This is a genomic window from Acidithiobacillus sp., from assembly GCF_023229925.1.
Taxonomy (GTDB): domain Bacteria; phylum Pseudomonadota; class Gammaproteobacteria; order Acidithiobacillales; family Acidithiobacillaceae; genus Acidithiobacillus.
Window position 1 is genome coordinate 285,953 of record NZ_JALNYM010000002.1, and the last position, 442,663, is coordinate 728,615.

Annotated in this window: 406 protein-coding genes, 3 tRNA genes, 13 pseudogenes and 1 CRISPR repeat array (1 of these 423 only partly in view); of the genes and pseudogenes, 248 read left to right on the top strand and 174 right to left on the bottom strand. The window is 57.0% G+C overall.

The window, feature by feature from the left end; translation table 11 throughout:
- Positions 1-223, bottom strand: the 5' end (the start) of a protein-coding gene (locus tag M0P56_RS07895; protein WP_291509508.1) for a PrkA family serine protein kinase. The gene continues 1,712 nt to the left of window position 1, outside the view; only the first 223 of its 1,935 coding nucleotides appear in the window; its start codon is at positions 221-223; the stop codon falls past the left edge of the window.
- A gap of 585 nt (positions 224-808) precedes the next feature.
- On the opposite strand from M0P56_RS07895, the gene M0P56_RS07900 reads away from it, so the two are divergent.
- Entirely contained in the window at positions 809-1,753 is a 945-nt protein-coding gene (locus M0P56_RS07900; protein WP_291509509.1) for a PDC sensor domain-containing protein, read from the top strand.
- A 30-nt stretch (positions 1,754-1,783) separates the two neighbouring features.
- Here the strand turns inward: M0P56_RS07900 and M0P56_RS07905 are convergent, their stop codons facing one another.
- From M0P56_RS07905 to M0P56_RS07920, 4 genes are all read right to left on the bottom strand, one after another.
- Entirely contained in the window at positions 1,784-5,146 is a 3,363-nt protein-coding gene (locus tag M0P56_RS07905) for a DUF2126 domain-containing protein (RefSeq protein ID WP_291509510.1), read from the bottom strand.
- Between the two features lie 40 nt (positions 5,147-5,186).
- Positions 5,187-6,173, bottom strand: a complete 987-nt coding sequence (locus M0P56_RS07910; RefSeq protein WP_291509511.1) for an alpha-E domain-containing protein — start codon at positions 6,171-6,173, stop codon at positions 5,187-5,189.
- The gene (locus M0P56_RS07915; RefSeq protein ID WP_291509512.1) at positions 6,158-7,621 is read right to left on the bottom strand and encodes a circularly permuted type 2 ATP-grasp protein; all 1,464 of its coding nucleotides are present in this window, start codon (positions 7,619-7,621) and stop codon (positions 6,158-6,160) included. Before M0P56_RS07915 ends, M0P56_RS07910 begins: the two co-directional genes overlap by 16 nt.
- A 346-nt stretch (positions 7,622-7,967) precedes the next feature.
- Positions 7,968-8,732 carry a peptidase gene (locus M0P56_RS07920; protein WP_291509513.1) on the bottom strand — a complete coding sequence of 255 codons (765 nt, stop codon included), beginning with the start codon at positions 8,730-8,732 and terminating at the stop codon, positions 7,968-7,970.
- A 290-nt stretch (positions 8,733-9,022) separates the two neighbouring features.
- On the opposite strand from M0P56_RS07920, the gene glnL reads away from it, so the two are divergent.
- The 9 genes from glnL to M0P56_RS07965 all read left to right on the top strand — a co-directional run bounded on the left by glnL (position 9,023) and on the right by M0P56_RS07965 (position 18,527).
- The gene (glnL, locus tag M0P56_RS07925) at positions 9,023-10,108 is read left to right on the top strand and encodes a nitrogen regulation protein NR(II) (RefSeq protein WP_291509514.1); all 1,086 of its coding nucleotides are present in this window, start codon (positions 9,023-9,025) and stop codon (positions 10,106-10,108) included.
- Positions 10,105-11,544, top strand: a complete 1,440-nt coding sequence (gene ntrC, locus M0P56_RS07930; protein ID WP_291509515.1) for a nitrogen regulation protein NR(I) — start codon at positions 10,105-10,107, stop codon at positions 11,542-11,544. Before glnL ends, ntrC begins: the two co-directional genes overlap by 4 nt.
- A 63-nt stretch (positions 11,545-11,607) precedes the next feature.
- Complete coding sequence (locus tag M0P56_RS07935) at positions 11,608-12,564, top strand: hypothetical protein (RefSeq protein WP_291509516.1); 957 nt, start codon at positions 11,608-11,610, stop codon at positions 12,562-12,564.
- A 110-nt stretch (positions 12,565-12,674) separates the two neighbouring features.
- Positions 12,675-13,643 carry a polyprenyl synthetase family protein gene (locus M0P56_RS07940; protein WP_291509517.1) on the top strand — a complete coding sequence of 323 codons (969 nt, stop codon included), beginning with the start codon at positions 12,675-12,677 and terminating at the stop codon, positions 13,641-13,643.
- An 11-nt stretch (positions 13,644-13,654) separates the two neighbouring features.
- A tRNA-Pro gene (locus tag M0P56_RS07945) sits at positions 13,655-13,731 on the top strand.
- A 325-nt stretch (positions 13,732-14,056) separates the two neighbouring features.
- Positions 14,057-16,108, top strand: a complete 2,052-nt coding sequence (locus M0P56_RS07950; RefSeq protein WP_291509518.1) for an O-antigen ligase family protein — start codon at positions 14,057-14,059, stop codon at positions 16,106-16,108.
- A gap of 37 nt (positions 16,109-16,145) precedes the next feature.
- Positions 16,146-17,903, top strand: coding sequence for a penicillin-binding protein 2 (locus tag M0P56_RS07955; RefSeq protein WP_291509519.1), 1,758 nt, complete (start codon positions 16,146-16,148; stop codon positions 17,901-17,903).
- A complete protein-coding gene (locus M0P56_RS07960) occupies positions 17,900-18,211 on the top strand; it encodes a hypothetical protein (protein ID WP_291509520.1) in 312 nt (103 codons plus the stop codon). Before M0P56_RS07955 ends, M0P56_RS07960 begins: the two co-directional genes overlap by 4 nt.
- Positions 18,204-18,527, top strand: coding sequence for a hypothetical protein (locus tag M0P56_RS07965; protein WP_291509521.1), 324 nt, complete (start codon positions 18,204-18,206; stop codon positions 18,525-18,527). The genes M0P56_RS07960 and M0P56_RS07965 overlap by 8 nt, the downstream gene beginning before the upstream one ends.
- Here the strand turns inward: M0P56_RS07965 and M0P56_RS07970 are convergent.
- Both M0P56_RS07970 and M0P56_RS07975 read right to left on the bottom strand, forming a co-directional pair.
- On the bottom strand, positions 18,524-20,389 hold the full coding sequence (locus M0P56_RS07970; RefSeq protein WP_291509522.1) for an ATP-binding cassette domain-containing protein: 1,866 nt from the start codon (positions 20,387-20,389) through the stop codon (positions 18,524-18,526). The two genes, M0P56_RS07965 and M0P56_RS07970, sit on opposite strands and share 4 nt — an antisense overlap.
- Positions 20,390-20,486: 97 nt before the next feature.
- Complete coding sequence (locus M0P56_RS07975; RefSeq protein WP_291509523.1) at positions 20,487-20,837, bottom strand: DUF4870 domain-containing protein; 351 nt, start codon at positions 20,835-20,837, stop codon at positions 20,487-20,489.
- Between the two features lie 177 nt (positions 20,838-21,014).
- Between M0P56_RS07975 and M0P56_RS07980 the strand changes: the two genes are divergently transcribed.
- From M0P56_RS07980 to M0P56_RS07995, 4 genes are all read left to right on the top strand, one after another.
- Positions 21,015-21,974, top strand: a complete 960-nt coding sequence (locus tag M0P56_RS07980; RefSeq protein WP_291509524.1) for a uracil-DNA glycosylase family protein — start codon at positions 21,015-21,017, stop codon at positions 21,972-21,974.
- 76 nt (positions 21,975-22,050) lie between these two features.
- A complete protein-coding gene (locus M0P56_RS07985) occupies positions 22,051-22,743 on the top strand; it encodes a GDSL-type esterase/lipase family protein (protein WP_291509525.1) in 693 nt (230 codons plus the stop codon).
- 320 nt (positions 22,744-23,063) lie between these two features.
- Positions 23,064-23,876, top strand: a complete 813-nt coding sequence (locus M0P56_RS07990) for a transcriptional initiation protein Tat (RefSeq protein WP_291509526.1) — start codon at positions 23,064-23,066, stop codon at positions 23,874-23,876.
- A gap of 168 nt (positions 23,877-24,044) precedes the next feature.
- Positions 24,045-25,124 carry a TQO small subunit DoxD gene (locus M0P56_RS07995; protein WP_291509527.1) on the top strand — a complete coding sequence of 360 codons (1,080 nt, stop codon included), beginning with the start codon at positions 24,045-24,047 and terminating at the stop codon, positions 25,122-25,124.
- A 109-nt stretch (positions 25,125-25,233) separates the two neighbouring features.
- Here M0P56_RS07995 and M0P56_RS08000 read toward each other — a convergent pair whose 3' ends face one another.
- From M0P56_RS08000 to M0P56_RS08020, 5 genes are all read right to left on the bottom strand, one after another.
- On the bottom strand, positions 25,234-25,434 hold the full coding sequence (locus tag M0P56_RS08000) for a hypothetical protein (RefSeq protein ID WP_291509528.1): 201 nt from the start codon (positions 25,432-25,434) through the stop codon (positions 25,234-25,236).
- A 10-nt stretch (positions 25,435-25,444) separates the two neighbouring features.
- Positions 25,445-26,815: an NRAMP family divalent metal transporter gene (locus tag M0P56_RS08005; RefSeq protein ID WP_291509529.1), complete on the bottom strand. Its 1,371-nt coding sequence runs from the start codon at positions 26,813-26,815 to the stop codon at positions 25,445-25,447.
- Positions 26,816-27,098: 283 nt separating this feature from the next.
- Positions 27,099-28,682, bottom strand: a complete 1,584-nt coding sequence (locus M0P56_RS08010) for a Fic family protein (protein ID WP_291509530.1) — start codon at positions 28,680-28,682, stop codon at positions 27,099-27,101.
- A gap of 914 nt (positions 28,683-29,596) precedes the next feature.
- Positions 29,597-29,914, bottom strand: coding sequence for a hypothetical protein (locus M0P56_RS08015; protein ID WP_291509531.1), 318 nt, complete (start codon positions 29,912-29,914; stop codon positions 29,597-29,599).
- 290 nt (positions 29,915-30,204) lie between these two features.
- Complete coding sequence (locus M0P56_RS08020) at positions 30,205-31,275, bottom strand: ADP-ribosylglycohydrolase family protein (protein ID WP_291509532.1); 1,071 nt, start codon at positions 31,273-31,275, stop codon at positions 30,205-30,207.
- A gap of 91 nt (positions 31,276-31,366) precedes the next feature.
- Between M0P56_RS08020 and rhuM the strand changes: the two genes are divergently transcribed.
- Positions 31,367-31,924 (top strand): RhuM family protein, encoded by a 558-nt coding sequence (gene rhuM, locus M0P56_RS08025; protein WP_291509533.1) that lies wholly within the window; start codon positions 31,367-31,369, stop codon positions 31,922-31,924.
- A 114-nt stretch (positions 31,925-32,038) separates the two neighbouring features.
- Here the strand turns inward: rhuM and M0P56_RS08030 are convergent, their stop codons facing one another.
- Positions 32,039-32,731: a phosphatase PAP2 family protein gene (locus M0P56_RS08030; RefSeq protein ID WP_291509534.1), complete on the bottom strand. Its 693-nt coding sequence runs from the start codon at positions 32,729-32,731 to the stop codon at positions 32,039-32,041.
- Positions 32,732-32,803: 72 nt separating this feature from the next.
- Positions 32,804-33,310 carry a hypothetical protein gene (locus M0P56_RS08035; RefSeq protein WP_291509535.1) on the bottom strand — a complete coding sequence of 169 codons (507 nt, stop codon included), beginning with the start codon at positions 33,308-33,310 and terminating at the stop codon, positions 32,804-32,806.
- Between the two features lie 173 nt (positions 33,311-33,483).
- Between M0P56_RS08035 and M0P56_RS08040 the strand changes: the two genes are divergently transcribed.
- Together M0P56_RS08040 and M0P56_RS08045 are read left to right on the top strand one after the other, a co-directional pair.
- Positions 33,484-33,708 (top strand): antitoxin MazE family protein, encoded by a 225-nt coding sequence (locus M0P56_RS08040; protein WP_215850316.1) that lies wholly within the window; start codon positions 33,484-33,486, stop codon positions 33,706-33,708.
- The gene (locus tag M0P56_RS08045) at positions 33,705-34,031 is read left to right on the top strand and encodes a type II toxin-antitoxin system PemK/MazF family toxin (RefSeq protein WP_291509536.1); all 327 of its coding nucleotides are present in this window, start codon (positions 33,705-33,707) and stop codon (positions 34,029-34,031) included. The genes M0P56_RS08040 and M0P56_RS08045 overlap by 4 nt, the downstream gene beginning before the upstream one ends.
- A gap of 286 nt (positions 34,032-34,317) precedes the next feature.
- Here M0P56_RS08045 and M0P56_RS08050 read toward each other — a convergent pair whose 3' ends face one another.
- From M0P56_RS08050 to rsmI, 9 genes are all read right to left on the bottom strand, one after another.
- Positions 34,318-34,995 carry an SIMPL domain-containing protein gene (locus tag M0P56_RS08050; RefSeq protein ID WP_291509537.1) on the bottom strand — a complete coding sequence of 226 codons (678 nt, stop codon included), beginning with the start codon at positions 34,993-34,995 and terminating at the stop codon, positions 34,318-34,320.
- Entirely contained in the window at positions 34,992-35,459 is a 468-nt protein-coding gene (locus tag M0P56_RS08055; RefSeq protein WP_291509538.1) for a phospholipase D-like domain-containing protein, read from the bottom strand. Before M0P56_RS08055 ends, M0P56_RS08050 begins: the two co-directional genes overlap by 4 nt.
- A 350-nt stretch (positions 35,460-35,809) precedes the next feature.
- Positions 35,810-36,346: a GNAT family N-acetyltransferase gene (locus M0P56_RS08060; protein ID WP_291509539.1), complete on the bottom strand. Its 537-nt coding sequence runs from the start codon at positions 36,344-36,346 to the stop codon at positions 35,810-35,812.
- Between the two features lie 47 nt (positions 36,347-36,393).
- A complete protein-coding gene (locus M0P56_RS08065) occupies positions 36,394-36,981 on the bottom strand; it encodes an HD family hydrolase (RefSeq protein WP_291509540.1) in 588 nt (195 codons plus the stop codon).
- A gap of 218 nt (positions 36,982-37,199) precedes the next feature.
- Positions 37,200-37,496 (bottom strand): type II toxin-antitoxin system RelE/ParE family toxin, encoded by a 297-nt coding sequence (locus M0P56_RS08070; protein WP_291509541.1) that lies wholly within the window; start codon positions 37,494-37,496, stop codon positions 37,200-37,202.
- A 1-nt stretch (position 37,497) separates the two neighbouring features.
- Positions 37,498-37,692 (bottom strand): antitoxin, encoded by a 195-nt coding sequence (locus tag M0P56_RS08075; protein WP_291509542.1) that lies wholly within the window; start codon positions 37,690-37,692, stop codon positions 37,498-37,500.
- A gap of 37 nt (positions 37,693-37,729) precedes the next feature.
- The gene (locus tag M0P56_RS08080; RefSeq protein WP_291509543.1) at positions 37,730-38,350 is read right to left on the bottom strand and encodes a hypothetical protein; all 621 of its coding nucleotides are present in this window, start codon (positions 38,348-38,350) and stop codon (positions 37,730-37,732) included.
- A 201-nt stretch (positions 38,351-38,551) separates the two neighbouring features.
- Positions 38,552-38,627, bottom strand: a tRNA-Phe gene (locus tag M0P56_RS08085).
- Positions 38,628-38,640: 13 nt separating this feature from the next.
- Positions 38,641-39,516 (bottom strand): 16S rRNA (cytidine(1402)-2'-O)-methyltransferase, encoded by an 876-nt coding sequence (rsmI, locus tag M0P56_RS08090; RefSeq protein ID WP_291509544.1) that lies wholly within the window; start codon positions 39,514-39,516, stop codon positions 38,641-38,643.
- Positions 39,517-39,585: 69 nt separating this feature from the next.
- On the opposite strand from rsmI, the gene M0P56_RS08095 reads away from it, so the two are divergent.
- The 7 genes and pseudogenes from M0P56_RS08095 to waaF all read left to right on the top strand — a co-directional run bounded on the left by M0P56_RS08095 (position 39,586) and on the right by waaF (position 46,154).
- Positions 39,586-41,430 (top strand): penicillin-binding protein activator, encoded by a 1,845-nt coding sequence (locus M0P56_RS08095; protein WP_291509545.1) that lies wholly within the window; start codon positions 39,586-39,588, stop codon positions 41,428-41,430.
- Between the two features lie 3 nt (positions 41,431-41,433).
- Positions 41,434-41,799 carry a YraN family protein gene (locus tag M0P56_RS08100; protein WP_291509546.1) on the top strand — a complete coding sequence of 122 codons (366 nt, stop codon included), beginning with the start codon at positions 41,434-41,436 and terminating at the stop codon, positions 41,797-41,799.
- A 14-nt stretch (positions 41,800-41,813) separates the two neighbouring features.
- A pseudogene (locus M0P56_RS12400) lies at positions 41,814-42,362 on the top strand (SIS domain-containing protein); the annotation flags it as partial.
- Between the two features lie 96 nt (positions 42,363-42,458).
- A pseudogene (gene rfaE2 / locus M0P56_RS12405) lies at positions 42,459-42,872 on the top strand (D-glycero-beta-D-manno-heptose 1-phosphate adenylyltransferase); the annotation flags it as partial.
- Entirely contained in the window at positions 42,869-44,254 is a 1,386-nt protein-coding gene (locus tag M0P56_RS08110) for an FAD-linked oxidase C-terminal domain-containing protein (protein WP_291509548.1), read from the top strand. The pseudogene rfaE2 and the gene M0P56_RS08110, both read left to right, overlap by 4 nt.
- Positions 44,255-44,257: 3 nt before the next feature.
- Positions 44,258-45,022 carry an RMD1 family protein gene (locus tag M0P56_RS08115; protein WP_291509549.1) on the top strand — a complete coding sequence of 255 codons (765 nt, stop codon included), beginning with the start codon at positions 44,258-44,260 and terminating at the stop codon, positions 45,020-45,022.
- A 19-nt stretch (positions 45,023-45,041) separates the two neighbouring features.
- The gene (gene waaF, locus M0P56_RS08120; RefSeq protein ID WP_291509550.1) at positions 45,042-46,154 is read left to right on the top strand and encodes a lipopolysaccharide heptosyltransferase II; all 1,113 of its coding nucleotides are present in this window, start codon (positions 45,042-45,044) and stop codon (positions 46,152-46,154) included.
- 141 nt (positions 46,155-46,295) lie between these two features.
- Here waaF and M0P56_RS08125 read toward each other — a convergent pair whose 3' ends face one another.
- Positions 46,296-47,639, bottom strand: a complete 1,344-nt coding sequence (locus M0P56_RS08125; RefSeq protein ID WP_291509551.1) for an OprD family outer membrane porin — start codon at positions 47,637-47,639, stop codon at positions 46,296-46,298.
- 282 nt (positions 47,640-47,921) lie between these two features.
- Between M0P56_RS08125 and M0P56_RS08130 the strand changes: the two genes are divergently transcribed.
- A complete protein-coding gene (locus tag M0P56_RS08130; protein ID WP_291509552.1) occupies positions 47,922-48,854 on the top strand; it encodes a LysR family transcriptional regulator in 933 nt (310 codons plus the stop codon).
- Between the two features lie 39 nt (positions 48,855-48,893).
- A complete protein-coding gene (gene hemN / locus M0P56_RS08135) occupies positions 48,894-50,285 on the top strand; it encodes an oxygen-independent coproporphyrinogen III oxidase (protein WP_291509553.1) in 1,392 nt (463 codons plus the stop codon).
- Positions 50,286-50,324: 39 nt separating this feature from the next.
- On the opposite strand, the gene M0P56_RS08140 is transcribed toward hemN, so the two are convergent.
- From M0P56_RS08140 to M0P56_RS08160, 5 genes are all read right to left on the bottom strand, one after another.
- The gene (locus M0P56_RS08140) at positions 50,325-58,892 is read right to left on the bottom strand and encodes a glycoside hydrolase family 94 protein (protein ID WP_291509554.1); all 8,568 of its coding nucleotides are present in this window, start codon (positions 58,890-58,892) and stop codon (positions 50,325-50,327) included.
- Between the two features lie 151 nt (positions 58,893-59,043).
- Positions 59,044-59,172 carry a hypothetical protein gene (locus M0P56_RS08145; protein ID WP_291509555.1) on the bottom strand — a complete coding sequence of 43 codons (129 nt, stop codon included), beginning with the start codon at positions 59,170-59,172 and terminating at the stop codon, positions 59,044-59,046.
- Between the two features lie 98 nt (positions 59,173-59,270).
- On the bottom strand, positions 59,271-59,600 hold the full coding sequence (locus M0P56_RS08150; RefSeq protein ID WP_291509556.1) for a hypothetical protein: 330 nt from the start codon (positions 59,598-59,600) through the stop codon (positions 59,271-59,273).
- Between the two features lie 271 nt (positions 59,601-59,871).
- Positions 59,872-60,267: an arsenate reductase gene (locus M0P56_RS08155; protein WP_291509557.1), complete on the bottom strand. Its 396-nt coding sequence runs from the start codon at positions 60,265-60,267 to the stop codon at positions 59,872-59,874.
- Positions 60,264-61,391: an SAM-dependent methyltransferase gene (locus M0P56_RS08160; RefSeq protein WP_291509558.1), complete on the bottom strand. Its 1,128-nt coding sequence runs from the start codon at positions 61,389-61,391 to the stop codon at positions 60,264-60,266. The genes M0P56_RS08155 and M0P56_RS08160 overlap by 4 nt, the downstream gene beginning before the upstream one ends.
- A gap of 9 nt (positions 61,392-61,400) precedes the next feature.
- Here M0P56_RS08160 and M0P56_RS08165 point away from each other — a divergent pair, with 9 nt between their 5' ends.
- Genes M0P56_RS08165 through rimO form a run of 3 tightly spaced genes read left to right on the top strand, consistent with a single transcriptional unit; the run spans position 61,401 to position 63,867 of the window.
- The gene (locus M0P56_RS08165; protein ID WP_291509559.1) at positions 61,401-62,141 is read left to right on the top strand and encodes a pteridine reductase; all 741 of its coding nucleotides are present in this window, start codon (positions 61,401-61,403) and stop codon (positions 62,139-62,141) included.
- A 5-nt stretch (positions 62,142-62,146) separates the two neighbouring features.
- A complete protein-coding gene (locus tag M0P56_RS08170; RefSeq protein WP_291509560.1) occupies positions 62,147-62,530 on the top strand; it encodes a NifU family protein in 384 nt (127 codons plus the stop codon).
- On the top strand, positions 62,527-63,867 hold the full coding sequence (gene rimO / locus M0P56_RS08175) for a 30S ribosomal protein S12 methylthiotransferase RimO (RefSeq protein WP_291509561.1): 1,341 nt from the start codon (positions 62,527-62,529) through the stop codon (positions 63,865-63,867). Before M0P56_RS08170 ends, rimO begins: the two co-directional genes overlap by 4 nt.
- A gap of 16 nt (positions 63,868-63,883) precedes the next feature.
- On the opposite strand, the gene folB is transcribed toward rimO, so the two are convergent.
- A complete protein-coding gene (folB, locus tag M0P56_RS08180; protein WP_291509562.1) occupies positions 63,884-64,243 on the bottom strand; it encodes a dihydroneopterin aldolase in 360 nt (119 codons plus the stop codon).
- Between the two features lie 72 nt (positions 64,244-64,315).
- On the opposite strand from folB, the gene plsY reads away from it, so the two are divergent.
- Positions 64,316-64,912, top strand: coding sequence for a glycerol-3-phosphate 1-O-acyltransferase PlsY (gene plsY, locus M0P56_RS08185; protein ID WP_291509563.1), 597 nt, complete (start codon positions 64,316-64,318; stop codon positions 64,910-64,912).
- Positions 64,913-64,918: 6 nt separating this feature from the next.
- Here the strand turns inward: plsY and M0P56_RS08190 are convergent, their stop codons facing one another.
- Genes M0P56_RS08190 through M0P56_RS08200 form a run of 3 tightly spaced genes read right to left on the bottom strand, consistent with a single transcriptional unit; the run spans position 64,919 to position 67,294 of the window.
- Positions 64,919-65,446 carry a tetratricopeptide repeat protein gene (locus tag M0P56_RS08190; protein WP_291509564.1) on the bottom strand — a complete coding sequence of 176 codons (528 nt, stop codon included), beginning with the start codon at positions 65,444-65,446 and terminating at the stop codon, positions 64,919-64,921.
- Complete coding sequence (tsaD, locus tag M0P56_RS08195) at positions 65,446-66,453, bottom strand: tRNA (adenosine(37)-N6)-threonylcarbamoyltransferase complex transferase subunit TsaD (protein ID WP_291509565.1); 1,008 nt, start codon at positions 66,451-66,453, stop codon at positions 65,446-65,448. Before tsaD ends, M0P56_RS08190 begins: the two co-directional genes overlap by 1 nt.
- A complete protein-coding gene (locus M0P56_RS08200; protein ID WP_291509566.1) occupies positions 66,446-67,294 on the bottom strand; it encodes a ferritin-like domain-containing protein in 849 nt (282 codons plus the stop codon). The genes tsaD and M0P56_RS08200 overlap by 8 nt, the downstream gene beginning before the upstream one ends.
- A 265-nt stretch (positions 67,295-67,559) precedes the next feature.
- On the opposite strand from M0P56_RS08200, the gene M0P56_RS08205 reads away from it, so the two are divergent.
- Positions 67,560-67,811 (top strand): type II toxin-antitoxin system Phd/YefM family antitoxin, encoded by a 252-nt coding sequence (locus M0P56_RS08205; RefSeq protein WP_035191769.1) that lies wholly within the window; start codon positions 67,560-67,562, stop codon positions 67,809-67,811.
- The gene (locus M0P56_RS08210) at positions 67,808-68,062 is read left to right on the top strand and encodes a Txe/YoeB family addiction module toxin (protein ID WP_291509567.1); all 255 of its coding nucleotides are present in this window, start codon (positions 67,808-67,810) and stop codon (positions 68,060-68,062) included. Before M0P56_RS08205 ends, M0P56_RS08210 begins: the two co-directional genes overlap by 4 nt.
- A gap of 162 nt (positions 68,063-68,224) precedes the next feature.
- Here M0P56_RS08210 and M0P56_RS08215 read toward each other — a convergent pair whose 3' ends face one another.
- The 7 genes from M0P56_RS08215 to M0P56_RS08240 all read right to left on the bottom strand — a co-directional run bounded on the left by M0P56_RS08215 (position 68,225) and on the right by M0P56_RS08240 (position 71,867).
- Entirely contained in the window at positions 68,225-68,521 is a 297-nt protein-coding gene (locus M0P56_RS08215) for a hypothetical protein (protein WP_291509568.1), read from the bottom strand.
- Positions 68,521-68,751, bottom strand: coding sequence for an addiction module protein (locus tag M0P56_RS12410; RefSeq protein WP_366110442.1), 231 nt, complete (start codon positions 68,749-68,751; stop codon positions 68,521-68,523). Before M0P56_RS12410 ends, M0P56_RS08215 begins: the two co-directional genes overlap by 1 nt.
- A gap of 133 nt (positions 68,752-68,884) precedes the next feature.
- Complete coding sequence (locus M0P56_RS08220; protein WP_291509569.1) at positions 68,885-69,178, bottom strand: type II toxin-antitoxin system RelE/ParE family toxin; 294 nt, start codon at positions 69,176-69,178, stop codon at positions 68,885-68,887.
- Entirely contained in the window at positions 69,175-69,399 is a 225-nt protein-coding gene (locus tag M0P56_RS08225) for an addiction module protein (RefSeq protein WP_163097870.1), read from the bottom strand. The genes M0P56_RS08220 and M0P56_RS08225 overlap by 4 nt, the downstream gene beginning before the upstream one ends.
- A 172-nt stretch (positions 69,400-69,571) precedes the next feature.
- Positions 69,572-70,915: a group II intron reverse transcriptase/maturase gene (gene ltrA, locus M0P56_RS08230; protein WP_291509570.1), complete on the bottom strand. Its 1,344-nt coding sequence runs from the start codon at positions 70,913-70,915 to the stop codon at positions 69,572-69,574.
- 411 nt (positions 70,916-71,326) lie between these two features.
- Positions 71,327-71,605: a hypothetical protein gene (locus tag M0P56_RS08235; RefSeq protein ID WP_014027558.1), complete on the bottom strand. Its 279-nt coding sequence runs from the start codon at positions 71,603-71,605 to the stop codon at positions 71,327-71,329.
- Entirely contained in the window at positions 71,577-71,867 is a 291-nt protein-coding gene (locus M0P56_RS08240; protein ID WP_163096877.1) for a BrnT family toxin, read from the bottom strand. Before M0P56_RS08240 ends, M0P56_RS08235 begins: the two co-directional genes overlap by 29 nt.
- A gap of 140 nt (positions 71,868-72,007) precedes the next feature.
- Here M0P56_RS08240 and M0P56_RS08245 point away from each other — a divergent pair.
- A pseudogene (locus tag M0P56_RS08245) lies at positions 72,008-72,520 on the top strand (transposase); the annotation flags it as partial.
- A gap of 291 nt (positions 72,521-72,811) precedes the next feature.
- Here the strand turns inward: M0P56_RS08245 and M0P56_RS08250 are convergent.
- The 6 genes from M0P56_RS08250 to M0P56_RS08275 all read right to left on the bottom strand — a co-directional run bounded on the left by M0P56_RS08250 (position 72,812) and on the right by M0P56_RS08275 (position 81,002).
- A complete protein-coding gene (locus M0P56_RS08250) occupies positions 72,812-73,264 on the bottom strand; it encodes a GNAT family acetyltransferase (protein WP_291509571.1) in 453 nt (150 codons plus the stop codon).
- 135 nt (positions 73,265-73,399) lie between these two features.
- On the bottom strand, positions 73,400-74,269 hold the full coding sequence (locus tag M0P56_RS08255) for an alpha/beta fold hydrolase (RefSeq protein ID WP_291509572.1): 870 nt from the start codon (positions 74,267-74,269) through the stop codon (positions 73,400-73,402).
- A gap of 192 nt (positions 74,270-74,461) precedes the next feature.
- A complete protein-coding gene (locus tag M0P56_RS08260; RefSeq protein ID WP_014027562.1) occupies positions 74,462-74,890 on the bottom strand; it encodes an NUDIX domain-containing protein in 429 nt (142 codons plus the stop codon).
- A 378-nt stretch (positions 74,891-75,268) separates the two neighbouring features.
- A complete protein-coding gene (locus M0P56_RS08265; protein WP_291509573.1) occupies positions 75,269-78,355 on the bottom strand; it encodes an efflux RND transporter permease subunit in 3,087 nt (1,028 codons plus the stop codon).
- A gap of 8 nt (positions 78,356-78,363) precedes the next feature.
- Positions 78,364-79,449, bottom strand: coding sequence for an efflux RND transporter periplasmic adaptor subunit (locus tag M0P56_RS08270; protein WP_291509574.1), 1,086 nt, complete (start codon positions 79,447-79,449; stop codon positions 78,364-78,366).
- Complete coding sequence (locus M0P56_RS08275; RefSeq protein ID WP_291509575.1) at positions 79,446-81,002, bottom strand: efflux transporter outer membrane subunit; 1,557 nt, start codon at positions 81,000-81,002, stop codon at positions 79,446-79,448. The genes M0P56_RS08270 and M0P56_RS08275 overlap by 4 nt, the downstream gene beginning before the upstream one ends.
- A gap of 231 nt (positions 81,003-81,233) precedes the next feature.
- Here M0P56_RS08275 and M0P56_RS08280 point away from each other — a divergent pair, with 231 nt between their 5' ends.
- The 5 genes from M0P56_RS08280 (at position 81,234) to M0P56_RS12415 (ending at position 85,937) form a co-directional block, all read left to right on the top strand.
- The gene (locus tag M0P56_RS08280) at positions 81,234-81,938 is read left to right on the top strand and encodes a response regulator (RefSeq protein ID WP_291509576.1); all 705 of its coding nucleotides are present in this window, start codon (positions 81,234-81,236) and stop codon (positions 81,936-81,938) included.
- Between the two features lie 2 nt (positions 81,939-81,940).
- Positions 81,941-83,212, top strand: coding sequence for an ATP-binding protein (locus tag M0P56_RS08285; RefSeq protein ID WP_291509577.1), 1,272 nt, complete (start codon positions 81,941-81,943; stop codon positions 83,210-83,212).
- A 104-nt stretch (positions 83,213-83,316) separates the two neighbouring features.
- Positions 83,317-84,582, top strand: coding sequence for an NRAMP family divalent metal transporter (locus M0P56_RS08290; protein ID WP_291509578.1), 1,266 nt, complete (start codon positions 83,317-83,319; stop codon positions 84,580-84,582).
- Between the two features lie 103 nt (positions 84,583-84,685).
- The gene (locus tag M0P56_RS08295) at positions 84,686-85,393 is read left to right on the top strand and encodes a PspA/IM30 family protein (protein ID WP_291509579.1); all 708 of its coding nucleotides are present in this window, start codon (positions 84,686-84,688) and stop codon (positions 85,391-85,393) included.
- Between the two features lie 55 nt (positions 85,394-85,448).
- Positions 85,449-85,937 (top strand): DUF4124 domain-containing protein, encoded by a 489-nt coding sequence (locus tag M0P56_RS12415; RefSeq protein ID WP_366110447.1) that lies wholly within the window; start codon positions 85,449-85,451, stop codon positions 85,935-85,937.
- Positions 85,938-85,964: 27 nt separating this feature from the next.
- Here M0P56_RS12415 and M0P56_RS08300 read toward each other — a convergent pair whose 3' ends face one another.
- Positions 85,965-86,186 (bottom strand): hypothetical protein, encoded by a 222-nt coding sequence (locus M0P56_RS08300; RefSeq protein ID WP_291509580.1) that lies wholly within the window; start codon positions 86,184-86,186, stop codon positions 85,965-85,967.
- 1,666 nt (positions 86,187-87,852) lie between these two features.
- On the opposite strand from M0P56_RS08300, the gene M0P56_RS08305 reads away from it, so the two are divergent.
- The 7 genes and pseudogenes from M0P56_RS08305 (at position 87,853) to M0P56_RS08330 (ending at position 93,888) form a co-directional block, all read left to right on the top strand.
- A complete protein-coding gene (locus M0P56_RS08305; protein WP_291509581.1) occupies positions 87,853-88,140 on the top strand; it encodes a hypothetical protein in 288 nt (95 codons plus the stop codon).
- 32 nt (positions 88,141-88,172) lie between these two features.
- Positions 88,173-89,174, top strand: a complete 1,002-nt coding sequence (locus M0P56_RS08310) for a hypothetical protein (protein WP_291509582.1) — start codon at positions 88,173-88,175, stop codon at positions 89,172-89,174.
- A pseudogene (locus tag M0P56_RS12420) lies at positions 89,171-89,656 on the top strand (polysaccharide biosynthesis/export family protein); the annotation flags it as partial. The gene M0P56_RS08310 and the pseudogene M0P56_RS12420, both read left to right, overlap by 4 nt.
- Before the next feature lie 156 nt (positions 89,657-89,812).
- A complete protein-coding gene (locus M0P56_RS08315) occupies positions 89,813-90,331 on the top strand; it encodes an SLBB domain-containing protein (RefSeq protein ID WP_291509583.1) in 519 nt (172 codons plus the stop codon).
- An 83-nt stretch (positions 90,332-90,414) separates the two neighbouring features.
- Positions 90,415-92,529, top strand: a complete 2,115-nt coding sequence (gene mdoH, locus M0P56_RS08320) for a glucans biosynthesis glucosyltransferase MdoH (protein WP_291509584.1) — start codon at positions 90,415-90,417, stop codon at positions 92,527-92,529.
- 181 nt (positions 92,530-92,710) lie between these two features.
- On the top strand, positions 92,711-93,118 hold the full coding sequence (locus M0P56_RS08325) for a hypothetical protein (RefSeq protein ID WP_291509585.1): 408 nt from the start codon (positions 92,711-92,713) through the stop codon (positions 93,116-93,118).
- A gap of 8 nt (positions 93,119-93,126) precedes the next feature.
- Entirely contained in the window at positions 93,127-93,888 is a 762-nt protein-coding gene (locus M0P56_RS08330; RefSeq protein ID WP_291509586.1) for a GNAT family N-acetyltransferase, read from the top strand.
- A 276-nt stretch (positions 93,889-94,164) separates the two neighbouring features.
- On the opposite strand, the gene M0P56_RS08335 is transcribed toward M0P56_RS08330, so the two are convergent.
- Positions 94,165-95,061 carry a LysR family transcriptional regulator gene (locus M0P56_RS08335; protein ID WP_291509587.1) on the bottom strand — a complete coding sequence of 299 codons (897 nt, stop codon included), beginning with the start codon at positions 95,059-95,061 and terminating at the stop codon, positions 94,165-94,167.
- Positions 95,062-95,201: 140 nt separating this feature from the next.
- On the opposite strand from M0P56_RS08335, the gene M0P56_RS08340 reads away from it, so the two are divergent.
- Positions 95,202-96,752 carry an MFS transporter gene (locus tag M0P56_RS08340; protein WP_291509588.1) on the top strand — a complete coding sequence of 517 codons (1,551 nt, stop codon included), beginning with the start codon at positions 95,202-95,204 and terminating at the stop codon, positions 96,750-96,752.
- Between the two features lie 365 nt (positions 96,753-97,117).
- Complete coding sequence (iro, locus tag M0P56_RS08345; protein ID WP_291509864.1) at positions 97,118-97,393, top strand: iron oxidase; 276 nt, start codon at positions 97,118-97,120, stop codon at positions 97,391-97,393.
- Positions 97,394-97,601: 208 nt separating this feature from the next.
- Here the strand turns inward: iro (M0P56_RS08345) and M0P56_RS08350 are convergent, their stop codons facing one another.
- The 4 genes from M0P56_RS08350 to M0P56_RS08365 form a co-directional block, all read right to left on the bottom strand.
- Positions 97,602-100,133, bottom strand: coding sequence for a plasma-membrane proton-efflux P-type ATPase (locus M0P56_RS08350; protein WP_291509589.1), 2,532 nt, complete (start codon positions 100,131-100,133; stop codon positions 97,602-97,604).
- Between the two features lie 85 nt (positions 100,134-100,218).
- Complete coding sequence (locus M0P56_RS08355) at positions 100,219-100,392, bottom strand: hypothetical protein (RefSeq protein ID WP_291509590.1); 174 nt, start codon at positions 100,390-100,392, stop codon at positions 100,219-100,221.
- The gene (locus M0P56_RS08360) at positions 100,392-100,712 is read right to left on the bottom strand and encodes a hypothetical protein (RefSeq protein WP_291509591.1); all 321 of its coding nucleotides are present in this window, start codon (positions 100,710-100,712) and stop codon (positions 100,392-100,394) included. The genes M0P56_RS08355 and M0P56_RS08360 overlap by 1 nt, the downstream gene beginning before the upstream one ends.
- A gap of 7 nt (positions 100,713-100,719) precedes the next feature.
- Positions 100,720-103,083 carry a phosphoketolase gene (locus M0P56_RS08365; protein ID WP_291509592.1) on the bottom strand — a complete coding sequence of 788 codons (2,364 nt, stop codon included), beginning with the start codon at positions 103,081-103,083 and terminating at the stop codon, positions 100,720-100,722.
- Positions 103,084-103,513: 430 nt separating this feature from the next.
- Between M0P56_RS08365 and M0P56_RS08370 the strand changes: the two genes are divergently transcribed.
- The 6 genes from M0P56_RS08370 (at position 103,514) to M0P56_RS08395 (ending at position 107,952) form a co-directional block, all read left to right on the top strand.
- A complete protein-coding gene (locus M0P56_RS08370; RefSeq protein WP_014027598.1) occupies positions 103,514-103,717 on the top strand; it encodes a cold-shock protein in 204 nt (67 codons plus the stop codon).
- A gap of 280 nt (positions 103,718-103,997) precedes the next feature.
- Entirely contained in the window at positions 103,998-105,104 is a 1,107-nt protein-coding gene (locus M0P56_RS08375) for a J domain-containing protein (RefSeq protein ID WP_291509593.1), read from the top strand.
- 371 nt (positions 105,105-105,475) lie between these two features.
- Entirely contained in the window at positions 105,476-105,694 is a 219-nt protein-coding gene (locus M0P56_RS08380; protein WP_291509594.1) for a hypothetical protein, read from the top strand.
- Positions 105,695-105,770: 76 nt separating this feature from the next.
- On the top strand, positions 105,771-106,259 hold the full coding sequence (locus M0P56_RS08385; RefSeq protein ID WP_291509595.1) for a hypothetical protein: 489 nt from the start codon (positions 105,771-105,773) through the stop codon (positions 106,257-106,259).
- Positions 106,260-106,508: 249 nt separating this feature from the next.
- On the top strand, positions 106,509-107,165 hold the full coding sequence (locus M0P56_RS08390) for a hypothetical protein (protein ID WP_291509596.1): 657 nt from the start codon (positions 106,509-106,511) through the stop codon (positions 107,163-107,165).
- Positions 107,166-107,262: 97 nt separating this feature from the next.
- A complete protein-coding gene (locus tag M0P56_RS08395; RefSeq protein ID WP_291509597.1) occupies positions 107,263-107,952 on the top strand; it encodes a hypothetical protein in 690 nt (229 codons plus the stop codon).
- 395 nt (positions 107,953-108,347) lie between these two features.
- Here the strand turns inward: M0P56_RS08395 and M0P56_RS08400 are convergent, their stop codons facing one another.
- On the bottom strand, positions 108,348-109,196 hold the full coding sequence (locus M0P56_RS08400) for a hypothetical protein (RefSeq protein WP_291509598.1): 849 nt from the start codon (positions 109,194-109,196) through the stop codon (positions 108,348-108,350).
- A 228-nt stretch (positions 109,197-109,424) separates the two neighbouring features.
- On the opposite strand from M0P56_RS08400, the gene M0P56_RS08405 reads away from it, so the two are divergent.
- The 6 genes from M0P56_RS08405 to rmuC all read left to right on the top strand — a co-directional run bounded on the left by M0P56_RS08405 (position 109,425) and on the right by rmuC (position 117,878).
- Complete coding sequence (locus tag M0P56_RS08405) at positions 109,425-110,855, top strand: TolC family protein (protein ID WP_291509599.1); 1,431 nt, start codon at positions 109,425-109,427, stop codon at positions 110,853-110,855.
- Positions 110,852-111,982, top strand: a complete 1,131-nt coding sequence (locus M0P56_RS08410) for an efflux RND transporter periplasmic adaptor subunit (protein ID WP_291509600.1) — start codon at positions 110,852-110,854, stop codon at positions 111,980-111,982. Before M0P56_RS08405 ends, M0P56_RS08410 begins: the two co-directional genes overlap by 4 nt.
- Positions 111,979-115,053 (top strand): efflux RND transporter permease subunit, encoded by a 3,075-nt coding sequence (locus M0P56_RS08415; protein WP_291509601.1) that lies wholly within the window; start codon positions 111,979-111,981, stop codon positions 115,051-115,053. Before M0P56_RS08410 ends, M0P56_RS08415 begins: the two co-directional genes overlap by 4 nt.
- Positions 115,054-115,094: 41 nt before the next feature.
- A complete protein-coding gene (locus M0P56_RS08420; protein WP_291509602.1) occupies positions 115,095-115,604 on the top strand; it encodes a hypothetical protein in 510 nt (169 codons plus the stop codon).
- 129 nt (positions 115,605-115,733) lie between these two features.
- Entirely contained in the window at positions 115,734-116,189 is a 456-nt protein-coding gene (mscL, locus tag M0P56_RS08425) for a large conductance mechanosensitive channel protein MscL (protein WP_291509603.1), read from the top strand.
- Between the two features lie 144 nt (positions 116,190-116,333).
- On the top strand, positions 116,334-117,878 hold the full coding sequence (rmuC, locus tag M0P56_RS08430; protein ID WP_291509604.1) for a DNA recombination protein RmuC: 1,545 nt from the start codon (positions 116,334-116,336) through the stop codon (positions 117,876-117,878).
- A gap of 40 nt (positions 117,879-117,918) precedes the next feature.
- On the opposite strand, the gene ispH is transcribed toward rmuC, so the two are convergent.
- On the bottom strand, positions 117,919-118,869 hold the full coding sequence (gene ispH, locus M0P56_RS08435) for a 4-hydroxy-3-methylbut-2-enyl diphosphate reductase (RefSeq protein WP_291509605.1): 951 nt from the start codon (positions 118,867-118,869) through the stop codon (positions 117,919-117,921).
- Positions 118,870-118,956: 87 nt separating this feature from the next.
- The gene (locus M0P56_RS08440) at positions 118,957-119,685 is read right to left on the bottom strand and encodes a 16S rRNA (uracil(1498)-N(3))-methyltransferase (RefSeq protein WP_291509606.1); all 729 of its coding nucleotides are present in this window, start codon (positions 119,683-119,685) and stop codon (positions 118,957-118,959) included.
- Positions 119,686-119,752: 67 nt separating this feature from the next.
- On the opposite strand from M0P56_RS08440, the gene M0P56_RS08445 reads away from it, so the two are divergent.
- The 15 genes from M0P56_RS08445 (at position 119,753) to M0P56_RS08515 (ending at position 134,599) form a co-directional block, all read left to right on the top strand.
- On the top strand, positions 119,753-120,196 hold the full coding sequence (locus M0P56_RS08445) for a hypothetical protein (RefSeq protein WP_291509607.1): 444 nt from the start codon (positions 119,753-119,755) through the stop codon (positions 120,194-120,196).
- Positions 120,197-120,345: 149 nt separating this feature from the next.
- Positions 120,346-121,290 (top strand): class II fructose-bisphosphatase, encoded by a 945-nt coding sequence (glpX, locus tag M0P56_RS08450; RefSeq protein WP_291509608.1) that lies wholly within the window; start codon positions 120,346-120,348, stop codon positions 121,288-121,290.
- A 24-nt stretch (positions 121,291-121,314) separates the two neighbouring features.
- A complete protein-coding gene (gene tkt, locus M0P56_RS08455; protein WP_291509609.1) occupies positions 121,315-123,312 on the top strand; it encodes a transketolase in 1,998 nt (665 codons plus the stop codon).
- A gap of 34 nt (positions 123,313-123,346) precedes the next feature.
- The gene (gene gap / locus M0P56_RS08460; RefSeq protein ID WP_291509610.1) at positions 123,347-124,363 is read left to right on the top strand and encodes a type I glyceraldehyde-3-phosphate dehydrogenase; all 1,017 of its coding nucleotides are present in this window, start codon (positions 123,347-123,349) and stop codon (positions 124,361-124,363) included.
- Between the two features lie 14 nt (positions 124,364-124,377).
- Positions 124,378-125,583 carry a phosphoglycerate kinase gene (locus tag M0P56_RS08465; protein ID WP_291509611.1) on the top strand — a complete coding sequence of 402 codons (1,206 nt, stop codon included), beginning with the start codon at positions 124,378-124,380 and terminating at the stop codon, positions 125,581-125,583.
- Entirely contained in the window at positions 125,580-127,019 is a 1,440-nt protein-coding gene (pyk, locus tag M0P56_RS08470; protein ID WP_291509612.1) for a pyruvate kinase, read from the top strand. Before M0P56_RS08465 ends, pyk begins: the two co-directional genes overlap by 4 nt.
- 108 nt (positions 127,020-127,127) lie before the next feature.
- Positions 127,128-128,198: a class II fructose-bisphosphate aldolase gene (gene fba, locus M0P56_RS08475; RefSeq protein ID WP_291509613.1), complete on the top strand. Its 1,071-nt coding sequence runs from the start codon at positions 127,128-127,130 to the stop codon at positions 128,196-128,198.
- A gap of 65 nt (positions 128,199-128,263) precedes the next feature.
- Positions 128,264-128,926: a ribulose-phosphate 3-epimerase gene (rpe, locus tag M0P56_RS08480; RefSeq protein WP_291509614.1), complete on the top strand. Its 663-nt coding sequence runs from the start codon at positions 128,264-128,266 to the stop codon at positions 128,924-128,926.
- A 3-nt stretch (positions 128,927-128,929) separates the two neighbouring features.
- On the top strand, positions 128,930-129,613 hold the full coding sequence (locus M0P56_RS08485) for a phosphoglycolate phosphatase (RefSeq protein ID WP_291509615.1): 684 nt from the start codon (positions 128,930-128,932) through the stop codon (positions 129,611-129,613).
- A 109-nt stretch (positions 129,614-129,722) separates the two neighbouring features.
- Positions 129,723-131,240 carry an anthranilate synthase component I gene (gene trpE / locus M0P56_RS08490; RefSeq protein WP_291509616.1) on the top strand — a complete coding sequence of 506 codons (1,518 nt, stop codon included), beginning with the start codon at positions 129,723-129,725 and terminating at the stop codon, positions 131,238-131,240.
- Complete coding sequence (locus M0P56_RS08495) at positions 131,224-131,796, top strand: aminodeoxychorismate/anthranilate synthase component II (protein WP_291509617.1); 573 nt, start codon at positions 131,224-131,226, stop codon at positions 131,794-131,796. Before trpE ends, M0P56_RS08495 begins: the two co-directional genes overlap by 17 nt.
- A complete protein-coding gene (gene trpD, locus M0P56_RS08500; RefSeq protein WP_291509618.1) occupies positions 131,793-132,809 on the top strand; it encodes an anthranilate phosphoribosyltransferase in 1,017 nt (338 codons plus the stop codon). Before M0P56_RS08495 ends, trpD begins: the two co-directional genes overlap by 4 nt.
- 3 nt (positions 132,810-132,812) lie before the next feature.
- Positions 132,813-133,604, top strand: coding sequence for an indole-3-glycerol phosphate synthase TrpC (trpC, locus tag M0P56_RS08505; protein WP_291509619.1), 792 nt, complete (start codon positions 132,813-132,815; stop codon positions 133,602-133,604).
- A gap of 70 nt (positions 133,605-133,674) precedes the next feature.
- On the top strand, positions 133,675-134,100 hold the full coding sequence (locus M0P56_RS08510) for an OsmC family protein (protein ID WP_291509620.1): 426 nt from the start codon (positions 133,675-133,677) through the stop codon (positions 134,098-134,100).
- Between the two features lie 10 nt (positions 134,101-134,110).
- Positions 134,111-134,599, top strand: a complete 489-nt coding sequence (locus M0P56_RS08515) for an Rrf2 family transcriptional regulator (protein WP_291509865.1) — start codon at positions 134,111-134,113, stop codon at positions 134,597-134,599.
- Positions 134,600-134,603: 4 nt separating this feature from the next.
- Here M0P56_RS08515 and coq7 read toward each other — a convergent pair whose 3' ends face one another.
- The gene (coq7, locus tag M0P56_RS08520) at positions 134,604-135,230 is read right to left on the bottom strand and encodes a 2-polyprenyl-3-methyl-6-methoxy-1,4-benzoquinone monooxygenase (RefSeq protein WP_291509621.1); all 627 of its coding nucleotides are present in this window, start codon (positions 135,228-135,230) and stop codon (positions 134,604-134,606) included.
- Positions 135,231-135,302: 72 nt separating this feature from the next.
- On the opposite strand from coq7, the gene M0P56_RS08525 reads away from it, so the two are divergent.
- The 9 genes from M0P56_RS08525 to M0P56_RS08565 all read left to right on the top strand — a co-directional run bounded on the left by M0P56_RS08525 (position 135,303) and on the right by M0P56_RS08565 (position 144,733).
- Positions 135,303-135,620, top strand: coding sequence for a (2Fe-2S) ferredoxin domain-containing protein (locus M0P56_RS08525; protein WP_291509622.1), 318 nt, complete (start codon positions 135,303-135,305; stop codon positions 135,618-135,620).
- Positions 135,620-136,348 (top strand): CocE/NonD family hydrolase, encoded by a 729-nt coding sequence (locus M0P56_RS08530; protein WP_291509623.1) that lies wholly within the window; start codon positions 135,620-135,622, stop codon positions 136,346-136,348. Before M0P56_RS08525 ends, M0P56_RS08530 begins: the two co-directional genes overlap by 1 nt.
- Entirely contained in the window at positions 136,329-137,258 is a 930-nt protein-coding gene (locus M0P56_RS08535) for an ATP-binding cassette domain-containing protein (protein ID WP_291509624.1), read from the top strand. The genes M0P56_RS08530 and M0P56_RS08535 overlap by 20 nt, the downstream gene beginning before the upstream one ends.
- Complete coding sequence (locus M0P56_RS08540; protein ID WP_291509625.1) at positions 137,258-138,034, top strand: ABC transporter permease; 777 nt, start codon at positions 137,258-137,260, stop codon at positions 138,032-138,034. The genes M0P56_RS08535 and M0P56_RS08540 overlap by 1 nt, the downstream gene beginning before the upstream one ends.
- 70 nt (positions 138,035-138,104) lie before the next feature.
- Positions 138,105-138,181, top strand: a tRNA-Met gene (locus M0P56_RS08545).
- Between the two features lie 215 nt (positions 138,182-138,396).
- Complete coding sequence (locus M0P56_RS08550) at positions 138,397-139,833, top strand: ATP-binding protein (RefSeq protein ID WP_291509626.1); 1,437 nt, start codon at positions 138,397-138,399, stop codon at positions 139,831-139,833.
- A 50-nt stretch (positions 139,834-139,883) separates the two neighbouring features.
- Positions 139,884-141,251 (top strand): sigma-54 dependent transcriptional regulator, encoded by a 1,368-nt coding sequence (locus tag M0P56_RS08555; RefSeq protein ID WP_291509627.1) that lies wholly within the window; start codon positions 139,884-139,886, stop codon positions 141,249-141,251.
- 439 nt (positions 141,252-141,690) lie between these two features.
- Positions 141,691-143,190 (top strand): PQQ-binding-like beta-propeller repeat protein, encoded by a 1,500-nt coding sequence (locus M0P56_RS08560; RefSeq protein ID WP_291509628.1) that lies wholly within the window; start codon positions 141,691-141,693, stop codon positions 143,188-143,190.
- A 184-nt stretch (positions 143,191-143,374) separates the two neighbouring features.
- Positions 143,375-144,733 (top strand): porin, encoded by a 1,359-nt coding sequence (locus M0P56_RS08565; RefSeq protein WP_291509629.1) that lies wholly within the window; start codon positions 143,375-143,377, stop codon positions 144,731-144,733.
- A 110-nt stretch (positions 144,734-144,843) separates the two neighbouring features.
- Here the strand turns inward: M0P56_RS08565 and M0P56_RS08570 are convergent, their stop codons facing one another.
- The 13 genes from M0P56_RS08570 to M0P56_RS08630 form a co-directional block, all read right to left on the bottom strand.
- Positions 144,844-145,923: an HD domain-containing phosphohydrolase gene (locus tag M0P56_RS08570; protein ID WP_291509630.1), complete on the bottom strand. Its 1,080-nt coding sequence runs from the start codon at positions 145,921-145,923 to the stop codon at positions 144,844-144,846.
- Positions 145,916-146,302, bottom strand: a complete 387-nt coding sequence (locus tag M0P56_RS08575) for a response regulator (RefSeq protein ID WP_291509631.1) — start codon at positions 146,300-146,302, stop codon at positions 145,916-145,918. The genes M0P56_RS08570 and M0P56_RS08575 overlap by 8 nt, the downstream gene beginning before the upstream one ends.
- The gene (locus M0P56_RS08580; protein ID WP_291509632.1) at positions 146,295-148,940 is read right to left on the bottom strand and encodes a response regulator; all 2,646 of its coding nucleotides are present in this window, start codon (positions 148,938-148,940) and stop codon (positions 146,295-146,297) included. The genes M0P56_RS08575 and M0P56_RS08580 overlap by 8 nt, the downstream gene beginning before the upstream one ends.
- Positions 148,941-149,123: 183 nt before the next feature.
- Positions 149,124-150,479: a tRNA uridine-5-carboxymethylaminomethyl(34) synthesis GTPase MnmE gene (gene mnmE, locus M0P56_RS08585; RefSeq protein ID WP_291509633.1), complete on the bottom strand. Its 1,356-nt coding sequence runs from the start codon at positions 150,477-150,479 to the stop codon at positions 149,124-149,126.
- Positions 150,480-150,508: 29 nt separating this feature from the next.
- The gene (gene yidC / locus M0P56_RS08590; RefSeq protein ID WP_291509634.1) at positions 150,509-152,104 is read right to left on the bottom strand and encodes a membrane protein insertase YidC; all 1,596 of its coding nucleotides are present in this window, start codon (positions 152,102-152,104) and stop codon (positions 150,509-150,511) included.
- 16 nt (positions 152,105-152,120) lie between these two features.
- Positions 152,121-152,336, bottom strand: a complete 216-nt coding sequence (yidD, locus tag M0P56_RS08595; RefSeq protein ID WP_291509635.1) for a membrane protein insertion efficiency factor YidD — start codon at positions 152,334-152,336, stop codon at positions 152,121-152,123.
- Positions 152,333-152,683, bottom strand: a complete 351-nt coding sequence (gene rnpA / locus M0P56_RS08600; protein WP_366110034.1) for a ribonuclease P protein component — start codon at positions 152,681-152,683, stop codon at positions 152,333-152,335. The genes yidD and rnpA overlap by 4 nt, the downstream gene beginning before the upstream one ends.
- A gap of 4 nt (positions 152,684-152,687) precedes the next feature.
- On the bottom strand, positions 152,688-152,822 hold the full coding sequence (rpmH, locus tag M0P56_RS08605; RefSeq protein WP_009560916.1) for a 50S ribosomal protein L34: 135 nt from the start codon (positions 152,820-152,822) through the stop codon (positions 152,688-152,690).
- Positions 152,823-152,966: 144 nt separating this feature from the next.
- Entirely contained in the window at positions 152,967-154,634 is a 1,668-nt protein-coding gene (ettA, locus tag M0P56_RS08610; protein WP_291509637.1) for an energy-dependent translational throttle protein EttA, read from the bottom strand.
- A gap of 97 nt (positions 154,635-154,731) precedes the next feature.
- A complete protein-coding gene (locus tag M0P56_RS08615) occupies positions 154,732-155,637 on the bottom strand; it encodes a LysR family transcriptional regulator (protein ID WP_291509638.1) in 906 nt (301 codons plus the stop codon).
- A 61-nt stretch (positions 155,638-155,698) separates the two neighbouring features.
- The gene (locus M0P56_RS08620) at positions 155,699-156,811 is read right to left on the bottom strand and encodes an HlyD family efflux transporter periplasmic adaptor subunit (protein ID WP_291509639.1); all 1,113 of its coding nucleotides are present in this window, start codon (positions 156,809-156,811) and stop codon (positions 155,699-155,701) included.
- Positions 156,786-158,231: a TolC family protein gene (locus M0P56_RS08625; RefSeq protein ID WP_291509640.1), complete on the bottom strand. Its 1,446-nt coding sequence runs from the start codon at positions 158,229-158,231 to the stop codon at positions 156,786-156,788. Before M0P56_RS08625 ends, M0P56_RS08620 begins: the two co-directional genes overlap by 26 nt.
- On the bottom strand, positions 158,221-159,834 hold the full coding sequence (locus M0P56_RS08630; protein WP_291509641.1) for an MFS transporter: 1,614 nt from the start codon (positions 159,832-159,834) through the stop codon (positions 158,221-158,223). Before M0P56_RS08630 ends, M0P56_RS08625 begins: the two co-directional genes overlap by 11 nt.
- Positions 159,835-160,334: 500 nt before the next feature.
- On the opposite strand from M0P56_RS08630, the gene M0P56_RS08635 reads away from it, so the two are divergent.
- Positions 160,335-160,733 carry a rhodanese-like domain-containing protein gene (locus M0P56_RS08635; protein ID WP_291509642.1) on the top strand — a complete coding sequence of 133 codons (399 nt, stop codon included), beginning with the start codon at positions 160,335-160,337 and terminating at the stop codon, positions 160,731-160,733.
- A 57-nt stretch (positions 160,734-160,790) separates the two neighbouring features.
- On the opposite strand, the gene M0P56_RS08640 is transcribed toward M0P56_RS08635, so the two are convergent.
- The 7 genes from M0P56_RS08640 to M0P56_RS08670 all read right to left on the bottom strand — a co-directional run bounded on the left by M0P56_RS08640 (position 160,791) and on the right by M0P56_RS08670 (position 166,473).
- The gene (locus tag M0P56_RS08640) at positions 160,791-161,309 is read right to left on the bottom strand and encodes a TlpA disulfide reductase family protein (protein ID WP_291509643.1); all 519 of its coding nucleotides are present in this window, start codon (positions 161,307-161,309) and stop codon (positions 160,791-160,793) included.
- 68 nt (positions 161,310-161,377) lie between these two features.
- Positions 161,378-162,460, bottom strand: coding sequence for a TQO small subunit DoxD (locus tag M0P56_RS08645; protein ID WP_291509644.1), 1,083 nt, complete (start codon positions 162,458-162,460; stop codon positions 161,378-161,380).
- Positions 162,461-162,512: 52 nt separating this feature from the next.
- Complete coding sequence (locus tag M0P56_RS08650) at positions 162,513-163,529, bottom strand: substrate-binding domain-containing protein (RefSeq protein ID WP_291509645.1); 1,017 nt, start codon at positions 163,527-163,529, stop codon at positions 162,513-162,515.
- Positions 163,530-163,547: 18 nt separating this feature from the next.
- Positions 163,548-164,360, bottom strand: coding sequence for a transcriptional initiation protein Tat (locus M0P56_RS08655; RefSeq protein WP_291509646.1), 813 nt, complete (start codon positions 164,358-164,360; stop codon positions 163,548-163,550).
- Between the two features lie 34 nt (positions 164,361-164,394).
- Positions 164,395-164,541, bottom strand: coding sequence for a hypothetical protein (locus tag M0P56_RS08660; RefSeq protein WP_291509647.1), 147 nt, complete (start codon positions 164,539-164,541; stop codon positions 164,395-164,397).
- A 3-nt stretch (positions 164,542-164,544) separates the two neighbouring features.
- Positions 164,545-165,603, bottom strand: a complete 1,059-nt coding sequence (locus M0P56_RS08665) for a YeeE/YedE thiosulfate transporter family protein (protein ID WP_291509648.1) — start codon at positions 165,601-165,603, stop codon at positions 164,545-164,547.
- Between the two features lie 213 nt (positions 165,604-165,816).
- Positions 165,817-166,473 (bottom strand): MarC family protein, encoded by a 657-nt coding sequence (locus M0P56_RS08670; protein ID WP_291509649.1) that lies wholly within the window; start codon positions 166,471-166,473, stop codon positions 165,817-165,819.
- Positions 166,474-166,583: 110 nt separating this feature from the next.
- On the opposite strand from M0P56_RS08670, the gene M0P56_RS08675 reads away from it, so the two are divergent.
- The 16 genes from M0P56_RS08675 to M0P56_RS08750 all read left to right on the top strand — a co-directional run bounded on the left by M0P56_RS08675 (position 166,584) and on the right by M0P56_RS08750 (position 179,836).
- Positions 166,584-166,844: a zinc ribbon domain-containing protein gene (locus tag M0P56_RS08675; RefSeq protein WP_291509650.1), complete on the top strand. Its 261-nt coding sequence runs from the start codon at positions 166,584-166,586 to the stop codon at positions 166,842-166,844.
- A gap of 83 nt (positions 166,845-166,927) precedes the next feature.
- Positions 166,928-168,718 (top strand): aspartate--tRNA ligase, encoded by a 1,791-nt coding sequence (gene aspS, locus M0P56_RS08680; protein WP_291509651.1) that lies wholly within the window; start codon positions 166,928-166,930, stop codon positions 168,716-168,718.
- 104 nt (positions 168,719-168,822) lie between these two features.
- Positions 168,823-169,902, top strand: a complete 1,080-nt coding sequence (gene nadA, locus M0P56_RS08685) for a quinolinate synthase NadA (RefSeq protein WP_291509652.1) — start codon at positions 168,823-168,825, stop codon at positions 169,900-169,902.
- Between the two features lie 8 nt (positions 169,903-169,910).
- Positions 169,911-170,522: a lysophospholipid acyltransferase family protein gene (locus M0P56_RS08690; protein WP_291509653.1), complete on the top strand. Its 612-nt coding sequence runs from the start codon at positions 169,911-169,913 to the stop codon at positions 170,520-170,522.
- Positions 170,523-170,597: 75 nt separating this feature from the next.
- Positions 170,598-171,350 (top strand): YebC/PmpR family DNA-binding transcriptional regulator, encoded by a 753-nt coding sequence (locus M0P56_RS08695; RefSeq protein ID WP_291509654.1) that lies wholly within the window; start codon positions 170,598-170,600, stop codon positions 171,348-171,350.
- Between the two features lie 79 nt (positions 171,351-171,429).
- Positions 171,430-171,933 carry a crossover junction endodeoxyribonuclease RuvC gene (gene ruvC, locus M0P56_RS08700; RefSeq protein ID WP_366110035.1) on the top strand — a complete coding sequence of 168 codons (504 nt, stop codon included), beginning with the start codon at positions 171,430-171,432 and terminating at the stop codon, positions 171,931-171,933.
- 29 nt (positions 171,934-171,962) lie between these two features.
- Positions 171,963-172,544 (top strand): Holliday junction branch migration protein RuvA, encoded by a 582-nt coding sequence (gene ruvA, locus M0P56_RS08705; protein WP_291509656.1) that lies wholly within the window; start codon positions 171,963-171,965, stop codon positions 172,542-172,544.
- A 39-nt stretch (positions 172,545-172,583) separates the two neighbouring features.
- Positions 172,584-173,612, top strand: coding sequence for a Holliday junction branch migration DNA helicase RuvB (ruvB, locus tag M0P56_RS08710; RefSeq protein WP_291509657.1), 1,029 nt, complete (start codon positions 172,584-172,586; stop codon positions 173,610-173,612).
- Positions 173,599-174,021 carry a tol-pal system-associated acyl-CoA thioesterase gene (gene ybgC, locus M0P56_RS08715; RefSeq protein ID WP_291509658.1) on the top strand — a complete coding sequence of 141 codons (423 nt, stop codon included), beginning with the start codon at positions 173,599-173,601 and terminating at the stop codon, positions 174,019-174,021. The genes ruvB and ybgC overlap by 14 nt, the downstream gene beginning before the upstream one ends.
- A 6-nt stretch (positions 174,022-174,027) precedes the next feature.
- Entirely contained in the window at positions 174,028-174,729 is a 702-nt protein-coding gene (gene tolQ, locus M0P56_RS08720; protein WP_291509659.1) for a protein TolQ, read from the top strand.
- The gene (gene tolR, locus M0P56_RS08725) at positions 174,726-175,136 is read left to right on the top strand and encodes a protein TolR (RefSeq protein ID WP_291509660.1); all 411 of its coding nucleotides are present in this window, start codon (positions 174,726-174,728) and stop codon (positions 175,134-175,136) included. The genes tolQ and tolR overlap by 4 nt, the downstream gene beginning before the upstream one ends.
- Positions 175,133-176,080 (top strand): cell envelope integrity protein TolA, encoded by a 948-nt coding sequence (tolA, locus tag M0P56_RS08730; RefSeq protein ID WP_291509661.1) that lies wholly within the window; start codon positions 175,133-175,135, stop codon positions 176,078-176,080. Before tolR ends, tolA begins: the two co-directional genes overlap by 4 nt.
- Positions 176,073-177,344: a Tol-Pal system beta propeller repeat protein TolB gene (gene tolB, locus M0P56_RS08735; RefSeq protein WP_291509662.1), complete on the top strand. Its 1,272-nt coding sequence runs from the start codon at positions 176,073-176,075 to the stop codon at positions 177,342-177,344. Before tolA ends, tolB begins: the two co-directional genes overlap by 8 nt.
- 28 nt (positions 177,345-177,372) lie before the next feature.
- Positions 177,373-177,759 (top strand): DUF1016 N-terminal domain-containing protein, encoded by a 387-nt coding sequence (locus M0P56_RS08740; RefSeq protein WP_291509663.1) that lies wholly within the window; start codon positions 177,373-177,375, stop codon positions 177,757-177,759.
- Between the two features lie 50 nt (positions 177,760-177,809).
- Entirely contained in the window at positions 177,810-178,448 is a 639-nt protein-coding gene (locus M0P56_RS08745; RefSeq protein ID WP_291509664.1) for a DUF4062 domain-containing protein, read from the top strand.
- Positions 178,445-179,836, top strand: coding sequence for an RNA-binding domain-containing protein (locus M0P56_RS08750; RefSeq protein WP_291509665.1), 1,392 nt, complete (start codon positions 178,445-178,447; stop codon positions 179,834-179,836). Before M0P56_RS08745 ends, M0P56_RS08750 begins: the two co-directional genes overlap by 4 nt.
- 227 nt (positions 179,837-180,063) lie before the next feature.
- Here the strand turns inward: M0P56_RS08750 and queC are convergent, their stop codons facing one another.
- From queC to pal, 4 genes are read right to left on the bottom strand one after another with little or no spacing between them, the layout of a single operon-like run.
- Complete coding sequence (gene queC / locus M0P56_RS08755) at positions 180,064-180,753, bottom strand: 7-cyano-7-deazaguanine synthase QueC (RefSeq protein WP_291509666.1); 690 nt, start codon at positions 180,751-180,753, stop codon at positions 180,064-180,066.
- A gap of 2 nt (positions 180,754-180,755) precedes the next feature.
- Entirely contained in the window at positions 180,756-181,400 is a 645-nt protein-coding gene (queE, locus tag M0P56_RS08760) for a 7-carboxy-7-deazaguanine synthase QueE (protein WP_291509667.1), read from the bottom strand.
- Positions 181,400-182,227 carry a tol-pal system protein YbgF gene (ybgF, locus tag M0P56_RS08765; RefSeq protein WP_291509668.1) on the bottom strand — a complete coding sequence of 276 codons (828 nt, stop codon included), beginning with the start codon at positions 182,225-182,227 and terminating at the stop codon, positions 181,400-181,402. Before ybgF ends, queE begins: the two co-directional genes overlap by 1 nt.
- A 20-nt stretch (positions 182,228-182,247) precedes the next feature.
- Entirely contained in the window at positions 182,248-182,826 is a 579-nt protein-coding gene (pal, locus tag M0P56_RS08770) for a peptidoglycan-associated lipoprotein Pal (protein WP_291509669.1), read from the bottom strand.
- 204 nt (positions 182,827-183,030) lie between these two features.
- On the opposite strand from pal, the gene galE reads away from it, so the two are divergent.
- Positions 183,031-184,017 carry a UDP-glucose 4-epimerase GalE gene (gene galE, locus M0P56_RS08775; protein ID WP_291509670.1) on the top strand — a complete coding sequence of 329 codons (987 nt, stop codon included), beginning with the start codon at positions 183,031-183,033 and terminating at the stop codon, positions 184,015-184,017.
- 40 nt (positions 184,018-184,057) lie between these two features.
- On the opposite strand, the gene wbaP is transcribed toward galE, so the two are convergent.
- Complete coding sequence (gene wbaP, locus M0P56_RS08780) at positions 184,058-185,527, bottom strand: undecaprenyl-phosphate galactose phosphotransferase WbaP (RefSeq protein WP_291509866.1); 1,470 nt, start codon at positions 185,525-185,527, stop codon at positions 184,058-184,060.
- A gap of 212 nt (positions 185,528-185,739) precedes the next feature.
- Between wbaP and M0P56_RS08785 the strand changes: the two genes are divergently transcribed.
- The 21 genes from M0P56_RS08785 to M0P56_RS08885 all read left to right on the top strand — a co-directional run bounded on the left by M0P56_RS08785 (position 185,740) and on the right by M0P56_RS08885 (position 211,474).
- Positions 185,740-186,780: a phosphatase PAP2 family protein gene (locus tag M0P56_RS08785; protein WP_291509671.1), complete on the top strand. Its 1,041-nt coding sequence runs from the start codon at positions 185,740-185,742 to the stop codon at positions 186,778-186,780.
- 76 nt (positions 186,781-186,856) lie between these two features.
- Positions 186,857-187,888, top strand: a complete 1,032-nt coding sequence (locus tag M0P56_RS08790) for a polysaccharide biosynthesis/export family protein (protein ID WP_291509672.1) — start codon at positions 186,857-186,859, stop codon at positions 187,886-187,888.
- A gap of 10 nt (positions 187,889-187,898) precedes the next feature.
- Positions 187,899-190,403: a polysaccharide biosynthesis tyrosine autokinase gene (locus M0P56_RS08795; RefSeq protein WP_291509673.1), complete on the top strand. Its 2,505-nt coding sequence runs from the start codon at positions 187,899-187,901 to the stop codon at positions 190,401-190,403.
- The gene (locus tag M0P56_RS08800) at positions 190,403-191,158 is read left to right on the top strand and encodes a CpsB/CapC family capsule biosynthesis tyrosine phosphatase (protein ID WP_291509674.1); all 756 of its coding nucleotides are present in this window, start codon (positions 190,403-190,405) and stop codon (positions 191,156-191,158) included. The genes M0P56_RS08795 and M0P56_RS08800 overlap by 1 nt, the downstream gene beginning before the upstream one ends.
- A 49-nt stretch (positions 191,159-191,207) precedes the next feature.
- Positions 191,208-192,584 (top strand): hypothetical protein, encoded by a 1,377-nt coding sequence (locus M0P56_RS08805; RefSeq protein ID WP_291509675.1) that lies wholly within the window; start codon positions 191,208-191,210, stop codon positions 192,582-192,584.
- Positions 192,574-193,329 (top strand): bifunctional 2-polyprenyl-6-hydroxyphenol methylase/3-demethylubiquinol 3-O-methyltransferase UbiG, encoded by a 756-nt coding sequence (locus tag M0P56_RS08810; RefSeq protein ID WP_291509676.1) that lies wholly within the window; start codon positions 192,574-192,576, stop codon positions 193,327-193,329. The genes M0P56_RS08805 and M0P56_RS08810 overlap by 11 nt, the downstream gene beginning before the upstream one ends.
- Positions 193,330-193,627: 298 nt before the next feature.
- Positions 193,628-195,127 carry a hypothetical protein gene (locus M0P56_RS08815; RefSeq protein WP_291509677.1) on the top strand — a complete coding sequence of 500 codons (1,500 nt, stop codon included), beginning with the start codon at positions 193,628-193,630 and terminating at the stop codon, positions 195,125-195,127.
- Between the two features lie 161 nt (positions 195,128-195,288).
- Complete coding sequence (locus tag M0P56_RS08820; protein ID WP_291509678.1) at positions 195,289-196,362, top strand: glycosyltransferase family 9 protein; 1,074 nt, start codon at positions 195,289-195,291, stop codon at positions 196,360-196,362.
- A gap of 41 nt (positions 196,363-196,403) precedes the next feature.
- Positions 196,404-198,173: an asparagine synthase (glutamine-hydrolyzing) gene (gene asnB / locus M0P56_RS08825; protein ID WP_291509679.1), complete on the top strand. Its 1,770-nt coding sequence runs from the start codon at positions 196,404-196,406 to the stop codon at positions 198,171-198,173.
- An 84-nt stretch (positions 198,174-198,257) separates the two neighbouring features.
- Positions 198,258-199,454: a glycosyltransferase gene (locus M0P56_RS08830; RefSeq protein WP_291509680.1), complete on the top strand. Its 1,197-nt coding sequence runs from the start codon at positions 198,258-198,260 to the stop codon at positions 199,452-199,454.
- A gap of 227 nt (positions 199,455-199,681) precedes the next feature.
- Positions 199,682-200,323, top strand: a complete 642-nt coding sequence (locus tag M0P56_RS08835) for an FkbM family methyltransferase (protein WP_291509867.1) — start codon at positions 199,682-199,684, stop codon at positions 200,321-200,323.
- On the top strand, positions 200,320-201,597 hold the full coding sequence (locus M0P56_RS08840; protein WP_291509681.1) for a WcaI family glycosyltransferase: 1,278 nt from the start codon (positions 200,320-200,322) through the stop codon (positions 201,595-201,597). Before M0P56_RS08835 ends, M0P56_RS08840 begins: the two co-directional genes overlap by 4 nt.
- 2 nt (positions 201,598-201,599) lie before the next feature.
- The gene (gene gmd, locus M0P56_RS08845) at positions 201,600-202,721 is read left to right on the top strand and encodes a GDP-mannose 4,6-dehydratase (RefSeq protein WP_366109997.1); all 1,122 of its coding nucleotides are present in this window, start codon (positions 201,600-201,602) and stop codon (positions 202,719-202,721) included.
- Entirely contained in the window at positions 202,714-203,661 is a 948-nt protein-coding gene (locus M0P56_RS08850; RefSeq protein ID WP_291509682.1) for a GDP-L-fucose synthase, read from the top strand. Before gmd ends, M0P56_RS08850 begins: the two co-directional genes overlap by 8 nt.
- A gap of 23 nt (positions 203,662-203,684) precedes the next feature.
- The gene (locus M0P56_RS08855; protein ID WP_291509683.1) at positions 203,685-205,127 is read left to right on the top strand and encodes a mannose-1-phosphate guanylyltransferase/mannose-6-phosphate isomerase; all 1,443 of its coding nucleotides are present in this window, start codon (positions 203,685-203,687) and stop codon (positions 205,125-205,127) included.
- A gap of 160 nt (positions 205,128-205,287) precedes the next feature.
- Positions 205,288-205,521 (top strand): hypothetical protein, encoded by a 234-nt coding sequence (locus M0P56_RS08860; protein WP_291509684.1) that lies wholly within the window; start codon positions 205,288-205,290, stop codon positions 205,519-205,521.
- Complete coding sequence (locus M0P56_RS08865) at positions 205,518-205,943, top strand: type II toxin-antitoxin system VapC family toxin (RefSeq protein ID WP_291509685.1); 426 nt, start codon at positions 205,518-205,520, stop codon at positions 205,941-205,943. Before M0P56_RS08860 ends, M0P56_RS08865 begins: the two co-directional genes overlap by 4 nt.
- A 75-nt stretch (positions 205,944-206,018) precedes the next feature.
- Complete coding sequence (locus M0P56_RS08870; RefSeq protein ID WP_291509686.1) at positions 206,019-206,648, top strand: hypothetical protein; 630 nt, start codon at positions 206,019-206,021, stop codon at positions 206,646-206,648.
- Between the two features lie 212 nt (positions 206,649-206,860).
- Positions 206,861-207,955, top strand: coding sequence for a Wzz/FepE/Etk N-terminal domain-containing protein (locus tag M0P56_RS08875; RefSeq protein WP_291509687.1), 1,095 nt, complete (start codon positions 206,861-206,863; stop codon positions 207,953-207,955).
- Between the two features lie 126 nt (positions 207,956-208,081).
- Positions 208,082-209,119: a glycosyltransferase family 2 protein gene (locus tag M0P56_RS08880; RefSeq protein ID WP_291509688.1), complete on the top strand. Its 1,038-nt coding sequence runs from the start codon at positions 208,082-208,084 to the stop codon at positions 209,117-209,119.
- 336 nt (positions 209,120-209,455) lie between these two features.
- Positions 209,456-211,474, top strand: a complete 2,019-nt coding sequence (locus M0P56_RS08885; RefSeq protein ID WP_291509689.1) for a hypothetical protein — start codon at positions 209,456-209,458, stop codon at positions 211,472-211,474.
- Positions 211,475-211,671: 197 nt separating this feature from the next.
- On the opposite strand, the gene M0P56_RS08890 is transcribed toward M0P56_RS08885, so the two are convergent.
- The 6 genes from M0P56_RS08890 to M0P56_RS08915 are packed head-to-tail and all read right to left on the bottom strand — an operon-like array spanning position 211,672 to position 216,670.
- Positions 211,672-212,484: a glycosyltransferase family 2 protein gene (locus M0P56_RS08890; protein WP_291509690.1), complete on the bottom strand. Its 813-nt coding sequence runs from the start codon at positions 212,482-212,484 to the stop codon at positions 211,672-211,674.
- 19 nt (positions 212,485-212,503) lie between these two features.
- Positions 212,504-212,860 (bottom strand): EamA family transporter, encoded by a 357-nt coding sequence (locus M0P56_RS08895; RefSeq protein WP_291509691.1) that lies wholly within the window; start codon positions 212,858-212,860, stop codon positions 212,504-212,506.
- Positions 212,857-213,678, bottom strand: a complete 822-nt coding sequence (locus tag M0P56_RS08900) for a sugar phosphate isomerase/epimerase (protein ID WP_291509692.1) — start codon at positions 213,676-213,678, stop codon at positions 212,857-212,859. The genes M0P56_RS08895 and M0P56_RS08900 overlap by 4 nt, the downstream gene beginning before the upstream one ends.
- Before the next feature lie 8 nt (positions 213,679-213,686).
- Entirely contained in the window at positions 213,687-214,481 is a 795-nt protein-coding gene (locus tag M0P56_RS08905; protein WP_291509693.1) for a hypothetical protein, read from the bottom strand.
- Positions 214,482-215,636: an FAD-binding oxidoreductase gene (locus tag M0P56_RS08910; protein WP_291509694.1), complete on the bottom strand. Its 1,155-nt coding sequence runs from the start codon at positions 215,634-215,636 to the stop codon at positions 214,482-214,484.
- 2 nt (positions 215,637-215,638) lie between these two features.
- Positions 215,639-216,670 (bottom strand): glycosyltransferase, encoded by a 1,032-nt coding sequence (locus tag M0P56_RS08915; protein ID WP_291509695.1) that lies wholly within the window; start codon positions 216,668-216,670, stop codon positions 215,639-215,641.
- Positions 216,671-217,009: 339 nt separating this feature from the next.
- Here M0P56_RS08915 and M0P56_RS12425 point away from each other — a divergent pair, with 339 nt between their 5' ends.
- The 8 genes from M0P56_RS12425 to M0P56_RS08950 all read left to right on the top strand — a co-directional run bounded on the left by M0P56_RS12425 (position 217,010) and on the right by M0P56_RS08950 (position 225,253).
- Complete coding sequence (locus M0P56_RS12425) at positions 217,010-217,210, top strand: DUF6444 domain-containing protein (protein ID WP_366110003.1); 201 nt, start codon at positions 217,010-217,012, stop codon at positions 217,208-217,210.
- Positions 217,211-217,331: 121 nt separating this feature from the next.
- Positions 217,332-217,550 carry a hypothetical protein gene (locus M0P56_RS08920; protein WP_291509696.1) on the top strand — a complete coding sequence of 73 codons (219 nt, stop codon included), beginning with the start codon at positions 217,332-217,334 and terminating at the stop codon, positions 217,548-217,550.
- A 192-nt stretch (positions 217,551-217,742) separates the two neighbouring features.
- Positions 217,743-218,984 (top strand): hypothetical protein, encoded by a 1,242-nt coding sequence (locus M0P56_RS08925; RefSeq protein WP_291509697.1) that lies wholly within the window; start codon positions 217,743-217,745, stop codon positions 218,982-218,984.
- Between the two features lie 120 nt (positions 218,985-219,104).
- Positions 219,105-220,031 carry a glycosyltransferase family 2 protein gene (locus M0P56_RS08930; RefSeq protein WP_291509698.1) on the top strand — a complete coding sequence of 309 codons (927 nt, stop codon included), beginning with the start codon at positions 219,105-219,107 and terminating at the stop codon, positions 220,029-220,031.
- 13 nt (positions 220,032-220,044) lie between these two features.
- Complete coding sequence (locus M0P56_RS08935) at positions 220,045-220,974, top strand: glycosyltransferase (RefSeq protein WP_291509699.1); 930 nt, start codon at positions 220,045-220,047, stop codon at positions 220,972-220,974.
- A 103-nt stretch (positions 220,975-221,077) separates the two neighbouring features.
- Positions 221,078-222,274: an L-2-hydroxyglutarate oxidase gene (lhgO, locus tag M0P56_RS08940; protein ID WP_291509700.1), complete on the top strand. Its 1,197-nt coding sequence runs from the start codon at positions 221,078-221,080 to the stop codon at positions 222,272-222,274.
- Between the two features lie 698 nt (positions 222,275-222,972).
- Complete coding sequence (locus M0P56_RS08945; protein WP_291509701.1) at positions 222,973-224,532, top strand: oligosaccharide flippase family protein; 1,560 nt, start codon at positions 222,973-222,975, stop codon at positions 224,530-224,532.
- 91 nt (positions 224,533-224,623) lie between these two features.
- Entirely contained in the window at positions 224,624-225,253 is a 630-nt protein-coding gene (locus M0P56_RS08950; protein WP_291509702.1) for a DapH/DapD/GlmU-related protein, read from the top strand.
- Between the two features lie 32 nt (positions 225,254-225,285).
- On the opposite strand, the gene M0P56_RS08955 is transcribed toward M0P56_RS08950, so the two are convergent.
- From M0P56_RS08955 to rfbF, 5 genes are all read right to left on the bottom strand, one after another.
- Entirely contained in the window at positions 225,286-226,599 is a 1,314-nt protein-coding gene (locus M0P56_RS08955) for a hypothetical protein (RefSeq protein ID WP_291509703.1), read from the bottom strand.
- A 53-nt stretch (positions 226,600-226,652) separates the two neighbouring features.
- Positions 226,653-227,876, bottom strand: a complete 1,224-nt coding sequence (locus M0P56_RS08960; RefSeq protein WP_291509704.1) for a class I SAM-dependent methyltransferase — start codon at positions 227,874-227,876, stop codon at positions 226,653-226,655.
- Positions 227,873-228,424 carry a dTDP-4-dehydrorhamnose 3,5-epimerase gene (rfbC, locus tag M0P56_RS08965; RefSeq protein ID WP_291509705.1) on the bottom strand — a complete coding sequence of 184 codons (552 nt, stop codon included), beginning with the start codon at positions 228,422-228,424 and terminating at the stop codon, positions 227,873-227,875. Before rfbC (M0P56_RS08965) ends, M0P56_RS08960 begins: the two co-directional genes overlap by 4 nt.
- A 106-nt stretch (positions 228,425-228,530) precedes the next feature.
- Positions 228,531-229,598, bottom strand: a complete 1,068-nt coding sequence (locus tag M0P56_RS08970; RefSeq protein WP_291509706.1) for an NAD(P)-dependent oxidoreductase — start codon at positions 229,596-229,598, stop codon at positions 228,531-228,533.
- Between the two features lie 45 nt (positions 229,599-229,643).
- Positions 229,644-230,432, bottom strand: coding sequence for a glucose-1-phosphate cytidylyltransferase (rfbF, locus tag M0P56_RS08975; RefSeq protein WP_291509707.1), 789 nt, complete (start codon positions 230,430-230,432; stop codon positions 229,644-229,646).
- Positions 230,433-231,073: 641 nt separating this feature from the next.
- On the opposite strand from rfbF, the gene M0P56_RS08980 reads away from it, so the two are divergent.
- From M0P56_RS08980 to M0P56_RS09005, 7 genes are all read left to right on the top strand, one after another.
- The gene (locus M0P56_RS08980; protein WP_291509708.1) at positions 231,074-231,289 is read left to right on the top strand and encodes a hypothetical protein; all 216 of its coding nucleotides are present in this window, start codon (positions 231,074-231,076) and stop codon (positions 231,287-231,289) included.
- A gap of 691 nt (positions 231,290-231,980) precedes the next feature.
- Positions 231,981-232,214 (top strand): type II toxin-antitoxin system RelE/ParE family toxin, encoded by a 234-nt coding sequence (locus tag M0P56_RS08985; protein ID WP_291509709.1) that lies wholly within the window; start codon positions 231,981-231,983, stop codon positions 232,212-232,214.
- Position 232,215: 1 nt separating this feature from the next.
- On the top strand, positions 232,216-232,509 hold the full coding sequence (locus M0P56_RS08990; RefSeq protein ID WP_014028562.1) for an addiction module antidote protein: 294 nt from the start codon (positions 232,216-232,218) through the stop codon (positions 232,507-232,509).
- Positions 232,510-232,540: 31 nt separating this feature from the next.
- On the top strand, positions 232,541-232,678 hold the full coding sequence (locus M0P56_RS12430; protein WP_366110007.1) for a type II toxin-antitoxin system RelE/ParE family toxin: 138 nt from the start codon (positions 232,541-232,543) through the stop codon (positions 232,676-232,678).
- A 398-nt stretch (positions 232,679-233,076) separates the two neighbouring features.
- Positions 233,077-233,310, top strand: coding sequence for a type II toxin-antitoxin system Phd/YefM family antitoxin (locus M0P56_RS08995; protein ID WP_291509710.1), 234 nt, complete (start codon positions 233,077-233,079; stop codon positions 233,308-233,310).
- Between the two features lie 5 nt (positions 233,311-233,315).
- Entirely contained in the window at positions 233,316-233,780 is a 465-nt protein-coding gene (locus M0P56_RS09000) for a PIN domain-containing protein (RefSeq protein ID WP_291509711.1), read from the top strand.
- Between the two features lie 185 nt (positions 233,781-233,965).
- Positions 233,966-234,244, top strand: a complete 279-nt coding sequence (locus tag M0P56_RS09005; RefSeq protein WP_291509712.1) for a CopG family ribbon-helix-helix protein — start codon at positions 233,966-233,968, stop codon at positions 234,242-234,244.
- Positions 234,245-234,274: 30 nt separating this feature from the next.
- Here the strand turns inward: M0P56_RS09005 and rfbB are convergent, their stop codons facing one another.
- The 4 genes from rfbB to rfbA are packed head-to-tail and all read right to left on the bottom strand — an operon-like array spanning position 234,275 to position 237,761.
- Positions 234,275-235,417, bottom strand: coding sequence for a dTDP-glucose 4,6-dehydratase (rfbB, locus tag M0P56_RS09010; protein ID WP_291509713.1), 1,143 nt, complete (start codon positions 235,415-235,417; stop codon positions 234,275-234,277).
- Between the two features lie 18 nt (positions 235,418-235,435).
- Positions 235,436-236,335 carry a dTDP-4-dehydrorhamnose reductase gene (rfbD, locus tag M0P56_RS09015; protein WP_291509714.1) on the bottom strand — a complete coding sequence of 300 codons (900 nt, stop codon included), beginning with the start codon at positions 236,333-236,335 and terminating at the stop codon, positions 235,436-235,438.
- Positions 236,332-236,880, bottom strand: coding sequence for a dTDP-4-dehydrorhamnose 3,5-epimerase (gene rfbC, locus M0P56_RS09020; protein WP_291509715.1), 549 nt, complete (start codon positions 236,878-236,880; stop codon positions 236,332-236,334). The genes rfbD and rfbC (M0P56_RS09020) overlap by 4 nt, the downstream gene beginning before the upstream one ends.
- Positions 236,877-237,761 (bottom strand): glucose-1-phosphate thymidylyltransferase RfbA, encoded by an 885-nt coding sequence (gene rfbA / locus M0P56_RS09025; RefSeq protein ID WP_291509716.1) that lies wholly within the window; start codon positions 237,759-237,761, stop codon positions 236,877-236,879. The genes rfbC (M0P56_RS09020) and rfbA overlap by 4 nt, the downstream gene beginning before the upstream one ends.
- A gap of 156 nt (positions 237,762-237,917) precedes the next feature.
- Here rfbA and M0P56_RS09030 point away from each other — a divergent pair, with 156 nt between their 5' ends.
- Positions 237,918-239,294 (top strand): MFS transporter, encoded by a 1,377-nt coding sequence (locus tag M0P56_RS09030; RefSeq protein WP_291509717.1) that lies wholly within the window; start codon positions 237,918-237,920, stop codon positions 239,292-239,294.
- A gap of 12 nt (positions 239,295-239,306) precedes the next feature.
- On the opposite strand, the gene M0P56_RS09035 is transcribed toward M0P56_RS09030, so the two are convergent.
- The 16 genes from M0P56_RS09035 to M0P56_RS09110 form a co-directional block, all read right to left on the bottom strand.
- Positions 239,307-240,017, bottom strand: coding sequence for a TonB C-terminal domain-containing protein (locus M0P56_RS09035; protein WP_291509718.1), 711 nt, complete (start codon positions 240,015-240,017; stop codon positions 239,307-239,309).
- Entirely contained in the window at positions 239,968-240,960 is a 993-nt protein-coding gene (gene hemB, locus M0P56_RS09040; protein ID WP_291509719.1) for a porphobilinogen synthase, read from the bottom strand. Before hemB ends, M0P56_RS09035 begins: the two co-directional genes overlap by 50 nt.
- Positions 240,957-241,745, bottom strand: a complete 789-nt coding sequence (locus tag M0P56_RS09045; RefSeq protein ID WP_291509720.1) for a uroporphyrinogen-III synthase — start codon at positions 241,743-241,745, stop codon at positions 240,957-240,959. The genes hemB and M0P56_RS09045 overlap by 4 nt, the downstream gene beginning before the upstream one ends.
- Positions 241,742-242,662 carry a hydroxymethylbilane synthase gene (gene hemC, locus M0P56_RS09050; protein ID WP_291509721.1) on the bottom strand — a complete coding sequence of 307 codons (921 nt, stop codon included), beginning with the start codon at positions 242,660-242,662 and terminating at the stop codon, positions 241,742-241,744. Before hemC ends, M0P56_RS09045 begins: the two co-directional genes overlap by 4 nt.
- 93 nt (positions 242,663-242,755) lie before the next feature.
- The gene (locus M0P56_RS09055; protein WP_291509722.1) at positions 242,756-242,929 is read right to left on the bottom strand and encodes a helix-hairpin-helix domain-containing protein; all 174 of its coding nucleotides are present in this window, start codon (positions 242,927-242,929) and stop codon (positions 242,756-242,758) included.
- Positions 242,930-243,059: 130 nt separating this feature from the next.
- Complete coding sequence (locus M0P56_RS09060; protein WP_291509723.1) at positions 243,060-243,455, bottom strand: HIT family protein; 396 nt, start codon at positions 243,453-243,455, stop codon at positions 243,060-243,062.
- Positions 243,452-244,744: a glutamate-1-semialdehyde 2,1-aminomutase gene (gene hemL / locus M0P56_RS09065; protein WP_291509724.1), complete on the bottom strand. Its 1,293-nt coding sequence runs from the start codon at positions 244,742-244,744 to the stop codon at positions 243,452-243,454. The genes M0P56_RS09060 and hemL overlap by 4 nt, the downstream gene beginning before the upstream one ends.
- 2 nt (positions 244,745-244,746) lie before the next feature.
- Entirely contained in the window at positions 244,747-245,400 is a 654-nt protein-coding gene (thiE, locus tag M0P56_RS09070) for a thiamine phosphate synthase (RefSeq protein ID WP_291509725.1), read from the bottom strand.
- A gap of 1 nt (position 245,401) precedes the next feature.
- Positions 245,402-246,238: a hydroxymethylpyrimidine/phosphomethylpyrimidine kinase gene (locus M0P56_RS09075; protein WP_291509726.1), complete on the bottom strand. Its 837-nt coding sequence runs from the start codon at positions 246,236-246,238 to the stop codon at positions 245,402-245,404.
- A gap of 46 nt (positions 246,239-246,284) precedes the next feature.
- Positions 246,285-246,884 carry a cytochrome b/b6 domain-containing protein gene (locus M0P56_RS09080; RefSeq protein WP_291509727.1) on the bottom strand — a complete coding sequence of 200 codons (600 nt, stop codon included), beginning with the start codon at positions 246,882-246,884 and terminating at the stop codon, positions 246,285-246,287.
- A 105-nt stretch (positions 246,885-246,989) separates the two neighbouring features.
- On the bottom strand, positions 246,990-247,439 hold the full coding sequence (locus tag M0P56_RS09085; protein WP_291509728.1) for a PH domain-containing protein: 450 nt from the start codon (positions 247,437-247,439) through the stop codon (positions 246,990-246,992).
- Positions 247,440-247,608: 169 nt separating this feature from the next.
- Entirely contained in the window at positions 247,609-248,016 is a 408-nt protein-coding gene (locus M0P56_RS09090; protein ID WP_291509729.1) for a hypothetical protein, read from the bottom strand.
- Positions 248,003-249,178 carry a c-type cytochrome biogenesis protein CcsB gene (ccsB, locus tag M0P56_RS09095; RefSeq protein WP_366110013.1) on the bottom strand — a complete coding sequence of 392 codons (1,176 nt, stop codon included), beginning with the start codon at positions 249,176-249,178 and terminating at the stop codon, positions 248,003-248,005. Before ccsB ends, M0P56_RS09090 begins: the two co-directional genes overlap by 14 nt.
- The gene (locus M0P56_RS09100; RefSeq protein WP_291509730.1) at positions 249,171-250,952 is read right to left on the bottom strand and encodes a cytochrome c biogenesis protein ResB; all 1,782 of its coding nucleotides are present in this window, start codon (positions 250,950-250,952) and stop codon (positions 249,171-249,173) included. The genes ccsB and M0P56_RS09100 overlap by 8 nt, the downstream gene beginning before the upstream one ends.
- 108 nt (positions 250,953-251,060) lie before the next feature.
- A complete protein-coding gene (pdxH, locus tag M0P56_RS09105; protein ID WP_291509731.1) occupies positions 251,061-251,957 on the bottom strand; it encodes a pyridoxamine 5'-phosphate oxidase in 897 nt (298 codons plus the stop codon).
- 183 nt (positions 251,958-252,140) lie between these two features.
- Positions 252,141-252,704, bottom strand: coding sequence for a thioredoxin fold domain-containing protein (locus M0P56_RS09110; protein WP_366110037.1), 564 nt, complete (start codon positions 252,702-252,704; stop codon positions 252,141-252,143).
- Here M0P56_RS09110 and M0P56_RS09115 point away from each other — a divergent pair.
- Complete coding sequence (locus M0P56_RS09115) at positions 252,679-252,897, top strand: hypothetical protein (protein WP_291509876.1); 219 nt, start codon at positions 252,679-252,681, stop codon at positions 252,895-252,897. The two genes, M0P56_RS09110 and M0P56_RS09115, sit on opposite strands and share 26 nt — an antisense overlap.
- A gap of 54 nt (positions 252,898-252,951) precedes the next feature.
- On the opposite strand, the gene M0P56_RS09120 is transcribed toward M0P56_RS09115, so the two are convergent.
- From M0P56_RS09120 to M0P56_RS09165, 10 genes are all read right to left on the bottom strand, one after another.
- Positions 252,952-253,293: a hypothetical protein gene (locus M0P56_RS09120; RefSeq protein WP_291509732.1), complete on the bottom strand. Its 342-nt coding sequence runs from the start codon at positions 253,291-253,293 to the stop codon at positions 252,952-252,954.
- Positions 253,294-253,660: 367 nt separating this feature from the next.
- Positions 253,661-253,981: an iron oxidase gene (gene iro / locus M0P56_RS09125; protein ID WP_291509733.1), complete on the bottom strand. Its 321-nt coding sequence runs from the start codon at positions 253,979-253,981 to the stop codon at positions 253,661-253,663.
- An 87-nt stretch (positions 253,982-254,068) separates the two neighbouring features.
- On the bottom strand, positions 254,069-254,767 hold the full coding sequence (locus M0P56_RS09130; protein WP_291509734.1) for a cytochrome c1: 699 nt from the start codon (positions 254,765-254,767) through the stop codon (positions 254,069-254,071).
- Between the two features lie 22 nt (positions 254,768-254,789).
- Positions 254,790-256,004, bottom strand: a complete 1,215-nt coding sequence (locus M0P56_RS09135; protein WP_291509735.1) for a cytochrome bc complex cytochrome b subunit — start codon at positions 256,002-256,004, stop codon at positions 254,790-254,792.
- Between the two features lie 27 nt (positions 256,005-256,031).
- Positions 256,032-256,652 carry a ubiquinol-cytochrome c reductase iron-sulfur subunit gene (gene petA / locus M0P56_RS09140; RefSeq protein ID WP_291509736.1) on the bottom strand — a complete coding sequence of 207 codons (621 nt, stop codon included), beginning with the start codon at positions 256,650-256,652 and terminating at the stop codon, positions 256,032-256,034.
- Between the two features lie 30 nt (positions 256,653-256,682).
- Positions 256,683-257,492, bottom strand: coding sequence for an SDR family NAD(P)-dependent oxidoreductase (locus tag M0P56_RS09145; protein WP_291509737.1), 810 nt, complete (start codon positions 257,490-257,492; stop codon positions 256,683-256,685).
- A 5-nt stretch (positions 257,493-257,497) separates the two neighbouring features.
- Entirely contained in the window at positions 257,498-258,211 is a 714-nt protein-coding gene (locus M0P56_RS09150; protein WP_291509738.1) for a c-type cytochrome, read from the bottom strand.
- A gap of 283 nt (positions 258,212-258,494) precedes the next feature.
- The gene (locus M0P56_RS09155) at positions 258,495-259,136 is read right to left on the bottom strand and encodes a c-type cytochrome (RefSeq protein ID WP_291509739.1); all 642 of its coding nucleotides are present in this window, start codon (positions 259,134-259,136) and stop codon (positions 258,495-258,497) included.
- 13 nt (positions 259,137-259,149) lie between these two features.
- The gene (locus M0P56_RS09160) at positions 259,150-260,574 is read right to left on the bottom strand and encodes a cytochrome C (protein ID WP_291509740.1); all 1,425 of its coding nucleotides are present in this window, start codon (positions 260,572-260,574) and stop codon (positions 259,150-259,152) included.
- Positions 260,575-260,826: 252 nt separating this feature from the next.
- A complete protein-coding gene (locus M0P56_RS09165) occupies positions 260,827-262,008 on the bottom strand; it encodes a nitronate monooxygenase family protein (protein ID WP_291509741.1) in 1,182 nt (393 codons plus the stop codon).
- Positions 262,009-262,239: 231 nt separating this feature from the next.
- On the opposite strand from M0P56_RS09165, the gene M0P56_RS09170 reads away from it, so the two are divergent.
- The 4 genes from M0P56_RS09170 to M0P56_RS09185 all read left to right on the top strand — a co-directional run bounded on the left by M0P56_RS09170 (position 262,240) and on the right by M0P56_RS09185 (position 266,604).
- Entirely contained in the window at positions 262,240-262,776 is a 537-nt protein-coding gene (locus tag M0P56_RS09170; RefSeq protein ID WP_291509742.1) for an SCP2 sterol-binding domain-containing protein, read from the top strand.
- Positions 262,777-262,974: 198 nt separating this feature from the next.
- Positions 262,975-263,985, top strand: a complete 1,011-nt coding sequence (locus M0P56_RS09175; RefSeq protein WP_291509743.1) for a peptidase U32 family protein — start codon at positions 262,975-262,977, stop codon at positions 263,983-263,985.
- A 197-nt stretch (positions 263,986-264,182) separates the two neighbouring features.
- Positions 264,183-265,061, top strand: a complete 879-nt coding sequence (locus M0P56_RS09180; RefSeq protein ID WP_291509744.1) for a U32 family peptidase — start codon at positions 264,183-264,185, stop codon at positions 265,059-265,061.
- A gap of 13 nt (positions 265,062-265,074) precedes the next feature.
- Positions 265,075-266,604: a DUF116 domain-containing protein gene (locus M0P56_RS09185; RefSeq protein ID WP_291509745.1), complete on the top strand. Its 1,530-nt coding sequence runs from the start codon at positions 265,075-265,077 to the stop codon at positions 266,602-266,604.
- 26 nt (positions 266,605-266,630) lie between these two features.
- Here M0P56_RS09185 and M0P56_RS09190 read toward each other — a convergent pair whose 3' ends face one another.
- Both M0P56_RS09190 and M0P56_RS09200 read right to left on the bottom strand, forming a co-directional pair.
- Positions 266,631-267,365 carry an anaerobic ribonucleoside-triphosphate reductase activating protein gene (locus tag M0P56_RS09190; protein ID WP_291509746.1) on the bottom strand — a complete coding sequence of 245 codons (735 nt, stop codon included), beginning with the start codon at positions 267,363-267,365 and terminating at the stop codon, positions 266,631-266,633.
- Between the two features lie 2 nt (positions 267,366-267,367).
- Positions 267,368-269,677, bottom strand: a pseudogene (locus tag M0P56_RS09200) (ribonucleoside triphosphate reductase).
- A 747-nt stretch (positions 269,678-270,424) separates the two neighbouring features.
- On the opposite strand from M0P56_RS09200, the gene dnaA reads away from it, so the two are divergent.
- The 4 genes from dnaA to gyrB all read left to right on the top strand — a co-directional run bounded on the left by dnaA (position 270,425) and on the right by gyrB (position 276,617).
- The gene (gene dnaA, locus M0P56_RS09205; RefSeq protein WP_291509748.1) at positions 270,425-271,780 is read left to right on the top strand and encodes a chromosomal replication initiator protein DnaA; all 1,356 of its coding nucleotides are present in this window, start codon (positions 270,425-270,427) and stop codon (positions 271,778-271,780) included.
- A gap of 283 nt (positions 271,781-272,063) precedes the next feature.
- The gene (gene dnaN / locus M0P56_RS09210) at positions 272,064-273,161 is read left to right on the top strand and encodes a DNA polymerase III subunit beta (protein ID WP_291509749.1); all 1,098 of its coding nucleotides are present in this window, start codon (positions 272,064-272,066) and stop codon (positions 273,159-273,161) included.
- Between the two features lies 1 nt (position 273,162).
- A complete protein-coding gene (locus M0P56_RS09215) occupies positions 273,163-274,218 on the top strand; it encodes a DNA replication/repair protein RecF (protein WP_291509750.1) in 1,056 nt (351 codons plus the stop codon).
- Positions 274,215-276,617 carry a DNA topoisomerase (ATP-hydrolyzing) subunit B gene (gene gyrB, locus M0P56_RS09220; RefSeq protein WP_291509751.1) on the top strand — a complete coding sequence of 801 codons (2,403 nt, stop codon included), beginning with the start codon at positions 274,215-274,217 and terminating at the stop codon, positions 276,615-276,617. Before M0P56_RS09215 ends, gyrB begins: the two co-directional genes overlap by 4 nt.
- On the opposite strand, the gene M0P56_RS09225 is transcribed toward gyrB, so the two are convergent.
- A complete protein-coding gene (locus M0P56_RS09225) occupies positions 276,618-277,406 on the bottom strand; it encodes a UDP-2,3-diacylglucosamine diphosphatase (protein WP_291509752.1) in 789 nt (262 codons plus the stop codon).
- A gap of 87 nt (positions 277,407-277,493) precedes the next feature.
- On the opposite strand from M0P56_RS09225, the gene M0P56_RS09230 reads away from it, so the two are divergent.
- From M0P56_RS09230 to M0P56_RS09245, 4 genes are all read left to right on the top strand, one after another.
- Positions 277,494-281,006, top strand: a complete 3,513-nt coding sequence (locus M0P56_RS09230) for an FAD-dependent oxidoreductase (RefSeq protein ID WP_366110039.1) — start codon at positions 277,494-277,496, stop codon at positions 281,004-281,006.
- 507 nt (positions 281,007-281,513) lie between these two features.
- Complete coding sequence (hcp, locus tag M0P56_RS09235) at positions 281,514-283,184, top strand: hydroxylamine reductase (protein ID WP_291509754.1); 1,671 nt, start codon at positions 281,514-281,516, stop codon at positions 283,182-283,184.
- A 57-nt stretch (positions 283,185-283,241) separates the two neighbouring features.
- Positions 283,242-284,270, top strand: a complete 1,029-nt coding sequence (locus M0P56_RS09240) for an FAD-binding oxidoreductase (RefSeq protein ID WP_291509755.1) — start codon at positions 283,242-283,244, stop codon at positions 284,268-284,270.
- Positions 284,271-284,465: 195 nt separating this feature from the next.
- Positions 284,466-285,662, top strand: coding sequence for an NnrS family protein (locus M0P56_RS09245; protein ID WP_291509756.1), 1,197 nt, complete (start codon positions 284,466-284,468; stop codon positions 285,660-285,662).
- 150 nt (positions 285,663-285,812) lie between these two features.
- Here the strand turns inward: M0P56_RS09245 and minE are convergent, their stop codons facing one another.
- From minE to M0P56_RS09285, 8 genes are read right to left on the bottom strand one after another with little or no spacing between them, the layout of a single operon-like run.
- On the bottom strand, positions 285,813-286,064 hold the full coding sequence (gene minE / locus M0P56_RS09250) for a cell division topological specificity factor MinE (protein ID WP_291509757.1): 252 nt from the start codon (positions 286,062-286,064) through the stop codon (positions 285,813-285,815).
- 1 nt (position 286,065) lies between these two features.
- The gene (minD, locus tag M0P56_RS09255) at positions 286,066-286,875 is read right to left on the bottom strand and encodes a septum site-determining protein MinD (protein WP_291509758.1); all 810 of its coding nucleotides are present in this window, start codon (positions 286,873-286,875) and stop codon (positions 286,066-286,068) included.
- 18 nt (positions 286,876-286,893) lie between these two features.
- Positions 286,894-287,625 carry a septum site-determining protein MinC gene (minC, locus tag M0P56_RS09260; protein ID WP_291509759.1) on the bottom strand — a complete coding sequence of 244 codons (732 nt, stop codon included), beginning with the start codon at positions 287,623-287,625 and terminating at the stop codon, positions 286,894-286,896.
- Between the two features lie 30 nt (positions 287,626-287,655).
- Entirely contained in the window at positions 287,656-287,982 is a 327-nt protein-coding gene (gene fdxA / locus M0P56_RS09265) for a ferredoxin FdxA (protein ID WP_291509760.1), read from the bottom strand.
- The gene (gene topA, locus M0P56_RS09270) at positions 287,979-290,552 is read right to left on the bottom strand and encodes a type I DNA topoisomerase (RefSeq protein ID WP_291509761.1); all 2,574 of its coding nucleotides are present in this window, start codon (positions 290,550-290,552) and stop codon (positions 287,979-287,981) included. Before topA ends, fdxA begins: the two co-directional genes overlap by 4 nt.
- Positions 290,553-290,555: 3 nt before the next feature.
- Positions 290,556-290,993, bottom strand: coding sequence for a DUF494 domain-containing protein (locus M0P56_RS09275; protein ID WP_291509762.1), 438 nt, complete (start codon positions 290,991-290,993; stop codon positions 290,556-290,558).
- Between the two features lie 9 nt (positions 290,994-291,002).
- Entirely contained in the window at positions 291,003-292,073 is a 1,071-nt protein-coding gene (gene dprA / locus M0P56_RS09280; RefSeq protein WP_291509763.1) for a DNA-processing protein DprA, read from the bottom strand.
- Positions 292,070-293,119: a LysM peptidoglycan-binding domain-containing protein gene (locus tag M0P56_RS09285; protein ID WP_291509764.1), complete on the bottom strand. Its 1,050-nt coding sequence runs from the start codon at positions 293,117-293,119 to the stop codon at positions 292,070-292,072. Before M0P56_RS09285 ends, dprA begins: the two co-directional genes overlap by 4 nt.
- Before the next feature lie 83 nt (positions 293,120-293,202).
- Here M0P56_RS09285 and def point away from each other — a divergent pair, with 83 nt between their 5' ends.
- The 17 genes from def to cas2 all read left to right on the top strand — a co-directional run bounded on the left by def (position 293,203) and on the right by cas2 (position 309,273).
- Positions 293,203-293,706, top strand: a complete 504-nt coding sequence (gene def, locus M0P56_RS09290) for a peptide deformylase (RefSeq protein ID WP_291509765.1) — start codon at positions 293,203-293,205, stop codon at positions 293,704-293,706.
- On the top strand, positions 293,699-294,640 hold the full coding sequence (gene fmt / locus M0P56_RS09295; protein ID WP_291509766.1) for a methionyl-tRNA formyltransferase: 942 nt from the start codon (positions 293,699-293,701) through the stop codon (positions 294,638-294,640). Before def ends, fmt begins: the two co-directional genes overlap by 8 nt.
- Entirely contained in the window at positions 294,637-295,941 is a 1,305-nt protein-coding gene (gene rsmB, locus M0P56_RS09300) for a 16S rRNA (cytosine(967)-C(5))-methyltransferase RsmB (protein ID WP_291509767.1), read from the top strand. The genes fmt and rsmB overlap by 4 nt, the downstream gene beginning before the upstream one ends.
- The gene (locus tag M0P56_RS09305) at positions 295,938-296,540 is read left to right on the top strand and encodes a DUF4390 domain-containing protein (RefSeq protein WP_291509768.1); all 603 of its coding nucleotides are present in this window, start codon (positions 295,938-295,940) and stop codon (positions 296,538-296,540) included. Before rsmB ends, M0P56_RS09305 begins: the two co-directional genes overlap by 4 nt.
- A complete protein-coding gene (locus tag M0P56_RS09310) occupies positions 296,510-298,723 on the top strand; it encodes an ATP-binding protein (protein ID WP_291509769.1) in 2,214 nt (737 codons plus the stop codon). Before M0P56_RS09305 ends, M0P56_RS09310 begins: the two co-directional genes overlap by 31 nt.
- 21 nt (positions 298,724-298,744) lie before the next feature.
- Complete coding sequence (locus tag M0P56_RS09315; protein ID WP_291509770.1) at positions 298,745-300,151, top strand: sigma-54 dependent transcriptional regulator; 1,407 nt, start codon at positions 298,745-298,747, stop codon at positions 300,149-300,151.
- A complete protein-coding gene (locus M0P56_RS09320; RefSeq protein WP_291509771.1) occupies positions 300,135-300,362 on the top strand; it encodes a hypothetical protein in 228 nt (75 codons plus the stop codon). The genes M0P56_RS09315 and M0P56_RS09320 overlap by 17 nt, the downstream gene beginning before the upstream one ends.
- Before the next feature lie 73 nt (positions 300,363-300,435).
- Positions 300,436-300,717 (top strand): hypothetical protein, encoded by a 282-nt coding sequence (locus M0P56_RS09325; RefSeq protein WP_291509772.1) that lies wholly within the window; start codon positions 300,436-300,438, stop codon positions 300,715-300,717.
- A gap of 38 nt (positions 300,718-300,755) precedes the next feature.
- Complete coding sequence (gene cas3, locus M0P56_RS09330; RefSeq protein ID WP_291509773.1) at positions 300,756-303,287, top strand: CRISPR-associated helicase Cas3'; 2,532 nt, start codon at positions 300,756-300,758, stop codon at positions 303,285-303,287.
- The gene (gene cas5c, locus M0P56_RS09335) at positions 303,280-303,993 is read left to right on the top strand and encodes a type I-C CRISPR-associated protein Cas5c (RefSeq protein WP_291509774.1); all 714 of its coding nucleotides are present in this window, start codon (positions 303,280-303,282) and stop codon (positions 303,991-303,993) included. Before cas3 ends, cas5c begins: the two co-directional genes overlap by 8 nt.
- A gap of 1 nt (position 303,994) precedes the next feature.
- Complete coding sequence (gene cas8c / locus M0P56_RS09340) at positions 303,995-305,902, top strand: type I-C CRISPR-associated protein Cas8c/Csd1 (RefSeq protein WP_291509775.1); 1,908 nt, start codon at positions 303,995-303,997, stop codon at positions 305,900-305,902.
- Between the two features lie 18 nt (positions 305,903-305,920).
- The gene (cas7c, locus tag M0P56_RS09345) at positions 305,921-306,808 is read left to right on the top strand and encodes a type I-C CRISPR-associated protein Cas7/Csd2 (RefSeq protein ID WP_291509776.1); all 888 of its coding nucleotides are present in this window, start codon (positions 305,921-305,923) and stop codon (positions 306,806-306,808) included.
- Between the two features lie 10 nt (positions 306,809-306,818).
- Complete coding sequence (locus tag M0P56_RS09350) at positions 306,819-307,025, top strand: hypothetical protein (RefSeq protein WP_215853825.1); 207 nt, start codon at positions 306,819-306,821, stop codon at positions 307,023-307,025.
- Positions 307,022-307,267, top strand: a complete 246-nt coding sequence (locus tag M0P56_RS09355) for a type II toxin-antitoxin system HicA family toxin (RefSeq protein WP_291509777.1) — start codon at positions 307,022-307,024, stop codon at positions 307,265-307,267. The genes M0P56_RS09350 and M0P56_RS09355 overlap by 4 nt, the downstream gene beginning before the upstream one ends.
- A gap of 15 nt (positions 307,268-307,282) precedes the next feature.
- Positions 307,283-307,918: a CRISPR-associated protein Cas4 gene (gene cas4, locus M0P56_RS09360; protein ID WP_291509778.1), complete on the top strand. Its 636-nt coding sequence runs from the start codon at positions 307,283-307,285 to the stop codon at positions 307,916-307,918.
- Positions 307,919-307,935: 17 nt separating this feature from the next.
- Positions 307,936-308,970 carry a type I-C CRISPR-associated endonuclease Cas1c gene (cas1c, locus tag M0P56_RS09365; protein WP_291509779.1) on the top strand — a complete coding sequence of 345 codons (1,035 nt, stop codon included), beginning with the start codon at positions 307,936-307,938 and terminating at the stop codon, positions 308,968-308,970.
- A 12-nt stretch (positions 308,971-308,982) separates the two neighbouring features.
- Positions 308,983-309,273 carry a CRISPR-associated endonuclease Cas2 gene (cas2, locus tag M0P56_RS09370; RefSeq protein WP_071182471.1) on the top strand — a complete coding sequence of 97 codons (291 nt, stop codon included), beginning with the start codon at positions 308,983-308,985 and terminating at the stop codon, positions 309,271-309,273.
- Positions 309,274-309,451: 178 nt separating this feature from the next.
- A CRISPR array of direct repeats spans positions 309,452-311,266; the repeat unit is 37 nt; unit sequence GTATCGCCCGGCTTATAAACCGGGCGTGGATTGAAAC.
- A 134-nt stretch (positions 311,267-311,400) separates the two neighbouring features.
- Here the strand turns inward: cas2 and M0P56_RS09375 are convergent.
- Positions 311,401-312,810: a Fic family protein gene (locus tag M0P56_RS09375; RefSeq protein ID WP_291509780.1), complete on the bottom strand. Its 1,410-nt coding sequence runs from the start codon at positions 312,808-312,810 to the stop codon at positions 311,401-311,403.
- Between the two features lie 281 nt (positions 312,811-313,091).
- On the opposite strand from M0P56_RS09375, the gene mazF reads away from it, so the two are divergent.
- Together mazF and M0P56_RS09385 are read left to right on the top strand one after the other, a co-directional pair.
- Entirely contained in the window at positions 313,092-313,433 is a 342-nt protein-coding gene (mazF, locus tag M0P56_RS09380; RefSeq protein ID WP_291509781.1) for an endoribonuclease MazF, read from the top strand.
- A gap of 215 nt (positions 313,434-313,648) precedes the next feature.
- Positions 313,649-314,455, top strand: a complete 807-nt coding sequence (locus M0P56_RS09385) for a ribonuclease I (RefSeq protein ID WP_291509782.1) — start codon at positions 313,649-313,651, stop codon at positions 314,453-314,455.
- 26 nt (positions 314,456-314,481) lie between these two features.
- On the opposite strand, the gene M0P56_RS09390 is transcribed toward M0P56_RS09385, so the two are convergent.
- Genes M0P56_RS09390 through M0P56_RS09405 form a run of 4 tightly spaced genes read right to left on the bottom strand, consistent with a single transcriptional unit; the run spans position 314,482 to position 318,223 of the window.
- Positions 314,482-315,396 (bottom strand): CorA family divalent cation transporter, encoded by a 915-nt coding sequence (locus M0P56_RS09390; RefSeq protein ID WP_291509783.1) that lies wholly within the window; start codon positions 315,394-315,396, stop codon positions 314,482-314,484.
- Between the two features lie 10 nt (positions 315,397-315,406).
- Positions 315,407-316,306 (bottom strand): CorA family divalent cation transporter, encoded by a 900-nt coding sequence (locus M0P56_RS09395; RefSeq protein ID WP_291509784.1) that lies wholly within the window; start codon positions 316,304-316,306, stop codon positions 315,407-315,409.
- Positions 316,307-316,315: 9 nt separating this feature from the next.
- Positions 316,316-317,257 (bottom strand): magnesium transporter CorA family protein, encoded by a 942-nt coding sequence (locus tag M0P56_RS09400; protein WP_291509785.1) that lies wholly within the window; start codon positions 317,255-317,257, stop codon positions 316,316-316,318.
- A 30-nt stretch (positions 317,258-317,287) separates the two neighbouring features.
- On the bottom strand, positions 317,288-318,223 hold the full coding sequence (locus M0P56_RS09405; RefSeq protein WP_291509786.1) for a magnesium transporter CorA family protein: 936 nt from the start codon (positions 318,221-318,223) through the stop codon (positions 317,288-317,290).
- A 146-nt stretch (positions 318,224-318,369) separates the two neighbouring features.
- On the opposite strand from M0P56_RS09405, the gene moaB reads away from it, so the two are divergent.
- From moaB to M0P56_RS12435, 22 genes and pseudogenes are all read left to right on the top strand, one after another.
- Positions 318,370-318,912, top strand: coding sequence for a molybdenum cofactor biosynthesis protein B (moaB, locus tag M0P56_RS09410; protein ID WP_291509787.1), 543 nt, complete (start codon positions 318,370-318,372; stop codon positions 318,910-318,912).
- Positions 318,913-318,968: 56 nt separating this feature from the next.
- Complete coding sequence (mnmG, locus tag M0P56_RS09415; RefSeq protein ID WP_291509788.1) at positions 318,969-320,843, top strand: tRNA uridine-5-carboxymethylaminomethyl(34) synthesis enzyme MnmG; 1,875 nt, start codon at positions 318,969-318,971, stop codon at positions 320,841-320,843.
- On the top strand, positions 320,836-321,510 hold the full coding sequence (gene rsmG / locus M0P56_RS09420; protein ID WP_291509789.1) for a 16S rRNA (guanine(527)-N(7))-methyltransferase RsmG: 675 nt from the start codon (positions 320,836-320,838) through the stop codon (positions 321,508-321,510). Before mnmG ends, rsmG begins: the two co-directional genes overlap by 8 nt.
- A gap of 46 nt (positions 321,511-321,556) precedes the next feature.
- Entirely contained in the window at positions 321,557-322,339 is a 783-nt protein-coding gene (locus tag M0P56_RS09425; protein WP_291509790.1) for a ParA family protein, read from the top strand.
- Complete coding sequence (locus M0P56_RS09430) at positions 322,336-323,184, top strand: ParB/RepB/Spo0J family partition protein (RefSeq protein WP_291509791.1); 849 nt, start codon at positions 322,336-322,338, stop codon at positions 323,182-323,184. Before M0P56_RS09425 ends, M0P56_RS09430 begins: the two co-directional genes overlap by 4 nt.
- A gap of 63 nt (positions 323,185-323,247) precedes the next feature.
- Positions 323,248-323,646 (top strand): hypothetical protein, encoded by a 399-nt coding sequence (locus tag M0P56_RS09435; protein ID WP_291509792.1) that lies wholly within the window; start codon positions 323,248-323,250, stop codon positions 323,644-323,646.
- A 2-nt stretch (positions 323,647-323,648) separates the two neighbouring features.
- Entirely contained in the window at positions 323,649-324,398 is a 750-nt protein-coding gene (atpB, locus tag M0P56_RS09440; RefSeq protein WP_291509793.1) for a F0F1 ATP synthase subunit A, read from the top strand.
- A 42-nt stretch (positions 324,399-324,440) separates the two neighbouring features.
- A complete protein-coding gene (atpE, locus tag M0P56_RS09445; protein ID WP_009561114.1) occupies positions 324,441-324,695 on the top strand; it encodes a F0F1 ATP synthase subunit C in 255 nt (84 codons plus the stop codon).
- Positions 324,696-324,737: 42 nt separating this feature from the next.
- Positions 324,738-325,217 carry a F0F1 ATP synthase subunit B gene (atpF, locus tag M0P56_RS09450; protein ID WP_291509794.1) on the top strand — a complete coding sequence of 160 codons (480 nt, stop codon included), beginning with the start codon at positions 324,738-324,740 and terminating at the stop codon, positions 325,215-325,217.
- 10 nt (positions 325,218-325,227) lie between these two features.
- Positions 325,228-325,767 carry a F0F1 ATP synthase subunit delta gene (locus M0P56_RS09455; protein ID WP_291509795.1) on the top strand — a complete coding sequence of 180 codons (540 nt, stop codon included), beginning with the start codon at positions 325,228-325,230 and terminating at the stop codon, positions 325,765-325,767.
- 16 nt (positions 325,768-325,783) lie between these two features.
- Positions 325,784-327,328, top strand: a complete 1,545-nt coding sequence (gene atpA, locus M0P56_RS09460) for a F0F1 ATP synthase subunit alpha (protein WP_291509796.1) — start codon at positions 325,784-325,786, stop codon at positions 327,326-327,328.
- Between the two features lie 9 nt (positions 327,329-327,337).
- Positions 327,338-328,204 carry a F0F1 ATP synthase subunit gamma gene (gene atpG, locus M0P56_RS09465; RefSeq protein ID WP_291509797.1) on the top strand — a complete coding sequence of 289 codons (867 nt, stop codon included), beginning with the start codon at positions 327,338-327,340 and terminating at the stop codon, positions 328,202-328,204.
- A gap of 41 nt (positions 328,205-328,245) precedes the next feature.
- A complete protein-coding gene (atpD, locus tag M0P56_RS09470) occupies positions 328,246-329,655 on the top strand; it encodes a F0F1 ATP synthase subunit beta (protein WP_291509798.1) in 1,410 nt (469 codons plus the stop codon).
- 3 nt (positions 329,656-329,658) lie between these two features.
- On the top strand, positions 329,659-330,084 hold the full coding sequence (locus M0P56_RS09475) for a F0F1 ATP synthase subunit epsilon (RefSeq protein ID WP_291509799.1): 426 nt from the start codon (positions 329,659-329,661) through the stop codon (positions 330,082-330,084).
- Between the two features lie 128 nt (positions 330,085-330,212).
- Positions 330,213-331,580, top strand: a complete 1,368-nt coding sequence (gene glmU, locus M0P56_RS09480; RefSeq protein WP_291509800.1) for a bifunctional UDP-N-acetylglucosamine diphosphorylase/glucosamine-1-phosphate N-acetyltransferase GlmU — start codon at positions 330,213-330,215, stop codon at positions 331,578-331,580.
- A gap of 46 nt (positions 331,581-331,626) precedes the next feature.
- Positions 331,627-333,471 (top strand): glutamine--fructose-6-phosphate transaminase (isomerizing), encoded by a 1,845-nt coding sequence (gene glmS, locus M0P56_RS09485; protein WP_291509801.1) that lies wholly within the window; start codon positions 331,627-331,629, stop codon positions 333,469-333,471.
- Between the two features lie 176 nt (positions 333,472-333,647).
- On the top strand, positions 333,648-334,478 hold the full coding sequence (locus M0P56_RS09490; protein WP_291509802.1) for a TnsA endonuclease C-terminal domain-containing protein: 831 nt from the start codon (positions 333,648-333,650) through the stop codon (positions 334,476-334,478).
- Positions 334,475-335,281, top strand: coding sequence for a hypothetical protein (locus M0P56_RS09495; protein ID WP_291509803.1), 807 nt, complete (start codon positions 334,475-334,477; stop codon positions 335,279-335,281). The genes M0P56_RS09490 and M0P56_RS09495 overlap by 4 nt, the downstream gene beginning before the upstream one ends.
- Before the next feature lie 92 nt (positions 335,282-335,373).
- A complete protein-coding gene (locus tag M0P56_RS09500) occupies positions 335,374-336,219 on the top strand; it encodes a TnsA endonuclease N-terminal domain-containing protein (protein ID WP_215851297.1) in 846 nt (281 codons plus the stop codon).
- Positions 336,220-336,222: 3 nt separating this feature from the next.
- Positions 336,223-338,430 carry a Mu transposase C-terminal domain-containing protein gene (locus M0P56_RS09505; RefSeq protein ID WP_291509804.1) on the top strand — a complete coding sequence of 736 codons (2,208 nt, stop codon included), beginning with the start codon at positions 336,223-336,225 and terminating at the stop codon, positions 338,428-338,430.
- A 540-nt stretch (positions 338,431-338,970) separates the two neighbouring features.
- Positions 338,971-340,377, top strand: coding sequence for a glucose-6-phosphate dehydrogenase (gene zwf, locus M0P56_RS09510; RefSeq protein WP_226822972.1), 1,407 nt, complete (start codon positions 338,971-338,973; stop codon positions 340,375-340,377).
- 379 nt (positions 340,378-340,756) lie between these two features.
- Positions 340,757-340,846 (top strand): annotated as a pseudogene (locus M0P56_RS12435) (hypothetical protein); the annotation flags it as partial.
- Here the strand turns inward: M0P56_RS12435 and M0P56_RS09515 are convergent.
- Both M0P56_RS09515 and merR read right to left on the bottom strand, forming a co-directional pair.
- Positions 340,802-341,059: a hypothetical protein gene (locus M0P56_RS09515; protein ID WP_291509805.1), complete on the bottom strand. Its 258-nt coding sequence runs from the start codon at positions 341,057-341,059 to the stop codon at positions 340,802-340,804. The pseudogene M0P56_RS12435 and the gene M0P56_RS09515 sit on opposite strands and share 45 nt — an antisense overlap.
- Before the next feature lie 128 nt (positions 341,060-341,187).
- The gene (gene merR / locus M0P56_RS09520; protein ID WP_163059731.1) at positions 341,188-341,655 is read right to left on the bottom strand and encodes an Hg(II)-responsive transcriptional regulator; all 468 of its coding nucleotides are present in this window, start codon (positions 341,653-341,655) and stop codon (positions 341,188-341,190) included.
- Positions 341,656-341,726: 71 nt separating this feature from the next.
- On the opposite strand from merR, the gene merT reads away from it, so the two are divergent.
- Genes merT through merA form a run of 3 tightly spaced genes read left to right on the top strand, consistent with a single transcriptional unit; the run spans position 341,727 to position 344,058 of the window.
- The gene (gene merT, locus M0P56_RS09525) at positions 341,727-342,077 is read left to right on the top strand and encodes a mercuric ion transporter MerT (RefSeq protein WP_163059733.1); all 351 of its coding nucleotides are present in this window, start codon (positions 341,727-341,729) and stop codon (positions 342,075-342,077) included.
- A 12-nt stretch (positions 342,078-342,089) separates the two neighbouring features.
- A complete protein-coding gene (merP, locus tag M0P56_RS09530) occupies positions 342,090-342,368 on the top strand; it encodes a mercury resistance system periplasmic binding protein MerP (RefSeq protein WP_163059735.1) in 279 nt (92 codons plus the stop codon).
- Positions 342,369-342,378: 10 nt separating this feature from the next.
- Complete coding sequence (gene merA / locus M0P56_RS09535; RefSeq protein ID WP_163059737.1) at positions 342,379-344,058, top strand: mercury(II) reductase; 1,680 nt, start codon at positions 342,379-342,381, stop codon at positions 344,056-344,058.
- 123 nt (positions 344,059-344,181) lie between these two features.
- Here the strand turns inward: merA and M0P56_RS09540 are convergent, their stop codons facing one another.
- The 3 genes and pseudogenes from M0P56_RS09540 to M0P56_RS09550 all read right to left on the bottom strand — a co-directional run.
- A complete protein-coding gene (locus M0P56_RS09540; protein ID WP_291509806.1) occupies positions 344,182-346,206 on the bottom strand; it encodes a heavy metal translocating P-type ATPase in 2,025 nt (674 codons plus the stop codon).
- A gap of 142 nt (positions 346,207-346,348) precedes the next feature.
- Positions 346,349-346,627, bottom strand: a complete 279-nt coding sequence (locus M0P56_RS09545; RefSeq protein WP_291509807.1) for an SHOCT domain-containing protein — start codon at positions 346,625-346,627, stop codon at positions 346,349-346,351.
- Between the two features lie 218 nt (positions 346,628-346,845).
- Positions 346,846-347,103, bottom strand: a pseudogene (locus M0P56_RS09550) (class I SAM-dependent methyltransferase); the annotation flags it as partial.
- Positions 347,104-347,314: 211 nt separating this feature from the next.
- On the opposite strand from M0P56_RS09550, the gene M0P56_RS09555 reads away from it, so the two are divergent.
- The 9 genes from M0P56_RS09555 to M0P56_RS09595 all read left to right on the top strand — a co-directional run bounded on the left by M0P56_RS09555 (position 347,315) and on the right by M0P56_RS09595 (position 356,682).
- Positions 347,315-347,665, top strand: a complete 351-nt coding sequence (locus tag M0P56_RS09555) for a hypothetical protein (protein ID WP_163057214.1) — start codon at positions 347,315-347,317, stop codon at positions 347,663-347,665.
- 94 nt (positions 347,666-347,759) lie between these two features.
- The gene (locus M0P56_RS09560) at positions 347,760-349,070 is read left to right on the top strand and encodes a TolC family protein (protein WP_163057216.1); all 1,311 of its coding nucleotides are present in this window, start codon (positions 347,760-347,762) and stop codon (positions 349,068-349,070) included.
- A complete protein-coding gene (locus M0P56_RS09565; protein WP_163057218.1) occupies positions 349,067-350,383 on the top strand; it encodes an efflux RND transporter periplasmic adaptor subunit in 1,317 nt (438 codons plus the stop codon). The genes M0P56_RS09560 and M0P56_RS09565 overlap by 4 nt, the downstream gene beginning before the upstream one ends.
- Positions 350,376-353,486: a CusA/CzcA family heavy metal efflux RND transporter gene (locus tag M0P56_RS09570; protein WP_163057220.1), complete on the top strand. Its 3,111-nt coding sequence runs from the start codon at positions 350,376-350,378 to the stop codon at positions 353,484-353,486. Before M0P56_RS09565 ends, M0P56_RS09570 begins: the two co-directional genes overlap by 8 nt.
- Positions 353,487-353,508: 22 nt before the next feature.
- Positions 353,509-354,255 carry a cytochrome b/b6 domain-containing protein gene (locus M0P56_RS09575; RefSeq protein WP_291509808.1) on the top strand — a complete coding sequence of 249 codons (747 nt, stop codon included), beginning with the start codon at positions 353,509-353,511 and terminating at the stop codon, positions 354,253-354,255.
- A 127-nt stretch (positions 354,256-354,382) separates the two neighbouring features.
- On the top strand, positions 354,383-354,745 hold the full coding sequence (locus tag M0P56_RS09580; protein WP_163059497.1) for a copper-binding protein: 363 nt from the start codon (positions 354,383-354,385) through the stop codon (positions 354,743-354,745).
- A gap of 124 nt (positions 354,746-354,869) precedes the next feature.
- Complete coding sequence (locus M0P56_RS09585; protein ID WP_163059495.1) at positions 354,870-355,178, top strand: hypothetical protein; 309 nt, start codon at positions 354,870-354,872, stop codon at positions 355,176-355,178.
- A gap of 166 nt (positions 355,179-355,344) precedes the next feature.
- Positions 355,345-355,788 carry a hypothetical protein gene (locus M0P56_RS09590; protein WP_239060495.1) on the top strand — a complete coding sequence of 148 codons (444 nt, stop codon included), beginning with the start codon at positions 355,345-355,347 and terminating at the stop codon, positions 355,786-355,788.
- A gap of 690 nt (positions 355,789-356,478) precedes the next feature.
- Entirely contained in the window at positions 356,479-356,682 is a 204-nt protein-coding gene (locus tag M0P56_RS09595) for a hypothetical protein (RefSeq protein WP_014028272.1), read from the top strand.
- Positions 356,683-357,487: 805 nt separating this feature from the next.
- On the opposite strand, the gene M0P56_RS09600 is transcribed toward M0P56_RS09595, so the two are convergent.
- The 3 genes from M0P56_RS09600 to M0P56_RS09610 all read right to left on the bottom strand — a co-directional run bounded on the left by M0P56_RS09600 (position 357,488) and on the right by M0P56_RS09610 (position 359,904).
- Entirely contained in the window at positions 357,488-358,672 is a 1,185-nt protein-coding gene (locus M0P56_RS09600; RefSeq protein ID WP_163059493.1) for an FAD-dependent oxidoreductase, read from the bottom strand.
- A 161-nt stretch (positions 358,673-358,833) separates the two neighbouring features.
- A complete protein-coding gene (locus M0P56_RS09605; RefSeq protein ID WP_163059491.1) occupies positions 358,834-359,340 on the bottom strand; it encodes a helix-turn-helix domain-containing protein in 507 nt (168 codons plus the stop codon).
- A 126-nt stretch (positions 359,341-359,466) separates the two neighbouring features.
- Complete coding sequence (locus tag M0P56_RS09610) at positions 359,467-359,904, bottom strand: SHOCT domain-containing protein (RefSeq protein WP_239060494.1); 438 nt, start codon at positions 359,902-359,904, stop codon at positions 359,467-359,469.
- A gap of 122 nt (positions 359,905-360,026) precedes the next feature.
- Between M0P56_RS09610 and M0P56_RS09615 the strand changes: the two genes are divergently transcribed.
- Positions 360,027-360,221, top strand: coding sequence for a hypothetical protein (locus tag M0P56_RS09615; RefSeq protein ID WP_163059489.1), 195 nt, complete (start codon positions 360,027-360,029; stop codon positions 360,219-360,221).
- Positions 360,222-360,233: 12 nt separating this feature from the next.
- Here the strand turns inward: M0P56_RS09615 and M0P56_RS09620 are convergent.
- A pseudogene (locus tag M0P56_RS09620) lies at positions 360,234-360,467 on the bottom strand (hypothetical protein); the annotation flags it as partial.
- A gap of 52 nt (positions 360,468-360,519) precedes the next feature.
- On the opposite strand from M0P56_RS09620, the pseudogene M0P56_RS09625 reads away from it, so the two are divergent.
- Positions 360,520-360,783 (top strand): annotated as a pseudogene (locus M0P56_RS09625) (ATP-binding protein); the annotation flags it as partial.
- 198 nt (positions 360,784-360,981) lie between these two features.
- Entirely contained in the window at positions 360,982-361,998 is a 1,017-nt protein-coding gene (locus M0P56_RS09630) for an IS110 family transposase (protein WP_163059603.1), read from the top strand.
- A 373-nt stretch (positions 361,999-362,371) separates the two neighbouring features.
- Here M0P56_RS09630 and M0P56_RS09635 read toward each other — a convergent pair whose 3' ends face one another.
- The 6 genes and pseudogenes from M0P56_RS09635 to M0P56_RS09660 all read right to left on the bottom strand — a co-directional run.
- Complete coding sequence (locus M0P56_RS09635) at positions 362,372-365,467, bottom strand: efflux RND transporter permease subunit (RefSeq protein WP_163059601.1); 3,096 nt, start codon at positions 365,465-365,467, stop codon at positions 362,372-362,374.
- A gap of 41 nt (positions 365,468-365,508) precedes the next feature.
- Positions 365,509-366,639: a hypothetical protein gene (locus tag M0P56_RS09640; RefSeq protein WP_163059600.1), complete on the bottom strand. Its 1,131-nt coding sequence runs from the start codon at positions 366,637-366,639 to the stop codon at positions 365,509-365,511.
- Positions 366,636-368,093: a TolC family protein gene (locus M0P56_RS09645; RefSeq protein WP_163059598.1), complete on the bottom strand. Its 1,458-nt coding sequence runs from the start codon at positions 368,091-368,093 to the stop codon at positions 366,636-366,638. The genes M0P56_RS09640 and M0P56_RS09645 overlap by 4 nt, the downstream gene beginning before the upstream one ends.
- A gap of 6 nt (positions 368,094-368,099) precedes the next feature.
- Positions 368,100-370,037: a cation-translocating P-type ATPase gene (locus M0P56_RS09650; protein WP_291509809.1), complete on the bottom strand. Its 1,938-nt coding sequence runs from the start codon at positions 370,035-370,037 to the stop codon at positions 368,100-368,102.
- Positions 370,038-370,135: 98 nt separating this feature from the next.
- Positions 370,136-370,519, bottom strand: a complete 384-nt coding sequence (locus tag M0P56_RS09655; protein ID WP_163059594.1) for a helix-turn-helix transcriptional regulator — start codon at positions 370,517-370,519, stop codon at positions 370,136-370,138.
- 143 nt (positions 370,520-370,662) lie between these two features.
- A pseudogene (locus M0P56_RS09660) lies at positions 370,663-371,322 on the bottom strand (IS256 family transposase); the annotation flags it as partial.
- Positions 371,323-371,516: 194 nt separating this feature from the next.
- Between M0P56_RS09660 and M0P56_RS09665 the strand changes: the two are divergent.
- The 7 genes from M0P56_RS09665 (at position 371,517) to M0P56_RS09695 (ending at position 383,408) form a co-directional block, all read left to right on the top strand.
- Positions 371,517-373,196 (top strand): ATP-binding protein, encoded by a 1,680-nt coding sequence (locus tag M0P56_RS09665; RefSeq protein ID WP_291509810.1) that lies wholly within the window; start codon positions 371,517-371,519, stop codon positions 373,194-373,196.
- Positions 373,193-374,794: a TnsD family Tn7-like transposition protein gene (locus tag M0P56_RS09670; protein ID WP_291509811.1), complete on the top strand. Its 1,602-nt coding sequence runs from the start codon at positions 373,193-373,195 to the stop codon at positions 374,792-374,794. Before M0P56_RS09665 ends, M0P56_RS09670 begins: the two co-directional genes overlap by 4 nt.
- 25 nt (positions 374,795-374,819) lie before the next feature.
- Positions 374,820-376,460, top strand: a complete 1,641-nt coding sequence (locus M0P56_RS09675; protein ID WP_291509812.1) for a hypothetical protein — start codon at positions 374,820-374,822, stop codon at positions 376,458-376,460.
- Positions 376,461-376,903: 443 nt separating this feature from the next.
- The gene (locus M0P56_RS09680; RefSeq protein ID WP_291509813.1) at positions 376,904-378,277 is read left to right on the top strand and encodes a transposase; all 1,374 of its coding nucleotides are present in this window, start codon (positions 376,904-376,906) and stop codon (positions 378,275-378,277) included.
- The gene (locus tag M0P56_RS09685) at positions 378,258-379,916 is read left to right on the top strand and encodes an ATP-binding protein (RefSeq protein ID WP_291509814.1); all 1,659 of its coding nucleotides are present in this window, start codon (positions 378,258-378,260) and stop codon (positions 379,914-379,916) included. The genes M0P56_RS09680 and M0P56_RS09685 overlap by 20 nt, the downstream gene beginning before the upstream one ends.
- Before the next feature lie 11 nt (positions 379,917-379,927).
- Positions 379,928-381,757, top strand: coding sequence for a TnsD family transposase (locus M0P56_RS09690; RefSeq protein WP_291509815.1), 1,830 nt, complete (start codon positions 379,928-379,930; stop codon positions 381,755-381,757).
- Position 381,758: 1 nt separating this feature from the next.
- Positions 381,759-383,408, top strand: a complete 1,650-nt coding sequence (locus tag M0P56_RS09695) for a hypothetical protein (protein WP_291509816.1) — start codon at positions 381,759-381,761, stop codon at positions 383,406-383,408.
- Between the two features lie 53 nt (positions 383,409-383,461).
- Here M0P56_RS09695 and M0P56_RS12440 read toward each other — a convergent pair.
- Positions 383,462-383,932: pseudogene (locus M0P56_RS12440) on the bottom strand (ORF6N domain-containing protein); the annotation flags it as partial.
- 59 nt (positions 383,933-383,991) lie between these two features.
- On the opposite strand from M0P56_RS12440, the gene M0P56_RS09705 reads away from it, so the two are divergent.
- From M0P56_RS09705 to M0P56_RS09755, 11 genes are all read left to right on the top strand, one after another.
- A complete protein-coding gene (locus M0P56_RS09705) occupies positions 383,992-384,342 on the top strand; it encodes an addiction module antidote protein (RefSeq protein ID WP_291509817.1) in 351 nt (116 codons plus the stop codon).
- A 53-nt stretch (positions 384,343-384,395) separates the two neighbouring features.
- On the top strand, positions 384,396-384,923 hold the full coding sequence (locus tag M0P56_RS09710; protein ID WP_291509818.1) for a hypothetical protein: 528 nt from the start codon (positions 384,396-384,398) through the stop codon (positions 384,921-384,923).
- An 82-nt stretch (positions 384,924-385,005) separates the two neighbouring features.
- Positions 385,006-385,230, top strand: a complete 225-nt coding sequence (locus M0P56_RS09715; protein ID WP_291509819.1) for a hypothetical protein — start codon at positions 385,006-385,008, stop codon at positions 385,228-385,230.
- The gene (locus M0P56_RS09720) at positions 385,230-387,401 is read left to right on the top strand and encodes an ATP-binding protein (protein ID WP_291509820.1); all 2,172 of its coding nucleotides are present in this window, start codon (positions 385,230-385,232) and stop codon (positions 387,399-387,401) included. Before M0P56_RS09715 ends, M0P56_RS09720 begins: the two co-directional genes overlap by 1 nt.
- Positions 387,398-388,756 (top strand): hypothetical protein, encoded by a 1,359-nt coding sequence (locus tag M0P56_RS09725; protein ID WP_291509821.1) that lies wholly within the window; start codon positions 387,398-387,400, stop codon positions 388,754-388,756. The genes M0P56_RS09720 and M0P56_RS09725 overlap by 4 nt, the downstream gene beginning before the upstream one ends.
- A 530-nt stretch (positions 388,757-389,286) precedes the next feature.
- A complete protein-coding gene (locus M0P56_RS09730; RefSeq protein ID WP_291509822.1) occupies positions 389,287-390,249 on the top strand; it encodes an ankyrin repeat domain-containing protein in 963 nt (320 codons plus the stop codon).
- A gap of 34 nt (positions 390,250-390,283) precedes the next feature.
- Positions 390,284-391,741, top strand: coding sequence for an ATP-binding protein (locus M0P56_RS09735; protein ID WP_291509823.1), 1,458 nt, complete (start codon positions 390,284-390,286; stop codon positions 391,739-391,741).
- Positions 391,742-391,762: 21 nt separating this feature from the next.
- The gene (locus M0P56_RS09740) at positions 391,763-394,678 is read left to right on the top strand and encodes a Z1 domain-containing protein (RefSeq protein ID WP_291509824.1); all 2,916 of its coding nucleotides are present in this window, start codon (positions 391,763-391,765) and stop codon (positions 394,676-394,678) included.
- Complete coding sequence (locus M0P56_RS09745; RefSeq protein ID WP_291509825.1) at positions 394,662-395,684, top strand: PD-(D/E)XK motif protein; 1,023 nt, start codon at positions 394,662-394,664, stop codon at positions 395,682-395,684. The genes M0P56_RS09740 and M0P56_RS09745 overlap by 17 nt, the downstream gene beginning before the upstream one ends.
- On the top strand, positions 395,684-397,477 hold the full coding sequence (locus M0P56_RS09750; RefSeq protein ID WP_291509826.1) for an AIPR family protein: 1,794 nt from the start codon (positions 395,684-395,686) through the stop codon (positions 397,475-397,477). The genes M0P56_RS09745 and M0P56_RS09750 overlap by 1 nt, the downstream gene beginning before the upstream one ends.
- A 24-nt stretch (positions 397,478-397,501) precedes the next feature.
- On the top strand, positions 397,502-397,993 hold the full coding sequence (locus M0P56_RS09755) for a very short patch repair endonuclease (protein WP_291509827.1): 492 nt from the start codon (positions 397,502-397,504) through the stop codon (positions 397,991-397,993).
- Here the strand turns inward: M0P56_RS09755 and M0P56_RS09760 are convergent.
- Together M0P56_RS09760 and M0P56_RS09765 are read right to left on the bottom strand one after the other, a co-directional pair.
- Complete coding sequence (locus tag M0P56_RS09760) at positions 397,979-399,163, bottom strand: restriction endonuclease (RefSeq protein ID WP_291509828.1); 1,185 nt, start codon at positions 399,161-399,163, stop codon at positions 397,979-397,981. The genes M0P56_RS09755 and M0P56_RS09760 overlap by 15 nt on opposite strands.
- On the bottom strand, positions 399,164-400,120 hold the full coding sequence (locus M0P56_RS09765) for a DNA cytosine methyltransferase (RefSeq protein WP_291509829.1): 957 nt from the start codon (positions 400,118-400,120) through the stop codon (positions 399,164-399,166). It lies immediately after the preceding gene.
- Between the two features lie 569 nt (positions 400,121-400,689).
- Between M0P56_RS09765 and istA the strand changes: the two genes are divergently transcribed.
- Together istA and istB are read left to right on the top strand one after the other, a co-directional pair.
- On the top strand, positions 400,690-402,192 hold the full coding sequence (gene istA / locus M0P56_RS09770; protein ID WP_291509830.1) for an IS21 family transposase: 1,503 nt from the start codon (positions 400,690-400,692) through the stop codon (positions 402,190-402,192).
- A complete protein-coding gene (istB, locus tag M0P56_RS09775; RefSeq protein WP_291509831.1) occupies positions 402,185-402,922 on the top strand; it encodes an IS21-like element helper ATPase IstB in 738 nt (245 codons plus the stop codon). The genes istA and istB overlap by 8 nt, the downstream gene beginning before the upstream one ends.
- A gap of 216 nt (positions 402,923-403,138) precedes the next feature.
- On the opposite strand, the pseudogene M0P56_RS12445 reads toward istB, so the two are convergent.
- Positions 403,139-403,570, bottom strand: a pseudogene (locus M0P56_RS12445) (autoinducer binding domain-containing protein); the annotation flags it as partial.
- A gap of 172 nt (positions 403,571-403,742) precedes the next feature.
- Here M0P56_RS12445 and M0P56_RS09780 point away from each other — a divergent pair.
- From M0P56_RS09780 to M0P56_RS09795, 4 genes are all read left to right on the top strand, one after another.
- Entirely contained in the window at positions 403,743-404,123 is a 381-nt protein-coding gene (locus M0P56_RS09780; RefSeq protein ID WP_291509832.1) for a DUF4902 domain-containing protein, read from the top strand.
- Positions 404,124-404,210: 87 nt separating this feature from the next.
- Positions 404,211-404,768, top strand: coding sequence for an acyl-homoserine-lactone synthase (locus tag M0P56_RS09785; RefSeq protein ID WP_291509833.1), 558 nt, complete (start codon positions 404,211-404,213; stop codon positions 404,766-404,768).
- A gap of 426 nt (positions 404,769-405,194) precedes the next feature.
- Entirely contained in the window at positions 405,195-405,539 is a 345-nt protein-coding gene (locus M0P56_RS09790; protein ID WP_291509834.1) for a hypothetical protein, read from the top strand.
- A gap of 388 nt (positions 405,540-405,927) precedes the next feature.
- Positions 405,928-406,476: an inclusion body family protein gene (locus tag M0P56_RS09795; protein ID WP_291509835.1), complete on the top strand. Its 549-nt coding sequence runs from the start codon at positions 405,928-405,930 to the stop codon at positions 406,474-406,476.
- Between the two features lie 363 nt (positions 406,477-406,839).
- On the opposite strand, the gene M0P56_RS09800 is transcribed toward M0P56_RS09795, so the two are convergent.
- Both M0P56_RS09800 and M0P56_RS09805 read right to left on the bottom strand, forming a co-directional pair.
- The gene (locus M0P56_RS09800; protein WP_291509836.1) at positions 406,840-406,968 is read right to left on the bottom strand and encodes a hypothetical protein; all 129 of its coding nucleotides are present in this window, start codon (positions 406,966-406,968) and stop codon (positions 406,840-406,842) included.
- A gap of 84 nt (positions 406,969-407,052) precedes the next feature.
- Positions 407,053-407,949, bottom strand: a complete 897-nt coding sequence (locus M0P56_RS09805; RefSeq protein ID WP_291509587.1) for a LysR family transcriptional regulator — start codon at positions 407,947-407,949, stop codon at positions 407,053-407,055.
- Between the two features lie 140 nt (positions 407,950-408,089).
- Here M0P56_RS09805 and M0P56_RS09810 point away from each other — a divergent pair, with 140 nt between their 5' ends.
- The gene (locus M0P56_RS09810) at positions 408,090-409,664 is read left to right on the top strand and encodes an MFS transporter (protein ID WP_291509837.1); all 1,575 of its coding nucleotides are present in this window, start codon (positions 408,090-408,092) and stop codon (positions 409,662-409,664) included.
- Between the two features lie 766 nt (positions 409,665-410,430).
- The gene (locus M0P56_RS09815; RefSeq protein ID WP_226840684.1) at positions 410,431-411,087 is read left to right on the top strand and encodes a peroxiredoxin; all 657 of its coding nucleotides are present in this window, start codon (positions 410,431-410,433) and stop codon (positions 411,085-411,087) included.
- A gap of 1,002 nt (positions 411,088-412,089) precedes the next feature.
- Here M0P56_RS09815 and M0P56_RS09820 read toward each other — a convergent pair.
- On the bottom strand, positions 412,090-412,383 hold the full coding sequence (locus M0P56_RS09820) for a superinfection immunity protein (protein ID WP_291509838.1): 294 nt from the start codon (positions 412,381-412,383) through the stop codon (positions 412,090-412,092).
- 569 nt (positions 412,384-412,952) lie between these two features.
- Between M0P56_RS09820 and M0P56_RS09825 the strand changes: the two genes are divergently transcribed.
- A complete protein-coding gene (locus M0P56_RS09825; protein WP_226840684.1) occupies positions 412,953-413,609 on the top strand; it encodes a peroxiredoxin in 657 nt (218 codons plus the stop codon).
- A 1,100-nt stretch (positions 413,610-414,709) separates the two neighbouring features.
- Here the strand turns inward: M0P56_RS09825 and M0P56_RS09830 are convergent.
- Together M0P56_RS09830 and M0P56_RS09835 are read right to left on the bottom strand one after the other, a co-directional pair.
- Positions 414,710-415,204, bottom strand: a complete 495-nt coding sequence (locus M0P56_RS09830) for a GNAT family N-acetyltransferase (protein WP_291509022.1) — start codon at positions 415,202-415,204, stop codon at positions 414,710-414,712.
- On the bottom strand, positions 415,201-415,473 hold the full coding sequence (locus M0P56_RS09835; RefSeq protein WP_291509021.1) for a DUF1778 domain-containing protein: 273 nt from the start codon (positions 415,471-415,473) through the stop codon (positions 415,201-415,203). The genes M0P56_RS09830 and M0P56_RS09835 overlap by 4 nt, the downstream gene beginning before the upstream one ends.
- Positions 415,474-415,870: 397 nt before the next feature.
- Between M0P56_RS09835 and M0P56_RS09840 the strand changes: the two genes are divergently transcribed.
- The gene (locus M0P56_RS09840; protein WP_291509839.1) at positions 415,871-416,155 is read left to right on the top strand and encodes a hypothetical protein; all 285 of its coding nucleotides are present in this window, start codon (positions 415,871-415,873) and stop codon (positions 416,153-416,155) included.
- On the opposite strand, the gene M0P56_RS09845 is transcribed toward M0P56_RS09840, so the two are convergent.
- Positions 416,136-417,647 (bottom strand): PQQ-binding-like beta-propeller repeat protein, encoded by a 1,512-nt coding sequence (locus tag M0P56_RS09845; RefSeq protein ID WP_291509840.1) that lies wholly within the window; start codon positions 417,645-417,647, stop codon positions 416,136-416,138. The genes M0P56_RS09840 and M0P56_RS09845 overlap by 20 nt on opposite strands.
- A 465-nt stretch (positions 417,648-418,112) precedes the next feature.
- A pseudogene (locus M0P56_RS09850) lies at positions 418,113-418,418 on the bottom strand (ATP-binding protein); the annotation flags it as partial.
- A 519-nt stretch (positions 418,419-418,937) separates the two neighbouring features.
- Between M0P56_RS09850 and M0P56_RS09855 the strand changes: the two are divergent.
- From M0P56_RS09855 to M0P56_RS09865, 3 genes are all read left to right on the top strand, one after another.
- Positions 418,938-419,306: a hypothetical protein gene (locus tag M0P56_RS09855; RefSeq protein WP_291509841.1), complete on the top strand. Its 369-nt coding sequence runs from the start codon at positions 418,938-418,940 to the stop codon at positions 419,304-419,306.
- Positions 419,307-419,488: 182 nt separating this feature from the next.
- The gene (locus M0P56_RS09860; protein ID WP_291509842.1) at positions 419,489-419,950 is read left to right on the top strand and encodes a hypothetical protein; all 462 of its coding nucleotides are present in this window, start codon (positions 419,489-419,491) and stop codon (positions 419,948-419,950) included.
- Between the two features lie 58 nt (positions 419,951-420,008).
- Entirely contained in the window at positions 420,009-420,566 is a 558-nt protein-coding gene (locus M0P56_RS09865) for a hypothetical protein (RefSeq protein ID WP_291509843.1), read from the top strand.
- Positions 420,567-420,704: 138 nt separating this feature from the next.
- Here M0P56_RS09865 and M0P56_RS09870 read toward each other — a convergent pair whose 3' ends face one another.
- Complete coding sequence (locus tag M0P56_RS09870; RefSeq protein ID WP_291509844.1) at positions 420,705-421,196, bottom strand: DsrE family protein; 492 nt, start codon at positions 421,194-421,196, stop codon at positions 420,705-420,707.
- Between the two features lie 626 nt (positions 421,197-421,822).
- Here M0P56_RS09870 and soxY point away from each other — a divergent pair.
- From soxY to dsbG, 5 genes are all read left to right on the top strand, one after another.
- Positions 421,823-422,329, top strand: coding sequence for a thiosulfate oxidation carrier protein SoxY (soxY, locus tag M0P56_RS09875; protein WP_291509845.1), 507 nt, complete (start codon positions 421,823-421,825; stop codon positions 422,327-422,329).
- A 32-nt stretch (positions 422,330-422,361) separates the two neighbouring features.
- A complete protein-coding gene (gene soxZ / locus M0P56_RS09880) occupies positions 422,362-422,694 on the top strand; it encodes a thiosulfate oxidation carrier complex protein SoxZ (protein WP_291509846.1) in 333 nt (110 codons plus the stop codon).
- Positions 422,695-422,776: 82 nt separating this feature from the next.
- Complete coding sequence (locus tag M0P56_RS09885; RefSeq protein WP_291509847.1) at positions 422,777-423,322, top strand: DUF302 domain-containing protein; 546 nt, start codon at positions 422,777-422,779, stop codon at positions 423,320-423,322.
- A 26-nt stretch (positions 423,323-423,348) separates the two neighbouring features.
- Positions 423,349-425,079, top strand: coding sequence for a thiosulfohydrolase SoxB (gene soxB / locus M0P56_RS09890; RefSeq protein ID WP_291509848.1), 1,731 nt, complete (start codon positions 423,349-423,351; stop codon positions 425,077-425,079).
- A 142-nt stretch (positions 425,080-425,221) separates the two neighbouring features.
- Positions 425,222-425,752 carry a thiol:disulfide interchange protein DsbG gene (gene dsbG / locus M0P56_RS09895; RefSeq protein ID WP_291509849.1) on the top strand — a complete coding sequence of 177 codons (531 nt, stop codon included), beginning with the start codon at positions 425,222-425,224 and terminating at the stop codon, positions 425,750-425,752.
- A 74-nt stretch (positions 425,753-425,826) separates the two neighbouring features.
- Here the strand turns inward: dsbG and M0P56_RS09900 are convergent, their stop codons facing one another.
- Together M0P56_RS09900 and M0P56_RS09905 are read right to left on the bottom strand one after the other, a co-directional pair.
- A complete protein-coding gene (locus M0P56_RS09900) occupies positions 425,827-426,123 on the bottom strand; it encodes a chaperone modulator CbpM (protein WP_291509850.1) in 297 nt (98 codons plus the stop codon).
- Positions 426,124-426,147: 24 nt separating this feature from the next.
- Complete coding sequence (locus tag M0P56_RS09905) at positions 426,148-427,128, bottom strand: DnaJ C-terminal domain-containing protein (protein WP_291509851.1); 981 nt, start codon at positions 427,126-427,128, stop codon at positions 426,148-426,150.
- Positions 427,129-427,201: 73 nt separating this feature from the next.
- Between M0P56_RS09905 and M0P56_RS09910 the strand changes: the two genes are divergently transcribed.
- Complete coding sequence (locus M0P56_RS09910) at positions 427,202-429,331, top strand: UvrD-helicase domain-containing protein (protein ID WP_291509852.1); 2,130 nt, start codon at positions 427,202-427,204, stop codon at positions 429,329-429,331.
- Positions 429,332-429,354: 23 nt separating this feature from the next.
- Positions 429,355-429,756, top strand: a complete 402-nt coding sequence (locus M0P56_RS09915; RefSeq protein WP_291509872.1) for a helix-hairpin-helix domain-containing protein — start codon at positions 429,355-429,357, stop codon at positions 429,754-429,756.
- Positions 429,757-429,884: 128 nt separating this feature from the next.
- Here the strand turns inward: M0P56_RS09915 and M0P56_RS09920 are convergent, their stop codons facing one another.
- Genes M0P56_RS09920 through M0P56_RS09930 form a run of 3 tightly spaced genes read right to left on the bottom strand, consistent with a single transcriptional unit; the run spans position 429,885 to position 431,936 of the window.
- Complete coding sequence (locus M0P56_RS09920) at positions 429,885-430,817, bottom strand: homoserine kinase (RefSeq protein WP_291509853.1); 933 nt, start codon at positions 430,815-430,817, stop codon at positions 429,885-429,887.
- A gap of 43 nt (positions 430,818-430,860) precedes the next feature.
- Positions 430,861-431,196, bottom strand: coding sequence for a DUF2782 domain-containing protein (locus M0P56_RS09925; protein ID WP_291509854.1), 336 nt, complete (start codon positions 431,194-431,196; stop codon positions 430,861-430,863).
- 20 nt (positions 431,197-431,216) lie between these two features.
- Complete coding sequence (locus M0P56_RS09930; protein WP_291509855.1) at positions 431,217-431,936, bottom strand: TIGR00730 family Rossman fold protein; 720 nt, start codon at positions 431,934-431,936, stop codon at positions 431,217-431,219.
- 69 nt (positions 431,937-432,005) lie between these two features.
- Between M0P56_RS09930 and polA the strand changes: the two genes are divergently transcribed.
- Positions 432,006-434,705: a DNA polymerase I gene (gene polA, locus M0P56_RS09935; protein ID WP_291509856.1), complete on the top strand. Its 2,700-nt coding sequence runs from the start codon at positions 432,006-432,008 to the stop codon at positions 434,703-434,705.
- A gap of 2 nt (positions 434,706-434,707) precedes the next feature.
- Here the strand turns inward: polA and kch are convergent, their stop codons facing one another.
- The 4 genes from kch to panD form a co-directional block, all read right to left on the bottom strand.
- Positions 434,708-435,970, bottom strand: coding sequence for a voltage-gated potassium channel protein (gene kch / locus M0P56_RS09940; protein WP_291509857.1), 1,263 nt, complete (start codon positions 435,968-435,970; stop codon positions 434,708-434,710).
- A 65-nt stretch (positions 435,971-436,035) separates the two neighbouring features.
- The gene (yihA, locus tag M0P56_RS09945; protein ID WP_367273210.1) at positions 436,036-436,758 is read right to left on the bottom strand and encodes a ribosome biogenesis GTP-binding protein YihA/YsxC; all 723 of its coding nucleotides are present in this window, start codon (positions 436,756-436,758) and stop codon (positions 436,036-436,038) included.
- A gap of 170 nt (positions 436,759-436,928) precedes the next feature.
- Positions 436,929-438,137 carry an MFS transporter gene (locus tag M0P56_RS09950; protein WP_291509858.1) on the bottom strand — a complete coding sequence of 403 codons (1,209 nt, stop codon included), beginning with the start codon at positions 438,135-438,137 and terminating at the stop codon, positions 436,929-436,931.
- A gap of 12 nt (positions 438,138-438,149) precedes the next feature.
- The gene (gene panD, locus M0P56_RS09955; RefSeq protein WP_291509874.1) at positions 438,150-438,530 is read right to left on the bottom strand and encodes an aspartate 1-decarboxylase; all 381 of its coding nucleotides are present in this window, start codon (positions 438,528-438,530) and stop codon (positions 438,150-438,152) included.
- A 243-nt stretch (positions 438,531-438,773) separates the two neighbouring features.
- Between panD and M0P56_RS09960 the strand changes: the two genes are divergently transcribed.
- Both M0P56_RS09960 and tyrS read left to right on the top strand, forming a co-directional pair.
- The gene (locus M0P56_RS09960; RefSeq protein ID WP_291509859.1) at positions 438,774-441,065 is read left to right on the top strand and encodes a plasma-membrane proton-efflux P-type ATPase; all 2,292 of its coding nucleotides are present in this window, start codon (positions 438,774-438,776) and stop codon (positions 441,063-441,065) included.
- Between the two features lie 100 nt (positions 441,066-441,165).
- Positions 441,166-442,389: a tyrosine--tRNA ligase gene (tyrS, locus tag M0P56_RS09965; RefSeq protein WP_291509860.1), complete on the top strand. Its 1,224-nt coding sequence runs from the start codon at positions 441,166-441,168 to the stop codon at positions 442,387-442,389.
- Positions 442,390-442,663 lie beyond the last annotated feature (274 nt).

Genomic DNA, 442,663 nt, shown 5'->3' on the forward strand with positions numbered 1-442,663 from the left:
AGGCGGGGTAAGTGAGCAGCTTGCGGTTCATGAAAATACGTGACAGCCGGGGATCTGCCTGGGTGTCCAGCACTTGCGGCTCGCCAATGGCTGCCAGCATCCGCTCGGCGGCAGTGGCATAAGCCATGGGCTCGCGCGCGCAGAGATCGAGATAGGCATCGATGGAAAGGGTGACTTCCTGCTGTTGCAGGAAACGCTCCTGGTAACGCTCGAATAACGCCATTTGCCACTCCTTGCGGCACTGCCGCGCTTGCAATTACTTGGACCCGCTTCGGTCGTTAGGGTTCGCTCTATGGTGAAGATCCCTGGATGCACCGTAAAACTAGCATTTCCTGTGCCAGTTTGGCATTCGTGGCTCCAGCCGTCTGCCGTTTTGCGATGCGGATGATGAGAGGGATCGCCACAAACCCGAAGCGCTGGAATGGTGCGCACTTTGCACAAGTATGGTGCAGAATTTTAGATGGCGCCAGCGCAACGAAGATGCCCTACCCCTCTAATTTGACGCGTAGCACGGGGATGGCGCTGTTTGGTAATGGACTGTTTTACTTGACGTATAGAAATCAGATCGGCTTGCGGATAAAAAAAGGGCGGGAGGACCGCCCTGGAAGCCACTTGAGGAGGAGTGATCACATGAACATGATCAATATTTATAAAGCATGAATCGTGCCAAGCTCTCCATATACTGCTGCGCCGTCGCGTAGACATTCCCAAAAGACGCTCTTCGGCCCGACGTGGCACACCCTTTGCTCAGTTAGTGGGCGCCCCTTCCCGGCGTATTTCCGGACTTCGACCCGACAGGTGACCACCTATGAATCGCTTCGAGCATTTTCGTGAGGTGCGCAAAGATCTTGCAGCCCTACTAGGGGGAGTGGTCGATGCACTAGCCAGTCCGCTGCTTTTACAGCAGGACTGTGAGGCACAACGACAAAAACTGGCTAGCCTCATTGCCCGGCATCCTTTCCTGGACCTTTGCTATCTGCTCGATGCAGAGGGTTTGCAGCTTGGCAATAACGTCGCCGCCTCTCGGCGGCGGGGCACGCAGGGCGGGGACGGGGTAGATCGCAGCCACCGGCCGTATTACCGGCTGACGTTGGAGGCGAATAGCCCGGTGCTCACCGAACCTTACCTTTCTTCTGCCAATGGCCATATTTGTGTGACTGCCGCCGCACCGATTCGTGATGAAGCTGGCAAACTGCTGGGTATGGTGGTAGCGGATAGTGAGTTGGATCGCGCCCTTGCGCTGTTGGAAGAGGACGATATTCGCCGCGGTTTTGAACCCTATTTTAAGGTTTTTTATATTTTGTTTTCATTGGGATTGCTGGCGGTAAGCATGGCGTTGGGGTTGCACGCGATGCTGTCGCTGGGACCGGTATGGTCCGCAGCCGCTTCTCCGGGAGACTTTGCTGCCCCTTTTCAGGCAACCATTCTCTTTACGCTGGCATTGGCGGTATTCGATTTGGCGAAGACCATTTTTGAAGAGGAGGTGCTGCTCCGCAAAGATATTCGTCGCCACAGCACCACCCGACGCACTCTGACGCGCTTTATCGCCGCCATACTGATTGCGGTGTCTATTGAAGGGTTGATGCTGGTTTTCAAATTCGCCCTGGATGCCCCGCAACATTTGTGGCTGGCGGTGGTGTTGCTGCTTGCCGCAGCCGCTCTGATGGTCGCACTGGGTGTCTATGTATATCTCGGCGCACGGGCAGAAGTTCTGCTCTTACAGCACAAGGATCGGTGCCAGGAAGAAAACTGAGGCACCTGTCCGTGCGGATGGTACCGTCCCTCAGATTGGCGCGGCGGGGCGAGCCAGGCGCAGATCCAGGGTGTGAGGATAATCCGGCTGATCTTCCGCATAGGGTGGTAGCCAGGGGTGTTCACCACTGCCGGTGGGCACGAAGAAACTCTCGCCGGGACCCGGCATAATCGCATCCGGCTGCGGACCCTGGCTGTGCCCAACGGTGGTGAAACGGCTCTGGCGCCGTGCCTCCGCTTCCCAGGCGTTGACCGGAAAGACCTCTGAGTTACGTCCACCGGGATGCATGACATGGTAGGTGCAGCCGCCCATACTACGCCCGTTCCAGGTGTCGATCAGATCAAAGGTCAGTGGCGTATGCACCGGAATGGTGGGGTGCAGCGCGGACGGCGGCTGCCAGGCACGATAGCGTACACCGGCCACCTGCGTATCATGGGCGCGGGTGGCCCGCAGCGGCACCCATCGTCCGTTGCAGGCGAGCACATGGCGCCCCGGGGTCATACCGGCCACCCGCACCTGCAGCCGTTCAATCGAGGAATCCACGTAGCGCGCCGTGCCGCTGCCCGACATTTCTTCGCCGAGAACATGCCAGGGTTCGATGGCGGCACGCAGTTCGATGTCGATCTCGCCAACCCGGACATGACCGTGCTGCGGAAAGCGGAACTCAGAGAAGGGCGCCAGCCATTCCAGATCGAATGCAATGCCGTGTTCTTGCAAATCCGCGCAAACGTCGCGGAGATCCTCCCAGACGTAATGGGGTAGCATGAAACGGTCATGCAGCGTGGTCCCCCAGCGCACCAGTTCATGGCGATAAGGATCTTCCCAGAAACGCAGCAAGAGGCTGCGTACTAGCAGTTGCTGCACCAGACTCATGCGAGCGTGGGGTGGCATCTCGAAGGCGCGCAGTTCCACCAGTCCCTGTCGACCGGCGGGCCCAGTCGGCGAATAGAGCTTGTCGATACAAATTTCAGCGCGGTGGGTGTTACCGGTAATGTCCACCAGCAGATTGCGGAAGAGACGGTCCACCAACCACGGCTGGGGCACGATACCAGGCGGCACTTGAGCAAAAGCGATCTCCAGCTCGTAAAGGGCCTCATGGCGTGCTTCATCCACTCGCGGTGACTGACTGGTGGGGCCAATAAACAGGCCGCTGAAAAAATAAGACAGGGCCGGGTGATGCTGCCAGTAGGTGATCAGGCTCTGCAGCAGATCGGGGCGGCGCAAAAAGGGACTGTCGCCGGGGCTGGCGCCGCCGAGCGTTAGGTGGTTGCCACCGCCAGTGCCGGTATGGCGCCCATCCAACATGAATTTTTCGGCGGTCAGCCGGCAGGCGTGGGCATCGTCATAGATGGCCGTGGTCTTTTCCACCATTTCCTGCCAGTGCGTGGAGGGATGGATATTGACCTCGATGACCCCAGGGTCGGGGGTGACGAGCAGCTTCTCCACCCGTGGATCGCTGGGCGGCGCATAACCCTCGATGACCACCGGCATATTGAGCTCAGTGGCGCTGTGTTCGACCGCACTGAGCAGGTACAGATAGTGTTCCGTCACCTGCAAGGGCGGGAAGAAGCAATACAGGCAGCCTTTGCGGATTTCCAGGGTGACTGCGGTATGGGGGATCTCCTCCCAGAGTTGCCGATCCGCCGTGGGCGATGGTGGTGCTTCGGGGACATGGCTGTAGCGCGCGGCGATCTCCCCGTGGATATCCCGCAATGGCGGCATCGGCGCGAAGGAGTCACTTTCCGGTTGCCATTTTTTATGGGCTTCGACGACCCAGGGCAGACTGTCGAGAGGCAAGCGCATACCCAGCGGGGAATCGCCAGGCAGCAGAACCAGCCGCCCGCCCCGGAAACTCCAAGGCGCTGAATACCAGCGCTGCTGGCGCCATTCCCAAGCGAGGGGGAGCACCCAGCCCACCGGGTGGTCAAGTCCAGCCTGCAATTTGCCGATCAGCGACTGGCGTTCCAGTGGGTCGTCCAAACGATGGGTGCTGAGATCAATATTCACCGGAATGCGGCCTTCCTGATGCAGGATATACCAGGCATCTTCGTAGGCGGGCAACAGGCGGTTGCTGTCGATCTGCAGATGGCGGGTCAGGGCGCAGGCGAAGTTGTGGACATCATCCGCCTGCCAGCCATAGTCGTGCAGTGGATCAGCGAGCAGCCGGGGTTCGTGCCACAAGGGAACACCATCCTTGCGCCAGTAGAGACCGAGCGCCCAGCGCGGCAGGGGTTCGCCGGGGTACCATTTGCCTTCACCGGTATGCCGCAGTGCGCCCGGCGCAAAACGTGCGCCAAGGCGCTGTGCCAGATTCTCGGCGCGTTCCCGCTTGCGGTCGCCGAGGGCTTCCTGATTCCATTCGGGATCATCCACCCCCTCGCTGGCCACGAAGGTGGGCTCGCCGCCCATGGTGAGGCGCATGTCGGTGGCCTGCAGGCGGATATCTACCGCATTGCCCAAGGCCATAACGTGTTCCCATTGCATATCGGTGTAGGGTTTGGTGACGCGCGGGGTCTCCGGCAGACGGGTGACGGAGTTGGCGAAGTGAAACGCCACCTCGCAGGCATCAGTGGCGCCGGTGATGGGAGCGGCGCTTTCATAATGCGGGGTGCAGGCCAACGGGATGTGTCCCTCGCTGGCAAACAGTCCGGAGGTGGGATCGAGACCGATCCAGCCAGCGCCCGGGACATAAACCTCCACCCAGGCGTGGAGATCGGTAAAGTCACTGGTTGGACCTGATGGTCCATCCAGTGGCGCCTGATCAGCCACCAGTTGCACCAGATAGCCGGACACGAAACGGGCAGCGAGACCCGTGTGGCGGAGTACCTGCACCAGCAACCAGGCGGTATCGCGACAGGAACCGCTGGCTTTTCGCAGGGTCTCTTCCGGGGTTTGTACCCCGACCTCCATGCGCAACGTATAACCGATGTGCCTCTGCAATCGCTGGTTAACGGCAACGAGGAAATCCACGGTGCGCTGACGACGACGTTTGATGTCGAGCAGAAAACGCTGCATTAACGGGCCTGCCTCCTCCCGCTCCAGATAGGGTGCCAGCTCTTTGCAGAGGGCAGGACTGTAATGGAAGGGCCAATGTTCTGCCGCAGGCTCTATAAAAAAATCAAAAGGATCTATCACTGTCAGGTCGGCAATGACCTCCACATCCACCTTAAGCGACTTTGCGCGTTCCGGAAAAACGAGGCGCCCTTGATAATTGCCGAAAGGGTCCTGTTGCCAGTTGAGGAAGTGCTTGGCCGGTTCGACATTGAGCGAGTAGGCGAGGATCGGCGTCCGGCAATGGGGGGCCGGGCGCAGGCGCAGCACATGGGGGTGGATCTGCACCAGGCGATCAAAGTCATACTCGGTCTGGTGGCGCAAGACGACATGGATACCCATGATGATTCCCTCTGGAGGTGAAGTGTAGTCGTGTTTTCCGTCAGGCTTGTACAGCGCTCAAGTGCAGTCCCTTGGGCACGCCATTGAAGCCCGAAGCATCACGGGCGAAGTAGGTGCCTTGAATGGTGCGGTGGACCATGGCCAGATCTTTCTGCGCCTGATCGAGGTATTCGTGCAGCAGGTCCGGGCGCAGGTTGGCGAGCTTCAGGACATCCAGGCGCCGCCGCGCCCGGCGCACCGCCTCGGAAGGGACGCCGGCGTTGGGCAGGTGGGCGAGCGCCACCTCCATCTCGCCCAGGCAATATTTCATGCTGCGCGGAAACTTGCCGTCCTTGAGCAGATAGTCCACCACCTGATTGCTGCGCACCTGCACAGAAACATGGCGACGGTACATTTCAAAGGCGCTCAATGCCCGCAATACGCCCAGCCAGAGGCTGGTCCCGCTCGTTTTCTGCAAGCCCTGATCCTGAGGCAGGATCACAGCGCTGGTCACGTCAACGATGCGCGTGGTCATATCGGCGCGTTCCATATTGCGGCCCAGTTTGATGAACTGGTATACGTTGTCCTGGCTCATGCTGCTGATGAGCAGGCCCACCAGGGCATGGCGCCGGGAAATGACCTCGCTGAGAAAGGCATAACGCCCATGACGGCTGTCCGAACTGGTGCCCGCATGTTCGCGGACGAAGAGGAAGAGGGCGTTCAGGCGCTCCCAGAACTCGGCGGGGAGCAGGTCGCGGAAGGTGCGACAGTTCTCCCTGGCCTGATGGATGGCGGCCATCACCGAGTTGGGGTTGCACTCGTCGGCGATGAGAAATCGCATGATACGGCCTTCCTCCGGCGTGTTGTAATGCTCTGTGTAGAGTTCGGCGTCGCCCGTCACCTGCAAGAGGACGTCCCAGCCGAACTCAGCGCCCTGGGGCAGGTCGAGCAGCAGCAGAGTGGTAGCATTGATCAGCCGGGCCATGTCTTCGGTTCGCTCCAGATAGCGGGCCATCCAGTACAAGTTTTCAGCTACTCGCGAAAGCATGGGGCCTCCTCATCGACAATCCAGGTGTCTTTGCTACCGCCGCCCTGGGAGCTGTTCACCACCAGCGAGCCGGGTTGTATGGCCACCCGGGTCAGGCCACCGGTAGTCACATACATTTTGTCGGCCTGCAAAATAAAGGGGCGCAAGTCCAGGTGACGGGGTTCCAGGTGATCGTCGACCAAAGTCGGCGCGGTGGAGAGATTCAGCGTGGGTTGGGCGATATAATTGCGCGGGTTGGCGATAATCCGCTCCGCGAAGCGGGCCCGCTCTTCCGGCGTGGCGCGCGGTCCGATAAGCATGCCGTAACCACCCGATTCATTGGCCGGTTTGACCACCAGTTCGTCCAGGTGACCCAGCACGTAATCACGGTCCGCGTCGCGCATGCACAGGTAGGTCGGCACGTTGGGCAGGATAGGCTCGGCATCCAGATAATAGCGGATAATCTCGGGTACGAAGGCGTACACCACCTTGTCATCGGCGACTCCGGCACCCGGGGCATTGGCGATGGCGACCGTACCGCGTCGCCAAGCGCGCAGCAGCCCGGGAATACCGAGGGCGGAGTCGGCGAGAAAGATTTCGGGATCGAGATAATCATCATCGATGCGCCGGTAGATCACGTCCACCCGCTGTGGCCCAGAGATGGTCTTGAGATAGACGACATCGTCGTTGCCGACGAAAAAGTCCGCACCTTCCGCCAGATAGGCCCCCATCTGCTGCGCCAGATAACTATGCTCGAAGTAGGCCGAGTTATAGATACCAGGGGTAAGCACCGCAACGACGGGCCGCTCCCCCTCGCGCGGAGACAGGGCCGCGAGTGTTTCGTAAAGCCGGTTGGGGTAATCGTCCACCGGCAGGATAGTGGAAGACTTGAAGAGCTCTGGAAAGAGTCGCTTCATGATCTGCCGGTTCTCCAGCATGTAAGAGACGCCAGACGGAACCCGTAGATTGTCTTCCAACACATAGACCGTGCCATCGACATCGCGCACCAAATCGCTGCCGCAGACGTGCGCCCAGACCCCCAAAGGCGGATGCACGCCCCGACAGGCATCCCGGAAATTGCGGGAGCTGGCCAGTACTTCGGCGGGGAAAATGCCGTCGACGACAATACGCTGCGCGTTATACAAGTCGTCGATAAAGAGGTTGAGGGCTTGTAAGCGCTGCTTGAGTCCCTCTTCGATGCGTACCCATTCCCGCCGTGACATGATGCGGGGAATAATGTCGAAGGGCCAGGCGCGATCGATATTGCCAGCCTCGCTATACACAGTAAAGGTAATGCCCATCGCGAGGATGGCGGCATCCGCGGCCTGTCGACGGGCGCGCAGTTCGTTGCTGTCCAAGGTGCTGAGGTAATCAAACAGCGGGGCTGCCGCCAAACGCGGAACGCCGTTCTCGCCTACCAGTTCATCGTAGGTGCTCTGCTGCTGATAATGCTTGCTCAGCCAATCCATAAGCCTTTTCTCCTCCTGCGTGATACACACGCGCACGCTTCTGAATAGGGCGCTGAGACGACGTCTTCGTCCGTATACTGGATCGGGCCGCGCTATAGGGTGTTGCCAGCAAAGCTTGTGCCAACTATTGGGGCAATCTCCGGTTTTTCCTGAACTCTGCAACAACGCCATTCTGATCGGCTAGTCTGGTCACCGGCTCTCAGACATTCTGTCGGCGTTGGTCTATGCCCCTTGGCTACATCCTGAATTCACCGTCTTTGTATCAGATCATATTCGAGCAGCGAGGACAGATTGCACCATTACAGTGCATATTATTCCTGTTTGGTGCATGCGGTGCTTCCCATATTTAGCTACATCTTGGAACTTCCGTCGGCGGAGTGCCAGGAATTTCCCAGACAAAGCGCGGCAGATCATCCAGGGCCCGCAGCAATCCCTGACTCCAGCGCTCGCCGATGCTGCGGTAAAAAGGGTCTTCCTCGGACAGGCTCAGGTAACGCCCGGCCCGCAAGCTGTCGGTATGGTAAATGAGTAGTTCCACCGGCGGACCCACGGTGACGTTGCTGCGCATGGTGGAGTTCATGGAGACCAGTGCACAGCGTGCTGCGGCCTCCAGAGACAGGTCGGGACTGATGACACGATCCAGAATCGGCTTGCCATATTTGATTTCGCCGATCTGCAGGAAGGGGTGATCTGACGACTCATGGATGTAGTTGCCCTGCGGGTAAATCATATAGGTCGCCGGAGTATCTCCCTTGATCTGGCCGCCCAGGATGAAGGTCGCCTCAAAATTGGTGTTGGCGGTGTCGCGGTTGGCCTGGTTACGCTGCACCTCGGCGTTGATGAGGCCGACATAATCCGCCGCCTCCGCCATGCTGGTCAGATTGAGCAGATGGATTTCGGCGTCCTGGTCTATATCTTGCTGTATCCGCTTGACCACGCCCTGAGTGGTCGCCAGATTGCCCGCTGAAAGCAGACAGAAAAAGCGGTCCCCGGGCCAGCAGAAACTATGCATCTTAGAATAGATGCTGACGTTGTCGGTGCCCGCGTTGGTACGCGAGTCGGAGCAGAAAATCAGGCCCTCTGCGACATGAGCGGTGAGGCAATAGGTCATGGAATGTTCCTGCTGAACCCAGCGACATAAGATTTATGATATTCGCTGAAAATGATGCCTTTGGGAAGGTGCGTCGTGCCTATTCCTCCGGCGGAGTTAGACAATCCATCAGGGATGCACTATTGTGGTGCAATCAACGATAAACCTTTGCGCAGCGGTTGCCGATCCGGTTTTTATGTGAAGAACTAACGTATGCCCGTGTGAAGGATGTTACGTCTCTGATGCGTTGGTGCGTTTTTTGCTTGGCTGAGTATAGAGCCTGTTTGATGAGTTACAGAATCGGAGCTTGTATGGTGCGCCGCAAAAGAACAACCGCTCTGCCCACAGAGCATATGGTGCTGGACGCCCTGGAATCAGCGGTACTGGTTCTGGGGGGGGATTACCAAATCTGCTATATGAATCCCGCCGCCGAAAATTTGCTGCGCGTCAGTCAGTATCAGGCGCTGGGACAAACCTTGTCGGCGCTGTGCAGCATTGTCGGCGAAGAACGCTTCGCCGCACTTTTTGCAGATGCCACCACGGCGAACACCGCCGTATTGCGCAGGGCCTTGTCTTTGATGCTGAGTGAGGGTGGGAGCGCGGTAGTGGATTTGGTGGTGACACCCGCACCAACGGACGGTCTCATTATTGAAATGCGGCCAATGGAATTACCAGCGCGCCATGCCGAGGAGGAGATGCAGGACCGCATTTACGGCGCCGCTCAGGAGATGCTGCGCGGCCTCGCCCACGAAATCAAAAACCCCCTCGGCGGCTTGCGCGGGGCCACGCAGCTCCTGGAGCGTGAACTACAGCGCCCCGAACTGAAGGATTACACCCGGGTCATTCTCCATGAGGTGGATCGCCTCCATCATCTGGTGGATCGCCTGCAGGGACCCCGCAGCCGCCCGGTTTTTGCCGAAGTGAATATTCATCAGGTGCTTGAACATGTGCGTCGACTGCTGAACGCGGAATTGCCCACCGGCATTGCCGTGCGTTTCGATTATGACCCCTCTATCCCCGATATTTTGGCTGATCAGGAGCAACTGGTGCAGGTTTTTCTGAACTTGCTACGCAACGCCCAACAGGCGCTGGACCGCCACGGGGCCATCCTGATCCGTACCCGGGTCGAACGCTATGTTACCCTTCTGCATCATAAGCTCCGCCTGGCGCTGCGTGTGGATGTAGTCGACAACGGTCCGGGAATACCGGCAGATTTGCTCCCCCGGATCTTTTTGCCCCTGGTCACCAGTCGTGCCGAAGGTATGGGAATGGGGCTTGCCATCGTACAGGGACTGGTGCGCGGGCATGGCGGGGTGGTCCATTGCCATTCGCAACCGGGAGAAACGGTATTTTCCGTTTCCCTGCCCCTGTTACCGCATCGGGAGGCGTCCGCATGAAACAGGTCTGGATCATCGACGATGACCCTTCCATTCGCTGGGTATTGGAGAAAGCGCTGACCCAAGCCGATATCCCGGTACATAGTTTTGCCGAGGCCGACAGTGCTCTGCGCGCACTGGGGCGCGAACAGCCAGAGGCTATCGTTACCGATCTGCGCATGCCCGGCCTGGATGGGCTGGTGTTTCTGCGCGAAGTGCAATCGCGCTGGCCGAAACTCCCGGTGATCGTGATGACGGCACACTCCGATCTGGACAACGCGGTCGCCGCTTTTCAGAGTGGGGCCTTTGAATATCTGCCCAAACCTTTTGACATGGACGAAGCGGTTGCCCTGGTACGGCGCGCTCTTGGCAGTCAGACAGAACCGAGCGCTGCGGGTGTTGAGGAGAGCGATCCAGCGGAAATGATTGGCGAAGCTCCGGCCATGCAGGAGGTATTTCGTGCCATCGGTCGGTTGTCTCGCTCACAGATCAACGTGCTTATTACCGGCGAGTCAGGGGCAGGCAAGGAACTGGTGGCCAGTGCTCTGCACCGGCACAGCCCCCGCGCGCACGGACCCTTCATTGCCATCAACACGGCGGCCATTCCCGCCGAGTTGCTTGAATCGGAACTTTTCGGCCATGAAAAAGGTGCCTTTACCGGGGCGGTGCAGACCCGGCAGGGTCGCTTTGAGCAGGCCTCCGGGGGCACCCTTTTTCTCGATGAAATTGGCGATATGCCCGCTGCCCTGCAGACGCGGCTGCTGCGGGTACTCTCTGACGGCACCTTCTACCGGGTTGGTGGCCATGCGCCCCAACGGGCGGATGTCCGCGTTCTCGCCGCGACCCACCAGAATCTTGAAGCCAAGGTGCGCGACGGTAGTTTTCGGGAAGATCTTTACCATCGTCTCAACGTCATCCATATCCATCTCCCGCCCATGCGGGAGCGGCGTGAAGACATTCCGCGTCTGGCCCGTCACTTTCTCCGTCGCAGCGCGGAGCAGTTGGATGTCGAACGTAAGGTATTGAGTCCGGCGGCGGAGTCCGCCTTCATGAATTGGCATTGGCCAGGTAATGTTCGCCAATTGGAAAATGTCTGTCGCTGGATTACCGTGATGGCACCTACCAGCGAGGTCCAGGTGACGGATTTGCCGCCGGAAATGGCCGCGCCGTCGCCATCGGTCATGGCACAGGACTTGAACATCCAGGATTGGCGCTTGCTGCTGGGGGCCGTGGTGCGGCAGCGCCTCGCCGGCGGCGAAGAGGCCTTGCTCGACAAGATTCAGCCGCAGTTCGAGCGCTGCCTGCTGGAAGCGGCCTTGCAACATACCCGTGGCCACAAACAGGACGCCGCGCACAAGCTCGGCTGGGGGCGTAATACGCTTACCCGCAAACTGAAAGAACTAGGCATGGAAGATGCGACTGGAAGCGGCCCTGGCGAATCCCAGGCTTTCGACTAAAACTCCCTTGCATGCTGGTAAAATAGAGTGTGCTTGGAGTGTTTGGTCGAGCTTGAGGTGTCTATGCAAGGCGTAATGTTACTGTTGGAAATTGTGGTTGTCCTGCTGCTGCTGGTGGAAGTTTTCATCCGCCTGCGGGCGCGGCGCCGACGTTTACAGATTAAAGGCAGCGTGCCAGTCTCCTCAATAGCACGTTCGGCACCCGCCATAGATGTGCCGCGGATTCAACCTGAAGCATCCAGCGTAGATGCCGTTGCCCCATCCGTAACGACTACCAGTGGCGCCGAACAGCAAGCGCTCAGCATTGACGACCTGCTCAGCGAAGCCAATATCTATCTCGAGTATGGTCACTACGCGCAAGCAGCGACCGTGTTGCGCTGGTATGTAGATCTCAACCCCCACGAAACACGGGTTATCAACCAGCTCCTTGACACCTATTTAGCGATGGCAGATATCGACAACTATGCTGCGTTGCTGGAAGGCCTGGGAGAAAAGCCGGGAGCTGCGCCCATGAATGAGTCCTGGTGGCGGGAACGGATAGATACTGGTCTGAGTCGAGATCCCGGCAATCTCGAACTCCTCGTGCTTGCCGAAAAGGTAGGCATGGCCATTCCGGTACCACAAGCCCAGACTCAAGACGTCACCATGACTGCAGAGATGGCGCTGACCCTGGTTTCCCGTAACCCTGATCCCGCCTATGGCATGGCGATCCTGTGGCGAACCATCGCCCACGAGCCGCAACGCCTGCCGTTGTATGCCGAACTTCTGCGCATTACTCACCAGCAACGCCGTGTTGAGGATTATATCAATACCTTGATATTACTTTTCCTGGCCGTGGGCACTGGTGGCAAAACCCTTCGCGAGCGCATGTTGCGCGTAGGTGAGGATCTCGGTCCCCACCCCCTGTGGGGCACGCTTGCACACTGGAATGGCGACTTGGAAGTATTACGGCAACTAGCGAAATCACGCCACCTGGAGATTCCAGCCAGGTTGTCCGGTCGCGCTGAAGAGGGCCGATGACCGCGCTTGACAAGCTTATGCCGCGCTAACGACAATCGCCTGCGGCCGCGAGCTTAGCACCATCTGGTGTGGAGCAGGTGCTGAAGCAGGCAGAGAGGGAGCAGCAGGGCATGGATTTGGAGGAAGTCAACCGCCTCGTGCGGTCCGATATGATGGCAGTGAACAGCGCCATCCAGGAGCAACTGCGTTCCGGGGTGCCAACTATCCCGGCCATGGGCACTTACCTGATCAATGCTGGCGGTAAAAGGCTGCGCCCCATCGTTCTGCTATTGGCCGCGCGTATGGGCGGTGAACGCGGCCCACGTCCGATCCCTCTGGCTGCCGTCGTGGAGTTCATCCATACAGCCACTTTGCTGCATGATGACGTAGTCGATGGTTCCGAGTTGCGGCGTAGCAACGCGACGGCCAATCAACTCTGGGGCAATGCCGCCGCCGTACTCGTCGGGGATTTTCTATACGCCAGATCCTTCGAAATGATGGTACAAGACGGCGATATGCGTATCCTCGCCACCATGGCGGAGGCCACCAGCGTTATCGCCCAAGGCGAGGTCGCGCAACTGGAGAATGCTAACGACCCTGATCTGAGTCCCGAGGCATACTTCTCAGTCATTGAAGCCAAGACCGCCAAGCTATTTGAGGCGGCCGCGCGTATTGGAGCACTGGTAAACAACCTGGATGTGGCTGCGGAAACTGCGTTGGCGCACTATGGCTCCCTGCTCGGTATGGCCTTCCAGTTGATGGATGACGCCCTGGATTATTCCACCAGTGCCGAAAAAATGGGCAAAAATCGGGGCGATGACCTCGCTGATGGCAAGGCGACCCTACCCTACATTCATGCCATGCAGCATGCTACGGTAGCAGAGCGAGCCATTCTGCGGGAAGCACTTTGCGCTGATACGCCGACGGTCTTTGAGCCGGTCTGGGAAATCATTGCCAGAACAAGGTCAATTGATTACACTTTGCGCGTCGCGGAAGAAAAGGTGGATCAGGCGATTGCTTGTCTGTCCGGGTTCCCCGGCGGGGTGGAGAAAGAAGCCCTGGCCTTTTTAGCGGAATTTGCTGTGCGGCGTGATTTTTAAAGGTATGTTATCGGGGCGTGGCTCAGCCTGGTAGAGCGCCGCCTTCGGGAGGCGGATGTCGGAGGTTCGAATCCTCTCGCCCCGACCAATTGAGGAAAGGCCCGCATCGTCGGGCCTTTTTCATAGTCGTTTGGTGATGGACTTTTTAGCTTTCCTGGTCGATGCGCCTGTATTAGGAAATACGGGCGCCTTGGCATCACGCGGGTGTGTTTGCCGATGCTGAAGTGGCTTATTCTCGCAGCGTTTGCTGTGATCCTATTTTATGGTCGGCGCCAAAAACGCCGCCACCCGCAAGTTTCGGCTGTGGATCGTTTGGTACGATGCACACGCTGCGGCCGACATCTTTCCATTCATGCGGCGGCCTGCCGGGGCGATGGAAATTACCGTTGCCCACAACACGCCGGAGACAACTAGTGAACCCTGCCCTATCGTCTTTCCGGGTCTGGCTCTATGCCACTTTTCCCCTGATTGCCTATTTTTTTTCCTGGTATTACAACGGTCAGTTGATCCCGCTGCTGGTAGCCACCAGTATCGTTCTACTAGTCTGGGGAATTGTGGTTTGGTGGCCGCGCCTGCGAGACGGCTTGCCCTGGCCGCGTGGATTCCTGCCAATTTTTATGCTGCTCTGGTTACTGTGGTTGGGCTTGAGCCTGTTCTGGAGCGGATCGCCTTATACCAGCTGGTTCTACTTTTGGGTATTGGGTTCTCTGCCGCTGGCATTTCTCATCAGCGTGATGATCCCGGCGCCGGTCGCAGAACAGGCCTGGACCTGGTTCTGGCGAGGAGTTTTGCTGAGTGCCTGGATTTTGAGCGGCATGGCGCTCTGGCAGTATTACCACGGCCTGGAGCAAGGCGGGGGGCTGTTTGACCTGCGGCCTTACGGCCCGCTGCTGGATACCAATAGTTTTGCCGCGTGGCTCAACCTGATGTTTTTCCCGATCCTCGCCGCTTACTTCGTCCACGATGAGCAGCGAAATACGCGCTTTGGATCGCTTCAGTTAAGTTTTGTCGGGTTATTTTATCTCGCTACCCTGGCGGTAATACTGCTGGCGTTCTTTTCGACCAATAGCCGGGGAGGCCTGCTGTCCTGGGTCTGTACGATGCCCTTTGTTTTCTGGGGATTCGGCAGACGCCCCAGCGGTAAACGGCGTATTGCGGTGATAATGGCTTTGGCGCTGATCAGCTTTTTGTTGCTGGGTTATCTTCAACGATATGATCTTCTGGGACATCTGGCGCCAGGTTTTATCACGCACAATCTGTCTACGGTCGCCCGTGGCCTGATGTGGGTGGCTACCTGGCATATGTTCCTGAGCCACCCTTGGCTGGGAACGGGTATCGGCAGCTATTTCCTTAACTACCCGGCCTATCGCCTGCCAGGCGAACTGGCGTCGGCGGGCACCTATGATCATAACGACTTTCTGGAATACCTCGCCGAAGGAGGGCTCATCAATCTGGGCTTTCTCCTCGGTTTTGCCGGAACGCTGATGTATGCGCTTTACCGTTTGCTTCATCGGGCAGGCCGGGCTTTGCAGATCAACGATGAAGGTCGCCTGCAGGCATTGGGTTTGGTAATGGGGGTTTTTGCCATGACCGGTCATGCCCTGGGAAATTTTATTTTCTACAATTTGCCCCTGAGTCTGCTAGCTGGCCTCTTTCTGGCAAGGGCCTGGCGTATCTATGGTACGCAGGGAGAGACCGCGCCGCTCCTGCCGCGGATCGGCGGCATCATTGCTCAAACACTGCTGTTGCTGGCTGCGGTCGTGGCGTCGTGGAATCTGGTCGCGGATGGCGCGACTTTCGCCCTGTTAAGCGATAATGGCTGGCTCAACCGAATCACCCCAAACGCTCATCAGCGCGCCGTTTTTCTCCGGAAGGCGGCGGACTGGCTGACTATGGCGCGGCCACTGGCCACCCAACCTCATGTTTATCTCGCTAACACCTATTTGACTCTCGCCGACCGCGATGCTCGGATGAATGTCACGCGCCGCAGTATTCTGGTGAAGAGCGCACTCAGTCAATACCGCCAGAGTCTGGTGGGGATTCCGCAGCAATCGGGCGTGTGGAATTCCATCGGCACGCTCTATCTGGAGCAGGGCACCCTGCTCGGCCTCGATAAAACACAAAAGGATCGGCAGGCGTTGCTGGCTTGGCGTAAGGGGCTGGCGATCAATCCCGAAAGTGTCAGCCTGCGCAACAAAATCGCCCAACTGGCCTACGTGGATCAGGGCCAAGTCAATGAAGGCGTGGCCTTTTTGGTTGCGGGTTTGCAGCGACCGCTCTTTCCCTACCAGCGCAGCGATCTACAGATGGAGATCGCCCTGACCCAATGGCGGGCGGGCGACAAACATGCAGCAGAGGTCACCTTACTGCGGTTGCTGCACGAGAATCAGGCCTACCCCCCGGCTGTTTCCTGGCTGCAATCCATCCATCGCCAGACCGCGAATGGGGCGGTAATATCGCACTGAGTAAGGATGACCGGGGAACAATGCTAAGGAACTGTGCATGCCATCGGAACGACTAAGCCTGCAACATATTTTGCCGCACTGGCGGGCGGCACTGCTCCTCGTCGCGATTCTTCTGGGGCTAGTGGTGGTACTGGTGCGAGATGTAGAACTGCAATGGTGGCGGACCCATGATTTGCGTGCCCAGGGGCGCATGCGTTATTTGCAGACGCGGCCGTTGCCCGCCGGTCGGGGTGTGATCTATGGCAGCAACGGCGATGCGCTGGCGGTAAATGTACCTGCAGCGACTATCTGGACAGATCCTCGCGTTTTTGACAAGTACCATCAAGACTGGAGCAAGGTGGCGCAGGCTCTGGACATCAGCCAGGAAGTTCTGGCAACGCGCGTGCAGTCGGGTGGGCCAGGCTTCGCCTATATCCTGCGGCAGGTACAACCACAACTGGGCACTGCACTGGATGCCCTGCATGTGCCTGGTATCTATGTGCAGAAAACCAGCCGCACCTATTATCCTCTTGGTGCGGTAACCACACCGCTGTTGGGCCTTGTGCATCTGAATCATCAGGGCGCCGCTGGGCTGGAGATGGGTTATAACCAATGGTTGTCGGGTAAGGCGGGCAGTGAAAAGGTGCTGGTGGATGGGCAAGGTGAAGTGCTTCATGTGCTGGGCGCGCGGCAGACGCCCGTGCCCGGCCATGACCTGTACCTGACCATCAACCCGCAGATCCAGTATTGGGCTTATATGACCCTGCTGGCAGCGCAAAAGCATTTTGGGGCTACAGAGGGCTCGGCAGTGGTAATGGATGTTCAGACCGGGCAGATACTCGCCATGGCGAGCGTACCCTCCTGTAATCCCAACGCGCGCGACGGTTGCGGCAACCCTTCTGATTATGTAAATAACGCCGTGCATCAAGCCTTCGAGCCCGGTTCGGTGATGAAACCATTTATGGTGGCCGCAGCCCTCGAAACGGGCAGCATCCAGCCGAACCAAAACTTCAACGTCTCTCACTGCCTGCCCGTGGGCGGTTTTTGTATCCGCGACGACGTGGTGCACCAGAAACTGAACGTCGCGCATATCCTCAAGTACTCCAGCGACATTGGTGCGGCTAAAATTGCCTTGCGAACGCCCGCACAGGCCATTTATGACATGTACCGGGCGGCGGGTTACGGCACGGAGCCAAACCTGGGCTTTGCGGGTGGGACAGGCGGGGTACTCCCCCCGCCCCAGACCTGGGACAAGGCCCGCCATGCCACCATTGCGCTGGGCTACGGCGTGTCAGTGACGACTCTGCAATTGGCGGAAGGTTATGCCGCCATCGCCAATGGCGGCTATCATGTGGCGCCAACACTCATTGCCGGACAACCGGTGCAGCGCACGCGTATCATGCCTGCAGGCATCGCCGCGCACCTGCGGCACTGGTTGGAGGGGGTATGCGCGGCCAATGGTACCGGCATCCTCGCCGCGATTCCTGGCTATGCCGTGGCAGGCAAGACGGGTACCGCCAATATGGCCAACGGTAAGGACGGCTTTATGAAGAACAAAACCAACGCCACCTTCGTGGGCTTTGCGCCGGGCTTTGCGCCGAAGCTGGTCATGGCAGTAACCATGCGTGGGAGCACCCGCTACTGGAACTTTGGCGGCGTGGAGTCGGCACCCGTGTTCCGCGTGACCATGCGCCATGCCCTCGAAGGGCTGAACATTGCACCGCGCTGGTGCGGCGGAAACAACACCTGCGCCTCTAAGGATAATCATATTACGGCCACCCAGGCAGAAATCTGGGCGGAAGGAGGCGGCAATTGAGCAGACTGGATAATTGGATTGCGGGAGTACTGACGGCCGGTATCGCGGCGATCCTGCTGGGGGTGCTGACGGCGGCAGCCTTTACCCGTATCCCTGTGGCGCACATTTATGTCGACGCGGCCGGGGCGCGCGCCATTATTGTCGGAGGGCATCAGGCAGTGGCTGCTCCTGACTGGCCGGGGACTTATCTGGTGACCCCGCGCTTCGCCGATGCGGCCTTCTGGCCCAGTGCGACCCTGGACTTCAAAAGCGGAGCACCGGTGACCCTGCCACGCCAGGATATTGTGCTATGGGTATACCGTGGCTGAGCCGCGCCACTGGTTGCAGTGGCTGCGCGGCCTGATCAAAGGCGGGAGTATGGCGCTGCTCGTGCTACTGGCGGTACTGGTGCTTCTGGCCGTGGATGGTCTACTGCTGATTCCGGGGCTGATTATCGCGTATGACCTGACCGCGATAGCCTGGCAATGGCAGGGTTTCATCCCAGACCCGCAGGTACCACCCGGACCCTGGATGAGTATGGCCGTGGGCCTGATCGCCACCCTGACTCCGGCCATTATTGACGGTGTGGTGCTGCACTTTTTGCTGCGCGACAAGGAACAGGGCACACCGAAGTCTTTTTCCTAGGATTCTGCAGCCTGGACCGCCGCTTTTTCTTCCAGCGCCTCCCAGCGCCCGTAGGCTTTGGTTAAAGACGCACTGACGGCATCGGCGCGGGCCTGCACCTCGCGCAGCCGCTCCGGGTTCTGGTAGGTTTCTGGCAAGGCCAACGTGGCGGCGATTTCACTCTCTTCTTTCTCCAGCACTTCAATTTGCACGGGCAGGGTGGCGAGTTCCTGAGTTTCCTTATAACTCAGGGCCGATTTTTTGTCCTTGCTGCCGTCGCGTTTGCCAGAACCCTTGCCGCCGCCACGCTCTGTCGGCTTTGCCAAGCGCTGAGACTCCGTTTGCCAGCGCAGCCAGTCCTCGTAGCCGCCCGCATTCTGGCTGATCTGCCCGTCCTCCCTGAAGGCGATCACCTGGGTGACCACGTTATCGAGGAAGTCCCGGTCATGGGAGACCAGAAAGAGTGTGCCAGCGTAACTCTGTAAGCGCTCTTCCAGAATCTCCAGTGTCTCCAGATCCAGATCGTTGGTGGGCTCGTCCAGCACCAGAATATTGGCGGGGCGGGCAAAGAGGCGGGCCAACAGCAAACGTGCGCGCTCGCCGCCGGAGAGTGCCTTGATCAGCCCCCGCGCGCGGCTGGGCGGGAAGAGGAAATCCTGCAGATAGCTCAGCACATGACGGCGTTCGCCATTGATTTCGATAAAATCATTCCCGTCCGCGATGGCGTCCAACACCCGGCTCTCGGGGTCGAGCGTGGCGCGCATCTGGTCGAAGTAGGCGATCTCCTGTTTGGTGCCGCGGCGGATGGTACCCTCTTGTGGCTCCAGTTCACCGAGGATCAGGCGCAGCAGTGTCGTCTTGCCCGCCCCATTGGGGCCGATAATGCCAACCCGGTCGCCGCGTTCAATGCGTGTGGAAAAATCGCGGATGACCGGACGCCCTTCATAGGTAAAAGAAACGTGATCCAGTTCAGCGATGAGTGCACCAGAACGATCCGCCGTGCTGATCTGCAAGGTGGCCTGCCCCTGCTGCTGGCGACGGCTGGCACGTTCCTCACGCAGCCCCTCCAGACGACGCAGGCGGCCCTGGTTGCGCTTGGCGCGGGCTTTGACCCCCTGGCGCAACCAGGCCTCCTCTTCCGCCAGTTGCCCTTCCAGACGATTATCGGCGGCCGCCTCAGCGGCGAGAACTTCGGCCTTGCGGCTTTGATAAGCCGCAAAAGTGCCTGGAAAGCTGCGCAGTATCCCGCGATCCAGTTCGATGATGCGGGTCGCCAGCCGGTCGAGAAAACGCCGGTCGTGGGTGACGAAAACCAGTGTGCCGCGATGGCGCAGCAGGGATTGCTCCAGCGCCAGAATCGCGGGCAAATCGAGATGGTTGGTGGGTTCGTCGAGAAAGAGCAGGTCCGGCTCGGCGACGAGGGTGGCGGCAATGGCCACCCGCTTGCGCTGGCCGCCAGAAAGGGCACTGACCATACCTTCAGCGGGCAGCCCCAGGCTGTCGCGCAGAGCCTCTGCCTTATAGTCGATCTGCCAGGCATCGTGATGGTCGGCGAGGGCATGGGCGTGAGCGTCATCCGCATCGGCATTCTGAAGGTGCCGCCAAGCCGGATGCCCGGATTTGATGGCGGTGAGCAGGTCGTGCTCTCCGGCCAGATCTGGCTCCTGCGCCAGATAGGCGCGGCGCACACCGGGTGCCACCCACAGCGTCCCCGCATCCAAGGGACAAAGGCCCGCCAGCACTTGCAATAAGGTAGACTTGCCCTCACCGTTGCGGCCAATCAGGCCGACCCGCTCGCCTGCCTCCAGGTTCAGTTCGGCATGGTCCAGCAACGCCCGGCCACCCCATTCCACTTGCCCTGCCTCCAGCCGCAGAATAGACATTCAGCCGACCCCATCCTTAGTTATGCAAAATAAAGGCGTAGGGTACGGGGCGCGCGGCGGTGGCGCAAGCCGGAAGCGCGTTTTCAGGTTCCGCGCGTCAACTCAGCAAACGCAGGGTGAGTGGGTAGCGGTAGACCTCGCCATTACTGGCTTTGATGGCGGCCAGTACACAGAATATCAAATTCACCATGAAAATCAGCGGAAAAATAAGCAGGCCAATCAACAGGGTACTCAGGATGCTGGCCACCACATAGGCAAGCAGCACGGTGATCTGGAAATTCAGTGCTTCTTTGCTCTGCTGCACCAGCCAGGCGGACCCACTGTCTTTTTTGAGGAGATAGACGATGAGTGCCGGGATAAACCCGAGGATGATGCCGCCCGCATGGGTGAGCGCCGCGATATTGCGATCGTCCTTGCTGGTTACTTCGACGAGATTGCTGGTTTCCATGGTTACGCTCCCGGTAGGGTGATGGATTTCGTACTGGGTCGATCGGGTAATGCTTCACTCTGTGAGGTCAATGACTGCTATCATACTGAATCTTTTCTCAAAGAATAGCTTCTAGCTGAGTTCTTTCCAAGTGGCAGAATGATTGCCACCGATGGACCGGACCTTTAGCATAGACCCATGCCAGATACCTTCACTGACGAACAACGCCAATTCCTGCAACTCCTGCGTCTACCCGTGCCCGGCGAACCGCCGCCGGAGATGGCGCCGGTGAAACCGGCGGTAAAAGCCGTAAGTGCAGTGCCGAATCGGTTTGTATCTGCGCGAACGACGCCTGTCTCTGCCTCGATGCGCCCTGCAGAAACGCCCGTGATGCAGCCGGAGTCACTCCCCAGTCCTGTAGATGAAGGGGTCTCCGTACTGCGCAACGCGGTGCCAGCGACTGCTACCTTATCCGCAGCGGTGACTCCGGTACGCAGTACGTCTCTACTGGCCAAGGCCGAAGCCCTTCAAGCCCCGGTGCTTGCTACTCAGGCAAGCCCCTCTTCTGCGGACCCGCAACGGATAACACGCATCGCCACCCTGGACTGGCGTGACCTCAACAACATGGTCAGCACCTGTCAGGCCTGCCCCCTCGGCGAAACCCGCAAACATGCCGTATTCGGTGCCGGTAACCCGCGCGGGTCCTGGCTGTTTGTCGGCGAGGCGCCGGGTGCGGAAGAAGACCGCCGCGGCGAAGCCTTTGTGGGTCGCGCCGGTCAACTCCTCGACAACATGCTCCGCGCCATGGGCCTAAGCCGCGAGAAAGACGTCTATATTGCCAATATCCTCAAATGTCGCCCCCCCAACAACCGCGATCCGCTGGGTCCGGAGGTGCAGGCGTGCACGCCCTACCTGCAGCGCCAGGTTGCCCTCTTGCAACCCCGCGTGATTGTTGCGCTGGGGCGCTTTGCGGCGCAGGGCTTGCTTCAGGTGGATACGCCGCTCAGCCAATTGCGCGGTACGACCCAGCACTACCAAGGCACGCCGCTGATTGTCACCTACCACCCCGCCTATCTGCTGCGTAACCCGATCGACAAGCGCAAAGTCTGGGAAGATCTGAAGCGGGCATTGGCGGTGTTTGCGGAGTCGCAGAAATGATGGACCATTCCCTCGTTGTCCGACCCGTCGGAAGCCTGGAATGGCCGTATTTCTAACGGTATGGGAGAAGTCTTTTATGGGTCATCACAAATACAGCGCTTGGCGGTTGTTTCCGGTCATCTTGATTGCCGGCTTGTTGTTTCTGCTCACAGACTCCCGGGCGGTGGCGGGGAAAATTCGCGTGGCCTGTGTCGGAGACAGTATTACCTACGGTGCCGGGGTGCCACAGCGACATAAGCAAGGATGGCCGGGGGAATTACAGCAATTGCTGGGAACCGGCTATCAGGTTGCGAACTTCGGTCACAGCGGGGCTACCATGCTGAAGAATGGCGCTCTTCCTTATTGGAAAACACCGGAATATCAAGCCGCCACAAGCTTTGATCCCAATATTGTTATCATCATGTTGGGCACCAATGATGCCAACACCCAAAATTGGCCAAAATTTGGTTCCCAGTTCACCGCTAATGCGGAAGAGATGATTCGGCATTTCGCACAGATCAAGGCACATCCCAAGATTTATATCTGTACGCCACCGCCGATCATTCACTCGAATTACGGCATCAGCGAAGCCATGTTGATCCGTGGCCCCATCCCGGATATTTATACGGCGGGCCACGCCATGAACGTTCCGGTCGTTCCGGTTTATGCAGAGTTGCGACGATTTTTCAAGACCCACCGGGCTGATGTGTATTACCAGGCGGATGGCGTACACCCAAACGCCGCCGGCCAGAAACAGATCGCTCAATTGATATTCCAGTTTCTGCGATAACTCACCACTGGAATATATCGAACGGATCGTAATGCTGCGCCACCATCACCTTCCAGACATTCCCTGGCCCTGTTTCCACCGGGGACCCATGCGGGTGAGAATAGCTCATCAAAACATGAAGTGTGCCAGATTATGCTGTAAAGCTATTCGACAACGTGGGGGGGTAATTGTTGGCTCGCACAAAAAGTCCGCATGGACCACGTTGTTATGATAATATTATTAAGCGGCTAACATCTGATTTGCATTGCTGCAATTTATGCGCTATTTACAAAATCAGTGGCAATAAGCCACGATCTGACCATATCTAAGGAGGATTGAGAATGTCAGGCTTTGACAACCTATTAACCCGCAGGGAAGCAATACAACGTGCGATACTGGGTGCAGGTGTGGTAACGGTGGGTGCTATGGGCGCCAGCGCGAGCGCCATGGCTGCGGGGATGAGCGGGAACCCAGGCAACTTGCTACCGAGCGGATCTGCTAGCCTTCAGGAATTGAGCAACCGACTCGCAACAGCCCCAAGGCGCCGGGATTTTAAGAGTGTCCCGATGATTCTCACTGACCCGGACCAATGGGACAGCGAGGCGTTGAACGAGGTGCTTCACTATGCAGGCGGCCCTAAACAGGTTTGGGATAACACCGCCTTGAAAAGCCCGTGGCTCAATCTCATGCGTAATGCCATGAACTGCCAGATATGGTCTTTCAAACATGCGGATTTCCTCTGCGTGTCTGCCACTCACGGAACGGCGCACTTTGCCCTGTACGATAACTACATCTGGGACAAATATCTCTCTACGCTCACCAAAGGGAAATGGAAAAGCAACGTATGGCTGAAAGAGCCCCCCGCTTCCGCAGCCAACCCGGCTGACTTTGAGGATTCAAAGGGCGCGTTTTCACCGCATGACAATAGCATAGCGGTGCTGCAGCGGCGCGGCGCAGTCTTTCTGGCCTGTCACAACGAAGTCTGGGAGCTCACCATGGGCCTCCTCAAAAAAGGCATCAATCCGGACCATCTCGCCCACGAGCAAATAGCGGCGGAATTCACCAACCACCTCATTCCCGGCGCGATCCTGACACCGGGCATCGTGGGTACCTTGCCGGAGTTGCAGCTGGCTGGATTCCAGTACGCGAAATAAATTCAGTTACTCACGCGGAACGCCACCCACCTCGCCCACTGACCGTCAGCTCACAGATTGATCGTCATAAAGCCCAAGGTGGGTCGGCATGACAGGTGAGGTGGAGGGCTGCGGTCAGGCCGTGTGATGGACCGCGCCTATCCGAATTCAGACTCAACAGGAGGTTTCATGGCAACTACAAGGTCAAACACCGCCCCACAAGACTCGGGCAATCGCAGCTGGCGACTCGCCGCCATCGCCCTGCTCACGATTCGCTTCGTTCAAGGATGGATTTACTGGGGCGGTGGCACCAGACGCTTCATCTATGGCCCGCAAAAACTGGATGTACACGGCCATTGGATGGCCTACAAGTTCCAGACAGCCATGCCCGGCGCATTGCTCGGCACAGACCATCTGGTGGCTTTTCTATTGCATCATTTCACCCTGCTCTACGCCGGAGTGATCCTCTTCAGCGCTGTCGAGATGATTGCCGGTTTCATGCTCATCATCGGCCTCTACACCCGTTTGGCGGCCGTGGCCACCATTGGCCTGTCTTTCGTACTGATGCTGCTCTTCGGCTGGCAGGGCGCCACCTGTATCGACGAATGGACCATGGCGTCCTCCAATTTTGCCATGGGTATCACTCTGGTGTTGGCAGGGTCCGGGGCCTACTCGATAGACAATTGGCTCTTGGCGCGCAATCCGAGCCTGGCCAATAGCGGCCTGTTCCGCTGGCTGGGAGGTAGCCTGCCTCTGCCCTTGAGCGATGGCGCGTTCAAAAAGCTGGCTCTGGGTTTGTTTTGGATCGCGGTGGTCTTCATCGTTGCCACCTACAGTTATTACCGCGGTTCGGTCATTACTCCCTTCCATGGCGGCCCGGTAAGCCCGGCCAAGCACCACTGGAAATTGGATCATGGCGTCCTACAGAACGATGGCAGCATAAAATTCCACGCCTATGTCAACGCTGGCGTGGCTGCAGAACCATCCAATGTGCTCGAAGCTGTGCTGGTGGACAGTAAAACTGGAAAAGTGGTGGAGAGGTGGGATAGCGCTGCTCTATCTTCCTTGCCAAAAAGCGCTTTTGTGAATGATTTTGCTTACCAGCAAATTCACACCGGGAAATTCGGGATCACCGGACCTGTCGGTGCGCAAGCCATGATCCATCTCCCTCCAGCGACTCAGAATATGGCACCATTGCCGCAGAGCTCCTACATCCTGCAACTTGAATCGGTGAATGGGCATATCTGGAAGGTGGACCTGCAGTACTAGCGAGTACCCGACAGAAAAAGCCGGATTTTCTCAAAAATCCGGCGGTAACAATACAATCGCGATAAAAAGTACCCATTACTGAGTGTTCCCCGCGCTTGGTGCCTCCCGCTCAATGTATACCGCGCGTAAAACCGATGGCCACCATGATCAGCATGATCACGATGTAGGTACGCAAACTCCAGAAGGCTATCTGAACACCTCCCCGAATCGGCGCACGAGTCAGTGGCTTGGGTTCCTGATGGATATCCTCTTCTAGAAACGCCAGAAATTCCGGGGTCGCCGCGGAGCGAAAGTCTTCTTTGGGATGCATACAAAGCTCCTCAGACGGATGGGAAGACGACGGTATAGCCATAAACGGCATTGGCCAGAATAAGAAAACCAACAATGGTGAAAGCTGAATAATTCTGCCAGCGCCGATTCACATAGCTCCCCATGATCTCGCGATCATTCAGCAGCATGAGCAGAAACAACATTGCCGCCGGCATGAATATGGATGCAATCACCTGCACGGTGAGGTTCAAAAACCCCAGGGGGATGTGGGGGATCAGGACCACCATGGCCGCCATCCCGGCGCTCAAAATGCCGGACAGATAAAAGGGCAAGGCCCGTTGTGGCTTGAGGTTCAGACTCCGAGGGAGTTTGAGCGCTTCGCCCACCGCCCAGGAAGTGCTTGCCGTAATGGCAATGGCGGCAATCAGCCCGGACTCGACGAGACCCAGAGCGAACAGCGCGGTTCCGATACTGCCCAGATTGCTCTGCCGTAACAGGTGGAGGATCGCCTGTATGTCGAACTGGGCGGTATTGGTGTGCCCATACGCCAGGGTACCCGTCAAGATGACAATGGCAATGGCGATGATCCCCATGGAAAGACTTCCGAAGGCGGTATCGGCCTGGCCGCTGGGGATGTCATTGACCGTCAGGCCCTTATCAACGACCGAGGATTGCTGAAAAAAGAGCATCCACGGCGCGATGGTCGTTCCGAGATTGGCAAGTATGACATAGGTAAAGGCGCCTACTGCGGTCCCCACTGGAATGTGCCAGTTGCCCACCGCAGCAATCACCTGGCCCCAGTCCGGGTGCGCCGCGATAGCCAGGGGCACAAAAACGATATTACCCGCAGCGATCCACAACGCCAGCCGCTCCCAGGTATGGTAATGCAAAAAAATCATGGTCACCGCGACAAATATCCAAGCCAACGTGACCGAAAGGACCGGCGGCACGGAGAACACGCTCATGCCCACACGGATGCCGATAAACTCCGTCACCAGCGTCAGGACATTCGCCACCGTCAAATCCAGCAGGGAAAACACCCCCCAAAAGGCGCCATAACGCCCCCAGATCATCTCGGCATGCCCTCGATGGGTCACAGCGCCAAGTCGTACGGTCATCTCCTGCACCACATAGGCTACCGGGATCATGAGCAACAGGAAGGGAATAAAAAAACCGATACCGTACATCGCCCCAGTCTGGGCGTAGGTGATGACGCCGCCGGCATCGTTATCAGCGATCATCACCAAAATGCCTGGCCCGATCAGACTCATAAACAGCAGTAGTCGTCGCCACCAGGAGGGATGATGGCGGAGCTGATAAATCCGCCAGCGATCCTTGATGCGCTCCCGCACGTCCTCGGGTAATTGCTGCAACACATCCGCCTCGCTGGGCGTTGCGTGATGTTCGGACACATTCGACATCAATCCCCTCCTGAATAACGTGCGAAAGAAGCCACAATCAACCCATCTGATCTTGCCGCAGCAAGATCAGCCTTTAAATAAGTGGCACTTTTGTAAGCTCGCACAGCCGCTCAGGTCAAGCAAAATATCGCCCGCTCTGACGCAACGGACATCCCATGCGAAAGTTCGACGAACTCTCCCAGTTCCATCAACATTTCGCTTTCTGGAAAGCTTCCAGCAACCCGTCCTCAAACGCTTTTTGCACGCTGTTTTACAGAATTTGTCTTAGGGCATTTCTGGCGCGTTACTTATCTGCAACCGAACGAAGATCCAGATTGGCGACGGCCTTTTCCACATTCCAGGCAATGAATCTGGCAAAGTCGCCGATGTTCTGTTGAACGCTCGCACTTTCCAGGTCGGCCATGTAGCGCTCACGCTCCTCGACCTGAAGGATAGTCCACGGATAGCCGCCCGAAGCTAGTAACAGGTTCATGGTAAATCGGGCCATGCGTCCATTGCCGTCGGCATAGGGGTGAATAAATCCAAAAAGCCAGTGGCCCAGGACGGCCCGGACAAAAGCGTCTGTTTCTTCCGCCAGGCTTTCCTGCAGGGCTTCCATGCCATACCGCAGCGACTCAAAGTGTGGTGGCACATGAGACGATCCGCGAAGGAACACCAAGTGTCGACGGTATCCGATGAGATCACTACGCTTGAGGATTCCGGCTGTCACTGATGGACCAAACAGAGCCTGGAACCATTCCTGATGATGGTCGGAAAAAAGGCGGGCAGCCAGGCCTGGAGCGGTGCTTTCTCCGCGAAAGGCCGCAACAGCATCCTGTTTTACCAATTCAAAAGCGTCCAGATAACCCCGTGCAGCCATAGCCTCGGTTTGCTCTCGATCGGCAGGATGACCGTCTGGGTGCCATTGTCCTGCCGCAACTCGCGCAATAAGTTCAGGCGTTACTCGGTACCGCTCTATGGATAAGCTGTGGTAAGCATCCTCCAGCTTTGCCGCTTCCACCTGCTGAAGAAATGCGATTTCGGGCCAGGCCGGAGGAGGCGTAGGTCGCATCGCCAAAACCTCCTCACGATGTTCCTTCCAGAGCAGTTGGACCCGCGCGTATAGCGGCGACTTTCCTATGGCTTGAAGTTGGTAAACGGCATCCGGTTCGAAGGGGTCCTTGACCTGGGGAAGATGAAACCCGGATCCCGCCAGTTCGCGTTCTATACGTTCCGCGAACTCCTTGCGGCCGACTTGTCGAAGCGACGCCACCACGCGGCTTATCCCCAGCCCACTGGTCTCTACCAACACTGCGATGGCCCCTGGATCTGCAAGCGTACCGAGCACAATCTGAATTTCTTTTTGCCAGGTTTGATAAAGCCTGGGTGGGAGCTTGATCAGGCAGTAAGGCAGGGACATACATCGCAGGCCATCGATCAGGACAACCTGTTCTTCAGTGGGCATGGATTTTTGTCCGGGATACATCACCAAGCTATGCCCAAAGACCAGATCCTGAATCTGACTTTGGTTGACACCCAGAAGCACTTGGATCTGCCGTGGGATAACATTGCATTGGGAATGCCGTAGCAAGGAGGATTCCGCTGATAAGCAATATTGAGCGCCAAATCGATCTTCCAGGTAGTACGCCAGATATTCCCAGAAGTTTGCGTAAAACAGCGTGCTGTCGCCCTGGTGAGCACCTGGGTCTGAAACGAAGTACCACCCCTTGAGGATTTCCCGCAGAAAGCCCTTCTCTAGGAGTAAAACTCGCGTGGCATTCTTGATCTGTTGGCCGCGAACGACACCTTGGGTTGGCCCGATCTTGGCGTGCAGCTCTTCCAAGGCTAGGGCCAACTTTGTTGCTTCGCTTCGTTTCGGTCGCGCCATTCGATCATTCCACATGTTTTGGTTAATTTAATGTACATGTTTTATTTAATTTAATAAAGAGTTTTTCAGTTGAAACAGGGGTTAACTCCCATATTCGACCTCGTAGTAACCCCTTCCTGAACGGTCCACAGGGTCATTCACCCCCTGGCGAGTCGGGCATGAGCTGTACTGCTGGGGCACACAGCGGGGTGTACGCTCAATTTATGCTTAATTATCCATCGTTGCGTAATTTATCGGTTTGGCGATAATTGTGCGTAAGTTGGTGCGGACTTCCTGCAGCGATTTAATGCATGATTCTCCAGTTGAAACAACACGGTACTACTCATGCGCAGTCACTTCGCGCAATGTATCGCAAACTGTCCGATAACGCAAAGCAGAGGACACCCGGAGGGACCCCCTGAATCTTGTCCCATCGCCCGCAGTTGGCTGAACAATGTGAACCGCTCCGACCAAAGCGCCCAGCGCTCGCCACGGATAGCCCTCGCCATCTTGATCTTTTTTCACTCAGTTTGCCTGGACCCACCCTAAGAACAGGGTAGGCGGAGAGCACGTCATAAGCGGGGGCTCGCCAAGGGGTCCGTCACTTTGGAGAACATCATCACTCCGGATTCTGGGTTTCCCAAGTTGAACTGGACTAAGCCAGATAATCATGGGCAGAAAACCAACCTCGTTCCCCAGTTGTTGCCAGACCCTGCCCGAGAGCTATGATCGAAAGTGGTGTACAGGCAGATTACAACTGACTTGAGCAAGGTGGCGTACTGTTGCTACAAAGGGTTTGCAGACCAAGTAAGCAACGTAAGGGGGTTTTGCTACGACACGAGGATTTTTTGTCCACCGATCCGGAAGGGTTTTACTGTGCCATCCGTCTGTGCCAATGGTTTTTCTGATGGGTTTTTTCGATGCAACTTACTGTTTTATATGGTGCCCAGGGACGGAATCGAACCGCCGACACGAGGATTTTCAGTTTTGTTATATTTCAAAGAGTTGGATTGTTGCGAATTGGGCGTATTCGGGTACATTTGTTCCATCCTATTATTTCTATTAGATTTATAATGTTTTCCATTGTGTCGCGTTGGCATGACTGCTGTACCGCCAATGTACCCCGCACTTTGGCCATGACCGTTATGGGGTATAGGCTTCGTCACGCCTTCATGAGCGCGCACCTTGCTGCGATCCCCTGGCAAAGTAAAGTAAGCAGCGGCTTTTTTTACAAAATCCCGCTCCATCCACATCTGTGCCCGTTCCTTGCGGAGCTGTTTATTCTCTCCCTCCAGTTCGGCCCCTACGCTCCAGGGATACCTGCAAGCTTCCGACCACGGGCTTTGGCACCCAGTTAGCCGATGTCCCCCTTGGGCACTGAAATCCGCTGTGAAGCCCCGGCAAGGAGAATCCCTGAGCCAATATCGGCTTGACCGCTTCGGCCCGAAACTCAGCCGTATAGCTCTATACTTTCTTCCCCATAAAATCCTCCTCGATCCACTATATCCAATCGAGAATGTTCACAAGATTCAAGATGCCTCAGTTAAGGCGTTTCCTGTCTGACCGCCCATTGCTCCAGTTCCGCCGCCAGCGCCAGATAGTGCTGAGCGTCACGCAGCCCGGCGATAAAACGACGGGGAATTCCCTCCAGACCTACCTGGGCGCCCACGAGCGCACCCGTCAACATCGCACGGGACATGTTTTGTCCGCCCCCGTTGATGGCGTGCAGTACCGCTGATTCATAATCTTCCCGGAAACGACTGGCCAGGTAGTAAGCCGCAGGCAGTTGGTGGTAAATGGCGCAGGGCATGCCGTAAACCAGGCTCACCTTCCAGGCGGGTTCAATGACGATGTCGGGATCCGCGGCGGCCAGCGCGGCGTATCCCGCCGTGAGCAAGGCGTCGGGCGACGTAAACTGACCTGCCTGCATCCTTTCGCCACCCGGCGACGGTGGCTGCAGGTGGCCTTGGGTAACCATGTGGAATGGCAGTGCTCCGCTGCGCACCTGCGCCATGAGCGTGGTGCCAATCTGGGGCGTCAACGCAGCGCCGGAGACCAACTGGGCCAAAACGGCGTTGAAGGCGACGCTCATGGCGACGATGGCCGGATCATGCTGGGTCAGGGCGATGTTGCGACACACCGCCTCCGCCATTTTTTTCGGCTGCAGGGCATAAAAGGCAGCGATGGCAATGGCGCGTTCGGCACCCTCCGTCGTGTCCGCGTCGCCGGCGCATTCTCCCCATGGGCGATGCTCTGGCACGCGCTTACGCCAGGCCTCTCGAATGGATTGATTGGTGTAGCCCCCCGGTCCCTGCATGGGCGTGCCGTCCAACTGCGGGAACAGTTCCGTATCCAGCCGACGGGTGAAATCGTCCTCCTCATAACCCGCGCAGCGCACCAACGACTCCATCAGCATGACCAGCAGCAGTCCGGTTTGCGAGATATCCCCCGCAAGCAGGCCACTGTGATAACGGCCGGGGCGCGGCGTGAGATAGTCGGTAATCCAGGGGCCACATTCCCGCCGCAGTTCGGCAAGGTCGTAGTACCAATGACACCCCAAAGCCAGTGCATCACCAATCAGGGCGCCCATCACGGCACCCGCTACGCGTTGCATGCTTCACCTCCTCCCGCCAGACGGGCTCATGGGATATCCGGCAACACGGCGGCATCACCTTTGTAAAGTCTGTTCCCAGGCCACCCTCTTCATGCCCACACCACAACGGGCATCCCGTGTTTCGGGAAAACGGCAGCCCGTGTCACTATACTGCAGGTTTTATGTCCTCCGTCCCATTATAGCGGCTCACGGCGGGGAGCTGACGCCGGCGGCAACTGTTCGGTTATTCCGAACAGTTCAAGTCGAGGGCGGGCGTGAAGTGGCCCGCGAGGTGGAACACTACAATCTCGACATGATCCTCGCTCTCGGCTTTCGTATGTGCAGCCCGGTGGGTGTGCGCTTTCGCCAGTGGGCCAACGATAAGCTCAAGGAGTATATCATCAAGGGTTTCGTGCTGGATGACGCGCGTCTGAAGAACCCCAGTAAGGGCCGGGATTATTTCGACGAACTGACCCGTCGACTGCAGGACATCCGCACCAGTGAGCGGCGCTTTTATCAGAAAATCACCGACATTTACGCCACCAGCGTGGATTACGACGCGCGCCACCCCCTGACTCAGCAGTTTTTCGCCACGGTGCAAAACAAGGTGCACTACGCCATCCACAGCCAGACCGCCGCCGAGTTGGTTACCAGCCGTGCGGATAGCTGATTGCCGAACATGGGCCTGACGACTTGGGAAGGCGCACGTATCCGTAAATCCGACGGGGGCCACTGAGGGCTCAAAAGCCAAGCGCCGCTTTACCTCCCCTTGAAAAGGTCAGTTTTAGCCCGGTGGCGCATGGATAAAAAAGGCATCGCTGCTCCGCGGCCTCCCCAATAATGAAAGGTAAGCGGCCAATACCCCCAGCACAAGGCCGGCCAACACGTCCACCACCACATGCTGGCGTAAGGCCAGGGTAGAATATGCGATGCCTACACACCAAGCCCAATTGCAGACAATTATCCACAGTGGCGCGCCGAAGCGTCGTAGCAAATAATGCAACCAAATGCCTGAAAATACTGCTGTGGCGACATGCAGCGAAGGGCAGGCATTGCCGGAGGCATCCATGCTTTTAAGAAGGTCCACATCTGGATACCGAGCCCAGTCAATATGGGATGCGGGTACAACTGTGGGCCAGAAGTAAAAAATGGCCAGCCCTACAAGACACATTCCGGCCATGCTCATGCCATAGCCATACAGTTCGCGCCGTGTCGCTAGTAGCGCAGGAGGAAGAGAAACATAGACCCACAGTGATAAGTAGATGGGCAGCGTCAGCGGCTGAAAACCGATCAGGCGATCCAGCAAGATCCTCGGCATCACCGTTGGCGGGTAGGCCGGATCTTTGAGCAAATAAAAGTACGCAACGAAAAATAGGCTAATAAAACCCGTTGTTCCGATACTTTTGAGATACACATGCCGGGGTATTACCGCCATAACCTGACGGTACCATGGTGCCTGTTGGCTGTTTTCGTTCAAGGCTTATTCTCCACGGATGCTGGTTCATTATTAGTCGAGACCACATCGGGCGAGTTTATGTTCACGGTCCGCTTACTTCCATCGTAGCGGATTGTGCTGCCCCATAATGTCACCCTGGCGGGCAAGCCGGAGTGTGCGCAGACAGCGCAGCGATATAGATGGCAAGAGCGAAAAAAGCGATTGAGATTGAACGAAGCGCAACTCGCGGCCCTTGTGGATGCCGCGCAGATGCCAGACGACAACGACAGATGCGCCTATCTCTACCAGTGAGTCCAAGCCAAAGCCCGCAAGTGCCACAGCGTGTGCAGCGATGGCTGCGGCAATGACGATGGCGGTTCCGACGACGTTCCAGCCAAGCGTGATGTATTCGAGGAGCAGCCCTCGGCGTAGCAGGATCGAGGTGTCAGTCATCATGACAGCTATGGATGCCACAGCGGCAATCCGCCAGTTTTTCGCTTGTGCAATATAATCGCCGTACCGCTCCAGCGATTCCCGCCGGGCGACGAGATAATGGGCGACCGTCTCCTTCTCTGGGGCGTCCGGGTCGATGGTGGACGCGGATACTGCTTTCTTTGCCATGGGGTCTCCCTCTCAACAGGCTAATACCAAGTTCCTGCTCTGGTATAGCCAGCCGAAAAGGGGATCGCCCCCCAGGAAGCGGGAACATTAGCTTGTGAAGAGAGTGAATGTTTTACCGAGAGCGCGCCTGACCCACCAGACGTGTTGCATGTAACTTTATTGGAGGCTTTCACATGGGAACCACGCACGTTAATACACGAGTTCAAAAGCACCGCGACGCGCTGCGCATGGCGGGCTTGCGCCCGGTGCAAATCTGGGTGCCTGACACACGCCGCCCAGACTTCGCGGAGGAGTGTCGCCGCCAATCCCTTCTCGTGGCTCAAGCCGACAGCGCCGATACAGCCATGCTGCAGTTCATGGATGAAGTCTTGGCAGATGTGGACGGCTGGACGGAATGATGCGCGGCGATCTTGTGACCATCGCCATGCAGGGCGACTTTGGCAAGCCACGGCCCGCGTTGGTGATTCAAGCCAACCTGTTTGGGGAGCACACGAGCGTAACCGTTCTGCCAATCACCAGCACGCTGGTTGCTGCGCCATTGCTGCGCGTCACGGTTCAACCGAGCGCAGAGAACGGCTTGCAGAAACCATCACAGGTGATGGTAGACAAGGCCATGACGGTGAAGCGCGAAAAGGCAGGGCCAGCATTCGGACGCATCGACGCGGATGCACTGGTGGAGGTCGAGCGTTGCTTGGCTGTGTTTTTGGGGATAGCGAAATGATCCAGACGATTTAATCTTCCGCGCTGGACACAATCGTCGAACGGGCGCTCGCGGATTCCGATGCGGACAGGGTCACTCAGGCCAGGAAATTTGGGAAGGTAGGTTGCTTGGGCGGTTACGCCTGGTCAACAGGCGATGGATCGCAAGAGGGGGCAAGATTTCCAGACGAGTATTGATGCAGGATAGCTCCCAGGCCTTTAGCACCCCCTCAACGGGCCAGGTTATGGACAGAATCTGTGGATGACCCTGTTGAATTTCCAGAATCGAATGGTAACTGTCCCATACCTCACCTCTTGCAAAAAGCATTTCCTTCAACCACTACCCTGCCCCTTTCCGTCCCGCCTTGGCCGACTACGGGCCCAGGGACGACCTTGGCGGCTAACGCCATGGCTGGCATGGGCCGCGCCAATGGGACAACATTCGTATTGATGAATACCTGCCCCGGAAGCGCGCCATGGTAGCCCAGCGCCGTGCAATTCTGCCGTGCTTGTTCCCGGTACCGGCGCAGTCCCCGCAGCTCGGCCGTTCTCAGCGCCTTGTGTACAGCGACGGAACGTGCTGCATACTGCATCCCGACCAAGTGTAACCGGGATTGTAGCGTGCCCAGTAAGGGGAGCAACGCCGCCGGATTCGGGCTTTGCACAGCAAGATCTTCCCGTACCAGCCAGGGTGCACCGGCCTGGCCTGTCGCCTGCGTCTGGTACCCGGCGCTACGCCAGGTAATCCCAGGCACCGATTGCAGCCGGGCTTTTGCCCAGGACACGTCCTGATTGACCATGGCGGCCAACTTCGCCGGGCTTCTCCCCGACGCCTCCGCCTGCAGGTCGGCATGCAATATCGTCCTGGGCACCCGATAATGCGTCACCACCTGGAAATGGACGCTGGTGAGGGCCGGCGTCGGCACCTTCGCCACAGCCAGGCCCGGCAACCCCAAAAGCAGCCATAGAATATGCGTGCGCCTCATGCTGCCCCCGCCGCCTGCCAGTCCCGCGCAAATTGCGCTTGCAACATGGAAATGTCCGTCGGGTTGTTCAGGATCAGGCCCATTTCTCGATTCTCCTCAAGTGACGAAACGCTGTAGTTCTCGCTGCCTACAAAGGCATAATAGCTCGAAATCTCTGCCTTGGCGTGTATGTATACAGGACGTTTCGGCATCAAGCGCACATGAACTGGGGCATTGAAATCCGCTGTGAAGCCCCTGCAAGGAGAACCCCTGAGGCAATACCAGCTTGATCGCTTCGGCCCGAAACCCAGCCGTATAGCTCTGTACTTTCTTCCCCATTCTTCGGGTGTCTGCCGTTCCAGTTCAGCCTCTTTCGTGAGCGCCCAGGCCATGGCTTCGGTATCAAAAGTGGCCGACAGATAAAGGTAGCCCCGCCTGCGGATCTGCACCCGCCAATACTTGCCACGACGATTGATGCTCGCCATTCACCCGCCTTGTTCTGATGGATTTCAGACAAGGTAATATGGGTCTGTGCCAAACTCAAGCGCAGACACATCCGACGGTTACAGGGGTTTTGCTACGACACGAGGATTTTTTGTCCACCGATCCGGAAGGGTTTTACTGTGCCATCCGTCTGTGCCAATGGTTTTTCTGATGGATTTTTTCTATGCAACTTACTGTTTTATATGGTGCCCAGGGACGGAATCGAACCGCCGACACGAGGATTTTCAGTGCCGTCCACCGTCCATGGTCATTTAATTATCAATATGTTAGCTGCCTGCTAAAATTGATAACCGGCCAGAACCGGCAGAGTGCAAACCATGGGCCGGCCTCATCATGGTACATATCTGGCACAATGGTGCCCCCCCATTCTGCAGACGTAGCGCACTTCTTGAAGCTGCCGACCACCGAGCTCGAATTCCTGCGGAGGCAGGGTGTCTGCCTCGAACCCGATAGCCTTGTAGAAGCGGATAGCTGGCTCGTTTTCCGCAAATACCCACAGGCTACACGTGCTGTAGCCCTGCTGAGACAAGAGTGCTCGTGCCCGTAGCCACAACTGACGCCCAACCCCTTTGAACCAGCTGTTCGGTGCCACGTAGATGGCCCACAGTTCCGCTTGAGAGGGTGGTGCATCCTTATCTCGGCAAGCACCGAACGACACCCAGCCAAGAACGGTCTCGCCATCCTTAGCAACGAGAAGCTCTGTTTGCCCAGCTTCGATAATATTCTTCCACATCTCTTCCCGTTTCTCGACTGACAAGGCGGCGAGATAATCCGCAGGAAGGATTCGCGCGTAGGCCGAGCGCCATGCATTGACATGAATCTCGGCGACAGCGCGGGCATCTTCAGGGACGGCGTGGGCTATTTGCATGACGGGAATCGTTCAAGCCCAGCCGTATGGAGTCGCCGAGTTGGGTATCAGCCCTGGTGAGAGAAAAAACCATTTGCTGCGAGCTCTTGCACGCGCGCCTTGATGTGCAGCCAGACTTCAGGGCATGTATCACCAATGACAGAGTTGACTGAAAGTACTTTTTTCAACGGTATGTGATTCTCCTGCCAACTCTGTCCGTTATTGTAGATGTTATGCAATACAGGCATCAGGCGATCCATCGCATAGGCGAAACGAGCTTCGGCGGTTTGCCGGAGCGTGAATTCATTCCAGAGTGATAGTAGCCGCTCGCCCTGCTGTTCTGGCAGTAGGCCGAAAATTCGTTCGGCTGCTGCGCGCTCATTCTCCTGTACTCCATCCGATACGGCGTAGACAATTTGGTCTCCTGCATCGATCTCGGGAATGTCGTGAACCAAAAGCAGCTCAACGACTCGAGCCGGGTCGACGGGCCACACCGAGTGTTCCGTCAGGGTCAAAGCGAGAAGACAAACCTGCCAACTGTGTTCTGCTGTGTTTTCATATCGATCGAGGCCGCTTGGCTTGGTTTTACGAAGAATCGCCTTCAGTCGATCAAGCTCGATGGTGAACTCGAAGATTCTCTCGAAGTCATTTTTCATATGATTATCTTTGCGCCCAACGTAACTTCGACGGCGCGGTCGCTGCCGCGTAACAAGGAAATATGCCGAATAACATGGGATGATCCCCATGTAGGTTGTGGATGAGACAGAATGCACCATTCTGTCTGGTGAGAGCTAGGCTGGCTGGGGCGGATGGCCAGGTTATGCGGGGTTCTCCGGGTGCCGGTAAGAGGCTGTTATGAGACATTACGATGAGGCTACTCATTTTGGGTGGAAACCGGAAACTCACGGCGGGCATGCACCACGTTCACGATCTCGATGCAGGTGGCCGTGACACGATAGAGCACTATGTAGTTTGGGTGCGCGACGATCACGCGCAAGCCCGGCACGCGATCGCTGATGCGGTACAGGTAGGGATGTTCGGCAGTAGGCAAGACAGACTCTTCCAGCAGGCGTTTCATACGCCGCGCCGCTGGCGGATTCTCGTGGGCGATGTAGCGGATGATATTCGCCAAGTCATCGCGGGCCGAGGCCCGCCAGATAATGGGTAACAACTCAGAGTTTCCTTTGAGCGGAGGTTTCCGCTTCCGCGATGATCGCGTCCATCTCGGCCATCACCTCGTCATGCGGAATACTGGGTCGCTTATCAGCCAAGCTCGACGCGACCTTTGTACGCAGCCACGCAGTATAGCTAGCCTCCTGCTCGGCGGTCTCAAACTCGGAGATGATAGAAGGTAAAACGGCATTCATTCTGGACGCTCCTCTGGTATCGATCATCAGCGAGGGGTTAAAGCCCCATGCGGTCCCTGATGTCTATATTAGGTGGTTTTTCCTCTTGCAGGAACTCCATCCATGCGACTAGAAGCCGATCTTCCTCATCTCCGATCAACCGCCTGTCCCGCCCACGGGGTAGCTTGGGCTTGCGAATGAGGGACACGGGATTGATGAGCTCCGGCATTCCCCACTCGGACCGCGCAATCGTGTACAGATGGGAGATGAGCGCGAGGTAAAGCCGGATGGAATGTGCCCCCAGCCCTTTGGGATGGGCGTCGCCGGGCTGCTCCCAATGCTTCACCATCAGGGCCAGTCTCTGGCCGTTGATCTCAGACAGGACCACTTCCCCAAAAGTGTTTTTCAGGTCAGCCATGATGACCAACTCACGACGCTGGGTGGTCGGCCTTTTGTCGGGCAGGACATCCAACTCATAACGCAGTAGGGCATCAGCGAGACGGAAGTGTCGGGTTTCTACGCGCTGGTAGGCTTCTTCGGGTGTCTGCCGTTCCAGTTCAGCCTCTTTCGTGAGCGCCCAGGCCATGGCTTCGGTATCAAAAGTGGCCGACAGATAAAGGTAGCCCCGCCTGCGGATCTGCACCCGCCAATACTTGCCACGACGATTGATGCTCGCCATTCACCCGCCTTGTTCTGATGGATTTCAGACAAGGTAATATGGGTCTGTGCCAAACTCAAGCGCAGACACATCCGACGGTTACAGGGGTTTTGCTACGACACGAGGATTTTTTGTCCACCGATCCGGAAGGGTTTTACTGTGCCATCCGTCTGTGCCAATGGTTTTTCTGATGGGTTTTTCTATGCAACTTGCTGTTTTATATGGTGCCCAGGGACGGAATCGAACCGCCGACACGAGGATTTTCAGTCCTCTGCTCTACCGACTGAGCTACCTGGGCCAAGAGGCCGTATTTAAGCGGGGCATTGACCAGAAGTCAAGACCAACGCGCGCGTATAGAGAAAGCGATGGGCCATGCCACTCTGATTCGCAGCGATACGCACGGCCTGGGCCAGCGGTAATTCAGCGAGCAGCGGGCTGAGCAACTGATCGGCATCGGTTACTTCCTGAGTTTGCTCCGGTGCTCCCGCCACCACCAGCGTCATCTCGCCGCGCACTTTGTCCGGATGCGCCTGCAGCAGCGCCACCAGCCCACCCAGGCTGTCCCGCAAACACTCCTCATACATCTTGGTCAACTCCCGGCACAGCGCTGCCCCGCGATCTGGACCCCATAATTCAGCCATATCCGCCAAGGTCTCACCGATCCGATGCGGCGCCTCATAAAAAATCATACTGCGTGACTCCGACTGCAGGGCCGCCAACCGCGTCCGGCGCGCCCCGGATTTAGCGGGCAGAAAGCCCTCGAAGCTGAAGCGATCACTGGGCAGGCCGGACAGTGCCAACGCGGCCAACGCGGCGTTCGGGCCGGGAATAATCGTCACCGGTAACTGCTGCTCCCGGAGGAGGGCCAGCAACGGAAATCCAGGGTCAGAAATCAGCGGCATCCCCGCATCTGACAGCAGCGCGATATGCTCCCCGGCGGCGATACGCTGGGCAATCTGCGGGGCAAGCGCCCTCTCGTTATGCTCGTGCAGTGCCAGCGTTTTGGGCCGCACACCCAGATGCTGAAAGAGCCGCTGGGCGTGGCGGCGATCTTCCACCAGAATCAGGGCGGCACGGCTAATCGCCCGTTGCGCACGCAATGAAAGATCATCGAGGTTGCCGATGGGGGTGGCGATGATGGTCAATTGCCCGGCGACGCCTGCCGCCGGTTCTGTAAGGCTATTCATCACCCTGCTCCCGGCTGAGGTCGTGTTTCAGTCATTGAATACCTTCTCCTTTCTCCATACACTCTGCTCATGACACCCTGCCCAGCCCTGAAGGCCTCTTTGCGCCTGCTGATGACCCTGGCCCTGGCCACGGGCCTGAGTGCTTGCGCAAGTATGCCACATAAGACGCCACTCTCGTCGAGTCCAGCGCCCGCGCCCGCGGAAACGACGATAAGCGTCCCTGAAACATCAACGGCGCAACGCGCCGACCAGCTTGTGGCCGCAGGGCACGATCTGGAGGCAGCCAAGGACTACATCCATGCGGCCGCCGAGGCACGAGGACAAACCCAACTCAACTACCTGATGGAAGCCGCACAAGCCTCCCTAAAGGGACAAAAACCGCAGGTTGCGATATTACTGGCTAATGAAGTGCTGCGTTTACAGCGTGACAACGCCGAATTGCGCGGGGCGGCGCTTTGGATCCGCGCTCAGGGGCTCATGGATCAAGGGCAAACTCCCAGTGCCAAAGGCAATCTCGAAGAACTGCTGACCATCGCCAGCACGCCTCAGGATGTACGCGCTCAGGCCATGGGTACTTTGGCCACGCTCTACACGCAGGAAGGTCACGAACTCACCGCGCTGAATTTCCTGATCGAACGGGACAACCTCCTGGGTAGCAATGCAGTCGCAGAGAATCATCGCCGCATTCATGCCCTTCTGGACTTGCAGTCGGCCGCGAAACTGCAGAATTGGCAGGGACGTAGCGGCAACCCCCTGGTGCAGGAGTGGATCGCGGTCACCCTGATCACCCGGCAATATCCCGATCCGCAACAGCGACAGGCGGCGATCAGTGCCTGGCTGGTGGCACATCCTGGGCACCCGCCCATAAACTTCTCTGACGACACCGCCACTACCACAGACATTTCTGCTCTCAACCCGGCGCTCGGGAGTATATGCGCATTGTTACCCTCCAGCGGGCCCTATGCACCTCTCTCCCTGGCCATCAACGCCGGCATGGCCACTGCAGCGCAATTACAATCCGGTTCTGCGGTGCGCGTCCTGCGGACCACCGGCAACCCCAGTTACACCGCCGTGCTCTTTGAACGCGGGGTAAAAGAGGGCTGCAAAGTCTTCGTCGGGCCCTGGCTGCCCCAGGATATCAATGCCGTAGCCGCCGTCAGGAAACCCAGCGATCCGCCGGTCATTGCGCTCGGCACGGCGCCCGGTGTGCAGCAGTCGGGGCTTTATACCCTGAGCCTGAGCCGCGACGTCGCCGCCCGGCAAATTGCTGCCCAAAGTTATGGGGCGGGTTATCGTCATGCCTACGTGCTTTATCCCCAGGACTCCAGCGGCGCGGCCATTCAGGCAGACTTCATCGCTGTCTGGAAGCAGCTCGGCGGTACGGTCGATGGTGTCGCCACCTATCTGCCGGGACACTCTCTGGCGGATAACACGCGACAGCTGCTGAGTATAACGCCCGGGCAACGCAGCTTTGTCTTCCTGGTTACCGATGCGAAAAACGCCAGCGCCGCCGTTACCTCTATCCGCCTGATCAATAGCACTGTGCGTATTTTCAGCCCAGCGTTGCTGCACGGCGCAGCCTTGCCCGGCGACGCTCGAAGGCTCTCGGGCATTGAGTCTGTCGATATGCCTTGGCTCATCAACCCTGGGCAAAGCTGGCCGCAAGCGGCGCCCCTACTGCGCACCGCCCTGCCCAACGCCAGTGATGCCCAGTGGCGTATGGCGGCCTTCGGGCTGGATGCCTACCGGATAGCGGAGCGCGTTCTGGATAAAGACATGACGGGTAGCCTGAACGGTACCACGGGCATCCTCCACTTCGCTGCCGATAACCAGATCATGCGTGACATGGAATGGATGGAAGTGGAGAATGGCCAAATCGTGCCTTTGCCGGGAGTGCCCAAGCCGGGCACCTGAATCATGCCGTCACCACGCCAGAATTTAGGTCAGCAGGGTGAAGACAGCGCCGTCGCTCTGCTTGCCAGGCACGGGCTACATCCTCTAACACGCAACTATCGCAGCCGGATGGGAGAAATCGACATCATCACCCTCGATGGTGACACCCTGGTCTTCGTGGAGGTGCGCCAGCGTGCCCATGACCGACAGGGGGGTGCGGCGGCCAGTGTCACCGGCCGCAAGCAAAGACGGCTGATCCGCGCCGCAGAGTACTTTCTTTTGCGTAACCCTCAGCATGGGTTACGGCCCTGCCGCTTTGATGTCATCGCCCTCGACGGTGATGCCCCGGCAGACTGGATCCGTGATGCCTTTAGAGTACCCAGCCCATGACCGTCACTGACTGGATGAATTCCGCCTTTTACGCTGGCATCGCCTGCAAAGAAAAATCGGCGGCGGTATTGGCAGTGCCTTTTGCGCAGGCCAGCCAGCGTCTGATTGCTACCTTGCAAGCTGGTGGGCAGGTGCTCAGTTGCGGCAATGGCGGTTCTTCCGGCGATGCCCAGCACCTCGCCTCGGAACTGATCAACCGCTTTGAGACGACACGCCGCGCCCTGCCTGCTATCGCCCTCAGTACCGACAGCAGCGTGGTCACGGCAATCGCCAATGATGCCTGCTACGAACAGATTTTCGCCCGGCAGATTGAGGCGCTCGGCCGTCCGGGTGATTGTCTGGTCACTTTCAGCACTTCGGGCAACTCCGCCAACGTCCTCGCCGCCGTTCATACCGCCCAGCAGCGCGGCATGTGGGTGCTGGCCCTTACGGGCAAGGAAGGCGGGCAGCTCGCGCCACTGCTACGCCCTGTGGACATTGAACTGCGCGTGCCGGAGCAGAACACAGCGCGCATTCAGGAAGTCCACCTCGTCCTCATTCATGCCCTCTGCAATGGTGTCGACGCCAGTTTTACCGACAACGCGCCAGCACCCGTGTTGCGCACCGGTCAAATGCTCCGCGACTGGGAAGCGTTGCGCGAGGCCTGTGCCTTCCGGCGTCCCCTGGTCTTTACCAACGGTGTCTTCGATGTGTTGCATCGGGGCCATGTGCAGTATCTCGCCGAAGCGCGTGCCAAAGGCGCCTGCCTGGTGGTCGCCGTCAACAGCGACGCGTCGGTGCGCCGTCTCGGCAAAGGTGCTGATCGTCCGGTCAACAGTGAAGAAGACCGCATGGCGGTGCTTGCTGGCTTGCAGGCGGTGGATTTCGTCACCATGTTTGACGACGATACCCCGCTGCAACTGATCCAGCATCTCCAACCCGACGTGCTGATCAAAGGTGGCGACTGGCCGGTAGACCGCATCGTTGGCGCCGATTGGGTGCAGGCCAGAGGCGGCCAGGTGCTCAGTATTCCTTTTCGCCACAAGTGCAGTACCACCGCTCTCTTACAAAAAATCCGGGGGAGCCAACCATGAACGTCAGCACCATCATCCCCGCTCTGCGCGCTGCCCTCGATACGGAGCGGGTGCGCAACGATGCCGATACCATCGCCATTTACAGCCGCGACGAGACGCCGGGGAGCTGTGCACCCGTGATGGTGATCTTCCCGCGCAGCCATGAAGAGGTACAGGCCATTGTCAGCATCGCCCGCCGCCATCATCTGCCTCTTGTCCCGCGCGGGGCTGGCTCTGGTAATGTCGGCGGGGCTCAGCCGGTGCCCGGCAGTGCCGTCATCAGCTTCGAGTGCATGCAAAAAATTTGCGCTTACAGCTTCGTTGATCGCACCATCACCGTCGAGGCTGGATGCATCACGGCCGCCATCAGCGCCCATGTGCAGGCTGACGGGCTTTTCTATCCCCCCGATCCCGGCAGTAACCTTTACTGCCGTATCGGCGGCAATCTGGCGATGAATGCCGGAGGTCCCCACGCCGTAAAATATGGTGTCACCCGCGATTATGTGCTGGGCCTGCGCGCCGTCACCGGCACCGGTGAGACGCTGTGCTGCGGCGTCCGCACCAGCAAGGGCGTGGTCGGCTATGACCTTACCCGCCTGCTGGTGGGCAGCGAAGGGACCCTTGCCCTCATTACCGAGGCCACCTTGCGCCTGCTGCCCATGCCTGCCGCTAACGCCACCCTGCGCGCCGCCTATGGCAACACGGCGAGCGCCTGTGCCGCAGTGCAGCGGGTCATGGCACAGCGAAACATCCCCAGCGCACTTGAACTCATGGATTGCCATGCTCTGGCCGCCGTGCGCGCCATGGGCGCGGCAAGAGACCTGCCCGAAGGCAGCAATGCTCTGCTGATGGTCGAAGTGGATGGCGAGGTGGTCACACTCCCCGAGCAAGTGCAGGCCATCCACGCAGCACTGGCGGGTGAGGGGAGCCTGGAGATTCTGGAAGCTACCGACGCGGTTGCCATTGCGGATCTGTGGGCGGCACGCAAGTCCCTGTCTCCCGCCACCAAAGCCATGGCACCACTCAAGATCAACGAGGATGTGGTCGTGCCGGTCAGCCGTCTGCGCGAGTTGCTAGAAGCTATTGAAGGGATCGCCGCAGATCAATCTCTGCATATCGTCAGCTTCGGACACGCCGGGAACGGCAATCTGCACGTAAACTTTTTGGTTCACCCCCAGGATAAGGACGAGATGCGCCGCACCCAGCACGGCTTGCAAAAACTCTTCCAGACTGTACTGGCACTGGGCGGGACGCTCTCCGGCGAGCACGGCATCGGCAGCAGCAAGCGCGCCTATGTCCCGCTGGAACTCAGTCCGGGGAACCTCGGCATTCAGCGCGCCATCAAACAGGTCTTTGATCCCGATGGCATTCTCAATCCCGGCAAGTTGCTTCCCGAGGCCTGAATCATGAACAGCATCCTCCACGCCATCCAGCCGGTACGCCATATTTCCCTCAAAAGCTGGCGCGAAGATTTTGAGATGGACCTGTTAGAAAACACCCCCGCCCACCGCTTGCTCCGCGATGCTGACACCTGGGTGGTACTCTTCCGCTCCGGCGTCATCTGCTTTTTCGGCGCGGGGCCGGCGTTGCAGGCCAAAGTCATCGCCACCGTACAGGCACAGTTCACCCCCATCGCCAACCCCAAGGTCGAAGAACTGGCGGTCCGGATCGGCGAGCGCGACGGCGTGGGGCGCGACGGCGTCACCCTCAAAAATCTCGACGAAGAACGGATTCTTCTCGTTGCCCTGCGTCTGGCCCAGAGCCTCGCCCTGGAACTGCATGAAGAGGCTGTCGAAAATCTGCTGGAAACTACGCTGAACCTGCTCTCGGAAGTGACTCGTACCGGGCGCCTGCCGGGACGGCGCGGCGGGCACCTGCGCTTTCTCGCCTCGACTTCCGCCACCCGCACCGAAATCCTCTCCCGCCTGGCGGTGCTGGACAACCCCGACATCGTCTGGGAGACCCCGGGCCTGGAACTGCTCTCCCGCGAGCTCTCCGCCGATCTAGAGCTCACCAGTCGCTTTCGCGCCCTCGACGAAAAACTCGACGCCATTCATGAGGGGCTGGAAGTCATGATTGTCGCCAGTCGTCACCATCGGGAGACCATCCTGGAATGGATCATCATCATTCTGATCGCTGTGGAAGCGCTGATCATGCTCCTTGGCAAGTAAAATGGGCGAACGATGGCCCGTGTTGGAGAATGTTCCCTCTGCGCACGATGTTGGCGATGCAGAACCGCCCTACCACGAGCATGAAGCCTTTGTTTCGCATAACACCCGTGTCGCCCACAGCTATGATCCCGCCCGCCTGCTGCTGATCGGACCGGCCTGGGTAGGGGATATGGTCATGGCACAGGTGTTGTTGCAGGTACTGCGCCGCCGCTGGCCGCGCCTGCAGGTGGATGTCCTGGCCCCGCCAGCCAGCGTTCCGCTGGCGGAGCGTATGCTGGAAGTACGGCGGGCCATGCCCTTGAGCATCGACCACGGCCAGCTTGGCCTGAGGCTGCGCCGTCAGGTGGCGAAGGATCTGCAGGGGCAGGATTATGACTGGTCCATTTGTCTGCCGAACAGCTTTAAATCCGCACTGATTCCATATTGGGCACGGATACCGACACGCACCGGTTTCCGCGGCGAAGGCCGCCGTTTACTGCTCAATGATCCCCATGGCCTAGACAAAAGGAAGCTGGTGCGGACCGTGGATCGCTTTGTCGCTCTCGGCCTACCGCCGCGCCTTCCCCAACCCACGCAACTGCCTGCACCACGTTTACAGGTAAGCCAGGCTGCGCTTGCCGCTGCTTTGCAGCGACTGGGTATCGACGTACCCCAACGGCCTCTGGTCGCTTTGGCACCCGGTGCCGAATATGGCCCAGCCAAGCGCTGGCCGGTGCATCACTGGATTACCCTGGCGCAGTCCCTGGTTCAGCGTGGCCATGCTATCTGGCTGTTCGGCAGCCCCAAGGATGCGGAAATCACTCAAGCCATAGCGGCCGCTGTCCCCGAAGCGCTTGATCTGGGCGGCCAAACCAGCCTGCTGGAGGCCGTTGATCTGCTCTCTCTCGCCCCCATCACCGTCAGCAACGACTCCGGTCTGATGCATGTTGCCGGTGCCGTAGGCAGTCGGGTCATCGCTTTATTTGGCCCCACCCCACTGCGCATGACCCCACCGCTGTCCGCCGGCGCCCAGCCCTTGCGTCTGGAGATATCGTGCAGTCCCTGTGGCAAACGCGAGTGCCCCCTCAAGCATCATCGCTGTATGGAAGACCTCAGCCCGGAACACATCATCCGCCAAATTCCCCAGACATAGTCGGAGCGCCAGACACAAAAAAGCCCCGACTGGCGGAGCGAGGAGAGGAGGAGCAATGCCAAGGCATTGCAGGGGTAAAACGGCCTTGCTGGATAGCGTTGCGGGCCGCCGGGCATTTTGCCTCGGCGCCCGCCTCCATCATTAAAATGCGTAGGTCAACATCACCCGGTTATAAATGAAGGAATGGCCCTTATTGAAACCGGCACCATTACCAAATTGCGCGCTCGTTCCGGTACCCAATTCCACCCGGTCACGAATGGAGAATCCCTTCAGCACACCGCCCGGGAAATAAGTCAGATCAAAATAAGGATAGCTGCTACTACCGTTATAATAGGTAGTAAAATGCGCAAAAGCCGCAATGGCCAGGAACTTCTGGCCCGCCAGATCAAGATGTTGTGCTATCTTGATCTTATAACCATGGCCTGGGCCAAGGTTATCCGCGAGGCCGCGAATCATCGCCGTCGTATATAGTGGATCAGTGGCATATCCAACCGTATAGGGTGACACTATTCCACCATTCATAAATCCGCCGGACTGTGGTTCTACCGCGTTATAGGCCACGCTGATTGTCCCATCACCCACGCCCGTTTTATAGTTCACACCACCGATGACGCCCCAAGCTGTGGCATTGGCACCTTGCTTGGATAATAAGGAAGCACCCCACTCACGCATATACTGGGCACCCACAAAGGGATCAACACCTGTGCCGGTTTTCAGCGTGTAATCCACATTTGTATAAAACATCTTGGCGAATTGATAAAAGTCATAGTACCAGGCATCCGCCTTGGCCCCCATCAGGGAATACGAGGCCCCAAAAGCCAGTGTACCACTGGTGGACGGGGCATTAAGCGGCAATTGTGTACTACCACCGTATGCCACATCCCCCTCATAATTGGCTGGATAAAATAAGTTATCATTATAATAACTATTTGAGGTGCGACTCTTCCAGCGAAAAATACGCATGCCATACAGGTGTAAATCATGATAGGGAGAAACTTCGGCAAAGACACCCTGATAAGTAGCTGGCAACATGCGCGAATCAGACCCGTTCAACCAGGGGGTATTCAACTCCTGGTCTCCCGCCCGGATCAATAGCGTTTTTGGAATCTCATATTGGAGATAAGCCTGTCCCAGGGCATCAATAGATTGTGGACCCATCAACGTCGGGTCCAGATGCGGATAGGCCGGAGCGCCGCTGGTATTGTTAGCCCCGAGTGCATGTGCCGTGTAGAAACTAACGCCCACACCAAAGCCGCCCAGGAAAGGTGCGGTCTTGATATTCAGGATACCACCCAGACTAAAGGCATCCTGGTTATAGGTATTGGGGCCGGTGGCGCCATAATTGCGGCTGAAATAGTAAGAACGGAGCTGCCCGTCAATCTTACTCTGCTTGAAGAAATCCGTCAGGGTTTCTGCCTGTGCGGCAGCACTGACTCCGCACAGGGCGGCAACGATAGCAATGGCAACACGGTTCTTGGTAAACACAGCGACCTCCTCTTTAGGCATCCTTGCAACGATGTGTGGCATAATAACGAAGCAATATGACAATATTATGACTCTTTTATGAATTTTTTATGACACTATATCTAGATAAACATAACTGATACCTCCAGATGAAACACTTGAGTGCCAGAATCAAGCCTAGACGCTCACGAAGCGGATGCAACGCAACTATTCAGGCCCACCCTTCAGCAGATGTCAGGCCTTTGCATTGCCGGATGGTCGTGGGACACTGGCAAGGAATACATCCTGACCACCGAGATTTGTATGCCTTTGGAAATACGTCACCTGCGCACTATTGAGGCCGTCGCCCAGTTCGGCAGCCTCGCAGCGGCGGCGCAGCGTCTGCACCTGACCCCGTCGGCGCTCTCCCATCAATTACGCGGGCTGGAAGCGGAATTCGGCATCAGCCTGCTGGACCGGGAACGCGGCACACAGTTGCGCCTGAGCCCCACCGGAGAGGCTTTATTGGCCGCAGCCCGGGAAGTGCTGCCACGCATCCGGCAAATGCAGGAAGATCTGCGGCGACGAGCGGCCGGCAACAGCGGCCGTCTGCGTATTGCCGTCGAATGCCATACCTGCTTTGATTGGCTGACACCTGCCATGAATCACTTTCGCGAGATCTGGCCGGATGTGGAAATGGATTTGGTCTCAGGCTTTCAGCAGGATCCTTTGCCCTTGCTTCAAAGCCATCAGGCCGACCTCACCGTTCTTACGGCACCAGATGCCATGGCGTCCGGTATCCTGCTGCATCCACTCTTTGCCTACGAGGTCGTTGCCCTCGTCAATCCGCGGCACGCCTTAGCTGAACACAGTTTCCTGACCCCTGAGGATTTTCTGGAAGAAACTCTGATCACTTACCCCGTGGAGGATCGTCGCCTCGACCTTTTCCGCGAGTTTCTCCAACCGGCGGGTGTGCAGCCCTGGCGTCGACGACATGCCGAGCTGACGGTCATCATTCTCCAGCTGGTGGCCTCCGGGCAGGGCATCGCCGCGCTACCCGCATGGGCGGTGGGGAGCTACGGGGAGAAAAACTACGTGCGCGCCATTCCTCTGGGACCACAGGGTCTCTGGCAAACTCTGCAGGCCGCGACCACCACCGAGCAGGCGGAGCAACCGCACATGCAGGCTTTTCTCGCCGAAATTCGCGCCAGCGTGGCGGCCAATCTGTTTGGGGTAAAAGATATTCCGGGCGTATGATCGCCTTGCAACAGCGCGCTTAGACGGAGCCGAAAACCGATGACCACAAATCCTACCCAGAGCCTGATTTTTGATCCCGAACTTATCCGCCATTACGACCAGTCGGGGCCGCGCTACACCTCATACCCCACCGCGCCCCATTTCGACGAAGGATTCGATGAAAAGGCACTGCAAAGCGCACTCGACGATTCCAACGCCAGCGGGCGGCCGCTCTCCCTCTACTTTCACATCCCCTTCTGCGAGCATCTGTGTTTTTATTGCGCCTGCACCAAAGTAGTCACCCGCCATCACGAATGGGGGACGCCTTATGTCGCTCACTTAGACCGGGAGATGGTGCTGACGCGTGCCCACGTTGACGGCGACCGTCCCGTGGACCAACTGCATTTCGGCGGCGGCACGCCCACCTTTCTGCGTCGCGACGACATGGCCTTCCTGTTGGACAGCATCGGTAAACACTTTCATCTGCTCCCGGATGATCAGGGCGAATATGGCATCGAAATCGACCCGCGCGCGCTAGAGCCTGGCACGCTGCGCCTCCTCCGCGACTTCGGCTTCAACCGCATCAGCATCGGGGTACAGGATCTGGATGCAGCGGTGCAGAAGGCCGTGCATCGCGAACAGAGTTTCGCACTCACTGCGGCTGTCATTGATGAGGCGCGCCAGCTCGGCTTTCGCTCCGTCAGCCTCGACCTGATCTACGGACTGCCCCTGCAGACCCCGGAAAGCTTTGCCCGGACGCTGGAGGCGGTTCTCGCCTTGCGTCCGGACCGCCTGTCCGTCTTTAATTACGCCCACCTGCCAGAGCGGTTCCCGCCGCAAAAGCGGATTCCCGACGCGGACATTCCCAGCCCGGACACCAAACTGCGTATCCTCGCCGAAAGCATCGCCACCCTGCAGCAGGCCGGTTATCTCTACATCGGCATGGATCACTTCGCCCTGCCTAACGACGAGTTGGCCATCGCCCAGCGGGAAGGCAGTCTGTATCGCAATTTCCAGGGCTACTCCACCCATGCCGGAACGGATCTGCTGGCCTTCGGGATGAGCGCCATCGCCATGGTCGGCCCCACCTACAGCCAGAATATCAAAGACCTGGATACCTGGGGTGCCACACTGGACCGCGGCCACTTACCGGTGGAGCGCGGCCTGCGCCTGAGCGACGAGGATTTACTGCGGCGCCACGTCATCACCCGCCTGATCTGCGACTTCAGTCTGAATTTTGCTGCGCTGAACCGACAGTTTAATCTGGATTTCCAGCAGCATTTCGCGGCTAGCCTGCCTGCTCTGGAGGCCATGGCGGGGGACGGACTCCTGCACCTGGACGCTCATACTCTGACGGTCACTCCGCAGGGACGGCTGTTGATCCGCCACATCTGCATGGCTTTCGACGCCTATCTCGCGCAAAAGCCGGTGCGTTACTCACGGGTGATTTGAGCGACTCGCTATGGGGTCCAGGCGTTACCTGCTCTGCATTTAATCCAAGTAGACATCGACATTGTGCTCGCGGCGATCATCCACGAGCGGAATCCGGTTTTGCGGTAATTCAGCACCGTCCACGATAAGGTGCGGCCCCCGCGCTGACGGGACGCCATCGCAATGGACGGTGATATGGTACAGGGTGTCGCGGTAGCGGTAGTGAACCTTATAGAACTTCCAGTCCGCGGGGACGCAGGGCGTGATACGCAGGTGATCGACTTCAAGGGACAGGCCCAGCAAGGTCTCGGCAATCAATCGGTACATCCAGCCCGCCGCCCCGGTGTACCAGGTCCAGCCGCCACGACCGATGTGCGGTACGGCACCATAAATATCGGCGCACATCACGTAGGGCTCTACCTTATAGCGGGCAATCGCTTCTGGACTGCTCCCGTGATGGACGGGGTTGAGCATGTTGAACAATTCCCAGGCACGTGCCTTGTCGCCCATTTGGGCATAAGCCATGGTGGCCCAGATGGCGGCATGGGTATATTGCCCGCCATTCTCGCGCACTCCGGGTAAATAGCCTTTGATATAGCCGGGTTCAAGTACTGAATGGTCGAAGGGTGGGGTCAGCAACTGGATCAATTGTGCATCGCGACGGACCAGATATTCATCGACAGCCGCCATGGCCTGTCGTGCCCGCAAAGGGTCGCCCGCCCCCGAGAGGATGGCCCAGCTCTGGCTGATGGAATCTATCTGGCATTCGTCATTCGTGGCGGAGCCCAGAGGCGTGCCATCATCAAAATAGGCGCGCCGGTACCAGTCGCCGTCCCAGGCATTTTTTTCTACGTTCTCCTGTAACACCGCCGCTTGTTGCACACACAGATCAACGACGGCGGCATCACCCCGACTCCGCGCGAGTTCCGCAAACTGAAGCAGGTTCTGAATCAGGAACCAGGCCAGCCAGACGCTTTCGCCCCGGCCCTCACGACCGACCAGATTCATCCCGTCATTCCAATCCCCGCAGCCCATCAGCGGCAAGCCATGGACACCAAATCGCAATCCGTTTTTAAGCGCCCGCACGCAGTGATCATAAAGACTGGCCGATTCGGCAGATTGCTGGGGCTGGTCGTAGTAGGACTCCTCCTCCGGGTTCAGCTCGCGGCCCTCAAGAAAATGAATGTTCTCGTCAAGTACGCCCGTATCGCCGGTGGCCATCACAAAACGGCAGGTGGCATAGGGCAACCAGAGATAGTCATCTGAAATATGGGTGCGTACCCCCTGGCCGTGGGGCGGGTGCCACCAATGTTGGACATCGCCCTGATGAAACTGGCGCTCTGCGCAACGGATCAACTGCTCGCGGGCCAGCCAGGGCGCGGCATGAATCAGCGCCATGGTATCTTGCAGCTGATCGCGGAAACCGTAGGCACCGCCCGACTGGTAAGTGCCGCTGCGGCCCCAGAGTCTGCTGGAGATGGTCTGGTAGACCAGCCAGCCGTTCGTCAATACATTCAGCGCCGGGTCTAGTGTTTCCACATAGACGGTACCCAGCGTGCGTTTCCAGAACTCCCACACACCGGCCAGGGCTTGCCGGGCACCCGCTCTTCCGGCAAAGCGGCCCATAGTTTGCTGTGCTTCGTCCGTGTTGATTGCGGTACCAAAAATAAACACGATTTCCCGCTCCATACCTGCGCCCAGCTCAATGGTTGTTTGCATAACCGCACAGGGATCCAGGCAGGCTCCGGTCTTGCCGGATAAACGGCTGCGGTGCAGCGCCGCCGGATCGGCGAGGGTGCCGTTGCGACCGATAAACTCCGTGCGATTGCCCGTGAGCGTACGCTCCCGTTCACTGGTCTGGACAAACACCATCCGGTGCCCGCACGCCTGACCGTAATCATTGTGCGCATACAGCGCGCCGTTATGCAGATCCGTCTCGGTAACGATATGCATCATATTGGCATGACGCCACTCGCCGAGCACCAGTTCCCAGTATCCGGTCAGCGAGAGCCGCCGGGTGCGCTTTGAATCGTTGCGCAGCTTGATCACCACGAACTTCACGGGCGCGTCCATAGCGACATAGGTGGTCATCTCGGAAGATATCCCGCTTTCGTAATGCTCAAAAATCGTGTACCCAAAACCGTGGCGACAGACATATCCAGACTGTCCGCGGGCGGGCAGCGGGGCAGGTGACCAAAATGCCCCCGTGTCTTCGTCGCGGATGTAGAAGGCTTCACCACTGCTGTCGCTCAGGGGATCGTTGTGCCAGGTGGTCAGGCGGAACTCATGCGCGTTTTCGACCCAAGTATAGGCGCCGCCGCTTTCACTGACGACGGTACCCATGTACGGACTGGCCATCACGTTGACCCAGGGAGCGGGTGTGTTTTGTTCCGGCTCCAGACTGATAACATATTCACGTCCATCGGGTGTGAATCCACCCAATCCATTGAAGAAAAGGCGTTCACGGGCAAGCAGCGGCTGGACGGTCTCGACGATGCGCGGCGTTGCCGGGCTCAATTTTTCCGGAAAACGATCCCTAGGCGCCTGCCAATCCGCCCGCTCCAGCAGGGACTCGGCGCCGTCGGTAATAACCATGCGCGCAACGGTTTGGAACAGCACGCGATCTTCTTCAGAAAGCTCTTCAGCACGACGCACAAATACGCCGCCTGGCCTGTCGATAACTTGTGCCTCTGGACCGGCATGAATCAATCCCATGATCTGGTCTTGCAGCGTGGCCCGGTAGCCCGAAAAATCTTCGTTGATGATGACCAGGTCTGCCGCCAGTCCCTTCAGACGCCAATAGGCATGCGTTTGCAGCATCTGTTTCACCAGATCAATACGGTTTAATTGACCGATGCGCAGCAGCACGATCGGCAGGTCACCCGATATGCCGAAGCGCCACAGGCCGGATTGCCCCAACTGATTACGAGCAATCACGCTCGGCGCGGCACGGCGCAGAGCGCTGACATAGACCACAGAATGGGCGAGTCGCCCATACACCTGGGCATCGGCTTCGTTGATGTTCAGGCGACGCAGCACTTCCTGACTCTGAAACCAGGCCATTTCAAAAGCGCGTTCGACAAAGTGACGATCGCCATACTTCTCCAGCAGGGCGATTGCTGCCTCGCGGGTGTCGGCAACCCCCGAGATGATCTGCACCGTTGCCGATTCATCCACGTCCAGAGTCAGGGTACGGCGGATGGCGACGATGGGATCCAGCACGGAACCCTCGGTATTCGATAAAGCCGGGTGCTTCAAACCGTCGAATACACGTGGATGCTCCACCGTGCGACCGCGACCGATAAATTCTGCCCGATCCGTTTCATAGGACGCTTCACTGGCCACGGCTCCGGGAGCCGCAAAAAGATGAAACATCCACGGCACTTGCTCGTCCGGCGAGCGGTGACGGCGGGTGCACAGAATGGCGTTGTGCTCTGCCAGAATTTCGGTCTGGACGAACAGGTTGCTGAACGCACGGTGGGCAAGGTCGCTATTCGGTGGCGCGAGAACCACCTCGGTATAGCTCGTTAACTCGATGTGGCGCACACGCGGGGACATATTGGTAAGTGTCACGCGCCGGATCTCGACATCCTCTTCCGGCGCAACAGCAACTTCCATATAACTTTCTATCATCTGGTCACGGCGACGATATTCCGCTCGCGCCTGGACGAAAATGGCCTCATAGTGATCAGCCTTACACCGGGTGGGTTGATAGGTAGTCGACCAAAAATGACCGGAATCACGGTCGCGCAGATAAATGAAACTACCCCAGGCATCTGCAGCGATATCCTCGCGCCAGCGGCTCACGGCGAGGCCAGCGCAACGGCTGTAACCGCTACCGACATTGTTCACCATGACGTGGTAGCGACCATTGGATAGGAGGTGAACCTCCGGCATGGCGGTATCGGGATACCGGAATATGCGCATGATGGCGGCATTATCCTGGCTGGGCGCGTGTGCGGCCGCACCAACTTCAGCAGCATGCGGATGCAATGTGGCCGCTTGCTTGGGCAAACGCTCCTGCAACAGCAATTCGGTAGCCTGAATGCTGGGGTCCGATAAAAACCGGCGCTGCATCGGTTGATGGAGGAGTACATGGGCAAAAGCCAGAAGACTCATGCCCTGATGATGCGCCATGAAATTGCGGACGACGACATGGCTTTTGCCCAGTGGCACACGTGACGGCGTGTAGTCGATCGCCTCATAAAAACCATAGGTACCGAGAAAGCCTTGGGCAGCAAGAGTCTGCAGGTTACGGCAGGCCTCCGACGGCATTACGGTCAGCGCCAGCGCGCTGGCATAGGGCGCAATGACCAAATCGTCGCCGAGACCACGCTGGAAACCCAGACCGGGGACGCCGAAGGCGCGGTATTGATAGACCTGATGGATGTCGGTGGCGTTATAGCAGGACTCCGATATACCCCAGGGTACGGCGCGTTGGCGGCCATACTCCATTTGGCGGGATACGGCCGCTTTGCAAGTCTGGTTGAGCAGGGTGCCGGGATAATCGGGCATGATCAACTGAGGCATGAGGTATTCGAACATCGAACCGCTCCACGAAATCAAACACAGATCGCCGCCGTAACTCGTCAACAGACGGCCCAGCGAGAACCAATGTTTCTGTGGAGCTTGTCCTTGAGCGATGAGCAGAAAACTGGCGAGGCGTACTTCTGACGCCAGCAGGTCATAACAGGATGGATCGCGGCGGCGTTCCCCGACGTCGTAACCAATCGCCAGCAGGTCACGTGCCTGATCGTAAAGAAATTCAAAGTCCATCACCGCCAGTGCACGACAACGCTCCAGCAAATGATCAATAACGCTTAATCGTTCCGCCGCTGCCGTCCGTGTGCTTGCCGTCCCAAAGGCGTTTTCACCGGCCAGTTCTGCCAGTGTCGGGACATCCTCAAGGGGCCACGGCTCAGGGATGAGGTCTTTGAGATCGGCAACCAGCGCGCGGGACTGCTGATCAAACGCCTGTGCCCAGTACGTTAATTCGCCATCCACCAGGGCCTCGACGGGAAGCCCGTTCACGATATCCCCACTGATACGTTGAATGTCTGTGAGCCGCTTATGGGCATCCGCCAGGGATGGGGGGTGCCCGTTGAATGTCATGGCCTGCAGCGCATCTTGCAGCGAACGGACCTTTTCAGTCAGGTCCGGCGCTGCAGTGCCGTGAATGCACTCTGACAAGATATGCAATGTATCCTGCAAGCCCGCAAAGTCGTTGCTCCGTAGCACGGGATGATTTTTAAGCTCGTTCAGTCCGGCCTGGAGGGTGAGCAGGCAGCCACCGAGATTGCCGCTGTCCACCGCCGAGATGTATTGCGGACTCAGTATTTGCAGGGTGCGTGTGTCGTACCAGTTGTAAAAATGGCCGTGGTGACGTTCTAGCCGTTCCATCGTCGCCACGGTGTTTTCAGTCAGTTGAAGGAGTCCACCGGCAGAAATATAACCAAAATCATAGGCAGCAAGGTTCGCCAGCAGGGACATACCCATGTTGGTGGGTGAAGTACGCGGAGCAATCGCCGTCAAGGGATACTCCTGGAAATTATCGGGGGGTAACCAGTGGTCCGCAGGGCCTACGAAATCATCAAAGAAACGCCAAGTACGCCGTGCCGACATCCGCAAAAACCGCTGCTGTGTATCACTCAGGCCGGTAATGCCGGAAGGCAGGGGCCGACTGATCCGCCATGCGATTACCGGCGACAAGAACCACAACGCTAACATGGGCATACTGAACAGCAACGCCGTGGGCGGACTGATCCCCAGCTTTGTCGCCGCCAACAAGGTCATTCCGAAGAGGATCGCGAGCAGGGGGGCACTCTGGATCTCGCCAAAAAAGTCGCTGAGGGTGTGGCAGGCATTCCGGCTCGCGTAAGAGGGCAACTGCCAGAGTAATAAACCACGGCGCGTGAAGGGCATTCGCAACCCTGAGCGCAAGATAGCATCCAGGCTCAGCACCGCTTCATAGGGCAGAAATGTGACGGTCAGAAGCGCGTATAGCAGCGGGCGGTCTGCGGACGCCATGGTCAGGGAAAGATGTGCTGCCCAGTCGAGGTCTTCCGGCTTACGGCAGAAATCAATGAGGGGCGAGAACAGGGCGGGCAGGAGGAGGATTCCGACGACCAACGTGGTCCATAACCAAGCGAACAGCGGATCGAAAAGCCACCCTCCCACCAGCAGGAGCAACAGAGCCGGTGGCACCAGGCTGCGGCGGAGATTGTCAAAAATCTTCCACCTCGACAAACTGGACAGCGGGTTAACCTGGCGTGGCACCCGCATGCCCGGGGCGCCTGGAGCACCGGGCACCGACGGCAACAGCCAGCCGGCAATCTGCCAGTCGCCGCGAATCCAGCGGTGGCGGCGGGAGGCTTCTGCGGTAAAACTCCCGGGTAATTCCTCGATCAGGACAACCTCCGTCGCCAGTGCCGCGCGGGCGTACCCACCCTCCAGCAAGTCGTGGCTGAGAACGAGATTTTCCGGAAAACGGCTATCGACAGCCTGGCGAAAGGCATCCACGTCGTAAATACCCTTGCCGATGAAAGAGCCCTCTCCGAAAATATCCTGGTAGACGTCGGACACCTCGCGCGTATAGGGATCGATACCGGAGTCACCGGCAATGAGTTTGCTGAATAGGGATTGACCGGCGCTGGTCAGATCAATCGCCACGCGCGGCTGAATGATCGCATAACCGTCGACGATACGGCCCTGATCGGTGTCATACACCGCCCGGTTCAGCGGGTGGGCGATATGGCCGATGAGGGCCCGCGCGGTGTCACGGGGTAATTGGGTGTCGGTATCCAGCGTGATGACATAACGGATGCTGCCGAGGATGGCCATGTCACCGACCCGCTCGGAAAATATCGACACATCAGCGCCTCTCAGCACGGCGTTAAATTGCTCCAGTTTGCCGCGTTTGCGTTCGTAGCCCATCCAGACCTGTTCAAACGGATTCCATAATCGTGGCCGGTGAAACCAATAAAATTGGCAGTGCTGGTCATCGCCATAGCGCGCATTGAGGGCCCGGATAGCGGCACGCACGTAGTCGATTAAAGGCGCATCTTCCGGGCTGGCCTGTTCAGACGCGTCACGAAAATCCGTCAGTAACGCAAAATATATATTGCGATCGCGGTTTCCCAGGTAGCGGATTTCCAGGGCTTCCAGCAACGCGTCAATTTCCTGCGGCGTACTCAGTAGCGTGGGGACGACTACCATGCTGCGATGTGCATCAGGGACACCGTGCGAAAAATCCATCTGTGGCAGGGCAAGGGGCGCCATAATGAGGGTGGCCAGGCGATTTACCAGGGAAACGGCCAAAGCCGAGATACTTACCATGCCGAAGATGCCAAGCCACCAGAAACGCCAGGTCGTCGGGCCGATATCCGCAAGGGGGAGATACAAAACCAGACTGATCGCAACCATCAGTAACAGGATAGTGCTGATATACAGGGAAAGACGGAGACGACCAGTCATGTGCCTGGCCGCTGATTTCCATTCAAAGCGACAGCCCATAGCGCGATCAAGCCGCTGCCGGCCGCGATCCAACAGGTAATATCCGACATGCGCCGATCGATCTCCGATACCCGCTCGCTGCACGGCCGCCTGAGCGAGCACGATCGCCCCCTGGGCCACTGCCAACTCATCACGCCCACTGCTCCGCGCGATATCCTCAATAGCGTGGCGGTAGCGATCACGAGTCGCGAAATCTTGTTCGGCGTGTATCCCCATGGGATCCTGGCGGAGAACCTGTTCGACGACACTGAGCGCTTCGACGTGGTGGCGCCAGTCCACCGTCGCCAGGAAGCGCAAGCTGCTGATGCTGTTGGCCATGGATATCTGGTTGGCGGCGGACCTTCTTGCGGACACCTCGGATAATTGCGTCGCCGTTATCCCCTGTTCGAGCAATTGTTGTTCGACCCAGGTTTGCACAAAAGTCATAGCGGGACCATAGGCTTGCAGTCTGGCGTAAAACTCCTCTACAAAGGGTGCCGTCAACGGCATGTCCGCATTGGCGAATTCCGCGAGTAACGGGATCAGTTGCTTCGGATTTTTTTCCGCTGCCGCGAGCATGCGGTCTGCCCAGCTAATGGCGGCATTGCGCTCTTCCCGTCGGCAAGCAACGTGCAGACCAGCACGGCGCAGGTTTTCCAGCAGCGCCAATTGCAGCATGATCGGGAAAGCCCACAATTCGCCCAGCGTCAGTGGCGTAATAGTCTGGTATGCCTGGATATAGGCGCTGATGTTATCACTGTCGACGCGGGCATCCCGATGGGCAATCAACTCAGAGGCGAGATCGTAGACACGCGGGAATCCCGCCAATTTTCCAAATTGCAGGCGTGGCAGTTGCCTGCCATAACCGCTCGGCAAGTGTCTTCGCGCCAGAATGATCTGTTGTTCGATGAGATAGAAATTGTCAAGCAACCAAAGCTCTGCAGACTGTGTCCGCTGCTCTGCCTGTGTAACCCCCGCAGTGACGACATCATAAGCCGCGCGCAACATCTGTGCATTATCAGCTAGGCGGGGTAATAGCCGATCCGGCCCCGGACTTGGATCGACGGGATGCTGACCGGCCAACATCGCCGCATGTTGTTTGAGTTGTTCGATGCTGAACAACTCCGCCCGTAACAAATCCGTATCCAGGGCATTGTTCAGGGCGTTTTTTACACAGGATGAGAACTCTAATTTTTTTGTAGTTATGACGCCCTCCTCGGAATAACCTGGTAACGCGTCAAGGCATCACGCATTCCTCCACATATTTCCTGACCGGTCGCCGGTGATTTCAGTGGGGAACGATGGTGACATCCATACCGCCTGAGCTTTTCTTGGTCTGTTTGGCCTTTTTCTTCTCTTTGGGCGTCATCGTCGGCTGCTTCTTGGTTTCTTTATTGCTCTGCTGTATTTTGCTCATAACTCTTTCCCCTATGCAGGTGCTTGGGATATGAAATATACAGATAACCGCTGTGTTCGCGGTCAATAGTCAATCTGGAGTGATTGTATCACCAGGCTTTAATGCCTATTGCGCCGGTATCCTTCACCATTGGTCATCGCATCATGCAACTTTCCTCTGAGCCCCTCAATATCGGCCTTCTTGGATCTCAGGCGTTGCTCTGCGCGCATCACGCCCGCCTGGTCATGGTGAGCCTTCAGAGTGACAATCCTTTCTTCCAACTGGTGCTGTGCGATCTCTTCACGGTTGAGCTGCGCTTTCATCTGGTTAATGGTCTGGTTATGCGTGAGCGGATAAGAGGCCGATGCCCCGTCCGTACTCGCCTGGGCTCCGGCAGCAAAGCTGCCAGCAAGCAGTATACCGGCCATAGTGGCCATCCATCTGTTCATATTCACTCTCCTGTATAGCTGTGTGCGATAGGTCCATCGCGCGTCCGCGCTTACGCCGAGGACCCGTCCCCCAAGACATAGAGCAACGAAACGATGGTGTTGGCGGGGAAGAAGGCATGGGGGGGGCGCCCCGTCCGGTAACCGGACATTGTAATTATAGCACATTTTTGGTTATTGCGGGCGCTAGCGCGCATAAGACTGCCACCTAAGGCAGTGGAGGGTATTTCTTGGGCGGGAAAAGTTTCTTTATATGGCTAGGGAAATTGGGAAATTATATCCGATAGGCTACTAACGACGAGTTACACGGGGCATGGGGAATATTCGCAAGTGCCTTTTCCCACACCTCCGCATCAAAACCCAACAAAACCCGATCCCTATCCATCCATATCGGCCGTCGGATCATACTGGGGTGCGCCGCCATCAGTTTTATCGCGGCTTCGGCATCAGCAACTTCGCGCTCGCGCTCAGACAAGCGCCGCCAGGTAGTGCCCTTGCGATTGATGAGGGCCTCCCAACCCCAGCGCTCCACCCAGTGGCGAAGTTCCACCGTTGGCACCCCGGTTTTTTTGTAATCGTGAAAGCTGTACTCCAGCCCATGGCTGTCCAGCCAGGCAAAGGCTTTTTTCATGGTGTCGCAGTGGCGAATGCCGTAAATCTGGATGCTCATACGTTCTCCCGCTTTTTCAGAATCAAAACCTTGAAGCTCTCGCCCATTTCCTGCGGCAGGGTGAGCCGTTTGACCTCATTATTCAGGGCGAAGCGGCCGTCGTCACCCGCCTGCGCGCAGAGGGTGCCATACACCTCGGCCAGCCCGTGTTCCACCAGAAAGCGGGCGAGATGGCCATAAAAGGCCACCACCAGCCCGGCCTCCACCGCAGCGGTCATCAGCGCGGTGAAATCCACATGGGCGGTGAGGTCGCAGAGGCCCGGCAGATAAAAGGGATCATCCAGCCAGTGGTGGCGATAATAGGCGCGCAGGCTGCCCGTCTGCCGCTGCGGATGATAATACTCCGCCGCCTCGTGCCCGTAATCAATCAATAGGATAGCGCCGGAGTCCAGGCGGGCGGCGACCTCGCGCAGCCAGGATTCGGCGGTGAGATTGATTTCCGTCCGATAGGGCCGGGGCCAATGCGTTACATAGGGCGCCAGCCGTGCCACCAGAGGCGCAGCGACCGGTGGAGGCAACATCGCCCAGTCCAGAGCGGCGCCATTCCAGCGCACACCGCATTCGTGCAACTGCCCCGAGGCGCCCAGCTCCAGCACCTGCACTGGCATGGCGTCCAGCACTTCGTGGGCGAGCATCACGCCGCGCCAATGCTCCGGCAGGGTCTGTAGATGCTGAACACCGGCCACGACTGCCCGCTGCCGCGCCTGCAAATCGGGACTGGGTTCGAGCAGGGTGTAGGGGGTGTCCGGCAAAATGTCCCGGATCTGGCCGGCCAGTGCGCCACTCCCACCGCCGAATTCGAGTATGCCGTCCGGCCCCAAATCAGGCCGCAAGGTCCGCGCCAGCACGGCGGCCAGCACCCGTCCCATTTCCGGTGCCGTGACGAAGTCGCCCGCCGCACCGAAGCGGGTCTGCCCCGCCATGTAGTAGCCCAGCCCCGGTGTATAGAGGGCGAGCTCCATATAACGACGAAAGGGGATCATCCCACCTGCGGCATCGATTTCCCGCCGGATATGGGTCAACAGTGCGGCCGAGTGGGCCAGCGCATCGGCGTCCGGGACGGGCAGACTTGTCTTGCGCGCCCCGTGAGAATGGGTTAAAAAATCGGGACGCTCTGCGCGCATGGACACCTCTTGAAAGCTACCGGAAAAGTCGTTCTTATCACTGGCGCCGCCCGCAGGGTAGGCGCCGCCATTGCCCGCCATCTCGCCGCGGAAGGCTGTCAGCTCGCCCTGCATTATAAGCGATCCGCCGCCGAGGCCGAAGCCCTGGCGCAGGAGTTGCGCGCGCGGCATGGAGCTGACCCCCTGTTGATCGCGGGCGACCTGGCTGACCCAGAAACGCCCGCCCACCTGATTGATGCCGCTATCGGGCATTTTGCCCGCCTGGACGGGCTCGTCAACAACGCTTCGCTGTACGCCCCTGCGCCTTTCGGCGAAATCACGCCGGGAGACTGGGCGGTGATGGAGACCGTGCATCTGCGCGCGCCCCTCTTTCTGACCCAGGCGGCCGCACCGCATTTGCGGAAAAGCGGCGGCGCCGTCGTCAACATCGGCGACATCCACGCCGAAATCCCCCTGCGCGGTTATCTGCCCTACAGTGTGACGAAAGCAGGTCTGCTGGCCCTTACCCGCGCCCTCGCCAAAGAACTGGGGCCAGAGATCCGTGTCAACAGCGTCTCGCCCGGCGTGGTGCTCTGGGCCGAGGATAAAGACCCGCCCGACGGCGACCAGCAGGGACTCATCGAACGCAACGCCCTCAAGCGCGTCGGCAACCCGCAGGATATTGCCGACGCCGTCCGCTATCTGCTCTTCGACGCACCCTATGTCACTGGCCACAATCTCGTCGTCGATGGCGGTCGCATGTTATATTGACGGCCATGAGCCCAACCGTAAAATCCCCCATCCGCTTTTACAGCGAAGACGAACTGGACGCCCTGGAGGCGGAAGACCCCCTTGCTGCGGCCAAAATCGCCCACGCCCAGGCCATGGCCGAACGCGGACTCGACCGCCAGAAACGCTACGGACCCGACGATCCTCTGCCCGACCCTGCGGCTGTCACCGAAGCGGTGCAGACGGTACGCCACATTCTCCACCGCGATGGCGGCGATATCGAGCTGGTGGAAATCATCGAACGCGACGTGCGGGTCCGCATGAAAGGCGCCTGCGCCGGTTGCCCCAATGCCGTCATCGATCTCAAACAGGTGGTCGAGCGTATCGTCGGCGCGGTGCCGGGAGTGGTCAGCGTGAGCAATACCTTTTGAAGGCGAGCGCGAATACACCGCCCAAAGTCGGCTTCGTCAGCCTCGGCTGCCCCAAGGCCACGGTGGACAGCGAGCGCATCCTCACCCAGTTGCGCGCCGAGGGCTATCTGCTGGTGGGGGATTACGCCAGCGCCGATGTGGTCGTCGTCAACACCTGCGGCTTTATCGACGCGGCGGTGGAGGAATCCCTGGAAGCCATCGGCGAGGCGCTGGATGAGAACGGCAAGGTGGTGGTCACCGGTTGTCTGGGTGCCCGCGAGGGCGGCGACTTTGTGCGCGGCGCCCATCCCAAGGTGCTCGCCGTCACCGGCCCCAATCAGGCCAGTGCCGTGCTCGACGCGATTCACGAGGCACTCCCTCCGGCCCACGACCCTTACACCGACCTGGTCCCGCCCCAGGGCCTGCGCCTGACGCCGCCCCACTACGCCTATCTGAAAATCTCCGAGGGCTGCAATCAGTCCTGCAGCTTCTGCATCATCCCCAGCATGCGCGGCAAGCTGGTCAGCCGCGCGCCGGACGATATTCTGCGCGAGGCCGAGGCGCTGGTGGCGGGCGGCGTCAAAGAACTGCTGGTGATTTCCCAGGACACCGGCGCTTACGGGGTGGACCGCAAATATCGCACCGCTTTCCACGACGGCCGCCCGCTCAAGACCCGCATCACCGATCTCTGCGCAGCACTGGGCGAGCTCGGCGTCTGGGTGCGTCTGCACTACGTCTACCCCTACCCGCACATTGACGAACTCCTGCCCCTGATGGCGGCCGGTAAAATTCTGCCCTATCTGGATGTACCCCTGCAGCACGGCAGTCCGCGCATCCTCAAGGCCATGCGCCGCCCCGCTGCCGCCGAAAAGACCCTCGACCGAATTCTGGCCTGGCGCCAGGCAGTCCCGAACCTGACTATCCGCAGCACTTTCATCGTCGGCTTCCCCGGCGAGACCGATGCGGACTTTGCGGAGTTACTGGATTTTCTGCGGGCGGCGGAGCTGGATCGGGTCGGTTGTTTCGCGTATTCGGCCGTGGAAGGCGCGCCCGCCAACGCGATCGCCGGAGCGGTGCCGGAGCCGGTCAAAGAAGAACGTCGCGCCACATTCATGGCCGTGCAGGAAGCCATCAGCCAAGGGCGCCTACAACGCCGGGTGGGCCAGCGTCAGCGGGTGCTGGTGGACGCAGTGGGCCGGGGCGGCAAGGTGATCGCCCGCTCCGCCAGCGATGCCCCGGAGATCGATGGTGTGGTGCATCTGGGCAAGGCGGCGGGGTTACAGGTCGGAGACTGGGTGGAGGTGGAGATCACCCGGGCGGATGCCCATGATTTGCATGGGGTGCTGGTGTCCGCCTGATCGGGCCCTTGGTCGCTCAAGGCAGGCGACTGCCCCGTTCGATCCGCACCCCCACATCCCGTGTTCCGCGCACGGCGGCGGGTTTGTGCACCGTCACCTGCACCCAGGCCGCACCGAATTCACTGCGAATGATATCGGCAATCTGCTCGGCCAGGGTTTCCACCAGTTCCACTTCTGACGCGGCGATATGGGCGACCAGGCGCTGGCAGATGGTCTGGTAGTTGATGGTGTTCTCCACCTTGTCGGTCCGTGCCGCAGCCCCCGCATCCGCGGCAATATCCAGATCGACGAGCACCGTCTGTTTGATCTGGCGTTCCCAGTCGTAGATGCCGATGCGGGTGTCCACCTTCAGTTCACGTACAAAAAGAATATCCATGGTCATCCCGAAAAAAGCGGCAATCCGCCGCAGCTCGGCCTATAATAACCAATTTTCCGGCTAAAGCACTGCATGTCACTTCTTCTGGATGTTGCCCTGATCGGCGGAGGATATGCCGTCGGTTCCATTGCCACCGCCATTCTGGTGGCGCGCGCCCTGGGTCTGGGGGACCCGCGCCAGTCCGGATCGGGTAATCCCGGCGCCACCAACATCCTGCGCATTGGCGGCAAAAAGGCCGCCTTGCTGACCTTGCTCGGCGACCTGATCAAGGGCGTCATCCCCATCGTCATCGCCCGCTTGCTCGGGCTGGAAGACTGGGCACTGGCCGCCGTGGCCCTCGCCACCTTTCTCGGCCATCTCTATCCGGTGTTTTTTGGTTTTCGCGGCGGCAAAGGGGTGGCCACGGCGCTGGGTATTCTGCTGGCGCTCCTGCCGGTGCTGGGCTTGTCGATATTGGGACTGTGGATACTGGTGTTTGCGGTGACGCGCGTTTCGTCCATGGCGGCGCTGCTGGCGGCGGTCAGCGCGGTGCCCATCGTCTTTGCGGTATCTTCTGCGACGAGTATGCGGGTGCTCATCCTGGTGCTGGTACTGCTGATCCTCTGGCGGCACCGCAGCAATATCCGCCGTCTGCTGGATGGCAGCGAACGTCCCTTCAAAAAGCGTTAAGGCTCGTCAATCCTTGATGTTCCACTCCTGCATCCGCTCGCTGATCCAGTCCGCCAGTCGCGCCGCCGGGCGAAAACCAGGGACCAACCGCTGGGCCTCCTGCGCCGCAGCCAGGGCACGGCGCATGCTGCCTTTGTATAGGTAATAACGGGCGAGATTCATCTGCGCCAGATGCGGACTGTCGAAGCGTTGGGCCTTGAGGGCGCGACGAATCACGAAGAGGGCTTCATCTTCACGACCGGTATCCATCAAATATTCACCGAGATCATTCCACGCCTGCCCCCACTCCGCATCACAGGCGATGGCGCGGCGGCAGGCAGCAATGGCCCCGTGTGGGTCGCCGGAAGCAGACAGTGCCCAGGCGTAGAAGGTCCAGATCACCGCGCTCTTCGGGCCATGCTCCAGTGCACGCCTGAAGGCGATGGCCGCTTCCTGCGGATGATCCGTCTGCTGCCAGTCCAGGCCCTCCTGAAAGTCGACATCCTGTGCCGCCAGATCGTCGACGATCATATCCAGAGAAAATGGCTCGTTCATCACGCTTCCTCCTCCGTCAGGGACCAGCGCGCCCGCACCGGGAAGTCCGCTGTGGCTGCCTGGGCCCGCTCCGTGTGCAGGGCACCGGTCAGGGCGATCATCGCCGCGTTGTCCGTACAATGCGCGAGATCAGCTATAAAGACTTCGACACCTTCAGACACCAGGCCGTTCAGGGCGGCCCGCAGCGCCCGGTTGGCGCCGACCCCGCCCGCCACGATCAGACGCCTCAGCCCGGTCTGCTGCAGGGCGCGCTGGCATTTCCTGAACAGCGTCTCCACCACCGCGGCCTGAAAACTGGCGGCCAAGTCAGCCCGCTTTTGCCCATCGTCGGGCGCGATGGGCATGGAGGCCAGACGGAAGGCCGTTTTCAGACCGCTGAAGCTGAAGTCCAGTCCCGGCCGGTCCAGCAGCGGCCGCGGCAGGCGAAAAGCCTGGGCATCTCCCCCCTCCGCCAGGGCGGCCAGCGCTGGCCCGCCGGGATAGCCCAGTCCCATCATCTTCGCCGCCTTGTCGAAGGCTTCACCGGCCGCATCGTCCAGCGTCTCCCCTAACAAAATATAGTCGCCGATACCCAGGACTTCCACCAGCATCGTATGCCCACCGGAAACCAGCAAGGCCACCGCAGGGAAGGGGTCCACGTCATTCAGTAGCGGCGCCAGCAGATGACCTTCCAGATGATGCACGGGGATCACAGGAATATCCCAGCCCATGGCGAGACCGCGGGCGAAATTTACCCCCACCAGCAGGGCACCGATGAGCCCCGGCCCGGCAGTGACGGCGATGGCGTCAGGACGCCGCCCGCCGGTCTGCGCCAGCAGCTCGTCGAGCAGCAAGGGCAGACGGCGCACATGGTCCCGCGATGCCAGTTCCGGCACGACGCCGCCGTAGGGCGCATGGATGGCAATCTGGCTGAACAGCACTTCCCCGAGCAGGCCACGCTGGCGGTCATACAAGGCGAGCCCCGTTTCATCGCAAGAGCTTTCAATGCCCAGTATCCGCTCAATCATGACGCCTCGCCTCCGGTTTCGTGGCGACGGGCTGTCCGACGCAACTCTGCAACCAGTCCAGCTCCGGCTCCGAAAAACCCGCCGCGCGCCGCGCCGTCAGTGCCAGCGGCCCCTGAATCCGTCCCCGGTAACGCTGCTGCAAAAGCGTCTTAAAGGTGCTATCCGGCTCCAGGCCACGTTGCGCACAGAGATAGCGAAACCAGCGGCTGCCCACCGCTACATGCCCGCGCTCGTCGCGTTCAATGCGCTCCAGCACGGCGGCCGCTTCTGCATCCCCTGCGGCCAGCAGTCGTTCGCGCATGGCCGGGGTGACATCCAGCCCTCGCGCCTCCAGCACGCGCGGCACCAGCGCCATGCGCTCCAGCGGGTCCGCCGCCGTGTCCAGGGCCATTTCCCAGAGACCATCGTGGGCGGGCAGATCACCATAATCGCCACCGAGGCGTCGCAATTGCTCGCGCAACAGGACGAAATGCTCCGCCTCTTCCTGTGCCACCCGCAACCAGTCGCGGTAGAAATCATCGGGTAGACCGGGGAAGCGACAAATCGCATCCAGCGCGAGGTTGATGGCATTGAATTCAATGTGGGCGAGGGCATGGAGCAAGGCAAATCGACCAGCCACAGTGGTCAGCGCGCGACGCCGCGATAAATTTTTGGGCTCCACGAGCAATGGTTGGGCCGGACGGCCCGGCGTCGTCGAACAGAATGGCGCGCCTGCTGAAGCCGACAGCGGCCAGCGCAAGGCCTGCACCAGAGCCACTTTTTCGTCAGGGTCCATCGCATCAAAGGCCGCACCGGCCCCGCCACAAGCCCCTGCCTGATGCTTTCCGCTTATTTCATCCATACCGCACACACCCGTTTCCGGCCTTTTGCAGGGATGAAAATATAGCACACACCGCTTGATAAGGGCTTCCGGCATCCTCCTGAAACGGGACTGTCCACTATGGCCAGGTAATCTCACATCAGAGGCCAAAGCCAACACGATCGCCGCCGATCCGCTCTTCCGTCGAACTACCGCGCCGTTCTTGTCGCTCAACGGTCTGCACCGTCGCGCTAGACAAGCCGCCTCCAAGCATGTACAGTAAAACGTACATGCTTGGAGGCTTGTTATGGATGCGATTACCTATACCACCGTTCGTGCAAACCTCGCCAGCGCCATGGACCGCGTTTGCGACGACCACGAACCCTTGATCATTACCCGCAATGGAGAACAGTCCGTCGTGATGCTCTCGCTCGAAGACTACAAGGCGCTGGAGGAAACCGCCTACCTCTTGCGTACCCCCGCCAACGCCAAGCGCCTTCTCGCTGCCGTCGCACAACTGAACGCCGGTAAAGGCGTTGAGCGGAAGCTGGCGAAGTGAGGCTGATCTTCTCTGACGATGCATGGGAAGACTACCTATATTGGCAGAAGCAAGACCAGCGCATGGTCGAGCGAATCAATAAGCTGATACGTGAGACACAGCGTGAACCCTTCGCGGGAGTTGGCAAACCCGAAGCACTGAAGCATGCTCTTTCAGGATTTTGGTCACGTCGTATTACAGATGAGCATCGCATGGTGTATCGAATAGAAGGTGATGCATTGATGATTGCTCAGTTGCGTTTCCACTACTGAGACGCCCAATCGGGATAGGTCCACCGCGCTTTTCAGCGCATCTATGAAGTAACGCGCCATGCCCGGCGCACCGTAAAGTTGAGGGGCAGCCCACTTCGGGGCTGTCCCGCTCGAACGAAGGGTTGGGCTGAATGTGTTCGCAAACGTGATGCTCCATGGGTATCAGCTATTAAACCGCTCTATCCAAACACCAGGCTCACGGTGCTGATGAAAGAATGAAACTACCAGCAACTCATCCGGACTTGGTAGATAGATTAGCGTGTAGGGAAATTTGCGGAATAACACACGCCGGAACTCTTCTTCGATGCGCAAATGCCCGAAGGGATTACGAAGCGCAGACGCAACTGCCGCGTCAGCGGCACGGGCGAACTCAAAACCAAGCCCCAGCGCTTTTGATTCATACCAAGTCTGCGCTTCCAGAAGCTCATGCTCTGCCTCTGGACGGAGCATGACCAACATCAGGGTTTACTCGGAAATAATTTGGATCGAACCTGTTCCCATGGGATGGCGGTGGAAGGGTCAGCACGATGCGCAGCAACGCGACGATGCAACTCATCTTTTTGAGCTTGTGACAATTCAACAGTATCAGGTGCCTCTGCAGCAATGCTATCCCATATGTCCTCAACGAGCTGGATGCGCTCGGAAACGGACAACTTCATGTATTCAATAGTGGCAGTGGGAGTAGGCATGGACCTAATATAAATCAAGGCCAACGTTAAGGTAAAGGTGGCAGGCCCAACGTGTTTAAGGGGTACGCCGCTTTTGGCGCGTCCCGCTTGAACGATGGGTTTTGGGCATCGCTGATCGAAGTGACACTGCGTACTACTTCCGTTGCGCCCAGTAGCCGGGACGACGCCTGTGATGCGCCACGGCGAGAATTCGAAGCTCCTCTGCGGTGACCTGATAGATGATGCTATATGGGAATCGACGGAAGATATATCGCCGGCGCTTGCTTCGGAACACAGCACCGAGCAGAGGGTTGTCCAGAACGAGATTGGCCGTTCGTTCAAACTCAGCCACAAGCGCGAGACCAAGCTCGACACCCGCCTTCAGCGTATAGAATGCTGCTGCGTCATGCAGTTCAGCGAGCGCCGGTGGAGCAACGACGAGCTTCACTTCAGCGCTGCACGGACCTGTGCCAGAGCGTCAGCAATCGGAATGACTTGCAACACCCCACTTTCGATGTCAGCAATTCTGCGCTCGGTTTCGGCGGCCCACGCTTCCTCAATCTCGGTATCTTCGTCGAGACTAGCGAGCAATAGCTGAGCGAAAGCTGCGCGTTCCCCTGCAGTTAGTTTCAGGGCTTCGGCTTCGAGCAATTCGAGTTGATTTCCCATGGCCAATGTCTCCGTAAAGATAATATTAAAGTTATACCGCGAGTTTGGTGCCGAGTGAAGGAGAAATGTCCAACGAGATGCCCAATCGGGATAGGAAGAAGCCTCACGGCCCCTCCCTCCCACACCACCGGACGAACGGGTCACGTATCCGGCGGTTCGATGAATTGAATTCTTACCGTGCTGCAAGGCTCGGTACTCCCAGGGTCTCGAAGTAGCGCAAGGGTAACGCCAGAGCCAGGGCGGGTGTCTTCGACAATCGCCACGGCCCATGCGCCGACTTGCTGGTGTTCCACGCTTCGCGCACCGTTACCCCGCGCTTGCGTAGTTCCCTGTAGCCCGCCGGCCCCCATTGTTTCCAGACGTAGCAGCGCAACTTGCGTCGTACCCACTTGTCGATGTCGCGCAGAGGGCTCAGTACCTCGGTAATGCCGAAATACGCTTTCCAACCAAGCAGGCTTTCTCTCAGCTCCGCCGCGATCACTTCTATGCGGTTGCCTCGTGTACGACGGGTCAGTTCCCGCACCCGATCTTTCAGCTTGTCGAGGGCCTTGTCGGCCACTTTCAGCTTCTTGTCGTTGCGGCTGACCGTGAAGCCCAGAAACTTGCGCTTCCAGGGTCGGTCCACCGCGCTTTTCAGCGGATTCACTGTGAGCCTCAGTGTGTCGCTGACGTAGCGTGTCACGCTGCCCATCACCCGCTCGCCCGCGCGTTTGCTCTTCACCAGAATATTGGCGTCGTCGGCATAACGGGCGAAGCGGTGGCCACGCCGGTCCAGTTCCCAATCCAGCTCATCCAACACCACATTGGCCAGCACTGGCGAGAGTGGGCCGCCTTGCGGCACGCCCATCGTCGTCGGCTCGATGTGTCCACCGACGCTCACGCCCGCCTTCAGGAAGCGATTGACCAGGCGCAGTAGGCCGGTATCAGGGCAACGACTCTTCAGTCGCGCCATCAGCCGGTCATGGTTGACCCGGTCAAAAAAGCTTTGCAGGTCCATATCGACCACCCAGCCGTAGCCTTGACGAATCGTGGCTTGCACATGGCGGATCGCCTGGTGCGCCGAGCGGTTGGGGCGGAAGCCGTAACTGTGCGGGTGGAAGTGGGGATCCCATTGCGCGAATAGCACTTGCGCGATGGCTTGCTGGATGAAGCGGTCGAGCACCGTGGGGATGCCAAGGGGTCGCGTCTTGCCGTCGCCCTTGGGGATCTCCACGCGCTTGACCGGTTGCGGGCGGTAGTGCCCCGTTTCCAGTTGCGCGCGGATTTCCAGCCAGTGGTACTTGAGGTATTCCGGTAATTCATCGACCGTCATGCCGTCGATGCCCGGCGTGCCTTGGTTCCGGCGCACTTGCTTCAAGGCGCGTTGCAGGTTGGCCCGGTCCAGCACTTGGGCCAGCAACGCGCGGGGAGGAATCGACTCGGGTTGTCCATCCGATCCAGCCACGGGTTCATCCGGCGGCATGGCCGCCGCCAGCTTGCGCCGGAGGTCTGATGCGTTCCCGTTGCTCTTCGTCATGGTCCTTTGTCTTCCATCGTTCGGGCCTTCGGCGGCGGCTGCCACCTACTATGCCCTCTGCTGACTTCTCCACGGTATTCAGCGCCCGTTTCCAGGCGCCCCGCTTCGATCTCTTGAAGAACCGGGGAGATCTCCCGGGGTAAGACACGTTACCTTCGCGGCGTAAACGCCGGATTTACAAAATGCACCCAATCGCAGATGGAGGACTTCGCGGTCACGCGCCCGATCGTCCCGGATGCATCACGCCTCATATCCGGTTTTTGTTCATCGCCCCGCCGTTTCGGATTGGGCTTCCTTCAGACCCCGCCTCGCGACGACGCCCTTGCCCTTCTCCTTGCCTTCGGCTCTGCAGACCTGGCCATAGGACTTTCACCCATGAAGTAACGCGCCATGCCCGGCGCACACGTGGAGCTAACCGGACGCCCGCTTGTGGGCGGTCCGAGTTGAGCGCGACGTTAGAGGTTTGTCATAGGCATCCACGTAGCTATCGATGAGCCTGCGGATCATGCGCTGATACTGGGTATGGTGTTTCGTGGCCTCAGCTTTGAAGAACTCAACGCTCTTCTTGCTAAGAGCCATGGTCACCTTCACCCCTTCCTCCCGAAAGGCAAGTTCTTCGGGTGGAGGGAGAAAATCTTGAATGACCTTGGCCTCAATGGGCTCATCGGTGTATTTGATTTTCGTGCTCATAAATTGCCTTTCCCTTTCGCCAGTAACCGGCGCCAAATATACGAATCACACTGCCGCGATAGGTAAAGCGGACGGTGAGAATGCCGCCATCGACCTCGCCGAAACAGAAATAGCGTTTTTCAGTTTCACTGTGAGTGAGGTCTTCGGCTATGACACGGCGGTGGTCGGCGAAGGCATACTGTGCCAGAGAAAACGGCATTCCATGTTTTTCCTGGTTTTCAGCATCCTTGTTTTCGTCCCACTCAAACCGAGTTTTCTTCATGAAATTAGCTTAGCAGAATGGCGCATGAGATTCCATATAAAAATATGGTGAATTATCTGCACACTGGCCAACCTCTATCACGTGGAGGTAACCGGCCTGCGCGGCTTTTGCGCAGGTCCGGTTGACCGCCGGGTTGGACGAAGCTGCTGGCGAGCATCGAAGCGGCTGGATTGACCTTGCCAGATCATTACCCCATGACGTGGGTGGTGGATTGCAAATCCGTTGGCACGGGCGAGAAGGCGCTCATCTATCTGGGACGCTATCTTTACCGGGGCGTCATCGCCGAGAAAGACATCCTCGCCTGCACCGCCAGCCAGGTCAGCTTCCGTTATCGCAACGGAAAGACCGTGAAGCTGGAACGGCGCACCGTGTCCGGCGCGCAGTTCCTGTGGCTGGTGTTGCAGCATGTGCTGCCCAAGGGATTCAGGCGTGCACGCAACTTCGGCTTTCTGCACCCCAACTGCAAGCGCTTGATCGACTTGCTGCATGTGCTGCTCAGGTTCGCTCCGGGCCGGGCAGCGGCGTGGGTCAAGCAGCGCGCGCCGATTCTGTGCGCTTGCTGCGGTGCGGTGATGATGATCGTGCGAACGCGGATTCGGTCGGGATGCTCAGGGGGCATGCCAACGCCAATTGCCCCCGAGGGGGCGCATTGACCATGTAAGCGCCACGCCCTTCGGCAGGTATCGGGAGTCAGCACCCGCAAGCTGAGGCGCTGGCTTGCCTTGAATCTGGGCCATTCGCAGCAGCATCGACCGGCCAACGAATAAAACGGGCATCGGCTGCCGCAACGGCAGGCATGAAGCGGGCGGGGTAGCCCACATCCTCCCGGTGAAACTCCAAACCGGGGCACTTCCCAAATACATATTTTCTGTGCGGCTCGGTCGGCGCTCAGAACCGGGCTCGTCCAACAAACGGTTCAGATCGTGGCTTCGCACGATCTAACCTTATTCGTTAGGCCACACTGCTTCCGGGCCATTGACATGCAGCACCTTGCCCATGCTCACTCGAGGTTCAACCGAATAGCCCAGAGACTTGTAGAAGGCCGCAGTGGCCTCATTGGATGCAAGTAGTTGGAGATTGATCTTCATGCAACCGGCTCTCGCAAGTGCCGCTTCCGCAAAGCGGACCAGTTCAGCGCCTAACCCTGTGCGGCGACGCTCAGGATGAACAGCGACGGCGTAGAGCCACCCTCGGTGACCATCGTAGCCGGCCATGATTGTGCCGACGATTGCCGATTGTTCGGCAGCAACGTGGAACAGACCGTCTTTGACGGCAACCTTCTTGTCGATTGCCAACGCCGGATCGTTGTGCGCCGTTTCGTAGCCGAATACCTGGCGCCAAAGTGCGATCACTTCGGCCCGGTCTGTTGAATTGTTGTACTCGCGGATGGTGAGCATTGCTCTGTCTTTGTGGGGCCTAACGCTCAGCATCAGCGGCGGCGCGGAGCGCCGTCAGCTGCATGCTGTTGTTGTGCCGCGCCGGGCATTGCGCCACGAGTCGCAAGCTGGCATCGACAGGCCGTGTGGCGTCACTCACGTCAGATGCCTCGCGGCAAACGCGATCTCGTCGGCCACCATCTGCTCGAACACAGGACCCGTGTATGCGCTGAAGTGGCCGCCGGGATAGTGGAGGAACTCCGTGCGATCGCGATGAGCTACTTCCTCAATGAGTCGCATGGAAGTTGCCGTGTCGCCGTCAGCCACTGCAATCAGAAGCGGGATGCGTACCTGCCGCGCCAGCTTCGCCGGCCTGTACCGAAGCAGCGAGAACAGGGATCGGGCGGCCATCTGGTTCCTCCAGGTAGGGGCCCGGGCTTCCAACTCGCGCATCGACTCGTAGTCCTCTGCCCCAGTAAAGACCGCGAACTGACCCGGTAGACCGAGCATCGGCACCATCACCGGAGCCCGACGGACCAGGCCTCCAACAACATCACCGATGGCTAGGCCGAAGAGCTTCAGGGTCACCCACAAGGGTCGGGGACTCTTGTGTCGCGTGTCCACACCCAGGAACGGTAACTGCGCAATCACGGCCGCTAGAGCCGGATCGGATGCTGACACCGATATAGCGTGTCCGGCACCGAGCGACGTTCCCCATAGGACGATTCGGTCGGCATCTATCTCCGGACGCGACCGGGCGAAGGCGACAGCTGCGCGGACGTCTTCAAGTTGACGTCCCACATCGATGAGCTGCCGAGGCTCACCTTGACTGCTGCCGAAGTGGCGATAGTCAAACACGAGTACCGCGTGCCCTGCGGCCGAGAAGCGCTTTGCGTACGCGGGCAGGCCGAAATCCTTCGTGCCGGTTGTACCATGCGCCATCACCACGCACGAGACCGGTCGCTTCCCCTGCGATGGAAGGTAGAGGCAGCCCGCGCACCGCTCACCTTCAACGACGAACTCCACGTCAGAACGCTCCAGCGGATGCCTCCTCAGATACTCGTTGTGGCGTTCGCGTGATCACGGCAGCCGTAGGTCGACAATCCATCGGCCTTCCGAACATGACATGCCACGTCGGCACAACGTAGAGCTAACCGGCGCTGCGCGGCTTTATCGCGCAGCGTCCAGCGACCGAAGGGAGCGAGGTTGAGCGCCGGGTTAGGCATTTTTCAGCCAATGCGAGACGACTGTGTTGGTTAGCTCAAGGCACCCGAAATCGAACGTAGCGAGTTGGTCATGCGCGACCAGTTGTACCTCTGCGATTTCTTCGTTCAACTTGACGTGCCCATAGGCCTCGACGGCGAAAGCGATAATAAGTTGATTAAATTCTGGGAGAGCGAAATGACCTATGAATTTGCATTCATGGCCCGTAAGACCAAGCTCCTCTTCCGTTTCTCTAAGGATGGCGCTCTCCGGCGACTCGCCATGCTCAAGAAACCCGGTGATCAGGGAAAACATACCTGGCGGCCAGGAGGCATTTCTTGCCAAGACGTACTGACCATTGCACCGAACTAAGCCCGCGACGACAGGAATGGGATTGTTCCAGTGCACGAACTTACACTGCTGCGATGAACAAGCGAGCCGCATGTCTCCCTCCACCGGACGACTGACAAGATCACTTTGACAAAGCGGACAATATTTCATGGGCGAAGAGTAAATGCCTAACGTAATTTAGGCAGCATACATACCACACTACCCACGTCGCCTAAATTTTTCCAGCCCCACCCGCCACCCAGAAAATCAAGCACCCAACACCCTCCTGCAACATTTATAGCAGCCTAAATTTTTCCGGATGAACGCCACACGCAAACGAATCCGCACAGAAATGCAGATCACCACCTATTCTTGTCCACAAACCTACACCAATTCATGATCCTACTCAATCCACCCCATGATTCCCTCCCCTCCAACGAAAAAGCGCCCCGAAAGGCGCCCACCACTACAATCAGCGCACCGATAACAAAACTACACCACTAAATCCCTCTCCGGCTTCCGCACCACCTGCCCGAACCACACATAAAACGCCGGGATCACAAAGAGCGAAACCAGCGACCCGAAGCTCAGACCGCTGACAATGACCAGTCCCATGGAGAACCGCGCATCGGCATTACCGCCACTGGCGAAAAGCAGGGGTACGGCGCCGGCGATCATCGCCGCTACCGTCATGAGGATGGGGCGTAAGCGCAGAGTTGCCGCTTCCACCACCGCATGGCGTCGGTCGAAATGCTTTTCCTCCTGCATGACACGGGCAAATTGCACGATAAGAATGCCCTGTTTGGCGATCAGGCCGATGAGCATGACCATCCCCACCTCGGAGTAGATATTGATACTAGAGACCCCCAGACTGATGGGCAGCAAGGCCCCGAAAAGGGCGACGGGCACGGCGGTGAGCACCACCAGGGCGTCGCGGAAGCTGTTGAATTGCGCCGCCAGCAGCAGCAGGACCATCAACAACGCAAAACCGAAGGTGACCACCAGCGCACTGCCCTGATGCATGTACTGACGAGAGACACCGGCATAGTGGATCTGATCTCCGGCGGGCAGGATTTTCTGGGCATGATCCCGCAGGAATTGCAGGGCTTGGCCCAAAGACACCCCCGGTGCCGGATTCGCCTGAATGAAGACCGCAGGCAACTGCTGGAACTGCGGCAGGAAGGTGGGTGCCGGTCGCGACTGCAGGGAGACAAAGGTGGACAGTGGCACTTGCGCGCCGGATGGCGTCTTGATGGTGTAGGCCTTCAGGAAATCCGGATTGGCGCGTAGCGCGGGCGGTACCTGGGGCACGACGCGGTAGCTGAGGCCGTCCATGTCGAAATAATTGACATAGTTACCACCCAGCAGGGTTTCCAGATTCTGCCCGATATCCGCCATGCTCAGGCCGAAGGAGGCCGCCATCTGCCGGTTGATATGAATTTCCTGGATCTGATTGTTGTACTTCAGATTTTTGCAGACGAAGGAGAACAAACCGCTGGCTCTGGCCTCCTGTACCAGCTTGCCGGAGACCGCATCCAGTGGATGATAACCGCCGCCGGTACTGGTGATCACAAACTGCACCGGCAGCCCTACGGCTGCTCCCGGCAAGGGCGGCAAGCCGAAGGCGGAAAGCTTCATGCCCGGCACCTGCTCGGCCAGTTTCTGCACCTTCTCCTTGACCTGCTGCGTAGTGACATTGCCGCGCTCGGGTTTGAGCACCACCCCCGCCATCACCTCGTTGTTCAGCAACATGCCGCCGATACCCACCCCATTGACCGCGAAGCTGTGGCTGCGACTATCGATTTTATTGAAAACCGTCTTGGTCAGGTAACTATCGTAGGCATTCATGTACTCCAGGGTCGCGGTCGGCTGGGCGACGCCGTTGACATAGACGATGCCCTGATTGGCCGGCGGGGCGAGCTCGCTCTGACTGATGGAGAAGAGGAAATAAATGCCGACGGTGAGGATCAGCGCCAGCGTCACCGTCGCCGGCCAGACCCGTAGGCTCTGAAACAAGGTGCGCCCATACAGGGCCTTGAGCCGCCCGAAAACGTGGTCGACCAGATGCGCCATCCGGCCTTCGTGCCCGGCCTTCAGGACCCGCGAGGCGAGCATGGGGGCGAGGGTCAGGGCGGCCACCATGGATAGCAGCACCGTGGCGACAATGGTAAAGGCGAATTCGCTGAACAAATGCCCCACCAGACCGCCGATGAAGGCCATGGGCGCAAAAACCGCCACCAGCGTCGTCGCCATGACCAGGATGGGGCTGGCCAGTTCACGGGCGCTGGCCAAGGCGGCGTGCAAAGGCGTGGCACCGTTTTCAATATGTCGGTGGACGTTTTCGACCACAATAATGGCGTCATCCACCACCAGCCCGATGGCCAGCACCATGGCCAGCAAGGTAAGCAAATTCAGCGTGTAACCGAGGGCATGGAGGATGGTGATCGCCCCCACCATCGCCACTGGGATGGCGAGCACCGGCACGATCAGCGCTCGCCATGAGCCCATGAAGAAGTAGATCACCAGGATGACCACCAGCAGCGCGAGGGCGATATTGACTTCCACTTCCTGCAAGGAGCTTTTGACGAATTGCGCGCCATTGTAAATGGTGTAGCCCTGCATACCCGGCGGCATAGTCGAGTCCAACTGAGCCATGACTTTTTGAATACCCTGAGACACTTTCAGGGCGTTACTGCCGGGGGCCTGCTGGATGCCGATATTGACCGCAGGCTGGCCGTCCACCATCACCGATGAATCATAGGTCTGGGCGCCCAGGGAAACTTTGGCCACCTGTCCCAGACGAATCGGCACCCCATGTACCGTCGCCACCACCAGATTGCGGAACTCGGCGGCGCTGTGCAAGGCGGTGTTGGCACTCAGGGAAATCGCCGTGTACTGACCGCGCAGACGCCCAACCGCCGCAACAAAATCATTCTGCCTCAGTGCGGCACTGACCTGCGCGGGGGTAATGCCCAGCACGGCCATTTCCTGGGGATTCAGCCAGACGCGCATGGCGTAGGTATTACCGTTGGGACCGGTGCCCGGTGGCAGAATGGAAGTCAGCCCCACCCCTGGCACCGACTGAATGGCGGGCTGCACCACGCGGGTCAGGTAGTCGGTGATCTGCTGCTGATTGAAGCCTTTACCATGGTAGCTCAGCAACATCAGGTAGGCACCGGAACCGGACATTTCCTGCACCACGGGCTGCATCACCCCCTTAGGGAGCTGGTTGAGGACCGTATTGACCTTACTCTGCACCTGGGACAAGGCCGCGTTGGGATCTTCGCCCATGCGCATATAGAGGGTGAGGATGGAAATGCCGTCCTCACTCACCGCCGTCATGTAGTTGATGCCGGGGGCTTGGCCGACGGCTTTCTCCAGCGGCGCCGTAATAAAAGCGTTGACGGTCTTCGGGGTCGCCCCGAAGTAGTGGGTGGTCACTGTGATCATGGAGCTGTGGGTGGGCGGATACTCGGTGATGGGCATCAGGCCGAGGGAGCGCAGCCCGAAGAAAAACAGCACCAGGCTCAGGGAAATGGCGAGGATGGGGCGGCGGATAAAGGGTTCGGTGAAATGCATGGGGATCCTCAGAGATGCACGGCGTTATTGATGCGCACGTGGTCGCCGCTGTGCAGCTTGACCTGTCCCGCGGTGACCACCAGATCCCCAGCCTTCAGGCCGGAGCGGATAACCACTTCGTTGCCACGCTGCATACCCGTTGTCACCGGCTGTTCTTTGGCGATGAGGGTCTTATCCGGGCCACCGGGGGTCAGCACGTAGACAAAATCCCCGTAGGTGTTAAAGCTCACCGCCACCATGGGAATCATCAGGCGCGCCGTGGGGGCTTCTTTTTGCAGGACGATGCGGACGAACATGCCGGGCTTCAGGCCTTGTGCTGCATCAAGGAGGGCGCGGACGCTGACCGCGCGGTTTTGCGCATCGACATGACTGGCGACAGCCTGCACTTTGGCGTGGTAATGACGCAGGGTGCCGCCGTTATGCACGTCAATCCGCACCGGCGCGCCAACCTGTACCGCCTGCACATCCCGCTGGGGTACGGTGAAGTCGGCATAGAGCTGCTGCAGGTTTTCGATGTGCACCACCGGCATACCGGCGTGGATATATTCACCCGGATTAACGGTACGCAAGCCCAGTACCCCGGCGAAGGGCGCACGGATCTGCGTATCCGCCAGCGATTCCTGCAAGGCCGTCACCTGAGCCTGTGCCGCACTCGCACCATAGCGGGCCTTATCCAATGCGGCGGTGGAGATGCCGTGGATGGCGAAGACCTTCTCGGCGCGCTGGTAGTCTACCTGGGCGAGGGCGGCCCGGGCCTGCGCGGCCTGTAACTGGCCGGGCAGAGCGCCAGGGTCCAGGGATAGGAGCAACTGTCCTTTCTGTACCGTGGCACCGGAGTGGAAACCGATACACTGCACCACGCCGCCGGTCTGCGGGCTGAGCACCGCTCCCTGTTGCGGCACGATTTCGCCAACGGCAGTCAGCTCGCCCGCCATCGACTGGCTCTGCACGCGGGTGGCGGAAACGGTGACCGCCGGGTTGGCGGCAGCCGCAAGGCGGGCCTGCAACTGACCCTGACGCCATTGGTACCAGCCATAGACACCGCCGAAGAGCAGCACGACGACGATACCCAGTAAGAAAAAGACCTTCTTCATGCAGGGGCTCCTTGCGCGTTTTGAACGATAGAATGGGTTTTGGCATCAGTAGCCGTGGCATCGGTGGCATCAGGCCGCCAGCCATCGCCCAGGGCGACAAAGAGCGCAACGCTGTCCAGATAACGCTGACTGCGCGCGGTGATGGCGGCGACGGTATCCTGCTGATAGGCGATCTCGGCATCGAGCACCGTGGCATAGTCGGTGGCCCCGTCGCGGTAGCGGGCTTCGGCCAGATGCAGAGCGGCTCCCGCGGCCTTTTGCGCAACCAGATGGTGCTGATAGGCCGCATCGGCGCCCTGCAAAGCACGCAAGGTATCGGCCACTTCGCGGAAGGCATTAAGCACGGTGCCGCGATAGCGATCACTAACCACTTTGTACTGATCGAGGGCCGCGCGGCGTTGAGCGTGCAGCGCGCCGCCGTTATAAATCGGCGCCGCTATCCCCGCCCCCAGCGACCAGAGGGTCGAAATGGGGTTGAAGAACATCCCCCCCGTCATGGCCGCCTTACCGATGTCCGCCGTGATATTAAACTGCGGATAGAGATCGGCGGTGGCCACATCCGCCTGCGCCGCCGCTACCTTCAACTCCGCCGTTGCCGCCTGAATATCCGGGCGCTGCTCGGCCAAAGCCGAAGGCAGGGTGGTGGGCAGGCTGGCAGGTAATCGCAGGCTGGCGAGTGTCGGCATCGACAGGTCTGCATCGGGAGACTGGCCCAGCAAGGCCGCCAGGCCATGGCGCGCCGCCGCCACATCCGCCTGCAAGGGGGCAATGCGCGCCTGCGCCGCTGCGGTAATGGCCTCCTGTTGATCCACACTTTGCAGGTTCTGATAACCCAGTTGATATTCCTGCTGCAGCAGATGCAGCAGATGCGCATCGGCGGCGGCAATCTGTTGGGCGGCATTAAGCTGCGCCTGCGCCGCCGCGCCGCTGATCACCGCCCGGCTCACCGCCGCCGCCAAAAAGACTTCACTCTGATGCAGACTGGCGCGGCTGACCGCCGCCTGGGCCTTGGCGGCATGGACCAGGTCGGCCTGCCGACCAAACACATCGGGGTTGTAGTGGACGTCGATAGTGCCTAGCAGCAGGCTGTAGAGATTACCGGGAATGCGGTAGCTCGCCCCGCCGTTCGCGCCGGTCCGTTGTGCCCGCCCGCGACCGACTCCGGCACCTGCGCCCACGCTGGGCAGCAGTCCGCCCTGGGCCACCGCGATCAAGGACTGCTCGCGCGCCAGGGCCACCCGCGCCGCCTGTACATCCGGGTTGGCCTGCATGGCCTGGCGGATATAGTCATTCAACGGCGTCGAACGAAAGAGCGACCACCAGGCCTGTGCCTCCTGCGTGGTCCACCGGACCTGCTGCTGAGCACTGCGCATATCTATGGGGTGGGCGTTATAGGTCTTGGGCGCCGGCACAGCAGGTGCGCCAAGCTGCGGCCCGACAGCGCAGCCCGCCGCAGCGACAAGCCCGAGCAGGATACCCAGCCGGGCCATACCCGGAGCTGAACGCCCCGCTTTCTGCTGCCCCTGGCCGTGCGGATACCTGGCGTTTTTCATGCAAAACCCTCACTCAGTCGATATACGGGAATAAGCGGTGCTATCCGCAAGCACCGAGAGGGCAACTCCCTGCGCAGCCGTCGCAACAGGGAAAAATGGTAGCGGGAATGCCTGTAACAATCTTTGCTGCAGGCCTGTTAAAACGTAACAGACTGTCACTTTGGCGCCGGTCGGGAGGCTCTGTTACATTTGGCCTTGGCCCACCCGAGAACAACGGGTTAGAGTGTGCGCATGGACACACAGAAACAGATTTTGGTCGTCGACGATGACCTGCGCCTGCGCAGCCTGGTGGAGTCGCACCTGCAGGGTTTTGGCTTTGCGGTGCGTGGCATCAATGACGGTCGGCAGATCGACAGTCTGCTTGCCGAAACTCCGGTTGATCTGATCGTTCTCGATCTCGGGCTGCCCCATGAAGACGGTCTGCAAATCTGCCGACGGCTGCGCCAGCATCACGATGTCCCCATCCTCATGCTCACCGCGCGCGGCGATGAAATAGACCGTATCCTGGGCCTGGAGATGGGCGCCGACGACTATCTCGCCAAGCCCTTTCACCCCCGCGAACTGGTGGCCCGCATCCAGGCGATCCTACGCCGCACCCGCGCTGCCGTCCCCCGCTCCGACGCGGTAACAGCCCCCTTCCAATGCGGCCCATTCACCGTGGACATGGGCCGGCAAGAAATTCAACTTGGCGGACAGAGCTTGTCTCTCACCAGCGCCGAGTTCCAGACCCTGGCGACGCTCATTCAGCATGAAGGCCAGCCGCTGACCCGCGAAAAGCTGATGTGGCTGACCCGCGGCCGCCACCTCGAAAACGACGATCGCAGCATGGATATGCAGATTTCCCGCCTGCGCCGCCTGCTCGACAACATCCCCGGCCGACCTCGGCATATCCGCACGGTCTGGGGTCATGGCTACCTGTTTGTCGCGGAACCCTGAGCATGCGCAGCTTCTGGCCGCGTAGCACCCTGTGGCGGACCGTGCTCCTGCTGGCGGTTCTGCTGCTGGGGACCCAAGGCGCCGTCTATGTCCTATTTCATCAATATGTGCTGAATCCTGCCGCCGAACGCTTCGCGGAGTTTCTCTGGGAGACTGACCACGCCCTGATTGCCGCCGACGCCGATCACACACCAGTCGGTACCCTGCAATGGCGGTCGTCCCATGATTTGCCGGGCGCGCCCGCCAGCAACTATTTTTTGCGCCAAAGCGCCAGTTACCTCGCGCAAATTGCCCCCGGCGCGGCGCTACGCGTCGGCCCCAGTGATGCCGATGCCACCTGGATGTGGATTCGCGGCAGCCACCATCAGCCCTGGCTGGGCATGCGCATCTCCCCCATGAATTTCGGCGGACAGGGCTTCATGTTTATGCGCCTCGGCGTCATCGCCCTCTGTACCCTGCTCGGCGCCTGGCTCATCGTGCGCCAGATCAACCACCCCCTGGCCCGATTAGCGGCAGAAGCAGCGCGCATTGGCCGGGGCGATATGCCGGAGTCTCTGGAGCCCATTGGCGGTCCCCTGGAAGTGCGTCACCTGGAGCAAGCCATTACCAGTATGGCTAACGATCTGCACCGCCTGCACGAAGAACGCACCCTGCTGCTCACCGGCATCTCCCACGAATTGCGCACCCCCCTGTCGCGCCTGCTGCTGACTTTGCACCTTCAGGACCACGATTTGCTGGCTGAAAAAGCCGCCATGCTGGTGGACGTCAGCGAAATGGATGAGACTATCGACAAATTTTTGACCCTGGTGCGTAGCGGAGACCAGGAAAAGGTCATCCAGCTGGAGGTAAGCGACTGGGTGGCTGAGATGGCCGAGACGGCCCAGGAACGCTACGGCCTGGAAATACAGGTAGCGCATCCTGCCGGGGCGGTCGTGCTGCCCCCCCTGAGCTGTCGCCCTTTGGCGCTGGAAAGAGTGTTCCGCAATCTCTTTGACAACGTTCGGCGTTACGGTGGTGGACGCCTGGATATGCAGATCGTCCGCCATCCGGCCGGCACCGAAATCTGTCTGCGCGACCATGGCCCCGGCGTGCCCAAACGAGATATCGGACCGATGAACAACGGCACCTTACCGCGCCAGTCCGGGCATGGTTCCGGCATCGGCCTGCGAATTTGTCAGCATATCATGACGCTGCATGGTGGCATTCTCCGCTTCGCCAATGCCGAAACGGGTGGTTTGATCGCTCACCTGACATTTCCCGACAAAAAGAACTAGCAGCAAATGGTGTTTAGCGGTATCTTCAGATGGCGATGTACTTGACAAAATACAAGCAAACGGGAATCATTCGCGTTTAAGCAAGATAAATACGGATGCTCCCTATGTCGTCAACACCTGCCCCCGGCAAAACCAGCACACCCGCTCATCGTTCTCGCTGGGGAATTTTCCTGGCGGTGCTGGGACCCGGTTTGGTGGTCATGCTCGCCGATACCGATGTCGGCAGCATCATCACCGCCGCGCAGAGTGGCGCACAATGGGGCTTCAAGCTGCTGCTCCTGCAATTCATCCTCATGCCTATCCTCTATATCGTGCAGGAACTGACGGTACGTCTCGGCATTTTTACCGGCAAAGGCCACGGCGAACTGATTAGCGAAACCTTCGGGAAAGGCTGGGCTTACCTCTCCGTCGCGGGTCTTAGCATCGCCACCACCGGTGCCCTGCTGACGGAGTTTTCGGGGGTCGCGGGCGTCAGTCATCTCTATGGCCTGTCGCGCTGGGTCGGGGTCACCCTGGCGGCGGCTACCCTGCTGACCATCGTCTGGACCGGCTCATACCGGCGTGTGGAACGCATCGCCCTGATCATGGGCCTCTTTGAACTGGTCTTTTTTGGTATCGCCTGGGCCAGTCATCCCAGCATCCATGAAATCCTGGATGGCCTGCTGCACGCGCCCATCACCAACGACAATTACATGATGCTGGTCGCCGCCAATATTGGTGCCGTCATTATGCCATGGATGGTGTTCTATCAGCAGTCGGCGGTGGCCGACAAGGGTCTGCACCCCGAACATTACCGTCATGCCCGCTGGGATACAGCCTTTGGTGCGATCGTTACACAGGCCGTCATGGCGGCGGTGCTGATCGCGACGGCAGCCACCATTGGCCGCCTGAACCCCAACGCACCTCTCAATACGGTGCAACAACTCTCGGAGGCCATTATTCCTTACCTCGGTGACACCTGGGGACGGATTGTGTTTTCCCTGGGCATCCTCGGGGCAGGCATGGTGGCGGCCATTGTCGCCTCCCTCGCCGGGGCCTGGGGTTGGGGGGAAGTCACCGGCTTTCGCCACTCACTGGAGCATCACCCCAAAGATGCGCCCTGGTTTTACGGGGTTTACACCGCCATCATCGTGGCTGGCGCCGCGGCGGTGATCATTATCCCCGATCTCGTCAGCCTCGACATCGGCGTCGAAGTGATGAATGCACTGCTCCTGCCCCTGGTGCTGGGTTTTTTGGTCGCCCTGTCCATCAAGGCGCTGCCCGCCGAACACCGCTTGCGCGGCCCTTACCTCTGGCTGGTGCTGTTTGTGGTGATGTTGGCAGGCGGGTTGGGGGTTTATGGAGGGTTGACCAGCATTCCGGGTTGGTGATCGCACAGCGAAAAGTTTACAAAAAGTTGCGGAGAAGTGGCGCTGTGCTATATCTAAACACACGGTTCTGCACCCCGACCACCGCGCCCTACAGGAGCCCAGCATGTCCATTTTCAAGCACGCCGCCAATATTCTGGAAGCCAAAGTCAACAAACTGCTCAGTCGGGCCGAAGACCCCGCCGAAACCCTGGACCTCTCCTACGAAAAGATGCTGACCAGCCTGCAAGAGGCCAAGCGCCACCTGGCCGACGTGGTCACCGAACGGGTATCCCTGGAAAACCAGATCGCGCAGGCGCAAAAGCTGGCCGCCAGGGCGGAAGATGATGCCCGTATGGCCCTCAATGCCAACCGCGAAGACCTGGCACGCAGTGCACTGACGGAAAAGCAGGCTGAAGCGCAGAAAATCACGGCGCTGCAACAGGCCCACGACACCGTCGCCGCCCAGGCCCAAAAGCTTATGGATTATGAGCACGCACTCCAAGAGCGCATTGAGCAGTTCCGCACCCAGAAAGAAGTGATGAAGAGCCAGATGGCGGCGGCGCAGGCGCAGGTGAAAGTCACCGAATCCCTCACCGGGTTGGGTCACGGTTTGGATGGTGCCGGAGATGCGTTGCGCCGGGTGCAGGACCGCACCGCGCATGAGCAGGCCAAGGCCCAGGCCCTGGACGGTCTGCTGGAGTCAGGCATCATGAACGACCCCCTGGACCATCGCACCCAAACGGAGCGAGAAATGGACAAGCTCCGCGCCACCAGCGGTGTCGACGACGACCTCACCCGCCTCAAGGCCGAACGGGCGGCGAAGCAGGACTAACATGCCCGAAGTCGAGAATACCCTCCTCCATCGGATTCTGATTGGAACGACATGGATGATATGGGCCACCCTTGTCGGGAGCCTCACCACTATCCCGATTGCATCGGGAGCCCCTATTTACCGATGGGTCTCGCCTAATGGCGTGGTGAGCTATGGCGACCGACCGCCCCGTGGAGCCCAGAAGATTCAAGCCATTCCCCCGGCACCGCCGCCGATCGCGCCAACAAAGCCTGGTCCGACTGCGAAAGAGGAAGCCCCGTCAGGGGCATCCGAGACACAGGCGGCCATTGCCCGCCTGAACCTGCTGGCTGCCATGAATAACTATCAGAATAGCCTGCAGACCACGCGCACCCCGCCGCCACAGAATGTCTACTTACCTGGTTTTATCGGACCTTATTTTCCTTATGGCCCGCACCGATTCCGCGAAAGACACCCGCCGCATTACCGCCGACAGGCGACTCCTCCATCACGACGGCCGTCCATGGTGCTGCTGCCGCCCCCAGCACCGCCTTCCGCCTACTCTTCGCCGGTGCTTATACCTTAATGGCCATTGCCGTGCATTTTTATTTATTCAAGAAAGCTGACCGACTCTTTCACGGCCTTCATTCAGAATCTTGTTGCCATGTTTCCATAGGAAATAAATCACAATGATCCCCATAGGAATCAACAGGCTGGAAATAAAAGAAACGAATAATGTGATCACTTTCAAGTAACGCCCCCGGCGTGTGCGCGCGGTGGTTATAGCGAGAACAACGTTTCTTATTTCTTTGCCATCCGAATTCTCTACGCCCATTATAAGCTCCCCTACCATTCAAAGGTTGATGTACGCTCCATATATTCGTCTTGGGTAATGACACACCACCAGAGCCGCAACAGACGCTCGCCACTGTCGAACGAATTTCGACGACGGACGGACTAACGGCTTTTATCCATAATGGTGGGGACGGCGGGATTCTGCCCTCGACCCACGGCTTAACAGCCTGATAAAACGGCGTTTCCCAGTGTTTCACCAAGCCCCAAGAGAAAACACAACATACTGTATTATATTGTGTTTTATGCTTCTCGACGCACCATAGAAATCAGCAGTAGCCCACCGCGTATGGACACACATCTGGATATGTGTAAGCAGGTTTGGGGATTATGTCTATGGCAACGATGCCCGTCAAGGACTGGGAGTGGCCAGAGAGATCAAGGCCGTGAAGATAAAAAGGACGAAAACCAACCCTGATCACTTTGCCTTTCTCGCCAATGCGTCGGGTCACCCGCAAGGCCACGAAACTGCTTCCCGTGGCGACATCCAGGACGCGTCCATCTACTTGTGGAGACGCGAGTTCAACCACCGCCACGTTCGTGGCGATGATGCAGTGTACCGCAGGCCAACGATTGCTGCCTTCACCGGCATAGGCGGCTGCGAAGCCTCCTGCAGAGTGAGCCCATGCGCCAGGACCAATTTGAGTGCTTCGGCCCAAAACTCTGCCGTATTGCTCTGCACTGTTTCCTCATGAAATTCTCTTCGATCCATTATATCCGAAGATTCAGATACTTCAGGGAGGATCACCTGATCTTCGCCGTCACCCCCGAAGATGGCTGCCCACTGGACGAGGAAGTCCGACGCGCCTGCTGGCACTGCCCGGCAATGCCATGGGACCGGTGCCGACTGACTCGGGTGCCTACACCTCGAAATCCCCCACTCAACAACGCTTTCCAAGACAATTTGCAAGAAAGTGTAGCCATACTCCCACGAGGCATGTATCGCGTCGGCAAGAACAGGCTATCTCACGAAATCTTGGAGCTTTCCGGAATGTAAGGTATTGCCGACCGTCGTGTTTTAGCGACGATCCGAGGTGGCGTGACGACATATACCCATCGAAACATCGGAGGAAATGTATATTAAATACCGGTTATTTCCTTATATTACATAAATCTGTATCAGATTGGCATGGTTAATGCTACAAATTTGCGCAATCTGGTAGTCCGGCATTATCACAACATGGAATGTCATGATCTTTTGATTATTATGTCGCATCCGTTGTCCTGCAAGCCGCCATATGCTTTATGTGTCGGCAGATAATTGTGTGGCATTGGTGGATCTTACTAACACCGGGGCACTATCCATATCGACCGGGATTTCTGGATATTCCTTCTTCTATTTTTCTGTCCGATAACACAAACAAGTTGGTATTAAAACTGAGGAGGTCAATTACGAAAACAGGGTAAAATGGCATCAAATATCCAGTATAACGACATAGCACCATACCTTGTGTCGGTTAATGTATAGCGTTCTCAGTACCTATGGTCTCCTCATCGAAGACCACTCAAAACCGGATAGCGAGGCCAGCGGAAAGGCCCGACCAATGCAGCCACCCGCGTCAAGAGAAGACCCCAACCGCCCGGCGGTACCTGGCACTATTATGCGATATAGATCTCACCGACCGCAGCCGCGATAAGGAGTAGAAGATATGGCGATAACCCTAGAAACCCGTATGACTTACTGGCGCTCGCTTTTGCCGTACATCCCCAACATGCTGCTGGTTCCATGCTACACCGACGAGCTACGCACAGCGCTACGAGATGCGCTGTGCGCAATCGAAGACCTGTGCGGCCAAATGGAGCGCGATCGACAAAGCTATGCCCAGGTTAAAGCCAACAGTCGTCCTTTATCCCCAGTGAGGTGGAGAATTACAGATGCTGATGTGGCTTTAGTTCTGCGGGCGAAGCAGAAAACCCGGCATGGAGAATTTCGATGAGTTTTTGGGTATCCCATCATAGGCTTTTAATCATGATCGTCATCGTACCGAACCTGATCAATGCGGCCTACTGGGTTGCCCATCCGGATCGGTACACCGCCACCACCAGCTTGCTAGTTTATCGGCGAAGCTCCGGTGCAAGCTTTTCCGGTGTCTTGCAAGGAAACGCGGGCGGAGCCGACAGCGGCGCGGGACGAGTGTTGGCCTCTCTCCTGAAAGCCGGCAGCACCTGGAGGGCCGTGAACAGCAAACTGGATCTGGCGCGGGTCTACCGACGTGGGTTGGTATATGGGTATTGTAGTGCCTCCGACTTCTGGTCGTGCGGCCCGAAAGGTTTGCTATCTACCTATCGGGATCACCTGCCTTCCCGCGTAAACCCCAAGAGCGGGGTGCTGTCCGTGCGCTCGACCGCCTACACCGCCACTGATAGCTTGGCCGTTCTGCAGCGTGCGACCGCCGCTGCAGAACAACGCCTTCTGCGCATGCACCAGAAAGAATCCGTTGCACAGTTGGCTCAGGCACGCCAACTGGCTCAGACCTTGGCCGACAAGCTCAAAATGGCGCAAAAAGCTAGCAATGCCTATCTGAGAGCACAGAAAAGCCTGTTTCCCAGTACGGAGGACGCCGCCGCGCTTCGCCTAATGAATACTCTGGAGGCCGATTCAGCGCGGATCGCCGCTCATCGTCAGTCGTTAGCCAGTGGCGCTCCTCATAGCCCGATGCTTGGAAATCTGGACGCCGAAGCCGCGGCGGTCCAACAGCGTATAGACCATCTGCAACTGCAACTGCCGCAGATGTCCGCGGTTTTCGGCCACTACGCAGTTTTACAGATGCAGGTCGACTCTCTTCGAGAACAGTTGAAACTGGCCAACGGTGCGTATGTGGAAGCCCAGATTGCCTCTGTTCGTCCCTGGTACACCCTTCACATACTGAGTCCGGCGCAAATGCCGCTTGGCCCTTCGGGACCTGACCGCAAGACCTGGATATTCTGGGTTCTGGTCGGCACCCTGCTGCTCTGGAGCATCTTGCGATGAAAAAGAAACTCCTTTCCCTTCCGCTTCTTGCCGCGATTCTCGGTGGATGCGCGGAATTCCCCTCGGGTGGCCCGGGAAGCAGTGTTTTACTGCACCCCATAACCGGTGAACACGTCCAGACCGTAACTCCGAAAAAGGCCGCTACCGAGGCTAAAAACCTGCATAATCAGCAGCAACAGGCCGTAACCCGAGCGATCGTCATCCTACGGAGATACGCCAAAAGACACCCATACTCCGGGGCGCTACTGGCAGGCGATGCTCTTCAAGTTCGGCTCTGGTCTTATTCGGGGCTCAACCTTAACTCTACCCATGGAAATGGATTGGTCGCCACCAATCTGAGTCCGGTCACAGTGGACCCACAGGGCCGGATAAGCCTGCCATACCTGCCGTCTCTGCGGGTTGCGGGAGACACTCCTGCAATGGCTGCACAAGCCATAGTAAATGCCTACACCACGCGGCAGATCATGGAAGCGCCCCAGGCCCAGGTCCGCGTTATACACCACGCCCAAGGAATCTGGGTTTACGGGGCTGGGAACCACCATTTCTTGCCGTGGACACCACGCGGGTGGACACTGGCACAGGCTCTGTCCGGAGTTAGTGGCGGAAACAGTTCTGGATCCAGATGGGCATCAAGCCCCATGCATCACAGTACCCGTGTTCATGTCCTGGCCCATGGACAGATGCTGGCCAGCCTACCCATCGCCCAGGCACTCCACAAACACGTTCCATTGGCCCCAGGAGAGCGGCTGGTGGAGATTAGCGGCGCCCCAGTGCAGATCAGCGTTTTGGGATCAGGAATGCGCAAGCCTGACATATATGGCTTTGACGGAAACGTGCCGGTCAGCGAGGTCCTGGCCAAGGCCGGTGGCCTGAACAGCAATACAGCCGATTATCGCTACGTTCTCCTTTATCATCCCGAGGCCAACGGCCGAACGCAGTTGGTCGTGTTCCATTGGGACACCGGCGCCGGATTCCTGGCGGCTCAATGGTATCTGGTCCAGAACAACAGCGTGCTCTATGTCTCCAGCCAGCCGATTGTCAAGCTGAACAAGGCATTGAACCTGCTGCTGAATGTCGCTCTTCCTGTTCAGGTCTTCAAGGAGGTGTTCACCCAGCAGGCGGCCGCCATTAGTATTCCTGCCCAGACAGCGAATTAGCCATGTTCCGCGAACATAACAGGCACCCGTTATCAACCACCGTTTGGGACCGCTCATGGAAGGGCGCCTTCCGGAGACGTTTCATGCGGCCCCTAGGCAGACCCAAGGCGGAAACAGCGCCGGAGGCGCCATGGATATCTTTACTCCGCCACCGCCGCCGCAGCGTTCTGGCCTTGACTCTGGTGACCGTAGTGGGCCTGCTCCTGCTGGTGGACAACATTCTGAGAGACCAGGCCTTGGCGCCGGTTTGGCGGGTGGTGTACCTATCTTCCTACGGGCTTATGTCTTTCTTCATGATCTACAACTTCTACATGATCCTGATCGGCACCTGGCACGTTTCCCAGGGCATCGTCGGCAACCCCTACCACCCATTGCGGGAACGGGCAGATCCGCCGAAAGGAGAAATCATGGCTCTGCTATTTCCGGTGTACCAGGAGGACGTAGCCCGGGTCCTGGCTGGGCTCGTAGCCACCTGGGATTCCATCCGCACCTATCGTCCAGATCTTGCGCTCCGCGTCCATGCTTTCCTTCTGTCGGACAGTCAGTGTCCGGCTATGGTCGCCCATGAGACAATGGCGGTGCAGCGGCTCAAGCAGGAACGCCCAGACCTCCCGCTCTTCTACCGACACCGGCCCATCAACATCAACCAGAAGATGGGCAACCTTGCAGATTTCTTCCGGCGCTACGGCCGGCATTATGCCTATACGCTCATCATGGATGCTGACTCGATTATGGACGGGGAAGCCTGTATTGAGCTGTGGCGGGCCATGGTTACCCATCCCCGCATCGGGATTCTGCAGACCAATCCTCGTCCAGTATTCAGGGAGAGCTTTTTCGGGCGCATGCTGCAGTTCTCCGCCCATCTTTACGGCTCGGTATTCTCCTATTCATTGATGGTCATGCAAATGGGGCATGCGGGTTATATCGGCCACAACGCCTTGATCCGAACTCAGGCGTTCATGGACCACTGCATCCTGCCAAAGCTCCCTGGGTCGAAGCCCTGGGGCGGAAAACCATTAAGCCACGACTTCGTCGAGGCGGCCATGATGTGCCGGGCGGGGTACGAAGTATGGTTTGTCCCTGAGTTGAAAGGATCGTATGAAGAGGTGCCTGCAAACATAATCGCATTTCTCATCAGGGAACGGCGCTGGATGCAGGGAAACCTTCAGCATCTGCGGCTGCTGTTCATCAATGGCCTACGATGGATGCACAGGGAAATCTTTATCAACGGTGCCATGGGTTATATCACCGCTCCCATATGGTTCGTTTTTCTGCTGGTATCCGCATACACCATGGTACATTTCTTGAGCGCCGCTAAGCTTTCCATTGGATCCATTCGGATGCTGATCGTTCCCATGGGGCTACTTCTGGCCGCATCCGTGGTATTCCTATTCCTACCTCGCATTCTGGCCATTTTTATGCACATGAGGTCGCACAAGGCCCCTATGTATGGGGGACGCATCAAGCTGATTTGGTCAGTACTGTTCGACACGGCACTTTCATTTTTTTATACACCGCTCCTTATGGTAATGATCAGCTATTTTTTGTGGGCGTGGATCAAGCGCCGGACAGTTTTATGGGGGCAGCAGCAACGGGATGACCGTGCTGTTTCATGGAAAGATGCATGGAAATCTTTTCGCGGCGTGATGATCTTGGGAATTGCAGGATGGGCGGCCTTACTGACCTTGGTGCGTGGGGCTATCCAATCCCCGCACGCCATACTGCTGGAGTCCATAACAGACGGTTGGATGCAGCCCAGCAGCATGCTGATGTGGTACGCACCGATCCTGTCCGGCTGGACTCTTAGCGTTTTCTTGGTGCAGTGGACCAGCCGGACTTTTCCTACGATCAATCGCCTGCACTGGTTCGCCATCCCGGAGGAGGTAAATCCACCTAAGTTGCTGCAGGAGGTTCGCGCTCTGGAGCAGCGGTTCCGTTCATGGTGGCAGATCCCAGATACGGACAACCCTAGGGAGTATCTGCCGGCGTTCGCGCGCATCTACAAGGCACAGCAAGAGAATATCGGGGAACTGCCGCATCGGCACGCCAAGACCGAACTGTACCGTCGTCTGCGAGACAAGGCGATGGCCGAGGGCAAACTTTCCCAGCGCGAATGGATACTTCTGATGGGGAGCAGGCAGTTTCAGCAGTATCTGTGTTCGGATCTCGGGTCTGAATTCCTGGCGACGTTGCGCTGACCTCACCTCACCAAGCGTCCCCTGACTTTTGCCATCACTCGTTGCAATTTACAGCTAGAAATCAAAACGGAAAAAAGGCAAAAAAGGTACTGTTGGAATAGGTCTGCGCCATGTTCTCCGCCCATGTCAGCATATCGTTCTTCGCCAGCCCTAACCTCCCGGCTTGGGCCATGCGGTACTGATGGGAGAACCTGTCCTTGAAAATGAACCATTTGCCATACTGCTGGCTAGCGACCCGATGCTGACTGATGAGCCCTTTAATCCAGATGGTCAAACAATACCAGCGCTATCAATAGCGAGACGATTACTTATTCCTACAACTAAATCCGACCCACCTGTACTTTATGGAAAATTACGGATGATTATTTCAACATTTTTAGCAAGTTATGAAAAATTTTATGTATCGGAGGCATGGCTGACTCCAGGATGGCTTCCGGGAAGTCGGTTTGTTGGTGATGGCTGTGAGGCTCCATGGATAACTTGTGATCAGGCCATAGTGGTGCCAGACGAGCGGAGCTCCAACATAAGGGTTGTGACTGCCCATATGTCACCGCTTGTCTCGTGGAAACACAGCACTGGTCAGATTTGAACCCCACCATGGCCGTTTCAGAATTTTTCATCCAACGCCAGGACGATTTCGCTAACATTTCGTCTCGCCCTTCTGCGTCAAAGGCATTTCGAATCCGCCAGTACCAATTATCGGATCGACAGGATATCCGCCGCTTATGCTGCGATACAGGCTTTCTCGGCAAGCCCATCGACCGGATATTTTGCGATCGCGAGCTCTTTGCCGACCTCCACACCACCCCCTATCTTGATTACGAGCCGGAATGGACCTTCGTCGCCGAGGCGGACGGTCACTTAGTAGGTTACCTGCTTGGTTCAGTGCGCCGCGTCTTTCCCTGGCTGCTCGTCTATGAAGGCTCCCTTACCGCCCTAAGGATGTGGTCCCGCAGCCTGAAGGGCACTTACGACCATCATCGCAGCCGAATTTATGTACATTGGCTCCTGACCAGAAGCTTCCGGGAATGCCCCAGACACCCTTCGGGGGCCGCTCACATGCACTTTAACGTGGTAACTTCCTACCGGGGCCAAGGTGTTGGCCTAGCCCTCTGGCGTGCCTTTGAAACAGCCTTGCAGGCAGCCGGTATCACCCATTATTTCGGCGAGTTCTTTTCCTACCCAGGGAGGCGGCCCGAACTGGTCTACCGGCGCTTTGGGCTTCGCGTTTATGATGCGGTGGACACCACTATCTACGCCCCCGAGATACCCCAACCCGTCCGCCTTACCTGTGTACACAAAGTCCTCAACGGGCAGGTCCCGACATGCTGGGCGCCGCGTTCTTCATCCCGACAGTGATTGTGCCGGCGCTGCTCATCACACACTGCCTGACATTCTGGCCACAGCGACACACTGAGCAGATTCTGTGGAAAAATAGCGCCTCAGAACGCCAAAATGACTGTATTGTATGGGGTCGATCTGAAACGTTCTTAACCGTAGAATGAAAAATGACTGCAGGCGTGGCGATAGTCACATCGAAGCCATAGAGCATACAGCCATTACTACATAGCGGTGGGGCGTCGTGGTCCATCGACCGTCACCGAGGACTCCCGGCGGGTTAGCCTACCACGAGTTTCATTCTCCCAGCACCCGCTTCTCGACAAGAAAGTCCACGAATACCCTCAGCTTGGGCAGCATGTACCGATTGCCGGGCCACAGAATCGAGAACTTGCCGCTCTCCGCGACGAATTCGTCGAGGACGAACACCAATGTGCCGGTGCCAATGGCCTCACGCACCGCGAAGTTGGGCAGGTAGGCGATTCCCAGACCAGCCATGGAGGCGGAGATCAGTGCTTCCACACTGTTGAATGTGTGGGTGCCCGGGACGGGAATGCGGGCTGCTCCAGTCCGCTCGGCATCGAACTTCCACTCCTGCAACTGCCCCGTCGTAGGGAACTTGTATCGCAGGCATGCGTGGTTCGCTAGATCAGTTGGAACTCGCGGCACGCCGCAACTGGCAAAGTAGTGGGGCGCTCCCACCAAAACGAAGTGGAATGTTCCCAAGCAGCGAGCCTTGAGCTGGGAGTTGCCCATGTCTCCACTGCGGATGGCGGCGTCTACGCCTTCGGCGATCATATCGATCAATCTGTCGTTGAAGTCAAGATCGAGCTCGATGTTGGGATACCGAGTCACGAACTCGCGGAGGACGGGCATCAGCATGCGGTAGCCGATCGCCGGAACGCTGACCCTCAGCTTCCCGCGGGGCATACCGACCAATCGGGAAAGCTCATATTCCGCCTCCTCAATCTCCTCGACGATTCGTCGGCAGCGCTCGAAAAAAAGTGCCCCCTCTTCGGTCAGTCTGAGTCGACGCGTACTGCGATTGAACAAGCGGACACCGAGTTCATCCTCAAGCCGCGCCACGCTCTTGCTGATCGCCGACGCAGAGACGCCAAGCCGCTCACTGGCGGCGACAAAGCTATTCATTTCCGCAGAGCGGACAAACGCCATGATCCCGCTCAAGCTGTCCATCGCCAACCTATTGAGGATATTTTATCAATTGTAAAAGGAATTATAGCCGATTTCTCATACATTAACGACTTTATATCATTCACTTATCTGATCGTTACTGCGGCAGGTGCAGCCCACGCGCCGCATAGGAGAGACTACCTATGGAAACCACTTTAAAAGCCTCCTTGCCGCCACCTTCCCATACCGCGTCCAGCCGAGGCCAGGCTTGGGTGCTCGCGGCCGTATGTTTGGCCGCGCTGATCCTGCCTCTCAGCTTTACTGGCGGTGTCGTTGCAACACCGACGATCAGCCGGGATCTTGGTGGCAGCTCGCTGGCGTTGAACTGGATCACCAATGCCTTCATGCTGAGCTTTGGAAGTCTCTTGATGCCTGCGGGCGCGTTAGCAGATGCGTTCGGCCGCAAGCGGCTCTTCGCGAGCGGGGTATTGGCCTTTTCGATTGCGTCCGTAATCATCGCATGGGCGCCGAACATCGCTTGGCTCGATGTACTGCGCGCCGTTCAAGGAATCGCTGCTGCAACGGCACTGGCGGGCGGGTCGGCAGCGCTCGCTCAAGAGTTCGACGGCATCGCGCGCACCCGGGCATTCAGCCTGCTGGGCACCAGCTTCGGCGCAGGACTGGCGTTTGGCCCAGTGCTGGCGGGACTGCTCATCGAGCACGAGGGATGGCGTTCGATGTTTCTTTCCAGCGCCTTTGTTGGGACATTTGCTCTGTTACTGGGCGTGCCCAGGATGCGGGAATCACGTGATCCTGACGCGATGCGTTTTGATTGGCTAGGCGCAGTAAGCTTCACCGGCACGCTCGGTCTGTTCACCTGGGGGGTGTTGCAATTGCCCACTAGTGGCTGGTCAAGCTTTCAAGCATGGGGACTGATCGGCGGATCCTTGTTGGCGTTCGCCGTCTTTCTCCGCGTCGAAAGGCGAACACACCGACCCATGCTAGACCTGTCGCTGTTTCGGTATCCGCGTTTCGTTGGCGTGCAGATGCTACCGGTGGCGACCAGCTATTGCTATGTGGTCCTCCTGGTTTTGTTGCCCTTGCGACTTATCGGCATTGAGGGTCGAAACGAAGTCAGCGCGGGGTTGACCATGATCGCGCTGTCGATTCCGATGCTGGTGATGCCCAGTATCGCCGCCGTCCTGACCCGATGGGCTTCGGCAGGCAAGATATCTGCCGCCGGGCTGTTGATCGCCGCGCTCGGATTGTTCTGGCTTAGCTGCATTGATCCGTCAAATCGTCAGGCATCCCTCTTGGGGCCGTTGTTGGTCATCGGCGTCGGAACGGGGCTTCCGTGGGGACTCATGGATGGCCTGGCGGTAAGCGTAGTGCCCAAGGAGCGCGCTGGCATGGCCACCGGCATCTTCAGCACCACCCGAGTGGCGGGCGAAGGCATGGCCATCGCCATCGTGAGCGCGCTGCTGACCTTGTTCATTCAATTCCATCTGCCAGAGAACATCTCAACGTGGCGTGTCGCAACAGCACAGCATCTCGCCATGGGCGACATGGCTGCCGTAGAAAGTCATGTCCTCGATACTGTCAACACCAACGCTCTGGTTACCGTATATGGCGCGGCCTTTCAGTGGCTCATCTACTTCCTGATTCTTATCACCGTTTTCTCAGCCATGGTGGTAGGCTGGTTGCTGGGAGACCAAGATCGTCAACATACTGACGGCTACCACATCTCCTCGTGACAATGGCACAGGTAGAATGAGTATCCAATGTGCCGTCATACAGACAATTGCTCTGGATCAGATAATGATCCTTGAGTCTCCGCTGCTGAACGGCCATTTTCAGACTGAATGCGGATATTGGATTTCCCAAGCACACGCTCAACAGATATTCAGGAACCAATCATGTAGTGGATGACTTGACACGCTGAATTGCACTATGATTTTTTCATCATGGCATAGCAGTAGGAGAGGCGACGACACGGCAGGCCAAACAATTGGCAGCGGCGGGAATTGATCTAAAGATGCGCAATTGTAACACCGATGATGGCGGAGTAACCCCGATGTGTGACGAACAGAATGGAAGCAATAAATTGAAGCCTGAAGGTATGCGTCGGCGTGATCTGTTGAAGGGTATTGCGATTACGGCCGGCGCTGTGGTGGCAGGATCCATTACAGGCATGAATCCTATTGGCGTAGCCCATGCGGCAGAGAAATGTCCGGGAATGACACCGAAAGCTACGTTGCAGTATCAGCCACATCCCAAGGGCAAGGATCAATGTTCCGTGTGCGCATATTTTATTGCGCCACACTGCTGCACAGTCGTGGCTGGCTCCATCGCGCCAGCCGGTTGGTGTATGGCATTTATACCGAAACCAGCGTAGTGATGATACAAGCGCAAACCGCCGAAAATTCTGCCGGCAAACCTCGACGGCACGGTTTCTGGCCACAACGCCCGTCCGACACGATTTTCCGTATACGGTCTGCTCAATTTTGAGCGGCGTTGGTCCAGTTGTCGGCGGTGCCGGAAAACATTGGTTTGGCGAGAGCCAGCCAATGCTGACTCTGCGCCCACGCCGGGAAGATCGGCGATTATGGCTTACACCCAATTAATGAGTTTTTGGAACCAGGCTTGGTTCCCGCTTTGACTGGATCAAGAATCCGATAGGCGAGCAGCTTCACAGGGTCGGTCACGAGGAACCACGCCAGCGCATAACCCCAGACGAACGCCGCCCAACCCCAGCCTAGGGGCGTCATGAACAGCCCATAAACCGCTATCAGCGTCGCCACGATTTGCGTGCCGAGCACGGCCCCCCACAAAATCCGCGCCGGGCGTATCGACCAGAAGGGGCCGCGCGTGCGCGTCTGGAAAATCGTCAGATGCCCGGCTACCGACAGCATCAGATACATCATTGTCTGGAGATGCGCATGGTTGAGGTGATAGACCCGATCGCCAAGGAAAAACAGGCCAAACGCGGCGATGGGGCCGACAAGGCCCAGCACTGTGGCAATCCCCAGCACCATGCGCATGTTCCAGGCCTCGGGCTGGTCCCTGTAATGCACGTTGTCATAGGCGATGGACAGGATGGCGCCGTCGTTGAGCAAGGCGAGCATCACGATCATTACCGCCGTCACCGGATAGAAATTGAAGATCAGGATCGAGAGCGTCATGAACAGCAGCACGCGCAGCGTTTCGGCAATGCGGTAGATCGCGTAGCTGTTCATCCTCTGGAAAATCTTCCGGCTTTCCTTGATCGCATCGATGATCACCGACAGGCCCGGCGTCATCAGCACGATGGCCGCTGCCGCGCGCGCCGCGTCGGTCGCGTCCGATACGGCGATGCCGCAGTCGGCTTTCTTCAGCGCGGGGGCATCATTCACCCCGTCGCCGGTCATGCCGACGATATGGCCGCGTTTTTGCAGGACATCCACGATGTGGAACTTGTGTTCGGGAAACACCTGGGCGAAACCATCGGCCTTTTCGATGGACTCGGCCACCTCTGCGGTTTCTTCCTTTTTGGAGTCGCCGAGGCTGGAGGCATCGAGGATATTGGCGCCCATGTCCAGCTTCTTGGCGGTTTCCTTGGCGATAGCCAGTGCGTCCCCCGTCACCATCTTGACCTGCACGCCCATCGCCAGCGCGGTGGCAATGGTTGCCTTGGCATCTTCCCGCGGCGGATCGAACAAGGGCAGCACGCCGACAAACTGCCATGGGCCATCTCCCTCGGACCGCGCCACGCCCAGCGAACGAAAACCGCTCGCCGCGAAGTCGTTGACCGCTTTGTCGACTGCGGACTTGACTTCACCGGCATTGGCCGCCAGCGCCAGGATCACCTGCGGAGCGCCCTTGGTCACCTTGAATGGTTTTCCATCCGCGCCCTTGATGGTCGCTTCGGTGCGCTTGTGCACCGGGTCGAACGCCTGGAAATGTGTTACCTGGTAGCCCTTCAGGGCCTTGTCGTCTTTCAGTCCGCCCAGCACGGCCAGATCGATGGTGTCCTTGTCGTCCGCGCGCGACGCCAGCGCGGCGTCGAGGATGACTTGCTCGGTAGGGATACCGTTCACGCAGAACGGATCGCCCAGCGTCAGCTGGTTCTGGGTCAGGGTGCCGGTCTTGTCCGCGCACAATATGTCCACGCCAGCCAGTTCCTCAATGGCCACCAACCGGCTGACGATCGCCTGCTTCTTGGCGAGCTGACGCGCGCCGACCGCCATCGTGACCGACAATACCGTGGGCATCGCCACCGGAATCGCGGCCACGGTCAGGACCAGGGCGAATTGCAAGGTGGTGAGGATCGGATCGCCGCGGAAAATCGCGACACCAATAATCACAGCCACCAGCACCACCGCGAGAATGATCAGGTAGTTGCCGATTTTTAACACCGCCTTTTGAAAATGACTGACGGTGTGGGCGTCTTGCACCAGTTCTGCGGTCTTGCCGAAGTAGGTGTTCGCGCCCGTGGCATAGACCAGCGCGCTACTCTCACCGCGGCGGATGATGGAACCGGAAAACACCGCGTCGCCCAGCTTGCGCGACGCGGGCAAGGACTCTCCGGTCAGCGCGGACTGGTCGACCGACATGGGGTCGCCGTCGAGCAGCCGCACATCCGCCGGCACGATGTCGCCCAGGCGCATGCGAATGACATCGCCCGGCACCAGCTCGCGCGCCGCCGGGTTGACCCACTTCCCGTCACGTATCACCCGGGCCTTGACTGCCAGCTTGGCCTTGAGGGCCTCGATGGCATTGCCCGCTGCGTGTTCCTCCCAGAATCCGACCACGGCGTTGGCCAAGAGCAGAACCAGGATGATGAAAAAGTCCGGCCAATGCCGGGCTACGGCCGAAAGAATCACGGCTGCTTCGATCATCCACGGGATCGGGCCCCAAAAATAGGTGAGGAATTTGAGGAAGGCATTGGCCCTCTTTTCTTCGATCTCGTTCGGTCCGTATTGGGTCAGCCGCTTTTCCGCCTCGGCTTGGGTGAGCCCGTCCGGCGACGACGCCAATTTCTTCTCCACCTCCGCCAGCGGCAGGGATTTCAGATCGTCCTTCGCATCGGACTTCGATTTAGGCTTCGGAACTGACTTCGCTTCGGGCGCCTTGGACTGGTCGGTATCTGGTTTCATGAGGGGTATTCCTTCTGTCTTTGCGGGCCCCAAGATTTCGTGAGTTGCAGGAAATTTGTTGTCATACCCCGGAAAAGAAGTTCATTTAGCCCTTTTGCCACAGCACGATGGCGATGCGCGTGGATTTTACGGCGCGATCTTTTTCCCACCAGGTGGCCGGGCGAATGCCCTGCACCAGAAACGTCGTCACCCCAGCCAGGTTAACGCAGATCAGGTTCATCAGAAACAGCGACGACGCACCCATTGCCAGCGCCACCATCACCCCTCAATCAAGGTCGTCGACACACCTGTGGTGAACGCCAGCGCGCCCGATGCCAAGGCCACTGTCGGCACGCGGCAGTGTCGCTTCGACGGGCAGAACCACAACCCGGTTGCCCGCCTCGCCGGTATACCGATTCTCCAGCAAATCCAGCACCGCTTCGTTCCGTTCCGTTCCGCATCCAACAAGATCCGCACCAGCACTTCTCCGTCAGGCAAGCGGAGTTGCTGGTGTTCGAGCACCTGATGCTCCTTGAGAAGGTCACGGAGTTCCGCGCCATCCTTCTCCTGCAACACCATCTCGATCAGTCGCAGCGCCATCGCGGTATCATCCTTTCCATTTCCAATCGCGGATTTCCGGCATGTCCTGGCCGTGCTTGTTGATGTACTGCTTGTGCTCGATCAGCTTGTCCTTGAACTGCTGCTTCAGGTAGATACCCTGGTCACCGGTCTGCGGCAGGCGGTCGATGGTGTCCATCACGAGGTGGAAGCGATCCAGGTCGTTCAGCACCGTCATATCGAAGGGCGTGGTGATGGTGCCCTCTTCCTTGTAGCCGCGGACGTGAAAGTTGCCGTGGTTGGTGCGGCGGTAGGTGAGCCGGTGGATCAACCACGGGTAGCCATGGAAGGCAAAGATCACCGGCCTGTTCTTGGTGAAAAGCGCGTCGAAGTCCATGTCGCTCAAGCCATGGGGATGCTCGATTTGCGGCTGCAGCTTCATCAGGTCGACGACGTTCACCACGCGGATTTTCAGGTCAGGCAGATGCTCGCGCAGGATGGAGACGGCGGCGAGCGTCTCCAGCGTGGGCACGTCGCCACAGCAGGCCATGACCACGTCGGGCGCCACGGCCTGGTCGTTGCTGGCCCACTGCCAGATGCCGATACCCTCGGTGCAATGCTTGACGGCGGCCTCCATCGACAGCCATTGCGGCGCTTGATATTTGCCGGCGATCACCACGTTGACGTAGTGGCGACTGCGCAGGCAGTGGTCCCAGACCGAGAGCAGGCAGTTGGCATCCGGCGGCAGATAAACGCGCACGACATCGGCCTTCTTGTTCACCACGTGGTCGATGAAACCAGGGTCCTGATGGGTAAAGCCGTTATGCATCTGCTGCCAGACATGCGAGGCCAGCAGATAATTCAGCGACGCGATTTTCCGCCGCCAGGGCAGATCCGCCGTGACCTTCAGCCACTTGGCGTGCTGATTGAACATCGAGTCGATGATATGAATGAACGACTCGTAGCTATTGAACAACCCATGCCGGCCGGTGAGCAGATAACCTTCGAGCCAGCCTTCGCACTGATGCTCGCTCAACATCTCCATGACCCGTCCATCGCGGGCGAGGAATTCATCGTTGGCCTGTGTGCGTGCGTCCCACTGCCGGTTGGTGACCTCAAACACGGTGTTCAAGCGGTTGGATAGCGTTTCGTCAGGGCCAAAGATTCTGAAATTGCGTTGCGCCCAATTGAGCTTGGCGACATCGCGCAGGAAGACACCGAGCTGGTGCGTGTCGGCCGCCGTCACGGCCCCCGGTGACGGCACATTCACCGCGTAGTCCCGGAAGTCCGGCATGATCAGGTCGCGCAGCAGCATGCCGCCGTTGGCGTGGGGATTGGCGCCCATGCGTCGCTCGCCTCTGGGCGCAAGTTCGGCCAGTTCCGGTTTGAGGCGGCCCGACTCGTCGAACAGTTCCTCCGGCCGGTAGCTCTTCAGCCAGTCTTCCAGCAGCTTGAGGTGTTCGGGATGGTCCGCATCCACCGCGATGGGCACTTGATGCGCGCGGAAGGTACCTTCGATTTGCTGGCCATCCACCCATCCGGGACCGGTCCAGCCTTTGGGCGACTTGAGCACGATCATCGGCCAGCGCGGACGCATGGTATTACCGTTGACGCGGGCATTGTGCTGAATCTCCTTGATCTGCTCCACCGCTGTATCGAGGACCGCGGCCATGGTCTCGTGCATCAGCGCCGGATCATCGCCTTCGACGTAAAAAGGCGTCCAGCCGCAGCCGCGGAAGAACTGATCCAGTTCCTCCGGCTCGATGCGGGCGAAAACCGTCGGATTGGCGATCTTGTAGCCATTGAGATGCAGGATCGGCAGCACCGCGCCATCGGCGACCGGATCGAGAAACTTGTTGGAATGCCAAGCGGTGGCCAGGGGGCCGGTTTCCGCCTCGCCATCGCCGACGACACACGCCACGATCAACTCGGGATTGTCAAACACCGCCCCGAACGAATGGCTGAGCGAGTAGCCCAGCTCACCGCCCTCGTGGATCGAGCCCGGGCATTCCGGCGAGGCGTGGCTGGGAATGCCACCGGGAAACGAGAACTGTTTGAAGAGCTTCTGCAGCCCGGCCTCATCCTGGCCGATATTGGGATAGATCTCGCTATAGGTGCCCTCGAGGTAGGTGTTGCTCACCACGGCCGGCCCGCCGTGCCCGGGGCCGGAGACGTAAATCATGTCGAGGTCGTATTTCTTGATGATCCGGTTCAGGTGCACGTAGATGAAATTCTGCCCCGGCGTCGTGCCCCAGTGCCCCAGCAGCATATGCTTCACGTCCGCCAGCGTTAGCCGACGTTTCAGCAACGGATTGTCATAGAGATAAATCTGGCCGACCGACAGATAGTTGGCGGCACGCCAGTAGGCATCCATCTTGTGGAGCCGTTCCGGTGTGAGGACGTTTGTTGTCATGGTTGATGTTTCCTTATCTGGCATTTTGATATCCCAGTTTCACCACGTTCTAGAAAATCCAAATGGATCGGCCGCTTGCCAAATTTCCACTTTCATCAGATCAACCGAAAATGTCCGATCAGTTGATCTTGCTCGATTAACGTTGGGACACTACTGTCAGCATAGACGGAAAAAGTCGCATCAGCGCTCTGGTGCGGGTTCGAAGGGCGGGTGGAAATGCGCCGGGGTCGATACGGTTAGTCGCTTGAAACAGGACTGTCCACTTATTGTCAGGACACCTCAGTCTGGGTTGCCGCCACGACCATGAACACCAGGATTTTTAGAACCACAAAAAAATCCTTAAAAAAATCCTTGCATGCTTCCATAAATATCATTATGGTGATCTGCGGACAAGTGGTCCGAATTTAACGCAAGTAGGAAGTTCCTAAACATGGCAACTGGCACAGTAAAATGGTTCAACGACAGCAAAGGATTTGGTTTTATCACACCCGAGGATGGCAAGGAGGATGTGTTTGTGCATCATTCTGCTATTCAAGGCAGCGGCTTTAAGACCTTGGCAGAAGGCGCACGTGTAACGTTTAACAGCGTTCGCGGCCCGAAAGGCATGCAGGCTGAGGACGTGCGCGAGGCATAATCCTTTACCGGATGGTTGCCACAGGACGCCGCTCTTTTGCGGCGTTTTTTTGTGGTGCGCACAGCGGGGCGCACCCACTTGGGAGGACGAAGTCCTCTACTCGCCCGGCAAGAGGAAGCGTTAGCCGAACGGCAAGGGTATTACCGATCGGGTGAATGCGCGTTTTGGCAGCGGAACACCGCGTGCCCATAAATGCGTTTGCGGCCTGAAAGAGCGACGGCGTAAACTATCTTGTGCTTCACGGCACACCTTTTCATGTTCACTATTTCTGGACATCGACATGCCCCAATTACGATTTCCTGCGCTGGTAACGACGCCACCGGCACGGACCGACAGCCCTTTGTCGCCGGAACAAAAGACATTTAACCGTCTCAGCCAGCAGATTGCCAAAGTCCGCCAGCAGATGAGCGATTGGGAAACCGCTATGGCGGCAACGCGAAAGCGTGTGCTCAAGGACCTTCTGCCTTTGCGTAACCAACATCTGCAACTGCGCATTCAGTTGCTGGCGCAGCTGGACACCATCAGCCTGACCCAGAAACTGGGGAAAGCGGATGGCGAGACCCTATCCCAAGTGATTGCCCGTTTGGCCGAGAACCTCATGGCGGAATCCGCCGATCCTCAGCTGCAAGAAATATATGATCGGCACGGCGGTCCTGACGCAGAGGAGCAGGCCATCTTCGCCGAGATGAAAGCGTCCATGGAGGATTTTTTCAACCTAAACTCTGAAGCTGCGGGTACAGGAGAAGGGTCTTCAGAAAACCCAAAGGCATGGGCGGAAGAGGAAACGCGCCAAACGCAGTCACAGCGAGCAAGCCAACGCGGCCGACCCAAAACGGCCCGGCAAAAGGCGCAAGAAGCGCATCCCGCAGAACAGGCGGGGCAGATTCACCAGTCCCTGCAGGGCATCTATCGACGTCTGGTCAGTGCGGTGCATCCCGACCGGGAGGCGGATCCGGTCATACGTGCCCACAAAACGGCACTGATGCAACGGATCAATCAGGCCTATGGGGAAAATGATCTCTTGCAACTGCTGGCCCTCCAGCACGAGTTGGGCCTGATGGACGCGCAAGCCATTCATAAGTTGGGCGATGCGCATTTGAAAAAGTACAACCAGGCCCTCAAAGAACAACTGGCCAAATTAAAACGTAAAATCCAGGAACTCCAACAGCACCTGGCCAACAATATCGGGATGTCCCCTTTTGGGATGCAGTCACCGCATGTCCTGGCGCGGGATCTTCAGGAAACCATTCAGGCAACCCGACAGGCCATTAGCGGATTACGACAGGAGATGAAACAACTTTCGCAACCCGCCTACCTCAAACGCTGGATAAAGACTGCACGACGCGAATTGGCCTCGGAAGACTACATTTACGATGATTTTTACTGAAGCGATGCGAACATCTGCTAAAAATATCGACCGTATAAATGAGTGAATGGACGATATGCAGCGTTTGCGGTCATTCCCATCGAGGTTCGGAACAGGTAATATCGGCCAAAAGCTGCCGTCCACACACTTTCCATATCAGGTTGTTCAAAGACCGGATTAGCGCGAAAACCTGTCGTTAAGCTAATTCCGTGCCGGCGCTAGCGCCGTGTTTCTGTTTTTAATACATTCATATAGTGACGGCGGGCATGATAGTGACACAGAATAAAATAGTTGCAATCAGTTCAGGTACGTCACTATATTAAAGAATGTCCAGACCCAACGGTCTTTATATTTACTGTTAGGCGTGTCGGCCGCATAGCAATAGGTGAAATATGGAACTCAATGACCTGCATCTGATAACTAAAGAAATAATTCCGCCCTTACCCGGTGGTCTTAAATATGCCGCCAAAGTCCATGCTTTATTTGTGATGCTAGGTGGTGAAAGAAAGAGAGTTTCGCATGAGTTTGGTGAGGAATGGGGGCAAACAGATTCCGAGGCAAGAGCAAAGATGACTGCTCTTGTAGAAAAATGGGTTACATCGCAACAATAAAAATGTCCAACCTGTCGTTCGAGAGCGCCTGCGCAAAATCTCACAGCCCTCAACTTTACGTTAGATTGCCAAGAACGTGACGCTAGAACATTTTCGTACGATCAAAGAGCAAGGCCGCTGGGGTGCGTACGCTAATTCCCTGCTTAATGAGCCGGAACTGACACCATCGGCGATTGCTCAGTTCGGAACATACTGGATAGAGGCAGGGCACCGTATACGTGAACAGATCGGAGATGACCAGTTGCTAATACGGCTTCTTCGTCGTCTCCTCCCACCCTATGAAGGGGGATCAATCGAGCTATTCCGAGGCGAGAACAGAACCAGATGGGAGAGCAAGATTATCGGTTTAGCCTGGACTTCAAAAGCCAATATCGCGAGGATGTTCGGAAGTGGGTTAAATGCACTAGATACAGGTGGTGTGTTATTGAAGGCGCATTTCGCTCCTGTGGCAATCATAAGCGGGCCGAACGCGCACAGTAATTATTTGGGTGAGGAGCAATTCACCGTCGATCCATTCGCGGGAACTGCGATTTCAGTGATTGAGTATTACCCTGCTATCACGTGATGAAAATCGAAGTTGTACCCGGGAGGCTGATTCCAACCATGGCACTGAACCGGATTGAACTTCGAAATCTCTGCTATCCTACCTCAAATTGCAAATAGTCCTATATTTACTGTGGGCGTCTGAATAGCGTCCGAAGGATACCGAATGCAATCGATCCACTTTCTCGGGAGAGTCCTCCCTCCAAGCGCACAGGTAAGTGTTTCATTCGCTCCAAACATCAAGTGGGGGGCCCCAGAGATCGGTCTTGACATGGAATTCACATGCCGAATTGAGAACTCGAACATTGATGTCGAATGTCAAGTAAAAGAATATCGGTCTGAGTATCTCCCTGAGTTCTATAGGCGTGCGCTGGATATATGTCGAGCTCAAGTTGATTTGGTTGCATTCAAGATGGGTTGGGGGCTAACAGTCGTCTTGGAAAGTTTCATAGACTCAAATGGCATCGCCTCTCAGATAGTCCCAAAAGACGATAGTCTTGCTCAGCTGTGCACTGCGTTTTCACTGGATCAAGGTCTTGATGAATTATGTATAAAAGTTATTCAAAGCGTCCCGCTATTCATGGCATTGCGCGATCTAATCGCGGCGATATCCTTGCCTAATGTCGCGCCCGTTGACTGTGCTCGCGCTATGGACCGTTTAAAGCATCTCGTTGCTTCACCAGGAATGACTGACAAACAGGCGTGGCTACAGCTTCGGCAGGCTCTTCAAATTGATGAGGCCTACTTAAAATACATTACCGATTATTCCGCGAACCCTCGGCACGGAAAGCCTGGACACATCCCCGGAACAGTCACGACAGAAATAACTCGCCGTGCTTGGATCATCATGAACAGATTTTTTGAGTATCTAAAGCGTGGCAATGTCGTACTTGATCCGTCTGAGTTTCCGCTGTTGACTAGTCTTTGACCCCAAACATGACTTAAAGTAGGCGCCCAACCCATCATTCCACCAGACTTGGGTGAAAAGCCGCGCAGGCTAGTGAATTCGGAGGTTAGTGTTCTCAATGAATGCCATTGATCTGCAACGACCAGAATTGTTACCTGAAGCTCTCAGGGCGCGTCTTCAATCTATTGAATCGCTTTGCCGTAATGAGGAGTTTTCCGAGAATCTGGTGCAACACCCAAAGGTTCGAAATATCGTCATTGAACTTGATAGCTATTGCATGGATAGGCGAGTTCTAGGTATTCACTACACACGAGCCATTCGCACCGATATTGAACGTAAGGGCTTACTCGTTCGTACAGGTGCTGAGATACGCGATGAGTTTGTCCAACGTTTTGGTGAAGAATTTGGAGCAGATGAATTGGGACAGCTTCAAAGATTGTGGTCTTCGCACCAAGAGAAGCAAGCTAATATCAGAGATTCAATGCTTTGGTTTAACTTCACGCTAAGCGCATACGGAAGCTCGGGCTCCGCATACCTAGTAGGCATGTACGGAGGGGAACAGATCCACATGGGCATTGCAATGGATACTCCAGTCGGGAAAAAATTGGCGGGTATTGGGGAACCACTTTTGGTTAAATGTGCCCTTGATCCTCACAAAGTCAAAACGTGCATTGAACACCCTTGGGGAAAGATACTGGTGTCTTCTTTCCACATGAAAGTAGAGCCAGAGGCGTTCCGCATTGACCAAGACGGAAAGGTTACAGAATCAATATCACCTGAGGATTTGGTCGTTGAGTCAGCACACTAGCAATGGGCTAAGCCCAATCGTTTGCGAGTAGAAAAGCGGCTGCTTTGCGCCGCATACCCGTCGCTGAACTTGTGATGACCCGACTGGCAACTATGGGTCGGATGATGTCATTTTATCGCCGCCAATGAACGTCCGCAAACAGTCTGTTACTGCCGTTCGCTCTGCAAGGTACTAGGCACCCCGTCGCCTGTAGACAAAGCCTGTTGCAAGAAGCCAAAGACGGTTGCCGCCACGCGCTTCGCGCATACACTCCCCGCGACTACTCTCACGCCGTCCATAGCTGAGGCCGACCCTGTTCTACAAACATACTCGGTCGCCGTTGGATTCAGATGGGCTGGATGATGCTACCTTGTCCGTTAACAGCGCATGCGTGCCCTGCTAGCGGACAATCCGGATTAATAACTATAGGCAAGCCCGAGATTCATACCGAGCAGATTGGTCGATGATGGGGGCTCCTTACCAATATACGCATTGGCACCTTGATAAAACGTTACAATGCCCGTCCCAGTGTAGGTAAAGTGGGTGAAATTCAAGCCACCATAAACATGCCATCCACCAGAAATTTTATAGTCTGCGTGAATCCCTACGGTTTCTTCTCCGCTGGTACCAAACCCGGAGGACCATTGGGATGTTTTGATACCTCCGCCAACAAGCGCGAGTACGCGCATGTCAGCACCGAGGACCAACCTGGCTGTCGGTGCGTACTGATACATGAGGCCGGCGCCAACAAGCCCAGAATGGTAACGCTCATGCGTACCTGGGAGCTGTCTGTTCCACAACTGAAATCCACCCGCTACATAAGGTGTGAGCATCATGTTATTACTAATAGAAAAACCTTTACCCAATTTTCCCAGAAAGTTCTGCGTGGTCGCCTGATCTGTCGAATGGAGCGGGACATAGGAACCTATGTATGATCCTTTATAAGCTATCCCGGCCGAAGAATAATTGTAATTCAGCGATAAATACAGATTTTCTGTAAGGTTGTTATTCATCCCAGAGAGATTCACCGAAAATCCCGGCAGCCAACCCGATTCTGTATCATCAATTGGAGAACTGAGAACGCCCGTTGTAGCGAAGTGCTCTTGGTAATTCATCAAGGTCCCTGTAGCGGCAATGCCGACCTCATTATTTGCCGCAACAATAGGATTCTGGCTGGCATTCCAGGCGCTGTCGGCCATGGCAGAAACGGAAAACAGGGTCAGGCTTGCTGCAGTCAGGGTTGCGATAGCGTTCTTGTTGATCATGCGGACGTCCTTTTGTTTATCCGTTAAGACAGTGTTCACACGCTGAATCAACCTGTAACTGATTGTAAAAACAACACGTCGCAGAGTCAGCAAAGACTTATATAGAACAGGACCTCGCAATCGCAAGGTCAACCCGTAACATTTCGCAACAATTTCATCCGGGACCACATCTTCCTTATCATTCCGCTTTCCGAGAGAATGACGGCTCCACTGCCGAGGAACCTGAGTGTGCCCCCCAAAGCGCTATTGCTGGCTGTCTGTACCGTTTTCTGTGTGGCTCAAGGCGGACTGGCGCAAGCGGGCGTCGGTGCATGGCTGGCCGACCCGCTGGATACAGAGAGCGGCTTGAGTGCCAGTCCGGCCCAGCCTTGGACCACCCAAGCCGCCCTGCCCGATTTACCTAAGCTCCAGGGTCTTTCTGAGGCGGAGCAGGCGCAAATCTGGACGCTCCCGCAACTCACTGCGTATGCCCTCGCCCACAACCCGCAGACCGCCGCCGCATGGGATGGTTTGCGCGCCCAGGCCGCAAGCCTGGGAATGGCGGAAAGCGCCTGGCTGCCCAGCCTGACCCTCAATACCGGTTTTAGTCGTCGGCAGGCGGTCTCCACCGTCGGCTTTACGGTGCCGGCACGCAACAGCGCCAACCCCAATCTGACCCTGAATTACACCCTGTGGGACTTTGGTCTGCGCGCCGCCAAGGTGGATGCTGCCCGCGCCCAGAAATGGGTGGCGGGCTTCACCCAGAACCAGAGCATCCAGACCGTGGCCTTCAGCGTCGCACAGGCCTATTACCAGCTCCTCGGCAATCAATCCCTATTGCTGGCCGATGAAAAGACCGTTGCGGAAAACCAGAAAAACCTGGAAGCCGCCGAGGTACTGCATCGTGCCGGGCAAGCCACCATCGGCGCCCTCTATCAGGCCCGGGCCGCCATGGCGCAGGCGCAGTCCACCCTCGCCGAGCAACGCCAGACCGTGCATAGCAGCGAGGGGTCGCTAGCCAGCACCCTGGGCCTCAGTCCTCAGACCCACCTGAAGATTGCGCATCTCAAGCTGTATCAGGAACCGCCCCAACTCCACGGCGCCGCTGAGACGCTGATGCACGCCGCCCTCACCGCCAATCCCGCTTTGCAGCAGGCGCGGGCCCAGGTCGCCATAGCCCAGGCCAATGTCCGCAGCGCCGCGGCCAGCGGGCTGCCCAGTCTGGGGGTCAGCAGTTCCTACGGTTACGCTTTTCAGAACGGCTATCGGCCCGGCGACACCTGGACGGTGGGTTTTACCCTGACCGTACCCCTCTTCACCGGCTTCAACACCCATTATCAGATACGCCAGACGCAGGCCCTGAGGGACCAGGCCCAATCCAACCTCGCGGCCAGCCGCAGCAGCACCGAAACCACGGTCTGGCAGGATTTTCACAACTTCCAGGGCGCGGTTGCGGCCTACCCCGGCGCACAGAGCGGTCTGGAAAATGCCGGGAAGGCGCTGGAAGTGGTACAGGCCCAGTACCGGGTCGGCCAGGCTACCATTCAGGATGTCCTCCTTGCCGAATCCACCCTGGCGCAGGCGCGCTACACCCTGATTCAGAATCTGGTTAACAGTTACGTCGCCCTGGCGCAGCTCAGTCAGGCCGTCGGCATGCCTTTGGGAGAGAATGCACCGTGACCCGTCCCCCTATTGTCCTCTTGCTGCCGCTGGCAGCTCTCGCCCTGCTGTTGAGTGGTTGTCAGAGCAAAACCAAGCATGAAATGCCGCCCCTGCAGGTCAGCCTCGTTAGCGCCAGCACCCGCCCCATGACCCATTATGAAGGTTTTCTGGGCATGGTGACGCCCCTGCAAACAGCGACACTCGTGCCGCAGACTTCCGGCATCCTGCAGAACGTGCAGTTTACCGAGGGGAGTATCGTCGAGAAGGGACAAATCCTGTTCACCATCGACCCGGCACAGATGCAGGCAGCGCTCGCCCAAGCCCAGGCCAAACTGGTGGCGGATCAGGCCACAGCGCGCTACAACCGTAACATAGTGGAGCAGGACCGTCCGCTGGCAGAAAAGGATTTCATCACCCGGCAGAGTTTCGATCAGACAGTCTCCCAGGCACAGGCGGCAACAGCGCAGGTGCAGGCGGATCAGGCCGCTTTAAGGCAGGCGCGCCTCAATCTCTCTTACACCCGCATCACCGCCCCCATCAGCGGTCGCATCGGCCTGACTCAGGTCAAGGCCGGCAACCTGGTCATTGCCAACCAGACGCAACTGGCGACCATCAATCAGATCGCACCCATTACCGTGAATTTCAGCATTCCCCAGGGCTTGCTGACTGCGGCGCGGCGGGCGCAACAGCAAGCAACCCCCCTGCCGATTCACGATGAGAAGGGCGGTACCGTACTCGCTCAGGGCAAGCTCACTTTCATTGATAACAGCGTCAGTGCGGGGACCGCCACCATCAGCCTGCAGGCTACCGTACCTAACGCCAACCTCGGCCTCTGGCCGGGACAATATGTGCAAGTGCAGATGCCGGTAGAGCAGGTGGCCCAGGCGACGGTGCTGCCGGTGGGAGCAATCCAGCAAGGCAGTAGCGGGCCTTTTGTCTATGTGGTGCAAGACGGCAAAGCGGTGGACAAGCCGGTGCAGGTGCTCTGGGAATCAGGCACGGATGCCGTGGTACAGGGCGTAGACCAGCGTATTCGGGTGATCTTTCCGCTTCCTGCCCGCCTCTACCCGGGGGTGAAGGTGCAACTCACCGGCGCCCACGCAGCCACCGGTCCACATGAGGGCCAGCAGAGGAAGCCCGCATGAATTTCTCCGCCCTCTTCATCCGCCGCCCGGTGATGACGGTCGTCTTTATTCTCGGATTGGTGCTGTACGGAATTTTTGCCTTTATGAAACTGCCGGTAGCCTTGCTGCCCAGTGTGGACTTTCCGACGGTCATGGTCGCGGCGACTCTGCCGGGAGCGAGCCCACAGACCATGGCCAGCGCCGTCGCTACGCCTTTGGAGAAACAGTTTTCCGCCATTCCCGGCTTGTCCTCCATGAGCTCGGTGAACAATCAGGGCGCGACGCGGGTCATCCTGCAGTTTGACCTCAGCCAGAACATAGATGTCGCTACCCAGAATGTCGAAAACGCGGTCACCCAGGCCGCTCACCTGCTACCGCCAGGCATGCCCAACCTACCCTTCGTCAAGCAGCTTAACCCGTCGGCGGCACCTATCGAGTTTATTGCTTTAGCCGCACCCAATATGCCTATCTACCAACTCAACCAATACGCGGTAGACAAGGTTGTGCCCGCCATTTCCGGTATCCCCGGCGTCGCACAAGTGCAGATATTTGGCGAACAGAATTACGCGGTCCGCATCCACGCCAACCCCTTTTCCATGCAAGCGCACGGGATATCGCTGCAGGCCCTTACCCAGGCCATTTCCAGTCATAACGTCAACCTGCCGCAGGGCACCGTGCTGGGTGCAGTGCGCAATTATGCGGTGAATGTGCATGGCCAGCTCCACGATGCCCAGGCTTTCGCTGGCATGCCCATCACCTACGCCAACGGCGCGGTGGTGCCACTGGCCGATATCGCCGAGGTCCGCAACGGGGTGGACAATGACCAGATCGCCAGTTGGATCGGTGGCCAGCGCGCCCTGATTCTCGCCGTGGTGCGCCAACCCAATGCCGACACAGTGGCCATCTCTGACGCTATCCAGAAACGCTTGCCCCTGCTGAGCGCCAGCCTACCCGGCGGCGCCCACCTGACGGTGGTGTACGATAAGGCCGACTACATCCGTGCGGCGGTGGAAGAAGTCGAAGTCACCCTGTTGCTCGCCTCTATATTGGTGGCTGCGGTGCTCTGGCTCTTCTTGCGCCGCGGCAGCCCGACCCTGATCGGCGCTCTGGCGATTCCCGCTTCCATTCTCGGCACCTTCGCCGTCACTTACGCGCTGGGTTACACGCTCAATACGCTGACGCTCCTGGCGCTGACCCTGGCGGTGGGCTTTGTGGTGGATGATGCCGTGGTCATGCTGGAAAACATCGCTCGCCATGAGGAAAACGGCGAAGAACCCTATCAGGCGGCGATCGTGGGCAGCCGCGAGATCGGCTTTACCGTGATTTCCATGACCCTGTCGCTGGCCGTCGTCTTTTTGCCGTTTCTGGTGATGGGCGGCATCATCGGTCGTTTATTTCGCGAGTTCGGCGTCACTATCGCGGTGGTCATCCTATTGTCCGGACTGGTATCCCTTACGCTAACTCCCATGCTTTGCGCCCGCTATCTACGGATGAAACATCAAGGACAGAGCCGCTTCGAGTCTGGTTTTGTGCGCCTGCGCGACTGGTACGGGCGTAGTCTGCGGGTGGCGCTCAGCCATCGCGGCTGGGTGTATGGCGGGGCCTTGCTGAGTCTGCTGGCCATGATCGGACTCTTTATCCTGCTGCCCAAGGGCTTCATCCCTACCGAAGACGGCGGCATGATCATGGGCAATCTGGAGTATCCCCAAGGCATTTCCTTTGCCCAACTCGAAACCACCCAGAAGGCTATCGCCGCCGCCGTCGGCCACAATCAAGCAGTGCAGTCCGTCATGTCCAGCGCCGGACAGGGAGCAGGTGCCTTTAGCTCTGCCAATACCGGGCGTCTGATCATCCGCCTCAAGCCCCTGGGGGAGCGGGCATCAGGTACGCAGGTCATCGCTGAACTGCGCCGTGCCGTCAGCCATTTTGCCGGAGTGGAAGCGAGTTTCCAGTTGCCGCCGGCTATTCAGATGGGGCCGGTCTCGTCGCAATCTCATTACCAATACATTCTGCAGAGCGAGGATCAGAATAGCCTGAATGTGACCGTGCCCAAACTGGTAGCCGCCCTGCGCAAAGTACCTGGACTACAGGCGGTCAACAGTGATCTGCAATTAGCCAACCCGGAAATTGAGGTGCACATCCTGCACCAGCGCGCCCAGGCCCTGGGTGTTACCCCTGAAGCCATCGAGCAAGCACTGAACTTCGCTTTCGGCGGCACCCAGGTGGGCACCATCTACGCCTCCACCAATCAATATGAGGTCATTCTCGACCTGGCGCGGCAGTTTCAGAAGAATCTCGGGGCGCTTTCGGCGATCACTGTGCCCGGCAGCACCGGCCTGGTGCCCCTGGCCGCATTGGCGCGCTTCGCTTACGGCGTGGGGCCACTGAGTATCAGTCACTACAACGGACTGCCCAGCGTGACCATATCTTTCAACCTGGCGCCGGGGGTATCTTTGGGAGCGGCAACCCAGGCGGTGCAAAAGGCCGCGTCGGAGGTGTTACCCGCCAATGTGCAGGGTGAGTTCGGTGGATCGGCGGCGGCCTTTGCCCAGTCCACGGGCAGCCTGCCGTTGCTACTGCTGGCCACGGTAGCACTGATCTATGCCATTCTCGCTATCCTCTATGAGGATTTCATCCACCCTCTGACCATCCTCACCGCCCTGCCGCTGGCGGGTTTCGGCGCCTTGTTGGCGCTGTGGATATTTCATCAGGAGCTAGATCTCTTCAGCTTTGTCGGCATCATCATGCTGGTGGGGCTGGTCAAAAAGAATGGCATCATTATGGTGGACTTTGCCGTTCATCGCCGCCGCGAGGGCGCCACGGCAGTGGACGCCATGGTCGACGCCTGCATCACCCGGTTTCGGCCTATCATGATGACGAATCTTGCCGCGGTACTGGGTATTCTGCCTATCGCCATTGGTATCGGGGCGGGTGCCGCATCGCGGGTACCGCTGGGCGTGGCCGTGGCTGGCGGCATCATCGTCTCGCAGTTTCTGACCCTCTATGTGACACCGGCATTCTATGTACTCTTTGAAGGGTGGAAGGGGCGTTGGCGGGGCAAGGTGCCAGTTTCAGAGCCTGCATCCTTGTGATATATAGCGGGCGAAGACCAACTACCTGAGAGTCTCAAATCATGCCCGCAAAAATACTTTTTCTCTGGCTCGCGCTTACCCTGTCGGGTTGCGCTTCCCTGCCATCTTCTTCAACCGCTACGGTGGGAGCCGCCGCGCGGAGTGCCGCCATGGCCAAGCGCAATGCCGAATCCGCACAGCAACACCTCGCCGCTGTCACCGCCCAACGCGCCGAGGCTAGACAGCAATTCTGCCCCAACTGGCGGCAGGCGCTGGATCATGCACGCAGCAATGCGATTGGTTGCGCGCGAATGCCCGCAAACGAACAAGTCACCTGCTGGCAAGCCGTTTCCCAATGGGCGCAGGAAGAAAGCCATTATTTTCATGCCTTGGCTCCTCTTCTCCAGGGCAGTGCTTATGCGTCCCCAGCAGCCCGGGCTGCGCATTTTTTTGATCTGACTCGGGGTTGGGCCATTACCTGTCAGAATGGCCAAAAGGCCTGCACCGCTGCGTCTGGACACCAGCAAATGGACCATAGTAAAAACGCCGTCAATCAATTCTGCAGACGTTAATCAAGAATCTTGTAACGACGTTTCATAAGAGGTACTTTTTTCATCTTTAGGGGAACGGGTTATCCTACGAGCAATGCGGTTTTGCGCAAGCAACCCACAAATAGCCGACTATCACCAAGGGGGATCATCATGCTCAAAACGTTCGCCAAAGATTTCAAAATATTTTTGCAACGCGGCAATGTCATCGATCTGGCCGTAGCCTTTGTTATTGGCACAGCATTTTCTGCCATTGTGACCTCATTGGTCAGTAACCTGATCATGCCGCCTATCGGTATGTTGCTCAACAAGGTCGACTTTTCCAATCTCTATATCGTGTTGAAGGAAGGTACCGTTCCCGGTCCCTACCTGACTCTGGAGGCAGCCAGAAAGGCGGGCGCCGTGACCGTGAATTACGGTCTCTTTATCACGTCACTGATCAGCTTTTTCATCATTGCGCTGGTTATTTTTTCTATTGTGCGGGTCATCAACAAGCTCTACCCCAAACCTGCTGCCGCCGTGACCACCAAAACTTGCCCCTTCTGTGCCTCTGCCATTCCCTTGGCCGCGACACGCTGTCCCAACTGCACCTCACAACTGGAATCCTGAAATGGCGGCGCAGGGGTACCCGGCATAGGCGCCCGCCTGCCGGGCATCCCGCTCCCATTTTGTTCTCAGCGGTGAGCATGTCGTCGCTTTGATGCCGCGCTTCGCGTATTCTCAAGCAGTTCTCCCTACTTTCAGGACCGCCCTTTGATCTGGGAAAATCTGATGTATCTCACCGTCGGCATAATGCTCGGGCTGGTTGTGGCCGGACTGGTAGCGCGCAGCATGATCCAGCGCCAGCAGGATATCAGCGCAGCCCTCCGGGAAGGAAAGCAAGTCAGTACCGATCAGATGGATAACCTGCAGCGTGAAATAACTGCGCTGCGGCAACAGGCCCAGGGACAGCAGGAAATCCTTCGCCATGAGAGTGAAAACAGGGCCAGCGCAGAAGCGGAAAGCCGCCGTGTCCCCATCCTTGAAAACGCCTTGGTGGCGGAACGCAACAATACCGCTCGCCTGCAAACAGCGTTGGCCGCACTCCAGGGCCAATTGGCGGAGCTCGGTGAACGGCTGGAGCAGGAACGCCTGCGTGGCAACGAAAAACTGGCCCTCCTGGAAGATGCCCGCCAACGCCTCGGCGATGCCTTCCAGTCCCTTTCCGCCGAAGCGTTGCGCCGTAACAATCAGTCCTTTCTGGAACTAGCACGAGAGAATCTGGAGCGTTTCCAGGAAAGCGCGAAGACCGATTGGGAGGGCCGCCAGAAGGCCGTGGGGCAACTGGTGGAACCTATCCGTGAGTCTCTGGAGAAAGTCGGCACCCGCATCGACGCCATGGAAAAGACCCGCGTCGATGCCTACAGCGCCCTCAACGAGCAGATCCGCGGCCTCGTCCAGGACCACCTGCCGCGCCTGCATCAGGAAACCGCAGCGCTGGTGAAGGCGCTACGCCAGCCTGCCGCCCGGGGTCGCTGGGGTGAAATGCAGCTCAAGCGCGTCGTCGAAATGGCCGGCATGCTGACTTATTGCGACTTCACCGAGCAGGAGAGCGTTACCACCGATAATGGCCAGCAGCGCCCCGATCTCGTGGTACGACTACCCGGCGGCAAGCGCATCGTCGTCGATGCCAAGGCGCCTCTGAACGCCTACCTGGAGGCCATGGAAACGGAAGATGAACAAAAGCGTGCCCATTTTCTGCACAAGCATGCCAGCGAATTACGCACCCACATGACCCAGCTCAGCAAAAAATCCTACTGGGAACAGTTCCAGCCGACCCCGGAGTTCGTCGTCCTTTTTGTACCCGGCGAAGTGTTTTTCAGCGCCGCCCTCCAGGAAGATCCGTCACTCATCGAATACGGGGTGGAGCAGAAGGTGATCGTCGCCAGCCCCACCACGCTCATCGCCCTGCTGCGGGCGGTGGCCTATGGCTGGCGGCAGGAGTCGTTGGCCGAGAACGCCCAGGCGATCAGCGACCTCGGGAAAGAGCTCTATGACCGCCTGAGCACGCTGGCAGGTCACTGGACGCGGGTAGGCAAGGGGCTGGGCCAAGCGGTGGAAGCTTACAACAAAGCGACCGGGTCGCTGGAAGGTCGCGTACTGATCTCGGCGCGAAAATTCCGCGAACTCAAGGCCGCACCAGAAGCAAAAGAACTGCCCGGTCTGGAACCCGTAGAGCTGGCCCCGCGCCTCCTCCAGGCGGAGGAACTCACCGGACCAGCAGACACACTACCCGACCACCTCGAGAATCGGCGCTAGCTTACGCAACCCCGCCCAGAAACGGGAAACAAATAAAGTGTCAAGCGTTTTTCCGCCGCGTCTGTGCCTGCACCAGCGCCAATGGCAGACTGAAAGTGACCTTCTCCTCTACCCCAGGCGTCTCTTTCGGAATCCGCGCACCCCAGCTCAGGAGGCTATCGATAATGCCCTGTACCAAGCTTTCCGGCGCTGAAGCTCCGGCGCTGATACCGATTTTCTCCACGCCGTCAAACCATTCACGATTTAACTGTTGAGCATCTTCAATAAGATGCGTCGGTGTCCCCAACCGGGTGCCCAATTCCGCTAAACGGCTGGAATTGGAACTGTTCGGCGCCCCCACCACCAGCAGAATATCCACGTCTGGTGCCAGTGATTTCACCGCATCCTGGCGGTTCTGGGTCGCGTAGCAAATGTCATCTTTTTTCGGCCCTTCAATCTGCGGGAAACGTGCACGCAAGGCAACAATCACCTCAGCGGTATCGTCCATGCTCAGGGTCGTCTGGGTGATGTAAGCGAGCTTTTCCGGGTTGCGGGGCGCCAGGGTCGCCACATCGGCGACATTAGACACCAGATACATCATACCTTCCTCAACCTGACCCATGGTGCCCTCCACCTCCGGATGTCCGGCGTGACCGATGAGCACCATCTCCATACCGTCCCGGCTGTATTTCTTGACCTCCATATGCACTTTGGTCACCAGCGGACAGGTGGCATCAAACACGCTCAGGCCCCGTGCCGCTGCATTCTGACGAACGGCAATGGGCACCCCATGGGCACTGAAAATGACCGTCGCCGCGTCCGGCACTTCATCCAGTTCTTCGACAAAAATGGCGCCACGAGCCCGCAGATCTTCAACGACGTGACGGTTGTGAACGACCTCATGACGTACATAGATGGGCGCACCAAAAAGCTCCAGGGCACGATCCACAATCTGAATCGCCCGATTGACCCCGGCGCAAAAACCACGCGGATTCGCTAACAAAATGTCCATGCTGAGATTCCCGAAATTAATCAGGTTCGATGGTCTATCCTGCCGCTCGCCCTGTCAAGAAGACGGGTCGGCTCTGACCGGGACGAATCAGAGATCGCCCCACAGCGCCTGGGCAACGGCAATAGCGGCGATGGCGGCGGTCTCCGCGCGCAGGATGCGCGGTCCCATACGCAACAAGCGAAAGCCGTGGGCTTGCGCGGCTGCTACCTCCTCCGCTGCCAGCCCACCCTCGGGGCCACTGAGCAAGGTAATCTCCGGCCCCGGATGGTCTTTTAGGCTGACAAAACGTGCGCTGCCCTCCGGGTCCAAGACCAAGGCCGTCCCGCGCACGGCACCCCAGGCCGCTTCCAGTGCCAGAGGCGGAGCCAACTCTGGAATGGTCGTGGCGCCACTTTGCTCACAGGCGGCAATAACTATATCCCGCCAGCGCGCCAGACGCTTCTCTCCACGAGCTTCACTCAGTTGCACCATCCCGTGGCGGCAGGCCACCGGCTGAATCCGTTGCACCCCGAGTTCTACCGCCTTCTGCAAGCTCCAGTCCCAGCGTTCCCCCCGGGTCAGAGGCAAGAAGACCTGAATGGCCAAGGGGGAGCGCGTCACTTGCGGGCAGCGCTCGGCAACCTCCAGCAAGGCCGCCCCTGAAGACACACCGACCAGAATGGCGCGGTAGACAGCGCCATCGCCATTGAACAGGGTCAGCGGCTGCCCGTTGCGCGCACGCAGCACCTTGAGCAGATGATGACTGGAGCCTGCCGGGAGCAGAAAAGGTCCGCTTTCTGGAAGGTTCGAATCGGCGTATAAATGGATGCGCGGCATAGATTACGACATTGAGTGGGAGAACATGGGTGGGATTATATCATCGTGACGCTGGCGTGGGTGACGCATGATCAAAGACTCCGATTGCCGGCGCCCCCCGGTCTGGCAGACGCGACCCGGCCTGGTCCCCGCCTGGATCTACAATCAGGCCCTCATTCTGCAGCATGCCGCCACTGGCCCCGTTTTCATCCCCCTGCGCTACGTCTCGATCATGGCCATCCTGCTGGAGCGAGAATGGGTGTTCTGCGACTACATCGGCGGACGGGTGGCCGTGAGCGTCTGGCACCACTTCGACCCCCGATCCCGGGAAGACCTGCATGAGAGCGTGACTTGCCAGATGGATCTTTTCAGCCCGGAAGGAGAAGAGATTCTGCGTCGCATGCCCATGGAATTTCATCAAGCCTTAAACAACGCCGTCAAAAAGTCTGCAGAAAAAAGGCGGTACTCCGCCCAGGTGATCGCTCTGGATGCCCAAACTCGTCGGGACCCAGGCCCTGAGCCTGAGAACTAGGACCTCTATCGAAGACAACACCCATGACGCCAGAAATCGACCCGTAATGGGTCGGCAAGCTGCTGCCGAGTTCCCAAATGCAGCCCTTTGATTTATGCTAAAACAAATCCTGTCTTCCACCAAATCCGTCACTCAAGGAAAAGAATCGCATGGCCTCCATAGGTAATCTCGCACTGTCCCTGCTTCCCGTCACTGAATCTGCGGCCCGCGCCGCCAGCGGTTGGATCGGCCGGGGTGAAAAGGAACTCGGTGATGGTGCCGCAGTGGATGCCATGCGTGCAGCCATCGCCCAGGTCCCCATGCGTGGTGTGGTGATCATCGGTGAAGGCGAAAAAGACGAAGCCCCCATGCTCTACAACGGTGAAGTTGTGGGCTCCGGTTCCGGCCCGGAAGTAGAGATTGCCGTCGACCCCGTTGAGGGCACCACCTTCCTGGCCCAGGGCATGCCCGGTTCCATCTGCGTGCTGGCGGCGGCCCCTAAAGGCAGCATGTTTCAACCTGGCCCGGCCTACTATATGGACAAGCTGATTGTCCCGGCCCCGGCTCGCGGCAAAATAGATCCTGCCGCACCGATGCAGAACAAGCTCCATGACCTAGCGCGCGCCCTCGGCAAAGAAGTCCGTGAATTGCGCATTTTCCTGCTCAAGAAGCCACGTCACGAAGCCATGATCCGCGAAATTCAGGCGGCGGGCGCTACTGTACGCCTGCAGACAGACGGCGACGTCAGCGGCGGCATCATGGCCGCCCTCGGCACCAAGGTAGATGCCATGATGGGTATCGGTGGCACCCCGGAAGGTGTCATCTCCGCCTGCGCCGCCCGCGCCATGGGTGCAGATATGTTTGGTGCACTATCGCCACAGAAGCCCGGCGAAGCCGAAGCCATCGCCGCCGCTGGCCTCAAGGCTGGCCAGTGGCTGGGTCGTGACGACCTGGTATCGAGCGACGATGTGCTTTTTGTGGCTACCGGCCTGACCTCCGGCGACATCCTCGATGGGGTAACCCGCTCCCACTACTTCGTAGAGAGCGAGAGCCTGGTTATTTCCGGCCACGACGGCATTTTGCGCCGGGTCCGCACCCATCAACGCATCGATTGATTTTTATTTATAAGGAGTATTTTTATGACTGTCACCCGTACTGATCTGGCGAACGCGATCCGCGTTCTCACCATGGACGCAGTGGAAAAAGCGAAGTCCGGCCATCCCGGCATGCCCATGGGCATGGCGGATATTGCCGAAGTGCTATGGAACGACTTCCTGGTCCACAACCCCGCCAATACCCACTGGGCCAACCGCGACCGTTTTATCCTGTCCAACGGGCACGGCTCCCTGCTGCAATACGCGCTCCTCCATCTCACCGGTTATGATGTTTCTATGGAAGACCTCAAAAGCTTCCGCCAGTGGCACAGCAAGACCCCTGGCCATCCAGAGTACCGCGACACTCCGGGTATTGAAACAACCACAGGCCCCTTGGGTCAGGGCCTTGCCAACGGTGTCGGTATGGCGCTGGCGGAGCGCATGCTCGCTGGCCACTTCAACCGGCCCGGTCACGAAATCATCAATCACTACACCTATGTATTCCTTGGCGATGGCTGCCTCATGGAAGGGGTTTCCCACGAAGTCTGCTCTTTAGCGGGTGTCTGGGGGCTCAGCAAGCTCATCTGTTTCTACGACGACAACAACATCTCCATTGACGGCCATGTGGATGACTGGTTCGCCGACAACACTCCGGCCCGTTTCGAGGCTTACGGCTGGCATGTGATCCGCCAAGTCGACGGCCACGATCCCGAAGCCATCAGAACGGCCATCATTGATGCCCGCAAACAGACTAACAAACCCACCCTGATCTGCTGCAAGACGGTCATCGGCCATGGTTCCCCCAACAAGGCAGGCAGCCATGACTGTCATGGCGCACCTTTGGGCGCCGAAGAGATATGCCTGACCCGGGAAAATCTGGGTTGGTCCGCGGAGCCGTTCCAGATCCCCGAGGCCATTTACCGGGCCTATGATGCCCGGGCCAAGGGGGAGGCCGCCGAGGGTGACTGGAAGACCCGTTTCGCCAGTTATCGCGAACTCTATCCCGAAGAAGCGGCGGAACTCGAACGGCGCCTGGCAGGTACCCCCAGCGGCGGTTTCGATGACGCGGTGACGGCGCTCATTGCCGGTTTCCGTGAGGCGGCGCCCAAGATCGCCACCCGCGTGGCATCCGGCCAGTGTATTCAAGGTGTTGCAGCGGAATTACCCGAATTTATCGGGGGCTCTGCCGATCTTACCCCTTCCAACAATACCCATTGGAAAGAAGCCATCGACATCGGCAAACATCGCCTGATGGGTAACTACATCCACTACGGCGTGCGCGAATTCGGCATGTCTGCCATCATGAACGGTATTGCTCTCTACGGTGGCTTCCTGCCCTTCGGCGGCACCTTTCTGATCTTCTCCGACTACAGTCGCAACGCCATCCGGATGTCGGCGCTGATGGGTATTCGTGTGGTCTACGTGATGACCCACGACTCTATCGGTCTGGGTGAAGACGGTCCCACCCATCAGCCCATCGAGCAGGTCAACAGCCTGCGCCTGATCCCCAACCTCAACGTCTGGCGTCCGGCAGATGCCGTGGAAACCGTTATCGCCTGGGAGTCCTCTGTTAAGCTGGAGCGGACACCGTCCCTGCTCGCCCTCAGCCGACAGAACCTCCCGGCCCTGCCACATACCGACGAAACCGTGGCCAATGCTCGCCGCGGCGGCTATGTGATCAAGGATGCCGAGGGCGGCAAAGCCAAGGGTATCCTCATCGCCACCGGCTCCGAGGTGGAGTTGGCGCTGGCGGCACAGGCCAAGCTGGCGGAGCAGGGACATCCGGTGCGCGTGGTTTCCATGCCTTGCATGGACATCTTCGCGGCACAGGACGCGGCATATCAGGAAAGCGTCCTCCCCATTAGCATCACCAAGCGCATCGCTATCGAAGCGGGTACCACGGGGCTCTGGTACAAGTATGTGGGCCTGCACGGCGCGGTCATCGGTATCGACCACTTCGGCGCTTCGGCCCCGGCCCCGATCCTGTTCGAGAAGTTCAACTTCACGGTGGATAACGTGGTCGCGCGTTTCCAAACACTGTAACCCATTCATTTTAAAATATTGAGGAGTTCACATTATGGCATTGCGTATTGGTATTAACGGCTATGGGCGTATCGGACGGAACATCCTGCGAGCCGTGTACGAAGCAAACCGGACTGACAAGGTCCAGATCGTCGCGGTCAACGACCTGGGCAGCCCCGAAACCAACGCCCACCTGACACAGTATGATTCCGTGCATGGCAAATTTCCTTTTGCGGTGAACGTGGACAACGGCGACATGCTGATCGGCGACGACCGGGTCAAGGTGCTCGCCGAGCGCGACCCCTCCAAGCTGCCCTGGGGTGATCTGGGTGTGGACGTAGTCCTGGAGTGCACCGGCTTCTTTACCTCCCGCGAAAAAGCGGCCCTGCACCTCATGGGCGGCGCCAAGAAGGTGCTGATCTCCGCACCGGCGAAAGATGCGGTCGACCTCACCGTCGTCTACGGCGTCAACCACCAGTTGCTCGACCCCGCCAAGCACCACATCGTCTCCAACGGCTCCTGCACCACCAACTGCTTGGCGCCTCTGGCCAAGACCCTGAATGATCTGGCCGGCATCGAGGGTGGCACCATGAACACCATCCACTCCATGACCAATGACCAGCGCATTATCGACGTCTATCACGAAGACCTGCGCCGCGCCCGCGCTGCTGGCATGAGCATGATCCCCACCAGCACCGGTGCCGCCAAGGCCATCGGCCTGGTACTGCCGGAGCTGGCCGGCAAGCTGGACGGCTTCGCCATCCGCGTGCCCACCCAGAACGTCTCTCTCGTTGACCTCACCTGTATCGTCAGCAAGGAAGTCTCCGTCGACGAAATCCATGCGGCGATGAAGGCGGCCAGCCAAGGCGCGCTCAAGGGTGTCTACGGCTACAACGACAAGCCTCTGGTCTCCATCGACTTCAACCACAACCCGCACTCCTCCACCTACGAGTCCTCCCTGACCAAGGTCAAGGGCAAACTGGTCAAGGTCTGCTCCTGGTATGACAACGAGTGGGGCTTCTCCAACCGCATGGTGGATACCGCCCTCGCCATGATGGGTCAGGCCCGCTGAGAGGAGGACCCGCCATGAATGTTTTGCGCATGACCGACTTGCCCTTAAGGGGCAAGCGCGTACTGATTCGTGAGGACCTCAATGTCCCCATGAATGATGCGGGGACCATTACCGATGACACCCGCATCCGTGCCAGCCTGCCCACCATTCGCGCCGCGCTGGACGGCGGCGCACGGGTAATGCTGATGTCCCATCTGGGGCGTCCCAAGGAAGGCGTTTTTGATGAAAAGGCCAGCCTGGCTCCCATCGCCGCCCATCTCGGCCATTTGCTGGACCGCAATGTACCTTTGGTGCGGGACTGGCTGGATAACGGCAAGGATAACCTTGCCCAGTTGCAAGACGGTGATGTGGTCGTGCTGGAAAACGTCCGCTTTAATGCGGGCGAAGGCCAGGATGACGAAGCGCTTTCCAGAAAAATGGCCGCGCTCTGCGATATCTATGTGATGGATGCTTTTGGGACGGCCCATCGTGCCCAGGCCAGTACCCACGGCGTCGGCAAGTTCGCGCCTGTCGCCTGTGCTGGTCCTCTGCTCGTCAATGAACTGGAAGCGCTGGGCAAGGCCCTGCAGAATCCTCAGCGTCCCTTGGTCGCCATCGTCGCCGGGTCCAAGGTTTCCACCAAACTGACCATCCTCAAGTCCCTGGCGGACAAGGTGGATCAACTGGTGGTGGGCGGCGGCATTGCCAACACCTTCATCCTCGCCGCTGGCCATTCCATCGGCAAATCCCTCTGTGAGGCCGATCTGGTGCCCGATGCCAAAGCCATCATCGCGGCAGCCAAAGCCAAGGGCGGCGATGTGCCACTGCCCAGTGATGTCGTCGTCGCCAAGGCGTTTTCGGCTACGGCACCTGCCAGAACCTGTGGCGTGGACGATATCGCAGCGGACGACATGGTGCTGGATATCGGCCCCAATACCGCCAAGGCCTTGGGCGAAATCCTGCGTAAGGCAGGCACCATCGTCTGGAATGGCCCGGTAGGCGTGTTTGAGTTTGATGCCTTCGCCGGTGGCACGAAAGCCATTGCCCAGGCGGTAGCCGAAAGCAGCGCCTTCTCCATTGCCGGGGGTGGCGACACCATTGCGGCGATTAACCAGTTTCACATCGAAGATAAGGTTTCTTATATCAGTACGGGTGGCGGCGCCTTCCTGGAATTCCTCGAAGGCAAGACCCTGCCCGCCGTAGCCATGCTGGAAGCACGTGCGAGAGGTACACACACTTGATACGCCGGACGAAAATCGTCGCAACCCTGGGCCCTGCCAGCTCTGATGTGCAGGTCATCGATCGCCTGATCGAGGCGGGTGTCGATGTCGTCCGCCTCAATTTTTCCCACGGCGCGCCCGAAGATCACGTCAAGCGTGCCGAGATGGTCCGGGAAAGGGCGCGCGCCCATGGCCGCGCTATCGGTGTGTTGGCCGATTTGCAGGGACCCAAAATTCGCATCGGTAAATTTGCCGAAGGCAAGATCCACCTCAAGGAAGGCGAACCTTTTATCCTCGATACGACCTGCGCCCTCGGCGATCAGACGCGGGTTGGCGTGACCTACCCGCAACTAGTCGGCGATGTGGAGCGGGGCGCAACCCTGCTGCTCAATGACGGCATGATCGTGCTCTGGGTAGAAAAAGTGCAAGGCCACGAGATCCACACCCGGGTGGTGCAGGGCGGCGAGCTCTCCAACAGCAAGGGCATCAACCGCGCCGGTGGCGGTCTGACCGCACCGGCGCTGACGGACAAGGACCGGGCCGACATCATCACCGCGGCGCGCCTGGAGGCCGACTATCTGGCCGTCTCCTTTCCGCGCAGCGCCGCCGACATGGAAGAAGCCCGCCGTCTCTTCCGCGAAGCGGGTGGTCATGGTGCCCTGGTCGCCAAAATCGAGCGGGCCGAGGCGGTAGAAGCCATTGAAGAGATTCTCGCGGTCTCCGAGGCTATCATGGTGGCACGCGGCGATCTCGGGGTGGAGATCGGCGATGCGGCGGTGCCACCAGTGCAGAAACGGATTATCGCTCTGGCGCAGAAGTACAACCGCCTGACGATTACGGCGACACAGATGATGGAGTCCATGATCCATCAGCCGATTCCGACCCGCGCCGAAGTTTCCGACGTCGCCAATGCCGTCCTCGACGGTACCGATGCCGTGATGCTGTCGGCGGAAACCGCCAGTGGAGCCTTTCCGGTGGAGGCCGTCGCCGCTATGGACCGCACCTGTCGGGAGGCCGAACGGCAGGCGCCGGTCAACAACACCCTGCAAATCATCGACCGGCCCCTGGAGCGGATGGACGAAACCATCGCGGCAGCGGCCATTCTGGCCACCATGCGCTCACCCATTGTGGCCATCGCGGCGTTTACCGAGAGCGGTTCTACCGCCTTATGGTTGTCCCGTGCCAACCCTCGGGTGCCCATCTATGCGCTGACACCACAGGTTTATACGCGGCGCAAGGTGACTTTGTATCGCGGAGTCCACCCGGTCAACTTCCCGCAGAGTCGCCATGATGATCCCGTGCAGGTGATGCGGGCGGCAGAGGACGAACTGCGGCGGCGGGGTGCGGTCCGCGATGGTGATCTGATTCTCATCACCATTGGCGAACCTATGGGCGCCCCCGGTGGTACCAACACCCTCAAGCTGGTGCGTGTAGGTGATGTCACGCACAGAGGCTGAGTTGGTTCGCTTTGGGATGTCTATCGGGGTCCGCTTGCAGTTTGTGGGACCCCTCTATACGATTGCTCAAGACTCAATCAATTTTCATTCACGTTTAGGAGAAGTGTTATGGCCCTAGTTTCCTTGCGCCAGTTATTGGACCACGCCGCAGAGCACAGTTACGGAATCCCCGCTTTCAACGTCAACAACCTGGAACAGGTGCGCGCGATCATGGAAGCAGCGGCTGCCGTCGACGCGCCGGTCATCCTTCAGGCTTCCGCTGGCGCCCGAAAATATGCGGGCGAACCCTTTCTGCGCCACTTGATTCTGGCCGCCATCGAAGAATATCCGGACATCCCGGTTGTCCTGCATCAGGATCACGGCGCGAGCCCGGCGGTCTGCATCCAGGCCATCCGCTCCGGCTTCTCCAGTGTAATGATGGATGGCTCCCTGCTGGAAGATGCCAAGACCCCCGCCAGCTATGACTACAACGCCACCGTCACCGCCAGAGTTGTGGAAATGTCCCATGCCGTCGGCGTCACCGTCGAAGGCGAACTGGGCTGCCTCGGCTCCCTGGAAACCGGTCTGGCCGGTGAGGAAGACGGTGTCGGCGCCGAAGGCTGCCTGACCCATGATCAGATGCTGACCGATCCTGAAGAAGCCGCCCGTTTTGTGCAGGCCACCAAAGTGGACGCCCTGGCGATCGCCATTGGCACCAGCCACGGCGCCTACAAATTCACCCAGCCGCCGACCGGCAAAGTGCTGCGCATTGACCGCATCAAGGAAATCCACGCCCGCATCCCGGATACCCACCTGGTCATGCACGGCTCGAGCTCGGTGCCCCAGGACTGGCTGAAGATTATTCATGAGTTCGGTGGCGACATCGGCGAGACCTACGGCGTGCCGGTGGAAGAAATTCAGGAAGGCATCAAATACGGCGTACGCAAGGTCAACATTGATACCGACCTGCGTCTCGCGGCCACGGGCGCAGTGCGCCAGAGCCTGTACAAAAACCCCAAGAACTTCGATCCCCGCAAGTTCCTGACGGCCTCCATTGATGCCATGCGCGATATCTGCCGCCAGCGCTTCGAGGCCTTCGGCTGTGCCGGACAAGCCAGCAAGATCAAGGTCATCTCGCTGGATACCATGTTCAAGCGCTATAGCAAGGGTGAGCTCGACCCCCGCGTCACCGGCGTCTAAAACACGCTACCGACCTGTTGACTGGCGAGAGCGCATGGCGCTCTCGCCCTGTTTTTGGAGGCAATATGACTCAGTTCAAGATTTCCCCCTCTATCCTTTCGGCGGATTTCGCCCGTCTGGGTGAGGAAGTGCGCGCCGTCGATGAGGCGGGCGCCGACTACATCCATATCGATGTCATGGACAACCATTTCGTCCCCAATCTGACCATCGGACCGCTGGTGGCGGCCGCCATCAAGCCGCACACCAAAAAACCCCTGGACGTGCATCTCATGATCTCGCCGGTGGACAGCATCATTCCCGACTTCGCCAAGGCTGGCGCTGACATCATTACGGTGCATCCCGAGGCGACACTGCATCTGGACCGGACCATTCAGTTGATCCACAGCCTGGGCTGTAAGGCTGGTGTTTCCCTCAATCCGGCCACACCGCTCAACGTGCTGGACTATGTGCTGGAAAACCTCGACCTGGTGCTGGTGATGAGTGTCAACCCCGGTTTCGGCGGACAAAGCTTCATTGAGTACACCCTGCGCAAGATCGAGGCGATCCGCAAACGCATTGAGGCCACAGGCAAGGCCATCGAGCTGGAAGTGGACGGTGGTGTCAAGGTGGATAACGTGCGGCGGGTCGCCGACGCCGGCGCCGACGTCTTCGTGGCGGGCAGCGCCATTTATAACACCCCCGATTACGCCGCGACCATCTCCGCTTTCCGCAAAGCTCTGGCGGGCTGAGTCATGGTAAAGCTGAACGCTGGCAAACCGTTTACCGCGCGCGTCGTCCTGCTCGATCTGGACGGCACGCTGATAGATACCGCGCCAGACCTGGCCGGTGCGGCCAATCATGTGCTGCAAAAACTCGGGCGTGCGCCTGCCGAGATGCCGGTCATTCGTGGTTTCATCGGTAACGGCGTCCGTGAACTGATGCGCCGCGCGCTGGCGATCCACAGCGATCCCAGCGAAGTGGAACTGGATGCCGCCATGGTCGATTTCAGCAAGTACTACGGGGAGCATCTGCTGGACCATAGCGTGATCTACCCGGGGGTGCGCGGCACACTGGAGGCCTTGCAGGCTCAGGGCCGGGAGCTGGTATGTATCACCAACAAGACGGCGGCCTTCACCGTGCCGCTGCTCCAGCAATTGAACCTGTACGATTTCTTCGGACTGGTCTTGTCTGGCGACAGCCTGCCACGCAAGAAGCCCGATCCATTACCCCTGACCCATACGGCTGAACACTTTCATCAGTCGGTGGGAAACTGCCTGCTGGTCGGCGATTCGCGTAACGACACGCAGGCGGCGCGGGCGGCGGGTATGCCCATTGCCTGCGTGACCTACGGTTATAACGGCGACGAGCCTGTCCACTGTCTGGATCCCGACGCGGTACTGGACAACATGAGCGAATTATTGGATATTCTGGCGTAGCTTTGCGAGGAATCAGAGGTACCATGCGGAAAACACTGCGGTGGGAGAGACGATGGCGTTGCTGCTGAAAGGCAGTGACTTCTTTTCTATCGCTCTAACGAGGTAATCCGTGATTCCAAAAGCAACCTTTGAGGCTTTGGCGCGCCAGGGCTACAACCGCATACCCCTTTCCCGTGAGGTCATCGCTGACCTCGATACCCCCTTATCGGCCTATCTCAAACTGGTCGATGGTCCCTATGCCTACCTGCTGGAATCTGTGCAGGGCGGCGAAAAATGGGGCCGTTATTCCATCATTGGCCTTCCGGCGCAGCAGATATTGCGGGTCACCCAAGGGGTTGTCACTGTTCATGTGGACGGCGTCGAGATCGAGCGGGCGACCCCGGCGGACCCTCTGGAATGGATCAGTGCCTTCCGCAAGCGCTTCCACGTCGCACCATTGGAAAATGCCGATGAGCGCTTCAGCGGCGGCTTGGTGGGCTATTTTGGCTACGACATCGTCCGCAACATCGAACCCCGCCTCGCCCGCAGCGCCCCCTTGCCCGACCCACTGGATCTGCCGGAAATTCAGTTACTGGTGGCCGACGAACTGCTGATCTTCGACAACCTGCGCGGGACCCTCCGCCTGCTGGTGCATGTTGACCCCGCCCAACCCGATGCCTGGGAGCGTGGCGCCGCTCGCCTGCAGCAACTCCAGCAGCGGCTACGCGAATCGGCACTGCCACCCCCACCGCCGGTGCGCACCCGACACGTCCGCGAGGCAGATTTCACCGCCAGCTTCAGTCGTGAGGGATATATGGCGGCGGTGCGCACCATCAAGGCCTATATCGGCGCCGGGGATGTGATGCAGGTGGTGCCCTCCCAACGCCTGTCCACACCGCTGACTGCGCACCCGCTGGATCTCTATCGCGCCTTGCGTGGCGTCAACCCTTCCCCCTACATGTTTTATGTGGACCTGGGTGATACTCATCTGGTGGGCTCGTCGCCAGAGATACTGGTGCGCGTCGAAGATGATCAGGTCACGGTGCGCCCCATCGCCGGCACCCGACCGCGCGGCAGAACCCGCGCCGAAGATGAGGCGCTGGAACGGGAACTTCTCGCCGACCCCAAGGAGCGCGCCGAACACCTCATGCTCATCGACTTGGCGCGCAATGATGTGGGGCGTATTGCCAACACCGGCTCAGTGCAGTTGACCGATTCGTTCAATATTGAGCGCTACTCCCATGTCATGCACATTGTCTCACAAGTCACGGGACGATTGCGGCCGGAGCTGGACGCCATGGATGCTTTACGAGCGACCTTCCCGGCCGGCACCGTTTCCGGTGCGCCCAAAATTCGCGCCATGGAAATCATCCGCGAGGTGGAGCCGGTAGCGCGTGGCGTCTATGCCGGAGCGGTGGGCTACTGGGGCTGGAATGGCAACATGGACACCTGCATCGCCATTCGCACCGCCGTCATCAAGGATGGCATGCTGCATATCCAGGCGGGCGGCGGCATTGTCGCCGACTCGGAGCCCGCGGCGGAGTGGGAAGAAACCATGAACAAACGCCGCGCCATGTTCCGCGCCGTAGCACTGGCCGAAAACGGTCTCGACCCCGAAGGGAGGGCAGATCATGCTACTCATGATTGATAACTACGACAGCTTCACCTACAACCTGGTGCAATACTTCGGCGAACTGGGGGCGGAAGTGCGGGTCGAGCGCAATGATGCCATCGACGTGGCGGCCATTGAGAAACTGGCGCCCAGCCGCATCTGCATTTCGCCCGGCCCCTGTACCCCTAACGAGGCGGGTATCTCTCTGGACGTTATTCATCATTTCGCCGGGAAGATCCCTTTGCTGGGGGTCTGCCTCGGGCATCAGGCCATCGGTCAGGCCTTCGGCGGCAAGGTCGTCCGCGCGGCGCAGGTGATGCACGGCAAAACCTCGCCCATTTTTCACCAGGGCCAGGGGATATTCCGGGATTTGCCGGACCCCTTCGCCGCCACCCGCTATCACTCCCTGATCGTCGAGCGCGACTCACTGCCCGAAGCGCTGGAGGTAACGGCCTGGACCGCAGAAGGAGAAATCATGGGCTTGCGCCACCGCAGCCTGGATGTGGAGGGCGTACAGTTTCACCCCGAATCCATTCTCAGTGAGCACGGCAAGACCTTGCTGCAACACTTTCTGCAAGGCGACGCACGATGATCGTCCGGGACATACTGGAGCAAATCGTGGCGGGGCAGGACTTGTCGCGCAAAGAGGCACAAACGGTCTTCGCCGGCATCATGGCCGGGGACTGGACGCCCGCACAAATCGGCGCCCTGCTCATGGGCCTGCGCATGAAAGGGCAGCGAGTCGAGGAACTGGTGGGTGCCACCCAGGCCTTGCGCGCCTGCATGACGCGGGTACAGGTCTCCACCGATCACCTGCTGGACACCTGTGGCACTGGCGGCGATGCCCTGAGCACCTTCAACATATCGACGGTGTCTGCCGTGGTGGCGGCGGCTGGCGGGGCACGAGTGGCCAAGCACGGCAACCGTTCCATGGTCAGCCGTAGCGGTAGCGCCGATGTGCTGGAAGCCGCGGGTTTGCCCATGGACATGAGCCCTGAAGACGTCGCCAAAAGCATTGAACGCATCGGCATCGGCTTTCTTTTTGCTCCAGCGCACCATGGTGCCATGCGTTACGCCGCCGGTCCGCGCAAGGAACTCGCCATCCGCTCTCTCTTCAACCTCATGGGACCACTGAGCAATCCGGCAGGGGCTCCGCATCAAGTGCTTGGCGTTTATGCCGAGCGCTGGCTGACCCCTCTGGCGGAGGCGGCGCGGGAACTGGGATCGCATCACGTCCTGGTGGTCCATGGTCATGACGGTCTGGACGAAATCAGCCTATCCGGGCCATCGGATGTGGCTGAATTAAAAGACGGCGTGATCAGCCGCAGCCGAATTCAGCCCGAGGATTTCGGGTTGTCGCGAGCACCATTGTCGACCCTGCAAATCGACAGTGTGGCGGCGGCACTGACAGCGGCAGAAGAGGTGTTACAGAATCGCCCCGGCCCGCGTCGCGACGTCGTCCTGCTCAATGCCGGAGCCGCGCTCTATGCGGCAGACGTGGTCCCCGATATGGCTGTCGGCGTGGTAGTCGCCCAGGCTGTGCTCCATTCCGGCGCCGCCTGGGACAAATGGCAGACATTGCTGGGCAGGACTCCACAGGGATAGGACATGACCGACATACTTCAAAAAATTATTGCCCGCAAGCGAGAGGAGTTAGTAGAGCGCCAGACTCGCCTGGGTCTCCCGGAGTTGCAGGCGGCAGTGGCCCTGGCGGCGCCGCCCCGCGACTTCATCGGCGCCATTCAGGCCAAAATCGCCCGCGGTCAGGCGGCCGTCATTGCCGAGATCAAGAAGGCGTCGCCGTCGGCGGGGGTTATCCGGGAGGACTTCAACCCGGTGACCATTGCCCAGGATTACGCGGCCCATGGGGCGGCCTGCCTGTCGGTCCTGACCGATGAACACTACTTTCAGGGTGCTGACCTCTATCTGACCGCCGCCCGCGAGGCCTGCACACTGCCGGTACTGCGCAAGGATTTCTGTATCGACCCGTATCAGGTCTGGGAGGCACGCGCCATCGGCGCCGATGCCATCCTGCTCATCGTCGCTGCCCTGAGCGATGCCGAACTACAGCACCTGGAAACCACCGCACAGAGCCTGGGTATGGCGGTACTGGTAGAGGTGCACGATGGTGCCGAATTGCGACGCGCATTAAAATTGCGTACGCCATTAATCGGCATCAATAACCGGGACCTGCGGCGCTTTGTCACCGAGATTGAAACCACACTGAAACTGCTGCCGGAGATTCCCGAGGGACGGATCGTTGTCACCGAAAGTGGCATTCGCCGCAGTGAAGAGGTGGCGACCCTGCGCGCTGCGGGGGTAGCCGCCTTTCTTGTCGGCGAGGCATTTATGCGCGCCGCGCAACCGGGAGATGCCCTGCAACGTCTGTTTTTTGACTAAATGTAGTTTACACGGCTAGTTGATTGTCATTAAATGGGATTCTGTACTTTCCGGGAATAGGGAGTGGTTTGTGAAGGCACGTGTACAGTGGATGGGTCCTGAGCAGATGAGTTTTGTCGCTGAAGCCGATAGCGGTCACGCCCTGGTCATGGACGGTTCCGTCGAGATTGGCGGGCGTAATCTCGGGCCGCGCCCCATGGAACTCCTGTTGATGGGATTGGGCGGCTGCTCCAGCATTGATGTGGTCATGATCCTCCAGAAGTCACGGCAGGATATCCGCGACTGTATCGTAGAAATAAGTGCCCGGCGTGCGGATCAAGAGCCCAAAGTATTCACCGAGATTCATCTGCATTTTGTGGTATCCGGCAAGGCGCTCGACCCCAAGCGAGTAGCCCACGCCATTGATCTGTCCGCAGAAAAATATTGCTCGGCGAGCATCATGCTGAGCAAAACCGCGGTGATCACCCATGACTATGAAATTCGAGAAGAATGCTGAGGATACCGTTATGCTACTGAGTAAAACCAGCGAATATGCCTTACAGGCCCTGATTTATCTGGCCGCGCAGCAGCCCGGAGAACCGGTGCTGAGTCGGGACATCTCCGATTATTTGCGAGTACCTGCACAGTATCTGGCGAAGATCCTGCAGGATCTTGCTAAGCGCGGAGTGCTGGACTCCTTCAAGGGTCGCGGCGGCGGTTTTGTCCTGCGTCCTGGCGCGGAGCAGATGAACATCCTCGACATCGTCGAGATCGTGGAAGGCCAACCCTTTGGTCAGGGCTGCGTACTGGGCCTCAAGACCTGCGCCGATGAAACCGCTTGCCCCGTGCATACTCAGTGGAAACCGCTCAAGGCCGAGGTGATCGACCTGCTCAACAAGCAGACCATTGGCAGCATGGCGGAGGCCGTACGTGCTGGTCGTTATCGCATTCATTTACCGGGCGGCACGGAATTGAACATGCGTCCGGTCCGGGCATCCAGCAGCGCCCCCTCCTAAGCGATTATATCCAGAGCGCTCCCTGGGTCAGAACTTTTGAAAAGATTCCCATAGCCAGACGTACTGGCATGGGCAGTTTTTCTGCACCCAGTTCTTCCGCTTTTTCGGCGTGCCCAACTTCGTCGTCCCGCATCTGCGCCACAATGGCTCGACTGCGCTCATCATCGGCCGGGAGTTCATCCAGATGGCTGTTGAGATGTTCTTCCACCTGATTTTCCACCGCGACGACCAAGCCGAGATTGCTGGCGCGACCGCGACGGGCGGCCAGAAAACCCATGCCCCAGCCCGCCCCATACCAGAGTGGGGCGAGCAGACTCGGGCGACTGTTGAGCTCCCGCAGGCGGGCTTCACACCAACGCAGATGGTCTTCTTCTTCGGTTCGCGCCCGCTGTAGTTGCTCGCGCAACTCAGGGTCATCGGTGCCGGTCGCCTGCCCCGTATATAGCGCCTGTGCCATGATCTCGCCCGCATGGTTGACCCGCATCATGCGTCCGGCCCGCTGTCGTTCCCAGGGACGCAGGACTGCGTCGGGAACGCCCTTGCCCGGATATGGCCGATCGCTGCCAATCTGCCGCCCGGTCAGGGTACGCAAGGCATTATCGATGTTGGCGATGACTTGATCGCTGAGCATGGCATCTCCGCACGCTGTCAGTAAGGGCTAATTCGGGTATGATGTCCCTGAATGAAGAGGGGGTCAACGCTAATGGAAGGTGCTTTCTATCAACGGCATATGTTTCTTTGCCTGAATCATCGTGACAACGGCGAGCAGGCCTGCAATAACAGCGGCCTCGCCGAAGAAATGTTTCACGTGGCCAGGAAGCACGCCAAAACCCTCGGTATCCATGGCGAAAAACGCGTTCGGGTAAACCGCTGCGGCTGTCTGGGACGGTGTAGCGATGGGCCGGTTGCCGTAGTCTATCCTGATGCCGTTTGGTACACCTATGTAGATGCCGATGATGTGCGCGAAATCGTCGACTCCCACCTGCGCGACGGCCTGCCCGTCGAACGGCTGCGGATCTGATGCTGCCTATCGACCGGAGTCACCTCTACGATGGCGGCGAACTCGCCAGCCTGGAATGTGTAGGCCAGCGCGTTATTATTCCTGGCCCGGCGGGCATGCTGGAGGGCATCACGGCGTGCCCCGATAAGGAGACGCGCGGCGCGGTGGCGGTCATTCTCCATCCGCACCCCCTTTATGGTGGCACCTTGAATAATAAGGTCGTGCATTATCTCAGCAGAACCTGCAACCAGTTAGGCATCCCCTCACTGCGTTTCAATTTCCGCGGAGTGGGCGAGAGTGGCGGCGTCTATGACGATGGTCGTGGTGAAACCGAGGATTGCCTGGCGGTGCTCGACTGGGTGCAGGAGCGCCGCCCCGGCTTCGATATCTGGCTGGCCGGATTTTCCTTCGGAGCCTATGTGGCCTATCGCAGCGTACACCGTCATCCCCGCATCAGCCGTCTCCTGACCGTCGCCCCGCCCGTTAATCTCTTTGATTTCACTGTTCTGCCAGCGCCTTCCTGTCCGTGGACCCTGATTCAAGGCGAACTGGACGAACTGGTACCCGCCGCGAGCGTGGAAAATTGGGTTGACACCCTGCCCGTTCAACCCAGGAAGATCATGCTTCCCGCAGATCACTTTTTTCATGGTCAACTGAATGTTCTGCAGGCGGCGCTGTTACATTCCCTCAATGACGAAGAAAGCGAGATAGGCGTCCGTGACCCCTGTCATGAATCCAGCTTTTCTTGAACTACGGGTACTGCATAAGCGTTATGGCGGACGCGAGGTGCTGCGCGGGGTAGACTTTGCCGTTGCCGCCGGGGAGTGCTTCGCCCTGGTCGGTCCCAATGGGGCGGGCAAGAGTACCACGGTGCGGGCAATTCAGGGGCTGACGCCCACTGATGACGGCGAGATTCGCATCGGTGGTCGGGTGCTCGCAGCAATGGGGCGAGCGGCGCGGGCAGACATGGGGGTGGTGCCCCAAACGGACAACCTGGACCCCGATTTTACCGTGCAGGAAAACCTCTGGACCTACGGCCGCTACTTCGGCCTGCCGAAAGCACTGATCCGCCAGCGCAGTGCCGAATTGCTGGAGTTTATGGCCCTCAGCGACTATGCCGCACAACCGATCCACTCGCTATCCGGTGGTATGCAACGCCGCCTGACCATCGCCCGTGCCCTGATTAACGCCCCCAAACTGCTGCTGCTGGACGAGCCCACCACCGGACTCGACCCCCAGGCCCGTCATCTCATCTGGCAGCGCCTGCGCGAACTACGGCGGCAAGGCACCACCCTGCTCCTGACCACACATTATATGGACGAAGCGGAGCGTCTGGCAGACCGAGTCGGGATCATCGACCATGGCCGGATTCTGGCGGAAGACAGTCCGCGCGGCCTGATCGCCACCCATATCCCTGGGGGCGTCGTCGAATTGCGCCGGGTGGACGGTGAACTTCCCGACCCGCAGGACCTGCATCACCAGTGGGTGAGCGTCAGTGAGCGCGTGGGCGACACCCTGATCTGCTATGGGACGGATTTGAGTCCGCTGCTGATGCACTTTGCGGAGGATCCCGCCTATCGCTGGATACAGCGTCCCGCCAGCCTGGAGGATGTGTTCCTGCGCCTGACGGGACGCGACCTGCGGGAAGAGAGCGAATAATGCCGATTGGCGAGATATTACCGGGGACCGGTGCGCTGGCCGTTTTGCAGCGCAACTTGGGCGTCTGGCGCAAGTTGCTGGTGCCGAGCCTGCTCGGCAACTTTGGCGACCCGCTCCTTTATCTGCTGGCGCTGGGTTATGGTTTGGGGCACTTCGTCGGGCGGATGGACGGAATGCCCTATATTACCTTCATCGCCTCTGGTATTGTCGCCAGCAGTGTGATGAATACGGCCAGCTTCGAGGGTCTGTACTCAGCCTTTACCCGGATGAGCGCCCAGCACACCTACGCAGCGATGCTGGCCACCCCTCTGCGGGTCAGCGATATTCTCACCGGCGAGGTGCTTTGGTGCGCCGTGAAGGGCTTGATCAGCGCCGTGGCTATTATCATCGTGGCCAGCTTTTTTGGCGCCATACAAGGCCCCTGGGTGTTCCTGGCGCTGCCGGTCATTTTGCTGGCGGGGCTGAGTTTTGGTGCATTGGCGCTGGTCATGACGGCGCTGGCGCGCAGTTATGATTTCTTCATGTATTATTTCACGTTGGCAGTGACGCCGATGTTTCTCTTTTGTGGCGTTTTTTATCCGCTCCATTCGCTGCCACCCTTCGCCCAACAAGTGGCACAGGTGCTGCCCCTGACTCATGCGGTGGCCCTGCTGCGGCCGCTGCTCACCGGACACCTGCCTCATGAAGTGCTTTACCACACGGGCGTGCTGCTGCTGTACACTCTGACGGCCTATGGGCTTGCGTGGCGTCTATTCAGTCGCCGGTTGCTGCGCTGATGACAACGGGTAGATGTCCTCTGCACGCCCTTGACAGACGCACCGGTTAGGGCTTTAATTTGCGGCTCACGGCGCTTTAGCTCAGCTGGTTAGAGCAGCGGAATCATAATCCGCGTGTCCGGGGTTCGAGTCCCTGAAGCGCCACCAAATAAATCAGCTAGTAGTCAATCTCTTCTTGGCAATCCTTAGGTACTCAGACAAAAATTCAGTGCCGCACCAAAACGATCGAGAGGATTTCTGTCAACCGAGGTTTTCCATAACAACCAACGGCGTCACGCACGCCTTGGCTGTCTGGTCTCTGCCGTAATCATCAGGCAGATCAGCGAAACTGAGCGGGCTGATTGAAACAGGAGTGTCTACTATTGACTGCACACCTCAGTCGCGCCATGGCCCTTAATTTCTGGCGCCATTTGAGCCTGCGTTCCAAAAGCATGATCTTCGTGCTCATGCTCATAGCTGGCATCTATGGAACAATCGTCCTGTTTCTGTACACCGCCGTCGAACAAACTATGGAGGGGCGGATTCATAGCAAGGTTATCCACCTCAGCCGCGGACTTGCCCACGATGCCGCAGGCCCTCTATTACTCAACGATGGGAGCGCGCTGTTCAAGCTCATTAAGCAGGTTGAAAGCAATCCGCTGATCCGTGATGCAATCATCATAAATCAGCAAGGCGTAATAATCGCGAGTACACAGTTAACCGCGATCGGCCGACATCGGCCAGTGCCGCCAAGCTCGGGGCGCGAGGAATTTACGGCCCCCATCCGGGTTGGGTCGCATATGCTAGGCTATGTCCGCCTGCATCCCAATAATGACGCTATCCAAAACATGGTGAGTACCCGCATGGACCTTGCGATTAGGCGTCTTTCCTTTCTTGGCCTTATTACGGCTTTCCTTGGCCTCATCGGTGCATCGCTGATTGGCAAGGCCTTCACCCGCCCCATCTTGCGCCTCTCGCAGAAGATGGCAGACATGGAGTCGCGGCTCCATGTCGACAGTTTCTCGCCGTATCCTTCCGTTCCGGCGGATGGCGACGAGATGACGCACCTGGAGGAAGGCTTCAAGCGGCTGGAACAGCGGCTACAGCAATATCTTATGGAACTCAACCAGCTGCATCGAAGGCAACAGGCGATGCAATGCATGGCCACGATTGGAGAGATGTCGGCCCAGGTGGCTCACGAGATCCGCAACGCCCTTTCGTCCTTGCGCGGTGCAGCGCGATACCTGGTCCGCTACGAGCAGCCGGTGAACCGGCAGGATTTCATCAATATCATCGAAGAAGAGGTCCAGCGACTGTATGACATGACCCAGGGGTTTCTGGATTTCGGGCGCCCTTACCATATACAGCTCACAGAAGTATCGGCGCTGGAGTTGCTCTTACGCAGCAGCAAGCGGCACGCGACGGATTTGGAGGCCAAAAATATTACCCTTACGATAGACTGCCTTCCATCCCTGCAGGTCATCGTCGATCCTCAGTTGCTGGAGCAGGCCATCAGCAACCTGCTGCTCAATGCTGTCGAAGCCTTGCCGAACCATGGTGGCTGCATTACCTTATACGGTCGGCGCGAAAGCAACGGGCAATTCGTGACCGGGGTTGTGGACAATGGCCCAGGGGTACCACCGGAACGGGTCAGTGACATTTTCAAGCCTTATGTGACCGCAGGGAAGGCGAAGGGTAGCGGCCTTGGGCTGGCGGTGGTCACCAAGATCATGATGGTTCACGACGGCCAAGTGGAACTGCGTCCACGGGATGTGGGAGCGGAATTCGCGCTCTGCCTGCCCCCGCAACGTTCCGATTGATGCCCCACGCACCGGTATCGTCATTTTAGAGGTATAAAAAAGCCATCGGCATGCCATCCCAGAAAATTCTCATCGTCGAGGACGAAAAAAATCTGCGCAGTGTACTCGCCGCCATCCTGGAGGCCGAGGGATTCTCGACCATACAAACCGAAAGGGCGGAAGAGGCGCTGGCGGTCATGGCTCGGGATATTCCTGCGCTGGTCCTTACGGATCAGCGTTTGCCGGGCATGAGCGGCACCGATCTGCTCAGGCACATCAAGGAACGCTGGCCCGAAATTCCGGTATTGATCGCCACTGCCTATGGCGAAATCGAACAAGCGGTACAGGCCATCAAGGCGGGCGCGGAGCATTACCTGACCAAACCGGTGGATGAAGGGGAACTTGTCGCGGTCATTCGCCAAGCCCTGAGCCGCCGCGGCCACGCCATACCGCCTCACCGCCCGGACCTGCCGCGCCACGGCATCATCGGGGAAAGCCTAGGCACCTTCGAGATGCTGGAGATGATTGACCTCATCGCGCCAGCCGTTTCCAGCGTACTGATCACCGGGGAGTCGGGGACCGGCAAGGAATTGGTTGCCAGGGCGCTACACATCGCCTCGCCGCGGGCCCATGCGCCTTTTATTGCTTTCAACTGCGGGGCCATCCCCCTGAATCTGGTAGAAAGCGAAATCTTCGGGTACGAGAAGGGCGCCTTTACCGGCGCATTGCGCACTCAGGCGGGGAAGTTGGAAATGGTGGGCGAAGGCACGCTTTTTCTGGACGAGGTCGGCGATATGCCGCTACCCATGCAGGTCAAGCTGCTGCGGGCCCTGCAGGAGCGGGAATACACGCGCCTTGGCGGGCACCAGCCCTTGCGCCTCTCGGCCCGCATCATTGCCGCGACCCACATGGACCTCGCCAAAGCAGTGGAAGAAGGCCGCTTCCGGGAAGACCTGTATTACCGTCTGAATGTTATCCCGCTGCATATCCCGCCGCTGCGCGAACGGCGTGAGGACATCGCCCCTCTCGCGCGCCATTTTCTACGCCGGGTCTGCGCCGCCGTCGGAAGGCCTGAAATGGATATCGATGCCCAGGCGCTGGCCACCATCAGGGCATATTCATGGCCCGGCAACATCCGCCAACTCGAGAACATCGTCGAGCGGCTGGTGGTGCTCAATCGGAGCGGCACCATACTGGCGACCGATCTCCCCAATGAGATGCGTATCGCGGAGACGGAGAGCCCCCCCCCTGCCGGTGGGGCTTATGGCCTGCACGCGGTAGAACGCGAGGCGGTCGTTTCCGCCTTGAACAAGACCCACTTCAACCAGAGCCAGGCCGCCATTCTGCTCGGCATCAGCCGCAAGCAACTGCGCACCCGCATGAAAAATCTCGGGCTCATCGGCGACCACGAGGATTTGCTGGGCGGCGAGAAGGAATAAGCACCGCGGTTAGATGGTCGTCTTGGGACGACTTCATGTCAACGACCCGAACCCAGCCTGCTGACCTGCTTTACGGCAGCACCGATCACCCCCCCGCCCCGGGGGTGTCGGGCTGCCGGCATGCCCCACTACTTTGGCGTGCACAAACGTGACTGGATAGACACTCGCTGGCCCTTTTGGCACAACCACTTCGTTCAGATGCGCCGTTTGGTTCATTCGCGCGCCCTTCGACCATATTCATCATAATAATCTTGCAACAAAACAGCAGTCTGCCAGCCTTCATATGGCTGGCACGATACATGCTATAGATTGTGGCCGTAGCCTTTTATGTAGAGTGAGAATTGAGAATCTATAGGGGGAAATGCGCTTTATAGGTCTCCTAGTACACACATCATCTATGCTGCGACAGGATTCCTGTTTTCATTTCCGGAGGTCTCACATGCCGCGTATTGTACAGAAACACATTCCATATAACACAATTCTTTTGTCTTCAATGTTGTTAGCCATTTTTGGCTGCGTGCCTTTGGCGTCAGCATCGGTCGCTGTTCCTATGGATTCAACAGGCCCATATCGGACGGTATCTCACCCGGAAAACGCACCCTCTGGAGTAGATGCAACGGTTGGCCCATCCGAATGGACACACGCATACGCTAACCCTGCTCACAATGCCGCGTTCCCGGTGTCTAACAATGCGCCGAAATGGATTAAGGACGGCGTATCATGGTCGTTTCCGGAAGCCCGCGCATGGCCGCTGACCAGCCCGCCGTTCGGGCATAAAACCTATGGGATGGCAGAAGCTGCCGTAACGCAAACCCAATTTTATGGCAATGCGCTGGGACCTTCTGTTGTCAAAGGCGTTGTTTATGCAGAAAGCGATGACATGTTTGCATATGCGGTTAATGCGAAAACCGGGAAACTGATATGGCGGGCGAGCCCGGTCGGAAATAATTTGATGGGAAATCCGCTGGTAGTTGGAAATACGGTATATTTATCAGCGGGCAGCGTTGGATTTAACTTCGCGAACGTCATCCGATACGCCCATAGTCCATCGGCCTCGGCGCGCGGACTGAATGTAAGTTTTAACGGAATATATGCTCTTAATCGAGAGAATGGAAAACTCCTTTGGTACTTTCCCACACCGGGCGAAACCATGGCGACCCCAGCCTATGATAACCACCTATTGTTTATAGCGGATGGCGCCGGAAATGCGTTTGGTATCAATGCCACCACCGGAAAGCAGCTGTGGAAAACCCATGTTGGCGGTATGGACAACATGTCCAGCGTGACGGCCTATGATCACAACATTTATTTTGCCATGGCCATCAAGCCATACCTTTATTGCCTGAACGAGTCAAACGGGCATGTCGTATGGAAGGGCACGATACCGGGTGCGAGCAATACGGGCATTGGTGACGTTTCCCCGGCGGCGGCTGACGGTGTCGTGGTGCTTGACGCTACAACGACGCCACAAGCAAATAAAAAGGCGAGATTCGGCAACGTTATTCGCGCATTTGATGCCAAGACAGGTGCGGTGCTTTGGACCAGAAGCATGGGCAGCGGAGCAAAGATCCCCGCATTTAAAGGGGGCGTGCCAATGATCCATGACAACATCGTATATGTTGGCAATCCAGTGGCATCGACCTATCAGGCCTATGAATTAAAAACCGGCAAACTATTGTGGACATGGCATGTCCCAACAAAAGTCGCCGCAGGCGCGGGGCGTGCCGCTCCGACCTATTACCACGGATTACTGTACATAACTACCGGACAATATATCTTTGTTGTCAATCCTGCGACCGGCAAGGAACTTCATCAACATCACATAGGTGGCCAGTTCGGTATCGAAAGTCCGGTAATCGTTGGCGGCACCGTCTACCTTACCAGCTCCTGGGACTGGATCATGGCGATGCCGTTAAAAACGGTAAACCCTAACAGTTAACATTTATATCCATGTTGTCGGTTTGTCAGATAACATGGATATTCTCCATTTTATACAAGCAGTTGAGAAACTCCGCTCTGGCTATGACGGCCGCCATGTAATGAAGGACCAAGGGGCCGTTTTAGAACATCTGATGCAGACAACTAAATGAGCACGCTTAGCGCGATGCCTAAAGGAGATAGAGATGAGGAAGGACAAAAGAACAGTAAAATTTATCCGTTGTGCGCTTGCCTGCGCGGCCCTGGCTACAGGGTCAATAGAATCGGCCAGCGCTGCAAATTGGTTCAAGCTGGAGGGCATTTCTCCACCAAAAGCACCGCTCGTGCACCTCAGCGGGTTTATTATTCCGCTATACAAGTATATGAATGGAACCGCAGCAGCAAACGGCCAGATCCCGAAAATCAACTTGGTGGCTCCACAAGACACCTCCAGCAAATCATTTAATATTCTCTTCGCGCACATTATGCTGCGAGGGAACATCAATAAGCATATTTCATACATGATGGCCGGCGAGTTTGGAAACAACCAGTTTACGCACATCGGCGGCAACTATACGCCGCAGCTTATGGATGCCCACGCTACATTTAGTTATATACCTGGCGCCCGCATTGAAGCGGGTATCATACGCGCGCCCGGGGCAGAAGAAGCCATGCAGGGATACCCAAACTTTGCATTTGGATTTAATTATACTACGGTCACCCAACAGCTAATATTGCAGCCGTTTTATTCTGCAAACACCACGTATACGTCAGGTCCATACGGCAGCTATTCTGTCCCTGGGACCAACGTATTGGGGAATAATGCCTTCCGGTATCCTGGCGCAGAAGTAATGGACTGGTTTCGTGCAGGGAATATGGAGTACGCATATGGGATTATGGTCGGCAACTTTGGGCGACTGACAGCGACTAACAGCTCAAACGGACCACTGGTTGCCGGGCGTGTGCAGGCATCCTACCTTTTAAAGGGATTTGGACCTGATCGTGGGCCATTCCGCAGTGATGTGACGGGATTCCTCTGGTATCAGCATGCGAACCCTATTTTTAACGGACAATCTTACTCCATGACCAGAGAAGGCCTTGGCTTAACGTATACGCAGGGATACATGCACCGTTGGGGAAGATGGGCAAAGTTTGAATATATGCGCGGTTCCGGGATGATTGATGCTCCTGCGGTATTTAACACCTATCTAGCGGCACCACCTGCGCTTACGGAATCCCAGGTTTATCCTGGAAGCCAGAATAAGGCTAGTGGATATTACGTTTCCGGCGGTTTTTTTGTGACCAACCGGTTAGAACTTGATCTGCGCTATGACTTCTATGACCGGCTACCCAATATCGCTCCACAGGAGAGAGTATTCAAAACCTGGGCGATTGGTGGCCAATATCATATTACAAAGTTTACCCGGGTCATGGTTGACTATTTTGCCAGAAGCGTGAAAATACCTAATCTGTCGAGCATCCCACCTGCACAAAGAGCATTGCCTGAAAGTGTCGCCAATGCCGCCGACAATGAGATTGCAATTACCGCGTTTGTTGCGTTCTGACATTTGCGGGCTTAGCAATCGCAAATACCCATCGGCTTTGCCGGTGGGTATTTTCTGGTTTCTGTGCCACACACATTGGTCAACCGCCTGGCAACAACTCCAAGTAGCGACTACCCATCCATCGGGACGTTGCAATCGGTTAATGCGGCGTAGCACTCCGCAAAGCTGGAGGCGGCGCGAGGAAATACGGCTAAAATATCAGGATCGAAATGCTCTGGTTTAACCCGCCCATCTCCCTTTACAATAATATCCATTGCTCTTTCATGATTAAATGGTTCTTTATAAGGGCGCTTGCTTCGTAAGGCGTCATAGACGTCGGCCAGTGCCATCATCCTCGCAGGCAGAGGGATCTCATTGCCCTTTTTACCGAAAGGATAACCACTTCCATCCCATCGTTCATGGTGACCCAGAGCGATTTCCCATCCCATCTGTAACTCGGGAGAAATGTTGTGTTGGCCAATAATATTGGCGCCAATCGTGGTGTGCGTACGCATAACGGCCCATTCCGCAACATCCAGAGGACCAGGTTTCAGCAGGATCTGATCGGGAATCCCAATCTTTCCCACATCGTGCATAGGGCTCGCCACAAAAATGAGGTCGACAAAATCTTTCCCCATGCCCAGTTGCTGTGCCATCTCCTTACAGTAATAGGCGATGCGCTGAATATGAGCCCCCGTTTCTTCGTCCTTTTTCTCAGCGGCGCGCAAAAGAACGTCGATAGTATGCAAATAGCTATCGTGCAACTGGGCCGTGCGCTGCCGTACGGTGGTTTCCAGAATTTCATTGTTCCGTTGAATTCGGTCGCCATAATCCTTGAGCCGCAGGATATTGCGTACTCGCACGCGCAATTCCGCTCGGTCTATCGGTTTGCCGAGGAAGTCATCTACGCCCGCCTCCAAGGCGCGCAAACGTGTTTCGCGGTCATCAAGGGCCGTGACGACGATGATGGGTAAGTGAGCATAGCGGGAGTCTGCCTTGAGACGCGCCGCCAGTTCGAACCCACTGATCTGAGGCATCATACCATCCGTGAGTATCAAGTCCGGTCGGCGGTCCGGAAGCCGCTCCAATGCCTCCTGAGCGCTGGACGTCGCCAGCACCTCATAACCATCGTTCTGCAACAAAGCCGTGAGCAGACGACGGCTACTCCCTTCATCATCCACTACCAGGATCATGGCACGCTGTTCAGGCATCGGCTTCCTCTTGCGGCAAAACAAAACGGCCTACAATATCTATAAGCGCCTGATGACCTATCGGCTTACTGAGATAAGCATCACAACCAGCGGCAAAAATGCTTTCCTCATCCCCTTTCATAGCCAGTGCCGTGAGAGCCAGAATGGGAATTCGCTGCGTCGCGGAATCTCCCTTTAGGATGCGAATCGCTGTCAGCCCATCCATGCCAGGCAGATGAATGTCCATAAGAACGAGGTCTGGATGTTCAGCACGGACGGTGGCAACTCCCTGTTCTGCATCGCCCGCATGTAGAATTTCATAGCCGGCTTTACGCAAGATAATACCCACAAGCTTATAGTTGACCATATTATCTTCAATGATCAGAATTCGCTTAGGCACGGCCTTCCCCTTGGCGGGAATGGGCGGTGCTCAAGGCGCGGCGCACCTCCCCGAGGAATTGGTCGCGCCGGAAACCGGCCTTTTCCATGATCTTCAGTATATGTCCATTCAGACGACGGCGATCCTCTGGCGTAATGATTTTAGCCGTCAAAACCAAAACCGGGATGGCCGCCATGCTTGGATTTTTCTGCAGCGCGTCCACGACGTCGAAGCCGTTGAATTCCGGCATCATCAGGTCCAGCAGGATCAGATCGGGATGAAGATGTTCTGCCATGGTCACGGCATCTCGCCCACCGTAAGCACTGATGACTTCGTAACCACTGTTGCTCAGCTGGCGGTTAATGATTTCCACCGCCCGCGCATCGTCATCGACGACCAGGATCACGGGGCGATTCTGTTTGGTCACCACAAACCCGAGTTTTCGCAGAATTTCTTCCAGACGTTCCATTTCGACGGGTTTCTGCAGCACTTGAACACTCCCGAGGGAGAAGCCCGAACCCTGTTCTGAATCCATACTGGTAATTACCAACGGAATGGTGGCCAGACGATCATCCTGGCGCTGGGCCGCGAGAAAATCCCAGCCGTCCTTGCCTGACAGATTCATCTCCAAAATGATGAGATCCGGACGCTCTTCACGCGCCATATTTAAACCGCCAACAGAGTCGCGAGCCCAGCGCACGCGAAATCCGTCACTTCTCAAGTAACCTTGCAGGAGGGTCGCGGTAGCAGCATCATTCTCTACCACCAAGGCGGAGCGATCGATTTGGGAGGCAAAAACCGCCTTCACGGGATCCGCCTCTGCAAGAACGGCCTCCTCTCGCCAGGGAATCCAGACATGAAAGGTCGATCCTTCCCCAAGCGTACTTTCCATGGTTACTTGCCCATCGTGCAGTTCTGCAAGACGTTTGACGAGGGAAAGACCGAGGCCGGTACCTTCATAGCGACGATCCAAACCGCTGTCAGCCTGGACAAAGGGTTTGAAAAGCCGACCCTGGTCTTTTTTGGCGATACCGATACCCGTATCGGTTACACTGATTTCCAGCCAACTGGGGTAGGCGGCAAATTCCGGGCCCGATAAATCGCCTCTTTTGCGCCCGCAAAGCGTTATCTGACCCCCATCGGGAGTAAATTTCACCGCGTTGGACAGCAGGTTGTACAGAATCTGCTTGGTCTTGCGCGCATCCAGGTAAACGGGAGGAAAATCTGGTTCCACTTCGAGGTTCAGGCATATCTGATGGGCCACCGCCTTTTCCCTGACAATTCCCAAAGAGCCCTGGAGCAAATCGTGGAGGTTCGTCGCTTCCAACTCCAGCTTCATCATCCCCGCCTCCACTTTAGAGAGGTCCAGAATATCGTTGATGAGAGAGAGGAGATGCTGGCCGCTTTCAAAAATATCCGCGGTGGCATCTTTTTGTTCAGGGCTAAGATCGCCCATGACGCCATCCTTCAACAACTCGGAAAAACCAATAATGGCATTCAGGGGGGTACGCAACTCATGGGACATGTTGGCCAGAAAGTCGGACTTGGCCTGATCCGCCATGCGTAGCAACTGATTTCTCTCCAGCAGTTCTTCGCTTTGTTTGCGCAACTCAACGGCCATGATTTGCTGGTTTTCTTTCTGAGCGATGTGGTTCAGGGCAGCGCCCATTTCCAGGGAAAGCTTCTCCAGGAAGGTGGTCTTCCTCTCGCTGAGTGCTTGTAACGAGGCCACCACCAGCACCCCGAATCGCTGCTCCTGATAACGGATCGGCACCATGGCGATCTCTGCAGGTCGAACCTGACAGACCCCTGCGTCCACCAAAAACCCAGAGCGATCATCGTCGGGTCGCCTCAAGCGTTGCAGATGGTCCGACACGGCCGCTTCGCCCAGAACCCCCTCTCCACGCTGAAAACTGTTTGCCAGTTGTCTATCAGTGCCCCGGTGCGCAGCCAGAACATAGAGGCCCTGCCATTCGTCGTAGCGATAAAATGCAGAAACCGGGAAGGGATGATTCTCCGCCAAGATGCTCAGCACTTGTTGAAGAATTTCGGTTAACCCCAAACTGGAACCACTAAAAAGGGCAAGAATCTGTCCTTGACTACTTTCAATACGCAGGGACTCCTCCAGCCCCCTTTCCGCTTCGCGACGCACACGCCCCTCTTTGCTGATTTGCCAAAAAAGCCCCATAAGCAGGGCCATCAGCAAAACAACCGTGATTCCAATAGCCCATAATGTTGCCGTACCCGCCTCTTGGGCCGCCTCGGTGCGTTTCTTGAGCAGACCGCTCTCGGTCGTACGCATTTTCTCGACCAGATCGTGCACCGCCGTCATTTCGGCGATTCCTTCGTCCGCACCCAGCATCGCCTGGGCTGCCGGAAGGCCCTGCTTTTCGTACGCGTCAAGAACACGATCAAGAATCTCTAAACGTTTCAGCGCCTGCTGCCGTAGCGCCACCGCCCGACGCTCTTCGAGCGGGTTGTCCGTCACCTTGCTCGGCAAATCATCCAGCACGGTTTGAAAACGCTGGGTTACATCCTGACGTTCCTGGAGATAGAAAGAATTGCCGGTAAGGAGATAGCCGCGCTGCGCGGTTTCCGCTTCATTGATCAGTGCCCAGCAGCGGTCAAGGCTCCGTAGTACCGTCTGAGTATGTTCCACCCAATAAGATGCTCGGACATAGCCAGCTGCAGTGCGAAAGGCCAGGGCCCCCACCAGGATAAGCGCCAATACGGCCAAGCTAAAGCCTGCGAATATTTTCTTTTCTGTCGAGAATACGGGGCCCATATTTTTAAGGATAGCGTCCTTCTTCAAATATGTTAAGTTTTTTGGATGCGGCCCGCTTTATTTTCCGATACAAAAGCGCGAAAAAATCTCGCCGAGAATATCTTCTACATCCATACGCCCGGTGATGCTGGACAGCGCCATTGCGGCTTCACGCAGGGACTGGGTGACCAGTTCGGGGGCATCCCCCAGGCGGTGCATGTCGCGGGCGGCGACGAGTTGATGCAAGCAGCTTTCCAATGCCTCGACATGGCGACGGCGGGCGCTGAAGGGGCAACTGTCGCCCTGCACGCCGAGTGCTTCAATCAAGCTGCCGTGTAATACCTCAAGGCCTGCGCCGGTTTGCGCGGAGAGGGCGATGGCCACCTCACCCGCCGGGGTGTCGGGCGGTGCAGAAACCAGATCCAGCTTGTTCCAGATGATACGGCGCGATCCTTCCGGCAGGTCGCGCAGGATGGCTTCGTCCTCCGCCTGCCATCCCGCGCTCGCATCGGCCACCAGCAGGATCAGTTGCGCACTGTGCAGTATGTTGCGGGCGCGGGCGATGCCTTCCGCCTCCACGGCATCCGTGGCCGCGCGCAACCCGGCGGTATCGATAAGCTCCACCGGCAGGCCATCGAGGACGATCTCTTCGCGGAGCAGGTCGCGGGTGGTACCGGGGATGGCAGTGACGATGGCCGACTCGCGCTGGGCGAGCGCGTTCATCAGGCTGGATTTACCGACGTTGGGTCGTCCGACAAGCACCACGCGACCACCGCGGGCGAGTCGGGCGCCTTGTTGCGCTTGCTTGAGCAGACGGGCGATCTGGCTTTCCAGCCGCATCAGGCCATCGGCGATGGCCTGTTCATGGGCATCGCCGAGGTCTTCTTCACTGAAATCCAGTCCGGCCTCGGCGAGGGCGAGGAGTTGCCGGAGCTGGCCATGGATGCCATCGACCGCCTGCGAGAAGGCACCCTCCAGGCTCGCCGCTGCAGCGCGTGCCTGGGCGCCGCTGCGCGCGTGGATGAGGTCGGCAACTGCTTCGGCCTGGGCAAGATCAAGACGACCGTTGAGAAAGGCCCTTTCACTGAACTCGCCGGCACGCGCCGCCCGTGCGCCCAGAGCGATGGCCTCGGTGAGCAGACTGGCGAGAGCCAGCGGGCTACCATGGCCCTGCAATTCCACAACGGTTTCGCCAGTGTAGCTGTGGGGGGCGGGAAAGTAGAGGGCGACGCCATGATCGATCATGCTGCTGTCGCGGGCGTGAAAACGGCGGAAATGGGCATGGCGGGGCATCAGGGGTTTTACTTTCGATCCGCCGCAGAGCGCCGTCGCGATGGACAAGGCCTCTGGTCCAGAGAGACGCAAAATGCCCACGCCGCCTTCTCCTGGCGGCGTGGCAATCGCGACAATAGTATCTCCCTGTTGGTAGTCCATGCCTTTAACTCCACACGGACTGGTCCATCCTAGTCCTTGGCTGCCATGATATGGCGGGTGATCAGGTACTGCTGGCCGATGGAGACCAAATTGTTGGTCAGCCAGTACAGTACCAAGCCCGCCGGAAAGAAGGAGAAGAATACCGCGAAAATCACCGGAAGGGCGGACATGATGCGCTTTTGCATCGGATCCACCGGTGCCGGATTGAGGCGCTGCTGGAAGAACATGGACACGCCCATGAGCAGGGGCAGGATATAGTAAGGATCCGGTATGGCCAGATCATGAATCCAGAGGATAAAGGGCGCCTGCCGCAGGGACACACTCTCCACCAGTACCCAGTACAGGGCCATGAAAAAAGGCATCTGCAGCACGATGGGGAGGCAGCCCGCCATGGGGTTCACCTTTTCGCTGCGGTACAACTCCATCATGGCCGCGCCGAGTTTCTGGCGATCGTCACCAACCTCCTTCTTCAGCTTCTCCAGCTTCGGCTGCAACTTGCGCATGTTGGCCATAGAGCGGTAACTGATAGCCGAGGGGTAGAAGAAGATGGACTTGACCACTATGACCAACAGGACAATCGCCAGCCCCCAGTTGCCGACCAGTCCATGGAACCAGCTCAGCACCACATGCATGGGCTCGGCAATGATGGCGAACCAGCCGTAGTCCACGGTCTGCTCCAGGCCGCGGCCCATGGCAGCCAAGGCTTGCTGCTGCTTCGGTCCAAGGAAAAGTTGCTGGGTGATGGTGGTGCTCTGGCCGGGCGCTAGCATCGGCAGCGGAGTACGGATGCCAGCGACATAATTCGCACCCGAGGGGCGCGCATAGACTTGGGTCTGGGCCTGTTCCGGCGGCAGGATCGCGGCAAGGAAATAATGATCCATCATTCCTGCCCAGCCGGGACCCGCCTTTAACACCGGATGGTCACGGATATCGCTAAAACTCTGCTCGCTGAAATTGCCCTGATGCATGAGCACTGCACCGGTGAAAATCGACATAAACAGGTGACTTTCGGCACGGTCGTTGCGCAGGAACTGGTCGAAGTAGCTGCCATCCCACGGCGCAGAGCCGTTATTGGTGATGGTGATGTGTTCCTCCACCACATAGCTGTCGGGCTGGAATGTCCATGTTTTTTTGACGGTCAGGGGACCGGCCTTGCCGGTGAGGATGACCGGCTGGCCATCGGCGCTCTGAACGGCAGGAACGGCAAACTGGGCAACCAAGGTCTGTCCGTCGCTGCTGACGAAGCCGCTCTGCTGTATGGTGAGCCTAGCGGCTGCCGTGTCGAGAATCGGGTAAGGTGCAGGATTATCCACCGCCTGCGGATAATGACGCAGGCCTAGATTTTGAATGTCACCGCCGTTCAGGCTGATCTGGCCAGCGAACACCGGCGTCTGGAAAGATACCGTGGGTCCGGTCGCTGGCAGGAAACTGGTACTGACCGGCGCGACTATCGGCGTGGTCCCTGCCGCTGGCGCGGAAGTCCCAGCGGGTGTTGGCGTGCTGGGGGTCGTGATGCTTTGGTGGACGGCAGTCGGCTTCGGCGCATTCTGCTCCTGCCAGGCCTGAAACAGCAGGAAAATGACCACAGCAAGTGCAAAGGCAAGAATAGTCTTCTGAGTATCCATGGGGCCCCAAGGCGTTTTAAGGAACGAGATCGATACCGCCGGGCTGCCAGGGATGGCAGCGGCTGATGCGTTTGATGCCCAGCCAGGAACCCTTGGCAATGCCGTAGCGTTCGATGGCCTGACAGGTATATTCGGAACAGGTCGGGTAAAAGCGGCAGTGATGTCCCAACATGGGGCTGATGACATACTGATAGCCGCGCACCACCATGACAGCCACGCCCCGTGCGCTCATGCCTTCCCCAGCAATTGCTGGAAATAGACGCTCATGGCCCGCATGCTGAGTTGCCGGGCACTCGCTCGCGCCACGACCAACACATCACGCCCTTGTGTGCGCACCGACTGCTGCCGGAAAGCTTCGCGCAAGCGCCGCTTGACGCGGTTGCGGACTATGGCATTACCCACCTTGCGGCTCACCGCCAAACCCAGACGGGGGTGCGGCAATGCGTTAGGCAAGGTGTAGATCACCACTTCTGGGAAGACCTTCTTGCGCCCCTGTTTGAGAGTGCGCTGGATGGCCGCCTTCTGGCGGAGGCGATCCTCGCGGGTAAAACGATGAGGATGCGCCAGCGCCGGATTCATCGGCTTACGGGCAGAGGCGCTGACGGCCCTTGGCACGACGGCGCTTGAGTACGAGGCGGCCGGATTTGGTGGCCATGCGGGCACGGAAACCGTGGGTCCGTTTACGGTGAACGACGCTAGGCTGAAAAGTACGCTTCATGAGACAATTCCTGCGGATAATTCTTAAGGGCTGAGAAGATAAGGAGATGCTGCACAAAAGTCAAGGCGCCAAGCCGCATTCCAAGGCTCAATGGCCCGCATCCTTCAGAGATGCGGGCCATTCGGCGTTACCTGAGAAAAGGCCTTAGCGCACGATGGGTTTGTAACGCAGGCGGTGGGGCCGGGCGCCCTCCTCACCCAGGCGACGTTTTTTGTCGGCCTCATACTCATGGTAGTTGCCCGCAAAGAACTCCACATGGGCGTCGCCTTCAAAAGCGATGATGTGGGTGGCGATACGATCGAGGAACCAACGGTCATGGGAGATGACCATAACGCTGCCGGCGAACTCCAGCAGGGCATCTTCCAGCGCGCGCAGGGTTTCCACATCCAGGTCGTTGGAAGGTTCATCGAGAAGGAGGACGTTGCCGCCGGCGATCAGGGTCTTGGCCAGATGCAGGCGGCCGCGCTCACCGCCCGACAATTGTCCCACCAGCTTTTGTTGGTCGGCACCCTTGAAGTTGAAGCGGCCGCAATAAGCGCGGGATTGGATTTCAAACTTGCCGACGGTGAGGATGTCCAGTCCACCGGAGATTTCTTCCCAGACATTGTTTTTGGCGGCGAGCGCATCGCGGGACTGATCCACATAGGCCAGCTTGACGGTGGAGCCGAGAACGACTTCGCCGCTATCCGGACTTTCCTGACCCACGATCATGCGGAAAAATGTCGACTTACCGGCCCCATTGGGGCCGATGACACCGACGATGGCGCCCGGCGGCACTTTAAAGCTGAGATGTTCAAAAAGCAGTTTGTCGCCAAAGCCCTTGGTCACATCACGGAACTCGATCACCTCGTTGCCGAGACGTTCCGCCACCGGGATGAAAATCTCCTGGGTTTCATTGCGGGTCTGGTATTCGTAGGAACTCAGCTCTTCAAAGCGGGCCATGCGCGCCTTACTTTTGCTCTGGCGGCCTTTGGCGTTTTGTCGCACCCATTCCAGCTCGTGCTGCATCGCTTTGAGGCGCGACACCTCGGTTTTGGCCTCCTGTTCCAGGCGTTTTTCTTTCTGCCCCAGCCACGCGGAGTAGTTGCCCTTGTAGGGGAAGCCGTGACCGCGGTCCAGCTCCAGAATCCACTCGGCGGCGTTGTCGAGAAAGTAACGATCATGGGTGACGGCGACCACCGTGCCGGAGAAGCGCTGCAGATATTGCTCCAGCCAGTCCACCGATTCGGCGTCCAGATGGTTGGTGGGTTCGTCGAGGAGGAGCATGTCAGGGCGACTGATGAGCAGACGGCAGAGGGCGACGCGGCGCTTTTCACCACCGGATAGCGGGCCAACCAAGGCGTCCCAGGGGGCGAGGCGCAGGGCGTCAGCAGCGACTTCCATCTGTTGCGCGGCCTGATGGCCATCACCGGCGGCGACAACGGCCTCCAGGCGCGCCTGCTCGGCCGCGAGGGCGTCAAAGTCCGCATCGGGCTCGGCGTAGGCGGCATAGACGGCTTCCAGTTCCTGCTGCGCGCCGAGGATGTCACCGAGGCCCTCCTCTACCACCTGGCGCACCGTCTTGTTCGGATCGACCTGCGGCTCCTGCGACAGATAACCAATTTTGAGACCGGGCATGGGCAGCGCCTCACCTTCAAAGTCCTTGTCGACACCCGCCATGATCTTGATCAGGGTGGACTTGCCAGCACCATTCATGCCGAGCACGCCGATTTTGGCGCCGGGAAAGAAGGACAGGGAGATGTCCTTGAGCAGTGCGCGCTTGGGCGGCACGATCTTGCTGAGGTGATTCATCGTAAAAACGTATTGCGCCATGCCAGTTTTCCGTCCAGAGAGTGGGTTCAGACCGCCAGAGGGCGGGTTGCCCCAGTGTAGCGCAAATCAGGATTTGATGTGGACTGTGCCGCCGGTCTCAAGGCTGGGTCTGCAGCGCGTACTGCTGCTGCGCCATGGTCACAAAAGTCAGCGCTGCCGGATTCCCGTCCTCCTCCCGCCGCCGGCACCAGGCGAGACTGACCTCACTGTCCCCCAAGGTATCCTCCAGCGGTCGGAAGACGATTCCCGGACGTTGAATTTCTGCAAAGGCCGAGAACAGGAAACTCAACCCGAGGCCCGCCATGACCGCGCTGAACACGGCATTGGAATCGGCAAGTTCCATCAGGATGTGCGGCTTCAGGGCATGGATGTGGCATTGGGCGAGAATGCGATCGTAGGACGCCGGTGCCACTTCGCGGCGCAGAAGAATCAATGACTCATGGTGCAGACGGTGGAGGGCTATGGCGCGCTCTGCGGCAAAGGGATGATCATCCGGGAGCACCAGCATCAGCGCCTCCCGTTGCAGCAGATGCTGATGAATATCTGGCAGGGTGTCCACATCACGGATGAAGCCGATATCAATCTGATCATCGCGCAGGGCCTGCAACTGCGCATCGCTGCTCATCTCCCGCAACTCCAGATGCACCCGCGGAAAGTGCTGACGAAAACTGCGCAGCAGCCCCGGCAGGAGGGCAATGGCGGTGGAGGCAAGAAAGCCGATCCGCAAGGTGCCGGCCTGACCGTGTTGCAGATCGCCGAGCAGGGCCTCCGTGCGCCGCGCCTGCGCCAGCAATTGTCTGGCTTCGGGCAAGAGCACCCGGCCGGCGGCCGTGAGCGAGACTTCCCGCTGGTTGCGCAGAAAAAGCGGCAGCCCGATCTCGTCTTCCAGAGCGCGGATGCTGCGGCTCAGGGAGGGCTGGGCGAGATGCAGGCGAATCGCCGCCCGATGAAAGTTCAGGGTTTCGGCGAGCACTACAAAATGGCGCAGATGACGCAGGTCCACTTCGGTATTACTCCTGGATTCGGGACTACGAGTGTAGCCCAGGGCCAGCGGGGGCGGCCAGTCAGCGGGACGGGCGTGAAGCGGCTGCGGAACGCAGGAACCAGTCCGGTACCGGCCGCCGTATCCACGGGCCATGCAGTGCGATCCGTACCGTCATGGTCAGACCGGGACGCAGCGGGTGCCGGGTCAAATCCCCGGGATCGACGGCGATGCGCACCGGCACCCGCTGGGTGAACTTGATCCAGTTGCCGCTGGCATTCTCCGGCGGCAGCACCGCGAAGACGGCGCCGGAGCCCCCTCCCAGTCCCACCACCCAGCCGTGATAGGTGACGGCGTTACCATAGAGATCGGCTTGCAGCGTCACCGCAGCGCCGGGGCGCACCCCCGCCAGGCGGGTTTCCTTGACGTTGGCGGTGACCCATATCTGCTGCAATGGCACCACGGTGAACAGGCATTGACCGGCGCGCACCCACTGTCCGGGCTGCACCGCCTGCTGCGCGACGATGCCGGTGACCGGGGCGCGGATGATACGGCGTGTCCAGTTCAGGCGGGCGAGGGCCAGGGCTTGCGTCGCCACACGTACGGCGGGGTTGCCCGCCGGCCCGGCGGCCCCGAGCTGCGCGGTGAGGGCTGCGCTATGCGCCGATTCGGCGCCGATCTCGGCTTGCAGGCGCCGCACCGCGTCGGCAGCGGTGATGGCGGCCATATCCTCGCTCGCACCGGCGCTGGCCGACGCCCGCAGACGCCAGGCCTTCTGCTGCGCACTGTTCAGGCTGGCCCGCAGGGCCGCTTCCTTGCTGCGACTGGCCTGAATCTCGTGGACCAGCGCCAGCGCCTCTTGCCGGGCCTGCGCCAGTTGTGCTTTCGCCTGTTGCAGCTTGCGACCAGCACGTTCCCCGCGAAGCATCACCAGGGGGGAGCCAGCCTCCACCCGCATGGTGTCGTAGGCGGGGATCGCGGCGACGGTTCCGGTCGTGCGCGCATCCACCGCGTAAAGGTTGCCCTCGACATAGGCATCGTCTACCTCCAGCCGCTCCTGTCCGATCAGCAACCACCAGAGGCCGTAGACCAGCAGACCGAGCAGGACCACGGCGGCCAGTATCCAGAGATTGCGCCGCCTCTGGTCCGCCCCGGCCTTACTCGCATTGTCAGGGGTGCTGTCTGGACTGGTCATAGCCGCCTCCCAATGCGGTTTCCAATTGGACCCAGGCCTGTAGTGCCGCATAACGGGCACGGCGCTGGGCCATTTGCTGATGAACGAGGGCGATCTGCTGCCGCAGCATCGCCGTGCGGTCGCTGAGGCCAAACGCTTGCGCGGCGGTGGTCAGTTTTTCCTGCTGGCGGGTGGCGCCGGTACCGGCCGCCTCGGCCTGCCAGGCCTGCCGGCTCAGCTGGTACCCAGACAGCGCCGTCAGCACCTGCTGGACCGATTGCAGGATGCTTTTCTGGTAAATTGCCACCGCCTGCGCTTGCTGCGCCTCGGCGCCGCGGAAGCGGCTGGTCAGCGCGCCGCTGGTAAATATCGGCAGCTGCAAGGCCGGTCCAAAGCGGTAAGCGAAGCTCGCCGGGTTCAGGAGCGTAGCAAGGTGGGCGCTGTTCATATCCAGCAGGGCCGAGAAAGAAATATCCGGATAAAAGGCGGCACGGGCGGTTTTGGTCTGCTCGACACTGGCGAGCGCCAATGCGCGTGCCGCCTGCACGTCGGGACGGTGGGCAAGGAGGCCCAGACTCAAATGCTGCGGCAGAGTGGGTATCCCTGCGGACGCGGGCACCACCGGCCGTAGCGGGAGGGCATCCGGCGCAATCGCCGCAAGCTCTGCCACGGCGAAGCGTGCGGCAGCCGCTCGTTGCTGCCAACGCGCCTGGCGGACAGTATTCTGCTGGAGCTGCAAAGACAGCTCGGCAATGGGCAGATCAGTCCCGAGGCCGAGACGTCGTTGGATTCGCAACAACGCCTGCTGCTGCTGGTAGAGGTGCTGCAAACGCCGGAGGCTGGCGAGCTGCCGTTCGGCTTCCGCCCAGCGTAGATAGGCATTGACGACGGCAGCGGCGAGCAGGCGGCGGGTATCCGCCAGTCGCGCTTCGGCGGCGCGTTGTTCACCCAGAGCCGCCTTGAGACGGTCCGCATATTTGCCCCAGAAATCGAGCACCTGCGTAAAGCCGAGTCCGACATCACCGCTGTCATAGAGTGTGTTGCCCAGACCCAGCGCACCCAGCGGGCTGTTGCCGCTGAACTGCAAAGGCGTGACGACCGCCTGCCCAAAAAGCTGCGGGCCGAGGGCTGCCGCCCGCCAGGCGCTGACCGATGCGGCCCAGTGGACCACATCGATGGCCTCTGCCAGACGCGGATTGGCTGGACTCAGTGCCCGGACCATGAGTTGATCGAGCCCGGCGCTGGCCAGCCCCGTCCACCAGTCCTGTTGCGGCCACGCGCCGGTGGGCAACGATTGCACGCCATCCAGTTGCTGCACGCTTTTTGCCCAGGCCGGGGCTTTGACATCCGCGGGACCAGGGGCGCGGATGGTCGGCGCGCAGCCGCCGAGGGCTACGATGCCCAGTGCCGCATACCCGGCAATCCAACGCTTACGGTGCATGTTTCGCATCCTCCTCCCGGCTCGGTTCCGCGTCAAAACCGGCGCTTTCCATGATCTGCTGCTCGATGGTGACCCGCCGGACCTGCCCGGCGCGGCGGCGGTACGGCCCTTTGGTGAGCCATACAAGGGCAAGCACGACCAGCGCCATCCAGCCCCAGAGCCAAAGCATGGATTGCATGGACAGCACGGCACTCTGGGTAGTCAGGCGCTGAATGGACAGGGCCTGCACGGCGGGACCGCTGACCGGCCAGCGCTCCAGCAGGCTTAGCAAGGGTAGGGAGGGGGATTGCCAGGCCAGGTGCGCCCTGAAGGTATCGCCATGTCGCATCCACAGTGCCGAGAAAGCGCTCGACAGATAGGCCCCACCCAGAATCCGCACAAAGTTCTGCAAGGTGGCCGCAGCAGGCAGGCGGCGCTGGGGCAGGCGTGAAAACATGATCAGGCTCAGGGGCACCAGATAAAACCCGATGGCGATGCCTTCGATCAAATGGCTGAGGAGCAGACTGCTCAGATTGCTGTGCAGGTTGAGCTCCGTAGTGAATCCATAAAGGGCGACGAATCCAAAACAGATGGTCGCCAGCCAGCGCGGGTTCACCCGATGCGAGATGGGCCCCATCACCGCAATCAGCGGTACGCCACCGAGGGCCATGGGCAGCAACACCACGCCTGCCCAAAAAGCCGAGTAGTTGGCATGACTGATGAGCGCCGAGACAAAAAGGCTGTTCCCGCCCAACAGCAGTCCCCAGCCGAAGACGAGTGCCGGCAGCGCCAGCACGTAATTCCGTCGCCGCAACAAACTGAGATCCAGGCAGGGCTGCGGCTGATGCTTCTCCCAAAGGAAAAAGGCGACAAGGAGCACGGCTCCCAAGCCGGTCAGCCAGCGGATGGCGGGCGCATCCCACCAGTTCCAGTCCTCGCCACGATTCAGCACGAGCTGAAAGGTCGCGCTCCAGGCAGCGAGCAGCGCCAGCCCGATCCAGTCAAAGGGCTGGCGCACGCGCTCATTGGGATCGTCGCGCAACAGGGCGGAAACCATGCCCAACGCCAGCAAACCCACGGGGAAAGTCAGCACCGCCGCCGCCCGCCAGTCCCAGGTGTAGGCGATCCAGCCCGCCAACGAGGGTCCGGCGAGCAAGGGCAGCACCAGATTGACGATGCTGAGATCGGCCGCCGTCTTTTGCCAGCGCGGCGGCGCATAGCGGATCAGCAATCGCCGGGTCAGCGGTGTCAGAAAACCCGCCGCCATGCCTTGCAGAAACCGACCACCCAGAAATAAGCCGAAATGATCACTGAATACATCGGGCAGGGTGGCCACCATCAGCAGGATGAGGGAGATCTGAAACATTCGCAGTTCGCCGAAACGCTGGTAGAGCCAGGTGGCGGGCACGACGGCGAGCGCCCAGGCCAGCAGGTAAAAAGTCAGTGACCAGATCGCGTGATCGAGACTGGTGCTGTAGGCTCCGGCGATGTACGGCAGCGTCGGGATGGACCAGGCGAGGCTCCACGATGCCAGCAGCAGGCCGCTGCTCAGGCCGAGCAGTAACAGCACGCCATCCATCCCGGAAAAGGCGGGGACAACGGGAGAAACGGGGCGAACAGCCAAGTGGATACCTGGAGCAGTGGGGACACCAAGCATACTAGAGGATTGCCGCACGCCGGGAAAATGCATTTTCTGGCCGAAACTGATGGCTTTTGCGCATCACAAGGAAGGCACGAGGCAGCGAAAGCCAGTCGGCGGGATCGGCAGGCGCCCCATGAGGCAAAGCCCAAAGGACCGGGTGGCAGAAAGTCCAACGACAGGAAACTGCAAATTCTTTGTTATTCGAAGTACTTCAGAGCGGGTTTAGTCGTCCGTCACTGCCGTGCTAGACTCAGCACTTCGGCGTTCTCTACCCCATTTCTCCCGATTCTTCGGGGAACCTTGTTGGATGTCGAATGTCTTTGTAGTTGGCAATATTTTCGGTGCTTAATTATGCTGGTTGATATGATGCGAAACATTGAAAAGCGCAGGGGCGGCAGACTGATGTTCCGGGTAACCCCGGTTTGCAAAAATGAGTGCTATGCTGGCGCCGCTCCCGCGCATACTTGTGTGAGTCAGGCCCCATGTCCTACATGATCAAAGAAACCACATGTCAACAGGCCTTTGCTGCGCTGGACGATTGCAACTCGGCGGTAATCGATGTGCGCTGTCCGGAGGAATATGCGCTGTACGGGCCGATACCAGGCGCCCACCTGATCCCCTGGAAGATGATTCGCGACGACATGCTGGTAGATAACGCTCATTTCGGTTGCGATCTGGAAAAAGTCGTGAGCTACCGCAAGGACACGGGTTATTTCCATCTGTACTTTATTTGCGGTAGCGGGAACCGCTCCTGCGAAGCTGCGGAATGCGCTTTGGACATACTGAGGGATGGCCGCTGCGAGGTATATAATGTTGTCGGCGGCATGGATGAGTGGGTCTGTGCCGGACTGCCGACCACACCCGCCGCCTTGCTGGGATAAGCCACGCGGTCGATGCCTTGGTGCGACCGCTGCTACCGTTTTAGGCTCCGTACATACTCATCTCTGGTGTAACGCCCGCAGTATCTCGTCCATCGGCTCCTGCCCGGAAACGACGCCTTGGTATTTGTCGATCACATGCCCTTCTTTATCGATGATTACCTGCGTAGGCGTGACCATTATGCCGCCCACGGCACGGGCGATGGAACCATTTTGATCCACGGACAAGGGGTAGGTCACCTGGGCCATGGCCGCGGCGGCGAGGCTTTTGGATCTGGATGATCCTGGTGTGGCGATACCCACCACCACCAGCCCCTGTGACCGATAGGACTGATAAAGCCGTTCAAGCTCGGGCAGTTCGTGGATACAAGGCGGGCAGTCAGGAGACCAAAAATTCAATACCACGACCTTGCCGCGCAGCGCCTGTAAATCCAAGGTTTGGCCGTTCACAAGTGGAATGGGCGTCGTGACCACGTCGGACTTGTGGAGAATCGGCCCAATAAGGCTCATCCAAAGCAAGAATGCTCCGATGAGGGCGACTATGGCCACTTTGGTCATTGGCCAGATAGTTTTCGGCATGATGGATGTCCCCAAAAAACAGCCCCCGTTTTTTTTACTATTCAAAGAATTCGCGCTGTTTTTCCAAATCAGCGCTGCAAGGGTATAGTCCAGACACTGCCATTCACCGAATCCAGTTTGAGCGTATAAGAACCTGCCGGCAGCTTCAGATTGCTCGTCGCCGGGGGCAGGGTAATGGTAGCCTTTGAACCTACCGGCCCGGTTATACCGTATTTACCGATATGAATTTTTTGATAATCGTAGTCGTTTTTCAAGGCCGTTTTGGGTAACGCGGCAAGCTTGGCGCTATCCCAATCCTCAACCACGCTGCCATCCCGGGTGTTGACGAGTTCCACATGAAGCACGTTGGATGGCGCTTCGGGGGTGCCCGCGTCCACATAGGCATGGAAGGTCACGGTTCCGTCCCCCTGCAGGTGGCCGCTATCGAGGGACCAATGATGTTTGGAGGGGCTCACCGGGCCGCCGTGAAATGGGGTGATCACCGAGCCGCGATAGTAGCTATAGGTGCCGACAATGAAAGCGACGGCGATCCAAAAGAGCACCATCGCGAATTTCTTGTACCCCTGGTCGCTCAGAGGCAAAGGCAAGCTGCCGCCCATCCAGCGAAACCATCCTTTTTGTGCCAGGCCGGGCCTTTTCGCCAAGAGCCAGTTGTCCAGGGAATAAGCGCCCCCGCCCACCAACAGGAGGGTCACGCCCATCGCAAAGTTCGACGCAGCCATGGTCCATTCGTCTATGCAGGTAGCTCCCTGCCAACCGAAAAGAAACATGAGCACGAAGGACAAGCCGATGGTGGTCAGGGCGGCGATGCGCGTCAGCAGGCCCGTGATGAGCATGAACCCCGCAAGCAGTTCTACCAGACTGAAGATAATTACGCCGACGTAGAGAAGAACGAAATGCTGCAGCAGGAAGGAAACGAGATGTTCCGTGCCCAGCAGGGCACCCGGCATGGCCGTCTGAAATTTATAGGCCATCCAGTGCCCGCCACCCCAAGCATCCAGTTTTTGCGGCCCATAAATAAACCGTCGGGAGCCGCCGCCCCAGTAAATCCAACCCTGCACGAAGCGCACGGCGAGCAGCCCTATCGCCGCCAGGCGCCATCCCCTATCCACTTGATACGCCCTACCGTTCACGCTCGTTGCACTGCCCATGATCTTTCTCCTGATGACCTGGGGGGCCATGCCCCCCTAATAAGTGCGTGGATCACTTTCCCTGAGTATAAGGCTGAAAGCCATACTCTTCGAAGATGTGCAGGGCCGTTGGCGACTTGAGAAAGTTTACCCACGCCTCTGCCCATTTGGGGTGAGGCGCATCCTTGACCGCTGCGGCCGCATAGATGGCCTTAGTATTGAACCGGGCCGGAATCGCCACGTGGCTGATGGGATTGCCGATCTTTTCCTGGAAGATGGCTTCGGATTTCCAGGTTACGCCGGCAACGGCCCGCCCTTGCATCAGGAACATGGGACTCTGGCGGTGGTGAATTTCCGTCAGGATGGTTTCGCCGTTCTTTACCTTGGTGTCATACACTGCGGTGGCCAGCGCCGGTCCGCCCACCTTGGTGAGGCTCATCTTGATTTGCCGGGCAATGCCTTCCCATGCGGGATTAGGCATGACCAATCGCACTCCGGGTTTGCCCAGATCCTGGAGTCCGGTGATGTGGGCCGGATTGCCTTTGGGAACCATAATGGCGAGATCGTTGGTGACATAGGGCACCGCCGGCCCCTTCAACAGGCCGTGCTGAACGTAATAATCCACTTTCTGCAACCCGGCGGCGTATACGTCGGGCTTGACCGTCCAGGTCATGTTCCCCACCGTAATGGTATTGCCATGCTCCATCTGTCGGATCAGCAAGCCCGGCGGAATGGTCTCGTAATATATTTTGCCTTTGATTTCCGGGTGCTCCTTCTCAAAGGCCGCCACCAGCGGTGCCATCGCAAAAAAGTAGTTCCCCCCCACGAAGATGCTCAGTTGCGGGTTATCAATGCTACCGTGAAAATCCGGCAGGTTATCGACTTCCGGGATAGTGAAATCCAACCCTTTTTGAGTGGCCGGGTTGTTGGTGCCATTTTGCCAGGGGGGAAATACCTGGCTCTTCGAGCCTTTGAACTCGCCTGGGGCACCCCAGCCGTTGTCCGCCGCCATGGCGCAGGTACCAAAAACCATCAGGGAGGCGGCTGCCAGCAGGGGGGCCAGCCGTAGTGTGCTACTTCTCGTCATCATATCGCTCCTCTTGATCTATTATTTTGCGTACTGAAAGCCAGCCAACTGGAGTTCCGGCAAGGTACCTACCACCCCCGGCGTCAGGATGACACCGGGAATGAGGTGGTTGGTGAATTCGGCCGCCATCTGCTCATGGGTGAGGCCATCGGGATTGATGCCTTTCTTGATCAATCCCTCGGTAATTTCCCATATCCCGTTATGACAACCCAGGAAAACAGCGCCGCGTCGCTGCAATACCGTCACGCTGTTATCCCTCGGCGAGAAAGGCCCTTCTGGGTTCTCAAAGTGGGCCGGGTCGGCGGCCGCCGCCGGCGGTTCTTTGATCCACTCATTGCCTTTCCATTTTCCGCCGGTCATCTGCACCAGATATTTATTCCAAATGAAATCATCGTACAGGGCCCAGTGGGCGGTGCCATGGGTAGCCGATACGCAGAGGAAATCCGGATGATTGAACGACCAGACCTGTACATTCATGCTATTGCGCATCAAGTTCAGCCAAGGACTGGAGACGTCCGTATTATCCCAGGCCTGTTTGGGGCCGCCGGCATAGTGGATGATCTCCCGCAAAGCAGCGTCATCCCATTGGTCGGGGTTGGTGAGAATCATGGGAACCGTTTTGAAGTCGCGCCGCCGCGGCGTTTTGGCCAAGCGTTCACTGAGTTCCTTCAGGCTCCTGGCACCAGCGGGCAACAAGTTGCCTGGGCTCCCGCTCAGGCCGGCCGCTACGGCGTTCGTTTGGGCACCCACAGCGCCCACGGCCAAGGCTCCGGCGCCCCACAATGCATGCTTCATGGCGTCGCGACGACTCAGCAGATTTTGCTCGTTACTCATGGTCCTCTCCTTTTGGCGTGCCAAACTACAACGTCTACTGCTTTTGCGCAGAATTAAGACTGGTGGCGGCGGGCTCGGTGCGCAGATAGCCGACAATGGCACTGGACTGGCAGACGACCAACGGCCGCTCGGCCTGGACTTCCGGAGGAATCCGGGTGGCAAGCTGCTGGTTACCCTTCATTACTCAACGGGCTTCCATCTCATGGACTCCAATAGTCCGGGGTGAGGGCGGGATCGGCGCTGCCTGGCGTATCCGATAAAAATAATGACCGGTTGTCAGGAATGCCGCGAATACGACGACGGCGAACACCAGGCTGCTGACCGCCAGTTGCATTCCCCCGGAAATCACATGGCCGGAGGTGCATCCGCCAGCCATGCGCGCACCGAAAAGGAGCAGGAAGCCGCCGACAAACGCCCAAAAAAAACGCTTGGCCGGTTTGGGACCGTGGTACCGCACCCACAATTCGGGCACGCTGGAGATGCGGAAGTTGCGGTGCAGCAGGGCGAAGAGCAGTCCGGCCAAAAACGCCCCGGCGAGAAACCATAATTCCCATGCGCCAGGCGTCGCTATGGTGGCCCAGTAGGATTCCGCGCCCAGGCCGGTAAGGGACATGGCCACATAAGGAAAGGCCGTGGATGCGCCCATGGGGTGACCGGCAACAAAGGGCAGGGCGAGTACGCAGTTGAGCAGCGCCAGTCCCACCGCGGCGTGCAGCCAACGCCAGTCATGATGCTGCAATTTCTGTAAATACAAGGCGACCCCCATGAACAGGATCGCCACGGCACTGGTGATACTCCAGAACAGGGTGTCATCGGGCAACAGGTTGCGGACAGACAGGGCGCCCAAGTTCGGACCGAAAAAGGGATTTATGGAAGGGTAGACCACCGCAAAAACCAGGGCGCCGCACAAACCGCCGATGATGCCGACCAGGGCATCGAGATTGCCCTGGCCCAGGGATATGGCGACGGTGCCGGGACAATAGCCGAGCACGGCCATGCCCACGCCGAAGAGCAGTCCGCCCACGACCACGCCGACGAGGACCAGGGGCTTGACGTGGTAGTCCGCCCAACCCAGGAGGATCTCGGACTGCAACAACAGCACGCCCAGGCCGATAGTGAAGGCCATGGTTTTGGCGACGGCGAGATTCTGCAACACCGCCATGCCCGCTATGGTGTTAAACCGGTTCAGACGCGCATATTGTAAAATCGCCCCGAACACGAAACCCCAAACGATGGTCTCCATACGCTCCTCCATCTTGTGTCAGGCATAGGGGAAAACCCACCTTGCCACTTTTCTTTATATCAATAAAGGTAACCTATTGTTCGGCCCTAGCAAATATAATTAATCTATAGGCAAATCAATTTTAACTGTTCCGCAATTTCAAAGCGGCGGCTCAGGGTCACCGGTAACTGACCTGTATTCCTAGGGATTGCCTGGAGATGCCCCGACCACCACTCAAGGAACGCGGATGTGTACCAGCCCAGGGAAGAGCGCCGCCAGGCCATTGGCGATAAAGGTCACGGCAATAGCAGCGAGCACCAGTCCGAAGATACGGGTAGAGATGTTGATGCCTGCTACCCCCAGCCGACGTGACAAGGGCTGCGCCAGGCGCAGTGCCCCATAGGCCACTCCGGCAATCAGCAATATATCGACGATTAGCAGGCCACTGGCCAGCCACGACGCATTTTTGTGATGGGCTATGATCACAGTGACCATGGTGCCCGGCCCTGCCAGCAGCGGAATGGCGAGAGGCACCACGGCAACCGCCTCTTTCTGCATACCCTCGGCAGCCTCCTCCGGGGTGTGGACATAGCCGCTGGACTTGGCCTGCAGCATGTTAAAAGCCAGCATCATCAGCACTATACCGCCCGCCACCTGAAAGGCGGCGATGCTGATCCCAAAGAATTGCAGAATATATTCTCCTAGAAACGCCGCGCTGAGCAGAACAATGGCTACGGCACGGGATGCCAGCTTGGCCGTAGCGATCTGCTGTTGCGCATCTTCGTTATTGGTCAGGGCAATAAAAATCGGGATGGCGCCAATAGGGTTGAGAATGGCGAGCAGTGCGATGAGGGTCCGCAAGGCGCTGTGCAGTTCAGTGCCGACGAGCATCCGCGCCTCCCTTACCAGGTCTGTTCCGATGCAAGGCCCTTGAAAATTGCGGCGTGAAGACGTATTTAATAGGCATCTTTGAAGTTACAACCCAATACGGAGTCGATACGATGCCAACTTACGAGTATGTATGCAAGGACTGTGGACACCATCTGAGCGCAGAGCAGCGCATGAGTGATCCCCGTCTGACCGACTGCCCCCACTGCGGCAAGCCGGGGCTGGAGCGACAGCTCAGCGCCGGGGGCTTCGCCCTGAAGGGCTCCGGCTGGTACCAGACCGACTTCAAGGGTGGCGGCAGCAAAGCTGGCGAGAGCACGCCGGAAGTTGCCGCTGCGCCATCCTGCCCCGCTGGGGGCTGCGCCTGTCATTGACGTAACGCGCGCGGCAAGGCTAGATTGTGCGCGGGCCTCCCGGTCGGGCGGCCCTTTTCTTATTGACTCATACGGGACGCAGCATGCGGACACACTATTGTAACAGCATTCACGAAGGCTTGATTGGCCAAACGGTCACCCTCTGCGGCTGGGCGCAACGGCGACGCGATCACGGCGGCGTCATTTTTATTGATCTGCGGGACCGCGAAGGCCTGGTACAGGTTGTCGCCGATCCGGATCAGATCGCCGCCTTCGCGGCCGCCAATGAGTGCCGCAGTGAGTTCGTGTTGCAGGTGGAGGGCGTCCTGCGTGCCCGTCCCACGGGTACCGAGAATCCCCAGATGCCCAGTGGCAAGGTCGAACTGGCAGCAGCGCACATCAGCATTCTCAACCGATCCGAGCCGGTCCCCTTCCCCCTGGATGAAGAAGACATCGCGGAGAATCTGCGGCTCAAATACCGCTATCTCGACCTGCGCCGCCCGGAAATGCTCCATCGTCTGCGCCTGCGCCATCAGGTCACCCGCTTCGTGCGCAGCTATCTGGACGGTGCCGGCTTTATCGACGTGGAAACCCCCGTCCTCACCCGCTCCACCCCCGAAGGCGCTCGTGACTATCTGGTGCCGTCGCGCACCCAGCCGGGACACTTTTTCGCGCTGCCCCAGAGTCCGCAGCTCTTCAAACAGCTGCTGATGGTGGCGGGACTGGACCGCTATTATCAGATCACCAAATGCTTCCGCGACGAAGACTTACGCGCCGATCGCCAGCCGGAGTTCACCCAGATCGATATCGAGGCCTCGTTTGTCGATGAAGAGGCCGTCATGGGGATTGCCGAGCCGATGATTCGCGGACTGTTTGCTGAGGTATTGGGCGTGCAGTTTTCCGATCCCTTTCCGAGGATGACGTACCGGGACGCCATACATCGTTTTGGCGTCGATCGCCCTGATCTGCGCAATCCGCTGGAGCTGACCGAACTCACCGACCTCATGGGTACGGTGGACTTCAAAGTGTTCCGCGAAGCCGCCGAACGTCCGCATGGACGGGTGGCTTGCCTGCGGGTACCCGGTGGCGCCCAGCTCAGCCGGGCGCAGATCGATGCCTACACCCAGTTCACCGCCATCTACGGGGCCAAGGGTCTGGCCTGGATCAAGGTGAATGCCCTGGATCAGGGCAACGAAGGCCTGCAATCCCCCATCGTCAAGTTCCTGCCGGAGAACGTCTTGCAGGAAATTCTCCGGCGTTGCGGCGCGGCGGCGGGCGACATCCTCTTTTTCGGTGCCGATACGGCCAAAATCGTCAATGAAGCCCTCGGCAATCTGCGCAATCGTGTGGCCGCCGATCTGGGGTTGCTGGAAGGCGAATGGTGCCCCGTCTGGATCACCGACTTCCCCATGTTCGACTATGACGACAAGGAAGACCGCTGGACCTCCACCCATCACCCCTTTACCGCGCCGCAGACGGAACACCTGGAAACCCTCAGCCAGGATCCCGGCAACGCCTTGGCGCGGGCCTACGACCTGGTGCTCAACGGCAACGAAATCGGCGGCGGCAGTATCCGCATCCACCAGGAGGCGGTACAGGAAAAGGTCTTCGCCGCCCTTGGTATTGGTGCGGAAGAGGCGCGGGATAAGTTCGGCTTCCTGCTCGACGCCCTCCATTATGGGGCCCCACCCCACGGCGGCCTGGCTTTCGGGTTGGATCGACTGGTGATGCTCCTGTGCGGCGCCGAGACCATCCGTGACGTGATCGCCTTCCCCAAGACGCAAAAGGCCGGTTGCCTGCTCACCGAAGCCCCCGGTACGGTAGCCGACAAGCAGCTTCAGGAACTGGGCATCCGCCTGCGTCCCGGAGTCGGAGCCGGGGTACAGAACCCCTGAGACGGGTATAGCTTGACGAACGGATGGCGACTTCGTAACGTAATCGAGCAGTTATGCACGCGCAATAGCGCCTGAGAGGGTCAGTTATGGGTGTGGAAACGGTGATGGTTCAGGGACTCCGGCGCAGTGATGGGTTGGAGCTCGACGCACGGATTCGGCGGGCCAAGGCCGCGCTGGGCAAACGTGCGGTCATTCTCGGCCACCACTATCAGCGCGAAGAAGTCTATCGCCACGCCGACTTTCATGGCGACTCCCTGCAACTCTCCCGCGCTGCCGCTGAGCAGGAGGCCGAGTTCATCGTCTTCTGCGGCGTTCACTTCATGGCGGAAGTAGCCGACATTCTCAGCCGCCCGGAACAGGCCAGCATCCTGCCGGACCTCAATGCGGGCTGCTCCATGGCCGACATGGCCGATATGCCACAGGTGCAGCGTGCCTGGGAGGAGCTGGCAACGGTGATTGATGTGGAGCGGGAGGTCACCCCCGTCACCTACGTGAACTCTTCGGCCGCGCTCAAGGCCTTTTGCGGCGTCCACGGTGGCACGGTCTGCACCTCCTCCAATGCCCGTAAAGTGCTCGACTGGTCTTTCCAGCAACGTCCCAAGGCCCTGTTCTTCCCCGATCAGCATCTGGGGCGCTGGACCGGACATCAACTGGGTATTCCCCTGCGCGATATGCCGGTCTGGGACCCCAGCTTGCCGCTCGGCGGCCTCACGCCGGAGGCCATCCGCCGGGCCAGAATCCTGCTCTGGAAGGGACATTGTTCCGTCCACCAGATGTTTCAGCCAGCCCATATCGAACGCTGGCGCCGCGAGCATCCGCAGGGGCAGGTGATCGCCCATCCGGAAGCGTCTTTTGAAGTCTGCGAGCGGTCCGATGCCGTCGGCTCCACGGATTTCATTCTGCGCACGGTCAAGGCTTCGCCGCCCGGCAGTGCGTGGCTGGTAGGCACAGAGATCAATCTGGTCACCCGCCTGGCCGACGAGGTGCGCGCGGAGGGCAAGACCGTGGAGTTCATGTCGCCCATGGTCTGCATGTGCTCCACCATGTTCCGCATTGATCCGGAGCAACTGGCGCGCTCGCTGGAAAACCTTCTTGCGGGCCAGGTGGTCAACCGGATTCAGGTAGACCCGGAGACCGCCGCCCAGGCCCGCCTGGCGCTCGGACGCATGCTGGCGGTGTCCTGACGGATACCATGGGGCAACCATCTGCGGTGGCCGACCAGGCAACGGAATGGTCCTTTACCCAGCGCGGCCTGCATGCCCTGCTTTACGGCTATACCCGCTTTTATCAAGGGGGGCGCTGGGAGCCCAGCAGTGTTCCCGAAACCGGGCCGGCCATCCTTGCCTGCAACCACGTCTCCGTGCTCGATCCCTTGTTTCTGGTAGCCAGCAACCGCCGGATGATTTCCTTTCTGGTCGCCCAGGAATATTACGACAACGCCTGGATGCGCCGCCTGCTGGAGCAGACCTACAGCATCCCCGTACGCCGCGACCGCCGTGACGTCAGTGCCCTCCTGCAGGCGCGACGGTTATTGGAAGACGGACGGGTGCTGGGCATATTTCCCGAAGGCGGGATCAACCGCGATCAGACCCAGAAAGGTGTTGCCTGGCTAGTGCGGGAAAGTGCCGCGCCGGTGGTGCCGGCCCATATCAGTGGCGCGCGGCAGGGCCGGTCCGACCTCGCCACCTGGCTGCACCGGCAGCGGCCCCTATTGCGTTATGGCGTGCCCCTGCATTTTCATCGCGATGTCAGCGCCGCCGAGGTGCTCGGCGCCACCATGAGCGCCATCGCCACCCTCGCATGACGGCATCCCCGCCTTTGCGGTACCATGGGCGATATTTTTGGCAGAATAATCCAGTGATAGAACAGGGAGTGCGTCATGTCCGGGCATAGTAAGTGGTCCACCATCAAATTCAAGAAGGCGCTGAAGGACGCCAAGCGCGGCAAGATTTTCACCCGCCTCATCCGCGAAATCACGGTGGCGGCGCGGGCAGGCGGCGGTGATCCGGCCAGTAACTCCCGCTTGCGTCTTGCCCTGGACAAGGCCTACGGGGCCAATATGGCCAAAGACACCATCGAGCGGGCGGTCAAGCGTGGCACCGGTGAGCTGGAAGGTGTGGATTACGAGGAAGTGACCTACGAGGGCTACGGCCCCGGCGGTGTCGCTATCCTGATCGAGACGATGACCGACAATAAGGTGCGGACCGTCGCTGAAGTGCGCCACATATTTTCCAAGCGCGGCGGCAATATGGGTACGGCAGGCTCGGTGGCTTATCAGTTTAAAAAGCTTGGCCTGATTGTTTTCCCGGCGGCTGCGGATGAGGACCGGATTCTGGAAGCGGCCCTGGAAGCAGGTGCGGAAGATGTGGTCAATGAAGGCGAGCGGATCGCCGTTTATACGGCCCCATCGGATCTTCACAGCGTGGTTCTGGCCCTGGAAGCGGCGGGGCTCAAACCGGAAGAAAGTGAAATGACGATGATTCCGGAGAATACGATCGAGGTCAGCGGTGAGGAGGCGGAGAAACTGCTGCGGCTCATCGATTTCCTCGAAGAAAATGATGACGTACAAAACGTCTACGCCAACTATGAAATCAGTGACGAGGAAATGGCCCGTCTGGAAGCGGCCTCCTGAAGCCGCGGCGGCGCTTCTGGCGGATACCGCAGCCATGGCGCTGAATGCGGGCGCATCGCCTGCATCCCTGCCCAAGGCGGTGGTGCGGGTCATTGGTATTGATCCCGGTTCTTTGCGCACCGGCTACGGCATTATTGAGTCCGACGCGTCTGGTCAGCTCCGGCATGTGGCCCACGGTTGCCTAAATGTGACTGGTCAGCCCTTTCTGGAGCGCATCGGCGCCATCTACCGCGAACTGCAACAGGTCATCGGCGACACGCAGCCGAATGTCGCGGCCATCGAGCAGGTGTTCATGGCGCGCAACGCCGACTCTGCCCTCAAGTTGGGGCAGGCACGAGGGGCGGCGCTAGTCGCCTTGCTGGAAGCCGGGTTGCCCGTACATGAATACACCGCGTTGCAGATCAAAAAAGCCGCCGTCGGTGGTGGCCATGCGGCCAAAGAGCAGGTGCAGAGCATGGTCCGCTGGCTCCTCAAACTCAGCGAAAACCCGCAGGCGGATGCTGCGGATGCGCTGGCCTGCGCCATTTGTCATGCCCATCATGCCAGCACCCGGCAACGCTGGCAGCTCGCTGACAGCCACTGAACCCGTTTCGACCAGAGGACCGACCCGTCATGATCACCTCGCTCACCGGTACCATCTTGCAGCGACGCCCGCCCTGGCTCTGGCTCAACGTGCAAGGGGTCGGCTATGAACTGGAGATGCCTCTGTCCGGCTTTTATCAGATGCCCGCCGAGGGTGCAGCCCTAACCGTCTACACCCACCTCACCATCCGCGAAGATGCCCATTTGCTCTATGGATTCATGACCACAGCGGAGCGCGATACCTTTCGTCTGCTGATCCGGGTCAACGGTATCGGCGGCAAGGTGGCACTGGCCTGTCTTTCTGGTCTGTCTGCGGAGCGGCTCAGTCAAGCCGTGGCCGAGGGCAACACGGCGCAACTCACCGCCATCCCCGGCATCGGCCCGAAAACCGCTGAACGGTTGGTGGTAGAACTGCGCGACAAGATGGGTGGCATCGCACCGGGACCGGTGGGGTGCAGCACGGTCGGCGACCCCCGTCAGGAAGCCATTGCAGCACTGCTGACTTTAGGTTATAAGCCTGCGCAGGCGACTCAGGCCATGGCCGGCCTGGCGGAAGGTCTGGGTCTGGAAGACCTCATCCGCCAGTCGCTGCAACATTTGTCACGTCATTGATTTTTTGGAACCCGCCAGCGCGCCGATGGTCAGATCAGGATGATGGATAGAGGCCCTCTCAACCCCCAGGAAGCCCACAACGATGCGGTAGACCATGCCCTGCGTCCGCGTCGACTGGCGGAATATCTCGGGCAGGCCAAACTACGAGAATCCCTGGGCCTGTATATCGATGCAGCCAAGGGGCGTAGCGAGGCGCTGGATCATGTGCTGCTCTTCGGCCCACCCGGACTCGGCAAGACCACCCTGGCCCATATCATCGCCCAGGAGATGGGCGCGGGTCTCAAGGTCACCTCTGGCCCCGTGCTCGACAAGCCGGGCGATCTGGCCGCCATCCTCACCAACCTGCAACCCCATGACGTGCTTTTTGTCGATGAAATTCACCGCCTCAGCCCGGTGGTGGAAGAAATCCTCTACCCGGCGCTGGAAGACTACGAACTGGACATCCTCATCGGCGAAGGACCTGCCGCGCGTTCCATCAAAATCAGCCTGCCGCCCTTCACCCTGATTGGCGCCACCACCCGTGCCGGGCTGCTGACCTCGCCTTTGAGGGACCGCTTCGGCATCAGTTTTCATCTGGAATTTTACAGCGATGCCGAACTGACCCAGATCGTCACCCGCTCCGCCCAAATTCTGGGTACCCCCCAAGCCCTGGAAGGTGCGCAGGAGATCGCCCGGCGCGCGCGGGGCACGCCGCGCATCGCCAACCGCCTGCTGCGCCGGGTGCGGGACTATGCCCAGGTACGCGGTAATGGCGAAATTGACATGGCGACGGCGCAGGCTGCTCTGACCCTCATGGAGGTGGACCAACATGGTTTCGATGGCCAGGATCGCAAGTTGCTCCAGGCCGTTATCGCACGCTTTGCGGGCGGGCCGGTAGGGGTGGAGAGTCTGGCGGCCGCCATTGGCGAGGAGCGCGGCACCATCGAAGATGTGCTGGAACCCTTTCTGATTCAGCGCGGTTATCTGATTCGCACCCCACGCGGGCGCTGCGCAACGGAACTCAGCTATCTCGCCCTGGGTCTGACGGCCCCCAAGGAACCCGGGGGACTTTTCGATGCTGGCCAATGATCCCATCAGCATCTTCCACGTTCGCGTTTATTATGAAGATACGGATCATGGCGGGGTAGTGTACCATGCCAACTACTTACGCTTCATGGAACGTGCCCGCACCGAAATGCTGCGCGAACGGGGTTATGAACTGGATGTACTGGAGCAGGATGCGGGGATCATTTTTGCGGTGCGCCGCGCTCGTCTGGACTTCCGCGCCCCGGCCCGCTTCAATGACCTGCTCCGTGTGGAAACCCGGGTCGTGAGCAAGAGCCCCGTGCGTATGGGATTTCAGCAAATCATCTCTGTCGGGGACAGGATGCTCTGTAGCGGAGAGGTGGAAGTGGTTTGCCTCGATGCCGCCCGTTTTCTTCCCCACGTCATCCCTGCAGATTTGTTGCAGGCCGTCCCGCTTTCTGTTCAGCCGTGAGATTTTATGGATCCGCATAGCATCGCCAATAGTGCGCAGTCCCTCTCCCTGGGCCATCTGGTCATGAACGCCAGTTGGATCGTGCAGGGCATACTCGTCATCCTGCTCATCGCCTCCGTCGCCTCCTGGACCATCATCTTCCAGAAATGGGCCGTCTTTGCCAGCGCCCACCGCGCTCTGGAGCGCTTTGAGAAGCGCTTCTGGAGCGGCGGTGAGATGAGCCAGATCTATCAGCACGTTTCCGGTAACAGCGATCTGGAAACAGGGGCCGGCAGCATCTTCTGTGCCGGTTACGAAGAATTCCAGCGCCAGCGCAACAAGATTCGCCCCAGCGACGCCCTCGATGCAGCGCGACGCGCCATGCGGGTGGCCCAGATGCGCGAGGTCGGGCGCCTGGAAAACAACCTCGCCTTTCTTGCCTCCGTATCCTCCGTAAGCCCTTTTATCGGCCTTTTCGGCACCGTCTGGGGCATCATGACCGCCTTCATGCATATCGGCATAGCGGGACAAGCCACCCTCGCGACAGTGGCGCCCCCCGTCGCCGAAGCCCTCATCGCCACCGCGGCAGGTCTGTTCGCCGCCATCCCGGCGACCGCGGCTTATAACCGCTATGTCCATCAACTGGACAAGCTGGATGCGCAGTACGAAGTGTTCATGGATGAATTCACCAACATCCTGCACCGGCAGGTGCCTGAGACAAAACCATGAAACGACGGCGCCTCATGGCGGAGATGAACGTCGTCCCTTACATCGACGTGACCCTCGTGCTGCTGGTGATTTTCATGCTCTCAGCGCCATTACTGACCCAAGGCGTCAACGTCAATTTGCCCAAGGGCGTGACCAAACCGGTATCGGATAAGACACCACCGGTACTGATTTCGGTGACGCGGCAGGGCAGTATCTCAGTGCAATACAAGGGACACCACAGCGCCGTCGCCCTGGATAACCTCGCGACGACAGTGCGGCATATTGCCGCTGCCAGCCACAATCAGGTACAGGTGCTGGTGGGCGGCGATGCGCATGTGGATTACGGCAAGGTCATGGCGGTCATGGCGCGTTTGCAGGAGGCGGGCATTTCCCATGTCGGCCTGCTGACCCGTCCGGAGGGGCATTGAAAGAGCACAAACGGATCTGGCCGCTGGTGCTGGCTATTGCGCTCAACGGCGCGATACTGGTGGCCTTGTTCTGGAGCTTCCACATGAACGTGCCGAGCAGCACCGGGGATACCCCGATGCAGGCACAGCTGAGCAGCGGCATGCCACCGGCTGCGGCGCCGCAGCCGGTGGCCGTGCCACAACCAGTACCCGTGCCACAGCCCGCACCAAAACCGGTGCCGTTACCGAAACCCAAGCCCTCCACTCCGCCGCCGCCCAGCGCCGCGCAGATGGCCGCGGAAAAATCGGCACAAGAAAAGGCCGCCGCGGAAAAACAGGCCGCCGAAAAGCGGGCTGAGGAACTGGCGGCGCGCGCAGCGCAGGAGAAAGCCGCGCAACGGGCGGCCGACAAAGCCGCCGCCGAAAAGGCGGCCGCACAAAAAGCCGCTGCGCAGAAAGCGGCAGCAGCAAAAGCCGCCGCCGAAAAGCAGGCTGCCCAAAAAGCGGCCGCCGTTCAGCGCGCGGCGGCGCTGAAGCAGCAACTCGCCGAACAGCAGGCCAAGGCCGCGGAGGCGGCGCGGGCCAAGGCGCTGCAGCAGCAGATGGAGGCCGGAGCCAAGCGGCAGGCCGAGGCCAACATGGCAGCGGCACTGGCTAAGCAGGCAGCGGAAAATCAGCGATTGTCCACTATTTTCGGTAGCGAAATTGCAGAACGTGTAAAGAGACATTGGCAGCCCGTTTTTGCACCCAATCTTCATTGTCGCGTAAGCATCGAACTCTCACCGCAAGGCCAGCTAGAAGGTGCACCTGCGATTACCCAGTCCAGTGGAAATGCACAATTTGATTCAGCGGTGATTGCGGCGATTGAAGCGGCAGCGCCGTTCCCGCCGCCCATCGGGCTGTCATACTCAGAATTTAAAGTTGTGAATATCGTCTTCAGCGCTAAGGAGCTCAGTAATGGCTAAAAAGTTAATATTTATTTGGCTGCTATCGCTTTTAACATGGGCCTTCGTTCTGCCCGCCCAAGCGGCGCTCACGGTGGAAATCACCAAGAATGTGGCCTCGGCACTGCCTATCGCCATTCCCTCTTTTGGTCCGGGTATAGCCGGACAGCCATCCGTTGCCGATGTGGTCCGTAATGACCTGCGCCACAGCGGCTTGTTCCGGGTCATCGACCCGGCGGGCTATCCCGGTGACCCCCGCGCTCCCGGCGACGTGAAGGCCGCGGCCTGGACAACGGTGGGGGCTACCGGCCTGGCCGTGGGTTCCGTGGAACCGTTAAACGGCGGCTATGTGGTCAACGTCTATGTCTACAACGTCAGCACCGGGCAGGAACTCACCGCCCACCGTTTCACTTGCTCCGCCGCCGAGTTGCACATGACCGCGCATCACGTCGCAGACGTCATCTATAAGGCGTTTACCGGCAAACCTGGCCCCTTTGCCAGCCGGATCGCCTATGTCCGCCAGACAGGTGAAAACTACGAGCTGCTGGTGGCGGAATCCGACGGCTGGAATCCGCACCCCATCGTGCGCGGTCGCATGCCGGTATTCTCCCCCGTCTGGTCGCCGGACAACCGGCGCCTGGCCTACGTCACCTACGCCAACGCCCGGGCCGTGATCTATGTGCAGGACCTGGCTACCGGACAACGCCAGTCCATCGCCCCCGGTGGCGAGATTGTCAGCGCGCCAGCCTTCTCACCCAATGGTGAAGATCTGGCCTACGCCCGTTCCTCCGGTGGCCATACGGAACTCTATGTGGCCCATTTGCGGACCGGACAACGCCAGCAATTGACCCATGATGACGCCATCAATACCTCCCCCACCTGGTCGCCGGACGGCAGTCAGATCATATTCGTCTCCGATCGCGCCGGTGGTCCGCAGATCTACGGGATGAATGCGCGTGGCGGCGGTGTGCATCGTCTGAGCTACGACGGCGACTACAATGCCGGTCCGGTCTACTCGCCTGCGGGCAATGCGATCGCCTTTATTCACCGCACCGATGGCGTCTATGCCCTCGCCGTGATGAACCCGGACGGCAGCGGCGTGCGCGTGCTGGATGCCCAGGGCAATTGCGATCACCCGAGCTTCGCCGGCAATGGTCAGATGATCGTCTACGGCACCCACCGCGGCGGGCACAAAGTGCTGGCCGAGGTCAGCCTGGACGGCAAGACCATGGCCGTACTGCACAGCAACGCAGGAGAGGACAGCCAACCGGCCTGGTCACATTAAACCATCATTTCCCGCCTGAGGTGGCCGAATGACGCCAGTCAACATCCCCACCACGCCAGCGGCGCCGCAAGTCTTGGTCAGCGATGTTCGCCAGCTCATCGAGAGTAGCCGCGCCCAACTGGCCAGCGCCGTCAACAACGCCCTCACTCTGTTGTATTGGCAAATTGGCCAACGCATCCGCAACGAGATGCTACAGGGCCAGCGCGCAGAATATGGCGAGCAGATTGTCTCGACACTGTCTAGACAATTGGCATGGAGCCACTTTCTGGAGCTCATTTACCTGAAAGACCCGCTCCAGCGCGACTTTTACACCCAAATGTGCAGTCAGGAGCGCTGGAGTGTCCGGCGCTTGCGCGAACGCAAGGACACCCTGCTGTTCGAGCGCACCGCGCTTTCGCGCCAACTGGTGGGGTGAGGCACGTGCGCCGAACAACCGCTGATTTTTGAATGAGATGACATCCTGATATGGCCAAAAGGAAAAAACTCATCGTCATGGTTTCCTCCACGGTATACGGCATCGAAGAACTGCTGGAGCGTATCTATGCCATCCTGACCCGTTTCGGCTATGAGGTGTGGATGTCGCACAAGGGCACCGTGCCGGTGATTTCGACCAAGAGCGCGTTCGAGAACTGCCTGCACGCCGTTGAACAGTGCGATCTGTTTCTGAGCTTGATCACCACGCATTACGGATCAGGAAAAGAGGATGCTGAGTCAAGATCGATTACCCATGAAGAACTTTTGTACGCCATTGAGTTGAACAAGCCCCGCTGGATTCTGGCGCACGACCAGGTGGTGTTTGCACGCACGCTGCTCAGCAATGTGGGTTACGACAATGCCAAGAAGCGCGCAGAGCTGAAAGTGAAGCGCAACCCTGTCATCGATGATCTGCGTGTAATCGATATGTACGAGGCGGCCATCCGCCACGAGGTACAATTCGCGGACCGCAAAGGCAATTGGGTGCAAAAATTCGGGACAGCCGATGACGCACAGTTGTATGCCAGCGCGCAGTTCTACCGCTATCAGGAGGTCGAGTGTTTCCTTGAAGAGCATTTCAAGAATCAGGCTGCGGTGGCGCAGCGCGCTGCGCAGGAGAAAAAGCCATGATTTCGGATTTCATCAGAAAACAAATCCGTCAGGGGGAAGGCAATGATACCGAGTTCAAGACCGATATCCATAACTTGGAAACCATTGCCAGAACGGTTTGCGCGTTTTTGAACACGCTGGGCGGCACGGTGTTTTGTGGCGTTGACGATAAGGGCAATCTCGTTGGCGTAGAGGACGCAAAAGACCACGTCCAAAAAATTCATGCCTATCTGCTAGAGAGTATCACTCCCAAAGCCTTGTTCACGGTCAATATCGACAACGAAGATGGAATGGACATTATTTCCATCGACGTACCAGAGGGCAAAGATCGCCCCTACGTGTTCGCCGGCAGCGTCTACGTGCGTGAAGGCGGTAGTACCCGAATGGCAGATGCAGAAAAACTGCGCGACATGGTTCAGTCGAAATCCGTAGCGGCAGAGCGTTGGGAGCGTCGGCCATCGATGGCAATGGAAGAAAGTGATCTGGATCGGGACGAGGTTCGCCGTACGGTGCAACAGGCCAAGGAGTCTGGCCGTTTCGCGTTTGCTAATGATGCTGACGATATTGCGATTTTGCAGGCGCTGGCCGTTTATTCAGCAAAAGGGTTTACCCAGGCGGCGGATGTGCTGTTTGCGAAAAACCCCGCGCTCCGTCACCCCCAGACTCGGGTTCGGGTAACACGCTTTGCTTCAGACAAAAGTGGCGATACCTATCTGGATGATCGGCTGTTGCAAGGGCCGTTGGTCAAGGTGTTTCAGCAAACCTTTGCAATTCTGTTGCAGCACGTTCGCTGGGAAACCCGCTTCCAGTCCGGCGACGTGCGTCGCACCGATCGACCGGACTATCCCTTTGAGGCATTGCGTGAAGGCTTGGTTAATGCGTTTGCACACCGAGACTATTCAGGGTTTTCGGGTGGCATCACGGTGGGTATTTATCCCCATCGGATCGAGATATGGAACTCCGGACACTTCCCGGAGGGGCTGCAACCTGCAGACCTGAAGAAAAATCATCCCTCATTGCCGACCAACCCGGACATTGCCCACGTGTTCTACTTGCGTGGCTTGATGGAGCGAATCGGGCGTGGCGGCCAGCTGATCATCAACGCCTGCCAAGATCACAGCCTGCCAACGCCCAAGTGGGTTGATCGGCCAACCGGCGTAACGCTAACGATTTTTGGGCGTACTGGGCACGAGAAAGAGCTCTTGTCACCCAACCCCCGACAACAAGCCTTGCTGGCACAATTAGAGCGCGGGGATCAAATTCGTCCTGGCGAGTACCACCAGCGGTATGCAGTGGATGTCTCTGATCGGCAGGCGCGCCGTGACTTGGTCGAGCTGGAGGAAGCGGGCTTGCTCTTGCGTATTGGTAAAGGAGCGAGCACCGTTTACCGTCGAACTGACCGGACATGATCCGGACATTGATCACTCCTAGTCCTGTGTCTTAGAAATGTTTCCAACCTACTGTCATGAAAGAAAGTTTGTGCTTTTGCTACCGATAAAAGCTTCAAGACCAGGTGCCGATCCGGACATGATCGGACATGTTCAGTGGCGCCTATATGCACAAGGTCGAGAGGTCTGCAGTGTGCCGTGGCAAAAACTTGGTAAATGCGGTACTGGCGGCGCGGCGGGTGTTTTGCTCAGGAACCCTGATAAGGCGTGGGATCAGCGATCCCCGCCTTTTGGAATCCTTCCCGGCGCAGGCGGCAACTGTCACAGCGGCCACAGGACCGACCCTCGGCATCGAGCTGGTAGCAGGAGCGGGTCATTCCGTAATCCACCCCCAAGCGGCTGCCGAGATGAATGATCTCGCTCTTGTTGAGAAACTGCAGCGGCGCATGGATACGCGGCCCGCGGGCCGCATCGCCGAGGCGGGTAGCCACCTGCGCCAACGCCTCAAAAGCCTGTACAAATTCTGGCCGGCAGTCGGGATAACCGCTGTAGTCCTGACTGTTCACCCCCAGAAAAATATCCCTGGCGTTCAGCACTTCCGCCAGCGCCAGCGCCAGCGACAAAAAGACGGTGTTGCGCGCGGGCACATAGGTGATGGGGATACCCGGCGCCAAGCCGGTCTCGGGAACGCTGAGTTGCGGGTCGGTCAGTGCCGAGCCGCCAAAAGCCGCCAGATCGATAGGCACCACCCGATGGCTGGCGACACCCATGGACTGCGCCAGCAGTGCCGCATAATGCAGTTCTTCTTTATGCCGCTGCCCGTAGTCAAAAGAGAGGGCGTGGACCGCAAAGCCATCCCGGCGCATGAGCGCCAGCACGGTGGCGGAATCCAGTCCGCCGGAGAGCAGCACGATGGCAGGTGTGGCAGGCGTCGGCATGATCAATGTCCGGGCAGGTCGCCCCAGATCAGTTTATGCAACTGAATCTGCAAGCGTACCGGCAGATGGTCGGCGAGTATCCATTCGGCGAGCTCGCGCAGGGCGAGCGCACCATGGCTGGGAGAAAAGAGTATTTCACAGCGTTCCGCCAATGCTTCCCGCACCAGCACGTCTTTGGCCCAGTCGTAATCGGCACGACTGCACAGCACGAATTTAATCTGGTCCTGCGGGTTGAGTAAGGGCAGGTTTTCCCATAGGTTGCGCTCGCACTCTCCGGAATCAGGACTTTTGAGATCGAGCACCTTCACCACCCGGGCATCCACTTCCGCCAGCGAAAGGGCACCGCTGGTTTCCAGAAAAACTTCATAGCCCGCATCGCAAAGCTGTGTCATCAGCGGCAACACATCGGCTTGCGCCAGCGGTTCGCCCCCCGTCACCACCACCAGCCGGTTTCCCCCCGCATGCACCTGTTCCAGAATTTCGGGGATCTGCCGCCATTCGCCACCATGAAACGCATAGGCCGTATCGCAGTAATGGCAACGCAAGGGGCAGCCCGTGAGACGCACAAACGTCGCGGGACGCCCGACGCTGCGGGTTTCCCCTTGCAGACTGTGAAAAATTTCCGTGATGCGGAGTCGCCCCTCCATCACTTTCCGGCGGGCAACGCCTGTAATTGCACATCCGCCTTCTGGGCCGATGGCGTGCTCGGATATTGCTTGATGATCTTGTCGAGTACAGCACGGGCTTTGCCGGGCTGGCCGATGGCTTGATAGATTTCGGACATGCGCAACATGGCTTCCGGCGCCTTGCTGCTTTGGGAGAAGCGCGCCTGCACGGCGTGGAGACTCTTCAGGGCGGCGTTATTCTGGCCTAACACATACTGTGCCTGTCCAAGCCAGTAGTACGCGTCAGGCACCAGGCTGCTCTGCGGATATTTCTGAATGAAGCCCTGCAATCCGGTGACGGCAGACCCGTACTTGCCTTGCCGCAGCAGATCGAAAGCCCGCTGATAATCGGCCTGCCCCAAACCCTGGACCGAGGGCGCGGACGTATTACTCGCTGCCGTAGCGACTGCGGCGGCCGGGCTGATGATGGCGGCACTGCTACCGACCGTGCTGCTGGTGCTGGCGGTTGGCGCCGTACCCGGCGCGGCCACAGCAAGCTGCGCAGCCATGGCTTGTACTTGGGCCGCAGTAGCTTGCTGCTGAGTTTGCAGGGCGTGGGTTTTGGTGTCGAGTTCGCCGCGCAGATCGCGGACTTCCTGTTCCAGACGCTGGGTGCGCCCGAGCAGATCAGCCAGTGCGCTCTGACTCCCCTTGTTGGCCTGCTGAACCGCCACCAGACTGCTCAGCTCGCCCTGCATGACCGCCATTTGCTGTTGCAACTGCAGCACTTTCTCGCCGGTTGACTCTGCCTGAGCGAAAGGGCTCAGGCAGAGCAAGGAAAGGACGGGGAAAAGATGCCAGCGTTTCATCAGCACACGCTCCTTGGCGTTCAGCCGTTATAGCCACCGCTGTAAACGAAGTCCACACGGCGGTTTTTGGCCCAGCAGGCAGAGTCGTTCGTGGTACACAAGGGATTATCCTTGCCAAAACTGACGGTGCTGACCCGCGCCGCACTGACGCCCTGGGATTCCAGGTACTGTTTCACCGTCTCGGCGCGCTGCTCTCCGAGGGCCAGGTTGTACTCCTGGGTACCGCGATCATCGGTGTTCCCCTCCAGGCGGACCTGAACGTGGGGGTGGGCAACCATGAACTGTGCATTCTGAGTGGCAATCTGCTGGGCTTGTGCATCCATGGATCCACTATTAAAGCCGAAATGCACCCGCAAATGCTGCGGCAACGCGGCCAGTTCGGCGGCAGTCAAGCCACTGCTGCCGCCGCCGATGGGGCCATTGGCATTGAGGTTCTGGCCGTTGATGCCTTCGCCGGCATAACCGGCCGTGGCCGCAGAATTGGCGGGGGCCACTGCACCGGCCGTAGTGGGTGCCCCGCTCCCCACGTTGTGCGCACAACCCGCCAGCGTCAGTGCTCCGGCCACCGCAACAACCACCTTCAGAAGATCAGAACGCATGTTTTCAACCCCCGCAAAAATTTCGGGAATTGTAGCCTGTAGCCAGAGACAATAGCAATGCGGCACGCACAACGACTTGACACCCTAGGCCACACCCCATAGGCTTGGGTCAAATTTCACTATGGGAATGGTGGAACAGACCGTGCAACGCCATGCCGAAGTGAAAATCCTCCGCCACGCCGCATGAGCATCGGACAACCCCGCATGAAGCACCCTATCCTCGTCGTCGGCGGTGCCGGTTACATCGGCTCGCACATGGCCAAGATGCTCGTCCAGAGTGGGCATGAAGTGCTCGTCCTGGATAATCTTTCTACGGGCTTTCGGGAAGCCGCCCGCTATGGCCGTTTGCTTGAAGGCGATCTGGCGGATACCGCGCTGCTGGAACGGGTTTTCGGGGAGACGCCCATTGCCGCCGTGATGCATTTTGCGGCGCTCAGTCAGGTAGGCGAGTCCATGCGCGAACCCGCCCGCTACTATCGCAATAATGTCGCCAATACCCAGAATCTACTGGAAACCATGCGCCGCTATAACGTGCGCCGCTTCATATTTTCATCCACGGCGGCATTGTTCGGGGAGCCGGAATATACCCCCATCGACGAGCAGCACCCCCAGCGCCCCATCAACCCCTATGGGCGCAGCAAGCGCATGGTGGAGGAGATGCTGGCGGATTACGAACGCGCTTACGGCCTGCGCTTCGTCAGCCTGCGTTACTTCAACGCCGCCGGAGCCGACCCGCAGGGCGAACTGGGTGAGCGCCACGATCCTGAGAGCCATTTAGCCCCCCTCGTGTTGCAGGCGGCCAGCGGTCGGCGGGCACAGATAGCCATTTACGGCGACGATTACCCCACACCGGACGGCACCTGCATCCGCGACTATATTCATGTCTGGGACCTGTGCAGCGCGCACCTGCTGGCTTTGGAGCATTTGCTGGCCGACGGGGAAAGCAATACCTTTAATTTGGGCAACGGTCAGGGCTTTTCGGTGCAGGAAGTCATTGATACCGCCCGGCGCGTTACCGGCCAAAGCATTCCCGCTGACATTCAGCCCCGCCGCCCCGGTGATCCCGCCGTGTTGGTGGCCGACAGCCAAAAGGCGCGCGATACCCTGAATTGGGAACCACGCTTTGCGGATTTGGCCGCGATGGTGGAGCATGCCTGGAGCTGGGAGCAGCAGAAAGGGAAGACGTGGTGATGGGGCCGCTCGCAAACGGCACACATAAGTGGCGGCGCCTTCAATAAGCCCCGTCCCGCCGCAAGACCACTTTGACTGTGCGCAACAAGATGACGATGTCGTACCAGAGCGTCCAGTTCTTGATATACCAGGAATCCAGATAAACTCTTTCCGTATATGTGGTGTTGGAGCGCCCGCTGACTTGCCAGAGGCCACTGATGCCTGGATGCACTAATTTATATAATTCTCCAACGTCTCCGTAATATTTTTGCAGTTCTTTAGCAGTAACCGGTCTTGGGCCAACAAGGCTCATCTCACCGCGCAGAACATTAAACAGTTGTGGCAATTCGTCCAGGCTCGTTTTTCTCAGGAATTCTCCTATGGAAGTAATGCGGGGATCATTTTTTAATTTAAAAGTGCGTTCATATTCTCCTTTTAACTCAGGATGAACGCAAAAGTACTCAACCAACCGTGCATCAGCATCAGTCACCATGCTTCTGAACTTGAGGCAGCCAAATGGCTTGCCGTTACGGCCGATACGCTCCTGAGCATAAAGTGCATGCCCACCATCCCCCATGCGGATGCGCCAGGCGATATAAAAAAGCAGCGGCGACAAGATCACCACGAGCAATAACGCCGCCACCAAATCAAAAAGGCGCTTGGTGACGCGCGGGCCAAGCCGGGCCAAGTTGTCCCGCACCCTCAGCATCAACACCTCATGGCTAAAGAAGTGCATGACCTCCATGCCAAAAAGCGGCAGGCCGCGCAAGGGCGGCGCGATGGTGAGGTTGGGATAACCAATGCCCAGGGAGCGCACCAGTCGTTCCTGGGCCTCCCACTGATCCATATCCAGCGCCAGCACCACATGGGGTTTGCCCAAACGGGCCAGGGTAGCCAAAGGATCCTCTCCCAGGGCCTCTATAGGCGCATGGGTGGGAAAGCTCCCGGCGGCCGGACTACACCCCCCCGGCACCAACACCCGTTGTACAGAATAACCCAGCATGGGCTCGCTGTTCAGGGCGCGGATGGCCTCGGCGGCGTTTTGCCCACAACCGATGACTACCACCGGCCGCACCCAGGCCCCCAGGCGCAGCAAGGTCACGCGCAACAGCCAACGCGTCATGGGCAAAAGTCCCAAAACCAGCACCCAGGTGGAAAAGAGCCATAACCGCGATAGTTGCCATTTGCCGGAAAAGGCAATGGCCGCGTTCAACGCCAACAAGAGAATGAACACCCCCAGCATTTCACCCGTCTCGTCCCAAAAGGCCTTGCGCCGGGAATAATGCCCCTTAACGGCAAAGGCCATAATGCCCAACGTCGATAGCACGAGAAAAAGCAGCTGGTTGATTTGCGCATGGCTACCCCACCAGTGGAGCAGCACCCAACCGGGATCTACATGGTAATAAAAAGCGTGAGAAAGGCGACCCAGATAAAAAGCCGCCCAAAGTGCCGCCATGTCGCCTAAGACGAGTATATAAGGCACCCATTGCAACCAGCGCACACGCGCACAGATTGTTACCTCGGATTTTATGATGCTCACCGCCATACCTCACCATCTAAATAATTAATGTCTTATATCATTATCGACCAGGAACCGTCCATGCATCCTTATCCTGTCGCTCGCTAATTATAGCGCTGAAATTGGAAAAGGACGCATGCCGTTATATTCCATTGCCGCTCACCAATTCGTCATGTTAGGATTCTTCCAAGGATAGCAGTAAACGAATTGCTCGGGGAGAAGATATGGCGCGACTTGTCTGGGCCGTGGGCGGTGTTATTGCTGCGATTATCGGGACGCCACTGGCATCCGCTGAAGGATGTTCATGGCTGGCTACCTATCCCTATGGGCAAGCGCCATCCCAAAAACTGATTGCCGCCGGGTTGGCACCTGGTTATCTGGAAAACACGGCGGCAACCGGGAGTGGCCCGACCAACGATTCGGCAATGACCTCGGAGCGCCCACTTGGCCCACAGTCGGCCATCATTCACACCCATCCCATAGCACCAGAAAATGTCCAGCCTACCATGCCCGCATGGTGGACCGAACCTTCCAATCTGCAACAGCCGCCGGTTCAGGGTCTGGTTCCGCCCCTCCCCCCCGGCAGCACACCCTGGTACGACACCCTCTGGGGGGTGGCCGGAATCGGAGTGGCTGCAACAGGTGCCACGATGTTTCTTGATCATGGCATCAACCATTACGTCGAGACCCACTTGAGCTATAGCTTCCGTAGCCATGTGCCGTTGAATATCGCCGACGCACTCACGGACAGCTCCCTGATATTTGCCGGAACGACCTGGTTTCAGAGCCCTTGGGCCAGCGCCAAACTGGCACATGCTTCCAGCGTCGCGCTCACCGCAGCGGCAATCACAACAGCGGAAGTTTTTTTGCTGAAATATGCCGTCGGGCGGGCAAGACCCAGCGGACCCAACAGCAGTTCCACGCAATATTATCCCTTCAGTTCGCGGTATCGGGTGATAACCACCAGCTTCCTTTTTAACAATAACGGCGGTCCAACCGCTTCCTTTCCTTCTGGCCATACCGCCATTGCCTTCGCGGTGATCACCCCCTATGCGCAGATTTATCACCAGCCCTGGCTGTATACGATCCCCTTTGCGGTAGGGATCACCCGTATTCTCGCGCAGGACGGTCATTGGGCATCGGATGTCGTCGCGGGTGGCTTTATCGGTTGGCTCACCGCTGATCTCACTAACCGCTATTTTGCCAAAAGTGACTATGGTTTCATGATATTTGGAGATGGCGTTGGCTTCTATGGCAAATTTTAATACCCAAAACAAAACGTCCTTATCGAGAACCCTCCGAGACAAGCATTTCTGGCGCAGTTGCTTATGGCTGGGGCTGATGAGCAGCGTCCTTACCGGCTGTGCGATCATGACCGGGTCGCCGGCACCGACCTATCCACAGCAAAAGCAGGCATTGCCCTCCGCAGTACTTTCCCAGCATGAAGATCATCTCTCCCCGGCGACCGTGGATCGCCTTCTGCACCGGAGTATCACCTATCATCTGGGGGCTGGGGACGTGGTATCCATCTCTGTCTACCTGCATCCGGATCTCTCCGTGCCCCAGCCGGGGATGGCTTCTACGGGGCTGATTGGGACCCTCGTCAGCAATGACGGGAACATTCAGCTTCCGCTGCTTGGCGTGGTCCATGTGGCGGGCATGACCACAAAGCAGTTACAGGCCCATCTGACCACACTCTATGCGCGGTATATCATTGATCCCAAGGTGTCCGTCCAGCTCCAAGTCACCCACAGCATTCGCTACTACCTGCTTGGCCAGTTCACCAAGCCAGGGCTCGTATATTCCGACCGCCCCCTGAATGTGCTGGAGGCCATGGCGCTGGGCGGCTCCGTCAATCTGGCCCAGGCCAATCTGCGTAGCGCCTATGTAGTACAAGATGGCCGAAAACTGCCAGTGAATTTTCATCGACTGATCGTGGCGGGTGATTTGCAACAAAATATCCCATTGCAAACCGGAGACACGGTGGTGGTCCCCAGCGTGTCCACCATGCGCGCTTATGTGTTTGGCGCCGTGGTAACGCCGGGGGCGGTCCCCTTTGTCAATGGCCGCCTGAGTTTGTTGCAGGCGTTGTCTGATGCGGGAATGAACGTGAATAACCTCACTATCGCGCGTCTGAGCGAAATCCGCATCATCCGCTCAGAAGGTGCTACCGGACAATTCTATGTAGTGAATGCCCGGCGCATCCTGGAAGGCAAAGCGGCACCATTCTACCTCAAGTCTGGGGATATCGTTTTTGTGCCGCAAACGGACATCAGCAGTTGGAACCAGGCGCTGCAACTTTTACTGCCCTCGCTGCAAGCCATCAGTGCGGTCCTGAATCCGTTTGTTTCTATCAAATATTTAACTAAATAGGAAGGGTTACGTGCCGGATAAACACGCGCCAGAGAAAACACAACACGTCACCATGGATGTTTCCCAGAGGCCCTTGAATGCGGGTCGCGATGCTGAGCGCGACGAAATCGAGCTCGAGCCGGTATTACACGCCATTAAAATCGGCTGGAAATGGCCGGTCATTATGGGGGGTGGATTAGCTATTCTAACGGTGATTGTGGTTCTTATGAGTCGGCCAGAATTCATGGCTGGTGGATCACTCTATCTGGCCAGCGTAGAAAAAAACCAGTCCCTTTCCTCTGAAGCCGCCAGCAGTATTTCTCTGCTTACTGGCCTCGCGCACGGTTCCAATATGGAAACCCAAGTCGAAATCATCAGCAGCAGGGATATGGTAAAGCGGGCCATCCTATCCGCAGGGATCAATTCCGAGGTTTGGAGAGCCGGACAGCGCCCCGCCTTGACTTTTGCTGGTTGGAAACTCGGCGGTGAGACCCTTTCTCTGTACGACCCAGCCCCGGATGCGTTGCGTGCGCTCTATGGGAATATAACCGATCCTAACTTAAAGAAAAAAAAGCTTACCATACGCTTTGGCCACGGTGGGCAATATCAGATTCTTCATCATGGGCTGGCATTACTTACTGGCCAACTCGACCAGCCGGCCGTTGGTCCAGGATTACGTCTGATCTTGCGTGCCGTACACGCCCACTATGTACCCCCAGTCCATGCGGAATACCGTATCCGTATAGAGAACGCTATGGAGGCTTATGACACCATGATCAAAACCGGAGCAATTTCGGTTACTCAGGATGGGCGTATAGGCGGGGGTGGTAAAAAGACTAGCTATCTGGTGGATATACACTACAAAAGTAGTGATCCCTTCGCTGCCGAGCGCTTCGTAAGTGAACTTATGCACACGTATCTGAGCGAAACCCAGTCCTGGAGCACCGACCAAGCAGGGGCCAGCTATAATTACCTGAGTCGGCAATTGGAAAAAATTCGCACGGCCCTTACCACTGCCGATGCCCGTCTTGCCAGCTACCAGAGCAAGAGCGGCGTGATTGCCGTTTCCGCTGGCGCCAAAGCCATGATCGGCCAATTGGCTAACTACGAAACTCAGCGTTCCCAAGCCAAGATCACCCTCTATAGCCTGACGCAAATCCGCAAGGCTCTGACCCAGCCCAGCGGGGCTTTGAACCCTTACTTGCTTAGCAGCATCCAGGACCCTGTCTTAGACAAACTCAGCGGCCACTTGGTCGCGGCTCAGAGTGAAGTCAGTTCTTTGCAAAAGCTGTATACCAGCGCCGCTCCGCAGATGATACAGGCCCAGGCCAAACTTACCACCATCCGCTCCGCCATCAGCGAACTCGTCCAAAACCAGGAGCAGATGGCGACGCAACAACTACAGTCCATCAACAGCATCATTGCACAGCATCAGACCAAGATGGCCACTTTTCCTCACTCCGAATTGGAAGTCATCTCTTTGACACGCTCCAGCGAAGTGCTGGGTAAGCTCTATATGTTCCTCCTGCAAAAGCAGGAAGAGGCGGCCATCAACAAGGCCAGCACTCTCACTAAAAACCGGATATTGGACACCGCCCTGGTGCGTGACCGTCCAGTTGCGCCCAACGCCAAAAAGGATGTCGTATTGTTTGGCTTGCTGGGCGTGTTTCTGGGCATGGGCATCGTCGTCGGTCGCTACCTCCTGCACCCCGGCTTTCGCAGCGATGAAGAGTTACGCCGCCGCTACCCCTTCCTCCCCGTATATGGGCTGCTCCCCTTGGCACACCAGGTTTTCCGTAGCAAAGCATCGATGTTCCAGATGCCGGAGCCGCGCTCCGGTTATGGCGAAGCACTGCGCCTGCTCCGCGGCAACTTTTATCTGGCCGCCGGGGACGGTGGCGGGCAGGTTGTCGCATTAACCTCGGCCATCCCCAGTGATGGCAAAAGCACACTAGCCTTTCAACTCGCCGTGGCCCTGGCCCAGGATGGCAAAAAGGTCCTCCTGATGGATGCCGACCTACGCAATCCCCATGCCCATCTGGCCTTCAATGTGACCCAGGAACCCGGCTTAGCGGGCGTCCTCGCCGGTCGCTCCACTTGGCAGGAGGTGCTGCATCACCTGCAAGGCATAGGTATCGACCTGATCACCGCCGGCAATATCCCTCCCAATCCCAGTGAACACCTGGGTTCTGGTAAGATGGGCCAATTACTGGCCGATCTGCGTCCCCATTACGACTATGTCCTGATGGACACGCCGCCGTTCCCCATGGTCGGTGACCTATTGATAATCGGCCCGCTTGCCGATCGTCTGCTAACGATTGCCAAGGTCGAACACACTCCGCGCCGTGCATACCAGGAGCATTTGCAAGGAATTCTCAGCCTGGACCGACCTCTGGGCCTGATCATCAATGGCATCCGTGTCCAAGGGAGCTATGGCTATGGCTATGGCTATGGCGTTGATGTCAACAGCGAATCATTACAGCCCACTGTTAGTGGATGGCGTTCGCTACTGAAGCGTCTGGGTAAGAAACGGTGATGCGGGCGCTGCGCCGCTTCTGGCCAACCGCATCCCCGGCAGCTTCGCTACGGGAACCCGCAGCAGCGACCTGGGATTTTCATTGCCACTTGCTTCCGGCAGTGGATGACGGACTGCGCAGCCTGGAGGAAACGCAAGCCGCCATCGAGAGCATGCGCGCCCTCGGTTACCGGGGGGCCGTGCTTACCCCGCATATCTATCCAGGTGTCTATGACAATACCCCCGAACAGCTTCGCGAAGCCTTCCATACCCTGCAGCAGAGTGTCGGCAGCGGATTCAGCCTACATTTGGCCGCCGAATACTTTGTAGATGAAACCATTTTTGATGCCATTGCCCGCGACAATTTGTTGTATCTGGCCGTAGGGAAAAGAAAACTTGTATTGGTGGAATTCCCTGCCCTTATGCTAGCTCCGCGTGGCATGGATGTGCTCGTAACGCTGAGCAACGCCGGGTATCAACCCGTACTGGCACATGTGGAGCGATATCGCTACATTCAGTTCGGGAGATCGGAATGGCTGCCAAAAATAGAGCAGTCTGGCGCCTGGTTGCAGTGCGATATTGGGAGCCTGGTTGGACAGTACGGTCCGCATCCACAAGCCTTCGCACGTTGGCTTTTGGATCATGAACTTCCAACACTTTGGGGAACAGACCTACATCGTACCGCACAATTGGAGCGCTATATAGCACCAGGATTGGCCTTGTTGGTGAAGAGCGGACAAGGGATTAATACCGTTCTAGAGGAATTGGCTGCATGACAGCGGCTTTCACCGCAACGGCACCATGCTGTTCAAGCGGTTTTAGCTGATGGATTCAGCGATTATCAAACGCATCCTGCACGGTTTGGGCGCTAATGCCTACGGTCAAGTGGTGATCGTTATCATTCAACTAGCTAGTGTGCCAATCCTGCTGCATTACTGGGGAGTGACGCTCTATGGCGAATGGATGATTCTGTTCGCTGTTCCTGCTTATCTGTCTATGACCGATCTCGGGTTCTCACTATCCGCGGCCAATGACATGACGGCGCGCATGGCCCGCGGCGACACCGCAGGTACATTGGTGGTGTTTCAAAGTCTGTCAGCACTGGTTTATAGCGTGGCCCTGGCAGGGCTAGCCATTTCCGCACTGCTCATCGCAACGCTACCAATCCAGGACTGGCTGCATTTTACCGAGCTCCCAATATCGGACGTTCGCTGGGTTCTGTGGCTACTGGCTGCGGAAGTGCTCATCAAACTGGCGGATGGCGTCAACCATGCCGGATTTCGCGCGAATGGGGAATACCCATTACATGTCGGCATCTACTACACGGCATTGCTGGTGCAACAATCTGGCGTATGGCTGGCAGCCGCTTTTGGCCACGGCCTGCTGGTAGCCGCAGCCTGGTTCTTCGCGGTTCGCGTGTTGGTGACACCATCCGTCGCCGTGTTGCTATTTCATCGACATCGTTCCCTCAAGCCCGGTTTTGCGCACGCCCGCCTGACAGAATTGCGGGCCTTGGCACAACCTGCGCTGGCAAACGTCGCCATGCCGCTGGCGCAGGCACTCAATATCCAGGGTATGGTGCTGGTAGTGGGAACTGCACTGGGACCCGCGGCAGTGGTGACATTCTCCGTGCTGCGTACACTCACGCGTCTCGCTCTACAGATGGTTTTGTCTGTCAGCCATGCGGTTGAGCCGGAATTAGCGCGTGCGTGGGGCGCGCAGGATATGTCCCTGCTGCGCGGGCTATATGCGCACAGCCTGCGCGCCGGTTTCTGGCTGGCGCTGATTGTGGCCATGGCATTGCATTTTATGGGTGGATGGATTGTGCTGCTGTGGACGCATGGCAAGGTACGGATAGATACGCAGTTGTTCGATTGGCTGTTGTTGTCCGCCGTAGCGAGTGTGTTTTGGTACAACGGCCTGAATCTGCTCAAAGCCGCCAATCGTCATCTGCGCCCCGCAGTCTGGTACGTCATCTCGTCACTGCTGGCCGTCATGGTGGCCATGCTGTTGTTGCGCACGACCGGCATCCTGTCCGATGCGGGACTTGCGCTATTGCTGATGGATGCCCTCATGACGGTCTATCTGCTGCGTCAGGCAAGCGCGCTGGTGCGATTGCCTGTAGCGGCTATGTTGGGGGCCATGCTGGATATCCGCCCTTATCTGAAACGACTCATGACACGGAGTACACATGCCCTCTGACGACCCACGCGCGATCTACCGCGAACGCATCTATGCTGGATATGTCAGCGCCCGCGACCGCCCGCTTGCGCCCACCAACCTTGATGGGTTGGCGCCGCGGCTGCCGTACTTCAGACAGATGATCCGGCGGCATTTCCCAGAGAACACTCATGCCGCCATTCTTGAACTCGGCTGCGGTCACGGCACTTTGCTTTATGCCCTCCAACAAGCTGGCTACCGCAATGCTCGCGGCGTGGATGGATCCCCGGAACAGGTAGGCGCTGCCCGGCGCCTGGGTATCCAGGGCGTCAGCGAGGGCAATGTGATGGATGTGCTGCGGGAAACCTCCGCCGCCTCGCAGGATGTGGTGGTGGCCTTTGATCTGATTGAGCATTTTACCAAAGTCGAACTCGTCGGGCTGATCGACGCGGTGCACCGCGTGCTCAAGCCGGACGGGCGCTGGATCATCCATGTACCTAATGCGGAAGGGCCATTTGGTAGCCGTATGCGTTATGGGGATTACACGCACGAACTGGCCTTCACGCGACAGTCCTTGGCGCAGGTGCTTTTGAGCAGCGGATTTTCGGGAGTGCGTTGCTTCGAGGATCGCCCGGTGCTGCATGGCTTGAAAAGCCTGGTCCGCGCTGGGTGGTGGACCGTGATCCGCGCTGGGCTGCTGTTCTACATTGCGGTCGAAACCGGCGCTTTCGATCACAGTGCGGTGTTCTCGCAAAACCTGCTCGCCGTGGCTCGACGGGAGATGTGATGCGTATTGCCTACATCGGCCAGGAACGGGGGGGGGACATCGCTGCATCGTGCGCTGGAACAGCTCGGCCATGAAGTACGCATCATCGATCCCTGGCTTTGGCTTGGCAACTCGAAATGGATGGGGCGCTGGCATTCGGTTTCGCAACTATCTCAGGACCGTCTCTTACTATACCTTGCTCGCACTGGTGCGCCAGCCGAATTTCGTGGAGGCGCAGGCGAGGGGTGTACCGCATGCTCAATGAAATGGTGATGGCGCAACTACTTAATAAAACGCAACAAGTTTTTCAGGAGGAGCGGTGAATCGCGCTATATCCAGCCGCTGGATAATGCAATTGAACGCGCGCAAGATGGGGCTGTATCTTGGCGTGTCTGCACTCGTGGCTTTAGCACTGCAACTGGCGATGGGGTCATCTATCGTGCTCGTCCTGTTGGCTTTGATTAGTGTGGCGACCGGGCTGCTGGCATTTATGAGCCTCGGTGCCTATAACGCTGGCGCATGGCTGGCACTGTTTTACATGTTGGGCAATGTGTTGGTGGCAACAGATGCGAAAACCCTGATGGGTCAGACGCTGGGTAGTCACCTTTACGCCCCGGTAGATTCTTTTTTGGTGCTCGCTGTTAGCAGTACGGCGTTATTTGTAGCATTACTAATCGTGCGCAAGCTTGATCTCGGTGTGCCTTTACTCCGGCCAGCGGAGGCGCCGCACGAGTTGCGCTGGCTATCCTGGGGTGGCTTCGTGCTGGGCGTGGTGTTCTGGTTTGTCAATCAGCACTTTCAGCAGCCGGGTGGTAGCGGTTTCGGTGGCTTCGCAATATTTCGCGACTTGCTGTTGATGGCCGTGATCGCACGCACGGCACTGCTGCTGAATTGCAGCGGCGACCGCCGTGCGTTCGACGTGCCGCTGGGCCTGATCATTGCGGTCGGCGTATTTCTGGGGGTATTGAGCAACACCAAGGCGCAAGCGGCTTATCCGGTGATCAGCTACTTTGCCACCATGCTGTTCTACAGGCGCGGACTACCTGTGCGGCAAATCGTCGCGTTTGCAATTGGCGCGGGGATATTCCTCATGGTATTCGTACCCATGATCCAGGCTTGGCGCTATATGGGACAGCAACAAATGGACGTACGGCAGCGCATTACTCTGATAGCCGAAGGAGCGGCTGCCGTGATTCAAGGTGGTCAGCTTGATCATTACGACGAACTTGGCGAAATCGAATTTCGCGGTGGCAGTTATTACAACTATTTCGGCGGCAACGGACGTGGGCAGCAGGTACTTGGCCGCTATGCCTCAGTACAACAAATCGACCCGGTGATCGCGGAGGTCAATAGACAAGGGCCGATAGGTGGCTCGGTCATTTGGCCCGCCTTGACCCGGTTGCTGCCGAAAATCGTCTACTCGGACAAGCCGAAGTACACCGAGGCTTATCACATCGTAGCCGACTTGGGCTTGATCAATCCGGCGGGTGGGAAATTTCCCACCGTGCCTCTCGCCGGGCAGGCCTATGCTGGCTACGGTGTCATGGGTGTGCTGTTGATTCCATTTTTTACCTTTTTTGTGTTTCTAGCCACCTTGAAAAAATTGGGCTGGAATTTACATCGCAACGTCTATGCTATATTTTTCTATATGCAATTCCTTATTGTGTATGCTGGACAAGGTACTCTCAACCAGTACGCAGGATTTGTTTTACGTAGTGCACCGTTATTTTTCGCATTGTTCTGGTTACTCAGGCGGCTGTCACATGTTCGCTGGGGTGGAATTCCTGACATGCCCGGGGGACACTCTATGGAAAGGTGAGTCCACCGTACCAATACTGGTTAATCGGTGCGCGACCGCGTGGATGTACGTTTGATAGGCATGTGGGCAGCGATGCCTGATATAAATTCGCCCCGAATTGGCAGGGATATTTGATGCGCAGGTCCAGCATGACACATTTCATTGGCATGTAAGAGAGATTTATGAACGTTGAGGCGCCTAATATCCTAATCTATCGTCTCGGATCACTTGGCGATACTATCGTCGCCCTGCCGGCCTTGCGCTTGATTGAGCGCGCCTTCCCGCATGCTCAACGTTGGATGCTAACTAACTTTAGCGTGAACGCAAAGGCAGCCCCCATGGCGCAGATACTTGATGGTACTGGGTTGGTGCATAATTACCTTGAGTATCCCGTTGGCTTGCGTAACCTGCGCGGCATATTGCATCTACGCCAAAGCATTCGCAAACTACGGCCTATCGCTTTAGTCTATTTAGCTGAACCGCGAGGTCTTATAAAAGCACTGCGTGACGCTGCATTTTTTCGAACTTGTGGCATTCAACGGTTGATCGGTGTTCCATACACCCAAAGATTCCAGCGCCCGCTTCGAGTCGATGGACAACATTACGAGTATGAAGGCGCACGATTGTTGCGGTGCTTGCACACACTGGGTAATTTCCGAGTGAATGAAGATACTTTTCAGCTCGAATTATCTAATTCTGAGCACGAAAAATCTTTAATGGTCTTTTCTTCACAGAATATAGGTACGCATGCATTGGCCGTAAGTATTGGGACCAAGTTCAACGTGAATGACTGGGGTGACGAAAATTGGAAGGCATTGTTAGCGTTTCTTAGTAGGCGTCTACCGAATTGGACTCTTCTCACGTTGGGTGCGAACGATGAGCGCATCCGCAGTGCGGAACTAATGACTTATTGGCGTGGTCCGTCAATTAATCTGTGCGGCCAATTAAGCGTTAGAGAATCTGCAACAGTGCTCCAGAAATCTCGTTTTTTCATCGGACACGATAGCGGACCCATGCACCTTGCTGCCGCTGTGGGTACACCCTGCGTCGCCATCTTCAGCTCTAGAAATCTACCGGGCATATGGTTTCCCTTTGGTAAGCAACACCGCGTGTTGTATCAACCAATGCCGTGCCAGGGATGTAACCTGGAAGTCTGTGAAAAATACGATAAAGCATGTATTAAATCAATCAGGGTGAGAGATGTTATGGACGCCGTTGCCGGAATTTTGGGATTCGATACGTTATGTGCGGATTAGCAGGCATCGCTCTTCATGAGCACAAGGCGGTTGATGTACAGATGCTGCTGCGAATCCGCGAAGCCATGCGCGTGCGCGGCCCCGACGATGCTGGCTTATGGGTGGATGATGCTGCGGGCGTAGGCTTAGCCCATCGCCGATTGTCCATCGTCGACCTGAGCGAACGGGGCGCACAGCCAATGGCATCACCTGACCAGCGGCTGCATGTGGTTTTTAATGGTGAAATCTACAACCATAAGGAACTGCGCGCATGGTGTGAGGCGCGAGGCGCGCGCTATGTGAGCGACAGTGATACGGAAACCTTGTTGCATCTGTATGACCTGCTCGGGGCGGACTTTGTTAACCGCTTGCGGGGGATGTTTGCTTTTGCGCTCTGGGATGGCAAAACGCAGCAGTTGTTACTGGCGCGCGATCCCTTTGGGATAAAGCCGTTGTATTACGTCGATGATGGGCAGCAATTGCTTTTTGCTTCTCAAGTGAAAGCACTGATGGCCGGAGGCGTCACCAATATACTCTCCTCTGCGGGTCTGGTCTCATTTTGTCTTTGGGGGTATGTCACCGATCCGCATACCATTTATCGTGATATCCATGCCCTACCCGCTGGACACCAGATGTTCTGGAGGCGAGGTCAAGCGGCGATTATCCGTTCGTATTGTGATCCGCTGGAGGTTTTGCGTACCGGTGCGCGCCAGGATCTGCAAGTAGCCGATCTACATGCAGCACTTGCGGACAGTATGCGTCATCATTTGATCGCGGATGTTCCGGTGGGTTTATTTCTCTCGGGGGGGATCGACTCCAGTGCATTGCTTTCGTTGGCAACTGAGTGCGCCGATCCTGCATCCCTGCAGACTGTAACACTGGGATTTCAGGAATATACAGGGCAAGAGCAGGATGAGGTACCACAGGCACGTGCAACAGCGCAGCGTGTCGGAGTGAATCATCGTGTGGTGCAATATGGTCGTCAGGACTTTATTGAAGAACGTACACGACTGTTTGCAGCCATGGATCAACCGACTATCGACGGCGTGAACACCTATTTTGTAAGCAAAGCGACCGTGGCGGGCGGGCTAAAAGTGGCGCTTTCCGGCGTGGGTGGAGACGAAGTGTTTGGTGGTTACCCTTCCTTTCGCGATGTACCGCGCCTAGTCCATCGACTTCACGGTTTTCCATCGGGTTGGGGGAAATGGGTGCGTCATGTACTTTCGCCTACCCTATCGCGCAGGACTTCACCCAAATATGCGGGGGTGCTGGAATACGGAGGTACGATCAGCGGTGCTTATCTATTGCGGCGGGCCTTGTTTATGCCTTGGGAGATCCCAGCGCTTCTGGGTGACGAGATCGCAAGTGAAGGGCTGGGATCATTGGATGTAATGGGAAACCTGAACCGGGTTATCCACGGAATCGCATCGCCCCATGATCAGGTCATGGCGCTGGAGTTGGCCGTTTATTTAAAAAACTGTCTGTTGCGGGATGCAGACTGGGCCGGGATGGCACACAGCCTGGAAATACGTACTCCGCTAGTCGATGCTCAACTCTTTAAACAACTCATTGTTCTTCGATCCGCCCACGAGGGCAAGCCTTGGACCAAAAAGGACTTTGGTCAGGCACCGCGCAGGCCTCTACCGAACGACCTGCTCATACGGCCCAAGACAGGTTTTGCTGTTCCTGTGCGAGATTGGTTATGCAATGACGTTCAGGGGCGCCATGGGCACGCTCCAATGCTACGGGGCCATCGAGCCTGGGCGGTAAACATACTGGATTCATTTGGTGGTACATGCCCAAACTGGAAAATCGAGGGTAAAACCACATGAAGATCACGGTCATTGGTACGGGCTATATTATGACGGATTCCGTATGAGAGGGGTGCTACGGTCCACTGCATCTGGTAAACGCGGATGAAGATTCTCCACGTGCTAGAGTCTTTCTCGCCCCGATATGGCGGCCCCGTATCGGTGGCGAGCGCATTGGCTTGCGCGGAGGCCGATGCAGGTCATGAAGTGACGGTATGCACCACCAATGTGGACTATCCATCCGGGATATTACGCGCGGCTGGTCAAGGCACCATCTGCAATGATCGAGTGCAACTCTTTTGCTTCCCTGTTCAATTCAGGCCCCTTACAGTGTCGTGGAACTTCAGAAAATTTATCAAAATCCGTCTTAGAGAGTTCGACGTTGTCCATATCCACGGCTTATATCGCTTCCCACCGACCTATGCCGCTTATCAGGCGCGCAAGCAGAATGTACCGTATATAATACGCCCACACGGGGCGTTGGATCCTTATCTCTATACGAAAAGTTCACGCAGCGTATGGCTGAAGCGTCTGTATGAACGCTGGTTCGATCTCCCCAACCTGCATGGGGCCGGAGCTATTCACTATACAGCGGAGGATGAACGGCAGCGGGCGGCATTTCTGGGGTTGCGCGCGCCGTCATTCGTGGTGCCGAACGGCATCAATTGGGGCCGGTATGCGCAATTACCCACCAGGGGGGCTTTCCGCTCGGCGCTGGGGCTGGGTGACGCCCCGCTGGTGTTGTTTCTGGGTCGGTTGCACCCCAAGAAGGGGCTTGATCTGCTGGTCCCGGCCTTTGAAACGATCCGGCGGCGGATCGTCGGTGCGCAGCTTGCCATCGTCGGCCCGGAAAATGACCGCTTCGGGCAACAGGTGCGCGCCTGGGTGGCCGATCGCGGCCTGACGGAAGCAGTGCATTTCGTCGGGCATCTGGATGGGGCGGATGTGATTCAGGCCTATGTGGACGCCGATGTTTTCGTATTGCCGTCTTATACGGAGAACTTTGGCATGACCGTGGTAGAGGCCATGGCCTGCGCTTTGCCGGTGGTGATCTCGGATCAGGTAAATATTTATGCAGAGGTAGCCCAGTCGGGGGCGGGTCTGGTGACGCGCTGCGAAGCCGATGAGGTTGCGGAGGCGGTGATCGCGCTATTGGTGGACCCGGAGCGGAGGGGCGTCATCGGGCGGGCCGGGCGAGAGGCGGCTCAGACACGCTATACTTGGCCTAATATTGTGGACGCGCTTTCACGAGAATATGAGTCAGTGATTCGACAAAACAAGACTCGCTATTCTGATCTATAATAGTAACGGAACCGAATAGCCTGATGTTTCTTTAATTATTTCGGAATAAGTTACGGGTACATAACGTGCCTGGAGTTTACAACTTGCACATGTAGCGCAAGCGGGTTACTTCGAGGTGAAGCATGGGGCTTTTTGGAAAAATAAGTAAAGCAGCGCGCACACTGAGCGCAAGAGATGCGCATTGGGCTCGTGCATTACGGCAAGGCGTGGCCCCTGGCTTGGAACACGTGGCCATGCTGCAGCGCCTGCAACCGGCGATGGTGGTGGATATTGGTGCCAACCGGGGACAATTTACGCTGGCCACGCGGCATGCTTGCCCTGCTGCACGGGTGCTGGCGTTCGAACCGTTGCCCCAACCGGCAAAAATTTTTCGGAAGCTGTTTGCCGACAACGACAACGTGCGTCTGTTCTCAGTGGCGGTGGGATTGGAGCCGGGCGAAGCCACCATTCACGTTTCGGCACGCGATGACTCCTCATCGTTATTGCCCATTACGGCCACGCAGAATGCGCTATTTCCCGGCACGGCTGAAGCGGGTACCCAAACCGTTCGCGTCATGCGCCTGGAAGACTGCCTTGGCTCAGTCGAGTTGCGTGGCCCTGCGTTGCTGAAGCTGGATGTGCAGGGTTTTGAACTCACGGCCCTGCAGGGCTGCGGGTCGTTGCTGCACGCGTTTTCCTGGGTTTATGCGGAGTGTTCGTTCGTCGAGCTGTATGAGGGGCAGGCTCTGGCGGATGAGGTGATTGCCTGGCTGCGCGAACGCGGGCTCTCCCTTTGCGGCGTGTTCAACATGGCCTACGACAAATGGGGCAAAGCGATTCAGGCGGATTTTTTGTTCGAGCGTGCGTCCGACAGGCCAATAACAGCATGAAGTTTTTGATCTACGGCCTCAACTACGCCCCTGAGCCCACCGGCACAGGCAAATACACCGGCGAAATGACGGAATGGCTGGCCGCGCAGGGACATGCGGTAGAGGTGGTCTGCGGCTTACCCCATTATCCGCAGTGGCAGGTGGCGGCGGGTTATGACGGATTCCGCTTCCATAGCGAGACGCTGGCGGGCGTGCAGGTGCATCGCGCCCGGCATTATGTACCGGCAGCGGACCGTCTGAGAACACGAACGCGCATTCTTCTGGAGACGAGCTTTACCTGGGGCGCGGCGAGGTTCTGGCTACCGCGTTTTTTTTTGCGCCAAAAGCCGGGGGTGGTGATCGCCGTAATGCCGCCGATGCAAATCGGAATATGGCCGCTTCTGTATAGCTGGATCAGAGGCGTGCCATGGGTGCTGCATGTCCAGGACTTGCAACTTGATGCCGCGCTGCGCCTGGGCATGTTACCGGGCGGCATGCTGGGGCAGGCACTGTATCGTATAGAAGCCTTTCTGCTGCACCATGCCACGCGGGTGTCTACCATTTCCGAGGCGATGCGCCAACGCGTGATCGAGAAGGGTGTACCGCCGGAACGCGCCTGGCTGTTCCCGAACTGGGCGGACATCGAGGCAGTGCGACCGGGCCCGCGCGCGAACGATTTTCGTAAAGAGTTCGGCGTGGACCCGGAGACCGTGCTGATCCTTTATGCCGGAGGTATGGGGGAGAAGCAGGGGCTGGAGGTGGTACTGGAGGCGGCGCGGCGGTGTGCCGACGAGCCGCGCCTGCAATTCCTGATGGTGGGCGCCGGCGGAGCGCGAACCCGTCTGGAACGGCAGGCGGCGGCGATGGGTCTGCGGAATCTGCGCTTTGCGCCGGTGCAGCCGGTGGAACGGCTAGCGGAGATGCTCGCTGCCGGTGACATCCATTTGGTGGTGCAACGACGGGACGCGGCGGATCTGGTCATGCCGTCCAAACTCACCAACATTCTGGCCGCCGGTCGGCCCTGTGTAGCCACTGCGGACGCAGGCACCGCATTGGCAGAGATCGTGGCGGGGCACACGACGGGCCTGGTTACGCCGCCCGGTGATTCAGAAGCGCTGACAGCAGCCATTTTGACGCTGGCGGCGGATCAGACGTTGCGCGCTCAATGCAGCAACCATGCCAGACACTACGCGGAAACCCATCTCGACCGTGACGCTATCTTGTCCCGATTCGAGCAACAAATCTTGGCGCTGATTGCGCATCGGCAGGGTATGACATGTTCAGAAAAGGGATGAGAATGACTAAAATGAACAAATGCGCCTTGATTACCGGCATCACCGGCCAGGACGGTACCTATCTGGCGGAGCTTCTGCTGAACAAAGGCTACGAGGTGCATGGCATCAAGCGGCGGGCGTCTTCGTTCAATACGAGTCGCCTGGATCACCTCTATCAGGACCCACATATTGAAAACCAGCGACTTTTTCTGTATTACGGCGACCTGACCGATTCCACCAACCTGATCCGCATCATCCAGCAGGTACAGCCGGATGAGATCTACAATCTCGGCGCACAGAGTCATGTGGCGGTGTCGTTCGAGAGCCCGGAGTACGCCGCCAACAGCGACGCCATGGGTACGCTGCGGGTGCTGGAGGCGATCCGCATCCTCGGGCTGCAGGACAAGACCCGGTTCTATCAGGCTTCGACTTCGGAGTTGTACGGCAAGGTGCAGCAAGTACCGCAGACGGAAGCCACGCCTTTTTATCCGCGTTCACCTTACGCGGTGGCTAAGCTGTACGCCTATTGGATTACGGTGAATTACCGTGAGGCCTACGGGCTGTACGCCTGCAACGGTATTTTGTTTAATCACGAGTCGCCCCTCCGCGGCGAGACCTTTGTGACGCGCAAGATCACCCGTGCGTTGGCCCGCATTTACGAGGGACTGGAATCGTGCCTGTATCTCGGCAATCTGAGTGCGCTACGCGATTGGGGGCATGCGCGCGATTATGTGGAGATGCAATGGCTGATGCTGCAACAGGATGCACCGGAGGACTTCGTGATTGCTACCGGCGAGCAGCATTCGGTGCGTGAGTTTGTGGATTGTGCGGCGGCGGAGCTGGGCATGCGGCTGGATTGGCGTGGCGTGGGCATGAACGAAACGGCGGTGGTGGCGAAGGCGTCGAATAGGTGTGCGGTAAAGCCGGGCGCGGTGATTGTGCGCGTGGACCAGCGCTATTTCCGCCCGACGGAGGTGGAAACCCTGCTGGGCGACCCTGCCAAAGCGCGGGACCGGCTAGGCTGGACGCCGCAAACTTCGTTTGCCAACCTGGTTCGTGAAATGGTACATGCCGATCTGGAGGAGGTGCGGCGCTATCGGCTGGTGAAAGACGCGGGTCATCACGTTTATGACCATCATGAGTGAGAGGGCTATGGTACGCGATGCCCGGATTTTTGTGGCGGGCCATCACGGATTGGTCGGCGGGGCGATTATGCGCCGTTTGCAAGCCGACGGCTTTGATAATTTGCTGCTGACTTCGCGCGCCGAACTGGATTTGACCGATCAGGCGGCAGTGAATGTGTGGTTCGAGCATGAACGGCCCGCGTTCGTGTTTCTCGCTGCGGCCAAAGTTGGAGGAATTGTTGCCAACGCCACTTACCCGGCCGATTTCATCCGCGACAATTTGCTGATCCAGAGTAACGTGATCGATGCGGCATTTCGTAACGGCGTGCGCAAATTATTGTTTCTGGGTTCTTCGTGTATCTACCCACAGATGGCACCGCAGCCGATCCGTGAGGATGACCTGCTGACCGGGCCGCTGGAGCCGACCAACGAGTGGTATGCCGTGGCCAAGATCGCGGGAATCAAGCTGTGCCAAGCGTATCGGCGACAGTACGGCTTTGATGCGATCAATCTGATGCCGACCAATCTCTATGGGCCGGGTGATAACTTTGACTCGCAGACTTCACATGTGTTGCCGGCGCTGATCCGTAAGTTCCATGAGGCCCAAACGGTGCAAGCACCCGAAGTGGCGGTCTGGGGCACCGGTACGCCCCGGCGCGAGTTCCTGCATGTGGACGATCTGGCAGGCGCGGCGACGTTCCTGATGCAGCATTACAGCGACGAGCATATCATCAATGTGGGCGTTGGTGAGGATGTATGCATTACCGAACTGGCAACCCTGATAGCCGATGTCGTCGGGTACCGGGGCCGCATCATGTATGATCGCAGTAAGCCGGACGGCACACCCCGCAAGCTGCTGGACGTGACACGGTTGCATGATCTCGGGTGGCAGGCAAGGATTCCGCTGCGCGATGGCGTGGCGGCTACCTACCGTTGGTATGTGGATCAGTTAGCGCGATAAATTCCCACCATGGAGGCTACCGAATGAACCCACTGATCCCCGTCATCCTCTCCGGCGGCGCCGGCACGCGGCTCTGGCCCTTGTCGCGCCAGAGTCATCCCAAACCCTTTCTGCAACTGCCCGACGGCGAAACGCTGTTGCAAAAGACCCTGCAAAGGGCGCTGGCCCTGCCGGAGGTGACCCGTTTCATCACCGTCACCAACCGGGAGTATTACTTCCAGACCCGTGATGTCTATGCACAGGTAGCCGAGGTAGGAGAACGGGAGGCTTTTTATATCCTGGAACCGGTGGGCCGCAACACGGCACCGGCCATCGCCGCCGCCGCCCTGCAGGCGGAAGCGATGGTCGGGCCGGAAGCCACCCTGCTGGTGCTCCCCGCCGATCATCTGGTGCAGGATCAGGCCGCCTTTGCCGCCGCCGTCGTCCGGGCGCAGCGTCTGGCCGAAGCAGGGTATCTGGTGACCTTCGGCATCACGCCCGCCTGGCCGGAACCCGGTTATGGCTACATCGAAGGTGGGGAAGCCCTGACCAAGGATGGCGAAACGCTGGGGTTCGCCGTGCGCCGCTTTGTCGAAAAGCCCGATGCCGCCACCGCCGCCGCGTTTCTGGCCCAGGGCGGTTACACCTGGAACAGTGGTATGTTTTGTTTGCGCGCGGAGGCGTTCTTGTCCGCCCTGGCGAGCGTTCAGCCGCAACTCGATCAGGACATCCGCGCCGCCTGGGCCGAAGGGCGCTGCGAGACAGATTTCCGGGAACTAGCACCGGCCTTCGCGCAGGTGACGGACATCTCCGTGGATTATGCCGTCATGGAACACGCCGACCGGGTGGCGCTGGTGCCGGGCGATTTCGGCTGGAGCGACATCGGCTCGTGGACCTCTTTCGGCGCTTTGCTCGCCGAGGATGGTAGCGGCAACCAGGTGCTGGGGGAGAGCGTACTGGAAGATGCGCAGAACTGTATCGTCCATAGCACGGACCGTCTGACCGCCCTGCTGGGCGTGGAGGAACTGATCGTGGTGGATACTCCCGATGCGCTCCTCATCGCCCGCAAGGACCGCGATCAGGACGTGAAGCAGATCGTGGCCGAACTCAAGCGGCGCGGCCACCAGGCTTACAAGCTGCACCGCACCGTCCACCGGCCTTGGGGCACTTACACGGTGCTGGAGGAAGGCGCCCGCTTCAAGATCAAGCGCATTCTGGTCAAGCGGGGGGCGGCACTCTCCTTGCAGATGCACCACCACCGCAGCGAGCACTGGATCGTGGTGTCGGGCACCGCCAAGATCGTCAACGGCGACGAGGATCGTCTGGTCCACACCAACGAGTCCACCTATATCCCCGCCGGCATCCCCCACCGCCTCCTCAACCCCGGCGTGATCGACCTGGTCATGATCGAGGTGCAAAGTGGCGAGTACCTGGGCGAGGACGACATCGTGCGCTTCGATGACCGCTACGGGCGGGTTGCTTCGTAACATGAAGGGAGCAAGGCGGGGCCCAACGTGCAGTTGCTGGGCTCGGAATTCACAGCCTTCGTGGATCGGGAGTGGGCGGCGTTTCGCCGTCAAATACGTTGCGGTCGGGCAGAAGACGACCTATAGTGGTTGTTGAATCCTTCAACAACGGTGTTTCAAGATGGCTACAGTCAATTTCAGCGTTCCCGATGAGGTAAAAGTGGCCTTTAATGCGACCTTTTGCAAGGAAAACAAAAGTGCCATCATCGCTGCTTTAATGCGGGAGGCAGTGGATCGTGCGCAGCGTAAGGCTCGCGCACGGCAAGCCGCTACCCGCATTTTGGAGCGTCGCGAGTCGGCGCCGATAGTGAGTACGGCCGAGTGCCGGGAAGCGAGAGAAAGTGGCCGCCCGTGAACTGGGTCATTGATGCCAGTGTCGCACTGAAGTGGTTTTTGCGTTTTCGGGCTGACGAAGACCACGTCCCTCAGGCCATAGCCTTATTGGAGCAAACGCTGTCAGGTGTTGCGGAGAGCGTCCAACCGCCGCATTTTTATGCGGAAATGGCCGCAGTGCTGGCGCGTGAAAAACCCGATACTGCCGAGGAGGATATGGAAGATCTGTTGCGGCTGGATTTCCGGGCGGCTGAAGGGCCGGAACTGTATACGCTGGCCATCGACCTTTCCCGGCGATACGGGCCTCATCTTTTTGATACCCTGTATCACGCGCTGGCTCTGCTTCTTCCCGAAGCTGTGCTGGTAACCGCCGACCGGCGGTATTTTGATAAGGCGCAAAAAGAAGGGTGCATTATTTTATTAGAGGATTTTCTGCGGACATGATAACGGCATGAGACTCTTGCTCACCGGTGCCAACGGCTTTGTCGGTCGGTATGCGCAGGCGGCACTGCCTTGGTCATGATCGAGGTGCAGAGCGGCAAGTACCTGGGCGAGGACGACATCGTGCGCTTGGAAGATGTGTCCATATCCGACCAAAATTCAAAGAGATATGGTAGGACGGGTTTAGCTGAGGGGGTGCTCACGCATCGGGTAGATGCTCTTTTCGATCAGGCAATACCAACACCCTCCGGACGCGTATTCAGAGCGGGATCCATAGACCTTGACGAAATATATGAGCGCGTAGGCCACGCATACGACCTGTGGATGTCTTTTCTGCATTGTAAGTCGGCATTTGAGCGCTATTATATTCCGACTAGGTTGATGTCATACCGGGTACATGCGGGCTCCGCCACGTCGCTCGGAGCCTTTAAAAATGGTGAAAGTCTGGCGTTTGTGCTCAGCTACTTTCTGACGCATCAATCCTTCCCGGAAAAAACCAGACTTATCAAGAAAAAACTGGTATTGGCCAGTTTCAACGGAGCAAAATTCCGTTTGCTAGTTGGCGAGAATGCTGAGGCTCGGGTAGGCCTGATAAAAGCGTTTCGCCTGACCGGAAGTTTCCGTTGCATCATGGCTTATCTGTTCGCGTGTCTGCCGTCTGGACTGACCCGTCCCACGCTGAAAGCGATACTACATTTTCGCAAATAAAAAAGACATCGACCGAGTCCGCAGTAGTGAGCGGACTATTCAAGACCCCCTTCGGCTGGTAAAGTTGCCGCATAGAGATATCCGAGGAGACGCATGGAACTACCTGACCTGAGTGTACTGGATCATGCTGCTAACGGGGCGGTCCGTGACCGCCGCGCTATCCCTCCCCGGCCTGAAGGCCGAGGTTTCCCGCGTAACTGGATGATTTACACATGAACAACCTAGACCAGGAAAGACCGCCAGAAAACGGTGACGGAATCAGCCTATACGAAATATATGCAATACTTCGTCAAAAAAGAGCGCTGATCATCGCCATCACCACGGCGTTCGCTTTGCTCGCGGGTGTATATAGCTTCATTCGCCCAACCAACTATACCTATCAGGCCTGTGTTAGTATGGGTACCCTTGGACGTGATGGCAATGGCCAACCGATATTCATCGACTCTCCACAGAGCGCAATGGCGCAATTGGATAATGCCTATATTCCGTCTGTCGTCGACAGCGTCCTCAATGGTCAGAAGAAAAATCATTTTGATACAAAACAGTTTAAGACGTCCAACCCCAAAGATTCTTCACTGGTATGCATCAAGACGGATGCACCAAAGCGTCTTGGCGATAGTGTCAGCCAGATTCAGAACGCCTCGCTTCAGCGCGTAGTGAGCAACAACGCGAGGATCGCGGCCGTGCCCAATGCCTCCGCAGAGGCCCACCTTAGTCAGTTACAAGCCACTGCGCAAACCCTCTCCACCAAAATCGCCAATGTGCTGGATCAAGAGCGCGCTGTGAACAGTGAATTGGCCCTGTTGAAAACCAAGGACACAGTACTCCAAAGTCAGGGTGCTCGAATGGCACAAGAAATTGACAGGATGCGGCCACTCGTCAAAAAGGGTATCCACAATATCCACAATGATTCTACAGCCCTCACCATGATGATTCAAAACAACCAAGTGGCGCAGGAGCGGCAACAGCTATTCAAAGTGGAGATGGAGCGCTCCGTGGCTTTACCTAAAGAGCAGATTGCCCTCTTGAATACGATGAAAACATTGAAGCGTGAAGTAAACGATCTCAATGCCAAAGTCGCCGCTAATTCCGCACAAATGGGCTTAGCACAGGCATCATTGAAAGCGCTGCAAATCACGCATATCGTGCGTTCGTCATCGCCGTCCATCGATCCCGTGGGACCAGGGAAAGCCGTTTTTATCGTGTTAGGCGCCTTGATGGGTCTGATGTTGAGCGTTTTTTATGCGTTGCTCGCCTACGCAGTGGCGTCCCGGAAGGCTTCGGCTCCACCCGCAGCATCAGGGTAACATCATGAAGCAGCACCCCAAGCCCTCGTCGTCGGTGGCGCCGGTTACATTGGCTCGCACATGGCCATGATGCTTGCCCAGAATGGGCGTAGTGCATCGAATGACTTGCAACAGGAGGACAACTGCATGAACGCCGAGGTAAAAAATCGCGGCCTTACCGAACAGCCCAAGGTCACTATTGCCATACCGACATACAACCGGGCCGTGTTTTTAACTGAAGCGCTGAACAGCGCCCTTGGACAAACTTATACCAACCTTGAAGTAATAGTGTCAGATAACGCGTCAACGGACGACACATTGCAACGTCTAAAAGACTATCATGATGATCGCTTAATCGTCATTCGACAGGAAACCAATTTAGGCATGATAGGAAATTTAAATGCCTGCGTAATGAAAGCAAGTGGCGAGTTTTTCATTCTACTCTCGGATGACGACTTCCTAGAGCCAACGGCGATACAGGAAATGGTCGAGGTTTTTCAATACGGAAAAGCGGGTGTTGATCGAAGTAAGATTGGGATGGTTTATTGCAAATCACGGATAGTGGATACCGTGGGAGCCATAATCGGCTACGGTAGGCACGGTCCGGAGTTAGAATCTGCCGCCTCGATAATTACGCACTTTTTCAGACGTAAACGATCTATTTTTCCTGGCAGTGTAATGATAAGGACATTAGACCTGCAATCGCTGGGGGGATACGATTCATCAAAAAACTTCTCTTTGATCGCCGACGCCAAAGCATGGATGCCTATTGTCATGAAGCGCGGTATCGCCGCCTATATAGACAAAGAGCTTACCAATTACCGAATACACACTTCCAATGTGTCATTCACAGCAAGGATTGGCGAGTGGATATCCAATAACAACAACCTCGCCGCGATGTGCATAGGTGAGTTTTTAAATGAAGGAGATTATCGTAGCGCAAAAGCCATAAAGCGACTGATCCACTCATTCAATGCCAATGCGATTTCCAGCTTGATTTTACGATCATTTGATGGGACGAAAAATAAAACCAATGGCGTAAAACAATACATTTTTTACTCTAAATATTTTTTTAGTCCGTGCGGATTTTTTTTGATATTTAAAGGAATCACTATAATTTACATGCCAAAAGTTGTAACTACAAAAATAAAAAAATTATTACTGGCTGTACAAGCAAAGTCATGACGGCAAATATCGCATACTGCCGACGTTACCTCCTGTGGTATTTCACTGTCGCCGGACGGCGGCGGACTTCTGCACACGATTTAATCTTAGCTGGACACCCACGGCAAGCAGGGCCTCGATTTGTTGTAGGCTTTGGTCCCACCTTCTCAGGGAGAACCCCCTCAGCCCGCGATGGGGTAGCGATACCCCTCGTGAATAGTTACTATTCAGTATGAATTTTTCAAAAAGGCCAGACGATGCCAAGCATTATTAGAAACCATAAAATATTATATCACCGTTTTTATACTATACCATTAACAATTTCTCGGTCGAATGGCCGTTGATGGATTTCAGATCATGAAATTGTGGAACCATAATCCGTTCAGGCCGATAAGGCAGCCGCTAACACACACGCCCAATGCTGCTTATCAAACACAGAATAACATTGTTAAAAAGTGCGACATTCCGCGCAGTCTACTATATTCCATGGCATTATCCGGATTACTATACATATTTATGTGCATTAATATACCTATTGGTCTTCTTTCCAATGAAAAATTTGATGACGCGTTTTATGTTCAACATGCAGAAAGTATTTTCCATGGTAATTGGCTTGGTGCCTATAATCAAATGACGTTAGCTAAAGGCCCTGGGTATCCACTATTTTTGGCGTTGAATGCAGCATCTGGACTTCCAGTCACACTATCTCAAGCCATGCTTTATATTTTTGCTTGTTTTTTATTGGCAAATGTCATTTATCGGTTAAGTACCTCTGTATGGATTTCTCTATTCGCGTTTCTGGCAATGTTGTGGCATCCGGCCATTATTCCAGTTCGAACATTGCGTGCTGATATTACCCCAGCTCAAGCCTTATTGATTCTGGCATGCGTGTTACAGTTTTCTTTTTTGTCATCCACTTTCAAACAGGGACGAAATTGGGCGTTGTTTGGTGGCTTTGTTGTGGGGTGGCTATGGATAACGCGCGAAGATGGGATATGGATTATCCCAGGATTGTTTTTGCTTTTCACAATACGTCTTATACAGTTAAAACTGTTGCGCAGGAAAACATCATATTTAATAATGCTTATGGTCTTGTTTATATCGAGTGCATGCTTTACTTGGTCATCTGTAGCAATCATTAATCTCATCAAGTATGGCACCTTTGAGGTCGTTGACTTTAAAAGCACATCTTTTGAGGATGCTGTCCAGGCAATACAAGGTGTGCGTGTTGGCAATCCGGAGCCATATGTGCCCGCCCCAAATAAGGTTCTAAAAGCTATCTATGCGGTTAGTCCCGCCTTTTCAAGCCTAAAACCATATTTTGATGGTCCAGGGAAAGGATGGGAAGCACCCGGCGGAGAAATTCCTGGAACTGCTTTCGTATGGGCACTACGCGACGCTGTTGCCTCGCGTGGTTTCTATCACTCACCCCAGCAGGCATCCGCTTTTTATGATTTAATTACAAAGCAAATTAATGATGCCTGCGCAACAGGAAAACTAACCTGCAAAAAAAATATTATTAGCCCATTTATGCCGGCAGTAACTGCGAGTCAATGGCGACTTGTGCCGGCTAAGTTGCTAAAGTTGGTTAAATTATTGTCGTGGCAGGAACCAGAGCGTGTTGCGCCGAACAGCGTTGGGTATCATGATCGGATAGAAACGATAGAGAACTTTCTCAACAGGCCATTAAGAACGCCGTCGGCCGTCAACCCACATAGTTTATATGTACGTGGTTGGTTTTATCCGGATAACGATAAGTGGATTCAAGTCAAATGTTCTGGCGGCGGTGAAAATAAGATAATTCCAGTTGATAGACGTTCGAGTCCGGATATTGCGGCGTATGTTAAAAACCCTTCCGCAAACTACCAAAGATTTACTATAGAAATCCCGTCTAGTCTTTATTGTGAGATCCAACTGACTGGAGCATTAAACAATGAACATACGCTGAAGGTAAACAACCTGCAGCCGGGCGTCCTAAAGCTTGGTGGCGGCACGTTATTCTTTGATAATGTTAAATACACTGATAACAATGAACGTATTACGCCAGCATATCGTGTTCTACGTTATATAAACAAGGTATATAGGATGGTGCTTCCTCCGTTAATTTTGGTAATGCTCCTAATTTATCTTTGGCGCATCGTATCGTTTGGGAAAAATATAGATAATTATGTTATTATAATTGGAACCATCTTGATTTTAGTGGCCACCCAGTCGGTGATTCTACTTTTTGTTGATATTTCTGCGTTTTCTGCGATAGATTCAAACTATATGTCAGCCGGGTTCCCATTACTTTGTTTGGCTATCGTACTTTCCATAGGTTCTTTGTTTAGCCATCAACATCAACTGGCATCAAATGAGAAAATCGAGAAACTTTGATGAAATTTTTTCTTGATGCTCGTTCGGAACGGATACGAGGTCATTATTCTCAACAATCTTGCCGTGCTTATCCCGGTTAGCTCCCAAGCTTACCAATTGAATCAGGTCATCCGTGGCAGCTTAAGCCATCACGCTCGGACGGGTGCAGATCCTTAAAACGAGACGTAAACCACGGAACGCTGAATAGTGACTGTTATTTAACCCTTTAAATTGTAGCTTCCAAAACACGTTTTTAGCAGAATAATAAGTACGGATAAGTTTCCGCTAATACTGCTTATTTTTGTCGGAACACCTTCTCTCGGGTACCTCCGAACGGTGGGAAGTTCTTTGCATCTGTAGCCAATCATCGGCGCTCTATACGAAAGATAAGACAGCAACTCGTAGGTCATAAACACCTCACGGAATGGTGCTATATTCTGATCAAGAAGCATTTTTCTACTATAAGCGCGAAAGCCTTGGGTCGTATCTGTCCATTTGAAACCAGAAGCCAGGCTCAGCATTGGTGCATGGATAAACCGAATGGCGAAGTCTCGCGATATTGGGGTATTTTCTGCTACACCACCTGCGATGAATCGAGATGCCTGTACAAAATCTACTCCGTCCTTTAGAGCCGCGATAAAAGAAAAGATCGCCACTGGGTCATCTTTATCGTTACCATCGATAGTGATGATCCCATCGTAACCTTGGTCTAGCGCGAAGGCGTAGGCACAGCGAAGTTGTGCGCTTAACTTGCCCGGACCAGTCTTAACCAACAGCCCTCGCACGCCTACGCGCTGCAGAGAGTTCAGTTCAAGCGAGCCATCCTTGCTTCCACCATCGACAATGATAATGTCGGCGCTGGCATCAATCTTGAGCACCTTCATTTTGACTAGTAAGTTATTTATTCGGTCGCCTTCATTGATTACCGGTATTACCACGCACCATGGATGCTGCCGGCCCATCCAGAAAGGCGTTTCGAACGCTGGTATTTGCCAGTTAGTCCTAACTTCAGCGGAAATGCTGGGGTTCATTGTCATATCTTTTCTGTTCTCATGCCATGTTGGCTGTGATCAGGGCTACTCCGGCCATGACCAGCACGATGCCACCACCGGTTGTCCAGTGAAAGGGTTCCCTGAAAAGCAGTACGGAAAGCAAGGCTACAGTAGCGATTGCACCTGATGTAAGCACCGGCTGAGCGACATTAAGAGGCAATCGCGCAAGAGCAGCCGCGTAGAGCAGGAAGGCGACACCGTAGAGACCAAGCCCAAGCCAAAACGGCCAATTAGACATTGCTGACATAGGGTCGCTGAGGGTGGGGAACTTTCGTGGCGGCATCATGGCCATTTTCACCAGGACGCTGGCCGAGGCGTTTGCGACAATGCCTAGCACGAGAATAAGCCATTTCATAGCCCCACTCCTTTGGGTATACGGTAGCTGTTGATGGCAGATTTCAGCGCTCTTTCGATCGACACAACATGTGGTTCGTTTGCGGTCGCCAACATCTCAATCGAGACAACATGGCCCGGCAAATTTTTCTCTAGCGCCGCAGAGACATTACCATGGTCGGTACTGCCGTCCCCGATGGGGAGCAGCCCCGGTTCGCTCGCATGAACATGACCAACTGATTGTGCGCAGCTATCAAGTACGGCCGCCGCATCATCGCCATTAATAGTTAGAGCGCCTGTATCTAATTGCACCTTGATAGACGTGTGGCCAACATATTGCACCAAGCGAACAGTTTCGGCGGTTGTGGTCATAAAATTTGCGCCATAACAGCGGGGGGTAGGCTCAAGGCAAACCACGACTCCGTGAGATTCCGCGATATCGCCGAGACGTCTAAAAAAAGGCACCGCAACGTCTATTGCCTTCTGATCGGTCAGTCCAGAACGATCTCGATTTTTTGGCGAGCCAAACACCAGTCGAGTGGCCCCGAGACGCCCACCGATACGGCATACGGCTGTCAGATGCCTCAGCATCGCATTCTGAACCTCTGCAGGACCAAAAAGATTCAAACCATTAGTACCAAACAACAATGCCTGCATGCCAGTAATTTCTATACCACGTTTTGTCCACCAGGCACTCACATGTGCTATATCCCGATCACTCGCACCTTCTGGATCAGGAAAGTATTTGCCTGGCGCCACGTCAACCGCATCAATGCTATATCGGCAGAGTAACTGGGAAACCTCCTCGTCTTCCGTGATATCCCATGCGATATTTGACATGGCCAACCTCATGCTGTCGTCCCCGGTGCTGGATTCACGGTCACAGGCTCAGATTGTGCGTAGGCTCGGATCGCCTGAATCGTGTCGTGGACGCTATATTGATAGTGACCATTAGCACCGAACAATGCAGCATGGCGGGTACGTACATCATACTTTGCGGGTGTACTGATCAATTTTCGATCGAATGGCTTGCCGAAACCTCTTAGAGATACATCGGCAACACTGATCGGAGCAGCCGTTAGATGAATCAAATTCAAACCGGCATCCACGGCAGTCTGGATGTCATACCAGAGATTGACGATCGGGTAGAACTGAAATTCCCACCGGCTATCAATTGCATTTATATTATTGCGATTCAAAAAGTCAAAAACAACATTTTTACGCAGACCAGGTCCCACCAATCCAGGGAGACGAACGATCAAGTGGTTAGGAAAGTGGTTTTCCACAAATTTTTCGATGAGTCGTCGGTGTAAGCCGTAGGCATGGAGCCCCGTTTCCTCGACTAAGGAAGTCTCATTCACGCCAAACGGCATCTTGAATACATCAACAGTGCTGATCAATATAAATGTTTTACATTGAATGGTTTTTAGGTGCGCTATCAGTCCATCTATTTTCTGCCTATCCGCCTCGGGGTCGCGATTCGCAATCCATTTTTGAGCCGGTGCCCCAGCACAGCACGCTGTATCGAAAAGTTTACCTTCTATCTCGTCAATGTTTGTTGATCGGTACAGTGCCCCGAACTGAGCCTGTTTAATAAGTGCGCTACCAACAAATCCAGAAAACCCTATAAGAGCATTCGTCATTCACCGCACCTCCCTATCTATGAAACTTTCAGAGATTAGATATTCTGCATCAAGCTTTTCAATAATATCGAAAATATTATCTATTTTTCCACCTAATATGGAATAGCAGCCCGGCAACTCTGGATGTTTTTCAAACAAAATTGGTCTGCCATCGTCTTCCTCATTCTTAACCAGAACTGTCTTCACTTCAAATAAAGAATCAACATATTTAGACTCAAAAATGGTCGGCAGATACCTCCCTGCGTCCCGAACCATACGTTCGATGCGTGTCGCGCGGTCGTAATGAGCTAACTTCCGGTAAGGATCGACAACAGGTTCATCATTCCAGTGTATATGCGGTGTATAGCGGACGTGCGAGAGCGTGTGTAGTCCCAGAGCAGGAAAAGGCATCATAGAAAAAAAAGGGCCGTCCATGACTGTGATGCCAACGTCCTGAAGTGCCGGAGGCATCTGCACCAGTGCCAATTCTGCGACTTCGTGTTTCAGGCCTATGCGGGTACCTGGGAAATCACCAGCAAACTGGTTGAGGCCGCTATAGGTGCAGTTGAATACGTAACGGCAGGTGATTGATTCATCGCCATCATGTTTGGATTGAAGCACAATATGCAATGCCTTGTTAGGCCCTTTGAAGATGGATGTTACACGGGTCTCAAGACGAATCTTTACGCCGCTTTCATCCAACTCGCACACGGCCCATTGGGCTAGTTTGGTGGCATCGAACGCGTACTCCTCCACCTCAAACACGTCCTCGATCAAGTGTGACTCAAACAATGCTTTCAGTGCCGAATCTGCCGGCTTAATCCTGACGCCTATTTCTCGGCAAAACCGTTCAAATTGCCTAGCAGTGACTTTGGAGTTACGACAGGCAATTGCGTATACTTTGACGAAGTCCTGCTTAACGGCTTGTGGCCAGTCGCGGATAAATTTTGGCAGATTAACGCGGCTCCGGTACGCGGTCGTGAAACTGCGTGGATAGTGATAACCGTTGTGGACGCGCGCCTGGTTATTATATGACGCACGGCTCAGCAGCGCAGGCTCTCGCTCAACCAATAGAATGCGTTTTAGGCCGCGTTGTTTAGCGAGATATATGGCAATTGCCGTGCCATAAAAGCCACCTCCGATAATGACGGCATCTAGCGGGCTATCTATAGCCATAATCACGTAACTCGTGCGGGAACAGGATTGGAAGTACCAGTGCTGGTAGTTATTGGTGCCACCTCCTCAATGTTCAATTTTTCTCGGCGAGTCATTATGGCGCTAGTAAACATCTGGCCGATGTGATACGGCGGCCCCTCGTTGGACAACTTGGCCATCTGAATAATGTATTCACCAAGCACCAATAGCACGAGCGAAATCAATAAGAACATGCCTGATTGCTGTAGCGACAGGCTGATCCAGCCTGGTGAAACGTCCGCTTTGAATATGCCAATGGCAACCACATATATCGAGTAGATCAGGTTTGCAACGGCTCCAAAAAGCGATAGCATCGTAACAAGTCGCATCGGCATTTTGGTTGTCGATACTAATAGATTTATTCCTCTGTCGACGCTCTCCCCAAGCCGCTTGGGGTGCGACATCTTCGGCGCTGAACTGTATTGTAAGTTGATTCGCGCAAACCCACCTGTCACCGGTAGATGGCGATAGGTAATCCCAGGTTGTGGATATTGAAGAATTAAATTTACAACTCTCTTGCTAAGGATGCGATACTGAGGGGCATCCTTAGCCATGTCAATGCCATTAGAAAATTTGTAAATAGCATTGAATGCTGCATTAGCGATGCGATACGCAACACTTTTTTTCGGCTTCTGTGTATTATTGGCAAACACCACTTCGGCCCCTAAGACCGACTTTTCCAGCATCTCTGGCAAGAAGGCAATATCCTCCGCCAAAGGATCAATGACGGCAAAAAAATCGCCTAAAGCGTTCTCCAGGCCAACCCACGTCGCTGTGTCTATATCGATTTCTTGTGTGAGTGCGTAAACCTGCAAATTTGGAAGGCCTTTCTCTCCGGTCAAGTTCTTGAGTACGGATATACTCTCATCGTTAGAGGCATTATCGACAACAATTATTTCGTAATCGCTGACAAGTGATGAAATGTGTCTACCGGTGTCTGACAATATACTTTCTAATTTATGTTGTTGGTTGCGTATGACATACACAACAGACAAAAAAATAGGATAGAACGGCATTCATATACCTCCAAAAAGTTCGCATTCTAGTTTTTCTCGGACAGTTCAAAAAATACCACATTGGCCTGCACGATGCGAAGCCTCCTATTGACATGGGGTAACTGCAAAATCATAGCGCAATTTAGGCGGGCATGCCACCATCATACAACCATCCCGAATTCCGCGACTGACTAATATCGGAGGTTGGTATCCCTACCGCGATATCAGGTGATCTTTGTAGCTATTCAGACACCCCTTCGACGGTAGAGTTGCTGTAGGCATAGAGATGCCCAAGGAGACGTATGTAACTATCTGAGCCGAGCGAGTTGGAACGATCGGATTTTGGGGATCTGAATCTAAATGTTTTGGGCGCACGTACAAGAGCTAGGCGTGCGCGTGGCCAAAGACAGCCACAACTCCAGCAAACCGCCTTCCTGGGATGGCCCGCGTAAGCCCGCACCCACAAATCTTTGCGTGCCAGGCGAGGCGACCTCCCAGAGGCGGACAGAAGGCCCACCAGGACTCTGCGCTGGAAAGAGTTGGCGCACTGGTCCGGTTTGAGCCAACCGGGAAGTAGGCGACAGTCCGCTCAGCAAAGACCGAATCGCCGCGATTCACGCTGGCTGCAACACTTTACTGACCCCAGGCGGGGTGATCCATCCACCCAGGAAATACAAGACGAATGCCCAACAAGGTCAAGCAAAAGGTCCCCGTTGGCTTCCGCGCCCGCGATGGGGTAGCGACACCCCTCGTGAATAGCTACAATACGACCGATGATATCGGGTACGGGCATATCTATAGGCGGCGGCACCTGGACCTCTTTCAGTACGGGGCTCATCTCCACGCTCGTATACCACAACTCCGTCGCCTGGAGCCCAATGGTATTGGGGCCATGGGCTAGGAATGGGGCGAATTTCAGCATAGCTTACCTCCTCCTCGATACCCATGCACTTCACGTTATCTGCCTATGCTACCCACTCGTAGTGACGGGGACTCTACATCTATGACATTAACTACAAGGTCTAATAGATTAACCAACGTCAACCATTATCGAGCAAATCTTGATGCTGCCTACCGTCAAGGAAATTCCAGGTTGTCAGCGCTTGCGAAAACGCTTTCGGGTTTTGCGTTCCAAATATTTCTATTCCTTTCTCTAGTGATGCCGTCGGGTCATATCGGATCAATAAATGTAAAATTAATATCTTTTATTGTTGTGTTGGCGCTGATTCTGCTGTCCAACGTGAACGTGTCATTAAATTATTTGGTTGCGGTTCTTTGCGCATTTATCGCCTCTATAATATGGCTGGCCATGGGAATAAATAATCTGGGAAGTGTTGCGATGCCCGTCGCACAGCTAAGGGCAATAGACATTACTATATTGATACCAATGTTTACATATATAGTGCTAAAAAACGAAATATTGGCGCCCAAAAACATCTATAGCATAATTATTTATGCAGTCACATTCATCGGAGCGACGAAGTTATTGTTGCTCCTATATGCTGCAACAATGCATATTGATTTTATCGGCCTTACCCAAAGTATTGGGCGCTATTTTGATACTCAGATCATGACCATGCCAATCGGCGGGTTTTTGTACCGATTCGAGATGCCATCTGACCTTGCCGGCCCTATCGCAATATACTCCTTACTTCTAGGGAAATCATTTGGTTTAGATAGAACTTTTGGCAAAAGATCTGCACACATACTGATTATGGTAATAATATTTACTGCTTTCACGTCCTACAGTCGATATATTTGGGCAGACCTTGTCGCGGCCATAATTATTGCTACGCCATACTCTCGAATAGCCAGACAATACCTCCTTGCGTTCGGCCTTTTTGCAGGCTTGATTATTGCGTTAGATCACGCATGGATTCAAGCGTTCATCAGCAGATTTTCATCGAGCGCTACAGTTATATCGGATAACATTCGACTTAAGGAACTTCCTATTCTGCTGAAACAATTTGAAACAAGCCCAATTATTGGGCATGGACTCGGTTTCCATGCCCCACATTTCATTCGTGATCAGCATGACAAGTTTTCCTATGAGCTTCAATGGGTGGCACTGCTTATGCAGATTGGCGTTGTCGGCGTGGCGGGAATTATGGCTCTGCTTACGCTGGTAGCCAGACCATTTTTATTTCTCCCGCTCAATAAAATGAACGTCACTCTTCTTATCATGTTCACCCTTTGGATTGTCTCTGGTTTTTTCAATCCATACCTTACCTCATCTGCCGCCGGGGCAATCTTCAGCTTTTTTGTTGCGGCAGGCTATTCGTTGCGACACAAACATAGCAACTCACCAAACGTGAGGCTGCGCAATGCGTTGTAAAGGCATATTAATAGCTAGTACCAGTGGTTCAAACAAAAGTATGAGTCTATTCGTGGTTAACCATAGAATGACGGACGGTCATTGCTTTCTTAACTTCTATCCGCATAAGGTCGACCACAAATGGAACAGGTAGACATTCTTCTTGCCACATTTAATGGTGTGCGCTATATTGATCAGTTGCTAGATTCTATTTCTTCACAGAGTTATGCCAATTGGCGATTATTAGTTAGGGACGACTGTTCGACGGATGATACTATATACAAGGTCAGGTCCTTTGCAGCCCGTCATAATGGTAAAGTCACGATAATCGATAACAATAATTTGCGCTTGGGGATTATCGGCAACTTTACGGCCTTACTCAGCGAAAGCTCAGCAGAGTATATAATGTTCGCTGACCAGGACGATATATGGCTCCCGAGAAAAATCGAGATGACCCTTTTCAAAGCTAAAATGTTAGGCGGAGACACAGACATTCCGCTTTTAGTTCATACCGATCTACGTGTTGTTGACAAAAATCTTAATACGATTGCCGAATCGTTCTGGGAATACCAGGGGCTCAATCCGAATCGTGGAGCGACCCTAAAGGACGCGATGGTACAAAATGTTGTTACAGGATGTACCACACTGATTAACCGGAGTTTAGCTGAATTGGCCACGCCTATACCAGAGGACGCCAAAATGCACGACTGGTGGATTGCGATAGTTGCGGCGGCTTTTGGCAGAGTCCACCATATTCCGCAAGCCACGATTCTATATAGGCAGCACGGCGGAAATGATACCGGCGCGAAGCGATGGAACCTTTATAATGCAGTAAAATATGTTTTCCCGGGAAACAAGCTACACCAAAACATATTAGATACGGAAATACAAGCGCTGGCGTTTTTGAACCGATATTGTCATGTCTTGTCAAAACCGCAGATGGCTATTTTAAAGCAATTCGCGTTATTGAACGAGAACAACTTCCTTGTTCGTAGGATAACATCATTCCGACTAGGTTTGCGGAAGCATAAGTTGTTGCGTACAATCGGATTGTATTTATTTATGTGACTACAGGGCAACTATGACAAAAAACCAAAATGTCGCTGTTATAGTGCCGATATTTAATGGCGGCACTGTTTGGCGGCACTGTGCCTCCATTCTACAAGCTAGCCACTGCCGTCCTACAGTAATTCTTGCGATTGATTCTGCTTCCTCTGACAACAGCGACAAGTTCGCCCTGGACGCCGGCTTCGACCTGATCCGTATAGACAAGAATGACTTCGATCATGGTGGCACCCGACAGATGGCGGCGGAGCGGCTAAGAGATTGCGACATTCTTATTTATATGACGCAAGATGCCATACTGGCTTCCCCTGCTGCGCTGGAGTCTTTGGTGGAGGTATTCAACGACCCCAGCATCGGCGTGGCTTACGGTCGGCAACTGCCGCGGAAGGGTGCGTCTCCCATCGAGGCCCATGCTCGACTGTTTAATTATCCAGCACAGTCCAACAAGAGAACCTTGGCGGACAAGAAAAGCATGGGTATCAAGGTGGCTTTTAGTTCTGACTCGTTCGCGGCCTACAGAACAAGCGCACTATTCGCCGTGGGGGGATTTCCCGAGAAATTAATTTTTGGTGAAGACATGGTGGTAGCCGCCAAAATGCTGCAAGCGGGCTGGTCCGTTGCGTATGTGGCGGAAGCGGAAGTTTTCCACTCGCACGGATACACGCTACTTCAGGAGTTTAAAAGATATTTTGATATTGGCGTTTTCCATGACAACCAAGGCTGGATGTTGCGGGAGCTTGGCAAACCAGAAGGCGAAGGTTATCGTTTCGTAACATCGGAAATAAGATATCTTTTGGCCAACGCGCCGCAATACTTGCCATCGGCCGCACTGCGCACTGTGCTGAAATATTTCGGTTATAAGCTGGGACTCGGATATCGCCGTCTGCCGAAACGGGTGATTGATCGGTGCACGATGCACAAACGTTTCTGGCTTACGAATCCATAAAGGGCGCGCTATGAATGACCGCTAGCCTCCGGGCAATCCACCTTACTTGGCGATTGAATGAGCATTGATTTCAGGCTGTCCGTTCACAGGTGACGAGGAACCCATGATCTACGACTTTTGTGTGGTTGGCGGTGGCATTGTAGGATTCGCAACGGCGATGCAGCTTTTGCAGTTGCACCCTGGTGCAAGTCTGCTCCTCCTTGAAAAGGAAAATAGCCCGGGCCTCCATCAAACCGGGCATAACAGCGGGGTCATTCATGCGGGTATCTACTACGCGCCGGGAAGCCTGAAGGCGCAGTTATGTCGTGACGGACTCAATGCAAGCAAAGCATTCTGTCGTGACCACGGCCTGCCTTTTGAGGAATGCGGCAAACTCATTGTGGCGACGAATGATATCGAGCGTGAGCGCATTGATGCGCTGTATGCACGTGCGCACGCCAACGGCCTAAGTCTCGAACGGATCGACGGAGAGGAACTCCGTCGCCGGGAACCAAATATCAGCGGGGTGGCGGCGCTTTATAGCCCGGAGACAGCCATCACCGACTTCGCTGCCATGTGCCGTAAGATGGCTGAACTCGTCGCTGAACAGGGCGGCGAAGTTCATTATGGCATTACGGTCGATAGCATCGCGGAAAAAGACGCGCATGTGGAGATCGGCGCGGAGGGGAATTCCTGGCGGGCCAAAAAGTTCGTTGCCTGCGCGGGGGCTCAATCAGATCGGTTGGCAGCGCTTGCCGGGCTGGATGTGGACTTCCGCATCGTGCCCTTCCGCGGGGAATACTTCCAACTGCCACCGGAAAAGAATCATATCGTGAAACATCTTATTTATCCCGCACCGGATCCTTCGCTGCCATTTCTCGGCATACATCTTACCCGCATGATAGACGGCAGTGTCACCGTTGGGCCGAATGCGGTCATTGGTTTCGCCCGCGAGGGTTACCAAAAGTCATCCTTCAATCTTCGCGACTCTTTGGATTTCGCCGCTTATCCGGGTTTTTGGAAGCTCATTCTGCAATATCGCCACCATGCGTTGCATGAATTGCGAGGTTCATTGAGTAGGCGAGCCTACCTGGCGGAGTGCCGCAAATACTGTGCCTCGCTTGAACTCGATGATCTACAGCCTTATCGCACCGGCGTCAGGGCACAGGCCGTTTCCAGGGAGGGGGCCGCTATTCACGATTTCCTGATCAAGGAGACGAAGCGTATGCTCCATGTTTGCAACGCCCCCTCCCCCGCCGCGACATCCGCGATTCCGATTGGCGCCATGATCGCCCAGAAATGCGGGGAACTACCGGGATAGCCACTCCTTGACACCCCATGCTATAACCCCCTACGATCCAAGCGAGTTCACCGCCTGAATGTGCCAATCCCATGCTCAACAATACCATCTTGCGCCCATTTGTTGAGCCTCCTCACTACAGAGCACCCCAAGAGCCGGCAACACGGCGGGTTGGCTGCTGCCATGATGCGCTTAAAACAGCGATTGACGCCCTGCGCAGGGAATAATATGGCATGCCCGTCGCCGGTGTTGCCCACTGCTGGCTTCCGTCCAGAACCTGGGCAGATATCAGGACGCTGCGGACCTCTTCAGCCCCAACGTATCCTGCCTGCGGATGGACTGATTCCCATGCGCCTAACCCCTGACGAAGTCGTCATCATCCGCCAGACTACCCAAGAAAGCGTAGACCGCGGCGCTGCCACATTGCCATCTAAGGCTACGATTATTACTCCATGCACGACTACATCCACGTCCGGAACCGCCGCTGCGCGCCGTTTCCGACGAGTTCTGGCGCAAACCGAGGAATCTTGCCCCGACGGCAGCGACACTGTACTCGTAACAGATAGCAAAAAGATACGGCAAGAACTGGAAATGCGGTCGCGCGTCGAGGACCCCGTTGATCATCTTCGAGCATGCGTGGGAGTGGGAGCAGCAACAGCCTACCGACCGACAATCTACAGGCGATACCCACGCGCAAGTGCCATGGTGGCCTAACACAGATGGAATCGAAGCGAAAAAAATTTAACATCATTGCCAATTTCATTGGCGGCGGCTGGACAGCGTTGATGGGACTGGTGTTTATCCCTGTTTATATAAAATATTTGGGGATATATTCGTACGGGGTAATCGGAATATATGGGTCCCTGCAGATCTGGTTCACATTGCTGGATATGGGGCTATCTCCGACGATAAATCGGGAGATGTCACGCTTCGCGGCGGGTGCGGTAAGTAAAAAAGATATACATGATACATTAAAGACCATTGAAGTTATTTATGTGATCATGTCAATAATGATCGGCGTGTCTGTCATAGCGGGCTCGCGCTGGTTGGCAACCACTTGGCTAAAGCTAGGGCCGCTCTCTACTGACACCGTAACACATTCGCTGATGATCGTTGGCTATATTATAGCTATTCGTTGGATGTCCACGATATATAAAAGCGCGATACAAGGTCTTCAGAATCAGGTGTGGTTAAACATCTTTACAAGTATTATGGCAACCATAAGAAGTGTAGGATCGGCGCTACTGCTAGCATTTTTTTTCAGGTCCCTGGAATTGTTTTTTGCTTTTCAGGCAATAAGTTACACCATAGAAATGTTTGTTCTGTACTTTAGGATACATAGTTACTTGCCCCCCTTAACAAATAAGGCGGAGATACGATTAGGACTATTGCGCTCCGCTAAAGGGTTCATTGCGGGGATCGGTGTCATAGGAATAATGTCAACCATTCTTACACAACTCGATAAGTTATTGCTATCACGCATGGTAACATTAGCCGACTTTGGTTACTATGCTTTAGCGAGTTCGGTTGCAGGCGCGTTATACATTCTGGTCGGCCCCATAAGCAACGTAGCCTATCCGCGCTTTACCGCGCTGGTCACCATGGGGGATGAAAAGACCTTGGCACAAGAATACCATCATTTTGTACAGTTGCTAAGCATCGCATTGATGCCCGCGTCGTTGATATTGGTGCTGTTCTCCCGAACGATCCTGATGTTATGGACAGGAAGTACGCAACTGGCATCAATAGTTGGCCCGATTTTGGAAATTCTGGCTATCGGCAATTTATTTAATGGTCTCACCCATGTTCCCTACATGGCGCAACTGGCATTTGGATGGTACCGACTAAAATTGGCGTTTTTGCTAATCGCAACCGCAGTTGCTGTGCCTGCCCTCTTTGTTTTTATCCCCAAGTATGGTATTCAAGCTGCGGCATGGACATGGTTATGTGTCAATCTCTCCATGCTGCTAATTGAGGTGCCGATTATGCATAGTAGGATATTCCAAAACGAACTGAAACAATGGGCGCTTGTTGATACATGTTTACCCCTGACCATCGCATTCCTTGTGGTATACCTTGGTCGCCAAATTTATGTGCACAAATTCATCCCAATAAACAGTGTGGCGACCTCTTTATTCATGTTTACGTTGCTTATCCTGTCAACACTTGGCACGGCATTAGTCACGCCCCTTGGAAAAGATAAGATGCGAACAATCATTATTTCCTTAAAAAACGATGGCGGACTTAAAAATATTTTATATAAATGGGGACGCAAGTGACACATATCCAGGCAGCGATTTATATATGATATTTCGACAGATGTCAATCGCATTGGTGAAAACCTACCTAATATATGCAGGATAATGTGTTATGATATATAAAAAAAGTTTTGAATTTTTGAGGGCACCGATATGGATGAAATATATCAAGTTAAAGACCTTATATTCAAAGCTGGTTACTAAGGTTTACTACAAAAAAATGTTTAACCGGTTAGGTGCGGGGTCTTTTATACGTTCACCATTAATTATAACCAACCCCAAATCCATCAGTATTGGGGATAACGTTTGGATGGGTGTCGGCCTGAGAATGGAGGCGCAAACCGGTTGGTTCGGGCAGATATTCACACCAGACCTGGTGATCGAAGACAATGTAAGCATCGAACAAAACGCGACTATCAGTTGTGCCAATAGGGTGGTACTCGGCCGGAACACCGTTATTTCGTTTGACGTGTTCATAACCGATAATGATCATGCCTACGAAAAAATCGATGTTCCTGTAATGTTACAACCGCTTATCGTCAAGAAGACTATTATCGGAGAAAACTGTTTTATTGGTTCTGGCGCAAAACTCCTGGCCGGCACTGTGCTGGGAAAGCAGTGCATAGTAGGCTCCAATTCCGTGGTTAGAGGGGAGTTTCCCGACTACTGCGTCATCGTCGGCTCACCGGCCCGCGTAATCAAACGCTACAACGCACAAAGCGGACACTGGGAAAGGGTATAAAACCTGTCGCCTACTTTTCGCAGGCGAGCGGTTCAGATCCCGCCATACGGCATGTGAAAATACTCTGCCTGTTCGCGGCGCAGACGCTCTATCAGTCGTCCGGATGGCAGCTCGACGTCATCATAAGTAAGCACCTGATCCTTGGGTACTGCGCGCTTGATTCGGCAGTCTTCGCCCACCCCTATGGGCAATAGGCGATCGCGAGCGACGACATCGGCGTTCTCGGCCAGACCGTAGCTCAGAAAACCGCCAAATCCGTCCAGCACTTCGCCCGGAACGAGATCGCGCTTGGCGGTGGTTATCACCTCAAGCCGTGGCCCGCCAATCGGTGCCATCGTGGCGTCGTCGAAGAGTGCGGCGCGGGCGATACTATGATGCGCCTCGAAATGGCAGAGGTGATATGGTCGATAGAAGACGTAGTAAGGTCCGTCACCGAGTTTGTAGTATTTCAGATATTCGCGCTGCACGGGATGGTCGTGGCGGGCGATGACGAATACGCCCGGCGCCGGCTCGGCCTGAACCACATAATCCACAGTGCCGCCGGGGATTTCGAGTGCCTCAGGGGGATACCAGCCTGGAGCTTCTCGCACCTGGGTCCCCATCGGCACGGTGGGTCCGTACATACCGCGGCGGGCAGCGCTCAAGCCGAAGGCATTGGCCACTATCGCCATCTCAAAGGAAATCTTCGTTCCATCCGCAGCGGATGTCGCCAAAGGTGCGCCCAGATGGAAGCGCCGCGCGAATTCGGCCTGAGTGTCAGGGGTGCGATAAGGGTCGTGCAGGCCCTTGATATTGCCCGCGAGCACCGGCTCGGCGCCGATGGAGCGCACAAAACGATAGAGATTGGCGATGGCGCCGGGCTGGTCGCCGTCGGATTGCGTCAGACACACACCGGCGCGGTCAGCATAGACCTTGAGGATCGGTCCGACGGTGCCGTCGAGCTCCGCGTTTACCATGACCACATGCTTGCCATGTTCAATGGCGCGTAGAACCATGCCTGCGGCATAGTCCACGGTGCCAGTAATCTCCAGGATCACGTCTATCTGCGGACAGTCGGTAAGTAGCGTGGCATCCTCGGTAACTGCGTAGCGCTCTTCGGCAATGGCCTGCAAGAGGGCGACCGGGCTCTCTACCGCAACGGTGTCCTCGGCTCCAGCCTGCGCGTACGCGTGGCGGGCGCCTTCAAGGTGGCGGTTGGCTATGGCCACGAGCCGCAATCCGGGTGCATGGCGTGCAACGAGTTGCAAGGCAATGCCACGCGCCTGGCTGCCGGCACCGATCATGCCGACACGGATGGGCTGCCCCTGGACCTCGCGCTCAGCGAGGAATTTGTCGATGACCATCATGGGGTGTACTCCTTAAAAGGGGCGCCGCAGCGTCCTTGGGGGAAATGCGCAGCTTAGCTGACCACAAGCTCTGGTACGGCAACTGCAAATTGTCCACCCCAATCATGGATATAACCATAATGCAACCGGACTTCGTCTGCGATGTTCCAGGGCAGGATCAGAACGATATCCGGGCGGCGCTCCTTGAGCACGGCAGGAAGCAAAATAGGAATGTGGGAACCGGGGAGGAATTTCCCCTGTTTGGACGGCGCGGCATCGCAGACGTATGGCAGCAAATCCGGCTTGATGCCCGCGTAGTTGAGCAAGGTGTTGCCTTTGGCGGCCGCACCATAGGCAGCAACGGACTTGCCCGCCCGCTTTTGCGCAATCAGAAAAGTGACGAGGTCATCTTTTACGCGGTCGGCGCGAGGTTGAAAGGCGCGGTAGGTTTCCAGGTCGCGTAGACCCGCTTGGCCCTCTTCTTCCAGCAGTTTCGCCACCGCCGGGGTCGTATTCCGTTCATCCTCCGCGTGGCAACCGTAGATGCGCAGACTACCGCCGTGGGTGGGCAGTTCTTCCACATCCCATACGCGCAGGCCCGCTTCTGCGAAGATCCGGCTCACGGTATACAGGGAAAGATAAGAGAAATGCTCATGATACACGGTGTCGAACTGGGTGTTTTCCAGAAGGCGCATCAGATGAGGAAATTCCAGGGTGATGGTGCCCGAGTCTTTGAGGGCGGCCTTGAGGCCAGCCGTGAAGTCGTTGATGTCCGGTACATGGGCGTAGACATTGTTGCCGATGATGAGGTCTGCGCGTTTGCCCTGGGCAGCGAGGCTTTCCGCCAGCGACTGGCCGAAAAATTCACGCAGAATCGGGATGCCCAGACGTTCTGCGGCATCAGCCGTGCCCGCGGTGGGCTCGATGCCCAGACAGGGGATGCCGGCCGCCAGGAAATTCTTGAGCAGATAGCCGTCATTGGCGGCCACCTCCATGACCAGACTGTCTTTCCCAAGCGCAAGCCGGGTGCTGATCATGCTGGCATAGCGGGCCGCATGCTCCAGCCAGCTTTGGGAAACGGACGAGAAATACGCATAGTCCGCGCTAAAGAGTTCGTCCGCCTGGGTGTAGTCTTCTGTCTGCACCAACCAGCAATGGTGGCAGACAAAGAGCTTGAGCGGGAAGTACAGTTCGGGCGCCAGGAGGTCGGCCGTGGAGAGGTAGGCATTGGATGGCGGGGCGAAGCCGAGGTCAAGGAACACATGTTGGAGCGGCTTCTGGCAGTGACGACATTTCATATGGTCATTCCTAAATAATCGGTGTGCAGTAGTGGATGATGGCGGTCACGCGCGGAGAGATCGGCAACGGGTAGCGGCCAGGTAATCCCGAGCCGGGGCTCGTCATGGCACAGGCCACCTTCGGCGGCTGGGGTATAGTATGCGGTATGCAAATAGAGCAATTCGCTTTCGGCTTCCAGCACCTGGAAGCCGTGGGCACAACCCTCCGGGATCACCAGCATGCGGGCATTGTCCGGCGTCAGCTCCTCTGCATGCCACTGCAAAAACGTCGGTGAACCGGCGCGCAAATCCACCGCCACATCCCAGACACGCCCCCGGATGCAACGCACCAGCTTCATTTCGGCATGGGGCGGGCGCTGGTAGTGCAAACCCCGGATCGCACCCACCATGCTGGTGCGGGAGTGATTGATCTGGACGATGTCACGGTCGCCGAGTATTGCCGCCAATTCCTCTTTGCAGAAGAAGCGTGAGAAGGCGCCGCGCTGGTCTGCGAAGGGCTGCGTCGCCACAACAGCGACTCCCCGCAGGGCGGTGGCATGAATATTCACGCCGCGCTCCAAGCCACGCCAGTCGCCCGTACATCGGCAAAAGGTGCCGCAAGCTGCGCTCGGCTGATGATGTCACCTTGCTCCAGATGGAAAATCACGCCTGGGCCTATCGCCAGGGGGCACTTGCCTGACGCGCACGAACCCAACGCAGATCAGCATCGAGCCAGCCACCCTCGCGCAGGTGCGTGAGGGTCTTGAGACGCATGAGGAAACCTTCGCGGAAAGCCGCGTCGCGGAAACCAATGGCTTCGAGTCCGACTTTAAGATCGGCTAACGTACGTTCCAGTGTCCATTGTGGCTGATGGTCGGGCGCGAGTTCGCGAAAGTGGCTGAAATCCACGCGATAGGAGCGCTTGTCTGAGGCGGCCTCCGAGTTGATGGACACTCCTACACCTCCAACTGCCGCCGCGGTCGCTTTGGCAAGGTCACGAATCTGATAATTCCAGGAGTCGGAGCCGGTATTCATCACCTCGAAGTCTTCACCTGCCTTGCGGTCGAGCGCCCAGTCCATGGCGCGGCACATGTCCTCAATGTGAATCAGGGGGCGCCAAGGGCTGCCATCGGAGAGCACTTCAATGCTTCCCTTAGCGAGCGCCGTGGCGACGAAGTCGTTGATTACCAGATCCAGGCGCAAACGCTCACTCATGCCGCAGGCCGTGCCAAAACGCAATGCGGTAACGCGAAAGTCCGGGCCAGCCAAGGTTTCGAGTTCTTTCTCACTACCCACCTTGGAGCGGGCGTAGGCGGTCAGCGGGGCGAGCGCATCGTGCTCGCGGCGCGGGGTGTCCGATCCTGCACCATAGACGCTGCAACTGGATGCGAAGACGAAACTCTTGACTCCGGCAGCGCGTGCGAGCCTCGCCACGCGCAAGGTGGCGGTTTGGTTGATGTCTTCAGTGAGTGTCTCGAAGGCCTTGCCGAGGGGATCGTTGGACAGCCCCGCGAGATGCACCACCGCATCCACTCCCGAAAGCAGGCCAGGATCGCAGTCGCGCACATCAGCGTAATGCTGGACATCGAGGGCGCTTTCCGGCCACGGACCACCTGTAGTCAGCGCACCAGCGAAAAACCCTGGGTCGAGGCCTTCGATCCGTGCCCCGTGGCGGGTTCTACGCAGGTGGCGAATAAGCACCGGGCCGATGTAGCCGAGATTGCCGGTAATGAGAATTTTCATGGTCACTCCTGTATTTGTTAATGAATGTTTGCGGTTCTCTGATGATTACTGTTCGTCAGTCCAGGCACACCAGGGTGCCTGCCCCTCGGCCCAGAGGGATTCGAGGTATTGCTTGTCTCTTAATGTGTCCATCGGGTGCCAGAAGCCACTGTGGCGATAGGCCATCAGTTCGTTCTCGTGGGCCAGCCGTTCCATGGGTCCTCTCTCCCATACGGTATCGTCACCTTCGATGTAGTCTAGAACCTCCGGATTCAGGACAAAGAACCCGCCGCTCACCCAAGCCCCGTCGCCCTCCGGTTTTTCACGGAAATAGGGGACATGATCGTCGTGGGGGTGGAGTCCGAAGGCGCCGAAACGGCCTGGCGGCTGCGCGGCCAGCAGGGTGGCCTTACGCCCGTGCTGCCGGTGAAAGGCGATCTCGGCGCTGATGTTCACATCGCTGACCCCATCGCCATAGGTCATGCAAAAAGGCTCATCCGCGTCCAGGTACTCGCTCACCCGGCGCAGGCGCCCACCGGTCATGGATTGCGCGCCGGTCTCTACCAAGTGGATACGCCAGGGTTCGGCGTCGTGGCGCCGGTAATGCAGATCGTTGGTGGCCAGATCAATGGTCACATCCGATCGGCGCAACAGATAACTCGTGAAAAACTCCTTGACCATGAAGCCCTTGTAGCCGAGGCAGATGATGAATTCCTGAACGCCATGGGCCGAGTAGTGTTTCATGATGTGCCATAAAATGGGCATCCCCCCAATCTCGACCATGGGCTTGGGACGTACCCCCGTTTCTTCCGCCAGCCGGGTTCCGAACCCACCGGCCAATATGACAGCTTTCATTCAGGCAACTTGCCTCATTCCGGGAGAACCATGAAAAAATTTTATACCGGAACCCCGCGTTGGCGCAAGGACGGGTTGGCACGCAAATCCATCTGCGGACTAACATAAGCGGTTTTGTCCCGCTTTTAAGTCTCATGTGGGTCTATTCTATTTTTCTAAATTGCCATGTTATGATTCCTCATCAAGTAATAGATCGTTAAGTCCATAGGGAAGTTATGTGATCGACTACGATTCCGGTGTCAGTTGACGCCTCAGTGAAATGGAGTATGACGAAGTAAGGGGGCAACGCTGGCACGGAGCTTAAGAGGTGCCGCCGATGCTCTATTGCTTTTCTACGGCGATAATCGGCCTGACGGCCGTAAGTCACACCGCAAGCCGTCATCTTTGTGCACAGCCTTTTGGCTATGGTCATCGTGTTAGTCAGCATAGTCTGGGCGCTATGGATCGCGCCGGAACTGTGGCACGCATCGGGAAATATTTATGAACGAAAATATACCCTGTATCGCCATGGCCAGAATAATGTTTCATGATGTGCCATAAAATGGACATGCCCTTGGTTTTTGCCATTGATTTTCAAAAATCCTGGCCTATAGTTTCAAATGGGTGGCTAAAAACAGGCTGCTTTTGCGGAGGACACCGTCATGGCAAGTTCAGGCAAATATGGCAATGTACACATCCCTGGCATCGGTGCGGATGAACCCGTATTCATCCTGCGCGCCCAGGATCGTCTGGCGGAAGCCACCCTGGAAATGTACCGGGCGCTGGCGAGCTCCCATGGCGCTCCGGTAGCCCCTGGGGTCAGCAAGGAAATAGATCGTTTCCGGCAATGGAAGGGGCAGAAAAAGCTGCCGGACTGACCTTGGGATGAAATCGACGTGCGGTTGAAGTCACGCGACCTAATTTTGCGGGGCAAGCACTGCCCCATGGATTTCCCGGATCCCGTTGAGACCAGTCATCGCCACAGACAAGATAGTGGCACGGCGTATAGACCATCGCCAAAAGAGGCGACCGCATCGCCATCGTAGAGCACCACCCCTCCCACAAAACAGGTCCTCGTGGCGCTTTTCAGTTTGTGCAACCCTTTGAAATCGGCGAATGCCGACTATATGAAAGTTTCATGACGTCTATATGAAAGATTTTTGTTCGCCAATTGTCGATCCATCGTGGCATTGGGGGCCAATTCGCATAATAGGCCACGCCCCTTGCGGGCCGCTTCTCCAGTGCCGGTCAATCGCAGCATCCCGTCTTCGTGCATCGCCATGATCCACGTACTTCCCGGTTCAACGCCCAATTGGTGACGAATGCCAGCCGGCCGTACCAAGTGCCCGCGCTGGTCCACATGAACGGCGTATTGATCCGCGCCGACGCACCCCTTTCCTTTGGCACGCTGGCGGAACTCGAACCGGTTTGTCAATCTCTCATCAAGTCCTGACTTGACTCGCGGTAGTCTATAAACCACTGTTGCCACATGGATCATGTGACGATTGAACTCAAGCAAACCGAGACATTAAGTGGTGGACGAAGCTCAAGGATGAACGCGCCAGAGGCTTGATCTCTGCAAGGCTGAATCGCCTCGCCTACGGTCACGCTGGCGACGTGGAACCGGTTGGAGAGGGGATCAGCGAATTGCGTATCCACTATGGCCCGGGCTATCGCGTCTATTTTGAGAAACGAGGGGATACGATTATCGTCCTGCTCTGCGGCGGCGACAAAAGTACACAGGAAAGGGATATCAAGGCCGCAAAGCGGATTGCTGGTAAGGCCGACGAATGGAGTAACTGACATGACTGAACAACAACTGACCACTTTCGACCCCGCCGAAGGGCTAACTTCTGACGAAGCCATTGCGGTCTTCATGGCCGACGCGTTCGAGTCTGGCGACGCTGGCTATATCGCTCATGCCCTGGGTGTTGTCGCTCGCGCCAAGGGCATGGCCCAGATCGCCGGGCAAACCGGACTTTCCCGCGAACAGCTCTACCGTTCGTTCAGCGAGCGCGGCAACCCGACGCTCAAGACCACGCTCGCGGTCATGAAAGCTCTGGGAATCGAGTTGACAGCCAAAGGGCGGGCGGCGTAAAGGGGAGTAGTATTGACAAAGCTGCCCGGCAATGGCCTTTCCTTCCCCCAGAGCCATATGCGTCGCCGCATCCGGGAAACGCGTTGTGATTTTGCATGCTTTCGTCAAAAAGACGCAAAAAACGCCTAAGCAGATTCAGGCCCTGATCAAAAAAGACGTGCATCGGTAAGGTCAGTTCTGCCGTTCCGCATCACGCTCTTCCAAGATCACGCGACTGGCAGAGATCCCATCCAGGGTGAGTGGGCGAGCAGCACGCCGCTTCCAAGAAGGAATATCAGCCATCAGTGGCACAATATCCGCTACTGGCTTGCCGTTGCGCAAGACCCGAACGGCTCACCTGATTCCACCGGATCAAAATACTGCTTCGCGTGGTTACGCAGTTCCGTGAATGCCACCTGCTTCATGATCAACTCCTTCACACGTATTAATATGTACAAAATTATCTGTACATTCACAACATGTCCAGATAGATAGCAGCAAGTTTCTGGGTGATCAGACGAGCTTGACGGAGACCCTCTGTGTTCTTAAAGTAAAGTAGTGCTTGGACCTATTATACAAGGAGTTGGTATGAGAACAGTGACTGCCGCAGATGCCAACCGCCAGTTTTCTAGTGTGTTGCGCGAAGTAAGCCAAGGGGAAACCTTCACCGTGGTATCCAGAGGCAGACCTGTGGCGACCATCTCGCCCACCAGCGCCCACAACGCCCAGCGCAGCGCGGCAAAGACTAGTTTGCTAGCCCGGTTATGCACACAAGGGCGGACGGGTGCACGCAATTGGTCGCGGGATGATTTGTACGAGTGATAGCCATGCGGGTCGCCCTTGACACGAATATCCTGGCTTATGCGGAGGGCGTTGGAGACGATGCGCGCTGTAATGCCGCCATCGCATTGGTCGAACAGTTGCCCGCTGAAGGGGTATTGCTACCGGCGCAAACCCTCGGCGAGTTGTATCGAGTGATTACCGGCAAAGCCAAACGCGATGCCACTACCGCTCGGGAGGCTATTCTGGCCTGGGCGGATAGTTTCGAGGTCGTCGATTCGTCATGGGTAGCTTTTCAATCTGCGCTGGATCTTTCCGTCGATCATGGCCTGCAGATATGGGACGCGCTGATTCTGTCGGTGGCGGCGGAAAGCCGCTGTCGTCTCCTGCTCAGCGAAGATTTACACCATGGCTTTACCTGGCATGGTGTGACCGTCGTCAATCCGTTTGTTACGCCCTATGCCCCGTTACTTGCCAGCATCCTGAACATTGGTCAGCGGGAAAGCAGATAGCGCCATGACCGCGCGCCACCATTCCGGGTACGACGAGCAAGCGGGGTGAATTCGGTTTGCGCGCGGGGTGGACGTGGTGGATGCGCACCGGATTTCCGACGAATTTCGCGCGCATATAACGGCCGGATTACAACACTTCCCCGTCAATTAAAGTAAATCACCGCTTATCAGGAGGGACGTATCCGATGAACCGACAAATGCCACCTGAAACCAAAGTGCTGACCGCACACATCCCCCTCCCGCTCGCCAAAAAGGTTGATCAGATGGCCGCACGCCTGGAGCATTCGCGTGGCTGGATCATGAAACAGGCGCTGGCGGCCTGGATCGATCAGGAGGAAGAGCGCAGCCGCCTGACCCGCGAGGCCCTGGCCGACGTGGACGCTGGCCAGGTCATCGACCACCAGCCCGTGCAAGCCTGGGCCGATAGCCTCAGCACCGACGAACCGCTGCCGCTGCCGCGCTGAGGCACGCCGATTGACCAATCAGGTAATGCGCTACAATTTCCATTCAGTTTCGTACTGCCGTTCTAACCATTGGCAGTAACTTCCGTCCATGACCGCGCGCCACCATTCCGGGTGCTCCAGGTACCAGCGGATGGTCTGGCGGATACCGGCGGGGAAGTCCACGGCGGGTTGAAAACCCAGTTCGCGGGTGATTTTAGTGGCGTCGATGGCGTAGCGGCGGTCATGACCGGGCCGGTCGCGCACATGCTGGATCAGGTCGGCGCTTTTGCGGCCCTGCGCCGCTGCTGACTGCGGGTAAGCCTGCAACCACCGGGGATCACTCGCGAAAAGTTCATCCATGATCTGGCCGATCAGCAGGACAATGTCGATATTGGCCCATTCGTTGCAGCCGCCGATGTTGTAGCTCTCCCCCTCCCGACCCTGGTCCAGAATCGCGGCGATGCCCCGGCAATGGTCTTCCACATAAAGCCAGTCGCGAATCTGACGACCGTCGCCGTAGAGTGGCAAGGGCTGATTATGCAGGATATTCACGATGATGAGGGGAATCAGTTTTTCGGGAAAGTGATATGGCCCGTAGTTATTGGAGCAGTTGCTGGTGGTGGTACTGAGTCCGTAGGTATGTTGATAGGCACGCACCAGATGGTCTGATCCCGCCTTACTGGCGGCGTAGGGGGAGTTGGGTGCGTAAGGGGTCTCTTCGCGGAAGGGTGGGTCCTGAGGGCCGAGGGTGCCGTAGACTTCATCCGTGGAGATGTGATGAAAACGGTGGGGAATACGACCTTGCGGACCATCCAGCCAGAGGTTTTTGGCCACCCGCAGCAGGTTATGGGTGCCGAGAATGTTGGTCTGGATGAAGGCGTCGGGGTCGTGGATGGAGCGATCCACATGGCTTTCGGCAGCGAAGTGGACGACGACGTTGAGCTGATGGTCGGTCATCAGCCGTTCGACAAGCGGGGCATCGTTGATGTTGCCCTGCACAAAGCGAAACCCGGCGTGCTGCTCCAGCCCTTCCAGGTTATGGCGGTTGCCCGCATAGGTGAGGGCATCCAACGCCACCAGCGTAGTGCGCGGATGCTTGCCCAGCCAGTGGTGGCAGAAGTTGGCACCGATAAAACCGGCAGCACCGGTGACCAGCAGGCGTTTGTCAATCATGGGATCAACGGCGACAGACATCGGGTGCTCCTTTTTGAATCAGGCTTCTTCTTCGGGTTCAGCGAACATCTGCCGCAGTGCGGCCCGCCAGTGCGGCGCGGGACCCAGCGTGGCGTAGCTGCTGGACTTGTCGAGCACCGTGTAGGCCGCGCGGGGGGCGGGGGTGGGATACCCGCTCGTTGGGATCATCTCTATGGGGATACTGCGCCGCAGGCGTCCCGCAGCCAGCGCCTCTTCCTGAATCGCTACGGCGAAATCGTACCAGGAGGCCACTCCCGCGTCGGTCCAGTGCTGAATGCCCGTAAAATCCGGGTGGTCTATGGCGCTCCAGATCGCGCGGGCGAGCCCCGCGGCCCAGGTCGGGGTGCCGGCCTGATCACCCACGACCCGTAGCACGTCGCGCTCGGCCATAAGACGCAGCATCGTTTTCACAAAGTTGTTACCGTGGGCGCTATAAACCCAGGCGGTGCGCAGGATGAGGGCGGCATCACCAAGGATTTCCCGTACCTGCTGTTCACCAGCGGCCTTACTGCCGCCATAAACACCGAGAGGGGCTACGGGCGCGCCGGGTGGATAGGGGGTGGATAGGGCACCATCGAAGACGAAGTCGGTGGAAATATGGATCAGGCGGGCGCCGCAGGACTGGGCGGCCAGGGCACAGTGGGCGGCGCCGTCCCGGTTGATGGCATAGGCCATCCCGGCTTCGGATTCGGCACGATCCACGGCGGTGTAAGCGGCGGCATTGATGAGGCAGTCGGGCTGGAAACTTGCCGCCGCATCACAGACCTTGTCGGCATCACGAATGTCCAAATCCTGGCGTCCCAGGGCATACAGCTTGACTGAGGGCGGCTGGCTGCGTTGCAACTCCCAACCCACCTGGCCTTGCGCGCCCAGCAACAGTACGCGATACCTGGCGGATTCTCCGGCCACGGGCGTCATGGAAAGGCCTCATTCTTCAGCAAAGAAAGCCCGGCAGCATCCTTGCTGGCCAGCAAGGGTGGCTTGTTGTCCAGCAACGGCCAGTCAATGGCGATATCCGGATCATTCCAGATCACGCAACGTTCTGCTTCCGGAGCATAAAACTCCGTGGTTTTGTAAAGAAAGTCGGCCGACTCGCTAAGCACATAAAAGCCGTGGGCAAAACCGGGGGGCACCCAGAGCATCTGCTGATTTTCCGCGGAAAGGGTGGCACCCGCCCATTGCCCAAAATAGGGCGAGGAGCGGCGCATATCCACGGCCACATCGAAGACCGCACCAGCGACGACACGCACCAGTTTGCCCTGTGGCTGACGAATCTGGTAATGCAGCCCACGCAGCACGCCCTGCTGGGAGCGACTGTGATTGTCCTGCACGAAGTCAAGATCCAGTCCGGCCGCAGCGAAGGCGCGCCGGTTCCAGCTTTCCATGAAAAACCCCCTGGCGTCGCCGAACACCCTGGGGGTGATGAGGAGAACCTCCGGAATGGCGAGGGCTTCCACCTTCATGCCTGGCGTCCTTCGCGGAGAATGCGCAAAAGATAATCGCCGTAGCCGCTCTTTCGCAAGGGGGCGGCGAGACGGCTGAGGGCTTCACCATCGATGTAGCCCATGCGGTAGGCGATTTCTTCGGGGCAGGCGACTTTGAGCCCCTGGCGTTCTTCCAGGGTGCGGATGAACTGGCCAGCATTGAGAAGATCAGCGTGGGTGCCGGTGTCGAGCCAGGCCGTGCCGCGACCAAGCACCTCCACCTGCAGGCGCTTTTCTTGCAGGTAGAGGCGGTTGAGGTCGGTAATCTCCAACTCGCCCCGTGCCGATGGGCGGATTTCCCGAGCCATCCTGCTGCCGTTGCCATCATAGAAGTACAAGCCGGTCACCGCATAGGATGAGCGCGGAGTTTCCGGTTTTTCTTCGAGGCCGATAGCCTGGCCGTCGGCATTGAACTCGACGACGCCATAGGCGCGCGGGTTGGCGACATGATAGGCAAAGATGGTGGCGCCGGTATCGCGGGTGTGGGCGGCTTGCAGCGTTGCGCTGATTTCGTGGCCGTAGAAAACGTTGTCACCGAGCACCAGCGCGGAGGGGTTCCCCGCCAGGAATTCCTCGGCGATAAGCAGGGCCTGCGCCAGCCCTTCGGGGCGTGCTTGCTCGGCATACTGGAAAGACAGGCCCCATTGGCTCCCGTCTCCCAGCAACTGCCGGAAACGTGGCAAGTCGTCGGGCGTGGAGATGACCAGCATCTCCCGGATACCCGCCAGCATAAGGGTCGCCAGGGGATAGTAGATGAGGGGTTTGTCATAGACTGGCATCAGTTGCTTGCTGACGGTCTGGGTCAGCGGATAGAGCCGGGTGCCGGATCCGCCAGCGAGGATGATCCCTTTACGATGCATTGTGCGGCCTTCATTGGTTGATGTCGCGAGTATTGTATGTGGGCCGGGGGCGCGGGGGCAACATATCCAGAGGTGCTGTGCGCCGGTGGCTTGAGCGATAGCGCCTCAACGGCATAAGCTAGCCCCTCTGTCCGATCAACATACCAAGGAATCCTCATGAACAGACCGGGTGGCCCGTCCACTGCAAACGTCCGCAACAGACCTGAGGCGGACAAGCAGCGCGGCCACGCGCTGGGCGCCGCCATGCTGGGGATGCTGCTGGACGGTTACGACCTCAGCATCATGGCCGTGGTCCTGCTCTCTTTGCACAGCACCTGGCATTTGCACGCGACCGAAACCGGTCTACTCATGGCCATGGCGTTACTCGGGTCTTTGCTGGGCGGCCTGGTGGGCGGCGTCTTCACTGACCGGTTCGGGCGCCGCAAGCTGCTCTTTCCCAACATATTCCTCTATGTCATCGGTGCCCTGGTCAGCGCTTTCAGCCCGGACGTCTCCATCCTTTTCCTGGGTCGCTTTCTGACCGGCCTGGCGATCGGCCTCGACTATCCGCTGGTAGCCACCATCGTTGCGGAATACAGTCCGTCCGCAAACCGGGGAAATCGTTTCGCCCGGGTAAACCTGGCCTGGTATGTCGGCGCTCTGCTGTCCACCGGTGTCGGCTGGGCCCTGTTGTTTACCGGCGACGCGTCCTGGCGCTGGATGCTGGGTAGCGCGGTCGTCCCCGCGCTTGCCCTGCTCTGGTTGCGGCGCGGCCTCCCGGAGTCGCCGCGTTGGCTGGCGCGCAACGGGCATGCCAGCGCCGCCCGAGAGGCGCTGGCCCGGCTGTATCCGGAGTGTACGCCCGACGAACTCAGCACACAGTTGACGGCTTTTCAGGGGCATCGCCAGTCGTGGCGGGTGCTGTTGCGTAAAGTCTGGCTGCGCCGACTCATGCTCAGCATCTTCCCCTGGTTCTGTCTGGATGTGGTGGGCCTGGGCATCGGTCTGTATTTTCCTCTGGTGTTGCGCAGCAACGGATTAGCCAGCAGTGACGGGGCCGCCGCTGCCATCAATGCCGGCTTTCTGGTGATCTCCGCCCTGGGCATTCTCTATATTCTCTCCCGCCTCGACCGCTGGGGCCGGATTCCCCTGCAAAGCGCTGGCTTTGGTCTGATGTCTCTCGGGCTGGGACTGTTCGCGCTGTGCTCCTGGAATGGCTGGATTGCCGGGATTTACGCGGGTGCTGCGGTCTATTCCCTGGGTGTGGGCATCGGTCCGGCGGTAACGGTTTTTGCGCTCGCCGTAGAAATTTTTCCGACGGAATTGCGTGCCAGCGCGGGGGGGTTGGCGACGGGGCTTTCCCGCCTGGGTGCCGTCATTTCGGCGGTGTTATTTCCGGTTCTTGAAAAACGCTGGGGGATTCCTTGGGTACTGGTGGTGATGGCCATCGTGGCCCTGCTGGGGATGCTCGCCACCCTGATCTATGGAGTGGAATCGCGACAGAAAAGCCTGGAAGACCTGGAACGCGTGGATGAATGGGTGGCAGCACCCTGATTGGTGTGATTTTTACTCAAATCCCCAGGTCCGCACGATGCGCAACGGGGTAGGCGGGGACTGCCAGATGGCGGGTAAGGCCGGAAAGGGTGCCGCTTCCCGAATGATCGTGTCGACAGCGTTTACCAGCGCAATGTTCTTCGATCCTTGCCGCATCTCGATCTGCATCAGTTGTCCGTCGGGGGCGATAGTGACGGCGACAACGACGCGTCCCTGCGGGAGGACGGGATGACCGCCCGCAAAGAGCCGTTTCTGGGCCTGTGCCATGATTCGACTTTCCCAGTCCTTCAGATAGGCATTCAATGCGACCGCCCGCGCTGCCGGCGAGGCCGTTGATGGCACGCTCTCCCGACGGACCGGAAGCATGCCGTCCGGGCGGCGCAGCGTGGGTACCGCAGGCGAGGTCATCTGGGGACGGAGTGGGTTTGGCGTCAACGAAATTTCTACCAGCGAGCTGACCGGGGTTTTTTTGGGCAGGGTTCCCGCCAGCCCCACCAGCAACGCAAGCCAGACCAGCACGTTGACGACCATGGAGAGCAAGACCCAGGGGAACAGGGTATCGAGGTCTTCCGGTCGCAGACGCAGGGCGCGCATCATACCGACCAGTGCGGCTGCCCCAAACCAACGTATCCGGAACAGAACGTCCGATAGTGGCGCAAAAAATCCTATGGCTTCATTCCAGCCAGTCGGCTGCAGCGAGGGCATAATAGGTGATGATGGCATCGCTGCCGGCCCTTTTGATACCCAACAATGATTCCAGGACGCTGCTCTGCAGATCCAGCCAACCAGCCCGGGCAGCGGCTTGCAGCATGCTATATTCGCCAGACACCTGATACGCCAGCACCGGCAGGTCGCAACGCTCACGGAGGTCACGGATGATATCCAGATACGCCATGGCGGGCTTCACCATCACCATATCGCAACCCTCCTGAATATCCAGTGTCATCTCGCGAAAGGCCTCGCGCCGATTGGCCGGATCCATCTGATAGCCTTTGCGGTCCCCGAACTGGGGCGCGCTGTCGGCCGCATCGCGGAAAGGGCCATAAAAAGCGCTGGCGTATTTGACCGCATAGGACAGGATGCTGACCTGCGGATGCTGCGATGCATCCAGCGCCTCGCGGATAGCCATCACCATGCCGTCCACCATGCCCGAAGGGGCGATGACATCCACCCCCGCTTCTGCATAAGAGATGGCCTGCCGCTGCAGGTTTTCCAGGGTGGCGTAATCATCTCGGTCACCGCCCGCATTCAGCACACCGCAATGGCCATGGGCGGTGTATTCGCAAAAGCAGGCATCGGCAATGATCAGGAGTTGCGGATATTCGGCGCGAATGGCGCGAATGGCGCGTTGTACCAGCCCCTCCGCCTCCCAGGAGGCAGCGCCGGTGGCATCCTTGCAATGGTCTTCAACGACGCCGAACAGCAGCACCCCGGAGACACCCCGCGCCGCAGCCTCCGCGCAGAGTTGCAGAGCCGAGTCGATGCTGTGGCGGAAAACGCCGGGCATGGAGGAGATTTCCGTGCGGACGCCATCGCCTTCCACCAGAAAGATCGGCAGGATGAAATCCGCCGTACTGAGATGATGCTCACGCAACATCCGGCGCATGGCCGGATGGCGACGCAGACGGCGAGGTTCGTGGCGGGACGACAGATTGGGTCGGTTCATGCAACGGGCTCCAGACCTTGCGCCCATACGGTCAGCGCCGTCAACATACCCGCCGCGCTGGCTTCCGGAGCAACCCAGGGGGCGGGCAGGCCGACCGTGGTGACAGCCTCGGCGGTGAGGGGGCTGATGGCGATAATGGGCGTATTCTTTAGCCAGCGTTGACCTAGCCCCCCCACCATCTGGTAGAAATTATTGAAGATCTCCGGGCTGGTCACGGTGACGGCATCCAACTCGCCGCGCGCCCAGGCATGCAACAACGGCGTTGGGTTGGAGCCGGGCAAGCGACGTTGGTAGCAAAACACCTTGTCGATGACCGCCCCGCGCTCGCCCAGCGTTTTTTCCAGCAACTCCCGGCCCTGGTCACCGGCAAACAGCGCTATGCGCTGCCCCTGCACGGCCACCAGCTCCGGACTCTCCAGCAAACCCTCGGAACTGAACCTCTGGGGGACCAGCTCGACCTGCAGACCAAATTCACGCAGCGCCTTGGCGGTCTCCCTCCCAACCGCCGCAATGCGTGGCCCCGCCGGCCAGGACAGGTTGCGGCTCTGCAAGCGGCTGAGGGCAAAAGCGACGGCGTTGCGGCTGGAAAAAATCACCCAGTCATACACTACCAGCTGATGCAAAGCGTCATCCAGAGACTGCCAGTTCTCCGGCGCCTCGATCTGTATGGCGGGGAACAAAATGGGGTGTGCGCCCTGCGCCTGCAACAGGGTCAGCAATTCCTCGGCCTGTGCGCGCGGCCGGGTGACCACGATGCCTTTACCTTGCAGTGCGATGCTGTTCATGGGCTTCGGACATCCTCGATAATTTCTGCTGCTCCTTGCGCGACCAGCGCCATAGCGACGGCCATGCCGAGAGCAACGGGGTCGCTGCCCTTCGCCTCGGCATGGAGCACCCGGCGGCCGTCCGGGGTGGCGACCAGCCCGCGTAGGAGCATCTGCGGCCCCTGCCATTGGGCCAGCGCCGCCACCGGCAACCGGCAATCCCCGCCCAGCACCCGATTCATGCTGCGCTCTGCCAGCACGCAGGCGTGGGTATCGGCATTGGCTAGAGGAGCCAGCAGTTCCCGGGTCCGCCGGTCGTCGCTGCGCGCCTCAATGCCTATGGCCCCTTGCCCCACTGCCGGCAGAGAGCAGTCGATGTCCAACAAGTGAGTGATACGATCCGCCAAACCCAGGCGCTTAAGGCCCGCGGCGGCGAGGATGATCGCCTCATAATGCCCCTCATCCAGCTTGCGCAGGCGCGTAGCGACATTGCCGCGCAAATCATCGACCTGCAGATGGGGGTAGCGCTCCAGTAATTGCGCCCGCCGCCGCAGGCTGGAACTGCCTACCCGAGCGCCCTCCGGCAGAGCATCGGGGTGTAGAAAGGCATTGCTGACGAAGGCATCCCGGACATCCTCCCGGGCCATGATGGCGATTATCTCCAGGCCTTCAGGCTGCTGCGCGGGCACATCCTTCATGGAGTGCACGGCAATGTCCACCCTCTGCTGCTGCAGAGCATCCTCGATTTCCTTGACGAAGAGGCCTTTACCACCCAACGCATGCAGGGGCGCATCCAGAAGAACGTCGCCGCTGGTAGTCATAGTGATGATCTCGACCGTCATTGCCGGGTGGTGCCGCAACAGATCGGCGCGGACATGCTCTGCCTGCCAGACGGCCAGCGGGCTGGCGCGGGTACCAATGCGAAGAGGGTGCGGCATATCTGGTCGGCGGCTCTAAAGGTGATCGGGAGAAGAATTAGGCTATTCACCTTAACAGCGCGGTTTTTTCTGTCAAGGGTGATTCGGCAAAGCTCAGTGCGAAGCGGGGGTCACCACCACCTTCTCGCGCAACGCCTGCGCCATCTTGGGACCAACAACCGCCGCGAGGGAGGCGGGGCCGGGAAAGGGGCCGTGTGCCTCCCGGAAAGCGACCATCGCGGCAGCGCGTTTTTCGCCGATGCCGTGCAGGCAGCGCAACTGAGCCACGTCGGCATGATTGATGTCGACGGGAGCCGGACAATCTTTAGCGGCGGCCAGCGCCCCACCGCTCGCGCATATCGTGCATAAGGCCGATAAAGCTAGCCACAGACCTTTCCAGGACGCTTTTAACAGACGCTTAGCCCCGCAACGCCGCGCGTATCTTATCCCCTATCGTTGCCAACTCCGCCGCCGGTGTATCTTTGGCATTCGCGAAATTCAGGTCGGGGATGGCATTCATGGGAATCAGGTGCACATGGGCATGCGGTACTTCCAGCCCCGCCACCATGACCCCGACCCGCTTGCAACGGGTGACCTGCTCCAGCGCAGGCACTACGCGCTTGGCAAAGGGCAGGAGTCCGGCCAGGGTGTCGTCATCCAGCGTGAAAATATAGTCATGCTCGATTTTGGGAATAACCAGGGTGTGCCCCGGCCGGACCGGGCGAATGTCGAGAAAGGCCAGATAACGATCGTCCTCCAGCACTTTCTGCGCGGGGATTTCGCCGTGGATAATGCGGGTAAACAGGGTGCTCATGCGTCCTCCTTGAGGGTGGCCAAAACGGCTTCGGCGGCATCCAGGGTGGCGGCTATCTCGGCGTCGCCGTGGGCCGCCGAGAGGAAACCCGCCTCGTAGGCACTGGGGGCGAGATACACCCCGCGCGCCAACAGGCCATGGAAAAAGCGGGCGTAGCGTTTACTGTCGGCGGCCATCACCGCCTCAAAACCGCGGACCGGTTGTTCCGCGAAGAACCAGCCGAACATGGCTGGCACCTGATTGATCTGCATGGGCACACCCGCGGCTTCCGCCCGCTCGGCCAAGCCCTTGCAGAGCACTGTCGTCTGCGTCGCCAGCCGCTCATGGAAACCCGGCACCGTCAGCAGCCGCAGGGTCGTCAGGCCGGCGGCCATAGCCACCGGATTACCGGACAGCGTCCCTGCCTGATACACCGGCCCGGTAGGTGCTAGATATTCCATCATTTCCCGCGGACCACCGACGGCGCCCACCGGCAGGCCACCGCCGATGATTTTGCCCAGCGTGGTCAGATCAGGCCGCACCCCGTAGAGCGCCTGCGCACCACCCACCGCCACCCGAAACCCGGTCATCACTTCGTCAAAAATCAGCACGCACCCGTATTGATCACAAATGGCGCGCAGCCCTTCCAGAAAGCCGGGCTCCGGCGGCACGCAACCCATATTGCCAGCCACTGGCTCGACAATGATAGCCGCGACATCAAAGCCGAAGCGCACCATCATTTCCTCCACTGCGGGGAGGTCGTTGTACGGCAGCACCAGGGTATCCTGACTCACCTCGCGCGGAACCCCCGCGCTGGAAGGCTGGCCAAGGGTCAGCGCCCCAGAACCGGCTTTGACCAGCAGACTGTCGCTGTGGCCGTGATAATTACCCTCAAACTTGAGAATCTTGTCGCGCCCGGTGTAACCGCGCGCCAGACGAATGGCGGTCATCACCGCCTCGGTACCGCTGGAAGTCATGCGCACCGACTCGATGCCCGGTACCAGCGCGCAGACCAACTCCGCCATTTCTACCTCGATGGCAGTGGGGGCACCAAAGCCAAGCCCCTTGTTCACCTGCGTATGCACCGCCGCCAGCACTTCCGGATGGCCGTGGCCGTGAATCATCGGTCCCCAGGAACCCACATAATCAATATAGCGCTTGCCTTCCACATCCCAGAAGAAGGGTCCTTCGGCATGGTCGATGAAAATCGGATCGCCACCCACACCGCGAAAGGCCCGGACCGGCGAGTTAACCCCGCCCGGAATGCATCGTTGCGCCGCGTTGAACAGCGCGTGTGAAGTCTGCGTCATCATTACTCCTTACGGTTACTGAACAGAGCGGTAAAGCGTCGTGCCGCCCCTTCCACATCCTCTGCACCAAAAACGCCGGAAATCACCGCCAAGGCATCCGCACCCGCCGCGATCAACGCACCCCCATGGGCCTCCGTGATGCCGCCGATGGCCACAATGGGCAGATCAATAACCGCACGCGCCGCCGTCAGGACATCCACACTGACCACCGGCGCCTGCGGTTTGCTGGAAGAAGCGAAAAAAGACCCGAAGGCCACATAGTCCGCCCCCAGCGCCGCCGCCTCCTGCGCCTGCCGCACCGATCCATAGCAGGAAACCCCGACGAGTATGGCGCGACCGAATTGCGCACGCAACGCGGCCAGGGGCACATCCTCCGCCCCCACATGGAGGGCGGGCGCCCCGACAGCCTGCGCCAGCAGGGGATCATCGTTGACGACGAAAAGCGCGTCGTACTGTGCGCAAAGCTCCCGCAAGGCCCCCGCCTGCCGCCGCCGTCGCGGTGCATCGGCCACCACCTCGCCCTTGTCCCGATATTGGAGAATACGCGCACCGCCGCGCAGCGCCGCCTCGGCCCGCGCCAGGAAAACGGGCTCCGGCATCAGGCGCGCTTCGGTGATCACATATAGCCCGGAAATAACGGGGTTCTGCCCAGCCATCCTATTCCTCCCGATACCCGCGCGCCCAAAAGAACCGGTCCGGAAAATACTGTCCCTTTCCCAGCGGGTAAGCGTGCGCCAGGCAAGCATGAGTAAAATCCAATGCCCGCTTCACGGCCTCTTCCATGGCTAGATTCTGCGCCAGACCCGCCGCCAGTGCGGCGGCCAGGGTACATCCCGAACCGTGGTAGCGACCGGCCAGACGCGGCTGCCGGAAGGTACGCTGCAAGGTCTCGCCACGAAACAACATATTCTCCAGCTCCACCCCCACGCCATGCCCTCCGCTGATCAACACCCACTCCGCCCCCTGGCGATTGAGCCGGGCACCTGCCGTGGGCAAATCGTCGGCACCGGACAAGGCCAGTGCTTCAGGGCCATTGGGCGTCATCACCGTGACTTGCGGAAGTAATTGGGATACCAAGAACTCGCGGAATCCCGCGCCCGCCAGGGCCGTGCCCCCTCCGGCTGCCAGTACCGGATCCAGCACCACGGGAATCCGCGGATAATCCGCCAGCAGCGCGCTCACCGCCGCCACCATGGCGGCGCTTCCCAGCATCCCGATTTTGATGACTTGAACGGACATATCCTCCAGGATCGCCCGCGCCTGAGCCACGGTATCCTCTGGATTCACTAGCGAATAGGCCCGTACATTCACCGAATCCTGAACGGTCAGCGCCGTCACCGCCGTGCAGCCATGCACGCCCAGGCTGGCCAGGGTCAGCAGGTCGGCCTGCAAGCCCGCACCCGCACTCGGATCAGAACCGGCCATAGTGAGGACGACCGGCGGAGGACCCGACACTTCCGGGTTACGGAATTCCATCCAGGATGAATCGTACATTATTTCGCCCCGATTGACCTGCTCTCGCTTCGGTGCCCAATAGAGCTTATTTATAAAAAAACATTTTTCCGATAACACCCTTCCCGCTGAGCTCATGCAGGATGGCAAAAACTACATGCCCACCAAGATATACCCACGCGGTATAGGATATTACCCTATGGACCACAGCAATCTCAGTATATAACACAAAATCGTTTGACTGCAGGCCGAGTATCGAGTTCCCACGCGGTAAAACCAAAAGCAACAGCATTCCGGTTAATGCCATCAATGTAAAAGATATTATTCCGATTCCATGCCAGAACCCTGATAGCCCAACGGTATTGCCACCCTCTGGAAGAATAGGTTCTCCTAAATTCTTTATATCGTTAACAATGTGCTGCATGCCCTCGCGATCCCATGGGAACAGAATAGAGAACTGCGATGCGGTATATATCCATAGCCATTCCAACAAAATAATAATCGTTGACGCGACGCCAACATATTCGTGCATATATAGATAGGATTTCGTACGCGGGTCATGGACAACCAACCCAAGAAACATCTGACCAGTCAACACGATAGCCATAACAAAATGTATTATCTTCGTCGTATGATCAAATTCGGTTACACGATCCTCGGCTGTGGTGCCGACATCTCTATTTGACATTCTAACCACCTCTTCGTCGATTAGCGACGGTAACAACATCGTGAGCTACACGCGATGTATTTATATGCATATAGTCCATGTTATACGATGCGGGCTTTTCACAAGTCACATACCGATGGATTTTTTTATTGTTTCCATTGCCGCCAACGGGTTTTTTATATACTGCACCATAACTCCTAGATCATCACCAGCAATCATTACGGAACCGTAATTAAATTTCGAGCCAATCCAAGTTTGTTTAATTTTTATGCCGCGAACGGACGTCGCCGGGATGGAAACATTTTGTCGTCGTGCCATTCCGTATTTCACCACCAGGCTGCCATTATCAACGAGACATCTGGTAGTGAACATTAACGTCGCCAGATTTGCCGCATCAATTACTGACAAGACAATTATTACCGCCCCGATCATTACCAAGAACCCACTACCAAAAACCACAAATGGAACACTCACAAGGAATATCAACAGTGAACCAAAAAAGGCAGATGGTGCTACGTTCACGTCGTTCAATACCACGGCTGTAGTATGTTTTACTTCATTCCGCTGTGCAGACATGCGTCATCCCCTCACCAAATTTCATTGTTTTCGAAGTAGAAAAGAGCACCGGAAACAAACTCTATCGTTCACCGACAGGGCCACATACTCCTGAAAGTAATCGCGCCATTTTATCAACGACGAGTTGTTCGTAATGCCCTATGCGCCAGTCACGTCATTGATGCCTAAATCATTTACAATCGCTGGCATTATCCAGTTTGCTGATCAGGACCCAGTGTGCGGCGTACCCCTGCTGTACCTTTGCCAACGGACCTCGAATATTTACTATCATACCGCAAGGTGTCTGGCTGCCTAATTGTATCGGCCCTGCTTTGGCGGGCATGCTGCCGCCGGGTGAGGTTACCGGCATCGGCGAATGTACATGCAGTGGTGCATGCACAATTTTCACCGAAGTCTGCTGCAAAGAAGGTGTTATTTTACCGATCTCCGCACTGTTCGCTAAACCTCTGTACGCAAGTGGTTGCATGTTCTGCGTACTGGCAGTGGTGGCACAGCCGCCCAGAAACAAGAGCATGGTAGACGAGAACAGCAGAGGAAAAAGAAAATTGGTATTCCTTGGATGATTATAATTTTCCATACGAATGGAGCCCCGACAAGAATAAATTAACGCCCAGAAAACAGAATGACACAACCCACAGGCTAAGAAACGACCACCACGCCATATTCGTTCCACGCCATCCCTTCACCGTGCGGGCATGCAGATACCCCGCATAGTTAAGCCATACAATAAGCGACCACGTTTCTTTGGGATCCCACGACCAGAAACCGCCCCACGCCTGAGCGGCCCACACCGCGCCAAGAATGGTGGAAATAGTGAACAACAGGAAGCCAAAGGTAATGGCCGCATACATGATGTCGTCCATTATCGGCTGGCCAGGAAGAATGAAGGCCAGCCGACCGCCTCGTTTCTGGGAGCGCCCATCCAGGATATATGCGAAACCAACGAGCGATGCTATCGTGAAGTTCGCATAGGCTATAAACATCATGGGGACATGCAGCTTTATCCAGAAGCTTTGGAGCGCGGGAATCAGTGGCTCAATTTTGTCCATGTGCTGCGCGAATGTGATCCACAAGAAAAAGAGCACTGCAGCGCCGACAAGGGGCATCACAAATGCTCCTAATGCTTTCGCCTTATATCGCGATTCGTAGAACAGGTAGAATAGTGATGTTGCAGCGCAGAATAACAACATTACTTCCCACAAATTGCCAACAGGGATATGTCCCCATGACGGATGGCCAATATAGGTTTCTCTCCATCGCACACCTAAGGCCGTAAATCCCATTATAATACCGAGCCATGTCATGGCCGTACTCGCGGCTGCTACAGAGGATTTGTGCGTGAATAAATATACCTCATAACCGATAGTGGCGAATAATAAGAAACCGCTCATCCACATGGCCGCAGCATCACCCTGGAGAACATATCTCATTAGCCAATTGTTGTCCGGGGTCTGGCCGACACTGTACAACCACACGGCAAACATAGATAAGGCAATCACGACATAGGTCAGGATTTGTAATGGGCGCCAATAAAGACCCGCAACTATTAGTGCCACATACCAACTTCCGAGTATCACGTACTGCCAATAGCCAAATGACTTGGAAAACAACAGCAGCAAAGCTACAGCGCCGCCGGTTAGTAACAGGGCCCACAGGCCACCCATACCTCTACCATACCAGCTGGGCGGCGCGCCATCATCATTATTTAACTCATCGAAACGAACATGCACACTATTCATTACGTTCTCCTTCGTCCTCAGCTTTTAGGCGCTCGTAAAGAGACTGTATAACATCGGGTATATTGCTCACACTACGGCTACTATGACCGGTTATTACCACATCGGTACCATCGCTCGCCGCTGTCAACTTCGCCATAATCCGTCGTTGCGGCATATAAAATGATATCATGATACCAAAAACCAATAATACACTTCCGATATACAGAAGAATGGTGCCAGGCCATTTTGTCACCTCGAGTCCGGCAGCCCATTTATGCTTATATGCATGCACAGTTATAATAAACGGAACCGGATACGCCTGCAGTTGAGTCATCGCATTCATGACAGCCTGAAAAAGCCGCGCTTGCTGCTGATAATTGGTCATGATAGATGGGTAGCTAGTAACTACTAAGTTTTTGAAAAGCGTTGTCACAACCGCCATGGTAAGACCTGTCCCATTTGCTGCTTCATCTCTTAATTGAGTCAGGTAGGTCATAAAGAAGCTTATTCCACCATTGGGACCAATGGGTATTAGCAGATATTGAAATGGCGATTGTTTTGTTCGCACTCCCTGCAAAAAATAGTTCTGTCCAGAGCGGGTAATTGGAGATACAAACGTCTTAAATTCCGCGGTCTGTCCGGATGAGGTGGAGGCAACGTAGGTCATGCTGGGTCCGAGATTCACAAACGGACTGGCGTGGCTTGTCGCTACACCTGCAGCCTTTGCAGGTATAACATTATAGAGTGAAAAGGATTTTAGTTTAACCTGATACCCACCATGCACAGTCAAAGTATCACCTATTCGTGCCGTAACATGTTTCGGTGACACCCCTGGATTCGACAGCGAATGGTTGTCTAGGCGCAGCAACGTTCCACCATCGCTAAAGCTCGCCTGATAGATGTCTACCCCACGATATGAAAGTGGATGATTGACTCTAACAACGGCACGTTTTAGTACTTCTCCACGATGGTTCTCTATATATATATCTGATCGAAAATCCTTTGGCATTCCGTTTGAGTAATAGGTTATATCAAACTTATGCAAATATATCACAAATGGCAATGGCTGCACCAAATAGCCATTACCGGATGGAACAAACGCGTTGTCTGTTGAATCTCCGGCCGGTAGAGTGACATTGCCTCTGTACGCAGGGTTATCAAGAGGCAGCGTGGACACTTGTGGCACATCCGAGACCGGCTCAGAAAAATTAGTCTCCGGAACTATCGATCCATTCCATAGTTTCCATTTCAGCGGCAGGCTGGCATTGTACATTGCGCCTACGCAAAATATCACAATTGCCGCATGTGTCAGTATATAACCTGCGCTATAGAAACGCCCACGGACCGATACCAGCGACGCAGATGTCTTCGTAGCTCTAACACGCGGTTCATATCCCGCCCCAGTCATCCATGACGCCAGAACGGGGGTCGCATCCGCTAGACGTAGGGAAGTGTGATACACATCCGGCTTGCTGCCATCACGCCCGCGGTCTTTCCATACATTCACCATGCCCATTATTCTGGTCGGAGTGTTTCTGATTAGGCACGATGCGGTGGAAAGTACCAAGACGCCCAAGATGACTAAGAACCATGGCGTTCCGTAAACGTCGTAAAATCCAAGCGACTTAAATACAGCAAACCAGAACGGACCAAACTGGTGTGCATAGTCCGTGTAGGGCTGTGCTTGTGGCAACACGGTACCGATGATAGAAGCAATTGCCAACAGGACGAGCAGGGATACCGCGAAACGCATCGAGGTAAAAATTACAACAAATTCCGCTATTCTCTTCTGCATGTGGAACTCTCTATTGCCGCTAGGCCGGTCGCTTATCAAAAATACTTAGCATCACTACTTAACGCATCATAATAACAGCATCAGACACTCGAAGTACCGTTAAGTCAATTAAGGCATCAGACGCTGCCTGATCCAGGCTTCGCCATTTTTTCGATATGTAAAACGATCATGCAAACGGTCCTGTCGCCCTTGCCAAAATTCAAAATAAGTTGGCACAACGCGGTACCCTCCCCAACTTTCCTTGCGTGGCACGTTACCGTCCTGGAAGCGTGCGCTGACAGCCAGAACACGACTTTCCAACTCTGCGCGGCAGGCTATAGGCTGGCTCTGCTCTGACGCCAAGGCGCCGATCCGACAGGCTGTAGGTCGCTCTTTAAAATACCTTTCTGATAGGTCTTCCTCGACTCGTTCTACCTGCCCAGAAATCCGCACCTGGCGCTCTGTTTCAGGCCAGTAGAAGCACAGTGCGGCTTGCGGATTAATCGCCAACTCGACCCCTTTCTGGCTATTACTGTCCGTATACCAGCAATAGCCACGATCGCTAAAATGTTTGATCAGGACATATCGAAGCGATGGCTGTCCCTCAGCGCTCGCGGTGGCTAACGCAGCGGCCGTCACGTCTCTACATTCTGTTCGGATGGCGTCGTTAAACCAGCATTCGAACTGTCTGACCGGGTTTTCAGATAAATTAACACCCCGTAGCGCAGCGTTGGAGTATTCTCGCCGAATGGCCCGAAGGTCAGTGTCGCTATCGCGGTGCGCATCCTCACCTTTTGCTTCAGGCAGGCTCCAGAGGTTGACCAATATCTTTTTTTTATTGAGCACGCAGCGAAGGGATCGTATCTGACCACGATCCGCCAGACTAACCGTTAGTGTGCCAATTCGTTGCGGGCTTAATCCTGTGCTGACTGAAATCTCGCCATTCGTCATAGGACCGCTGGTAAGAGCCTGCACGACCGTCGCACAATCTTTCACAAAGCATTCGGTCATGGCGACACCAACCATGCCGTACGAACCCATTTCAAAACCAAGTGCTTTGCTTTTATCGCCGCTGCCCGCTTGTACATTACCCCTCCGCTTTAAGTCGCCACAGTGTCCAGACGAACAAGCATGCCCTCTTAATTTATCAGGTATTACCTGGAATAATTATGCCACCATGTGTCCAATATATGAATATTTAATTTATAATTATTCGTCGTTCTTACCCATCAATATAGGGGCTATTGTACCATCTGCATTTCCAGAACCGGGCACCTGCACTCTCGCGCTCTCCGCTAGGATCGATGTCAGCTCTTCTTTGCCTATTAGTCCGGTAATCAAACCGAGATGGCCGTCGCTCCGTTGATAAATAATGTCCGGGAGCTGATCAACCTTGATCTCGTGCAAAAATCCATTATTGAGTTCTATCTCTTTTATTGTTGCCAACTCTCTCGGAAACGGATTATCGATAATATGGGCGACTTGTGGAAGCGTTATATGGTTTTTATTCTCCATATTATCGCCAATAATCCGCTCTACGTTCGACAACACAGCAGCCGGAGATTTGGCTTGTAGTATGTATACAGCCTCTGACATGCTACTAGGATCTATCATAGCTACGGGGACATAGCGAACCGTTAGACGCCCCTCACGGACAAGGTGCTCTTCCGCGTTATACAGAATGTGGCAATATGAGCAATTAGTGTCAGTAAAGTCATATATTATGGGGCCGCCATGACCGCTCTGAATGTACGTTAAGTGGCTCGCCATCATGCTCCAAAAATGCGCCGCAGAGACCTCGGATGGCTTTGTCGGCGCCCTGGCTTCGGTTACTCCAGAAGGTACGCTTACCGTACTGGGAATTGCCGATGTCGTAGCCTTTTTCGTACATGCCGTTAGTAGCGCTACTATTACTACCATGAATAGTAGTTGCATGGTAAATGGCGCCATATCTCCGGCTTTCTGAGTCAATCGAACCACCCATTGCCCCATCGAGGGGAAGGCGGGGCTATTTTGTTCATCACTTCACGCCTTGGAGATCAATAGGCTTTTCCTGGGACAGCGCGGTCAGATAACTGACGAGCGCCACCATTTTTGAGCCATCGTAGGATAGCGGCATCCCATGAAGGCCATTGGTTATACAGGAGTTGACTTGCATCCCCAGCGTTATTACTTTCCCCGCTCGTTCATTATAGCGAGGGAAGCTCGCTGCGGCACCAATAAGGCTTGGGATCTGTTTGCCGTTTGGCAGCATGCCGTCTACGCGTCCGCCACCACGGTGGCATGTCATACAGCTATTACCGCCAACTCCCAAGGAAGCTGCGGCGAACAACTGCCCCCCCTCATGAATAGCTGCCTGCATCGGCGTCTCCGTCGCTGCCAAAGCCGGGGCTGTAAAGGCCAATGCAGAAGCCACACTCACCACCATATACGAAATTTTCTGTAACGTCATAATGTTACGCGGAGTCCCCTAGCGCAGGCGCCAGGGCTGGGTAGCTCGCAGGTATTGAAAACACCCGCCCTCCCCCGCATCTCCTTTTTGTGCGGCCACCTTGCGGTCACAATAGACTTCCGTGCCTTTCGGATATTGGCACCGAATCCCCCAACTGCTTTCTAAAGTATCACAAAAACATCTGTTCATACAGCAATACGCTGACGATTGACACGGTGCAAAAACCCCTCTCAACGGAGAGGGGCTAAAGAAAATAACGCCATTATCAATAGGCTTGTTAAGCGGCCTTTGGTGCAAACGCCATACAGTAACCATCAGGTGCCACTGGCCCAGCTACAACCTTGCAGCAGCTCGGCGCAATGAAGTTCGCGCACACCGAGCATTGGTCTTTACCCTTGGGATGTGGCTGATATTGTAACGCAGCCTTAGGTGTGGTGCCCGGACACGCCCCAGACGCATGGGCCGCGCCGATAGGATTTACACCGACCACAGCTCCGGCCGCTACTACACCAGCCGTTATGGCGATGCCTTTTAAGACTTGACGGCGACTCACGTTCTCAGGCTTGGACTTTTCGATTCTTTTCTGTTCGTCACTCATGATATTACTCCTTAAATTAAATAGTTTTACCATTTTGCTTCACTATGCGCCGCGGTTTACCACGTCACAGACCAAAATCATAGCAATTCACTTCACGTCTTTCCAATACTCCTTTTTGAGAAAATAAGCAACGAGTGTAAACAACGCTAACAAACCGAGCACCCATGGCCCTTCGTCGTACCGCTGCACGACGGACGGGTCAGATACAAACCGTAAAAAGGCGACGATTTCGGTGACTTGCTCCTTGAATTTCTGGGGAGATTCGTCGCCCGCACGAAGCACCTTTCCTTGCTCATTCACGATCCCACCAGACGGCGCAAGCACATCTGGCATTGCCACATTTGGAAATACATGGTTATTCCAACCGGATGGACGTTTGGGATCCTGATAAAATGACAGCAGATAGGTATATACCCAATCCTGGCTTTTGTAACGAACGATCTGGCTCAAATCCGGCGGAGGAAGGCCAAACCATTGATGCGCCATGTTGGTTGGCATCGCAGACACCATATTGCCCTTAAATCCGGATCCATTCGGCAACATGATATACTTATGCACATCGGCCTTAGACATTCCCAGATCTTTTGTCAAAAACTCATAACGCATGAATTTTATGGAATGGCATGCCATACAATCCGTTGCGAACAGCTTGGCGCCAGCAATAATGGTCTTGGCGTTATAGGTGTAATGCGGAACCATCAGCTTGGGTCCGTTATCCGCAAATGCTCCAGGTGCACTGGCAAGCAGCCCCAAGGCCAGACCCGCCCACACAACATACTTTTTCATAACTCCCCCTCTCTGCCCAATATCAGTGGGCACGGAAATGAACGCGTGCCGGCGGTGTCCGAGTCGGCTCAAACTTGCTCACAAATGGCAGCAAAATGAAGAATGCCACATAGATAACCGCCCCCAATCGTTCCGGAAAAAAATATTTGGGCAGAGGGGGTTGCTCTCCAAGATAGGCAAGCACGAAGAAGTTGATGAAGAAGATGATAAGCATAACACGAGTCACTGGGCGATAACGTGTCGATTTCACTGGATTTCTGTCAAGCCACGGAAGCACGAACGGAAACAGCACCGCCACTACCATTAATATAATGCCCGCATCCTTGTTGGGGATGGATCGCAACATGGCGTAAAAGGGTGATAAATACCACGGCGGAGTAACGTCCGGCAGGCTTTTCAACGGATTCGCGGGCGTCGACATGGTACGCTCCAGGAAAATATGATGAAGCGTCGGTGCATAGAAAATTATCGCGGCAAAGATGATCAACCATACACCGAATCCAAACAAATCTTTTACGGAATAGTAGGGGTGAAAAGGAATGCCATCCACAGCATGTCCATCCGATCCTTTATTATCCTTGATTTCAATACCATCGGGATTGTTCGAGCCGACTTTGTGTAGGTAAAGAATATGAAAAACGATCAGTCCGACAATGACCAGGAACACAACGGTTACATGCAAAGCCATAAACCGATTTAGCGTATCTCCACTCATACCGGCGCCACCGCGCACCAGCGTGGTGACCCACCCGCCGATAAATGGAATGGACTTAAATAAGGAGGTGATTACCGTCCCAGCCCAATAGGATAGGTTTGAATAAGGCAACACATAGCCGAAAAATGCTTCCGCCATAAAGGCTAGATAGGTCGTATAGCCAATGATCCAGACGATCTCACGCGGTGCTCGGTAGGAGCCGTAAAGCATGCCTCTCGCCATGTGAATATATAGCAGTACAAATATCAGGGATACGCCATCAACATGCATATACTGCATAAGCCAACCATAATGCACGTCATACATGATTCCATATACGGAGTCGTATGCACCCCTGGCCGATGGTATGTAGTGCGCCAGAACCAGAAATCCCGACAGAAACTGCAGCACGACCATCAGTAAAAGTAGAGATCCCGCATAATAAAAAATGTTGAAGTTCTTTGGCGCATAGTATTCAGCCATATGCTCCCGCCACATCTCCGGCAACGGCGAACGTTTGACAAACCACTCTTTGAAACTCATATCAGCCTCCTTTCTCGGCTACCACACTCAGCACAAATGTGCGAGCGGATACATTTTGGTTACAACGACGCTTTTCTTTTCCACATCGATGTCATATTCAGGAACTGCCATATTGTGGGGTGCGGGTGACCCTTTGATCACGCGTGCAGAAAGATCGTACATGGAGCCGTGGCAAGGGCAATGAAACCCGCCGAGCCACCACGGCGCGACGCTGGCTTTCTTGGGCCGATAATGCGGTATGCAACATAGGTGGTTGCATATTTTTATGCCGACATACCATTCCGGCACCCGTGACCTATACTTGTTTTTGCAGTACGGGGGCTGCTGCGGAATATTGCAGTTGGGATCTTTCAATAGGCCTTTCTGTTCAGCCTCGTCCAGCGTGATCAACATTTCCGGGGTTCTGTTTACCACAATAACCGGCTTTTCCTGCCAAAGAGCCACCATCTGCATACCTGGTTCGATGGGCGACAGATCAATGGTGGTGGTGGCCAATGCCGCGGCGGCAGCCGTTGGATCTAACGACCTTACCATCGGTACCGCAATAGTACCCGCTACCGCTGCGCCGGACACCGTCACCAGAGCAGTGAGAAAGCGGCGACGCGTTACATTTGGAGCATGCTTGTTGTCCTGCGTTTCGTCTGACATGATATTTATTCCTATATGCTGTTTGATGGATTACTTCGTAGAGGTTGCTAGATCCCTTTCAGTTCTATCATCCAAATCTGGATTGATAAAATCATGGGCATAAAACAACTCTCCGTTATGACCCAATACGTCACAATCCATTAATTTCGTATAGATACTGGTGATTGCTTCAGGAGGCGTATATCGCTTCATCGGCATACCGGGATGCGTCAACAAGCGAAGCCCTGTTCTACATGGCCCGGGATCTACGATATTCACCCGGATACTTGTGTTGGCATACTCTATGGCCCACATACGAGCCATGTGCAATATCGCGGCCTTGCTCACGCCGTAGGCACCCCAATAACCTTTGGGCTTTATACCAGACTCATCCGTTGTGAAAATAATAGAGGCGTATGTGGCCTCTTTTAATAACGGAAGGCACTGCTGCGTCACCAAAAGCGGAGACTTTACGTTGACCTGAAATACATGATCCCATTGATCTCCAACATAGATCTCCAGTGGAGTCAACATTCCCAGTTCCGCCGCGTTATGCACGATGCCGTCTAACTGGTTGAACTCGCCGGATATCGCCGCACCTATGGTTTTAAACGCATCGCCTGTCGGTTCGGCGAGATCCACCACAAGAATAGCTGGCTCCGGGTATCCATAATCGGTGATTTCGTCGTAGACGCCTTCCAGATTACGCTTCGTCTTTCCCAGCAAAATGACCGTAGCGCCCTGGCGGGCATACTCAATGGATACGGCCTTGCCGATGCCATTTCCAGCACCGGTGACCAGTATCGTTTTCCCCTCCAGAATGCCCTCACCCCTCGGTTTGGTGTAATCATTTTCAACCATGGCGCTCACCGGGACCTTATATAAGCGGCCAGCGCGGTTATTTGCTTTTGATTCAACCTGGTGGCTATGTACTGCATAATGTCTTTATGCGTGGCTACCCGCTGCCCTGACTTGAAATAGGTCAGTTGGTTGATCACATAAGTGCGTTTTTGCCCTGCTAACATGGGAAAGTAAGGGGGCAGACCGGCCAGCGTGGTGCCATGGCAGGCCATGCACGCTGGCATATGTTCCTTCGGCAACCCGCCGAAATACAGCTTTTTCCCCTCGGCAACAAGTTTGGGATCGTAAACATGTCCCACCGCAGGTGTCTGAGCAGAAAAGTATTTGGCGACTTGCTGCATCTGCGCCGCAGTCAATGGCGCCACCATACCCCACATAATGGATGATTGTGGATCTGCTCGTGTATGCGCTTTGAAATGATCGAGTTCCCGCAGAATGTAAGGCTTCCATTGCGCAGCCAAGTTGGGGAACATACCGCCGTCTGTCGCCACACCCTGCAGGCCATGGCAGGCCATGCACGTGGACTGCACCACCGTGGGCACCCCGCTTGGGGTGACCGACGCCGTTGCAGCGGTAACGCTCATAGCACTAGCGGTAACCGGTGTAGGAGCAGCCGCGGAGACCGTCTTAGCGAGCGTGGAGCCATAGGCTACTGAGGTCATGGCTATGGCCATCGTTAACACGGGAATAGCGGATAAAAACGGTTTTTTTTGTAGCATATATAGCACCTTGATTGATAGGACTAGCAACCACCAAGCTTCTATTACAGACTCTCGATAGCTTTAGGCCAGTTATAAGCAAACAACCCCATATTAATTATGCGCAGGTGTAATCATATTATATATATTACCTGCTGATACAGCATTCACGTTTCTTGCGCGTCCATATATATGTCCTATTTTAACGCAAGAATTCAACGCCACAACCACTTTAAAAACCGAGATTTATTGTAGCATCCACTAAATAGGACGAATTTGCAACCGCGATAAAGTCCCACTTCCGTCAATGCAGACCGGACAGATAGGCCGCGACATCCTGCATTTGCTGGATCGTCAGCTTCTCTGCTATAGGCTGCATAATGGGATTCGCTCTACTTCCCGCATGCAAATATTTCAGTTGCTGAACCACATATCCATAGCGCTGGCCCGCCAATCGTGGAAAAGTCCCTCGACCCGTCGCGTCCATTGCATGGCAAGCCATGCACGCCGGGATACCCTGTGAAGCAATGCCCTGCAGGAATATCTGTTTGCCCGCAGAGACGCCCGGGCGCGGCGAAGAAGCGCTGTGCATCGGGGACTGTGCCGCATAATATTTCGCAAGCGCCTGTATATCCTGATGATCCAAGGCTTGCGCGACAGGCCACATGTAAATCTGCGCATTTTGATCCGAACGCGTGTGCTTTTTGAACTGCTTCAATTGCCAGGCGAGATATTGCACCTGCTGACCGTTCAGTCGGGGAACTATCGGATAGATGGTGTTCTCCCCGGTCTGCCCGTGGCAGACCATGCACGATTGTTGAACCGATTGGGGTGCCTGCGCCAAAGCCGGACCCGAGCCCAATAACGCCAACGCTACAACGGTACTGCGGATAACGCCTTTCTTTGTGGAAAGAGTAAGATCGTTCAATGATAATGTAGGACACATAGCCCACCCCTCCTTAAAATGATATCCAGGTCAGCAGCTCAAGCGTATTGTAAGCCGACGCTTTTTCAGGACCTACCACGCCATTGGTCAAACCGCGGAATTTGTTGTAAAGCGTATAGCGCAAGGAGAATCGCGTGTTCCACCACGGCAAATAAGACGCCTCAATCCATTCTCCGTTGGTATCAGGAGATCCGTTCGCGGAATAGCGCGTTCCCCAGAGATCAGAATTGGCTGAACCCCAGGTGTCCAGATATCCACCGGATACGCCGTAATGATCATGGAACCAATAAGCGCCATTTATATTGAGCGAGTTCAGCTTTCCCGTTGTCGTACTTGAAATGGCGTTGCCCGGACCGAAGTTCTGGTCCTCGTGTATCCAATCCGCGTGCAACGTGACGTTGCTGTTCTCCGCCGTATCCAACCATTGCAGCTGGCTATCCAGGTCATAGTCATCGAAACGGTCTACAGGGCCGCCTTTGGTGTTGGGACTATCATACAGATGACTCCACATCCCGTAGGTACCCACTTCCCAGTTCCAGCTACCCCAGTCGCGCTGATAGGCTAGGCGAACATAAGGAGCGACGCCTTGCATTCTCCCATCATTGGCATATCCAAATGCCCCCCCCGAGTCCGCTGGGGTACCTATGCCATCAGCGTTGGTGTAGCCATCGGCTTCAAAATAAATCCAATTGGTCTTATTCGGTCCGAAGATGTAGGCCTCATAAGTGCCGACACCCACAAGCGGATAACCAGCGCCATGCGCCCCTTCGATAAAGGTGGTGGGGATCTGCCGAATAGCACTATATTTGGAGCTCGAAAACGGCGCATACCAATCTGGTACGGTGTTGTAGATGTCGGGCTCGGTCGGTGTATTATTCACTTCGACGCCGGTAATCAGTAACTGGTCGGGACCAAAGCTCCAGGGATGCGCCCAGCGGAAGTCGCTGTCGTCCATGGCAAAGCCGCCCCGACCACTATAGGTCAGATGCATGAATGCACCGATATGCGGGGTAATTTCACCCGCGTAGAACAAGCTCACCTGCTGCGGAAATTGAATGTCATTCTGGTTACCAGGCGGGTTAGAGACGCCCGCCCCATTAAATGCCTCCTGACCACCGGCCACATTCGCATAGCTTGCTTGCGCGAATACCGAAAACTGCGACAAACGCATCAGCAGCAGCGCGGTGCTCTTCCCAAATTTCGCCTCCAGTTTCTGCTGCCGCTGCACATTGTTGGTGGTGTAGCCCAGCAACTTGAACATACGGCCCATCGGGGTAAGCTGGGGATAGGATGTATGACAGGTTGCGCAAGACCACCCGGTCTGGCGAGCGAACGTCGGCAAGGCCAGCGCATTGCCGGAGAACGCCGCCGCCCCAACCATGAGCGTAGCGCATGTAGCCCAACGGACCTTGTTTTTCCAGTGCAACTTTATTTTCATGTTTGATCTCCTTTTTTATCTTTTCCGTTTCTGGCGAGAAAACCCATACCCGCTCTTGTTGCCACTTCGTCAATCACACTGCAGGCTACCCACTTCATCAGAGGTCCGTTCGTCTATACCCAGAATACAGCAAACTCTATGCCAAGCCACCAGTATTTTAGAGTTCATCAACATCATGATTAACTGATGCATTTTCACAAAAAAATACCGCTGTATTCATCAGGTAATGCCGTTTTTGGCGTGACAATTAATTCATACTGCCATCTCTGGCATACACTCCTCTCTCGTTGTCCATGCGGCATCATGTAGCAGCGTCGAAAAAAGATCGCGAACACTTCTGATTTGTTGACCGAAGGGCAGCTGTCCGGCGCCTCGAAAGAATAGCCCATGCTGCACATCACCGCGTTGCGCAGCCGCCAATTGAGCCTCTATGCAGAATTGTCCTGAAGATGAATTGCCATCCTTGAACCCACAATGCACCAAGCACTCTGTTTGACTTGGGCATTGAGAACGATCCTGACTCGCACAGGCGCGCAGTTTTTCCTCACGCCCCAAGTAGCGGCGCAACCAGGGAGTAAGCACTGCGCGCGCGGGCAGACCTGCCGAACTCATAAATGTCACCAGGTCTTTAGGCGTCGCATCGGCAAGAACACGCTTAAAATTAACATGCGCATCACCCTCGGTGGTTACCGCGAACGGTGTACCCAACTGAACCCCGCTCCCGCCAAGGGCAAATATCTCCCGTATTTTCTGAAAGGAAGATATCCCTCCCGCGGCAACAAGTGGAATCTGGTCAGGTTTCAGACCTAATTCTTCAATTAATCTGCGGATCGCGGGCAGGACATTTGCAAAACCATACTTGGGATCTGAAACATCCTCCAATCTGGTCGCTCCCAAGTGTCCGCCGGCGAATTGGGGATTCTCGATAACAATAGCGTCTGGAAGACGTTGCTGTCGCATCCAGCGGCGCAGCACCACCTGAACGCCACGCGCTTCAGAAAGGATCGGGATCAATGCGACCTTGGGAAACTCCGCAGCCAGCATGGGCAAGTCCATGGGCAGCCCCGCGCCCACGATCACCGCGTTTACCCCACTCTTGATAGCTTGCAGCACATGCTCTCGATAGCCGGAAATGGCATGCATGACATTGACTGCGATAAACCCCTCCCTTCCCGCGATCCGGCGTGCCTCCTGAATCTCGCGGTCTAAGGCGACCAGGTTCGCTCTGGCCGACGCTTCAGGATCTCTCAGGCGCCGCAAGTGCCGCATCAAGTCCTCGTGCAAACGGCGTAATTCCACGCTCGCAATCGTTCCAATGGCCCCTTCCGCCGCCACTGCCCCGGCTAAACGGTGTGCTGAAACACCAATACCCATACCCCCCTGTATCACGGGGAGCAGGGACCGTCCTTTGATCCTTAAGTATGGGAAATCCATGTCAACCACCTCGTTTGCGTCGCGCCGGACGCACGTTAAGAATACTTTCATATCCGTTTATTGTCTGTTATGGTATATGAATAATGCTTTTCCAATGGAATGTCAACAAGGCGTTTGGGTTTTCGATTACACGCGACAACTGACGAATAAGGAGAGATGGGGAAAAGGCAACCTTACGCTTGCCACGCTATTTCTTCCCGACAGAAATGCCGGGGACCCCCGCAAAAACCAATGACGACAAAATTCATGCATCAAGGGCGCGCACTAGCACGTCCATTTATTGCCACAACAACCATTTTGATGGATCCGGTGCTCACCGCCCTCTTCATGGGCACAGCCAATTGGGTTATGGCGAAACATCAACCAGATCTCTACCAGATAGAGGGGCGGCACATTGTGGTCGAGGTGTCCGACCTCCGAAAATCTTTCCACTTTACAATAAGGCGCGGAAGGATTGCTCCGGCTTTCGCTGGACCGGTCGATTTGCGCATTGCCGGAACCGCCAAGGATTTCTGCCGACTCGCACTGCGCCTCGAAGATCCAGACACCCTTTTTTTCGCACGTCGCCTGGCGTTGGAGGGAGAAACATCTATCGGACTGCACCTTAAGAATATTTTGGATTCGATAGACTTGGATTGGCTCTCCCCGATCAACGGTCTACCGGCCCCATTGGGTCGCCGAATAAGGCAAACCATAGATCGCGCCATCCGCAAAACGCACGCCGACAGGCACTTGCATGACGTACTTGATCGCGCTCTTCAGCCCTGAGCGCTTGTATATACCTTAAATGGATTTGACGATCTTACCATTGAATATAAATGAGCACATAGAAACGGCCTATCATGTTTTGGGGCTAACGCCCTGCGACATTATATTCCACAGACTAACCGCACCGCTCCGGCACACTTTTGCTCACGCCGAACTGGTGCTCTGAAAATAGAAATCTTTAATAGAAAGGACATCATAATGAATGACCGTAAACCGGAGCTGGTTTGTCCTGCAGGCGGATTACCTGCCCTGAAAGCCGCCGTTGATAATGGCGCAGATGCTGTTTATATGGGCTTCCGCGACGACACGAACGCCCGCAATTTTCCTGGACTTAACTTTAGTCCAGATGATACCGCACGCGGTGTCGAATATGCGCATCGCGCTGGGAAAAAAGTCCTTCTGGCCATCAACACCTATCCACAGGCACACAACTGGTCTGTCTGGACCACCGCAGTGGATCGAGCGGCGATGCTTGGGATAGATGCCGTGATCATGGCGGACCCTGGATTGCTGCGCTATGCGGCAAGTCATCACCCCAATCTGCGTTTGCATCTTTCCGTGCAGGCGTCTGCCACCACCCATCAGGCCCTGGCGTTCTACCACCAGCGATTCGGCATTCAAAGAGCCGTTCTCCCAAGAGTTCTCTCCTTACCACAGCTTTGGCATACCATAGCCAACAGCCCGGTAGAAATCGAAGTATTCGGTTATGGAAGCCTATGCGTCATGGTAGAAGGTCGCTGCGCCTTGTCATCCTACATTACGGGACGTTCTCCCAATGCCAGCGGGGTTTGCTCACCAGCCGAGTCAGTACGATGGGAAGAGACACCTCTGGGCCGCCAGTCTCGCCTCAATGGCGTATTAATTGATCGCCATGGCCTTAATGAAGCGGCCGGGTACCCTACCTTGTGCAAGGGCCGCTACTATACCAACGCGCAACCGTACTACGCCATTGAGGAGCCTACAAGCCTCAATGTATTGGCCATCCTGCCAGATTTATTGCGGCATGGTGTAGCCGCCATTAAGGTGGAGGGGCGCCAGCGAAGTCCGGCCTATGTCGCCTCTGTCGCGCGCACGTTGCGCGAGGCCATAGATATTTGCGCTTCAAATCCTGAGCGATATTCCGTAAAAACCCAATGGACCTCCGCACTGGATCGCCTTTCTGAGGGACAGTCCCATACTCTCGGGGCCTATCACAGACCTTGGCATTAACCCCCGATATGATACCGGTCGCCCATGCGGTGATTTAGCGATAGCCTATGGCTTTGCATGCAGATTCAGCGATCCGATGGCTATAGACGTTCATTCAACAAGATAGCATTGTCAAAAGGAGATACGGGAATGGGGCTTGCAACACCGGCCACGCTATCCCTCCCAGGTACAAATGCCAGGGCTTCCCGAGCAAATAGATGAAAATCTCATTAGGCCCAATTCACTATTACTGGTCAAAGGATCATATAGCGCAATTTTATCGGTCTGCAGAACAATGGCCCGTAGACATTGTTTATTTAGGAGAGACCGTATGCGCAAAACGACGCGCCCTACATAGGGCCGACTGGCTCGACATTGCGGCGCGACTAACCGACGCCGGCAAGGAAGTCGTGCTTTCCACGTTAGCACTCCTGGAAGCCAACTCGGATATTCTGCAATTAGAGAAGATGTGTGCGAATGCCAATTATCTGCTCGAAGCCAATGACATGTCTGCGGTTCATTTCCTGGCGGGACGCTCTCCGTTCATCGCGGGGCCCCATATAAATTGTTATAATAGCGAAACATTATCGCTATTGGCCGAGCTTGGCGCAGCTCGATGGGTCCCTCCGGTAGAGCTATCCTCCACGGCCATCAGCACGTTACAAAACACGCGGCCGGAGGCCATGGAAACCGAAGTGTTCGCCTATGGATACTTACCACTATCGTTTTCGGCGCGCTGCTTCACTGCCCGTGCGGATAACGTCGGCAAGGACGAGTGTGAACAACGCTGCATACGAGATCCAGAAGGGCGGCCACTCTTTACCCAAGAGCACGAACGCCTATTCACCATGAATGGCATCCAGCTTCAATCAGGCATTCCGTGCAATCTGTTATATGAGATGGGTGCTATGTCGAATATGCGCATAGACATTGTGCGTATATCTCCCCAGTTAAAAGATACCGATACGGTTGTTAAAACATTCCGTGCCGCTTTAGATGGGAGCCCTGTTCCCGAGGGGACACTGCACTCACCTGCTTGTAACGGCTATTGGCATGGCTTACCAGGCATGACGTTCATGCATGCCCATAATGACTGATGGGAGAACATTTATGAACAAACTAACTTGGGGCGACAGCGGACTTCGGAATGGCGCAGATAACCTCGTTCTGGATTCCCAGCAAATTATCGTTACACATACGGATCAGCTGCCATTGCTCCGATTTTACGAAAGCACACGAACCGTAGCATTGGGTGCCTATGAAGACAAGGATTTTGCAGTACGGTCAGCATACTGTCAGACTAATTCCCTACCAATCATACGCCGCTTAACTGGTGGCGGCACGTCATATTTATATCCCAAGCAAATCAGTTGGACCTTAACGCTCCCGGTGCAACATTTAAATATAGAACGATGGCTCGATATCATTTGCATGGCCGTTTGCAATGGTCTATCTGTTAGTGGCCAAGAAAACGTTTATTTCAATGCCCCAAATGACATCTACGCGAATGGGAAAAAGCTGGGTAGCGTATATGTCGGCGTATTAGATAATGTCCTAGTCGCAAATGGCACCCTGTTCAGATCGTTGGACATAAATACGATGTTGCACGCGCTGCGCATCCCAAAAGAAAAGTTAACTCCCGCAGGCATACATACTGCCACGCATCGCTTCACCACTTTACCTCATCTGAGCGATGCAGGCCTATTTCAACTCAAGAAATCTTTAGCACAAGCCATAGCTCTAGCCTGTAACTTGCCTACTATTACGCAGATTCAGTGGATCGACAATACCCATCAAACATACGTTTGTGGTCACTATAACCTGCCAGAATATGCTCATGAGAGCACGTATAGTGGTTTTATTTCAACATCGGGCGGGGTGCTTCACGGCCGCATAGCATTTGACACGGATCTCCGGATATCGTCTTTACGCCTGAATGGTAATGTGTATATTCGGCCGCACAACCTGTTTCGTAAAATTGAGTCGGTATTGCGTGGTGCATCAGAATCTGAAATCACGCATCGAATGGACAACCTGTTTTATGAGAACCAATGGGAGTTGTTTAGATTCACTCCACACCATATTAAAGTGTTGATTCGGCGCCTTTTCGAACAACATGAAATAGCGGTCAAACTTTCCATAGCACCATCGTCAGCAAGTTCCGTCATGATCCATGATCCTGAAGGAACAATGGATGCCTTGGATATTGCAGCAAAAGCTGACGCCTTACTCGTTCCATACTGCGCCAAACCCGCATGGTGCAAGTGGCGCCATAAAGATGGCTGCTCCCAGTGTGGGAAATGCGATGTTGGCGAGGCATACAAGGTAGCCAGGCAGCAAGGATTAAATGTTACCACAGTGAAGAATTTTGAACATTTAGAGATTGTACTGAAAACACTCAAGAAACGTGGTACCAAATCTTACTTAGGAATGTGCTGTAATAACTTTTACATCAAGCGAGAATATGCATTTCGCGCTGCCAATATGCCTGCCTTGTTACTGGATATCGCTGGCGCCAACTGTTACGATCTCTTGCAAGAACAGTCGGCATATTCAGGAGAATTTAGCGCCGAGTCATCCATAGACCTTGGTGTAGCAGAAAAGGTTATCAGACTTGCGCGACGAAAACCCGTGCTATAAGCGTACAGGTGACAAAACTGGAATCTCTATCTAACCAAGATATTTGGTACATAGACGCGCAACCGATCAACCAGATCATCATCTATTGGAGCGTAGCTAGCCACCAACTCCAAATCTGCACATCCGGCCTTGTTAAAGCGTTGCAATACCCATCTGGATACGCCAATATTTTGCAAATCGCGGGCCATTGTAACAAGATCTGCACTATTTAAAATGGCGTTATGTACTGTTGTTCGGATTTCATAGGCAACCTTACTGAATAACATCCGCTCGAGAGATTCTTTTACCTTACAGCCGCTTCCTGGTACGCGGGTGACATCGAGATAACGCGCAAAAGGTGCTTTGACATCAAACCCTACCCAATCTAGGAAGGGGAGCATATTTGCAAAGTTATATGGATATAGTCCGGACGTGTGCAGGGCGACTTTGAATCCCAATGTTCTTACTTGCCTCATCGCCAACAGCAACGATTTATGGACCGTTGGCTCCCCGCCACAAAATGCTACTGCATCCAGCAACCCCTTACGGGTAGCCAGCCACTCCATGATACTAGGCCACGACATAACCGACGGTCCCCGCCCCTGCTGTAGGCTTGGATTATGGCAGTAACGACAGCGACACGGACAACCTTGGGTATATAGTACAGCACATAAATGCCCTGGGTAATCCACCGCACTAAACTGGGATAGGCCGGCAAAAGTCGGCAATAAAACAGGTCCGTTTTCAGATACGACTCCCTCATATAGAGAATGTTGGCGCACATCTAATGATCCGATAGAAAGCGATCCCCATCGAAACTCTTGGTCTCGATGAAATATTTACGTTCCAAATGCTCTCCCTGCTTACCTATATTAAACGATGAGGTCGGACGATGATACCCCATAACCCTTGTCCAAATCTCACAGGGTTGTCTTTCGTCATCACTCAACTCCATTGCTATCGGTTTTTCGTTGACTCGCTCAGGGCACATAATATTCTCCTTTATGTATTATGCAGAACGCCGCCGCTTTTCGGCAATGCGTTCCTGGTCACAGACCGGACAAAATGGATGCTCACCAGCCAGATATCCATGCACCGGACAGATGGAAAAAGTGGGAGTAACGGTAATGTAAGGCTGCCGAAATCGCTCCAGCGCGCGCCGCACCAAGCGCTTGCAGGTTTCTGAGCTAGAGAGGCGTTCGCCCATATATAGATGTAGAACGGTGCCCCCCGTGTATTTGGCTTGCAAAGCTTCCTGCCGTTCCAATGCCTCAAATGGATCGTCCGTAAATCCAACCGGCAGTTGCGAAGAATTCGTGTAGTAGGGTTTGTCCAGGGTCCCCGCTTGCAAAATGTCGGAAAACCGCTTGCGGTCTTCTTTGGCGAAACGGTAGGTGGTACCCTCTGCGGGCGTAGCCTCCAGATTGTACATATGGCCTGTTTCCTCCTGAAAGGCGACCATACGGCTCCTTATATAATCTAACAACTCTACGGCAAACGTGTATCCCGAAGGCGTTGTGATATCCTCCCTATCGTCCGTGAAATTGCGGATCAGTTCGTTGACCCCATTAATGCCAATGGTGGAGAAATGGTTGCGAAGCGTGCCCAAATACCGTTTGGAGTAGGGAAATAACCCAGTGTCCATGTGGCGCTGAATGATCTTACGTTTGATCTCTAGACTGTTTTTTGCCATTACCAGCAGACTATCGAGTTGACGATATAACGCATTGCGGTCGTTTTTATGGAGATAACCCAGCCTGGCGCAGTTGATGGTCACCACACCAATGGAACCCGTCTGCTCCGCTGAGCCGAAAAGCCCATTACCGCGCTTGAGCAATTCGCGCAGGTCGAGTTGGAGCCGACAACACATAGAGCGCACCATGTTGGGCTGGAGTTCAGAATTAATGAAATTCTGAAAGTAGGGCAGGCCGTACTTGGCCGTCATGGCAAACAGTCTTTCGGCATTTTCCGAATCCCACGGAAAATCAGAGGTTATGTTGTAGGTTGGGATGGGGAAGGTGAAGACACGACCCTTGGCATCCCCCTCGCTCATCACCTCGATATAGGCGCGGTTGATCAAATCCATTTCCGGCTGCAGATCGCCATAGCGGAATGGCATCTCCTTTCCATCGATGACCGGAACCTGTTCCCGAAGATCTTCAGGGCAGACCCAATCGAGCGTTACATTCGTAAAAGGGGTTTGGCTGCCCCAGCGGGAAGGCACGTTCAGGTTGTAAATGAATTCCTGAATATTCTGACGTACTTCGTCATAGGAAAGCCCATCCTTGCGGACAAACGGTGCCAGATAGGTGTCAAAGGAACTAAAAGCCTGCGCGCCAGCCCATTCGTTCTGCAAGGTGCCGAGGAAGTTTACCATTTGCCCCACAGCACTGGACAAGTGGCGGGGAGGTGCCGCTTCTACCTTCCCTGGTACGCCGTTAAACCCCTCCTGCAGCAAGGTTCGCAGAGACCACCCAGCGCAATAACCTGCCAGCATATCGAGATCATGGATATGAATGTCCGCGTCACGGTGAGCGACGCCGATTTCAGCCGGATAGACATGACTCAACCAGTAATTGGCGATCACTTTCCCCGCGACATTCAGAATCAGGCCGCCCAACGAATAACCTTGATTGGCATTCGCGTTGATTCGCCAATCCTCCCGATCCAGGTACTCATTGACCGAGCTAACGGCATCCACCACCGCCTGACGGTCCTTGCGCAAGCGCTGATGCTGCTCACGGTACGCGATATAGGCGCGGGCCGTATGGTAGAAGCCTTCATCCATCAACGTTAATTCGACATGATCTTGAATCAGTTCAATCGTGGGGTCACGGTCGATAACGAGGGGCTGCAACGTGTTCAGAACCACTTCCGTAATTCGTCCAGCGGTACTGGCATCAAATTCACCAGCCGCGTGTCCCGCCCGCGTGATGGCAGAGCAAATTCGATTTGGATCGAAAGGTGCCATCGTACCGTTTCGCTTAATGACAGGTGGCCAAATAGCCCTACTCGAATGGCTGGCGGACAAAGGTTCTTTCATTAAACTTCCCCCGCAGAAACGGTATACAACCTGAGTATAGCAAGATAACATTATGTAGACATCTTTTTATATCTTTTACCAGATATAGTGGATTTGTCAACGGTAATGGCGGTGTTGTTCTTTCTCGGGCCATCAGGATAGGATCCCGCAACCGTCGCAGATCACCGCGCATAATGGCCCGGACAGCGAAGATGGGTTCACCCGTTCCTCATCTGGTCCACTGGTCCACATATGGCTCGTCAACGGGCGCCTGAGCGCTGCCTGAACCCCCGGAAGGCCATGCAGCCTACCACCAAACCGACGGGGGATTTTTTAGGACAAGAATACTGAGCGGCTTGTGGATAACTTTGTGGATAGTTTGCTGGCCGCAGCGGTTTCGTCATGCCAAGGGCGCTTTGACACAGAGCGGAAACACTGTGTAACAATAAAAGTGTATTTATTACATAATGTTACATTAACTACTGAAACATGATCACGAACAAGTCCACGTAACTGCGGTTTAATGTTTTTGTGGAAAACTTTATCAGGCCAAGCGCTTTCTTGACTGCCATCGCTCATAAACTTCGTCCACGTTTGTGTCCATCTCGTAGGTTTTTTCTACCGCCGGGGCAAAGACTCGGTCATAGGCCAGTCCATGGCGCGCACCGCCACATTTTGGTATACTTCATCGACGGAGAATTATGGTGAAACGCCCTTCCCGTTGCGGGGAGTGAGCCCACTCTGCTACCGCGTGACACGGACATGGTAGCGACGGAAGGCACCGCGCTTTCACCTCCAGACCCTCTGACCAGGTTACGCATGAGCAGTCACCCAGCGCCATCCGCGCTGCACAACGGAGACGCCTTATGGGCGGCGCTGTGTGTGCAGTTGCAAGAACAGACCACAGCCCAGCAGTTCAACACCTGGCTGCGCCCCCTTCGTGGCGAGTTGCATGATAACGAACTGCGCCTGATCGCACCCAATACCTTCGTCAAGGAATGGGTGCGGGAAAGACTGATGGATATACTGGAAGGGGCGCTCGCCGAGATTGCGCCGGGAATGATGCTTCGCCTGGAACTCGGCCCCGACGAAGCGACGATCCCAGCCCCGGTATCAACTACTTCTGCCACTGCTCCGATCACCGATCCTCGCAATGGCAACCGGCTCAATCCCGGCTTTTCCTTCAGGTCCTACGTCGAAGGCAAATCCAATCAGCTTGCGGTGGCGGCCGCCCGGCAGGTAGCCGAAAATCCGGGAAAATCTTACAATCCGCTGTATATCTATGGCGGCGTCGGACTGGGCAAGACGCATCTCATGCAAGCGGTGGGAAACGCCATCCTCCAACGCAACGCCGATGCCAAGGTGCTCTACGTCAGCTCCGAAGGCTTCATCATGGACATGGTACGCTCACTGCAACACAACACCATCAATGACTTCAAACAGCGCTACCGCAAGCTGGATGCCTTGCTCATTGACGACATTCAGTTTTTTGCGGGCAAGGACCGCACCCAGGAAGAGTTTTTTCACACCTTCAACGCCCTCTTTGACGGCGGTCGGCAGATTATTATCACCTGTGATCGCTACCCCAAAGAGGTGGACCGCCTGGAAGAACGCCTGCAATCGCGCTTCGGCTGGGGACTAACGGTCGCCATTCAGCCCCATGATCTCGAAACGCGCATGGCCATTGTCCTCTGCAAAGCGGAAGAAAGCGGCGTTGATCTGCCCGAAGAAGTGGCCTTCTTCATCGCCGAGAAAATTCGCTCCCATGTCCGCGAACTGGAAGGCGCGTTGCGTCGGGTGGTCGCCCATGTCAACTTCACCCACAAGCCTTACAACCTGGATACCGCCCGCGAAGCTCTGCGTGATCTGATTGATGTGCAGAAGCGCATGGTCAGCCTCGACAACATCCAGAAAGTCGTAGCCGAGTATTTTCATATTCGTGGTTCCGACATGCAGTCCAAACGACGCAGTCGCAACATTGCCCGGCCGCGTCAGGTAGCGATGTGCCTGACCAAGGAACTTACCAACCACAGTCTGCCGGAAATCGGCGAGGCCTTCGGCGGACGCGACCACACCACCGTCCTCCATGCCTGCCGCCAGATCGATAAACTGCGTCAGGAAGACACGCAGATGAATGAAGATTACTGCAATCTGCTACGGATTCTTGGCGCATGATCCAGCACTCGCAAAAGCTGTGGATAAGACGCTGTATAACCCCTGTACAGGCTCTGTACGAAAAATGGCGCTCTTTTTTATCCCCGGGCATACCCGCTTATCCACAGCTTGCCGACAGCCTGTCTAGGTCAATAATTCTATGCAATACCGTAAATTACACCACATTCCCACAGCCTACCCAGCCATTAATAATAATAGTAGTTAAAAGAAAAAAAATAAATTATATATATAAAGCGGCCCGATCGGCCATTTTTCAGACCTGGCACTCAAGGAGCAAAATCTGATGAAAATCACCATAGATCGTGAAGATCTCCTGCCTATCCTGGCCAATATGGCAAACATTGCTGATCGACGGCCAGTGCAACCCATTCTTGCTCATGTTCTCATCGAAGCCGCGGGGCAACATTGCCGCTTTGTCGCTACCGATCTGGAAGTTCAACTTGCCGCCGACTTAGACCATCCGGTAGATGTTCCCGGCACCTGCGCCGTCCCTGCCCGCAAACTCTATGACATCTGCCGAGCGTTACCAGAACACACCCCCATAGAATTTCATAAGGACGGCGAAAAACTGCTCTTGAAAGCCACTAAAAGCCGTTTCACCCTGCACATATTGCCAGCTGATCAATTCCCATACCTCACTACCCACAGCAGTCGTTGTCAGGGTAACTGCAACGCTAAGGCCTTTCGCGAAGCACTTGCGGTCGCTGCCAACACCATGGCACAGAACGACGCCCGGCTCTTCCTCAACGGCGTCCTCATCGAGGTGGAAGGTCAGGAACTGCGTCTCGTAGCCACAGACGGTCATCGCCTAGCCATGATGACCCTGCCCTTTGCTAGCAGTCTGGAAAGTGGAAGCTACCAGGCCATTCTGCCTCGCAAAGCTGTTCTCGAACTGCTGCGGATTCTCGACGGTGGCGATATCACGTTGGAGATGTCAGACACCAGCTTTTTGCTCAACGACGGTACGCAACAGTTCGCCTGCAAACTCATCGACGCCAAATATCCCGATTACCGGCGAGTGATTCCCCAAGGACATCCCCGCTTCGCCATACTGGACCGCCAGACCTTCAAAAGCGCCTTGCAACAAAGCGACGTCCTGGTCAGCGACCGTAATCCGACTACCCATTTGCACCTCAGTAACAACCAGATGACCTTGCGTAGCCGCAATGAAGAACAGGAAGAAGGCGAGATCCAAATCCCGGTCGAATATCAGGACGACGCTCTGGATATTGCTTTCAACAGCCATTATCTCACCGATACCACCCAAATATTCGCCCAGGAAAGTTTGCGGATGCGGGTCAAGGACAGCGACAGCAGTGCCGTTTTTACTCCAATAGACGGAAATAACCCCCTATATATCATCATGCCTGTCCGTCTTTGAAATGCCCCTGGAGACCCTCCACATCCAATCGGTGCGTTCCATAGTAACGCTGGATCTGAAAGCGGACCGACAGTGGAATTGGCTCATGGGCGCCAATGGTACGGGGAAGAGTTCAGTGCTGGAGGCCATCCACATCCTTGGTACAGGACAAACTTGGCGGCACAGTCCTCGCCATGTTCAGCGGGATGGCGACAGCGAATATTTGGTCAGCGCGCACCTGCCCGATCATTTTCTCGCTCTGCGCCGGCGTGGCGAGGAGCGAGAAATACGTTATGATGGTGAGTCGCTCAGTTCGGCGTGGATGCTACTGGATATCCTGCCGTTGCAAAGCCTGCACGATGACAACAGCCATTTCGTTGCGGGGACGGCGGAAGACCGCCGACGCGTGCTGGACTGGGGCATTTATTACGCAGACCGTTCCTATGGCACGGTGTTTCGTCAGTACCGGCGGGCTTTGCAACAACGCAATGCCTGGCTGAAAAGCGGTCACGGCCAGCAACCCTGGGACGACGGCGTCATTACTTCCGGTGAAGAAATTCAGCAGCGGCGACAAGCGCATCTAGCCGCTGTGCAGCCCGAAGTCGCCGCCCTCTGGGAACGCTGGTCCGGATCGCTTTCCGGACTTAGTCTGCATCTGCACAGTGGCTGGAAAGAAGGTTTAACGCTGAGTGATTGCCTGCTACGGGACCAGGAACAGGATCGCGAAATGGGTTATACCCACAGCGGTCCGCATCGCGCCAATCTGGCCTTTCGGGTCCGCGGGAAAGCGGCACTGGATATCCTTTCGCGCGGCCAGTTGCGGGTATTGGGTTTGGCCTATCGTTTGGCGCAGGTAAAGATACTAAAGCAGGCCGGTTTGCCGCTGCCAACTATATTGATTGACGATTTCGCGGCGGAGCTGGACGCTTCGGCACGGGATTGGTGGGTAAAGGAACTCGACCTGCTAGGTGTGCAGGTCTTCGCTGCTGTCACCGCCGCCGGGCAGATTCCGACCGCGGTAGGCGGCCGCCATTTTTGTCTGGCAGCAGGCCAGCTTGAGAAGGAAACCGCATCATGACGGAAAAATACGATTCTACCAGTATCCAGGTGTTGAAAGGGCTGGAAGCGGTACGCAAACGCCCCGGCATGTATATTGGCGATACCGATGACGGCAGCGGTCTGCATCACATGGTTTTTGAGGTGGTGGACAATGCTATCGACGAGGCTCTCGGCGGTTATTGCGACGCCATCGTCGTTACCATCCATGACGACGAATCCGTCAGCGTCAGCGATAACGGTCGCGGCATACCCGTCGATATCCACGCCGAAGAAGGTCGTTCCGCCGTAGAAGTGATTATGACGGTGCTGCATGCCGGTGGTAAGTTTGATGACAATGCCTACAAGGTTTCCGGCGGTTTACACGGAGTCGGCGTCTCGGTAGTCAACGCTCTTTCAGAAACACTCCAGTTGCGTATCTTCCGCGATGGCTATGTTTGGACTCAAGAATATCAGGATGGCGAACCCCAGGCGCCGGTTGCACGCGGCGAGGTGTCGCGCAAACATGGCAGTACCATCCGCTTCAAACCATCGCCTCAGGTTTTTGCTGATACCCATTTCCACTTCGAGATTATCGCGAAGCGCTTGCGTGAACTGGCCTTTCTCAATTCCGGCGTGCATATCACCTTGCTGGACGAGCGCGCCGGGCGGGAAGAAATTTTCCATTATGAAGGTGGTATCCGCGCTTTTGTGGAGCACCTCAACCGCAGCAAAACCGCCGTTCATCCCACTGTGATCAGTCTCACCGGAGAACGCGACGGCATTGTCGTCGAAGCGGCCCTGCAATGGAATGAAGGCTATAACGAGGTCGTGCTCTGCTTCACTAACAATATTCCCCAAGCCGACGGCGGCACCCATTTAGCGGGCTTTCGCGGCGCCCTGACCCGTACCCTCAACCAGTATATGGAGCGGGAAGGCATCATCGCCAAGGCCAAGGTCGCGGTGAGTGGCGAAGATACGCGTGAAGGGTTGACAGCGGTGCTTTCCGTCAAGGTACCGGACCCCAAATTTTCTTCGCAGACCAAGGAAAAGCTGGTCTCCAGCGAGGTTAAACCGATAGTCGAGTCCTCTATGTCCGAGGCACTGACGATGTTTTTGGATGAGCATCCCAAAGAGGCGCAGGCCATTGCCGCTAAAGTCGTCGAAGCGGCACGGGCGCGGGAAGCCGCCCGGCGGGCACGGGAACTGACCCGCCGCAAGGGCGCACTGGACATTGCCAATCTCCCTGGCAAGCTGGCCGACTGTCAGGAGAAAGACCCCGCCAAGTGTGAAATCTATCTGGTGGAGGGCGATTCCGCCGGCGGCTCTGCCAAACAGGGCCGTGATCGCCGACATCAGGCCATCCTGCCCCTGAAGGGCAAAATCCTCAATGTGGAACGGGCGCGTTTCGACAAGATGCTCTCGTCCGATGAAATCGGGACACTGATTACCGCGTTGGGTACTGGTATTGGCGCCGAGGATTTTGATGTGGCCAAGTTGCGTTATCACCGGGTCATCATCATGACCGATGCGGACGTCGACGGCAGCCATATCCGCACCCTGCTGCTGACCTTCTTTTACCGGCAGATGCCCGATCTGGTGGCGCGCGGTCATATTTATATCGCCCAGCCGCCCCTCTATAAGGTCAAGAAAGGCAAGGATGAGCGCTACATCAAGGACGACATCGAACTGGCCGCTTACCTGCGGGAAATTGCCATGCAAGGCGCGCAATTTCGTCCGGCTGCGGATGCTGAGCCGGTAACGGACGAGCAACTGGCCGGCATGATGCGTCAGTACCAAAATATCGAGGCTTTGGTGCAGCGCCTGGAACGGCGCTATCCCAGTACTTTGCTCTGGGCCTTGGCCACGTTGCCGCCCATCGTTGCGGAGTCGGCGGATAGCGCCACCTGGGACGATTTCGCGCGACAACTCCGCGCGGCACTGGAGCTCAACGCCCTGCCCGCCGAACATTACTCGGTGGAGCGGGTGGGTGAAGCGGAGGCTTTGCGCCTACTGGTTCGCCGCGAACATCACGGCAGTCAGGAACTACGTTTTTTTGATCAGGATTTTTTTGCTGGCGGCGAATACCGGCATCTGGCCGACTATGCGCGGGTGATCGAAGGTAATATTCACCTGGGTGCGCGTATGGAACGTGGCGAGCGAGGGCTTACCGTCAGCCGTTTCCGCGCTGCGATGGACTGGCTTCTGGCTGACGCCCGTCGTGGTGTCGAGATTCAGCGCTACAAGGGTCTGGGTGAAATGAATCCAGAACAGCTCTGGGAAACCACCATGAACGCGGAAAACCGGCGTCTGGTGCGGGTGGATGTGGAGGATGCCATCGCCGCCGATGAGGTCTTCTCCATGCTCATGGGCGATGCGGTGGAGCCGCGTCGCCGTTTTATCGAAGAGAATGCACGTTTCGTATCACGACTCGATATCTGATCACGCGGCGACATTCTGATCAAAACGCAAAGGTATGGGCCAGTGGATGATTTCCATGCGCCCATCGATATGTTCGACCAGTGCGGTACAGCTCTCGACCCAGTCGCCGTCGTTGTAATAGAGGATACCGTCGATAATTTTTTGCTCGGCATGGTGGATATGGCCGCAGATCACCCCGGCATAACCGCGGCGTGAGGTTTCTTCGGCCAGCAGATGTTCGTAATCGTTGATAAACTGCACGGCTTTCTTAACCCGGTATTTGATATAAGCACTCAGGGACCAGTGACGGCGCAGGCCCAGGCGCCGGAACGCACTTTGCAGCAGCCGATTGAACCAGAGCAACAGGGTATAGCCATGATCACCCATATGAATGAGCCAGGTCGCATAGCGCATGGCGGCATCGAATTGGTCACCATGGATGACCCAGAGCTTTTTGCCATCGACAGTTTCATGCACGGCTTCCTGGAGGATGGCAATGTCGCCCAGGGAGATGGCGTCGCCTTGGGACTGTACATAATCAGAGAGTAGCTCGTAGACGGGATCATGATTACCGCGGATATAACGCACCGTGACCCCGGAGCGGGCCAATCGGAGAATTTTCTGAACCACCGTATTATGGCTGCGCGGCCAGTACCAGCGGACCTTGAGGCGCCAGAGGTCGATGACATCGCCCACCAGATAGAGCTGCTGGCAGGAATTGTGACGCAGAAAGTCCAAAAGACTCTCCGCCTGACAGCCGCGGGTGCCGAGATGGACGTCAGATAGAAATATGCTGCGATAATGGACCATAGGGTCATCCTGAAAAGGTGACAGAACCCTATATTGCCAGCAAAATATGACAGTTTGATGAAAGTTGGCTGTAGTGTAGTCGCCGATATGATTTTGGAGATCATTGTGCTTAACCTGTTTAACTTTGAATACAAAGAACTTTTCTCTGATAAAGGCATCGCCCGGCTGGATGGAGAATTTATTCGTAGCCTGGCGGAGAAAGACCAAATTCTTGCGGAACGCCTGCGAGTCTATCGTGCCGCAGGCGTCCAGCCCGCCGATAAAGCCCAGAGTGAGTTTCTGCTACAGCTTGCGCCCCATCTTGAACAATTTGTCGCACGGCTCTTTTGCCTGGAACCGGAAGTGGCTGCGTTGCAGGCTCAGACCCGCAGCCATGATGTGGTCATGGATTTCAAAAAGCATTTTGTGCTGCGCCGCGCACGCCGTTACCGTGGCGAGTTTCCGCACACTTTTGCGGATATGGATCAGTGGCTGGACATTGAAATCCAGCAGCGGTGCTGGCCGCGGGAGGATCGCGAATGGGCCATTGCTCGACTGGGTGAAGAATGGCTCAAGGATGAAGCGACCCATGCCGAAGCCATTGATCGTCTGACCCAGTGGTGTGCCCTCATCCTGAAAGACCCGCAGGCCGCCTTGGCGGTGCAAGGCTGGTCCAGTTTCCGCCTGCCCCAGCGGGTGGATCATGAGGCACTGGTCCCCTTAAAACGGCGGGATGACCTCCACGGTGCGCCCTTCGTGGCGCCAGACGGAACTTTGCGGCGCCGGGACAGTTTTCATCTGACCGATCTGCGTATGGACTTGCGCAGTGTCCAGAGTGAAGTGCATTACTGTCTCTATTGCCATGATCACGACGGGGATTTTTGTTCCAAGGGCTTTCCCGAGAAAAAGGGTGTGCCGGAACTGGGTCTCAAGGTAGACCCCCTCGGTGTCACCCTCACCGGCTGTCCCTTGGAAGAAAAAATCTCGGAAATGCAGGTTCTGAAACGGGACGGATTCAATATCGCCGCCCTGGCCATGGCGATGGTGGATAACCCCATGGTCCCCGCCACTGGACATCGTATCTGCAATGACTGCATGAAGGCCTGTGTCTACCAGAAGCAGGACCCGGTGAACATTCCGCAAATTGAAACGCGGATACTGACCGATGTGTTGAATCTTTCCTGGGGTGTCGAACTCTACGATTTGCTGACCCGGTGGAATCCGCTGCGCGCCGCGCAATATCTGGCGCAGCCCTACAACGGGAGGAAGGTGCTGGTGGCGGGTATGGGCCCGGCGGGCTTCACCATGGCCCATTATCTTTTGCAGGAAGGCTGTGCGGTCGTGGGTATTGATGGCCTGAAAATCGAACCGCTGCCCCAGCAGTGGCTGGAGGAGCCCATTCGGGACTGGAGCAGTCTCCAGGAGGACCTCGACGAACGCATTCTGCTCGGTTTCGGCGGTGTGGCCGAATATGGCATCACCGTGCGTTGGGACAAGAATTTTCTCAAACTGATTTATCTGACGCTGGCGCGGCGACCGAATTTCCAGATTTTTGGCGGCGTGCGGCTGGGCGGTACCATCACCCTCGAAAACGCCTGGGAACTGGGTTTCGATCACGTCTGTATTGCCACCGGTGCGGGCTTGCCGCGGGTGGTGCCGATGGGCGAGAGTCTGGCGCGCGGTATGCGTCAGGCCAGCGACTTTCTCATGGCGTTGCAGCTCACCGGTGCGGGCAAGCGGTCCAGTCTGGCTAACCTGCAGGTGCGCCTGCCGGCAGTGGTGATCGGCGGTGGCCTCACGGCGGTGGATACTGCGACCGAGGTGCAGGCCTACTATGTGCGGCAGGTGGAGAAGGTGCTGGCGCGCTATGAGCAGATGGCAGCGCAATCCGGTGAAGAAAAACTCCGCGCCGGGCTCTCCGCAGAGGATAGCCAAATTCTCGAAGAATTCCTGACCCACGGCCGGGCGGTGGGGGCGGAGCGGGAGCGGGCGGCGGCGGCAGGTGAAGCACCCAATTTCGTGCCGCTGATCCATGCTTGGGGCGGCGTGACCCTGGCGTACCGGAAGGGGATGCAGCAGTCACCGGCCTATACCCGCAACCACGAAGAACTCATCAAGGCCATGGAAGAAGGGCTTTATTATGGCGAGGGTCTCGATCCTCTCCGAGCAGAGCTCGACAGTTATGGGCATATCGCGCACATGGTCTTCCGCCGGATGCGCGAGGTGGAAGGGCGCTGGCTGGCCAGTGATCAGGATTTACGTTTGCCTGCACGAGCCGTCTTCATCGCCGCCGGCACCGTCCCCAACACCATCTATGAAAGGGAATATCCGGGGACTTTCCAACTGGATGGGGACCACTTCCTGACCCACGTGGCTCACGATAACGGGCCGTTGCAGGCGGTGCAGGTGGCCGCGCATTGCAAGGCCCCAGAGGCTGGTCCGTTTACGTCCTACGGTGATGCGCAAGGACATCGGATCAGCTTTATTGGGGATACGCATCCGGTTTTCCACGGTAGTGTGGTCAAGGCCATCGCCTCCGCCAAGGCGACATATCCGCAGGTCATGCAGAGCCTGGGGACGCTGGATACCGCCGTCGATCCGGATGTGCGAGGCTTTCAGCAACGCTTACAGCATCTGCTGAGCATGCGAGTACTACGCATGGATCGCAGCAACCCCTCCGTCACCGAGATGTGGGTGGAGGCACCGCTGGCGGCCCGCAATTTCCGGCCGGGGCAGTTTTTCCGCTTGCAGACCTTCGAGAGTCACAGCCCGATCGTGGACGGCACCCGTCTGCAGATTCCGGTGCTGACGGTCAGTGGTGCGGGGGTGGAAGGGGATGCGGTGCGCCTCCTGATCCTGCAGTGGGGCACTGGCCCGCGTCTGGTGGGACGCCTACAGCCGGGTGATCCCCTGATACTCATGGGACCGACCGGCGCCCCCACCGACATCCCCACGGGTAAAACGATTCTGGTGGTCGCCGGGCGCTGGGGTGCGGCGGTGATGCTGGATATCGGCCCGGCCTTGCGGGCAGCGGGCAACCGCGTGCTCTATGTGGCGGCCCTGGGCAAAGCCAGCGAACTGGATAACCAGGCGGAACTGGAAGAGGCGGCAGACCAGATCATCTGGTGCACCGGCAGCGGCCCCTTGATTCAGACCCATCGCGCGCAGGATCTCAGTGTCGAGGCCAGCGACATGGTGGCCCTGTTGTGCGCCTATGGGGCCGGTGAGCTGCCCGGACAAGCAGCGCAGGGCGGTGCAGGTATTCCGCTGAATAATGTGGATCGCCTGATGGTCATGGGTTCCACCGGCCTGCTCAAGGGGTTTCAGCAGGCCCTCCAGGCGGAGCTACAGCCGTATTTCCGCGCCGATCTGGAGGCCACCGCGACCGTGGGCAGCCCCATGCAATGCATGCTCAAAGGCGTCTGCGCCCAATGTCTGCAATGGCAGATCGATCCGGAAACGGGGCAGCGCACCAAGGCGGTATTTTCCTGTGCGCAGCAGGATCAGCCCCTGGCTTGGGTGGATCTGGATAACCTCACCGCCCGGCAGAGTCAGAATCGTCTGCTGGAAAGGGTCTCCAGTCAGTGGCTGGATCATGTCATGAGCGGGGAAAGCCTATAAAAGAATTCATAGAATACGGTTGCTGCTGCTGGCACCCAGTATAGGTGCCGGAGCCCGGCAGCAGCCGTCCCCCGATTACCGCAACGCAGTGCGCCCATAAACAATAAGAAAGGTCCTCATCCGCCCAGACAGAAAATGTTTCTGTTCGGCGCAATCGCTCCATTTCTGTTATCTCCTTTTGGCCGATGGTCATCAATCTGGCTTTTGGGCGAACAAAACGATATCTAAAAACCATCTTTACCCCATGATGTAGCTATTACTGATCGTAAATCAGCCTGTTATGTGCCTGCAGGTGGTGTCTTGCAGGCGTATTCAGCCACCGGATTCCAGACATTCGACCGAGATAGGCGTCGAATCTCCCGGCGGGGTCAATCGCTGTCTTTTGCTTATGAATTTTCCGTCGACGATCATCCGGAAGTGGCGCAGCCCCTTGATCGAAATCAAGGCGCATCCTGATCACAGCAGATATTGTTCACAAACATGCACCACCACTTCAGGAGACACCTTATGTTTTGCTATCAATGCGAACAAACCACATGTACCCCCGCCGGAATAGGCTGTACCAGTGAGCCGGGAACGTGCGGCAAGGATGAGGGCACAGCTGATCTGCAGGACATTCTTACGCACCTTATTAAGGGCATTGCCCAGTATGCGTGCCGGGCGCGGGCGGTGGGTGTTGCCGACAGACAGACGGACGACTTCATTTTTTATGGCCTTTTCACCACGCTAACCAACGTGAACTTCACTGCCACACGTTTTGTCCACCTGATCCAGGAGGCCAGCAAAAGGCGTGAGCGGATCAAATTATTGTACGAGGAAGCGGCGCGAGAACAGGACAAGACTCCCGAAATCCTGTCCGGTTCGGCCATCTTTCAACCCGCCGATGGTCTGGAGCAACTGCTGCGTCAAACCTCTGGCGTCGCCATAAACGCTGGCGTAGATCATCTCGGATCCGATGTAATCGGTGCCCGTGCCCTCATCCTCTACGGCATGAAAGGCGTAGCCGCTTATGCTCAACACGCCCGCGTCCTGGGTTATCAGAGTGACGAAGTCGACGCGCAGGCAGAGGAAATCCTGGATTACTTGGCAGGTAATCCAACAGACCTCGATGAAATGTTGGAAAAATCATTGGAAGTCGGTCGTTTGAACCTGAAGGTGATGGAGTTGCTTGACGTTGCCAACACCGACAGCTTTGGAACGCAGGAAATTACCTCGGTGCGCATCTCTCCGATCAAGGGCAAGGCCATCCTGGTCAGCGGTCATGATCTCCATGATCTTAAACAAATTCTGGAGCAGACCAAGGATCAGGGGATAAATGTTTACACCCATGGAGAGATGTTGCCAGCCAACGCCTATCCCACGCTCAAGGCATACCCTCATCTGGCAGGGAATCTAGGGGGAGCATGGCAGGATCAGCAGCGTGAATTTGCAGATTTCCCAGGACCCATTGTCATGACTTCCAACTGCATCATTGAACCGGTCAGAAGTTATAAAAATCGAATTTTTACCCTTGGTCCAGTGGGGTGGCCCGGCGTCCGCCATATTGAACATGGAGACTTTACCCCTGTTATCCAGGCAGCCAAGGCATTGCCAGGGTTTACGGGCGATGCAGAAGATCAGCGGATCACCATCGGTTTTGGACATCACACCCTCTTGGGCGTGGCTGGCAAAATCATAGATGCGGTGAAACACGGAGACATTCGCCACTTCTTCCTCGTCGGTGGGTGCGATGGTGTTTCTCCGGCGCGCAACTACTTCACGGAGGTGGCGGACAATGCCCCCGCCGACTCGGTAGTAATGACCTTGGGTTGCGGTAAGTATCGATTCAATAAGCATGAATTCGGGGATATTGGAGGCATCCCCCGCCTGCTGGATATAGGCCAATGCAATGATGCCCACTCCGCCATCCGGGTAGCGGGTGCCCTAGCCGAGGCGTTCGATTGTGGGGTTAATGACCTTCCATTGTCGATCATGCTCTCGTGGTTTGAACAAAAGGCTACAGCCATTCACCTTTCCCTGCTGGCTTTGGGTATCAGGGGGATCAAACTGGGGCCGACCCTGCCTGCCTATCTCACACCAACCTTGGTGCAGAGGCTCCAATCACGTTTCGATCTTGATCTCGATCTTATTGGCGAGGCGCAAGCGGATTTGCAGGCGGCCCTGACGCACACGGCATAGCACAAAGGATCGCTGCTTCGTTCTGAACGGACGAAGCAGCATAAGGATGAGCACATCATGACCAACTACGATATCACTCTCCATACCCGTGATAGGCAACGGCTGTCCTTCGTCTGCTCTGAGGCGGAAGATCTACTCTCCGCTGCGGAACGGGAAAGTATCCTGCTTCCTTCCCAATGCCGGAGGGGAACTTGCGGAGCCTGCGTGGCCACTGTCACCGCAGGTGCTTATCGCCTGAAGGAAGTGAGTATGGAAGCCCTGCCAGAAAAGGCGCAGGCACGAGGCGATGTACTTCTGTGCCGTACCTATCCACGAGCGGATCTGATTCTGGAGGCGCCTTATGACTACAACTACATCCGCTTTGAGCGCATTCCGGAGCGCGAGGCCGAAGTGATAGAAGTCACTATGGTGGCTACGGGTACGCGACGACTGTTGTTACGCCTGCAACCCGATGAGCAAGGGGGGGCTGCGGAATTCGAAGCAGGGCAATTTATGGAAATCCAGGTACCGGGCAGCGATGCGCGTCGCGCCTATTCTTTAGCCAACAACACCAACTGGAATGGCGACCTGGAATTTTTCATCACGCTGCGGCCAGGTGGTGCCTTCTCTACCTATCTGGAATCCGCAGTGGTGGGCGATCGCCTGAACATACGTGGACCACTTGGAACATTTACCCTGAGAGAAAACGGTCTGCGGCCACGTTGGTTCGTTGGGGGCGGGACAGGTGTGGTGCCGCTACTGTCGATGCTGCGACGCATGGCAGATTGGGGCGAAATGCTTCCGGCACGTCTGTACTTCGGCGCGAGATATGAAGACGAACTCTTCTGTCAGGAGGAAATCCGCCAGATTCAGAATAAACTTCCCCAACTGCAGGTTAAGATATGCCTTTCACATCCTGGCAACCAGTGGGCTGATTATCGGGGCAGCGTAGTGGAAGCCTTGCGCGATGACCTGGGAAGCCTTGGGGTTTTACCGGACCTGTATGTTTGCGGATCAACGCGACTGGTCCAGGGCGTGACGGACTTAGCTCTGAGCCAAAAGTTGCCGGACGCCTGTCTGCAGTTCGAACGGTTTTTGTCTGCATAGTGCAGTGTCTATATATCGGGGATCGGCACGCGTTCTCCGCAGGGTATGGACACAAAATGAGTAAAGGCGGCCAACTGGATTTTCCATGGGAATATGTGCCACGATCCTTTTGCGCCAAACCGACAGCAAAGGTTTAATTGGTATATTGCAATAGGCTTGGTAAAAACATTGATTTTTTCAGCTAGGAAGGGACTCATGGAAACCATAGAAACCAGTAAAGGCTATCGTTTTGCCCTTCTCTATCTTGGGTTTCGTCTCTTTTTCTTGTTGGGGACGGTATTCTCTGTTCTTGCCATATCTGCCTGGTTCTGGTTCTATTATCAGGGAACGCAGTTTCTTGATAATGGCAATTTTCCGATTATCTTGTGGCATGCCCATGAAATGGTCTTTGGGTATTCCGTGGCCGTGGCTGTTGGCTTTTTGTTAACCGCGGTCAGAAATTGGACTGGTCACCAGACGCTTCGTGGATATGGATTGTTGTTACTAGGCCTGTTCTGGCTTATAGCGCGCATAATGCCGTTCACCAATTTGCCTAGCGCGCTGATTATCATGGCGCTGTTCGATCTGTTATTTGATGTCACTGCCTGCATCGCCTTGCTGTATCCGCTTGTCCGCGCCAAGCAGTGGAAACAGCTTGGGATATGGTCTATTTTATTACTGGTGACGACAAGTAACACATTATTTTATATGGGTCTAATCTGGGGGCATCCCGAGCTGACACGAATTGGGTTGTTTTCCGGGCTCTATCTAATTATCGCGCTTATCATGTTGATGGGACAGAGGATAATACCGTTCTTTATTGAAAGGGGGGTTGGTTATCCGGTTGTTTTGGATGTCCGGCCGTGGCTAAATGTCAGCAGCATGATTCTTATGATGGTTTTTATTGTCGCTGTTGTATGGGGGCCGATTTCGAGAATTACTGTTTGGGTGGCCATCGCGTTGGCAATTTTGCAGGTTCTACAAATGGTCGGATGGTATACCCCAGGCATTTGGCGTAAGCCGTTGTTATGGAGCCTGTATCTGGCTTATGGATGGATATTCATTGGATTTACCTTGACGGCGCTTACCCGTTGGATACCCATCAATCCCATGTTGGGAATTCATGCTTTTGCGTATGGCGGGGTAGGCATGATGACTATTGGTATGATGGCGAGAGTCTCTCTGGGACATACAGGGAGAAACATCTTTACGCCGCCAGCGGCCTTGAACTGGATGTTTTCTTCGTTGCTTCTTGGTGCCATTGTGCGCGTAATTATTCCAATAATAGCGCCAATGCAGTACCGCATTTGGATTGAGGTGTCGCAAGGTCTGTGGATTATTGCCTTCGTCGCTTTTGTCGTCGTTTACGCGCCCATGCTCATAAAGCCGCGGATCGATGGTCGATATGGCTAACAATGCAATCGCCCAATCGGTGAAGTCGAATTTGGGCTGCGTAAAATAATCTCCTCGGCTGTGGGGGTTATGGGACTGGCTGGTCGCCCTGGCGGAAATCAAGAGCGCGATCAGCGCGTTTCAGCTCATCCCGAATGAGTTGGCGTGTGCTCAGTGCTGATCAGGGAACAGGATGTTCAGTTCCAGTACTTCAAAATCCCCTCGCCGTTCCATGCTCACCTTGATATTTTCCTTGTCCACGGGAATGTATTTGGCGATCACTGCCAGGAGTTCTTCCTGCAATGCTGGCAGGAAGTCGGGGCCATCGGCATCCCGCTCGTGGGCGAGGATCAGTTTCAGGCGATCCTTTGCCACATGGGCAGTTTTCTTGCGGGAACCGAGGAGGTAATCAAGAAAGGACATATCAGCCTCCAAAGAGTCGTTTGAAGAAACCTGCCTTGACCGGCTGAATAAAGCGCAAGGGGCGCTCTTCTCCAAGGAAGCGGGCGACGACGTCCTTATAGGCCTCAGCCACATCGCTGTTTTCCATGTGAATGGCGGGTATGCCCTGATTGGAGGCCTGGAGGATCACTTCGGATTCGGGGATCACGCCCAGCAGAGGGGTGTGTAGCAGCTCCTTCACGTCTTCCAGGGAAAGCATTTCTCCGTCCTCCACCCGCTTGGGGGAATAACGGGTCAGAAGCAAGTGTTCCTTCACCGGTTCCTCCCCCTGTTCCGCCCGTCGAGAGCGGGCCGCAAGAATGCCGAGAATACGGTCGGAATCGCGGACGGAGGAGACTTCTGGATTGGTGACCACAATGGCTTCGTCCGCATGGTAGAGCGCCATGAGCGCGCCCGACTCGATCCCCGCGGGTGAATCGCAGACGATATAATCGAATTCCTTGCGCAGTTCATCCATGACCGCCGTTACCCCTTCGGTGGTCAGGGCATCCTTGTCGCGGGTCTGGGACGTGGGCAATACATAGAGATTCTCACAGCGCTTATCCTTGATGAGCGCCTGCTGCAACTTGGCCTCGCCCTGGATGACGTTGATGAGGTCATACACGACCCGTCGCTCGCAGCCCATGATCAGGTCGAGGTTGCGCAGGCCCACGTCGAAGTCGATGACGACGGTACGATGGCCGCGCAGGGCGAGACCGCTGGCAAAGGCGGCACTGGTGGTGGTTTTGCCGACCCCGCCCTTTCCGGAAGTGATGACGATTATTTTGGCCACGGTTCTTTTCTCCAGGACTTATATGTTTAATGCCGTAATATGCAACTGCTCGTCGCGGCTGTAAATCTGTGCCGCCTTGCCCCAAAGGGGATGGTTCGTTTCGAGGGTGCGATACAGGCCGGTGACGGAGACCAGTTCTGCCTCCAGGCTCATGCAAAAAATCCGCGCACCGTTCTGTCCGTTGACGCCGGCAAGAGCACGGCCACGCAAGGGGCCGTAGACGTGGATATTGCCGTCGGCCATGATTTCGGCGCCGGCGTTGACGGCGGCTAGACAGACGAGATCGCCACCACGGGCGTAGCTGCGTTGGCCACCGCGTATGGGGTGATCCAGAATCAGGCCGCCAGGACTTGTGGGGACGGGCTGTACTGGCGGGGGTGTTTCTGGTTGCGGGGCGGCGTTGCGATCCTGGCCCCGTAAAATGGGGAGGTGCAGATGTCGCGCCAGAGCCTGTTGGCCGGGCGAGGCATTGCGCAAACCGACAGGGAGCCAATTGGCGGTACGCAATACCTCCAGGATTTCGGGCAAAGCTAAAGGCGCTTCTTCGGGTATGGCGCTCAGATCCAGGACCACCGGCGCAAAGCGATGGAAATCCGCAGCGGCGGGGTGGCGTTGATGTTCTTCGGCAATGCGCTGCGCCAGTTGTTGGGGGTTGTTGCTTTCCAAGTGGAGGATGGAAAGAGTGAAAACGCCCCCGGACACGCGCAGGGGTGCGTTGGATTCTGTGTCGAGGGAGCGGGGGTTAGCCATGTTTCACGTGAAACATCGACGTGTGTCGCTTCATGGGCGTTGCAGCAAAGGGCGTTTGCCGCTCTTGCCATTCCAGGTTTCGGCATCGGGTAGTGGCGACTTTTTGCGGAGGATGACTGGCCAGTCTTTGCTGAGTTCGGCATTGAGGGCGGTGAAGTCGCGCTGATCGCTGGGAACTTCGTCATCGGCGAAAATGGCGTCAGCGGGACACTCGGGTACGCAGGCCGCGCAGTCGATACATTCGACAGGATCAATGACGAGAAAATTTGGCCCTTCATGAAAGCACTCGACCGGGCAGACTTCGGCACAGTCTGTGTATTTACACTGGATGCAATTTTCGGTAACGACGTAGGTCATGAGTTGGTGGCGTTCTTTACGGAGCGCTTTCGCGGTGCAGGCTCGGTGGCTGTTGAGGCGGTACTTTTGGACGATGCGGTCTTCTTTGCCGTTGGGGCCTTGGCTTTGGCTGGTTTTTTCACCACTGCGGTTTTGGCTGCCGCGGGCTTTTTAGCGGTAGCTGTTGCCGTTTTCGCGGCCGGTGTCCTGGTGGTTTTCGCCGCGGGCTTCCGGGCCGGGGCTGCCTTCTTGGTTGGCGCTGTGCGCTTTTCGCGGGGCGGCGGCGGGGTGTAGTCGGGCAGCATGGCAGCGATTTCCGCGTCGCTGGCATTTACCGGGAAGTGGAAAGCACATTCGCTCTGCGGGCAGGCGAGTTGTTCACCGAGGCGCTTGCCGCTTTTTTCGATCAGAATCGGCCAGGCGCAACGGGGACAGGGGCGCGCCACAGGGGGGCCCCATACCGCATAGTTGCATTTGGGATAGGTATTGCAGGAGTAGAATATTTTGCCGTAGCGGCTGCGTTTTTCGACGAGTTCGCCTGCACCGCACTGGGGACAGGCGACCCCCGAGGATTTGGGCTGGGTTAGCGGCTCAATATGCTTGCATTCGGGGTAGCCGCTGCAGGAGATGAAGCGGCCATAACGCCCGGTTTTGTAGACCAGCGGCTTGCCGCAATCTGGGCAGTCGCGGCCTACGGGCTCGGCGGGTTCGCGAGGACCCTCCACCGGGCGGGTATAATTACATTCGGGATAGCCAGAGCAGGCCACAAAACGGCCGTGGCGACCGAGGCGCAGGAATAAGGGTTTGCCGCATTGTGGGCAGGTTTCGTCCAGTGCTTCACTGGTGGCTTCGGTGCGGCTGACGCTGGCTTTTTCGTCGAGGAGTGCGCGGAAGGGTCCCCAGAACGCGCTGAGCACCGGCTGCCATTGCTTTTCGCCGCGGGAAATGGCGTCCAGTTCGTCTTCCATGCTGGCGGTGAAGCCATAGTCCACATAGCGCTCGAAATGATTGGTCAGGAAACGGCTGACTACCCGTCCGAGATCGGTGGGGCGGAAACGGCGCTGCTCGACGGCCACATATTCGCGATTCTGCAGGGTCTGAATAATGCTGGCATAGGTGGAGGGACGACCGATGCCGTGGGCTTCCAGGGTTTTGACCAGGGTGGCATCGCTGTAACGAGGGGGCGGCTCGGTAAAGTGCTGTTCGGGATCAATGCCGAGTACCTGGGGCTCATCGCCGGTATGGAGGGGCGGCAGAATGCGATTGCTCTCATCCTCGTCACCGTCGTCCTTGCCTTCCTGATAGACGGCCATGAAGCCGGGAAAGGTGACGGTGGAGCCGTTGGCACGCAGGGTCCAATGGGTGCCGGCATCCATATCGACGGCGACCAGGTCCATGCGCGCGGGCGCCATTTGACAAGCAACACTGCGCTTCCAGATAAGATCATACAGGCGCCAGAGATCGCGTTCGAGCACGCCCTGCAAGGCCTCCGGGCTGCGGGCGATGTCCGTGGGGCGAATGGCTTCGTGCGCTTCCTGGGCATTTTTGGTTTTGGTCTTGTAGCGGCGTGGGGTCTCGGGGACGAATTCGCTCCCGTAGTGGCTGCCGATAAAGTCACGGATGGAAGCGATGGCCTCTTCGGCGAGGTTGACGGCATCGGTACGCATGTAGCTGATGAGGCCGACGGTCTCGTTGCCGATATTGATGCCTTCGTAAAGCTGTTGGGCGACGCGCATGGTCCGGCTGGCATTGAAGCCGAGCTTGCGCGAGGCCTCCTGCTGCAAGGTGGATGTGGTGAAGGGCGCGGCAGGTTGGCGTTGCCGACTCTTGCGCTCCACCTCCCGGACCCGCAGCGCCCGGCGGCTGAGGTCATCTTCCATGCCGCTGCGGATGGCCTCGGCTTGATCGCTATCGGTGACGTCGAACTGTTCGAGCTTTTTCGTCTGCCAGTGGGTCAGGCGGCCGGTGAATTCGCTGCCAGCCTGCTCCAGGCGACTGGCGATGGTCCAGTATTCACGGCTGACAAAGGCCTCGATTTCATTTTCGCGTTCGCAGATCAGGCGCAGGGCAGCGCTTTGTACCCGGCCCGCCGAGAGGCCCGGACGCACCTTGCGCCAGAGCAGCGGTGACAGATTGAAGCCGACCAGATAATCGAGGGCGCGGCGTGCTTGCTGGGCATTGACCAGATCCATGGCGATTTCGCGGGGATGGGCGATGGCTTCTTGCACGGCCTTTTTGGTGATTTCGTGAAAGACCACGCGTTGCGCTGGCTTGTTGCCGAGCAGGTGACGTTCGCGCAGCAGTTCCACCAGATGCCAGGAGATGGCCTCGCCTTCGCGATCCGGATCGGTAGCAAGCCAGAGCTTGTCGGCGCCGCGCAGGGCCTTGGCGATGGCGTCCACATGGCGCTCATTGCGCTCGATGGCGGCGTAGTGCATGGCAAAATCATGCTCCGTATCAACGGCACCCTCTTTGGGCTGCAGATCACGCACATGGCCGTAGGACGCGAGCACCTGAAAATCATCCCCCAGATATTTCTGGATGGTCTTGGCTTTTGCCGGTGATTCTACAATAACGAGCTGGTGTGCCATAGGTTAGTGGAGAATCCGTGCGCCGTCGCTACCGAGCAAGGCATCGATCCAGAAGGCTTCGGGGCCGGGGTCGTTAGCCATCACCATGAAGGTCACCCAGTCGAGGGTTTCGAGATCGGTGTCGTCCAGTTCCAGGGCGAGCAGGCGATCGATGATGCGTTCACGCATGGCGCCGTTGATGACGCCAAGCCGCTCCCAGTCGTGTAACTGACCGCGGGCGGCCACGGAAAGATTTTGCTGCTCGTAGGGGTGGTAGGCGCGTAGCGAGCGGGGGCTGGTCTCCTCTTGCTCCTCTACCGCGAAGCCTTCCATCCAATCGAGGGCGCGCTGAATATCGTCGTCGGGAAAGCCGACGGCGCGCAAATGGTCTTCGACCATGTCGTCGTCTTCGTCGTCGAGATGGTCGAGCAGATAACTGATGATGTCTATGACGTCTTCCATGCCTTGGCCCTAGGAAGCAGGTGGGAGGCGACAGAAACGGCCGCCGGGGCAGGCCGCGAGGTAACCTTGTAATTCCATGCCCAAGAGGATGGCCGAAAGCTCGGTCAGCGTCAATCCGCAGCGGCTGGCGATCTGTTCCGGGGCGAGGGGGTCGAAATCCATGGCAGCCCAGACTTTAGCCTGGTCCGGGTCGGTGGGCTGCCAGTCTGCTGCGGGCGCTGTCGCCGGACTGCCCCGCAGTACGGCGTACAGCGGACCGAGTTCGCTGAGCACGTCCTCGGCACTCTCCACCAGTTTGGCGCCGTCGCGGATGAGGCGATGCGGGCCGCGCGACAACGGTGAGTGGATGGAGCCGGGAATGGCAAAGACTTCGCGGCCTTGCTCCATCGCCAGCCGGGCAGTAATCAGTGAACCGCTGCCCTCCGCGGCTTCGACCACCAGCACACCCAGGCTGAGGCCGCTGATGATGCGGTTGCGGCGGGGGAAGAGGCCGCTGCGTGGACCGGTATCGGGGGGTTGTTCGCTGAGAATGAGGCCCTGCCCGGTAATCTGGCGGGCGAGCTGCAGGTGGCTGCGCGGGTAGATGAGATCGGCACCGGTACCGAGTACGGCGACCGTGCCGCTATGGAGGGCGCCACGATGCGCTGCGGCATCAATGCCGAGGGCCAGGCCGCTGCTGATGATAAGGCCGGCCTCCCCCAGATTTTTGGCAAATGCTTCGGCCGTCGCAACACCGGTCGCGGTGGAACTGCGGCTGCCAACGATAGCCAGCATGGCCTGGTTCAGGCAGGTGCGCTGCCCGCGTAAATAGAGCAGCAGGGGCGGGTAATCGCTGTCCGTCCAGCGACAGAGATCGGTATCGGGACTTTCCAGCCAGCGCCGGTCTGCGGGCGTGAGCATGTCCTCGGGCGCCCTCTGCAAGGCGGCTATTTGCGCGGCCTGCAAACCGAGGTCCTGCAGGGCGCCTGCGCCCGTTTGAAAACAGCGCTCTACCGCACCAAAGCGCTCCAGCAGAGCACGTTGGCGGACCGGGCCGAGGCCGGGGATACGGCCGAGGGCGAGCCAGGCCCGGTCTGTCACCCGTTTCCTGAGGGGCGGTCGCTGGCGGTTACCGGGCGCGGACTGGCCAGTTGGTCACCCACCAGGATGCCATGTGTCGCCGTGGTAATCACGGCGTAGGAGACCGTGGGGAATATCCGGAACAGCATGACGGTACCCACCTTCTGCGGCGGCAGGGCGAAGGGTTTGCCGGTCACCGCGTTTTTCGTCTCTCCCCCGGGCCGGTCAACCTGCAGCACATTACCAGCGCTTAGGCCGCTGTCCCGGCCCTGATCCACGATAACGACCTGGCCGACCATCAGTTCCGGATAATTACTCATTTTGGCGATGATCTGCGCATTTACCGGGTGGGAGGGGGCGCTGGGGAAGTAGTGGGGCGCGCTACGGTCCGTGGTAGGTACCAACCGGTCGCCCAGAGAAATTTCCTTCAGGGCATTAGTGATTTCTACGGCGGGATGGGGGCCGTTGCTGCGCACGACTGCGCTACCGAGATCGCGGAGCGCATAACCGAGGGCTTTTTTGCCGTCGTGGCGATAGAGTTTCGGTCCGAGGGCGACAATCTGGTAACGGGCACCAATGGGCGCCTGTGCCAGGCCGGAGGCATAGAGCTTGTCACCCACCGTATAGACGATATGCTCACTGGCGCTGGCGGCAAGATAGGGCAGTTGGTCATAAGCCTTTTTATTGGCGATAACACCAGGCGTGCCGAGGAATGGCATTACTTCGCCAGTGGCCACCGTGGGCAAGGGTCCCGCAGTCATCTGCGGATGCAGCGAGATAACACGGAGTTCTGGCTGACCGTTGGACCCGCGGATAATCACGATACGATCGCCCGGATAAATCAGATTGGGGTTTTTAATATAGGCATTCCGGTGCCAGATCTGTGGCCAATCCCAGGGGTTTTTGAGGAAATGTGCGGCAATACCCCACAGGGTGTCACCGGTTTTGACGGTATAACTGTGTTCACTGCGTAGCTGTATGCCGGACGGCGCAGCCTGCGCCATTACCGGGGCCATGGCGCCGAGGCCGAGACAAAATAGGGTGTTGCGCCAGATGTTCTTTTGCATGAATGATCTCCGCTGGACTTCCGCAGGGAATAGTATTAGTTCAAGATACGATTTTTGCCGGATGGTAATAATGTGGTGACGAAATGCCCCTCTTGAAGATACTGGAGTTCCCCGATGTCCGCCTCAAGGGCATGGCCCAGCCCATAGTCCGGGTGGACAGACAGATTCAGCAATTGGCCGACGATATGGCGGAAACCATGTACGATGCACCCGGTATCGGTCTGGCCGCGCCACAGGTGGCTGCTGGTCACCGGCTGATTGTCGTGGATGTTTCAGAAAATCGCAATGATCTGCTGACGTTGGTGAATCCGGAAATTATCGCGCGCATGGGTGAAGAGGAGATGAAGGAAGGCTGCCTGTCGGTCCCCGGCGTGCTGGAGACGGTGCGGCGCGCCGAAAAAGTGACGGTGCGCGCGACCACGGTACTGGGCAAGACCGTTGAATTGGAGGCCGATGGGCTGCTGGCGGTTTGCCTGCAACATGAGATAGACCATCTCAATGGTACCCTTTTTGTCGATCACCTGTCCCGCCTCAAGCAAAACCTGATTCGCCGCAAGGCGGAAAAAAGGGTGCGACTCGGTGACTAGAAAACAGCGCATTGTTTTTGCTGGGACGCCGGAGTTCGCGCGCATTATTCTGGCCGAATTGCTGCAAGGGCCGGAAGAAGTCGTCGGCGTATTTACCCAGCCGGATCGCCCGGCGGGCCGGGGGCGGGCGTTGCAGGCCAGTCCGGTGAAGCAGGAGGCTTTGGCCGCAGGCATTCCCGTTTTTCAGCCGGAATCCTGTAAGACGGGTGAGGCCCTGGACCTGCTCCGGAGCCTGGCGCCGGATTTGCTGATTGTCGTGGCCTACGGACAGATTTTACCGCAGGCGATTCTGGACCTGTCGACGCGCGGCGCCATCAATGTTCACGCCAGTCTCCTGCCCGCCTGGCGCGGCGCCGCGCCCATCGCCAGGGCCATTGCGGCGGGCGACAAGGAAAGCGGCGTTGCCATCATGCAGATGGAAGCCGGGCTCGACTCCGGTCCGGTGCTGTGGGAGGAACGCGTGCCCATTGCGCCCGATGACACGGCGGCCAGCCTCCATGACCATTTGGCCCGGCTGGGCAGCGATGCCTTGCGTCAAGCTCTGGACCGGCTCTGGGCGAATCGGCTGAAACCCATGCCCCAAGACCCGGCGCTGGTGAGTTATGCCCGCAAGCTGAAGAAGGAGGAGGCGCAGCTCGACTGGCGGCTTCCCGCGGCGATGCTGGAGCGCCTGGTGCGGGCCTTCAATCCCAGCCCTGTTGCCCATACCCTTTTTCGCGACAAAGGCTTGCGGGTCTGGCAGACGCGGGTGCTGCCTATGCAGGGCGATCAGGCGCCCGGTACCATCACTGCCGTGGAAAAAGACGGGATAGTGGTGACCTGTGGCGAAGATCAATTGCAGTTGCTGGCGGTGCAACCAGCAGGCAAGGGCGTACTCAGTGGTAGCGATTTCGCCCGCGGTTATCGCCCGCAGGTTGGCGAAGTCCTGGGATGAGGGAAGAGCGGACAGGGGTTGAGCGGGCAAAAAGCACATCCGGTGTGGCAGTGCGCAAGGCCGCTGTTGCCGTATTGCGGGGCGTGGATAGCGGGCAGACGGTGGATGCCGCCCTGCTGCCGGTGGCGTTGACCGGTGCGGATCGGGCGACCTTGCAATGGCTGGTGCTGGGCACGCTGCGCGAGTATCTGCCCTTGCAGGCCCTGGCCGCTCAATTGCTGCGCAAAGGCTGGCGCGAGGAAGATGCGGATTTGGGTTTTTTGCTGAGTCTGGCCCTTTTTGAGTTGCGCCATGGGCAACGGCCCGCCTTCGCCGTGGTCAATGATTGGGTTGAGATGACAGAGGCCCTGAAAAAACCCTGGGCGCGCGGTCTGATGAATGCCGTTCTGCGCCGTTATCTGCGTGAGCGGGAGGCTTTGGATGTGGCACTGGCCGATCGCGATCTCGGGCACCCGGCCTGGCTGGCGGCGCGTTTACGCGCGGCCTATCCGCAAGACTGGCCCGCCATTGCCGCGGCCAATAACAGCGCACCGCCCCTCTGGCTGCGGGTGAATACGCAGCGGGTGGATCCCGGCAAATATCGGCGGTTGCTGGCAGAACAAGGCCTGGAGGCCGAGGCCGAGGGCGTGACGTGGAGTGATGCGGCCTTGTGTCTGCCCGCCAGTGTACCGGTAGCGACCCTGCCGGGCTGGGATGCCGGCTGGGTTGCGGTACAGGATGGGGCGGCACAACTGGCGGCCCACATTCTCGCACCCCAGGAGGGGGAACGGATTCTGGACGCCTGCGCGGCCCCTGGCGGCAAGACCGCTCACCTGTGGGCACTGGGAGCGACGCGCCTGGATGCCCTGGACCGCTCCGCAGAACGCCTGAACCGAGTGCGCGAGGCCCTGGAAAGACAAGGGGGCACGGTACATTTGCAGGCGGCCGATGCTGCAGAAACCGCTACCTGGTGGGATGGCGAGCTCTATGACGCCATTCTTCTGGATGCGCCCTGTACCGGCACCGGGGTTATTCGTCGTCACCCTGACATCCGCCTGCGCCGCCAGCCAGAAGAAGTGGTCGAGGCGGTAGCGCAACAGGCGCGCCTGTTGGAGGGCCTGTGGCCTTGTCTGCGTCCCGGCGGTCGGCTGCTCTATGCCACCTGTTCGGTGCTGCCCGAAGAAAACGAGGAACAGATCATCGCCTTTCTCCGGCGTCATCCCGATGCGCGCCGTTCTGCGCACCCGCTGACCGGACAGCGCCTGCCCGGACAGGAAAACATGGATGGCTTTTTCTATGCCTTGCTGGAGAAGGAGGCGTGAGCCAGGATGGTGCGTTGCATTTGCCCACCAGCAGAAACTGGCTACAGCAATGTGTCGTTATCCTGGTTGCGCTGTACTGTTTTTGGGGTCTGGCAGGGATCGCCGTGGCTGGTCCGGCGTTTCACGTGGAACATTTGCGGGTGACCCCGCGGGAGAATGCCGTTGAAATCAATGCCAGCGTGCAACTGGACAGGGAGGCACTCCTGCAACAAATCCTCGACCAAGGGCAGACCCTGGTCTGGGTGGTGGAGGCGGAGTGGCGGGAGCCCGAACCTTTCTCCTTCATTCCCGGTGTGGGTGTACAGGTACACCGGAAGCAGCATTGGCGCATCCACTACTACCCCCTGACTAACCAATATGCCGTTGAGGATCAGCACGGGGCGCTCACCATGTACGCGCACTGGGGTGAGGTCGCTACGGCACTGGCCCAGGTGCATGATTTCATGCTCCCGCTGGTCCACGGCGCGGCGCGCGGTCAGGTGGCGTTGCGGGTGTATATTGATGTTCAAGCCTTACCCCTGCCATTGCGTTTACGTTCTTTGCTTGGCCACTGGAAACTGGAGTCCCCATGGATCGTCAGCGCGCCCCTTTCGCACTAAGAAACTGGCTGCGTGCCCTGAGTGCCGGCACTACCCCGGAGCAGCAGCGGGTGGGGCCGCGCTGGGGTGCTGTTCTGCTGCTGTTGGCTATCGTGGCCTTTTTGGGGGTCAACTTTTTCACCAGCGCTGGGGGGCCGCTGAGCCATTATTTTGTGCCCATGCTGGTGATTTCCGCAGGAATCGTCCTCTGTCTGCTCATTCTGGTGCTGTTCTCGGTGGTGGCGCTGCTGTTGCGCCTGCGGCGCGGCGAGGTGGGCAGTCAACTCGCCACTCGTTTGGTGGTCATCATCACCCTGCTCAGTTTCCTGCCAGCGGTCATCGTCTTCGGTTTTTCCTGGCAATATCTGAATCGGGGCGTGGATTCGTGGTTTAGCAGTGCGGTGCAGACCGCACTGGATCAGGCCCTGAACGTGGCCAAGGCCGGTGTGGATCGTTATCGTAATTCCACGCTGTTGGCGGCGGAGAGCATTGCTCAGGCCCTGGTGGGGGAGTCTGACAGCAACGCCGTCATCACCGTGATTGCTCTGCGCGATCAGTACCGTCTGAGCAGTGTTACCCTCTTCTCCAGCGATAACCGGATCATCGCCACCAGCAGCGATAACCTCAGTCTGGCGCCGCGTTTGCCGCGCCGGGAAATCCTCGCCATGGAAGAGAGCCATCCGACCGCCACCATAGAGCCGGAACCCAACGGCGGCTTGCTGGTAAAGGTGCTGATTCCGGTACTGAGCCCGCATCTGGGGGAAAGTAACCGCATGCTCTACGTGGAACAGCCCATTCCAGAGCAATTGACCCAGGCGGCGGAGGCCGTGCAGGTGGCTTACACCCGGTATCACCAGTTGATGCTGATGCGCGAACCGATGAAAACGGCCTTTCAGCTCAGCTTGGCGGTGGCTTTGCTGCTGGCTTTGCTGGCGGCGGTGTGGATGGGTTTGCATCTGGCGCGGCGCCTGACCGCGCCGATAGCACGGCTGGCGGCGGGCACCCAGGCGGTGGCGCGCGGCGAGTTTATTCCCCTGCAGACGGTGGCAAGTCACGACGAGCTGGGTGTCCTGATACACTCGTTCAACAATATGACCCGGCAACTGGCGCGGGCCAAGCAGCAGGCGGCGGCGGCGCAGGAGCAGGCGGAGCAGCGGCGGCTGTACCTGGAGACCGTGCTCGGACAGATTTCCAGCGGCATCCTGACCTTTGACGGCGAAAACCATTTGGCCGAAATCAACGCCGCGGCAACCCATATCCTTCAGGAGGATTTGTCCAGGGGCAGTGCGCTGGATGCATTGCATGACGGCACGGCGCTGGAGCCTCTGTGGAAGCTGGTGGCGGACTGGGTGGAGCACCCCCGTAACGGGATGCAGAAGGAGTTGCAGATCGAGCGTTCCGACGGGCCACAGACCATTATCGTGCATGGCGCGCATTTTGCGGATGATGCCGGTAGTCAGGGTTTCGTACTGGTTTTTGACGATATCAGCACGCTGGTCGCCGCCCAGCGCAGTGCCGCCTGGAGTGAGGTGGCGCGGCGTTTGGCCCACGAGATCAAGAACCCGCTCACCCCCATCCAGCTCTCCGCCGAGCGACTGCGGCGCAAATATCTGGAACGCCTTGGCGATGAGGGGGAGACCCTGGATCGCGCCACCCGTACCATCATCCATCAGGTGGATGCCCTCAAGGTGATGGTGGATGCCTTCTCGGAGTATGCCCGGCAGCCGCAATTGGAGTTGCGCTCGCTCGATCTGAACACACTGATTCTGGACGTGCTCGACCTGTATCGCGGGCAAGAGAGCGGGGTGGAGATTCGGGCTGAGCTGGGTGCGGGCCTGCCCCCCCTGCGGGCCGATGTGCATCGCCTGCGCCAGATCCTCAACAATCTCTTGCGTAATGCCATGGATGCTCTACAGGGCGGCGCGGAATCTTCGGACGGCAAGCATATCCTGATTCGCACCCGCTTGACGGACGTGGGCCCGGCAAAGGTGCTAGAGTTGAGTGTGTTAGACGACGGACCCGGCTTCCCGGCCGAGTTGCTGGCGCGGGTTTTTGAGCCCTATGTCACCAGCAAGGTGAAGGGTTCTGGGCTGGGTCTCGCCATCGTCCGGCGCATCGTTGAGGAGCATGGCGGGCAGATTATTGCCGATAATCAGGGTTTGCAGGGCGGCGCGCGTATCGTTATTGATTTTCCGTTGGGTTGAAGCAAGCGTTCAGGAGGCGGCATGGAAGAGGCACGATTGAATATTCTGGTGGTGGATGACGAACCCGATATCTGCGCGACCCTGGCAGAAATTCTGGAGGACGAGGGCTACAGCGTGCATACCGCGGGGAGTGCGGAAGCCGCCGAAGTGCTGCTGCGTGATCAGATGGTGGACCTCGTCCTTCTCGATATCTGGATGCCAGGTGAGGACGGCGTCAGCCTCTTGCGGCGCTGGGCCGAAGCGGGTCTGGAGCAGCCGGTGGTGATGATGTCCGGGCACGCCACCATCGAAACGGCGGTGCAGGCGACCAAGCTCGGCGCCTATGATTTCATCGAAAAACCGCTGTCGCTGGACAAGACCCTGCTTACCGTTACCCATGCCCTGGAATCCAGTCGCTTGCAGCGCGAGAACCGCGACCTGCGCGCGCAGGCCGGCTGGGTAGAGCGGCCAAGCGGCGAGAGCCCGGCGATCCGCCAGTTTCGCGAACAGTTGCAGCGGGTGGCAGCGGTGGATTCCTGGGCGTTGCTGCTGGGCGAGCCGGGTAGCGGTAAGGAAGTGGCCGCGCGTTATCTGCACCGGCAAAGCCGACGGGCACAGGGACCCTTCGTGGATCTGCGTGCCGCCGCCATCGCTCGCCCCAATATCGCCATTGAGCTGTTCGGCAACGAAGATCATGGCAAACTGACCCGCGGGCGCCTGGAAGTGGCCCATGGCGGTACGCTCTTCATCGACGAAATTGCCGACATGGACCTGGAAACCCAGGCGCGGCTGTTCTCGGCCTTGCAGGAGCGGCGCATCATCCGGGTGGGCGGGACGACGCCCGTGCCGGTGGATGTGCGTGTTATCGCCGGAAGCGCGCAGGATTTGGCGCACGCGGTGCAGAGCGGGCAGTTCCGCAGCGATCTCTACTACCGCCTCAGCGCCCTGCCCCTCAAGGTGCCACCGCTGTCCGCGCGGAGCGCAGATATTCCGACACTGATAGAAGAGTTTGTACGTTTTTATGGCGCCCGCGATGGCTTGGCCGTGCGCCACTTTGCCCCGGAAACCCTGGATGTGCTGCGGCATTATCCCTGGCCGGGCAATGTCCGCGAATTGCAGAATCTGGTGGAACGACTGCTGATTCTGGCGGAAGGGCCAGAGATCAGCGCGGAAGAGGTGGAAGGGGCGCTGGGTCTGGATAATCGCCTCGTCCTCGCCAACACTAATTTCGACGGGGAAGATTTTGGCGGCACCCTGAAGCGCGCGCGGGAGCGCTTTGAGCGTGCCTTCCTCGAATACCATCTGGCGCGTAACGAGTGGAATATCGCGCGAACGGCGGAAGTGGTGGGGCTGGAGCGCACGCATCTCTATCGCAAGCTGAAAAATCTGAGTATTGCCCTGAAGGGCGAGCGGCATGCGGGCGAGGATGGGGATGAGGGGGAGGGGTAAGACGGAGCCGTTCATTCAGAATATCCACCCTCCGGAAACGCGGCGGGGCTTTGTGGCTCGCGGCTTACGGGCACGGGAAGAGGCCTGGGCAACGGGTGTGTATGTGGAAGCCCGAGAAATGTTGATCCGGCTGGATGCGTCTTTGGCGAGGGCGCGTGGCCATCGCCATGGAAAAGAGCGCTTGATTCTCGAGCACACACCCGACAGGTGAAACTTCTCTCTGTATGGTTACCTGGACCGGTGTGAATCAACGTGCTTGCCTCAAGGAATAGCTGAAAAATCCCATGAACATTGACATTGCCGAGTTCACGGCTAATTGCCTGAAGTGGATTGACGAAGTCGCCACCACTCATCAGCGGCTGGTGATCAGTGTGGGTGGCAAACCGCTGGTCGAGGTGGTTCCCATTGTCGATGAAACGCGGAATAGTCTGTTTGGATATATGAAAGGTACCGTCACCATTCACGGAGATATCGTAGCCCCGTCGGGCGAAGTCTGGTCTGCGGAAAGTGGTGATGAAGACCATTTCTATGCAGGCTTGCGACCCCGCGAGAACAAAAGTCACTAACGCCGTTTTCTATTATCCAAAGTGGAGCATGAACCAATATGGGTCAGTCTTCAGATGCTTTGCGGAAACCAACTGAAAAGCCTGAGTTTGTGGCGCATGTACGTGGCGAAGGGAAAGTTTGTCAGTCGTTGGAATCACATCTGTATGGTGTTGGGCAGCTTTCTGCAAGGATGGCTGAAAAATTTGGTCTTTCTACTCAGGGTGAGCTACTTGGGTTGCTCCATGATTTGGGCAAGTACAGTACAGCTTTCCAGTCTTACATCCAGTCCGCCACAGGCTTGCTGAATCAGGATGAGGACGAAGAATTTGTCGATGCTGCTGGTCTGAAAGGGAAAATAGATCATTCCACGAGCGGGGCGCAGTGGGTTTGGCAGGAATTGGCGCAAAAGGACGCCCTGGCGCAAATTGCTGGGCAGATTATGGCGTTGTGCATTGCCTCGCATCATTCCGGTGTGATCGACTGTCTTGCATTATCGGTGGGTAGTCCTGCCGAAGATACGTTCACCAAGCGGATGAACAAATCAGCCGATAAAACCCATCTCAGTGAAGTCTTGGGCAAGGTGAATCAAGAACTGCTTGCAACCGTACAGAATTTGGTGGCACGCCCGGAAATAACGCAGGCATTTCAGGCCTGGATCGCAAATATCCTCGGCAAAGTTCCGGGCAATAACCCGCAAAGCCCGGTTTACCAGCAGCAACTGGGCCTGCTCGTTCGCTCACTCTTCAGTTGCCTGATTGACGCCGACCGCATCGACTCCGCCGATTTTGAGCATCCCGGTCTTGCGCGGCGGCGGTTGCACGGCAATTACGAGTCCTGGGAGGTGTTGATCCAGCGTTTGGAAAGCCACTTGAGCGCCTTCACGGCACGTCATCCTATCGACGCACTGCGGCAGGATATTTCGCACCATTGTCTGGTTGGTGCATCCCGCACACAAGGCATTTACACTCTGACCGTGCCGACCGGCGGCGGCAAGACGTTGGCAAGCCTGCGATTCGCCTTGCACCATGCCCGCGAACATAAAATGGACAGGGTGATCTATGTCATTCCGTTCACTTCCATCATCGACCAGAACGCAGAAGTCGTGCGTCAAATCTTGGAACCAGAAGGCGTCGAAGTGGGTAGTGTGGTGCTCGAACACCATTCCAACCTCACACCAGAAGAGCAAAGCTGGCGCGGCAAAATTCTCTCGGAAAACTGGGATGCGCCGGTCGTCTATACCACCAGCGTACAGTTGCTGGAAACTCTGTTCGGCGCAGGTACACGCGGCGCACGGCGGATGCATCAGCTCGCCAATGCAGTGCTAATTTTTGATGAAATCCAGAGCCTCCCGGTCAACTGTGTTCACTTGTTCAACAATGCCATGAACTACCTGGCCGATTTCTGCGGCACTACCGTTGTACTGTGTACCGCCACCCAGCCATTACTAGATCGGGTCGATGCACACAACGGCGCCATCCGCATCCCTGCTGGCAACGAACTTATGCCAGATGTGAAGCGACTCTTCGATGACTTGAAGCGTGTCGAGGTCGTCAATCGCCGCAAGCCCGGCGGCTGGACGCAGGACGAAATCGCGGCGCTGGCATTCGAGCAAATCGCAGAGTCTGGAAGTTGCCTAGTCATCGTCAACACGAAAAAGGCAGCGCAGGCTATTTACCGGCTATGCAAGGAAATCAGCACGGGCAAAGCTTTCCACCTGAGCACGAATATGTGTCCGGCGCATCGCAAAACCATCCTGAACGAAGTGCGTGGGCGCCTTGACGAAGTCCCGCCTGCGCCAACGCTATGCATCAGTACACAGTTGATTGAAGCGGGGGTCGATGTAGACTTTGGTTCCGTCATCCGCTTTACGGCGGGTCTGGATTCGATTGCCCAGGCGGCGGGGCGCTGCAATCGCAATGGCCGCCCGACACCGGGGTTGGTGCATGTGATTAACCCGCGCCCCGAGGACGAGAATCTGGCTAAATTGCCCGACATTCAGGTTGGCCGAGAAAAGGCAGAGCGCGTGCTGAATGACTTTGATGCTGACCCTGAGAAATACAGCAACAACCGCATCGGCCCGGAAGCGATGGCTTGGTACTACAAAAACTATTTCTTCGATCGGGCCAACGACATGAGTTATCCGGTCGCCGCAAAGCAAATGGGGCACGACGACACCCTGCTCAACCTGCTCTCCGATAACACCCTTGCAGTCGCTGACTACAAGCGAACGAAACGCCAAGCTCCAGCCATCTACCTGCGACAGTCGTTCATGACCGCCGCCAAGGCATTTAAAGCCATCGACGCCCCCACGCGCGGCGTAATCGTGCCGTATGGCGACGCGGGCAAAGCGCTCATTAACGCCTTGTGCGCGGCATACCTGCCCGACAAGGAATTCGAATTGCTGCGTCGGGCGCAGCAATTCAGCGTTAATGTGTTTCCGAACGTGCTGGAAAAACTATCCAAAGCCAATGTCGTGCGCGAAGTGCAGGAAAGCACGGGCGTTCTTTATCTGGTCGATCCGCGCTACTACAGCCTGGAATTTGGCCTGTCCGAAACCCCGGAGGGAAAAATGGAGGTTCTCTGTGGCTAACCGCAACAGCATCGAATTCACGGTCAGAGCACGTCATGCCCTGTTCACCGACCCGCTGACTCGGATCGGCGGCGAAAAGTGCTCGTATCACATTCCGACTTACGAAGCCTTGAAAGGCATCGTCAAGTCTATTTACTGGAAGCCTACCTTCATTTGGGTGATTGACGAAGTCAGGGTGATGAAGCCGATCCGCACACAGACCAAGGGCACAAAACCCTTGGATTTCGGTGGCGGCAATACCTTGGCGATCTATACCTTTCTCTCCGATGTCGAATATCAGGTGCGCGCGCATTTTGAATGGAACCTGCATCGTCCTGAACTCGAAGGCGACCGGGTAGAAGGCAAGCACTATGCAATCGCCAAACGAATGCTGGAATTAGGCGGGCGGCAGGATATTTTTTTGGGAACGCGAGACTGCCAGGGCTACGTCGAACCCTGCGTATACGGTTCGGAAACCGGCCACTACGACGCAGCGGGCGAGCTGGCGTATGGTTTGATGTTCCATGGGTTCGACTACCCGGATGAAACTGGCGAAGACTGTTTACAAGCCCGGCTCTGGAAGCCTGTTATGGCGAATGGCTACATCCAGTACGCTCGGCCCGAGGATTGCACGATTCGAAAATTCGTTCGGGCGATGACGCCCAAGAAATTCGGCAAAGGCAGGCTGCGCGATGTCGCGCAGGACGCTACCGAGCTGGAGGTCTGATATGAGCTGGGTACAGAAACTTTACGAAACTTACGAACAGAGCAAAGGCCGGGAGTCGCCCGGCACCAGTACGCTGCTACCCGTTAGCCATTCCATTCAGCAAGCACATGTAGAAATTACGTTGGATGAACACGGCAATTTCATATCCGCCAGAACAATTGGCAAAGAAGAAACCACCATCCCTGCTACCGAGCAATCCGCGGGACGAGCCGGCAGAACTCCTCCACCGCACCCCCTGTGTGACAAAGTTCAGTACTGCGCGGCAGATTACCCAGAGATGGGCGGCAGCAAGCCGTCTTTCTTCAAGGAATATGAAGCGCAACTGGCGGAGTGGTGCAATTCGCCCCACAGCCATGCCAAGGCTCAATCCGTGCTGACCTACATTCGCAAAAGGCGGGTTGTTGCCGACTTGGTGCGAGAAGATGTGCTTCATCTCGGTGCGGACGGGAAGTTGCTGACGCGCTGGGCAAGTGAAACTCAAGCACCCGAGTTATTCCGGGTGCTCACAGCGAAATCTGGCGAGCGTGACCAAGGCGACGCGTTTATTCGTTGGCATGTCCGGGAGCCCGGTAATCCCTGCACTGCAGTTTGGGAAGATGTGTCTTTGCAGGACGATTGGGCAGAATTTGATGCCAGCACCAAGGAAGCCGTCGGCGTTTGTATGGTGACGGGTGAGATGCAGGCGAGTCTCGCTTTGAGCCATCCCAAGCGCATCCGCCATTCCGGCGATGGTGCCAAACTTATCAGTGCCAACGACAGTTCGGGTTACACCTTCCGGGGGCGTTTCACCGATGACACCGGCCAGCAGGCGTGTGGCGTGAGTTACGAAGTCACGCAAAAAGCCCATAACGCGCTGCGCTGGCTGATTCAGCGCCAAGCCTACCGAAACGGCGATCAGGTCGTCGTGAGTTGGGCGGTCGCGGGCAAGCCGATTCCCGATCCGTTCGGTAACTCGCTGACCTTGATGCTGGCTGGCATCGCTGTCCAACAACAGTCCGCTACGCCGGAGTTATCCCTCGGCGACGATGCAGGACAAGCTTTTGCCAAGCGCTTGAATCTTGCCCTGGCGGGCTATCGCGCCAATATCGGCCCGCCAGATGACATCGTCGTCATGGGACTGGATTCGGCCACACCAGGACGCATGGCCATCACGTATTACCGCGAGTTGACCGGTTCCGAGTTTCTGGAGCGGATCGAAGCCTGGCACAAGGCACACGCCTGGCCGCAAAACTTCGGCAGGGAGCTGAAATTTGTCGGCGCACCGGCGCCACGCGACATCGCTGAAGCAGCGTTTGGCCGTCGTCTTGACGACAAGCTCAAGAAATCCACAGTTGAGCGGCTCCTGCCCTGCATCATTGATGGCCAGCCCTTGCCACGCGACCTCGTCGAATCAACGGTGCGCAGAGCCAGCAATCGGGTCGGCCTCGATCATTGGGAATGGGAAAAAACCTTGGGCATCGCCTGCGCCCTCTTCAAAGGCGCTTTCAAAAACAAGGAGTACGAAATGTCGTTGGAAACCGACCGGCACAGCCGGGATTATCTCTATGGTCGCTTGCTGGCGATTGCCGAACATATCGAAAACCGTGCTCTCTACGTTGCAGGCGAAAAACGCGACACTACTGCTGCGAAGCTAATGCAGCGTTTCGCTGATCGCCCGGCAAGCACTTGGCGAATCATTGAGCCTGCGCTCAAACCTTACATCTCGCGCCTACGAACAAAACGCTCAGGTTTTATGCACGAGATGGACAAACTGCTCGATGAAATTATCCCCAGTTTCGTCGGCGATGACTTTCTTGACGACAGCAAGCTGTCTGGCGAATTTTTGCTCGGCTACCACTGTCAACGGCAAGTCCTGAATCCACCCAAGATAGACAACACCACTGTGACCGAAGACGCTCCCACCGAATAGACCACCGAGGAACCGAATATGAGCACCCTGCAAAACAAAATTGATTTCGCTATCATCTTCTGCGTCAAAAATGCCAACCCGAACGGCGACCCGCTGAACGGCAACCGCCCGCGCACCGATTACTCAAACTTCGGCGAAATGAGCGATGTGTCGATCAAGCGAAAAATCAGGGATCGCTTGATCGAGCGCTGGGTCAACGATGGTAGGAAAGAAGACGACGGCAACATGATTTTCGTCCAATCCGATGACCGCAAAGTGGACGATGCTAAAAGTCTGCGCGCACGGGCAGAGGCCGGTTTGGGCAAGGAGTTGGGTTCAGAAAAAACCGCCGAGTTGGCGTGCAAAAAATGGCTGGATGTGCGGGCCTTTGGCCAACTATTCGCTCTAAAAAGCAACAAGAAAGCGGGTAAGAAGAAGGAGGATGGTAGCGACGAAGACGGCGACACAGGAGTATCCATTGGCATCCGTGGCCCTGTCACGATTCAATCTGCTTTCAGTGTCGAGCCGATAGATATTACCAGCATGCAAATTACTAAAAGTGTGAGTGGTGAAGGTGATGGTACAAAGCGCGGCTCCGACACCATGGGAATGAAGCATCGCGTTGATCAAGGAGTGTATGTTTTTTTCGGCAGTATGAACCCGCAACTAGCCGAAAGGACTGGGTTTGTGGATGCCGATGCCGATGTAATCAAGTTGGTATTGCCGAAGATTTTTGAAAATGACGAGTCATCTGCCAGGCCTGCGGGGAGTATGGAGGTGTTGAAGGTGATCTGGTGGAAGCACAATTGTAAATCTGGTCAGTATTCGTCAGCAAAAGTCCATAGATCATTGGTCGTCAATCCAGATGGAACGTATGCTTTGAATCTGTTGGAAGGACTTGTTCCAGAGGAAATTGACGGTTTTTAGGAGGGCGCCGATGTCCGAAATCCACTTTATCGTTGAAGAGGCCCCGGAAGGTGGCTTTATAGCCCGTGCTGTTGGTGCGGACATTTTCACCGAGGCCGACGATCTGCCTGCGTTACATGCGCTGGTGCGGGATGCGGTGCACTGCCATTTTGAGGACGCGCAGTGCCCCAGCCTTATTCGCCTGCATATTACCCGCGAAGAAGTGCTGGTGGCATGAGACTGCCGCGTGACCTCACCGGCACTGAGTTGGTGCAGAGACTTGGGCGTGTGGGTTATACCGTCACGCGGCAGACGGGAAGCCACATGCGCCTGACCTGTGCGGTACAAGGCGAGCATCACGTTACGGTTCCCCGTCATGATCCACTGCGCCTGGGAACGCTGGCCGCCATACTGGACGCCGTGGCCGTGTATCGCGGCGTCAGTCGTGAGGCGCTATTGGAAGTGTTGTTTGAGCAGTGATAACGGGGCCTGATCATGGAAGCCACCGAAGACCTCGTTCCTCTCTCTGCCCTCCAGCACTGGATTTACTGCCCGCGGCAGTGCGGGTTGATCCATCTGGAGCAACAGTTTGAGGACAACGTCCATACGGCGCGCGGGCAGGCGGTGCACCATCTGGTAGATACGCCGGGATACGAGGTGAAGCGCGGCGTGCGGGTGGAGCGGGCGTTGCCTCTCTGGTCAGATCGTTTTGGCCTGATCGGTAAGGCAGACCTGGTAGAGTTTCACCCGGATGGCAGGATATATCCCGTAGAGTTCAAGCATGGTCGTAAACGTGACCGCATCCATGACGATATTCAGCTTGCCGCCCAGGCCATGTGTCTGGAGGACATGCTCGGGCGCCCTGTACCCCAAGGTGCTATTTATCACGCCAGCAGTCACCGACGGCGCGAAGTAGACATCACCGAGGATTTGCGCGTACTCGTCAGCGAGACCGCCGACGCGATTCGCGCCATGCTCGCCTCCGGCATCCTCCCACCGCCAGTAAACGATGCGCGGTGTCGGGAATGCTCACTGCGAGAAATCTGCCAGCCGGAGATGCTGGCGCAGCAAACCCAAATGGACCGGCTGAAACAATACCTGTTTTCGCCGGATGACGAAATCGGTCCGTGATGTAGAGGGATTCCATCATGCAGCAAATTCAAAACACCCTTTACGTCATGACCCCCCTGTCCTACGTGCATTTGGACAATGCCACCTTGCGCGTGGACGTGGATCATGAGAAGCGCCTGCAGGTCCCTCTGCATCATGTCGGTACGCTGGTGTGCTTCGGCGATGTGATGGTATCGCCTGCCCTCATGCACCGCTTGGCGGAAGAAGGGAAGTCTCTGGTCTTGCTGGATCGTTTTGGTCGCTTCAAGGCGCGCCTGGAAGGACCCGTTTCCGGAAATATCCTGCTGCGTCAGGCCCAGCATCGAGGAGCGGGCGATGTTGACGTTACCAGAGACTTGGCGCGCGCCTGCGTCGCCGGGAAACTCCGTAACGGCAGAACCGTACTCCTGCGTGCTGCCCGTGAGGCGAAAGAGGCGGACGACGCTAAACAGCTCACGGGGGCTGCCAATCACCTCGCCGCATCGCTGCGTGCTGCGGCCGAAGCATCCACCATAGACGCGCTGCGCGGCATAGAAGGCGATGCCGCACGCAGTTATTTTTCGGCATTCAATTGTATCGTCAAGCCCGCCATGCGCGCGCAGTTTCAGTGGAGCGGGCGCACCCGGCGTCCACCGTTGGACCGGATCAATGCCTTGCTGTCATTTCTCTACTCCATGCTGATGAACGACTGTCGCAGCGCACTGGAAACCGTCGGTCTTGATCCACAACTGGGATTTTTACATGTAGTCCGCCCTGGGCGTGCGGCATTAGCGCTGGATTTGCAGGAGGAGTTTCGCGCTCCCATCTGTGACCGGTTCGCGCTCACACTTGTGAACCGAGGGCAACTCAGCGATGGGGATTTTGAAGTACGCGAAGGTGGGGCTGTCTTGCTGGGTGATAAAGGTCGGCGCAAGGTGGTCGCGGCTTGGCAGGAGCGTAAACAAGAAGAAGTTACCCATCCCTTCCTGGAGCAGAAGGTGCCTATTGGACTGTTACCTTTTGTGCAGGCACGATTGATGGCGCGCGCCATCCGTGGGGAAACCACCGGGTATCTGCCATACCTGAGCCGTTGAGGAGGCGTAATCATGCTCATCATCGTCACTTACGATGTCTCTACAGAAACGGCGGCGGGGCGCAAGCGCCTGCGCCGCGTGGCCAAAGCCTGCGAACGGGTGGGCCAGCGTGTGCAGAAATCTGTTTTTGAATGTCAGGTCAATCAAATGCAATACGAGGCTTTTGAGCGCACGCTGCTGGCGGAAATAGACGAAGAAGAGGATAATCTACGCTTCTATCGTCTCACAGAACCTACCGAACTGCGTATCAAGCAATATGGAACCTTCCGATCTATCGACTTCAATGGTCCCCTCATGGTTTGATGCGCGAACCGGGATCGGCGCCTCAAAGCCCGTCCTTTCGCGCGCCGCGTATCTTCCTGTTCTACCATCGTTTTTATTAGAAGTCCTTGGGGTCCTTATAGGTTTTCAGGCGGCCCTATCTGCCATTCGCGGCATGCGCAAAGAAAATCATTCATTAACAATGTGTTGCAACAATGCGGTATCGCCCGGCTTATAAACCGGGCGTGGATTGAAACGTAGATATAGGCTGGGGTGGCCACAGAGAATGTGGTATCGCCCGGCTTATAAACCGGGCGTGGATTGAAACATTCTGGCGCAGATCGTCAGCCTGAAGTCGCGCAGTATCGCCCGGCTTATAAACCGGGCGTGGATTGAAACCATCTGGACACCATGCCGGGAGTGTTTTGAGGAGGTATCGCCCGGCTTATAAACCGGGCGTGGATTGAAACACATCGACGCATTTGATCGGCCAGAACCGCCGCGGTATCGCCCGGCTTATAAACCGGGCGTGGATTGAAACTCGCTATGCCAGCCCGGCATCCGAAATCTTGCATGTATCGCCCGGCTTATAAACCGGGCGTGGATTGAAACAACTGAGTCGGGATGTTACCGGCCAAACGGAGAAGGTATCGCCCGGCTTATAAACCGGGCGTGGATTGAAACAGTTTTTGCCTGACTGCAAGCATTCCCTCGCCGGGTATCGCCCGGCTTATAAACCGGGCGTGGATTGAAACGTGGTCGGCGCATTTTTTTATCACATAGTCAGGATGTATCGCCCGGCTTATAAACCGGGCGTGGATTGAAACATTTCGCTGGCGGTGATTAAGCCAGTGCGGAGTTGTATCGCCCGGCTTATAAACCGGGCGTGGATTGAAACGGAATAACGTGGGGGTCTGCATTCGGGACGGTGGTATCGCCCGGCTTATAAACCGGGCGTGGATTGAAACGACCCATTCATGGGATCGGGTAGCACGGCTATGGGTATCGCCCGGCTTATAAACCGGGCGTGGATTGAAACCACTACAAGCCGCGACCGCATGGATGCTGCTGGGGTATCGCCCGGCTTATAAACCGGGCGTGGATTGAAACGGTGGCTCGGTGAAAGCAATGGCTATTATTCTGGTATCGCCCGGCTTATAAACCGGGCGTGGATTGAAACCAGCTGGCAATCTCGGCTTCTTGGACACGGGCATGTATCGCCCGGCTTATAAACCGGGCGTGGATTGAAACATGGTGATCCTGAACCCGGAGCACGACGATGCAAAGTATCGCCCGGCTTATAAACCGGGCGTGGATTGAAACTATCTGGTGGTTCATTCCTGTATTTTTTCTGACACGTATCGCCCGGCTTATAAACCGGGCGTGGATTGAAACTTGATCATGCTCGATACAAGGGTGTATGGGGTGGGGTATCGCCCGGCTTATAAACCGGGCGTGGATTGAAACCAGTGCGTCTCCGGTCAGTTCTGACAGTGTAAACGTATCGCCCGGCTTATAAACCGGGCGTGGATTGAAACAAGGCGTTAGATAGCACCGGGCACAACTCTTAGTGTATCGCCCGGCTTATAAACCGGGCGTGGATTGAAACCCGCGTTGGCATGATCTTGGAATGCGCCACCGTGCGTATCGCCCGGCTTATAAACCGGGCGTGGATTGAAACAGACACCGGGCCAAGGTGCGGACAACGAAACACCGGTATCGCCCGGCTTATAAACCGGGCGTGGATTGAAACGGGCATATTACAGGAGAGTAAGAAATGTACATATGTATCGCCCGGCTTATAAACCGGGCGTGGATTGAAACTGGTGTCACGTTGACGCTGGCATCATCCGTAAAGTATCGCCCGGCTTATAAACCGGGCGTGGATTTAAACAGCCCAACGATATTGGATGGGTTGACGTATGTCGGTATCGCCCGGCTTATAAACCGGGCGTGGATTGAAACCGGTGAGCGGTCGCCCAGATAACCCGCAGTGCTGTATCGCCCGGCTTATAAACCGGGCGTGGATTGAAACTCGTGGTGCTCATCAATACCTTGATCAGTTATGTGTTTGTGGCGCCGCCTGTCAAATTGGACGGACGGCTGGTTTGCCGGGCGAGTTTTACTATAAAATTTTTCGCAAATACAGATTGTTATATAAAAATCGCCTCAAGCATCCCGCCGTCCACAGATATCATCCTGCCCATTCTCCCGCGCCGCCTTATCCGCCGCCGCCGCCGCCGCCTCATTCGGCAAGGCGTCTTCTTGTGAATCGCCAATCACGGCATCGCGGCCCGCCATGAACGATGCCCAGGCGTCCTCGATGGCGTCAAAAGCCTTCTCTGGCACCGTTGCAGCGTACTGCTTTCTGCGATTTTTCGAGACACTGCCGGCATTCTCGATGCAAGAGCGGATCAAGACGGACAAATCCTTGTTACGCACATCATGATGGGCGTCCACCTGGGCATATACGGCATCGTAACACCGCAACGCATCGACTTCCGACCGCAAATCTTCCTGCAGTGCGGACTTCGCCATTTCCAGACCAAATCGTACCTGATCGGTGGCATCCCAATAGCGGTAGGCGGTCCCGTCACCGCGCATCGTGAACTCAAACCGATCTTCATCAATCCAGTGCACATCCCAAAGGTTACGTGCAGGAACAGAGAAACTCTGCAGAGACTGCAAATACCGTTGCTCATACCGTTTCATGGCGACGGACACCGGCAATAGTATCCTGCCAACCGTGGGACTCTCCATCTGCCCGGATTGCGCCAGTGTACGGTGGAACAAAAACCGCGAAAGCCGGCCATTACCATCCATGAAAGGATGCGCGTAAACAAAGGCGAAAGACACCACGCTGGCCGCCACCAAAGGATCCACTTCTTTGTGCAATGTATCTGCCATGCGCGTGATATGCGGCATCATCTCATCCAGCAACTCCGGTGATGGCGGAATGTAAGAGACGCTGGCTGCCCCGCGCAAGCCGTTTTGCAGCCAGTTTTGGGTGCCGCGATAACCGGCGGCACGATCAAAAGGATTGGTGATAACGGCGTTCTGGAGGCCAGTTAAATAGGTTTCATCACAAACATCGGGATCGAAAGCCTTCTGCAGCAGATCTGCAAACGCCTGGGCCTTGTCATACGGCACAGACTCACGCTCAATGGCAAAAGAGCCTTCCGTCTCGCTCAGGTAGGCCCAGGCAACAGCCCGGTCCACAATCCGCTGATCCGTATTCTCAAAAAAAGATCGCACCTGCCCCAGGATATCTTCTTCCAGAAGATGCTGAATGGCTTCCGTGCGCCGAACGGTTACGCAATAGTCCAAACCGCCTAATCCGTTGAAGGCTATCCGCCAGCGACTGTCTTTCTGCGAAATGTAGGAAGTGATATAGCGTTCCGGATCAAAAAGCGGAACCGTAGGCGCTGTAATCTCTGGCACATCAGTTAATCGGTGTCCAGTTGCATGTTCCCACAGGTAGGCCGTGATGCGCAGATAGGCGCTATTGGGTTTTCCACACAAGGCATCTTGCAATGAATCGGCGGAAATGTGCTGCATGGCTCCGAGAAGAATGGGCAAGTTCACGCCTTCGTACTTGAGCGCAAACAAAACGTGGTCCAGCGGAGACTCGCTTTTCGGAGCAACCCCGATTGGCACCAGAAGACCATCAGGCTCAGGTGTTACCCGCGTCACAGCTGCAGTTCTCGAAGGTTGCGTTATGGGGAACACCGGCAAGCGCCAGTGATCCCGCAAAAATGAATAACCTATAGTTTGACCCATTTTTTCTTCAGCCTCCGAAGATTTTCTTCAGAATAGCACAAAATCCACAGTTTTTCTTCGGTGGGCAAGGAGCTGCTCTGATGCGCAGCTCCTATATCCCGGAAGCAGGAGATATAGTCTGGTTGCAGTTTGATCCACAGGCTGGTCACGAACAAAAGGGCCACAGGCCAGCTCTTGTCCTGACTCCGGCGAGTTACAATGGTAAAATGGGGCTTATGGTCTGCTGCCCCATGACGACGCAGACCAAGGGATACCCATTCGAGGTGCAGATAACGGGCAAAAGCCCTGGCGTGGCACTTGCAGATCAGGTGAAGAATATGGACTGGAAAGAAGGTCAAGCCCGCTTCAAAGGCCGAGTTACACCACAGGAATTGGATGAAACAAGGGCTAAGGCATGTGTTCTGATTGGTCGAAAGATATAGTAAGGAAAAACATGCCTTAACAGTAAAGTAAACGGAGAATCATCGCCAATGTGCCGCATGAACCTTGGGCAGCGGAGAAGGGCGAGGAATCGATAACTCCGATGTAGCGGTTCACAGCGCCTGGGAGCGCCGGCCGGCATACCGGATGCCGTGGCTGCATATGTTGCACCCGTGCTTTTTTAATCTTGACCTGTCCAGGAGATTCCGTGCTTACCATGCGTTCGCGTCTTAGCAAGCTGCATTTGCTTTGTTTGGGCCTGTTGTTCATGTTATCGACCACGGGCACTGTGGCTGCGGCAGCAACGCCTGCCGATATGCAGGATTTCAATCACTACACGTTTGCGGTCATGTGGCATCCCGGCGTTTGCGCCACATGGACCAATGCCGGCGCCGCTTGCAAAGATCTTTCGCCCGAAGCCAAAGTCAATCGGGAATGGACGATGCATGGCCTCTGGGCGAGTCGTCCCCAGAAATTGATGGCCTCCGGCATGAACGGTCCGACCTGGTGGCACTATGGTTGTTACTGGTTTAATCCTAATCACGCTTTGCCCAAGGACAGTTGCGCGAATCCCGCCTTGAATCTACCGACACAGTTGCATCAGCGTTTATACACGCATATGCCTATGGCCAACATCTGCCTGGATCGTCATGAATACTACAAGCACGTCGCCTGTTTCGGTGAGACTCCGCAGCAGTTCTTTCCGAAGGAGCTGGATTTGCTGGACAAGTTCAATGCGACGTCCTTTACGGCATTTATTCGGAATCATCGCGGCCAATGGGTCTCTCGCAACGCTATCCTTCATGCTTTCGCGGAAAGCTTCAAAATCAAAAACGGGGATGCTCTGGAATTACGTTGTGAAACGCCGGGTCGACATACCCATGAAACGGAACATCAAGGGACTATCCTGACCCAGGCCTGGATTACCATTCACCAGGATAAGCTGGATGAATTTCCTGCAGCGGGGAGTCTGGAAGAGGGCCGTAAAGGAAACTGTGCGGAAAAAATTCATATACTAAAATAATCAACCACGTGCGCAGCGCGTGCCGGTCAATCCAACCGCAACCATCCCTTGCGGTAAAACGCCCAGGCCGTCAGCACCTCCACCAGCACCAGCCCGCCCGTCACCACGTCAAAGCCGTAACGCCAGTGCGGAAAGGGCCCCAACGGCACGTTCATGGCCGCAGCTCCCGGTATGAAGAGCGGTATGGTCGCGAGAATAATCAGCGCCGCCATGAACTTGAAGAGGTGGTTTACATTGTTGTGGACTACATAGGCATACGATTCCAACAATTCACTGATAGTCGCCTGGTCACTGTCTACCTGATCCCGCACCTGGGACAGCTCGATGCGCGTGTCTTCATGGATTTCCATCAAGTCAGCATCCTCGACAGGCAAGAAATGGCCGATTTCACTGACCACATATTCCAGTTGCAGCAGGCCCAGATCGAGCGCCAGTAGGCGGTCATTAATATCCAGGCCGTGGTATACCACGTCATGGCGCTGGGCCTGGCGCAGATCCCGCTCCACCACGGCCATCTCCCGAGCCACTGAACGCGCGGTGGGCAGATAATTGCGGGTGACTTCGGCGATGATGCGCAGGACCAGTTCCCAGCGCTTACGTGGTTTCCGCGGATCGATCAGTTGGCTCAGGAAGGGAATCTCCCGCTCGGTCAGGGTGACAAAATAGCCGGGTACGAAATACAAACTCAGGGGCACCAGCGTGAATTGTCCGGCTGCGTCCGCTTCTGGCATGGGCACCTGGAATTGTAGAGAAATCAATCGTTTCTCTTTGATCAGCGGGCGCGACGCCGCGCCTTCCAGGCGTTTGCGCAGAAAGCTCTCGGGGATATCCAGGGTCGTCGCCGCCTGCGTCAGCTCGTTGGCCGAGGGGGCGACCAACGCCATCCAACTCCGCCAGTTGGCGTTGCCGGACAGCAGAGAATCGCGGGTGATGCGCATCATGGAGCTGTCCTCACATGGAAAAAAAGCCGTGTTTACGTGCCCAGCGCGCGAACAGCCACGTCACGCCAAAGACATAGGCGAGTAATCCGAACCAGAGATAATGCCAATGCTCAAGAGGCAGCGGCGTCATCATGTGCCAGGGCATGATAAAGGCGATCGGCATCATGAGCAGGGCCAGCCATACCGTCATGACCTTCATCACGGTATGGGCATTGTTCTGGATGATGCCATTATAGGCATTGGTCACGGCCAGATAGCGTTCATGAATCAGATTCACGCTGTCCTCTATGCGATGCTGCTCGCGTAACGCCGCGTCCAGCAAGGAATAGACCGGCGACTCACCGGGTGTGGCGCGCAACGCATCGCGGAGAATAAGGCCCGTTTCCCGCAGGGCGATAACCAGTTCGCCAAGGTCACGATTCAGGGCGACAATCTGCCGCAGTTCCACGTTGCCCATGGCGGTTTTCAGGGCCATGCGCAGCGTCTGCAAACGCTCTACCAGCACCCGCGCTACCCGCTCGTGACTATAGATGACATTCAGCAGTACGCGTTGCAGAAGTTCATCCATAGCGGCTTGCCGTAACTCGCCCAGCCAGTCCTGCTGCAACGGCTGGATCAGCGCCTTCTCGCCCAGAATCGCGAGACTTTGCGGCGTATGGTGCAGGGTCAGGTGCGCCATTCGCGCCACCGTGCCGAATTGTGCATCTTCCTCCAGCAGTGCTACGGGCAGGCGCAGGGTCATCTCGTCGATGTGACAATACAGACGTTGTTCTACGCAGTGCCGCAGCGCGGCTTCCAATTGCGGGCACCGATGTACCTGCTCCGGCGTCAGCAGAAAAAGGCCGTCTGCGGTGTAGCGTTCGGTCGCGATCCAGGCTCCTGTGGTCTTATCGTAAAATTGGCAGCTCATGGCGCGCGCTCAGATCCAGTCTTTCTTACGAAAAATCAAGAACAGCATCCCGGATACCGCAAATCCGCCCCCCATAAGCACGGGCCACGCATAGGTCCAATGTTGCAGGGGCAGGGGTACGTTCATTCCGTAGATGCTCGCCACCGTCGCGGGTGCCGCCACGACCACGGTCCAGGCCGTGATGATTTTCAGGGTGTTGCTGATATTGTTCTGCAGCACGCCGACGTAGGCATCCATCATATTGGTAATGGTGGAGGCGTAAATTTCGGTCATGTCCCGCGCCTGCTGAAGATCGATGAGGGCATCGGCGATGTCTTCCAGATCGCCCTCGTCCTGCTTGAGCAGCGGCAGCCGCATGGTCTGCTGCGCGACGGAAATATTACCTTTGAGTGCGGAAGAAAAGAGGATAAGGCTCTTGTTGAGGGCCAGCAGGCGGAAAAACTCCCGGTTATTCTGGGAGTCGCGGAGGATTTTCTCGGTGGCGGCAATTTCGGCATTGATGATGCGCAGGGCGCGCAGATAGTCCCTAGCGATGGCCTGAAAAATCTCCGCCAATAGCCCGCGCACATGCAGTGCCTTGCCGCGCTGGCGCTGTCCGCGCAGCTCCTCCCAGAGGGCGAGGGGCTGGGCGCTGGCCGTCACCATCTGCTGGGGCAGGAGCCAGAGCCCCACGGGCAGAGTACGGAAGCGCAATTCGGCATCTGCCCGCATGGGGGCGGGCACCTTGAGAATGATCAGGGCGATATCCCCCTCCCGCTCCAGACGCGGGCGCTCATCCTCATCGGAAACGTCCTGAAAGAGGTAGTCCGGCACCTGCAAATGCTTGGCGACAAAATCCAGCTCCGCAGCCGTCGGCGCCACCACCTGAATCCAGGTTGCGGTCGGCGGCCACTGGAAGTCCGCGGTGACTTTCAGTTCAGCATCCGTCTTTTCATTAAACCAATGCAGCATTCCGACCCCTCCGTGCGTCCGTCAGCTCGTTCATATCCAGCCCTTCCGCCTGAAAATCAGTGCCAGTCCCGTAGAAATGCTCGCTCCCAGACTCAGCACGACCCAAAAAATCCAACCGGTCTTCTGAAACGGTAGGGTCGTATTTACCCCGTAGAGGGTCGCCAGCAGGCTCGGCACATAAAAGATCATGGCCAGCACAGTCACCACCTTCAGGCCATGATTGATGTTGTTCTGCACCATGCCTGCGTAGGCGTCCATCATCGACGTGCTGGTCCCGGCGTAGACCCGCGCCCGCTCATGGGCCACCTGCAATTCCAGCAGAGCGGTGTCGATCTGCTGGGTGGCCGGCAGGTCGTCGCGGATTTCCGGCAAACGGGAAATCTTGAAGGCCGTCGCAATATTGCCGACCAGCGCCACCTCAAAGCGGGTCAGGCTTTTGCTGATCTCCAACAGGGTGAAAAAGTCGCCATTGCTCTGGGTCCAGTCCAGTTGCTGTTCGTTATCGTGGATGGCGGCATTGAGTTGGTGCAGGGCATCTTCGTAGCTCTGCGCCAGAATCTTGAGGATGGCGGCGAGAATTTCGACACTTTCCGGTGGGCTGGAAAGATGCTCCATTTGCTCAAAAAAAGGCGATAATGGCGCAAAATCCCGGGCCAGCACCGTGGAAATCCGGGTCCCTTGCAGGATAATGCCCAGGGGCCGCTGTTCCCAACTATCGGCATCCGCGTCATTGCCTTTTACCGGGAATTGCAAGGTGATGAAGACGCGTTCGCCATCGCGGCGCAGCCAGGAGCGTTCATCGGGATCGAGAATGTCCTGGGCAAAATCCCAGTCGTCTGCCAACTGTCCCGCCCGTTCCCAATCCGCTAAGCGCGGCGCCGTGAGATGTTGCCAGCCGCCCTCGTTCACCAGCGCGGAGCTTGATGCGGGGATATGGTGCGGATCTGCTGGCAGGGACACATCCATGACGCTCTCCTGATCAGAAGCAGGCTGTTTCGGTGCCAGCATCCGGAAACGGCGTTTATGGAGAGCGCCGCACACCGTGACCCTTGGACCGCAGGACGGAGCCTCTTATACTGGACTTTCTGTCATCCTGTAAAGGGAATACCGTCGTGAGCAATGCGCAGCAGCTACCCGAAAGCAAAGCCTTTTTACCCCTCGCCATTGCCATCCTTACGGTCTCCGACAGCCGCACGCCGGAAACCGACAAGTCCGGCGACAAAATTGCCGAGCTCGCGAGCCAGGCCGGACACCAGATTGCCGCCCGCCAGATCATCCCCGATGATGCCGAAACCCTGCGCGCGCAAATGCGTGACTGGATTGCCGACCCCGCCGTCGACGTGATCATCGCCACTGGCGGCACTGGCGTCACCGGCCGCGACGTCACTCCCGAAGCCCTCGCCCCCCTCATCAGCAAGCCTATCCCCGGCTTCGGCGAACTTTTCCGCATGCTCTCCTTTCAGGAGATCGGCACCAGCACCATCCAGTCCCGCGCCGAAGCCGCGATCTGCGACGGCACCATCGTCTTCCTTCTCCCCGGTTCCACTGGCGGCGTCCGCCTCGGCATGGAGGCCATTATCGTCCCGCAACTGGATATCCGGCACCGCCCCTGCAACCTCAGCGAACTGCTGCCGCGCATCCGGCATGAGCACTGAGGGGTTTATGGCGGGGGAAATTGCCAAAACCCGACGGAAACGCGGATAATCCCGCCATGCAAAACCCATTCGATGTCATCGTAGTCGGCGGCGGTCACGCCGGGACGGAAGCGGCTGCGGCAGCCGCCCGTCTCGGCGTGCGCACGCTTCTGCTCACCCAGAATCTCGATACCATCGGCCAGATGTCCTGCAATCCGGCCATCGGCGGCATTGGCAAAGGTCATCTGGTCAAAGAAGTCGATGCGCTCGGCGGCATCATGGCCCTCGCCATCGATCAGGCGGGCATCCAGTTCCGCACCCTCAACGCCAGCAAGGGTCCGGCGGTGCGCGCCACCCGCGCCCAAGCGGATCGCAGCCTCTACAAACGCGCGGTGCGTCGCCTGCTCGAAGACCTCCCCGCCCTGCAACTGTTCCAGGGCATGGTCGGCGATCTGCTCATGGAAGGTGATCATCTCGCGGGCGTCATCCTCGAAACCGGACTGGTGCTGCGTGCCGCCCAAGTCGTCCTCACCACGGGGACTTTCCTCGGGGGCCGGGTGCACATGGGTGACCAGAACTACGCCGCAGGCCGGGCTGGCGATCCGCCCAGCAACGCCCTCGCCCAGCGCCTGCGCGCGATGGCCTTCCCGGTAGCGCGGCTGAAAACCGGTACCCCGCCGCGTATCGACGGTCGCAGCATCGACTATAGCGTGCTGGAGGCGCAGCCTGGCGATACCCCGCCGCCCGCTTTCTCCTTCATGACGTCGCGCATCGAAGTCCCCCAGCGGCCCTGTCACATCACCCACACCAACGTCCGCACCCATGAGATCATCGCCGCGAACCTGCACCAGTCGGCCATGTATGGCGGTCATATCCAGTCGGTGGGCCCACGTTATTGCCCGTCCATCGAGGACAAGGTCGTGCGCTTCGCCGACAAGAGCGCGCACCAGATATTTCTGGAGCCGGAGGGGCTGGATACCCACGAGGTTTATCCCAACGGCATTTCCACCAGTCTGCCCTTTACGGTGCAGGTGGAGCTGGTGCACAGCATGCGTGGCCTGGAGAATGCCGTCCTCCTGCGTCCCGGTTATGCCATCGAGTACGACTATCTTGATCCCCGCGACCTTCATCCCAGCCTCGAAAGCCAGCGCTTGCCGGGTCTGTTCTGCGCCGGCCAGATCAACGGCACCACTGGTTATGAAGAAGCCGCGGCGCAGGGGCTGCTCGCCGGAGTCAACGCCGCCCGCCGCGCGCGCGAACTCGCGGCGTGGACGCCCGGTCGCCACGAAGCCTATCTGGGGGTGATGGTGGATGATCTTGTTACCCGTGGACTCGATGAGCCCTACCGCATGTTCACCAGTCGCGCCGAATATCGCCTGCAACTGCGGGAGGACAACGCCGATCTGCGTCTGACTCCCCATGGCCGGGCATTGGGGTTGGTCGATGACGCGCGCTGGACGGCCTTCAGTGTCAAGCAGGACTCGGTGCAAGCGGAGCGCAACCGCCTCGAAGGCTTACGCATCCATCCCGGCAGCGCCATCGCCGAGCGTATTGCGGCGAAGATGGCTCAGCCGCTCTCCCGCGATGTCACCGCGCTCGATCTCCTCCGCCGCCCCGACTGGGGTTACGCCAGCCTGCTCCAGGTGCTCGACCTCGCTCCGTGCGGCGACGTTCAGGCCCGCGAGCAACTGGAGATCGAATGCAAATATGCCGGCTATGTCGCCCGCCAGCATGATGAGATCATCCGCGCCGCGCGCTGGGAGGGCACGCATATCCCTGCCGACATGGACTACGCCGCAGTGCGAGGACTTTCTACCGAAGTGATGCAGCGTCTCACCCGACAGCGTCCGCAGACCATCGGTTTGGCCAGCCGTATCCCTGGAGTGACCCCGGCTGCCATCTCCCTGCTTCTGATTCACGTGAAACGTCGCGGTCTGCAGCAGGTTGACTGATTCGATGGCCCGGCCAGAGGTGTCCTCGCAAGACCTGCGCGTCCATCTGAATGCCGGGCTGGCGGCTCTCGGCCTCGACCGGGTTGATGCCGAGCAGCGTAACCTGCTGATTCGTTATCTCGCTCTTATGCAGCGCTGGAATGCGACACACAACCTAACGGCGGTGCGCGATCTTTTGGAGATGGTGGCCCGCCATCTGCTGGACAGTCTGGCGGTGCTACCCTTCTTGCCGGAAGGTGCGGTGGCAGATATCGGCAGCGGCGCCGGATTGCCAGGTATCCCCCTCGCCATCTGCCGTCCGGCGCAAGCCTTTACGCTGGTGGAGCCTGCCGCCAAGCGGGTGGCTTTCCTCCGTCACGTCATCGCTGACCTGGGGTTGACCAACGTCCGAGTTGCTGCACAGAGCAGCGAAGACTACCACCCCGATTTTCTGCCAGAGGTGATTGTCAGTCGCGCCACCGCGCCATTGGCACGTCTCGACGCCATGACCCGGCACTTACAGGGCCCGCACACGCAGGTGCTTGCCCACAAAGGTCCGGGTGTCGAGGCAGAGTTAGCCGATTGGCGCCGTGCCGCCACCCTCCACATCACGCATCAGGACCTCGTTATCCCCGACCTGCCGCCCCGTCTGCTGCTTTCTTGGCGTGTATCGGTAACCACGCCCTAGCCCCCTGCGCTGCTACGGGGTATTCTAAGAAAAGTCATTGTCGAAGATGGAAGTCCGACCAGTCACCATGCGCACCGTCGCTATTGCCAATCAAAAGGGAGGGGTGGGTAAGACCACCACTGCCGTCAATCTGGCCGCCGGACTGGCCCAGGTGGGCAAGCGTGTTCTCCTGATCGATCTCGACCCTCAGGCCAACGCCACTACCGGCCTCGGTCTCGGCGGCAGCGCGGTGTCGAGCATTTACCACGTCCTTCTGGGCGAATTGCCCCTCAGCGCGGTGCTGTTGAATGCCTCTCCGGCGGGGTTGTTTCTCGCACCCTCCAGCCCCGATCTTGCTGGGGCGGAGGTTGAGCTTTATGGCCGGCCAGACCGTGAGCGGCATCTTCAAAATGCCTTGGCCCCGGTGCGTAACTTCGAATATGTGCTGATCGACTGTCCGCCGGCGCTCAGTATGCTGACCATTAACGCATTGGTCGCCGCGGATAGCGTCCTGATCCCCATGCAATGCGAATATTATGCCCTTGAAGGCCTGACTCAATTGCTTGGCACCGTGCGCCGGGTGCGTGCTCAGCTCAACCCCCAGCTCGAAGTGCATGGCCTGTTGCGCACCATGTTCGACAACCGCAACCGTCTCTCCTCCGAAGTGGGGCTGGAGCTGGAGCGTCATTTCCCGGACAAGCTCTATAGTACGGTAGTTCCCCGCAATATCCGCCTGGCCGAAGCCCCCAGTTTTGGCCGCGCGGCGTTGGAATATGATCCCGCCTGTGCCGGGTCGCGGGCCTATCAGGGGGTCGCCGCCGAATTTTTACGCCGCGAGTGGGTGGAGTGAAGCGGGTTGGTCTCGGACGCGGGTTGGATGCCCTCTTCGCCAGCGAAGAGGCGGTGCGCGGTGCCATGCGTGACGTCCCTATCGACCTTTTGCAACGTGGACGCTACCAGCCGCGCGGTTTGATCAGCGACGACTCCCTGGAAGAGCTCGCCGCCTCCATCCGTAGCCAGGGAGTAGTGCAACCCATTGTCATTCGTACCATCGGCGGTGGCCGTTATGAGATTATCGCTGGGGAACGCCGCTGGCGCGCCGCGCAGTTGGCTGGCCTTGCGCACATCCCCGCCGTGGTCCGTGAATGCAGTGACGAACAAGCTCTTGCCATTGGCATTATCGAGAATATTCAGCGTCAGGCCCTCAATCCTCTGGAAGAAGCGCAGGCCCTGCAACGCCTGCTCGACGAGTTCGGCCTTAGCCACGAAGCGCTGGCCGAATCCCTCGGTCGTTCCCGCGCTGCCATCAGCAACCAGTTGCGTCTATTGCGTCTCTGTCCAGACCTCCATCTCCATGTCGAAAATGGGGCGCTCAGTGCTGGCCACGCCCGGGCGCTGCTCACGTTATCCGAGGAGCGCCAGGTGCGGATCGCGGATAGAGTCGTCCGTGAAGCCCTGAGTGTGCGGGCCACTGAACGTCTGGTGCAGGCCGAAGGCCGGGTCAAGCCGCCTCAGGCAGAGTCGGACCCCAATATTGCGGCGCTTTCCGCCCGGATTGGTGCGCGTCTGGGGTTGTCCGTCGACCTGCGTGCGCAAGGACGGGGCGGCGAGTTACGGATTCGCTGGGACGATCCAGAACAGGAGGCGGTGCTTTTTCAGCGCCTGGGCGTGTCGCTCGATGATGATGAAAGCTGATATTCCGCTCTTGACGGGCTGCACCAGCCTGTTTAGACTCTGCGCGTACTCAAGACCCGCCCGTTGAAAGAGCAAGAAAAACAAACGGGGATGGTGAATTTTTCGTCCTATGTTGGGCGAGTGACTGCAACAGTGTTGACGCTGGCCCTGCTGCTGGCTGCCATAGTGGCGTGGCGCTGGGGGCGAGAAGAAGCCTACGCAGTGCTCTTTGCTGCATTTTTGAGCGTAATCAATATGCTCATTTTGGGTGGACGCCTTATCGCGCTCCCCGTCTCCACGCAACGCGCTGCACGGCGCTTGGGCGGAGCGGTGTTGCAGCGCTGGATTATCACCATCCTCGGACTGATTTTTGCAATATTCTGGCTGCGCTTGCCGGTTATCGGGCTGGTCACCGGATTCTTGCTGACCCATTTCGTATTTTTGGCATTTCTGGTGCGGGAACGTTCCAGGCAAAGGAGTTAAGCGTGGCATCAGGCGATATCGCCCATCACCTCGTAAACTGGTCCGTCGGCGAAGGCTTCTGGACCTTTAATCTCGACACTATCGTCATGGGTTGGGTCATGGCCGCCGTTCTGGTCATCACCGCCATGGTGGTCGGTTCACGTTTGCAGACCAGCGCCCCGAGCGGCATGCAAAACTGGCTGGAGGGCGTGGTCGACTTCATCGATGACCTGGTGCAAGGCAGTTTCCCTGTCAAAGATCCTTTGATCGCGCCCGTCGCGATAACGGTTTTTCTCTGGATTCTGTTGATGAACAGCCTGGATGTCATCCCCGCCTACCTGCCCGGTATGGTCGCGCACTGGTTTGGGATCACGGAGTTCCGTATGACCCCGACCGTCAATTTAAATACGACGCTGGGTGTGGCTATCGCGATTTTCCTGCTCATGATAGCGACCAATCTGCGTGTCAAGGGGTTCTCCTACTTCAAGACCTATCTGACCCATCCTTTCGGTATCTGGCTGGCGCCGATGAATATCATCATGTCGCTGATCGAAGAGATCACCAAGCCGTTGAGCCTTGGTCTGCGACTTTTCGGCAACATGTTCGCCGGTGAGCTGGTTTTCCTGCTGCTGGCCATGCTGCCGTGGTGGGGCGAGCTGGTTATGGGCGAGGTCTGGTCCTTGTTCGAAAGTTTAATCATTATCCTGCAGGCGTTTATTTTTACCGTGCTGACCGTAGTTTACCTCGGCATGGCGAATATGCAGGATCATTAACAAGTTTATTATTCCACTTTGCGACACTTGTAAGGAGTTATCATGGACGCACATACCATCATTGTTGCTGCTACTGCCATTGCCGTAGGTATCATTTTTGGCGCCGCTGGTCTGGGTTCTGCCATTGGTTGGGGCCTTATCACCTCCAAGACCATTGAAGGCATCACCCGTCAGCCGGAAATGCGCCCGCAGTTGCTGGTGAATACCTTCATCTTTGCCGGTTTGATGGAGTCTTTCCCCTTCATTATTCTGGCCTTCGGTTTCTGGTTCCTCTTCGCCAACCCGTTCCTGGGCTGATGCTGGGCCGGCTGAGCCGGCCCACTTGCAAGTGAGGTAGTCATGAATCCAGTAGGTATCAATGGAACACTGATCATTCAGTTGATCACCTTCGCCATCCTGGTGGCGCTGTTGTACAAGTATATGTATGGTCCTTTGCGCAAGGTCATGGATGAGCGTCGCGCAAAAATTGCCGATGGTCTGGCAGCAGCGGAGCGCGGTAAGGAAGAAATGACCCTGGCGCAGAAGCGTGCGACAGATCTGCTCCGTGAAGCCAAGGAAAAGGCGGCAGAAATTATCGCCAACGCCGAGCGTCGTGGTGTGGAGTTGCGTGAAGAAGCACAGGGTAAAGCGCGTGAGGAGGCGGATCGCATCATCGCCGGTGCGCGCGCTGAAATCGACGTCGAAACCAACCGGGCGCGTGAAGTGTTGCGCGGTCAGGTGGTGGAGCTGGTGGTCGACGGCACCCAGCGCATCCTGCATCGGGAAATCGACGATAAGGCCCATCGCGACATCATCGACCGCATGGTCGGCCAATTGTGAGGAGACTCCCATGGCCGATCTGATCACGGTGGCGCGCCCCTACGCCGAGGCGCTTTATGGTTTGGCGAAAGAGAGTGGTCAGGAACAGGCTTGGGCGGACGCCCTGCAAGTTCTTGCCGCGATGATCGCGGATGCGCAGGCGCAGGCTTTTCTGAATGATCCCGAGCGTGCTGAAGCCGAAAAAGTGGCGCTGCTCAGTGCAGCGCCAGTAAAGGTGGATAGCAAGGCTTGGGAGGCATTCCTGACCCTGTTGATCCACCATGATCGTTGGCCCGCGACGGCCGAGATCGGCACGCTTTTCGGTGAAGCCCTGCGTCACGCAGAAGGCATTGTCGACGTTCTGGTCACCAGCGCCATCGCCCTGGACGCCAATCAGAAAACGGTCGTGCAATCGGCGCTGGAGCGCCGTTTTGCCGGTCGCAAAGTCGCGTTCCGGGAATCGGTGGACGCCGCCTTGATTGGTGGCCTGGTTATTCATACGGGTGATCTCACCATAGATGCTTCCGTGCGTGGACAAGTGCAGCAACTTGCCCGAACCCTTCGCAGCTAAGTCTTGAGGAAATAGTATGCAACAACTGAATCCATCGGAAATCAGTGAACTGATCCGCGCACGGATCGCCGGCTTTGAAGGCCGTGTCGAGACGCGCTCGCAGGGCACCATCATCAGCTTGAGTGACGGTATTCTCCGCATTCACGGTCTGGAAGACGTGATGTACGGTGAAATGCTGGAGCTCCCCGGCGGCCGTTTCGCGCTGGCCATGAACCTGGAACAGGATAACGTCGGCGCGGTAGTGCTCGGCGAGTTCTCCGGCCTTGAAGAGGGCAACGTCGTCAAATGTACCGGTAAGGTCATGCAGGTTCCCATCGGTAGGGCGCTGCTTGGGCGCGTGGTGAATGCCCTGGGCCAGCCCATCGACGGTAAAGGCCCCATCGACACCGAGGAATACGACGTCCTCGAAAAGATTGCCCCCGGCGTGATCGACCGCCAAAGTGTCGACGAGCCGATGCAGACGGGTCTGAAGTCCATCGACGCCATGGTGCCGATTGGTCGTGGTCAGCGTGAACTGATTATCGGTGACCGCCAGACCGGCAAGACTGCCGTCGCTATCGATGCCATCATCAATCAAAAGGGCAAGGATGTGCAGTGCATCTATGTCGCCGTCGGTCAGAAGGCTTCGACCGTCGCTGGCGTGGTGCGCAAGCTCGAAGAATACGGCGCGATGGAGTACACTACGGTGATCGCCGCCAACGCGTCGGAGTCCGCCGCCATGCAGTATCTGGCGCCTTACGCCGGCTGCACCATGGGCGAATACTTCCGCGACCGCGGTATGAATGCTCTGATCGTGTATGACGATCTTACCAAGCAGGCCTGGGCCTATCGCCAGATTTCGTTGTTGCTCCGCCGCCCGCCCGGCCGCGAGGCCTATCCGGGTGATGTGTTCTACCTGCACTCTCGTTTGCTGGAGCGTGCGGCGCGCGTCAACACCGATTTCGTCGAGAAGTTCACCAACGGCGAAGTGAAGGGCAAAACCGGTTCTTTGACCGCCTTGCCCATCATCGAAACCCAGGCGGGTGACGTCTCGGCCTTCGTGCCCACCAACGTGATTTCCATTACCGATGGCCAGATCTATCTGGAAACCGACCTCTTTAACTCCGGTATCCGTCCGGCTATCAACGCCGGTTTGTCGGTATCGCGGGTGGGTGGCGCGGCACAGACCAAGATCATCAAGAAGCTGGGCGGCGGCATTCGTCTGGATCTCGCGCAGTATCGTGAACTGGCAGCCTTTGCGCAGTTTGCTTCAGATCTGGATGAAATCACCCGCAAGCAGATCGAGCGTGGCAAGCGTGTCACCGAGTTGTTGAAGCAGGACCAGTTTTCCCCCATGTCGGTGGCCGAGCAGTCCGTGGCGCTCTTCGCAGCCAGCAGTGGTGCGCTGGATGACGTCGAAGTGGCCAATGTGCGGCCTTTCGAGAAGGCACTTCTGGCTTACCTACACAGCAATAACAAGGACCTGATGGCCGGGCTTGAAGAGAAAAAAGAGCTGACGGACGATTTCAAGAAGCAGCTCGACGCGGCGGTCAAGCAGTTCAAGTCCAGCTCGACGTACTAGGAGAGTAGCATGGCCAATGCCAAGGAAATCCGCGGGCAGATCAAGAGCGTTAAAAACACGCGCAAGATCACCCGTGCCATGGAGATGGTGGCTGCGAGCAAGATGCGGCGCGCGCAGGAGCGGATGCGCGCCGCCCGTCCCTATGCGGAGAAAATTCGTGAGGTATTGGGACATCTGGCGCAGGCACATCCCGAGTACGAACATCCGTTGATGCAGGTGCGTCCTATCAAAAAGGCGGGCTTTATCGTCGTGACCACGGATCGTGGCCTCTGCGGCGCGCTCAATGTAAACGTGCTGCGTAACGTCGTCCACAGGATGCACGATCTCCACGAACAGGGGATCAGCTCTGATCTCGCGGTCATGGGCAATAAGGGGCTGGGCTTCCTGCGGCGTCACGGCGCCCATCTGGTCGCAGAGCTCAACGGATTGGGTGACAAGCCGCATCTGGCCGACATGATCGGACCCATCCGGGCGATGGCCGATGCTTACGCCAAGGGTGAGGTCGACGTGGTGTACCTGGTCTCCTCCCGCTTCGTGAACACGATGTTGCAGCAGGCCACGGTCGAACAGTTGCTGCCGGTGGAAAAGCCTGAAGTGCTCGCGGAGCCACGCGCGGAGACGTGGGATTACATCTACGAGCCCGAAGCCCGTCCGGTATTGGATCGCTTGCTGCAGCGCTATGTGGAATCAGTGGTGTATCAGGCGGTCATCGAGCATCTGGCTTGTGAGCAGAGCGCGCGCATGGTGGCCATGAAAAATGCCTCGGATAACGCAAAGCGCATGGTGGGCGACCTGCAGTTGGCCTACAACAAGGCGCGCCAGGCAGCCATTACTCAGGAAATCGCAGAGATCAGCGCCGGTGCGGCGGCGGTCTGACGATTGTGCATAGCATTTTTGGAATTTTTGAGGGTTAAATCATGAGCGAAGCGGTTGCTAAAGAAAACGCCGTCGGCCATATCGTCCAGGTGATCGGGCCGGTGATCGACGTGGCCTTTCCTCGCGGGCAGGTCCCGGAGATTATGGAAGCTATCGTGGTCAGCGACAAAAACCTGACCATCGAAGTGCAGGCCCAGTTGGGTGACGGCGTGGCGCGCGGTATTGCCATGGGTCCCAGCGAAGGGCTGAAGCGCGGTCTGGCCGTGAAGCGTACCGGTGCGCCCATTAGCGTGCCGGTGGGCCATGGCACGCTGGGCCGTATCATGGACGTCCTTGGTGATCCCGTGGATGGCAAGGGTCCGGTACAGACGGAGGAGCGCAAGGCCATACATCGTCCGGCACCGACATTTGACGAGCTGGCGGCAAGCACCGAGGTACTGGAAACGGGCATCAAGGTCATCGATTTGGTCTGTCCTTTCGCCAAGGGCGGTAAGGTCGGCCTTTTCGGTGGCGCTGGCGTGGGCAAGACAGTGCTCATGATGGAGTTGATCCGCAACATCGCTATCGAGCACACCGGTTACTCGGTGTTCGCCGGAGTCGGTGAGCGCACCCGTGAAGGCAATGACTTTTACCATGAAATGACCGATTCCGGCGTGTTGGACAAGGTCGCGCTGGTTTACGGGCAGATGAATGAACCACCCGGCAATCGCCTGCGCGCGGGGCTGACCGGCCTGACCATGGCGGAGCACTTCCGTGATGAAGGTCGCGACATTTTGATGTTCATCGATAACATCTTCCGTTACACCCTGGCCGGTACCGAAGTGTCGGCACTGCTCGGGCGTATGCCTTCTGCGGTGGGTTATCAGCCGACGCTGGCCGAAGAAATGGGCAAATTGCAGGAGCGTATTACCTCCACGAAGGTGGGCTCCATTACTTCTGTGCAGGCCGTTTACGTGCCCGCGGACGATCTCACCGATCCCTCCCCGGCGACGACCTTTGCCCACTTGGACGCCACGGTGGTGCTGTCGCGTCAGATCGCTGAGCTGGGTATCTACCCCGCGCTCGATCCGCTCGACTCCTTCAGCCGTCAGCTCGACCCGCAGATCGTCGGCCAGGAGCACTACGATGTGGCCCGCTCCTGCCAGAGGACGCTGCAGCGCTACAAAGAGTTGCAGGACATCATCGCCATTCTCGGCATGGACGAGCTGTCCGAGGACGACAAGCTGCTGGTGTCTCGGGCGCGCAAAATTCAGCGCTTCCTGTCGCAGCCTTTCTTCGTGGCTGAAGTGTTCACCGGCAGCCCCGGTACCTATGCCTCATTGAAGGAGACGATCCGTGGCTTCAAGGCGATCGTGGCCGGTGAGTACGATCATCTGCCCGAGCAGGCCTTCTACATGGTAGGTACCATCGACGAAGCCATTGCCAAGGCCCAGAAACTACAGCAGGGCTAAGCCATGGCGATGACCATAGATGTGCAGGTAGTCAGTGCTGAGGGCAGCATCTACGCGGGGGTCGCCGATATGGTGGTGGCCCCCGGCGAGATGGGCGAACTCGGCATTCTGCCGCGCCACGCACCGCTGCTGACCGGACTGCGCCCCGGCGAGTTGCGGATTATTCACGGTACGGAGACGGAGTATTTGTTCGTCAACGGCGGCGTACTGGAAATTCAGCCGAATCTGGTGACGGTGCTGGCTGACTCGGCAGAACGCGCGACGGATATTGACGAAGCCAAAGCCATCGCCGCAAAGCAGGCTGCTGAAGCGCGGATGGCCGGTCAGACGGATCAGATGGAATATGCGGCCGCTCAGGCGGAATTGCTCGAGCAGATCGCCCGTCTGAAGACGCTGCAACGTTTGCGGGAACAGGGATTGTTGCGCTAACGTCTCGACGTATATGCATGCTTGTTGAGTAACATCACACAGACCCCAGCGGCTAAACCGTCTCTGGGGTCTGTGTATTTTATGGTCTAGCGCTTATGCTGGCAGACAATGCGGGGCATGGAGACATCATGTTAACGGATATCGTAATACTCGCCGCCGGGCAGGGCACGCGCATGCGCTCTGCTTTGCCCAAGGTGTTGCAACCTCTCGGGGGAAAACCCCTGCTCGCCCACGTGCTGGCTATAGCGGCGGACTTGTCGCCACGGCGCATTCACATTGTGGTCGGTTACGGCGGCGATGCCGTGCAGGCTGCCTTCCCTGACGCGCCGGTAAGCTGGTGGACGCAGGCACAGCAGCTCGGTACTGGTGATGCGTTAGAATCGGCGTTAGTGGGTCTCACCGGAGCGGACCGGGTATTGGTGTTGTACGGCGATGTGCCCCTCTTAACGGCGGCGACACTGCGCGAATTGCTCCATCAAACCCCGGTGTCAGCACTTGGATTGACGACCGCATCGGTAAGCGAGCCCCACGGCTACGGGCGGATTCTCCGCGCTGTGGACGGTCAGGTGCAGGGTATCCGTGAGCACAAGGATTGCCAGATGGACGAACTAGCCATCTGCGAGATAAATCTTGGGATGATGGTGCTGCCGGTGCAGCCGCTGGCGGGTTGGTTACAGGGACTGTCTGCACGCAATGCCCAGGGCGAGATTTACCTGACGGACCTGGTGGCGGCAGCACGGGCAGATGGCTATGTCGTCTGGCCCTTTACACTGGCGGATGCGACGGAGGCACTGGGAGTAAATGATCCCAGGCAGTTGGCGGATCTAGAGCGTGTGTTTCAGCGACAGCAACTGCGCGCGCTGCAGATGCAGGGATTACGGGTAGCGGACCCGGCACGGGTAGACATTCGTGGGGAGCTTACCTGCGGCGAGGACTGCTGGGTGGATCCCAACGTCTTGTTTGTTGGAGACGTTCATTTGGGTGATCGCGTGCGCGTGGGCGCTGGTGTCGTTTTGCAGGACGTACAGATTGGCGATGACGTGGAGATTTTTCCCTACAGCCTCATCGAAGGTGCGCAAATTGCCGCCGGGGCACGGATTGGACCTTTTGCGCGAATTCGCCCCGGAACAGAGATTGGCGAAGCCGCCCACATCGGTAACTATGTCGAGGTAAAGGCCTCAAAAATTGGTGCAGGCAGCAAAGCCAATCACCTGACCTATATCGGCGATGCGGAGATTGGTACTGGGGTGAATGTGGGCGCGGGGACGATTACCTGCAATTATGATGGGGCCAACAAGCATCGGACCATTATCGGCAATGATGTGTTCATCGGCTCGGATAGTCAGTTGGTCGCGCCGGTGACTATTGGCGACGGCGCCACCATCGGTGCGGGCAGCACGATCACCAAAGAGGTTCCGGCGGGTGGTTTGACGTTGAGTCGCAGTCCGCAGCGTACAATTCCGCATTGGCAGCGGCCACGGCGCGAGAAAAAATAGCGCCAGCTAGTACCGGCAAGGTCTTCGACTACAGGAGAGCAATAATATGTGCGGGATTGTCGGTGGCGTGGGCAAAACAGATTTGGTCCCCATGATTCTGGAGGGGCTGCGGCGTTTGGAGTATCGCGGCTACGATTCGGCTGGCTTGGCGATACTGAAAGAGGGGGCGCAAGGCGCGGATTTGCTGCGGGTGCGCAGCGTAGGGCGGGTCGCCGAGCTGATCGTCGCCGTTGCCGACCGTGGCCTACAGGGTCCGGTGGGCATTGGTCACACGCGCTGGGCCACCCATGGCGGCGTTGCCGAATGCAATGCGCATCCCATGATCTCCCAGGAACAGATTGCGGTGGTCCATAACGGGATCATCGAGAACTTTCATGCCTTGCGCGCCCGTCTGGAAGCGGCGGGATACACCTTCACCTCCGAGACCGATACGGAGGTCATCGCGCATCTGGTACACCATTATCGGCAGAGCGCGTCAGACCTGTTCACGGCGACCCGGCTGGCGGTGGGTGATCTGCGCGGCGCCTATGCCATCGCGGTGATCTCAAGTAGCGATCCGGAGACCGTGTGCGTGGCACGGATGGGCTGTCCGCTGCTGCTGGGCATTGCCGATGACGGGCATTACTTCGCCTCGGATGTGGCGGCGTTGCTGCCGGTGACCCGGCGTGTGCTGTATCTGGAAGATGGCGATGTGGCCTTGCTGCAGCGGGAAACCTTGCGGATTACGGATCAGGCCGGAGTGCCGCAGCAGCGTGAAGAACATTGGAGCCAGCTCAGTGCGGCGGCTGTTGATCTGGGACCTTATCGTCACTTCATGCAGAAAGAAATCCATGAGCAACCCCGCGCCCTGGCCGACACCCTGGAGGGCGCGCTGAATAGTCAGCTCCATCTGTCTGATCTCTGGGGCGCAGACGCCGCAGACGTTTTCCGGGATGTGGATAGTGTGCTGTTCCTGGCCTCCGGAACCAGTCACTACGCGACACTGGTGGGGCGTCAATGGCTGGAAAGCATTGTGGGGATTCCGGCGCAGGCGGAGCTGGGGCACGAATATCGTTACCGGGATTCCATTCCGAACCCGCGCCAGCTGGTGGTGACCCTCTCGCAATCCGGCGAAACGCTGGATACCTTCGAAGCGCTGCGCCGTGCCAAGGAGCTCGGTCATACCCGCACGCTGGCCATCTGCAATGTCGCGGAGAGCGCCATCCCGCGGGCGTCGGCACTGCGCTTCCTGACCCGGGCCGGTCCAGAGATCGGAGTGGCCTCGACCAAGGCGTTCACCACCCAGTTGGCGGCACTCTATCTGCTGGCCCTGTCCCTGGCCAAGGCGCAGGGACATCTGAACAATGTGCAGCAGGCGGATCACCTGGACGCCTTGCGGCAACTGCCGGGTAGCGTCCAGCATGCCCTGAACCTGGAGCCGCAGATTCAGGGATGGGCGGCACGTTTTGCCAGCAAGGACCATGCGCTTTTTCTGGGGCGCGGCTTGCACTACCCCATCGCTCTGGAGGGCGCGCTCAAACTCAAGGAAATCTCCTATATCCACGCCGAGGCTTATCCCGCGGGCGAATTGAAGCATGGCCCCCTGGCCCTGGTGGACCGCGACATGCCCGTGGTGGTGATCGCGCCCAATGACCGCCTCCTCGAAAAGCTGGCCGCCAACATGCAGGAGGTCCACGCCCGTGGTGGTGAGCTCTATGTATTCGCTGATTCGGACAGCCACTTTAATGCCAGCGAGGGCGTGCATGTGATGCGTCTACCCCGTCACGCCGGTCTGCTGTCCCCCATCGTCCACGCAATCCCGGTGCAATTGCTGGCCTATCACGCGGCGCTGGTGAAGGGCACCGATGTGGACCGGCCGCGTAACCTCGCGAAGAGCGTGACGGTGGAGTGATAGGGCGGTTCGGTGTGCCGAGTTTGTTAACGGACAAAAAAGTATCATCCCGGACAAAATAGTTTCATCCTGAACAAAAAAGTATCATCCTCGACAAAAAAGTATCATCCTGCATTTTCAGCTTTGGAATGAAGGTGTATGCTGATCCACAGATCACCAGGTTGGGGATACCTACTATGGCTCGTTGGCGTTACGAGTTTGATGAAGGCAAAATCGCGCGCTTCCAGAAAGAAGGGCGAGGGCAAGGCCGCGGTACAAGTTACAAGCCGTGGCTGACCATACAGGATGTGGCCTCCCATGGCCGCTCACATCGAATTGCCGGAATCAAGACCGGCCGCGTACACCACTTCCTCTCCGACATTGAGCGAGATACTTTTTACCAGTTTGACTGGGCGGATACCGTTACGGACATCCGCGAGCAGTATCCCCTCGACCGTGAATACACCCGCCGTATTGCCGCGGATCTCGATATAAAGCATCCGCGAGACGCCGCTACGGAAATAGTCATGACTACGGATTTTTTGGTCGATATCGCTTATGAAGGGAAGCTGAGGCAGTTGGCCCGTGCCGTCAAGCCCGCCAGCGAACTCGAAAAACCTCGCGTCATTGATAAGCTGGAAATCGAACGGCGCTATTGGGTACAGCAGGGCGTGGACTGGGGAATCATCACTGAGCGAGATATCCCCGAAGCAATAGTCACCAACATTGCATGGCTGCATCCCTATATTACACTTGACCAATTGACCGCGCCTTACGAAGGTTACTATCAAGAAAAGGCACGCCTGCTGTTGCGGGCACTCCCGTTCCATCCCGCAACCACCTTGAGGCAATTCTGCCTGGCCATGGACCAGCAACTTGCTATGCATGTGGGCGACAGTCTCCTGCTTGTCCGTCACCTCTTGGCACGGAAGGCGATTTCCTGTCCCATGGATACGGCTATTACGGACACCTGGCCATTGCGTCAATTTCAGGTGCTCACGGATGAATCCAGGAGGGCCAGCGGATGAAGGACTTGTCTGTGAATCTTTTGCTGGAGTTTCCGGAGGAACACCGAGTTGAGCGTGTGCTCTGGATTGATCCGGGAATGCGGGGTCTATATGCCATCGACATTCGCGATGCCAATGCCCTGCCAGAATTCTACCAAGCGGAAGAAATAGAGAAGATGCGCGATGCCGGCGAGTGGCGTGTGGTTGAGAATGACCCATGGCTACTCGCACTGGCGGATGAAAACATATCAGAGATCTACCGGGACAAACGCGACTCCGCTTGGGAGACGATTCGTCCGCTGATTTTTGATCAACCGGCCATTTTTGATGCCATTGCCCGTAGCGAAGCGGTTAAAAGGGGCATGGAAGAATCTGGAGTAACCAAGCAAACGATTTACCGTTTTCTGCGCCGGTATTGGCAGCGCGGCATGACACCCAACGCTCTGCTGCCCGATTATGCGCGGTGTGGCGGGCTGGGCAAAGACAAGTCCGTTTCTGAAAAAAAACGCGGTCGCATTCCTGATCGAGATGATCTGGGCGTCAACGTGACGTCAGAGATGCGGCAGCTATTTCGTGCTGTTGCCACAAAGAAGTTCATCACCAATAGTCAGTTGGATTTTCGGGGTGCCTACGACGAGCTGATTGCCGATAATTTTTGCGAACGCGTCATCAACGAACACACCGGCCAGCAGGAACTGATTCCGCAAAAAGATATTCCCAGCTTGCGGCAATTCCGCTACTGGTATGAGAAGGATAACGACGTCTTCCGTCTGGATCGTATACGCCGCACCTGTATGGATAAAATAAAGATGTATACTCGATAATAAAGTTGTATACTAGAAAATAAAGATGTATACTCGATATTAAAGATCTATACTCATCTCCAGGTGAAGCGTAGATTTGGAGGTGGAGGCTCATGTCAAAAGGTTCTCGTAGATCCGAGTCAGGAGCTATTGCGCGCCGTCTGAAAGAAGGACGTGGCCAAGGCAGTGAGAAAAGCTATAAACCGTGGCTCACCGTGCGCGACGTACCTTCTCGGGGCTTGTCTGTCCGTATAAAAGGCCGAAAAACGGGCCGTGTGCACCACTTGCTCTCCCAGTTGGAGTTGAGCTACTTCCTCATGCTGGATGATATACGAGCCAGTTGTGTTATGGACATTCGTGAGCAATTTCCTTTGACCCCCATCGAGACGACGCTTGAGATCGCGGATATGTTGAGCATCCCTCACCCCAAAGATCCTAAAACCGGAGAGCCTATCGTGATGACGACCGACTTTTTGGTCATCGTCACGTCTGCTGACGGAGAGCGGCGATTGGCTCGCACGCTGAAGCCATCAGCCGATCTTGGTTCTCCGCGAGTCATTGAAAAATTTGAAATTGAGCGGATATATTGGGAGACTCAGGGAGTAGACTGGGGCATCGTTACCGAACGCGAAATACCTCAATCGCTGGTGGGGAATTTAAGAAGTCTTCAGGGTTGTTGGGATACAGACAATCTACCAGCGGTTGCGGTACCCCAAATCGAACAGATTGAGGCAGAACTCCACAGAGCATTATCCGATAAATCGATGCCATTATTCCAAGCGGCGTTAGATTGTGATGGGCGGTTAGGTTTTGAAAATGGCACCAGTCTGGCAGTGGCTAAATATCTGATAGCTACGAGGCGCTGGGATATCGACCTGCATCAACCGATCAAGACTGAGGAAAACCTGCATATTCTCGTACGCAGGCACGGGCCAACGGAAATGGCTCCGGAGAGATAGGGTATGTCGAACCTTTCGGTGGGTATGATCGTGGAGTGGATCAGTGAACAAGAGGGCTCCACGCCTCTGGTGGAACGCATTCTTTGGGTGAACCCAACCGCAACCGACTTGGTCAGCATCCAATTGGATGAACCGCTCGCCCTCCCCGTCTGGAAAAGGTTCGCGGATATAGAGGAGGCGCTATCTAACGGTTCTGCCATCATTCGGGTAGCGGATCCTTATGCGCATAGATTGCACCCGCCGGAGTCTTTTCTCCTCAAGCATAGACAGCGTCGCGATGCTGCCTGGAAGGTCATAGAAGATATGGTGAGCCGCGTACCGGATATTTACGATGAGAATATCCGTGGCAGCATGGTAGCTGACGCAGCAAATCAGCACTCCGTTCACAAGATGACGGTCTATAAATATCTTCGCAGGTTCTGGTGGGGTGGTATGGTGAAAAATGCCCTTCTGCCGAGCTACGAACGCAGTGGAGGACCAGGCAAAGAAAAATCTGCCAATAATGCATCTAAGCGGGGACGGCCAACAAAGGCGACGGTGTTGCGGGATGCTCCGCCGGGAATTAATGTCGATGACAGCATCCGTAGAATATTTTCAGTAGCCTTTCGTCTTTATGTTGATACCAATAAAGCCCTTACATTGAAGCGCGCATATTCTCGAATGCTGAGCAATTATTTCAATGTTGGCTTTGAAGTAAAATGGGGCGTGCGTGTACCCATTTTGCCGCCCTCTCACCAGCTACCCACATTGGAGCAATTCAGATACTGGTACAAGAAGCAGCAGGACATCGAAGCTTCGTTTACTAAGAGGGAGGGCGCGAGACGCTTTGCGCTCAAGCGGCGCCCTGTGCTGGGTAGTTCCACGAAAATGGCCTTCGGCCCGGGTTCCATATACCAAATCGATGCTACCATAGCGGACGTATACTTGGTGAGCAGCTTGAATCGGTCTCAAATTATTGGCCGTCCAGTAGTGTATGTTGTTATCGATGCCCTGAGTCGCATGATCACCGGACTATATGTGGGGCTTGAAGGACCGAGCTGGTTAGGTGCGATGATGGCGTTAGCTAATGCGGCGAGCGATAAAAAGGCGTTTTGCCGCAAATATGGAATCTCCATATCGGATGAGGACTGGCCGTGCAAGAATCTTCCTATGGAGATCCTGGCGGATCGCGGCGAATTACTGAGTCGGCACGCCGATGAACTGACAGATTCGTTAAACATTACGGTGGCGAATGCGCCGCCCTTTCGTGCCGACTGGAAGGGTATAGTGGAGCAGCAGTTCCGAATTGCCAATGAACGAGTGATCCATTGGGTCCCTGGGGCCGTGCGGCGTGTCGCAAGAGAACGTGGTGACCTGGACTATCGTTTAGACGCAAAACTGGATCTTAACGCGTTTACAGAAATTATGATCTATAATACGCTGAGTTATAACAAAATGCACTGGATGGAATGGTATCGCCATGATGAATTTCAAATTCAGTCCGCGGTGGATCCTTTTCCGCGCACCCTCTGGAACTGGGGAATTGAGCATCGTAGCGGATTCTTACGAACCCGACCTCAGGAGACCGTGTTGCTGGCACTAATGCCAAGAGGCGAAGCCTCCGTAACCCATTTAGGCATCAAATGGCAAGGATTATATTACACCAGCGAGATCGCTGTTCGCGAACAGTGGTTCATACGTGCAAGGGCGACGCGCACATGGAAGGTTTCGGTGGCGTATGATCCAAGAAATATTGAGATGATCTATATTATTCAGCCCAAAGGCGGTATTGACGCTTGCCACCTACTAGAGAAGAATCAGGACTTCGCGGGGTATATGGTTGAGGAAGTGCAGGACTACGTGGCGGATCGCAAGCTCCGAAAAGCGGAGATCAAAACGGATATTCTGCAAGAACGGGCTGAGTTTATGGCCCAAGTAGATGCGGTTGTGACAGCGCAGGAAAATCTGACTGAGGGTGCTGTGTCCACTGACCAGAGCAACCATAAGCGTGTAAAGGATATCCGTCAGAATCGACGGGAAGAACGAGAACGTGTCCGGAAGGCGGAAGCATGGGAACTGGCGGAACAGCCTGGTACACCAAGGAAAATCGGCAGCAGTTCGCAGTCAAACGCAAGCGCTTCTTCGAGTACGGTTGCGTCGCGCAAAAGAGGGTTTTTAAATATTCTGAAGCAAACGCGGAAGATCGATGAACCTGACAACCCAACCAGTTAATGTGTGGCGGCATACATTCGCCTTGGGGATCGGGAGAATGTAAGGCAAAATTCTTGGCCTGGTTAACGTTCAACCATTCTCAGATGCGCGTGACAGCGTGGCCAAGTTTTCTTGTTGGCCTGGCAGAATGTAGGCTGAGGAGTTGTGATTGCACTGCCTGCGACGGTATACGTGACCATTTCGCGAAAAGCATACATTATAATCACCAGCAGGTTGATGTTCTACAGCGGGTCGGTCGGCATCCCTGTTCCCGCGTCGCTGAGTTGACACCGTGACTCTGGAAAGAACACTTCGCGGCTACTTCCTTGCGCTCGGACCTGTATGATATCTCCAGATAATCAGCAAGGTACGCCGCTCAGTTACCACTTGCATTGGAATGTCATAAAAGCTTGGCAGAGCAGAGGCAATTAATGGACACGCATACGAGGATTTTTGAACGGATGGCCGAAGAACTGACCAATGGCGATTATGCCAACCGGCTTCTGTCCACGATGCGTAAGCAGTTTGGCGACTATGATGAGAAAAAAGCGGGGCGCTGAGATGAATAGTATTCATAGCCGCACGACGCCGGCTGATGCACTGGTGATTTTCGGTGTGACCGGCGATCTTGTCCACAAAATGATTTTTCCTGCGCTCTATGCGATGGCCAAGCACGGTGTACTCAACGTGCCGGTGGTAGGGGTTGCCGGCTCAAAATTGAGCCTGGCGCAATTGCGTAAACGTGCGAAAGATAGCATCAAGCAAGCGGGCAAGATTGATGATCGGGATGCCCTCGATCACCTGCTTTCCCTGCTTAAATATGTGGGTGGCGATTACAACGACCTGGAGACGTTCAAAGCCCTGAAACAGACATTGGGCGATGCACAGCGTCCTGCGCATTACCTTGCCATTCCCCCTGCACTGTTCGCGAAGGTGATCAAAGGGCTGGGTTCTTCTGGTTTGGCCGATCAGGCGCGCGTCATCGTCGAAAAGCCGTTCGGACGCGATCTGGCCTCCGCGCGGGAACTTAACCGTATCGCGCAGTCGGTGTTTCCAGAAGATTCTATTTTCCGGATCGACCACTATCTCGGGAAAGAGGCGATCATGAATATCCTCTATTTCCGTTTCGCTAATTCATTTCTGGAGCCAATCTGGAACCGTAACCACGTGGCCAGTGTGCAGATCACTCTGGCCGAGGATTTCGGTATCAAGGGTCGCGGTACCTTTTACGAAAGCGCCGGTTGCCTGCGCGACGTCATCCAGAATCATTTATTCCAGATCGTCGCACTGCTGGCCATGGAGCCGCCGGCCTATCAGGGATTTGGGGCAGTGCATAGTGAAAAAGCCAAGGTATTCCAGGCCATGCGCCCGCTGCAACCGGATGACGTAGTGCGCGGTCAGTACACCGGCTACCGCAAAGAGCCGGGCGTGGCGAAGGACTCGGACGTCGAGACATTCTGCGCCTTGCGGCTGTTCATCGACTCGTGGCGCTGGCAAGGGGTGCCGTGGTACCTGCGTTCCGGTAAATGCCTGGCAGCAACAGCGGCTGAGGTTCTGCTAGAACTAAAACCGCCACCGCAAAGACTGTTCGACGATTCGGCTCCGGTGGATGGTCGGGCCAATTATCTGCGCTTCCGGCTCTCTCCTAACTCAGCCGTTGCCCTCGCCGTGCGCGTCAAGCGCGCAGGCAAGGAGTTCGTCGGCGACCAGCGCGAACTCTACCTGCTGAATGAACAGCCAGGAGAGGAAGCCCCCTACGAGCGGCTGTTGAGTGACGCCATGGCAGGCAATGGAGCATTATTCACCAGTGAGGAGGCAGTTGAGGCCGCTTGGGTGGTGGTCGATCCTGTGCTGAACACACACCACCGGGCGCACCCCTATAAACCAGACAGCTGGGGACCTAAACAGGCCGATGCGCTGATCGCGGCGGATGGAAGCTGGCACAATCCGAGGTCTGTTGTAGCGTAAGCGGCAAATCGGCGGCGTTATGTCGCGGTTTTTTTGGCTATGTGTAAAAAACTGCTTGTAAACCAGTGGCTTTTGAGATCAGCGCACCTACCGCCGCAAAGGTGGCGAAGGTTGGAATATAGGGAGACCGAAGTCGACCGTTTCCAGAAGGTCTCTTGGTTGGAATGGAATGGGTGTCCGGTTTACGGAACCATGGCCTACCGCTGCTCCCGGCCGAATTGCAGGATACAACGCGCTGTCCGCGCTTTCTCATCCTGGCCATGCTGGCCCATAGAAAGTAAACTTGTGTTATATCAGTATGTTAGGGATGACGCACCGATCTTCCACCTACCTTGATATATGGACAATATTATCCGGTCAGTACCGGATGGGCGGACGGATGCTCAGCCCGATTGGAGGAAACATCAACGTGGTGGTCAGCGAGCTAGGCAGCACGCCGGTGGCGGCGCTGCCCGTCGAGATCGTGGAGCGCAAGTGGCTCGGTCACCCGAACACACTGTGCGATGCGCTCGCGGAAGAAGTGGGTCCTGCCGCGATGGGCATTGGCTTCGCACCCTTGACCCACTTGGAAGGCGCAGTGCTCGCAGCGGAGATGGGTCTGCGGGAAGATAAAGTAAAGGGCGTGCGCATCGGGGCTCGGTCCACCCTGACGGTGGCCTGTGCCTTCGAGACCTGGTCGCATATCTCGCCGCGCGCTCTCGGGTTGCTGAGAGCGTGCGCACCACCGCAACCGCCGTCCTCAACGTCGAGTCGGCAGTCGAAGTCAACACCGCCGCAGGGAGCGTGTGTGGAAGAGCGCCCTCGGCACTATCACGGAGTGGCTCGAGGTGGCCACCGTGTTGAACTTCTTGGGTCCACTGAAGCGAGGTTCGTTCCGTTTTGCAGTGACGCAATTAGCGGGCAGGAAACGTTCCCCTTTCGCGCATGGCAGGCGCACACAAGCCCGGACAGCACGGCCTCCATGCGCGCCAAGTCGGCCATCTTTTCGCGCACGTCCTGGAGCTTGTGCTCGGCCAAGTGGCTGGCTTCATCGCAGTGGGTGCCATCGTCCAATCTGAGTAGTTCGGCGATTTCATCCAGGCTGAAACCCAGCCGCTGGGCTGATTTCACAAAGCGTATCCGGGTTACATCTGCCTCGCCATAGCGGCGAATGCTGCCATAAGGCTTGTCCGGTTCCGGCAATAAGCCCCTGCGCTGATAGAACCGGATGGTCTCCACGTTGACCCCGGCTGTCTTGGCAAAAACGCCGATAGTCAAATTCTCCAAATTGTTTTTCATGTCGCTTGATTCCGTACATGACTACGGAAGTAAGGTTACGCTATCCAATTCAGATTCGAAAGGACTAGCGCATGTATGAACCACAAAACGGGCGCGGCGCGCTCTTCGCCGGAGGGTTGGCCGCCATCCTCGCCTCGACTTGCTGCCTCGGGCCGCTGGTCCTAGTCGCCTTGGGGTTCAGCGGCGCCTGGATTGGCAACCTGACTGTGCTGGAGCCGTATCGCCCGATCTTCATCGGCGCGGCGCTCATCGCGCTGTTCTTCGCCTGGCGGCGCATCTACCGCCCATCACAAGCCTGCAAACCGGGTGATGTCTGCGTGATTCCGCAGGTTCGCACGACCTACAAGCTCATTTTCTGGATCGTTGCCACCTTGATCCTGATTGCCCTCGCTTTTCCCTACGTCCTGCCGCTATTCTATTGAAAGGAGATTGTCATGAAAAAAATCGCTACCCTTCTGGCCCTGTCGGCCGCCCTGAGCGCGCCCGCTTGGGCCGCAACCCAGGCCGTCACGCTGTCGATTCCTGGCATGACCTGCGGCGCCTGCCCGATTACCGTGCGCGCTGCGCTCAAGCGGGAGCCTGGCGTGGAAACGGTTGGCATCGACGAGGCGCAAAAACAGGTCACCGTCACCTACGACGACAGCAAGACCAACGTGCAGGCTCTGACCCAAGCAACCAAGGATGCTGGCTACCCTTCCAGCGTCAAGCAGTGATGGCGAGATAATGGCTGACACGATCACTCTTCAAATCAAGGGCATGACCTGCGACTCGTGCGCCATGCACGCACAGCGGGCTCTGGAGAGGGTGCCCGGCGTGCGCTCGGCCTCGGTGTCCTATCCCCAGCGGCGAGCGGAGATCGAGGTGGACGCCAGCGTGGGCCTGGACCCGCTGGTTGCCGCAGTGGCAGCGCTTGGCTACCGCGCTCGGCTCCCTAACACGCCGAATAAGCCCGCCGACAAGGCGCCGGGCTGGCAGGACGGCGAGACGAAGCGTAGCGGCGATGATGAGGCACTCCATATAGCCGTGATCGGTAGCGGCGGCGCGGCGATGGCGGCGGCACTTAAAGCCGTTGAGCAGGGCGCACGCGTGACGCTGATCGAGCGCGGCACCATCGGCGGCACCTGCGTGAATGTCGGTTGCGTGCCGTCCAAGATCATGATCCGCGCCGCCCATATCGCCCATTTGCGCCGCGAAAGCCCGTTCGACAACGGCATCCAGGCGGTTGCGCCGACCATCCAGCGCGCGGCGCTGCTGGGCCAGCAGCAGACCCGCGTCGATGAACTGCGCCACGCCAAATACGAAGGCATCCTGGACGGCAATCCCGCCATCACGGTGCTGCATGGCGAAGCCCGCTTCAAAGATAGCCGCAACCTGGTCGTGCAACTCAACGGCGGCGGCGAGCGCATGGTAGCGTTCGACCGCTGCCTGATCGCCACTGGCGCGAGTCCGGCCGTGCCGCCGATTCCTGGTTTGAAAGACACGCCTTATTGGACTTCCACCGAGGCGCTGGTCAGCGAGGCTATCCCTGAGCGGCTGGCCGTGATTGGTTCGTCTGTCGTCGCGCTGGAACTGGCGCAGGCGTTCGCCCGACTCGGCAGCAAGGTGACGATCCTGGCGCGCAGCACGCTGTTCTTCCGCGAAGACCCGGCCATCGGCGAAGCCGTCACGGCCGCGTTTCGCATGGAGGGCATAGAGGTACTGGATCATACGCAGGCCAGCCAGGTCGCCCATGCGGACGGCGAGTTTGTGCTGACCACGGCGTACGGCGTGCTGCGCGCCGACAAGCTGCTGGTTGCCACCGGCCGCTCGCCGAACACCCGCAGCCTGGCACTGGATGCGGCAGGCGTCGCGCTCAACCCACAAGACGCTATTGTCATCGACCCCGGCATGCATACCAGCGTGGAACATATCTACGCTGCGGGCGACTGCACCGATCAGCCGCAATTCGTTTATGTAGCAGCAGCGGCAGGCACCCGCGCGGCGATCAACATGACCGGCGGCGACGCGACCCTGAACCTGACTGCGATGCCGGCCGTGGTGTTCACCGATCCGCAAGTCGCCACGGTCGGCTACAGCGAGGCGGAAGCGCACCATGATGGCATCGAGACCGACAGCCGCACGCTGACGTTGGACAACGTGCCGCGTGCGCTCGCCAACTTCGACACACGCGGCTTCATCAAGCTGGTGGCCGAGGTAGGCAGCGGACGCTTGATCGGCGTGCAGGCGGTCGCGCCGGAAGCGGGCGAGCTGATTCAGACGGCCGCGCTGGCGATTCGCAACCGCATGACGGTGCAGGAACTGGCCGATCAGTTGTTCCCCTATCTGACGATGGTCGAAGGGCTGAAGCTCGCGGCGCAGACCTTCAACAAGGACGTGAATCAGCTTTCCTGCTGCGCCGGGTGAGGAAAACGAGGTATTCGATGAACGCCTACTTTGCGACGGCAGTTGCCAGATGGGTTAATTAGCGATCCTGCGTTCGGGGAATCTCTGAACAAGCGACATGCTGGCTGCTTGCCGATCCATGCGCTAGGCGGTGAGCCGAACCCTCTGGAGGAGCTTGGCGTTGATGGCGACGATCACCGTGGAAACGGACATCAGGGCCGCCCCCACCGCCGGGGAAAGCACCAGGCCAATACTGTAAGCCACTCCGGCAGCAAGGGGGATCGCCACGATATTGTAGCCGGCACCCCACCACAGGTTCTGGATCATTTTGCGATAGGTCGCCCGGGAAAGTTCCAGGATGGCCGCCACGTCTCGGGGATCGGAGCGAACCAGCACGATGTCCGCCGACTCGATGGCGACGTCCGTGCCTGCCCCGATGGCGATCCCGACATCCGCCTCCACCAGGGCAGGCGCATCGTTGACGCCGTCGCCGACCATGGCCACGCGCAATCCCCGCGCCTTTACCTCCTTGATCTTCTCCGCCTTTTGTCCAGGGAGCACTTCGGCGAAATAGTCGTCCAGCCCCATTTCCTGGGCCACCCAACGGGCCACCGCTGCGGAGTCGCCGGTCAACATCATCACCTGTACGCCCATCCCCTTCAGCCGCGCGAGGGCTTCCCGCGACTCCGCTCGAATGATGTCGGCCAGCGCGACAGCCCCCGCCGGTTTCTCGTCAACGAGCAGGTATACCACCGTTTTGCCCTGGGATGCCAAGGCCGCGACCCGCTCATCGCTGACATCAAGGCCATGCTCCTTGAGATAGCCGGGGCTAACGACCTTCACATTGCGCCCATTTACAACGGCTTGTGCACCCTTGCCGGGGATGGCCTTGAATTCCTTGGGAGGCTCGAAGCCGATGCCCTTCGCTTTGGCATATGCCACGATGCCGGCGGCGATGGGGTGCTCCGACTGACTTTCGAGGGCCGCGGCGAGCCGTACGACCTCATCTTCGGCGTATCCGCCGAGCACGACCACATCCGTGACGCCGAACCGTCCCTCCGTCAAGGTCCCGGTCTTGTCGAACACCACCGCCTGCAGTTGGCGCGCCCGCTCAAAAGCAGACCGGTCCCGGATAAGCAGCCCATGCTGCGCCGCCATGGCGGTGGACACGGCGACGACCAGCGGAATCGCCAGGCCCAGAGCATGGGGACAGGCAATCACCATAACGGTGACCATGCGGGCCAGGGCGAACTCGAAGTGCTGGCCAATGACCAGCCAAATGGCAAGGGTAAGCCCCCCGACGCTCAACGCGGTAAGGGTCAGCACCAGGGCCGCGCGGTCGGCCAAGTCCTGGGTCCGGGAGCGGGACTCCTGCGCCCGGCGCACCATCTCGATGACCTGTGCAAGATAGGTTTCACTGCCGGTCTTGTGGACCTCGACGGTGATACTCGACTCCCCGTTAACCGAACCGCCGATAACTTCGTCGCCGCCCCCCTTCTCCACGGGCTGGCTTTCGCCGGTGAGCATGGCCTGATTGACGGTGGTTCGCCCTTCGACGATACGCCCGTCCGTAGGAATTTTTTCGCCAGGCTTCACCAATACCCGGTCACCGCGCTGCAGATTGGCGACCGGCACGTCCTTCATGCCCTCCGGGGCCACGAGATGGGCCTCGGAAGGCATCATTTGCACCAGTTTTTCCAGTGCGCCGGAAGCCCCCAGGACCGATTTCATCTCGATCCAGTGGCCGAGCAGCATCACATCGATCAGCGTGGCGAGTTCCCAGAAGAACACTTCACCCTGAACCCCGAACACGACGGCACTCGAGTAAAAATAGGCCACGCTGATGGCCAGGGCGATCAGCGTCATCATGGCTGGCTTGCGGGTTTCGAGCTCGGCAAACAGCCCCTTCAGGAAGGGCCAACCGCCGTAGAAATACACCCCGCTCGATAGCGCGAAAAGCACATAGGACGACCCCGTAAAGGCGAGAGCAGCCTCCAGTCCAAGCAGATGCTGGATAAGCGGCGACAAAAGGAGGATAGGGATCGTCAGGGCCAGCGATACCCAAAACCGTCGCCGGAAATCGGCGATCATGGTGGCATGGTTGTGACCGCCATGCGCACCGGGATGAGCGGTACCCATCCCGTGTTCTTGATGCCCCGAATGGTCCATGGAATCCTCTCCATTTTACCGCCGCAAGAGATTACAACGCTGGTTGCCGACCTTGGCCTTTAACCAACGAGACAAGCTGTCTACCACGGTCCCACCTGTTGGTAGCGCATCCGGACCAGCTTCGGCGGATGGGGAATCGTTATTATTCCAGGTCGCGACGTCTTTCCAGGTATTCATCCCTTCCTATTTCCCCGCGGGCATAGCGTTCATGGAGCACATCCAGCGCGGTGTTTTTCTCGCCACCCCGAATCCCGCGATCCGTGAAGGCCTGCACCAGAAACACGACGCCGGCAGCGATGGCAAAAATCAAAAGGCAAAGCAAAACCCAAAACAGGACCATGAATGCCGACCCGACCCAGCCGTAACCATTGAAAAAACCACCCATCATGTAAGGCCACATTTTCTGTTCCTCGTCGTTCACTCGCTACGCCACGGACCCAGAACAAACGCTCGTTGATGACCATTCAACGCCACTTCAGTGTAGTAGGCGGTGTCCACTTATTCCATCTTCTTTCAGACTATCCAATGGATGGTGGATGGGGACCACCTCAGCCATCGGTGTCCTGGCGACTGGGATATGGTCCTCGGCAAGTCACTCGGCCACCCTACCTCCGCTGCCAATGGTCCCCCCGTTGACCATTAGATATCTTCCCATCTCACCTCTGCCTCGCGGTAAATTCGGTCCACATATTGGTAACGGCACCCCACATAGATTGCCCAGATGCGATAGCGTTTCTCGCCGATCATGGCAACAGCCTCTTCCTTGTGTTCCTCCAGGCTGCGGACCCAGTGGATGAGGTTCTGGGCGTAGTGGGGGCGGAAGTTTTCCACGTCCAGGACTTTCAGGTGCTGGCCGGCCATTTCGTGGACCTCCCGCCAGAGATGGAGGATCTCGCCGTCGGAAAAGACTTACAAACACCGACGGTTGGAGCGATAGAAAAAGCTATGGATAAGGGGCGCGCCAGTAAGGGCGGGAAGCGCGGCACTCAGTCGCGGGCTCGGGAGAGCATTGACATTTGATGGCCGTTGAGTTGTGATAGCCGGACTAACGTCTTGAGATTGGGGTACTGTGCGCGTTTTTCGCCCGTTCGTTCGCCGGATAGCCTTTATGGCCCTGCTTCTACTGTTGCCTTGGATGGTGACACCCGTAGACGCTGCCCCGGCGCTGTGCGCCCTGTCGATGACAGGGGTAGCCGCACACGGCACACAAATGCCGTGTTGCGAACAGGCCCTTGGTGCTCCGGCCCAGCAAGGCACCTGCCTGACTGCTTGCTGCCACCACGATATGATGACGCCGGTGGCGGAGAGTGTCGACAACATCACCCCCGCCATGCCGGCCTTCGCCGTTTCCGTCGCGTCCTGGCTTATCCTCCCTTCTCCTAAGCCCGTTCCCCACTTTCTCCACGTTGCGGTCCACACTGGTCTTCCCCCGCTCTCCGCAGTTCGTTTTCTCATTTAGCCTCCCGCCTGAATCCGTAGTTCCGCGCGCATAGTCGCGCCGGACAGGAAATCCGCGTCTTCGGCCCTAACCCGGGCCGCATGTGGAGACTATTATGAGCGATGTGCAAAGAAGTTCTGGAAATAAATATTTTCTAAAGTGGGTTGCGGCCATTCGCAGGGGCGCAGAGCTACTCTCCCTTCCCGTCATGCTGATGATGGTGTTTAGCCCTTATGCCAGTGCCGTCTCATTGAGCCTGCAGAGCGCGGAAGCAATTGCCCTGCGACAAAATCCCGGTCTCGGCGCCCTGACCCAAAAGATTGCGGAACTACGGCACAAGGCCGTGGCGGTGGCCCAACTGCCCGATCCGCATCTTGATCTCGGTGCCGTGAACCTGCCCCTCAACAGCTTCTCCATGAACCAGCAGCAGATGAGCATGCTGAGCGTGGGCCTGAGTCAGACTTTTCCCTCTTTTGGCAAACTGGGGCTGGAAGGACAGCAGGCGGGGGTCGAGGCCCAGGCGGCCGCCGACACCCTGCGCGGCCAGTCCGCCGAGCTGGTGTTGTTACTGCGCCGTGCCTGGCTGCAAGCCCTCTATGCCGAAGATGCCGTGGCAACGGTCCGGCATCAGGAACAATTACAGGCCGCGAGCGTGCAAGCGGCGCTGGCACTCTACCGGTCCGCTCAGGGGTCCCAGGCCGATGTGCTCCGCGCCCAACTGGCGCGTGACAACCTGGCCAATGATATCAGCAAATTGCAGGCGGAGCGGGCAAGCGATCTGGCGCAAATCGCGCAGATCCTGAATCTGCCGGAACCACCGGCCATAGAGCATCAATGGCCGAACCTGCCACCCCCGCCCACCCTTGCCGAAGCGGAAGCTCGCCTCTCCGGCCAACCCCTCCTACGCGCCGCCCAGGCGCAAACCCGCGCGGCGCAAATGGGCGTGCAGGTAGCCAAAACTGGCTATTGGCCGGAAGTCACGGTCAGTGTCGATTATGGTCAGGATTTCTACCCCGGCAGCCCCAACTGGCTGTCAGCGGGGGTTGACCTGAGCCTGCCCATATTTCCGGGAGACCGCCAGGACCAGGACGTTGCCGCCGCCCGGGCCAAGGCCTTGCAGGCGCAATATCGCTACGACGATCAGCATCTGGCCCTGACCCAGCAGGCGCGCGCCACCTTCGCCCGCTACGCAGCCCTCAAGACCGAGTTGGAGCGTACCGACCAACGCCTGCTGCCTACCGCACGGGATGCCTTTTCCGCGACGCTCGCTGCCTACTCGGCGGGACGTGCCGAACTGAGCGCGGTGCTGCGTACCCAGAAGGACGCGCTGGACTACGCCCTGACCCGCCTGCAATACCGCCGCGACCTGGCCCTCAGCGCCGCAGAGCTGGATTTCCTCACCACCGAAGGAGGAGCACAACCATGAAGTCACGCAACTGGATCATCGGTGTCGGCTTACTCGTCCTTGGCGTAGCCCTCGGGGCGGGTGCGGTGTGGTGGCTGCGGGTCCCTGCCGCCGCGCCTAGCACCAACTCCACTGTAACCCATTCTCCGAAAAGCACGCCCAAGGGACGGCATATCCTCTACTGGGCTGCCCCCATGGACCCCAAGATTCATTCGGATCACCCGATGAAGGACAGCATGGGTATGCCTTATATACCGGTGTATGCCTCCAGTCCGAGCGCGCAAAAGGCGTCCGGCCTCAGCATCGATCCGCGCCTGGCGCAAAACCTGGGAGTGCGTCTCGTGGATGTCCAGCACCGTCAGATGGGCCACGCCATCCACACCGTGGGCACCGTGGCGGTGGACGAGAATCGTGTCTATTCCGTCACTCCACGTTTCTCCGGCTGGGTGACACGCTTGAACGTCCGGGCCGTAGGTGACCCCGTGCAGCGCGGCCAGGTGCTCGCCGAGATATATTCTCCCGAGCTGTATAGTGCCCAACAGGAATATCTCATTGCCCGCCGCCAGGGCGGGACGACGGAAGACCCCGCACTGCTGGCGGCAGCCAGGGCGAAGTTACGACTGCTGGGCATGCCGGAAGACCAGATCGCGGCGCTCGCCCGGCACGGCACAGCGGAGCGGGACGTGCCGCTCCTGGCGCCCGCTTCCGGGGTGGTCGAAACCCTCAATGTGCGCCAGGGTGGTTATGTCTCGCCGCAGACCAATGCCTATGCAATCGCCAATCTCGACCGGGTCTGGGTCAATGTGGCGCTCTACTCCTATCAGTTGCCGTGGGTACGGATCGGCAACCCCGTGCGTCTGCATCTGCCAGCCTATCCCGGCAAGACCTGGGAAGGACGTTTGAGCTTCCTCTACCCGACCCTCGACCCCAAAAGCCGGACGGTGACGGCCCGGCTGAGCTTTCCCAATCCCGGCGGGAATCTGCGCCCCGGCACCTACGCCACCGCCACTATTTTAGCCAGCCCCAAGGAGACTCTGGCGGTGCCCAGCAGCGCCGTACTGCGTACCGCTCAGGGGGATTACGTGATGCTGGGTGAGAGTAACGGGCATTTTCTGCCGGTGGAGGTCGCTCTGGGGGCGGAGGCCGACGGCTGGGTGGCCATCGACAAGGGCCTTGAGGCGGGGGATCGGGTGGTGGAGAGCGCGCAGTTCCTGCTCTATTCCGAATCTCAGTTCCAGTCCGTCAAGGCCCGTATGCTGGGGGGCAACACGGCGCCCACCACGAGTGCCACGGCCGGGATGAACAGGGGTCAGGGAGGCCAGTCTCATGATTAGGGCGATTATGCGCTGGTGCATGGCCAATTACCTGCTGGTCGTGATCGCCGTTCTGGTGTTGATCGTTGGTGGTACGTTGGCGGTGATGAATATCCCGCTGGAAGCCATCCCCGACATCTCGCCCACCCAGGTCATCGTCAAGACCTCCTATCCGGGTCAGGCTCCGCAAATCGTTCAGGACCAGGTCACCTATCCCCTGGAGACCACCCTGCAGGAGGTACCCGGTGCCCAGGCCGTGCGTGGCTACTCCATGTTCGGGGACTCCTATGTCTATGTCCTCTTCAAAGGGGGCACCAGCATCTATCAGGCCCGCAACCTAGTACTCCAATACCTGAGTCAGGTACAGTCCAAACTGCCGCCGGGGATCACGCCAGCCCTGGGTCCCAACAGTTCGGGGGTGGACTGGATCTTCGAGTACGCCCTCAGCGATCCCGGCGGGACCTTGAATCTCGCCCAGCTCACCACCCTGCAGAACTGGTTTCTCAAATACGAACTGCAAGGCATCCCTGGCGTCGCGGAGGTGGCCACGGTGGGGGGCATGGTGCAGGAGTACCAAGTGGTGGTGGACCCCCAGAAACTCCTCGCCTACAACCTGACTCTGCCGGAGGTAGAGACCGCCATCCGTGCTGCCAACGGGGAAACCAGTGGCTCGGTGGTGGACATGGGAGAAGCGAGTTATATCGTCCGCACCTCGGGTTACATTCGTTCCCTGAAAAACCTGGAGGATGCGTCGCTGGCCGTGCGCGACGGCGTGCCCATTACGCTGCGGGAGGTGGCTCGGGTGCAGTTGGGCCCGCAATTACCCAATGGCATCGCCGATCTCAACGGCCAGGGCCAGGTGGTGGGTGGTATCGTGATGATGAACCAGGGCGGCAACGCCTATGCCCTCATCCGCCAGATCGAGCGCAAGCTGAAGGACATCCGGCCCTCCCTGCCCAAGGGGGTGCAGGTCGTCACGACCTATAGCCAAGCCCCGCTCATCCAGCGCAGCATTCATACCCTGACCGGCAAGTTGCTGGAAGAATCCCTGGCGGTAGCACTTATTTCTCTGCTTTTCCTGCTGCGTGCGCGTTCGGCGCTGGTGGCCCTCGTCGCCCTGCCGCTGGGAATACTGGCCGCCCTCCTCATCATGTGGGCGATGGGCATCCCCGCCAACATCATGTCCCTGGGCGGCATCGCCATCGCCATCGGCGTGATGATGGATGCCCCCGTGGTCATGATCGAGAATATGCACAAGCATTTGGAACACAACCCCGGCGTCGACCCTTGGGCGGCGGCCATAGCGGCGGCGGAGGAGGTCGGTCCAGCCCTGTTCTTCTCGCTGATCATCATCGCCGTTTCCTTCCTGCCGGTCTTCGCCCTGGGCGGCGAGGAGGGCAAGCTCTTCGCGCCGCTCGCCTTCACCAAGACGTTTTCCGTGGCCGCCGCCGCCATGCTCTCGGTAACCCTGGTGCCCATCCTCATGGCTTGGTTCATTCGCGGCCGCATCCTCCCCGAAAGCAAAAACCCCCTGAATCGGGTCCTGGCTTTCCTCTACCGACCGGTCATCCACAGTGTCCTGCGCGCTCCCTGGATCATTTTGGTCCTCGCCCTGCTGCTCACGGCCACCCTCTACTACCCCTGGAACCGCCTGGGGTCGGAATTTATGCCACCCCTGAACGAGGGGACGCTGCTCTACATGCCGGTCACCCAGGATCCGGCAGTCTCCATCGGCCAGGCGGCCACGCTCCTGCAGCAGACGGACCGCATCCTGAAGACCTTCCCCGAGGTGGAGACGGTTTTCGGCGAGGCCGGAAGGGCACAAACGGCGACCGATCAATCGCCCCTGTCCATGTTTGATACGGTGGTGAATTTGAAAAATCCCGACCAGTGGCCAGCCGGGATGACCATGCACAAGCTGCAAAGCAAGATGAACAAAGCCTTGCAAGTCGCCGGTCTGTCGAATATCTGGACGCAGCCGCTCAAAGGACGGGTGGATATGCTGACTACCGGTCTCCAGACGCCATTAGGCATTAAAATCGGCGGAACGGATCTCGATACCCTGAACCGCCTGGGGCAGGAACTCCAAACGGTTTTGCGCAAGGTCCCTGGGACCCAAAGCGCCTATGCGGCCCGCGTCACCGGTGGCCGCTATATCGTCGTGCACACCGACCGCGCCAAGGCCGCCCGCTACGGCCTTTCGGTGGCGGATGTGAACCGTCTCGTGGAGACGGCCATCGGTGGCGAGGTCCTGACCACCGCGGTACAAGGACTGGAGCGCTTTCCGGTGGATCTCCGTTACCCCCGGGAACTGCGCCAGTCCCTGTCCACCCTGATGGAAAGCCGCATCGCCACGCCCGACGGTGCCCAGATCCCTCTGGCCCAGGTAGCCGATCTCCGCATTGAGGGAGGGCCAGCCATGCTCACTAGCGACAACAGTCGTCTGAACAGTTGGATCTACATCGACCTGAAGCCCGGCACCAACATCGGTGCCTATGTGCCCCGCGCCAAAGCGGCGATTGCGAAAGCCGTCCGTCTCCCAGGAGGTTATACCATCTCCTGGGTAGGCCAGTATCAGGTCATGGAGCAGGCCGCCAAGCGCCTGGAGCTGGTCATTCCCGCCGTCATTCTACTGATCGCCCTGCTCCTCTACTTCAACTTCAAAAATTGGGTGGAGGTGACCATCATCCTGCTCACCCTGCCCCTGTCCCTGGTCGGCGGTTTCTGGCTCGTCTACTGGCTCGGCTACAAACTCTCGGTGGCCGTGGCTGTGGGCTTCATCGCCCTGGCGGGGGTGGCGGCAGAATTCGGGGTGGTGATGCTCCTCTACCTGGATCAGGCCCTCATCCGGCGGCAGGCCCGTGACGCCTTGCAGACCTGGCACGACCTTCAGTTGGCCGTCATCGAGGGGACCATGCTGCGCCTGCGGCCTCTGGCCATGACCTTGACCCTGGTGGTGGGTGGCCTCTTACCTATCATGTTCAGCCATGGCGCCGGCGCCGATGTGATGAAGCGTATTGCCGCCCCCATGGTGGGCGGTATGTTCAGCGCCGCGTTACTGGCGCTGCTGGTGATCCCTGCACTCTACGCCCTGTGGCAGAAGCGGCGATTGGGCCTGCGCTGATGGTACGGATGAGGAGGAAGTCATGACATCGACAACGGATAACCGTTATATCCTGCACCCTGTCTGGGACCCGCTGCTGCGGGCACTGCATTGGTGGATGGCGCTTGCCATGATGGCGCAATTCACCTCAGGCGCGACCCTCCTGGTCTTGGGTAACGACATGTCTGACGCCCTGATGGGAAAGATCGACATCATCCATTATGTCGGCGGCTATGCTTTCGCCGCCGGGCTGGTGGTGCGCATCATCTGGCTCTTTGTCGGCCCGCCGACGGCGCGCTGGCGCGACCTCCTGCCCCTGACGTCAGCCCAGCGCCGCATCTGGCGGGAAACCCTCGCCTGCTATCTGAGCGGTTTTCGCCGCCCGATTTCTCCCTATCGGGGGCATAACGCTTTTGCCGGTCCTGCCTATCTCGCCTTTTTCCTGATTGCCGTGGTGCAGATCGCCTTGGGTATCCGTCTCTCGCTCATGCCGGGTAGTGAAGCGATGAATTCCCCATTGATGGTGATGCATGAATGGGGTTTCTTTCTGTTGCTTGCCTTCGTCATTGTCCATGTGGTGCTCGTGATGGCGCACGAGATCGCGGGCCGCCACGGTTTGATATCGGCCATGATCCACGGCCACAAGGGATTCACCGAGTCGGAGCACCAAGCCCTTCATGCCGATTGGGACGCTGCGCTCAGTGTCCAGGCGGACCCGAGCGGCGGGACGGAAGGGCTGGACGATATGACTTCAAATAACGGAGATGACACGAAAACCAGGCATGAGTGATGGATAGGCGAGTGGTACGGACGCGCAATTTCGCCGTTGGTGGAAAAAGGCCAACTGGAAATTGTTGCCATAACTAAGTGCTTAGACTTTGATAAACAAACAGTTCACCAACAGCAAGGAGACGAACATGAAACGTTTTTATCTCACCCTCATCCTGGCGTGTTCGGCGGCGGCCACGCTTCCGGCATATGCGGCCACGGGCAACGTGCCAGGCAAGGACAATATGCGCACTGTGTCGGGCCAAGCGACCAAGGCCCAAACCTTCATGGGGCAGGGCAAAATCAACAGCATCAATCCTGATGCGAACACGGTCAACATTGCCATGGGTCCCGTCAGGGCCCTTGGCTGGCCCAGTATGTCAATGAATTTCTTGCTCCAGAACACGGCCATGCTCAACGGCCTCAAGACTGGAGAGATCGTGAATTTCGTCTTCGCAAAGGATACCGCCGGGGGGTACGTCATCACTAGGATCACGCCGGTCAGACAATGAAAACACGAAGTAACCCTGTAATCCGGCCAAGTTCCCCTCGGGGAACACCACGGGGATATTATCGAGTTATATCATCCACTGGATTTCTACTAAATTTATCTGAATCAATACAGGAGGATTCACCATGACGCCGGGAACATCCCGCCAAGAGACAAGCAAAGAAAGTCAGATCATGACAATCAGACTTCGCCATGCTGCCCTGCGGGGTTTTATGATGACGATCCTTATGACCGCGCCATTATCTGCCTATGCACGCGAAGATCATGCGCCAACTAATCCAAGGTATGAGACAAAAATACTGAAAGATAAAGCAGAATATTTAACGTACACCATGATTGTACAGATCAAGGATGGTCACTGGGAGGAAGTCGTTAAGAACGCCCAAAAGGTTGCCGAGATTGGCAAACAAATACAGGCAATAAACGCTTATTGATGTGACTGCTGGCGCCATCAGACCTTCATGACGGGCAGGAACGCTGCATCTACCGGCGGGCCACAACGAACTCGTCCTGCTGCCGCCCAACGACAATCTCCAGCAGGTCCCAGGCAGCCCACATCTCCAGGGGTTCTCGGCCACTACGGTCGGTATCAAGCACGAATTGGGCTATACCAAACACTGGCTGGGGGCTGTGGAAAGCTTGTTTACCCTGCCCTCCGGAAACCCGGCGTTTGGCAGCCGGGGGACAGGGGTAGCTTTTAACGGTATCGTTGATTATGCCCCCAGTAACGACACCGGGATATCCTTGCAATTGGGCGTCACATCTCAGACCAATCCCGCACTCGCAGGAGATGGTCGCTTCACCAGCGTTAATCCGGACATCACCTTTACCTGGTTGCCTTTGTGGAATCTACAGTTCTATGGCGAGATCTACGGACAAAGCCGCACGGGGCCGGGCCTGGGGTCCGGTTTTGATGCGGACGGCGGTGTGCAGTACCTGCTTACCCCCTACTGTGAGGTGGACCTCGAAGAAGGTGTGCGCTTGAGCGGAAACCTAGGTGGATTTACCCATTACTTCGGGGCAGGGATGGGTTTCCTGTTCTGATCCGTTAGGATCCTTAGACAAAATGGTATCAGATGTCCTGACAATGCAGCGGCCCCTCGACGTAACGAGGCATTGCAAAGCGATGGGGGTGCGACAATTTGCCGCATGTAACCGTATCCGTATCATCTGTAAGATAACTTACCCTGGGACGAGGAATCTGGTGTCTGTCAGCGATAATCAGTGCGGCCTAGCTTTAACGGTGTCTTTGGTGTCGTGCCGGGGTGAAGGTTAAATTCCAGGTCCAACCTGGGAGGTGGACGGTCCTGCTACTGTGGCCAAATATGCCGAACTCCTTCAATAACCCAGGTGTGCAAAGCGAATTTTCGATCAACTGATGGGCATCATGCCGATGGTCGGTGGAGCGGGCGAGAAGGGCCCCACATCCATGCCCCAAGTTGCCAGGATTCAGGATGTAAAGTGCTTACAGTGTAGACAATACCGGAACCCTCCCTATGAGGCGCTGTGCGCGCGCAGTGAATACCCAAAGTGCGTCGGGGGCAGCGGTGTTCGTCGCGTCGGTTATCCTCCATCACGCCATGCCGCCATCTGACATGCGCCAGCTTGCGTCATCGCAGTCCATCTCGATAGTTAGCCCCATCGAGGTAGTTAAACTATCCATCACTGCACATGATAGCGCTTGAGCCAAGAGTGAGAGCGACTGATCGCATGATAATTGAAAAGGACGCCATCATGAATAAGCTCCTCGTCGCGCTGTTCGTAATAACCGCCGTTGCAGGGTGTTCGCGTTCCGATGGTCTGGATGATAGCCATACCGTGAAATGGTACATGGCGCACGATGCCGCCGCCTACCCCTCTTTTCTTGTGGGTTTTTTGGGGCCGGCGAATTCAAATAATAACCACCCTCCCTCTGCGCCCAGGAAACCTGAAGCGTAAAAGACCTCGTAAGGTGTCTGGTATCACAGACACTTTCAAGGCGGCAATTCAGTCGACCAGCGCAGGGCGGCGACGTCGTGTCGCCCCGCGTAAAACTCTGCCCGGAACTGGACGGCGAACTTGCCCTGCATCTGGTACGCGGCCAAGGTTTTTCCCCGAAGGCCAGTTGCGGGTACATCTCTGCGGTCAACCGGTGGACACGCGCGGACCTTACGATGGGCTGTATACTCTAACCAGCAACATTCTGTATCGGGGTCCATTGTCCGGTCCGCCTTCATCAACCGCGCGGGCCTCCAGATGAAAGTCCTACTGCTGTCACGGGTCGGTAATACGGTGCCACCGAAGGGCGACGTAATGGCGCCATTTCAAACTGGGACCATACCGATTTCTTGGCAAAGTACGCAGCCATTTTTTTACGGTATCCTGCTCCATGCGCACTTGCGCCAATTCCTTTGGGAACTGTTCATTTTCCGCTTCCAGTACCACCACGGTGCGCGCCCCCATCGGCGCCTAAGGTGCATGCGCCATGCCTCGACCCTACTTTAGGGGAGGACTCAGCGGCAACGCTTCGTCTTTACCCGACTGTGGTGTGGCTACACCACTCGCGATCTGGCGAGCTGCCGACTATCGGCCTACCAGTGCGGGCGGTAGGGTTGATATATAACTGGGGGAGCTGGTATGCCCGATTGACTTTCCCGGAGTCTCGTGTCGTATGTTGGCAAAACGTAGTAGCTGGGTGCCGATCCGGAGCGTAATGCCTGAGAGCGCATGGCGCGGGATGCGGTGCACGAATGGCGGTGCACGACTACAAATAGCGAAGATAGAACAGGAACATTCGTTCGAATGCTTCTTTTACAAAAATCAAGCTCTTCGAACGCCGCGGAAAAATATTTCGAAACGGGGGTCTACCGTCTTCCGATCTATGTAGCCACATGGCATCATCCTCCATATCTAGGATACACGAAAGCTCCTGTCTATAAAGATTCGTGGATCTCTTGCCATTTAAGATTTCTTTCATGTTTTTTGCCGCTGCGCTAGCGCGAAGTTGAGCCATGTGGGCTTGATGCGGCACCCATGGCGGTGGGTTTTCATGAGTAGCACAATCTCCTGCAGCAAAAACACGAGGTAGCCCCTTTACCTGTCCATATTTATCTACATCAATGTGGCCGCCAATAGACACGGGAAGGCATGACTTCTGCACAAGCGATGGTCCCGTTATTTCAGGGGAATAGAGGACCAAATCGGCCTTCCTGAACGTGCCATCCTTATCGGCCATCCTTCCATCTAAAAATTCTGCTGGCTCATATCCATCGTCAAGGATAATCCCGCGCTCACGTAGTCGATCGGTTATCGCACCTTTCTCTCCCGGGCTTCTATCTGGGGAAAAGAAATGAATCTCAAAATTATTTCTTACCCCTCTTTCTCTCAAGGCGTAGTCCAAGAGGCAGGCGCATTCATACATGGGGCCGGGACGTCCGGCAACGAAACCGTCCCTCCGGTTAATCTTATAGCCGACATATATGACACCACCACTCAGGGATTCCAGTTTTTTTACAAATCCATCCATGTCATCCGGACCATAACATGGCGAATATGTGTAGTCTTCTGTTCCAGGAGTATCGTCTTTCCTAAAGGCTGGTCCTATGCCTATAAATAGATAGTCATTCTTGTATTCTCCATCATGGGTAATCACGGTTCGCCCACCATCCTGTATATCGATAACGGCACCATCAATAAGGCGAATGTTCCGCCGCCTAAGAAATGGACGGATATCAACGGTGATATTTTTTTTGTTTCGTTTCCTTGTGAGGAACTCAGGAATTGCCGGAAAGTAAATGAACCTCCCATTTCCGATTACCGTGATGTCGTATCGGGAATATAACCTTGGAAAAAAATAAGCGATGACAGGAAAGATGGGGATGGAGAGAAAATACCTAATGAAGAACAGGGATGCGAATCCGGTGCCTATGATGGTAATTTGTTTCTTCATTAAGTATCCCTTTTCAAGTTGTGGAAAATCAGGAATAGTGGCTTGGTGGTGGCGGCGGCGTTTAGTCCTTAGTCATGCTCAAAGACGTTATGCCCAATGAGCAAGCGATCATTCCAGGGGACGCGCATCTATACATGCCCGCCACAGGGAACCGTCAGCCGTTAGGATTTTTCGACAGTTTCCGCATGCAGGCGGATTTTTCCCTGATTCTGCAAGTGGGCCAGCAGAGCGGTCACGCTCGCCGGACTCATGGAAAGCGCGGCGGCCAGAGCCTCCGGGTCCAGGCTGCCGCCGCGCTCCTCAATAAGCTTTAGAACATCACCTTCCCGGGCCGCGAGCCATTCTTCAAAAAGTTGGTGAAGTTCAGGCTGCGCATAGACCGCCAGTGAAGTGGTGCGACGCATGGTGTCCAGCATTTCCGTACACATTCCCATGCATGTCCCCATCATCTGTTGCATCGGATTGTCGCCGCTTTCCGCTTCTTCTCCTTTCTGGCCCATCATCTTCTGCATCATCGCCATAGAGCCTCCGCCACCATGGCTGTGCTGCCCCATCATTTTTTTCATCATCTTCATTTCCATGGACATGGGGCTACCACCACCTTCTTTCGACGGCGCGGCAGTTTCGTGCGGACTCTCCGTCTGAGCCTCTGGTGTTTTCGTTTCCATTTAAAACCTCCTGAAGCGGAGCTTGCTATAAATAAAATAAGGCATGGTCTGGATACAGATGGACCACGTCCGCTTTTCCCCTTACTCGGGAAGCCAAAAAAAGAACACCGTAATGATAAGGCTGTATTATTCCAGATCCTTGCGCATCTTCTGGTATTCTTCGCGGGTGATCTCGCCGCGCGCATAGCGCTCGTTCAGAAGCTTGAGAGCGACACTTCCATTGTCATTCACGCCGCTCCCGCACCCATGGCGATGTCTGCAGACAAAAGCCCCGCGTATCAGCAAGGCAACGCCACCCACGATGACCAGCAGCCACAGCAATCCCCAAAACAGTCCGAAACCGCCCATCATGCCAGGACCGTAATAGCCGGAGCCCCAACCACCCATCATGTCCGGGCCATAGTAGTAGGCTGCGGGCGGCACCGTCTGGCGGTAAACCGGCGCTTGACTAGTGGCGGTAGCAACCGTTTGCGCCAAGGCGCATACCGGTGCCATCATTAACCCTATCGCTATGCCGGCCATGCGGATTCCCTTTTTTCGCTGTGCTGCATCCATGCCGTTCATCAGAAAATCCCCTGTCGTAGAAATGCCGGAATGCCATCTCGTCAGTGCAAGTATAGTCCGGCTCACAGGTGTTTACCGTCTCGGTGGTCACGTGCAGACAATCATGGGTAATGACACTCAAAATGCTGGACATTACATTGGTGGGGGGGACGCGAGAGATTCCTGAAAAGATTGCCGAGTTTTATCAACTTGGTTTGAAGGAGGTGGATACTGCTTCTGGGGTGAAGTGTTTAATGGTTACTATTCGGATCTTTGCTGATATGCAAGGAATGCCTGAATACTGGATCATTGTAGGGAAGAGTATCGTTTCAGACTAAAGAGTGTGGGGTCTACCAGCGATTGCTGTTACTTTTATACTTGTGATAATGCCACGGTCGGCGTCTGTCAAGGTAGATACGCGTGCCCCATTTTTTAGCCGCCTTTTCATCCTGTCGCTGCGGGTTCAAATCTACCGCACCGATCGGTGTCCAATTGCGTGTGCCGCCTGACCAGTGCGCAGGATTTTTCGCCTTGGCCGCCTCATAGAGCGTATGGCGTTTCGCCAGCAACGCATGATCTTCGCCCGGTGACGCTGGGCCGGGGGCGGTCAAGCGTCCGTATTGATCGCATTGTTAGCTCGTGCTGGACGACTGGGGGCTGGAAACCCTGACGGATCGGAGCCGACATGACCTCCTGGAGATCCTGGATGACCGTTACCAAACCGGTTCCACCCTGGTCACCTGTCAATTACCCGTCGAGCACTGGCATGACAGCATTGGCGATCCCACCTTGGCGGACGCCATTCTGGATCGCCTGATCCACAACGCCTACAGGCTGACTATAGACGGAGAATCCATGCGGAAGAAACAGCGGTTGACCCCATCGGCCCAGTCGGCGTAACGTCCTTTTACCCGCGTCGCTACGCTCCGCCTGCCCCGGCCGAATGGCCGTGGACAGGGTGGCCGGATCATCGTGGAACCAGTGGCCGGATGCCGATGGATTGAGTGGCCGAATGGCGTAATGGGATGAACGTCCTCTTCCCCCCAGCCGTGGTCTGATGCCACGATGGGGCTCTATCGAAACAAGGAGGTTCATCCCATGAAAGAAATTACAACCCTGGGCATCGACCTGGCAAAAAATATCTACCAACTGCATGGTGTGGATCGCCATGGTAAGCCCATTCTGAAAAAGGCTGTCAGTCGGGCCAAGCTGCTGGAGACGCTGGGCAATCTGCCGCCGTGTCTCGTGGGCATCGAAGCTTGCGGCGGCGCCCATCACTGGGCACGGGAGATTGGCAATCTGGGCCACCAGGTACGCATCATTGCGCCCCAATTCGTCGTTCCCTACCGCAAGAGCGGCAAGAACGACGCCAATGATGCAGAAGCCATCTGCGAGGCGGTATCCCGCCCGAGCATGCGTTTCGTCGCCATCAAGACACTGGAACAGCAGGCGGTCTTGGTAGTGCATCGAGTACGCGAGGCAATCAAGGCGGAACGGACGGCGTTGATCAACCAGATCCGGGGGTTGTTACAGGAATTTGGCATTGTCCTGCCCCAAGGAGCGGCAACCTTTTCCAAGCGGCTGGTGGAAGCACTGGCGGACTCGGAAATCCCCCTGGATGCGGTGAGCGTCTTTTCCGAATTGCGCGGGCATCTGCTGCGGCTGGAAGAGCGGCTGGCGGATTATGACCGGAAGATCGCACGTCTGGCACAAGACGAGACGGCGCGGCGGCTGGCGGAGATTCCCGGCATTGGTCCAGTCACCGCTACGGCGGCGGTGGCGACGGTGGGTGACGCTAGGCTTTTTCGCAATGGTCGGGAACTCGCGGCCTGGGTTGGGCTGGTGCCGAGGCAATCCAGTTCTGGTGGAAAGACCCGCTTGGGAAGGATTACCAAGCAGGGAGACAGTTACCTGCGCACCCTGTTTGTACAGGGGGCCTTGGTCGTGATCCGGCATCTGGGAGAAAAGACCGATCCGCGATCTCAATGGATCAGAGCACTAGTGGCGCGCCGGGGGATTCAGAAGGCCGCTGTGGCGCTGGCGGCCAAGATGGTACGGACGGCGTGGGCCATTATGGCGCGGGGCGAGCATTACCGGTTGGCAGCCAGTGGCTAAAGGCAATGGCGACAACTGCGCCAGGTAAACAAGTTGTGAAATAAAGGAGGTTCTCAAGTTCCACGATTGCTGGATGACGAGAGATGGCGGATAGGTCGAACCAGCGCCTGCAAACCCTGGGTATTCCACAGGCTCCCGAAGCCGATAGCGTGATGAGGAGCAGGCGCGCGGATAGTCCATTAGGGCCAGGGCTGATGCCCAACAACAGGCCGGATACATGTGTGCAGTCAACCCAATCCAAAATCTACGGCATCTTGCAAAACCGAGGACGTTCATACATGGAATACGCATCAATACCGGGAGTTCCCTTGGCCCTTGCCGGCCCGTAACGCTTTTTTAGGTTGATAAGACCCGCATCGAAAACCGCTGCGGGCTATCGGCCCGCGGCATATCCGAAGCGCCCGAAACGTAAAGCCATGGTCGGTAGCACCAGCAGGTTCAAAGCGGTCGATGTGATCAGGCCGCCGAGAATGACTTGTGCCATAGGCCCTTCGATCTCGTTGCCCGGTGCTCCGCTGGCGAGCGCTAACGGGAGCAGGCCCAAGGCCGTAACCAAGGCCGTCATGAGGATGGGCACTAGCCGCTCCTGGGCGCCTCGGATCGCCGCCTCCCGCCCCCAAGACATGCCTTCCACCTCAACCAGATGCTGGTAATGGGAAATCAGCATGATGGAATTGCGCAAGCTGATGCCGAAGATGGTCACGAAGCCCACCAGCGAGCCAAGCGACAGTACGCCGCTGGTGAACAGCACGGCCGCTACCCCGCCGATCAGGGCGAAGGGCAGATTGAGGAGCACCAAGAACAAGGCGCGCGTACGGCGCAGGGCGATGAAAAGCAGGAGAACGATACCCACTCCCGCCATCAGTGCATGCATGAGCAGTTCGCGTTGCGCTTTCGCCTGTGCCTCCGCGGCACCCGAAAAGACCACGTAGGTTCCGGGCGGAAAACGGACCTCCGTGTGAATACGCCGCTCGGCCTCTTGCACGAAACCGCTCAACGCCCGCCCCTGGACATTCGTCGTGACGGTCTGCACTGGCTGCCCAGCGGTTTCGAGAATGGCATAGGGTCCGAAGCTTTCATGGATGTCGGCCAAGTCCCGCAACGGGACGACCCATCCATTCGGGTTGCGCAAGGGCAGATTGCCCACCTGCACCGGATTCTGCCGTTCAGCGGGATCAAGCGTTACTACCACATTGAATACTCGGTTACCTTGATAGGTTTGCGCGACCGTGGTGCCCGCGTAGGCGGTTTGGATCGCGTCGAGCACGCCCACCGGCTCGAATCCCCAGCGGGCCAACGCCGTCTGTCGAAGGCGAATGGTCAGTTGCGGCGCACTTGGCGGGGCGTGCATCCGCACATCCACGGCGCCTTGTAACTGCTCGAGAACCGAGGCGATTTCCCGCGCTTTTTCATAAAGCAGATTGAAATTCGTGCCAAAGACGCTGACTATTACCGGTGCGGTGTAACCGGAGATCGTTTCTTCAATACGATCCGACAATGGGGTTTCAACAGAGAAACCCACCCCTGGAAACTCCGAGAGGGCTTTGCGGATCCGGGTCAGGACATGCTCTTGGGCATCCCCGGAAAGGGGTTTGAGACCGACGATAAATTCGCTCACGTTGACGCCGTAAGTATCCGTACCCGTCCTCTCTGCACGTCCCACCCGCTGGGCTACCGAGCGCACGGCTGGGATACGGCCAAGGGCCAAAGAAATGCGGCGCCCGAGTCGTAACGACTCGGCAAGCGAGGTGCCCGGTTCGGTGGATACATGCACGATGAAATGTCGTTCCCTAAATTCCGGTAGAAAATTATTTCCGAATGAATGCAAGACCGCCATCGCCGTCAGGAACAGTAGCGTAATTCCCACGATCAGCCACCGACTGTGGCCCTCTGTGGTAGTGAGTAACCGTGCCTGGGCCGCCTTGACCTTGCGAATCCAGGCATGCTCCAGCGAGCGGGATGGTGTGCGTTCAAGCAGCAGGTAGGCCAGGGCAGGGGTCACGGTCAGCGCGACCCCCAAAGAGGCGAAGACGGCCGCGATATAAGCCTCTCCCAGCGGCGCGAAGAGCTTACCGGCTACCCCGGAGAGCGACAGCACCGGCAGGAAGACCAAGGCCACGATAAAGGTCGCGTAGGTCACCGCCCCCCGCACTTCCCATGAACTGCTGAACACTACCTTCGCGATGGATGAGGGTTGTGGTCGGATGCGGTTTTCGCGCAGACGCCGAAAGATGTTCTCGACGTCGATGATGGCGTCGTCCGCCACCTCACCAATGGCGATGGCAAGCCCACCCAAGGTCATGGTATTGATGCTGGCGCCCAGCGCGTTGAGAACGATGATCGCAGTAAGCAGCGAAAGGGGGATGGCGGTCGCCGATATCAAAGCGGTGCGCACATTGAACAGAAAGAGAAAGAGCACGGCGATGACGAGGACGGCTCCCAACAGGAGCGCCCCGCGCAGGTGGGCAATGGCGGTTTCTATGTAACTGGCCTGCCGAAAAAGATCAGGATGCAGGGACACCCCTTGCGCCGTCAGCACCGGGCCAAGCTGTTGGAGACGATCCTTCAATGCCCTGGTCACCGCCAGGGTGTTGGCGCCGTATTGTTCCTCGACATTGAGGATGACTCCTTGCTTGCCGCCTATGGTAGCGCCGCCGATGGCCGGCGCCGGCGCCGCCACCACATGCGCCACATCACCCAAACGGAGATCCGCGCCCTGGCGACGCAGGATGACCACGTTCGCCAACTGGGGGGCGGTGATGCTTTGGCCCTCGGTACGTATGGCGATCCTTTGGTTGGTGTCCTCCAGGAAACCAGCCCCCCGTACCCCGGTGGCCCGTTGCGCGGCGCGGACGATGTCTTGGAACGACAGTCCGAAACGGACCAGCTTTCCCGGTTCGACCTGGATCTGCAGTTCGCGCACCTGCCCACCATATATGGCGACATTCGCCACGCCGGGGATGCTGAGCAGTTGGGGTTTCAGCAGCCAATCGGCCAAGGTGCGCAGGGTCATCAGCGAACGGGTATCCGACGTAAGGCCCAGCACTTGGACCACGCCCGTCGCCGACGTCAACGGGGTCAAGAAAGGTGCGCGCACCCCGAGGGGCAACTGTCCGGCGACAGCATTCAGCCGTTCGGCCACGATCTGGCGGTCCCGGTAAATGTTCGTCCCGTTGTGGAACGTCAAGGTGATTACCGACAGTCCTTGAATGGACCGCGAACGCATGGACTGCAAACCGAGCGTCCCGGATAACGTGTTCTCGATGGGCTGGGTGACCAGGGTCGCCACTTGCTCGGGCGAAAGGCCCGGGGCTTCCGTTGCCACGGTCACGAGCGGCGGCGTGAAACTGGGAAAGGTGTCCAGCTTCACCTGGGAAAGGGTGTAGAGGCCATAACCGAACAATAAAAACGCCAGGGCGATGATCACCCCGCGAAAGCGGATGGAGAAACGGATGATGGCCTTGAGCATGGGCAGATCCTAAAATACGGTGGGCGGTTCAATGACCGGATTTAATCGTTATCCTGGTCTTCATCGGCCCCGTGGCTTCCGGAACCTTTTGGGTCTTTGTGTCCCTCTGCACCTTCACCCCTCCCCGTGCTTGCCGACGGAGCTAACAGTTCCTGGGAAAGCAAGAGCTGGGCGCCTTGCGTCACCACCCGTTGCCCCGGTCCGAGGTTCGTCTCGAACCAGCCGCCGGGAACCGGAGCCTGCGTGGACACCCGATACCGGACAAAACGATCCGCGCCGGTTTGCAGATAGACCCAGGCTTCATCGGCATACCACAGCACGGCGGAAGTCGGGATCACGGCGCCCTGGACCGTCGGCTTGTCCAGCGGTATGGTCACCGCCAGCCGCATACCGATACGTACCTGGCGCGCAGGCATAAGATAGAAATAGGTCTCCCCCTGAATGCTGGGGTCGCTTTGGGGGGAAGCGGAAACAAAGGTGGCGGCGGAGGCGGGCATATTGCCGTTGTCGACCTGGACAACTGTCGGCATGGAGGAGACGGCCAGACCCGGCGGCAGCGTGACCAGCACCAGGACGGCCTGCCCGTTGAATAGACGGGTCAGAGGGCCGGTGGCATGGTGCAAGGCCCATCGGGCCAGTACGGGTCCCCATTGCGTAATCGCCGTCTGCCGAAGATTGGCGACGTGGGCCAATGCTGCGGCGAGGCGCGCCTGCGCCGACTGATACGCCCCTTGCGCCGCCTGCACGGTTTTTTGGGAAACGTTCTGGTCGTCCCGATTCAAAAGGCGCAGCCGCTCATATTCCCGCTGCGAGGTGGTGGCGACAGCACGGGCCACGCCTAGCTCACCCAAGGCGGTGGCATCACTTGCGCGTAACGCCAGAAGCGGCCGCGGGTCGAGGATCAGGCCATAGGCGCGGGCGTAGCCCCCCCGATAGCGCGCGGGAACGAGCGTCTGCGTTCGGATACCAGCTTGCGCTTGCGGCGCCTTGCCCAAGACAACGACCTTCAGACCGTGCGCCGTGATGGTGGTTGGCGGCAGCTCCCGCGAAATCGCTCTAGGCCTCTCGTCGGCTTCGAGACGCCCTCGCATGCCAAACCAGGTCAGGCCCGCCGCGAGCAGCGACGCGCCCACTATGCCGACCGCCAGGAGATTCCATTGATTGCGTTTCATAAGTGCTCCCTTGCGCGGTCGGATAATGCTTCTTTCCCATAGAGAACGGGCGCCAGGGGCTGCTGTACCGCATTTTCCAGCGCGCCCAGAGTTTGTTGGGCCTGATACGAGGCGACGAGCCGGTCGCGCTCAGCCACGAGGTACGCGAGGTGTCCTCCCAGCAAAGCGAGAGAGTCCGTTTCACCAGAGGCGTAACGCCGCTCAAGCAACTGCTGGTTCTTTCGTTGAACTTCGAGCAGCACCCGGGCCGTCCGGAGTGTTTGCAGGGCGCCGCGATAACCCGCGGCGGACTGGCTGACCTGGCCGATTACTCGGGCCTGCAGGGCGGTGAAGGTGGCCGCCGCCGCGGCTACCTGTCCCTTGGCCGCGGCGATGGGGCCCTGGTTTTGATTCAGGATGGGGAGGGTGATGGTAAGGCCCAGCGCCCACCTGTTGTCCCCTTCCTCCCATTCGTATCCTGGTCCCAAGTGGATGTCAGGGTATTGCTTTGCGATTTCGAGCTTGAGGGTGTCCTCGGCGGCGGCATACCGGGCTAAAGCCGCCTGAAGATCCAGGCGGTGGCGCAGGGCCGCCCGTTCCAGGGTGGCTAGGGGTGGGTGTCGCCCTGCAGGGGACTGGTTCATGTCCGTGAAGTCAAAATGCACATCGGCAATGGCACCCAGCGGCAGGCCCAGCGCCTGGGCCAATGCAGCGCGTGCACTGGCGGCGTGCGCCTCGGCGGCAGCCAGCGTCATCTGCGCCCGTTGCAACTCCAATTGGATGCTGTTGACCGCAAATGCGGAGCTCTCGCCGACGGCGAAACGTTGTTCCACCAGTTTCAGCATGCGCTTGCGCAACGCCACCTCGGTTTTGAGCAGCTTGGCTTGCTCGATTGCCGCCCAAAGATCCAGGAACCGTTGGCGGACCAGGACCCGCACCTGCCACGCGGTTTCCCCCACCTGGAACCGCGCGGCGTCGGCCAAAGCCAGTGCCCCCTGGACACGGTCGCCGCGTTTTCCGTCCGTTTCGATGGGTATGTCGAAGGAGAAACCGAGCGTCCAGGGCAACACGCCCTCCGGTGCAATGCTGTGGTGCTGGGAAAGAAAGCCGATGCTGGGATTGGGGCGCTGCCCGGCGGTAATCACATTGGCGCGGACCACTTGCCATCGGGCGCGCTGGACGGCCAGTTCCGGGCTTTCATAGAGGGCCAGCAGCACCAGATCGTGCAGGCCCCAGTGACGCTTTGGCCAATGCGTCGGCGAGTGCCCATAATCGGAGAGAAAAACCCGCAATTTCGGATCGTCGAGGCTACGCGCCTGAAATGCGGCGGCGGACCGTTCCGGAGAAAGCGGCTGGGGGTGATAGGTGGCGCAAGCGCTCAGGAGCGACAACAGAAAAAATGCCAGGATCGGGCGTTGTGGCCCCTGAATCGCCTTCCTCGTTGCCGCCTTGCATGCGCCACCGGATGTCCGCATCAAACCCTACTCCTTCGGTAATGCGGCAAGTACGGGGTCCTTGCTGGAGCGGGTGGTCTGGCGTGAGCCACCCTGGCGTAAAAGGCGCGCCGAGTTGGCGAGGATGCCGAAATCCGGGCCGGCCTGCGCCGCCGCCGCGATCGCCGGCGGCAGGAAACCCAAGGCGGCCAACGCCAGGCCAGCCAAATTATAGACGACCGTGAAGCCGATGTTGATCTTGACCGTGTTCATGGTCCGCCGGGCGATGCGCAGGACCTCCGGCACCAGTTTCCAGTCGTCGCGCAGGAGCGCAATATGCGCCGCCTCGATGGCCAGGGGGCTGCCCGCAGCACCCATGGCGATGCCCACATCGGCCTGAGCCAGCGCGGGCGCGTCGTTGACGCCGTCGCCGATCATGACCACCACGTGGCCTCGGCGCTGATATTCCTTGACGACTGCGATCTTGTCCTCGGGCAAAAGATTGGCGCGCCAGTGAATTCCCAAAGGCGCGGCAATGGCGGCAGCCGTGCGCTCATTGTCGCCGGTCAGCAGTTCCAGGTGTTTGACGCCGAGGCGGCGCAATTCCGCCACAGCCTCCGGCACGTCCGGGCGCAATGTATCCATGGCGGCGAGCACGCCGAGCGGCTGGCCGTTGCGAATCACGAATAACAGCGTTTTGCCCTGCGCTTCCAGCTCGGCGGCGATGGGAGGCAGCCCCTCCCCGGCAAGCAGGCGGCGGCCACCCACCGCCACGCTTTCGCCATCGAGGCGCACGCGCACCCCCATGCCCGGGATTGCTTCAAAGTCTTGTGGCTCGGCGAGCTGAAGTTCGCGTAGCGCAGCGGCGCCTCGTACCGCCTCGGCGAGCGGGTGCTCAGAGTAGCGTTCCGCCGTCGCGGCGAGCCTCAACACCTCGTCGGCGCCGAGATCGGCATCAAGAGGGATCACATCGGTGATGACCGGGCGGCCGAGAGTAAGCGTGCCGGTCTTGTCGAGCACTACCACGGTGGCTTTGGCGAGCACTTCGAGGTACCGGCCTCCCTTGATCAGCAGCCCACGCCGCGCCGAGGCGCCGATCGAGGCGATCACGGCCACTGGGGTGGCGATGGCGAAGGAGCAGGAGCAGGCCACCACCAGCACGGCGGCGGTGGCAAGCAGCTTGCCGCTGGCGAGGAAAGTGCCGGTGGCCACGGTGACCACGACAGGCAGATACCACGCGGCAAATTTGTCGGCAACCCGCTGGATGGGGGCGCGATGCTGTTCGGCCTCCGCCACCAACTGGATGACGCGCCCGAAGGTGGTGTCTTTACCAACCGCCGTCACCCGAATGCGCAGGTGTCCGAGTTGAACGAAACCCGCGGCGAACACGCGGGCGCCGGGGCCGACTTCGACCGGCATCGATTCACCGGTGATGGCCGCCTGGTTCACGGTGGCGTGGCCGCCGATCACCTCCCCATCGACGGGAGTCTTCTCCCCCGGCCGGATGATCACGGTTTCTCCGACCTGCACTTGCTTGATCGGCACCTGGACCTCGCGGCCCTCGCGCTCGACCCGCGCTGTTTCCGGCGCGAGGGCGGTGAGATCCCGGACGGCTTGCCGGGCGTGCTCGGCGGTGAAGTGCTCGATATAATCGGCAAGCCGCATGAAGAAAACGATCAGCACCGCTGCTGGCCAGGCACCGGCCAGGATCGCGGCGGCGAGGCCGATGGTCATCAGTGTATGTGAAGTGATCTTGCGACGTAACGTGGCACGGAACACCTTGCGGAAGATCGGCCAGCCTCCGGCCAGCACCGCGGCGAACCAGACCGGCCAAGGCACGAATTCGGTCAGCACGTCCAGCATACTGAGTTGCTCGGCGGCCACGACGAGCAGCACGACCACGGCGATGATCAGGCCAAAGGCCCAAAGGAGGGTCCTGGAAAAGCCGGCCAGCGGATTGGCTGCAGCGCGGTCCGCGAGGGTCACACCGCAGCCGCATGCATCCTGACTGCCGCAGGCGGTACTCGTCGGCCTCGTTGCCCTTTTCCCGTTCATGTCCGCGCCCCTTGCCGAAAAGGCAGAATTCAGGCCAGCCGTTCCCGCAGCAGGCGGCCATCGTCTTTGATCGCCTTGAGCAGGTCATCGCTCCGCAGCCGGTAATAGACCATCTTCCCGTCGTTGCGCATCGCGAGCCATCCTTGATCGCGCAGCAGCTTTAGCTGGTGGGAGGTGGCCGCCACGGTAATCCCGAGCACGTGGGCAATGTCGCACACACACAGCTCGCCTTGGGCAAGTGCCAACAGGATCTTGAGCCGGGTGGTGTTGCCGAGCAGTTTGTATCTCTCGGCCAGCCGCGGCAGCAGAACCTCCTCCTTGAGGAGTTCAGCCTTGATCCGGGCGACCTTCTCCTGCTCGAAGCAGGTGATCTCGCACGTGGGGCTGGTGATAATTTTGGAAGTGATCTTCATGGTTGCTCCATGTTAGACAATTTCGCAAATGATAATGTGATAGCGTGAATTTATGCAAGTGTGCCTGCTCCATCGCCCGCGGGTAGCGTCCGTCAAGGTGGTGTAATTTCTGGGCACAATCTTCGGCACGGTTGAACTCATGTTCAGGCGGCCGGCGGTATTGGCGGTGCCGCCTCAGTACTGGCTTCCAGCATCGTGTGCTGCGGCATGTATCGGTGCTGCAACTGCCATTCCTCATTATTCTGTTCCATGAGCACCGCGCCGATCAGTCGCAGGATGCTCGCCCCGTTCGGGAAGATGCCCATCACATTGGCCCGCCGCTTCACCTCCTTGTTCAGCCGCTCCAGGGTGTTGGTGGAATGTAGCTTCACCCGGTGCGGCGCCGGGAAGGCAAAGTAGGCCAGGACGTCCTCCTCGGCCGCGTCCATGAGGGCCGCCGCTTTTGGGAAGCGGACACGTAACTGGTCCGCCACCTGGCGCCAAGTCTGGTCTGCTGCACTTTGGTCCGGCTGCACGAACACCTGGCGGATCAGCGTGCTCACCATCGCCTGGCTGACCTTGGGCACGCAGGCCAGGAGGTTCCTCTTGAAGTGCACCCGGCAGCGCTGCCAACTGGCACTGAACACCTGGGCGATGGCCGCCTTCAGCCCCTCGTGGGCATCCGAGATGACCCGCTGCACACCCGTCAGACCGCGCTGCCATAAGCCGCGCAGGAAGGCGAGCCAGAATTCCTTGGCCTTCGATTCACCGATGCCCATCCCCAGGATCTCCCGACGGCCGTCGCTGTTCACCGCACAGGCGACCCTAGTCGGGGCTGTAGGCATTCAAAAGGGATATTAATGACTCAGCGGCAAGTATGATATAGGCTTTACGGGGTAAAGGTGGGCACCTCGCCGGAGATTCAAGGCTTGATGACATGCGTTGCATTGCATTGGAGATCGCTCGATTTTAGACGCTGGCTGCTAGCCAAAGTAGCTGACGACTGGGAGCGCTTTGCATGCTGACCGGCAGTAAGGAGCAGGCAGTTTACACGCCCAGCGAAGACCCCATGTATCGACATAATCCTTTCATTGAAGCTTTGCCGCCCGTCTTGCCTATGGAAAAGGTGGCAAGTCTTCTGCGGAGGCACCCGGTATATCACCAAAGTGAGCGCGAATTAGCAGCGAGTAAACGTCTGGAGGCAGTGCAACGGATTGCGAACTATGTAGAACCGCTGCCCATTTTCCTGGAGCTTGAGCAACGGTTTTCGCGGATGCTTCGCAACGGCTATTCACCCCGCAACCCGATCTCTGCCGAGTGGATCAAACAGCTTCGTTCCGGCTTCCCTGATCTCGATTGGGATCGTGGAAAACCCGATTATCAACCCCTCGTCCGCTCTACCGCAGCGGGCTTTGCCATAATTGGTACCAGCGGAGTGGGTAAGACGACCGCCGTTGAAAGCGTACTCTCCCTTTACGCTCAGCAAATCCAGCACTCCGGCAAATATGGAGGTCACGCGCTTGATCGTGTCCAGTTGGTTTGGCTGAAACTTGAGTGTCCCCAAGATGGATCATTGAGGGGGCTCTGCCTGAATTTCTTTCAAGCCGTTGATGAGATTGTCGGGACCCGCTACTACCCTAAGTTCGGTAATAACCGACGGCGATCCGTCGACGAATTGCTTCCAGAAATGGCTAACGTGGCTGCAGTACTGGGGCTAGGGGTTTTGGTCATTGATGAGATCCAAAGACTGAATGAAGCCAGTAGCGGCGGTGCAGCCAAGATGTTGAATTTCTTTGGCCAAATGGTCAATCAGTTTAGTGTTCCTGTTGTGCTGGTAGGGACATTTAAAGCGCTTCCGCTGCTGAGTGGTGAATTTGCACAGGCGCGCCGTAGTGCGGGACAAGGAGATCTCGTCTGGTCCAACTTGCCTCAGGATGATGTATGGGATTTCTTTATTGAAGGCGTTTGGCATTACCAGTGGACCAAATCGGAGACCCCGCTAACGCCGACGATCCGCAATGCCCTATACCAGGAATCACAAGGCATTGTAGATATTGCGGTGAAACTCTATATGCTGGCTCAGTGGGCAGTGATAGGACAGGAAGATGAAACAATCTCACCGGAACTGATTGGTGATGTTGCCAGAGACAGCCTGCAACTCGCTCGGCCAATTCTTGAGGCGCTCAAGAAACGAGATCTTGCCGCACTCGGTAGGATCAAGGATATCATGCCGCCCATCAATGACCTTGAACAATATTTACGTGGAGCACGCGAACGGGTAACACTCGAAGGAACGCTTGATACGATGAAGGCTCAGCGTGTCGCACAGCAACAAAATGCTCATAAGGAACCGGACGAAATTTTGATGCGCGTCGCCGAGGTTTTGCTGGAAGCAGGTTTCCCTGTCGACATGGCCCACCAATGTGCTGAGGAGGCATTGAAGCAGCATGCCGACGAAACAGAACTGGCACCGGTGATAAAGGATGCCCTGTTGCGAGCCGTCGGCGTTCGGCCTCCGTCAAGTGGCACAAAGAGAAATCCGTCACGCAAGGACCAACACCAAGAGACGCAAAAACCGGCAGTGGAAAAAGCGTTGGCTGAAATGATTAACGCGCGAAAGGGGGAGATCACGCCCCATCAGGCGCTAAATAACGCTGGGGTCATTAAGCCAATAGAAGAATTCTGGACTAACAAATGATAGCCTTCTTCCCTGAGCCATACCCTGACGAGTTACTCTACAGCATATGTGCACGCTATCATATTATGAGTAGGAATCATGACTTTAGACACACGGTAGAGGACCTTTTTGGTTGTCGCCAGGCTTGCGCTGTATACGACTTCCCTTCTCGACTTGCTGCCTTATGTGGCCGGTTACCGAGGGGCAGCTCACATACACCGGCGAGTCTGATACGCAATCACACACTATTTCCACTTTATCAGCCATTTCTAACGGACTATTCTGCCGGAAAGATTGCTAAGGACATGGCAGCCAGTAATCAAGGCGGAACCATTCACTGCTCAATTGGAGTAATGGCCAGCTCTATTAAATCGCCCCGTTTCCTACGCTATTGTCCGGTTTGCAAAGAGTCTGACATCACTGAATTCGGAGAACCTTACTGGCATCGTACACACCAGATAGCTAATTTGCGGGTCTGTCATAAACACGGTTCACCACTTAGTGACTCTGACGCTGTGATAAGTGCACCAGTTAATAAACATGCGTTCATAGCCTTAGATTATAATCCCGTTATCCGCACAGGAAACCCGTCACATGACAACCTCGAAAGGCACATTACCGTCGCTAATGCGGTCTCCTGGATTCTTCAAAATAATTTACCCACATTAGGATTTGGTAGAATTGTTCATGCATATCATCGTTTCCTAAAATTGCGGGGTCTGATAACTTGTGAAGGGCATGTTCGACAAGACGCATTTCGTCAGGCATTTTTAAACTACTATGGTGAGGATTTTCTCCAGGAAGTCGGATGCGCCCTTGTCAACGGAGGCCACCAAGGATGGCTCGCGGCCATGGTGCGGAAGCGACGTAACTCTGCGCACCCTTTACATCATTTGCTTCTAATTCAATGGCTCTGCAGCACTCCAGAGGTTTTTTACCGTGCATGTCTTCAAATACAGCCGGAGATAGTCGTGCCGAATGCCCTCAACCTGTCGGATATACACGCGAAGCACCACCAACCTGTATCCATGGCTGCGGACAGAGAGGGTCCTGAAATATCAAAAGGAGCAGCTTTGGTTCAGAACAGTCAATTGGGAAAACGCCGACGTGAGTGGCTTGCCATCGTACGACGTTCCTCAGGCGTTTGCAGGAAGCAGCTGCGAGCGGCCAACCAGGCGGCTTTTGGCTGGCTATATCGGAATGATCACGATTGGCTGTATGACCATCTTCCTGCACCGCTACCGCGTTCTAAGGCTCAGGACCTGCGTGTTGACTGGAACCAGAGAGATCAACATTTCGCCAACGAAGTGCAGCGGTCAGCGCAGGTAATTCTAAGCGAAGCCCGGCCTAAGCAGGTGACGGTGACGGCCATAGGGACCCACATCGGTTGTCGAGCACTGATACAACGTCATCTGGATAAGATGCCTGTGACGGCAGATGAACTCCGACAATGGGTAGAATCCACAGAACAGTTTCAGATGCGTCGACTGGATATCGTCGCTCGCAGACTCCAATCCGAGGCGGTGGAACTTAAGTCCTGGCGTTTGGTGAGGGTGGCAGGTTTGCGCCCCGGCTACTCTCCGGCTGTGGCAGCGCGCATCCAGGATTGGGTTGGTTAATCTATGGCTAGCATTCAAGTGTAGTATGGCAAGGAAGCTCCTTATTGCTGACTGGCCGTTTGGGCAAGGCGAACTAGCGACATTGCACTGGTTACGCTCACCTTATAGGGCTGGTGATGATCGTGGCTGGTGCGTCGACGCTGTATTTCGTGGCGTGGAAACTGGGAAAAGTCATGATATCTCTTTGCCGTGGGGCATGCTGCCATACCTCAGGCTGGGTATGCTATTCGAAAATGGCAGACCAAAAACACGATCTACAGATGCAGGACAAATATCTATTGTTCGCCTTTTCAATGACGCGAGATTTGGTTTGCGGCGTGTCGGGGGGGTTGTTTTAAAAAATCTCTACCCGCTTAATACACAAACAAATCTTGATGAGTTATGTATTAAGATTGAGAACGAAGATCAAATAATCTTGGTCCCATGCATAGAAATAGCAAGGTCATTTTTTGCACAATCTAGATTCTTATCTTATGCATTGTTGCAGCCGGACAGTTTCTCCGACTTTGTGCGGGCCTGGCACTCTGATGAAAAAGTGACTCTAGAATTTTCCAGTATAGTTCCTAAAAACATGATGAAATCAGATTTCATTATTTCAGTAGCAAAGATACTTTTTGATCAGGAATGGTCTGATAAATGGCGCGCTGTGTGGAGCCGGCGTGCAGCGAAGGCATTAAAAATAGACGATAGAAATTATCCAAAGTTAGAATGCTGGCCTCCTGTAGGACAGAACAGCAGTTGGAAGGTGCGCGGAGTCACTTGGAATAATCAGTTACTCGTCCTGGAGATATTGGGAACGAAATATCGTGGCAATTTACCTTTTCATGAAATTGAATACTCACACCCTAGGTTAAAAAAAGGGATGCTCGGAGATGAGCGCTCTGTGTCGGGATCGAAGCCTGTATCGGAGGATGCCGAGGACGAAACCCTCGTGGAGAATGTGGTTTCATCACCCAGTCACTTGGGTCGGCCCATCGTTCTTTACACAGAACGAGCGGAGCATTGCTGCTTGACCGTCGTCACTCCCCAGTCAGTACGAGAAAAGGTCGTAGTCATAAATAAACTGACAGGAGGCTCTGACCGGACCTCATCGACGGGTGACATGGGAACGAAAGCAATACGGCCTGTGAGTTTACAGGACGAAGGAAGCTGCGGCGACGTGGATGCCGGAGAATTTACAGGGGGCGATAAGTCAGGTGATATACCCCCTAATTTTAAAAAGTTGATCACCGCAATGGAATGTGTTCAGGAAGCCCACTTACGTTTGCAGTTTGAATATCAAATTGGTTTGGCAGGATCCAGGATTGGCGGGGGCGACGAAGAGCCTATAGAATATTTGCTGATCACGCTAAAATATGCGGATGCTACCGGCTATATACTGGATGTGGATCAGTCCACTGGGCAGGGCATTTCTACGGTGGTTTTCGAGCTGGTTAAGCCTGATGTGGTGGTGGACAAGATCGTTAGAAAACTGGTGGACGACTGTATTGCCGCTAATGGATTCCTCAGCAAGGAGCTTTTAAAGGGTCAAGCAGGGCGAATCCGATATGCGTTGGCTAAACATACGCAGACAGATGGCTATGAATATGGCTTGAGGTTGGTCAGAAAGCTGCCTGGTATTATGAAGCAAATAGGTGAGTTAAGCTTTTATTTTGGGGGTTGGTGATCCTGGGGTGGATAGCATCATTTCCCCGTAGGGCGTACGACTACTACTGTAATCCCTGCCCGACTAAAGTGGCGAGAGCGCATACTATAATAGTGGTAGCCCCTGAATCCCACACGTTTAGACCGCGCTTAGTATCCCTTTGCATTGTTCAGGATTTACCTGCTGCAGGAAAGCTATAGTGGGTGGACGATCCAGACGCAGCAGGCTTGGTCACATCGGTGAGGCGCGCGGCGGCGAAGGGGATGGGCTTCTCATGGCGACCGCCATCTCACAGTCAGTATACAACATTATTCTTCAACCGGCGTGCGCGTGAAATTTCTGAGTATACAACATTATTATTTTTTTCTGGAGCATGAAAAATTCCAACTTATTGACTATAAAAAGATTTCAAGTATACAACTATTTTTTATCTATACAGCACCCCCAGAGTATATGACAAGGATATGCGGGCAATCCTGGGATCCTCCACGGCCGAAACCGTTGGCCCGGCATCGCGTTATCAGATTGATGCCACCATCGCGGACGTATACCTGGTTTCCAGATACGACCGCACCATGATCGTGGGGCGACCCGTACTCTATATCTTGATAGACGTTTTCAGCAGAATGATTGCGGGCGTATACGTGGGCCTGGAAGGTCCGTCCTGGGTCAGCGCGATGATGGCGCTGACGAACGCCGTAACGTCAAAAGTGGCCTATTGCCGTCAGTTCGGTGTTGATATTCAGGACGCGGATTGGCCGTGTCAGGCCATGCCCGACGTCTTGCTGGGCGATAAGGGAGAAATTGCGGGCAAGACCATAGAGACGCTCATCAAGAATTATCAGGTGCACGTCGAGAATGCCGCACCGTACCATGCGGACTGGAAAGGCATCGTGGAACAGCGGTTTCGTTTGCTTCCCGCGCGTTTCAAGGCCTTTACGCCGGGCTTTGTTGCTCCGGATTACCAAGAGCGCGGCGCCAGGGACTACCGCCTCGACGCGACTCTCGATATAGACCAGTTCACCCGCATCATTCTCTACTGCATCCTGTATTACAACAATCAGCACCCGCTCAGTGAATATGAAAAGTCACCGGATATGATCGCCGACCGGGTACCGGAAATTCCTTGCGAGTTGTGGGAGTGGGGTGTTGCCCATCGTAGTGGCAGCTTACGCGCATTCGCGCCGGAAAAAGTCCAGTTGAGCTTGATGCCGAGCGACGATGCGACCGTCACCGCTACAGGAATCCGCTATGCGACCTGCTTTTACACCTGTGAAAAAGCGATGGAAGAGCACTGGTTCGAACGCGCACGCCAAAAGGGACGCTGGAAAGTTCGCATCTCCTATGATCCTCGCCACATGGACGAGATTTATCTGCACGAAGACGTCAAGCGCGGGAACTTTATCCCCTGCACGCTTACAGAGAAAAGCCGTCATCATCGGGGTCGAATGCTATGGGAAATTCTTCAGGTAAATGGCGAAGAGAGGCGAAGCCAAAGGAATCATGAGCCGCAAGCCCTTCGTGGCCGCATCAACTTGAATGAAAAAATTAAGGGGATCGTGAATGAGGCGGAAGCCATGCGATCGGAAGCACCCCCACCCTCTGGCAGCGCGCGTCAGCGGATAGGAAACATCCGCGAAAATCGTAGCAAGGAGAGTCAGGAAAACAGAAAGCGGGAGGCTTTCAGGATGCTTCCTCCCGGTGAGGAAGCGCCGGGAACTGCGGCAGTCCTGCCTTTTCCCAAAACAAAAGAGACCGACGATTATCGTCTCCCCGGGATAGCGGATATTATGCGCGGGCAACGGGAGGATCAGGGCGATGACGACCACGGCGGATGAGGACCTCACGTTGCCCGAATATCGGGATAACCCCTTTATCGCGAAATTGCCGCCTCCCATGTCCACGCATGATGCCTTGCTGGCCATGGCGGCTCCACCCGTCTTCAACGCGGCGGAGCGCGATTATCCCGCGCATCTGCGCGCCCATTGCATCTCGCGGCTTAAAGGCTATTTTGAGCCGCTGGAAACCCACCTCAGCCTGGAAGCAAAATTTGGCCTTCTGATCCGTCAAGGTTATCTGTGTCGCAACCCCACCACGGCTGACTATACCCGCCGCGTCCGGGAAGGCGCTACCCGGGTATTTGAAAAGGATCTCATGGCCGGCGGACGTTCTGTCCGGTCAACCGCGAGCAGTTTTGCGCTGATTGGATGTTCCGGCATTGGCAAAAGCTACGGCATGGCCAGAATATTGGAGTTATATCCGCAAAAAATTCACCATGCCGAGCCCCGCAGTCTCGACCAAGTGGTTTGGCTCAAGCTGGATAGTCCGCACAAAGGGTCGCCCAAGCAGCTTTGCATCAGCTTCTTTCGGAGCATGGATGACTTGTTGGGCACGCGTTATAGCGCGCAATTTGGGAGTAGCCGGCGATCTGTCGATGAGATGATGGTGCATATGGCGCATGTCGCGAACCTGCACGCATTGGGTGTGCTGATTGTCGATGAAATCCAGCACATTCGGGAAGCGCCAGGTACTGGGGCCGAAGCGCTGCTGAACTTCCTCGTGACCCTGGTGAATACCATTGGTATCCCGGTGATCCTCATCGGCACGATGGGCGCGCTGCCCCTGTTGCAGGGAGACTTCCGGCAGGCACGTCGCGCGAGCGGTCTGGGAAGTCTGGTTTGGGAGCGCATGGAGAACGAGCCGACCTGGAATTATTTTGTCGAGCGAATGTGGACCTACCAGTGGACGCGGGAGATATCGCCGCTCACCGACGAAGTCCGTCAGGTGTTATATGAAGAGAGCCAGGGGATTGTGGACGTGTTGATCAATCTCTTCATGATGGCGCAGCTGCGCGCCATTCAGCTCGGGGTTCTGAACCGTCGCCCTGAACGTATCGACGCTGGTCTGCTGCGACAGGTGGCTAGTGAGCACATGCGGCTTATCGCGCCCATGATCAATGCGTTGAAACGTGGGGATCGCGAGGCGATCGCACAATATGATGACATCCGCCCCATGCAGGACCAGGTTCTGCAGGTGTTCAGCGACGCGCTGAGTTGCATGCCAGGGCAACCTGTCCTCGCCACCCGCTCTCCGGTGGCTTCGGCCATGACCGAAAAGGCGGCAAGCACGAATCTGGATGTGCGCGGCATCCTTTTGCCTATTTTGGAACAGCTCGGGTTGGCTGGGGACATCGCGGAAATCCTGGTGGCGGAAGCCGAAACAGAGCATCCGGGCCTGTCTGCGCTAGATCTCGTGGGCATTATTACGGCTAAATTACGTGATCGCGTACCCGCCAATCCCTCTAAGAAACCGCGCAAGTCGACTACAAGCGCTACTAAAACCGCGAAAACACCACTTCCCGTGGATGCGCAGGACCTCCGGACGATCATCTCGGCCAAAAAAGAGGGCGTATCCGCTTACGATGCATTGCTTGCGGCGGGCGCCGTTAAACCGCCGATGGCCGATCTAGCGAGCTGAAAAAGCCACCCGTGTTGGCCTATTTCCCGGAAATTTATCCCGAAGAACTGTTATACAGCGCGCTTGCGCGTTATCATCGCCACGTTTGTTCCAGAAGCCCGAAACACACCCTGTATGATCTCTTTGGTGAAACCGGGGTGCGGGCGACGGTGGGCTTGCAAAGTCATGTGGCGGCGTTGAGCCAAAGAATACCGGCCGATCGCGGACTCAGTCCGGAAAGGCTGACCAAGGATTTTACCCTCTACCGTTATTACACGGCATTCGAGCCGAAGTCAGTGGGACAATTCGCACTGGCGTCATTAGTGGACGGCCCGGCGGATGCCGTGCATGTGCGTCTGGGTATTGCGGCGAGCGCGATTTCGGCTCCGGCATACTTACGGTATTGTCCGATCTGCCTTGGCGAGATGTTGAGCCGCTATGGAGAAGGATATTGGAGGCGCAGCCATCAACTCCCCGGCGTTCTGGTTTGTCCAGATCATGGCGAGGCCCTGGCGGACAGTGCGGTCTCTCAAGGTGCCAGTAACCAGCACGAATTCATCGCCGCGGATCAAAAGAACTGTTCGCCTGTGGCGGCACTCCCTTCTTGGGCGAGTAGCCCGCGCCAAGTGACGCTGTTGCAAGAGATTGCCAAGCGGAGCGCGGCGTTGCTCGATCATCCGCCAGTGCGCTCCCGCTTTTGTGATTGGGGTGCGTATTATCGGAGCGCAGTGATTGATCGCGGCTTCGGCAAAGGCAAGGAGAATGTCGCTCAGAACCTTCTCAGGGAAGCATTTTTAAGCCTGTTTGAACCAGTAATCGACCTTATCCCCGGTGGTCTCGGCGGCGATTGGCCTATGGCCATGGTACGGAAACACAGAAAGGCATTTCATCCGTTGCGGCATGTTCTATTCCAGATTTTTCTGGACAAACGGTCGCCGCAACGGCGGCCGGCACCCCCCTTCGGCAAGGGACCGTGGCCCTGCTTCAATCGTCTGGCAGACCACTATGGGCAGAATGTGATCCACGAGATCGCTGTTCGCCATGATCAGGATCGGGTGATTGGTCGATTTTCCTGCGCCTGCGGATTTGTGTACAGTCGAGAGGTGGGATCAAGGAGTTCGCCGCGCATTTTGGACTTTGGCCCCCTACTGGATGATCAAATCCGGCAGAAAGTGGCGGAGGGCCTGGGACTCAGGGCGGTAGCCAAATATCTTGCCATTGATCCAGGGACGGTGAGATTACACGCCTCCCGACGCGGGTTGAATGTGCCCTGGAAGCCCTTAGCCGTGCAACATTCCCGAACATCGGTGCCAGACCGGGATGCCATAAGAGCACGGTGGTTGGACATGCAGCAGAATCACGCTGATTTATCACGTCGGCGACTGGCACTCCTGCTACCCAAAGAACACTCATGGTTGTACCGCCATGACAAGGAGTGGCTGGAGCAACATTCACCAACGGCACTGCACAAGAAATGGTCTGATCAGCGTGTGGACTGGGAGACATTGGATCGTAGCATGGCGGCCCAACTTCGTAAGGCTGCGCGGGAAATCACTCGGGAGGTTCCGCCGCAACGCGTTACTCAGGCTGCTTTGGAGCGCAAGTTGGGGCGGCCACTCCGGATGTCAGAACGACAGGTAAAACTGCCTAAAAGTATCCGCGTGCTTGGCGAGGTCATGGAAACTACCGATGCGTTTCGGTTGCGTCGCATTGTCTGGGCTACTGCAGAATTGCATCGCCAGGCGTTGCCTGTGCGATCGTGGCGGGTACGCCGCTTAGCAGGGCTGCCTTCGATAGCTTCACCGAGCGTAGAAACCGCCTTGGCCGCCTTGGAAATAATGGCTGGATCCTCTGAGGTATAAATTGATCAGAATAGACGTATTGCGCAAAGTGCCTGAAGATTTGACGCTACACTGGCTGGCCGGAGTCGAACAAGACGATAAAAAAGGGTGGCAGGTCCGTATAGTCACCCGCGGCGTGTCGTCAGGCGAATTTGCCATGTGGCGCGTACCTATTGGGCTGTTCCCGGTGCTGGCACTCGGCTATAGCTTCTCCGACGGTAGATTGCTCCCAATAACCTACGGCGAATATTCGGAAGTGATTATTCCCAATCTGGCGGCAGGAGAGGAACTCAACTCGTCTGACATTCCGCCAGAATTATATTCGTTTGAAGGCAAATCACAGGGGGTGCAGCGGCTCTTGCGTTATCAAGTGGATCAGATGGAGTATTTGGTCCCGACCATGGAGCTCATCCGTAGCCTGTTCCTGCATAATAAAACGCTTGCCAATCATATTATGCAGCCTGGGGGCATTATGACACTCTTCAGGCCGGTCGAACCCGGGTTTCATCCTCGTCTGCAGCTCGATTATACCCAGCAAATGCCAGTGAGATCACTCAAGAGGCCATTTATCTTGGAATTTTCTTGGCTGGCGGTGGATCCTGATGGGCAACGCGCCTGGGACAGTGTTTACGAACGGACGTTCAAACAAAAGTATATGACCTTTGATCCTCCCGATCTGCATGACTGTGGAATTAAGTTTCGTGGAGTGCGGAAAGGAAATCAGTGGCTTATCTTAGAAATCTCCGAGTTCACGGGGAAAAGGGTACCCTGTGACATTTTGTATTTTTCTCATCCGTCGTTGGGGAAAACGATTACAGTGCGGATGCCAAAAAGTCAGCCCAAAAGGCGTGGACCAGACGGTGGGCCGTCATCCGGTGACGTTCCTGTCATAGACACGGTAGGTTCGGGTAGTAGGACGGATGTTCATCAGCCAGCCCTGCCGATATTGACCAGAACCAGCATTTTTGACCGGGAAATCGAAGTGCGTCGGGTGGATAAAAAAGATCGGGTACGTGTTATCAGGCGTAGAAACAAGGGTGCCGCGGGTACCAGTGAAAATGAGGGAAAGACCCGAAAATATCGGGGAAGTGGAAAAACCCCACCGCTTAAAGTGAGCGTTTCCCCTGAGTCTCTGCACGACGATCTCCTGCCCATGGAGTTTCAGGTGCTTGCGGTTGAGAAAGGTGAAGGTACGGACGATCTAAGGCGGTTGATGCAGGTGATCCGTACCATGGCGCACGGGTTAATAGATGTCCGTGTTTTGACGGCGCTGTGCCGGCTTGAAACCGGGCAGGCCTTTTCCATGGTTGGAAGGCGCCAAAGATTATGCCTGGTTGCTGTATTTTTCCAGGAAAAGGCGTTCCCGGTGGTGTTGCTGGATGTGGAGCATAATAACAAAATGGCTTTGTCTACGCTGTTGCTGCGATTCAAGGGTAGTATCGGGCTTCGAGATATCGAAAACCATATCCTGTCGATTCTCCATCGGCTGGATTGTCGGGGAGGGCGTTGGGACGTTACGGAGAATGAAGGCGACCAGCTTGCTCAATATGAGCGGCTGCGGAAGGTGATGAGACCTGATCCGGGAGGTAATGAGCAACAACAGAATGGCGTTTGGGCAGAAAAACTGAAGAAAAAGATCTTTGAGGCGTGCTTATCCGGGTGGTTCCCATAGAAGACGCTCATCTTGATGACCCGCGCCGAGTTCAGTGCCGGGGCCGCCATGATGGCCCCATGCTCGGTGAAGGCGTAGGGCGGATAGCGGCGGCTCCCGCGGCCAGTGTTTGAGGTCGCATTTTGCGAACTCAACGTCGCATGTTCCTCTGCATTCAACTGAAACAGGAAATCCGCCAGGAAACGGTCCCCATTGCGCTTGACCTGCTCATTGAGGCGCTTGGTCGTCACCCCGTCTATAAACGAAAATGGACGCCTAACGAATCGAGCACTACTTGCCGGCTGGCGATCATCGGGACCTGTACCTTGACTGGCTGCGGTGGTTGCGTGACAGCTAGGCCAAGGTAGCAGTGGTACGGAGTGTAACCCGGATTGAACTTGGCAACTTCGGCGATCACAAGTTCTGCCGTGATGGCGTCCGGGAACTACGCATCGACGTGGGGCCGGGCTACCGGGTGTACTATGCCTTGTCGGGAAGCCGCGTGGTGTTGCAGTGTTGCTGCTACGCGGCGGCGACAAGCGCACGCACAATGCGGATATCGCGCGGGCCGTGGGATATTGGCAGGACTGGCAGAGGAGAACGGATGATGAAAAATAGACCCCATGACGATGCAATGGCCGAGCTGTATCGCGGCGATCCAGCGTTCGCGCTGGGAGTCATCAATGACATGCTGGAAGACGGCGACCAAGCCGAACTGCTGATCGTGCTGCGTCAGATGGCGCAGGCTTTCGGCGGTGTTCAGGCGGTGGCTGAGCAGGCCCACTTGAACCTAACGCAGATCTATCGCACGCTTTCGCCGAAGGGCAATCCGGCGCTCAGCATCTTCTCAGCCATTCTCAAGGCGATGGGGCTGCGGCTGGCGGTGCAGCCGCTGTGTCGCCGCCTCTTTCATCTGTCCACACCGCCTGACTCGGTATTGGGCCTGCCTGCATGACCTCAACGTCTGCTCTGAGGTTGGAGGGCATCCGGAAAAGCAGGCTTGTTCTGATGACAGCTATCGAGAGAGGCCGCTCTGGCAAGTGGATTCTCCGGTTATGGAGTCGCTTCATCAAAACTCGAGATTCGTTCCGATGCGTGTGCTGTGATTCGACCCAAAGGATTCAGGCGCACCACGTCATTCGAAAGACGCTCTATCCATGGGGCGCCTTTGAGACTGGAAACGGCATCACGCTGTGTCATGAATGCCATGGGCGTGTACATGCCGAGTTCAATGGCCAGCCCGACATGGTTTTGCCTCTGGGGGCTGAACAAGGAGACGATCAGGATGAATGGGCTTTCCTCTTCGGGCTACTGCGGGATGATGCTGTCCAGCGTGGCCTTGACGAGGGCGAGTTCTACCATCTCGGCGACCACATGCTGAAGTTCTTCGTGCGTTGTCAGGGATATAAAGAACTGCATCAAAGGGTCATGCTCGGCGAAATGAGCCGCATCAGATTTGCCCATGAAGTCTGGCGGCCGATGCCCGAGGCTTGGTACACGAACTTCGTTTCCGAGCTGGTGAGATTAAACCTGTAGAAGCCCTGCCCGACAGAACTCCTGGCCGATGCAGTTACAATTTGCTAACATCATGAAGTCATGAAATAACGGGCGGTTATGTATGCTGGCTGTTTTTTCGAGAAAAGTGGCTGATCGAGACAGTGCCGCTGCTGATGGCAAGGATGTTTCGCTTCAAGTCATGGTGCCCGTGCACATCAAGCGGGAAGTGAGTCTGCGGGCTGCGCAGGAGGGCATGACACAGAGAACCATCATTCTGAGCGCGCTGAAAGCCATCGGTTTTGCGGTGAAGGACGACGGGCTATGTGATAAACGGAAGACGCGCTGATGGCTACGACCAGCAAACCCACCAATGATGCAGTCAAACTACCCTTCCGGCCGCGTGCGCGGCTGTTGCAACTGTTAGGCGACCAGCTTATCGGAACCCCTCGCCTTGCGGTCTTTGAACTCGTCAAGAACGCCTACGACGCCGATGCCGAGACAGTCACCGTAACCCTCAACGGGCTTCGGACGTCCAACCCAACCATCGTCGTGGAAGACGATGGTGATGGAATGGCGCTTGCCACCATCAGAGACATCTGGCTGGTGCCCGCGCATGACCATCGCGAGGTGCAGCGCAAGGCGCTGAAAAGAACACGGCTGAATCGGCTGCCCCTTGGAGAGAAGGGGCTGGGTCGCTTTGCGGTGCACAAGCTGGGAGATCACATCAAGCTGGTCACCCGGGCGAAGGGCCAGTTGGAGTGTGTTGTTCGTATCGACTGGTCCGCGCTGATGGAGAAGCAATTTCTCTCAGAGGCGGAGGTCAGCGTGCAGACGAGACAGCCTGAAGTCTTCAAGGGAACCAAGACCGGGACCAGATTGACCATCAGCAAGTTGCGTGAAGCGACATGGACGCGGGGCGAGGTGCGGCGACTGCTTCGGCAGATCACGTCGATCGCATCGCCTTTCACTGATCGCTCCGACCGTTTCGAGACCGAATTGAAGGTTCCCGAGCACCCGGACTGGGTCTCGGGAGTTCCTGATGTCGATGTTCTGCTCAAGCGTGCCCCCTGGTACTTCCATTTTTCGTTGGAAGACGGACAACTCAAGTGGTCGTACGAGTTCAGAGGTGTCACGGGCATCAAGCTGGCACCGAGGAATATCCCGGAACAAACGTCGACTTTGCTTATCGCGCAGGAACGAGATACCGACATCTACGGGACGGATCAGGGAACCAAGCCGGCGAAGCCAAAGAGAGTCACGGCTGACACGGCTCTCTCCAACGGCATCGGGACCGTCAAGGGCGAGTTCTACGTTTTCGACCGCGATCAAGACATCCTGACCCGATTGGGGGACAGTCAGCTTGTCCAAAACTTCCTTGATGAGAGTGGGGGCGTCCGCGTTTACCGGGACAGTATCCGCGTCTACAACTACGGCGAACCCGGCGACGACTGGCTTGGGCTGGACCTTCGCCGCGTCAACACACCCACGCGCAACATCAGCAGGAACATCGTGGTGGGTGCGATCGATCTGTCCCTTGAGCAAAGCCACAAGCTGACGGAGAAGACAAACCGCGAAGGCTTCGTGGAAAACGATGCATATCGACGGCTCAGGCAGATAGTGCTGGGAGCCCTCGCAGTCCTCGAAGTTGAACGCAAGATAGACAAGGACAACATCCGTGCGTTGACCGGAAAAGGGCATGACCCCGAGGCGGCAAACATTGCACAGCCTCTCCAGGCATTGAGGGATGCTGCCAAGAAGCACCACATCTCCAAAGAGCTTGATCCGTTGATCAATAAGGCGGAGAAGAATTACAATGAAATGCGAGACACGATGCTTCGCGCCGGCCTGTCGGGCATGGGATTGGCCATTGTGTTTCACGAAATCGAACAGGGTGTCCGTGTCCTGCATGACGCCATTGAAGCGCGGCGGAGTCTAGATTCCGTACAGGTGCAGGCGAGGGAGCTGGTGCGAATCCTCGACGGGTTCAGCGAACTGTTGCGCAAGGGTGAGCAACGCCCCAACAGCGTCAAGCATTTGATCAAGCGCGCACGGGACATCAATCGTGTCAGATTCCGCAATCACGAAGTCAAGCTCGTATGCCCCGCCCTGGAAGATGATGCTCCGGATATCGAAAGGAACTTTGCTTTCGGGCTGCTCCTGGGGGCCTTGAACAATCTTCTCGACAACGCCTTCTACTGGCTGCAGGTGCGCTGGCCTGAAGGTCAGGGCACATCTCAGCGGAAGCTGTACATCAATATCGAGATGGACTTTGCGGGGGGGCCCGCGATCATCGTTGCCGACAACGGCCCGGGTTTCCAGGATGGCCCTGATCGGTTGAGGCGTCCCTTTTTCAGTCGGCGTCCTGACGGCATGGGTGTGGGGCTCTATTACACCAACATGGTGATGGAGCTGAATGGCGGCCGCCTAGCCTTCCCTGATGCCGATGAGGCCAACGTTCCGGAAGGTTTTGACGGTGCAGTGCTGGCTCTGGTATTCGGCAAGGGGGACAAATTTTGATCTTCTCGGCATCGCGTTTCGTCGTCGTGGATGATAAAGAAATTCATCTGCGCGCAATCACCGATACGTTCCAACGCCTGGGAACCCCTTGCATTGGAATACGGTACGAACCCGCAGAGGAATTGAATCCTGATCACTTCAGGAGTGTGCGTTGCCTGTTCGTGGACCTGCACTTGGTAGATGGCCAAGCGAGTACGGATGAGCGACGCCACTACGCCTTAATAGCGTCGATTCTGGAAGACAACATCAACAGAAATGGTGGGCCGTTCATTCTCGTCCTCTGGACTGCTCATGAGCACTTGAGCGCCGAGTTGCGGGACTACCTTGATCAGCACATAGACGCGAATAAGCCCTATGCACGCCCGCTTGCAGTCCTGAGTCTTGCCAAGGAAAGGTTTGTCGACGTCAATAGTGGAAGCGTAAACAATCCAGAAGAGCTTCGGCAGGCTATAGAGCAGGCGATCATCTCCAATAGTCAGCTTGCCGCACTGCTTGGCTGGGAGTCTGACGTTCTGGCTGCGGCAGGTGATACGCTGGCATCACTCTTAAATTTGGTGCCTGCTGAGCAGCGAACGAGCGTCGCGTTCCCGGCAGCGCTTAATACGATTCTCAGTAGGCTGGCACGGGAAACGGTCGGCCGCAGTCATGTCGATGTGGATCCACGTACCGCTATCTCTATGGCGCTCGCTCCGATTCTTTCTGATCGCATTCTCAATCAGGATGTCGCGGAGACAACTCAGGGAATCTGGAAAGCGGCTGTCACCCGCTACAACGACAGGCAGCTTGAGGCTGCTCCGCCCTTGATGGCGGGCGAGATCAACCGGATGCTGCATCTGGCCGTACCCGGTTCGGAGACTTTTCTGCCTGCCGACTGGGGAGCGGTTGTTACTTGGCCATTCCCATGGGCCGATGATGAACTGAAACGCCTGACCGGACTGACCATCAAGCAGATGCTGTGCGAAGAATTCCGCCTGCGCAGCCATGCTATCGAGGTCTGCAAGCCGGTCCTGATTCGCGTAGGCGCCGCCTGTGACTATGCGCAGAACAATCGTGGTCCTATCATGTTTTTGTTTGGATTGGATATTCCGGAAGATGCGGAACGGCAGAAGGATTCAAATGAGCGCCCGATCAAGTTGACGGATGCGATCTGGAAGTCACCTATCTTTCTCATGCCTGGAGCTGCTGAAGCAACCCGTCTGCATGCGCACATCCGTTTTCCACAGATCTACCTGCCGGAAGCATGCTCCCAGTGGACGGTATATTGCCGCCTACGCGAACAACTCCTGATGCATCTGATCAGTACAGCAAGCAATCATGTCGCACGTCCCGGCATTGTCCAGCTTCCGGTGGATTGAGGTGCATGCTGGGCTATTTACAAGCGTCGGCCGCCACACTTTTGGCTCAATATCGGAGAATGGTCGGTTCAAGCCGGTTTGTCGAAACGATCATGGTTTCTACGGCAATGAAGATTTGGGCATATTTTCAAACATGGCAGGTGCTGTGGTCACAGTTTTGCGCTACATATTCGTGCGAACGCTGATTTCTGACCCGACGACGGTAGGTGATCCTTATTGCGAGCGTGCTTATCCGGTTAACGCAGACACCAACTACATATGGTGGCCTTGGCATTCGAGGAAGGATAGATTGCGGTAGCATATTCACAGCAGTTTCAATCGTCACATCTAACAGTTAAACATCATCGTCTTATTGATTTATATTGATACCATACTACTGCATATATGGCTGCCATAGACTGATAGATCGTACCGAACTGCATCTGTTGGTTGTCTGCGTTAACCGGATAAGCACGATGCGACTATGGGGAGGGCAAGTCCTGGGCATCAGATCTTCACAACCTCAAAGATCTATTAATCGTCTTCTCAAGATGGCTGTACTCGCCGGGGCCCAGGCAGTCGTACATTTCCATATCCGTCGTGGGGATGACATTAATGCTTTAGATGATAAAGGCCGCTCACCCTTGATGTTAGCCGCATCAAAAGGGCATACCGAAACATGCAGGATTCTTCTTGATGCCGGAGCCGATCCGCTTGTTCTTGATAATGAGGGTAATGACGTACTTTCCATTGCCCTTGCCACTGGCAGATTCGATCTTGCGGCGCTTTTGCGCGAGCGTCTTGCTATCCTCCAAAATTTAGTACATACGCAGATAGAGGGGCAAGAGATGTATATCTTGCCTGAGCCGCAAAGCAACATGGACTTCGATGGTGCAAGCCCATGTGAAGAAAATCCTGACCTATCCTTTTGGGAGAAGGATACGGAGTTGCCTCCGCCGCTAGCCGAGCAGTGTTTCGTGGCGATGGCCTCGGCGCTTCAAAGCGGCATCTCGGCCCATATTCCCATCGACACTGACGTCGACTGGTCAGACATTGACATTGACCTACCAAATATACAAAACAGTCGCAAGCGCAAAAATAACTTGGACAACCATGATCGTGACGCGGCACGATGGCTCTTCTTAGCCGGGTTGAGGGACGGCTGTGTGTCGCGGCAGTGGGTTGCTGACGTAACTTACGGAGTTGATAGCGAGCCTCGAGATGAGTTTGAAATGCGCCTGTTATTCACGTTAGATGATATCGGCATTCTCGTTGATGACATAGACTGGGGTTGGCAATTATCGGGTGACGTCGAGACCATCAACGATGAGTGGGAACTCATGGCTGACGATGCCGTATCCTTCCTTTCTGATTTGACACAGCAAGAAAATGATCCCCTCAGCCTCTATGTCAAGGATGTAGCCGCTCTGAGCAGCCCCTCCCGTGCGGCAAAACTGCGCAACTTCCACGAAAATTTTGACCGCAAGAAAACAGAGAAAGAAGATGAACTCTAATAAGTCACGTCATGCACCACCAAAGGCCGGAGCAATGATTGAATCTCTGCGAGGACTTGGCTATTCGACCGCTACAGCGCTGGCAGACATTATTGATAATAGTATTACCGCGCGCGCAAGTAGAGTAGAGGTCCTGTTTTCCTGGCATGATACGGCGAGTGTTATTGCAGTGCTCGATAATGGCGAGGGGATGGATGAGCATGAATTAGACCTCGCCATGCGTCTCGGTGAAAGGAGTCCGCTTGACGGCAGAGACGTACATGACCTCGGCCGGTTTGGACTGGGTCTCAAAACGGCATCGTTCTCGCAATGCAGGATGCTGACAGTCGCCTCCCTTAAGGAAGGCAGGATAAGCTGTCTGCGCTGGGATCTTGACGTGCTAACAGCCCGCCAGAACGATGGCTGGCTTCTTCTCGAAGGCCCGGATGGGGGCTCGGAAGACCTGCTGCTACCATTGACCGATCAGGGACAGGGTACACTGGTACTTTGGGAGAAACCCGACAGGATTGTTACCCCGGGCTTCTGTGAGCAGGATTTCCTTGATCTCGCCGACCGGGTTGAGCGGCATCTCGCTATGGTCTTTCATCGTTTTCTCTGTGGGCTCCAGCCTCGGTTGCACATTACCATCAACGGTCAGCCTGTGGGGCCATGGGATCCGTTTCTTATCGGACACTCGGCCACATGGTTATCCCCTATTGAGCGCATCGCCGCCGAGGGAGGAACCGTGGAAGTTCAGTGCCATGTATTGCCTCACAAGGATCGTGTCCAGGCGCGCGAGTACGAGTCAGCGGCCGGCCCTGACGGATGGACCGCCCAGCAGGGCTTCTACGTGTACCGAAATGAACGGCTCCTCGTTGCAGGGAGTTGGTTAGGCCTTGGGCGGGGACGCTCCTGGACAAAAGAAGAGGCGCATCGGTTGGCCCGGATAAGATTGGACTTGCCAAACACTGCCGATGCAGAATGGAAAATTGATGTTCGCAAGTCTACAGCACGGCCTCCAGTGTCCATTAGGGAAAGGCTCACGCGACTTGCTGAGGATACACGAGAACGAGCGCGCCGTGTATTCGCTCACCGTGGCCAACCGGTCCGAATCGGGAATGGCGGGCCTTTGGTACAGGCTTGGCGCACGGAACACTTCAAAGGTGGTGTGCGATACCGAATTGACAAGGATCATCCGGCAGTGAGAGCCGTTCTTGACGATGCCGGGACTATCGAGCCACAGATTTTGGCCATGCTGCGAGTCATCGAGGAAACCATTCCGGTTCAGCGAATCTGGCTGGATACCACCGATTCACGTGAGACACCACGTACCGGTTTCGCAGGAGAGTCATCCGCAGAGGTCGCTGCCATCCTGTCAGTCATGTACAGGAATATGGTTCTGCGAAAGGGTATCTCGCCGGCGCTTGCGCGTGAACAACTGCTCTGCACGGAGCCCTTTAATGAATACCCCGAGTTGGTAGTCGTACTTCCCGACTCTCCCAGCAGTCAGTGACACCACCCAGGAGTAGGAGAAATGGCAACAGCAACAGAGGAAAACAGACAGAGGGTGGTCAAGTTTGCCCAGGAACTCCTGCTCGACGAAGAAGACCGGTCAGCAATTACCCCGGCGCTCATTGCTGAGAAGATCGACATGGTCGTGGCAATGAAGTCTAGGTGGGGAGAGGATCTGGACCGGGATGCAGTTACGGACGAACTGATTCGTCGCTTCAGTCTCTGGATTGGGCAGGACACCACGCTCAAGAGCGATGCCGGGCACGAGCCCTGGCTCAACTCGTCAAGGAAGCAGGACTGGCGCTACTGGCAGCGCTACCGCGAGTGGCTCGAGAGAAAGCTTTCCTGGAAAGCTGTCGAGGCCCTCGATAAGTCGAGCGATGCCGTCCTGGGATTGATGGAAGACCCCATGCGCGAGGGAAGATGGGACCGGCGTGGGCTCGTCGTCGGTCATGTGCAGTCTGGCAAGACGGGCAACTACACGGGGCTTATCTGCAAGGCAGCAGACGCAGGCTACAAGATCATTATCGTGCTTGCCGGCCTACACAATAATCTGCGCTCCCAAACCCAGATAAGGCTGGAGGAAGGATTCCTGGGATACGAAACATTGGCAGATCGAGACTCCGGGAGTGTGTTGGGAGTTGGCGAGATAGATAGTGATAAGGATATCCATCCCAACTGTGCGACCAACCGCTCCAACAAGGGCGATTTTAGCACAAGGATTGCCCGGCATTTAGCGGTATCTCCCGAAGAACGTCCCTGGCTTTTCGTTGTAAAGAAGAATAAAACCGTTCTTCGGGAGCTGCTGAAGTGGATTCAGAACCATGCGGCCGACACAAATCTTCTGAGCGCCGACGGACAGGCAACTACCGGCGATGGTCTGCCTAGGGTCAAAAAGATTGTTACCAAACTACCGCTGTTGATTATTGATGACGAGGCAGATCATGCATCTGTGGATACACAGGAACAGGTTTTTGATGCCGAGGGGAATCCTGATGACGAGCATTTGCCGACAACAATCAACAGACTTATCCGCAGAATCATGCATTCCTTCTCAAGAGCGGCTTATGTTGGTTACACCGCGACACCTTTCGCCAACATCTTTATCCACGAGCGAGGAGAGACCCGCGAGGAGGGTCCCGATCTGTTTCCTTCTTCCTTCATCATTAACCTTGCGGCCCCATCGAATTATGTCGGCCCTGCCAAGGTCTTCGGATTGCTGTCCCAGGAGGGCCGCTCGGGTGGCCTGCCTCTTGTTCGCCAAATCGACGACTGCGCGAGCGATGATGGCCACAACGGGTGGATGCCGCAAAAGCACAAGAACGGTCATACACCGCTCCATAATGGAGCCGACGCCCTGCCGCCCTCGCTTGTCAAGGCCATAGACGCCTTTCTGCTGGCCTGCGCGGCCCGTCATGTGCGTGGCCAAGGGAATGAACATTGTTCAATGCTCGTGCATGTCACACGCTTCAACACTGTCCAGAAGGATGTTCACAGACAGATCGGAGATCACGTCCATCATCTGCGCCAGAGAATTCTCCGTCATATTGACGACGAGCAGCCCCTCGAACGGCTGAAGGCCCTCTGGGAGAAAGATTTCATACCAACAGGCCAAGCTATCCGCATAGCCCAGCCCGACCAGGCGTCGCCCCGTGATCTGGAATGGGGCGAGATTTTGCCTGCGCTCTCCGACACTATCACCGATATCGAGATCAGGATGATCAATGGCACAGCCAAGGATGTCCTGAACTACGCAGAGCACGAGGGCACGGGTCTCAAAGTCATTGCCATTGGTGGAGACAAGCTTGCCCGAGGACTTACCCTGGAAGGTCTTTGTATCAGCTACTTTCTGCGAGCATCGAAGATGTATGACACGTTGATGCAGATGGGGCGCTGGTTTGGATACCGGCAGGGCTACCTCGACCTGTGCCGCCTTTATACCACCGCTGAACTTTACAGATGGTTCGGACACATTACCGACGCTGCCGAGGAGCTGCGGGAGGAGTTCGATCTGATGGCTGCCAGTGGTGCCACACCACGGGAGTACGGACTCAAGGTGCAGTCTCATCCTGTGCTGATGGTGACGTCACGCTTGAAGATGCGAGCGGCAAAAGATTTGTGGCTTTCTTTTAGTGGACAACTTCTTGAAACGGTCGTTTTCCATAAGTACACAAGTATTCTGGAAGGAAATCATACGGCGGCTGTACGGTTGATCGAAGCGATGGGACAGCCCACAGAAATCAACCCTTCGCGCTCCACACCAAAAGGCGAGCAGACTTGGAAAGGCTTCCTTTGGCGCGATGCCTTGCCAATTGAGGTCGTCGACTTCCTGGGTGCCTACGTGACACACCCTGAATCCTACAAGGTAAAGAGCACCCTTATTGCAGAATTCATCCAATCAATGAATGAGGTTGGTGAGCTCACTCGCTGGACGGTCGCCCTGGTTGGTGGGGGTGATGGGAGCTACTACGAGCTGACAACAGGAATAGGGGTCAAAATGCTAAAGCGATCGAACAATGGACTCAGGGATGACCGGTATTCAATTGGCAGGCTCCTATCACCGCGGGACGAGTCTATAGACATTGATAGCGCGACTTGGATGGCTGCCTTAGAGAAAACCCGCAGTGTATGGAAGCCTGATCCTGCCAGACTTCGCGATGGAAATCCTCAGGAGCCACCAGATGTGCCAAGCGGGCCAGCGATTCGCGAGATACGGGGATCTGGTGCGCAAAACATTGAGCCATCGCGAGATCGAGGGCTTCTCCTTCTATACGTCCTTGATCCTGACCTCTCAGGAGCAAATCTTCCAGAGAACGCACCACCGATAATTGCTTTCGCGGTTAGTTTTCCGGGCAGCAGTGCGGCAAAAAAGGTTCTATACAAGGTCAACAGCGTGGAATGGCGTCAGTGGGAGCAGGACTATGGTCCTTCAGAATAAGGAGGAAGAACTGCTCGCAGCTTGGCGCGCCCTAGCCGGAAATTTAGTCACGGAAGGATGGCGCACTATTCCAATCGCGTACGGCGGTCCCCGCCGGCTGCTTGCTGGTCGACATTTCCCTGGCAACGAGGAAGCCCTGCTTGTGGGATTCGCCTCTGTCCGTCTACCACCGAATGAACAACTCCCCCAGGGTCAGGGGTTCATCGTGTCTAGGGCCACCCTCGACGAGGACGGTGCAGACCGCATCTGGATCTCGCTCCGTAGACAGAGTGCCGGTAGCCTCGACCTCTTCACCATGATGGCTGAAGACGTGGTGTCTATCCTGGAAAGGTTTAGTAATGCTGACGAAGAGCGACTCTTTCACCTCTTCCTTGCAAGAATCAAAGCTTGGCAGGACTTCATGCGCCGGGGCGGGGACTGCGTCCTTGGCCCTGAGATGGAGGTGGGGCTCTTCGGTGAACTTGAAATCCTGCGTGATATCATCTCTGTCGGCCTACCTGCGCCTGTCGCTGTCGAGGCATGGCAGGGCCCACTGGACGGAATTCAGGACTTTATGCTGGGGGCTGGGGCAATCGAGGTCAAAAGCACGGCGTCTCCGAGCGGGTTCCCCGCAACCGTCGGCTCTCTTGATCAACTGGATGATTCGTTGACGCGACCGATTTTTCTTGCTGGTGTCCGACTCGCAATTGCTGCATCGGGTAGAACTCTTCCGGAGCAGGTTGGCGAACTGCGCAATCTGATGCGTGAGGAGTTCACCGCGCTAGGAATTCTGGATAGCCGTCTCCTTCACGCAGGCTTCCTGGACGCGGCCGCCGAACGTTACACTCGCCGCTTTTTGCGGGCAGGGAGTAAGACATTCCAACTTTCCGACGGCTTTCCTCGTCTGACGAGGGCAAACGTCGCCATTGAAATCAGACGGGCGCGTTACGAAATTGATCTTGACCTGATATCCACCGTGGATGTGGGGATTGAACATGCACTTAGAGAACTCGGGGTGATTCACTAATGGAATTAGAGGAATTTTTGCACCAGACTCAGGCTGAGGTGCGGACTGAGATCGGTGAACGCCTGAGCGCCTCGGGGGAGGCCTATCCTTATCCTGAATCCGTCTTTGCCGAAATCGTTATGCAGCACATGTCCGAGATCGGCATGACCTTCGAGCCAGAAGTGTGCCACTACTCTGCCAAGATCGGGAATGCCAACCTGCACCTAAGTGGTTTCTCCGTTTCCGATGAGGCCGACCAGCTTGACCTGTTCGTGAGCCTTTACAATGGCACAGATAAGATCGTTCCGATCCCCGACTCGGAGACCAAAACGGCTGCCGAACAATGCCTACGCTTTCTGGGAAAGTGCGCCGAGGGCAAGCTTGCGAGAACGATGGACGAATCCAACGATGCCTACGCCCTCGCGATGACTATACAGGGCTGCTATACCGACCTTGATCAGATCAGAATCTACGTTCTCACTGACAGGCAGGCAAAGGCCAAGAACTTCAAGGCACGCATGGTAAACGGAAAGACTGTCATGCTTGAGGTTATGGACATTGAGCGTCTCCACCGTCACTGGTCCGAGGGGAAGCCACGAGACGAGATCGTGGTGAATTTTGATGATGTTTCCGGCGGAGCATTGCCCTGCGTTTATGTCCCTGGCGAAATGACCGACTACGATTACGCTCTTACTGCCATTCCCGGAGAGGCTCTGCGCTTCGTCTACGAGAAATATGGTGCGCGCCTGCTGGAAGCGAATGTCCGTTCGTTTCTGAGCACAACAGGTAAGGTTAACAAGGGAATCCGTGACACACTTAAGGACGATCCAGAGCGTTTCATGGCCTACAACAATGGGATCGTCGTCGTTGCCGACGAGGTGCGCCTCGGCCGAACCGCCGATGGCGGTCCTGGTATCCTATGGCTCAAGGGCATGCAGATTGTGAACGGTGGGCAGACGACTGCTTCCATTTATTTTATCAAAAAAAGGATGCCGGAAATTGACCTACGGCATGTGCGGGTGCCTGCCAAGGTCATTATCTTGCGCTCGCATGACGCCGTGGCCGAGGAGTCCCTTATCTCCGAGATATCCAGGTTCGCCAATAGCCAGAATTCGGTTAAGCAGTCCGATCTGTCCGCCAACAAACCTTTCCACGTTGAGGTTGAGAAGCTTGCACTCTCTACCTATTGCCCCGATGGAATCGGTCGCTGGTTCTATGAGCGTGCCGCTGGCAGTTATAAGACAATGTTGACCCGTGAGGGGACTACACCTACGCGTCTAAGATACCTCAAGGAGGTCGTGACTCCACTTTCGCGGAAGATTACCAAGACCGACCTGGCGAAATACCTCAACACATGGGACCGTAAACCTGACATAGTCAGCCTTGGTGCGCAAAAAAATTTCGAGCGTCTCATGGACGGACTCAGGGAAATAGATGGGCAGCAGTCTGCTCTGCTACCAGATGTTATGGCATACAAGGCCATGATCGCCAAGGCCATCATCTTCAAGAAGACTCATTCGCTGGTCCGGCCAATGTTCCCAGCCTTTCAGGGAAATGTAGGTACCTACCTTGTCTCTCTGCTCTCCGAACGTCTTGGGGGCAGGATCGATCTAGAGAAGATCTGGGCACGACAGGATATTTCTGTCGCCCTCCGACAGCAGTTACAGACCTGGGCCGTCGAGGTCAACGAGGTGCTACACCGTTCATCCAGCGGGAAGATGATCTCTGAATGGGCCAAGAAGTCCGAGTGCTGGGATGCTGTCCGCTCGGCCTCCTATTCGCCCATTGGCGAGGGTATTCCTGAAGTGCGCTGATACAGGTGGAGAGGGGCAGCCAAGATGGTGGACATCGTCAATCCGGAAAATCGTAGCAGGATGATGGCCGGTGTGCGGGGAAAAGACACCAAACCCGAGATGATCGTTCGCCGAGCTCTTTTCGCCGAAGGAATGCGCTTCAGGCTGCATCGCAGGGATCTTCCAGGCACTCCAGATGTCGTACTGCCAAGCAGCAGGGTGGTGGTCTTTATTCATGGCTGCTTCTGGCACCGGCACTCGGAATGTCGGTTGGCCAAGTTGCCGACATCCAATGCCGCTTTCTGGCGCAATAAACTAGACGTGAACGTCGAACGTGACCATAGGGCTGTCGAGGCACTGGTCTCTGCTGGCTGGAGAGTCTTGATCATATGGGAATGCGCCACCCGAGATAAGTCCATAGCGCCAACTCTAGGAATGCTTGCGCGTAAATGGATAGAAGGCAGCATGACGTTTGGCGAAATACCCATCTCCTCGCCTGCACACCTGTCGGCATTTACGCGATTAAATACGTCTTAACCACATTCTAACCTTATCTAAATGACCAAATTGTTCTTTTAGCTTTACCGCAATATCTACTGCCGAAATAACTACTACCGGATGTTCATCCTGAACCAACTCACGATATGCCTGGGAATCAAGATAGGAAGTGGTTACTAGAATGCCAAACTGGCGATACCTGAGACGTGAAATAAGTCGAGACAAAGATTTTATTCCGACTGATGAACCCATGGCATAGCACTTGGCTTCCATGGCAAACTCAACATCAATAGCACCGGCGCCATGTCCAATACGATAAGTTCCAATGGCATCACGGCCTCCGTCACGCCATGGCCGTGTAATTTCATAACTATGTATATTAGGCATGAATAATATAGCAATTTCCATTGCACACCTTTCAAACGCGTAAGGATTTTCCTTGTAAGAATTGTAAATAAGATTTATATAAGACTTAAGATCGTCGGTTTGAGGTAGTTGTTGGGATTTTTGTCGGACAATCTTGGTTGGTTGCGACCGGAGGGGCGAGTATTTCCTTCCCCTCACCCACTCCAGCCACCGTTTTGGAGCATGAGGTGAGTCAATGGCATTATCTGCCTGAATGTCCTTGATCCAGGCTCGCGATACCACAGGGACATCAATGACAGTAAAAATCGCCTTGTAATTTTGAAATCGAACCCCTTCTTCAGACGTTCGCCACACCGCCACCAAGTCATCATCACCTCCAAACCCGGCTGCCCCTGGAACAGCAAGCCCCAGAAAACGCACGTCTCTGTAAGTTCCAGTGTTGCCAAATAGGAAAATCGGAGGAAAATGTGAGCTTACACTATGGTTATGTGCCTCATCAAAAATATTGCGAAGCATAATGTTTCCTTGTCTGGAAGTTTGGTGAAGATCTCCTGGGCTTCTATTATCTCCATAGTATATAAAAATGCCATCTTCATGATTCAGGCTGTCGGGCCAGTTAACATCTGCGAAGCTGGTTTTCAAGGCCAGAAGCTTGAGCGTTGTAATTTCAGGCCTTCGACCTAGATGACGAAATCCTGCACCATTATCGACACCCAGTAATTTAGGTAATGGATCATCTGATGCATTACCATTGCGTGAACCACCGTACACTTCGTCAACACTCAGATCTACAATATTCAGCTCATTATCAATGCATGTGTAATACCGAATAATTAGGTACAATTATTGCTGTCCGATCCAGTTGAATATGGCGGACATCACGTCAGCGCAAACGCCATTCCCACAAAGCCTTACTTTTTCTCTGCGACTGCCATAAGGCAGCGTATGTTCATTTCTCCCACCCATTGCCTTAACAAGCTCATCGGGTTGAAGCATTCGCAAATATGGTTCACCTGCGCGCCATGTGACCAGCCCGAATCGATCAACGGTGGTTACAGTTCGCAAGGGCGCGTCAAGAGTCTGCCACCCCCCAGCGTAATCTGAGCCGTAATAGACGATGATGAATGGAACATTACGCCCCAAATGATTTATAGCACGCTCAGCTCTTTCAATGGTCGCGGATGCTCTCCCGTGCTTGTACAGAAGGCCAGAATGATAGATCGCTCCCCAGTCGATAACATCCCGGGCGCTCATATTAGGACCATTATCAATCATCAGGAGGTCTTCTTTGGTAACCACTGAACCCTCTCGGTCACAAACAAGAAACATTCGCTTCCGCGCCTGTGCGGAACCAAACTCGGCTGAGTTCAGGTAAAGATCACTGACTATATATCCATGACTTTCAATGGTTCTGACCAATTCATTGTGTCTCGTCCATTTTTTCATGCGGTTTACATTTTCCACGATAACCCATCTAGGCTGCATCGATTCAATCCATGGAACAATTCCCATTGCAGTCTCTCGACTACGCTCGGAAACTGGCTTTGAGCCTCGTGCAATTGAATGGGACGTACACTCAGGGGAAGTCAGAAGGACATCTGGCCTATACAGTTGTCCTAAGGCACCAACATCTACATTCTCAATATATTCGGTAATCACGTCCGCATCAGGAAAATTGGACTTATAGGTTTTTGTGGCCAAGGCCCAGGAATCCAGGCCAAGCAAGGGAATACCACCACCGCGCACAGCACCTCTGGCACCGAAGCCGCCACCGCAGAACAAATCAACAAAGGTTGGCATGTTTATGATTGTCCGTCCGTAAGTGTTGCCAGGTTACCAGGTTTGTCTGCGCATGTCACATACACGCCTCAATGTCCCCTTGGCTCGGAGACCACTCCAGCACGGTGCTGCTGCCACATTACACAATCCAGCTGTCACGGGCCGGCAATATGGCGCCGCCGAAGGGCGGCGTAATGACGCCATTTCAAAGTACCTGAAATGGGATCTTGAACGGTGTTAAGAATGGGTGTTTTTGGCTCCTTTCGCAATGGTGTTTTTGTGGGCTGCCGGGAGCGGTCTGGGGGCGCGGTAACTCTCGCCATCCAGGATGAGTCGATAGGTGCCGTGCCGTAGCCGATCCATGTGGCTACCCCGAGCACGCGGTTGGCCGGGAAGATGTTTCCCCCCACTCGGCGAAGTCGAGATTGCTGGTCAGCATGGTGGAGACCCGCTCGTAGCGTTCGGCGATCAGATCGTGGAAATTGTAAAACAGCGTGCAAAAGTGAGCAGGAATCCGGGGGAAACAGCGTCCAAAATTGACCACCCCTGGTTGTGCCACACTCCGTCGTTTAGGCGGAGGTCATCCTGGAGTGCTTTGCATGGAAACCATCGGCAAGATTCGCCGTCGACATCAGGTGGGCGGGGAGAGCATTAGCGCTATCGCCCGCTCTTTAAATCTCTCGCGTAATACGGTCAAGAAGTACCTTGGCATGCTGGCCGAACCGGCCTATCGGCGATCCGCCCAACCCAAACCGCAACTCGGGCCTTTCTCAACCATGCTTGAGCAATGGCTGGCTTTTGATGCCACCTTACCCAAAGCCCGGCGGCGCAGCGCCCAGCGTTTGTTCGAGGGCTTGCAGGCCGAGGGCTATCACGGAGCCTATGACAGCGTTCAGCGCCATGTGAAGACATGGAAGGCAGCGTCATCGGGGCGTGGCACGGTCACGCAAGCCTTCGTGCCCCTGTCCTTTGCAGCCGGCGAGGTCGGCCAGTTCGACTGGAGTTACGAGCATGTGGTACTGGGCGGTGTGACGCAGACGATCAAGTTGGCGCACTTTCGGCTGGCCCACAGCCGGGCAATGTTCGTGGTCGCCTATCCCCGTGAGACGCAGGAGATGGTATTGGATGCCCATGATCGGGCATTCGCCTTCTTCGGCGGTGTGCCGCAGAAGATGGTCTACGACAACCTCAAGACGGTGGTCGATGCGGTGTTCAGCGGCAAGGAACGCCAGTTCAACCGACGTTTTCTGGCGCTGGCTAATCACTACCTGTTCGAGCCGGTGGCCTGTACGCCTGCCTCGGGCTGGGAGAAAGGGCAGGTCGAGAATCAGGTGGGCAATATCCGGGAGTGGTTATTCACCCCGACGCCCCATTCTGCTGACTTTGCTGAACTCAATGTTTGGCTTGAGCGTCGCTGCCGGGAACTGGCCGAACGAATGCATCCGAACAAGCTCTGCCGCATTACCGAGGCTTGGGCAGCGGAGCAACCGGCACTGCGGCCGGTCACGATGCCGTTCGACGGTTATGTCGAACAACCGCAGCGGGTGTCCAGTACCTGTCTCATCTCGGTCGACCGTAACCGGTACAGCGTGCCAGCCGCCTGGGCGGGTAAAGTGATTTCAGTGCGTATCAGCGCCACCCATGTGCGGATCGTGGCCGAGGGGAACGCAATTGCTGAACATGAACGTCTGTTCGGGCGGGATCAACTGGTCTGCCAGCCCTGGCACTATGTGCCGATCCTCGAAACCAAGCCCGGGGCACTGAGGCATGGTCAGCCCTTCATCGAATGGCAGCTCCCTTTGGCTATTGAGCGGGTGCGCACCTTTCTGCTCAAGCAGCCCAAGGGCGACCGGGCCTTCGCTGATCTGTTGCTGGCCGCCCGCAGTAGCGGGCTCGAAGCGCTGGATGTGGCGTGCCAGTTGGCCTCGGAGCATGGGCAACCCCATGGCTCGGTGGTGCTCAATGAGTTACGCCGTCTGACCGAGCCGGAACGAAGCCCTGCGATGGCGGTGCCTGCCGTCCTGATCCTGCGTAATGAGCCAGTCGCCAACTGCGGGCGCTACGATAGCTTGTTGGGAGGATGCCATGTCTGAGTCCAACCACCTGAACCGCCTGCGCGGCTTGAAGTTGTACGGCATGGCCGAGGCTTGGCGGGAATTGCAGGCGGAGTCGCCCAGGCACCCCATCCCGCCCGAAGGCATCCTGATGCGCCTGCTGGATGCCGAACAGGCCGACCGTCAAGCACGTAGCCTGGCCTATCAGCTCAAGGCCGCACGCTTTCCCGTACACCGGGATCTCGGTGGTTTCAATTGGCAGGAAGGTCCGCTAGAGCAGGCTCGGATCGAACAGCTCGCCCAAGGCGGCTACCTCGACACTGCCCACAACCTGATCCTGGTCGGCGGCACGGGTACCGGTAAAACCCATCTCGCCACAGCCCTCGGTGTCGCTGCCGTGCAGCAGGGCAAGCGCGTGCGCTTCTACAACGCCGTGGATCTGGTCAATCTACTGGATAAGGAAAAGCAACTGGCCAAGACCGGGCATCTGGCCCGCCAACTCACCCTGATGGACGCGGTCATCTTGGATGAACTCGGCTATTTGCCTTTCCCCGAATCTGGCGGCGCCTTGCTTTTCCACCTTATCAGCCAGCTCTACGAGAAAACCTCGCTGATTGTCACCACAAACCTGAGCTTCGGCGAATGGGTCAACGTGTTCGGCGACGCAAAAATGACCACTGCCCTGCTTGATCGCGTCACCCATCACTGCGACATCCTTGAGACCGGAAACGACTCCTACCGCTTCAAACAGCGCAAAAATTCAGCCTAAACCCTGGTCAAAATTGGACGCTGTTAGGTGGTCAATTTTCGACGCTGATTGACACTCTATGGGGCAGCGAAGACGAAAAACCCGGAACGCTGGTCAGGCGGCACACGCAATTGGACGCCGATCGGTGCGGTCGATCTGAACCCGCAGCGACAGGATAAAAAGGCTGCTTAAAAATGGGAGACGGTATCCTACCTTGACAGACGCCGCCCGCCATTCGGCGAGAGAAACCGCTTCTGCGGATCGAGCCAGGGTCAATAGACCGCCGGTCCCGTTGAGACCGGGGCAGGGCTGCGCCAACCCGGCCACCATCCCAAAGGAGCGGGCTTCTTCCCAGAAATCTGGCTCGGCCGCAAAAATCTCATTGGATCAGATGACGGTAGATGGGGTGCACCTGGCGCGTTGTATGGTTGGGTCGACGCAAAGGTATCCCTTTGCCGGGTAGACTTTCTGCCAATCAGCCGGATAATTGTTGAACACTGCAGTCTTCGGGCGGGTGAGTGGTAACGGCACGCACAAACCGTACGCGCAAAAATCGAATTCCATTGTGTGCGCGAGCGACGTAAGCATATTGAATACCTGGTGCTCACAGGTGGTGGACTGTACTACCTGCAGCAAATCTTCTTTCCAGGATCCATATGCTGTCTCCATTCCGATAGCCTCTGGTAGCAACGGATTGTAGCCGAATTGACCATTCGGCCTGCGAAAGTTGACATTATCACACTAATGGTAGTTCAGATAACCTCTGGTTTTACCTTGTTGGGGAACTATGATGGACTGCTACGGAAAAACAGTAATGCACCCGCATGCATGGGGAGCCAGGATGCTATCACAAGACGGCTATATCCGGATAACGCCGGAGGAGATGGTGGGTACCCCGCTTATTCACCTGATTTCCGGTCTGGACCAAGAGGAAGACAAAGACCACTCCTTGGGAGCAACCCGGACGTGCATTGCCGGATACACCGAATGGGTTAGCGATCAGCCTCCAGTGATCACGGTGGGATGGGACTGGCGGCTAGACAGCGAGTCCGGGGATCTGCGCTACCTGCGGACGAGCGCGCCACGGAGCAACATCATGTTCGTGGATGACCAGCATGTCGATCTGGGTCCAGCCAGAACCGAGGCTATTCTGGAGAAGATCATCAATGCGTTGGGCTGGCAGAGGGTGGTTCACTGCATCATAGCTCAGAGATACCAATGATCCGCCAACCTGACAGATTTGCCAGTATTGCGAGAATTCGAGTACTGCTAATTTAGCCCCCGACAGAGTTTGTTTGATGGGGGTGTCATGCGGCTGGTATCTGGAGCAGCAGAAGGCTTGGCAGAAGGGCAATACGCGAGACTGGCGGAATATCGCCACCAGGTGTTTGTAGAATACCTGAGGTGGGAGGACCTTCGCGCAGAAAGTGGCAGAGAGGCAGATCAGTTCGACCGGTCGGATACAGTCTATGTCATGGCGGAAGACGATCATGCCAACATCATCGGCTGTGCCCGCCTTCTGCCCACCACCAAGCCGTATCTCCTCGGGGAGGTGTTTCCGCAACTGCTCAACGGGCTGCCGCCGCCTAACTCCCCAGATGTGTGGGAACTGTCCCGTTTTGCGGCAGTAGATGTCCACAAAAAAAGTGCAAGATCGGGGCAGTTCTCCTCGCCCGTCGCCAGAAAACTGCTGGAAGAATCTATTGGGTGTGCGGCCTCGCGTGGCGCTAAACGGTTGATCACGGTGTCACCCATAGGTGTTGAACGATTATTGTCCCGATCCGGAATAAATTCACATCGTGCTGGTCCACCCATGATCATAGACGGACATCCAATATTTGCCTGTTGGATTGAACTCAAAAACTAGAATTGGCATGCATTTCTACATGCTAAGAATGTCGACAAATACGGCGCGAGCGCATTGAGTATTATTTTATTGGCATTAATGGCTTTGGCTTATATGATACTAAATCTGTTTGTGATAACAGAAGCTGATTTAGCGCTTGCACCTAGTGAGGGAAGATCGCACGAAATTATTGTTAGTGATGTGTAATTTTTTCGTTTTCTTATATTATTTCTAACGGCTGCAATCGGCTTCTGTCATTTGCTTTGCCGTTTTATTCAGCATAGACAAGAAAACAATGCCTAACAATCCAGTCAACACATGCAAACTGGAAGAGTACGCGAACAGAACTTTTGTTTTATTGGCTTCATAATTAGGTTGTGATGAGAGGCTCTGATCGCAAGTCTCTTCGTCTTCTTTTATCGGCGATCAAACAGAGGAGGAAATGTTATGTGTAAGGAAACAAATCAATCCGTGGTTCCTGATTTTACCGTATCCGGTTTTGATGGGCCATCTTCTCAGTTAACAGTTGCACATGCACAGTTAAATGATTTAAAAGCATTAAAAATGTCTGTCTGTGTCGGTGCAAGTTACAATCCGTCTACAAACAAGATCTGCTTTAGCGTCCCAATTTATGGGGATATATGCATTACGTCTCCTATTTCTATCCCTGTAGGTGCGGAACTAAAAGTATGTGCCAGCACCTGTGGCGCGTTTATCCCTACCGGCTTAAAAGCCACTGTCTATCTTAACGGGTCGGCAATTTATACTGGAACAATAATTGGTTCTTGCTAATACCAATTAGGGTCTAACAAAATCATCCAGCGGACGCGCCAACGGCGCGAGCCGCTGATGGTTGGGGTGTGCGCCGAGTATGTACCGAATCCTGTTATGATAAACACTATCAGAGCATGAAATAAACCCGTAGCCCGTTATTCGAAGTGCCCTACGGGGAAAGTACACCTCCCAGTGCCGCCATTCTCCGGGGTGGAGATTATCACACCGACGATTGGGCACCTGTTAAATATGGCAGGCACCAATAAATTATAGGCCAATGATAAACTTTACCTGTTGCAAAGTCAGTAGTTATGCGTAAATAGAATGCCGTTGTATAACCTGTCCTCCGTTGGCGAGGTGTCAACGGTAATTCTCTACCAGAAGCATACCAAAAGGAATCTTATCTATGTCATCGCCAGTGCTTGAATCCAGTTCAGAGCAAATCAACGTCCTAATTGTCATTGATACAGACTACGTCACGGCACACTATCAAAAACCCAGCAAGGACCCCAATAACCCCACTGGTATTGATCACAATAGCCAGTTCATGATCTGCACTGACCCACGTGGCGGAATCGTAAATCAGGGTACCGCAGACCTGCAATTCACTGCTCTCCCAGGTGATCTTGTGTCCTTCGCGGGTGTGTCAATTTACGATAACTCTGACGATGCAGTTGTCGTCTATGGCATAAAATACTGGAAAGGCGATAGCGTATTCAACCAGTTTGTCCCCAATCTGGTGCGGCGCAATGGTGCAGCCCAGCCGGATACGAGCACTCCTAACGGACTACCGGTATTGAATGTTCCCCAGAATTTCACCAGTTTTGATTCCAAGGTGAAGCAGTCTGGTACCGAAAATTTCTACGTCCAGTTTGGTCTCTATCAGCTAGTGAACGGAGAAAGCCAGAATCTGTTCGGATATTTTTACTGGGATCCGAGCATCTGCGTCAAGTAAGTCTGCTACGCAACAAGCCCATCGCCATCTGGCGATGGGTTGATAGGATAACAGCTGTAAGAAAGGTTTATTCCCTGGCATTACGTAGATGGGCTGTCTAAAAAATCGCTTCGCTTTGACGCTCGGGCAAGCCACCTTTTGGCCCGTGCAGATAACGGATAAATATCGCCGAGTGGTAGCGAAGGAAAGGCATCTTTGAAATTAAACTTCTTCACGTTGTTAGCCTAACGGATCGGCCAAACTGCGCGCTAAAGCGCCGCACCAAAATCCCGAAAGAAATAAACAACGCGATGCGCTTTTGTGCGTTTCCTGGAGCCGATAGTTAGCCACCTTAGTCAACACATAGGCGAAATGAATAAACGTTCATTTGGTATTGGGGTAGTCGTCATAAGGCAGAAAATACCTTTCGATGAGATCCATGAAGAAACGATGTGTGCTATTAGGAGGCGCCAGTGTTTTCTTGGTGATTTCGATCACCGATAAATCAGCCACGTTTTCTCTGGATGCAGCTTCAGGCCGAACCTGACTAAGCGTTTTGTCACCGAGGACTCCCGGCGGGTTAGCCTACCACGAGTTTCATTCTCCCAGCACCCGTTTCTCGACAAGAAAGTCCACGAATACCCTCAGCTTGGGCAGCATGTACCGATTGCCGGGCCACAGAATCGAGAACTTGCCGCTCTCCGCGACGAATTCGTCGAGGACGAACACCAACGTGCCGGTGCCAATGGCCTCACGCACCGCGAAGTTGGGCAGGTAGGCGATTCCCAGACCAGCCATGGAGGCGGAGATCAGTGCTTCCACACTGTTGAATGTGTGGGTGCCCGGGACGGGAATGCGGGCTGCTCCAGTCCGCTCGGCATCGAACTTCCACTCCTGCAACTGCCCCGTCGTAGGGAACTTGTATCGCAGGCATGCGTGGTTCGCTAGATCAGTTGGAACTCGCGGCACGCCGCAACTGGCAAAGTAGTGGGGCGCTCCCACCAAAACGAAGTGGAATGTTCCCAAGCAGCGAGCCTTGAGCTGGGAGTTGCCCATGTCTCCACTGCGGATGGCGGCGTCTACGCCTTCGGCGATCATATCGATCAATCTGTCGTTGAAGTCAAGATCGAGCTCGATGTTGGGATACCGAGTCACGAACTCGCGGAGGACGGGCATCAGCATGCGGTAGCCGATCGCCGGAACGCTGACCCTCAGCTTCCCGCGGGGCATACCGACCAATCGGGAAAGCTCATATTCCGCCTCCTCAATCTCCTCGACGATTCGTCGGCAGCGCTCGAAAAAAAGTGCCCCCTCTTCGGTCAGTCTGAGTCGACGCGTACTGCGATTGAACAAGCGGACACCGAGTTCATCCTCAAGCCGCGCCACGCTCTTGCTGATCGCCGACGCAGAGACGCCAAGCCGCTCACTGGCGGCGACAAAGCTATTCATTTCCGCAGAGCGGACAAACGCCATGATCCCGCTCAAGCTGTCCATCGCCAACCTATTGAGGATATTTTATCAATTGTAAAAGGAATTATAGCCGATTTCTCATACATTAACGACTTTATATCATTCACTTATCTGATCGTTACTGCGGCAGGTGCAGCCCACGCGCCGCATAGGAGAGACTACCTATGGAAACCACTTTAAAAGCCTCCTTGCCGCCACCTTCCCATACCGCGTCCAGCCGAGGCCAGGCTTGGGTGCTCGCGGCCGTATGTTTGGCCGCGCTGATCCTGCCTCTCAGCTTTACTGGCGGTGTCGTTGCAACACCGACGATCAGCCGGGATCTTGGTGGCAGCTCGCTGGCGTTGAACTGGATCACCAATGCCTTCATGCTGAGCTTTGGAAGTCTCTTGATGCCTGCGGGCGCGTTAGCAGATGCGTTCGGCCGCAAGCGGCTCTTCGCGAGCGGGGTATTGGCCTTTTCGATTGCGTCCGTAATCATCGCATGGGCGCCGAACATCGCTTGGCTCGATGTACTGCGCGCCGTTCAAGGAATCGCTGCTGCAACGGCACTGGCGGGCGGGTCGGCAGCGCTCGCTCAAGAGTTCGACGGCATCGCGCGCACCCGGGCATTCAGCCTGCTGGGCACCAGCTTCGGCGCAGGACTGGCGTTTGGCCCAGTGCTGGCGGGACTGCTCATCGAGCACGAGGGATGGCGTTCGATGTTTCTTTCCAGCGCCTTTGTTGGGACATTTGCTCTGTTACTGGGCGTGCCCAGGATGCGGGAATCACGTGATCCTGACGCGATGCGTTTTGATTGGCTAGGCGCAGTAAGCTTCACCGGCACGCTCGGTCTGTTCACCTGGGGGGTGTTGCAATTGCCCACTAGTGGCTGGTCAAGCTTTCAAGCATGGGGACTGATCGGCGGATCCTTGTTGGCGTTCGCCGTCTTTCTCCGCGTCGAAAGGCGAACACACCGACCCATGCTAGACCTGTCGCTGTTTCGGTATCCGCGTTTCGTTGGCGTGCAGATGCTACCGGTGGCGACCAGCTATTGCTATGTGGTCCTCCTGGTTTTGTTGCCCTTGCGACTTATCGGCATTGAGGGTCGAAACGAAGTCAGCGCGGGGTTGACCATGATCGCGCTGTCGATTCCGATGCTGGTGATGCCCAGTATCGCCGCCGTCCTGACCCGATGGGCTTCGGCAGGCAAGATATCTGCCGCCGGGCTGTTGATCGCCGCGCTCGGATTGTTCTGGCTTAGCTGCATTGATCCGTCAAATCGTCAGGCATCCCTCTTGGGGCCGTTGTTGGTCATCGGCGTCGGAACGGGGCTTCCGTGGGGACTCATGGATGGCCTGGCGGTAAGCGTAGTGCCCAAGGAGCGCGCTGGCATGGCCACCGGCATCTTCAGCACCGCCCGTGTGGCGGGCGAAGGCATGGCCATCGCCATCGTAAGCGCGCTGCTGACCTTGTTCATTCAATTCCATCTGCCAGAGAACATCTCGACGTGGCGTGTCGCAACAGCACGGCATCTCGCCATGGGCGACATGGTTGCCGTAGAAAGTCATGTCCTCGATACTGTCAACACCAACGCTCTGGTTACCGTATATGGCGAGGCCTTCCAGTGGCTCATCTACTTCCTGATTCTCATCACCGTTTTCTCAGCCATTGTGGTAGGCTGGTTGCTGGGAGACCAAGATCGTCAACATACTGACGGCTGCCAGACAGATAATTGCTTTGGATCGGATAATGACCCTTGAGTTTCCGCTGCTGAACGTCCGCTTCCAGTCTTTATGTATACCTCGCGATTATGTATAGCAGTAAAGCTGCGAGCCTTGTTACAACTGGGTCGCACGTCCGAAACCTACTCGCGGGCTCCACATAATAAACGCTGTTTTGGAAATGCCAGTAAGATGACTGACTACTGGATATTGGCATCAGGCTTTTCGCTCGGAAACAGTGGTATGATTCACTGCTGATATGCGAATCATATAGTCGACTCCGAGGGATTGGGTGCTGGCGCATGGTCGATGGCTGACGCTGATTGACACACGCTGTTTAACAATCCCTGTATTCTAACGACAGGCATACCATCATTACTGTGAGACCAGGCGTCGATATCGATTCTGTCCATGATTTTTCACAGGCACGTCTTCAACGGCAGCGTTGAATCGCAAAGCCGCAGCAACTGCGATCGAATGTCAGCTGGCGACGCCGTCAGATCCACGGTCGCGAATCGAATGTGGTGCCCCTGGATCACCACCGCCTCGTCGACCGTCTGACCGATTGCTGGATATAGCAACAATCCGCTGACGCAATCGGCAAGCGCATCACCGCGCCCAACCGGAGAACTGCCTAGCTTTTGAATTCCAGCGGATAGGCTAGTATCTTATCCATGGCCCCAAGCTGATTTAGATTCCGTCGATCCAGTCAGCGCAAGCCTGCTCTGTTAGACTCGTCAAGCGGTATGGTAACGATTTTATAGGCCTGTATGTTAAATTAAACATCAACTTGAGGACTAAAATCATGTCTATTCGCATCAACGATGTTGCTCCTGACTTTACGGTAGACTCCACCGCCGGTAAGCTCAATCTTCACGAATGGATTGGCGATAGCTATGCCATCCTGTTCTCCCACCCGAAAGATTTTACCCCAGTATGTACGACCGAGTTCGGCGCTGTTGCCCAGCTCGCACCAGAGTTTGCCAAGCGCCACACCAAGGTGATGGGCGTGTCAGTGGATAACGTCGAAGAGCACAAGAAGTGGAAGCGCGATATTGAAGCATTTTCTGGTGCTCCTGCCGATTTTCCGATCATTGACGATACCTCCCTGCATGTTTCCAAGCTTTATGACATGCTGCCGGCCGATGCCTATCTGACCGGTGATCGTACACCCGCCAACAGCGCCACCGTGCGGACGGTGTTCATCATTGGCCCGGACAAAAAAGTCCGCCTCACCATGTCTTATCCGATGTCCGTGGGCCGCAACTTTGCCGAGATTTTGCGCGCATTGGATGCTATCCAGATCACCGATGGTGCGCCCATCGCGACGCCTGCCAACTGGGTGCCTGGTCAGGACGTCATCGTTGGATTGAGTCTCAATGACGAGCAGGCCAAGGAGAAGTTTGGCGACCTGAACATCAAGTTGCCTTATCTGCGTCTTGCGAAGACACCGAAAAAGTAGACGGCAGTGTGAATCAGCGCCATCGTTTGGCCACCAATCAGCGTCATAGGTGGCCACCCATAGTCGCAGCTAGAGTTTCTCTAACATGCTGTTCATACGTAGTATATTCTGTGATAGCCTAGGAGGCGGGTGGCTATGATTGATGCTGTTTTATCCCCAGAACTGGACATCTTTACGCGCTGATTCACATACAGCCGTGCTGACGAGTTTCGAGAACTTGATGGTCAGCCTGCTGGACGACTGCTACCGCTGCTTTTGTGCCATTGGGTGTAGCGCAAGCACAAGGGATGCCCGTAGGCACCAGGATGAAACTTTATTGTCCGCTATCACCAGGGTCGGCAAAGGCCGTAGGGCTGCTCAGGATGATACTTCGTGAAACGTGGTAATTGTTCAAAACCTAGAATCAAAGGGATACGGCTGATCCAGGATGATACTTTTTTGTCAGTGAACAGAGTTTTGTTAACGGACAAAAAAGTATCATCCCGGACAAAATAGTTTCATCCTCGACAAAAAAGTATCATCCTGCATTTTCAGCTTTGGAGTGAAGGTGTATGCTGACTCACAGATCACCAGGTTGGGGATACCTGCTATGGCTCGCCGGCGTTACGCGTTTGATGAAGGCAAAATCGCGCGCTTCAAGAAAGAAGGGCGAGGGCGAGGCCGCGGTACAAGTACAAGCCGTGGCTGACCATACAGGATGTGGCCTCCCATGGCCGCTCACATCGAATTGCCGGAATCAAGACCGGTCGCGTACACCACTTCCTCTCCGACATTGAGCGAGATGCTTTTTACCAGTTTGACTGGGCGGATACCGTTACTGACATCCGCGAGCAGTACCGTGGTGCAAAGGGAGACTTGGTGTCTTCAGTCAAAGTGCGGCCTCTCATGAAGTGCTTGTATTGTTGGCCTTTCGCAAGCAACGAAAACCAGCACTCTTCTTGGTTACTACGATAGCAGACAGCCTCTGTTATCGACAGGGTTACCAACTGAAACAGATCCAATCTAAAAAATCTTGAACCCAGCGCTTAATCCTTCCGTCCACGAGTTCTGCCGAAATGGTTGATCCTCAGCAAAACTCCCACCATTGCCTATCGTGACTGCCCAGATCGGAGCGGAAAGCCATCTCAATACCGTGCAGCCCAACAAAAGATCCAGCAGCGTGATCGGCATCCGGTAGGGGCTGCCCATGCTCCACGCCATCAGTGCGGGCAATACATACCCACTCGTCGCCACCACGAACGCGATGACCATTACCGCAACAAATCCGGCGCGGCTGTCGGTGATCCATTGCAGCATACAGATCCCTCATTTTTGCTGATATACGAATCATATAGTCGACTCCGAGGGATTGGGTGCTGGCGCATGGTCGATGGCTGACGCTGATTGACACACGCTGTTTAACAATCCCTGTATTCTAACGACAGGCATACCATCATTACTGTGAGACCAGGCGTCGATATCGATTCTGTCCATGATTTTTCACAGGCACGTCTTCAACGGCAGCGTTGAATCGCAAAGCCGCAGCAACTGCGATCGAATGTCAGCTGGCGACGCCGTCAGATCCACGGTCGCGAATCGAATGTGGTGCCCCTGGATCACCACCGCCTCGTCGACCGTCTGACCGATTGCTGGATATAGCAACAATCCGCTGACGCAATCGGCAAGCGCATCACCGCGCCCAACCGGAGAACTGCCTAGCTTTTGAATTCCAGCGGATAGGCTAGTATCTTATCCATGGCCCCAAGCTGATTTAGATTCCGTCGATCCAGTCAGCGCAAGCCTGCTCTGTTAGACTCGTCAAGCGGTATGGTAACGATTTTATAGGCCTGTATGTTAAATTAAACATCAACTTGAGGACTAAAATCATGTCTATTCGCATCAACGATGTTGCTCCTGACTTTACGGTAGACTCCACCGCCGGTAAGCTCAATCTTCACGAATGGATTGGCGATAGCTATGCCATCCTGTTCTCCCACCCGAAAGATTTTACCCCAGTATGTACGACCGAGTTCGGCGCTGTTGCCCAGCTCGCACCAGAGTTTGCCAAGCGCCACACCAAGGTGATGGGCGTGTCAGTGGATAACGTCGAAGAGCACAAGAAGTGGAAGCGCGATATTGAAGCATTTTCTGGTGCTCCTGCCGATTTTCCGATCATTGACGATACCTCCCTGCATGTTTCCAAGCTTTATGACATGCTGCCGGCCGATGCCTATCTGACCGGTGATCGTACACCCGCCAACAGCGCCACCGTGCGGACGGTGTTCATCATTGGCCCGGACAAAAAAGTCCGCCTCACCATGTCTTATCCGATGTCCGTGGGCCGCAACTTTGCCGAGATTTTGCGCGCATTGGATGCTATCCAGATCACCGATGGTGCGCCCATCGCGACGCCTGCCAACTGGGTGCCTGGTCAGGACGTCATCGTTGGATTGAGTCTCAATGACGAGCAGGCCAAGGAGAAGTTTGGCGACCTGAACATCAAGTTGCCTTATCTGCGTCTTGCGAAGACACCGAAAAAGTAGACGGCAGTGTGAATCAGCGCCATCGTTTGGCCACCAATCAGCGTCATAGGTGGCCACCCATAGTCGCAGCTAGAGTTTCTCTAACATGCTGTTCATACGTAGTATATTCTGTGATAGCCTAGGAGGCGGGTGGCTATGATTGATGCTGTTTTATCCCCAGAACTGGACATCTTTACGCGCTGATTCACATACAGCCGTGCTGACGAGTTTCGAGAACTTGATGGTCAGCCTGCTGGACGACTGCTACCGCTGCTTTTGTGCCATTGGGTGTAGCGCAAGCACAAGGGATGCCCGTAGGCACCAGGATGAAACTTTATTGTCCGCTATCACCAGGGTCGGCAAAGGCCGTAGGGCTGCTCAGGATGATACTTCGTGAAACGTGGTAATTGTTCAAAACCTAGAATCAAAGGGATATGGCTGATCCAGGATGATACTTTTTTGTCAGTGAACAAGTTTTGTTAACGGACAAAAAAGTATCATCCCGGACAACTTATACCCTAACGCCGGGGGCGGGACATAGTTTATGAGTGAGTGACTGGAGGGCCTAGTAAGGATGCGCTTTTAAGCATTATGGCCTTGCGATGTAGAAATACATTGTAATGCATCGTAATTTCCTGGCGACGACGGCAACGTCAGCGTCTTTTTCATTACGTGCATGACGGGCCGGAGCTGGCCGGGCGCTGCCGGACGGGTATCAAAGCGGAAGCGGCCGCCCAGCGAGTTGACTCACCGACTTCACCTCGGCCATTGCCGCCGGTGGCGTCGGCTCAGTTAAATGACCGGTGTCTCACAGATTGCCGACGTTGACGCGATACGCTGCGGGAATAGCCGCTTTCATCAGCGGCGAGGGACCGCACCCGCTGCCCTGTCGCAGTTCGTAATCACAGGTCTAAAATGTGTGATAGGCGGGCTGGCTAAAGAATCTGATTCTCGTGCCCAGGCTGCTTGCTCAGCCCTGCTTTGCGCATAACGGCACATGTTGAGAATGACCTGGGTCAACAAGTTCTTGCACGCGACAGGCATTTCTCCCGCCGCCCCCTCGCAATCTCTGGTCAGCCTCTTTTTGCGTATAACCCGAAAATTATACCTGCGTGGAGTAATCAAGCTTTGACGGTACTCAGGCGCAGCATCAACGTCATCGGATGTTGTGGTGACTCCTGAAAGCCGTAGTGCTCATAGAACTGTTTGGCGCGTTCGTGGAGCGCATGAACCAGCAAAGCGCGAACTCCGGTGTTCTGCGATACGGTGATGGCCCGATTCACCGCGTCTTGCAGCATGGCTGCCCCCAGTTTGATGCCTTGTGCCCGTCGATCTACCGCCAGCCTGCCAAGCACCATGACGGGAACCGGATCGGGCATATTGCGACGAACCGAGCCGGTCGCCAGTTGATGAGAGACCGCACCAGCTGACATGGAGTAGAAGCCACGCACACGATTTTCTTCATCAACAACCACAAAACTCCTGCTGGCGCCAGTGAGCTGGTTATTCATCGCCCGGCGTTTGAGCCATTCATCCAGAGCAGGCGCTCCGCACTCAAAGTCGCCCAACAGATGCGTCGCGGCAAGTGGTTGCGGCGAGGATAGCTTCAAGCTCATGCTTGATTGCTTTCCCACGGCGCCTTGACCGCCATCAACCGCTCAAGACCCTCATTGGCATGTGGCGGCGCATCAAGCATGGCGGTGAACTGCTGGAATTTTTCCGCATCCAGCCCAAAGAACACCTGATCGAGCAGCACCGATTGCGCACGTTCGCAGGCGGCTTCCAACATGAAATCGGAACGGTTTTTGCCCAGCAGGTTGGCGGCGTGGTCAATGAGATCACGTTGCTCCGGCAAGGCACGTAAATTGATGGCAGCAGCGCGCATGGTGGTCTCCTCATGAAACACAACAGATATACAAATGGTAGAGCGACGTATAGCTGTTGTCAATACATGGTTAACACAAGTCATACGGCATGGGCATGAGTGACGATCGGCTGAGTTGATGTCGCCAGGTACGATTACTCATAGGCTTCGATGTTGATGGCCACTAGCTAACACGGTACTGAGCGGAATGGAACGCAAGGTAAAGGGCGCATGGAAATGGTATGGCTTTCCCATGCGCCCCTTGCGGGCGTCGGCATCCCGAAGGGCACTCTTGCCGCGGCGGTTCAGGAGCGATAGATTGCGATGAGCTTGGGACCGTGACCTGGCCAGATACGGTGGGATTATGGGTGCTCCGCTCGTCGTCCCGATCGGATTAGACCTGGAATTGGAGAATGGCATGGCCACACCGCGTGGCCCCAAAACATCGCCGCATCACGCTTATCTGCTGCAGGTGACGCTGGAAGGCATAGATCCACCTATCTGGCGGTTGGTATGGGTAGAAAGTGACATGTCCCTGCATGCCTTGCACCACATTCTGCAGGCAGCCATGGGCTGGACCGGCGCCCATCTGCACGAATTCACCATCGATGGAAGCGCAAGGGGGATTGCAATCCAGCGTCTGCACATCCACACCATTCGGCCACTGGCCGTAGGACCTCTTTTTATGCCTTATGGGCATTAAATTGCGGATTTACGTCATGGACGGGGACGGCGTTAATCCAGTCCCAGGAATTACCAAGATACATCGTGCCACCGATAATGGTCGGGTTGACAATGCCGAAACGCCCACCCACTTTGTATTGATGAATCAGTACGCCGTTTTCCGGGTTGATGGCATATATATCCGGCCCCGTAGAAATATAGAGAACATGATCGTAATACGTCGGCGCACCGCGACCGGCACCAGCCAGGCCGGGGTTGGGCACGTGCCAGGTCCACGCCACTTTGCCGGAATGCAAATCAATGGCTTCATAAGTGGACGTGACGGGTGAACCCACATAAACCGTATGGTCGTGAATCATAGGTACGCCACCCTTGAATGCCGGAACTCTAGGTCCACGTCCCATGTTGTCGGTCCACAGTACCTTGCCATCACGCGCGTCGAAAGCCCGAACCAGGGTGGTCATGGTGGGTTTGCCCTGGATCACCTGCGGATTGGCCACCGAATCCATGACCAGAATGCCATCTGCCACGGCAGGTGATACATCCCCCATCCCCGTATTCACGGCACCGGGAATCTCACCCTTCCACAAGACCTTACCCGTACGAGCACTCAGGGCATAAAGACCAGGAATGACGGACATGGAAACGAAAATTTTTCCACGCCACACGACGGGGCTCGCCATGTTGGCGATGCCGCCAACATGGGTACGCCACATTTTCTGGCCGTCCGCCGAGCGAATGCGGTAAATGTTGCCATCCCCGGTGCTGATAAAGAGGGCATGATCGGCATAAGCCGGAGTTGGCATAGCGTCACCGGCCGTTTTGAAGCTCCAGAGCAGTTTGCCGTCGGTCCGGTCCAGACAGAATATCCCATTGTAACTGATGTCCTTGCCGCGCCCCGCATGAGTCGGATGCTTGGCGTATTCCATCACGTTGGCAAAATTGAAAGATACACTGCCGGCGGATAGGTATACATGCTTGCCGATCACCAAGGGGTTACCCATCAAGGTGTTAGCGACCGGGCTGGTTCTCCAGATCAGCTTGCCCGTCCGCGCATTGACCGCATAGGCAAACATGTCATCGCTCTCAGCGTAAACCACGCCTTTGACGACAGAAACCCCAAGCGCATTGCCGTAAAACTGGGTTTGTACTGGCAGGGCTTCTTTGAGGCCATCCACTTTTTCTCCATAAGGGTGGGAATCACTCAGCGGCCAGGCACGCGCCTCCGGGAAATTCCAGCGCACGCCCTCGCGAATCCAGGTGGGCGCGCTGGCCGGAACCCGGAAACCGGCATTATGCTGAGGATTTCCGTAGGCATGGGTCCACTCGGAGGGGCCAACCTGATCAGCTGGCGCGGGCGCATTTTGCGGCAGGTAAAGTGTGGCGAATGGACTTTGCGGGTCTAACGCATTATTGGCCGGGTCCTGCGGGACGGTAGCGGTTTGTGCCCAGGCAATGCCGGACATAAAGCTGCATATTACGGATAAAACGACGGTTTTTCTGGTTTTCATAATGCTTCCTCCTAAAGCGCTAAAGACATGCGATGGATATCGCAAAGAACAGCACAACAAGTGAATTACAAATAAATAATATGACCAATAAGTCATCCATTTTATTTGGGCAGTTGTTTGACATTAGACACGCTAATAAACCACGTCAACCCCGTGCATTGTAACAATATGAAACATTATTACAGATTGTTACAATTGCGTCGTGAAATCATGCCAAGTATTGAAAGTGCGTTTATGGGCAGCTGGTGCTAGGGTAACTGGTCCGGCTCTGTGGCCAGAGTAATACCTGAATTTGTTCGCACAATATGGATTTAGCGGCTCAATGTAATGTGTCCATCTATGATGGATTGGTATAACTATTCCCGATGTTTATAATCGTATTAATCAGGTAAAAATAGGGATTAAATATGTCCCGGTAACAGCTGGGCCAGGGTTAGAGGGGGTGGCTGCGACGTTTTTGAACAGTTAAGAATCGTTTCCTGCCTCCAGAATGTCGCAGTGATGGGTTAACCGATCGAGGAGCGCCGTAGTCATTTTGGTATCTCCGAAGATTTCCACCCATTCTCCGAAGGAGAGGTTCGTGGTGAGGATCAGCGTGGCCTGTTCGTAGAGCTTGCTGATCAGATGGAAGAGCAAGGTGCCGCCGGACTCCGAGAAGAACAAATAGCCGATTCGTCGAGAATGACGAGATCGACGACGTTATACCAGCGTGTCCGCTTGCCCTGATCAATGGCGGGATGGCCGAGGGCCAGGGGCCAGATGGGTTTTGCCGGTACCGGTACCGCCTACCAGAATGATGTTGTGAGCAGCCTCCAGCGAATAGTCTGCGCGCCGTGCGTTTCTGCTTGCGCGGCAAATGGGCATCCGTCTCCAGCCGTTGCCGTAGGGTCTCCTCAAAAGCGCCCAACTGTGGCTTGGGCCGATCTTTCCTATTTGGGTACTTCGGAACGTCTCCGTCATAAGTCCACATACTGACGGACTCGTTATTGAAATGATACTGACGACGGACTTTGCGGTTGTTTCCATGCAAATCACTCCAGGTGCTCCGGGCTAAGCCCGGCAGGGTATCAGGTGGTCAATTTGTACGCTATTTAATAGCCGGTAAACATATTAAAATATAATATTATTCTGCCAAACTCTATGCTTTCTTGAAAAATTTATGGCGGGTCATATACTGTATATGTGGCCATTGTTAGTGCCGCAAGAAATCGTTTTCTCGCTCACAAATTTTCGTGTTTGAGTTGATGATAATATACAAGTAAATTTTTGCATCACAAAGGAGTTACATAAATGAAAATTTTTCCTGCGACACTTGTATGTATTGGGTTGGCCATTATTCCGATGCAGTCATACGCGGCTGACAATGCCTGCGTTTCTCTGATGGTGGGAGCTGGGTATGCTGCAAAAATGAGAGTGGTATCAGGCTCTTTTAGTACAGATTGGAGCAACTCATTTGCAATTGGCCATACCGAATGCCAAAATATCAAGAGTGTTCCAGATGGCCAAAAATATACGGTACAGGTTCACGCTATTCTGGGTAAAACAGCAGATTGTACACCAAGTATTGCACAGAGCAGCGGCCCTGGGTCAATTACATGGCAAGCAACAGGAACGACTCTAAATGTCCATTGCGTAATGCCAACAGAAAGAACGAAGTAAATTATAACTGGCCGGCATATATTGTGGTTTAACGATAGACCATATCTGTGCCGGTCTATGATATCAGACGTTATGTGACCAAATGGCGGTTGCCTCATAAAATGGGAAATTGTTAAACTAGTGTGTAAATTGGCCATTTGATACGCTGCCGGGTTTAGCCCGGAGGCACTTAGGTGAACTCTATGACAAATACGCAGCCCCATCATTGTGAAGTGATGGGGCTGTCGCAATACAAACCTCCTCCGTCGCTGATGTTCGGCGCACTTGTAAAGAAAAATTGCCCATTGGTAATTATACCGACTGCAAATATACGACTGTCTGAGGAAGGGATGTTTTTGATAAATTTTATAGGTCTGACGATCAACTACTATTCCTCCATCAGGAGGACGAGTTATATCACCATTTCGCAACGTGCTTCTCAACAAACGGGAGCGTTATTCTTCGGGAAAACCGGTCGCCAGAATACCAAAAATGTAGCTGCGAATCTGTTTCCCTTCCGGTCCAGTGTATTCGACAAGGACATACCCCTCATTATCCTTGGTTATGTGATTATGAGTGTGATCAGGCAAATTGATGATTCTCTGGTCAATATATTTGACGGGCAGACGACGGCAAGAAACACCGGGGGCGGGATGAGCGCCTAACACCCCAACGCTTGCAAACGCACTTCATACCAACTAGTCTGTATGTGCAATAATGCACATGGACGCACAATTGGAGATGTTTATGGCCATCCTGCAAATCATTTCGCCGGAGGAAGCCTCCGGTAAGACCGCCGATCTGTACCAGGAAATTGAAGGTGCCTTCGGACGGGTTCCCGCCGTCGTGCAAGTATATGGATCGAGCCCGGCGCTTCTCGCCCAGCAGTGGGAGGGCATCCAATATTACCGCCACCATCCCCGCCTCGGAGCGGCGTTGTTGGCCACCATCCGTATGTTGATTTCCCAGGCCAACCACTGCGATTACTGCGTAGGCTTCAATGAGGCCATGCTGATCAACCATCTGGGCCAAAGCCCTGAAGCAGTGGCAGCTACCAAGCGAGATCCAGGTTCGGCTCCCTTGAGTGACCGTGACAAGGCCATGCTCCTGCTGGTGCTCAAGGCCGTGCAGACACCGGCATTGTTGACACGGGATGATGTGGAGGCAGTGCTTACCCACGATTGGACGGAGAGTGATGTTCTGGACGCAGTGGTGCACGGCGCCCGCAATCAGATGGCAGATGTCATCATCAATGCCTTCAAGGTAGAGCAGGATTTTTGAGCACCCGGATGTGGCGCGCCCTTCGCGGGTGTGTCCCTGTGCCCATTCTGACAGATGGTTTCGCGCATGACCCGTCCCGCGCTGTTTCAGAAATCCAGCGCGGGAATGACCATGACGGCCTTGTTCAGTGTCCCGTCTTTACGGCTTTAAATAGTCAAAGCCGTGCTGTTCCAGTTGCATGATGCGGCCAATGCCGGCGGGAACTATTACCGCCTGGGGTACCAGTTCGGGCAAATGCCCGTTTTTGGCCATCGCCTTCATGGTATTATGGCATGCGTCGAACTCAACCCCTTCCGCGTTGAGCGACTGAATGAATGTCGCGACGGGGCTGCCTTTTAGCAGCATTTTCAACCCTGGTCCAAACGCCACGACCACAATCTGAAGATTGTCCTGACCAAAGTAATTCAAGACCTGTTGAGCGGAATTCAAAGCCTCTTTCCATCTCGCTGGATCGTCTTCGCTGACTTGCACGAGCAGGTGTTTGGTCGCGAAGGGATGATCATGCAGATAGGTGGGGTGGTCGAAAGACCAGGTCTTGAGCATGGACACGTTGGCCATTGCCGCGCCGGTATGGCCCAACATGATGACCAGCATAAGTCCGAGCATGTAGTTCAGGAACGTTTTTTTCATGCGATTCTCTCCTTGATGTGAGCGCACTAAATTCAATTCAGACGGCCTGCAAATTCATAATTCGTCGTGTTTTAATGAAATTGCCAACCGGCGAGCATCACGCTTTCACGCGCAAAGACTCGCAAGCAACGTTTGTGCCAAATTGGGATTGCCATCACAACCCGTTACAACAGGGTAACCATGGGGTGCCGATTTGCGGATTGATGGCCCAAACGGGTACCGGTTGGCCCTTTTTGGCCATTTAGGCCATCCTTGCGGGTCATCAGCAATCGACGGCTCAGCGCTGTCGTAGCCTTGCCGGACCACGGTAATTATTCGCGTGGGCTGCGCAGCCGCTCTCATTGGCTCGTTTGGCACAAATTGGCCCGCCCGTTGGGCCTCTTGGTTCTTCCAAGCACCACCACGGTGATGTCCTTGACGAAAACCATAAATAAAACAGCGGATTGTCTTCTTGCTCATGTTGGCATGAAACATGCTTTTAGCATGGCCGTCGGGCGTTGCATGCGCTGTAAAGGGACGACTCGATCAAGGCATCTACGGTTCTCTAAACCGGCATGTCGCCTTATCGTGACACCAGGATCCCCGACCATCTTTGGTCTTTGAAGACATACAAAAAGGAGTTGATTGTGAGCGAGAAGATAAAACGCCGCGATTTTCTGCACGGCGCTGTAACGACGGCAGCGGTTATGGCAACTGTCGGTACGGGTCTGGTGCGCCCTCGTCTGGCCTTGGCGGACGATGTCCAAGGCTGGCCGGCCACGGCTTTTGACGCCAAGACCCTGTCTGGAGCCTTGAAAGGTGCTGGGGTACCCGTCACTGTTCCGGCTTCCAGCAAGGTGCATCTATCGGTACCCACCATTGCCGAAAACGGGGGGGCGGTGCCGCTGAGTGTCGATGTGGACTCGCCGATGACGGCCGACGATTACATCGAGACCCTCTACCTATTCGTGGATGAAAACCCTTTGCCACTGGTCTCTCAGTTCAACTTCACGCCTGCCAACGGTAAAGCCAGCATGCAGGAGCGGATCAAGATGGCCAAGACCTCCAGCGTGCGCGTGGTCGCAAAGACCAACAAGGGCGAACTGCTGGGCGCGGTTAAGCTCGTCAAGGTCACCGTCGGCGGCTGCGGCTAACGAATTTCACAGACACAATCGAGGACTCATTCATGGCAGAGAATATTGGTCATCCCATGACCCGCATGCCCTCTTCAGCAAAGAAGGGGGAGATCATCGAGGTACGTTCCCTCATTTTGCATCCCATGACTACGGGGCTTAGCAAAGATAAGGCGGGCAAGATCGTTCCCGCCCACTTCATCCAGACCGTAGATGTGACCTTCAACGATAAGCCACTGATGAATGTGGACTGGAGCACGGCGATCAGCGCCAACCCGTTTTTGGCCTTCAAGATGCGGGCAGAGGAAACGGGCACCTTGAGCATAAGATGGAAGGATAACAGGGGTGGCGATTGGACCGCCCAGGCCAAGATTACTGTGAGCTAGCAGTTTGCGGATACGGCGGATCACTTCGATTCGCCTTTCCTAACCATCAAGATGCACGCCATTCCGCAACCTGGAGGCAAACATGTCTCAAACGTACCGCAGAGCCCTTGTGGGTATGACGCTGGGGATCCTTTTAGTGGGTGGCCAAGCTAACGGTGCCGAGGGAGCCGCGGGGCCAGCCGTTCCTGCTCCCGTGTTGGGCATGCCACCCATCTCCCTCAAATCCCCCCTCTATGTGGTGGAGGTGCAGCCAGGCGTTACTCCAGAACAGATAAAAATCGCCATACAGACTGCTGCCGCGGGAGAAAACATGAACCTCGTTGGCACGCTGAACATACAGCGCGGATTGCAGCAACGGGGCATAAAAAGCAATGACACCTATGTCATTTACGAAGTATGCAATCTGTTGTTGGGGGCCAAGATACTGGTTGGCACGCCGGAATTCGGCGCCTTCGCGCCCTGCAAGATCGTGCTTTTTGAGACGAAGGGCAAGCTGAAGCTGATGACCTACCTACCCTCCTACGCGCTCAAGTATTTTCCCGAGACCGCCGAGGCGCAAAAGGTCGCGCAGGAACTGGATAAACAGATCATCTACATCATGAAACAAGCGGCCACAGGCGGCTTTTAAACAATATATACGAGGAGAGTTCGCACATGAAATTGACGCGTCGTGATTTTATGCAGATGCTGGGGTTGGCTGGTGCTGCAGGCTTTTTCGCCCCCGGCGCCATTCAGGCGGCCTGGGGCGGGGCGGGCGATCCTTACGAGATCCCCGACTATGGCAACGTGACGCTTCTGCACATGACAGACTCCCATGCCCAACTCCTGCCGGTGTGGTGGCGTGAGCCCGACACCAACATCGGGGTGGGACGGGTCCTCAACCAGCCGCCCCATCTCTGCGGCCAGTGGGTACTGGATGCCTACGATATCAAGGGCGGGACGCGGAACGGCTATGCCTATGCCTGTGTGGACTTCGACGCCCTCGCCCATCGCTTCGGCAAGACCGGCGGCTATGCCCACATTGCAAGCCTAGTGAAGCGCTACCGGGAGGCGCGCGGCGACAAGGTGATCATGCTCGACGGCGGTGACTCCTGGCAGGGGTCGGCCACCTCCCTGTGGACCAAGGCCGCCGACATGGTGGGGGCCCAAAACCTGCTGGGGGTGGACTATTTCGTCGGCCACTGGGAGTTCACGTATGGACAGAAGCGGGTCGATGAGCTGGTCAAGAAAAGCCTCAAGGCCAAGTTCCTGGCCCAGAATATTTTCAGCGCCACCTGGGAAGAGCTGGTCTTCAAGCCCTACGCGATTCACGAGGTCAGTGGCCGGAAGATCGCCATCATCGGCCAGGCATTCCCCTTCACTCCCATCGCCAACCCGCGTTACATGATCCCGGACTGGACCTTCGGCATCCACCCCGGGCACATGCAGAAGATGGTGGATGAGTGCCGCAAGGACCATCAGGCCGACCTGGTGGTGGTGCTCTCCCATAATGGCGCCGATGTGGACAAGAAAATGGCCGCTCAGGTGCAGGGCATCGACATCATCCTCGGCGGCCACACCCACGATATCATGGGGCCCCGGCCCTTCAAGGTCGGCAAGACCCTCATCATCAACACCTCTACCAACGGCAAGGTGCTAGCCCGCTTCGACCTCGATGTGGGTAAGGGCAAGCTTAACGGCTTCCGCTTCCACTATCTGCCGGTCTTCTCTAACCTCATCCAGCCTGACCCGGAGATGGCCGCCTACATCGAGAAGGTGCGAGCCCCTTACATGGACAAGCTCGCCGAACCGCTCGCGGTTACCGAGAGCCTCCTCTACCGGCGCGACAACTTCAACGGCACCTTCGACCAGTTGATCTGCAATGCCCTCATGCAGGAGATGGACTGCGAGGCCGCTTTTTCCCCCGGTTTCCGCTGGGGTTACTGCAAGCTGCCCGGCGAGACCATTACCATGGAGGACCTGATGAGCCAGACTGCCATCACCTACCCCCAGGTGACCGTCACCGAATACACCGGCGCGCAGATCAAGAACATCATGGAGCAGGTCGCCGACAACATCTTCAACAAAGACCCTTACTACCAGCAGGGCGGTGACATGATCCGAGCCGGTAACATCCAGTATGCTTTCGACCCCGACCAGCCCATCTTTCATCGTTGCAGCAACATGATGGTCGGTGGCAAACCCATGTCTTCCTCCAAAAAGTATAAGCTGGCCGGCTGGGCGCCGACCACTGCCCCCGTGGAAGGTAAGCCTGTCTGGGACGTGGTTGCCCATTGGCTCCGGGCCCAAAAGACCGTCCGTGTCGACAAGCTCGACCTGCCACGCCTCAGCAACGACATGAAGACCAATCACGGAATTGCATTTCCCAAAGAGTATGGTCTTTAACCAGGTAAACCTGAGCCCCAGGGAGACAATGGCAACATAACGTGTCCGCCGGGGCAGCGCTACGACAGATTCCTGGAGCTCAGGGCGCCGCGCCATCGCCGATCCGGTCTGCATCGGTCAGGTTTTGAAAAAAGGAGAGTCCATGCGCCGCGTGCTTTTCGCCATCATGTTGCTAGCCACTGGATGGAGTGTTCCCCTTGCGGCCGCTCCGGTGGGTTTTTGGGAGACCCTCGCGCAGGCCCGTTGGATACAGGAAGGTCGACAGGGACCACTCATCTATGTTTTTATGGATCCCAACTGTCCCTATTGCCATGTCCTGTACGATCGCTTGCAGCCTTTCATTCGCAAGGGCCGGGTCGTCGTGCGATTCATCCCCGTGGGGATGCTGACCCCAAGCAGTGCGGGCAAAGCGGCGGCCATCCTCGAGTCGGCGGATCCGCAAAAGGCGCTGGCACAGAACGAGAAGGGGTTCCATGGCGATCGTGGTGCCATCGCGCCGGTGACGCCAACACCCGCTATTGAAAAGATGTTGCGCCATAACCTGTACTATTTTTCCGTGACCGATGCCACCGGAGTCCCTGCCACTTTGTATAAAAAGCGTAACGGCCAAGTAAGTGTGATCACTGGCGTCCCAAGTCCAGACAACCTGGCCAAGATCCTGCAAGCGCTATGAATCACCAGGACTAGTGCGCATCGTCTTGACCCAACTGGTCTGACTAATAAGCCAGGTTCCGCACGCTTTTCGTCTTAACTATTCCAGCCCCGTAACCGCTCCAGTAAGTCCACCGCCAGCGCCGCACCTGCCATATCAATCTCCAGATCGCGGCTGAGGCGACGGCTGAGGCGGGCGCGGTAGAGATCGAGGCTGCGGAAGCGCCAGTGCTGCGGGCCGCTGCCTTCGGGGTGGATGATGCCGTAGCGCACGAGTTGCACGGCTTCACCTTCAGCGCAGTGGAGCAGGGTGCAAAAGTGCGGGAAATCGAAGCAGAAAGCGCCATCTTCCAGCAATTCCGCTTCAATGACAGTGATCGGTGGTGAAACCATGGGGTATTCTCCTCTGTCTACTGGTCAGCGGCGGGGATGGAAGTCGGACATCTCCGCCAATTGGTTCCACAGGGCTTTTTCCGGTTCGCTGATTTTTTTGGGGACGACAATCTGGATCACCGCATATAAATCACCCGAAGTCTTGCTGCCGGAACCTGGTAGCCCCTTTTGACTGAGCCGCAGCTTCTGCCCGCTGGTGCTGCCCGCCGGAATTTTCATGCGCACGTCGCCATCCAGGGTGGGCACCTCGACGCTGGCTCCTAGCACTGCCTCCCAGGGAGTGATATGTAGGTCGTGGTACAAATCGCTACCCTCTACTCGAAACCTCTGGTGTGGCTGGAACTGAATGTGCAGGTACAGATCCCCGTTGGGGCCGCCGCCCATGCCCGGCGCACCCTGCCCGGCCATGCGCAGCCGTTGACCTTCGCGGATGCCTTTGGGAATTTTGACGGTCAGGCGCCGCGCTTCCCGGCGCATGCGACCATCGGGGCCGATGGTGGGCACTTCCAGGCTGATCTCGCGCTGGGCGCCGTGAGCCGCATCCTCCAGGCTGACGCGGATAGTGGCTTCGCTGTCTTCGCCCTGGCTGCGGAATCCCCCCCCCCCGTTGCCACGAAAGCCACCGCCCTGCTGCTGGCGGAATATGGACTCGAAAAAGTCACTGAACCCTCCGCCGCCGCCAAAATCGGCGCCGCCCCCGGCTTGCTGGCCCCAGCCGGGTGGCGGTCGGAATTCTTGACCGGCGCGCCAGTTGCTGCCCAATTGGTCATAGGCGGCGCGTTTCTCCGGGTCTTTGAGCACCTCATAGGCTTCCTGAAGATCCTTGAAGCGGTCTTCCGCATCCTTTTCCTTGCTGACGTCAGGGTGATATTTGCGCGCCATTTTGCGATAAGACGCCTTGATCGCGTCGGCATCAGCGCTGCGTTCGACACCCAGAATTTTGTAGTAGTCCTTGTATTCCAACTCATCCCCCTTATCATTGGTTATAGCAGCCAGCAGCCCCACTGCAAGTCTGCTTTCACAATGCGGTTATTATGCCGTATTTTCAAGCTTGGATGCCCAAGCCCGAGGAGTTGCTGTGTCTGAATGGTCTACTCTCAATCCCCGCCAGATGGAGGCGGTGACCCTGCCGCCCGGTCCGGCGCTGGTGCTGGCGGGGGCTGGCTCGGGCAAAACGCGGGTGCTGACCAGCCGCATTGCCCATTTGCTGGAAGGAGACGTACACCCCGGCGAGATCCTCGCAGTGACCTTTACCAACAAGGCGGCGCGCGCCATGCGCGGGCGGCTGGATGGTATGGTGGCCATGGATTTACGGGCCTTGTGGATGGGGACCTTTCACGGCATCGCCCACCGCCTGCTGCGCATGCATCACGAGGCGCTGGGCTTGCCTGCGGATTTTCAGGTCCTGGATGCCGACGATAGCCAGCGCCTGCTGCGGCGGATCATGCGTGAAGCACAGATGGATGAAAAGCAGTGGCCGCCGCGAGCCATGGCCGGACGTATCGGTCGCTGGAAAGACGAAGGTTGGGGGCCGCAGCAAGTGCAACAATATGAAGGCCCGGCAGCGGCGCCCTTCATTCCCATCTACAGTGCCTATGAAGCGGCTAAAAAGCGCTCCGGACTGGTGGACTTCGGCGACCTGTTGCTCTACGCCTTGCGTCTTTGGGAATCCCCGGAAATCCTCGATCATTATCAGCGCCGTTTTCAGCACATTCTGGTGGACGAGTTTCAGGACACCAATGCGGTGCAATATGCCTGGCTGAAAGGACTGGCGCGGCATGGGCAGATTTTCGTGGTTGGCGATGACGATCAGTCCATTTATGCCTGGCGCGGTGCGCGAGTAGAGAATCTGCTGCGCTTCGCAGAAGACTTTGCCGGCGCACAGGTGGTGCGGTTGGAGCAGAACTACCGTTCGACGGAACCCATCCTGCAAGCCGCCAATGCGGTCATCGCTTACAACCCGGATCGTCTTGGTAAAACCTTGTGGACGGCGGAGCCGGGCGGTGAGGCTATTCAGCTCTATACGGCCTACAACGAGGTGGATGAGGCGCGCTATGTGGTGGGACGCGTCCAGCAATGGCTGGACGCTGGTGGTCGCCGCTCCGAATGTGCCATCCTCTACCGCTCCAACGCCCAGTCGCGGGCTTTTGAAGAAGTGTTGGTGCGCGAAGGCATGCCCTATCGAGTCTATGGTGGCCTGCGCTTCTTTGAGCGCGCCGAAATCAAGGATACGCTGGCCTACCTGCGCCTCACCGCCAATCGCCATGATGATGCGTCTTTTGAGCGGGTGGTGAATGTGCCCGCGCGTGGCATCGGTACGGTCAGCGTTGAGCGCCTGCGGAATCTGGCCCGCGCGCGTGGCCTCTCGCTCTGGCAGGCGGCGGGGGAACTGGCTCAGCCGAAAATCAACGCTTTCCTCAATCTGGTGGACGATCTGGCCGCGCGGACGGCAGAGACGGATCTGGGCGAACGGGTGGAGACCGTGCTGGCCCGCACCGGCCTGCGTGAGTGGCACAGCCGCGAGGGCGATCGTGCCGAGGGGCGTCTGGAAAATCTGGACGAGTTGATCAACGCCGCGCGCAGCTATGCCCAGGACTGGGCCGCTGACCCTAATCTGGGTGATCTGGCGCCGCAGCCGGGGAACATGCTCTCGGAGTTTCTGACCCATGCCGCACTGGAGGCAGGAGATGGCGCCGGGGAGGCCTGGGAGGACTGCGTGCAGTTGATGAGCTTGCACAGCGCCAAGGGCCTTGAGTTCCCACTCGTGTTTCTGGTGGGGCTGGAGGAAGGACTTTTCCCCCACCAGCGCTCTCTGGAAGATTCTCAGGGACTGGCTGAAGAACGGCGTCTTTGCTATGTGGGTATGACTCGAGCCATGCGTCTGCTGGTCATCAGCCATGCCGAGAGCCGCCGCCTGCATGGTAGTGAGCGGATGACCATGCCTTCGCGCTTTCTGCGGGAGATTCCCCAGGAGCTTTTGCAGGAACTGCGGCCACGCGCGCGGATCAGCCGACCGGTTATACCCGTGCGGGCAACGGCACCGAATAGGCCCTTTCCGCTGGGCTCACGCCTCCAGCACCCGGTCTTTGGCGAGGGGATGGTATTGGATTATGAGCCGGGCGGCCGCCAGGGCCGAATTCAGGTGCAGTTCGCCTCGGGCAGCAAGTGGCTGGCGCTGGGGGTGGTGGCTTTGGAGCGTTTGCCTTAAAAAAGGAGTGGAGCGTGACGAAAATGAGACTACAGGGAGTTTTGTGCCTGCTGTTCCTGCTGTTTGCCCCGGCTGTCTGGGCGTCGGTGAATATCAATACCGCTGATGCAGCGGCACTGGATGCGCTGCCGGGCATTGGTCCGGCCAAGGCACAGGCAGTGCTGGAATACCGGCAGGCGCATGGGCCTTTCAAGAGCGTTGATGAACTCGCCAGTGTCCATGGCATCGGTCCCAAGCTATTGGAGCACTTGCGTCCGGTGGTGAGCCTCAGTGGGGACTCGGTGTTACCGCAAAAAACCGCTCGACAGGCTGGTCACTCTCACGCTACGGTGCCCGTGGGGGAGGAACGCATCGTTCGGCGCGGCAGTCACGGCTATATTCTGGAAAGCTCTCCACAGAGCAACGCCTTCTCGCTAAAAGACTAACCCACCACCAATGATCTGGCTGTATTTCATCTGGATTGGGCCTTGCCCGCCAGCGAGGGCTTGTTCTTCAGCCGGATGATCCATTCTGTCGTCACACGGATTGTGTGACGCGGAGCCTCGCCGGTGTTTTAAGCGCCCTGTCGACGCTTGAGGAGAATCCGCCGGTATTCCTTCGGGTCTTTGCATTGGGTGATGGCGCCGGGGCGGCGAAAGTGCATGGCATCCAGGCGCAGAAGCCAGAAGCGCAGGGCGGCGGCGCGCAGCAGAGGGAACCACAACACTTCCTCGCCGGTCTGCAGGGGGCGGGTAGCCACATAGGCATCCCATAACGCCGTAACTAATGCCCGGTTAAAACGACCATCGGTTTCCGAGCACCAGGAATTGGCCACTACCGCCAGGTCGTAAAGCCAGGCATCATCCCCCGCGTAGTAAAAATCGATGGTGCCGGAGATCCGGCCGTTCTCGAACAAAACGTTATCGGGGAAAAGATCCGCATGGACGACGCCGCCGGGAATTGCCGCGCGATCCAGCGTGCCCTGATAGGTCAGCTCTTCCATGATGATGGCGTTGTCCTCCGGGCTCAGGTGGGGCACCAGATGTCTGGCTGTCTCCTGCCACCAGGTGTGTCCGGCCGGATTGGGGTGCCGCTCCGGAAAGTTTTCCCCGGCCAGGTGCATCCGCGCCAGCAAGGTTCCAAGCGCGCTGATTTCGGCAACAGAGGGCGCCCGCCCTTCGATGGACGTACCGCTCAGACGCTGAACAATGGCGGCGGGTTTGCCGCATAACGTGCTGAGACTGTTTCCTGCCGTGGTATGCAGGGGGCGCGGGCAGGGAATGCCGTGCAGGCTCAGCCATTCGGTGAGAGCAAGAAAATAAGGGATTTTGTTACGCGGTAGACGCTCGAAAAGTGTCAGGACAAAGCGACCTTTTTCGGTGTCGAGGAAATAGTTAGTGTTCTCTACCCCGGCGGAAATGCCGGTCAGCGCGCGGGCGCCGCCGAGGTCATAATCCCTGAGAAATTGCGCGAGTTCGAGGTCGCTGACATTGGTATAAACAGACATAAACGGCACTTTTGCTCAGAGATCAGGAATGAACGGGGCTGCCTTACCAGCGGAAAATAACCCACTGCGGCACACTCAAGTGTTCAGCCGCCGTTTGGGGCACTTCAGTGAAACGGCCGGTGCCGCCCTTGTCTTCCAGATAATAAGGGGGAAAAGGCCTGGGTGGGATGACCTTGATCATGTACACCTTGCCATTGACTTTATACTCTTCAATTTTGGAGCCTTGTGGCACCTTGATCTCGGCTTTAGGCCCGGTTTTGGCGTCGGGGGCCAGCGTGGGCAGATGCAGCTTTTGGAGATCATCTGCAGCCCATGCGGAGATGCTGGTGCCTAACGCAAAGCAGATACCGACAACTAGGGCAAAGATACGTATGGACATGGTAATACTCCCTGGGGTCCTTAAAGGTTGAGAAGGGCCTCTGTCTCAGCGGCGGACGGCGCAAAGCCGCGTTTTTCATAGTGGTTGAAAATGGCCGATACTACTTCGTCGGTGTCGTCGATAATGGTGATGAGATTGAGATCTTCAGGCTTGATGGTCCCCGCCGTCAGCATGGATTCCCGCCACCAGTCGATCAGTCCTTTCCAGAAACTGGACTCCACCAGAATGATGGGCATCTTACGGGTCTTGCCGGTTTGTACCAGGGTCAGACACTCGGCAAGTTCGTCCAGGGTTCCGAAGCCACCCGGCATCACCACATAGGCGACCGCGTATTTCACGAACATAACCTTGCGTGAGTAAAAATGCTCGAAAGATATGGAAACATCCTGGTAAGGGTTGGTGTGTTGTTCGTGGGGCAGTTCGATATTGAGCCCGATGCTGTAGCCCGTGCCGCGGAAGGCCCCCTTGTTGGCGGCTTCCATCACTCCGGGGCCACCCCCGCTAATGACGGAAAACCCGGCGTTGGAGAGTTTCTCGGCGATCTCTTGGGCTTTCAGATACCAGGGATGTTCCGGGTCAATGCGGGCTGAACCGAAAATGCTGACACAGGGTTCGACGTCGGCCAGTTTTTCGTAGCCATGCACAAACTCGGCTATAATCTGAAAGATTTTCCAGGCCTCGCGGGTGAGGCGTCCCTCGCCCTTGTCGCGCAGTTTTTCCTCTTCGAGATGTGCCCGCATCCGTCGTTCCCGTGTCAATGGTGGTGATTTTACGTATTATGACGGAAATCCGCGGAGAAGTCCCAAACCATGCCCCAAGACCCCCGTATTCTCGTCGACGCCTCCAGCTTCCTCTATCGTGCCTTTCACGCGCTGCCCGACCTGCGCGCGCCGGACAATCTTCCGACCGGAGCTATTTACGGCGTCGCCAACATGCTTCGCCGCTTGCTCAAAGAGTATCCGAGTGACGAAATCATCGTCATATTCGACGCTCCCGGCGGCACGTTCCGGGACAGGCTTTATCCTGAGTATAAGGCACAGCGGCCTGCCATGCCGGAGGAGCTACGAGCCCAGATTCCGCTGCTGCATGACTGGATCAGGGCCACGGGCCTGCCGCTCGTGATCGAGCCGGACGTGGAGGCGGATGACGTGATCGGCACCCTGGCCCGCGAGGCGATGCCCGACCAGCAGGTGCTTATCGTTACCGGCGACAAGGACATGGCGCAGTTGGTGAACCCACGAGTGCGGCTTGTCGACACCATGAAAGGTGTCGAAACGGATGTGGCCGGGGTTGAGGAGCGTTTTGGTGTGCCGCCGGAGCGTATTGCCGACCTGCTGGCGCTGATCGGCGATAAGGTGGACAACATCCCCGGTGTGCCCGGCGCCGGACCAAAAACGGCCGCCCGGTGGCTGACGCAATATGGTGATCTGGACGGTGTGCTGGCCCACGCCGACGACATCGGCGGCAAGGTGGGTGAGGCGCTGCGCGCCTCCGCACATTATCTGCCTTTGAGCCGCAATCTGGCGACTATTCGCTGTGATCTGACGCTGCCTGTCGCGACTTACGCCCGCCGGGCGGCGGATGTGGCCGTCCTGCGGGCGTTGGCGCAGCGCCTGGGTTTTCATGTCTGGCTCAGGGATCTGCCTGCGGACGACGCGGGAAAGGTGCCGGAAAAGCGGGGCGGTGCGATTGATCGCGCCGTCTACCGGGCTATCACCACTGCAGGAGCGCTGGATGCGTTGCTGCTTGCCCTGAAAACGGCCGAGGTGGTCGCTCTGGACACGGAAACCACGAGCCTCGACCCGCTCCATGCCGATCTGGTGGGGATTTCCTGCGCCTGGTCGGCTGGTGGCGACTATCAGGCCGTCTACATTCCCGTTGGCCACCGCGACGGTAGTCCGCAACTGGATCGGCAGACCGTCCTCACCGCCTTGCGCCCATGGCTGGAAGACCCAAAGGCCGCCAAGCTGGCCCAGAACGCTAAATACGATTGGCGGGTTTTCTGGCGGCATGGCATCCACCCCGCTGGCCTGGCCCGCGACACGTTGCTGGAAAGCTACGTCTTTAACAGCAGCCACAATGGCCACGATCTCGACACCCTCGCCGAGCGCTACCTGCAACATCAGAACATCCGCTACGAAGAGGTGGCCGGCAAAGGCAAGTCGGCGCGTAATTTTGCCGATGTGCCGGTAGCGGAGGCGCTGCCTTATGCGGCAGAAGACGCGGATGTCTGTCTGCGTGTGGATGCGCAGCTCTGGCCACGGTTCGCCAGCGAGCCGGGCTTGCAGCGCGTGTTGATGGAAATAGAAATGCCGCTGGTGCTGGTGCTGGCGCGTATGGAAGAAGCGGGTGTCAAAGTCGATCGAGCCCAGCTCGAAGTGTTGAGCGCGGAACTGAGTAAAGACATGACGGGCTGTGAACAGAAGGCCTTTGTTCTGGCGGGGCAGCCCTTCAACCTCAACTCCCCCAAGCAGATTCAGGAAATCCTCTTCGACAAAATGCAGTTGCCGGTACTCAAGAAAACCCCCGGCGGTCAGCCGTCGACCAATGAAGATGTGCTCGCCCAGCTCGCTGTTCACGCCGATCTGCCGCGCCTGATTCTCGATTATCGTGGCATGGCCAAGCTCAAAAACACTTATGCGGATGCACTCCCGCAGATGATCAATCCCGATACCGGCCGGGTCCATACCCATTTTCAGCAGGCGGTGGCGGCCACCGGACGCCTATCCTCCAGCGATCCGAATCTGCAAAATATCCCGGTGCGTACCGAACAGGGCCGGCGTATCCGCCAGGCTTTTGTCGCCGAGGAGGGGCACTGGCTGCTGAGCGCCGATTACTCGCAGATCGAGTTGCGTATCATGGCCCATCTCTCCGGAGATGCCCGTCTGCTGCAAGCCTTTGCGGAGGGGCAGGACATTCATGCGGCTACCGCCGCCGAGGTCTTTAATCTGGCACCGGAGGCGGTGGACAGTGCGGCGCGCCGGGCGGCCAAGGCCATCAACTTCGGTCTGATCTATGGGCAGACGCCTTATGGTCTCGCTCAGCAATTGAGCATTGATCAGGCGGCGGCGCGCCAGTACATGGACCGTTACTTTGAGCGTTATCCGGGCGTTCTTGAATATATGGAGCAGACCCGTGCCCTGGCGAAAAAGCAGGGCTATGTGGAGACGCTCTTTGGCCGCCGTCTGTATGTACCGGAAATTCGGTCCAGCAATCCGGCCCGGCGGAATTATGCGGAGCGTGCGGCCATTAACGCACCTATGCAAGGCACTGCGGCGGATCTTATCAAGATGGCGATGATTGCCGTGGATGCCTGGTTGCAGGAGCAGCCCGAGCGTGGTCGGATGATTCTCCAGGTGCATGACGAACTGATTCTGGAGGTGCCAGAGGTCGGCCTGGAGGCTGCGAAGTTGGCACTAAGGGCGCGTATGGAAGGCGTAGCAGAACTGGAGGTGCCGCTACTCGTGGGGTTGGGTGTCGGCAAGCACTGGGATGAAGCGCACGACTGAGCTCAGTCTTTCCTGGCGGTCTCCGTCCCGCTGCTGAAGCGGAACATCTTCATCACCGCATTGCTGTCCAGTTGTTCGCCGTTGAGGGCCATGGCCAGCAGTTCCCCGCCCAACACCTGGGGGGCGATAATCATATCCGGCTGCACCCGGCGGACGCGCCCCAGATTTTTGCTGTCGTTGACGGCAGCCACGGTTTTGGCCGACCCTTCCATTTCTTTGACAGCCAGCACCACAAAAGCGTTTTCCGAGTCGTCGGCACGTAACGCCAGTACGGCCGCAGCCTGCTCGGCACCGGCACTGCGCAGCACATCCGTATCGCTGGAGTCGCCGATGACCAAATCCTCTGGCGGATAGATGGAGTCATCCGGCTGGTGTCCCATGATCACTACGACGGGCAGATTGCGGCCCTTGAGTTCGCGATAGCTGTTGCGCGCCAGCGGGGTGTCGCCCGCAATAATATAATGGCCTTTACGAATCATGCGGCGTTTTTCTCCTTGCAGGGCGGATTGCAGGCGATTATTCACGGCCGGAACGATAATAGCCGAAAGCGAAGTGGCAAATACTGTTATTCCCAATACGATTAAAGATACCACAAAAAGTCGCGATTCATTGCTGACTGGCAGGATATCTCCATAGCCCACGGTGGCCATGGTAACTACCGAAAAATAGAGCGCCGAAGAAAGGCTATGAATCTGCGGTTTGAATCCATTCCCCAAAATATATGCGCCAAAGATGCCATAACTCATGACCATAATGGCACCGACCAAGGCAAACAGTGTGCCAGTTGCCAGGCTACTGCGGTTAAAACGGCCACGAAATATCCACAGGAAAAAGACCAGCGCGACATTGTAATAAAGCAGCACGGAGATCCGGTGTGGGTGCCGATAAATTCCAAAGACAAGGATGGCCGTCGCCATGATCAGGACGATGGCCCAGGCAAAACGGGAGCGGAAGAGCAGACCCAGGGACATAATCAGCAAGATGATGCCCGCAGCGCCCTGTGGAATGCCGCGAAAGGCATCGAGCACAAAGCTGTGGGAGACATCTGCCAAGCTGCCGACATAGCTCAGGCCCAGCAGATGCTCCAGCGCCGGGAGGATGTTGAAGAGCCCGAGAAAGCCTACCGCCGCTGCGATGGGGAAATGCGGGTACCAGTGTTCCAGATGGAGGATGTTTGCCCAGCGCTGCCCGCGCGCGCGCCAGCGGGCACGCCAATCTGGCCGCAGCACATGCCAAGGGTGACGTTCACTGAACTTTTTGCGCACGCCTCACTCCAAAGCCGTGGATGACCTGTTGGTTATCCGGGTCCGGTCTGCCCTCCCTGGCCGGATCATGAGTTCTCTCCTCCCTTTGAGGACTCGCTATTAGCCCCGGCCAAGGCCGGGGTTTCTTTTTCTGCTTCTGGCGTGAGCCAACGTGCTATACGTTCATGCAACTCGTCTATACCAAGCCCCGATTGGGCGGAAAAGAGCTGCATGGCGACCCCCTGTAATTCCGGAATCCGCCGCAGGCGGGCCATTTCTTGAATTGCCGCGCCGCGACTGAGTTTGTCTGCCTTGTTCAACAAGACATGCACTGGCCTCCCGCAGCCCGCCGCGAAGGCAATGAGATCGGCGTCATGGGGGCCGTAGGGATGGCGGATATCCATCACCAGGATTAATCCGCGCAAACTGCCGCGCCGCCGCAGATATTGTTCCAGCAACGGCCCCCAGGAGCGCCGCAGCGCCTCGGGCACCTTGGCGTACCCATAGCCAGGCAGGTCCACGAGGCGCTGACCGGGATCGAGGTCGAAAATATTGATGGCCTGGGTACGGCCCGGGGTGCGACTGACCCGCGCCAGGGCTCGGCGCTCGGTCAGCATATTGAGGGTGGATGACTTGCCGACGTTGGAGCGGCCAGCAATGGCCACTTCGACGCCTTCATCGGCGGGTAACTGTTCCGCTCGGGTCACGCTCAGGCGGTAGGCAGCCCGCCGTAGCGGCGCAAAACGAAAGGAATTGGGGTTGGTATGGTCCATGCTCAGAGCATAGTCGCCGCCTACCCCGTCTGGCAATGCGAAACCATAAAAATTGCGTTCCCCCCAGTCTGGGCGTGGGTTTAGATGGTGGATGTTGCCGGTCTCGTGCCGCGCCGAGGGCAGAATGATGGCGATGTAGTCATCGCTGTGCGGAAAGGCGGCTATCGTCGCCTCGGTTGTTTCCTCACCTTGTCATCCGTGTTGCATCATTCTTTTCTAAAAAACCGCTGAAAAAAATACAAATACGCACCTTGCAGTACCCCCGCAATCAGAAAGGGTGTTGTCAGCATCTCTGATTGAAAAAACAGGGCAGCAATGCTCGGGCCAATGGCCCGCGGCGCCTGTATGGACAAGCTATTTACCGTCGCTGCCAAACCCCGTTTATCTCTATCTACCAGGCCGAGAAATAGCGCCTGCCGCGAGCCTATGCTCCCCTGATTCAATGCCCCACGGGCGATAAAAATCAGCATCGCCAGCCAGAAAAACGGCGAGAACGGCAGAACCAGCAACAGCACCAGTCCGAGCAGGCGCATGCGCAAAACGGTTCCCACCAGGCCAAAGCGCCGGATGAGGCGCAGACCGATCAGCGACATGAGGGCGGCACTGGCGAAGGCGAGTGCCATCGCGCCACCAATTGCCGCTGGTCCAACCCCAAAGCGCAAATGAAACCAGTACGCCATCAGCGGCCCCACCATACCAATTCCTAACCCGTTCAGGGCATTAATGCTGCCGAAGGTCAGCAGCACCCGCCAGATGGACTTGCGCACCGCCGGAGGAGCGGTTTGTACCTGCTCGCTTTGCTCCGCTGATGCCGCGTCGGTCGGCGACTCTTCTGCAGCATGCAAAAACAGCAGACAGATCAGGGAACCCAGCAAGACTATCAGGAAGAGGGGCCGGTAAGCCGCTGCACCCGGCAATACAACCGCTAAAATACCGGGCAAGGCGGCCAGCGCGGCGCCAGCGGCCATCCCCAAAAGCCCAAGGCTGGTATTAAAGTGAAAAATTTCTCCCCATTGCGCGCTGGCTACGCTCCGCGACATCCAGGATTGTTCTGCCGGAGCGAAGGGACCGGCCCCACCGTTAGCGCCACGGCCGAAGGCCCCGAGAATGGCAGCCAGAGTAAGCCAGCCGGGTTGCGCCGTACTCAGCGCGATAGATGCAGCGATGAGCTGAACGCCCTCGTAGCCCAACAGAAAGCCTTTGGCACCAACGCGATCGCTTAAGGGGCCCACCAACAGGGTCGCTAAAGCACCGGCCAACAGGCTCGCCGAGTACAAAACGCCAATACTGAGCGCCGTCCAGTGCAAGGCATGCAGATAGAGTGCGAAATCAACGACCAGCGCTCCCTGCCCCACGCTGCGGGCGGCACGCGCTCCCATCAGCAGCCGGGCATTACGAGGCACCCCTTTCAACAAGGGGTTTTCCGCTCAGGCGAAGACAGGATCAATCTGCTGGCTGCGTCGGGTTATGCGGTTGCGCTCATCCACATACACCAGTTGCGGCCGAAAACTGGCCACTTTCTCCTCCGCCACTTGCGCGTAGGCCGCAATGATGAGGATGTCCCCCAAGGCCACCCGGCGTGCTGCGGCGCCATTGACTGAAATGATCCCCGATCCGGCCGGTGCGCTGATCGCATAGGTACTGAAACGATCCCCATTATTCACATCGTAAATGTGTACTTGCTCATAAGGATGGATGCCCGCCGCAGCGAGCAGATCACTGTCAATCGCGCAGGAGCCCTCGTATTCCAGTTCGACGGCGGTAACCCGCACCCGATGCAGTTTGCCCTTCAACAAGGTCAACAAAATCATCGTGGACCCTCATCCCAATGAAGGCGATTCGCCAGCCGGTTTATCCCCCAGGCGACAAACGCCAAGAGAACAGGCTTCTCTGCCCCAATCACCATTTCTCCCCAGAGGGTTAACATGACGCGATGCTCCCAATGCAATGTAATCTGCGCAGTTTACTACCAGCACGGCCTGCGGGGGAATCTTCGTGGGTTTTAGGGCCCTATACTTGAACGAATATAAAAGATATCGGGATCGCGGAATATGCCGGAAAACACCTGCAACGGATTGAGTAGCGACGAGGCGCGGCAACGGCTTGACCAATATGGCCCCAATGCCGTCATCGAAGAAGAACCGCAAAACTGGCTGCTCTTTCTCCTCAAGTTCTGGGCACCGGTACCCTGGATGCTGGAAGGCACCCTGATCCTGGAAGCCATATTGGGTAAATGGCCAGAAGCGATCATCATCACGTTGCTCCTCATATTTAACGGAGTGCTCGGTTTCAGCCAGGAGCGCAAGGCGCAGAGTGCGCTGGATCTGCTGAAAGAGCGACTGCGAATTCAGGCCCGCGCCTGTCGGGACGGGCAATGGCAAAGCATCTCGGCCACCGATCTTGTGCCAGGTGATCTGGTGCATGTGCGGGTCGGTGATATGGTCCCTGCTGATCTGCTTCTCAGCGATGGCAGCATACTGGTAGACCAATCCGCCCTGACGGGAGAATCCATGCCGACGGAATGTACCACGGGCGACACCCTCTATTCGGCCTCCATCGTGCGTCGCGGTGAAGCCTCGGGCCAGGTCACGGCGACCGGTGCCAGAAGTTATTTCGGTAAGACCGCAGAGCTAGTGCGCTGTGCCGGTGTCCAAAGTCACTTGGAGGAACTGGTTCTCTCCATTGTCCGCTATCTGATAGTGATGGACGTCATTCTCGTCGCCGCGATTCTGATTTACGCAGTCGCCAGCCACATCTCTCTCGCGGAAATGCTGCCTTTTGCCCTCATCCTGCTGGTTGCATCGGTACCAGTGGCGCTGCCCGCCACCTTCACCCTCGCCACCGCCATCGCCTCTCTACATCTGGTGCATCGTGGTGTGCTGGTCACCCGCCTGGCCGCGGTGGAAGAAGCCGCCGCCATGAGTGATCTCTGTAGTGACAAAACCGGCACGCTCACCCAGAACTGTCTCAGCCTCAGTCAGACAAAGGGTTGGCCCGGCGTGGAAGAGGCGGAACTCCTGAAGATGGCCGCCCTGGCCAGTGACAGCGCCACCCAGGATCCCATTGATCTCGCCATCCTCCAGAAGTCGGCCGCCCAGGTCGCCAATCTGCCTGATCGCCAGCAATTCGTGCCCTTTGATCCCGCTACCAAGCGTTCGGAGGGGGTTTTCATGCAGGACGACGCCTCATGGCGCGCACTCAAAGGTGCACCCCAGATCATCGCCAAACTCTGCAGCAATACGGACTGGGAACAAGCGACAACGGATCTCGCCGCCAGTGGCGCACGGGTGCTCGCCGTGGCGGCCGGCCCGGATGGTCAACCGCGCTTTCTCGGTCTGCTCGCACTCGCGGACCCCATCCGCCCGGATGCTGCCGAAGTCGTCCAGCACTTGCAGGAACTTGGCGTGCGGGTACGCATGGTCACCGGCGACAGCCTGCAGACGGCAACAAATGTTGCGACAGCGCTGGCCATCACGGGCAGCGTTTGTGACCGCAGTGCCCTGGCTGAGGACTGTGGCGTATATGCCGAGGTTTTTCCCGCCGATAAGTTTCATCTGGTGCAAGGATTACAGAAAAAAGGCCGGATCGTCGGCATGACCGGTGATGGCGTTAACGATGCCCCTGCGCTTAAACAAGCGGAGATGGGCGTGGCCGTGGAAAGCGCCACCGACGTTGCCAAGGCAGCGGCCAGCCTCGTGCTTACCACGCCCGGTCTGCAGGGGGTGCTCGATGCGGTGACCGCCGGTCGGTGCGTCTATCAGCGCATGCTCACCTATACCCTCAACAAAATCGTCAAGGTCTTTCAGGTCGCCTTGTTCCTGAGTCTGAGCTTCTTGATGTTCCGCAGCTTTGTGGTCACTCCGCTGCTGGTCCTTTTGCTGCTCTTCGCCAACGATTTCGTGACCATGTCGCTGGCGGAGGACAATGTGCGTCCCTCGCCCAAACCGGACCGCTGGGATATTCGTACTCTGGTCCTCTCCTCCTTAGTGGTGGCTTTCGCCTGGCTGATTTACATCTTCGTCGTGTATGGCGTGGGCCGGTCTCTGGGGCTGCCATGGGCGTCCGTGCAGACCTTGGATTTCCTTGGGCTGGTATTTTCCGGGCTCGCTAATGTCTTTTTGGTGCGGGAGCGCGGCCATCTCTGGGGATCAATCCCTGGTCGTTTCCTGCTCTGGGCGAGTCTGGCGGACGTATTGGTAGTAAGCGTTCTGGCCGTTATGGGCTGGTTGATGGCGCCATTACCGATAGTCGTTATCGCCGGCCTGCTCCTGGTGACGGCGTTCTACACCTTCATTCTCGATCAGATCAAGGTACCTTTGTTGCGGAGATTAACCCGTACGTAATGGAGATGGGGCGCGAATGTCCGGGTGGTGGCAAAGACCATTCAGCCGAGGCCCTGCCAATGCTAATATGCTGCCTCATTACGAAACACTGGCTCAGTTTATGACAACGAAATATCAGGATGCATTCGAACAAATCGCGCTCGGTACCGTCGACATGTTGCCCGAAGGCGAAATGTTACCGCGGCTCGCGGCGGCACAGCGCGATAACAGACCCCTGCGGATCAAGCTGGGCATGGACCCCACCGCTCCGGACCTGCACCTGGGGCATACGGTGCTGCTCCATAAAGCCCGTCAATTCCAGGACCTCGGCCATCGCCTGCTGTTCGTTATCGGCGATTTTACCGCCATGATCGGCGACCCGACGGGCAAGAGCGTTACCCGCAAAGCGCTGAGTCACGAAGAAGTGGTGGCCAATGCGGCGACCTATCGGCGTCAGGTGTTCAAGATACTGGATCCCGAGCGCACCGAGGTGATGTTTAACTCTGAATGGCTGGGCGCCCTGCGTCCTGAGGAGCTGATCCAGATCGCCGCGCGTTACACCGTGGCGCGCATGCTGGAACGCGATGACTTCAACAAGCGCTACAATGCGAATCAGCCCATCGCTATTCACGAGTTTCTTTATCCTTTGCTACAAGGTTATGACTCGGTCGCGATCAAAGCGGACGTGGAGCTGGGTGGTACCGATCAGCGTTTCAACCTGCTGGTGGGCCGGGAATTACAGCGTGAGTATGGCCAAAAACCGCAGTTGGTGCTCACCATGCCCATTCTCGAAGGCCTGGACGGCGTGCAAAAGATGTCCAAATCCCTGGGTAATTTCATCGCGGTCGAAGACGCGCCCGCGGAGATGTTCGGCAAAATCATGTCCATCTCGGATAGCTTGATGTGGCGTTATTACGCGCTGCTCTCCCGCGTACCTGCGGCAGATCAGACGCGCCTGCAAAAAGAGGCAGCCAGCGGGGCGCGTAATCCGCGCGATATCAAGCTGGACCTAGCCGGTGAGTTGGTGTGCCGTTTCCATGACGCCGCGGCGGCTCAGGCGGCGCTTGCCGCCTTCCTGGCCCGCTTTCAGCGCCACGAGACTCCTGACGACCTGCCGCTGCAAGCGATAAAGCTGTCTGCGGCTCCTCGTCTCAGTCAGCTATTGGTGCAAGTACACCTTGCCGCCAGTACCAGCGAGGCTATGCGCAAGATCAAGGAAGGCGCGGTACGCATCGATGGTGAACGGGTTGTCGACCCGGCGATGATCCTGGCTCTGGACGCGGTGTATCTGCTGCAATTGGGTAAACGGCACTTCGCTCGTGTCGCCCTGCAAAAAGGCGAATGACGGCCTAACCGTTGGCTGGGTATGGGATTGTGCCACATCACCATCATACGAGCACCAAAAAGCGAAATTGGCTGTTGACACCCTTCGGGAGCTCCGTATAATGCGCCCTCACGACGCGGCGCTGAGCCGCACCGGACTTCGGTCCGGATTGTTCTTTCCCAGCCGAGTGGAGATGTGTGGGGTTTAGGCCCAGGGGTATTATCAGTGCTTAGGTGCTGATAGATACCCTGAGCAGTATTGTTTTAAGATGGATTGAACGAGAGAGTTTGATCCT

Coding starts and splice junctions, on each gene's coding strand:
- M0P56_RS07900 (WP_291509509.1), top strand. CDS start 809: ATGAATCGCTTCGAGCATTTTCGTGAGGTGCGCAAAGATCTTGCAGCC.
- M0P56_RS07905 (WP_291509510.1), bottom strand. CDS start 5,146: ATGGGTATCCATGTCGTCTTGCGCCACCAGACCGAGTATGACTTTGAT.
- M0P56_RS07910 (WP_291509511.1), bottom strand. CDS start 6,173: ATGCTTTCGCGAGTAGCTGAAAACTTGTACTGGATGGCCCGCTATCTG.
- M0P56_RS07915 (WP_291509512.1), bottom strand. CDS start 7,621: ATGGATTGGCTGAGCAAGCATTATCAGCAGCAGAGCACCTACGATGAA.
- M0P56_RS07920 (WP_291509513.1), bottom strand. CDS start 8,732: ATGACCTATTGCCTCACCGCTCATGTCGCAGAGGGCCTGATTTTCTGC.
- glnL (WP_291509514.1), top strand. CDS start 9,023: ATGGTGCGCCGCAAAAGAACAACCGCTCTGCCCACAGAGCATATGGTG.
- ntrC (WP_291509515.1), top strand. CDS start 10,105: ATGAAACAGGTCTGGATCATCGACGATGACCCTTCCATTCGCTGGGTA.
- M0P56_RS07935 (WP_291509516.1), top strand. CDS start 11,608: ATGCAAGGCGTAATGTTACTGTTGGAAATTGTGGTTGTCCTGCTGCTG.
- M0P56_RS07940 (WP_291509517.1), top strand. CDS start 12,675: ATGGATTTGGAGGAAGTCAACCGCCTCGTGCGGTCCGATATGATGGCA.
- M0P56_RS07955 (WP_291509519.1), top strand. CDS start 16,146: ATGCCATCGGAACGACTAAGCCTGCAACATATTTTGCCGCACTGGCGG.
- M0P56_RS07970 (WP_291509522.1), bottom strand. CDS start 20,389: ATGTCTATTCTGCGGCTGGAGGCAGGGCAAGTGGAATGGGGTGGCCGG.
- M0P56_RS07975 (WP_291509523.1), bottom strand. CDS start 20,837: ATGGAAACCAGCAATCTCGTCGAAGTAACCAGCAAGGACGATCGCAAT.
- M0P56_RS07980 (WP_291509524.1), top strand. CDS start 21,015: ATGCCAGATACCTTCACTGACGAACAACGCCAATTCCTGCAACTCCTG.
- M0P56_RS07985 (WP_291509525.1), top strand. CDS start 22,051: ATGGGTCATCACAAATACAGCGCTTGGCGGTTGTTTCCGGTCATCTTG.
- M0P56_RS07990 (WP_291509526.1), top strand. CDS start 23,064: ATGTCAGGCTTTGACAACCTATTAACCCGCAGGGAAGCAATACAACGT.
- M0P56_RS07995 (WP_291509527.1), top strand. CDS start 24,045: ATGGCAACTACAAGGTCAAACACCGCCCCACAAGACTCGGGCAATCGC.
- M0P56_RS08000 (WP_291509528.1), bottom strand. CDS start 25,434: ATGCATCCCAAAGAAGACTTTCGCTCCGCGGCGACCCCGGAATTTCTG.
- M0P56_RS08005 (WP_291509529.1), bottom strand. CDS start 26,815: ATGTCGAATGTGTCCGAACATCACGCAACGCCCAGCGAGGCGGATGTG.
- M0P56_RS08010 (WP_291509530.1), bottom strand. CDS start 28,682: ATGGCGCGACCGAAACGAAGCGAAGCAACAAAGTTGGCCCTAGCCTTG.
- M0P56_RS08015 (WP_291509531.1), bottom strand. CDS start 29,914: ATGTGGATGGAGCGGGATTTTGTAAAAAAAGCCGCTGCTTACTTTACT.
- M0P56_RS08020 (WP_291509532.1), bottom strand. CDS start 31,275: ATGCAACGCGTAGCGGGTGCCGTGATGGGCGCCCTGATTGGTGATGCA.
- rhuM (WP_291509533.1), top strand. CDS start 31,367: ATGCCCACACCACAACGGGCATCCCGTGTTTCGGGAAAACGGCAGCCC.
- M0P56_RS08035 (WP_291509535.1), bottom strand. CDS start 33,310: ATGGCAAAGAAAGCAGTATCCGCGTCCACCATCGACCCGGACGCCCCA.
- M0P56_RS08040 (WP_215850316.1), top strand. CDS start 33,484: ATGGGAACCACGCACGTTAATACACGAGTTCAAAAGCACCGCGACGCG.
- M0P56_RS08045 (WP_291509536.1), top strand. CDS start 33,705: ATGATGCGCGGCGATCTTGTGACCATCGCCATGCAGGGCGACTTTGGC.
- M0P56_RS08050 (WP_291509537.1), bottom strand. CDS start 34,995: ATGAGGCGCACGCATATTCTATGGCTGCTTTTGGGGTTGCCGGGCCTG.
- M0P56_RS08055 (WP_291509538.1), bottom strand. CDS start 35,459: ATGGCGAGCATCAATCGTCGTGGCAAGTATTGGCGGGTGCAGATCCGC.
- M0P56_RS08060 (WP_291509539.1), bottom strand. CDS start 36,346: ATGCAAATAGCCCACGCCGTCCCTGAAGATGCCCGCGCTGTCGCCGAG.
- M0P56_RS08065 (WP_291509540.1), bottom strand. CDS start 36,981: ATGAAAAATGACTTCGAGAGAATCTTCGAGTTCACCATCGAGCTTGAT.
- M0P56_RS08075 (WP_291509542.1), bottom strand. CDS start 37,692: ATGAATGCCGTTTTACCTTCTATCATCTCCGAGTTTGAGACCGCCGAG.
- M0P56_RS08080 (WP_291509543.1), bottom strand. CDS start 38,350: ATGGCGAGCATCAATCGTCGTGGCAAGTATTGGCGGGTGCAGATCCGC.
- rsmI (WP_291509544.1), bottom strand. CDS start 39,516: ATGAATAGCCTTACAGAACCGGCGGCAGGCGTCGCCGGGCAATTGACC.
- M0P56_RS08095 (WP_291509545.1), top strand. CDS start 39,586: ATGACACCCTGCCCAGCCCTGAAGGCCTCTTTGCGCCTGCTGATGACC.
- M0P56_RS08100 (WP_291509546.1), top strand. CDS start 41,434: ATGCCGTCACCACGCCAGAATTTAGGTCAGCAGGGTGAAGACAGCGCC.
- M0P56_RS08110 (WP_291509548.1), top strand. CDS start 42,869: ATGAACGTCAGCACCATCATCCCCGCTCTGCGCGCTGCCCTCGATACG.
- M0P56_RS08115 (WP_291509549.1), top strand. CDS start 44,258: ATGAACAGCATCCTCCACGCCATCCAGCCGGTACGCCATATTTCCCTC.
- M0P56_RS08130 (WP_291509552.1), top strand. CDS start 47,922: ATGCCTTTGGAAATACGTCACCTGCGCACTATTGAGGCCGTCGCCCAG.
- hemN (WP_291509553.1), top strand. CDS start 48,894: ATGACCACAAATCCTACCCAGAGCCTGATTTTTGATCCCGAACTTATC.
- M0P56_RS08145 (WP_291509555.1), bottom strand. CDS start 59,172: ATGAGCAAAATACAGCAGAGCAATAAAGAAACCAAGAAGCAGCCGACG.
- M0P56_RS08150 (WP_291509556.1), bottom strand. CDS start 59,600: ATGAACAGATGGATGGCCACTATGGCCGGTATACTGCTTGCTGGCAGC.
- M0P56_RS08155 (WP_291509557.1), bottom strand. CDS start 60,267: ATGAGCATCCAGATTTACGGCATTCGCCACTGCGACACCATGAAAAAA.
- M0P56_RS08160 (WP_291509558.1), bottom strand. CDS start 61,391: ATGCGCGCAGAGCGTCCCGATTTTTTAACCCATTCTCACGGGGCGCGC.
- M0P56_RS08170 (WP_291509560.1), top strand. CDS start 62,147: ATGAGCCCAACCGTAAAATCCCCCATCCGCTTTTACAGCGAAGACGAA.
- folB (WP_291509562.1), bottom strand. CDS start 64,243: ATGGATATTCTTTTTGTACGTGAACTGAAGGTGGACACCCGCATCGGC.
- plsY (WP_291509563.1), top strand. CDS start 64,316: ATGTCACTTCTTCTGGATGTTGCCCTGATCGGCGGAGGATATGCCGTC.
- M0P56_RS08190 (WP_291509564.1), bottom strand. CDS start 65,446: ATGAACGAGCCATTTTCTCTGGATATGATCGTCGACGATCTGGCGGCA.
- tsaD (WP_291509565.1), bottom strand. CDS start 66,453: ATGATTGAGCGGATACTGGGCATTGAAAGCTCTTGCGATGAAACGGGG.
- M0P56_RS08200 (WP_291509566.1), bottom strand. CDS start 67,294: ATGGATGAAATAAGCGGAAAGCATCAGGCAGGGGCTTGTGGCGGGGCC.
- M0P56_RS08205 (WP_035191769.1), top strand. CDS start 67,560: ATGGATGCGATTACCTATACCACCGTTCGTGCAAACCTCGCCAGCGCC.
- M0P56_RS08215 (WP_291509568.1), bottom strand. CDS start 68,521: ATGTTGGTCATGCTCCGTCCAGAGGCAGAGCATGAGCTTCTGGAAGCG.
- M0P56_RS12410 (WP_366110442.1), bottom strand. CDS start 68,751: ATGCCTACTCCCACTGCCACTATTGAATACATGAAGTTGTCCGTTTCC.
- M0P56_RS08225 (WP_163097870.1), bottom strand. CDS start 69,399: ATGGGAAATCAACTCGAATTGCTCGAAGCCGAAGCCCTGAAACTAACT.
- ltrA (WP_291509570.1), bottom strand. CDS start 70,915: ATGACGAAGAGCAACGGGAACGCATCAGACCTCCGGCGCAAGCTGGCG.
- M0P56_RS08235 (WP_014027558.1), bottom strand. CDS start 71,605: ATGAGCACGAAAATCAAATACACCGATGAGCCCATTGAGGCCAAGGTC.
- M0P56_RS08240 (WP_163096877.1), bottom strand. CDS start 71,867: ATGAAGAAAACTCGGTTTGAGTGGGACGAAAACAAGGATGCTGAAAAC.
- M0P56_RS08250 (WP_291509571.1), bottom strand. CDS start 73,264: ATGCTCACCATCCGCGAGTACAACAATTCAACAGACCGGGCCGAAGTG.
- M0P56_RS08260 (WP_014027562.1), bottom strand. CDS start 74,890: ATGCGGCTCGCTTGTTCATCGCAGCAGTGTAAGTTCGTGCACTGGAAC.
- M0P56_RS08265 (WP_291509573.1), bottom strand. CDS start 78,355: ATGCATTTCACCGAACCCTTTATCCGCCGCCCCATCCTCGCCATTTCC.
- M0P56_RS08270 (WP_291509574.1), bottom strand. CDS start 79,449: ATGAAGAAGGTCTTTTTCTTACTGGGTATCGTCGTCGTGCTGCTCTTC.
- M0P56_RS08275 (WP_291509575.1), bottom strand. CDS start 81,002: ATGAAAAACGCCAGGTATCCGCACGGCCAGGGGCAGCAGAAAGCGGGG.
- M0P56_RS08280 (WP_291509576.1), top strand. CDS start 81,234: ATGGACACACAGAAACAGATTTTGGTCGTCGACGATGACCTGCGCCTG.
- M0P56_RS08285 (WP_291509577.1), top strand. CDS start 81,941: ATGCGCAGCTTCTGGCCGCGTAGCACCCTGTGGCGGACCGTGCTCCTG.
- M0P56_RS08290 (WP_291509578.1), top strand. CDS start 83,317: ATGTCGTCAACACCTGCCCCCGGCAAAACCAGCACACCCGCTCATCGT.
- M0P56_RS08295 (WP_291509579.1), top strand. CDS start 84,686: ATGTCCATTTTCAAGCACGCCGCCAATATTCTGGAAGCCAAAGTCAAC.
- M0P56_RS12415 (WP_366110447.1), top strand. CDS start 85,449: ATGATATGGGCCACCCTTGTCGGGAGCCTCACCACTATCCCGATTGCA.
- M0P56_RS08300 (WP_291509580.1), bottom strand. CDS start 86,186: ATGGGCGTAGAGAATTCGGATGGCAAAGAAATAAGAAACGTTGTTCTC.
- M0P56_RS08305 (WP_291509581.1), top strand. CDS start 87,853: ATGGCGATAACCCTAGAAACCCGTATGACTTACTGGCGCTCGCTTTTG.
- M0P56_RS08310 (WP_291509582.1), top strand. CDS start 88,173: ATGATCGTCATCGTACCGAACCTGATCAATGCGGCCTACTGGGTTGCC.
- M0P56_RS08315 (WP_291509583.1), top strand. CDS start 89,813: ATGCATCACAGTACCCGTGTTCATGTCCTGGCCCATGGACAGATGCTG.
- mdoH (WP_291509584.1), top strand. CDS start 90,415: ATGCGGCCCCTAGGCAGACCCAAGGCGGAAACAGCGCCGGAGGCGCCA.
- M0P56_RS08325 (WP_291509585.1), top strand. CDS start 92,711: ATGGGAGAACCTGTCCTTGAAAATGAACCATTTGCCATACTGCTGGCT.
- M0P56_RS08330 (WP_291509586.1), top strand. CDS start 93,127: ATGGCCGTTTCAGAATTTTTCATCCAACGCCAGGACGATTTCGCTAAC.
- M0P56_RS08335 (WP_291509587.1), bottom strand. CDS start 95,061: ATGGACAGCTTGAGCGGGATCATGGCGTTTGTCCGCTCTGCGGAAATG.
- M0P56_RS08340 (WP_291509588.1), top strand. CDS start 95,202: ATGGAAACCACTTTAAAAGCCTCCTTGCCGCCACCTTCCCATACCGCG.
- iro (WP_291509864.1), top strand. CDS start 97,118: ATGCGTCGGCGTGATCTGTTGAAGGGTATTGCGATTACGGCCGGCGCT.
- M0P56_RS08350 (WP_291509589.1), bottom strand. CDS start 100,133: ATGAAACCAGATACCGACCAGTCCAAGGCGCCCGAAGCGAAGTCAGTT.
- M0P56_RS08355 (WP_291509590.1), bottom strand. CDS start 100,392: ATGGTGGCGCTGGCAATGGGTGCGTCGTCGCTGTTTCTGATGAACCTG.
- M0P56_RS08360 (WP_291509591.1), bottom strand. CDS start 100,712: ATGGCGCTGCGACTGATCGAGATGGTGTTGCAGGAGAAGGATGGCGCG.
- M0P56_RS08365 (WP_291509592.1), bottom strand. CDS start 103,083: ATGACAACAAACGTCCTCACACCGGAACGGCTCCACAAGATGGATGCC.
- M0P56_RS08370 (WP_014027598.1), top strand. CDS start 103,514: ATGGCAACTGGCACAGTAAAATGGTTCAACGACAGCAAAGGATTTGGT.
- M0P56_RS08375 (WP_291509593.1), top strand. CDS start 103,998: ATGCCCCAATTACGATTTCCTGCGCTGGTAACGACGCCACCGGCACGG.
- M0P56_RS08380 (WP_291509594.1), top strand. CDS start 105,476: ATGGAACTCAATGACCTGCATCTGATAACTAAAGAAATAATTCCGCCC.
- M0P56_RS08390 (WP_291509596.1), top strand. CDS start 106,509: ATGGAATTCACATGCCGAATTGAGAACTCGAACATTGATGTCGAATGT.
- M0P56_RS08395 (WP_291509597.1), top strand. CDS start 107,263: ATGAATGCCATTGATCTGCAACGACCAGAATTGTTACCTGAAGCTCTC.
- M0P56_RS08400 (WP_291509598.1), bottom strand. CDS start 109,196: ATGATCAACAAGAACGCTATCGCAACCCTGACTGCAGCAAGCCTGACC.
- M0P56_RS08415 (WP_291509601.1), top strand. CDS start 111,979: ATGAATTTCTCCGCCCTCTTCATCCGCCGCCCGGTGATGACGGTCGTC.
- M0P56_RS08420 (WP_291509602.1), top strand. CDS start 115,095: ATGCCCGCAAAAATACTTTTTCTCTGGCTCGCGCTTACCCTGTCGGGT.
- mscL (WP_291509603.1), top strand. CDS start 115,734: ATGCTCAAAACGTTCGCCAAAGATTTCAAAATATTTTTGCAACGCGGC.
- ispH (WP_291509605.1), bottom strand. CDS start 118,869: ATGGACATTTTGTTAGCGAATCCGCGTGGTTTTTGCGCCGGGGTCAAT.
- M0P56_RS08440 (WP_291509606.1), bottom strand. CDS start 119,685: ATGCCGCGCATCCATTTATACGCCGATTCGAACCTTCCAGAAAGCGGA.
- M0P56_RS08445 (WP_291509607.1), top strand. CDS start 119,753: ATGATCAAAGACTCCGATTGCCGGCGCCCCCCGGTCTGGCAGACGCGA.
- glpX (WP_291509608.1), top strand. CDS start 120,346: ATGGCCTCCATAGGTAATCTCGCACTGTCCCTGCTTCCCGTCACTGAA.
- tkt (WP_291509609.1), top strand. CDS start 121,315: ATGACTGTCACCCGTACTGATCTGGCGAACGCGATCCGCGTTCTCACC.
- gap (WP_291509610.1), top strand. CDS start 123,347: ATGGCATTGCGTATTGGTATTAACGGCTATGGGCGTATCGGACGGAAC.
- M0P56_RS08465 (WP_291509611.1), top strand. CDS start 124,378: ATGAATGTTTTGCGCATGACCGACTTGCCCTTAAGGGGCAAGCGCGTA.
- fba (WP_291509613.1), top strand. CDS start 127,128: ATGGCCCTAGTTTCCTTGCGCCAGTTATTGGACCACGCCGCAGAGCAC.
- rpe (WP_291509614.1), top strand. CDS start 128,264: ATGACTCAGTTCAAGATTTCCCCCTCTATCCTTTCGGCGGATTTCGCC.
- M0P56_RS08485 (WP_291509615.1), top strand. CDS start 128,930: ATGGTAAAGCTGAACGCTGGCAAACCGTTTACCGCGCGCGTCGTCCTG.
- M0P56_RS08495 (WP_291509617.1), top strand. CDS start 131,224: ATGCTACTCATGATTGATAACTACGACAGCTTCACCTACAACCTGGTG.
- trpD (WP_291509618.1), top strand. CDS start 131,793: ATGATCGTCCGGGACATACTGGAGCAAATCGTGGCGGGGCAGGACTTG.
- trpC (WP_291509619.1), top strand. CDS start 132,813: ATGACCGACATACTTCAAAAAATTATTGCCCGCAAGCGAGAGGAGTTA.
- M0P56_RS08515 (WP_291509865.1), top strand. CDS start 134,111: ATGCTACTGAGTAAAACCAGCGAATATGCCTTACAGGCCCTGATTTAT.
- coq7 (WP_291509621.1), bottom strand. CDS start 135,230: ATGCTCAGCGATCAAGTCATCGCCAACATCGATAATGCCTTGCGTACC.
- M0P56_RS08525 (WP_291509622.1), top strand. CDS start 135,303: ATGGAAGGTGCTTTCTATCAACGGCATATGTTTCTTTGCCTGAATCAT.
- M0P56_RS08530 (WP_291509623.1), top strand. CDS start 135,620: ATGCTGCCTATCGACCGGAGTCACCTCTACGATGGCGGCGAACTCGCC.
- M0P56_RS08535 (WP_291509624.1), top strand. CDS start 136,329: ATGAATCCAGCTTTTCTTGAACTACGGGTACTGCATAAGCGTTATGGC.
- M0P56_RS08540 (WP_291509625.1), top strand. CDS start 137,258: ATGCCGATTGGCGAGATATTACCGGGGACCGGTGCGCTGGCCGTTTTG.
- M0P56_RS08555 (WP_291509627.1), top strand. CDS start 139,884: ATGCCATCCCAGAAAATTCTCATCGTCGAGGACGAAAAAAATCTGCGC.
- M0P56_RS08560 (WP_291509628.1), top strand. CDS start 141,691: ATGCCGCGTATTGTACAGAAACACATTCCATATAACACAATTCTTTTG.
- M0P56_RS08565 (WP_291509629.1), top strand. CDS start 143,375: ATGAGGAAGGACAAAAGAACAGTAAAATTTATCCGTTGTGCGCTTGCC.
- M0P56_RS08570 (WP_291509630.1), bottom strand. CDS start 145,923: ATGCCTGAACAGCGTGCCATGATCCTGGTAGTGGATGATGAAGGGAGT.
- mnmE (WP_291509633.1), bottom strand. CDS start 150,479: ATGGACTACCAACAGGGAGATACTATTGTCGCGATTGCCACGCCGCCA.
- yidC (WP_291509634.1), bottom strand. CDS start 152,104: ATGGATACTCAGAAGACTATTCTTGCCTTTGCACTTGCTGTGGTCATT.
- yidD (WP_291509635.1), bottom strand. CDS start 152,336: ATGAGCGCACGGGGCGTGGCTGTCATGGTGGTGCGCGGCTATCAGTAT.
- rnpA (WP_366110034.1), bottom strand. CDS start 152,683: ATGAATCCGGCGCTGGCGCATCCTCATCGTTTTACCCGCGAGGATCGC.
- rpmH (WP_009560916.1), bottom strand. CDS start 152,822: ATGAAGCGTACTTTTCAGCCTAGCGTCGTTCACCGTAAACGGACCCAC.
- ettA (WP_291509637.1), bottom strand. CDS start 154,634: ATGGCGCAATACGTTTTTACGATGAATCACCTCAGCAAGATCGTGCCG.
- M0P56_RS08620 (WP_291509639.1), bottom strand. CDS start 156,811: ATGACCAGTCCAGACAGCACCCCTGACAATGCGAGTAAGGCCGGGGCG.
- M0P56_RS08625 (WP_291509640.1), bottom strand. CDS start 158,231: ATGCACCGTAAGCGTTGGATTGCCGGGTATGCGGCACTGGGCATCGTA.
- M0P56_RS08635 (WP_291509642.1), top strand. CDS start 160,335: ATGTCCTACATGATCAAAGAAACCACATGTCAACAGGCCTTTGCTGCG.
- M0P56_RS08640 (WP_291509643.1), bottom strand. CDS start 161,309: ATGCCGAAAACTATCTGGCCAATGACCAAAGTGGCCATAGTCGCCCTC.
- M0P56_RS08645 (WP_291509644.1), bottom strand. CDS start 162,460: ATGGGCAGTGCAACGAGCGTGAACGGTAGGGCGTATCAAGTGGATAGG.
- M0P56_RS08650 (WP_291509645.1), bottom strand. CDS start 163,529: ATGATGACGAGAAGTAGCACACTACGGCTGGCCCCCCTGCTGGCAGCC.
- M0P56_RS08655 (WP_291509646.1), bottom strand. CDS start 164,360: ATGAGTAACGAGCAAAATCTGCTGAGTCGTCGCGACGCCATGAAGCAT.
- M0P56_RS08660 (WP_291509647.1), bottom strand. CDS start 164,541: ATGAAGGGTAACCAGCAGCTTGCCACCCGGATTCCTCCGGAAGTCCAG.
- M0P56_RS08665 (WP_291509648.1), bottom strand. CDS start 165,603: ATGGAGACCATCGTTTGGGGTTTCGTGTTCGGGGCGATTTTACAATAT.
- M0P56_RS08670 (WP_291509649.1), bottom strand. CDS start 166,473: ATGCTCGTCGGCACTGAACTGCACAGCGCCTTGCGGACCCTCATCGCA.
- M0P56_RS08675 (WP_291509650.1), top strand. CDS start 166,584: ATGCCAACTTACGAGTATGTATGCAAGGACTGTGGACACCATCTGAGC.
- aspS (WP_291509651.1), top strand. CDS start 166,928: ATGCGGACACACTATTGTAACAGCATTCACGAAGGCTTGATTGGCCAA.
- nadA (WP_291509652.1), top strand. CDS start 168,823: ATGGTTCAGGGACTCCGGCGCAGTGATGGGTTGGAGCTCGACGCACGG.
- M0P56_RS08690 (WP_291509653.1), top strand. CDS start 169,911: ATGGGGCAACCATCTGCGGTGGCCGACCAGGCAACGGAATGGTCCTTT.
- M0P56_RS08695 (WP_291509654.1), top strand. CDS start 170,598: ATGTCCGGGCATAGTAAGTGGTCCACCATCAAATTCAAGAAGGCGCTG.
- ruvA (WP_291509656.1), top strand. CDS start 171,963: ATGATCACCTCGCTCACCGGTACCATCTTGCAGCGACGCCCGCCCTGG.
- ruvB (WP_291509657.1), top strand. CDS start 172,584: ATGATGGATAGAGGCCCTCTCAACCCCCAGGAAGCCCACAACGATGCG.
- ybgC (WP_291509658.1), top strand. CDS start 173,599: ATGCTGGCCAATGATCCCATCAGCATCTTCCACGTTCGCGTTTATTAT.
- tolQ (WP_291509659.1), top strand. CDS start 174,028: ATGGATCCGCATAGCATCGCCAATAGTGCGCAGTCCCTCTCCCTGGGC.
- tolR (WP_291509660.1), top strand. CDS start 174,726: ATGAAACGACGGCGCCTCATGGCGGAGATGAACGTCGTCCCTTACATC.
- tolB (WP_291509662.1), top strand. CDS start 176,073: ATGGCTAAAAAGTTAATATTTATTTGGCTGCTATCGCTTTTAACATGG.
- M0P56_RS08740 (WP_291509663.1), top strand. CDS start 177,373: ATGACGCCAGTCAACATCCCCACCACGCCAGCGGCGCCGCAAGTCTTG.
- M0P56_RS08745 (WP_291509664.1), top strand. CDS start 177,810: ATGGCCAAAAGGAAAAAACTCATCGTCATGGTTTCCTCCACGGTATAC.
- M0P56_RS08750 (WP_291509665.1), top strand. CDS start 178,445: ATGATTTCGGATTTCATCAGAAAACAAATCCGTCAGGGGGAAGGCAAT.
- queC (WP_291509666.1), bottom strand. CDS start 180,753: ATGCCGACGCCTGCCACACCTGCCATCGTGCTGCTCTCCGGCGGACTG.
- queE (WP_291509667.1), bottom strand. CDS start 181,400: ATGGAGGGGCGACTCCGCATCACGGAAATTTTTCACAGTCTGCAAGGG.
- ybgF (WP_291509668.1), bottom strand. CDS start 182,227: ATGAAACGCTGGCATCTTTTCCCCGTCCTTTCCTTGCTCTGCCTGAGC.
- pal (WP_291509669.1), bottom strand. CDS start 182,826: ATGCGTTCTGATCTTCTGAAGGTGGTTGTTGCGGTGGCCGGAGCACTG.
- galE (WP_291509670.1), top strand. CDS start 183,031: ATGAAGCACCCTATCCTCGTCGTCGGCGGTGCCGGTTACATCGGCTCG.
- M0P56_RS08785 (WP_291509671.1), top strand. CDS start 185,740: ATGGCGCGACTTGTCTGGGCCGTGGGCGGTGTTATTGCTGCGATTATC.
- M0P56_RS08790 (WP_291509672.1), top strand. CDS start 186,857: ATGAGCAGCGTCCTTACCGGCTGTGCGATCATGACCGGGTCGCCGGCA.
- M0P56_RS08800 (WP_291509674.1), top strand. CDS start 190,403: ATGCGGGCGCTGCGCCGCTTCTGGCCAACCGCATCCCCGGCAGCTTCG.
- M0P56_RS08805 (WP_291509675.1), top strand. CDS start 191,208: ATGGATTCAGCGATTATCAAACGCATCCTGCACGGTTTGGGCGCTAAT.
- M0P56_RS08810 (WP_291509676.1), top strand. CDS start 192,574: ATGCCCTCTGACGACCCACGCGCGATCTACCGCGAACGCATCTATGCT.
- M0P56_RS08820 (WP_291509678.1), top strand. CDS start 195,289: ATGAACGTTGAGGCGCCTAATATCCTAATCTATCGTCTCGGATCACTT.
- asnB (WP_291509679.1), top strand. CDS start 196,404: ATGCTGCTGCGAATCCGCGAAGCCATGCGCGTGCGCGGCCCCGACGAT.
- M0P56_RS08830 (WP_291509680.1), top strand. CDS start 198,258: ATGAAGATTCTCCACGTGCTAGAGTCTTTCTCGCCCCGATATGGCGGC.
- M0P56_RS08840 (WP_291509681.1), top strand. CDS start 200,320: ATGAAGTTTTTGATCTACGGCCTCAACTACGCCCCTGAGCCCACCGGC.
- gmd (WP_366109997.1), top strand. CDS start 201,600: ATGACTAAAATGAACAAATGCGCCTTGATTACCGGCATCACCGGCCAG.
- M0P56_RS08850 (WP_291509682.1), top strand. CDS start 202,714: ATGAGTGAGAGGGCTATGGTACGCGATGCCCGGATTTTTGTGGCGGGC.
- M0P56_RS08855 (WP_291509683.1), top strand. CDS start 203,685: ATGAACCCACTGATCCCCGTCATCCTCTCCGGCGGCGCCGGCACGCGG.
- M0P56_RS08860 (WP_291509684.1), top strand. CDS start 205,288: ATGGCTACAGTCAATTTCAGCGTTCCCGATGAGGTAAAAGTGGCCTTT.
- M0P56_RS08870 (WP_291509686.1), top strand. CDS start 206,019: ATGATCGAGGTGCAGAGCGGCAAGTACCTGGGCGAGGACGACATCGTG.
- M0P56_RS08875 (WP_291509687.1), top strand. CDS start 206,861: ATGAACAACCTAGACCAGGAAAGACCGCCAGAAAACGGTGACGGAATC.
- M0P56_RS08880 (WP_291509688.1), top strand. CDS start 208,082: ATGAACGCCGAGGTAAAAAATCGCGGCCTTACCGAACAGCCCAAGGTC.
- M0P56_RS08885 (WP_291509689.1), top strand. CDS start 209,456: ATGAAATTGTGGAACCATAATCCGTTCAGGCCGATAAGGCAGCCGCTA.
- M0P56_RS08890 (WP_291509690.1), bottom strand. CDS start 212,484: ATGAACCCCAGCATTTCCGCTGAAGTTAGGACTAACTGGCAAATACCA.
- M0P56_RS08895 (WP_291509691.1), bottom strand. CDS start 212,860: ATGAAATGGCTTATTCTCGTGCTAGGCATTGTCGCAAACGCCTCGGCC.
- M0P56_RS08900 (WP_291509692.1), bottom strand. CDS start 213,678: ATGTCAAATATCGCATGGGATATCACGGAAGACGAGGAGGTTTCCCAG.
- M0P56_RS08905 (WP_291509693.1), bottom strand. CDS start 214,481: ATGACGAATGCTCTTATAGGGTTTTCTGGATTTGTTGGTAGCGCACTT.
- M0P56_RS08910 (WP_291509694.1), bottom strand. CDS start 215,636: ATGGCTATAGATAGCCCGCTAGATGCCGTCATTATCGGAGGTGGCTTT.
- M0P56_RS08915 (WP_291509695.1), bottom strand. CDS start 216,670: ATGCCGTTCTATCCTATTTTTTTGTCTGTTGTGTATGTCATACGCAAC.
- M0P56_RS12425 (WP_366110003.1), top strand. CDS start 217,010: ATGTTTTGGGCGCACGTACAAGAGCTAGGCGTGCGCGTGGCCAAAGAC.
- M0P56_RS08920 (WP_291509696.1), top strand. CDS start 217,332: ATGCCCAACAAGGTCAAGCAAAAGGTCCCCGTTGGCTTCCGCGCCCGC.
- M0P56_RS08930 (WP_291509698.1), top strand. CDS start 219,105: ATGGAACAGGTAGACATTCTTCTTGCCACATTTAATGGTGTGCGCTAT.
- M0P56_RS08935 (WP_291509699.1), top strand. CDS start 220,045: ATGACAAAAAACCAAAATGTCGCTGTTATAGTGCCGATATTTAATGGC.
- lhgO (WP_291509700.1), top strand. CDS start 221,078: ATGATCTACGACTTTTGTGTGGTTGGCGGTGGCATTGTAGGATTCGCA.
- M0P56_RS08945 (WP_291509701.1), top strand. CDS start 222,973: ATGGAATCGAAGCGAAAAAAATTTAACATCATTGCCAATTTCATTGGC.
- M0P56_RS08950 (WP_291509702.1), top strand. CDS start 224,624: ATGATATATAAAAAAAGTTTTGAATTTTTGAGGGCACCGATATGGATG.
- M0P56_RS08955 (WP_291509703.1), bottom strand. CDS start 226,599: ATGATGGTCATCGACAAATTCCTCGCTGAGCGCGAGGTCCAGGGGCAG.
- M0P56_RS08960 (WP_291509704.1), bottom strand. CDS start 227,876: ATGAAATGTCGTCACTGCCAGAAGCCGCTCCAACATGTGTTCCTTGAC.
- M0P56_RS08970 (WP_291509706.1), bottom strand. CDS start 229,598: ATGAAAATTCTCATTACCGGCAATCTCGGCTACATCGGCCCGGTGCTT.
- rfbF (WP_291509707.1), bottom strand. CDS start 230,432: ATGAAAGCTGTCATATTGGCCGGTGGGTTCGGAACCCGGCTGGCGGAA.
- M0P56_RS08980 (WP_291509708.1), top strand. CDS start 231,074: ATGGCAAGTTCAGGCAAATATGGCAATGTACACATCCCTGGCATCGGT.
- M0P56_RS08990 (WP_014028562.1), top strand. CDS start 232,216: ATGACTGAACAACAACTGACCACTTTCGACCCCGCCGAAGGGCTAACT.
- M0P56_RS12430 (WP_366110007.1), top strand. CDS start 232,541: ATGGCCTTTCCTTCCCCCAGAGCCATATGCGTCGCCGCATCCGGGAAA.
- M0P56_RS08995 (WP_291509710.1), top strand. CDS start 233,077: ATGAGAACAGTGACTGCCGCAGATGCCAACCGCCAGTTTTCTAGTGTG.
- M0P56_RS09000 (WP_291509711.1), top strand. CDS start 233,316: ATGCGGGTCGCCCTTGACACGAATATCCTGGCTTATGCGGAGGGCGTT.
- M0P56_RS09005 (WP_291509712.1), top strand. CDS start 233,966: ATGAACCGACAAATGCCACCTGAAACCAAAGTGCTGACCGCACACATC.
- rfbB (WP_291509713.1), bottom strand. CDS start 235,417: ATGTCTGTCGCCGTTGATCCCATGATTGACAAACGCCTGCTGGTCACC.
- rfbD (WP_291509714.1), bottom strand. CDS start 236,335: ATGACGCCCGTGGCCGGAGAATCCGCCAGGTATCGCGTACTGTTGCTG.
- rfbC (WP_291509715.1), bottom strand. CDS start 236,880: ATGAAGGTGGAAGCCCTCGCCATTCCGGAGGTTCTCCTCATCACCCCC.
- rfbA (WP_291509716.1), bottom strand. CDS start 237,761: ATGCATCGTAAAGGGATCATCCTCGCTGGCGGATCCGGCACCCGGCTC.
- M0P56_RS09030 (WP_291509717.1), top strand. CDS start 237,918: ATGAACAGACCGGGTGGCCCGTCCACTGCAAACGTCCGCAACAGACCT.
- M0P56_RS09035 (WP_291509718.1), bottom strand. CDS start 240,017: ATGCCATCATCACCTATTATGCCCTCGCTGCAGCCGACTGGCTGGAAT.
- hemB (WP_291509719.1), bottom strand. CDS start 240,960: ATGAACCGACCCAATCTGTCGTCCCGCCACGAACCTCGCCGTCTGCGT.
- M0P56_RS09045 (WP_291509720.1), bottom strand. CDS start 241,745: ATGAACAGCATCGCACTGCAAGGTAAAGGCATCGTGGTCACCCGGCCG.
- hemC (WP_291509721.1), bottom strand. CDS start 242,662: ATGCCGCACCCTCTTCGCATTGGTACCCGCGCCAGCCCGCTGGCCGTC.
- M0P56_RS09060 (WP_291509723.1), bottom strand. CDS start 243,455: ATGAGCACCCTGTTTACCCGCATTATCCACGGCGAAATCCCCGCGCAG.
- hemL (WP_291509724.1), bottom strand. CDS start 244,744: ATGACGCAGACTTCACACGCGCTGTTCAACGCGGCGCAACGATGCATT.
- thiE (WP_291509725.1), bottom strand. CDS start 245,400: ATGGCTGGGCAGAACCCCGTTATTTCCGGGCTATATGTGATCACCGAA.
- M0P56_RS09075 (WP_291509726.1), bottom strand. CDS start 246,238: ATGTACGATTCATCCTGGATGGAATTCCGTAACCCGGAAGTGTCGGGT.
- M0P56_RS09080 (WP_291509727.1), bottom strand. CDS start 246,884: ATGTCAAATAGAGATGTCGGCACCACAGCCGAGGATCGTGTAACCGAA.
- M0P56_RS09085 (WP_291509728.1), bottom strand. CDS start 247,439: ATGTCTGCACAGCGGAATGAAGTAAAACATACTACAGCCGTGGTATTG.
- M0P56_RS09090 (WP_291509729.1), bottom strand. CDS start 248,016: ATGGAAAATTATAATCATCCAAGGAATACCAATTTTCTTTTTCCTCTG.
- ccsB (WP_366110013.1), bottom strand. CDS start 249,178: ATGAATAGTGTGCATGTTCGTTTCGATGAGTTAAATAATGATGATGGC.
- M0P56_RS09100 (WP_291509730.1), bottom strand. CDS start 250,952: ATGCAGAAGAGAATAGCGGAATTTGTTGTAATTTTTACCTCGATGCGT.
- pdxH (WP_291509731.1), bottom strand. CDS start 251,957: ATGGTTGGTGTCGCCATGACCGAATGCTTTGTGAAAGATTGTGCGACG.
- M0P56_RS09115 (WP_291509876.1), top strand. CDS start 252,679: ATGTACGTTAAGTGGCTCGCCATCATGCTCCAAAAATGCGCCGCAGAG.
- M0P56_RS09110 (WP_366110037.1), bottom strand. CDS start 252,704: ATGATGGCGAGCCACTTAACGTACATTCAGAGCGGTCATGGCGGCCCC.
- M0P56_RS09120 (WP_291509732.1), bottom strand. CDS start 253,293: ATGCAGGCAGCTATTCATGAGGGGGGGCAGTTGTTCGCCGCAGCTTCC.
- iro (WP_291509733.1), bottom strand. CDS start 253,981: ATGAGTGACGAACAGAAAAGAATCGAAAAGTCCAAGCCTGAGAACGTG.
- M0P56_RS09130 (WP_291509734.1), bottom strand. CDS start 254,767: ATGAAAAAGTATGTTGTGTGGGCGGGTCTGGCCTTGGGGCTGCTTGCC.
- M0P56_RS09135 (WP_291509735.1), bottom strand. CDS start 256,004: ATGAGTTTCAAAGAGTGGTTTGTCAAACGTTCGCCGTTGCCGGAGATG.
- petA (WP_291509736.1), bottom strand. CDS start 256,652: ATGTCAGACGAAACGCAGGACAACAAGCATGCTCCAAATGTAACGCGT.
- M0P56_RS09145 (WP_291509737.1), bottom strand. CDS start 257,492: ATGGTTGAAAATGATTACACCAAACCGAGGGGTGAGGGCATTCTGGAG.
- M0P56_RS09150 (WP_291509738.1), bottom strand. CDS start 258,211: ATGCTACAAAAAAAACCGTTTTTATCCGCTATTCCCGTGTTAACGATG.
- M0P56_RS09155 (WP_291509739.1), bottom strand. CDS start 259,136: ATGTGTCCTACATTATCATTGAACGATCTTACTCTTTCCACAAAGAAA.
- M0P56_RS09160 (WP_291509740.1), bottom strand. CDS start 260,574: ATGAAAATAAAGTTGCACTGGAAAAACAAGGTCCGTTGGGCTACATGC.
- M0P56_RS09165 (WP_291509741.1), bottom strand. CDS start 262,008: ATGGATTTCCCATACTTAAGGATCAAAGGACGGTCCCTGCTCCCCGTG.
- M0P56_RS09170 (WP_291509742.1), top strand. CDS start 262,240: ATGACGACAAAATTCATGCATCAAGGGCGCGCACTAGCACGTCCATTT.
- M0P56_RS09175 (WP_291509743.1), top strand. CDS start 262,975: ATGAATGACCGTAAACCGGAGCTGGTTTGTCCTGCAGGCGGATTACCT.
- M0P56_RS09180 (WP_291509744.1), top strand. CDS start 264,183: ATGAAAATCTCATTAGGCCCAATTCACTATTACTGGTCAAAGGATCAT.
- M0P56_RS09185 (WP_291509745.1), top strand. CDS start 265,075: ATGAACAAACTAACTTGGGGCGACAGCGGACTTCGGAATGGCGCAGAT.
- dnaA (WP_291509748.1), top strand. CDS start 270,425: ATGAGCAGTCACCCAGCGCCATCCGCGCTGCACAACGGAGACGCCTTA.
- dnaN (WP_291509749.1), top strand. CDS start 272,064: ATGAAAATCACCATAGATCGTGAAGATCTCCTGCCTATCCTGGCCAAT.
- M0P56_RS09215 (WP_291509750.1), top strand. CDS start 273,163: ATGCCCCTGGAGACCCTCCACATCCAATCGGTGCGTTCCATAGTAACG.
- gyrB (WP_291509751.1), top strand. CDS start 274,215: ATGACGGAAAAATACGATTCTACCAGTATCCAGGTGTTGAAAGGGCTG.
- M0P56_RS09225 (WP_291509752.1), bottom strand. CDS start 277,406: ATGGTCCATTATCGCAGCATATTTCTATCTGACGTCCATCTCGGCACC.
- M0P56_RS09230 (WP_366110039.1), top strand. CDS start 277,494: ATGATTTTGGAGATCATTGTGCTTAACCTGTTTAACTTTGAATACAAA.
- hcp (WP_291509754.1), top strand. CDS start 281,514: ATGTTTTGCTATCAATGCGAACAAACCACATGTACCCCCGCCGGAATA.
- M0P56_RS09240 (WP_291509755.1), top strand. CDS start 283,242: ATGACCAACTACGATATCACTCTCCATACCCGTGATAGGCAACGGCTG.
- M0P56_RS09245 (WP_291509756.1), top strand. CDS start 284,466: ATGGAAACCATAGAAACCAGTAAAGGCTATCGTTTTGCCCTTCTCTAT.
- minE (WP_291509757.1), bottom strand. CDS start 286,064: ATGTCCTTTCTTGATTACCTCCTCGGTTCCCGCAAGAAAACTGCCCAT.
- minC (WP_291509759.1), bottom strand. CDS start 287,625: ATGGCTAACCCCCGCTCCCTCGACACAGAATCCAACGCACCCCTGCGC.
- fdxA (WP_291509760.1), bottom strand. CDS start 287,982: ATGACCTACGTCGTTACCGAAAATTGCATCCAGTGTAAATACACAGAC.
- topA (WP_291509761.1), bottom strand. CDS start 290,552: ATGGCACACCAGCTCGTTATTGTAGAATCACCGGCAAAAGCCAAGACC.
- M0P56_RS09275 (WP_291509762.1), bottom strand. CDS start 290,993: ATGGAAGACGTCATAGACATCATCAGTTATCTGCTCGACCATCTCGAC.
- M0P56_RS09285 (WP_291509764.1), bottom strand. CDS start 293,119: ATGCAAAAGAACATCTGGCGCAACACCCTATTTTGTCTCGGCCTCGGC.
- def (WP_291509765.1), top strand. CDS start 293,203: ATGCCCCTCTTGAAGATACTGGAGTTCCCCGATGTCCGCCTCAAGGGC.
- rsmB (WP_291509767.1), top strand. CDS start 294,637: ATGAGGGAAGAGCGGACAGGGGTTGAGCGGGCAAAAAGCACATCCGGT.
- M0P56_RS09310 (WP_291509769.1), top strand. CDS start 296,510: ATGGATCGTCAGCGCGCCCCTTTCGCACTAAGAAACTGGCTGCGTGCC.
- M0P56_RS09315 (WP_291509770.1), top strand. CDS start 298,745: ATGGAAGAGGCACGATTGAATATTCTGGTGGTGGATGACGAACCCGAT.
- M0P56_RS09320 (WP_291509771.1), top strand. CDS start 300,135: ATGAGGGGGAGGGGTAAGACGGAGCCGTTCATTCAGAATATCCACCCT.
- M0P56_RS09325 (WP_291509772.1), top strand. CDS start 300,436: ATGAACATTGACATTGCCGAGTTCACGGCTAATTGCCTGAAGTGGATT.
- cas3 (WP_291509773.1), top strand. CDS start 300,756: ATGGGTCAGTCTTCAGATGCTTTGCGGAAACCAACTGAAAAGCCTGAG.
- cas8c (WP_291509775.1), top strand. CDS start 303,995: ATGAGCTGGGTACAGAAACTTTACGAAACTTACGAACAGAGCAAAGGC.
- cas7c (WP_291509776.1), top strand. CDS start 305,921: ATGAGCACCCTGCAAAACAAAATTGATTTCGCTATCATCTTCTGCGTC.
- M0P56_RS09350 (WP_215853825.1), top strand. CDS start 306,819: ATGTCCGAAATCCACTTTATCGTTGAAGAGGCCCCGGAAGGTGGCTTT.
- M0P56_RS09355 (WP_291509777.1), top strand. CDS start 307,022: ATGAGACTGCCGCGTGACCTCACCGGCACTGAGTTGGTGCAGAGACTT.
- cas4 (WP_291509778.1), top strand. CDS start 307,283: ATGGAAGCCACCGAAGACCTCGTTCCTCTCTCTGCCCTCCAGCACTGG.
- cas1c (WP_291509779.1), top strand. CDS start 307,936: ATGCAGCAAATTCAAAACACCCTTTACGTCATGACCCCCCTGTCCTAC.
- cas2 (WP_071182471.1), top strand. CDS start 308,983: ATGCTCATCATCGTCACTTACGATGTCTCTACAGAAACGGCGGCGGGG.
- mazF (WP_291509781.1), top strand. CDS start 313,092: ATGCGCAGCTCCTATATCCCGGAAGCAGGAGATATAGTCTGGTTGCAG.
- M0P56_RS09385 (WP_291509782.1), top strand. CDS start 313,649: ATGCGTTCGCGTCTTAGCAAGCTGCATTTGCTTTGTTTGGGCCTGTTG.
- M0P56_RS09390 (WP_291509783.1), bottom strand. CDS start 315,396: ATGATGCGCATCACCCGCGATTCTCTGCTGTCCGGCAACGCCAACTGG.
- M0P56_RS09395 (WP_291509784.1), bottom strand. CDS start 316,306: ATGAGCTGCCAATTTTACGATAAGACCACAGGAGCCTGGATCGCGACC.
- M0P56_RS09400 (WP_291509785.1), bottom strand. CDS start 317,257: ATGCTGCATTGGTTTAATGAAAAGACGGATGCTGAACTGAAAGTCACC.
- M0P56_RS09405 (WP_291509786.1), bottom strand. CDS start 318,223: ATGGATGTGTCCCTGCCAGCAGATCCGCACCATATCCCCGCATCAAGC.
- mnmG (WP_291509788.1), top strand. CDS start 318,969: ATGCAAAACCCATTCGATGTCATCGTAGTCGGCGGCGGTCACGCCGGG.
- M0P56_RS09425 (WP_291509790.1), top strand. CDS start 321,557: ATGGAAGTCCGACCAGTCACCATGCGCACCGTCGCTATTGCCAATCAA.
- atpE (WP_009561114.1), top strand. CDS start 324,441: ATGGACGCACATACCATCATTGTTGCTGCTACTGCCATTGCCGTAGGT.
- atpF (WP_291509794.1), top strand. CDS start 324,738: ATGAATCCAGTAGGTATCAATGGAACACTGATCATTCAGTTGATCACC.
- M0P56_RS09455 (WP_291509795.1), top strand. CDS start 325,228: ATGGCCGATCTGATCACGGTGGCGCGCCCCTACGCCGAGGCGCTTTAT.
- atpA (WP_291509796.1), top strand. CDS start 325,784: ATGCAACAACTGAATCCATCGGAAATCAGTGAACTGATCCGCGCACGG.
- atpG (WP_291509797.1), top strand. CDS start 327,338: ATGGCCAATGCCAAGGAAATCCGCGGGCAGATCAAGAGCGTTAAAAAC.
- atpD (WP_291509798.1), top strand. CDS start 328,246: ATGAGCGAAGCGGTTGCTAAAGAAAACGCCGTCGGCCATATCGTCCAG.
- M0P56_RS09475 (WP_291509799.1), top strand. CDS start 329,659: ATGGCGATGACCATAGATGTGCAGGTAGTCAGTGCTGAGGGCAGCATC.
- glmU (WP_291509800.1), top strand. CDS start 330,213: ATGTTAACGGATATCGTAATACTCGCCGCCGGGCAGGGCACGCGCATG.
- glmS (WP_291509801.1), top strand. CDS start 331,627: ATGTGCGGGATTGTCGGTGGCGTGGGCAAAACAGATTTGGTCCCCATG.
- M0P56_RS09490 (WP_291509802.1), top strand. CDS start 333,648: ATGGCTCGTTGGCGTTACGAGTTTGATGAAGGCAAAATCGCGCGCTTC.
- M0P56_RS09495 (WP_291509803.1), top strand. CDS start 334,475: ATGAAGGACTTGTCTGTGAATCTTTTGCTGGAGTTTCCGGAGGAACAC.
- M0P56_RS09500 (WP_215851297.1), top strand. CDS start 335,374: ATGTCAAAAGGTTCTCGTAGATCCGAGTCAGGAGCTATTGCGCGCCGT.
- M0P56_RS09505 (WP_291509804.1), top strand. CDS start 336,223: ATGTCGAACCTTTCGGTGGGTATGATCGTGGAGTGGATCAGTGAACAA.
- zwf (WP_226822972.1), top strand. CDS start 338,971: ATGAATAGTATTCATAGCCGCACGACGCCGGCTGATGCACTGGTGATT.
- M0P56_RS09515 (WP_291509805.1), bottom strand. CDS start 341,059: ATGCGACCAGGTCTCGAAGGCACAGGCCACCGTCAGGGTGGACCGAGC.
- merR (WP_163059731.1), bottom strand. CDS start 341,655: ATGAAAAACAATTTGGAGAATTTGACTATCGGCGTTTTTGCCAAGACA.
- merT (WP_163059733.1), top strand. CDS start 341,727: ATGTATGAACCACAAAACGGGCGCGGCGCGCTCTTCGCCGGAGGGTTG.
- merP (WP_163059735.1), top strand. CDS start 342,090: ATGAAAAAAATCGCTACCCTTCTGGCCCTGTCGGCCGCCCTGAGCGCG.
- merA (WP_163059737.1), top strand. CDS start 342,379: ATGGCTGACACGATCACTCTTCAAATCAAGGGCATGACCTGCGACTCG.
- M0P56_RS09540 (WP_291509806.1), bottom strand. CDS start 346,206: ATGGACCATTCGGGGCATCAAGAACACGGGATGGGTACCGCTCATCCC.
- M0P56_RS09555 (WP_163057214.1), top strand. CDS start 347,315: ATGGCCCTGCTTCTACTGTTGCCTTGGATGGTGACACCCGTAGACGCT.
- M0P56_RS09560 (WP_163057216.1), top strand. CDS start 347,760: ATGAGCGATGTGCAAAGAAGTTCTGGAAATAAATATTTTCTAAAGTGG.
- M0P56_RS09565 (WP_163057218.1), top strand. CDS start 349,067: ATGAAGTCACGCAACTGGATCATCGGTGTCGGCTTACTCGTCCTTGGC.
- M0P56_RS09570 (WP_163057220.1), top strand. CDS start 350,376: ATGATTAGGGCGATTATGCGCTGGTGCATGGCCAATTACCTGCTGGTC.
- M0P56_RS09575 (WP_291509808.1), top strand. CDS start 353,509: ATGACATCGACAACGGATAACCGTTATATCCTGCACCCTGTCTGGGAC.
- M0P56_RS09580 (WP_163059497.1), top strand. CDS start 354,383: ATGAAACGTTTTTATCTCACCCTCATCCTGGCGTGTTCGGCGGCGGCC.
- M0P56_RS09585 (WP_163059495.1), top strand. CDS start 354,870: ATGACGCCGGGAACATCCCGCCAAGAGACAAGCAAAGAAAGTCAGATC.
- M0P56_RS09595 (WP_014028272.1), top strand. CDS start 356,479: ATGAATAAGCTCCTCGTCGCGCTGTTCGTAATAACCGCCGTTGCAGGG.
- M0P56_RS09600 (WP_163059493.1), bottom strand. CDS start 358,672: ATGAAGAAACAAATTACCATCATAGGCACCGGATTCGCATCCCTGTTC.
- M0P56_RS09605 (WP_163059491.1), bottom strand. CDS start 359,340: ATGGAAACGAAAACACCAGAGGCTCAGACGGAGAGTCCGCACGAAACT.
- M0P56_RS09610 (WP_239060494.1), bottom strand. CDS start 359,904: ATGAACGGCATGGATGCAGCACAGCGAAAAAAGGGAATCCGCATGGCC.
- M0P56_RS09615 (WP_163059489.1), top strand. CDS start 360,027: ATGCTGGACATTACATTGGTGGGGGGGACGCGAGAGATTCCTGAAAAG.
- M0P56_RS09630 (WP_163059603.1), top strand. CDS start 360,982: ATGAAAGAAATTACAACCCTGGGCATCGACCTGGCAAAAAATATCTAC.
- M0P56_RS09635 (WP_163059601.1), bottom strand. CDS start 365,467: ATGCTCAAGGCCATCATCCGTTTCTCCATCCGCTTTCGCGGGGTGATC.
- M0P56_RS09640 (WP_163059600.1), bottom strand. CDS start 366,639: ATGAAACGCAATCAATGGAATCTCCTGGCGGTCGGCATAGTGGGCGCG.
- M0P56_RS09645 (WP_163059598.1), bottom strand. CDS start 368,093: ATGCGGACATCCGGTGGCGCATGCAAGGCGGCAACGAGGAAGGCGATT.
- M0P56_RS09655 (WP_163059594.1), bottom strand. CDS start 370,519: ATGAAGATCACTTCCAAAATTATCACCAGCCCCACGTGCGAGATCACC.
- M0P56_RS09665 (WP_291509810.1), top strand. CDS start 371,517: ATGCTGACCGGCAGTAAGGAGCAGGCAGTTTACACGCCCAGCGAAGAC.
- M0P56_RS09670 (WP_291509811.1), top strand. CDS start 373,193: ATGATAGCCTTCTTCCCTGAGCCATACCCTGACGAGTTACTCTACAGC.
- M0P56_RS09675 (WP_291509812.1), top strand. CDS start 374,820: ATGGCAAGGAAGCTCCTTATTGCTGACTGGCCGTTTGGGCAAGGCGAA.
- M0P56_RS09680 (WP_291509813.1), top strand. CDS start 376,904: ATGCGGGCAATCCTGGGATCCTCCACGGCCGAAACCGTTGGCCCGGCA.
- M0P56_RS09685 (WP_291509814.1), top strand. CDS start 378,258: ATGACGACCACGGCGGATGAGGACCTCACGTTGCCCGAATATCGGGAT.
- M0P56_RS09705 (WP_291509817.1), top strand. CDS start 383,992: ATGATGAAAAATAGACCCCATGACGATGCAATGGCCGAGCTGTATCGC.
- M0P56_RS09710 (WP_291509818.1), top strand. CDS start 384,396: ATGACAGCTATCGAGAGAGGCCGCTCTGGCAAGTGGATTCTCCGGTTA.
- M0P56_RS09715 (WP_291509819.1), top strand. CDS start 385,006: ATGCTGGCTGTTTTTTCGAGAAAAGTGGCTGATCGAGACAGTGCCGCT.
- M0P56_RS09720 (WP_291509820.1), top strand. CDS start 385,230: ATGGCTACGACCAGCAAACCCACCAATGATGCAGTCAAACTACCCTTC.
- M0P56_RS09730 (WP_291509822.1), top strand. CDS start 389,287: ATGGCTGTACTCGCCGGGGCCCAGGCAGTCGTACATTTCCATATCCGT.
- M0P56_RS09735 (WP_291509823.1), top strand. CDS start 390,284: ATGATTGAATCTCTGCGAGGACTTGGCTATTCGACCGCTACAGCGCTG.
- M0P56_RS09740 (WP_291509824.1), top strand. CDS start 391,763: ATGGCAACAGCAACAGAGGAAAACAGACAGAGGGTGGTCAAGTTTGCC.
- M0P56_RS09745 (WP_291509825.1), top strand. CDS start 394,662: ATGGTCCTTCAGAATAAGGAGGAAGAACTGCTCGCAGCTTGGCGCGCC.
- M0P56_RS09750 (WP_291509826.1), top strand. CDS start 395,684: ATGGAATTAGAGGAATTTTTGCACCAGACTCAGGCTGAGGTGCGGACT.
- M0P56_RS09755 (WP_291509827.1), top strand. CDS start 397,502: ATGGTGGACATCGTCAATCCGGAAAATCGTAGCAGGATGATGGCCGGT.
- M0P56_RS09765 (WP_291509829.1), bottom strand. CDS start 400,120: ATGCCAACCTTTGTTGATTTGTTCTGCGGTGGCGGCTTCGGTGCCAGA.
- istB (WP_291509831.1), top strand. CDS start 402,185: ATGTCTGAGTCCAACCACCTGAACCGCCTGCGCGGCTTGAAGTTGTAC.
- M0P56_RS09780 (WP_291509832.1), top strand. CDS start 403,743: ATGCTATCACAAGACGGCTATATCCGGATAACGCCGGAGGAGATGGTG.
- M0P56_RS09785 (WP_291509833.1), top strand. CDS start 404,211: ATGCGGCTGGTATCTGGAGCAGCAGAAGGCTTGGCAGAAGGGCAATAC.
- M0P56_RS09790 (WP_291509834.1), top strand. CDS start 405,195: ATGTGTAAGGAAACAAATCAATCCGTGGTTCCTGATTTTACCGTATCC.
- M0P56_RS09795 (WP_291509835.1), top strand. CDS start 405,928: ATGTCATCGCCAGTGCTTGAATCCAGTTCAGAGCAAATCAACGTCCTA.
- M0P56_RS09805 (WP_291509587.1), bottom strand. CDS start 407,949: ATGGACAGCTTGAGCGGGATCATGGCGTTTGTCCGCTCTGCGGAAATG.
- M0P56_RS09810 (WP_291509837.1), top strand. CDS start 408,090: ATGGAAACCACTTTAAAAGCCTCCTTGCCGCCACCTTCCCATACCGCG.
- M0P56_RS09815 (WP_226840684.1), top strand. CDS start 410,431: ATGTCTATTCGCATCAACGATGTTGCTCCTGACTTTACGGTAGACTCC.
- M0P56_RS09820 (WP_291509838.1), bottom strand. CDS start 412,383: ATGCTGCAATGGATCACCGACAGCCGCGCCGGATTTGTTGCGGTAATG.
- M0P56_RS09825 (WP_226840684.1), top strand. CDS start 412,953: ATGTCTATTCGCATCAACGATGTTGCTCCTGACTTTACGGTAGACTCC.
- M0P56_RS09830 (WP_291509022.1), bottom strand. CDS start 415,204: ATGAGCTTGAAGCTATCCTCGCCGCAACCACTTGCCGCGACGCATCTG.
- M0P56_RS09835 (WP_291509021.1), bottom strand. CDS start 415,473: ATGCGCGCTGCTGCCATCAATTTACGTGCCTTGCCGGAGCAACGTGAT.
- M0P56_RS09840 (WP_291509839.1), top strand. CDS start 415,871: ATGGCCACACCGCGTGGCCCCAAAACATCGCCGCATCACGCTTATCTG.
- M0P56_RS09845 (WP_291509840.1), bottom strand. CDS start 417,647: ATGAAAACCAGAAAAACCGTCGTTTTATCCGTAATATGCAGCTTTATG.
- M0P56_RS09855 (WP_291509841.1), top strand. CDS start 418,938: ATGAAAATTTTTCCTGCGACACTTGTATGTATTGGGTTGGCCATTATT.
- M0P56_RS09860 (WP_291509842.1), top strand. CDS start 419,489: ATGACAAATACGCAGCCCCATCATTGTGAAGTGATGGGGCTGTCGCAA.
- M0P56_RS09865 (WP_291509843.1), top strand. CDS start 420,009: ATGGACGCACAATTGGAGATGTTTATGGCCATCCTGCAAATCATTTCG.
- M0P56_RS09870 (WP_291509844.1), bottom strand. CDS start 421,196: ATGAAAAAAACGTTCCTGAACTACATGCTCGGACTTATGCTGGTCATC.
- soxZ (WP_291509846.1), top strand. CDS start 422,362: ATGGCAGAGAATATTGGTCATCCCATGACCCGCATGCCCTCTTCAGCA.
- M0P56_RS09885 (WP_291509847.1), top strand. CDS start 422,777: ATGTCTCAAACGTACCGCAGAGCCCTTGTGGGTATGACGCTGGGGATC.
- soxB (WP_291509848.1), top strand. CDS start 423,349: ATGAAATTGACGCGTCGTGATTTTATGCAGATGCTGGGGTTGGCTGGT.
- dsbG (WP_291509849.1), top strand. CDS start 425,222: ATGCGCCGCGTGCTTTTCGCCATCATGTTGCTAGCCACTGGATGGAGT.
- M0P56_RS09900 (WP_291509850.1), bottom strand. CDS start 426,123: ATGGTTTCACCACCGATCACTGTCATTGAAGCGGAATTGCTGGAAGAT.
- M0P56_RS09915 (WP_291509872.1), top strand. CDS start 429,355: ATGAGACTACAGGGAGTTTTGTGCCTGCTGTTCCTGCTGTTTGCCCCG.
- M0P56_RS09920 (WP_291509853.1), bottom strand. CDS start 430,817: ATGTCTGTTTATACCAATGTCAGCGACCTCGAACTCGCGCAATTTCTC.
- M0P56_RS09925 (WP_291509854.1), bottom strand. CDS start 431,196: ATGTCCATACGTATCTTTGCCCTAGTTGTCGGTATCTGCTTTGCGTTA.
- M0P56_RS09930 (WP_291509855.1), bottom strand. CDS start 431,936: ATGCGGGCACATCTCGAAGAGGAAAAACTGCGCGACAAGGGCGAGGGA.
- polA (WP_291509856.1), top strand. CDS start 432,006: ATGCCCCAAGACCCCCGTATTCTCGTCGACGCCTCCAGCTTCCTCTAT.
- M0P56_RS09960 (WP_291509859.1), top strand. CDS start 438,774: ATGCCGGAAAACACCTGCAACGGATTGAGTAGCGACGAGGCGCGGCAA.
- tyrS (WP_291509860.1), top strand. CDS start 441,166: ATGACAACGAAATATCAGGATGCATTCGAACAAATCGCGCTCGGTACC.